The sequence below is a fragment of the Paenibacillus sp. BK720 genome (genome assembly GCF_011761545.1).
In the GTDB taxonomy this organism is placed as follows: Bacteria; Bacillota; Bacilli; order Paenibacillales; family Paenibacillaceae; genus Pristimantibacillus.
The window spans coordinates 227,681-560,218 of the sequence record NZ_JAASRQ010000006.1 but is presented as its reverse complement, the minus strand read 5'-3'; the positions used below and the strand labels follow the sequence as shown (position 1 = coordinate 560,218).

The window sequence follows — 332,538 nt, the reverse complement described above, 5'->3', positions numbered from 1 at the left end:
AATGGTGTTTGACTTGCTCATTACTTGTTTTATCGCTTTTCCGTTATTTCTAACGGGGCAGTTTCGCTCGTTGTTCAGTTTTCAAAGAACAATTTGTTTTTCGTTCATCACCGTATTTCTCAGCGGCGACAAGAGATAATATACCATGAACGCCTAATGGATTGCAAGCATTTTTTAAAAGTATTTTATAAAAACAAAATTAATATGTTTTACATCCCATAATCAAGCTAAAATCCCTTATTAATCATCCATATTTATAGAGCGTTTATCCCGGAATAAATAATAAAGATCTCGCCAATTTCCAAGGCAAGATCTTTATTGTTAACCCATAACTTCTTTTATATGAAGATGTCTTTCGATGGTCAAGTTGATAATCGTGCTGCCCACAGAAACCCATGGTCTTGTAGGGTGTACGGAATCGCTAAACACAATCTCTCCAACGCGATCATCGCTAAGCTTCACGATGTTGCCATTGTGGAATTGCGTTACCTTCTCCACAAATACCCTGACGTATGCAGGATCCAGCTTTCCGAAGGAATCGCTCTGGATCTGTTCCAGAACGAAATACGGAGAAGCGGCTTTGCGGTAGAAGCGATTTAAAGTCATTGCATGATAGATATCCGCAATGGCGACGATTTTGGCATAAGGATGAATCTTGGTCGAATCGATGGCAAGCGGATAGCCGCTGCCGTCAATACGCTCGTGATGCTGAAGCGCCGTCAGCTTCACTCCCTCGTTTAAAGAGGCAATGTTCTTCAGCAGCTGGTACCCGAATACCGTATGACGCTTCATCTCTTCATTCTCTGCAGTCGTTAAAGCCGATGGTTTTTCCAATATGTCCGCATCAATCTTAACGTTCCCGATATCGTGAAGCAGACCGGCAAGCGCGACCGGCATCCAATCCTTGCGCGGCAGTCCGCACCATTGGGCAATACGATAGGAGGTTAGGCTTACCAGTACACTGTTGTGCAGCAAGTATTCGCGCTCCGAAAATTGTCTAGGCACAAACGTAAGCACTTGATAGCTGCCTTCATACTGCATCATCTTCTCAAGCTGATTCCGGATATCCATTACCGGTATCGGCTGACCGGACCGAATTTCGTTGATAACCCGCTTCAGGACAGCGATCATCTGGTCGTACTCATCGTGCAGCGGAGTAGAAGAGACAGCAGGAGCTGCTGTCTGCGGCTCCTGCTTTACGTTGTCCTGCGTCTTATCCGCTTGATTAGCCGGCTGTTCAATCTGTATCTTGGGAACCATGAACGCCTGCATAATATCCAATTCTCTAGGCGTAACGATGCGCCCCTTCTGCAATAGCACTCCGCCTAGCGGGGTGAGGACATCTTCGCTGATTTTGTCGCCTAACTTCACCTGTGATAAAGCCACTGTTGCCACAACGGTCCCCTCCGATGTATGCCTATCCTCTATGGTCTGTTTTACTCTTCTGCCGGCTCAGTGCCTGCATTCGGTGCTGTATCTTCCAGTCCTTCGCCTTCTTCAAGCGCCTCGTCAGCTTCTTCGCTGCGTGCTACGCGCGTCACAGTCGACACCGTATCATCCTCACGCGTATTGATCAGCTTGACGCCTTGCGTATTGCGGCCCATTGTCGAAATGCCTTCCATGCTCGTACGGATCAGTGTGCCAAGCGCGGTCATAATCATCAGGTCCTCGTCATTCAGAACAACCTTCAAGCTGACGATTGGTCCGTTCTTGTCAGTAACGTTCAGGGTCTTGATCCCTTTACCGCCCCGGTTCTGGATCCGGTACTCGCTCATTGGCGTACGTTTGCCGTAGCCTTTGGCCGTTACGATAAGCACATCATTCTCCGGATTAACGACATCCATGTCAATGACGGTATCGTCATCGTCCAGCTGAATGCCTTTTACGCCTGTAGCGGAACGTCCCATGGAACGAACATCCTGCTCGGAGAAGCGGATCGACATGCCTTGCGCCGTACCCATTACGATCTCCTGGTTGCCGTCTGTCAGCTTCACGCCGATCAGTTCGTCATCCTCGCGGATCGAAATCGCAATCAGGCCGACCTTCCGTATATTCATATAATCGGCAAGCGGCGTCTTTTTGACGATGCCCTGGCGAGTCGCAAAGAACAGGTAGCTGTCCGCATCGAAGCTTTCTACCGGAATAACCGCATTGATCGTTTCTCCTTGTTCAATCTGAATCAAATTGATAATCGGCGTCCCGCGGGCTGTCCGGCTTAGATCCGGAATCTCGTAAGCCTTCAGTCGGTATACCTTGCCCTTGTTCGTAAAGAACAGCAAGTAATGGTGCGTGTTAGATACGAACAGATGCTCAACGAAATCATGTTCTTTCGTATCCATGCCAACGACGCCTTTACCGCCGCGCTTCTGGCTGCGGTATGTGGTTACCGGAAGACGCTTGATATAGCCGGTATGCGTGATGGAGATGATAACATCCTCGCGAGGAATCAGATCCTCGTCCAGAATCTCCTCGTCGCTCACGGTAATTTCTGTGCGGCGTTCATCGCCGAAACGCTCCTTGATCTCGTCAAGCTCTTCGCTGATGATGTTGAGCACAAGCTGCTCATCGGCCAAGATCGCCTTGTACTCGGCAATCTTCTTCATCAGTTCCGCGTACTCGGCTTCGATCTTGTCGCGTTCCAGACCGGTCAGCCTTTGGAGGCGCATATCAAGAATAGCTTGCGCCTGCTCGTAGCTGAGCGCGAAACGCTCGATCAAGCCTTCGCGGGCGATATCCGCCGTTTGCGAAGCACGGATCAGCGCGATAACTTCGTCCAAATGATCAAGGGCAATACGCAGGCCTTCGAGAATATGGGCCCTTGCTTCCGCTTTTTTCAGATCGTACTCGGTACGACGGCGAATAACTTCGATCTGATGCTGCAAATAGTAATACAGCATTTCGCGAATATTCAACGTCTTAGGTTCGCCGTTAACCAGCGCGAGCATATTAATCCCGAAGTTGGACTGCATCTGCGTCTGTTTGTACAAATTGTTCAGCACTACGCTTGGTGTTACGTCGCGGCGAAGCTCGATAACGACCCGCATGCCGTTACGGTCGGACTCATCGCGAAGGTCGGTAATTCCCTCAATTTTTTTCTCGCGGACGAGTTCTGCGATCTTTTCTACGAGACGTGCTTTATTGACTTGATACGGCAGCTCGTAAACGATAATACGGGCTTTGTTACCATTCTCTTCGATCGTTGCGCGAGCACGCATCGTTACAGTGCCGCGTCCCGTCAGATAAGCCTGACGGATGCCGCTTAGTCCCATAACAATACCGGCCGTCGGGAAATCCGGGCCTTTTACGTAATCAATCAGTTCAACCGGCGTAATCTCCGGATTACGGATCAATGCCTGGATACCGTCAATAACCTCGGTGAGGTTGTGCGGCGGGATATTGGTTGCCATACCTACCGCGATACCTGTTACCCCGTTTACGAGCAGGTTCGGGAAACGCGACGGCAGAACGGCCGGTTCTTTCTCCTCGCCGTCGTAGTTCGGAACAAAATCAACGGTTTCTTTATTTAAATCGCGGAGCATCTCCATGGCGATTTTCGACAGACGCGCCTCGGTATACCGCATCGCCGCCGCCATATCTCCGTCAATCGAGCCGAAGTTGCCATGCCCGTCCACGAGCATGTACCGCATGGAGAAATCCTGCGCCATCCGTACCATTGCCTCGTAAACCGACGAATCGCCGTGCGGATGGTATTTACCGATTACTTCCCCTACGATCCTCGCAGACTTCTTGTATGGCTTGTCCGAAGACATGCCTAGCTCCGACATTGCGTACAAAATACGACGATGCACCGGCTTAAGACCGTCCCTTACATCCGGCAATGCGCGGCTTACGATAATACTCATCGCATAGTCCATGAATGAATCGCGCATTTCCGTACCGATGTCGCGGTCTTTAATTTGCGAATGCTGTTGTTCTTCCGCCATGTTTTACCTCCCTGACGTCATCAATCTGCAAACCTTGTCAAACATGATAACCATTATATTACTTTCACAAAAAAGGCACGGCTAAACGCCCTGCATCCGTTTCATCTATGAAACCGGCAAATTGCCTAAAAAAATAATGAAAAATAGGCAAATAACTCGTATCTTTTCGTGCCCGGTCCGCCATAAAATAAACAGACCCAAATTACATTATACCACTCATTCCAAAGTCTGTCTTCTTCTTGATGCGCAATCTTCACCGCTTAATACCCGTTCCCAAGGGAAAGGAGCAACAACATTGTCTATTCAATTGGTATACAGCAAATGGGAGAAAACCAACGTACTTCTACACTCGCCAGCTCTCCGTGAATATATACCTTCAACCAAGCTTTTCAACAAGGAAAATCTGCAGCAGATGCTTGCCGAATACGGGATGGTCTACGTCAAGCCGGTAAACGGCACCTTCGGCAAAGGCGTGATGCGCGTAGAACGGCTTAAGCAGGCTGCCAAGGGCTACAAGTATCAACTGAACACCACGATCCGGACTTTTCCTACCCTTGAGCTGCTGCACCAAAGCCTTGTAAAAAGAATTAACGGCAGGCGTTATCTTGTTCAAAGGGGCATCGATCTGCTCCGTCACAAAAAACGGCGCTTCGATATCCGTGTGATGGTACAGCGCAACGAGAATAACCATTGGGAGGCTACCGGCATTATCGGCCGTCTTGCCCATCCCGCCAAGGTAGTGACAAACTACCATAACGGCGGCACCCCGATGTCCTTCGAACGCTTGCTTTCTTCTCATCAATCGCCGACCCAGAAGATGATATACGCCATGCGCCTTAAACAAATCAGCCTGGATATCGCAAAAGAGCTGGAGAAGCACTACCCCGGCATCAAGGAGCTTGGAATCGATATCGCCATTGACCAGCAGCATCGGCCCTGGATTCTTGAAGTAAACACAAAGCCCGATGCCTTTATCTTCCGGAAGCTCGAGGACAAGACGATGTTCCGCAAAATCTATCAGTATGCCGTCTCTTACGGCCGTTACAAAAAGAAATAGCCGCCCGCAAGGACGGCTATATTTTTGTTAAATATCCAGGTTCTTAACGTCTTTCGCAAATTGCTGGATGAAATCACGGCGCGGTTCAACGTTGTCTCCCATCAGCGTGTCGAAAATAACGTCTGCTTCAATCGCGTCTTCGATCGATACCTGAAGCATAGTCCGGCTCTCCGGATCCATCGTTGTCTCCCACAGCTGCGTGGCGTTCATCTCTCCTAGACCTTTATAACGCTGTACGTTTACTTTGGCGCCTTCGCCGAATTCAGCGATAATCTCATCGCGTTCCTTCTCGGACTGCGCGTAACGGATAACCTTATTCCGCTCGATCTTGAAAAGCGGCGGCTGCGCGATATAAATATATCCTGCTTCGATAATCTTCCGCATGTAACGGAAGAAGAAGGTCAGCATCAAAGTCCGGATATGCGCGCCGTCGACGTCGGCATCGGTCATAATAATGACCTTATGGTAACGCGCCTTCGCCAGGTCGAAATCGTCGCCAATGCCTGTGCCAAGCGCTGTAATAATCGCGCGGATCTCGGCATTGCCGAGAATGCGGTCAAGTCTGGCACGCTCAACGTTCAGGATCTTGCCGCGCAGCGGCAGGATCGCCTGGAAATGACGGTCGCGGCCTTGCTTCGCCGATCCGCCGGCGGAGTCGCCTTCGACGATATACAGCTCGCTGATCGAGGCGTCCTTGGAGGAGCAGTCCGCCAGTTTACCTGGCAGGGAGCTCACTTCAAGCGCGCTCTTGCGGCGTGTTAACTCGCGTGCTTTGCGTGCCGCTTCGCGTGCTCTTGCCGCTTGCAGACCCTTTTCAACGATTTTGCGGGAAACCGAAGGATTCTCATCCAGGAACTCCTGCAGCTTCTCGGCAAAGAACGATTCGACAATACCGCGTACTTCGCTGTTGCCAAGCTTCGTCTTCGTTTGCCCTTCGAACTGCGGCTCCGGAATTTTCACCGAAATAATCGCCGTTAAGCCCTCGCGGACGTCATCGCCGGAGAAGTTGGAATCGTTGTCTTTGATTAATCCCGTCTTGCGGGCATAGTCGTTAATAATTCGCGTTAACGCGCTCTTGAAGCCGGATTCGTGCGTACCGCCCTCATGCGTATTGATGTTATTGGCGAACGAATGGATATTCTCGCTGTAACCGTCGTTGTACTGCAGCGACACCTCAACCTGGATATGGTCCTTTGAGCCCTCTACATAGATCGGCTCCTCATGCATGACTTCCTTGTTGCGGTTCAAATGCTTAACGAACTCGATAATGCCGCCGTCGTATTTGAACGTATTCGATGCGCCTGTACGCTCGTCAACCAGTTCAATCTCGAGGCCTTTATTCAGGAATGCCAGCTCGCGGATCCGCGATTGGAGCGTTTCGTATTCGTAAACGGTGGTGTCGGTAAAAATCTCGGGATCCGGTTTGAACTTAACTGTCGTACCGGTCTCATCCGATTCTCCAACAATCTTAACGTCGTACTGCGGTACGCCGCGGCGGTATTCTTGTTGGTAGATATGGCCATGAAGCTTAACGGTAACCGTTACATGCTCGGACAACGCATTAACGACGGATACACCTACACCGTGCAATCCGCCTGATACTTTGTAGCCCTCGCCGCCAAATTTACCGCCTGCGTGAAGAACGGTCATAACGACTTCAAGAGTCGATTTCTTCAGCTTCGCGTTCTCGCCGACCGGAATGCCGCGGCCATTATCGATAACCGTGATGCTGTTGTCCTCGTGGACGCGAACCTGGATTTTCGTGCAATACCCGGCCAGCGCTTCGTCGATACTATTATCGACAACCTCCCACACGAGATGGTGGAGGCCCTTGCCGCTCGTAGAGCCGATGTACATCCCTGGACGCTTCCGTACCGCTTCTAAGCCTTCGAGGACCTGTATCTGACTTTCATCATACGTATTCTGCTGACTCAACTGCTCACTACTCCTCTCATACCTGTTAGCCTAGGCTGCTTCTAGCCATTCGCCGCAAAATGATGGGCCCGTTTCTTCAAAGTAGAGGATGAAATCGGCGAATAATAGATTTTCTGCTTCGTCACAACAATGGATTTGGGCTCTTCTTCACCAATTGTTTCGACATCTTTGCGTTTACGGGCTCCTGCCACAAACTGCTTGGATAGCTTGGAGGATTGCTCTATCGATATATCAAAAATGGCTACCAGCTCGGCAGCCCGGATAATTTTCTCGCCGCCCAAATGGATATACATGTCCTCCGCCTCCCGTTTAAATGCCCGTTATCAGCGCATCACTCGGCCTTCCCGCACATCGTAGATCCCGGCGCCCTGGAGTTTGCTCACATTCACGCTCTCGAGTCCGGTCGTTGTAATAAACGTCTGAACCTTGCTCTGAAACGTCTCGATGAGCTGCGTCTGCCGGTTCTGATCCAGCTCAGACAAGACATCATCAAGCAATAGCAGCGGGTATTCCCCAATTTCCTCGCAGATCAGCTCTATCTCGGCAAGCTTGAGAGACAACGCGGTTGTGCGCTGCTGTCCCTGCGACCCGTACACAGCCGCCTCCTTGCCGTTGATAAAGAAAGCCATGTCGTCGCGATGAGGCCCCACGAGCGACATTCCTCTGCGAATCTCCTGATCTTTCACCTGTGATAACTTTAACATAAATTGCTCAAATAAAACAGTTTCATCTTCGGAGGCGCCGCCGTCGAAGGACGGGCGGTACTCAATGGTGAGGCGCTCGCCGCCCGCCGTAATGCCGGAATGAATGTGCTCCGCCCACCGTTGTAATTTATGAATAAAGTGTTTCCTTTTTTTCATAATTTTAACACCGTGCTCGGCAAGCTGCATATTCCAAATATCCAGCATGGCCTGCTGTGAGCCTCCTGGGGAGGCGGTCTTCAGATAATTGTTTCGCTGCGCAAGCACCTTGGTGTATTGCGTCAGGGTATGCAAATAACCGGGCTGTACTTGGCCGATTTCCATATCGAGAAACCGTCTTCGTATGCCCGGCGTTCCTTTTACAATTTCCAGATCCTCTGGCGCAAACATGACGACGTTCAGCGATCCGATGAAATCGCTGAGCTTGCGCTGCTCCAATCCGTTAATCTTTGCCTTCTTGCCTTGCGAGGAATACATCAAATCAAGCTTAACCGTGCCGTAACGCTTCTCCACCTCGCCGTGGATGCGGGCCGAATCGGCTTCCCAGCCGATCAGCTCCTTATCCTTGGAAGTGCGGTGCGACTTGGTGAGGGCAAGCGCAAAGATCGCCTCCAGCAAATTCGTCTTCCCCTGCGCGTTAGGTCCGACAAACAAGTTGACCTTATTGTCCGTTTCGAGCTCAAGCTCTTTGTAGTTGCGATAGTTTTGCAATTGAATGCTTTTTAAAAACACGTTCGTTTGTCCTCCCGGCCTGGCCGCTTCTTAAGCATTTATGCCCCGGTCACCGTAAAGACGCCGCAGCCTTCCACTTCAACGCGGTCACCGACGTACAGCTTTCTGCCGCGGCGGTTATCCACAACTCCGTTTACGTGAACTTCGTTTTCCTGCAAGAAAAATTTCGCGTGTCCACCTGTGGATATACAATCAGCCAGTTTTAAAAACTGTCCAAGCGTAATGTACTCGTCGCGAATGGCGATTTCCTTCATCACTTGCTCACCTGCCTTTCACCCGTTATTGCATCAGCTTGACTGATCTTAATTCGTTGTTCGATAAGGCAAGATCACATACGTATTGTAGGAATGGTCGGTCGGACGAATAACGATTGGGCTCATTGCCCCGGTAAAGCCGATAAAGATCTGCTCGCTGTCAATGACTTTAAGCACGTCCAGCATATATTTGGAGTTGAACGCAATCTTAAGCGGCTCGCCGTCGAATTGCTTCGCGTCCAGCTGCTCGGTAACGCGGCCAAGCTCCGTCGAGCTCGAAGAAATTTCGATCGCGCCGTTATCCAGCGTTGTCAGACGAACGATGTTGGTTTTCTCTTCTCTCGACATCAAATACGCGCGATCGATGGCATCCGTCAAATTTTTCGTATCAAGAACGAGTTCTGTTTTGAACATGCTCGGAATAATTTTAGAAGTATCCGGGTAAGTCCCGTCGAGCACGCGAGTGTAGAACAGGACATTGCCGATCTTGAACAAAACCTGGTTGTCGGCTACGACAATGTCAACGAGCCCGTGCTGATCCGGAACCAGCTTCGACAGCTCGACTAACGTTTTCGCTGCGATTACAACATTGTTGAACCGATAGTCGGCGGCGGTCTCCGCCTGCGCGATACGGCTGGCCAGACGGTGGCGGTCGGTCGCCACAAACTTCAGCTGCTTGTCCTGCAGGCTCCAGAGCACCCCGGTAAGAATAGGTGTCTGCTCATTAACGGAGGCGGCCAGAACCGTCTGGCGGATCATTGCCTTCAGAAGATCGCCAGGCATTTGGAACAGTTCATTTTGCTCGATGGATGGAAGCACGGGGAATTCCTCCGGATCCAGACCAACCATTTGAATATCCGTCGAACCGGAACGGATCAGGGTTTGGAAATGAGCGCCTACTTCAATTTCAACATTGTCAGACGGAAGCTTCTTCACGATTTCGACAAAAAATTTGGCGGGAAGAACGACATTGCCCGGTTTATCCACATTCGCAATAACGAGGTCATCCCGTTCTACAGGGATGAAGCTTTGAATAGATATATCGGTATCACTTGCCGTTAAGGTAACTCCTTGATGGGTAACTTCAATCTTGATGCCGCCGAGAATAGGAATTGTCGGACGGGAAGAAGCCGCTTTTGCAACCTGTTGAATGGCTTCGTTCAGTTCATGTTTGGAAATCGAAAGTTTCATGGTTTCACTCCTAAGTCCGTTTCGGATCGATGGTTGTTGGATTTCGTGGTTTTAAAAAATCGGCGAAGCCGTAATGGGCGTTTTCGCCCTATTTTGATGATGTTTTTTTAAAAAAATATAGTAGTCGTAGTAGTAGGCGGCGTTAATATGTGGATAACCGTCTAAAACACGGATAAAGCAAGCCTATCCACATGTGTATAGCTTGTGCATAGGCTTGCTTGGTTGTTCATATAGAAGTGAATAACTTTTACGTGTGATTTTTGATCTTTTCGGTCAGGTTCTGCAAAATCTTGTACAAGTCCTGGTCTTGCTTGAGCTGCTGCGAAATTTTCTCATGCGCGTGGATGACTGTCGTATGATCACGCCCGCCGAAAGCCTCGCCGATCTTCGGAAGCGAATAATCGGTTAGCTCACGCGAGAGATACATGGCGATTTGCCGCGGATAGGCAACCGCTTTGGTCCGTTTCCGCGCTTTGAACTCCTCGAGACGCAGCCCGTAGAACTCGCCAACCTTTGTCTGGATATCGTTTATGGTAATCATTTTGGGACGGCTGGACGGAATAATATCCTTTAACGCTTCGGCAGCCAGATGGGACGTAATGTCCTGATTAATAAGCGAGGAGTAAGCGACTACGCGGATGAGGGCGCCTTCCAGCTCGCGAATATTCGTATCGATCTGGTTCGCAATGTAGACCATCGCTTCATTCGGAATATCAAGGTTCTCCGCTTTCGCTTTTTTTCGCAAAATCGCGATCCTTGTCTCCAAATCCGGTGCCTGAATATCCGTTATTAATCCCCATTCGAACCGCGAACGCAGTCTTTCCTCCAAAGTCGGAATTTCTTTTGGCGTACGGTCACTGGAGATGACGATTTGCTTCCGCTCTTCATGCAAGGCATTGAAGGTATGGAAGAACTCCTCCTGCGTACCGTCTTTACCGGCCAAAAACTGAATATCGTCAATCAGCAGCACGTCGATATTGCGATATTTGTTGCGGAAGCTCTCGCCTCTATTATCCCGGATCGCATTAATGAACTCGTTCGTGAATTTCTCGGACGAAATGTACATGATCTTCGTGCTTGGATTGTGATCCATGATGTAGTGGCCGATGGCATGCATCAAGTGAGTCTTGCCGAGTCCTACGCCGCCGTATAAAAAGAGCGGATTATAGGCTTTCGCCGGCGCTTCCGCCACGGCAAGCGATGCCGCATGCGCAAAGCGGTTGTTGGCCCCGATGACAAACGTATCAAACGTATATTTCGGGTTAAGCATATGATTGAATGTCTCTTCTTGTATGATTGGCACTTCCGCAGCCTTTGGCAAAGCAGGCGGCGCGAGATCAGCCGGCTTCGCCTCTTCGATCGAAAAGCGTACGTCTACCTGTCTGCCGAGAAACTCAAACAAGGTGTTGCGAATTAATTTGGTATACCGGCCTTCCAGCCATTCAGCCGCAAATGTTGTCGGCGCCGTCACTTCCAGGAGCGAATCGTTCACAAAGGAAGCTTTGGTCGCTTTAAACCAGGTATCGAAACTGGGTTTGCTTAGTTTCGTCTGAATGATTGACAACACTTGCTGCCATAAATCATAGGTATGGCTGTCCACAGACGTCACTCCTTATCAAAAATCGCCGAATAGGCGCAATTAAGCCAAATCATGTCGAATGAATGGTGATTATTACGAAATACCCACAATATGAAGAATAATAGGAACATGAGTTATGAATAGGGGATGAGTTTGTTCACATTGTTATCCACAGGCTGTTGATAAAAGATGCTAAATCGATGAGGTATTCACACCGAAAACATAATAATCATAGCAAAAGATCCCTTGTATTTCAACGAATTGTGAGATTTTATCCACAAATTCAATAGCTTGTGCATAAAAGTTATCTACACCACTACATATTGTTAATATCTTGTTACCATTTCGACAAAGTTCGTCTAAAGTCCCGAAATTTTATGCACATGTTATTAGTTTTCCGACAAGGGTGCCCATTCCATACATTTATCCACAATATTTGGATGGCAGCGGTTTTAATTGACTTTTTGGGCTCGGCGTGGTTTAATAAAAAAAGCGTGTTTCAAAATCAGCTGTTTATAGAGAACAAGCAGATCGGCGCTATGCCGTACTGTTTTGAGTACTTGATATACGGGAGGTGCAGTTCAGATGAGACCTACATTTAAACCGAATGTAAGCAAACGCAGCAAAGTACATGGCTTCCGCAAACGGATGAGCTCGAAAAACGGACGTAAAGTTTTGGCAGCGCGTCGTCAAAAAGGCAGAAAAGTTCTTAGCGCATAAGCAAAAGACCACGTCGGGTGGTCTTTTTTTTTGCCCTGCGGGCGATACTGATAAGTAGGTTCCGCAGGGCAAGCGTACATAAAGGGTTATTAATATGAAGAAAGAACGGTGAGCCTGGTCGTGCAAAGAAAATTGCGTCTGCGTAACCGCGCCGACTTCAATCGGATCTATCGTTACGGCAAATCGTTTGCCAATGGACAGTTTGTTGTGTATTGGTCGAGGCAGCCGGTAGCGGAGCCATTCCGGTTAGGCGTCTCCGCCAGCAAAAAAATCGGTAACGCGGTTGTGCGCAACCGGATGAGGAGAGTTATTAAGGAAATCATCCGCTTGAACGGAGACAAAATCGTGCCGAATACCGATTTTATATTAATAGTAAGAAAACCTGCGGTCGAGATGGAGACGAAGCAGCTGGAGAAGAGCGTTTTCCATGTGCTGAAGAAGGCCGGTTTGCTGAAGAAGGACGCGCGTTATTAGCAATAGTGGCCAGCATTGCCAAGTTGTTTCTTTGTCCTAGTATTTATGGTATAGTTTAGTCAATAAAATAATGCTTAGTATGGAATGTTCAGAGAGGAGATTTGGTGTTGGTTTTAAAAGGAAACCGCAAGTGGCTGCTCGTACTGGGTATGGTGCTGATGGTTGCTCTGCTATCGGGCTGCGCACCGCATAACGCAACGACGAGTACAGCCGATTTGCAGCACGGCAACTTCTGGGAAAAGAACGTTGTTTATTACTTCGCCCTTACCCTCGACAAGTTCGCAGACTGGTTCAACGGTTCGTATGGACTAGCTATCCTGCTCATTACGATTATTGTTCGTACGGCAATTCTGCCATTAACGCTCAAGCAGTATCGCAGCTCCAAAGCGATGCAGGCAATCCAGCCGCAGATGGCTGAGATTAAGAAGAAATACAAAGACAATCCGCAGAAACAGCAGGAAGAGACCATGAAGCTGTTCCAGGCGAACAAGGTCAATCCTATGGCCGGCTGTTTGCCGCTTCTCGTTCAGATGCCTGTGTTTATGGCGCTTTATAACTCGATCTACTGGAATCCGGAGGTTCGTACGCATGAATTCCTGGGCTTGCAGCTTGGCGAACCGGGACCTTGGTATTTCCTCCCGATCATTGCGGCAGCTACGACATTCGTTCAGTCGAAGATGATGCAGAAGCAGCAAACGCAAACGATGCCGGGCATGGGAGCGATGCTTATGATCTTCCCGGTCCTGATTTTCGTGATGGCGCTCAACTTCCCGTCGGCGCTACCGCTGTACTGGATATTCAGTAACATTTACACCATTATTCAAAACTACTTCCTGTACGTTCGTTCATCAAACAAGGGTAAGGAGGCCCTCGCGAAATGAAGAAAATCGTAGCATCAGGAAAAACGATTGATGATGCTGTACGGAGCGGTTTGACACACTTAAATGTAACCAAGGATCGCGTCAAGGTGCTTGTCATGGAACAGCCTTCCAAAGGTCTGTTCGGACTCATTGGCGTAAAGGAAGCGAAGGTAGAACTGGAGCTTATTCCCGATCCAACGATTGAAGCAGAGCAATTTCTTCGTGATGTGTCAGAAGCGATGGGACTTACGATCGCTATCGAACGTAAAACAACGAAAGAAGCGACTTATCTGTCCGTTTCGGGCGGAGGAGATATCGGCATGCTGATTGGCCGGCGCGGTCAAACGCTTGACGCGCTGCAGTATTTGGTTAACATTGTGGCAAATCGTTACTCGGACAGCCATCTTCGGATCGTGCTTGATGCGGAGGATTTTCGCGAGCGTCGCCGCAAGACGCTGGAGGAATTATCGGAACGCCTTGCCGGCAGGGTCGTCCGCACGAAGAAAGAGGTCGTGCTGGAGCCGATGTCGTCGCATGAACGCAAAGTGATTCATTCCCAGCTTCAAAACCACCCTAGGGTAAAAACTTACAGCAAGGGCGACGAGCCAAATCGTCGAGTAGTTATTGCTTTAAAGGAAAAGCAGATGTAAAGTTAGATCCATACGTTATTAAATTCGCAGCAATGGCTCTTGTGGTCATTGCTGTTTTTCCATTTGAGAGGTGCATACAAACTGATGGTACACGATACGATTGCGGCGATTTCGACAGCTGTCGGAGAGGGCGGCATTGCCATTATTCGCGTCAGCGGTCCCGATGCAATTGAGGGAACAGCGCGAATATTTCGTTCAAGAACCGATTTGCGGGATGCGGCTACGCATACCGTGCATTACGGTCATATTATAGATCCGAAGAATGGGGAACAGGTGGAAGAGGTTATTGTTACCGTTATGCGCGGTCCCCGTTCGTTCACGGCAGAGGATGTCGTTGAAATTAACGCCCATGGCGGCGTTGTGGCGGTTAAGAAGGTGCTCGATCAGGTGCTCCTGCAGGAAGGTATGCGACTTGCGGAGCCGGGCGAGTTTACGAAGAGAGCTTTCCTGAACGGCCGGATTGATCTGATGCAGGCGGAAGCGGTTATAGACCTCATCCGTTCGAAGTCCGACCGGGCGTTCTCCGTTGCGCGAAAGCAAGCCGAGGGGACTTTGTCGAAGCGGATTAAAGCTCTTCGGCAGACGGTAATCGAGCTGCTTGCTCATATTGAGGTCAATATCGATTATCCCGAGCATGATGTCGAAGATCTGACAAGTGCTTATATCCGCGAACAGAGCGGATCCGCGCTGGAGGAGATCGGCAGGCTGTTAAAAACGGCGAATGAAGGTAAAATATTGCGAGAGGGTATTATGACCGCAATCGTGGGACGCCCGAATGTGGGCAAGTCCTCCTTGCTTAATATGCTGGCACAAGAGAATAAAGCGATTGTGACGGATATTCCCGGTACAACGCGGGATGTTATCGAGGAGTATGTGACGCTTAATCATATTCCCCTTAGACTGCTTGATACGGCGGGAATCCGCGAAACTAGCGATGTCGTGGAACGCATTGGCGTCGAGCGTTCGCATAACGCGCTGGAAGAAGCGGATTTGATCTTGTTTGTGCTTAACAATAATGAGCCTATTCACGAGGATGACCGTGCGCTCCTGGAGAAGGTGAAGGACCGCCAGCTTATTCTTATTATTAATAAATCGGATTTGGAATCGAAGCTCGAGATGGCCGAGATTGAAGCATTAATCGATGAGGAGCGAATTGTCCGCATGTCGGTGCGCGAAGAGGAAGGACTTGACCGGCTCGAGAAGGCGATCAGCAAGCTGTTCTTCGAAGGTCAGCTCGACTCCGGAGATTTGACATATGTCAGCAACGTTCGGCATATTTCGTTGCTGAAGCGGGCGCAGCAGTCGCTTACGGATGCCATCGATGCGTCGAATGCAGGCATTCCGATTGACTTGATCCAGATCGATGTGCGTTCCGCATGGGAATCGCTTGGCGAAATATTAGGCGATGAGGTTGGCGATTCGTTAATCGACCAGATCTTCTCGCAGTTCTGCTTAGGCAAATAAAGTTTAACGATAACGACCGGCAGGGTTAGTATTCCGTGCACGGTTCGATGAATTGGAGGGATAAAGAAATGACCTATGAAGCTGGGCAATACGAAGTGATTGTAATTGGAGCGGGCCATGCCGGCTGCGAAGCAGCTCTTGCTTCGGCTCGGATGGGGTGCGAAACGCTTTTGCTTACAATCAACCTGGATATGGTGGCCTTCATGCCATGCAACCCGTCAATCGGGGGACCGGCAAAAGGACATGTCGTCCGCGAAATTGATGCGTTAGGCGGAGAAATGGGCCGCAATATCGATAAAACATTTATCCAAATGCGGATGTTGAATACCGGCAAAGGACCGGCTGTTCACGCGCTGCGCGCGCAGGCGGATAAATTCTCTTACCAGCACACGATGAAGAAGACAATCGAGGAGACGGATCATCTGACGCTTCGCCAGGGCATGGCGGAGGATCTGATTGTCGAAGACGGTAAAATTACGGGTATCGTCACCAAGACAGGCGCTATTTACCGGGCAAAAGCCGTTGTGATTACGACGGGCACATACCTGCGCGGCAAAATTATTATGGGCGAGCTGATGTACGAGAGCGGCCCGAATAACCAACAGCCATCGGTGAAGCTGTCAGCAAGCCTGAAGGAGCTTGGCTTCAAGCTTGCGCGCTTCAAAACAGGTACGCCGCCTCGCGTTCATAAAGACACGATTGATTTTTCGAAAACGGAAATTCAGCCAGGCGATGATAATCCTAAGTTTTTCTCTTACGAAACCAAGTCCTCCGATAATGAACAGCTGCCTTGCTGGCTTACCTACACGTCGGAAGCAACGCATAAAATCATTAACGACAATTTGCACCGTGCCCCTATGTTCTCGGGAGCAATTGAAGGTACAGGTCCGCGATATTGCCCTTCTATAGAAGATAAAATCGTCCGCTTCGCGGATAAGCCCAAGCACCAAATCTTCCTGGAACCGGAAGGCAAACATACGTCGGAGTACTACGTACAAGGTCTTTCGACAAGCATGCCTGAAGATGTGCAACTTGGAATTTTGAGATCTATTCCAGGTTTGGAAAATGTTGAAATGATGCGTAACGGCTATGCCATCGAATATGATGCGGTTGTCCCAACGCAGCTCTGGCCGTCTCTGGAGACGAAGCTGGTTGACGGATTATTCACAGCTGGACAAATCAACGGAACCTCCGGTTATGAAGAAGCAGCGGGTCAAGGGATTATCGCGGGTATCAATGCAGCGCGCAAAGTACAGGGGAATGACCCGGTTATTATCGACCGCTCCCAAGGCTATATCGGCGTTATGATTGATGATCTGGTGACGAAAGGGACAAACGACCCTTACCGTCTTCTGACTTCCCGTGCCGAATATCGCCTGCTGCTTCGTCATGATAATGCGGATCTCCGCCTTACCCCGACAGGCTATGAGATTGGACTTATTTCGGAAGAACGTTATCAAGCCTTCCTTAATAAGAAGGAGCTTGTCGCTCAAGAAATTGAACGGCTTGCGACAGTAAAAATTAAACCGGAGGTTGCTCAGCCGGTATTAGATGCGGCGAATTCGGCTCCTATTGCCTTTACAATGGATGCCCTGTCGTTGCTGCGCCGTCCGGAATTATCATACGCGTTGCTCGAGCAGTTGTCTCCTTCGGAGCTTCCGTTGACGGAAGAAATGAAGGAGCAGGTTGAAATTCAAATCAAGTATGCCGGATATATCGAGAAGCAGCTTCATCAAGTTGAACGCTTGAGCAAGATGGAGAAGAAGAAAATTCCGGATGATATCGTGTACAGCGAAGTGCATGGCTTGGCATCGGAAGCCAAACAAAAACTGGCGGATATCCGTCCGTTGTCGATCGGCCAGGCATCCCGGATTGCAGGCGTTACACCGGCGGACATCTCCATTTTACTTGTTTATTTGGAACACTATAACCGGGTAACGGCAGCGAGAGGACAATGATGACAGAGACGCATGTATGGTTTGAAAAGCTGCTGGGGGAGAACGGTATTCCGTTATCCCCGAAGCAGCTCGAACAATTTGATTCCTATCATCGCTTGCTTGTGGAATGGAATGAGAAAATGAATTTGACGGGCATCACCGAAAGGGATGCCGTATTCGAAAAACATTTTTACGATTCGATCTCGTTGTCGTTCTTCGTTGATATGAAAGAGATTGGCAGCATTGCTGATATCGGGTCCGGAGCGGGGTTCCCAAGCATTCCGCTCAAGATCTGTTTTCCGCATCTGAAAGTAGTTATTGTTGATTCGCTTAATAAGCGGATTCAATTCCTGAATCATTTGGTTCAAGAGCTCGGGCTCGACAATGTAAATTGCGTTCATGGCCGTGCCGAGGATATTGCAAGAATGCCGGAGTATAGAGATGCCTTCGATCTTGTAACGGCAAGAGCGGTAGCGAGGTTGAATGTATTAAATGAATTTTGCCTCCCATTCACTCGCAAGAATGGAACCTTTGCCGCAATGAAGGGTTCACAAAGTGTCGAAGAGGTGAAGGAGGCTGCTGTAAGTCTGCGTGAGCTTAAAGGGAAGGTTCATGCGGAGCATGCCTTTAAATTGCCGTTCGAGCAGTCGGAACGCTATATTGTACTTATCAACAAGACAGACGCTACGCCAAAAAAATATCCGCGTAAAGCAGGCACTCCTCTAAAACAGCCGCTTGTATAGGCACATTTCGAACCTCTGTATGTTTCACGTGAAACATACAGAGGTTTATTTGTATCTATCCGAAATATTACGAAGATCAAGCAGGAAAAAACCAGAGGGAAGTCGAAATAATGTAGTAGAGACGGCAGCCCGTTTTGGCATTGTTATTTTAATGGGGTCTGGCACGTTCGCTAGACTCATAAACGAGGTTGTCTACAAGAAACAATATAGATAAAATGGTAGTAACGGGAATTACACCGTTAATGCATAGCAGCACATCTTGGAAACCAACCGATTTAGCGGTAATGGTTTCTTGGTCGGGTGGTAGAGTAGATAATATGAAAGAATCATTTTCCCGTTTGTTCGGTCTAAGTGATCAGCGGAGCGGTCAAGAAGAGGTTCGGCAGATTCCTATTCAAGATATTGATACGAGTCCATTCCAGCCTCGGACAATCTTCGATGATGACCGTATCGATGAGTTGTGCCAAACGATCAAAACGCATGGCGTTATTCAGCCGATTGTTGTTCGCGCACGAAATGGCAGATACGAGATTATAGCAGGCGAACGTCGCTGGCGCGCGGTTACAAAGCTTGGATACGATACAATTCCGGCTATCATCCGCGAGTTTAACGATTCGCAGACGGCGTCTATCGCACTGATTGAAAATCTGCAACGCGAGAATTTGACGGCAATTGAGGAAGCGGTAGCCTACCAGAAGCTGATTGAGCTTCATGAGCTGACGCAGGAGAGCTTGGCTCAGCGTTTGGGCAAAAGCCAATCTACAATTGCAAACAAGTTGAGACTGTTGGGATTAAATGACACTGTCAAAGAAGCGCTTGCTAGTCGTAAAATATCCGAGAGACATGCGAGAGCGTTGCTTTCTCTTGATACGGAAGAGCTTCAGAACCAAGTGCTGGAAGAGATTATTACGAAGGAACTAAACGTTAAACAGACGGAGAATCGTATTGCTTCTCTGAAGGAAGAACCGAAGTCGAAGCAAACGAAGCGTTTTGCGATGCCGAAGAACACGCGTCTTGCTTTCAACACCATTCGTCAGGCTGTACAGATGGTGTCCAGCACAGGGATGGAAATCAAAGCAGACGAAAAAGATCTTGGCGATTTTTATGAAATTACTATTCATATACCGAAAAATTAGCTTTACGTAAGTCATCCATGATGAACGTAATAGTACTAATCCGGGCCGTCCTCTCTGAGGACGGCGAAACCGTTTATAGCGATAAGTTTCACCGTTAGATCATCAGGGCATTAAAAGTTTGGACACAGAGGTGAACAAGTTTGTCTAAAATCATTGCAATAGCCAATCAAAAGGGCGGTGTTGGTAAAACGACAACGTCTGTTAACTTAGGGGCGTGCCTTGCAACACTCGGTAGACGAGTGCTGCTCGTTGACATTGACCCTCAAGGTAACACGACAAGCGGAATTGGCATCAACAAAGCGGATGTAAATAATTGTATTTACGATGTGCTTATTAACGACGTGCATCCAAAAGATGCAATGTTTGAAACGAAAATTGACGGTCTGAAGATTATTCCAGCGACGATTCAGCTCGCCGGTGCCGAGATTGAAATGGTACCAACGATTTCGCGCGAGCTTCGTCTAAAGAAAGCATTGTCCCTTGTTAAGGATCAATTCGATTATATTCTAATCGATTGCCCGCCGTCGCTTGGTTTGCTGACGATTAACTCCTTGACAGCGTCCGACTCGGTTATCATTCCAATTCAATGCGAATATTACGCGCTGGAAGGATTAAGCCAGCTCTTAAATACAGTAAGACTTGTACAGAAGCATTTGAACACTTCTCTTCAAATCGAGGGCGTATTGCTTACTATGTTGGATGCTCGGACAAATCTGGGTATTCAGGTTATCGAAGAAGTGAAAAAGTATTTCCAGCAGAAGGTGTACCAAACCATTATTCCGCGTAATGTTCGTTTGAGCGAAGCGCCATCTCACGGCGAGGCTATTATTACGTACGACCCAAGATCCAAAGGTGCTGAAGTATATCTTGAACTTGCTAAGGAAGTGATTATGTATGAGCAAGCGGCTAGGTAGAGGACTTGATGCGCTTATTCCATCGCTTTCGGTAAGCGAAGACGATAAAGTCATTGAAATTCAGTTAACGCAACTGCGTCCGAATCCATACCAACCTCGCAAAACGTTTGATGACGAGTCCATTAAGGAATTGGCAGAGTCGATCAAGCAGCATGGCGTTATTCAGCCGATCATTGTTCGGACGGTATTAAAAGGCTATGAAATCATTGCGGGGGAGAGACGGTTCCGTGCTTCCCAGCTTTGCGGCAATGCAACCATACCTGCCGTGGTTCGGGCATTTTCCGATCAACAGGTCATGGAAATTGCTTTAATTGAGAACCTGCAGCGCGAAGATCTTAATGCAATTGAGACGGCCATGGCGTATCAAGGGTTAATGGATAAGTTCAAGCTGACTCAGGAAGAATTATCGATGAAGGTGGGGAAGTCCCGTTCTCATATTGCCAACTTCCTTCGACTGCTTGCTCTGCCTGCTGAGATCAAGGACAATGTTTCACGTGGAACAATCTCGATGGGACATGCTAGGGCATTGGTAGGGATTAAGGACGCAGTGGTCCAGAAGGATATGGCTAATCGAACCGTTAGCTTGGGCTGGAGCGTACGCGACCTGGAAGAAGCGATTCAGAAGCTGGAAGTGAAGGAAACGGCAGAAGCGGTAAAAGCAAAAGCGAAGTCGAAGAAACGGGATCCGTATATCGAGAGCTTGGAAGAGTCGTTAAGAGACCGATTCAAAACAACGGTTAAAATTAAACAACAGAAGGAAAAAGGGAAAATCGAGCTGCAATACTACAATAAGCAGGATCTCGAGCGTCTGCTCGAGCTGCTTCAAAATATGGCGTAATTTAGGCAAATTGCTAGCATACCAAAGTTGTAATCTTTGTACTGAAAGATTAAACTAAGGTATGCTATTCTTATGTTCTGTTAGGGTATTTAAGAGAGAGTTTTGATAGTTAAGAAAGAGAGAGGAGGTTGGAACAAGGTGGAAAGAATCATCTATTTGGATCATGCTGCAACATCGTGGCCGAAGCCGCCGGCAGTTCTGGAGGCGATGCAACATGCCATGCTGCATGAAGCAGCAAATCCGGGACGAGGCAGCCATCGGATGGCGGTTAAGGCAAGCCGGGTCTTGTTTGAAACGAGGAAGCAATTAGCGAAGCTGTTTCGGATTAAAAATCCGAATGATATAGCATTTGCCGCCAATACGACAGCTGCATTAAACATGGCGATAAAAGGCTGGGTAAAAAGCGGGGATCATGTAATTGCCACTTCAGTGGAACACAATTCGGTAAGAAGACCGCTTGAGTATTTGAAACATGCTCTAGGTATTCAGATTACGTATGTAGACGCAGACGAGGCTGGACGGATACAGGTGGAGCAAATTGCTTCGGCCGTAACCGCTGAGACTTCTTTGATTATCGTTAACCATAGCTCCAATCTACTTGGCACAATTGCGCCGGTTGCCCAGATTGGCGAATTGGCTAGAAGCAAAGGCATAAAACTTCTTGTTGACGCAGCTCAAAGCGCCGGAATTCTTGAGATTGATGTTGAGGCAATGGGGATTGATATGCTGGCCTTCCCTGGTCACAAAGGGTTGCTTGGTCCACAAGGCACAGGAGGCCTGTACATTCATCCTGACGTTGATCTCGTTCCTCAACTCCACGGAGGGACTGGAAGCCAATCTGAGGCCCCTGAGCAGCCTAATGTGCGTCCTGACAGATATGAGGCGGGAACGCAAAATACACCCGGCCTGGCAGGGCTCAAAGCGGGTGTCGAATATGTTCTGCATGAGACGGTTCATAACATCCATACTAAGGAATGGGCATTAACCCAGCGGATTATGGATGGGCTTTTATCGGTGGACGGGATTAAGATTCTTGGTCCGAAGCTTGGCGAGCAAAGAACGGGGATTGTCGCATTCGTTGCGGACGGAATCGATCCGTCTGAAATGTCCTTTATACTGGACCAGCATTATCAAATTGCGGTTAGAGCGGGCTTTCATTGCACACCGATGGCCCATGCCTGTGCAGGGACGACCGCGACAGGCGCAGTACGAGCAAGCGTAGGATGTTTTACAACAGAGCAAGAAGCGGATGCCCTTGTCGCAGCAGTGAAAGAAATACGGAAGCAATATTCTTAGCATAATTTTCTGGGGGCGGAAGTTCGAAATGGATGAGTGGACAAATAACCCGATGAATGGGGTTACGGTTGTACTGGCATTGTTGGTCATCGTGTTATTGATTAGGATTTCAATTGTTGGCAGAAGACTGAAAAAGCTTAGAAAGCAATATGTGGAGGTCATGGGCAACACGGGCGTGACGAATCTGGAAGACGTCATTATCGATCTGAAGCAGTCTATTACCGCACAAGAGCTTCAAAGCGAAAAAATCTTAAAGCAAATAGAGCAAATGAAGGAAGTGCAGCAGCAGGAAAAAGGCCGCGTTGGAGTACTGCGCTACAATGCATTCGCCGACCAGGGCAGTGATCTCAGCTTTTCGATAGCAGTTGTGAATGCGGCGCAGGATGGGGTAGTGATCTCTGGGCTGCACAGCCGGGAGAATACTTATGTGTACGCCAAGCCGGTAAGCAAAGGCGAATCGAACTATACGCTTACGCCGGAAGAGCGCAAAGCCATAGCTGAAGCGAAGTGATTAATTGGTGCCCGGATGTTCCAAAGCAGCAGCCTGTTCTCTGGAACGGGCAGAAACATGGATGCTGTTCATGATGGAGGAGAATACGCTGGAAGCGATAATGTCTGCCATTTTCATTACCAAATGTAAACGCGTGTTCTGCAGGACAAAATATTCCATAAATCCGCCGACATTAACGATGCCTGTAATATGGATATCGCCAACGGGAGGCAGCTCCTTGTTTACTCCGGCGCCAGGTCTTACCGGGCCAGTTCCTACTTGAATCGAGCCAATGCTGGATACTTGCCCAAGGCAGGCATCAATGCCGATAACAAACGGTTTTTGGTAAGTGCGATTGATCAGATGAAGTGTCTCTTCGAGGTTCATGGCATGTACAGGCTCTTCTAAAGTGCCGTAAAGAGAGAAGTAGGGGCTCTGATATTTGGAAAGGGTCGTGCCGATCAGTGGACCAAGGGAATCGCCTGTTGAACGGTCAGTTCCAACGCATACGATTACGATAGGACGCCCGGCGGACATCTCATCAATCATCAGGGAAAGCCGGTTGACGATCTGGCCAACAGCATTCGCTTCCGTGTATGGAACCTTTAACGGTACATCCTTTAGAAATGATAGTTTCATAGAATCCCCTCCGTAAATGCCAATATGATACTAGTATATGGATGGGACAACCATTTTATACGTCGCGAAGCCAATAGTTTCGTTCTATGAGGTGAGGGAGAGGAGAATTCGCGATGTTGATCGCCTTTGATTCGACGCAGCAGGCGCTGCGCGCCGAGATGCTGCTGGAATACGCGGAGGTTGAAATCGATATATGTCCGACTCCGAAGGAGATTACGGCAGGCTGCGCGTTATCGATTCATTTTCCGGGGGAAGAGCTGGAAACAGTCAAGCATGTGATCGAAACGGAAAACGTAGAAATAAGAGGGGTTTTTAAACCGGTTCAGGACGGGTATGAACAAGTGGACCTCTAGGTATGGCAAGGATGGTGCGGTGGAATGGATATTCAAGCCTACTATAAAGACATTGCAGCATGGATAACAAGCGAGACAACATGGGAAGGTTTTGGACGATCGGTCTTGCGCATAGCGCTTATTATTATCCTAGGACAGGTCATCGTCTGGATTGCGAACAAAACGATTGACCGGGTTGTACTAAACCGCTCGGAAAGCCGAATGGTTCTTCAAACCAGAAGAATGACAACCGTAGGCAAGCTGGTCAAAAACATAATCTCCTACGCGGGATATTTCATTATCGGCATGCTTGTGCTAGACGAATTCGGCGTACAGCTTGCGCCGCTGCTGGCTGGAGCCGGCGTCATTGGACTGGCTATCGGCTTTGGCGCACAAAGTCTAGTCAAAGATATTATCACGGGTTTCTTTATTATATTCGAGGATCAATTTGCGGTTGGCGACGTTATTCAGACGGGCAACTTCAAAGGAACCGTTGAAGTAATCGGACTCCGGGCGACCCGGATTCTTAGCTGGACGGGAGAAGTTCATATTATACCGAACGGCATGATCAACGAGGTTACGAATTTCTCGATGCATAATTCCATTGCGTTTATTGATGTATCGATCGGATACGAGGAGGATGCGGAAAAGGCGATCGCCCTTATCCGCCGGGAACTCGAGCGGTTTGAGAACGACAATCTCGTTAAGCCTCCCGAGGTGCTTGGCATACAGACCATGCTTTCCACCGAGGTCAAGGTGCGCGTAACGGCAGAATGTCTTCCTAATACGCAATCCATCGTAGCAAGGTCATTAAATGCTTATATCAAGAAAGTGCTGGACGGTCACGGAATTGACATTCCGTATCCGCGAATGGTAACGTATCATCGCAATGAAAGGGGCGGCGATCCGAATGGAGCGTAAACAATTCGAGCTGAACGATATCGTTCAAATGAAGAAGCAGCATCCCTGCGGATCCAATGAAATGGAAATTATCCGCATGGGGATGGATATCCGTATCAAATGTGTAGGCTGCAAGCATAGCGTTCTGATTCCTAGAGCAAAGTTCGAGAAGAATATGAAGAAAGTACTGCGTTCCGCCGCGGATTCCGGGCAAAACGAATAGGCTTAATATTTTTTTAAAAAACAGTTGCATTAGGACAGGGCCTGTGATAATATAGTTTTTGCTTGACACAAACGGAGAGGTACCCAAGAGGCCCAAGGGGGCTGACTCGAAATCAGCTAGGCGTGTCAAAGCGTGCGTGGGTTCGAATCCCACCCTCTCCGCCATATTCTGTGCATAACGCTTAGGCGGTTACATAAAGAACAAAGCTCCTACGAGATTGCGTAGGGGCTTTTTTTATCTTCAGATAAAGCAGGTGAGTGGAATGAGTCAGTATGACATTACGATTATCGGAGCAGGAGTCAGCGGCATATTCGCCGCCCACGAACTGGCTTCAAGCGGACTGAAGGTTCTAATGCTGGACAAAGGCAAGAAGCTTGGCGAACGGAGCGACAGTTATATCGGTTTTGGCGGACTTGGTCTGTCGGAGGGCAAATATAATTACACGAATGATTTTGGCGGAGAGTTGGAACGGAAGACCGGTTACGACGCTGCGCTGCGGCTGATGGATGACGTGGATACGATCCTATGCGAGTTCGGGGGAGGCGCAGCGGAGCTGTACAGCACCTATGATCCCGAATTGGCTGAACGGGCACATGCGGCTGGTTTTGGCGTGCTGACGACGAAAACCCGGCATCTGGGAACGAAATTGTCAAAGACCGTTCTAGAGCGCCTGTATGATTACTTGGATTCCCATATCACGATGAGATTTGAGGCGGAGCCCGTCAGGATCCTTCGGAAGGAAGACAAACGGTTTATAATTGAGTTGGAGGATGGAAGCGTTATTGATTCCGGGCAAGTTATTGTAGCTACCGGCAGAAGCGGGAATGAGTGGTTTAACGGTCAATGCGAGAGCCTTGGAATCGGCAGAGGAGAAGCAAGGGTTGATCTTGGGCTTCGGATCGAAATGAAGGGCGACCAGTTGGCTTCGATCCTGCAGCGATCCTTCGAGACCAAGCTTAGCTTCGAGGGCGAAGACTTCACGGCTACGACTTATTGCATGAATCCGCAGGGCAGGGTGGTGCTCAAGCTTCAGGAAGGACTGGCGATGCCGGACGGGCAAAACTTCCGCGAGAAGGGAGAAAACAGCTCCAATCTGAACTTCACGCTATTTGTGCCAAACCGGTTTGCGACGCTTGAAGAAGCGGATACGTATTTCAAACGGATTGTCGGCGCAATTAACCGAGGGAGAGACCGGATTGCTGCTCAAAGGCTTGGTTCGCTCCGGAGAGGGGCGGAGTACCACTGCTCTGACGGCCAAGCTTCCGATAGGAGCGTTAAGGCGACGCTGGAGGCGGAATTTACGGAACTGAGGGAAGAGGTGCCGGAACGGTATATAGAGGCTACACTGGCGTTTCTGGACGCTTTGGAGAAGCTGTTAGGGGTACCGATTGACGAGGATACCATTCTGTACGCCATTGACGGAAAGCTGTATTCGCCGGCAATCGAGACAAACGAGAGGTTCGAGACGATTATTCGAGGGTTCTACGTTATCGGGGACTGTTCCGGGACTACGCATTCCTTATCTCAGGCAGCGGCAAGCGGAATTTATGTCGGACGGCTGCTGGCCGGTCAATGCTCTTTGGAGAGCTTGTAATTATTAGAATGAAAAAAGGGACTCTTGCGAGTCCCTTTTTCGACGGTGTTGTAAGTTTCGATGAATTCCCAACTTCATACAACGGAAAACCAGGTGCAATCTTCACAGATCGGTACACAATTCCATTAGGTATCGCTTTTCCGATCGCGATTGCTCGTGTGTTACAGAAAAGTTTCTTTAGCACAACGCCTCGCTTCTTAAGTGATGAGCAGTAAAATTCTCTAGTAGTCCTTGCCCCTATACAGGTCCAATGGAACCACACCTCTCTTCACCGTCGATAATTATGATGTCCGTGCAGCAAAGAACATATGCATGGTTCATTTAAAATTAATTGTGGCCCATTCGTTTCCATCTGCGCTCATGATTAGAGGTCTCCGGAAACTTTTCTCCGCGTTTGAGTCGTACCTTCTGCGGATTGGTGATACCCATATGGAAAGAATTATCGCCGGTTTCGATATAGACGCCATCATTTGGAGCGCTGTCGCCAGGGGAAAACAATGTCCATTCGCCCATACTTGCTCACCTCCTTGTCGGAGTAGTATTTACCGGAGAAGGGGCGGACATGAAAGGCAGAAATCGGGAGCTGCGGATGACTTGTCAATGAGTAGGCGATTTGCTATACTGTGTAGATGCGAGTAATAATCTCGCTCCTTGCCCTTTCGGGGGCCGCTTAGTCCAAAAGGAGGTGAAACACAATGCGCAAATATGAAGTGATGTACATCATTCGTCCGGACGTTGAGCAAGAAAACGTTCAAGCCATCGTCGACAAATTCAATGGCATCATTAACAATGGCGGGGAAGTCACGAAGCAAGATGTGATCGGTAAACGCCGTCTTGCGTATGAGATCAATAAGATTCGTGATGGTTACTACGTTCTGGTTCATTTCAACGCGAACAACGAAGTTGTTAATGAGCTTGACCGCATCATGAAAATTACGGATGAAGTTATCCGTTTCTTGATCGTCAGAGACGTTGCTTAATCCACGCTAGATGTTCGATTGGGAGGTCCAGAGGCGATGTTGAATCGTGTAATACTGATTGGCAGATTAACAAGAGACCCCGAATTGCGTTATACGCCTGCGGGTGTAGCAGTTACGCAATTTACGATAGCAGTAGACCGGCCGTTTACGAGCGGTCAGGGCGAGCGCGAAGCGGATTTTATTCCGGTCGTAACTTGGCGGCAGTTGGCTGAGACATGCGCTAACTACTTGCGTAAAGGTCGCTTAACCGCGGTAGAAGGACGCATTCAGGTGCGTAACTACGAGAACAACGAAGGTAAACGCGTCTATGTGACGGAAGTGATTGCCGATAACGTTCGCTTCTTGGAATCTAACCGTGAAGGCGGAGCTTCGCAAGAAAGTGGCGGTTATGCCGGAGGCAACAACAGCGGCGGAGGATCTTTTGGCGGCGGCGGCGGTAACGCTCCTTATGGCGGCGGTAACGGCGGCGGCGGAAGCCGGCCTAGTACTCCACGCAACAACAACAGCCGTGATCCGTTCTCGGATGACGGTCGACCGATCGATATATCAGAAGATGACTTGCCATTTTAATTGAAAGGATGGGTTCGAATGAGCTTCAAGCAAAGAGAAGGCGGAGACGGAGAGCGTCCGGAACGCAAATTCGGCGGCCGCAAAGGCGGACGCAACAAACGCCGTAAAGTATGTTTCTTCACTGTGAACAAAATCACTCACATTGACTATAAAGATACTGATCTGCTCAAAAAGTTCATCAGCGAGCGCGGCAAAATCTTGCCACGTCGTGTAACTGGAACTAGCGCGAAATACCAACGTCTGCTGACTGTTGCTATCAAGCGTGCTCGTACTGTAGCATTGCTGCCGTACACTACGGAGTAGTTCTTTAGGAAGGAAGCCTATTGGGAAACCAATGGGCTTTTTTTCTTTTATTTTATAAAATAGGAATTGATCATTTGGCGGAAGAGGAATACAATAAGATGTAGTGCGAGCATATAAGTCGGCGATGATGTTGGGTCTTCATTGTGAATAATTTCACTTTAATTGTTAGTTGTGGAATAACGGCTTATGCAAGTCAATCATTTGATCGATTACAGATGGAAAGAGGGATGCATTCGTATGTCTGAAACCGTAACGAAATTACCTGAAGAATCCGGTTCTGTGCGTGAACTGGACGTGCTTGAGCAACTGTTGAAGCCGGAAATTCAGCAATCGCTGACTCAATTGGTGGAAAACCTGCCTAAACTGGCAGAACTGGTGACTCTGCTCACTAAAGCTTACGATGTAGCTACTACTGTAGCGAACGACAAAGTTCTTGTGAACGATATGGTTCACGGCTTTGGCGAATTCGTTAAACCAATCGTAGACACGACTAAAGGCATCGCTAACGCAGCTGTTGAAGCTGGCGACCGCGCGCAAGCCGACAACTCTACAATTGGTCTCTTTGGCATTCTGAAAATGCTAAAGGATCCGCAAGTACAAGCAACGCTTCGTTTCGCCCAATCGTTCCTGAACGTATTGGCTGAGCGTAAAAACGGTTAATCATACAAGAGCGGAGGGTAAACATGGCTAAGCAAATTTTAATTCTTGGCGGCGGTTACGGCGGTCTTCTTAGCGCACTGACAGCTCGCAAATATATTTCGGCTGAAGAAGCGGAAATTACATTGATCAACAAAACTCCTTACCACCAAATCATTACCGAGCTTCACCGTCTGGCTGTTAGCGGCGTAAACGAAGGAAACGTAGCTCTTCCTTTGGATAAACTGCTGAAAGGCAAATCGATCAACCTGGTTATCGACACTGTAGATAACATTGATCCTGAGAAAAGACAAGTGAAGCTGGCTGGCAACGGCACAGTTCGATACGATCAGCTGGTTGTCGCTCTTGGCGGCGAAACGGCATTCTTCGGCATTCCTGGCCTGGAAGAAAACAGCCTGACGCTGAAATCGGTTGAAGAAGCGAAAGCCGTTAGCGCGCATATCCAAAACCGCATTGCAGCTTACGCGCAATCGAAAAACAAAGCGGACGCAACAATCGTTGTTGGCGGCGGCGGCCTGACTGGTATCGAGCTGATCGGCGAAATCGTTGACATGCTTCCGAAATGGTGTGAACAGTACGGCGTTGACAAGAGCGAAATCTCCCTGTACAACATCGAAGCTGGTCCAACTATTCTGATGGGCTTCCCGGCCGATCTTCTTGAGCGCGCGAAATCCAGCCTGACTAACCGTGGCGTAAACCTGATCATGGGTGTAGCGGTTACGGAAGTTCAAGGCAACAAAGTTATGCTCAAAGACGGCAGCTCCATCGAAACGAATACGTTCGTATGGACAGGCGGTGTTACAGGCAACCCTGTAGTCGCTAACTGCGGTATCGAAGTAAACCGCGGCCGTGCTTCGGTAACGGAATTCCTGCAATCGACATCCCACTCGGATATTTTCCTGGCTGGCGACAACGCGTTCGTTATGGGTCCAGAAGGCCGTCCATACCCGCCAAGCGCGCAAATCGCATGGCAAATGGGCGAGTGCATCGGTTACAACCTGTTCGCGCAGTTGAAAGGCATTCCGATGAAATCGTTCGAATTCGTTAACTCCGGCGTACTTGCTAGCCTTGGCCGCAAAGATGCAATCGGTACGATTGGCGCTAGCCAGCTGAAGCTGAAAGGCACAGCAGCTACGCTGATGAAAGAGGCAAGTAACGTTCGTTACCTGACTCACGTTAACGGTCTGTTCTCGTTCTTGAAATAATTTTATTGAAAAGCGAAACCGTTCCTTGGTTCGCGCGTAGTAATAATAAAATAAGCATGAACTTGGAGGAGCCTGCCACAGCGGGCTCCTTCTGTCTATTTCAAGGAGTCTGCATAGAAGCAGGCTCCTTTTGTTATGCTGAAAAGAAGGAGGAAGGAGCGAAAATGGAATTTATTCTATATTTGGCCATTATTATCGTATCCACCAAACTGGCTGGTGCTTTATCAGTTAAACTGGGACAACCGGCCGTGCTGGGAAAGCTGGTGGCGGGCATCATTATCGGTCCGGCGGTGCTTGGCTGGGTGAAGCCGGATGATTTTATCGGCCATTTCTCGGAGATTGGCGTACTGCTGCTGATGTTCATAGCCGGGCTTGAGACGGATTTGGAGCAGCTGCGAAGAAATTGGCAGCCATCCTTCGCCGTAGCGATTGGAGGCATTATTCTGCCGTTTCTCGGAGGGTACGGGATTGCGGCAGCGTTCGAATTATCGAACAACGAGGCGTTGTTTCTGGGGCTTCTGCTCTGCGCAACCTCGGTGAGCATATCGGTGCAGACGCTAAAGGAACTGGATAAGCTGCAGTCGAGGGAAGGAACAACCATTCTGGGCGCCGCAGTGGTGGACGATGTGCTTGTTGTCATTCTGCTCGCGGTCATGATGGGCTTCTTGGTACCGGCTAGTGATGTATCGCTGGGACTATTGATCGGCAAGAAGTTATTATTCTTTGTTGTTATCGGTCTAGCGGGCTGGCTGCTTGTACCGCGCTTTTTAAAATGGCTTGCACCGCTCAAAGTAACGGAGACGGTCATGAGCGCCGGTCTGATCATATGCTTCGCCTTCTCCTACTTCGCGGATGAGATGGGCATAGCCGGCATTATCGGGGCTTTTGCCGCCGGCATTGCCGTATCGCAGACGCCTTTCAGGCATGAAGTGGAGTCCAAGGTGGAGCCGATTGCGTACACATTATTCGTGCCGGTCTTCTTCGTAAGCATCGGACTGCATATAACCTTTGACGGGGTAGGGGAGCAGCTGCTCTTTATCTTGCTTGTAACGCTTGTTGCGGCGGTTACGAAGCTGCTTGGTGGCGGTCTCGGCGCCCGGCTGACGGGCTTTAACAACCGGTCTTCCATAGCGATTGGAGCGGGGATGGTGTCGCGGGGCGAGGTGGCTTTAATTATAGCCGCATCGGGGCTGGAGTCCGGATTATTGCCGGAAAAATACTTTACGTCGGTTATCCTGGTTGTTATTCTGACGACGCTTATTACTCCGCCGCTCCTCAAGCAGGTGTTCAAAGAGAGACAGACGGCATAACAGAGAAAAGGAAAGGGCAGCCTTCGCAGGCTGCCCTTTCCTTGATATAATTTACGCCGTTTCCACTTCGGCTTCATGAGTGCTTTCGTCAGCTTCTTCTTCGATAATAAGCTCGACTTTCTTAATGCGGTGCTTGCCTACTTCACGGATGATAAAACGGAGATTCTCGTATTGCATTTCCTTGCCCGGCTTCGGATCGGTAAATTCCGAGAACAGCCAGCCGCCGACCGTGTCGACATCTTCCTGATCGATTGCAACGCCAGTGATTTCGGATACATGATCAAGCGATACTTTGCCATCAAGCAGGTAGCAGTTATCCGCAAGCTTCTCGATTTCCTTCCGTTCATCGGTATCGAATTCATCCCGAATCTCGCCGACGATTTCTTCCAGAATATCCTCGATGGTAATCATACCGGAAGTACCGCCGTATTCGTCCATCAGAATCGCGATATGAACGCGTTCCTGCTGCATGCGCTTCAGGAGCGTCTTAACCGGCAACACCTCGGAAACGGTCAGTACCGGATGAACCAGCTTCTGAAAATTGAATTCTTTGTTTTCCTGGAATTCAAGGAACAGCTGCTTCGTGTTAATCATGCCAACGATGTTGTCTTTGCTGCCCGTTGCTACAGGGAAGCGGGTATACTGCTCTTTGCGGATGATGTCCATATTCTCCATCATCGAGTTATTCGTATATAAGCAAATCATATCGGTACGAGGAACCATGATTTCTTTGGCGAGCATTTCGTCAAAGGCGAAGATCCGGCTTACGTAACCGTATTCGGTGTTATTGATTTTACCGCTTTGGAAGCTGTCGTTCAGAATGATCTGAATTTCTTCTTCGCTATGCGCTTCTTCATGCTCTTTCACAGCCTTCAATCCGAACATGCGGATCAGGCTTGTTGCGGAACCATTCAGCACCCAGATGAACGGGTACATGATCTTGTGGAAGTAGATAATCGGTTTGGCTACGGCAAAGCTGATAAATTCGGCTTTTTGGATGGCCCATGTCTTCGGAGCGAGTTCACCCATGACCACGTGCAGGAATGTAACGGCAACGAATGCTATAACAAAGGAAATAATATGATTCAAATCGCTGTGTACGCCCAATTTCTCGAATAACGGATGGATTATTCGTTCAACGGTCGGTTCACCTAACCAACCAAGTCCGAGGGCGGTAATCGTAATACCGAGCTGACAAGCCGACAGATAAGCATCAAGGTTGCTTGTCACGCGTTGTACGGCAAGCGCGTTTTTCTTGCCTTCGAGCACCAGCTGATCCACTCGGCTCGCGCGAAGTCGGATAATCGCGAACTCCGTAGCAACGAAGAAGGCGGTCAATACAATTAATACAGCAATCATAAACAAATTAAATCCTATACTACTGTCCATTTGGGTTCTTCACAATCCTTTATGAAATATTATAAGTTCCTATGATCTACTATAACGAACTTCAGCTAGCAGATGCAAACTTGCTATTTTACTTTACGGGCGCAATACCATCCATTATGACGAAAAATTCGGAGCTAACATTACAATTTTGGCAAATACCTCGTCTTTACAAGGGTCTGTACAGGGGCGTATGATAAGTTCAGATGAGCTTGTAATGATCAAGCCAATCCCTTTAAGTCATAAGGAGGTAAGCGATATGGAAGCTTTTACGCTTACCCGCAAAGAGATGGCGGATTTGCTGCTTGCGATGCAAGGCCAAAATTGCTGTGGTCCTCTACAGGTTCTGCAGCAGGCTTGGAAACAATCGCACCGTGATGCGTATGAATCCGGATCGTCACTGCCGGCTTTCCTGTCGACGGCGCTTCCGCCTGTCCTGGTAAAGCTGATTAAAGGACGCGAGGTAAAAGGATTCTCTTTGCAGGAGATATCCGCGTTGGGCGGATTAATAGATTTTTCGCAAATGTCGATTACGTCGATGCAAAACTGGGTAAAGAGAGATTTCAAGGCTTATTTCGACTGTCCGAAAATCGGCAAGAAATATTCTCTGAACCAGACTGCGCTCTTGTTTATTATCGAAGATCTGAAATCCAGTCTCGATTTCGGTTCTATAAGGAAGCTGTTCGACCGGTTGTTCAATAAGCCGGAAGACGAAACGGACGATCTGATTGGCCCGCTTGAGCTGTATGCGGCATATACCTCGATGTACGATGAACTCGCCGCAAGCGGCTACCGGCTGCTTGATATGGCTCGTCCTTATGCGGATGCGAAGGACAGGGAAGTCATTATGGAGCAGATGCTTCACATCGCTTCGGAGCCGTTCCTGCAAGTTTTGCCGAAGTTAAACGAAGAGCAGACAGAGGCGTTGCGTCACATATTGTTCATCGCGGTCATCTCGATTCGCACCTCTTACTTTCATTCGCTGGCCAAACGGTACTGTCACGCCACCCTGTTCCTGAATTCATAAACGATTCATAAACATAGGAAGGTGATTCAAAAAGGCAGCAACGAAAGCCATGCGCTTCCGTACTGCCTCAGCTAATCAGAAATTATGTGATTGCTGTTCCGCCCAATCGCCGATATACGGCAGCTTGAAGCGCTTGCCCTGCAGGGCAAGCAGCATAAGGGCTATCCATAGAATAAAGCCAAGGGGTGTCAGAACCAAGCCAAGAAGCCAGCCGATAACGGGAATGAAACCAAGCACGATATTGAGTACAATAAAGACAACGGAAATCGCGATCGACTGAAGGGCATGAAATTTTACGAACCGGCTCTGTTTCTCCACGACCAGGAATATAATACCGGTGATAAAACCCAGGAAATAAGCAAGCAGTGCTGCCACTTTGGGGTCTATACCTGTTGAGGAACGATCAGGCTCGAAAGAAGCGCTGGACATGAACGGATCTCATCCTTTCTATAATCGACTCTCTCGAGAAGATTGTATTCATGTCCGAAAAGTTATATGTCATTACGTAAGTTATAATGAAGTCACTAGGAAAGATTGGAGTTGAATGACGGATGAATATTGCGTTTTTTCTGCTGCCCAAGCAGGAGGTTATTACGGTAACGCAAGATGCAACGCTCAGGCAAACCCTCGAGAAGATGGAGCATCACCGCTACTCTGCGGTCCCGATTATTAATGAAGAAGGGGGCTACGCGGGTACGGTAACGGAAGGCGATCTGCTCTGGTACATGAAGAACACGCCGGGCGTAAGCTTTGAGAACGCGAATAAGGTGAAGCTGCAGGATGTGCCGCTCCGCATGATGAACCGCTCGGTTCGGATTGACGCGGACATGAAGGATTTGATTGCCCTTGCGAAGGTTCAGAACTTTGTTCCCGTCGTGGACGACCGGGGTCACTTCATCGGCATCGTCCGCAGAAGCGAAATTATCGATTACTGCCAGTCCTTTATTCCGGGTTCCCCATCGGTTGCGATGGAGGCTTGATTGTTCCATTTAGGCATTATGAAATAAGCATATACAGCAGCTCCAAAAAGGATGGCTTGCCCGGCTATATTTTCAGATAGGTTAGGAGAAAATAGGCCAAGCGCGAGCATGACTTCAGGAGGGGCTTCATGAATAGGAATGAGCACCAAAAAGACGGAGGCCGCAAACGGTACCGTCTTTTTGTTTTATTTTTTGCGATGGCGTTCTCGGTAACGGGGCTGGCGGAAGGCGGCACGGCAGCTAAAGCGGAAGCAGCTTCGGAGACGGTCTATGATACGGTAATTGCAGGCGGCAGGGTGATGAATCCGGAAACCGGGCTGGATAAGAAAGGCTGGAATGTCGGCATAAGCGGCGGCCGGATTGCTGTTGTTACATCCAAGCCATTGAAGGGTAAGCATGTTATAAACGCGACTGGTCTTGTCGTGGCGCCTGGTTTTATCGACAATCTGTCCTACAACCCGAACCCGCTTGGCGTCTGGAACAAGATTGCGGACGGGGTTACAACCAATATTGCCATGCATGGCGGAACCTCAGCGCCGCAGGAATGGTATAACTATTATGCAAAAAGCACGACGCCGGTCAACTTCGGAGCTTCGTTCTTCTACACCGAAGCCCGCAACCGTTATGAGCTCAGCCGTTATGACAGCGCGTCGCCGGATCAGATCAAGGAGCTGGTCAAAGAGGCGGAGCAGGCTCTCAATAACGGGGCGCTTGGCATTTCCTTCAGCCTTGAATATGTGCCGGGTATCACCGCCGCCGAGATTTTGCCGATGATGAAGCTTGCCTATGACTACAACGTGCCGGTCTATTTTCATGCCCGTTATTCCGATATGGAGGAACCGGGCACCAATATGGATGCCCTTAACGAGCTGATCGGGTATGCCCGAAAAACAGGAACAGCCGTCCATATTGATCATATCAACAGCACGGGGGGCACTTTCTCGATGAAGAAGTCCTTATCCTTTCTGGAGGCTGCCCGCAGACAAGGGCTCGATATGACCGCCTGCGTTTACCCCTACGATTATTGGGGGACCTACCTGAACTCGACTAGGTTTGACGAGGGCTGGCAATCGAGATTCCGGATTACGTTCCGAGATCTGCAGATTGCGGGTACCAATCACCGTCTAACGGAAGAGACGTTTAGCCGTTACCGCAAGGAAGGCAAGCTGGCGGTAGCTTACGCCATCCCCGAGCAGGACGTCGTAAAGGCGCTCAAGGCGCCTTACGTGATGATCGGAAGCGATGCGATCCTGGAGCCGGGCAACAACAATCATCCGCGCGCCTCCGGGACGTTCGCGAGAACGATCGGACGGTATGTCCGGGAGAAGCATACCCTTACCTTAATGGACGCCCTCTCGAAGATGAGCCTCATGCCGGCCCAAAGGCTTGAGAAGCAAGCCCCGTCACTACGCAAGAAGGGCAGGCTCGCCAAAGGAATGGATGCGGATATTGTCATCTTCGATTACAAGACGATTAAAGACCGCTCCACCGTTGAGCATCCGGAGCGATTATCCGATGGAATCCGCTATGTGCTTGTTGGAGGCCGGCTGGCTCTCGACAACGGCAAGCTGAATAAAGAGGTTCAGGCCGGCCAGCCGGTTCGCAGCGAATTCGCGAGGGTGAAGAGCGGAGCGGGGCTGCTCAACTGGGGTGCCCGTCAATATGCGGTGGTTGATTATAAAGGCATGCGGTACGTGGATGTCCGCTCGCTTGAGCAGCAGGGCTACAGGCTGGAATGGGATAAAACGAGCCGCAAGGTCATAGCCCGGCGAAGCAATAGCCAGGCTATTCCCGCGGTCAGCGGTGCCGAGCTGGCTCCCTCGGAAGGGATGCTTATGCTGGAGCGGGGATACCGGCTGGAGGCAGGGAACGCAAAAGCGGCCTTAATCTCGATCGGAACCCGGACGTTTATGCCCTTAACCTTGCTGGACGAGCTTGGGTTTAAAGTAACCGCGGAGGGCGATGCGATATGGAAGGCAAGCTGAACCCGCCGTTAGCAGCAGGGGCAGCGCCGGGGGCGGGATCGCGACTTCGGCGCTTTATCCTCGATAAGCGTGCGGCAAGCGCTAAAGGATGTGCGTGATCTATTTTGCTTTTATGATATAATGAAATTTGAATGTTTGTTTACTGATTATGTACGCAAGAGGTGAACGGCTTGAAAGGTAAGCCCGGTATGAAAGCAGTTCTATGGAGCGGCGCGTCTCTGCTTCTTATTTTGTCATTGGCAGTACCTGTGTTTAACATGCTGACCATTATGCTGCTGATGGTGCCTTACGTCATTTTGTATACGACGCTGTCAACGCGGTCCTTTTTACTGCATCTTGTACCGGTATGGATCATCGCGGCCGTTATCCTTGGGCCGTCGGTTCTTATTATCGCGTTATTCTTCCTGATCCCCGCTATGGTGATGGGGCAGATGTACCGGAAAAGGGCGTCGGCACCGTATATATTAAGACGGACGACGCTGGCGATTCTGTTCTGTCTGCTGGCGGAGCTGCTTATTTTCGAAGGGGTCCTGAACCAATCGTTTATTGACCAAATCGGTGATTTCGTCCGCAGCCTGGTGGCTGACCTCAACTCGGAGCATGTGCTTCCGAAGGAGTGGAACAGCGACTACACGGAATCGATCATCAAGGTTATGATCCATTCGATCCCGCAGGCGATCATCTTGATCTCGTTCGTCTATGCGGTCATTACGCAGTATTTCGCCCGCAAGGCGTTGGTGTCTTCCATCGAGGATATTCCGACCATGCCTAAGGCAAAAGATTGGATGCTTCCGCGCATTCTGGTCTTCTATTACCTGGTCGTTTATATCCTGGAGATGTTCGCAGACAGCGGCAGCAGTTCCTTCTATTCCGTAGCGCTTATGAATTTGGTGCCGCTTATGAAGTACGCGTTCACGATTCAGGCGATCGGATTCTTCTTCTACATCGCGCATCAGCGGAGATGGAACAAGGCGATCCCGGTTATTATCGCGATTCCCCTTCTGTTCTTCCCGTCGCTAAGCTTGATTGGCGTACTTGATGCCGCTTTTCCGATCCGTAAGTCGTTTTCGAAATCATCATAAGCAATAGGAGCGAATAGGAAATGCCGAAGTTTCTTGTCACGCGATGGCATGGCATGCATCAGGTCTGGTCTATCGCATTAATGGTTCTTATGACCGTTGTGCTCACCTGGTTTTGGTGGGTGCTTGGGCTTATCGCGCTTCTTCTCACTATAGCCGTTGCCGTCTATACGGTTCTTGCGGAGAGGGCTTTCCGCAAGGATTTGAAGTCGTATCTGGGGACGTTATCCTACCGGGTGAAAAAGGTCGGCAATGACGTTATCGGAGAGCTTCCGTTTGGCGTTATTCTGTATAACGAAGACCGCACGGTAGAATGGCATAATCCGTATATTGCGCAAATTGCGGGTGAGGAGTCGGTGATCGGGATGCCGCTCACCGAGCTGTTCCCGGCTCTGCAGCAGGTTAAGGACAAGGAAGGAACCGTTGAAGCGACGGTTGACGGGCATGTCTACCAGCTGCTCTTCAAGCAGAAGGAGCGGATACTGTACGTACAGGACATTACGCTCCTCTGGCAGCTCAGCAAGCGGTACGATGAAGAAAAGCTGGCAATGGGCGTCGTGATGATCGACAGCCTGGAGGAAGTAACGCAAGGGATGGACGACCATCAGCGGAGCTCCCTCCAGTCGAAGGTGACGACCGAGATAACCGAGTGGGCGCAGCGGTATCAGCTGTACCTGAAGCGGGTAACCTCGGACAGGTTCCTTCTCATTACCGATCAGAAGACGCTAAGGCAGCTGGAGCAGTCGCGGTTCGTCATTCTCGATGAGGTGCGGGAGATGACAGCCGACCAGAAAATCCCGATTACGCTCAGCATTGGCTTCGCGGCCGGAGCGGAAAGCATCGTCGAGCTTGGCCAATGGGCGCAATCCAGTCTGGACATTGCCCTTGGACGCGGCGGCGACCAGGCTTCGGTGAAGGTCGGCGGGCGCCAATCGTTCTATGGCGGCAAGACAAACGCGGTAGAGAAGCGCACCCGCGTCCGCGCCCGCGTCGTTGCGCACGCGCTTCGCGACCTGATCAAGGAGAGCGGCAACATCGTCATCATGGGTCATAAGATGCCGGATATGGATGCGATAGGGGCGGCAATCGGTATTCTGAAAGCGGCTCTGATGTTTGGCAAAGAAGCCTATATCGTACTCGAAGGGATTAACCCGGCGATTCAGAAGATGATGGAAATGCTGCGCGAGGACGAGAAGTTCACGAAGCGGTTCATTACGCCGGAGCAGGCGCTTGGCATCACGGACGGCCGGACGCTGGCCGTTGTGGTGGATACGCATAAAGCATCGATGGTGAAAGAGCCGCGCATCCTGTCGCAGACGAATAAAATCGTAGTGGTTGATCATCACCGACGCGGCGAGGAATTTATCTCGAACGCGATTCTGGTCTATATGGAGCCTTACGCCTCTTCAACCTGCGAGCTCGTAACCGAGCTGCTGCAGTATATTCATGACCGGGTGCTGCTGGATGTACGCGAGGCAACGGCGCTACTGGCAGGCATTACGGTGGATACGAAAAACTTCTCGCTCCGGACGGGGGCCCGCACGTTTGACGCGGCATCGTTCCTGCGCCGTAACGGCGCCGATTCGATGATGATCCAACGGATGCTGAAGGAGGATCTTGAGGAGTATGTACGCAAGGCCGAGATTATCAAGCATGCCGAAGTGCACTACGATCATGTAGCCATTGCGGTGACGGAGCCGGGCCGGAAGGTGGCTCAGCTGCTGATCGCGCAATCGGCGGATACGCTGCTAAACATGACGGATATTTATGCCTCGTTTGTTATTGGGGAAAGGCCGGATGGACTTATCGGCATAAGCGCCCGCTCGCTCGGGCATATGAACGTACAAGTCGTCATGGAACGAATGGGCGGCGGCGGCCATCTGACGAATGCGGCGGCTCAATTAGAGGGCACCGTACAGGAAGTGGCGGCCAAGCTCAAAACTGTACTTGCACAAATTGAAGCGGAAGAGGGGTTATTCGAATGAAAGTAATTTTCTTGAAAGACGTGAAGGGTCAAGGCAAAAAAGGCGATGTGAAGGATCTGTCGGAAGGCTACGTACGCAACTTCCTGCTGCCGCAAGGACTTGCGAAGCTGGCATCCGACGGCAACCTGAAGACGCTGGAAGTGCAGAATGCATCGGAAGAGAAACGCAAAGCGAAGGAAAAAGCGGACGCGGTTGAGCTCGGCAAGAAGCTGGAAGAGCTGAAGGTTGTTATCAAGGCTAAGGCTGGCGAAGGCGGCCGGTTGTTCGGAGCGATTACCAGCAAGCAAATCGCAGAGGCACTTGCCGCTCAGGCAGGCGTTAAAATCGACAAACGCAAAATCGAGCTGGAAGATGCGATCCGCACCCTCGGCGTCACTCAAGTACCGGTGAAGCTTCATGTAGACGTTAAATCGAAGCTTAGCGTACAAGTTACCGAAGAATAAGCAAGAGCTCTTATTAAGCGTAATAGAAGCAAGACGACAATGGCGATGTGAGAGCATCGCCATTGTTGTCCAATCAGACAGGCCGATGCTGGAACTTTCCATAGCTTTCGGCGGCCTGCAACTGCTACACTGTTCGTTGTAGCATGAACGGAATCGGAAGCATTTCAGCATTCATTGGAAGGGAGCCTAAAGCATGAGCATGAGTAGTACGGAGCTGATGTTTGATCGCGTTCCGCCGCAAAACCTGGAGGCGGAGCAAGCCGTAATCGGCGCGATCCTGCTTCAGTCGGAGGCGCTGATCACCGCGATGGAGCGGCTGCGCAGCGAAGACTTTTATAGCGTTCCCCATCAACATATATACGAAGCGATGGTTGAGCTTGGGGAGAGCGGGCAGCCGGTCGATCTAATCACGCTGACCGCTTATCTGCAGGACAGGCAGCTGATCGAGGAGATTGGCGGCGTATCCTATCTGGCGAAGCTGGCCAGCGCCGTGCCAACGGCGGCAAACGTCGATTACTACGCGCAGATCGTGGAAGAGAAATCGATGCTTCGAAGGTTGATCCGGACAGCCACGAATATCGTATCGGACGGTTACGCAAGCACGGATGAAGTCGGTATTCTTCTGAGCGACGCGGAGCGTAAGATTCTGGAGATTTCGAACCGCCGTTCAAGCAGCGGCTTCATCTCCATCCGCGATGTTCTGATGGAAGTATTCGAGAAGGTTGAGACGCTCTATAATCAGAAGGGTGCAGGAACAACGGGTATTCCTTCCGGGTTCGTCGATTTGGATAAAATGACGGCCGGCTTCCAGCGCAGTGACTTAATCATTATTGCGGCCCGTCCTTCCGTAGGCAAAACGGCGTTCGCGCTGAACATTGCCCAGAATGTGGGCGTCCGCGCCCGCGAGACCGTCGCGATCTTCTCGCTCGAGATGTCCGCTGCGCAGCTCGTTCAGCGTATGGTCTGCGCCGAGTCGAACGTAGACGCGACCCGGATGCGTACCGGTCAGCTCGAAGGCGACGATTGGGAGAAGCTGACGATGGCGATTGGCGCCTTGTCGGAAGCCAATGTATTTATAGATGATACGCCAGGCATTACGGTTGCGGATATCCGCGCGAAATGCCGTCGGCTGAAAAAAGAAAAAGGTCTCGGCATGATTCTTATTGATTACTTGCAGCTCATTCAAGGCCGCGGTAAAGCGGGCGAGAACCGTCAGCAGGAAGTATCCGAGATTTCACGTACTCTGAAACAGATCGCCCGTGAGCTGGAAGTGCCGGTTATCGCCCTGTCGCAGCTCAGCCGCGGCGTTGAGCAGCGTCAGGACAAGCGCCCGATGATGTCCGACCTTCGGGAATCGGGTTCGATCGAGCAGGATGCCGACATCGTAGGATTCCTGTACCGTGACGATTACTACGACAAGGAATCCGAGAAGAAGAATATCATCGAGATCATTCTTGCCAAACAGCGTAACGGCCCTGTCGGAACGGTTGAACTGGTCTTCCTTAAGCAATTCAATAAATTCGTAAGCTTAGACAGGACCCACGAGGACCCGTCGCAGGCATCATAAGGTTATGTATAATATCCGAACAATTGTATGGGCGACTGTGCAATTGTTCGTTTTTTTGTTTGACTTCTCTATACGAGACTGCTACACTGTTATTGCTGTCTTTTACGCGGTCGGACCATTTTTGAGTAAGAAGCTCCGATCCGGTTAATGCTAAGACGGTAATTTTCGGTGTGCAAAATCACCGGACGGGGGTATGTTTATGTCTACGGTTGTTGTTGTCGGTACGCAGTGGGGAGACGAAGGGAAAGGCAAAATTACCGATTACTTGGCGGACGGAGCCGACGTCGTCGCTCGCTATCAAGGTGGTAACAATGCCGGACACACTATTCTCATTGACAACAAGAAGTATAAATTGACGATGATTCCATCTGGTATTTTCAATCAAAATAAAATTTGCGTCATCGGTAACGGGATGGTTATCAACCCGCAAGCGCTGATCGACGAAATTAACTATATTCATGACAATGGCTTCTCCACGGATAACCTGAAGATCAGTGACCGCGCCCATGTCATTATGCCTTACCATCTCGTGCTGGACGGCCTCGAAGAGGACCGCAAGGGCGACAACAAAATAGGTACGACGCGCAAAGGCATCGGCCCATGCTACATGGACAAAGCTGCGCGCAACGGTATCCGTATCGCCGATCTTATGGATGCGGAAGAATTCACGGAGAAAACACGCCGCCTCGTGGTGGAGAAAAACCAAGTGATTCAGCAGGTATACGGCGGAGAGCCGCTTGATGCCGAAGCAATCATTGCGGAATACTTAGGCTACGCCGAGACGCTTCGTCCTTACGTGACGGATACTTCGGTTGTTCTGAACGATGCGATTGACGCAAACCGCAAAGTGCTGTTCGAAGGCGCGCAAGGCGTTATGCTAGATATCGACCAAGGTACTTATCCGTTCGTTACTTCTTCCAACCCGTCGGCTGGCGGCGTATGCATCGGTTCCGGCGTGGGTCCTTCGAAGATCCAGCAGGTTATCGGCGTAGCGAAGGCTTATACGACGCGTGTTGGCGACGGTCCGTTCCCGACGGAGCAAATTAACGAAATCGGCGATCTGATCCGCGACAAAGGTCATGAGTACGGTACGGTTACAGGCCGTCCGCGCCGCGTTGGCTGGTTCGACAGCGTAGTTGTCCGCCATGCACGCCGCGTCAGCGGCATTACCGGTCTGTCCCTTAACTCGCTGGACGTACTGAGCGGCCTCGAGACCGTGAAGATCTGTACGGCTTACAAATACCGCGGCGAAGTCATCGAGCACTATCCGGCAAGCCTCAAAATGCTGGCGGAATGCGAAGCGGTATACGAAGAGATGCCAGGCTGGAGCGAAGATATTACGGGCGCGAAAACACTGGAGGATCTTCCGGTTAACACGCTGAACTACCTGAACCGCGTATCCGAGCTGACTGGTATTCCGATTGCCATCTTCTCGGTTGGACGCAACCGCGAACAAACGAATATCGTTCGTCCAATCTACGAATAGAACGTAACTTAGAATTCAAAGAAAAGGATAGTCCAAGGCGGAATGGCCGGGACTATCCTTTTTTGTCGTTTTCATAGTTTGCTCGCCCTAATCTTTGACCATAATGATAGATAGCAGAAGGAAAGGGATGAGCGCAAATGTGGTTAAAAGCAGCCGTATGGATCGCGAAAATCGTAGCGGCGGGTCTCATTGTCAGCTTTCTCTCCATATGGACAACCGGCTATATCGTTAATAGTTATGTACAGACGCTACTGAAGCAGTATAACCTGCCGCTGGAGGTACAGCCGATGGCTTTGTCCGGCGTATGGGGCAAGCTGTGGGGCGCGGAGGAGCCCGTTCAGACGGAGGATACCGAGAAGACGGGCACGGAAGGGGCGGACGGGGATAAGGTCGCGGTAGACGCTTTTACCGACCAACCGTCCACCGCACCGCTTACGGATATCGGCATTGGCGGAGGCTCGAAGGCGGAGGGCGGCACGACCGGTCAATCGGAGGAAGCGGGCACGAGCATGGGTCAGACCGAGGGCAGCAGCCAGACGGACGATGATGAGGCGCCGTCGATCGACGGTGAGGAAACGGCGATTACAACCGAGGACATGAACAGCATGAAGGGGCAGATGAGCGAGGCCGATAAGGATCAATTATTTGGTCTGCTCATGAGCAAGCTGCCGCAGGAGGCCATGCAGACGATCTCCGGATACATGGAAAACGGGCTGACGGACGAGGAGCTTACGCAGATTCAACAGCTGATGGCACAGTATCTCGACCGGGACCAGTATGAACAAATGATGGCAATTCTGAAAAAATATTAATTTCGGCTCTTGACAAGAATGGTTGCCGCGTTTATTAACCATATGTTAAAGTATTAGGCGAGTGATCCGACAGGACATTCGTCTTTTTTCATGTCGGATTCCGTATTTTATTGCAGTAAAAGTGCGAAAAGGAGACCATCATGACCGTTTTCAGCCCCAAGGATCGTTTCCGGAAGACTTGGAATCTTGTAAACCAGTACTTTCGGCCTAGTGATCCGCAAGACTCGAAAGGCAAGAAGCAGCCTCCTTCGACAGGAGAAAGACCACATACTCCAATGTGGAAGAAAAAGCCTGTCATGCTTACAGCAGGAGTGCTGGTAGTCCTAGCAGCAGCCGGTATCGGCGGTACCGGATACGTACAAGCGAATACAGTCGATTATTACAACGTATATAAAGACGGCAATATCGTGGGTTCCGTCAGCGATCCCGCAGAGGTGGAGCAGCTGATTCAGCAGCGGACCGAAGAGGTAAAGAAAGCAAATCCCGAACTCAATATGGTGCTCGACACCGGCGAAATTACGTACAGCGGGGAAAGCGGCTTTAAAGCGGACCCTGAGACGGAAGAAACGTTAGGCAAGCTGAAGGGTCTGCTGACCTCGCATGCGGAAGGCGTCGAGCTGGTCATCGACGGCAAGGTAGCCGGCGTGGTAAAGAATCAGGAAACGGCCGATGCTATTTTGAACCGGGTACAGAGCAAGTACGCACCGCAGCTTGCGGCAGCGAAGAAGCAGAACGAAGTGAAAACTTTGTCTTACTCGAAGGCGGAGGCTGAGAAGAAGAAGACGGAAGCGTCCAGCGGCAAAAAGCTGACCGGCGTCAAATTCGTTGAAGAGGTTAAGACAGACGAGGTAGAGGTTGATCCAAGCAAGATTATGGACGCTAACGAGCTGTACCTGAAGCTGGTGAAGGGCAGCGTCAAACCAACGAAGTATACGGTTCAGAAAGGCGATTGCATCGGATGCATTGCCGATAAGTTCAATATCTCCGAACAGGTCATTTACGATAACAACGGCTGGATCGAGCAGGATATGATCAAAGAGGGCGACGTCCTGGATCTGACCGTGCTTCAGCCGGAGCTGACGGTGAAGACGGAAGAACGCCAGTCCGAAACGATTACTTACGATGCTCCTGTCGAGATCCGCAAGAGCGATTCCATGAAGCTTGGGGAATCGAAGGTGCTGACGGAAGGCAAGAGCGGCAAGAAGACTCTTACATACCGGGTTGTGAAGCAGAACGGTAAGGTAGTTACGGAAGAGCTCGTAGATAGCCAGGTTATCGTGAAGCCGGTAGCCGAGGTTATCATCCGGGGAACAAAGGTTATTCTTGGCGAAGGGACAGGCCATTTCGCATCGCCGGTATCCGGCTGGTCGCTGTCGAGCAAGTTTGGACAGCGCTGGGGACGGATGCATAAAGGCATCGACATGACCGGCGGTAAAACCATCATGGCGGCGGATAACGGTGTTATCGAGTTTGTTGGCCAGAAGACAGGCTACGGCAATTGCATTATCGTCAACCATAAGAATGGCTACAAAACGTTATACGGACATCTGAAGTCCATCGGCGTGAAGAAAGGCCAGATTGTCGAAAAAGGTGACAGTCTCGGCATTATGGGAAGCACCGGCGAATCGACCGGCGTGCATTTGCATTTCGAAATTACGAAAAACGGCGTACTGCAAAATCCGTTAAAGTACTTATAATATACTTTTTATCCAGGAAGGCTGTCCTTAAGTGGGCAGTCTTCTTTTTTACCTTTTTTACCCCCAATCTCTCGGGAATGAAACATGCCTCGTTAACCTTAATTATGAGTTTTATTGGAAAAGGACTGAACGAACTTTAATTGGGAACTTGACGACGCACTATGTTAAAATAGAAGAGTAAAAATAGGACGAGCGACAGGCGGGTGTAACGATGCACGGGAAAATTTTAGTGGTCGACGACGAACAGCCCATTGCAGATATATTGAAATTCAACTTGGAGAAGGAAGGGCATCAGGTCATTTGCGCGTTTGACGGCGGCGAGGCGGTTCGACTCGCGTTCGAAGAGCAGCCGGACCTGATTTTACTTGATTTGATGCTGCCCGTGAAGGATGGAATGGACGTTTGCCGCGAGGTGCGCACGCGTCTGCATATGCCCATCATCATGCTGACGGCGAAGGATACGGAAATAGATAAGGTGCTGGGTCTTGAGCTGGGCGCCGACGATTACGTAACGAAGCCGTTCAGCACGCGGGAGCTGCTGGCCAGGGTGAAAGCCCATTTGCGCCGGCAGCAGAAAACCTCGGAGGCTGCGGCTTCTTCGCCTGACCATGCGAACGCGGGCGACAACGGCCATGGTGCCGGGGACGAGAAGCAGGGGCTCAAGCTGTTCAACCTGTTTATCGATACCGATATGTATGTCGTCTATAAGGACGGGGAGCCGCTTGACCTGACCCACCGCGAATACGAGCTTGTGTATTACATGGCGCGCAACAGCGGCAAAGTGATGACGCGCGAGCATTTGCTACAGGCGGTCTGGGGCTTCGAATATTTCGGCGATGTGCGGACCGTGGATGTCACGATTCGCCGTCTTCGCGAGAAGATCGAGGATGATCCAAGCCGTCCGGAATATATTATGACCCGCCGCGGTCTTGGTTACATGATGCGCAATCCGAAGTCGGGAGGGCTCGGCTACGCATGAGCGGGCGGAGGTTTTTTCGCACCATTCAAGTCAAGCTGGTCATTATTTATCTCTTGCTCATTCTTGTCGCGATGCAGCTCATTGGCGTGTACTTCATCAGCACGGTAAAAGCGTCATTGACCGACAACTTCACGACGAATTTGAAGGAGCAGGCCGATATTCTCTCGAAGCTGGCGGCAAAGGAGCTTTACGAAAAGCCCAATAGCGATAGCGAGACGGATACGAGCAGCACGGAGGATTTAAGCCTTGTCGTCCGCAATTTGTTCAGCATCAGCGGGACGGAGGTACAGGTGCTGGATGGCAACGGGCGGGTTGTTGCAACCTCGCTTCAGGTGCCGGAATCGTACATCGGGAAGAAAAACACGTCCCTTGCGGTAAGCCGCGCGCTAACGGGCATTTCCGAAAATGAAGAAGAGATTATCGACGAGAACGGCACCCGCAAAAAAATCATTGCCCTTCCCGTTACGTACAACGATAACGATAAGGTAGTTGGCGCAGTCTACATGCTGGCGTCCATGGACAGCCTGTACGATACGGTGAACCGGGTTAACCAGATCTTTTTCTCCGGCACGCTTATCGCGCTTGGTCTTACCGGTATTCTTGGCATCCTGCTTGCCCATACGATCACGAGTCCGATACAGGGACTGACGCGGCAGGCGGCGGCCGTCGCGGACGGGAAGTTTGATCTGCAGGTGCCGGTGCTTGGGGACGATGAGATTGGGCGGCTAAGCTTGGCCTTTAACGATATGACGATCCGGCTGAAGGAGGCGCTCTCGGTCAACGAAGAGGAGAACGAGAAGCTCGCCTCCATTCTGTCGAATATGAGCGACGGCGTGATCGCGGCCGATGAGAACGGCAAGGTGATCGTCTGGAACCGCCGCTCGCAGGAGATGCTTGACGTGCGTACCTGCGAAGGCTGCAGTCTGCCCGAGCTGCTGGGCATGCCGGTGCAGAAATACTTGGAGCTGCAGAATGGCCGGGAACAGACCGTCATATTGCCGCGCAGCGAAGAAGAAGCGGAAATGGATGACGAAGAGGGGGTCCTCCGCGTCACGTTTACGCCGATTCACCGGCGCGACAAAGGGATTACGGGTACGATTGCCGTCCTGCAGGATGTGACGGAGCAGGAAAAGCTCGAGCAGTCGCGCCGTCAATTCGTCGCGAACGTCTCGCACGAGCTGCGCACGCCGCTTACCACGATCAAGAGTTACGCGGAGGCGCTTAACGACGGGGCGCTGGATGAGCGGGAGCTGTCCGAGCGATTCGTCGGCGTTATCCGCAACGAAACGGAGCGGATGATCCGCTTGGTTACGGACCTTCTGCATTTGTCGCGCCTGGACTCCAATCAGGCGCCGCTGCGGCGGCGGAAGACCAACATCCACGAGATGCTGGACGAAGTGGCCGACCGCTTTTCCTTCCAGCTTCGCCAGAAGTCGATCCTGGCATCGATTGTCGTAGACCGCGATCTCAAGTCGGCATGGCTTGACCGCGACCAGATTGACCAGGTGCTCGATAATCTCATATCGAACGCCATCAAATATACGCTTGAGGGCGGAGCCATTGAGTTAAGCGCCCATAAACAGGATGCCGCTACGATTGCGATTAGCGTAAAGGATACGGGCATCGGTATTCCGAAGAAGGATTTATCCCGTATTTTCGACCGCTTCTACCGGGTGGACAAGGCCCGATCGCGCAATATGGGCGGCACGGGGCTTGGTTTATCCATTGCCCGGGAAATCGTAAAAGCGCACGGCGGCACGATCTCGCTCAAGTCCGAGCTGAACGAAGGCACCACGGTTACCTTTACGCTGCCGGCCCTGCAAGAGGAAGGTGAGACGGCATGATAGAGAAAGCGAAGACGCTTCTGCTCGTAATGCTTGTCGCGCTCAGCTTGATTCAATCGTACTTCCTCGCGTACAGCATGCCAGGTCTTGGCGCAACGGTGAAGACGGGACAGGATTTATCTAATGCCGATCCGCTTGGGAAGAAATCAAGTGTGGAAAGCGTCGTTTTTCCGGAGGAGATTGTCCTTCATTTCGGCGGCAATGAGCATACGGTGCTGTACCCGGGAACAACGTTCTATAATATGATCCTGAAAGACCGGATTCAAGGCCGCGAATTCAAGGGCTTTCAACGCAATCCGGCTAACTTGCTTAATTGGGATGAAGTCAGAAAGAACGATATCGGCGTTGAGCTGCGCTTCCAGAACGGCATTCCGGTAGAGCTCTTGAAGAAGCTGCTCAAGGTGCAGGGAGATTTGCTGTTCCTGGGCGAGACGATCGACCGAATCTGGATCTTCAAGGCGACCGATTCCGAGGAGGTCAGGACCTTCTTCTTCAGCGCCGACGGGCAAAAGGTATACGAATCGACGCAGGCCGATTTGACGGTACGCGACGTTCAGGATTACGTCGGCTTTGGCGAGTACCAGCCGAAGTACCAGATGACCTCCGACGGTATCTATTTGCCGAAGCAGCCGATTCAATCCGTGGAGATGGTCTTCCCTTATGAGACTTACTCTTCGGAGCTGATGCAGCAGAACTTGTTCTTTGACACGGCTACGACCAAGGCGCTCTACGACCGGAGCGGCTCGCAGATTTTTACGGACGGCAAGCGCGGATTGCAGATTGAGCAGAAGGGCAAGTGGATGATTTATACGAACCCTGCCGCCTCGCAGAGCGAGGAAAATCCGCTAAGCGAGAATGTTTTTGCCTCCATTGAATTTATTAACGATCATGGCGGATGGGACGGCGTACACCGTTTCGTTAACCCGGGAATAAATCTAGAGGGCAAGACGGGTAAATACGCGGAGTTCCAGCAGTATGTCGATAACTATCCGGTTATCGAGAGCAAGGATTTCGAATACGGAAGCATGCGGCTTACGCTGCAGCAGGGAGTCGTAACGGAGTATAGCCGTTCTCTCATTACGCTCGCCACTCGGTCGAAGACGAGGGAAGCCAGATGGCTGCCGGGCGGTGCCCAGCTGCGCAGCGCGCTGGATCATTATAACCGCCGTTCGGAGGTTGTCCGTTTATTCCCGGCTCTTAAGGCCGAACCGCTTGAAAACAATGAATTAAAATTTATTCCCGTATGGGCGGTGCAGCTCGAAGACGGAACGCAGGAAGCACTCACCGAAGCGTATCCGACAGGCTTTGTTCCGCAGGAGATAAAGGACAGCCTAAGCTCCGCCCATGATTCGGGTGAAGGAACGGGCACGGATAAAGGCGGAAGGGAAGCGTCGGGACAGGAGACGGCATCCAAGGATGGCAATGATCTATTCGGAGGCTCGGATCCGCTGCAAAATTCGATTGCGCCGGATAAAGAAAGCAAGCAATAAGCCGTAACGAACGGAGGCGGAAGATCAGGTGGATTGGGGCAGGGCCAAAAGCGTGCTTATTATCTCGTTTCTGCTGCTCAATATTTTGCTCGGCTATCAGGTATGGTCGAACATCGGCGAGCAGCTGAACGCCAACAAGAATACAGCAGAGCTTCCGAGCGAGACCTACGCCTTCATGAAGCAGAAGGGCATTGAGCTGTCCGCCAATCTGCCGGTCGAAACCCCGAAGCTGCGGGATTTAACGTACATGCTGCGCAGCGGCACCCTTGAGGGGCTGCCGGAGAAAAAGCTTGCGACGCCGGTCGACAGCCGGATTATTTTCTCCGAGAAGGATCTCGTCAAGACGCTGGGCAGCCAGATTGCCGATCTGGACAAGTATAAGTTCGATCCGGCGATGACAAGGGACGGCGTATACGTGCTGTACCGGATGGCGGATAACCGTCCCATGTTCGACGTAAAGCTGGAGCTCTATTACAGCAATCAGAAAATAACCGGCTTCCGCCAGGTTCGGGTAGATCTGACGGGCCCGGGGGAAGCCAAGGAACAGACCGTGCTGCCGGCCTCGAAGGCAATGGCGCCGTTTATCGAGCGGAACCTGCCGGACGGAGCGGTCATTACCGACATCCAGCTGGGCTACCATGGTCAGATGTTCGATACGGAGACGCAGGTAGCGGCGCCTTATTACCGGGTGCTGCTGGAGGACGGGAACGAGTATTACATTCACGCGATTAACGGGGAAGTCGCGCAGGTGAAGGAAGAAGTACCGCTGGACCGCGTTCGTTAGTTTGGAGAAGGGCGCGGTTAGGCAGACGCATAGAATGGTTTTTTGTGTTCATGGGAGCAGGGGAAAGGATAGAAGTTAAGCGATGGGACTTACGTTTACGGTATTGGGAAGCGGATCTACGGGCAATGCGACGATAGTAAGCAACGGGGATAAAATGGTGCTGGTGGATGCCGGCCTTAGCATGAAAAAAATAGAGGAGCTAATGCGCGAGCAAGGCGTGTCCGGCCATCAGCTGTCCGCTTTGTTCGTTACGCATGAGCATTCCGACCATATTAAAGGACTGGGCGCATTCGCCCGCAAGTACGAGCTGCCGATCTTTGCGAATGAAGGGACCTGGGGCGGAATGGAGCGTCACGTTGGCACCATTGAGCCGGAGAAGCGGGTCATTATGGAGACGGGCGAGTCGCTGCGGTTCGGCACGATGGAGGTCTCCTCCTATCCGATCTCGCATGATGCGGCGGAGCCGGTCGGCTATACGTTTGTCGACAACGGGGAAAAGCTGAGCCTTGCGACCGATCTTGGTTACATGAGCGACAAAGTGAAGCAAGCCATTATTGATTCGGACGTGCTGGTGCTTGAATCGAATCATGATACGGAGATGCTTCGCATGGGCCGTTACCCGTGGAACATCAAACGCCGCATTCTAAGCGATGTCGGGCATTTGTCGAATGTTGCAGCCGGGGAGGCATTATGCGAGCTGTTAACGGATCGGACGAAGCGGGTGTATCTGGCCCATCTCAGTCTGGACCATAACCTGATGGAGTTGGCTATGCTGACGGTGCGGAATGTCATGGAGGATAACGGAATCTTTTTCAAGCAAAACGAGAATCCTTTGCGCGCGACTTATCATGACCGGCCTACGGCATGGGATGAAGTGAAGCGGAAATAAACGACTCCAGCTGGTTGTCCAGCTCGTCCGCTTTGGCGGTCAGCTCTTCGCGGGTGATCAGACCCTTGTCCACAAGCAGCTCAAGCATAGCGCTGAGGGTAAGGACGGTGCGGTAGTGGTCCTCCTTCAGATCGGCTAATTTGGCTGCAATCTCTACTTGCTCCCAAGGGGAGAATGGTTTTGTTTTCATAGATACGGTTCGCTCCTTTTTCGTTATGATGGAGGAGTGCGCAAGTGAATCTATTATTATTGTAGTCTAATCTTCCGAAAACATTCTTAGATGGTAAAAATAGTTTTTGTTCCATTTTCAAAGGCAAGCATAAGCATCGAAAGGAGCGGTAACGATGGGATTATTTGATGACGATTTCTACTCGACCAAAGTATCAAGACGTGCTCGTTCCACTTCTTCGGGGGATGAATTCGCCTTCTCCAATAAAAAGGGAATGCGCAGCTGGTCGAATGTCCGCATCGCATTTGTAGCTTCTTTCACCAGCGCGGTGGCAGCGGTATTGTTGTTTGTGCTTGTCTTTGGCGGCGGGGGCATCGCTCCGGGTTCGCATGCGGCAAGCGTATCGGCTTCCGGAAGCGCCTCGCTGGAGCAAAGAACCATTCAAGCTTCGGCAAAGGTTCGGCCGGCGGTCGTCAGCGTTATTAACGAACAGACGGTTCCCTATGGACTGGTTCCCGGTGACGGCACCCAGGGTCAAGCAGCCAGCGGAGATGAAGGGCAGGCCGAGGGCTCGAAGCAGGAGGTTGGCGTTGGCTCCGGCGTAATCTTCAAGCTGAAGGACGGCAAGGCCTACATTATTACGAACCATCATGTTATTGCAGGCGCCGAGTCGGTGAAGGTGATGCTCGTGAACGGCGAGAAGCGCGAAGCAAAGCTCGTTGGCAGCGATCAGATTACGGACCTAGCGGTGCTCGAAATGGACGGCAAGGACATTAAGACGGTAGCCGAGATCGGCAAATCGTCGAAGCTGCAGCCGGCCGAATTCGTACTTGCTATTGGCAATCCGCTTGGACTTGGCGACTCGCTGTCGATGGGGATTGTGAGCAAGACGCATCGGGTCGTACCGGTTTCCCTGAACGAGGATGGCGTGTATGACTGGCAGCAGGAGGTCATTCAGGTGAACGTCTCGATTAACGAAGGCAACAGCGGCGGCCCTCTGATTGATATGGACGGTAAGGTTGTAGGCATTAACAGCATGAAGATTGCCGAAGTAGGCGTCGAGGGATTAGGCTTTGCGATTCCGATCGATAACGCGATGCCGATTATCGACAGCCTGATGGAGAAGGGTTATGTATCTCGTCCTTATCTGGGTGTCTATACGGTGGATCTGGAGCAGTATTTCGCGCAGAAGCAGCAGGAAGATCAAGCGGCTGGCAGCGATGGCAAGACCGATCAGGGTACCGGCGCCGCTTCTGGAAGCGAGGAATCCGGGCTGCCAGAGCTGAATCTCCCCGACGAAGTATTCAACGGAGTTATCGTGCTAGAGGCGGTAGGTCCGGCGAAGGACGCGGGCATGAAGCTGAATGACGTGATCGTGAAGCTGGACGAGAAGAATATAAGCAGCACCTTGGAGCTGCGGCAATATCTATACCAGAAGAAGCATATTGGCGATGAGATTAAAGTAACCTTCTATCGCGACGGCAAGCTGCAGACGACATCGTTCAAGCTGGCGGAGAAAACGAAGGATGAATAAATCGTAATGGAAGCTGTGCTGACGGGAAACCGTTGGCGCGGCTTTTTTTGCGCCTTTGCGCCATACCCCGACTAAAGTCTAACCTTCGAGCCATCCTCTGGAAGGTTTCTGGCAAATGTCCGCTGGCGTAAACTATACTCAAGAAGCAAGAGAGCAAAGAGGGAGAGAAATCAACCATGCATAGACGATGGGTCAGAAATACGATAGGAGTGGTTCTTGTGGCGATCGGGATTATCGCGTTGTTGCAATACCAATTCGGCGGAGTGAAGAGCAAGGAATATGCCCATACCTTGCAGCTCGAAGATAAAATGCACGAACTTAGCCTTACATCCGACAGCCTTGGACTTGAAGTGGATTTTGTTCCAAGCACGGACGGAAACAATTCGATCCATATAGAAGGGAAGGCCAAACCCGAGGTTATTGAACAGATCAAGAACGCGAGAGTGGAGAACGGGAAGTTGGATTTGCGCTTGAAGGAGAAATGGCGCTTTGGTTTATTCGATTTCTCCGGCTGGAACGAGAAGCAGGTCGTAACCGTATCGCTGACGGAAGAAGCTATGTCATCTCTTGAATCGTTGAAAGTAAAAAGCGATTCGGGTTCGGTGAGGGTAGATGGCGCAAGGGCGGCTGACAGCCAAGTGGAGACGGATTCGGGAAGCATTCGGCTCGGCAGCTTCGAGGGTGGCACGCTGTCGCTGGATGCGGATTCGGGAAGCATTAAGCTGGAAAGCTTTAAAGGCAGCAGCTTGTCGATCAAGTCGGATTCGGGAAGCATTCACGCGGGGACGGTTGCCGCGGAGCTGAAGGCTTCGTCGGATTCCGGCAGCATTACGATCGATCATCTGAGCGGCAAGGCAGTCGTACGTTCGGATTCAGGAAGCATTCGTATCGTAAAGAATGACACAACCGGCGCGGACGTGAAGAGCGACTCCGGCAGCGTGAGAATCGAGATCCCTTCTACGTACGGCGGCATGTATGATCTGGATTCGGATTCCGGCTCCATTCATAAGCCGGATCAGCAAGGCGCCTCGGGAGAAGTTATCAAGGTTCGTACGGACAGCGGCAGTATTCGAATCAGCCAACCGTAACATAGAAAGCCGCACGGGCAGGAGGGATGCCCGTGCGGCTTTTATTTATTTAATAAGATTAGCTGCCACGCGGGGCGTAGAGCATGATGGCAACGCCTGCGATGCAGACGGCGGCTCCGATCCAGTCGTAGAGATCGGGAGCTTTTTTATCGATGAGCCATCCCCATAGAACGGCCAAAATGATAAAGACTCCCCCATAAGCAGCATAGACACGGCCAAATGAGGGGAAATTTTGCAAGGTGGGAATAACGCCGTACGCGATCAGGATGATGCCGCCTAGGATGCCGTACCAGAGCGGCTTAGCTTCTCGCAGCCATAACCAGACCAGATAACCGCCGCCAATCTCGGCTAGGCCGGCAATCACGAACAGAACAATCGCAATAAACACGGATAGACTCCTTCTTCGTATAGACTTGTAATCATTATAAAGGGATGGCGAGCAGAAGGAAATGAGAGGAAGAATTGACCGGATTACTTCACATCGGCAGGCTGGTTTGTTATGCTAGCTGTATAATAAACAACTTTGAAGAGGAAGCGAAATTCGAATGTATTGTGTGTGCAAGCAGCATGTCGAGCTGGCGATTGATAAATTTGTGGACGAATACGAGGACGCGCCGGATATTGTCGATTTGAAGGAAACGGAATTTGCCGATTGGGATCCGCCTCGCAGCTGCGATCTTTGCGGGGAGGCAGCAGCCGAGTTTTTGGTGGTATAGGAAGAGGAGCTAGTTGAAGGGCGCTTGCCGCATCGCGATGCGGGGCGCTTTTTTCATAAGGCAGGCGTTGGCCTTTCGAAGGGGGGTACCCTATGAAGAGATGGATGCTTGCATGCCTCCTGTTGCTTCAAGGATGCGACAACGATGCTGAAGGCAAACGTCATATTCAAGAAGAGGAGAGTGTAAGCGTAATGGAGACGATTGACGAACAGCTGCTTCAAGCCGCCGAGGATGGACAAGCCGATAAAGTCCGGCAACTGATTCAAAACGGCGCAAACCTGGACGTTCAGGATGCAAAAGGACGCACTCCTCTCATGATTGCGACCTACAAGAAGGATTTTGCGGTGGCAGAGGTACTGACTGAAGCGGGAGCGGATGTGAATATACGGGATGAGATGTTAAATTCGCCATTCTTGTATGCCGGAGCCGAAGGATACTTGGATATATTGAGGCTTACGATTGATGCCGGGGCGGATACGAAGATAACGAACCGTTACGGGGGCATAGCCATCATTCCGGCCTCGGAGCATGGTTATGTGGAGGTTGTTCGGGAGCTTCTTGAGCGGACGGATATTAATGCGAATCATGTCAATAATCTGGGTTGGACGGCATTACTCGAAGCCATTATTCTCAATAACGGCAACAAGCGCCAGGTAGAGACCGTGAAGCTGCTGATCGAGCATGGGGCAGATGTCAATCTGGCCGACAACGACGGCGTTACGCCGCTGCAGCATGCCCGCAAGAGAGGGTTTAAAGAAATCGAGCAGCTGCTGGTTAACGCGGGAGCGAAATAGCAAAAAGAGTTCCACGTGGAACGTAAAAGCGACTTAAGTGGCTACCATTGAGGTCGCAGCGCGGGAAGTTGAGCGGTTTTTTTGGTATGCTTAGAGGAGCAGGTATACCATTATACATAAGGGATGAACATTCATGCATATACAGATTGCTTCGGTAGGAAAGCTTAAGGAAAAATATTTGGTGCAGGGCATCGCGGAGTATGCCAAGCGGCTCGGGCCGTACGTGAAGCTGACGCTCACGGAAGTGCCCGACGAGAAAGCGCCGGAGACGATGAGTCCGGCGGAGGAAGCGCAGGTGCGCGAGCGGGAGGGGGAACGGCTTCTGGCGCAGCTGAAGCCGGACGCCCATGTTGTGGCGCTCGCGATTGGCGGCGAGCTCTGGTCCAGCGAGGATCTCGCGGACCAGCTCGATAAGCTGGCCACGTATGGGCGGAGCCACGTGGCTTTTGTCATTGGCGGGAGCACGGGGCTTGCTCCCGCGGTGTTGCAGCGCGCCCAGCAGAAGCTCAGCTTCGGGCGCATGACGCTGCCGCACCAGCTGATGCGGCTGGTGCTGATCGAACAGATCTACCGCGCGGTGAAGATTAACCGCGGTGAACCGTATCATAAGTGACGGCGAAAAAGTTTTGTTATTATAGGTGATTACCGCTTTTAATAATATGTTAGATATGCCTCGTCTACGCTTGTTTCTCCAGTTCTCGTAGCGGTTATATCGAAGGCTTCTTTAAATTTCTTTTGCATATTCAGTATTTTCAAATGCCATCGTTAGACGTGGCAAAGGTATGCTTGCCTTTTTTGCTTCTCTCACAACTTCAAGAACCGCAAAACCTGCTTTACTGTTGTTGTATTCCACAAAAAGCCGAGGTAAGCTGCCTTTTGCAAAAATAACCTTGTTAAAAAGTGTGCCGAGAAGTCCAGGTGGAATTTTAGTCAGCAGGAGAGAAATGGCATCAAGCTTTGCACCTCTTGCTTTAAGTACAGGAATCAATTCCCTCATATTCAACCCAACATTGGAAAATGAATCATTATGGTTCATGAGCGCTGAAAAACTTCCCCGTTTTAACACCTCGGCTTCCATCGCTGCATTCATGGCAAAGTGGTTCCATAGCCAGTTTTGCATATCCTTTATCCAACTAATTTTAAAATGGGCACTTTCAAATAGTTCTCTGACCTTGTTATTAATATGCTCAGTGCCTGCCCGTGGTTTTTCTAGAAATACCATTTTCAAAAAGCCGCCCCTAAGCTTATTGTCCGCTATGCCACCTCCTGCTCCGGGGAAGCCAAAGACAACATTGTTCATAGACAATGGTGCGATCGATGATTTCAAATCTTGCCAAATGTTATTGAATAGGAGGATAGGGGCATTTCCTGCAGCAGTTGATAGGAATTGTGCTGCTCCTGGAAGTTGTTCCGTGTTGACGCTCACAATAATGAGATCATAATTTGGAAGGATCTCCTCATGCAGTGTAACGTTCCAGCTTTCTTTTATTAGCTTTTTCCCTTTTCGTGCGTCCCACATTTCCAGCTCTATACTGCTTCCGAAGGTTTCTTTCCTCCCCTTTCTAACGTAAAAGTCAACTGTATGCCCTGCCTGTTCAAAAGCCCATGCATATTGGGTCGATATTACACCTCTACCGAAGAATAAAATTTTCATGTTAGACTCCCCCAAAGAGTTGATAATCCTTATTGATGATCAAACAACGTGTTGTATGATAATATTGTATGGATTCACTATACGGTCATCAACCATCAGATTTTTAATATCTGTCGGATCATCAATTGAACCGGAAAGGGAGGAAATTATGAATAAGCAGCCTGAAATTACGGACAAAACCAGGCAGACCTTTATAAATGTGTTCTGTGATTTATATAGCCAAAAGCCAATTGAAAAAATATCTATTCAAGAGATTGCCAACAAGTCAGGATATAACCGCAGTACATTTTATCAATACTTTACAGATATTTATGAGTCGCTGAACTACGTTGAAGAGAAGGTTTTGAAATCCATTAACGAGGAAATGGCAAGCAGGGAGCTTTCTGCGAATACTTTCCAAGATGCGCTTCAATGCTTGGAAAGTACAGAAGATATTTCTGTCTTAAAAGCCCTCCTAGGTGACTATGGTTCTGTTCATTTTGTTGAACGCCTGAAAAGAGAAATTCCCTTTGAGAGATTGATTGTGAATCTTCCAACAAATGATATCTTAGCGCCTTACCTGATTGAGTTTTACATATCAACATTAATATCTCTGTTTCGCCTTTGGATACGCAACGGCAAAGATTTATCGTCGGAAGAATTGGTGAAGCTGATAGATAGCCTATTCGCAAATGGGATAACGCCGTTTCATATCTTTGGCACCGTTCAAGCGGACGCCTCCCAGAATGGGATGTGTTGATGGTGCCAGGTTGCGGCTATAAGTGACATTCGGCTCTCCATTCAATACGTTCAAAGGATGGGCGGCTACAGGGCCGCACTTTGTTTTCACCGATAGACCCGTTAAGCTGAACCTTATCATAAGTAGGGAGAAATCATACGAAGTGCTAAATTAAAAGGGGTTTTCTCTTCAACAGGGAAAGCCCCTTCATCTATGTTGCAATCCTTTTATGTTTCCTGTGATTTCCGATTAACATGCCTAGGGGTGTTTGAAATTTATTCACTTAAATCCCACGTCCCCCCAAAATCTAACGTTTGTTGACTGCGGTCTCATGTTTTTTGTCTAGAATTGAGCAGGCGGTTTTCTATAAAATGACATCAAATAGATGAATCAGCACGATTAAATGAATGCGCTTACGGGGAAATGAGACCGTGTATATGCTGAAGCGCAAACAAACGTAAGGGGTGGCGAACATGGACATGAAGAGCGGGCGAAGACGCTTGCGAACACGCTGGCGCACACAGGATACCGAACTGACGTTTCTGGCCTTACCAACGACCATCTGGTATATCTTGTTTTGTTTCTTGCCAATGTTCGGCCTTATTCTCGCCTTTAAGGATTTCAAGATCCACGGGGGATTTCTGAGCAACGTCATCCATAGCGATTGGACCGGCTTCAAAAACTTCGAATTCCTGTTCAAGTCGAACGACGCCTGGGTCGTAATCCGCAATACGCTTGGCTACAATCTGATTTTCATCGTGCTGAGCATTGCGGTGCCCGTCACGCTGGCCCTGATGATCGGTCAATTGCATAGCGGCAAGGCCGGAAAAATCTATCAAACGCTGATGTTCTTGCCGTACTTCCTCTCTTGGGTCGTGGTTTCCGCCATTGTATGGGCATTTCTAAGCTTCGATAAAGGGATCGCTAATCAATTCCTGGCCACCCTGGGCAGCGATCCGGTGAACTGGTATATGGAGCCGAAATACTGGCCGTACTTTCTGGTATTCATGAACGTATGGAAGGGACTGGGCTACGGCATGGTGGTCTACTTAGCGACCATCGCCGGCATCGACAGCACGTACTACGAGGCTGCCGTTATCGACGGCGCGTCCAAGTGGCAGCAGGCGCGATACCTTACGCTCCCGCTCATGAAGCTGGTCATTGTGATGATGTTCATCTTGGCCGTAGGCCGCATCTTCTACACTGATTTCGGCTTGTTCTTCCAAGTGCCGCGGGATTCCAATTCGTTATTCAACGTAGCGACCACAATTGACGTTCTTGTGTATAAGCAGCTCAAGACCGCTACGCTAGGCATGGCATCGGCTTCCGCATTCCTGCAATCCGTGATGGGTTGCGTGACCATTCTGATTGCCAACTGGGTCGTTCGTCGCGTGGACCGAGAGAGCGCAATGATGTAGAGGAGGAAGCGGGAAATGTCATCAAGAGAGAGAGCGAAATTCGAAAACGGTCTGGACAAGTTCAACCGGATCCGAACGGGCACGAACGTGATTTTTCATCTGATTTTTATCGTATTGGCGCTGCTTTGCCTTATACCTGTCCTTGTCGTGCTGTCCATATCGCTGACCAGCGAGGATGCTATTCGAAGCAGCGGGTATCATCTTTTCCCATCGGCTTTCTCAGGTGATGCTTACCGCTATATTGCGCAGCAGGGGACGATGATTGCGAAGGCGCTTGGCATCTCCGTGCTTGTTACCGGTGTCGGGACAGTGCTGGGCGTGCTGCTTACAACGTCGATGGGGTACGTCCTTTCCCGGCCGAATTACAAGCTGAAAGGGCTTCTGACCTGGATCGTATTCATTCCGATGGTGTTCAACGGAGGCTTGGTATCCAGCTATTATATTAATTCGAATATGCTGGGCCTGAAAGATACGGTATGGGCGCTCATTCTGCCGCTGGCCGTCTCCTCCTTCAACGTTATTATTTGCAAAACCTTCTTCCGGAGCACGATTCCGGACGCGCTGATCGAATCCGCCGAGATCGACGGCTCGAGCCAATTGCGCATCTTCTTCTCGATCGTGCTGCCGATCTCGCTGCCGGTCCTGGCAACCATTGGATTGTTCCTCTGCTTCGCCTATTGGAACGATTGGTTCCAATCCATGCTGTACATCGACAACCAGAGCCTGTACTCGCTGCAGGCGCTCTTGAACAGCCTGATGACCAACGTGGACGCCCTGGCGAAAAATGCTTCCAGCATGGGCATCAGTTACGCGGAGCTTGTCGCAACAATGCCCAAGGAATCCGCGCGCATGGCCGTGGCCATCGTCATTGTGGTTCCCGTGGCCGTCGCCTATCCATTCTTCCAGAAATACTTTATTTCCGGTCTGACGGTAGGCGCCGTGAAAGGTTAACTGAAATAAACTCGGATTCTTCCGGTTTATGATATTCACCGCGCAATTTAAACGGTGGGAATGCAGTGGGCTATATCAAAGGGAGGTAATGTACATGAAAAGGACGAAGAAAAAATGGCTTGCAATCAGCGCCGTGGCGCTTTTGACAACCGCTCTTGCAGGCTGCGGCAACTCGAATTCCAATTCCGAGTCAAGCACCAGCACGCCTTCGAACACCAACAAGGCAGAAAGCACGCAGACGGAAACGAGCAAGCCCGCCGATTCGGGCGATGTGCCTACGCTGGTATGGTGGACGATCGGCGGTCAGACTCCCGCCAACTTCGACAAAGCGATCGCCGCGATGAACGATTACACGGCCGAGAAGATTGGCGTGAAAATCGACATTAAGGTAGCAAGCTGGGGCGACTGGGATACGAAGATCAACACCGTCGTGAATACCGGCGAACCGTTCGACATCATGTTTACGAACAACTCCAAGTATAGCCAGCAAGTAACCATGGGCGCGTTTGCCGACCTGACCGACTTGGTGCAAAGCGAGTCGCCCGAGCTCTACAAGCTTATTCCCCAGAAGGTGTGGGATGGAACAAAAATCGGAGGGAAAATCTACTCCGTGCCGACTTACAAAGACTCGTCTTTAACCCAATACTGGGTGTTTGACGACAAGTACGTGCAGAAATACGGCATCGACACGGCCAGCATCAAGACGTTGAAAGACCTCGACAAGCCGTTCCGCGATATGAAGGCAGGCGAAGGCAAAAGCTTCTACCCGCTGTCGCTCACCCAAGGCGACGGATTTAACGGCTTCTTCAACGGCTACGACGATATGACGCTTGGTCTGCCGCCGATCGGGGTGAAAGTCGACGACGCATCCCGCAAGGTCGTCTCCGTGCTGGAGCAGCCGGACATCATGGATGGGCTCAAGCAGCTGCACCAATGGTACCAAGACGGCATCATTAATCCGGACGCACCGACGAAAACGGAAGCGGACAAAGGCCGTCCATTCTTCGCGGCGCAGGCATTCCCGGGCGCGGAAGCGAGCTGGCAGATTACGGAGGGTGTCGAGAAGTACGACATGTTCCAGATCTTTGGCCCGATTTATACGACAAGTACGATCCAAGGCTCCTTAAACGCTATCTCGGCGAACTCGAAATATAAGAAAGAGGCGTTGAAATATTTGCAGCTGGTCAATACGGATCCGAAGCTGCGCAATATGCTGGCCTTCGGCGAGCTGGGCGTCGATTACGACAACGTGGATGGGGAGAAAGTAATTGAGCGCAAGTCCGATACATGGCCGCTTGCCGCTTATACGCAAGGGACGTTCTTCGACCTGGCTGTAACGAAAGGCGCTCCGGTCGATCAGTGGGATCAAGTTCGCAAGCTGAACGATCAGGCGACCTCCTCCACCAACTTGGGCTTTGCGCTGGATATCGGCAAGCTGAGCACCGAAGTGGCCAATACGAAAGCGGTATGGGACAAATACCGGTATGAGCTGCTGACCGGAGCTTCCGATCCGGAGAAGATGGTGCCGAAGATCGTTTCGGAATTGAAGGCCGCTGGCATGGATACGATTATGAAGGCCGCCCAAGAGCAAGTCGACGCGTATTTCAAATAAGTCTTGCCTGTCATCAACATCCGGAAAACCCGAACGGAGATCGCCGTTCGGGTTTTCTGGCACAAAATTTAGGATTGCTTTTCCCGATAACAACGTTATATGTTGGAGCAGTGGGGTGCGACAATAGCCTATTGCAAAGGAGACGCCGCATGCGTTCATTCATGCAAATCAAGATTTATCGCGGCAAGTTCATTGCATATGCGGTATTTGTGGTGTTCATCGGCCTGACGCTCGGCGTACTCACCTGCGCGGTACTGCTGGACCAATGGGTGGGAAATTCCAGGAACGAGGCCGCCGGAGCGTTCTCTCGGGTGGAAAACAGCCTTCAGTACGATGCCGACCGTATCGAAGCGTTCATGCAGCGAGTGTATTCCAACAGCGGATTGGTTTCCGACATTCGCAGTTTCTTGGGAAACAATGCGGAAGGCTATCTGACGAGCAGATTGCAAGGCAGTCAATATAACCGGCCGCTCGTCTCTTTTCCCGACGATATGAAATCCTTCCTGAGCAACGGAGGGAAGGGAGACATCACGCAGATCAGCCTGCATACCGAACAAGAGGGCAACGTGGTAAGCTTTGACGATAACGGCAATACGAGTTATCTGTTCCGTCTGCCCAATTCGGATGAAACGTTCCGCGAGACGATCCGGAAAGGATTCGTCTATCACAAAAAACTTTCGGATCCGAACCAAATCTCCCGCCAGCTGGGCGAATTCCGATTCCTGGTCAGCAGCGACAGGATTTTTAAAACGGTGCAAATTGACCATCTAAACGAAGCTGCTGCAGTCAGCGATTCCGGAGACGTGTACCTGATCGCCGGCAACGGCGGCGGCTCGGAGGAGCTGATTCGCCGGATCGTGGCGGATGGACGCACGCATGGCTTTCTGCCGACGGGATTACTGAACCGTACGTATTTCGTGACATTCCATTCCAACGAGTTCGATTACCGGTTCGTCAGCACCGTGGATTTAGCCTCGCTGATTCGTCAGAAAGCGAATGTGCTGCTCATCGTGTTTCTCATCGTACTCGCCGCGATGATCTGCGTCCTGCTGCTCATCGTTTACAATCTGCGCGAGGACGCGAACTTCCTGCGGCGCATTATCGTGTCCATCGGACGCGTGAAAACGGCGGATTTTACGCCGGCTAACCCGGCCCGCTACCGAAGGAACGAATACGGCATGATCGCCAGGGAATTGGACGATATGATTCGTCAGCTCGATCGGTATATCCGCACCAATTATCTGCTAAAGCTCAAGCAGCAAGAGACTGAAATGAAAGCGCTTCAGCATCAAATTAACCCTCACTTTCTGTACAATACGCTCGAGGTGATTCGTTCCTCCGCGCTGGTGAACAGCCCCGACCATACATCCGACGCCATTGCCACCTTGGGTGCCCTGTACCGTGATATCGTAAAAAACGAGAATATCATTTCGCTTGGCAGCGAGCTAAACTTGCTTCAACAATATTTAAAAATTATGGAATTCAAATATCCGGGCCGATTTTATTATCAGTTTAATGTGGAAGAGGCGTTAATTTCCTTGCCCACCGTCAAATTTTGGCTGCAGCCGCTGGCGGAAAACTTCTTCATTCACGGCTTTCATCCGGAGAGCGAGTTCAACCTGCTCCTTGTGAGCGGCTGGGAGGAAGAAGCACGCTTCGTGCTGGAGATCGTGGACAACGGCAATCGGATTTCCGAGGAGCGTCTGGCCGAAATCAGGAAGAGGCTCACCAGAGGCGACGACGCCCCGGCGGACAGCATTGGTCTGCGTAACGTTTATACCCGGCTGCGCTTTTTCTATGGGAAGGGTTTCTCCATGACAATCGACAATAACGAGGAAGCCGGCGTTAAAATAACCGTAATCCTATCCAAGGAGGCGACTAACGATGTACAAGCTGCTGATCGTAGATGACGAGCCGCAGATTTTGGAGGGAATGAAGCGAACGCTGGATTGGGAGAAATACGGCTTTGGCCGTATCGAAACGAGTGAGACGTATGAGGGCGCGATTTCGAAGGCGGTGGAGATATTGCCGGATTTGGCGATCTTCGACGTATGCATCGGCAAGCAGCGCGGTTACGATGCCATTCATAGGCTTAACGAGCTGCGTCTTCCTTCGAAATATATTATTATGAGCGGCTATGGCGAGTTCCAGTATGCGCTGGAGGCGATTCGCTGCGGAGCCAAGGACTACCTGCTTAAACCCGTCGATCGTTCGAAGCTGCAGCAGCTGGTCGAGAAGATTATCGTAGAGGATCTGAACGGTAAGCTGGCGGATAGCAATGATCTGGATCTGGACCCGGTACTCGGCGTACGCTATGACAGCCTGTCCAAGCTGACCAATCGCATTCTGCTCATCGTAAAGGCGGAGTATGCCCAGAACCTCAGCTTGAAGTCGGTTGCGGAACGTTTCCGCATGAACGGAACGTACCTCGGGCAGCTATTCCTCAAGGAGACGAAAAAGAAGTTTTCGGAATATTTAATGGCCTACCGGATGCTTCGCGCCAAGGAGCGCATACAGTCCACGGACGAGAAGATCATCAGCATCGCGTTATCCGTCGGATATCCCAATCTGAACTATTTCTATTCTCATTTCCACGCTTACTTCGGCAAGTCACCCTCGGATTTGCGGAGAAAGGAATAACGATGCCATGAGGGATCAACGGAATCTGAATCGTCTCGCTGCATCCTTCGTGCTCGTCATGATGCTGACGCTGCCTTTATCCGGCTGTTTCTCTGCATCCGGCAATGACGAGAAAGCCGCATCGACGGGTAATACGGTGAATTTGATCTATTACACGATCGGGGATCCAGACAAGGACCTGAAGATGGTCAACGACAAAATCAACGAGGTCCTGGCCAAGAAAATCGGCGTTACCATTACGTATATCAAAGTGGGCTGGCAAGAGTACGAAGACCGTCTGAACACCCTTGTGTCGGCGGGAACACCCTTTGACATCGCTTTTGCGCCGGAGTACGCAACCTACGCGCAGCGCGGCGCATGGCTGAGGCTGAACGACTACCTGTCGAAAGCGGGGAAGGAAATGTATGACGCAATCGACCCCATTTTCTGGCGAGGCGTAAGGATGGATGACGGCGGCATCTACGGCGTTCCGACCAATAAAGAATTAGCCGTTCGCGACCAGTGGATGTACCCGGATGCGCTGGTGAAGAAGTACCGTATCGACATCTCGAAGTACACAACGCTTGCTTCCCTCGAACCGCTGCTGCGGATGATCAAGGAGAAGGAACCGGCTTATCTGCCGATGGAGCTCGATAAGGAATCCCAAAACTTCTTCGCCTTGGATGGCTATGAATACGTATCGGATAAAACGCTGCCGCTCATGAGGAATGTCCTGGATCCCGATTCCCCGGTCGTGAATATTTTCGAGACCGACGAAGCCCGGAAAGTGCTTGACCTTCTTCGGCGCTACTATGTGGAGGGCTATATCAATGAGGACGCAGCCATGCGGGAAACCGAAGGGCTGAAGCGGGGCGCGCTGGTGTTCTGGAAAGCTGCGGGTGGGGGCCCGCTGGCGGAAAATAGCTGGAGCAAGGATCGCGGTTACAAGCTGGCAGCTTACCCTGTAACCCCTGCGATCATCACGACGGAATCCATTCGAGGGGGGATTATGGCCGTCAGCGCGGAAACGAAGCATCCCGTCGAGGCCGTAAAGTTTCTCAATCTGCTGAACACGGATTCCGAGGTGCGCAATCTGTTCAATTTCGGAATCGAGGGCGTGCACTACAGCCTGGATCATAACGGCCAGGTGGTGCCTATTCCGTCCAAGGACAAAAACGGCAATCCGATCCCGGACGCGATGCCGAGCTATGGAGGCGTGCAGTACACCCAGGGCAATTGGTTTATCCTGAAGACCATGGGTGGAGAATACCCGGATCCCTTGGACAAATGGAATCAATTCCGCGCCAGCAACAAAGAGGCGGTTGTATCGAGTACGCTGGGCTTTACCCCGGACTTGTCCCGGATGCCCATTCAGATGCAGAACATCCAGATGGTGTGGGAGAAATACTTCCCCAGCCTAATGACGGGCAGCGTGGACGTGGATTCGGTGCTGCCGAAGTTTAATGAGGAGCTTCGGCAGGCGGGCATCGACGAGGTGCGGTCCGAGGTGCAAAAGCAGCTTGACGCCTGGCGAGCCGCTCATTCGAAACTTGTAGGAGCTGCGGGCGGCTAATCGTTTTTAATACTCTCGTTCGACAATTTTCAATGAGAGAAACCTAATCTATCGTAGGACTATGGCATGATGCTCGCCAACACCTGGTATGGCAAAGTAATACCAAGGCATGCAAACCTATTGATAGGAGGATGTAAGGATGAACTATCACTTCTTTATAGGTAACGATAATGGGAATAGCGAGCATGATTTGATGATTGACGGTAGATTAATTCAGCAGCCCAATGTGAATTGTAGAGTGGACGAACTTCCGTGGCGGGAGGAGCAAGCGCCGGAGGGCTTCATTAAGAACCTGCAGGATCAGTTGGTTGTTACTATCGACTCACCGTCTGCGCAGCCGGGCATGTACTACATAGGGAAGTTTGCTCTGGAGAGCGGTGAAATTCTCGATAATATTCAGATCGGCATCGACTCTAAGAGCGAGATGGACTTGCCTGTTGTGAACACACTGGCGCAAATCGCCGCGGTCGCGGTACAAAAAGCCTATGAAGAGGAGAAGCATATCCCGGCCCAGCTCGACATTGAGGCCGACATGGCGACGGCGCTGCCGGTTACGCAGCATACGGATGAGACCTCCGCGAAGTTCGAGAAGCGGTTCACTTCGGGGAGGCATCACGTGACGGTACACCTCGGCATTCTCCGGGTATCGGTTAACATCGTATTTCCTTTCGTGAAAGTCGTTCCGGAAGCAACGCCAGTTATTTTTACTTTGCAAAAGGACGCTTCTGGCAATTGGCGGGAGGGCGAGATTTTTGCCGAATTTGCTGCCGCATACGGAATGGATAAGAAGTTCAATGGGAGTTTCTTCAAAGATAAAAGGATTCTCCATGTCGATATTGGCGACGGATCGACGGAGTATCCCATTACGGAGGGCAACCGGTTCTTGCGGCAATTCGTGCATGGCAGCCATCATGGAGCGGGCTATGCGATTGAAGAAGCGCTGCAGGAGTTCAACCGGTTGATCCATCTTCCGGACAGCCCTAGGCAGTTTTTCAGCGACGTGCTTAAGAACCCCAGGCATAAGTACCATGCCAGGGCGCTTAAAACACTTCGGAGACCACTGGAGAGTCAGGTTAAGCAAATTGTCCAGCATGTGAAGAAGCAGCTGACAAAAGCGCGTAACGAGATTGACTTGATCTGCGTTTACGGAGGCGGCAGTATTCTCATGCAGACCACTTTATACGCCTACTTGAAAGAGCTGTGCGACGTGCGCGAAATCAAGCTGTTCTATATTCCGGCCGAATTCGCTGTGGAGCTCAATGCGACAGGATTGGATGCTTTTGTACACGGCAAAATCTACGAGGCGCTGAAAAATAAAGCGGACCAGCCCGCTTAATCTAACGGAGCAAGCAGGTGAAGGCGATGAAGAAGACCAAGCTGGCGGGCGAGAACATTAGCCTGAAGACGAGGAAGAATGAGGATCCGCTTGTCATGGCATGGCTGAACATGCAGTCGAACCTGATGGATTCTCTTCGTTATCTCGTGGAGAACGAAATCATGCAGCATGGCGTCCGGAATTTGCAGATGTTTATCCCGATGGAGCGGGCTGGCATTTACGGACATGGCTCGTCAATTTCTCAACAAATGGCTGCAGCTGTAGAGGCAGAAGCCGAGGATCCAGCAGAAGCAGCAAAGGTTGCCATCTACGAAGATGAACAATCCATTATTCAAGAGGAAATTGACGATGAGGATATTGAAGCATGGAGCTAGTAGGAAGCGGTGGATGCGGTCTCACTTTGTGCGACAAGGTCATACGAAGTGAGACCAGGTAACACTCGGTAATACTAAGTAATACCAAGTAATACGCAGGATGACAAAGGTGTGCGCGGCACGGAAATGATAGAAAAGAGGGATGCAGGTATGTTGGAAATCATAATCATGACCTTTAATCTGCGCTATCCGGAAATCAATGACGGGTCTAATTATTGGCCGGAACGGATCGACCGAGCAACCGCCGTTATCAAAAATCATCATCCTATGCTTATCGGCACTCAAGAAGGCTACCACTCGATGCTCGAAGATTTGGAGACCCGTTTAAAGGAATACGATTGGGTCGGTCAAGGTCGGTTCGGCGAACATGAGAACGAGCACAATGCCATTTTTTATAACCGCGACGAGCTAATTGTTGAGGACAACGGACAGTTTTGGCTGTCGGAGACACCAGATTTGGAAGCTTCCGTTAGTTGGGGGAGCGCGTTTCCGCGGATCTGTACGTGGGCTCGGTTCCTTCATCGAAAATCCGGCCAATCGTTCTATCTTTACAATACCCATTTAGACCACCATAGCCAGGAAGCGAAAGACCGCGGAATCCAGGTAATAGGAAAATACATAGCCAAGCAGCGCGTTTTGAATGGACTTCCGGCTTTGCTCACAGGGGATTTCAACTCGTTTCCGGGTGAATTCCCGATACGCTTTTTGCGCGGCGAGATCGAGATGGATGGCAAGACAAGCGATTTGACGGACGCTTACTCCCGGATCAAAGGAAAGCCCGGTCTAACGGCCCATGACTTCAAAGGCGGGGATGACGGAGAACCGATCGATTATATTTTTGCTACTGCCGAATTCGAATTCTTGTCGGTGCAGGTTGAGCGCTGCCAAGTAAACGGAGGATATCCGTCAGACCACTATCCGGTTGTGGCAAAAACCAGACTCCTGTCAGGCTTATAACTTTTTAATGAATAGATCGCGATGCATAGAAATGATATTTAAGTTGGGGCCATCCGCAGAGGATGGCCCTTAAACTTGCTATTATTTCGGAAATGTATATTTTTAGTGGTTGCCAAATTTAAGGCGATTATGGATAATAAGCGATATCTTTGTTTATTTAATAAACAAACAAAGGGGAGAGGCATAACATCGGCAGGGCGAGTATAACGAAGCAAAGGACGGGTATTTTATATTAGAAATTGTTTTTTTTTATTCTATTTACCTGAACTTTAAATGAATTCTCGAAAATGTAAGGGCTTTTATTAAGTCTCGTAGACTAATGTTTAATGGAGAAAGTAAAGGAGCATTCATCATGAGTGATAACACACAGGTTGTTCAGCAAGAAGAGTATCGCAAGCTCAATCTTATAGAACGTATGGGCTACGGCTTCGGAGATTTTGCTCAAAATCTTGTTTTTGGTACTGTCGGAGGCTTTTTGGCCCTCTTTCTGACGACTGTCAATGCGATCGGTACGGCAACTGCGGGATTTATCTTCCTCTTTGTCCGTATCATCAATGTAATATGGGATCCGATGGTCGGGACTTATGTCGATAAACGCTCATCAAGAGCAGGTAAATACCGTCCTTGGTTACTTCGTGCAGGTATTCCGCTGGTTATCTTGGGTGCGCTGCTGTTTGCGCCTATTCCCGGCGTCCGTGGATCTATTCCTTTTATCTTTATTACTTATTTGTTGCTCGACTTGGTATATTCCGTCGTTAATATTCCTTACGGCTCGCTGAACGCCTCGTTGACTCGTAACCCTGAATCTGTTGACCAAATCACAACGACCCGCATGACGCTTGCAAATATTGCCAATCTTCTTGTTTATACTCTGTTTCCCATGTTTGTGCAAATGGTGGCGCCTAAAGATCGTTCACTTAAAGACACGGGTCTGTTTGGATTAAAACTGAACATGGGGACGTATACGGACCCTTCAGCAGATCATGCATGGTTTGGTGTTTATGCCGTTTATATGGTTATTGGCGCCATTGCGCTTTTCCTCTGCTACAAGTTTACGAAAGAACGCGTTGTTGCCAACGCCGAACAATCGGCACAAGTCAAAGTCTATGATTTCTTTGTTGAATTTAAGAATAATAAACCATTGATCATTTTGGGCATTTTCTTCATGCTGGCATTTACATTTATGTTTTTCATGAATACGGTTAATGGATTTTTCTATCAATATACGGTTGATCACTCCGACTGGATGGGTGCTGTGGGGCTGATTGCCTCGATACCTGGTATCGCTTTTACCGTATTCTGGCCAAAACTCAAGAAAATCTTCGGCAAAAAGGGCTTTTTCCATCTCTTCCTCGGTATGTTTGTTGTCGGCGAAATTCTGACTTGGATTTGGAGTCTCGATGGTATGCAAGATCAACTTTGGTTGGCCTATGTTTCGACATTCATCAAGCAGTGGGGCTTGTCCTCAGCGACAGGTTTCATGTGGGCGCTTGTTCCCGAAGTGGTTTCGTATGGCGAATTGAAGTCTGGTAAGCGCAATGCTGCTATCATCAACGCGATTATGGGGCTCTTCTTCAAGATTGGTTTTACGCTAGGCGGTGCCGTTCCATTGTGGTTCCTTGCAGCGTATGGATTTAATGGAGATGCTGAGCACCAGACGGCTAACGCCCTTTCTGGGATTAATATGACGGCTATTTGGATACCTGCTGTTCTTGCTATTGTTTCAATGATTGTCATGCAGCTCTATCCGCTGTCTGATAAGGACGTTGACAACATTAATAAAGAACTTGACGCAAAACGCGCTGAAATGAAAGAAATAGAAGCTTAAATCTAAAGAAGCCGATGATTGAACTCGAGAGAGTATTGAAAGGGCCATCCCCCAGGGGATGGCCCTTTTTTGTGATGAATCGGCTGAGATTTTTGATTTATTTTGATCGTTCCGTTGACAAATGAATGAATCGTTCATACACTATAAATAAATGAACGATTCATTCAACATATGAGGAGGAACTTTAAATGGGTGAAATTAATCAAGCCGAGTGTCAAAACGCAAGAGGAAAATATGTGTTAATTACAGGTGCTACGAGCGGGATCGGGTTAGCGGCTGCACAAGAGTTAGCCGCTAGAGGGGCGAATTTGGGCATCGTTGCGCGCAATGCGGCAAAAGCGAACGAGATTGCGGATAAACTGCGGGCGGCTTCCGGCAATCGGATAACGGTGGACGTATTCATCGCCAACATGTCCTCCCAGCAATCCATCCGCCGGGCGGCAGACGAGATATTGGCGAAATGCCCAAGGATCGATATTTTAATCAATAATGCGGGCGCCATGTTCGTTGACCATAAGCTGACGGAAGATGGACTAGAGATGTCCTGGGCGGTCAACCATATTGCACCTTTCTTGTTAACGACACTGCTCCTTGATAAACTGATGTTGAGCGAACATGCCCGCGTCATCACGACGTCGTCCCATGGCCACAAGATGGCCAGGAAGGGCATCCGATTCGATGATTTAAACGGAGAGCGTTGTTTTGGATTTTGGGGGAAAATGAAAGGCGGCCCTAACTTCCGATACGGCGAGACGAAGCTGGCAAACATTTTGTTCACTGCTGAGCTGGCGAAACGATTGCAAGGCACCAATGTTGACGCGTATTGCTTTGACCCGGGACTGGTCGACACGAATTTCAATCAGGATAACGGAAGGCTGGCCCGCATGACGATGGCTGTCATGAAGCGTTTTTCCCGAACTCCCGAGAAGGGCGCGGAGACGCTTGTATGGCTGGCAGATACTGACGCAAAGAATCTGGAAAGCGGACGTTATTACGCCGACAAGCAAATGACGACGCCGTCGGAGCAAGCCGGCAGCATGGAAGCGGCGAAGAAGCTGTGGGAAGTGAGCGAGGAGCAAATCCGTATATCGTAGACTTAAGCCGTGGGTCGACGCGCGAAAAGGAAGAAGGATAAATGATGCCAAGAATAGCAAAAGCGCAAGCCGAGCAAGCGTTCGACGGACGCAAGGATCAGATCAAAAAGGCGGCTCTTAAAATATTTGCGGAGAAAGGGCTCGCCGGCACGAAGATGAGCATGATCGCGGAGGAGGCCGGCATCAGTCAGGGCTTATCTTACCGCTATTTCGAGTCTAAAGACGAGATTTTCGCGCTTCTCGTGGAAGAGGCGATCGAGGAATCCCGGAATGCCGTAGGGGATATCAAAAAGCTGCCAGGTTCCCCTCTTGAGCAATTAAGAGCGTTCACGCTTCGAATGTTGGATGAGAACCACAAGCTCTATTTCCTGCTTGTTCAACAGGCGCAAACGTCGGAGGGCGTTCCAAGCAGGGCGAGAGAAGCCATCGGGCGGTATTCTCCCCAGGACACCATCGAGCAGATAATCCCAATATTCGTCCAAGGGCAACAAGAAGGACAATTCGCAGAAGGCGATGCCTACAAGCGTTTGATATTATTTCTATCGGTTGTGAACGGTCTAATGCTTCAAGATGCAAAGGCCGTCGGAATGGATTGGACGCAAGAAGTTGACCGTCTGATGAACATCTTGACGAGATAAATGAAACAATGAGGAGAACCATAGTAAAAATAACGTAATATCGGGGCATAGCAACAATATTTCCCCCATAGACGTATGAACTTGCGAGCGCTACACTAGGGAAGGCGACAGAGAATAAACATAGTGGGAGCTTGTAAACGTGACTTTATCAGACCATACTCCATCCTGGAAGAAGCTTAGTCTTTATGCCGTAACCTGGCCGATTTTCGTGGATTCCGTACTCCGGATGCTGCTGGGCACGGTTGACGTGTTTATGTTAAGCCGCATCTCCGACAAGGCGACGGGCGCAGTCGGCTTAGCCAATGAAATTATTTATTTCTGTATCATGATGTTCGGCTTTGTTGGCATAGGCACAAGCGTTGCGGTTTCTCAGTATATTGGTGCCGGTCGTGCGAAAGAAGCGGGCCGTATTTCCGCGATGGCGATCTCGATGAACCTGATCTTCGGGATACTCGTCAGCATCGTTCTCGTATGTTTTGGGGAAGCGCTGCTGCGTCTGCTGAACTTAAACCCCGAACAAATCGGAATCGCAAACCGCTATTTAAAGATTATCGGCGCATTTATTTGGGTCGAGGCGCTTTCTTACGCGGTTTCGTCGGTCATCCGTTCGACCGGAAACACAAAGAGCGTTATGTTTGTAACGCTAGGCGTCAACCTCCTCCATATGGGAGGCAATTATTTGCTTATTTTCGGCAGCCTGGGCTTCCCGGAATGGGGAGTTACGGGAGCCGCCATCTCAACGGTCGTCAGCCGTTTGCTTGGCATCGTTGTTCTTTTTATCCTTTTGTACCGCCGATCGGCCGCACCGATTCGAAGGAAGGATTACGTGAGCTGGAACGGTTCTTACGCCAAAAAAATCCTGAGCATCGGCCTGCCTGCCGCGGGGGAGCATCTCTCTTACCAATCGCAGTACTTGATGATCATTGGCTTCGTCAATATGATTGGCATTACCGCGTTAAACACGCATGTGTACGTCATGAATGTATCGAACTATTTTATGGCGCTGGCGCTGGCGATTGGGATGGGGACGGAGATTATCGTCGGACAAATGGTCGGCGCGGGAGAAATGCAGGAAGCCTACCGCAGACTGATGAAAAGCGTAAGAGTCAGCTTCTTGTTGACCTTTGCTGTCGTTGGCGTGGCTGCGATATTCCGGCATGAGTTGATTGGAATGTTTACGAAGGACCCTGACATTATTGCGGCCGGAGCGGGTATATTTTTGCTTTCCATTATACTTGAGCCCGGCCGAACCTTTAATATGGTCATTATCAATTCGCTGCGCGCCGCCGGGGATGCGCGATTCCCCGTTTTAGCGGGCGTCATTTCCATGTGGGGAGTCTCGGTGCCGCTTGCTTATTTGCTGGGCGTTCATTTCGGGATCGGCTTGCTTGGCATATGGATTGCGTTCACGGTGGACGAATGGCTGCGCGGGGTTATGATGCTGCTTCGCTGGAGAAGCAGGGTATGGGAGAAGAAAGCATTAGTAAAACCGGTTTCCGTCGCTCCGGATAACGGCGCGGGAGCACAGGCATAAGCTGAAATATTGCATATTGTCACACCGCACGAAACCCGGTCATTTAGACCGGGTTTCGGTTTTGTAATGCAATCCGCATTACTTTGAATTGTTTTGCATCTTAGGTTTTCCTTGATCGTTCGGGTCGTTAGACCGTGAAGGGCTGCTCTTTGGGGTGTTGTTATCGGGCTTTGCCTTTGTGCTCACTGTACATTCACCTCCTGTATGATCCATAAAGAGTATTCCAACAAACCGATTTTCTTATTAAATTGGACTTAGAGCTGTCGTTTCCAGAAACGGCCCTGCGCGATTCCGTTAATGAACGCTTCAATCGTGGAATGAGTTAAATCGTACACTCCGGCCTCGTCCAATTTCACCCTTGCCGACGCTAACGCTTGATCATCGCTGACAGCGAGCGCCAACGGTTTATAGTGCTTATACGCCGTTTCGATGAATGCCAAGGCGGGTGCCGGAATCGAAGGCCCGCTGCTAACCAATAATACGGCATCGTAGAGAGTAGGGTCGGTCGTCTCAAAGGTAGCCGTTACTTTCAGCGGGTTAGGCAAATCATGGAGCTTACGGCCGACAATCGTATAATTAACGTTTTGTTCCGTCAGAGCCGTCGTCCATTCGGCAAACCGTTCCACATCAGGATCGCCAACCCGGACGATTGCGACTTTTTTCGTATCCGGGAGAAGGACCGTGTCGGCCATGCTGAGAGCGGGAGATTTTTTGTCGGATTTCACTTCCATGTTGTCCTCGGGAAGAGGGGCACCGATTTGGTCTGCCACTTCTTGCGCCAGGCTGCGATCGATATGATTCAACAGGGCAACCGCGTTTGCTTTTACGGGATCGGATTTGCACTTGCCCAGCTCAAAGCAGAAAGCCTTCTTTACATGCTCTCGTTCGTAAGGAGCCAGACTATTGTAGAAAAGTTTCGCTTGCGAATAGAAGTCCAGGAAGCTTTCGCTGCGTCCTCTGATTTTGCGTCCGTCAATCCGCTCTTGATAATGCGCATAACCCCCGTGCTCTTCGGGGACCGGTGCGGGCTGATTGGCGTTCAAGCCGTTCCGATGGTAGCTGGTTTGTCCCTGATGAATGTTCATCTGATGCATGCCGTCGCGTTGATTGTTATGGAAGGGGCAAACAGGCCGGTTGATCGGAATTTGGTGGAAATTGGGGCCGCCTAGCCGAGATAGCTGCGTGTCGGTATAGGAGAATAACCGCCCTTGCAAAAGGGGATCGTTCGAGAAATCGATACCGGGCACGACATGACCGGGGTGGAAGGCGACCTGCTCCGTCTCCGCGAAGAAATTGCTGACATTCCGGTTCAACGTCATTTTGCCGACCCGTTTCACGGGAACTTCCTCTTCGGGCCACAATTTGGTGGGGTCCAGCAGATCAAAATCGAATTTATGCTCATCCTCTTCCGGAATAAGCTGCAAGCCAAGCTCCCACTCCGGATATTGGCCTTTTTCGATCGCTTCGTATAAATCCTCTCTGTGAAAATCCGGATTTTTGCCCGCGATTTGCTGAGCTTCATCCCAAACCAAGGCATGCATCCCCAAGACAGGCTTCCAATGAAATTTGACGAAATGAGATCGCCCTGCGGCGTTCACGAGCCGGAAGGTATGCACGCCAAAGCCTTCCATCATGCGAAGGCTGCGCGGAATGGCCCGATCGCTCATGACCCACATTACCATGTGGGCCGTCTCCGGATTTTGCCCGACAAAATCCCAGAACGTATCGTGGGCGCTGGCCCCTTGCGGGATTTCGTTATGCGGTTCGGGCTTCACGGCGTGGACGAAATCGGGGAACTTGATGGCATCCTGAATAAAGAAAACGGGCATGTTGTTGCCTACCAGGTCATAGTTGCCCTCATCCGTGTAAAACTTGGTCGCGAAGCCGCGCACGTCCCGAACGGTATCGTTTGATCCCCTTGATCCTTGCACCGTTGAGAAACGCACGAATACAGGCGTGATTTTGGAGGGATCCGTAAGGAAATCGGCCTTGGTGAACTCCTCCAGGGACTCATAAAGCTGAAAAAATCCGTGAGCGCCAACGCCGCGCGCATGAACGACTCGCTCGGGGATGCGCTCGTGATCGAAGTGAGTCATCTTCTCGCGAAAGTGGAAGTCCTCCATCAGAGTAGGGCCGCGTTGCCCTGCCTTTAGGGAGAACTCGTCCTCGGCCATTTTGAGCCCCTGGTTGGTGGTCAAATCATGCCTACCCTCACTGTTAACGGTATATTTCTTTAATTGCTCCGTTTTCTTATTGTCCATATGATAATTCCTCCTAGCCGTGTATAAGAACCCTACGTTCAAATACCCTATTTGCTAGGATTTAATCTTGGCAGACGAAGAAAATAGCCCTCAGCCTTTGTTTCTTTCCATAAACGCTAGAATTTCATCAAGGGATTGATTCTGTTTTTCCGTTGTCAACGGCTGAAATAAATCCCCTTTTTCGCTTATTCTTCCCGCTATATTCAACATCGTAAAGTCCGTAGGCTGAACCCCTTCTGCTAGTTCCGGCCATGTTAACGGGGCGGCAACGGTTGCATTCGGCTTGGCTCGCGGGGAGTATACGACAGGCATGGTTCTTCCTCTCCACAGCTGCAAGTAATCGAAATAAAGCTTGTCTCCTCTTTTTGAAACGACTCTTTCAAGCGTAATCCGCTCCGGCATTTGCTCTCTAAAATAATTTGCAATAAAAGCCGTTATTTTTCTAGTTTGTTCAAACGTATAAACCGGCTCAATAGGTACAAAAACCTGAAGCCCTGAAGAGCCCGAGGTTCTCGGTACGGAAGACAATCCAAGGGATTGAAGAAGCTCCTTCAGCATTAATGCTACCTCGATGACGCGATGAAAGCTTTTGTCATCGGGAGGGTCCAGATCAAAAACCATTTCCATGGGGTAATCGGTTTTATCGTAACGGTCAAATGGAACGTGAAATTCAACAGCACCGTAATTTGCGGCCCACACCAAGGTAGACGTATCGTTTAATAGGATTCGCTCCTTATTTTTATAGAAAACTTGGCTTACCCATTCCGGTGCGGACGCGGGGACGGACCTTTTTTCAATTTTCTTTCCGGTTATTCCATGCGGATAGAGCCACACCATTAGCAGTCTATTTTTTGCATGTTGAATCATGTAAGGCGACACACTGACCAAATAGTGAATATAGTCGAGCTTTGAAATCCCCTGCGACTCCCAAATGATGCGGTCGGGATGCGTAATTTCAATTCTTTTGCCATCAACGACGACTTCCTCCACGCGCGAAAAGCCCCCAGTGTTTTTCTATATTTTCAATCCTTTTTGCTCAAACTATGTATTATCCAAAAAACGGAGTGATCAGTGTGGAGCCTATTTTACCGATGGAGCCCATGAAGAGCGCCGCCATTCCAACAGGAGAAGAATGGATCGCACAGGTAAAATGGGATGGTGTCCGGATTTTAACCTATGCCGATCGCGGCGAAGTAAAGCTTTATAACCGCAAGCAGAATGAGAGGACCATGCATTATCCGGAGATTACAAACCTGCGCGAATATTGCAGCAGTCCATCCGTCATTTTAGACGGTGAGGTGATCTCCTTAGGCGATCATGGCAAGCCATCCTTTCAACGGGTAATGAGGCGGGACGGTGTAAGGAACGGGGATCGGATAAGAAGGGCCATCGAGACAGTGCCGATTTTTTATATGATATTCGACATTATCTACTTCAATGGGGTGTGGATTCATGATAAGCCGTTTCATGAAAGAGTTGAGTTATTATCTCGAGTCATTACACCCAACAAGCATATACAGCTGGTTCCGTCGGTTCCCCATACCGAAAGCTTATTTGACGCAGTAAAACGGCAAGAAATGGAGGGGATTGTGCTTAAAAGAATAAATTCCTCCTATGCTATCGGGAAGAAAAAGGATGACTGGCTAAAGGTGAAAAATTTTCAGGATCTCATCGCCGTCATTGGCGGATTTACTCTAGGCCATAATACGATTAATTCGATTTTGCTCGGATTATACGATTCCGTTGGAAGGCTGCATTATGTGGGGCATACCGGCACAGGGAAAATGACGGTTAAGGATTGGAGAGAGCTGACTGAAGAATTGAGCGGAAGCGTTACCGGCGATCACCCTTTCGATCATCTCCCGCCGCGTCATAAGGATGCCATATGGGTACGGCCGGAGAAGACCGTAAAGATCAAATATGCGGAATGGACGGAAGGCGGATCGCTCAGGCAGCCGAGTATCGAGGGATTTGTTGAATTTCCGCCGGATGAATGCTTGCTTAATAGAAGTTAAAAAAGGAGCCGATGAACGAGAAATGGATCATTCCTTTGTCATCTTGCCTGAAGAGCAAGCACCTGAAGGCTTAGAGCATTGCGCGCTATGCGAGTTGTCCAAGCAACGGACTCGCGTCATTTGGGGGGAGGGAAATCCGGATGCTCCCCTTATGATGATATTGGATAATCCGGGAGCCCGGGAGGACAGGGAAGGCAATTCGTTTCTATGCGGCACAAGGGAAGCGTTACAGCTTGGGCTAAGGGAGGCAGGGATAGACAAAAACGATGTATATGTAACCTTCTTGCTCAAATGCCGGCCGAGGCGCGCCTACAATAAGCCTGAAGCGAGAACGGCCTGCCTTTCTCATTTACGGCAGCAGCTGCTCCAGAAGCAGCCGACTGTTCTGTTTGGATTCGGTAATGTCGTTGCGGAAGCCTTATTTCCGGACAAGGAGATTGCCAGCGTCAAGGAAATGCGAGGCAGCTGGCATGAGTTTCAGGGTACGCCGATCAGCTTTACTTACCATCCGCTGGCCGTGCGAAGACGGCCTAACTTATTCAAGTTCTTTATAGAGGATTTGAGATTCTTGAAGAAGAAGTGGACGGAAATTAGTCAGACCAAACAAGGCTGAGCCGAAGCGAATCGGTTCAGCCTTGTTTGGTTGTCTTCCATACGAGAGGCAAATAAATCGTGTCCACGATCTCAAGAACAGCCTCGTCGGTCAGCGGCGTATGCGTGGTGAGCAGCTCGTACCGCACAAGGTCAACCGGAAGGGTGATCACGCGCTCCGCCAGCCCTTCGAGAACGACCTCGCCCCGCTTTTCGGCGTTCTTCAAAATATTCGTCATGGCGATGGACAGCGGATCCTCCGCTCTTGGCGACAACGTCATCTTGGCGTGAAGCTCGTCCCCGTGCAAATCCACCATCAGGCCATGAATGGTCTCGGCCCCAATCAGCTGCATGGGCTTAATAATCCGATCCATTAAGGAAAGGACGTCATCCCGCAAGCTGCCCGTATCGGGAGTGTCGAGGGAGGGCTTGGGCATATGCTTGATCATTGCGGCGATGACCAGCTTCGCCTTATTCGGCCACCTGCGGTAGACGGCGGTCTTATTGGTCTTGGCCCGGGTTGCAACGGCCTCCATCGTCATTTTGGAGTAACCGGCTTCCCGCAGCTCCTCCCATGCAGCGGTCAATATGGCGTTCTCCAGAACGTCCCCGCGTCTCCGCGATCCTCCCGCTTGTTGTTCCTCGTCGTTCGTTTTTCGATCTTGCCGCGAATCCGTCATATCTTGTTCCAACTCCCGCGTTGTGTTAGGACAACGTCCTTCTAGACTCTTTGTAAATAGTATATTGCATTTTCGCTAGAATTATAATATTGTATTCCAATAAGGTACGGTACGTACCGTACCCTAAATGGCAGAGAGGTGAATAACGATGGTCAAAAGCCAAGCGGAGGCAGTCAAAGCACCAAAGGAAAAGATGGATCCCGGCATTTTAAAAATCGCGCTTATTCTTGTTCTCGGAGCTCTTGTTCCCTTGCTGGACTCAACCATGATTAACGTGGCAATCGATACGCTTGCGGTTGATTTGCACAGTACGGTATCGACCACGCAATGGGTAATAACGGGATACGTACTCACGATGGGACTTGCGGTTCCGGTATCGGGATGGGCTATACAGCGATTCGGCGGGAAGAACTTATATCTGTTCTCCCTGGGGCTGTTTCTAGTCTCTTCGCTCCTATGCTCGCTGGCATGGAACACCGAAAGCTTGATTGGCTTCCGGCTATTGCAAGGAGCTGGCGCGGGGCTGCTCGTCCCTACGATCACGAACGTGCTGGTTCAATCGGCTGGCGGAAGCGGGCTCGGAAGGCTAATCGCGCTTATTAGCATCCCAACGCTAATCGGTCCGATTCTTGGACCGGTAATTGGCGGACTCATTATGGACAACATGAGCTGGCGTTGGATCTTCTACGTTAACATCCCGGTTATGCTGGTCGCGTTATGGCTGTCCTGGCGGCACATTCCCAAAGGCGAGGCTGCCGCGAAGAAACCGAAATTCGACATTCTTGGACTTGTGCTATTGTCTCCGGCATTCGCGGCCCTGATCTACGGGATTTCAGAGATCAGCTCCGACGGGCTTTCTTCGGCGGAGGCCATCATTCCGCTTGCGGCGGGTATTGTGTTGATGGCCGCTTATATCGTATATGCGTTGCGAACGAAGCAAGCACCATTGCTTGATTTGCATCTTTTCCGTTCCCGGCACTTCCTGGCATCCAACATCATTTTGTTCTTCTCGGGTATGGTCATGAATGGCGCCATGCTGCTGCTCCCGCTCTATTACGAGCAGGTTCGCGGCGAAAGCGTTCTGACGACGGGGCTTCTCTTGATTCCTCAAGGGGTTGGGATGCTGCTTACGAGGAGCTGGATCGGAAAACTGGCCGACCGCGTGGGTTCAAGAAACATTGTGCTTGTCAGCTTGGCGGTCACGCTGCTGTCCAGCATTCCGTTCGCTTTGGCCGGAACGGATACGAGCCATATCGTGCTTGGCGCGGCGCAGCTTGTACGCGGGGCGGCGATGAACGGGATCTTTATTCCGATTATGGTATCGGCTTATGAAGGACTGCAGAAGGAGCAAATTCCGCATGCAAGCATCTCGACGCGGATTTTCCAGACGATTGGGGGAGCATTCGGTTCGGCTGTCTTGGCAACGGTTATCGGACATCAGCTGAAAAGCGGAACCGGCGGGAGCCTCGCTTCGCTTGCCGATGCTTATCAGGTTGCTTTCTGGTGGTCGGCCGGGTTTGCGGCCGTGTCCTTTCTTCCTGCTTTATTATTATCCAACCGCAAGAAACAAAAAGCGGATTAAACTTATCCGCTAAAAGGCCATCTGGCAGGATGGCCTTTTTATTTTTGTTCATTTGTCCGAACCGGCCAGGAGCACCAGCCTAAAACTAAAATTAAGGCGTCGAAATAATGGACGGCTGCTCGACAAAAATATCAAATATATTACATTTATCGGCGAAATGTTCAGTATATTCAGTATAGTAAAATTACTTGCGCAGTAGGTATACTAGAAGTATGCCTATTCGTGTACATACAATATAAACGGCCAGTATTATAATAAGCTGCAACGCAGAACAATTGCAGCAGATCGGGGATAAGTACGGATGCAGGAAAAGGAAGGCGCCGCAGGAATCAAAAGAAATGACATCCATCTGAGTCAGCTGGCTTCCGTGGGGCAAATAGCCGCGGGAATCGCTCATGAGGTTAAAAATCCCCTGACTGCCGTTAAGGGCTTTTTACAGCTTCTCAAAGAAAAGAACGAACGCAAGTACATAGAGATTGCCGAGTCGGAGCTGGGTAACGCGATTAATATCCTGCAAAATCTTTTGCATGTATCCAAGCCCGATTTGGAGGAAGAGCCGTACGTTGCGATCGATCTGTCGGTAGAACTGGATTCGTTAACCCAGCTGTTTCAGGATCAAATGTACCGGGTTTCGGTTCATACGAATTTACGAGATCCGGGCTCTTACATCAAGGGCAAAAAGAATCAGCTTAAAAAGGTTTTTTTCAATTTGCTTAAAAACGCCTTTGAGGCGATTCCGGGTAACGGATCTATTTCGATTGAACACATGGCGACGGAGAATGAAGTGATCGTCTGTATTCAAGACAGCGGGGTCGGTATTCCCAAAGAAAAGCTTGGATTGCTCGGAACGCCATTCTATACGACGAAGGAAAACGGAACGGGCATGGGATTAACTCTCGTTTTCTCCGTCATTTATCAGCATAATGGAGCAATCGAAGTGCAAAGCTCGGAAAATGAAGGCACCAAGTTTACCATCACATTTCCGAAAGGAACAAACCATATAAAATGGAAAGAGGTAGTTTATGTGGAATTGGAAGCCACAATGAATATGAAAGACTTCTTTATCATTAACCGGGATAATTTCGAACAAAGGCTGTTGCTCGAAGCAGTTAACGTGCGGGATAAAATTGAGGAGATCCTCACCATCGGCAATATCAATCTGCTGGATAACGCGCACAAGCTGGTCCTCTTCATCATCGACGGGAAGGAGCACGAGACGATTGCCTTTGCCAAGCAGGAGGGAGTCACTTGGGCAAAGCATTCTTTAACCCTCGCATTCAAGCTGGAGTGGGTTCAGGCAGTACGGCGTGTCATGTGGGACTTCCTGTACAATTACGACCGTCTGAACAATCATAACGATAGCAAAGAACATTATTACAGCATGGAGAAGAGCATTAACCAACTGATGGATCAATTCCTCAATCAGTTTTTTATAAGCTACTCTTTATTCAAGGATGATCTCATCCAGGCGCAGCGGGCAATGGTAGAAGATTTGTCCGTTCCGATTATTCCGCTAACGAAAGCAACCTCCATTCTGACTCTGATCGGGACGATTGACGAGATCCGGGCCAACATCATTGAGGATAAGGTTATATCGCAAATCGGCAACAACCGGATTGAAACGTTAATTATAGATATGTCAGGCGTCATGGGGATGGAGGAGAGCGTCATCAGACAGCTTATCCATGTCTTCGACGGGATTCAAATGATGGGCTGCCAGCCGATTGTGACCGGACTTAGGCCGGAGATCGTGAAGAGTATGATCCGGTCAGGCATATCCTTTGAACATAAAGCCATAACCAAAGGAACGCTTCAACAAGCACTGGAGGATTACCTGACTATCAGGTAAGCGAATCTGCGGAATTGTCATGAACAAGTTCCTGATTAGAGGCTGTCTGCCAAACATTTTTTGGTATAATATCTGATAGATTAGCAATCCTGTAAATAGGAAAATTTCGTGAGAGAAGAGGAATGGGAATGTCCTACACCGTTGATTTTAAAAATGTGTCTACCGTTGGCCTGGAATCCTCGCCTGTGGCCGAAGCGCTGGCCGGTCTTCGCGCCAACGAAGCCCGCTATTTCATGACCAAGTACAAGCATGAGTTTACGGTTGTACCCGCCAGCGAAAGTCAGGAAGCACTGGATTACGTGAACCGGATCTTGCAGGAACGCAATATCGAATTCTCGGCAAAACCGTTGGAGACTTCGCAGTTCCAAGTAGAGAACATCAAATTTACCTACGTCTTTTATGAAGACGGACTAGCACTTAACGTGATGTACACGGTAGACGATGCGAAGAAGAGGGCCGTTGGGTTCAAGCTTTCCGAAGGCATGGAGATTCCGCAGGAGCTGGAAGGGAAATTCAAATTCGCCAGACAGAAATCCAAGCTGGCCGGCACGATTCGCGGCTCGTTTTTCGTTATTAAAGGCGAATACTAAGAGAATAACTGGAAGAACGGATTCACGAACGGGTTAGAAGGCTTATAACCGCCATCCGCTCAAATCCAACAGGCTGCTCCTTTTATAAGGGGTGGCCTGTTTGCCGTTCATAATCTAATAAAATGTTGTCAACAGTATGATTGACAAAACCTCGTTTTCCTTTTGTTGTTCTGGCGCGAGGCATCATTTACGATGATAGTAACCCGGGCGGCACTGCCGGCCCGGGTAAAAAAGAAAGCGATTTTATAGAGGAGGAACCCAAATATGCAGCACGTGCAAAACAGTTCTCCGACCGGGGGAATTCGTGTGGGAGTCCAGAAATTCGGACGTTTTCTCAGCGGTATGGTTATGCCCAATATTGGTGCTTTTATAGCATGGGGGATCATAACGGCGTTGTTCATTCCTACGGGATGGCTGCCCAACGAGACCCTTGCAAAGCTTGTTGATCCGATTATCAAGTACCTGCTTCCGCTTCTGATCGGTTATACGGGCGGTACGATGATTCATAAACAGCGCGGCGGCGTTATCGGCGCTCTGATGACGATGGGCATCATCGTGGGTACGGAAATCCCGATGTTCCTTGGGGCTATGATTTGCGGTCCGCTGGCCGCATGGGTATTGAAGCAATTCGATAAATCGATCGAGGGGAAAATCAAATCCGGCTTCGAAATGCTGGTAAACAATTTCTCGCTTGGCATTATCGGCGCGATTCTTACTTTGATCTCTTATTCCGGCGTTGGTCCGGTAATCGAGCAATTAACCAAGATTCTTTCTAACGGCGTAGAGTTCCTGGTTAATCATAACCTGATCCCGCTGGCCAACATTATTATTGAACCTGCAAAAATTCTGTTCCTCAACAATGCCATTAACCATGGCGTATTGAGTCCGATTGCATTGGAAGAAGCGTCCCGGACAGGGCAATCGATTCTCTTCATGCTGGAATCGAACCCGGGTCCAGGCCTCGGCATTCTGCTTGCTTACATGATCGCAGGCCGCGGCTCGGCGAAGCAATCGGCTTCCGGCGCGGCGATTATTCACTTCTTCGGCGGTATTCACGAGATCTACTTCCCGTACATCCTGATGAATCCGCGTCTGATTCTGGCGGTTATCGCCGGCGGCGTTACCGGTACCTTCACCTTCTCGCTGTTTGGAGCGGGTCTAGTTGCACCACCTTCGCCGGGCAGTATCTTTGCTTACATTGCCATGGCTCCAAAAGGCGGCCTTCTCGCGGCTCTTAGCGGTATCGTAACCGCTGCTATCGTATCGTTTGTTATTGCGGCTCTGCTGCTCAAGACAACGAAGAAAGAGGCTGCAGACGGAGACGATCTCGAACAGGCTTCGGCAAGAATGAAAGAAATGAAGGCGGCGGGCAATACGGCGGCAGCGGCAACAGCGGTTGCGGCTCCGGCAGCGGCTTCGCAAGCCGCTCAGCATGCTGAGGCAGCAAGCGAAACGGTCAAAGCGAAAGAGGATGTCCATAAAATCGTCTTCTCCTGCGACGCCGGCATGGGCTCCAGCGCAATGGGCGCATCGATTCTTCGCAAGAAGATGAAAGCCGCAGGCTCGGACGTTACGGTCATTAATACGGCAATCAGCGATATTCCCGGCGATGCCGACATCGTCATTACGCACAAAACGCTGACGGACCGCGCTAAAATCCAGGCGCCGAAAGCCGAGCATATCTCAATCGATAATTTCTTGAAAAGTCCGGAGTATGACAAACTCGTAGACCGGCTTTCGTAAGAATCCTTTCTCATCAAGGCTGCCAGCGCTGGAGATTATTTTCCGGCGTTGGGGCCATTCTATCGTTATAGGAAGGGTTGTGTGAATGCGTATATCCAGCCGGTCCCGCCGAATTCTAGAGCTGCTGCTGCGGAATGATCACGAGCTGACGGCGGCCCAAATCGCAGAAGAAATTCAGGTGAGTTCGAGAACCGTACACCGAGAGCTTGCAGCGGTCGAAGAGATCCTGCGTGCCGAAGGCGCAAGGCTGCTTAAGAAATCGGGCTCGGGCATACGGCTTCAGGGCGATCAAGCGGCGCTTGAGCGATTAGCCCGTCTCGTTACCGTATCCGAAGAGATCGAATTCTCGCCCGAGGAAAGACAACTATATCTCCTTTGCCTCCTTCTCGAGAGCGAGGAGCCGGTTAAGCTGTTCACTCTTGCGCATGAGTCCAAGGTGACCATTCCAACCGTAGCCAATGATCTGGACGATCTGGACCAATGGGTGCAAAGGTTCGGGGTTACCCTGACCCGCAGAAGGGGCTACGGGATTGAACTTACCGGCCAAGAAGAGCAATTGCGGGAGATGATCCGTCAGATCATCAGGGACCGGTTCGAGGATACGGAGCTGATCTCCAGCCGCAACGAGCTTCCGGTTCATCCGCTTGACGGCCGGCTGCTTACGCTTGTTGGTCAATCGGAAATGGAAGCCGTCGAGAAGATCTTATGGAGCTGGGAGGAATACGGGGGCAGCCGCTTAAGCGAAAATGCCTATACGGATCTGCTAATCAGGCTGTCTATCGCGCTGCGGAGGATCCGGGCAGGCAAGACTGTTGAAGCTGCATCCGTCCCGGCATTACGTCAGGAATCCGATGCGGTGTATTTGACGGAACGTTTAGCCGCCCTGACGGAACGGACTTTTCCGCCGGCAGAGACGGCATATATCGGCAGGCTGCTGCGTTCAGTCCAGAGCGAAGATCTATCCGTGCTGCCTGCGGATGATTTGATTTTAACCGATACGGTACGTTCCTTGATTGAGCATGTGCAGCAGGCCATGGCTGCCGAATTCAACAAAGACCGTTCTCTGCGCGACGGGCTGTTCCTACACTTGAAGGATGCCTTGCAGAGGCTGAGCGAAGGCACGAATATCCGTAATCCGCTGCTGGATCAGATCAAGAAGGATTATGCGTCTTTATTCAATATCGTTCGCAAAGCGGTAAACCGCGTCTTTACCGATAGGGCTGTGCCGGATGAGGAAGTCGGATTCCTCGTCATGCATTTCGGAGCATCGCTGGAACGGCTGAAGCAGCTGCGGCATAATGTCCGGGCCATTCTCGTCTGTTCAAGCGGCATCGGCTCCTCCAAGCTGCTGCAGATCAGGCTCCAGAAGGAGCTGCCGGAAATTCATATCGTCGACCGGGTATCCTGGTACGAAGCATCAAGGACGGAGAAGGATAAGTACGACCTGATCATCTCCACGGTAGACCTGCCTATCAACGGCGAGCCGTATATCAAGGTCAGCCCTCTCCTGACGCAGGCAGAGACGGACCGGTTGAGGGCTTTCGTCCAGACGGGCTTAGTCCAGAAACGGGACGGTGCTCCGACCAAGGAAGAGAAAGCGGGAAGCGAAGCCTCTACCTTCGAGCAGCTGGTGAGCCTTAAGACGACGCTCGATGAGATGGTCAGTCTGATCAGGCGCTTCGAGGTTGTGTTGATTAAGGAGAAGAGCGGAGACTTGCCGGCTATTCTGGAAGAAGCCTGCGCGCGGGAAGAGGCCAAAGGCGTGCTAACGGATGCCGGTCTAGTTGCGCAGCGGCTGATGCAGCGGGAACAGAGCGGCAGTCAGATGATACCGGGAACCGCAGTAGCGTTGTTTCATACGCGCGGGGAAGAAATCACGAGGCCGTCGTTGTCCCTATACCGATTGGACGATGCGCTTACGGTGGAGATGGCGTCGCCGTCAAGGTTAAGCCATTTTTTATTAATGCTGGCGCCCCGGACCTTAACGAAGGAAGCGCTCGAGGTATTAAGCGAAATAAGCGCCATGCTGCTCGATACGGTCATGATTGATTTGCTCGAGGCTGGCGATGAAGCGGAAATTAAGGATTACTTAACCATACATCTTAGAATGTTTTTCAATATTAAAGCGGAAGCGAGTGACGTACAATGAGTATTTTGTCTACAGATAAGGTGAAATTGAATGCTGCGGTAAACGATAAATTCGAAGCGGTTCGCCTGGCTGGAGAGCTGTTGGTTAATGCCGGTCATGCTGATCCAAGCTATGTGGAGAGCATGGTTGAACGCGAGCAGTCCCTATCCACCTACATGGGCGGCGGCCTTGCGATCCCTCACGGAACAAACGAATCGAAAGGCTCCATCAAGTCGACGGGCCTGTCCATCGTTCAAATTCCGGCTGGCGTTGATTTCGGCGAAGGGAATATCGCGCATCTGGTTATCGGCATTGCGGCGGTTGGCGACGATCATCTGGACATCCTGACGAACGTAGCGATGGTTTGCTCCGACGACGACAATCTGGAACGGATCTTGAAGGCTTCCACGGCCGAAGAGATGATCGAGATCTTCGAAAGCGGGATGGAATAATGAAGGCTTTGCATTTCGGAGCGGGCAACATCGGACGCGGATTTATCGGACTCCTTCTTTCGCAATCGGGTTATGAAGTTATTTTCTCCGACGTCAACCAAGCGCTTGTTACGGAGCTGCGGAAGCGCGGAGCTTACACGGTAACGCTGGCGAACGAAGCCAAGGATCGGCTGCAGGTGACGGGCGTAACCGCCATTGACGGAACAAAAATAGACGATGTTGCGGCGGCAGTGGCGGAGGCCGATCTGGTGACCACGGCCGTAGGCGTCAACATCTTGAAGCATATTGCGGCGGGCATCGCCCGCGGGATCGAGAAGCGGATTGAATCCGGAGGAGGCCCGCTGCATGTTATCGCCTGCGAGAACTCGATCGGCGGCAGCACCCAGCTGAAAGAGCATGTATTCGGACATCTTGATGAAGAGACGAAGGCAAAGGCAGCGAAGCTGGTTGCTTTTCCCGATGCGGCCGTTGACCGGATCGTTCCGATTCAGCATCATGAGGACCCTCTTGAGGTAACGGTTGAGCCGTTTTACGAGTGGGTTGTAGACGAATCCGCGATGTTCGGGGGGTACAAACCGGTTGCCGGCGTCCATTACGTACGCAATCTTATGCCTTATATCGAACGCAAATTGTTTACCGTAAACACGGGGCATTGCGCCGCGGCTTACCTGGGAAGTCTTCGCGGTTACGAGACGATCCAGCAGGCGATGGCCGATGAGGCTATCGTTCATGAAGTGAAGGCGACCTTGAAGGAGACGGGGGCCGTACTTGTTGCGCAGTATGGTTTTGACCAAGCCGAGCATAACCAATATATCGAGAAGATTATCGGACGGTTCCGCAACGACCAGCTGACCGACGAGGTTACCCGCGTTGGACGGTCGCCGATCCGCAAGCTGTCGCCCAATGACCGTCTTGTGAAGCCGGCTTTGCAAGCCCATGAGCGAGGAATCCAGCCCGTTCAGCTGGCAAAAGTAATGGCGGCGGCGCTTCGCTTCGTTAACGCCGATGATCCGGAAGCGGTAGAGCTGCAGCAATCGATTCATGACAAGGGTATCGGGCAGACCGTGTCGCATTATACTTCGATTCCGGAAGGTCATCCGGTATACGGGCTGATCATTGAAAGCTACGAAGCTGTTGCAAATCAGCGTTAAGAATCACGCTTGAGAAAAACAAACTTTAGTGAGGTACGCAGTATGGCAAATATAATAACCGGTGTTGCCGCATCTCCCGGAGTGGCTATCGCAAAGGCATTTCGGTTCAACCATTCCCCCTATATCCCGCAGCGGCAGACGATTACGGATGCTGAGGCGGAAGCCGGCCGTTTCCGGCAGGCTATTGAAAAATCCAAAGGCGAGATCGAAGAGATCCGCTTAAAGACCGAGCAAAGGTTAGGCGCGCAAAAGGCCGAGATTTTCGAAGCGCATCTTTTCCTGCTGGAAGACCCGGATCTTGTGGACTCGGTGCTGGACAAAATCGCAGACGAGAAGCTTAATGCGGAATACGCTTTGCACGAAGTGACGACAGCCGTTGTCGAGATGCTTCTTGAGCTGGACAATGAGATGGTCCGCGAGCGCGCGGCCGATGTCAAGGACGTCTCCGGGCGGGTGATGAGCCACCTGATCGGCAAGCCGTACGCTTCGCTGTCCGGCATTTCCGAGGAGACCATTATCCTGGCAGAGGATCTGACGCCGTCGGATACCGCGCAGCTGGACCTGAATTATATCCGCGGCTTTGTAACGGAGATCGGAAGCCGTACTTCGCATTCCGCTATTATGGCGCGATCCCTTGAGATTCCCGCGATAGTAGGCGCAGGCCCTTCGGCAGCAGCCGTTGAGGATGGCGCGCTGGTCATTATGGATGCGACGGAAGGCAAAGTGATTGCGGATCCTTCGGAGGAAGTGCTGGCCGAATATCAGGAGAAGAAGAAGCAATACGACGAGCGCAGAGTACAGCTGAAGCGCCTGGCTGAGCAGCCGTCGGTAACGGCCGATGGCGAGCATCTCGAGCTTGCGGCCAACATTGGTAGCATTGAAGACCTGGACAAAGTGCTGGAGAATGGCGCCGACGGCGTTGGATTGTTCCGCACGGAGTTTCTCTATATGGGACGCAATACATTCCCGACGGAAGAAGAGCAGTTTCAGATTTACAAGCATGTGCTTGAGAAATTAGACGGCAAACGCGTCGTTATTCGCACGCTGGATATCGGCGGGGATAAGGAGCTTCCTTATCTGGAGCTGCCTAAGGAAAGCAACCCGTTTCTGGGACTGCGCGCGCTTCGTTTATGCCTCACGCGGGAGGACTTGTTCCGTACCCAGCTCCGGGCCTTGCTCCGGGCAAGCGTGCATGGCAAGCTGAACATTATGTTCCCGATGATTGCGGTGCTGAGCGAGCTTCGCGAAGCGAAGCGTATCCTTGAGGAAGAACGCGCGAAGCTGGAGCAGGAAGGTGTTCAGGTGTCCGGTACGATCGAAGTGGGAATGATGATCGAAATTCCGGCAGCCGCGATTGGCGCCGATATTTTCGCGAAGGAAGTCGATTTCTTCAGCATCGGTACAAACGATCTGATCCAATACACCATGGCAGCCGACCGCATGAACGAATCGGTGGCTTATCTGTATCAGCCTTATCATCCGTCTATCCTGAGACTCGTGAACATGGTCATCAAGGCAGCTGAACGGGCCGGCATTTGGGCCGGCATGTGCGGCGAAATGGCGGGCGACCAGACAGCCATTCCTCTCCTTCTCGGAATGGGATTAGACGAGTTCAGCATGAGCGCGGGCTCCATATTGCCCGCCCGAGAGCTGGTCCGGCAGCTGTCCAAGCCGGAATGGGCGGCTCTGGCGGAAGAAGCCCTTGCCATGAGCACGCAGGAGGAAGTCCAACAATTCGTTAAGCAAAGGAGACCACAATAATGCTATCGCAAACCTATACCGTTATCCATCCATCCGGGTTCCATGCCCGTCCTTCGAAGCTTTTTGTTCAAGCGGCATCGGAGTTCCCTTGCAGTGTTAAGCTGATCAAAGGGACAAAAAAAGTGAACGGCAAAAGCTCGCTTGGCCTGTTAACCCTAGGTCTGGCACAAGGCGACGAGGTTACGCTGGAAGTGGACGGCGAGCGCGAGGAAGAGGCGCTTATCGCCCTAGGCGCTATGCTGACTAAGATCTACGAAGAATAGCGTTCATGATAGGAAAGCCCGCTGCAGCAGCTGCAGCGGGCCTTCCTTGTTTTTACACCGGTTACTCCGTTTCAGGAACTTGATTAAGCTTTTTCTGTTTTGATAGCCTCACTCCATGACAAGGCCGCCGGCAACGGGCGTGTAAGTACCCGTCAGGAACCGCGCGCCATCCCCGGCGAGAAAAGCAATCACGCCGGCTACATCCTCCGGCTCGGCTATTCGGCCAAGCGGGGTGAAGCCGCCGATCACGCGGCTCTCTTCCTCGGAGATCATGAAGGCCTCATCGGACCTGACGAATCCGGGTGCCACAACATTGGCGGAAATCCCGTAGGGGCCATATTCTTGCGCAATATACCGGGCAAAGGAATCAAGGCCTCCTTTTGCTGTGCCAAAGGCGATATAGTGCGGGGTAGGGTCCTTGCCCTCCGTGCCGGACAAGTAGATAATCCGGCCGGATTGCTGCTCCGTCATTACTCCTATTACCGCTTTCGTTGGCTCAAAGACTGCCTTTAATTCGTTGGTCAATTCACGTTTGAAGGTTTCCCAGGAGTGCTCGGCGAAGCTGGCCGTCCCGGCTATTTGTCTTGCGCCGCATACGAGTACATCGATTCGTCCAAAGGTACGAATGACGGTCTGGGCCAGCTGTTCCATTTGCTCCTTGCTGCGGGCATCGGCCGGAATGGCTACGGCTTCGCCACCGTTTGCCTTAATTTCGGAGACCGTCGCGGTTAAATCCCTTTCGAAATCACTCACTGCAACCTTCGCTCCCTGTTTGGCGAGCTGTATGCACGCCGCTCTCCCAATCCCCTGAGCGCCGCCTGTAACAATCGCTACTTTTCCTTGCAAGGGCATAACGGGCAAACCTCCTTCAGAGTGACTATTCCTGCTCCAACCCGCCGTATTGGCACGCGATAGAGAGAGCAGTTTGCCTGATCTTTGCCGCAACCGAAGCGGGCTCAAGCACAATAACATCGGTCGTATAATGAAGCACGTTGCGGATCAGCCAATGCTCGCTTGAGTAGGTCATGCGCACAATAAGCTGTCCGTCCGGCAGCCGTTCGATATTTTTTTCGTCGAAATGGTCCATTACGGATAAGGCAGCCGCCGCTTTAAACTGCAGGACGACGGGAATTCCCTCGCCTGTCTCTCTTCTCCCCGGTGAATGCCACCTGTCGTTCAGCTGCTCCAGCGACTCTGTCCGTCTTGTAAAGGTGCCTGCCTGGACCTTTAATTGCCGGATCCGCGTCAGCTTGAAGATGCGAAAATCCTCCCGCAAGCGGCAATAGCCGTGAAGATACCAGGAATAATTCTTCAGGACAAGCCCCATGGGCTCGATCTCGCGCTCCTGCTCGCCGCCGGTTCTGCTCGTATAATGAAACCGGATCAGCTTACGGTCATTTACCGCCAGGCGGAGCTGGTCGTACCGCGCTTGATCCTCTTCGCTGTTCTTCCAAGGGGTGAAGTCGACCTGAATACGGTCTCCCTCACCTGTCCGGCCCTGCTCGGCCTGCGCCACCATGGCTCCGACCTTGCTCAGAAGGAGATCCATATTTGAGCGGTCATAGGCGTTTGTCGACTCCAGACCGCGAAGCGCCGTGAACAGAGCGGACAGCTCGTCAAAGGACAAGAGCTGCCGGTCCAGCCGGAAGCTGTCCATGATCTCATAGCCGCCCTCCATGCCGGTATAGGAGACAATGGGAATGCCGGCCTGACCGAGCGAATCGAGATCGCGATAGATGGTCCGCAGGGACACTTCGAGCTGGTCCGCCAGCTCCTGCGCTTGCACCCGCTTTCGATTAAGCAGCAAAATCGTAATGGCCATTAACCGTTCCAGCTTCATCGTTATCTCTCCTAAACCGGCATGCCCGAGCCTGCCGTTATATGATTAATGTGCGGCCGCGTATTCTTCTCCTTCGGCAGCCGCCTCCATTTTGTCCTTCGACATCAGAAATGCCGCAACTAACGCTAATGCCGCAGGAATCAGGCTCCAGGCAAAGGTAGCGCCAATCGAGCTCGACAGCCCTGCCGTTATCGTATCCAGAAGCTGGGGATCGACGGTCTGCCGGAATGCCGGATTCAGCAAGGAATGCGGATCGTCTAAATTCAAGCCGGCCGGAACCGCGCCATTGCCAAGCGACTCGGTAAGCTTCGAGAGCATGCTGTGGCTTTGGATAATTCCGAAGACGGTAATGCCAAGCGACATGCCAAGCGAACGGTTGAAGTTCAAGGTCGAGCTTGCCGCGCCCCGCTGAGCCGCAGGGAACGAATGAAGCACCGAGCTGCTTAATACCGAGAAGGAAGCGCCGATTCCAAGTCCGATCAGAATCATAATTCCCGTGATGAAAAGTCGAGAAGATTCTACCGTAATTTGCGAGAGCAGAGCAAGGCCTATGAGCAGGATGGACAGCGTTCCTATCATAATCGTCCGGTATTGCAGCTTCGTCATGAGGAATCCGCCGAGCGTTGCGGTGATAACCGACCCGACCATCATGGGCAAAAGGGTCAGACCGGAGTTAGAGGCGGATCCGCCAATGACGCCCTGCACGTAGATCGGAATAAAAATCGCTGCCGTCATGTAAGCCGCGCCGCTAAGCATAGCAACCAGATTGCTTGTGGTGTACAGTCTGCTGCGGAATAAGCCGAACGAAATAATCGGTTCGGGCGCTTTTCTCTCGACCAGAACAAGCAGGAAGGCAAGCACGGCAAATCCCGCGAACAGACCGACAATTTGCGGGGAATCCCAGGCATAGGTCTTGCCGCCGAGTTCTAGAGCGAATATGAAGCAGACAACGGCTCCAACGAGCAGAATAGATCCGGCCCAGTCGATACGCTGCTTCGAGTGGGCAGCCGATTCCTTGTAGAACAAAGCGATCATCAGCAGGGCAATGAAGCCAAGCGGAAGGTTAATATAGAAGATCCACGACCAGTTGAGGTGATCGGTCATATAGCCGCCGAGCAAGGGGCCGACTACGCTGGATAAGCCAAATACCGCTCCGAACGCCCCCATCATTTTGCCGCGGTCCTTCGGGGACACCACATCGAACAAAATCGTAAACGCAATGGATACCATCGCGCCGGCTCCAACCCCTTGAACAGCGCGATAGATGCTTAGCTCGATAATGGAATGGGCCATTCCGCAAAGTGCAGAACCGATCATAAACACGATAATCCCAAAGATGAAAAACCGCTTGCGGCCGTACATATCGGAGAGCTTGCCGAAGATCGGCATACAGGCCATTTCCGCGACCATATATGCGGTAGTGACCCAGACGAACTTATCGAGTCCCCCCATCTCTCCCACGATGGTGCCAATCGCCGTAGACACAACCGTGTTGTCCATCGATGCCATTAGAATGGCCAGCAGCAGTCCTCCAATGATGGCGCCTAATTTATTCTTCATTCCATACCAGTCCTTTCTTCTCCCTAATGGATTGCTGAACAATCATCTGAGATCATCATAAGCTACCCTTGTTGACAACAGTGTGTCAGGGAAGAAAGGCTTCCTGATATATTTTTATATAAAAAAAGACGCTACATCAGCAGCGCCTTGTGAATTTCACATGCAGAATGGACCCGTTATGTCAATTTTGAGGGATACGCCGGTTACGGCGTCCTGTAGTCTTGAACGATAACGTCGATAACACGCTTGCCCCAATTCGAAGCCTCCGAGCCCGGCTCATTCCAGGCGTACGTAATAAGCGCCTTCCATAAGGCCCAGCCGCGTGCGCGGTTAACGGTATCCCGGTCTGCCTTCATGGCATTCAGAAATACTTTGCGGCTGGATTCGTCGAAAAAGTTCCATGCCATCACCAGATCGCTGGAGGGGTCGCCAACCCCCATGGTTCCGAAGTCGATGACGCCGGACAGCCGGCCGTTCCGAGCAAGCAGATTGCCTACGGCTACGTCGCCATGAAGCCATAATGGGGCCGATTCATATTTCGTCGCAAGGGAAAGCTCCCAAATCTCGGTGAGAACCTTCCGGTCGTACTCCCCGTCCAGCTTCTCAATGACCGATCTGGAATCTTGATCGTATACGGATAAGTTTCCCCCGCGATGGAAGTTTTGTATGCCTGCCGGGATGCCGTCCGCAGCATCGATGGCTTGAAGCTCCTTCAGAAAACCGGCGAGGTCCTCGGCGAATTCGTTAAGGTCGCGGATGTTGGCATGCGTAACGGTATCGCCTTCGATCCAGCGGTTAACCGACCATGGCAGAGGGTATTCCGCGGTAGGCATGCCTTGCGCCACGGGATCGGGTATAGGCATAGACAGAAGAGGCTTGAACACGGGAAGCCAGGTTAACTCCTTGGCAACGGCCGAGGCGTAACGTTCATGGCTCGGCAGGCGCACCGTCATTTCGCTGCCCAGCCGGTAGGTACGGTTATCGTGTCCGCTTTTTTCAACGGGCCTTATTTCCAGGCCCCTCCATTCCGGAAATTGACCGCTAATCAATCTACGAACCAGTTCAGTCGTCATTTCAATCATGTCCTCGCCTCTTTCTTGATTGGTTCCTGCGTCGTAATGTACCTTAATCATAACAACCCGGCTCACCCCTTTCAAAGGAGAGAACGGCTATAACATAAAAAACGCCTTATGCATGCCGTCTAGCGGACTGGCATGCATAAGGCGTTTCGTTATTTTGCTTGGAGCAGCAGCTCGACGGCTTTGACGACGGATTCCCGCAAAGCATCTTGATTCTTCGCCGCATCCGGGTTAAGGCCGGGGCCAAACGGATTGGTTGCCGCCCAGGAAGTCGCAATCGTCATGATGGACGTAAGAAGAAAGGCAGGGGGAAGGGCTGAGTTTATACGGCCGTTTGCTTGCGCTTCGCTTATTTTGTCTATCTTCCGTTCATGGGCGACATCGCGTACGGGAAGGCTGCTGACCGTATTCTGCTCCAGCGTGTACCACATAAGCAGCCGCATAATCTTCGGATTCGCCATAGCGAAATCGAATACGGTGACGGCAAACCCCGGAATATCGTCAACCGAGAAGGGAATGCCTTCAAATGCTTGGTCGAGATGCTTTTGAAGAACCGTGGTGAAGAGCGTTTCCTTATTTTCAAAATAAATATAGATCAAGTTTTTGTTGCAGCCGGCGGTTCTTGCAATGCGGTCGACCCGCGCCCCCGCAATGCCGAATGTGGAGAATTCGTCCATGGCGGCTTCCAGAATCCGTTCGCGCGTCGCTTCGGCATTTCTCATCGGTAATCATCCTCCGTTCATTTTGCCCCAGTATATCATACTTGACTAACCGGTTAGAAAGAATTATATTTGACTAACTGGTTAGTTATAAAAGTTGATGCTGATCAGAACCTCAACGAAAGAAGGAATAAACAATGGCACAACGGACTTGGTTTATTACGGGGATTAGCAGCGGCTTTGGCCGGCATATGACCGAGCAGCTTCTGGAGCGGGGCGACCGCGTGGCGGGTACGGTGCGTAAGCTGGACGTGGTGGATGATCTTAAGGAAAAATACGGCGACCTCCTATGGGTGGCTCGCCTTGACGTGACGGACACCCCGGCTATCTATACGGTTGTTAACCAGGCCTTCGATCAATTGGGCACGATCGACGTTGTCGTCAGCAATGCGGGTTACGGCCTTATCGGCGCGGCGGAGGAATTGACGGATGAACAGATTACCCATCAGATTAATACCAACCTTGTTGGTTCCATCCAGCTGGTGCGGGCTTCCTTGCCCCACCTGCGCTCGCAGGGCGGCGGACGAATCATACAGCTCTCTACGGTAGGCGGACAAGCCGCTTTTGCGGGCGGGTCGCTCTATCATGCGACGAAGTGGGGGATCGAGGGCTTTATCGAAGCCGTTATGCAGGAAGTAGCTCCTTTCAATATCGGCATTACAATCGTGGAGCCGGGCGGAGCGCGTACGAACTTTAGGCATCACAGCATAAAGCTTGCCTCAAGAATGGAGGCTTACGATATCTCTCCGGCAGCGCATGCCAGAAGGATCGTAGAGGATAAAACAGCCGTCTCCATCGGCGATCCGGCCAAGATGGCCGCTATTATGATCGACAGCGTTGACCAGCATCCCGCGCCCAAAAGAATCGCCCTTGGCAGCGACTGCTACCAGGTCATTCATCAGGCGCTGACCAGCCGTCTTCAAGAGCTGGAGTCGCAGAAGGAGCTCGCCTTCTCGACTGATTTTCCGAAAGAAAGCTAAGCCAAGGAACTTATCATTGGATAAAACCGCCGTCTACCTGGGCTGCCCCCAGGAGGAGGGCGATTTTTTGCGGCGCCGGATGACGCAGCTTAGAAACGGCCAATGGCAACCAACGCGGCTAGCAGGAAGAAGACAAGGTTGACGCCAAGTTCCCGGTACTCCTTGCGCGCAAGATGGAGTGCCGCTCCAAGCAAGACAACAGCGGCAAGCGCGGCAGCCGCGCTTGGCGTCAAGATTGGCGCGATACCGAGCGCTTCGGGAAGAATAACTCCAATGGCTCCAAGCAGCTCCGCCAGTCCGATAAAGGCGACAAGTCCCTTCGGGAGGTCTTTTACCCAACCCCAGGAGGCCTTGGCTTTTTCGTATTGGAAAGCCTTCAACCACCCCGAGTAAATAAAGCCTAGGGCCGTAAGCCCTTGAATAATCCACAACGCAATATTCATGATTTATAACGTCCTCCTGATCTCTATTAGCTGTCCTGTAAGGTATAATAGACCTGTTAAGCCATAGAAGGAAGTAGGCACTTTATCTAGACAAAGTAAATAAAAAGTTACCTAGCGCAGCATAAGGGGTGGAGAGATCATGAAGCAATATTGCAAGTTCGAATCGGCGCTCGATATATTGATCGGCAAGTGGAAGCCGGTTATTTTGCTCCAGCTTATCGCCAACGGGACAATGCGATTCAGCGAGCTTCTTAAAGCCATACCGGACATTAACAAAAGAATGCTTACCCAACAATTAAGAGAGCTTGAGCACAACGATATCGTTCACCGCGAGGTATATAACCAGGTTCCCCCTAAGGTGGAATATTCCATATCGGAATACGGCCAAGGATTAAGCAAAGTGCTGCAGGTAATGAACGACTGGGGAGAGGCTCATGCCGAGCATATGGAATTACTGCATGGGGCAGATCGTTTAGAGAAGAAGTCCGAGTGATCCGCGTGCAACTGCAACTATCTGTCGATGCCGTAACGCAGTTGAACGACACCGCCGCCCAGCGGCTTGCAGTCCAACAGTTCCACAGGCTTGAATTGGTACCGATCTTTGTCTATGACAAGATTTAACCCTTTACCCTCTAATACAGGCGCCACGTTAAAGATCAATTCGTCTACCAGACCCGAAGCCAGAAACGAATTGTGGATATCCGCCCCACCGCTGACGAGAGCGGTATGATGCCCTCGCTCCTGCAGGTATTCCAAGGCATCTTGCGGCGATTTCGCCACCTTTACCCCGGGGATCTCCGCCGTGTTCCTGGAGATGACCACGATGTCGATTTCGCCGAATGGGCCGGGGTTGCCGCTGCCCCGCATTCCTTCGAAGGTCCGGCGTCCTACAATAAAGTTCCCTGCCGCTCCAGCCTGCGCCGCGAAGTCTTGCAAGGCTTCCTTGGTTGGCGGGTTTTCGGGACTCGATTGCGCGTAATTTCCGTTGGCGCTTAACGTTGCCCATAGAATCGTTTTCATCGTAATACTCCTCCTCTTGTTCTGTTCATAACTCCCCGAATGGATGCCGCTACCCGGTCCGGCCGGTCCTCCTGTACATAATGCGAGGCATCCTCCAGAATTTCGGTTTCATTTAAAGGCAAATAGCGCTGCCATTTGACCATTTGCCCGAGCGGGAAGCCCGCGCTGTCCTTTGTTCCCCATAGAATATGGGCGGGCAAATCGGCCAAGTTCGACAGTTTCGATTCGATACCGGCGAGCCACGCCCGCGCCTTGCGGATCTGTCCCGGAAAGACCCAGGTAGGTATTCTGGATTTCGGGGTAGGGAACGGGTCGGTGTAAGCTTTTCGCAAGCTGTCCGTCACTTTGCCGGTCTGGTAAATCCCGTGTGGCACAATCGCTTTGGCGAAAAAATTGCGGCGTGTCTGAAGCCAATACCCGATTGGCCATCCCCCCATAACAAGCGAGAACAGTTTCATCGGTAAAATGGTCGCCGGCCAGGCCCATGTATTCATCACGACGATCCCGCGAAGGTTCGCGCGGTGCTGTACGGCGTAGTTCAACCCGATTGGACCTCCCCAATCCTGAACGACAAGAACAAAGTCCCGTAGGTCCAAATGGCGAATGAGATATTGAATGGCTTCCGACTGCTCTTGCGGCGTAAACCGATAGCCTTCGGGAGCCGTCGACATGCCAAACCCCGGGTAATCCGGAGCAACGAGACGGTATTCCCCGCGAAGCTCTTTGATCACATTCCTGTACAGGTATGACCAAGTCGGATTGCCGTGCAGCAGAAGAACCGTTGGTCCTTGCCCTTCATCCAGGTAGTGAATGCAGCCGTCACGGTAGGGCAGCCAATGATCGGTAAACGGATACTCTGCAGGATCTAACTTAAAAGGTCTTTTCAACGTTCAGCCTCCTCTTCGAACCCATTTATTAACTTTTTTTCTCTTGCTTGATTCACATCATAAGGGAGGTATGGTACATTTGAAAAGTAGTTACATTAATGTGCAATAGTTTCAAAAAATGAACTATGGGAGGGAAGCAGGATGATGGACCAGTCCTGTCCGGGCACGGTAGAACCGATTCTGGGGATTTTAGATGGCAAATGGATGCTTCTTCTTCTCTTCGAACTGTTTAACGGGACCCGGCGATTTGGAGAATTGCGCCGCAAGCTGGAGCCCATCAGCCCCAAAACCTTAACGGACCGCCTGCGGTTGTTAGAGGAGAAGGGAATTGTCACCCGCACGATTTATCCGGGCGTACCGCTGCATGTCGAATATGAACTGACGGAGAGCGGCCAGGGCCTGAAGCCGATTTTTGAAGCGATGTGGACGTGGACCCAGCAGTATGGCGCCTATTTGGCACAGGAGAAGAAGGAGAGCAGGCAGGCATAAAAAAAGGCTTGCTTTTCCATTTCATATATCTTAAAATTGAGATAATTAAATTAAAGATATATAAATCTCGTACACTTTACATAGAGGAGGCGGGCGAAATGACAGATTTCGTATCCGTAGTAACCGAGAGAAGATCGGCAAACAAATTTATTAAAGGGATTTCGATTGAGGATAAAGAGCTCAATGAGATTTTTGATCTTGTCAAATACGTTCCATCGTCCTTCAACCTGCAGCATGCGCGTTATATTGTCGTGAGGGACGAGGGAATCAAGCAGAAGGTGTATGAAGCGGCGAACAAGCAGTATAAAGTGCAAACCGCTTCGGCCGTTATTCTTGTTCTAGGCCATCTGGATGCGCATCATAATGCGGCGGAGATCAATGAAGGGCTGCTGCATCTCGGCGTTATTAATAAACAAGAGTTTGATCATACCGTCGAGTCCGTTCAGCAGTTCTACGAAGAGCGCGGCGAGGCTTTCAAACGGGATGAGGCCATCCGCAACGCGAATCTATCCGCCATGCTGTTTATGCTCGCAGCCAAAGAGAAAGGCTGGGACACGAGCCCGATGATCGGCTTTGATCCGGATGCCATGATGAAGGCGCTGGACGTGCCGGATCGTTATGTTCCCGCATTGCTCATAGGCATCGGGAAAGAGGATACGTCGAACCGCCGGGTACGAGGCTACCGCAAGCCGGTTGGCGAGTTCGTGAGCTTCGAACGCTTCTAATACACGGTAAGGGCGTCCGCATTTGGACGCCCTTTATTTTTGCTTCAGAACGGTACTCCCGTTGGAGGTAAAATGATAAAGTTGAGCATAGGAGGCGATTCCAGTCTATGCAGAATGAGGAGAAAATTTTCAATACCGCGGTCGAAGCTACTCTTGAAGCGATCGGAGGCAAATGGAAGCCGGTTATTTTGTTCCATCTTACGTTCGGCAAGAAGCGCAATGGAGAATTTCTGCGCCTGATCCCGGACATATCTCAAAAAGTGCTGACGCAGCAGCTGAACGAATTAACGAGGGATGGCATCGTCAACCGCATTTCTTATAATCAAGTGCCTCCGAAGGTCGAATACGAGCTAACGGACTATGGGTGGAGCCTGAAGGATATCCTGCATGCCATGTGCCGGTGGGGCGACGGGTATATCGATAAAAAATACGGCGGCAAAGGCAAGGTTCTGTTCCGGCCGCCGGCGATAAACGAGGGAATCAAGGAATGACCCTGCGCTTGCGGAAGTCTTCGAAGATGTCTATAAACATCTGTTCGGTATCGATGAAATCATGGAAGCCGAAACGGCGCGCTTTCGAGCCGTCCGCAAAGAAGTCGTAATCCCAGGAGAACACGAAATCCCCGAAGCGCCAAGAGGATACGTCTTTGTAGCTGATTTTCCGCAAATCGTATTTATCAATCATGGCATTCCAGAGCGGTTCTTTGTCAGCCATAACGAGCTCGAGCGACATTGGTAACGGAGGGGCGGTCTCAAGGTCGAAATAGGCCGCGATCTTCGGCCAAAGCTCGTTCCACCTAAAGAGGTCGCCGTTTGTAATATTAAAGGCCTGATTGGCGCAGCGCTCGTCGGTAGCCGCCCATACGGTCGCGCGGGCAAGCAGGTTCGCATCGGTCATTTCCAGCAAGCTGTGATAAGCACCTGGCTTTCCCGGGAAACGAAGCGGCAGTCCAAGCTCCTTGGACATAGAAGCGTAGACGGCGATAACCATCGCCAGATTCATGGGATTTCCAAGCCCAAAGCCGCATACGACCGAGGGGCGCAGGGCCGACCAGGTCCAGCTGCTTCCGGGCTGCCGCCGTTCCAGAAATTGCTGCTGATCGACGTTAAATTCGGGCGGCATATGATAGGCGTCCGTCTCGCGCGCCGGCGTCTTGAAGGGACCCAGATGCGCCCCGTACACTTTATAGCCTTGCATGAGGCTGATATGCCGCAGATTCGGCGCGATGGGTTCAATAGCATTGACTGCATTTACGAGCATGGCAAGGTTAGGAGCCACAAGTTCGGCCCATGTAGGCCGGTCCTGATAGGCGGCATAAAAGATATGCGTAACGTCGGTCAATCCGCTCAACCTCTCCCGGGTATCCTTTTCGTCCAGAAGATCAACCGCGATATATCGCACCCGTTCTGAATCCTCTCCGCCGCGGCGCGACACTCCGATAATATCCCAATCGGAAAGCGTACCAAGATGATCAATAAGGTTTCGTCCGATCACGCCGTTCGCCCCAACGACCAGAGCGGTTTTTGATGTGACTGTTGTTTTCATCTCACATTCCTCCTCTGCTTCTGAACACTATTGTGAAACAGAAAGGAGAAGCCGTGAAGTACGCACTTTCAACTCCTATACGCACTTTCAAGTAACGATGAGCAGGGCGCGGGATCGTTATGCCGAAGCCTTCTGCTATCGTTTTATGGTATATTCAAGGAAGACGGCTATGGACTTGGACAACAAACCACTCCAAAGGAAGTGCGAACAATGAATCTAGAAGAGGTCATGCAGGAGCTTGAAGGGCTTGGCAAGGAAAGAACCAAGAAGATTTATATGGGGAACGGCGCGCACGAACCGTTGTTTGGCGTGGCGACAGGCGAGATGAAGCCTATTTTCCGCAAAATCAAACATAATCAGGCGCTGGCTGATCAGCTGTACGCAACGGGCAATTACGATGCGATGTACTTCGCCGGGATCATTGCCGATCCGAAGGCGATGACGGAGGCCGATTTCGAACGGTGGATCGACGGCGCCTATTTCTATATGATCTCCGACTATGTGGTCGCGGTCACCTTATCCGAGACGGATATCGCCCAAAAGGTGTCGGATAAATGGATTGCAAGCGGCGAAGAGCTGAAGATGTCGGCGGGCTGGAGCTGCTACTGCTGGCTGCTTGGCAATCGCAAGGACAGCGAGTTCTCCGAAGACAAAATCGCCGGTATGCTGGAGCTGGTCAAAAATACGATCCACGGTGCTCCCGAGCGGACGAAATATTCGATGAACAATTTCCTGTACACGGTGGCGATATCCTACAAGCCGCTTCATGATAAGGCGGTTGAGATTGCGAATGAAGTAGGTCCCGTAGAGGTCGGCCAAGGCATGAAAAAAAGCAAGTTCATTAACGCTACCGTTAATATTGAGAAGTTTTTGGGAAGAGGGCAGGTAGGCTTCAAACGCAAGTATGTAAGATGTTAGGCTGAGCTTTAGGGGGTATGGAAATGAGTGAAGACAATATCCATGAAACCCAGCCGCAAAGAGAGCAGATTCATCCTCAGTATGTTGACGAGCAGCTTTATCCGCTTCAAAACGTGGAGGGAGGCGGTCCCCTCAGAAAACCCGACCTTAGTACAATGCCTCGTCCCATCAGAGTTATCGGCTTTCTTATCATAACGTCTTCGGTCATTATTGCCGCTTCGGTGATACTGGTCGATCTCTTTCGTTAAATAGTGATAAAGGCATCCGGATTCCGGGTGCCTTTTTTACTGAGGTAAATTGGATTATATTCTCCCCCTTGCGGATACTAGTTCACGGAACTTATGGACATAAGGAGGAAGAACATGATCAAGTTTTGGCTTTCCAGCATCTTGTTAATACTCATTCTGCTTCAAGCGTGCCCCGCTGAGGCTATGCCCGCGGATCCCGCCTTGCTGAAGTCTCTTCAACAAGGCGGCTATATCCTATATGTCAGGCACGGAGACGCAACCGTTGGCACGGACTCGCCAAGCGTCAACCTCGACGACTGCTCAACCCAAAGAAATCTATCGGAAGCCGGCAGAAGCCAGGCTATAAGCTATGGAAATGCCCTTCGCCAATGGCATATCCCCGTTCAGATGCCGATTGCTGCAAGCCCGTTCTGCCGAACGAAGGAGACCGCTGAACTCGCTTTTGGAGCTGGTAATGTCCGTACGGATTCGTTCTGGGTTCAGATCTATCGATTAAGCGGTTCCGCCCCTCCTGCCCAGCAGGAAGCTGTTCTGCAAGCATTATCATCCCAATTAGAGATCCCCCCTGCTCCGGGGACTAACAAGGTTATCGTTGCCCACAGCTTCCCGCCCGGCATTGGATTAGGGGAGATTAAATCATTAGGAACGGTTGTGATTAAGCCAAAAGGCCAAGGCAATGGTTACGACATTGCGGGGCGCTTTGATTTGGATGAGCGGAACTCGCCTTAGCCGTGTTCCGCCGGTCTGATTTCCTGCACTGTCCAAAGGGCAGTTCGGTAATTCCTGTTTTGCTCGGCTGCTTCCTCCAGGTTCACGACAAGCGGGCCTGCTCCGTAGTCCTTCAGAGCAAGGTCCCAGCCGCCTACTGAAAGGGGATGAAGCTTCATTGAGCTTCACGGATACAGTCCCGAATAGCTTGAATGACGAGGTCCGGTTCCGTGAATTGCGGAAAGTGTCCGCTGCGCGCTGCAAGGAGCTGTTTGCCATGCGGGCTTAATTGAACGAGCTGCCGCTGATTGTTCATTCGAATCTCGTAGGCGCGCTCCGGCATCATCGGGGGTCTGCTGGCTCCGGAAATGACAAGAAGCGGCTTGTGCGGGAACGGCCCGGCCTGCTCGATTTGTCTGGCTGTCTCCTTAACAAAATGAACCTCGCCCCACTTCTTTGCTGGGGAAATAGCGTCAAGGCTGCCTAACGCGCGGTTCATATAACGGATAATGGCCGGCTGGGTATCGTTAATTGCCAGATCCAGCGGATGGCTTGATTCGAGCAGGACAACCCCGGCAATGAGGTCGGGGAAGAGGCGTGCAAATAAGTTGGCGTACAAACCGCCAAGGGAATGGCCAACGATTAAATAGGGAGGCGGTACCTTGAGTCCGTCGATCAGCTGCTTCAAAGCCGCAGCGATGGCTGCTCCATGCTGGGGGCCGGTCGGCTTGTCGCTTTTTCCCACTCCCAAACGGTTATAGGCGAGAATCGTGAATTCTTCAGCAAGCTTATGATAAATTTTATGCCAGCCTTCAATTGGGCCGCTTCCCCCATTAAGGAGGATAATAGCGGGCAATGCCGTTTCTTTTACGGATAACGCGTATTCCAGGGCGCCGAGTTTCTTTTTTGCGATTGGTTTCATCTTTTACCTCCGTCATGTGTCATCTACCTTTGCTGATACGAGTTTTTAACCCATTCGTTTCCAGTTCTTTCTTCTTGAGAAAAAAGTGAACTCCTTTGAGCATTTCTTACGTATATGCATTAACGGACAAGAGAAAATTACTTTTACCGATTATGTTCGAAGAGAGGGGAATCCACGTTGGAATCGATTTGGCTGGAATATGCGTGGGCATTGCTAATCCTGATAGGATTGGAGGGCTTGTTATCCGCCGATAACGCACTGGTGCTTGCGGTAATAGCCAAGAATTTACCGGACGATCAGAAGAAAAGAGCGATTAACTACGGAATTATTATGGCATTTGTTTTCCGTTTTGGCGCTCTATTCGCAATCTCTTTTATTGCGAATGTCTGGCAGGTACAGGCGATTGGCGCAGCCTATCTGCTATACCTGGGTTTAAAGCACATCATTCAAGCGCGTTTCGGCAAGAAGAATGAGGATGTTCATAAGGACGAGAAACAAAAGGCGGGCTCGGGCTTCTGGCCTACGGTAAGCAAAATCGCTATCGCGGATCTCGCTTTTGCAATTGACTCCATTCTGGCTGCGGTAGCTCTTGCGCTTGGTTTGCCTGATTCTCCGTTTGGCGAGTTTGGCGGTATGGACGGAGGCAAATTCGCAGTTGTATTGCTTGGCGGTATTGCGGGTCTTATCTTAATTAAATTCGCGGCAACCTGGTTTGTGAAGCTGCTTGCCGACCGCCCGGCACTGGAGACTACGGCGTATGCCATCGTAGCTTGGGTAGGGGTGAAGCTGGCCGTAATTACGCTTGCTCATGAGGACATCGGCGTGCTTGATCATGATTTCCCTCATAGTACGGGTTGGACGCTTGTATTCTACGGCGTGTTGGTTGCCATTGCGCTTCTCGGCTGGTTTGCCCCAGGCAAGAAACCGCAGAAGGTAGAGGCCTCTTAAGAGAAATTTAGCCCTAAATTTCGTAAAATGTCTTCTATTGAGGTAATATAGGAGGTATTGTTCAAAGCATAGAAAGCAGGGTTAAGAATAGATGACGATTTCAAATACGCAGCGCTACCGCTTTAGCGAAGCGCCAATATGGGAAATAAACAGGCAATATTACGAAGAAGAAGGCTTGAGGGCCTGGAACAACGACCAGGTTCCTCAATACATTACGAGCAATCCGATGATCGCGGCGGCTTATGCCGAGATGCTGTTCGGATTTCTTCAGGACAGGGCTAATCGGGGTCATAACCTGGAGCCTGTTCAGATCTTGGAGCTTGGAGCAGGGGCGGGCCGGTTTGCCTTCCATGTGCTGCGTGAGTTAGGTCGGTTAATAGACTACGCGGGAATCGCGGTTCCGCCGTTCCGGTATATCATGACGGACCTTGCGGCGAACAATGTGGAGGCATGGCGGAAGCACCCTGCTCTTCAGTCTTTTATCGAGCGGGGAATGCTCGACTTTGCCCGTTTCGATGCTGTTCAGGACAAGGAAGTCATGCTGACGGTATCCGGAGAAACCATCCGGGAGGGGGATTTGCGGCAGCCTCTCGTCATTGTGGCGAACTATTTCTTTGACAGTATTCCGCAGGAGCTGCTCTATGTGGGAGAAGGCCGGATTTACGAGGCTGACGTACTGGTAGAGTACCCCAAAGACAAGGATTCGCTGAAGCCTTCGGAGCTGCTGGCGCAAATCGCTTTGAGCTATGAGCTGCGGCGCGCGCCGCAGTACGAGGATGCGTCATATCCGTACCGTGACGTCATCGCCGTTTATCAGGAGCAGCTGGAGGACTCGCATATTTTGTTCCCTGAGGCTGCACTGGCTTGCCTGGACCGGCTGAATCGGCTGTCGCAGGCGGGAACCGTCCTGATTACGGCGGATAAAGGGGATCACCTGCTCGAGAACTGGAAGTTTGCCGAGCCGCCGGAGCTTGTCTTTCATGGCAGCTTTTCACTGACGGCCAACTATCATGCCATCGGGGAAGGGTTGGAACGTAGCGGCGCCCTGGTTATGTTCCCTTCCCATCACTATGAGAATATCAATATCGGCTGTATGCTCCGGGTGAATTCACCGCAGGATTACCACCAGACAAGGCTGGCGTACCGGAGGTGCGTGGAGCGTTTCGGACCGGATGACTTTTACAGTCTGAAGTGGTGGATGGACCGTCATATCGACGACATGGAGCTCAGGCAAATCTTGAGTTTCTGGCGACTTGGCGGATACGACGCGGAATTCTTTATCCAGAGCACGAAGCAGATTTCGAGTCTGCTGCCGGATGCCCTGGATGAGGAAAAGGAGGATATTCTGCTCGGAATCGAACGGATGTGGTCTTCGTATTACGTGATGGAGCAGAAGTACGATTTGGCGCTTGAAGCGGGTCTGCTGCTGTTCGAGATGGACATGTATGCCGAGTCCAAGCGCTTCCTGGAGATTTCCGTTGAGGAAGACGAAGAGGAGATTGTATCCACCGTCTTTTATTGTCTGGCTATATGCTGTTTCGAGCTGGAGCTGGAGGATCAGGCTTTGCATTACTTGGGGGAACTGCTTAGGCTTGAGCCCGACCATGAGGAAGCAAGGGCTTTGATGAAAAATTTTGAGCCCGCATAAAAAACGCTTGAACCTTACGTAACGTCATCTATTATGCTTAGGCTACCGGTAAACAGTTAGCGCTAATATTTGAGGGATGAATATACGGAAGGTGGAGTGGATTGTTATGGCTGCTATTCTTGGCGAGAATGAGATTGTTTCGACGCGCGAGTTCGATTTTGCCCGTGAGAGGGTGTTTGAAGCATGGGTGAATCCGGAGCTGCTCAAGCGCTGGTGGGGGCCTAACGGCTTTACGAATACGTTCCATGAATGCGAGATCAAGCCGGGCGGCAATTGGCGGTTTACGATGCATGGCCCAAATGGCGTGGACTACGAGAATCATAACGTCTTCGAGGAAATTGTACCCTTGGAGCGGATTGTTCTTAGGCATACGTCCAATCCCGAGTTCCAGCTGACGGCTATATTCGAGGATCTGGACGGCCGTTCGAGACTGACGTTCCGTCAGCTGTTCAAGGACAAAAAGACGTTTGAGGCGGTTAAGGCTTACGCGGTCGATGGCAATGAGCAAAACTTAGATCGGTTAAGCCTTGTTTTGCTGGAAGGATGAACGGAAACCCGGCGCTTCGGGAGAAGCACGGGTTTCTTTTTTTGATAAATTCCGCCTAAGGACGGCGAAGCCGTTCCGCTTTGCCATCCAGGCATTACAACGTATAATGAGAGACAAGTAGATTTCAGATGAAACGTGAGAGGATGGTTGTCATGTCAGTCGGAATTTTAGCTCATTTGCTTGGAACCTTGCCTTATAAGGAATTGGCGGCCAAGATTGCCGCGAACGGATTTCCGTATGTTCAATTAGCGCTGGCGAAAGCGTTCTCCGATGTGGACTCGCGGCTTGGCAAGCTAAGCCCGGGGCTGGCTCAGGAGGTGGGCGGCGCCTTCGCGGAGAAAGGCGTCCGTATCGCCGTGCTTGGCTGTTACGCGAGTCTGGTCGATCTCGATGACGAGGTATACCGCCATAATGTAGACCGCTTCAAGGAGCATCTGCGGAATGCGCGGCATTTCGGAGCGCCGATTGTGGCGACCGAGGTGGGCGGAGTAACGGATCCGGAGCGCCGCGGCGAGCATATGGACCGGTTAAACCGCGCGCTTGAGGAGCTCGTTGAAGAAGCGGAGCGCTGGGGCGTAACGATTGGGCTGGAGGCGGCCCAAGGACATATGATCGATACGGCTGAAACATTGGCCGAGACGATTGAACGTTTTCCATCCTCTTGCGTTGGCGTTGTCATGGACCCTTGCAATTTGATGAATCCGGCCCGATTCGAGAATCAGGACCATACGGTCCGCGAAGCCTTCCGCCTGCTTGGCCCGCGTATTGTCAGCGCGCATGTGAAGGATTTGAACCGCGCGGCGGACGGTGCATTAATAGAGACCGCAGCCGGTCTTGGCGAGCTGAACTATCCGTTATTCTTCGAGCTGCTGGAGCAGCACAAGCCGTATGGATTTGCCACAATGGAAGCGGTAAACGAGTCGAATATAGCGGAAGCCGCAAGTTTTGTACGGGAAGGCCGGCTGGCTGCTAGACAGCGTTAAAAATCAGATTAGAGGAACACTCCCTTTGCCGGGAGTGTTTTTTTTTATTCCATAACAGGCGAGAGGCTTGCCGCTGCCACGACCAATACATCCTGCACCATCGCATCCTTTTGTCGTTTTTGAGGGCTGCGGCTCCACTGTACGGCGGATCCGAAGATTCCCCAGCTGACAAGAAGCGCGGTAGTCTCCACGATTGTCTGCGGGGCAGAGGAGTCTTCTTTTTTCAGCCAATCGAGGAGAAGCCGGTTTAGCTCTCTTTGCATGGCAACCTCGAACAGAGGCTCAAATTGACTGTCCGCGGGGGTCATATATTGCCGGGTACGGGAAAGGAAGTCAAACACGGATGCGATAAGGGCTTTTAAGCTTAGCATGTCGGATAGAGCGCCGTTTGGCAGCTCGTTCTCCAGCTTTTTCTGGAATTTTTCCCTCATCCAGCTTTCGAGGAACGCGTACTTATCTTCGAAATGGGCGTAAAAGGTGGCACGGTTTACCGTTGCCCGCGTTGCAATATCCTGTACGGATATGGAGTAAATATTTTTCTTTTCCTCGAGAATTTGCATAAAAGACTGCATTAAAAGCTGACGCGTCCGTTTGACGCGGGGATCGTTCACGTTGACAGGCATCTTGCGTTTCCCTCCTTCATTAGGGGTAAACCAACAAAAACAGCTCCGTGTTGCGTAAGCAACCAAAAGGCTTCATTGCTGATTGTTAGGGCTGCCCGGACCGCCTAATATAATGATTACATGTAGTATACACAACGATGTTATTTAAACAACATTGTTGCATTGAATTTTATGGGACGGAGGATGTTTATTATGATTATCGTTACGGGAGCAAGCGGCCAGCTTGGCCGAATGGTGGTAAATCAGCTGCTTGAGCGTGTTCCGGCCGGGCAGATTGGCGTTAGTGTCCGGGATATAAACAAAGTGAAGGAGCTTCAAGAACGGGGGGTCCGCGTCCGCAAGGGGGATTATAACGACGCGGAGAGTCTCGCCCATGCTTTTGAAGGAGCATCCCAGGTGCTTATCGTTTCCTCCAACAGTCTCGGGGAGAAGGCATTCCTGCATCATCGAACGGCAATAGAGGCTGCCCGAAAATCCGGCGTTCAACGTATTCACTATACGAGCCAGATGGGATCCTCAAATGCCTCTTATTTCCCTCCCATGGTAGACCATGCGGCTACGGAGGAGCTGCTGAAAGCTTCGGGTACGGCCTTTACCTCGCTGCGCAACGGCTTTTATGCGGGCTCGGCGCTTATGATGCTCGGAGATGCCGTTCAGACGGGGATACTGGCGGCACCGGAAGACGGGCCGGTAGCTTGGACGGCCCATTCCGACCTGGCCGAAGCTGCGGCTATCGCGATTACCGAGGGAGCCCTGGAGGGGGTTACCCCGGTCCTTACAGCTTCGGAAACCGTCGACCTCGCCGGTATTGCAGCGCTGGCCTCGGAATTAACCGGCCGTCCGATTAACCGGGTTGTCATATCCGATGAGGAGTATAGAACAGGACTTATTGCGCGTGGACTTCCCGAAGAGCGAGCGGATATGTTCGTTGGGCTCTTCCGGGCAAGCCGAAACGGCGAATTCGCGCGTACGGACGATACGCTGGGCCGGCTGCTTGGCAGGGAGCCTGTTGGCATGAAGGAAGTTCTAAGCACTTCGCTTGCAGGCCGCTCTTTATAGTTCATTTTATAAAAAGGCACATTCTTTAACCTGTTCCGCAGGCAGGAGGAATGTGCCTTTTTGGCGTTTGGGCTATTTTACTAACCGAATAATTGCATTCACTTCACGTTCTCATTGCGTCTATAAAAAAAATATCGCATGAATGAAAAATAATTGGGCACTCAGTTGTATTACAAGTGAAAGGAGGTGCTGAGGTGTACAATTCATATGAGCTCAATGAATCTGTGCGACGGGCCTTGGATCTATATTCGCAAAGCATGATCAAGATTGCTTTCGCTTATTTGAAAAATATAGCTGATGCGGAAGAAGTAACGCAGGAGGTATTCCTGACGTATCTGCAGAAGCGTCCTGTCTTCGAGAACAGCGAACACGAAAAAGCATGGTTGATTCGAACAACCATCAATAAAAGCAAAAACATGCTGAAGACCGGCTGGTTCAAAAGCAGAAACCCTGTTCCCGAAGACCTGAGCTACCTCCCCAAGGAAGAAAACGACGTTCTGCAGGCGGTGCTCTCCTTGGACAAGAAGTATCGGATTCCGATCCATCTTCATTATTACGAAGGATATTCGATCCAGGAGATTGCCGTTATCATGCAGGCGAAGGCCGCAACGGTAGGAACCTGGCTGGCCAGAGGACGCGCACTCTTAAAAGATAAGATTGGAGGCCTGGAGAATGAAGAAATCTGTCTATAAGTCCGCGATGTCTCAATTGCGAACCAGCGACGACTTCAAAGAGGCAACCTATCAGAAGTTAATGCTGGAATTAGAGAAGACTTCACATAATCACGCAAATCAAAAGGAGCCGATTAAAATGGAAAAAAGCAAAAAGAAATTGACAGGTTGGACAGTAGGCATCGCAGCAGCAGCAATCTTGGCGGTTGGCGTAATTAGCGTAAACCAAAATCAAAACAGCCCGGCTTCCACGCCAACGAATCAAGGGCAAACGGCTGAAGCAACAACTAAGCCTCCAATCATGGGCAAAGTTGCGGTGAACATCGATGGCGTGATCTCCGAAGTAAGCCAGGATGGCAAAAGCTTCAAAGTAGGCGATCTGTGGGTAGAAGTAACCGACAAAACGCAGCTGGGAAGCAGCGAGCCAACAGCTGCAGCGCCTTCCCAAGAGCTGCTCAATAAAGATTTTAAAGTGGGCGACATCGTATCCGGTTATACTTCCCAGGATGTAAGCACGGGCAAAGTTACGGCTGACGTGATCTACAACCTGATCGCGCCTGCGAAAGAAGATGCAGGCAAGCCTGCTACGACAGGGAAAATGGCCGTTAACATTGACGGCATTATCTCCGAAGTAAGCGCGGACGGCAAAAGCTTCAAGGTTAACGACGTATGGGTAACGGTAACTCCGGACACCATCATGGGGATTACGGAGCCAACAGCCGGCGAACAATCCGACGAACTGCTGCAAAAAGAATTCAAAGTGGGCAACGCGGTATCCGGCTTTACAACGGAAGATCTGAGCTCCGGCAAAGTAAATGCGACTCGCATTTACAACAACTTTGCTCCGCAAAAATAATAGCGAGTCCGGGAAGAGGCGCCTGTTTGCAGGTGCCTCTTTTTTTTGAATGCTAAGGGTTTACGTTTTTTCACGTGAAACAATGGCAAGGCGGATTGCTAACTGAGGACCGATCGGCCGGCTGCGGATAAATCGGCATATCCTCCTGGATGACCACTTCTTTAAGCCTAGTTACACGGGCGCAATTAGGTACTTTAGCCCCGCATATAAACTTGGAAAATTAATCTATAATGAAGGAAACATTTTTCGATATTAATCGACATATTTTCTCAGAAAAGGTGAGTTGATCTATGTTTTCTCCTTTCCAAAAGAAGAAAGAGCAGCAGCAATCGCGAGAGGATCTTGGGATAAGGAGGGACGTAGAGGAGACTCAGGAGGAAGTGTCCTCAGGCCTAGCCAAAGCGGAACCGAGCGAAGAGTCTTCCGGCGCCGTTCTCATTAATAAGGGCCACTTGGACAAGCGGTCGCTTGATCTCGTATTCGCCGTTGAGCAGATGATTAAGGCCAAACAGCATGTCGAAATGAGCCATAACGACCTGCAGGACCGGCTTGGGCATGCAAACGGCCAGATAGACAGGCTGAACAGAGATTTGAAGAACCTCGGCAAGGTGATCGAGGAGCGGGAAAAAAGCATTCTGGATCTGGAAAAGCGGTTAAGCGACAAGAATCTGAAGGTTGATCAGATGATGGACGACTACCGTGAGCTTCATGCCGCCTTATCCGGCGAAATTGAGGAGCTGAAGAGCGTTATCGAGCTTGAGCGCCAGAACTATGCCGGCTTGCTGCAGAAGCACAATGAAACAACCGCGGACAAGAACAAGAAGATTAACGAGCTGGAGGAGAAGAATACGCGGCTGGAAGCCGAGCTCTCCCAGATGAAGCAGAAATTTGATGCCCTCCGTCAGGAGAAGACGCATCTTCTTAACATTGTAAACGACTTTACGAACCGGCTGACGTCTCCGTTTGCGCCAAACACAGGCTCTATCGATGGTGGTTCATCCGATTAAAGTCATGCCGGGAACGGGAGAAGAAGGACGATATGGGGATGGAGACATACAGCACGCAGGTGATGGAGCTGCTGTCTCTTGGGAGGACCTCCAGCGGTATTAGCCAGATGAAGATCGGCGTCACCCAAGACGACAAGTATGCAACCTGCGTAATCGAAATTGACGAGTTTACGTTTCTTGAACTTGAAGCACTGGGGCCATTGCATGGGGACAGGATTCGAATCTCTCCCTACTCCAAGTGGGATCCTTACCGCAATTCGCATTACAGCTCTTTTATCCGGACGACGGGCAGTACCCGCGTTCCGTTATATTTTGCTTGCAGCGAGGCCTATATCGCGTTGATTAAACAAATCCGCCAAGGGGAGCTTCCGCCCGTATCGCCGGCAAAGGAAGAGCAAGTGGTCCAAGCGATATTGATGCCCGTGCCCAACCGGCCGGATCCGAGAAACGGCTTCGTTTCCCGCCTGTCGAAGATTGCGGTTGCCATTCTTATCATGATTGGTCTGCTGGCCATACTCTCTGTCGCTACCGGAGGCAAGGTGGATTCCGCGCGCTTGCTTGGCGGTCAAGTAGCGAAGGCCGAGGTGACAAAAAGCGATTCCGGCTTGCCGGTTGCCCATGCTTCATCCTCGGTGAGCGATGCGGCCGTCACTCAGGACGCTGCGGCTGTAGTAAAGGCTGATCAGCCTGTTGCGGTGCACAACGCGGTACGGACGGAGTCTCATGAGGAGAAGCCGGCCTTCAAAATCATCGATATCGACGATGACAAGAAGTTTTTTGGCTTGCCCAAGGAGTACGTCGCTTTAACCTTTGACGACGGGCCGTCCAAGCTGACGAAGGATATCGTTGATATCCTGACGGAGCAGAACGTGCCGGCAACCTTCCTGTTTGTCGGGCAGAATGTGGCTCATTATAAAGAAGCGGTCACTTACGCAGCCGGGCATGGCATGTCCATCGGCAACCACTCCTGGGATCATAGCGTGCTTACCAAATCCGATGCGCAGGAGCAGAGCGAGAATTTGTCCAAAGTAAATATTGCGATTGAAGCGCTGACCCATAAGCCGGTTACGTTATTCCGTCCGCCGTATGGAGCGGTCAATGACGAATTGGTCGCCTCAGCCGGTAAGCAGCATATGAAGACCTTGCTGTGGAACCGGGATCCGGAGGATTGGAATGCGAAGACGCCGGAGGATATTACCCGGTACTTCCATCATGTTGAAGCCGCTGGCGGCATCTATGTTCTGCATGAAGACAAACACACGGTAGAAGCGCTCCCCGATATCATAAAATATTTAAAAGGCAAGAATTTAACGTTTGTTGCCTTCAAGTAGTCGCAGTAATCGTAACCTTGCTTATATGGTTCGCAGCGAAGCACCCGTTTGGGTGCTTTTTTGTGTTTTTATTCAAAAAATATTTTCTGCTGAATGAGAACGGCAGGTTTCAGTCTTTAAGCGAAGAAAGATTTAACCTTAAACAGAGTCGAATTCGCAAGCTGCCATTCGTTGATTCTATAGAGCCCGGTACCATTGGCTAACCATAATCTACGGGTAAAGGAGAATATCGTCATGAAATTCCTTTGTTTGGGTTATTTAAATGCGGAGAAAATGGATGCGCTCCCTAAGGAAGCGATCGCTGAGGTCATGGGCCAATGCGCGCCTCATCTTGAGGAGCTTTATGGCACGGACCAGGTTCTTGTCGATGCGGGTCTAGGCAAGGACGTCAGAAGCCTGCGGCGGGCGAAAGGGAAGGTAAAGGTGCTGGACGGTCCTTTTACCGAGACGAAAGAGATGATTGGCAGCGTGTTTATTATTGAAGCAGAGAATATGGAAGAAGCGGCGCGGGTCGCGGCCCTGCATCCGGCCGTGCAAGTGGATGACGGCGAGCCGTTCGAATGGGGTATTGAGATCAGGCCGATTCATTATTATAAAGGGGGGGATTGATCCGATGATTATACAGGCGTGCGCAATGGACGAGATTAAACCGCTTGTAGCGGAATATTTGAAAAGCTTGTCTTCGCCGTTTGATTCTTTTCTGGAGGAGCATATCCTGTCATCTGCCTTTTACCGGATTCAAGACGGTCAGGAGGACATTGGGTATTACGCCTTGCACAACGGGGAGCTGATGACGCAGTTTTACATCAGAAGGTCCTCTTTGCGGAAAGCACAGGCCTTGTTTATCGAAGCGCTCGAGCGTCATGCCGTCAAAAACTTGTTTGTACCCACCTGCGATGAGCTGTTTGTAAGTCTCGCTATCGATCGGGACTATAAGATCCACAAGCAGGCTTACTTTTTTCAGGACAGTGGAGTTGAAATTTCGGTAAGCACGGAAAGCGATGCGGTATTCCGTCCTGCGGGGCCGCAAGACCTTCCTGTCATTCAGCAGGTATGCGGGGATTTTCTGAATAATTATGAGCAGTGGCTGCATGACGGAGGGCTGTTCGTTTACTACAAAGACCAGGATTTGCTGGGTATCGGAGTTATGGAACAATCCAAGCTGCTTGAAGGATTCGGCAGCATTGGAATGTTCACGAATGAAGCCCACAGAAAGCGGGGCTATGGGACCGCGCTAATCGTCCAAATGCGCAATTGGTGCAAGGCCCGGGGCATAACCGCGATCTGCGGCTGCTGGTATTACAACGAGGCGTCCAAGCGCACCTTGGAGAGGGCAGGCATGGTAACGAAGACAAGGCTGCTTAATATAGAAGTGTCTTTAAAAGCTGAAAAGGAAGCCTACAACACAGAGAAGTAACTCATGGATTCCTCGAATAAGATGGAGGAATCAGGTGTTTCTTCTTCTTTGGCCGCCGCCGAATGGGCCAGGTTCGATAAAGCCATGAGCACAAGCTCGGTCTTGGCGTCGCCCCATGCCTCGCGGTTCAGGAGAGCCGTATTACGGGCGTCGGCTAGAGATTGCCGGTTTAGCTTGCAAAGAAAATCGCCCCAGGCAATGATGTCGAAATGCGGAGCATCGGTCGTTATGACGCATTCGCCCCAGCCGGTTTCCGAACCGCAGGACATGCTGAGAAGCCCGTAATGACTGTTGTTTCTGCATAGATGATAAAGCTGAATTCCCGAAATGATGCTTGTGCTCATAGGTAACAATCCTCTCTTTTCTCACGCGCATGAAATTAATAGCATCTTACTCTTAATGGGGCGCGGTGTAAAATAAGAGAGGAATGAATTCCCGCCAAATCCGGTCAATTAACCGGATCTGGCGGGATTACACCCGGTAAACCGAAATAGCTATTCCGTTTACGGCGAGAATTCTTGCTAAAACAGCGCTTCGCGTTTCCCTTTATTCTTTATTCCGCTTCGCCAACAATCGTAAAGCGCTTGTTCACATGCTGCGGATTCTCGATTTCGTCCAATACGGCGATGGCATAGTCGGCATAGCTGACGTAGCTTTGGCTTTGGCTGTTCACGATGACGTGATCGAGACCTTTCGTATACGCGCCGGTTCGTTTTCCTTTTGGATCAAAGAATGCCGCCGGGCTAATGTATGTCCAGGTAATGGAGGTGGTATTCTTAAGCTCATCCAGCTGCTTGCCGGCGTTTGATGCTGTCGGATAGACGAAGGCGGGAAACTCGGGAGTGTCCATCAGCTTTGTTGTCTTTTGATCGTCGACGAAGAGGCTTCCCGCGCCGCCAACTACGATCAGCTTCGTTCCGGGCGCATCCTGTAACGCAGCCGTCAGCGCTCTGCCGGCGTCCACGTAAAGATGCTCTTCCCCTTCGGGGGCTTTAAACGTATTAACGACCACATCAAAAGGCTTCAAATCCGCACCGGTCAGGTGAAAAATGTCCTTCTCCAAAACGGTGACGCTCGAATCGCTGATTTTGGATGCGTTCCTTACGATAGCCGTTACCTCGTGGCCTCTCTCCAGGGCTTCCTTCACAATCAGGCTGCCGATCTGTCCGTTAGCTCCGATAATACCGATTTTCATCTTTCATTCCCTCCGAATTTCATGGTTTAGTTGTGTGATTTCGCATAAACTAATATTATTTCTTTAGTTCGATTTTTTAAAGTAGTCACTATTTTATTACATAGTCATAAAAACCATACCGTGGAAGAAACGAGGGATTGGAATGGCTCGCAGCTCGTTTGAAGGCGAAATTCCGGAGGAGCAGATTGAGGTATGCCCGGTGACAGAGACGCAGAATGTAATCGCGGGTAAATGGAAGATCATTATTTTGTGGCATCTGCGGGAGACGCGGCGGTTCGGGGAGCTTCAGCGCCTCGTGCCCGGCATCTCGAAGGCCATATTAACCAGCCAGCTCAGAGAGCTGGAGAAGGATCGGATGGTCAACAGAGTGGTGTATCAGGAGGTTCCGCCCAAGGTTGAGTACTCCCTTACGGAAGCGGGGGAGCAGTTTCTTCCGATTCTCGAAAGGATGGGCGAGTGGGGCAAAAAGTATGCGGCGCGGCGCAAATCCTGAAAGCCTCCCATATTCCAAATGAAGAGATAAGCTGAAGTTATAAGAAACCACGCCAAAGTTTGGGGTGGTTTTGCTGTTTTTCGGGCGTGCCCGATCCGAGAAAGTGGAGAATAGTTCAGGGAATGGTTAAAAAATCATGTGGAAATGGCGTCGATTATAGCTTCAAACTGTCGTATAATAGAACTAGACATTTTATCTATTTATCAACCTGTAGCATAGAAGCAGTTCATTTTTTGATCAGAAATGATGTGTGAGAAATTTCACGAGCGTGAAACATCCTTTCTGCAAATCGAAAGGTTAAGGACGGTTAACATGAGCAAACAAACGAAAACAGACGTAATTTTGATTGGTGCCGGCATTATGAGCGCGACTTTGGGTTCTTTGCTGAAGGAACTGAAGCCGGAGTGGGAAATTACCGTGTTCGAACGGCGCGCAACAGCCGGCGAAGAAAGCTCCAACGAATGGAACAACGCAGGAACAGGACACTCCTCCCTATGCGAGCTGAACTACACAACGGAGAAGCCGGACGGCTCCATCGACATTAGCAAAGCAGTTAAAGTCAATGAAGAGTTCCAGGTGTCGAAGCAGTTCTGGTCTTATCTCGTGAACAGCAATCTGATCCGTAATCCGCGGGACTTTGTAGTACCCGTTCCTCATATGAGCTTTGTGCAAGGGGAAAAAGACGTTACGTTCCTGAAGAAGCGTTTTGCGGCATTATCCGGCAATCCATTGTTTGAAGGCATGGAATTCTCCGAAGACCCTGCGAAGCTGGCGGAATGGATTCCGCTTATGATGAAAGACCGCAAGGTAAATACGCCAATTGCAGCAACCAGAATTGAGTCCGGGACGGACGTCAACTTTGGTTCTTTGACACGTATTCTGTTCAATCAACTGAAGAAGCAAAACGTCGACATAAACTACAACCATAATGTAGATGATATTAAACGTGCGAACGACGGCAGCTGGGAGCTGAAGGTGCGCAATCTGCAAAGCGGCAGCTCGGAGCGCATCAATGCGAAATTCGTCTTTATCGGCGGCGGCGGCGGAAGTCTGCATCTGTTGCAGAAATCCGGCATTGAGGAAGGCAAAGGCATCGGCGGCTTCCCGGTAAGCGGTCTGTTCATGGTCTGCAAGAAGCCGGAAGTGGTCGCTCAGCACCGTGCGAAGGTATACGGCCAGGCGCCGGTTGGCGCCCCTCCAATGTCCGTACCGCATCTGGATACGCGCGTTATCGACAACAAAGAGTCGCTGTTCTTTGGTCCGTTCGCGGGCTTCACGCCAAAATTCCTGAAATACGGCTCCAACATGGACCTTATTACATCGGTCAAACCGCATAACTTAACGAACATGCTGGCGGCAGGCGCGAAAAATATGTCCTTGACCACGTACCTGATCAAACAGCTTATGCTTTCCAAAGAGCAGCGCATGGAAGCCTTGCGCGAGTTCATCCCGAATGCAAAAAGCGAGGATTGGGAGCTGCTCGTAGCTGGCCAACGCGTACAGATTATTAAAGAAACGAATGCAGGCAAAGGCACTCTGCAGTTCGGTACGGAGGTTATCAGCGCGGCTGACGGCTCGATCGCTGCCCTTCTAGGCGCTTCGCCTGGTGCATCGACGGCCGTGTCCGTTATGCTCGAGGTTATCGGCAAATGCTTCCCGCAGCATATCAAAGAGTGGGAGCCTAAGATCAAAGAAATGATTCCTTCCTACGGAACCAAGCTTCTGCAAAATCCTGAGCTGATCCAACAGATCAACGCAACGACAAATGCGGCTCTAGGGCTTGCAGGCAAAAAACAAACGAGCTCGGCGTTGGCTTAACGCCTGCTTATATAGAGAAAGCCTTCAGTTGCCGATTCGGCAATTGAAGGCTTTTTTAATTGCTCTCTATTTCGCCGACGTTTTGCTCTTAGGCTGAAACAGGAGCTTGGTCAGCCAATTGAACTTTTTGATGCGGCAATTGTGGAAGGCAGCGATCTTCCATTCGCCGTTTTGTCTCACCAGCACATTGGTGTTAATGGAGTCGCGGCTCGCGGGCGCTTTTTTCTGCCACCGCATCAGAACGGCCCCGGTTGCATGGGCAATGGCAACGTCCGGAGAAATAAAACGAAGCTTCATTTCCCGCAAATCCGCAATCATCTTGGATCCGCGCAGCGGACCGTCCCATAAAGCCTGATGAGCGCTGTCAATCTCGCTCCGGCCTTTCAGGTGCTCGCCGAAGAAGGTGACATAGTCGGCATCCGGGGTGAAAAACTCGCTATAGGCCTTGCCGTCACCCTGATCCCATGCCCTATACAGAGCCCGAAATACATTGTGAATAGCCTGAATATCCTCTTGTTGACCCGACATTGGCATCCATCCTTTCTTTCCCGACATTTCTCTATGCCACTGATTATAAAATAATCCCGAAGCCGGATAATCGCCCATAGGAAGGAAGCTGCCTCAGACTTTGGTCGGATCAGAGGGTTACTTTCTCAAGCTCCGGGTATTCCTGAAGCAAGGCGTTAAGGGAATCCGCGGGTGCATTTTTCAAATGCTGATCAAAAAAAGCCCGTGTTAAAGCTTCCGTAATAACCAGGCATCGCGCCGGGTCTGTCTGACCGCCTATGCCAATGAGATTACGGAGTTTGGTAGAGCCGATAAACAGGCCAATGTCGGAAAATTTCATATGGTCGCTGCCCCTAATCGTAAACAAGCTATCGGAGGCTTGTAGCACTTCGGTAAGCCCGGCGATATTGCGCTGCGCCTCACCATAAGCCTGCATGTAGGCGTCTCTCGTGCCATATACGGACTCGGATACCGCCTTCTCTTGTCCTTCGGCGGACAAATCGTCCAGATTCGGAATCAAAGGCTTTCGCTGCTTGATTTGCTGAATATGGTTCCTGTCGTTTGCCAGCATAAGGAATGGCGCCATATTCGCGTTCTCTTCAGGCGTCATATAGACGGCGCCATCGAGGTTCACCGCAGCTTTTACCCGGCTGTTATGAATAGCCAGATTATAAGCGGTGGCACCGCCGACTGAATGTCCGATAACACCAATACGATCGAGATCTAGTTTGTTTTTAAAGCTAACGTCCTGCGTGCCCTTGCCTTCGTTCCATTCGCTGAGCTCATTCATCACGAAAGAAACATCGTCGGCCATAATTTGCGTAATAATCTTTGCAGGCTCCGCCGTATGAAAGTCTGTCGTCGCATCCATAGCCGAAACGGTATGATCGGGGAAAACGGTGCCTGCCGAGACATAGGTGTGATCAATGGCGGCAACGATATACCCGTGACTGGCCAGGTCCTCGTATTGAGAGGTGTGCACGGCCATGGAAGTACCGGCGCCATGGGAGAACAGAACAATAGGGTACCGCTGCTCTTGACCGGATACGGGTAGATTGGCTTTGGCATCCGTATGAATCAGATTCAAATGTCCAAGCGCGAATTCGGGTACATGGAAGAAGGAAGCAAATAACCTAATGAGTTCAGGCTGCAAATAACGTTCGTAAGGCTTTGTGTTATTTTTCTCCGACGGATAATAAAGCTTGACCATAAGCTCGCGTTTTTTAGGTGACTGATCAAGGAAAGGATCATTACGGTTCTCATCAACGAGATGCAGCTCTTCTACGCCTATCTGATAATCGCCTGTAGGCTTCGGAAGAGCGAATACAGGAAGCGCATAGGACAGGAAGGAGGTTAAGGCAAGACTTCCTGCGGATACAAGTATGACAAATCCCTTCAGCGCTTTGGGCATTGTCTTTGTGTACAAACGGGTTGAAGTCTTAAATAACGTATAGATGAGCAGCATGGCTACAAAAGCATAGGCCGGAAGCATCTGGAACCGGAAGCCTTCGATAAGGCCATGCAGGGTCAGGATAACCAGATTGACCGCTGCGGCTCCAAGCCAGATTTTCCTCGAAGGCTTGCAAAAGCAAAGCGACAGTGACAGTGCATTGGCGACAACCAGAACGATCTCCAATAATCTCATGTATGCGACCGCCTCAAGATCCGCTGTGCACATCAGATCTCATGTAATAGACGAGACTGAAGGCAAGCGACAGGATAAAGGTTAGCGCCAAAATGATAAGCGCGGGGACCGCGTAAGGGTTCGCCCCTGTATTATCCGCAATGTCCTGGGCAAGATGACGGACGGGCCAATAAGGCGCGAGCCAAGGGAATAGGATGCCGCCTTGACCATGGCCAATCTCGCCAATAACGGTGACGATCGTTGCGAACACCCCAAGAACAGCGGCGGGAATGACATTTTTGGCGACCAGGCTGACGGCCGCTGCAACCGGAACGGTTCCGAAGGACAGCAGGCAGATGAGCAGGTTTGTTTTCAAGCCTAACCCGATCATGGTGAAATCGATATGCCCTTGCAGAAGCTTTACAAACCCGACGACAAAAGCTGCGATACAGGACAGAACGGTTGTTGCGGCGATCAGGATAAATACCACGGATAGCTTCGCTGCAAGGATGGAAGCGCGTGAGACCGGATAGGAAAATAACTGGTTAATGGTCCGTTCCTGGTATTCCCTTGCAATAATATAAGCCGTAATGAGGGTGAATATGGACGGGGCGATCATGACAAGCAGCATGCCCTGTCTGTAGAACATATCCTGAATATCTATTCCGGCACGGGTTCCATCCGGCATTATTCTCGGCAGAAAGGCGAACAAAGTAACCAGATTCGCGGGGATCGCCCCAAGCAGCGCAAGCCAGGGAATTTTCGTGGCCTTCAGCTTGAGCAGCTCCGTATAGATCACGTTAAACAAGCGGAACACCTCCCGTTACCTTCAAAAAATAATCCTCGAGGCTGTCTCCGGACAGCCGGATCTCTCGCACGCCAACCCCTTGACTGGTTAACGTCAGATTGACGTTGGCTGACTGATCCAGAATATCGTAAAGATGGATAATGCCCGGACCTGCCAGGCGGTAATCCGATACGCCAAGCTTTTGCTCCAGAAGATAGGCCGCCTTCTTGTCATCGTCAACCTTGATTTCCAGATAGTGCCGGGTCTTTCGCTGCAGGTCCTCGTAATCGATCTCCTCGATAAGAGTTCCTTGATGGATAATTCCAACCCGGGTAGCCAGCTGCTCGACTTCGCTCAGCAGATGGCTGGAGATGATAAAGGTAATGCCACGTTGTCTGGCCAAATCGAGGAATAGCTGCCGGATTTCCTTGATACCTGCCGGATCAAGCCCATTCGTTGGTTCGTCTAAGACAAGAAGCTCTGGACGATGGAGCAAGGCGCGGGCAATGCCAAGCCGCTGCTTCATGCCAAGCGAGTAATGCTTCACCTTCTGATTCCGGACATCAAGCAGGCCAACGGTCGACAGGACTTCTTGGATATATTCCTTATTGCCTATACCCATAAGACGACGATGAATCTCCAAATTGTCCACAGCGCTTAGGTTTAAATAGAATCCCGGATATTCGATGATTGCTCCAATCCGTTCCATTGCTCCGGCTCTTCCGCCGTTCAGCCCTTCGCCGAACCATTCGACTTCTCCGGCAGTAGGCCGAATCAGGCCCATAATCATCCGGAGGGTTGTTGTCTTGCCTGCGCCGTTCTGGCCGAGAAATCCGTAGATATCGCCTCGCCTGATATTCATATGGACGTTATGGACGACGGTTTTTTCGCCGTAACGTTTGGTTAACTGATTGGTTCGCAGCACGTAGTTCACGCGGCTCAACTCCTTTCGAAGCTTAGTGTATCGCGGATTTTTCACAGACTATTAAGGAATACCTTACAAAAATCTTAAATCGCGTCATAAAAAGAAAAAGCCAAACCGGTCTGCCGGTTTAACTTTTCATAAGGCTGAAGGTAAATACGGTTTTTTCATTGGGCGTACTGGATACTGTTATCTGGCTGCCAAGCTTCCCGACGAGATTTCTGACGATCGCCAGTCCAAGTCCGGTGCCCCGAAGAGAGGTATTTCTGGAGGCTTCGCCGGTATACAGGCGTTCAAAGATATGCGGCAGATCCCGCTCCGGAATCCCCTTGCCCCGGTCCCACACATCGACCCACACCTTGCCGGATTCCTCCCTTACCGTAATGCCAAGCTCGCCGCCGTCTGCCCCGTACCGCAAGCTGTTAGACAGCAAATTATTCACGATTCGTCTTAGAACGGCGGTATCTCCAATGACGAAGAGCGGCTCTTCCGGGAGCTCCATCACAGGCGTCAGGCCCGCTTTCACGAACGCCGGGTAGAAGTCGACGAGAATCTCAGGGATAAGCTCGGACAGATTAAGCTTATGTAGCTCCGGTATTGAATCCTCCGTTTCGAGGCGAGCCAGCTCGAAGAAATTTTGCAGCAGGACCAACAGATCATCCCCTTTGCCCACGGCTATGCCGAGAAACGTCTCTTTCTCCTCGGGGGACAAGCTTGCATCCTGCTGAAGAGCCTCCATGTAGCCGAGCAGCGAGGTCAGCGGAGTACGCAAATCATGCGAAATATTGGCGATCATCCGTTTCCGTTCTTCCTCCAGAAAGGCGGTCCGTTCGAAGGACTTCTGAACGTAATCGATCAGCCGGTTCAGCTCCTCGCTTAGCTCGGTTAGCGGCTTGTCTGCCGAAGGGAGACGATAGCGCCTGTTGAAATTACCGCTTCGGATATCGGACGTGGTGCGGGAGATCCTGCGAATACCCCGCTGCAGCCTGGTATAGCGGGATAGTAAAATAAGAATAAACAGCAGGAGGACGGCGATGATTATGGAGTACGCCATCTTGTCACCACTCGCCCAGTTTGTAGCCGAATCCCCAGACCGTCTGAATATATTGAGGGCTCGAAGGATTCTTCTCGATCTTTGTCCTTATCCGGTTAATATGCACCATCACGGTATTGTCGTCCGACATGCTATCTTCCTGCCATACGGCCTGGAAAATATGGGACTTGGCGAATACCCGGGTAGGGTTTGAGAGGAAAAGCTTTAGAATAGCGTATTCTTTGGCGGTAATCGGCTTTTTTTGCCCTCTGACCGTAAGCTCGCAGGAGCTGGTATCCAGCTCCAAATCGCCATGCTTAAGGATTTTGGGTGCAGCCGAAGCATGATCGGGTTGGAAACCGATATACCGGCGAAGCTGCGCTTTAACCCTTGCTACAAGCTCGCCAATGGTAAAAGGCTTCGTGATATAATCATCGGCGCCAAGCTCAAGCATGCTTATTTTGTCCATTTCCCTGTCTTTGGCGGACAAAACAATGATCGGCGTGGTCTTGGTTTCACGGACCTTCCGCAGTATTTCCGGGCCGTCTACAATAGGGAGCATGAGATCGAGAATGACAAGCTGATACTCGTCCCTGGTCAGGTAGGCGAGGGCTTCTTTGCCATTGTAGGCAGACTGAACCTCGTAGTCTTCTTTCTTAAGGTACCGTGCAATAAGCTGGTTGATTTCCAGATCGTCTTCAATAATTAGAATGCGGGTTGCGTTCATTATTAGTCCCCTAACATCGCGGTTATCTTCCGTTTAATTCCGAATATACCTTAGGGCATGTCTAGGTTTCAAGTCAGCTGCGCCCCGCACGCAGACGGTATTCCGTCGGGGAGCAGCTGGCTTCCTTGCGGAAGGCCTTGGCGAAATGGTTCGTATCGGGGAAGCCGACAAGCTCGGCAATTTCCTTAATGGAGAGGTTTGTTGCGCCCAGCAGGGACTTCGCCTTCTGCATTCGTTTGCGGTTCAAATATTTGAGCGGCGAGACCGCGAAATGCTTGTTGAAATAACGGACAAGATAGTTGGGATGAAGATGGACATGCTTCGCAAGCTGCTCCAGCGTCAAAGCCTCGGACAGATTGGCTTCGATAAAAGCTTCAATCTGCTTCAGTCTCTCGATTTCGCCAAGCCGGCCCGGCACGAATTTCGGATGCGTATCGGACTGCGAGAGAAACAAGGCAATGACTTCCAGAAGAATGGCTTTTTCCCGTATTCTCGCCAGGTAAGAGCGATTCTGACACAGCTCTACCAGCTCCCGGAACAGCTTCATTAAGTTATCCCTATGGCCGGGAGAGACGTCGAGAATGGGGGGGATCTCCAGCCACTGGAACAGATCCAATTCGCCCATCGTGGCGGTGAAGTGACACCAGTATTTGGAATAAGGGCGGCCGCTGACAGCGGAGTAGGATTGCAGAACGTGAGCGGGCATATGGACGAGTTGTCCGGGAACGGGGCGGTATTCCTGGCCGTCGATTTTGAGCCAGCCTTCGCCCTCGCAGATCAGATAGAATTTATTGTAGGACGGGATATAATCGAGCTCGCGCCACTGCGGCGTGCATTCGGTATAATAAGCTTCCTCGAGATGCACCTGCAGATGCTGAAGCATTTCGTTAAGAAACCCGTGATTAGGATTGAGCGACATGAAGCGACACCTCGAATTAGGTTAATCTAATCCCCATACAAGCTAATTTGCTGCCTATATCATATCACAAATGACCGCTAGACTAGGGGTATATCCTAAGCTTTTGGAGGCGATCCAGTCTATGAGTCAATCCAATATCGAGCAGCGCACGGAACGGACCAAGTGGTTCCTGCAGGACAGATTCGGCATGTTTATTCATTGGGGATTATATGCGATTCCCGCGCGCGGGGAATGGGTAAGAAACGGGGAACGGATCAGCGTCGAGGATTATCAAGTGTACTTCGACGAATTTAATCCGGAACGATACGATCCGAAAGAATGGGCGAAAGCGGCCAAAGCGGCGGGTATGAAATATGCGGTACTCACGGCCAAGCATCATGACGGCTTCTGTCTCTTCGACAGCCAGTTGACCGATTATAAGTCTACCAATACGGCATGCGGAAGAGATCTGGTGAGAGAGTTTCTGGACGCTTTCCGCGCGGAAGGGCTTAAGGTAGGGCTATACTACTCGCTGCTGGACTGGCATCATCCGGATTATCCGGCATACGGGGACCGTCATCACCCGATGCGCGATAATGAGGAATATAAGCGCGATCCGGAGCGGTTCGCGGGCTATCTCGACTACATGCACGGTCAGGTGCGCGAGCTCCTTACCGGCTATGGCAAGCTGGATATTATGTGGTTCGATTTCTCCTATGACGAGATGAAGGGCGAAGCTTGGCGCGCAACCGAGCTGATGGAGATGATCCGTTCCATTCAGCCGCATATCATTGTCGATAACCGTCTGGATGCAGGCGGGGAAGGGGGCGGGTCGATCTATACGAATAATCCGAACCTCTACGCGGGCGACTTTGCCTCTCCGGAGCAGATTATTCCTCCAAGCGGCGTTACGGACGAAGAGGGCAACTCCATCCCGTGGGAAGCCTGCATTACTTTGAATAATAATTGGGGCTACAGCGCGGCCGATTTTACGTACAAGTCAGCCAAGACGGTTATCCGCAAGCTGGTCGAATGCGTCAGCAAGAACGGCAACCTGCTCCTTAATGTAGGGCCTAACGCCAAGGGCGAGATCCCGCGGGAGTCGTTGAACATCTTGGAGGAAGTAGGGGAATGGCTCGGCAAAAACGGCGACAGCATTTACGGCTGCGTGGAAGCCGGTCTGCCCAAGCCGGAGTGGGGCCGGTACACGCGCAAGGGAAATAAACTGTACGCGCACTTACTCGAGGAAAGCATCGGACCAATCGGCCTCGTCGGTCTGGCCGGCCGCGTGAAGCAGGCGAGACTGCTGTCCGACGGCTCCGAGGTATTTGTCACCCGTCCGTGGAATGTCCATCTGTTTGAGAAGGATGCCTTTTTCAACTTTGCAAGACCGGAGACGGCTACTTATCCGCTCCCGGATGAGCGTAATACCGTTGTGGAGCTTACGCTCATTGACGGGGAATAGGGCAACGGTTCATCGTTTGAAAACAGACCGTCCTGCTATAGCAGGACGGTCTGTTTTTGGCTGCCATGGTTGTAGCTGCCCGGCTACATTGCACAGAATGCAGCATAATGGAGGCAAATAGCCCGGTGTACGGAAATATCCTGCACAGAGTGCAGGATATTGGAGGGGATTTTGCCCGGCTGGGCTCAAGTCGGCGAAATATCATGCATTCTGTACAGTATAATTTGCCGGATCTGCCCGATTTGGGCAAATATCCTGCAATTCGTGAAGCATACGCTAACTAGCGGCCGGCCTTCTAGACTTCCTCAGAGCTGCAGCCGCTCCATCCCGTTCATATACTTGCGCAAGGCCTCCGGAATACGGATCGAACCATCCTCCTCCTGATGATTCTCCAGCAGGGGGATAAGGATGCGCGGCGAAGCGACGGCGGTGTTATTTAGGGTATGGCAGAATCTTAGCTTGCCTTGGGCATCCCGGTAACGGATGTTCGAGCGGCGTGCCTGGAAGTCAAGCAGATTGGACGACGAATGGGTCTCGCCGTATGCTTGGCGGCTTGGCATCCAGGTCTCGATGTCGAATTGCTTATAGGTTTTTTGCGACATATCTCCCGTGCATACCGCCATAACGCGATAAGGAAGCTCCAGCTGCTGCAGGAGATCCTCCGCATTTCGCGTAATCTCTTGAAGCATCTGCTCCGACGCCTCCACGCTGTCCTCGCATATGACGACCTGCTCGACCTTCGAGAACTGATGAACCCGGTATAAGCCATGCACATCCTTGCCCGACGAGCCTACCTCGCTGCGGAAGCAGGTCGAGGCGGCTGCCAGTCGAATCGGCTTGCCGACATCCACGATTTCATTATCGTAGAACGCGATAAGGGGAACCTCCGATGTGCCGGCCAGATAGTGGTCGCCGCCATCGATGCGGTAGGTCTGATCCTCCCCAAGCGGGAAGAAGCCGGTATTGTAAAGGGCTTCCCTGCGCACCATAAGCGGCACCTCGAGCAGGGTGTAGCCTCTCTCGATAAGCAAGTCGAGCGCAAGCTGCTGCACGGCACGATGCAGGGTGGCGCCGGCTCCGGTTAAATAATAATTGCGGCTTCCGGCCGTTTTGACCCCGCGTGGGATGTTAATCATTTGGTGAAGCTCGCCAAGCTTTACGTGATCCTTGATTTCAAAGGCAAAGCCGGGCGGCTCGCCGACTCTTTTTACCTCGACATTATCCTGATCCGATAGACCGGCCGGCGTATCCGGCGACACGATGTTAGGAACAACCTGCATAAGATCCGCGAACTCCGCTTGAACGGCTTTGTGGTCCTTTTCCAGATGTGCGATGCGTTGGTTGATTTCCTTCATTTGAAGCTTTTTCTGCTCTACATCCTTCTCGTTGCCGCTATAGATGGAGAGGTTAATCTCCTGAATGGTCTGGTTCCGTTCCTGGCGAAGCTCCTCAATGTCCTGCTGCAGTTTCCGCCGCTCATCATCCACTTCCACAAGCCGCGAAATGGAGATGGCGATCCCTTTCCGGTCTGCGACCGTTTGAACCTCATCCCGGTTGTTTCTAATCCACTTGATGTCTAACATGGCAACTCGCTCCTCTTCGATAAGAATACAAAAAAGCGCTCTAATCGTCCGATTGGGACGAAGAGCGCTTGTATTCTCGCGGTGCCACCCAAATTGATTAAACAGGTCTACCACTGTTTAATCCACTTAGTTCCGCGGTAACGGGCGGGTCCGGTTAACTTAGGGAGAACGGTAATTCCCCTTGACGAGAACGCCTCCGAGTTGGATTCTCTTCATCGGCATAATTTCGTTTGAATTTTTACTAGTATAGCTTATGCTGCTATTTTTATTCAAGTGCGAATTTAAAACACGCAGTTTAATGCTGCTGCATGGGGGCGGGGGAGTAGAAGCGCTCGGTTTTATCGAGTGTTTCTCTAACCTTCTCATCCCATACGTAGCTTAGCTCGAACGTCCCCTCCTGGAAGAAAAGCGGGAACCGGCGCGCAAACCAGCTTTGCATCGGAAGCTTAAGGGCCTCATCCTTGTTCACCCAGAGCAGCTCGCCTTCTGGCGGGTCTTCGAGCAGCGTTCCTTCAAACGAAGTCGCCAGGTAGTTGAAGACCATATATCTCAGGTTCGTGGTCGGATCGCAAAATTCCTCAAGACCCTTATAGATGATATCCTTTACGATCAATCCGGTTTCCTCCCGTACCTCGCGGATGGCGCCATTCACGAGGCTTTCCGGGAAATCCACTTTGCCGCCGGGACCGATATAGCCGGGAAACCCCTTTTTATCTGGCCTATTGATTAAAAGTACCTTATCCTTATCTTGAACCATGCACATCGTATACATTTTATAGGTAATGGACATATCGCGCCGCCGCCTATTCTATTGGACTAGGATGGATAGATTTTATTGTAACACTTTTCATTACTATTTTTCCCGCCGCTTTCGTTATAACTGACTTTGCCCTTGCTGGACAGGAGCCTGTTCTGCTATAGTTGTTAGTAATAAATTGTTATTATCAAAATATAAATAAGAATAGATGAGGTGTGGGCAAGTTGGAACGGCGCGATTCGAACGGATTAACAGAGCGCGAATTTATGGAGCGGTATATACCGGGTGATTATGAGCGCCCTTCGGTAGCCGCGGATATGGTTATTTTTACGGTGACCCCTACAGAGGAAGACAATTACCGCAAACTGCCCGGGAAGGAGCTTCGGGTGCTGCTTATTCAGCGAGGCGGCCATCCGTTTCTGGGACAATGGGCGTTGCCGGGCGGCTTTGTACGACCTCACGAAACAACGGATGAGGCTGCGGTCAGGGAGTTACAGGAGGAGACGGGAGTCGATAACGTTTATCTGGAGCAGTTATATACGTTTAGCGATATCGGCCGGGATCCCCGGACTTGGGTCATAAGCTGTTCTTACATGGCATTGGTAAATAGCGATAAGTTAGAGCTGAAAGCGGGAGACGATGCGGCGAACGCTGCATGGTTTAAAGTATCGTACCGATTGCTCAGGGAACAGAAGGAGTTTGTTGAGGACGGATATGTAAGTACACTGCAGTATGAACTCCTTCTAAGTTCCGATTACGCACAGCTGAAGGCAATGGTGGAGCGTAAGGATACCGTTACGGAGGCAGCATCGAAAACCTCTTATAGTATTGCGAGCAACGAGGGTTTGGCTTTCGACCATGCCAAAATCATTGCTTATGCGATTGAACGTTTGAGAGGAAAAGTCAACTATACGGATATAGCCCTTCATCTGATGCCTAAGCTGTTTACTCTAACGGAGCTGCAGCAGGTGTACGAGGTTATTTTGGATAAAGAGCTTCTAAAGGCGGCGTTTCGGCGCAAGATTGCGGATCTCGTGACGGAAACGGATCATTACACGGAAAGTTTCGGTCACCGTCCGTCCCGCCTTTTTCGAAGAAAGGTGGAGAGACTTCAATGAAATACAGCATAGAACAATTGCAGAGGGAACATGCCGTTGGCGAGAGAGGGACGTTTTTGTTCTTCTGGGGCCATACGCCTTCCGAGCCCGGCAAGATCGACAAAAGCTGCTTGAGCCAGTGGTGGTTGAGTCCATTTATTATTGATCGGATTCCTTACACATGCACCGAGCAATATATGATGGCCGAAAAAGCCAGGCTGTTTCAGGATGAAGAGATGTTGGCCGAAATCCTCAAAGCCAGTGATCCGAAAGAGATTAAAGCTTTCGGCCGGGCAGTAAAGAACTTCGATAAAACGGCATGGGAGAGCCAATGCTATGCGATTGTGAAGAGAGGGAACTTTGCCAAGTTTTCGCAAAACGCTGAGCTTGGACTATTTCTGAAGTCAACGGGTACCTCCATCCTGGTTGAAGCGAGCCCATATGATCGGATTTGGGGGATCGGGATGGAGCAGGCGGATTCCAATGTTGGAAATCCGTTAGAATGGCGCGGCCGGAACCTGCTTGGATTTGCCCTGATGGAAGTCAGGGACGAATTGATTTAAAGAGAGAAGGAATGATCATGAATCGCAAGGAAATTGCGCAGGAGACATTGGTTATCCAGCAGCAAGGCTACTACGTCTGTAATGGAACCAGAGTTGATATAGCAGAAGCCCAGAGGCTGTCGGAGGAAAACAGCCGGCTTTTTACACCGGAAGAGGGAGTGAGCATAATCGGTAATTGGCAGATACCGATCAAGGGTACGTCCAAAGCTTCTTTTTCCGTCACTGACGAAGCGACTGTTCAAGCGATTATGCGCTATGCTGAAGCGGGAGCCGAACGGGTTGGGGTGCTCAACTTCGCAAGCGCCAAGAATCCCGGCGGCGGATTTCTGAACGGAGCAATGGCGCAGGAGGAGAGCTTGGCTGCGTCAGGCGGATTATACGGGACGCAGCTGCGGCATCCGCGCTTCTATTCCGCAAACCGGGCCTGCCGTTCCATGATGTATACCGATCATGCGATCTATTCTCCTGATGTCGTATTTTTCAGGGATGCCCGATTTAACCTAGTCCGTCGACCTTTTTCGGCTTCCGTGCTGACGCTTCCGGCCGTGAACTACGGGCAGGTCATGCAGAAAGGCGAGAATAAGCTGCAGGCGGAACGCGTTATGAAAGACCGCATGCGGCTGACGCTGGCTATCTTTGCTCATCAAGGGGATACCAGCCTCATATTGGGCGCTTATGGATGCGGTGTATTCAGGAATGATCCGGTAAAAATAGCAAACTGGTGGCATGATTTGTTGGAGGTTGAAGGCTATGGCACATTGTTCTCGAATATTACCTTTGCCGTACTTGATACGTCGAAGGACCGTAAATGCTATAACGCATTTGAGCAAGTGTTTCGAGTAAAGGAGCAAAGATAATGAGCGAACACGACATTATAAAGCAAACGCAGCTGCCGGTAACGGTAAGCGGCATAGCGCAAGATCTGCGTAAGCTTGGCATACGGGAGGGGGACCATCTTCTTGTTCATTCCTCCATGTCCAGCTTAGGCTGGGTATGCGGCGGGCCGCAGGCGGTTGTGCAGGCGCTCTTGCAAGCTGTTGGACCTGAAGGTACGCTGGTCATGCCGGCGCAGTGCGGAGACTGGAGCGATCCCGCCGAATGGGGCAATCCCCCCGTACCGCAGGAATGGTTAGAGATTATTTACAACGAAATGCCGGCCTTTGATCCGGCTGTAACCCCAACGCGGGGGATGGGGCGTATTGCGGAGCTGTTCCGCACCTATCCGGGTACGGTAAGGTCGGAGCATCCGCAGGTATCCTTTTGCGCTAACGGCAAGTATGCGGAATATATCGTATCCGGTCATCCGTTAACGCCGCAGTTTGGGGAAGCCTCCCCGCTTGGCAAGCTGTATGCGTCGGGAGCAAAGGTGCTGCTTCTCGGCGTAGGCTTCGACTCCTGTACAAGCCTGCATCTTGCCGAGACAAGGATTGACCGCATGCCTGTGAAAAGAATGGGAACCGCCATGCTGGTCGATGGGGCGCGTTCCTGGCAATGGTTCATGGACTATGCGTACGACTCGGGCGATTTCGAAGAGTTTGGCGCGCAATTCCATGGCGGGGTTCGGCAAGGCAAAGTTGGCCGAGCCGACAGCAAGCTGTTTGAGATGAAGGCAGCGGTTGATGCCGCGGTTCAATGGCTGCCAAAGCATCGGCATTTCACTTAACGAGGGATGGAGCTGGCGATATGATCGAAAGATTGATGTTCAGGGCGGCATGGAAGGACGGGCTACAAGAGGAGGGCATAACGGCCTTGCGGCAGGACGAGCAGGTTATCCGCCTCGTGACGCAGGGACGCTTGATGACGGCCGCGGCTTTTTATTGGAATCATAATCTTTTTCTCTATTACGAGTGCCTGGAGGGTAAGCTGGCTCCGGAAGAAGTTGCCGGCGCGGCGGAGCCGTACTTGTTGGATTGGCCGGGGCAGGCTGAGCCCCGCAAATGGATTCGGATGATGGATGTCTTTCACTTCAACGAGCCCGCGGACCGGGAGCATTGGCAGCGCAGGCAGCCGGTTGACAGAAGAGTGGGGCGCGTTGCCCATCTGAAGCCGGAGATGATCAGCAGCTACGTGTATTATCACTATCAGCTTCAGGAGGAGCGGGCCTTCTTTGGTCCCAAGTATGAGATCATTGGAATCCACGAGAATCTCCTGTTCGGCTATCAGGAATTCCCGAACGTGACGGAGGAGCCTGTTGTGCCGGGACGTCTCCAAACAACGGGAACGCCGGAAAATTGGAGCGACTCGAGAATGGATTTGCATTTCCAACCGTGGGAAGACGGGCATCTTTATTTCAAACCGATTGAACCGATTTATGCCTATTACATAGGAGATATTACCGAATAGAAAATAATGTAAAATATGAAGAAAAATACAAGGAAGAATAAATAGACAGCTTTCATAATCCATATCCTGTAAAATAAGAGGGAGAACTCTATTTTGGAGGTTGATGGTATGGACCAGGTCTTTGAAGCTATCCTAGTTAGCAAGCCCTCTTTCCAAGCGGTCGGAATGAGGTGGGAAACTTGGCTTATCCTATCATCATGAAGGCGACAGCTTTGTTCACTATGCGGCCCTCGAGGTTGAACGGGTGGAGCAAATCCCTGAAGGCATGACAAGCGTGACCGTTCCGGCTCTGACTTACGCCAAGACGGAGCACAAGAAGGGGGACAATATCGACTCCTCCTATACGAATATATTCGCCTGGATCGGGAAGCAGGGTTATCCGTTACATAGAGGGGATGTCACCCATTTTGAGCTGTACCCCATGGCGCAGGATCCTTACGCCAAAGACCCCGAGTTTACGATTATGATACCGGTTGATTCAAAAGCATAACGCTATGGTTGGAAGCCTCCGCAGATCCTGTCTGCGGAGGCTTTTATTGTTTCATCCCATGGCTGCGGCCGACACGATCGTCAAAGGCATTCCGGATTTGCGGTAAGACGCTGCTTCATACTCATCCAGACGACTATCGGTAATGATCTCGTCAAATTCGTCGAGGGAGGCGAAAATCGCCAGCGAATTGTAGCTGAACTTGGCAGAATCGGCCAGCAGGATCGTTTTTCCCGCGGCCTCCATGGTGGTCTGCCGGACGCCGACAAGGTTTGGAGACCAGGCCATGGCGCCTTTTGTCAAAGAGACCGCCTCGCAAGTCAGGAAAGCCGCATCGACGGTCAGCGACTGAAGCATTTTCTCCGCATAAAAGCCGTCCAGACTATACGCCCATTTGCTTATTCTTCCCCCCGAGCAGTACACGTCGAAGCTGCCGAATCTCTCTTCATTGGACAGCATCAGGGCCGTATGCAAGTCACGGGTAATAATCTTAAGCCCCTTAAACCTCTCCAGCTCATCCACCATGGAAGCTACGGTTGTCCCCGCATCCAGAATAATGCTCATGCCATCCTGAATATGCTTGACGGCTTCCTTGGCGATGGCCAGCTTCTCCGCCTTATGCTCGTTTGCGCGCTGCTCGTATTTGGCGCCCATGAACCGTTTTACCTTGACGGCGCCCCCATGGAAGCGCTGAATTTTTCCTTCCGACTGCAGAAGATCGAGGTCGCGGCGAATCGTCATCTTGGAGACGTTAAACTGCTCGGCAAGCTCGAGGATCGTTAACTGCGGCTTTGAATCGAGTAGCATCATAATTTCGTGACGGCGTGTTCCGATGAGCATGATTGATCTCCTCCTATTAGCTGCCTTAATGTTAACTTATAATGTTATGTATTTGTGCAATTGCGTGAAAATTCTGTATACAAACTTTCGTTTGTGTGATATAAGGTGAATATGAGGTTAATTTGTGTTACTTAAATGTGACTTTAGTTTACTTAAGATTCAGAAAATTTGCTAGACCCTCATGAAATCCATTACTATTCGTCGTTTCTATGTCATTTAATCTTACACTTAAATTGATGAAGAGGTGAGCGTTTCATGTTCTTTCGTTATCAGGGAGAAGCTTATGACCGCCGGTTCCTGCCAAGATTGACGACCAAAGAGATTGCGGCCATGGAAAAAGAGGATGTACTGCTTGTTCTGCCGGTAGGCGCGGTGGAGCAGCATGGTCCGCACATGCCGGTGTTTACGGATACGCTGCTCGGCGAGGCGATGCTGGCTAAAGCTTTTGAGCATTTGCCGGAAAATTCTTCGATCTGGCTGCTGCCGTCCGTAAGTTATGGGAAAAGCACCGAACATGCGGGCCATCCGGGTACCATCACCCTTTCGGCTAAGACCTTAATGGCGGTACTGGAGGATATCTCTTCTTCCCTAGCCCGAAGCGGCTTCCGCAAGCTGCTGCTCTTTAATACGCATGGCGGCAACGCGGATCTGCTCGGCATGATGGCGAGGGAAATCCGGATAACAACGGGGCTTGAGGTGTACCGGCTGGATCCCGGCGCCGTCGGCTACAGCGATTCCTTCACGGATGAAGCGGAAAAAGCCTGCGGCATTCATGCCGGGGATGTGGAGACATCCCTTGTTATGGCGACGTGTCCGGGCTGGGTAAACGCGGAGCTCGCGCCACGCGAAATGCCGAACTTCCCGGATTCCCGCTATTTTTCTTTCCGGTCCCGGTCTTTTGCTTGGGTCATGGACGATATTTCGGGCAGCGGGGTAGCGGGAGACGCGACCAAGGCAACGGCGGATAGGGGGGAGGCCATGCTGGAGACGGCCGGGCCGCTTCTGGCAAAGGCTCTGCTGCATATTGCTTCGTTCGATATGGCATCACTGAAGAACGGATAGGAGGAGGATCACCATGACAACGATGACGGGAGCCAAGGAATGGGTAAGGATGGAGCGGCTGTCCAAGGTTTATCCGAACGGAACGGTAGCGGTCAAGGAAGTTGACCTAACCATTCATGAAGGTGAATTTCTTTGCTTTGTCGGTCCTTCCGGCTGCGGAAAATCAACGATCTTCAAGATGATTACCGGCTTGTCCAACCCAAGCAGCGGTACGCTGCAGGTCATGGGGGCGACTGCGAGCGAAGCCCGCAAGCGGTCGGATACGGCTTTTGTGTTTCAGGATCATACGCTTCTGCCTTGGAATTCGGTAATCGACAATGTAACGCTGCCGCTTGCGCTTCGCGGAGTATCGAGGAAGGAGCGCCAGCAGGAGGCGGAGCGCGTGCTGGAGATGGTTGGCTTGAAGGACCATATGCGCTCCATGCCGCGCGAGCTGTCCGGCGGAATGAAGATGCGGGCATCCATCGCCCGCGCCCTTGTCGCGAGACCCAAGCTGCTGCTGATGGATGAACCCTTTGGCGCGCTTGATGAAATTACGCGCCAGACGCTGCAGATCGAGCTGCTCGAGCTATGGCGGCAGGATCCGGAAATGACCGTACTGTTTGTTACCCATAACGTATTCGAGGCTGTATTCCTGTCGACCCGCATCGCGGTCATGACCCCTCGCCCGGGCAAGGTTTCCGATCTCATTGACGTACCGGTACCGTTCCCTCGCGACGAGTCATTCCGTACGACACCGGAGTTTGGCCAAATTGTCCGCTCCGTGTCGCAATCCCTTAAGCATTAGAGAGGAGGAGAAACCATGTTGAAGGATTGGATGGTTGAAATGCAGGAAGCGGTCGGGGAGGAGAGGCTGCTGTCGGACCCGGGGCAGGTAGAGAAATTATCCAAGGATTATTATTGGTATTCCCCGGTACTGGTCCCGCTGCTTCAGAATAAAAGGGCGGAGGCGATTGCCGTCCCGCATTCCGTGGAGGAAACGGCGAGCGTGCTCGCTTACGCTTGGAAACACCGGGTTCCGGTGACAACCCGCGGCGCGGGTACCGGCAACTACGGTCAGGCGGTTCCGCTCGAGGGCGGCATTGTTCTTGATCTGAGCAAGCTCGACAAGGTCATTGAAGTAACCGATACGTATGCGCGAGTGCAGGCCGGAGTTCGGCTGGGCGGGCTCGAGAAGCTTCTCCGTTCCGAGGGGAAAGAGCTCCGGATTTACCCAAGCACCTACGTGAAAGCAACGGTTGGCGGCTTCGTAAGCGGCGGCTCGGGCGGAATCGGCTCCATTACCTGGGGCAATCTGTGGGACGGCAACGTGCTGGAGGCGGTCATCCTGACGGTGGAAGAAACGCCGCGCAAGCTGACCGTCAAGGGCGACGATCTGATCGCTTACATTCATAACTACGGAACGACTGGCGTGCTTGTTGAGGTCGTTATTCCGATTGCGGCAAAAGTGGAATGGACGCAGACGGTTGTCCAGTTCGATGATTTCGCGTCGGCTGCGCGGTTCTCCCATGCGTTGGCGATGGATGATTCTATCCGCAAGCGGCTGGTTGCTCCGGTCGAATGGCCGATTCCAACCTTCTTCAAGCCAATCGCCTCGAAGCTGGAGGCCGGCTGCAGCGCTTGTCTGCTGGAGACCGCGCATGGCAGCGAAGAGCGGCTCTCGGCGCATGCCGGAGAGTTCGGCGGCCGAATCGGCTATACCATTCCGCCGGAGCAGTACCGCAAGGTGATCGGGCTGTCCGATTTTACATGGAACCATACGACGTTATGGGCGCTTAAGACCGACCCGTCGCTGACTTATTTGCAGGCGGGCTTTGATAAGGAGCGGTTTCTCGACCAGATCGCGCTTATTAAAGAACGGTTCGGAGACGAAGTGCTGATGCATCTCGAGTTTATCCGCACGGCGGGCGTTGTTGTTCCCGCAGCGCTGCCGATTGTCCGTTATACGACGCATGAACGTCTGTATGAGATTATTGCCTTCTTCCGGTCCATTGGCGTCCGTATTAACGATCCCCATACCTGGGTTCTCGAGATGGGAGGACGCGGAGAGTGGGACGCGATGGTAAGCGCCAAGCGATCCAACGACCCCCGCGGACTGCTGAACCCGGGCAAGCTGCAAACGCCGGTTGAGCGTATTTCGAATCAGGAGGGATAAGCGATGCGAGAGGAGACAATCACCAGCCCGGATTTATCGTTTGGAACGACAGCGGGCACAACAACCAAGCTGCGCGCCTCAGCACTGAAAAAAGCATGGAAAAGAATAGGTCCGCCGTCCGTCGCTTTTATTCTGTTCATCGGCGGATGGGAGCTCTTCTGCAGGTTATCCGGCCTGAAGCCGTATTTGCTGCCAAAGCCTTCGGATATTGTGCTGGCCGCCTCCGAGAACGCCTCGAATCTGTGGGTATCCGTGTATACCACCATTACCGAGGCGGTGCTGGGGTTCCTGCTCAGCATTCTACTGGGCGTCGGCTTTGCCATACTGCTTGCCAGCTCCAAGCTGATTGAACGGAGCATTTACCCTTACGCCATCATTATGCAGACGATTCCGATCGTCGCTATTGCCCCTATTATTGTCATCTGGTTTGGCGCCGGCATGAACGCCATCATCATTATCGCTTTTCTGATCGGATTTTTCCCGATGCTGTCCAACACCCTTATCGGTCTCAACTCGACCGACCACAATATGAAGAACCTCTTCTATCTCTATAACGCTTCCTCCTTGCAGACCATGATCCGGCTTCGCATTCCCGCGGCGCTTCCTTATATCGTGGCAGGCCTCAAAATCTCTTGCACGCTTGCCGTTATCGGCGCCATTGTTGGCGAGTACATTGCCGGCATCGGCGGGGGCAACGGCGGACTCGGTTATGCCATTACCGTTGCGTCCTCCCGCCTGCAGACGGCTTATCTGTTCGCCTGCGGCTTATCCGCATCCTTGCTGGGCATTGCGTTCTTCCTGCTCGTGAACGCCTTCTCCAAGTGGATGCTGAGCTCTTGGCATGAATCCGAGATGAAATCTTCCGAAGGTTAGGGGTGAGTTCTCTTGCGCACAGAAACGCTGGAAGCCATTAACGTAAAGCTGCCGCTGCAGCAAAGCGATGAACTGTACACGGTTAAAGCGCAGGGAGGCCGGTGGAGGGCGGTCGAACGCCAGGAGGGAGTTATCGTCTCCTCGGAGCATGTGCCGATCCAAGGGCTCTCCTTCGACGAATTGAAGACAACGGACTCGCTCGATCTGGAGGGAAAGGTCATGCTGCCGGGCTTTGTTGACGCCCATATGCATCTCGACAAAGCGTATTCCCTGCCTTGGGTGCGCAACCGGTCAGGCACGCTGCTCGAGGCTATCGAGAATTACCGGGCGGCTTCGCCAGCCTTTACGAAAGAGATGATCCGTGACCGCATGATGAAAGCAGCGCTGAGCTCGGCTTCCTTCGGTTCGGCCGTGCTTCGCAGCCATCTCGACGTGCCGGTTCATCTCGGCCGCGAGATGGCGATGCGGACGATTGAAGCGGCGCTGGAGGCCCGGGAGAAGGTCAGCGGAATCGTTGATATTCAGTACTTCCCGATGTTCTTCTATGACCCTGCTTATGAACGGGAGCTGACGGAGTTTGCTTCGGAGACGCTCCGCATGGGCATAGACGGAATAGGAGGCGCGCCGCATCTGTCGCCTAATCCGGAGACCAATGTGGGCTGGGCGTTCCGGCTGGCTCAGACGTTTGATAAGCCGATCGACCTTCATACCGATGAATCGGATAATCCCGACACCAAGACGATCGATATTTACTGCGATTACGTGAAAGCAGGCGGTTACGGCGGCCGGGCAACGGCCGGCCATCTATGCTCCTTGTCCGCGATGGAGCATAACGAAGCGGAACGGCTGATTGCGAAAATGGCGGATGCGGGCATAGCGGCGGTTACCTTGCCCGCGGTTAATCTCTACCTGCAGGGACGCGGCGACCGGGGCAACGTGCGGCGCGGCGTCACCCGCGTCAGGGAGCTTGAGGAAGCGGGAGTGACCATTGCCGCCGCCTCGGACAATATTCAGGACCCGTTCCATCCGTTTGGCAGAGGGGATCTGCTGCAGATTGGCCTGATGACGGCCTATGCGTCCCATTTGGCCAAGGAGGAAGATATTGTCACCGTGCTCCGCCTGCTGACGACCAATCCCGCCAAGCTTGCCGGCCTTACCCAATACGGAATTGCCCCGGGCAATCCGGCCAGCTTTGTCGTGCTGGACGCCTGTTCGGAAGAAGAGCTGTTTCAAGAGCTTCCGTCATCGCGGTGGGTGTACAACAAGTCGAAGTGGACCTTTGTTTCCATGCTGAGCCGCTTCGGCCTGGAGCCGAGTCTGTCGGGCTCGCCTGCATAGATCCAAAGTAGATACTACCGGTGTTTGTCCGCTGCCAGAGGGATGCGCATATAGAGAAGAAGAGGATAGGCTTATGCTTTCGAAGTAAAAATCAATTTATTTTAGGGGGAAGAGAAACATGCTGACAAAGACGGGATCAAAGAAAACACTGGGCGGAATGACGGTGCTTCTTGCCGCGGCGCTTACGTTGTCCGCTTGCGGGGACGGCAAATCATCGGGGGATTCGAAGGAGCTGACCAAGGTCAGCCAGGTGACCAACTGGTTCGCGGAGCCGGAGCATGGCGGGCAGTATGCCGCGCTGGACAAAGGTTTTTACAAGGATGCGGGTCTCGACATGACCATTCAATCCGGCGGCCCCGGCATCTCTTCCACCCAGATCGTAGCCGGCGGCAAAGCGGAGTTCGGCATGGGGCAGGCGGATGAAATCCTGCTGGCGCGCCAGAACGGCATTCCGCTTGTGGCGATTGCGGCAACCTTCCAGAAGAACCCGCAGGGCATCATGTTTCATAAGGGTCAGTTCAAGGACATTAAGGAGTTGAACGGCAACAAAATTTATGTCGGCAGCGGCGTGGTGTTCTGGGAGTACTTAAAGAAAGCCTATAGTCTCGATAAGGTGACGGAGATGAAATATACCGGCTCGCTTGCCAACTTCGTAGCGGATCCGAAGGCGGCCACGCAAATCTATATTACCTCCGAGCCTTTCTCCATGCAGCAGGAGGGCGTCGACGTCGATTACTTCCTGAATTATGACCTTGGCTACAAGCAGTACGGCAACGTTCTTTATACAACCGAGGATTTCCTGAAGAAGCATCCGGATACGGTCAAAGCCTACGTGGAAGCGTCCATTAAAGGCTGGGATTATTACAAGGATCATTCCGATGAGATCAACAAGGTGATGCAGGAGAAGAACCCGGATCTGAAGCTTGAGGCCATGGCATATGGCGCGAAAGCGCAGGAGCCGCTTGTGTACGGCGGCGATGCGGAGACCAACGGCGTTGGCTACATGAGCAAGGACATCTGGTCCGGCCTTCAGGCGCAGCTTGTCGACATGGGGCTTCTCAAGAAAGCGGAGCCGATTGAAGACGTGTTTACGAACGAATATTTGCCGGGCAAGGGCAAGTAACCAATGAAGCAACGGAGCCGCTGCATGCGGGCATGCGCGGCTCCGGCTTTTATCAGGGAGAGATCGCCATGGCGAACGTACTTGTAATTTACTTCAGCGCATACGGGCATATTCACCGGATGGCGGAAGCCGCCGCGCAAGGAGCGGAGCAAGAAGGGCATACCGCCAGACTTGTCCGCATTCCGGAATTCCGCCATCCGGACAATGTCACCGCGCTGCTGGATCATCCTGACCGCAGACGGCCGGCGGAAGACAGCCGGCTGTCCGGTACCTTCCGGGTTGGCGCCCGCTGGGAAAAGTACGAAGCGGCGCAAGCTTTGCAGCAGCCGGTGCCGGAAGCGGCGGCTGACGATCTCCGCTGGGCGGACGGAATCGTATGGGGATTCCCGACCTACTACGGCTCCATGCCGGCGCAGGTCAAATCCTTCCTCGATCTGTCGGGCAGTCTATGCGCAAGCGGGGAGCTGGAAGGGAAGCCGACCGGCGTCATGACAAGCGCCGGATCTATTCACACGGGCCATGAAGCGACGATTCTGACATCTATCATTCCGCTGCTTCATTTCGGAATGGTGTATGTCGGATTGCCGTATTCGCAAAACCCGGAATATTTGACCGCGGACCCCATTGGCGGCTCCCCCTACGGACCTTCAACGCTGGCAGGTCCGGACAGCACAAGAACGCCCGACGAGCGCGAGCTGCGGATGGCCGGGAGGCTTGGCGCGAGAGTAGCTAGATTTGCAGCAGCAACCAAAGGCATAAAATGAATGGCGGGGATACGATGACGATACCATTTGATTTGCTTGTTTCCGGGGTTAGGCTGCCAGGCAGCGAAAGCTTAACGGATCTGGGCATTAAGGGCGGCAAAATAACGGCAGTCGGCAAGCTGGCCGGGGCCGCCGCCAATAAGGTCTTTCACGCGCAGGGCAGATTGCTGCTGCCTCCTTTTGTTGAATCGCACGTGCATCTGGATACGACCTTAACGGCGGGCGATCCGGTCTGGAATGAAAGCGGAACGCTGGCGGAGGGCATCTCGGTATGGACCTCCCGCAAAAAGCAGCTGAACCGCGAAGATGTCCTTGCCAGAGCGGAGCGTACGCTGGAGCTGTTTACCGGTTATGGCGTGCTTCATCTGCGCGCAATGGTTGACATTGGAGATCCGAAGCTGACGGCGCTGCGCGCGGTGCTGGAGCTGAAGGAGAAATACCGGGACCGCATGTCTATGCAAGTGATCGCTTTTCCGCAGGACGGACTAATCGCTTGCCCGGAAAACGAAGCAAGGCTGGAGGAAGCGCTGCGGCTTGGGGCGGACGGAGTATCCGCCGTTCCGCATCTGGAACGGACCCGCGAGGACGGGGTATCAAGCCTGCGCAAAGCCTTTGCTCTTGCGGAGCGCTACAGCGCTTACTTGCATGTTTTCTGCGACGAGACCGACGACGAAGCCTCGCGGTACCTGGAAGTATGCGCTGCTCTTGCCATAGAGACCGGTCTCGGCGCCAAGGTGACGGCCGCTCATGCCAATGCCGCGGCTTATTACAATGAGCCTTATTTTCAGAAGGTGCTTGGACTGGTGAAGCAATCGGGCCTCTCCATTGTGGCCTGCCCGCTGATCAACAGCGTTATGCAGGGCCGTTATGATGCGTCTCCGAAGGGACGCGGTATTACGAGGATTCAGGATTTTCACCGGGCCGGAGTTAACGTAGCTTTAGCGCATGATGATATCCGTACCCCCTTTTATCCGCTTGGAACGGGAAATCCGCTTGATGCGGCGCATATGGCCGCCCATCTGGCCCATATGTGCGGCCGCCGGGAGCTGAACGATATAGCCGGCATGATCACGTACGGCGGGGCAAAAGCAATGGGGATCGTTGGCTACGGCTTTGAACAGGGAGTGCCGCGAGTCGGTGATCCGGCCTCCTTCCTGCTGTTTGATGCCGCTGACGCGGCTGAGCTGATCCGTACCCGGTCTGCTCCCCGTTATGTGTTCCGTCTGGGCTTGCTGGCCGCGGAAACCGCGCCAGCCATGACGAAGCTGCTGCATGCGGAGGGCGGCGATATGGCATTGCCAAGCCGTGAAACAGAAGTAAGATTATAAAATTCTAACCAAATTTTAGGCCGACGCGACTATTCAAAACCATGCTCCTCTCCTTGATAATCGGATGTAATCGTTATTGAGGAGGGATCTGGAATGATTCACGCTCAGAAGCTGAGCTTTATAAACAGGCCGTTCAAAATGGTTGTCTCCATCTTTCTTGCCGTGCTTTTGTTTGGCGCAGCCGTTATGCCCGCCTTTGCGGCTAGTCCGGGCAAAACCGTCAACGCATCGGCTACTCTCGCCTATAGCCTGAAAGGTCTGAAGCATAACCTGGCCGTCCAGAAGGCCTACATCGCATCCAAGTATCTTTACGTCACCCAGCGTTCGGGAGGAACGGTGTATCTGTCGAGACTGCTCATGAAGGGCAGCACCGCCACTTATGTCGACGAGATGACGATAACGAATTCCGGTCACGGCCAGACGCTGGATATGTACACTTACAAGGATATCGATTACTTCTATTTCAGTTCAAAGGCGGACTCTTCCACGTCTTACGATTGGTCGCTTCAGGTAGCCCGACTTAAATACTCGGCGGGCAAGAAGTACGATTACACGGATCTTCGCCGCTTCACCTACTTGAACTACGCGAATAAGACGGGCAAACGATTAGGCGATACCTATCGCGTGGACGGCGGGGGGAACAGCGATTACACCATTTTCCGCGTGCAGACCTCTCAAGGCAGCGTGACATGGTCCATCTATAGCACGGCGGCCTTAAACAAGCTGTTGGACGGCAGCGAGCAAGTGCGGATGGACAGCGCCTCGGCTAAAAAAGCCTGCGTGGCCAGCTTTACCCAATCGGGAAGCCATATCGTCCGGCCAAACGGATCATTTCAAGGCATGGATATGCTAAGCAATACGAAGATCTTTACGTCAGGCGGGGCGGAAGGGCAAACGCCGAGCATTGCCTTCATGTCCCAAACAGGCGCATACAAATCCCTTGTCAAGATCACGAACGTGGGGAAACATGAAATCGAAGGGGTGCAGACGAAAAACGGCAGGGTTTACTTCACGATCGTAACGGATCCAAAAAACAAGAAAGACACGCAGAAGGTGTACTATGTGCCGGAAAGCAAATTTTAAAGGCATCACAATCTTTTAACATTTATTGGTTCGTCCAGACTATTTCAAACGCGATCTCCCTCCTCGATAATCTTCTGGGAAACCATAATGATCTTGGAGGGATATTTTATGCTGCCGCTTTACGCATCGGGTCTCAAAAGCAGGTCTTTCAAAATGTTTGCTTCCGTCGTTCTCGCCATCCTTCTGTGTGGCACCGTCGTACTGCCCGCCTTTGCGGCAAGTCCCGGAAAAACCGTCAATGCATCGGCTACTCTCGCTTACAGTCTCAAAGGGCTTAACCACAACCTGGCTGTTCAGAAGACCTACATCGCTTCCAAGTATCTTTACGTCACCCAACGCTCCGGGGGAACGGTGTATCTGTCGAGACTGCTTATGAGCGGAACCACGGCTACTTATGTCGACGAGATGACCATTACGGACGCCGGGCACGGCCAGACGCTGGATATGTACACCTACAACGATATCGACTACTTCTATTTCAGCTCCAAGGCGGATCCGTCCACCACGTATAACTGGTCGCTCCAGGTAGCCCGGCTGCAATACTCTTCGGGCGCGACTTACGACTATACCGATCTTCACCGATTTACTTATATGAACTATGCCGATAAGACCGGCGCGAGATTAGGCGATACCTATCGCGTCGATGCCGGCGGCAACAGCGACTATACGATTTTCCGCGTACAAACCGTCGAAGGTACGGTTACATGGTCCATTTACGATACGGCAGCCTTGAACAAGCTGCTAGGCAGCAGCGAACAGGTAAGGATGGACAGCGCGGAAGCGATTAGCGCCTGCGTGACGAGCTTTACCCAATCGGGCAGCGATATCGTCCGGCCAAACGGATCGTTCCAAGGCATGGACATGCTCTCGAATACGGAGATCTACACGTCGGGCGGGGCGGAAGGCGAGACGCCGCGCATTGCTTCGATGTCCAGCACCGGTACTTATAAGACACTCGTAAATATTACAAACGTAGGAACCCACGAAATCGAAGGCGTACAAACGAAAAACGGCAATGTCTATTTCACCATCGTGACAGATCCGGACAATAAGAAGGATACGCAGAAGGTGTACTACGTAGCCGACAGCCTATTCTAAGCCATTCACGAAAACAGGGCTGCCCCGTAAGCAATTTGCTGCGGCGGCAGCCCTGTTTGCATATCCGGAGGACACGCCGCATAAGACGTAAGGTAGCTTTACTTCGGCAATAGGGAGGGAACAAGCGGTGAGCAAGAGGTTCCTGAATTCTCCAACGGCCTATGCGCTTGGAATGTTCGCCATGATGGTCCCAAGCCAAGCCTTTGCGTCTTTTTTCAATTATTACTACGTGGAAAAGCTGGGGCTCAGCCTTGGGCTCGCAACGATTGCGCGTACCATCTACCTCATCTGGGATGCGGTCAACAACCCGATGGCCGGTTATTTGTCCGACCGGACCCGCACGAAATACGGCAGGCGCAGACCTTGGATCTTTTTCTCAACGCCGGCGTTTATGCTTGTCTTTATCATGGTCTTCTCCGTTCCGAAGGGACTTGGCAATACGGAGCTGTTCGTGTGGCTGCTTACTTCGCTTGTTCTGTTTGAAGGCATTGCAACTCTCCTATGGGTGAACTACGGAGCGCTGTTTCCGGAGCTGTTCGAAGGGGACCGGCTTCGGGCGAAGGCATCGGCCGTCCAGCAGGGCTTTCAGATAGTCGCTATTCTGATCGGAACGGCGCTGACGCCCATTCTCTACGGATGGATCGGCTTCGGCTGGATGTCGGTTGCTTATTCGCTTGTATTCGGTATTTTTATGACCTGGTTCGCTTTGTCCGTCCGCGAGAAGGAGAGCACCCATCAGGAAGCGCCGCTTCCGCTCATTGCCGCCTTCCGGGAGACGCTGACGAATAAGCCGTTCTGGATCTTTAATATAGCGGGCTCCTTCGCCCAGACGGTGAACGGCTTGCTTGCCGCCCTGCTTCCTTTCTATGCGAAATACAACCTGCATATCTCGGAGGGGGAGGTATCCATTCTGATGGGGGCCGTCTTTGTCTCCATTATTCCGCTGGTCGCGGTCTGGTATTTGATCTCCCGCAGGCTTGGCGGGCTGCACAGCTGGCGGCTGGCGCTTGCCGTTTACGGGCTTTCCGTCATTCCGCTATGGTTCGCGGGCAATCTTGGCAGCGGTATTCTCGCCGGCATTCTGGTCGGCTTTGGGATGGCGGGGTTCCTTGTTACGCCGGCGATGCTAAGCGGCCGGATTATCGACCTCGACGCGGAGCGGACCGGCCGGCGCAGAGAAGGGATTTATACGGCGGTAGCCGGTTTTATTACGCGGTCCAGCGGCTTGATCGCGGCGGTGGCTTTCTGGATTGTCGGTCTTATATACGGCTACCAGAGCGGTGATGAGCCGGGGTCGCAGCCGGAGACCGTATTCCGGGTGCTGATCTGCGCGGTTCCCCTTATTTTGCTAACGGTATCCTTTGTCATTTCCTTGTTCATGAAGAATTTAGAGGAGCCGGGTCAATCGAAACGTCCGGTGTGATATGATAATGGCAAAATCAAACCAAGGGGATTCGCATGAAGCAAGTAACGATTGGCATGTTCGCGCATGTGGATGCGGGCAAGACCACGCTGGCGGAACAGCTTCTTTATCATACGAACAGCATACGGGAGCGGGGGCGGGTCGACCATAAGGATGCCTACCTCGACAGCCACGATATTGAACGGGCGAGAGGGATTACGGTGTTTGCGGATCAGGCTGTTATGACCTATAACGGCGCTACCTATTACTTGATTGATACGCCGGGACACGTCGATTTCTCGCCGGAGATGGAGCGCGCCGTCCAGGTGATGGACTATGCCGTTCTGGTCGTGAGCGCCGTTGAGGGCGTGCAGGGACATACGGAAACGGTCTGGCAGCTGCTTACCAAGCACCAAGTTCCGACCTTCTTTTTTATCAACAAAATCGACCGGACCGGAGCGGGCGTTGACCGCGTAATGGAGGAGATTCGGCAGCATCTGACGCCGGATGCTTGCCTGATAACGGACAGCTTTGCCGGCGGCATTGTCGGAGAGCCGTTAGCGGAAAGTCTGGCGGAGAGGGATGAGCGGCTGCTCGATGCGTTCCTCTCCGGCGAAGGCGATCAGGCCTTCTGGCTGCAAGCTTTGCGGGACATGGTGAAGAACGGCAGGCTGTATCCTTGCGTTAGCGGCTCGGCTTTGCAGGATACCGGCGTGAAGGAGTTTCTGGAGCAGCTTCATCTGCTTACGACGGTCGACTATAACGGACAGGGTCCTTTCGGTGGGCGAGTCTATAAGATCCGTCATGACAAGAGCGGTACCCGGTTAACCTATGTCAAAGCATTAAGCGGGACGCTTAAAGTTCGCGAAGAGCTCTGCTACGGAGGCGGGGACGGCCGAATCTGCGAGAAGGCAACCAGGCTGCTGCTCGTAAGCGGCAGTAAAATGCAAGCGGTAGATCAAGTGTCGGCCGGGGATCTTTTTGCCGTTATCGGGTTATCCGAAGCGGACGCGGGACAAGGCGTAGGCCTTTATTCGGACAAGCTGTCCTATGATCTGGTGCCTGCGCTGACGTCAAAGGTTATTTTCTCCGAAGCCCTCCCCGTGAAGGATGTGCTGACGGCATTCCGTCTTCTGAATGCGGAGGACCCGTCTTTGAACGTTGTCTGGGAGGAGACTCTGCAGGAGATTCATATTCACGTCATGGGCGTGATTCAGCTCGAAGTGCTTGAGCAGCTGGTGAAGGACCGCTTCGGATTCGACGTGGTGTTTGGAAGTCCGGAGATTTTGTACAAGGAGACCATTTCGAGTCCGGTAAAAGGCTACGGCCATTTCGAGCCGCTCCGGCATTACGCCGAGGTGCATCTGCTCTTGGAGCCGGCTAAGCGGGGCAGCGGCATCACGTTCAAGAACGCTGCCCACGTGCATGACCTTAGCATAGGCAATCAGAATTTGATCGAGACGCATCTGTTCGAACGCGAGCATCATGGGCTGTTGACGGGCAGTCCGCTGACGGATGTGCAAGTGACTCTGCTTACGGGCGCCGCCCATAACGAGCATACGCATGGCGGCGATTTCCGCGAGGCAACCTTCCGGGCGCTCAGGCAGGGGCTCGAGAAGGCGGGCAATCTGCTGCTTGAACCCTTTTACGAGTATAAAATCAAGGTTGAGCTGGACCATTTAGGCAAGGTGTTGTCGGATTTGCAGCGCGCGTCCGGGCAGTTCGATCCGCCTCAGACCACGCAGGCCCATGCGGTCGTTACAGGCAGAGTGCCTGTCGCGACATTTATGGATTACAGCACGGAGCTGGCCGCCTTCACGCATGGCCGGGGCAGCATTCAGCTTGTCTTCGCCGGTTACGACCGCTGCCATAACGAGCAGGAGGTCATCGAGCGGAAAGGCTACCGGAAGGATGCCGACCCTTTGTATACGTCATCGTCTATCTTTTGTGCGAAAGGGGCCGGTTATGCGGTGCCCTGGGATGAGGCGGAGGCAAAAATGCATTTGCTCTAGCTGCTAGGACGATAAGGCCGTTTCCCCTTAGTTATCAGTGAGGGTAAACGGCCTTTATGGCTTTGAGCATCGCTTCTGCCTTCTCGGGATCTTTCATTAAGGCCTTCCTGTATTCGATCATCCAATCCAGCGTTTCAAGGATCTGATCGTATTCGGCTTTTTTTCGCTCAATCTCGTCTTTCTTTAGTTCCATCCATTCGATCATCTGCTGATGCGTCTTTGCATTTGCATCCTGATCCTGAAAGAGCTCCTTTAATTCCGCCAACGAACATCCCAGCCCCTGGAACTTTCTGATCAACCGCAGCCGCTCGATTGCCTCGCCGGTATAGGCGCGATAGTTATTTTTCTCCCGCCGCACATGACGGCTGTCGAGCAGGCCTTCCTTTTCGTAAAAACGGACGGCGTGGACGGATAAGCCCATCTTCTCGGCTAATTCTTGAATTTTCATCGTTTTCTCTCCCAAAAAGAAATTGTGATATTGAGGTCTTGCCTTAGAGTTCACTCTATAGTTTATGCTTTAGTTGTTCGACAAATCAATTACACAAAGCGAATGCTTTCGAAGCAAGAATCACTACAAGTGATTTTTCCTTCATCCTTTGTGTGGTAATTCTTTTTTGGGAGGGATCCACTATGCGTATATTCGTAACAGGAGCAACAGGCTACATTGGTACGGAGGTTGTTCGGGAGCTTATCGAAGGCGGTCATCAGGTTGTTGGGCTTACCCGTTCGGACAAAGGGGCGGCTTTATTAGCTGGTGCAGAAGCACACCTTGGCACTCTTGAAGATCTCGATAGCCTTCAGCGCGGCGCTGCTGCCGCGGATGGCGTCATTCATTTGGCATTCCGTCATGACTTTTCGGATTTTGCCGGCTCGCTGGCCATGGATCTTCGCGCCGTTGAGGCGATGGGGGCCGTGCTTGAAGGCTCCGGCAAGCCTTTTGTGATTACCGCTCACGCGAACGGCATCGAATCGGAGAATGTGGTATTGGGATTAGCGGAGCGAGGGGTACGGACCTCCATCGTGTCGCTTGCGCCTTCGGTGCATGGAGAGCGGGATAAGGGCTTTGTTCCCCATCTGATTCATACTGCCCGTACGAAAGGGTTCGCTGCGTATATTGGGGACGGGGCAAACCGTTGGCCGGCCGTGCACCGCATCGATGCGGCATCCTTGTTCCGACTGGCCGTGGAAGCAGCGCCGGCTGGCTCGAGGCTCGACGGCGTTGGCGATGAAGGCATCCCGTTCCGCGATATTGCTGCGGTTATCGGGCGGCATCTGAACGTACCGGTACGCAGCATTACCCGTGAGGAGGCCGCCGCCCACTTCGGTTTCCTTGGCATGCTCGCCGGGCTTGATTTTCCTAGATCCAGTGCAGAGACGCAGGAGCTGCTCGGCTGGAAGCCCGTTCATCCCGGACTGCTTGAGGATCTGGAGCAGGGACACTATTTCAGTAAATAATCGGCGCAAGCGAGGACCTTTCCTGTGTTACAGCAGGAGGGGTCTTTTTTAACGGAGCTTTTCTCCATAACCGATAGCATATTGCTTGGCGTATATGAAGCTTGATACACTAATAAGTGATTCATCAATAAATACAGCTGACAGGAGTTAAAGACTTATGGCGAAAAACGATACAACGTCCGTAAACCGAAGGACGGAAATTATATCGGCGGCAATCGAAGTATTCGCGGAGACCGGCTATTACCGGACGACTACCGCGCAGGTAGCGCAGCGGGCGGGGATCTCGCAGCCTTACGTATTCAAGTTTTTTGCAACGAAGGAAGCTTTAATGCTCGCAGCGCTTGAAGTGTCCTGGGAAAGAATTACGGAAGCGTTCAGCCGGGTGGTAGATACAGCGGCGCCGGATCAGCTGGAAGGGGAGCTCATTGAAGCATACGAAGAAATTTTAGCCGCCCACCGGCAGGAGACGCTGCTTCAGATGCAGGCCCAGACCATGCAGGAGGAGCCTATTCGTGCCGCGATGCAGACGGGATTAAAGGAAGTGCGCCGCATTGTGCTGGAGGCGTTTACTGCCGGCAAGCTTGCGAATCCGGAGGAAAGAACGATGCTGTTCCTCGCGCGCGGCATGCTGTGCAATATTTCGATGGCACTCGGCATGCCGGAGTTAATGGTTAAATAAAGGGGCTGCCAAGCCTTTGCAAAATAGTGATTGATCAATCACTAACAAAGTGGTATAGTGGATTCATCAAAGATTAGTGATTGATCAATCACTAAATAAAAAAGGAGTGGCAGGAATGAAAAAAGCGGTTGTTATTGGAGCGACGGGCGGCACAGGGGCTGCGATTACGGAGGAATTGGCGAGCCGGGGAATTCCGGTTGTGGCGTTTGGACGATCGCGGTCGAAGCTGGAAAATTTCGCGGCAAGATTAGGGCATCCGGCAAATCTGGCGCTGGCCGTAGGGGATGCCTTCAAAGCGGACGATGTCGAGAAGGCATCCCGCGGCGCCGAAGTGATGTTCCATTGCGCGAATGTTCCTTACCACGAGATGGAGGAGCGGCTTATTCCCCTTGGAGAAGCGGTTATGGAGGCGGCAGACCGCCTTGGTCTCAAGGTAGTGGTGATTGATGGTATTTACCCGTACGGAAAACGGCAGATGGAGCTGGTGACCGAGGAGCATCCGAAGCAGCCGCATACCCGCAAAGGGCGGACGCGTCTAAAGTTTGCCGAAATGGTGTTTGACGCCAAGTGGCGCAGGGCTCGTCCTCTTATTGTCCGGCTGCCGGACTATTATGGACCAACCGCCAATGAAGCTTCTTATCTCGGTTCCACGCTGGAGGCTATTGCGGCCGGCAAGACAGCTTTTTTTATCGGGAACATGAATGTGCCGCGCGAATATGTCTATCTGCCGGACGCGGCGAAAATGATTGCCGAGATTTCGCTTCGGGATCAAGCTTACGGCCAGGAATGGAACATTCCGGGGGGCGATGTTATATCCGGTCATGAGATTGTCCGTCTCGCCCGCGAAGCGAGCGGCAGCAAGAAGGCTGTTCTCCCGCTCGGCAAAGCCGGCTTGTCCTTGCTCGGGTTATTCGTTCCCGTTATGAAGGAGGTTGTGGAGATGCTGTATCTGACGACCGAACCGCTTCGCCTCAGCGGCGAGAAGTATGAACGGTTCATCGGGCCAATCGAGGCAACCGGCTTCGAACGAGGGATTTCTGGGACCATCGGCCGGTTGAAGAAGTAGAACAAAGCAGCGGTGACGGGGAGTCACCGCTGCGCGCGTTACCGGTATAAAAGAAGGCTGTACCCGTTATCCCTCCGATGGGCCGGGAGGACATACGAACGGGGCAAGATTGGCGCTGCGCTCCCGGGCACAGTCGCTTTTTATGATTGTCACAGCGTACAAACGATCTTGTAGCTGCCCGGCTCCGCACGGAAACCCATCAGATCTCGGTTTACTCGCAGCATGGGAATATTGGCCGAATCGTTGTGCGTCCGGAGATAAGGAGCACCGGCTGCCTTGGCGGATTGCATACCTAACAGCTTCAGGGCCAGGGCAATGCGGCGGCCGCGATATTGCGGCAGAACGCCCGTGTATTCGTGGTACATCGCCCCGGTCTGTTCGTTATGCTGCAGACTTACCACGCCAACGTAACGTTCGCCGTCCTTGGCGATATGAATCCATTCCGGGCGAACGCCGGGCAGGCCGAGGGTCCATTTTTTCCATTCCTCGAACCACGGATATTCCCCCGTATAGCCGGGAATGTCGCGGTGGGTAATTTGGTATAGCTCATGCAGCTTGCGCTCATTGTCCTCGCCCGGCTCCTCCGCCAACGTAACGAAGCGAATGCCGGAACGCTCCGCATCGCCAATGGAAGCAAGCTGCCGCTCGTCTGCGGCATACTCCCCCAAATCCAGCACGGACTCAAAGGTCAGCCGTTCCCTGATATAGCCGCGCTTTTCTGCAAAAGCAAGAGAGCTCTCGTCCGTCTCCTTCATGTTGTAGTTCATCAGACGTGACGCTTTCACCTCCTGCGCCCAGGCATGAAGGGCACCGTAAATGGCAGTGCCAACGCCTTTGCCGCGGAATTCGGGATGAACGATTAACGTATGGATTAATGCGCCGGGTTCGGTCCACGGCGCCCGCCAGGCTATGGCGTAAGCGATGATTTGACCATTCTCGTGTTCGGCCACCCACTTCGGACGATCCCAGCCCATAAGCTCGCCTTGCTCGTTATAATGAAGCTGGCCAGGAGGGATTTTGTCCTCATCCTCCTGCAGCCGTTCTGCCGTTGTTGGTTCCGACCACACCAGATTGACGAGAGGCGCAACGGCCTGAAAGTCTTCGGGCTGCCTTAGCTTGCGGATTGTAAAGTTCATATTGACCACCACCGTTATTGGAATAATCCAAGTATGGCATACCTTTTATTCCAATGGTTGGAAGATTTCTGTTATAACGAAATTTGCTCACGCCGCGGCCGGCGGATGAACCACTCTACGATTACGAAATTTACGATAAGGGCGGCCCATATGTTATTGTCCAGCACCTCTTCGATCATTCCCATCCGGCCGTCCGGCAGAGCGAACCGGTGCAGGAGCAGGTACAGGAGGATCAAGAGGGGCACCAAGGCTCTCGCGCTGACTGCGGTTAAAGTCATGGCGAAGCTTCGGATCATCCATTGCTTATGCGACTGCCAGTCTCTTTTCCTTGCGGAACGATACCCCATTGCTGTCGTGATCAGCCACAGCAGATCGAGGAAGAGGAAGGATAACGTCCGGCCGAAGTCGGGCTCGTAGCAGGACACGATTAGGGCAAGTCCGCCGCTTACGAAAACCGAGCCTGCGTACACTTTGCCTAGAAGGGTATGCAGGGACGGTCTGTTCTGCCGCAGCGTGCGGTGAAATTGCAGGAATCCCGCAAGCATGGCTATAAAGGCTAGAATAATATGGCCGACCAGGGCAGGATATTGCAGCATCCTTGAGGAAACCTCAATACGGCTGCTGGATGGATTTAAAGTCAGGTACGGGATAACAAACGGCAGCATTATGGCGATAGACAGCGACAGCAGAATCCACCAGCTTTTTTTCATCGGAACGCTCCTTCGGGATTGATGACCCTATTATAGCCGGCGGATATTTATGGGCTCTAAAAACTTTCTAAAAAAACGATAAAACGTCCGTATGATTCCGTTTCGCAGATACGTCTTAAATAAGACAATGCTTAAGCAAATGTTTAGGATAATTTTTCTTAGGAGGAGATTTGATGTCTGACTTCGCGACAACCGTGGCCGAGGAGACCCGCGCTGCGCATAAAAAGTTTGAGGAGTTGGTGCTGCCGCATAGACAGTCCTTATGGCGGTATTGCCGTTATTTGACGGGATCCCCTTGGGAAGGGGAAGACCTGTTCCAAGAGACGATGCTGAAGGCTTTCGCCACCATGACGCAAATCCGGAATCCGATCGCCTATCAATCTTACTTGTTCCGGATCGCGACAAACGCGCGAATTGACTCTCTCCGGAAAAGGCGGGTGCAGATAGATCAGTACGCGGGACCGGATGCGATCGAATCGGCATCGGCGGTCGATCCTCTGGAGACGATTGAAGCGGTTGAAACGCTGCTGCAGCATCTGCCTCCGCGCCAGATTGCGGTATTTCTGCTCATGGAGGCATTTGGCTTTAGCGCGGCCGACGTGGCCGGAATGGTTCGCATGACGGAGGGTTCGGTCTATTCCGCGCTGCATCGTGCACGGGTTGCCATTCGGCAGCTGCGCAACGGGACGCCCAAGCCGAAGTGGACGGAGAAGGATGAGCAGGCAAATCCTCTGCTAATGGAGCTGCTGCAGGCTTTAAGGGAGGGCGAGGCCGTTCCTCTCCTGCAAATGCTGGGTGATTCTGTTCATAATGACGCGCAGCCGGGCTTTCAGGAGTATTCCAAGAGAGAGATGCTCGAGGGATCGCTTCGGCATAGAGGACCCGCTCTGCATGTCTCGCTGGAATGGCTGTGGGGCAGGCGGGTCTTTATTATCCAGGCGGAGACCCCGCAAGGGCTGGAGCTGCATGATATTCATGAATACGAGTTCGACAAGGATCAGATTGTGTACCATAGAGGATATTATTTCTGCAAAGAGCTTCTCTCCGCGGCATCGAAGGAGCTGGGAATACCGCTTCAGCTGCAGAAGGATCCTCATATCGATTGGCGGTAAAAGAAAAGGGAGCTGCCGGTCGGCACCTCCCTTATTTATTGTTAAAAACGGGCAGGTCTGTTCCGATTGCCGTTGTTAGGACGCGAACCGGAGAGAGCGGCCTTGCGCAACGCAACTGCGCCGGCCGTAATAGAAAGGATAAAGCAGATGATTGCCGCTGCCGGAAGAAGAGACCACTCCATAAGGGCATGACCGTTCATCGTCTGCCATCCGATCGAGATCAAGCCAAGCAAAAAAGTGATGCCGGTCAGATGAATCAGACTGTGCGCTTTGGTGCGGGAGCGCTCGACAAGCCAAGCGACAACCGGCACGGCCTGTAGCGCATGGAAGCCAAGCCCGTGCAGCCAGATGATGTTGCCGTCCACTCCGACGAATCTGCCTTGGTTAGCCGAGATCCAGATGCCCGCGGCAAAAGACACCGTGACGGCAATCATGGCGTAACGCACGCCTAGCGCCAGCTCGGGCCGAAGCTTATAGGCCTTGGCACGGAAAAACTGAACGCCGAGATACAGATAGAACAAGACGAGAAAGAGGGCGACAAACGTAAAGATATTGCCCACCGTTTGGTCGAAGAGCGAATCGCTTTCAACGAATCTCGGATTGACGCCGCGAAAATTTTGAATCGTCTCCGCTCCATAAGAGTAAAGAGCAAGCCCGATATATACCCTCCGGAATAACGCCCGGCTTCGGGCTTTCATTCCCGATAATGGCGCGATTGCGGCGGTAGATAGAATAAAAGCGCCAAGGGCCGCGTCAAAGGAAAAGGCCTTGGAAACATCGCCTCCAGGAGCCACCTCCCCTCCGTTTGCAAGGGTCCATACCCCGCAAAATGCCGCAAGAAGAAATCCGAGAAGGCCGGTCAGGACAAGCCATTTCTCCCCCTCGAACAGCTTCGGCTTCTGCTTTGTTGCTTGATTCGCATAGCTTTGCATGCTACCCGCATCCCTTCCTGTAAATTGGATACTTTAAATTTACTGGAAATGGCTTACAGGGGATAATGGACCCGCGGCTAGAATTCGAGCGGCCTTAAGAAGGTTCTTTTCTCGGGCGGAGGTCTTAGGGTATTCGTCTTCTCGTATGTATAAAGGATAACTGGGGTGAGGTGGAGCATGAAGAACGTATTATTATGCACCGCGATTCTTCTCTTGGCCGGCTTGATGCTAGGAGCTTGCTCTTCGTCTAAGGCACAGGAAAGGGAAACGTTTGCCGTAAATGTAAAGGTAATCGATAAAGGAGAAGGGGATAATGGGCAGTACTGGATTATGACGGCCTACCCCGACAAGAAAAAGTTAAAAAGCGTGGACAAAATTATTCTGGAGGAGAGCGTGTGGGATACCGTTCAAATCGATCACAAATATACGGTTCGTTATAGCAGGCAGGAAGACGGAACCTACATTTTCTCCGCGATTACGCCTTTAAAAGATTAGGAGAGTCGGCGTCTGGGCTGACTCTCCTTTTTAATTTAACGGATGCCGTTGGCGGGCTGCAGTGACTTTTTCTTGCTGTCAGGCAGGCTTCGACTGCCGCTTTGCCGCCATGCTCTTGTCCGTTACAAGACCGCCGAGCCGGAACGCGACGAGCGAGAGAACGATGCATACCGCCGAAAAAATACCGATGGAAGCATAACCGGCAAAGTGAACGTACAATAGTCCTGCCAGCCAGGCGCCAAGCGTATTCGCGCCGTTCATGGTCGAGTTGGCAAGGCTGGAGATGGTTCCGCGGATCGATGCGTTAAGCGCGGTAAGAAGACCCATAACAAGAGGGAAGATGATCCCGAGAACGGTAAAGATAACGAAATAGATGATGACCGCGGACGATAGGCCGGCATGAGGGCCAACGATATACAGCAAAGCGAGCAAGAGCATGCCGGCGGTTACGGCCCGCGTGCTGCCAAGCCTGCGGATAACCGCGGAGCTAACGACACTTCCGAGCAAGGTGCCAAAGCCAAGGCCCATCATTACGTTGCCGATTCCGCCTATGGACAGCTCGAAACGGTCGGCCATCCATTTGCCGATAAAAGCCATCGCCGTGCCGCTTCCCAAATGGAGCAGCAGGTAGGCGAGGAAGCCGCCTCTTGCTCTTCCGCTTGTAATTAAAGGCATATACCGGCTGAAGATCGAAGCGCGTGACCGGCCGCTAGGCTTCATGTCCGGAAGCAGCAGGAAAGCTGCCGCGGCAAGAAGCAAGGAAAACGCGCCGATGCTCCAGAAGGGGACAGGCCAATCGGCCGCGGCCAGCCAGCTCCCGATCGGAACGCCAAGCGCTTGGGCCGCGGCCAGCCCGCCGAAGGCGATCCCCATCGTCTTCGCAATCCGCTGCGGCGGCATAACGGCAGGAATGGAAGCCCACACCTGCGGCGCCGTGAAGGCAGCGCTGACACCGGCGAGGAAACGGAATAGCAGCATCATCCAATAGCTGTTCGCGAAGCCGCATAAGGCGGTCGAGACGGAGAAGGCGATAAGCCCGCCTATCATAACCGTTCTGCGGTTCCAGCCGTCGGACAACGGGCCGGAGACTAGCGCGAACATGGCCGATCCCAAGGTATAAGCGCCAATCATCCAGCCGGCTATGCCGGTCGATACGCCGTACTCCGCCTGAAGCGTAGGCAGCAGCGGCGAGATAAGAAACGTATCGGTGCCAATCATGAACATGACAAGGAAAAACAGAATGGGGTATTTAAGCATTTTTCTTCGCTCCTTTGGTTTGGGATTGCTTCTTGCCTCCATCGTAACGGATAATAGTGACATATTCTGTCATGGATATGAAAACGAGGAGGAGCAACGGATGCCCAAATCCAAACGGCTTATGGAGCTGATGATGACGGTGAACCGAAAGCGGCGATTCAAGGTGCAGGAGCTGGCCGATGAATTCGGCGTCTCGAAGCGGACGATTCTAAGGGATCTGCAGGAGCTCAGCGAGCTGGGCGTGCCGCTGTATTCGGAGGTTGGGCCCAATGGGGGTTATCAGGTGTTAAGGGAACGGGTACTGCCGCCCATTGCCTTCACGGAGGAGGAAGCCGTGGCGATGTTCTTCGCCGTGCATGCGCTGCGCCATTACTCCTCGCTGCCGTTTGAGGCGGAATCCGTCTCTGCGCTGAACAAATTTTATCTGCATATGCCCGGCGACGTGCGGGACCGGATCGACAGCATGAAGCATCGGGTTGATTTCATTACGCCAACCAGGCGCGGCGATGCGCCCTGCTTGTCCTTGCTGCTGGATGCGGCAGTGCGTCAGAAGGTGCTCGATATCGAATACGAGACGAAGGAAAACGAAGCGGGCTGCCGAAAAATCCAGCCGGTATGCATTTACGCGCATAACGGCCTGTGGTATTGCACGGCGTATTGCTTCCTGCGCGAAGGCTTCCGCGTCTTCCGCTGCGACCGGATCCGCACCGCTTCGGAGGATACCTCCGGTACGGAAAAGCGCGACCTTGGCGAAATCCGCTTAAGCCGCAAGGAGGCCGTTATGCCCGAGGATCCGGTCCGTCTGCAAGTAGAGCTGAGCCGGGCGGGAGTCCAGCGCTGCGAAGCGGAGCTATGGCTCGCCCCGATGCTGCAGGTCCGGGAGGACGGGTGCGGCAGCATTGACGCGGATGTATCCCGCGGCGATATGCCCTTTTATACCGAATTTCTGATTGGGCTCGGATATGAAGCAATACTGAAAGGCCCCGACGAACTGCGGGATGCGGTCCGGGACCGGTTAACCGGGCTGCTTGACCGCTACCGGTAACTCGGAAAGCACTGAAACAGGGGCCCTCTGCCTGCTGGCGGGAGGGCGCATCCACATCCTGCTCGGATAACGGAGCTGTCCGTCGGTGGCCGCCTTTTTCTTTAGAAGACTGCCGCTAGAGGTTTTTCCCATTATTTGTCGAATTAAAGGTCGAAATGACCATTTTCGCAGGTAGAGGGAGCTGAACGAATGAGCAATACGATTAGTATGGAAAAGCTGATTGACTGGGGGCATTTCGTTAAGGTTGCGTACGAGATGTACGCGCAGAATCATCTGTCGCCGGTGAAGCCGGCGGACTTTCCGGAGGGCTGGGAGCTGGTGGCGAATTTGACGATGACACCGCGTCTCGAGAAGATAAAAGAAAGGGAATTCGGAGGATTTATCGCAAGATCCGTGGACAATCCGCTGCAGCAGGTGGTGGCGATTCGCGGAACGGAAAGCCCGCTCGATTGGCTGTCGGATTTCGAATTCGTATTGGAGACCTTTCACGAGGTTCCAAACGGAGGCAAGACGGAGCAAGGATTTACGAACCTTTACCGCAGCATGATGGTGGAGTATGCGGACGCGGGTATTCCCTCCGAGCCGCTCATGGCCTCTATCGACGCGCTGCCGCAAGGCACGAAGCTTCTTGTAACCGGACATAGCCTTGGCAGCTCGCTTGCCACGCTGCATGCCTTTCTTGCCGGAAGCAAAAACGTGGATGCCGAGCTCATAACCTTCGCCTCGCCGCGCGTTGGCGACAAGGGCTTTGTCGAAGCGTTCCAGCGGATGAACATTCCGACTACCCGTATTTTCAACAAGCCCGATATCGTGCCGCAGGTGCCGGTAGAGATCGCCGGTTACCGTCACCTCGAGCCGGGACTGGAAATCAACTCGACCTTATACCCGATCAAGCATTCCATTCCTTGCTATCATGCGCTCAGCACCTACCTGTACGTCATGGGGGATACGGAAGCTAATATTTCGAAATGCAAAGCCACTCCGTAGGGAGCAAAAAACGGGACACCTTACTTTAAGGGGAGTTCCGTTTTTGTTTATAATGAAGTGAACAACAAGGGCGGAGGAGAACGGGCATCATGCAGGAGAAGGAATTTCAACAATGGATTCAGGACTTTTACAAAGAGCGAGGCTGGTCCGGCTACGGTCCGTTTGAACGGATGGTCTTTCTGACGGAGGAAGTCGGCGAGACGGCCAGGGTGGTAAGGACAATCGAGATTGGACGGGATCGCCCGGACGAAGCTGCCCAGCCGGTGCACGTACTGAAGCAGGAACTGATCGAGGAGCTTGGGGACGTATTGGCCAATGTCTATATTCTCGCGGGATTATACGATCTTTCCATAGAGGAAATTCTGAGAGCACATAAGGATAAGCTGAGCGAGCGTTACAGCAAGGAATAACAGGGGGATTACGATGAATAAAATTTGCGTATTTGCCGGCTCCAATGCCGGAGTGAGTCCGGAGTACGGACAAGCGGCAGCCCAGCTTGGGCAGTTGATGGCTGCTCAAGGGATCGAATTAGTATACGGCGGCTCCCGAATCGGCCTGATGGGGCTTGTTGCCGATGCGGTGCTGGCTAACGGCGGCCGGGTAACCGGCGTTATGCCGCGGGGCCTGTTCATTGGCGAGATGGCGCATAAAGGTCTGACGGAGTTCATTGAAGTGGGGAACATGCATGAGCGGAAGGCGCTGATGTCGGAGCTGTCGGACGGCTACATCGCGCTGCCCGGCGGACTTGGAACGTTCGAGGAATTGTTCGAGGTGGCAAGCTGGGCGCAGCTTGGCATCCACAAGAAGCCGGTTGGCATTCTGAACGTAAAGGGCTTCTACCAGCCGATCGCCGAAATGCTGACGCAGACCGTCTCCGCAGGCTTTATGCGGGATACGAATCTGGGGCTGATGCTCTTTGAAGAAAATCCGTCCGTTCTGCTCGACCGCATGGCCGCATACACGGCCCCGGAGCAGGCGAATAAATGGGCGGAGCTTCCGAAATAGACGAGATATGCTGTTAGCAGGCAAGCCTTGTCTATTACGTTGGATGAGACTCTTCATGCTCCTTTTACTGGAGTGGGTCCAACGTAGCCCATGGGGCTGCCCTCGCATCTGTGAGACAGCCCCATATTGATACTTAAACTCTGGTGTACTGCTCCATCAGGCCCGCAAGCAAATGTATAAATTCAATAAACGAACTTCCTTTGCACCAGATAGCTGAAGGCGAACAGGAGGACCTCCGTCATCAGCTTGGCAATAAACAGCGGGATTCCTATGCTCTCGTGGAGCAAATACAGGAGCGCGTAATTGGCTACCAAAATGACGACTACAAGTGAGAAATACCGGGGAAGCGACTTTTGCACCGCTATCCCTTGTCCATCGTTAAATACATAGCGGCGGTTCATCGTAAAGTTGAAGATCGAGCTGATCACCCTAGCTCCGATTACCGATGCGAGCAGGCTTCCCGTCATCCACTGCAGGAGGAACAGAAGCACGAAATCGACAACCGCCGAGAAGCCCGATGAAGTAACGAACTTCAGGAACGGGAAATAGACTTTGGCCGAATCCGCCAGCGGACGGAAGTGGGAGGACTTGTTGTTCTCCAGATAGACCGTCTCGATAGGAACCTCTACAAAATCATATCCCGCTTTTGGCGCTTCAAGCAGCATGTTCATCTCGTATTCGAACCGCTCACCCGGCACTTTGCACAGCCAGTCGAGCATCTCGGAGGAGTAGCCGCGAAGACCGGTCTGCGTATCCTGGATCGGCTTCCCTGTCGCCAGCGCGTAGACCATGCGCGTCGCGGAATTGCCAAATCGGCTGCGGAGAGGCACTTTGCCGGTAAATTGCCGGCTTCCGAGTACGATGTGATTGCGGTTTTTGCGCACGGCATCCGTAATTCTAAGGATATCCTCCGGCAGATGCTGGCCGTCGCTGTCGGCGCAGACAATCCCGTCCGTGCCGCCATGCTGCCGGACGTAATCGAAGCCGGTCTTGAGCGCGCTGCCCTTGCCTTGGTTAACGGGATGCCGGAGCACCGTACAGCCTGCCTCGGCGGCCGAATCGAAGATCGGCTTGTATTGCTCGCCGCTGCCGTCATCCACGATCAGAATGGAGGCGCCGTCGGCCTCTTCCTTCAGATTATGAATAAGCGTCAGCAGCCTTTCGTCCGGCTCGTAAGAGGGGATCAATATCGTCATTGGTTATGCCTCCATTCTTAAGATTGCGGGATGTAGATAATGTCGCTTACGCCGCGTTCATTACCCTTGCCCAGCGGGTTGTTCACGACGCGGCCCATGAAATACATCGTGGACGAGCCGCCGCCGTCAAGGTTGTAGGCTTCCGTCGCTCCAAGCTCCTTGAACAGATCCGCGAACTCCGTCAACGTCATGCCGCGGCTGTAGCCGGTGCTTCGGCCGTCAACGATAACAAACACGTAATGGTTTGCAGAGATCATTCCGATGCCGGTTCGCGGGTTCGAGTTTTGAATCGAGCGGTTGCCGAAGTTCTTATCGATCTCCACATGGCTGAAGTCGCCGGCGACTTCGCCGTCCGTTACGAGAGCCGGACCGAAGGAAAAGGCATTCGTTACCCCTTGCGAGAGCAAGTCGTCGGTCGAGGTTTCTTCTTCGTCGTAGGACTTCATTGTGCCGTCGTTAAATAGGGCCAGTCCAATCCGTGCCGGTTCATCCCGGTAAACGGTGCCGTTGCGGATAACAACCCCGTCGCTGCGGAAGCCGTAGTAATCGCCGTTAATGGCGAACACCGCATTGTTGTTGGCAGCAATGGTCGAGGTGTTCTGGGTGATGTTGGTGCCGAAGGAATCCTTGGCAAAAGCGGTTAGCAGGTTCATTTTGCTGTTAAACGTGACGTCGGCGACATAATAAGTGATCCTATCCGAGCCGGAGCCCGTCTCCACCTTCTTGATGCTGATCGTCTCGTTGCCATCCTTGTAATTCCAGTCATCGTATTCGGCATCCGAGGATGCCGTGGAGGTGGAGGAGCCGCTGCTTGCGCCAGTACCGGGGCTGGTCCCAGTGGTGGTGCCCTGCGTGGTGGATGTGTTAGGCGTTACCTTCGCCTCGACATGCTCGATTAAATACCGATCGGCAAGCTTGTACAGAATGGCTGCTACGATGAGCAGAATGACCGCTATAGTGGTGAGAATTTTGGATTTGCGTGTGCGGAAAATCGTAATCAACTCCTTAGTAGGCATCTGCCTGTTCGTTATGGAGTTATCTTAGAGCGGGAACCTTTAGTCAAACTTAAATGGGGGGAGGGGGTATGAGGGAGAATGATGCGAGATGACTGAGCGTCGGTGGAGGGGAGCCGGGGTATCGCCTTCTGCGATATGTAGTTTCTTTGAAATTTTGGCTAGCCCATTTGGGGCAAATAAGAATAAGATGCAAGGTGCAGGTCATCGAGGGGGAAGTAGCGCCGTACGGTCATTCTGATGCAAAAGTACAGGTAAATGCCTCGTATAAACTGAATGGGCGGGATGGTGTATTTGATCGTTGGCCGGACGGCGGGGAGTTGCAATGTATTTTTGCATTTTCGGAGCGACTGGAGAGGGGCCGTGAGTATATTGGCGGCGGTGCGGAGTGTAGATAGGGTGTGCCGGTGAGATATTGGTTAGGGGGAGCAAGTTGGTTAATGGAGAGAGGCTGGCAAGGCTGCAAAGGGAAAATCGAAGGCGATGGCGAATTCTGCTCGCCGGGCCTTCATACGCAAAAAAACGGCCGTGCAGAGAAACCCTGCACGGCTGCTCCAATCTAGTGACGTTCAGCCGGGAGCTGAACGGTGAACGAGGTCGTCTCGCCCGGCACGCTTTTGGCGTGAATTTTTCCTTTGTGCTGCTCGACGATCGCTTTGGCGATGGCGAGGCCAAGGCCGTAGCCGCCGTTCTTGCGGGAGCGGGAGGCATCGGCGCGATAGAAGCGGTCGAAGATTTTGCCCAGATGCTCGGGCGGGATGCCTTCTCCGGAGTTGGCGACGTTAAGCACCACTTCGCTGCCGTGTTTTTTCAGCGTGAGGTCGATCTTGCCCTTCGTATTGGTATACTTGATGGCGTTATCCAGCAGAATCAGCGCTACCTGCTTCATCTGCTCCGCGTTGCCGTTGATGGACAGCTCCGGCGATATGTCGTAGCTGAGGGCAATGTCCCTCTCGAAGATAACCGCTTCGAGCGTCAGAATAACGCTCTCCACCGCGTCGCTTAAGTTGAACGGAGCAAAAATCACGTTTTCCCGCGCATCATCCATTTGGGTCAAGTACAGCAGATCGCTGGTCAGCGTCCGCATGCGCTCCGTCTCCGACTTGATATGATGCAGCCACTTCTCCTGATTGCGGATGAGATCATCGTTGTTGGACAGAAGCACGTCGGCGTTCGTATTAATAACGGCGAGCGGCGTCCTCAGCTCATGGGAAGCATCCGCAATGAACCGCTTCTGCTTGTCAAAGGCATCCTTGACGGGCGCAATCGAACGGTTGGCGAAGTAACGGCTCGTGAAATAGATGACGATGAGCATAATGAAGCCTACGGCAAGGAACGTATACAGAAGCGTCATCAGGAATTGATGCTGATTCGTGACATCCAGGAAGACGACCGAATAGCCGTTCATAACCTGCTGCACGTCATAAGCCCAGCGGTTGCCGTCGAGGTTAAACTCGCCGCGGCCCGAATCGCCCGATGAGGCGGCTTTGATGGCAAGCGCATAGAAATCGCTGTCCATATCGAAGCGGGAATCCGTCTTCGTAATGTTCCAGCCGGCATCCGTCGTAAGCGCAAAGGATACCGAACGCTCCGGCGGCGGACCGGCCTTCATTTTGCCATCCGGAACCATCATATCCCCGCGTCCATGGCCACCTCCGCCACCGCTGTACTTGCCGCCTTCGGGGCCTTCCTGCTTGCGGTAAAACTCCGATATTTGAATGAGATCCTCGTTCATGGTCTTGCGGTTGTTCTGATAGGTAATCGTATAGATCGAAGAAAAGGCCAAAATCATAATAAAGCTGATGATTACCATATTGACGATCAGGAACCGGTTGCGCAGCCGATTAAACATCAGGAGGTCGCCTCCAGTACGTAACCAACGCCCCGAATAGTGTTGATTTTCACGCCGGATTGCAGGAACACAAGCTTTTTCCTCAAGAAAGAAACATAGACCTCCACATTGTTATGCTCCACGTCCGAATCAAAGCCCCATAGCTTCTCGATAATCTGTTCCTTGGATGTGACCGCGGTTTTCCTTACGATAAGCAGCTCCATCAATTCGCTTTCCTTCAGAATCAGCTTAAGCTCCTTCCCTTTGCACATCAGCTTCAGGTTGGAGGTGTTAAGCTCGATATCGCCGTACTTCAGGCCATCCTCCGGAACAACCTCGCCTCTTCTTCTTAATGCAGCCCTGATGCGGGCCAGCAGCTCGCCGGTCGAGAATGGCTTGGCTACGTAATCGTCCGCCCCGTAATCGAGCCCGGTAATCTTATCGTTAATTTCTCCCTTGGCGGTAAGCATGATAACCGGGGTTGCAATGCCTTCCTCCCGCAGCTTCTTCAGCACCGAAATCCCGTCCATCTCCGGAAGCATGATGTCCAGGAGCAGCAGATCATAGATGCCGCATAAGGCGTTATCCAATCCCGATTGACCGTCGTGCGCGACGTCCACGGAGTAATTATTCTTTTTCAAAATTTGGGATAAGGCGTCGGCCAGGTTGACCTCGTCTTCCACAATCAGTATTCGCATGAAGCATTCCTCTTTTCGTTAGTGCTGACTTTGTAAACTTATTATAGGTAGGCAACCTTTAATCAATCTTAAGTAAAAAATCAGGACGAAATAAGCTTTACAAATATTTAAGATTCATTAAAGGTTGCCCTTCTAAGATACAGACATGACAGGCGGCAAGCCAAAACGGAAAGGAGCCTGAACGCATGGCTATTGAGGTGTTTAACCGTTACGAAAGCAAGTATTTAATGGACAGCCAGTCCTTTCTCGAGATCTATAACCGGCTGCTTGATTATATGGAGCTCGACGAATACAACAAGAACGATCAATTCTACTCCATAAGCAATCTGTATTTCGATACCGACCAGCACTCGATTATCCGAAACAGTCTGGCGAAGCCGAAGTACAGGGAAAAGCTCAGACTGAGGGCTTACGGGGTCCCAAAGCCGGACGCCAAGGTATACCTGGAGCTGAAGAAGAAAGTGTTCGGCCTGGTGAACAAGCGGAGAACGGGACTGACGCTGGGTGAGGCGTACGAATTCGTCCGCACGGGAGTGGAGCCTGACTTGAAGCCTTACATGAACAAGCAGGTTATTCAGGAGATCAAATATTTTCTCGGGCGATACGAGCTGCAGCCCAAGGTGTATCTGGCCTACGACCGGATTGCCATGTTCTGCAAAAACAACCGCGACCTGCGGATCACCTTCGATACGAATATCCGCTCGAGACGTTATGATCTAAAACTGGAAGCCGGGGACCACGGGGACCTGCTGATGGCCAAGGACCAATGGCTAATGGAAGTCAAAGCCGAGAAGACCGTGCCGGTCTGGCTCGCCCAGCTGTTGTCCGAGCTTGGCATGTTCCGGACGGGGTTCTCGAAATACGGCAACGAATACCGCATGAATATCCGGCACGAAGAACGAATAAAGGAGCGCCTTTTATTATGATCGATTCCCTCTTCTCCACAGCCGCATCCGTGACCGAGCTAACCTTCGGCCAAGCCATGCTGACGCTGTTATTATCCTTTGCGCTTGGCGCAATGATCAGCTTCACCTATATGAAAACGCAGTCCGTGTACACCCAGAACTTTGCCTTAACGATGATCGTCCTGCCGACCATAGTTGCGATTATCATCCTGCTGATCGGCAGCAATATCGCCCGGGCGTTCAGCTTGGCCGGTGCCTTCTCCATTATCCGGTTCCGGAGCGCGCCCGGCGATCCGAAGGATATCGCTTTTGTCCTTTTCACCATGGCTTCCGGACTTGCCTGCGGCGTTGGGGCTTACGGATACGCGGTGCTGTTCACGATCGTGCTCTGTCTCCTGATGTTCCTGCTGAAGGCCGTGAAGTTCGGCTCGAAGTCGTCTACGCAGAAGCTGCTTAAAGTAACGATTCCGGAGAACCTGGGCTACGAGGAAGCTTTTGCCGAAATTTTCAACATCTATAACGTGCAATACGAGCTGAAAAAAGTAAAGACAACCGAGCTGGGCAGCTTGTACGAGCTTGTCTATGCCGTCACGCTGGATCCTTCCCTGAATCAGAAGGAGCTGCTGGACGCGATCCGCTGCCGGAACGGCAATCTCGATATTTCCTTAACGATGACTCCGACGGTCGTTGAAGCTTAAACCTGCTGACTTTAACTATAGAGAGGAAGAGAAACGATGAACAATAAACAGAGATTAGGCAAATTAGCTTTTATTTTATTATGCGCGGCAGCCTTGTCCGCATGCAATAGCCAGACGAACGCGGGAACCAATGCGACGGGCAGCGCGGGCTCGTCTAATTCAGGCGGAACAGCCGCGGCCGTCCAGACGGCAAGCTATCAGCTGGATGACACCGTTGAATACGACGAGGATGATACGTATGCCGACTGGAGCGCATCGGATGCGACGAGCATTGCCTTAAGCGGAACGACGGCAACGGTTGACGGCTCCGGCGCGGAAGTGAAGGATGGCGTTATTACGATTACGGCTGCCGGAACCTACGTAGCCAGCGGCAAGCTGGACGAAGGCCGGATTGTCGTAGATGCAGCGGATAAAGGCGTAGTCCGTCTGGTTCTGAACGGAGCAGAGATCCATTACAGCAAGAGCGCTCCGATTTATGTAGAGGAAGCGGGCAAGCTGATCCTGTCCCTGCCGGAAGGCACGAACAATGTAGTATCCGACGGAGCCGACTATGTCTTCCCGGATTCGGAAACGGATGAGCCGAATGCGGCTATCTTCAGCAAGGACGATATGACGATCAACGGTACGGGCAAGCTGACCGTGCAAGGCAACTACAACAACGGGATTGCGAGCAAGGATAAGCTGAAAATCACCGGCGGAACGTTTGATATTCAAGCGGCGGACGATGCCGTCATGGGTCGTGATCTTGTGGCGGTGAAAGACGGAAGCTTCACGCTGGAAGCAGCCGGCCATGGCATCAAAACGACCAACGATACGGAAGGCGAAGAAGGCATCATTGTGCTTGAAGGCGGCACGTATAGCATCCAGTCGGGCAAGGACGGCTTGCACAGCACGGGCGGCTTGTCCATCTCCGGCGGGGAGTACCGGATCGCGGCCGACGATGACGGTATTCATGCCGAGACCGCTTTGCAGATTGCGGATGGCACGATCGATATCACGAAGAGCAATGAGGGAATCGAGGCAACCGATATTACCATCGCAGGCGGAGATATCAAGCTTGCGGCAAGCGATGACGGAGTGAATGCCGCAACGGGGGCGGACGGCTCCGGCGTAGACGGAGCAGCTCCGGGCGGCGGCGGTCAACCGGCAAGCGGCGCTTCGGAGGGTCTTCTAACCATCAGTGGAGGCAACCTTTATGTTAATGTGGAAGGCGACGGTCTTGACGCAAACGGCTCCATTGTGATGACGGGCGGCACCGTTAGGGTTGACGGGCCAACCATGAGCGGCAATGGCGCATTGGACTATGACGGCACCTTCGACATGACGGGCGGCACGCTTGTTGCGGCAGGCAGCTCCGGCATGGTGCAGGCGGCATCGGACAGCTCGACGCAAGCCGGCATTCTGATGATGTTCCCTCAGACTGAGCAGGCGGGCACGCTGGTTCACCTGGAAGACGAGTCCGGCAAAGCGATTATGACTTATGCACCGTCCAAGAACTATCAGGCAGTTTACATCAGCACGCCGGATCTTGCAAAAGACGCTTCCTACGCCATCTACTCGGGCGGCAAATCGACGGGCACGGCAACAAACGGGCTTTACAACGGCGGCGAATACAGCGGTGGGACAAAAGTGGTATCCTTCACGGCTTCCTCCCTCATCACTTGGGTCAACGAATCGGGCGTTACGGAGGCTCAAAGCGGATTTGGCGGCGGTATGGGCGGCGGACGCGGCGGTCATGGAGGCATGGGAGGCGGAGGCCGTGGCATGGGAGGCGGTAAAATGCCGCAGGACGGCGCGGCTCCTCCGGATGCTCCAGCAGATACGACAACGGCACAATAAGCCTGACAAAGAACAGAGAGGCGTCCGCGGACGCCTCTCTGTTTCGCAATTAGACAAGAAAGCCTCTAGGTTCTCATTTATCCGCAGGCAAGATCACGGGTGCTTCTTCTCCTGCTTCCAGCATGCGGCGAATCAGCGTTTCTCGAAGCTCTTCCCTCACTGATGCATGGTATTTCGAGGTGATCAGGTTGTTTAACTCGTAAGGATCGGATTGCAGATCGTATAAAAAGTCCTCGATATATTGATCGGAAGATCCTTTGTTAGAGGCTGGCGATGTGACGCTGTATTTCCAACGCTTCGTACGGATGGCTCGGCCGACCTGCGATTCACTAATCTGCACGAACACCTCCTGCGGCCATTCCTTTGTCTCTTTGCTCAGCAATGGCAAAATGGAGCGGCCTTGCATATCGTCCGGCACCGGAATGCCGGCAGCGTCAAGCAGGGTCGGGGGTAAATCAACAAGCGATACCAATTCCTGAAGGCGTCCGCCGGACCGGAAGAAGCCGCCAGAGAAAGCGGTTGGGACCCGAATGGAGCTCTCGTGACAGGAACGTTTATACTCGTAGTTTCTTGTTTTGAAATGGCACGCGTGATCCGAAGTAAACAAAATAATCGTATCGTCGTAGAGATTCAGGCTCGTTAAAGCATCTTGTATCCGCCCTAACGCTTCATCCAGCCTTTTCACCATTCCATAGTAACCGGCAAGATGGGCGTGGGTTGTGCCGCCGAGGGCGGCCAGGTCGGTCGGTACGTATTGCCCGCCTCCATAACGCCCTTCGTAACCTTTAGGCGCCGGATAATTGTCCCACGAATTCTGATGATGCGGTTCGAGATAGGAGAGGAACAGGAAGAACGGATCATCCTTCTTCTGATCGATATAGCGGATAGCCGCATCGGTTAAAGCGTCAACCCGATACCCCGGCAGTTTTACAGCTTCGTTCTCGTTATTGTATACGACGGTATCGTAAGCATCCGAAGTAAGCTCAAGGCAATTGGAAGCCAGCCAGTAGCGATAGCCGCCCCTCATGTGCTCAGGCACCGCGCCTGTTCCGCTGGCCAGATGCCATTTCCCGATATAACCGGTTTCATAGCCCGCTTCGTTAAAATAATGCGCCAGCGTCCGCGCATCCTCCGACAAAGGTATTCCGTTCACATGACAGCCCGTTGTCGTCGCGTACTTGCCGGTTTGCAGCGACGATCTCGCAGGACCGCATACCGGCTGGCAGGTGAAGGAGTTGTAAACATGCGTTCCTTCCAACGCCATGCGATCGAAGTTTGGCGTAAGCCCAAGCGGATTTCCGTGAACGCCAGTGGTGTCCCATCGCTGCTGATCCGTGAAAAAAACAATTACATTTGGCTTTTTCGTCATGATCACGTCTGCCCTTCTATTTAATTTTAGGTATAATTATGATTTTTAACAAGGATATTATAGTAAAATTAAACTGTAAAGTAAACAAATTTATAAAGTGTTGTGTATCTCCTTCCTCAACGGGCCGAACGAACGAATAGCGTTTTTCGGCTATTTTTACCCCTTTTTATGGAAATTAAGATTATTTAATCCTACTTCTTTACTAACTGATGCCGACTTATCTGAAGCGTATCCCTGGGGTTATAGGAGAATAGGCGAAGGCATATTTTAACCGATTAACTGAAGGATTTGATGGGTGTATTTATGCAAGGAGAAACCGGTTTTAATATTAAAGAAGCAAAATTCGAGCCTGTATATTGTGTGTAATACGACAAAAATCGACGTATTTTACCTTTTTGTTTCCGGCTAATTGAATCAAATATCGCGCGCAGCAGCTGCGATTGAGCCGGGCTTTCAATCTGCTGAACAACAGCGTATTCCACCGCTTGTTCCGCGAGCGGTACTGCGTGTCGCCGTGCGCTTACCGGAAGAGAAGCTGAACCTTTCAATAATGTAAGGAAACGTAAGGTTAATCGATAGCAGCCTCATTCCCTCCTTTGTTACGATGGGATCAAATCAACAGGGAGGGCTTATTATGAGCTTGCGACGGTTTGCTTTCAATAACGTAATCCGCAATCGGAGGATTTACGCAGGGTATTTTCTAAGCAGCGTGTTTTCGGTTATGGTGTTTTTCGTCTACTCGATATTTGCTTTTCATCCGGGACTTGCGGATGGCGCGCTCCATATGAGCGTGTCTACCGCCATGCACTTCGCGGAATCGGTCATTTACGTCTTTTCGTTTTTCTTCGTTCTCTATTCGATGGGATCTTTCCTGAAGACGCGCAAGAAGGAGTTCGGCATTCTCATTATGCACGGAATGACCAGCATGCAGCTGCGCCGCCTTGTGTTTATGGAAAATATCGTGATCGGCTTTGGCGCAACGGCTGCGGGCATTGCAGCCGGGCTTGGCTTTGCCCAGGTCATTCTTCTGCTGTCCCAGAGGCTGCTTAGTCTCGATGAAAGGCTGCCCTTTTATTTTCCGACCAAGGCGATTGTGCTGACCGGTGCGGCTTTTATGGCGCTGTTCCTGCTTATCTCGTTATTTACGGTGACGGTGCTGCGCAACAACTCGCTTATTGATCTGCTCAAGGGTTCGAACAAGCCTAAGCCGGAGCCGAAGGCATCCGCGCTGCTGTCCTGGCTGGCGCTGCTCTTGATCGTTGGCGGTTATGCCGCGGCGCTGGCGGCCAAAGGCATGATCGTCTTTTATGCCATGATTCCGGTGACGGTTGTCGTGATTATCGGTACGTATTTCCTATTCACGCAGCTAAGCGTGTATGCCGTTCATAAAGGACGCAAGAGCCGTTCGATTTTCTGGCGGAAAACCAACATTGTTCTGTTATCGGATTTGGCTTACCGAATGAAGGATAACGCAAGAACGTTCTTTATGGTGGCGATTCTGTCGACGGTGGCTTTCTCCGCGATTGGCTCGCTGTTCGGGTTCAAATCGATGTATACGGATATTATTCGGAACGACAATCCGTTCGCTATGAAATATACCTCGTATGACAAGCCTTCCGAGCAGGACGTTGCGATGATTGAGCAGACGCTGAAGGAAGCGGGGCTGTCTTATCAGTCGTATGCGCTGACCGTTAAAAATGTGGAGACGAAAGACGGCAAGCGGCTTTCCGTCGTGCCGCAATCCGCCTTTAATGCGCTCGAAACAGCTGTCAAAGGGACTAAGGCCGATGTGCAAGGCGATGATGCGGCTATTGTCCATTACAGAAGCACGATGATGGGAGCGGCGCAGCCGGAGCTGACGCCGGTTACGCTGAAGGAAGCGGGGATTACTCTTAAGCCCGTGCAGACGCTCGATACGCCGGTTATTCAGGCAGGATCCGACTATTACGTGGTGCCCGATGAACGGTTTGAACAGTTGAAGCAGACGGAGAGCGTCATTTACCAGTATGCCTTTGACGTTTCGGGCTCGCATGATGCGCTTAAAGAGGCAGGAGAAGAGATTGACGGCAAGCTTGGCAAGACCGACAACTGGTTTATGGGCGTGGATTATGCGCTGTACCAGCAGGATCAGATTTTTGGCGTCGTCCTGTTTGTCGGATTTTTTATCGGTATCGTATTTTTCGTAGGTGCGGGCAGCTTCTTGTATTTTCGCCTCTATACCGACCTTGGCGAGGATAAACGGAAGTTCCAGGCCATCCACAAGATTGGGCTTACGGACCGCGAGCTGTCCTCCATTCTGACGAAGCAGCTGATGATTCTGTTCTTCGCCCCGATCTTAGTGGCCGTAATTCACGGAGCGGTTGCCCTTACGGCGATGCAGCATATGTTCGAGTATAGTATGGTGAAGCCGTCGCTGACGGTGCTTGGCTCCTTCGTTGTCATTCAGCTTGTATACTTCTTCCTTATCCGCACCAAATATATTTCTAATGTAAAATCAGCTTGGGGGTTGCACCTTACGTAACGTCATGTTTTAAAATAGAGTTACCGGTATGAAGCTAGCATCCACGAAAGGATTGAGCATGAACAATCTTTGGAAAGTTGGAGACCTCGCCAAACTGACGGGGCTGACGGTCAGAACTCTGCGCTTCTACGATCAGATCGGCTTATTCTCGCCGTCGGGGCAGACCGATTCGGGTCACCGGCTGTACGACGAGTCCGATCTTTCCCGCCTGCATCAGATTCTGACGCTGAAGGAGCTGGGCTTGTCGCTGGAAGAGATTAAGGAGACCTTATCCGCCAAGCAGATCAGCCCGCTGGAGATGGTAACGCTGCAGAAGCAGCGGATCAAAGAGCAGATCACGCGGCAGCAGAAGCTGCTTGAACAGCTGGAGCACGCCTCCAAGCTGCTCATCGGCAAGAAGGGCCTGACGGTGGATGATTTTACGGGTCTTCTACAGGCGATGAAGATGGAGTTCGAGAAGCCGGTGCTTGAACGGCGCATCAGTTGGGAGCAGCGCTTGGACAGGCTGGGCAGCCTGCTTGAGCAGGGGGAAGACGAGCCGTAATCGAAGGGAATTCGCTTACGTGGCTTGAATGGCATCGCAATTCATTACGTTTATGCTTACGAAGCATGAATTGCTTCACAATTCATTTGAGGAGGATCACTCACTATGAGCGAAAGATTTGTTAAGCATGCGACCTTTGTTGTCGAACGTACTTACAAGACGAATGCGGAGCGGGTATTCGAAGCTTTTGCCGACCCGGAGGTAAAGGGCAAGTGGTTCTCGAAGCCCGATCAATTCGAGTTCCGGGTAGGCGGGCGCGAATACAGCAGCGGCGGGCCGCCGGAGGGACCGGTGTTTACGTTTGACGCGGTCTATCAGGAGATTGTGGCGGCCGAGCGTATTGTCTATACCTACACGCTGGATATGAACGACACGCGAATGTCCGTCTCGACGACCACCATCGAATTGTTCCCCGTAGACGGCGGAACCAAGCTGGTATTCACCGAGCAAGGCGCCTTCTTCGACGGGCATGATACGCCGGAAATTCGCGAGCATGGCACAGGCGAAATGCTGGATGCGCTGGGTAAGCTGTTTGAATAGAACTTGGAAGAGTCTCTTGGCAGAGGCTCTTTTTTTGCGTCTAAACGCCGATTGCATTGTGATGGCCGTTCACGGTATTTTAGTTATACAAGAGGAAGAGATGGCATGCGGGAGGCAAAACATGACGAATATAACGATAGAAGTTGTAAAGGACGGCAACATTGAACCCTGCCGGGAGCTGTGCAACGAGCTGATGGCCTTTCAGAAGTCCCGGGCTGTCATGGCTCCGGAGGTATTCGACTGGATGAACTTTGATACGCGGATGCGCAGAAGCTATGACGGTGCGCTTCATGCCCATGTCCTGATCGCCAGGGACGAAGACGTGCCGGTTGGCTATGCATTCTCGACCATAGAAGATCTTGAGCCCGGGGATGATAAGCTTCCTGCTTGGGCTCCCAATCGGCACCTTGCCGACAGCAAGGGCTTTTACCCGGACTGGGTAGAGCTGCCGAAGAAGATAGGCTTCCTCAGCAATTTGTATTTGCGTGACGGCTACCGGAGCATGGGGCTTGGCGCAAAGCTGTTCAAGGCCTCGATGGAATGGCTGGAAAGCTTTCCTGACGTTGACCTGCTGCTCATTTATGTATCGAATGGCAATGAAGACGCGTTTCAATATTACCTGAAGCATGGGTTCACCTACAGTCATGACGTATTTGGAGGGTTTATCAAGGCGGTTTACAAGAAGCTAAGCAAACCGGCGAAGGCAGAGCAGGTTTAGCAGGTCGACCGCCGGCCAATATAGAAATAAGGAAGTAGTAAACGACAGGGGGAGGTTTGAAGGTGACAGCAGCAATAGCAGCTAAAGCTGAAATGATGATCAGGCGTCCGGTGAGCGATGTGTATGAAGCTTTCATCGATCCGGCTATAACGTCGAAGTTCTGGTTCACAAGTGGCAGCGGGAAGCTGGAAGAAGGCAGTCAGGTGGAGTGGTTCTGGGAGATGTACGGAGCATCGGCACCTGTCCGCGTGCTGGAGCTCGAGACTAACAAACGCATTGTTATCGATTGGGGAACAAGAGCCGAATGGACGTTTACGGCTTTGTCCGAAACGGAAACCTTTGTGACCGTTACCGACTCCGGCTTTCAGGGAGAAGCAGAGGAAATCGTGCAGCGGGCGATTGGCTCGACGGAAGGCTTCACGATTGTATTATGCGGGGCAAAGGCCTATCTGGAGCATGGCATTCAGCTTAACCTGGTTTATGACAAAGCACCCTACGCGCATGTAAAACAATCGGAGGTTCCTGATGAGCAAGACGATCGTGGAGAAGTTGAATTTACATAAGTATAAAAAAGCAGCCGTTCTGCATCTGCCGGAGGGCAGCGAAGCGCTCGCCGGCTTGGAGCCGTATGAAAGCGAGCTGCAGGCGGGCAGCCGCTACGATCTGATATTCGCTTTCGTTCTCGATATGCCGGCTCTGCAGCAGCTAATGACCGAGGTCATCTACAACCATTACCTGGAGGAAGGCGGTTATTTGTATGCCGCCTATCCGAAGAAGGGCAATAAAGCATATCCGACCTACATCCACCGCGACAGTCTGTTTGAGGGGCTGGGCGCGAGCGAGGAGGATGGCTATATCGGAACCAGCGAGGTCAAATTTGCCCGCATGGTGGGATTGGATGACGTCTTTACGGTTGTAGGCTTCAAGTCCGAGGCCCGCAAGAAGGGTTCGTCGGCCTCCAAGAAACCGAGCCAAAGCGTAGCCGACTACGAGGCTCTTGTGTCTCAGATTGAGGAGGAGCTTCAGGATCATCCGGAGGTTCTGTCGTTTTTCCGTTCGCTTACCCCGGGGTACCGCAAGGATTGGGCCCGTTATGTGTTTAGTGCCGTGCAAGAGGAGACCAGAGCCAAACGGAAAGCCGAGATGAAGGTTATTCTTGGAGAAGGCTATAAGAGTATCGATCTGTATCGGGGAAGAGAGGGATAGGGATGAAGACGGAGCTTGGGAAAGCGATGCTGGAGCGGGTGCAGGGCATTTGCTCGGCATTGCCGGAGGTAGACCAGATCGTTGACGGGTTTGGGCATGACGTGATGAAAGTAAGGGGCAAAACCTTCATTATGATGGGGGAAGGGCATAATAGCGTCCTGCCAAGCTTGTCGATCAAAGCGACGAAGGAGCAGCAGTACCTGCTGCTTGAGCAGGGCGGCTATGTCAAGACGCCGTATATCGGCCATCATGGCTGGGTTTCAGTTGACATGGAAGCGGGTCCGAGTTGGGACGAGCTGGCCGTGCTTATACAGGAGGCTTATTTGCTGGCGGCGCCGAAACGTCTGGTGAAGCAGGTGTTGGAGAGCGTCGCAAGATAACCGCAGGAGGCATTTAAATGTAAGCGTATGGGCTACCAGCCCATACGCTTTTTTAATGAATTGATCTGCGCAAGATGATGCCGGCCATGCCATTCGAAGCGCTGTATCGCCGTATCCAGCGTCATAAGTCCGTTTGTCGGGCTCGTAAAGGTTCTCGCGAAGTCCCATGACTGCATCCCTTGCAGCAGCACGGCAAACCGGCTGCGCAGCGCTTCGATCAGAACAATCGATGCCTCAATGGGCGCTTCATAGTCGTTAAGCTCTGCCCACATGTTCTGCCGGTACGTGGAAGCCGCCGGATTATCTTCGGTCATGGCTCTCTTGAACCGGATATAGGCGTTCATATCGTTATCCGCCAGATGGTGAACGACCTGCCGAATCGTCCAGCCGCCGGGGCGGTAAGGGATAGCCAGCTGCTCTTCGGACAGCTGTTCCACCGCTTTCCGAAGCCGCGACGGCATCCGTTCAATCTCCTTCATCCAATTGCTGCGCTGTTCGGCGGTGGGATCGCATACTTCTTCGAAAGGTCCTATGGGATACCGCAAATTGTCCGTAGTCATTGCACAATCATCCTCCAGCCTAATCCTAATAAAATTTTATTTTGCGCTCATTGACAGAGTTTCAATAACCATTTATAGTTATTCATTGTGATATTGATAATCATTATCGTATATAATGCCATTTCAAATAAAAGGGGTTAAACCATGAGAAAATGTATTCCCGCAATCATGCTGCTTGTACTTGTTGTTGTACTGAGTGCCTGCGGCAGCAACAAATCCAACAACGCGAACAATGCCGATAACGGCTCCGCAGCAGCTGCCGAAACGCCTGCGGCAACAAATTCCGCAGCGGCGGAACAGCCGGCCTCCGGTACGGTTACTTACCAGTCCGAAAGCGGTCCGGTTGAGATTCCCGCCAATCCCAAGCGCATCGTAGCACTGGCTTACGCGCCAAACATGATTTCCATGGGAGCCGACCTTGTGGGCGTAGACCAATGGACCAACATGAGCCCGCTCTTCAACGACAAGCTGAAAGGCGTTGAGGTAGTATCCGATGAAGATCTGGAGAAAATCATCGAGCTTGATCCGGACCTGATCGTCGTTGGCACGGAGAGCAAGAACGTTACCAAGCTGAGCGAAATCGCTCCTACGGTTGCCTTCACTTGGGGCAAATTGGATTACCTGAATCAGCAGGTCGAAATCGGCAAGATTCTTGGCAAAGAAAAAGAAGCGCAAACTTGGGTTGACGACTTCAAATCCCGCGCTGCCGCAATCGGCGACGAGGTGAAAGCGAAGATCGGCGAGAACGCAACCGTATCCGTTATCGAAACGGACGCGAAAAGCTTCTACGTATTCGGCGACCACTGGGCACGCGGCACGGAAGTGTTGTACCAAGCCATGGGTCTGAAAATGCCGGAGAAAGTAACGAAGGATGCTCAAGGACCAGGTTACTTCACCCTGTCGCAAGAAACGCTGTCCGATTATGCCGGCGATTATATCGTACTCAGCAGAAGCACGGCAAACGACAATGCCTTTATGAATACCGATACATGGAAGAACATCCCTGCGGTTAAAAATAACCATGTCATCGAAATCGATACGGAAGCCTCCACCTACAGCGACCCTACTACACTGGAAAGCCTGCTTGCTATCTTCAAAGAAAGCTTCCTGAAATAACTTCAAACAGCAAGCGCCCTTCAGAATCTTCTGGAGGGCGCTTTTGTTTGTTGATTAATGGCTCATGCTGACTTGCTTCTCGCCTTCCGCTCCCTGATCGCCCTCGGGCGGCTTGGTGCGTTTCACAAACAAACCGATAACAATGGCAGCAATGGCGACAACAAGGCCTATCCAGAAGGCATCATGGATACCCGCGACCATGCCGTGAGCCTGCTCGGCCGGCGAGCCCGGATCGGAGGAGGTCTTCAGATAATCCTTGGTGCCGTTACTCATAATACTGATGAACAGCGCTGTGCCGATCGCGCCCGACACTTGCTGCAGGGTATTCAGGATTGCCGTACCGTGCGGATACAGGTGGCGCGGCAGCTGGTTCAGGCCGGAGGTTTGAGCCGGCATCATGACAAGGGAAATACCGATCATCATGATGATGTGAATCAGGATGATATGTCCGTTGCTTGCCGCGGCATCAATGCCGGTAAACATCCACAGCGAGATCGCTACAAGGATAAGACCTGGAGTTACCAGAATGCGAGGACCGAATTTATCGAACAATACGCCGGAGATCGGAGCCATAATGCCGTTAACGATACTGCCGGGAAGCATAATGAGACCCGAAGTGAAAGCCGTCATGAGCAGTGCTCCCTGCAGGAACATCGGCAACAGCGTCATGGTGGAGAACAGCGTCATCATAAGAACAAAGAGCAGAATCGTTACGATGGAGAACATTGGCGATTTGAAGGCGCGCAGGTCCAGAATCGGAGCCTCCAGCCTCAATTGGCGGAAGATAAAGATAATCAGTGCGACAGCGCCGATTGTTATCATCCAGATTACCTCCTGATCCGACCAGCCCTTTTCTCCCGTCGAGCTGAAGCCGTACACGAGTCCGCCGAAACCGATTGTGGAAAGCAGGATCGAGAGGATATCCACCTTTGGCTTCGTAATATCCGACACATTTTTCAGGAACATAAAGGAGAAGATAATCGATAAAGCCGCCAAAGGAATAACGAGAATAAACAGCCAGCGCCAGTTGAGCGAGTCCATGATAACGCCGGACAGCGTCGGACCGATCGCCGGAGCCGCCATAATGACAAGACCGATGAGACCCATCGCTCCTCCGCGTTTCTCGGGCGGGAAGATAGCCATAATGGTGTTCATCAATACGGGAAGCATTAAGCCGGTCCCGATAGCCTGAACAATCCGTCCGACAAGCAGAACGCCAAATTCGGGCGCAACGGCCGAAATAACGGTACCGGCAAAAAACAACGTCATAGCGCCGATAAACATCTGCCTGGTTGTAAACCATTGCTGAAGCAACGCCGTGACCGGAACGAGTACGCCAACAACAAGCATGTAGGCGGTTGTGAGCCATTGAATAGTTGAAGGGCCAACTTCAAAAGCTTTCATTAATTCCGGAAGCGCGTTACCAAGCAGCGTTTCATTCAGAATGGCGATAAAAGCGCCAATTATAATCGTAGCAATAATAGGCCCGCGCTTAATATTCGTTAAGTCGGGGGCAGTGCTGGATCCACCAGCATGAGAAGCATTCATGAATAATGGCCTTCCTTTCCTTCGCTTTTCAACGAAAAGGTATGTATATTATTTTGTTTAGGCTCGCCGGACGGTATTCGTCCTTGTTTTCCCCTCCGCGGATCTTTATTTGGCCCAATTTCCACTTTATCACAGGGTGCTAGGCCGAGAAAAGGGCGTCAGGCGGGAACAAATGTGTATAATTTATTTTGTTGCTGGATGAAGAAAGGGCGCCCCGGGGCGCCCTTTCTTCTTCTTATAGAAATGCTTTTGAAGGATCGGATTCGGTGTAAACCGAGATCATGACGATCGCGGTATCCTCTCCGATATTCTTTACCGTATGCGGCGTGCAGGCATTCCAGCTGAAGGAATCGCCCGCGCTCAATTCGGCTGCATCCTCGCCTTGCTCGATATAGATTGTTCCCTGAATGACGACATGTACCTCTTCGCCTTCGTGGGCATGGTTTTCTCCGGTCGACGCGCCGGGCGGCAGCTCAACGATCATCATATGAACGTTTTTGGTGGAGCTCAGGTGAGACACCTTCAGCTTGTCCGGCCCGCTAGTCGTTATCCGGCGCTCATCCTTGCGGACGAGCTGCATTTTTTCCTTTTTATCCAGCAGCAAGTAAGCTAGCGGAACCTCAAGCGCATTTGCAATGCTTTGCAGCGTTGTAATCGACGGGGAGGTTTTATTCGTTTCGACCTGGCTCATAAAGCCTTGAGACAAACCGGTCTCCTCGCAAATTTGGGCGATCGTGATATTCTTCCGCTTGCGGATGGCCCGAATGGTGGAGCCGATATCCATAACGCAGCTCACTCCTCGAAATATTAGTGGTACAAAACTAATATTTATATTAACAATTTTTCAATTGACAGGCTAGTCGTTGCGGCATTATATTTCTTATAGAAAATAATTATTTTCATTACTAATATAATTGAAGCAAAACGGATTTCCTGCGATGGATCAAGGAAGACGCAAGAGGATAAAAACCATAATCATAGATAAGGAGTGAACGGCAATGCTTCCATCTTATTTCTTCGCGCATGGCGCGCCTTCGATTGTTTTGGAGGATAACAGCTATACGGACTTGCTGAAGTCCTTCGCGGTTAATCATCCAAAGCCGAAGGCCATTGTTCTGTTCTCGGCCCATTGGGAGGAGAACGTGCAGGCTGTCAGCGCCGTTAAGACGTACAGCACGATTTACGATTTTGGCGGATTCCAGGATGAGCTGTACCGGATGACTTATCCGGCGAAAGGGGATCGCACCCTGGCGGACCGCATCGTATCCCTGTTTGAATCGCAGGGAATACGGGCGGTAACGGATGAAGAACGCGGCCTGGATCACGGTGCGTGGGCGGTACTGAAGCTCTTGTATCCGGACGCGGACATTCCGGTTATCGCTTTATCGGTGAACCGGTACCTGACGAACGAGCAGCAGTATCAGATCGGCAAAGCGATTGCTGAGCTTAGAGAGCAGGATGTCCTGATGATCGGAAGCGGGGGGACCGTTCATAATCTGCGGGCTTTGAACTGGCGACCGGATGGCGTGGATGAATGGGCAGCAAGCTTTGATCAATGGCTGCAGGATCATCTGGAGGCATGGGATCTGGACGCGTTGTTCCATTACCGTACACTCGCTCCTTACGCGACACAAGCGGTGCCGACAAGCGAGCATTTTATTCCGCTCCTGCTGGCCATGGGGGCGGGGGACGGTACGCGTCAGGCGAAGCTGCTTCATCGCAGCTACCAGTACGGCAACTTGAGCCTTAGCTGCTGGGAATTTGCCTGATCAAGATGAGAAAAGCCCAAGATCCTTGTTCACAGAGGTCTTGGGCTTTTGCTATTATTCTTCCTCCTCCTCGACGATAACGCGAACCGTGTTAGTAAGCAGGCCTGCCCGGAAGCAAGAGGCCCCATACCGGAATTCGAAAAGAACGGCCGCTTGGTTAAGGACAATGCCCCCCATCGGCTCAGCCAGTACGTTCACCTGGAAGGTAAGCCTGCGCGTTACTCCCGGCGCTATTGTGCCAAGCGGAATGCCCGCTTGAGGGTCAGGCTGCGGAATGCCATCCACGGTAAGGCTTCCCGAGATGTATTGCAGCTGATTGTCGAGCGGATCGTAGAAGATGACGTTGGTTGCGATGATGTCCGTCGATAGGTTGGTGAGCATGATATTGTAATGGTAACTTTCCCCGGCCTTGACGATTTGAGCATCGGCTGTTTTGAGGAAGGACGCGTAATCCGATGCCCGAATCATGGATACCGGATTGGATATCGTGTTGGATGCGAAGGTTTGCGAGAGAAGCTGCTGATTCGGCAGCAGGAAATCGGCCTTTACTTGCGCGGTATTCGTTAGCGAGCCGCTCCCCCTTACGAGGATGTCAAACCGGACCAGGATGCTTTCGTTTTGAGCAATCGGCCCAAGACTGATGCCTTCGTTAGGATTGTCATCCAGTCGAAGCACGTTGTTGACTCGGATGGTTCCCGGAATGAAGACGGCATTGGAAGGAAGGATATCCGTTAATACCGTTCGGCCGGATACCGCGTTGCCATTGTTGACGACGAAGATGGTATAAGTAATTCGCTGCCCGACAAATAAGGTAAGAGCAAGGAACGTTTTGGAGATGTGCAGGTTAGGGGCGTTCATCACCGTTGTCCATGGGACCGTCACAAAGCTGGTCGAGACGATCGGCTGAATCGAACCTGTCAAAACCGGAATCGTTACGCCAACAAGCGGCGGAAGCGTAATGCCCGGAACGGATATTTGTTGGTTCAGCAACACGCTTCCGTCCGGACCGGTTATTGGCCCCAAATTTGGAACCTGACCCGGTGTCGGCGTTACACCCGGTTTGAAGACGGGAAGGACAGGAAGAAAAAGTCCCGGAACAGGCGTTACGCCTGGCAGGGCGTTAACGGAGATATCCCCCGGTGTACACGTTGCGGGTACAGTGCCTGGCGGAACCGTAACCACAAAGCCTGTATTCGTAATCAGTCCGTTCGGAGGATAGCCCGTAACAAAGGCCTGGAATTGAATCGTGACAACCTGACCGACATTGATAATACCGATAACGACCTGTTCCGTAATGTCGACGCCGCTAAAAAAGCCGCCGTCTATCAACAGGCTGGATGGAATGAAGTGAACGCCCGGCGGCAGCGCCTCCACGATTACGGCTTCTCCCGGAGCGGTTCCTATGTTTGTTACGGTAATCGTATAAGTAATCGTATCTCCAATCTGTGCCGTCGTGACATTAGGGGTTTTGGTCGCTGTAATAATCGGCCCCGTGACAATCGCAGGCGTTGTTGTTGAAGTAGAGGTTGTGGTTGTCGGCACCGGCGTTGTGCTTGTCGTCGTGGTCGTTGTTGTGGAGGTGGTGGGAATGGCTGTTGTTGTACTGGACGTGCTCGACGTTGATGAGCTGCTTGATGTCGATGTCGTGCTTGCGGTGGATGTCGTTGAAGTTGTCGAAGCTGTCGTCGAAGCTGTCGTCGAAGCTGTCGTTGTTGATGTCGTCGACGACGTTGTCGAGGTCGTTGTTGTTGAGGTTGTAGGCGGATTTACATCCGGCAGACAGCCCATAAAAGGAACATTATGCGCTTCAAGCGTACCGCCTACATTCGTGAGAGATTGGGCGACAAGCGTACCGTCAATATTGCCGAAGCCGATCGCTTCCCAGTTCGCATAGGGAGCAAGTACCGAACCGAGAATCGAAAGATTCTGGTTATAAGCCGTGGTAGCCTGATAGAGGTTCCATAGAATGAATTGTCCCTCGGATGGGTTAGGCGTAACGCCGTTGCGGAAGATCTGATAGCTGCCGAACCCGACATTGTCATCCCCTACATTAATGAGAATAGTTGAGCCTGCCGGTGAAATGATATTAATGCCGTTGGCCGTATCGAGCCGCAGCCCGTTGCCGTCCACGTTATTGCCGTTAAACATAAATATGTTAAGAGCCGGATCTGTTCCGAATAGAAATATGGTACCGAAGTTATTGACCACGGTTCCGTTGACCGGCAGCCCGGCAAGGTTAAGCGATAGTTGGGCCAGCGATTGTTCCGCACCGTCGAAGTCGACCGGTGTCCCTACAAGAGGCTGGCCAGGCACTCCGTTATTATTGGTCATCGAATAATTGATAACCGTGCCGTTCGGGAATATGGTGGTGTTCCCCGCGAAGTTGGTTCCCCCCGTAATATTGATATTTCCCCTTACGATAAGGTCCGATCTCGTTGTAGAAACGGGCAGCTTATCGCCTATCCCATAGCTGTTATAAGTGGCATTGCCGCCAACGGCTACTCTCCCCTCCGAATCAACGAAGGATTGCGTGTGGTTGCCGAACAAGAACAAGTTGAAGCCGTTGGCTGTTCCGAGATTGACACAAGCCATCCCATTATCCCCTCCCAAGGTCGTTTGTCAGCCGAATTGCACACACCCTAAATACCTATGCATAACCCCTTTGTTTCAGGCATAGAAGAAAGTATTATTTCTGATTAAATAAGGGGTGAAGGCCATTAAAACGGCTATTTTGACCATGTTCAACGGGTTATCCAAGACTTATTCCTTAGTCAGCGTGGTGGAAGAGCACCTGCATATGCTGCTGGGCGGCGGAGTAGACGTCAAGGTGCTTGTCAGTCAGGATTGCCCGGACTCCGAACGATACGGCGTCTATAGCGATGAACGGATTGAATGGGTGAAAATAACGAACAGACTGCATGGCAACCAGATTCATTGGATGGATTACACGCAGCCTACGGGGAGAGTCCACCCTAGCTTCTTCCAGGAGGCGGAGGTTATTGCCGACAGCTTGCATGAGGCTTTGCTGGATGTGGACGTTGTGTTCCTCCACGATATCCTGTACCAGGGCTGGCATCTCGTTCATAATATCGCCGTCCGTCACGTTCAGGCCCGGCTTCCCAGGCTTCGTTTCCTTGCCATGACGCATTCTTACCCGGCCGTCAGGCCGCAGCGGATGGACTGGCCCCTCTCCGCAAGGTTTTCGCCGCTGCCGAATACGACTTATCTGTATCCGGCCGAGTCGGGGCTTGCCGCGCTTGCGGAGCAATACATGGTTCCGATTGAGCAGTGCAGGGCTATCCCTAAACAGCCTGAATCTCTTTGGCGGAATGGGAGAAGAAGTGCGGCGGCTTGGAACACGAACCGATCTGCTGTCGCCGGACATTCTGGCGGTCTATCCCGGCCGGCTCACGACAGGCAAGCAGCTGGAGAAAGCCGCTGCGCTTCTGGGGGCAATAGGATTGGCGTCGGGCAAAAGGGTGAAAATGATCTTTTGCGATTTTCCTTCACTGGATATCGAGCCGGCTGCTTACAAACGGAGAATCAGGAGCGAAGGAGAGCTGTACGGTCTTGGAGGGGAAAACCTTGTATTCACCTCGGAGCAGGGCTGGCCGGATGGCTTCCCGCATTCCGGGGTCATGGATCTGTTTACTTTGAGCAACCTGTTTATATGTACCTCTTATTCGGAATCCTTTGGGCTTATTGTGCTGGAGGCAGCCAGCCGGGGCAATATGCTTGTCCTTAATCAGGCGGTCCCGGCCTTGGAGGAGCTGGGCAGCCGGCTTCATGCGTATTTTATGAGATGGAATGCGAGAGGGTTCGGCGTGGATACGAGGGAGAGCTATCATCCCTCGGAGGAGGCGTATTTGCTCGAGCATGCGGAGCGGATCGCGGGCCTCATGGCGATTAATCCGGTTCTTCAGGCCAAAACCCTGATTCGCCGGCAATACAACCCGATGTGGATCTGGGAGAACCGGCTCAAGCCGTTAATTGAACATCGGCCCATAGCCGAGCAATAAATGAGGGCTCTCCAACTCCGGAGAGCCCTCATTTATTGCCGCCATGAATAATTTGGCAGGCAGGATGGGAATGAATAACCTATCTTTTTCCCTGTGCGAAAGGGAACAACAGGAACGGAATGATGCTTATGAGTGGAAAGGCCAGCAAAATCAATATCGCCCAAATGCTTATGATTTTTGCTTTGACCAACGGTCTTATCGATCATGTCATTGTGAATCCGATGCTCCTCGACGCTTCCGGGCGGGATGCCTGGATTACGGTCATCGTGACGGGTGCCGCATTTATCGTATGGTGCTTGCTGCTTACATGGATGATGAGAAAATCCGGGCAGCTGAAGTGGCAGAAGTGGATAGCGGATAGGACTCATCCCATTGTCTCATGGATTCTGATTCTCCCGGTGTGCGCCATTCTTTATTTGATTGGAGCAACAACCGTTCTCCATACCGTGAAATGGAACACAACCAACTATCTGCCGGACTCCCCCGCGCTGGTGCTTGTCCTTACTTTAGTTATTATCTGCTTTTTCATTACGGTATGGGGTCTGCGCTCTATTGCGATAACGGCGGGCGTATTGTTTCCCATTGTCTGCGCATTGGGGGTATTCGTCAGCGTCTTTAATCACTCGGAAAAGGACTACAGGCTGCTGACTCCGATTCTGGAGCACGGATGGGCGCCTGTTGCTGACGGCATTTTGTATGCGGCAAGCGGTTATATCGAGGTTGTTTTCCTGCTTCTCTTGCAGCATAGGCTAAGCGAAAAAATCAAAATGTGGCAGGTCCTCCTCTACAGCCTGTTTATTGTAGGAATTATGCTGGGCCCAATCGTTGGGGCTATTACCGAATTCGGTCCCAGGGAAGCGGCCAATCAGATGACCTCGCCTTACGAGCAGTGGCGTTTGGTGAAGGTGGGGCAATATATCGAGCATGTCGATTTCTTCTCGATCTTTCAATGGATGTCGGGGGCATGCATTCGCATATGCATTGCGGTGTATCTCTTGACCGATGTTCTGAAGATGACGGGGAATGTCCGCAAATGGACAACGGCCATAATTATGGCTAGCTATATTTTTATTGGTATCATCCGTACGAATGACTACTCCTATTACCAGTGGATGTACAAGGTGTTTTTGCCTTCTTCTCTTGCTATTCTGCTGGTTGTCACTCTGACATGGATGATCATCACGCTGTTGGCCAAACCATTTCGGAAGGATGAGCCTCAATGACAGCATCCGCAGGGACAGCACCCGCAGGCAGCGTAATCTGGAACGAAGAACGATTGAGGCAGCTCTATCAGGGATCGGCGGACGTATTCGTCAAGCCATGCCGGTTCGGAGCCAGCGACAAGCCTTCCGTTGTTCTGGTGTACGCGAATGCACTATGCGATACCGGGCAAATTCACGAGTTTGTCCTCCCGGTTCTTACCGAGTATTACGAAGCAGCCGGCAAAGCCTCAGCAGAAGACATCCATCAGATGATTTCCCGGCTGTCGCTGTTTTCTTATAAAGGAATCCCCACCGCGGACGACATTGACGAAGTCGTCTTCGAGGGAGGGCTATTTCTTTATTTTGTTCAGGAGAAGCGTTACTTCAATATGGGAATCAGCGACCGTCCGCAACGGATGCCAAGCGAATCCAGCACGGAAATTTCCATTAAAGGCCCCAAAGACGGCTTTATCGAGGATATGTCCGTCAATGTAGCGCTGATCCGTAAACGGCTCCGCAGTCATTCGCTGCACGTAAAGGAATATACGATCGGCAAGCGGACGAAGACAAGGCTGTCCCTGCTGTATTTCGAGGACATTATTAGTCCAAAAATATTAAATGCGGTGCATAAAAGTCTGCAGTCCATTGATACTGACGGTCTCTACAGCATTAACCAGCTAGAGGAGGCGTTAACCGGCTCGAAATACAAGCTTCTCCCGCTGCTGGACTATACGGGAAGACCGGATTACTGCGTAAACTCCCTGCTTTCCGGCAGGTTTCTAATTGTTATGGACGGCAATCCGCTTGTTATCGTAGGGCCTGCGGGATTAAGCCTGCTGCTGAAGTCGCCGGAGGACATTCATTTCAACTACACCTACATTTCGTTTGCACGGTTTATTCGGATATTCAGTCTGTTTCTTACCGTATTTCTGCCAGGGATCTGGGTAGCGCTGATGGCCTTCCACCAGGACCAGCTGCCGTTCCGGATTATGGCGACCATCTCGGTCTCCCGGCTGGGGCTGCCATTTTCCGCCCAGATCGAGATGTTTATTCTGCTGATGCTCCTGGAGATCTTCCGCGAGGCCGGTGTCCGGCTGCCGACCTCCATCGGTCAGACTTTAACGTCGATCGGCGGTCTCATCATTGGCGATGCCGCGATCCGCGCGGGACTGGTATCGCCGTCGGTTGTTGTGATTGGGGCGATTACCGCAGTCTCGGGGGTAACGCTGGTTAACCAGTCGTTAAGTACGGTCGTCAGCATTATCCGGCTGTTCTTTTTCCTGCTGTCCTCTTTCCTTGGCATGTACGGGGTTATTCTCGGGATCGTCATCTTTATTGCGCTTATGGGAAGCCAGCGGTCCTTCGGCGTGAGTTATCTTGCTCCCCTATCGCCGCTTAAAATCAAGGATGTTGCGGCTTCGTTCCTAAGACTTCCTTGGTTCTTAATGAAGCGTCGTCCGTCTGTCCTGCAAAATCCGGATGACGAGCGATAAAGGAGTGGGGTAGAGTGCGTTTTTGGATTGGGAAAATCCTAATTTGTCTATTGGCTGCCGGATCTTTGTCAAGCTGCGCAAACTCGCGGGATATTCAAAACATGGCCTATGTTACCGCCCTTGGCATCGATTACGTAAATGGCGAATACAAGACTTATATTCAAGTGCTGAATTTCTCGAATATCGCGAGATCCGAGAATACGTCGCTGGGCCAAAAGGTGCCGATCTGGATTGGCACGGGACATGGGAAAACCCTTGCTCTCTCGCTCTCGGATACAAATGCGACCTCTCAGTTTCCTTTGTTCTGGGGACATTTGAAAGCCATCGTGCTAAGCGAGAATCTGATGAAGCGGGGCGGCAAAGAAACGTATGCGACGTTAAACCGCTATTACCAGATCCGTTATAACGTGCTTGTATTTGGAACCAAGGATAGGATGGAGGACATTTTAACTCAAAAATCGATCTTTAATCTGTCTCCGCTGGATACCATCATGTACACGAGCGCGCAGAATCACAGTCAAAGTCCCTATATCATTGCCTCTTACGGCAATCGGCTTATCGCCAACATGAATGAACCGGGCAATTCCCTCTATATGCCTTCGATCACCATTAATAAGGACACGTGGCTGGAGGATAAAGCTACCCGGGGGATGTTTCAAATGAACGGGGCGTATTTTTTCGATAAAGGCAGTTTAGTAAACTGGATGTCGATCGCGGAGCTGAAGGGACTGCGGTGGGCAACGGAAAAAATCAGCAAGACCACGCTTCAAGTGCCTCTAGAGGAAGGGAATGAAGGGGCTATTCAATTCGGGCATCCCCGAATGAAAGTCATTCCGAAGGTGCAGAGCAACGGGGACGTCAAGTTCGATCTTAAGGTTACCGCAAAAGGAACCATCAGGGATTCCGACAATGCAACGATCCCCGAGCTGGAAAAAAGGGCTGAGCAGGCCATACAAGAGGAAATTAAAGAGACGTACCGGGTTGGACTCGCGAAGCATTGCGACCCGTTTCAAATGGAAGAGACGTTGTACCGGCAGCGCCCGCGCCTGTTCCATCAGCTGACCAAGGGAGGCTTCTTTTTCCTGAATGAGCGCTCCCTTGGCGCGGTGCAGGTTACCGTAAAAATTACAAGCACAGGGAAGTACAAAGAGATCGTGAAATAGCGCTACATCGTTTGGCCGCTGTCGACGGTAATCATCTGGCCGGTCATGCCCTCCTGCTCCAACGAGGCGCAGATCAGCTGCGCAATATCCTCGGGAGTCGAGATGCGCTGCAGAAGCAAGTTAGGGGCGAGCCGGAGCATTTGGTCCTCCCGGCCGGACCACCACCTGGTTGCGACGGCGCCCGGCACCACGCAGTTGACTCTTATGCGAGGCGCCAAAGCGCGCGCGAGTGATTTGGTAAGGCCATGGACGGCGGCTTTGGATACCGCGTAAGGCAGAGACGAGCCTAAGCCGGTTGAGCCGGCTATGCTGCCGACGTTTACGATGGCGCCTTGTCCCTGTCTGTTCATGAGGGGAGCAGCTGCCCTTGCGCAATAAAACATGCCCTTTACATTGACATCAAACAATTCGTCCCACACTTCGCCGGTTGCGGCGTCGAGGTCGGAGAATGGAATGTGGCGGGTGATGCTGGCATTGTTCACCAGCAGATCCAGGGTGCCGAAGGATTGGATGATGGTCTCCGCCATGTCTTTGACCTCCTCCTCCTTCGAGACATCCGCCCGAATGGCTATTGCCTTCCCGCCCAAGCTCTGAATGAGCTTCACGGTTTCTTCCGCTTCTTGCCGGGAACGCGAATAATTAACGGCAACGGCCGCCCCTTTGCCGGCTAATGCCAGACTTGTCGCACGGCCGATTCCCGTGCCTCCGCCGGTTACCAACGCTGTTTTATGCTTGAGCTCCATAAGATGACCTCCCTGCTAGTTCGTTTATTGTCATTGTATAAGTCGCTCATCGATTTGTATAATTGAATAAAATGAAGGATTGGTTCAAAAATATTGAATTCATCCGGGGAGATCGAGAGACGAATGGATTTGAAGACTTTAAAGACCCTGCATGCCATCGTCCGGCATGGCAGCTTTCATCAAGCGGCGGAAGAGCTGAGCTATGCCCAATCCACGGTGACGATGCAGATTCAGAGACTGGAGGCGGATCTTGGCGTCAGGCTGTTTGAGCGGGGGAAGAAGGTCGGGCTGACGGAAGCGGGAAGGCTGTTCCATGAGCAAAGCCTGGATATTGTCCGCCGGATGGAACGGCTGCAGAGCGATCTGGCCGAGCTGCAAAGCGGTGAAGCCGGGAAGGTGAGGCTTGGCGTAACGGAGCCGACGGCCAGCTTCGGTCTGCCGCGGCTGCTTACGGCTTTCATGGGCTTGCAGCCCAAGGTTGAGGTATCTCTTGAGATTGCCAGCACGCCTCTTCTGGTGAACAGCTTAAGGCAGGGCGAGCTGGACTTTGCGCTATGCTCCGCGCCGGAATCCGGAGAAGAATTGTATTTCCATCCGCTGTTTCAAGAACGGTTTGTCTTGCTGCTTCCGGAGAACCATCCGCTGACCGGCTTTGAACGCATCGAGCTTGCCGACCTGGAAGGGCACCGGCTCCTGATTACGGCGGCAACCTGCCCCTACCGGAAGAAGCTTGAGAGAATCCTGCAGGATCGCGGACCTCTGTCGATCGAGACGATGGAGATCGGCAGCATGATGGCGCTTAGGCATTATGCGGCAAGCGGATTTGGCATCGCTCTTGTTCCGCTTGCCGCCCTGCAGCCATTGCCCGAAGGCACGCAAATAAGGGAGCTTCGGGACGTATCGGTAGACATGCTGATGGGGCTGGTCAGCCGTACGGGACCGTTGTCGCCGGCGGCCCATAAGCTTTACGAGAATTTAAGGCAGGCTCTGGAAAGGATTTAGACCCTTGCATAGAGAAGGAATGATATGGAAACGATAGTGCAAGGTTCAAATCGTTTTTACTATTTCTAAGAAAGAAGGTATATCATGTCTAAGCTGAATATCGGGATTATTTTGGGAAGCACGCGCCAGGGCCGCGTATGTCCGCAAGTAGGCGAGTGGGTGAAGGGTGTTGCCGATAAACGCGGCGATGCCAACTACGAGATCGTGGACGTGGCAGACTACAAGCTGCCGCTGTTTGGTGAAGTGGATGCTTCGGAGCAAGCAGGCGCTTGGAATGCCAAGCTGGCGGGTCTCGACGGTTTTGTGTTTATCGTAGCGGAATACAATCACAGCATCACGGGCTCCTTGAAAAATGCGCTCGATTTCGCGCGCGAAGCCTGGAACAACAAAGCAGCCGGCATCGTGAGCTACGGCTCGGTGGGCGGCGCCCGCGCCGCAGAGCATCTTCGCGGCATTCTTGGCGAGCTGTCGGTAGCCGACGTACGCGTTCACCCGGCGCTGTCGCTGTTTACGGACTTCGAGAACGGCTCGGTATTCAAGCCGGCCGATCTTCATCTGACGAACGTAAACGGCATGCTGGACCAGGTTCTTGCCTGGAGCGGCGCGCTTAAGACGCTTAGACAATAAAACGATTGCCTTTACGAAGAGCATCCTCCTTAAGAGGGTGCTCTTTTTTGCTGTTTTTTTGCGGCAAATTGTAACTTTCTTGTCCTAATCCGCGTCAGTAGCACTGATATGTATGCGATATCATTACCTTGCATCGAGGAGAGTGCTGGACGTGAAACGATTAGTAGATCAATTGAAACCTGCCGCGCAAGGCGGATTTTGGACAGTGACGTAACCGGCTATGGTATTTAGCAGCCTGTTGTTCCTGTTTATTTTTTTGCCGTCGGTGCTCCTGCTCTATTGGCTGTCGCCGCGAAGAGGGAAGAATCTGATTCTGTTCCTCGCCAGTCTGGTCTTCTACGCCTGGGGCGAACCGGTCTATATCGTCATTATGCTGATTTCGACGGTGACGGATTACAGCTTCGGCCTTTTGTTAAGCAAGCCGGAGTGGGGGCCGAAGCGGCGCAAAGCGATCGTCGTTGCCTCCGTTATCGTGAACCTGGCGCTGCTGTCGTATTTCAAATACGCCGACTTTGCGATCCTCAACGTCAATGCCCTGCTAGGCACGGATATTCCGCTGACGGAGCTGGCGCTTCCGATCGGCATCTCGTTTTATACGTTCCAATCGATGTCCTACATGATCGACGTATACCGGGGAACGGCGAAAGCCCAGCGCAACTGGATCGACTTCGGTACGTTCGTAGCCCTGTTCCCGCAGCTCGTTGCGGGGCCAATCGTGCAGTACAACACGCTGGCGGGGCAGCTGAAGGAACGCCGCGTAACGATGGAGATGTTTGCGGAAGGGGTAAGGCGTTTTATTGTCGGTCTCGCCAAAAAGGTGCTTCTGGCCAATAATATCGGCCTGCTCTGGCATGCCATCTCTGATGTCGATGCGGGGACGCTGCCGGTGCTCACCGCATGGCTTGGCATGATCGCTTTCGCGTTCCAGATCTACTTCGACTTCAGCGGCTACTCGGATATGGCTATCGGTCTTGGATTGATGTTCGGCTTCCGGTTCAATGAGAACTTCAATAAGCCCTATGCGGCGCAAAGCATTACGGATTTTTGGCGCAGATGGCATATATCGCTGAGCACCTGGTTTCGCGATTACGTCTATATTCCGCTTGGCGGCAACCGGAAGGGTCTGCCGAAGCAGCTCCGCAACATCCTGATTGTCTGGCTCCTGACCGGAATCTGGCATGGGGCGGCATGGAACTTCATGTTGTGGGGCTTGTATTTCGGCGTTATCCTTATTTTCGAAAAATGGGCCGGTCTACGGCTGCTCGCCCGCGCGCCGCGCTGGATCCGGCATGTCTACGCCAGCCTGCTTATCCTGATCGGGTGGGTGCTGTTCGCCTTTGACGAGCTGCCGAAGGTTGGCCGTTACCTGAAAGCGATGTTTGGCCTAAACGGCCAGCCGGTCTGGGATGACGGGACGGTGTACTTCTTGTATACGAACCTGGGATTGCTCGCGGTGCTTGTTCTGGCCTCAATCGCCTGGAGGGAACGGAAGGCGGCCGACCGGGAAAACGGCAGCTTATCGGCTATCCGTTCGCTGGCGGGCTTTGCCGCGATGCTTGTGTTGTTCTTCCTCTCCGTCTCTTATCTCGTCGACGCGACGTTTAATCCGTTCCTGTATTTCCGTTTCTGACAGCAAGGGGGGACATCATGATGAAAAAACAAACCGACCGGCTGCTCGCCATCTGGTTTATTGTCACGATCTTTGTGCTGGCCTTGGCATTCCTCTTCTCGCCGGCAGGCAAGTTTTCCGAGCTGGAGAACCGTTATTTGCAATCGGCGCCCAAGCTGACGTGGGATAATCTGATCTCGAAGCGGTTTGCGGAGGAGGCGGAGACGTACGTGACGGATCATTTTCCGCTGCGCGGGCAGTGGGTATGGGTAAAGTCGCTTTCTGAGCAGCTGCGGCTGCAGCAGGAGAACAACGGAATCTATAAAGGGAAGGACGGCTATCTGTTCGAGAAGTTTGCGAAGCCGGATCCGGCGTTGCTTGCCCAATATACGGCCGCGGTGAAGGCTTTTGCCACCGCTAATCCGGGCGTTGACCTGACGTTTCTGTTGGCGCCAACCTCGATTGGCCTTTATCCGGACAAGCTTCCCTGGAAAGCGCCTCATGACGGGCAGGATCGGGTGAACGAAGCCGTAGGGGAGCAGCTTCAGGGGCTGGCTAATCTAACGTATATGAATGGGTTCAACGTTCTGAAGCCGCATGCCTCTGAAAATATTTTTTACCGGACCGACCATCACTGGACAACGCTAGGCGCTTATTACGCTTATAAGGCGTATGCGAAGCAGATGGGGTGGACGCCGCATCCGCTGCCCTCCTATACGGTCAAGACGGTAAGCGATTCGTTCCTCGGCAGTTATCATACGCGCGGGCAGTTCAGCCTGGTGAAGCCGGACCTGCTGCAAGTATTCCTGCCGAATAAGCCGGTGGCGACGTCGATGTATGTAGCGGATACTGATACAACCACGAACAGCTTGTACGACGAGAGCTACCTCGCGAAAAAAGACAAATATTCGTATTTCCTCGGCGGCGTTCACGCGCTCTTGACGCTGACAAGCGACATTCCGCCGGGTGATGTGGATCTGGACAGGCTGCTTGTAATCAAGGATTCGTATGCCCACAGCGTCCTGCCCTTCCTCGCGCAGCATGCGAAGGAGATCCATGTGATTGACATGCGTTATTACAACGGAAGCATCAGCCAATATATGAAAGACAATGGCATCAGTCATGCGCTGTTGCTGTTTAACACAGCGACATTCGCCGAGAACAACGAGATTCTGAAGCTCGGCAAATAATCGATATAACAAGGGAGAGTTCTTACATGAAAAAACGCGCCATTATTCTTCTTCTCGCGACTATGATTATGGGCGGCGTGCTCAGCGCCTGCGGCGGCAATAACAACAACAGCAGCAGCAATAATACGGCAGCTTCGCCAACTCCTTCGGCTACGGCTCCCGCGGAGGAAAGTCCGTCCGTAAGCCCGGATCCGCAGCCAAGCGAAGAGGCATCGGAGACGCCTGCCGAAAGTCCGTCGGCAAGCCCGGAGCCAGCGGCAAGCGCTTCACCCGCGCCAAGCAAGACGCCGGCGCCAACGAAGGAGCCTTCCGCCACGAAGGAGCCGTCGGCAAGCGCGAAGCCTTCCGAGCCCGCAAAGAAGCCGGCGCCGACCGCAAAGCCGTCCGCTACGCCAAAACCAACGCCAAAGCCAACCGTAAAGCCTAGCCCAAGCCCGTCTGCGGAGGCTGCCGCAAGTGGTATCGTCGATGCGATGCTGAAAGCGGTCGAGCAGCCTGCCCTGATCGCGATGACCGCCGATGACGTGAAGAACATGTATGGCATTGATGCCTCAACGCTTGCCGATTACTCCGGCCGCATGCCGCTTATGAACGTAAAGACAAACGAGATTGCCGTATTCAAGGTGAAGAAGGAGAAGGATATCGACGCCGTGAAGAAAGGCATGGTCAGCCGCGCCGAAGCGGTTCAGAAGCAGTTCGAATCGTATTTGCAGGACCAATACGAGAACGCGAAGAACTACAAGATTGTCGTCGAGGGTAATTACGTGCTCTTCGTTATTTCGGAGAGCGCCGATGACCTGGTGAAAGCGTTCAAGGCCGCGGCGAAAAAGTGAGAAAATCTCTATCGAGACCTCTAGAAGATGGGCGGCCGCGAATTCTATTGCGGTAAAAAGCCCGGCAGCCGTATAATTTGGCGCGTTGGATTCATCCTATTTGGGTAACGGTTGGCGTAAGGAGGTTACCCAAATGAATGAATCCCTGTTCCATCTGTCATATATCGTTCTGCTTGGCGTGCTGCTCGCGCTTGGTCTCGGTTGGATGGGATGGTTGATATACCATCGGAAGAAAAGGAAAGCCAGATAAACAAAAGCCATGGATTCCATTGCGGGAATTCATGGCTTTTTTCAAAGAATATAATCCATGCCGAAACGACTATTTATTTCATCAAGCCATGGAGAATGAACTGCTCGTGCGTATCCGAGTATTGCGAAGCGACAGCGGCTTTAGCCGCGGCGATATCGCCTCTCTTAAGGGCTTCGAGAATGCTGCGGTTCGTCTGAATGGAACGGCTTGGCTGGTATTGCGGGTATTTGATGCGGTAGGATACGGTGGTGAACACGTAACGGCCGCGATACAGCTCTATAATTTGCAGCATGCTTTCGTTATGGATCGTCCCCAGGATGGTTCCGGTAAACTGCAAATTGCTGTTGTAGTAGCCGTAATAATCCTTTTGCTCCAAGGCGGATTGCTGCTGCTCGAGCAGCTGCTCCATGGTGGCGATATCGAACTTTAACTGCCGTTTGGCTGCTGCGTCCAGCACGAACAGCTGCATGGAGACAAGAACCTCGTACATTTCGCTGAATTCATGGACGGATACTTCCTTCACCATAACCCCCCGGCCCCGGAAGGAGCCTACGAGACCTTCACGCTCAAGCAGGGAAATAGCGGCGCGGACCGGCGTCCTGCTCATGCCGAGCAGGGCGGCAAGCTCGTTCTCCGACAGCATCGAACCCGGCATATATTCAGCCCGCATAATCCGTTCCCGGATTTCGCGGTAAGCGATTGTTTCTAATGATGTTGAGGACATGGCGGATGTTCCTTTATCTGTTTTTTAGACTAATAGTACCAAATAACCGGAAAGCAATGCTATAGGCAGGCCGAATGTCAGCCGATCGTGTCACCATCCACTACGACATCGATAAGGCGATACCCCTCGCTGCCGCTCTTGATAATCAAATCCCCTTTAATATGCAAATTTCGCAAAGTAATATCGGGAGCCGCTATCGTAACGTCTCCGTACACCGTCTCGACGGCGGATTCAAGGCCATAAGTACCCGGGGCCGAGTAAGTCCGGTTCACGATGCCGGACTTCAGCAATCGGTCGATCATGCTGACAGCGCTTGCACGAGTGACCGGTTCGGCAGGCCGGAAGGTGTCGTCCGGGTAGCCCTGCACGATTCCTTTTTCCGCCAGGTTCGCTACGGCTCCGCGGCTTGCTTCCTGAATCCGATCATTGTCCTTGAACGGACTGTCCTGTTCTCTCGGAAGCTCCAGCTGAACAAGTGTTGCGAGCATAAGCGCCGCTTCCTCCCGGGTAATGATCTGCCCCGGTCTTATCTTGCCGTTGCCCCCCTCGGGTATGTAGCCTGCTTGAACAGCCTTGCCTATTTCGGTGTAAAACCAGTCGGACGTCCTGACGTCTTGATAAAAGAAGGGCGCCGCGTCGCTCAATTCGAAAGCTCTGTTGATCATCGATACCATCTCCGCCCGGTTCACGGGCATCTCCGGTTTAATCGTCCCGTCCGGATAGCCCTGCAGCCATCCGAGATCGAGCCATTCCTTCAAAGCCGGGGCGGCCCATGACTGCTCCGCTTCTTCGTACGCCGCCTGAGAGGCGGCATAGCCCGTTATTGCAAAGGTAAAGAGACAACCGATTAGCAGCGGCACAACGGCTTTCCATCGACTCATCAGCATCGCATCCCTTCAAAATGTAATGTAGTCCTCTATTAAAGTGTACAAGATGGCGAATGCAATAGCTGTCGAATGGAAGTGGAAGCCGCAGGAAACAATAGGGGCACAATGAATGACAGATAAAGGATGGATCCGAATTGGCTAATCCGTTTCGAGTGTTTAAGAAGGACCTGGGTTATTTTCTGAAAAACAGGATGCTTATCATTACGTTTCTTGGCGTATCAATCGTGCCGATGCTGTACGGAGGATTCCTGATCAAGGGGAACTGGGATCCTTACGGGAAGCTTCAGGATCTGCCGGTGGCCGTTGTCAATCTCGATAAAGGCGCGGAATATCAAGGGAAAGCGATGAATGTCGGCGAGGATTTCGTAAAGGAGCTGAAGGAGAACGAAACCTTCGACTGGCGGTTCGTCAGCGAGCAGGCCGCCCGCGAGGGGATGGTCAGCAACCGGTATTACGCGACGATTACGATTCCGGAGAATTTCTCCGGGAATGCATCCTCCTTAACAAGCGAATCGCCGCAGAAGGCGGATATAATCTTCGAATCCAACAGCTTTTATAACTTTATATCCGGGCAGATCAGCGAAAATGCGACAAAGGAGCTGCGAAACAAGCTGTCGCAAAATCTGACTGAGGCGTATTCGAGAAGCATGCTTTCTCAATTCTCGGAGCTCTCGAGCGGTTTATCCCGGCTGGCAGCCGGGGCTTCCGATCTGCATGATGGCGCGGTGCAGCTAAAGAATGGCGCGGGGACGCTAAGCAGCAAGCTGCAGGAGCTGTCAGGCGGTGCGGCCAAGCTTCGCGCCAGTGTCGGCCAGCTGGAAAGCGGGGCATCGGAGCTGAATGCGGGGCTGTCGAAGCTGAGTAGCAGCGCAGGAACGTTATCATCCGGGGCGTCGCAGCTGGGTGCGGCGGCAACGCAGCTGAAGCAGGGCGCGGATAAGCTGGCGGATGGATCGGGGCAGCTGAAGGACGGCATTCAGTCCGCCAAGAGTGGGGCCGATGATCTGTACGCCGGTCTGCAGCAGTCCGCGGCCGGAAGCAAGCAGCTGGAGACGGGGCTGACCGCATCGGCCGCCGCCAGCGATGCGCTGGCAGACGGCAGTGCACAGATAGCCGCTGGCCTCAAGCAGCTGGCGGACGGCAATGCCGAGCTGGCTGCCGATCCTGCGGTGCAGAAGCTGCTTGCGGCAAGCCAAGCGGCAGCTGACGGTGCGAAGGAACTGAGCAAGGGCCAGCAGAAGCTGCTAACGGGCAGCCGCACCTTGAATGCCGGGCAGCAGAAGCTGCTTGCCGGCGGCAAGCAGCTAAGCGCCGGCCAGAGCAAGCTGCTGCAAAGCGCCTCGCAGCTGGCGACGGCGCAGGATCAGCTGCGAGACGGCTTATCGCAAATGGCTGCCCGGTTCCCGGCCTTTGTATCGGGCAGCAAGCAGCTTGGACAAGGCGCGGCGCAGCTGGCGCAAGGATCGGAGAAGCTGAAGTCCGGCATCTCGCAGTTTGAAGCCGGCGGCGCGTCGCTTGCAAGCGGCGCTTCGCAGCTGGCAGCCGGGGCGGGCGAGCTGAAGACCGGTGCCGATAAGCTTGCAAGCGGCTCGCAGCAGCTGGCGGATAATCTGGCGAGCGCTGCCGAGCAGACGGCCAGTCTCAAGGCGGACGAGAAGACGATCCAGATGATTGCCGAGCCGGTTACGATTGTGGCCAATGACGACCGCAAGGTGAGGCTGTACGCGAACGGGATTGCCCCTTATTTTCTGTCGATGGCCTTATTCGCGGGCTCGCTTGTTTTTACGACGATGTTCTCGGCCAGGCAATCCGCCGCGGAAGAAGCGGACGGACTACCGCTGTTCCTGAGCAAGCTGCTCACCTTCGGCATCATGAGCCTGGCCCAGTCGCTTATTCTTAGCACCGTGATTTTGTATGTGCTGGGGTTAAAGGTAGAGAGCGTGCCGCTGTTCTATCTGTACACCGTCCTAACCGGCTTTACCTTTATGTTCACCGTCCAGGCGTTTGTTACCTGGCTTGATAATCCCGGGCGGTTCGTCGTGCTGCTGCTTATGATCTTCCAGCTTGTCTCCAGCGCGGGCACGTTCCCTTACGAGCTGCTGCCGGGCTGGGCGCAGGCGATGAACCCGTGGCTTCCGATGACCTACAGCATCCGAGGCTACAGGGATGTGATCTCGAGCGGAGATTTCGCTCATATGTGGCAGCAAGCCGGGCGGCTCGCCTACTACATTGTTATTTTCGTCATGCTGACCTGCCTATACTTTGCCCTGACGAAGAAAAAAGAACGTGACGAGCAGCTGATGCCGGTGAAGATCTAAGTGAAGATGCAGAAGCAAGCTGCCGGTCCCCGAAGGGCCGGCAGCTTGTTTCTGTGGGCTAACAACAAAACTTTGTTTTAAAATGGTAAAATAGCAGAAGGTTAAAAGTAATTATTTTTTAAGATGGGGAATGGTAAACGATGAGCCTGAAAGCAACGGTATGGCAGGGCGCATTACTCGGGGTGATCCTTGCAGCGATTCTTGTTTTGACGAACAATAGACTTGTAAGAGGCCTGTTTCGAACGGATAGTCATTACGACAATTTCCAGTACCGCGACTCGGTTTTTGTCGTCTATCGCGGACCCTTTCAGGACTTTCCGAGGCTGGCGGCCGCCTTCTGGTTCGCGCTAATATTAATCGCTTCTATTATAGCGCTTACAATTTTTAAAAAGCTCTGGTTTGCCTTGCGACAAAGGAGCTTGGCCTCCAATAGGTAGTCTTATGCCGAATTTTGTGATAACATATTGACTTAAAGAGAACGTGAACGAGTACATACGCCCATTCCGTTCGGGCCGATAGATCTGCCGGTTGGAACCGCATAACAGCAGTTGAATTGGGTATGATTGAAAGGTCTAGTCATTTATCTGAGGAGGATTTAACAATGGCATTGGAATCAATGAAAGACATGCTGAACAAAGCTTTGCAAGGCGGTTACGCTGTTGGTCAATTCAACATCAATAACCTCGAATGGACGCAAGCGATCCTTGACGCTGCTCAAACAGAGCAATCCCCGGTAATCCTGGGCGTATCTGAAGGCGCAGCTCGTTATATGGGCGGCTTCAAAGTAGTAACAAACATCGTTAAAGCCCTGATCGAAGAAATGAAAATCACGGTTCCTGTTGCCATCCACCTGGACCATGGTTCCAGCGTTGACAAATGTAAAGCAGCGATCGATGCTGGCTTCACATCCGTTATGATCGACGCTTCGCACGATCCGTTCGAAGAGAACGTTCGCATCACTAGCGAAGTGGTTGCTTACGCTCACGAGCGCGGCATTTCCGTTGAAGCTGAGCTGGGTACAGTTGGCGGCCAAGAAGACGACGTAGTCGCTGAAGGCGTTATCTACGCTGACCCTAAAGAGTGCAAAGAGCTTGTTGAACGCACGGGCATCGACTGCCTGGCGCCAGCTCTTGGTTCCGTTCACGGCCCTTACAAAGGCGAGCCTAAACTGGGCTTTGCCGAAATGGAAGAAATCTGCCAAACAATCAAGCTTCCGCTTGTATTGCATGGCGGTACGGGTATCCCTACGGAGCATATCCAAAAAGCGATTGCTCGTGGTACGGCAAAAATCAACGTGAACACAGAGAACCAAATCGCGTTCACTAAGGTTGCCCGCGAGATCCTGACTAAAGATTCCGACGTATACGATCCGCGTAAATTCCTGGCTCCAGGCCGCGAAGCGATCAAACAAACGGTTATCGGCAAAATCCGCGAGTTCGGTTCCTCGAACAAAGCGTAAGAATGATATAAAAGGGCTGAACGGCTGCCACTTGCGGCTGTCCAGCCTTTTTTTTGTGTGGTTGAAGTGACGCGTGCTCCGCTATAATAGAGTCAAATCATAGGGACTGGGTGATTCAAGTGACCAAGACAGCAGCAGAAGGCAACAAGTTAATGAAAACGCATACGGTGAATACGGCCGTTATTCCGGCGACAAAGCTGGAGGAGGACAGCTACGACTGGTGGGAGCGGCATGAGCAGGTGCTGCGGATCAAGCATGAGATTAATCCGGAAATCGTCCTGATCGGGGATTCGATTACGCATTTCTGGGGAGGGCTCCCGGTCTCTTCAAGCCGGCATGGAACGGGACAAGCATGGGAGTCCGTGTTTGCAGGCCGCCGGGTTCTGAACCTTGGCTTCGGGTGGGACCGGACGCAAAACGTATTGTGGCGTCTGGACAACGGGCAGTTCGAAGGGCTCTCTCCGGAGTGGGTGGTTATTAATATCGGCACGAATAATACAAGCGATACCGAAAACGCCCGTTCCAGCACGGCCGAGGAGGTCCGCGACGGTGTGCGCGCGGTTGTTGAACGCGTTCGCCAGCATGCCCCTTCCGCGAAGATTATTCTCATGGCGGTATTCCCGCGCGAGGAGTCTCCGGAGGATCCGCGCCGCAAGCTGATTGGCAGGATGAACGAGCTGTACGGGGAGCTTGCCGCTGAATTGGGACTGATCTTCCTCGATATCGGGCCGTCGATGCTGGACGAAGACGGAACGCTGCCGCGCGAGATTGCTTTCGATACTTGCCACCTGACGGAGCAGGGCTACCAGCTGTGGGCGGATGCGCTGAGCAAGATTATCGGGAAGAAATCGAATTAGAGCAGAGGTTGCCGTCCGGTCATGAGGGCGGCAAATTCTTTATCTAGCGTTGCGAGCTTGGAGGGACGCCGGACCGCCATCGTGACAAAAACGTCACCTGGAACGATCTTACTTCGATGGATGCCTCTCTCCGATCTGTCTATATTAAAGATAGAAAGAGGAGAGGAGCTTTGAGATGGAGACGGTTATCCAGACGAAAAATTTATCAAAGAGCTACGGGGCAACCCCCGTATTGAAAAACATTGATTTGACGGTTCAGCCCGGCGAGCTTACGGCGATTATGGGGCCTTCGGGATCGGGCAAATCCACGCTGATGAACGTGCTTTCCACGATTGATCAGCTCAGCGGCGGCGAGGTATGGATTGAGGGGAAGTCGCTGCTTGATATGAAGAAAAAGTCGCTTCGGCAATTTCGCCAGGAGCGGATGGGGTTTATTTTCCAAGACTACAATCTGCTCGACACGCTGACGGTGAAGGAGAATATCCTGCTGCCCCTGTCGCTGCGCCAGTACAAGGCGGCGGATATGGAGGCGCGGCTTAAGCCGATCGTTGAAGCGCTCCACATTGAAGGGCTGCTCGAGAAATATCCGAACGAGATCTCCGGCGGGCAAAAGCAGCGCGCAGCCTCGGCGCGGGCGATTATAACGGAGCCGGCGATCGTATTTGCCGATGAGCCGACGGGTGCGCTTGATTCGCGTTCGGCGACCCAACTGCTTGAGCAGCTTGTATCGCTAAACGCGGCCTTTAACACAACCATCCTGATGGTTACGCATGACAGCTATGCGGCGAGCTACTGCAAGCGGGTTATTTTCCTAAGGGACGGAGCGGTCGTAAGCGAGATTTACGCGGGCGAGCAGAGCCAGAAGACCTTCTATGAACGCATTCTGGAGACGCAAAGCCTTCTAGGAGGCAAGCTGCGATGAGCCTGTTCGATCTGACGATCCGCAATGTCAAACGCAACTTCCGTCTGTACTCCATCTATCTGATGTCCATGATTATCGGCGTTATTATCCAATATACGTTTTCGTCGCTCATGTACAACAAAGACATTATCGACGCGCTGCAGAACCGGGAGCTGTTCCAGACCGGGGTAGCGATTGCGTCCGTCGTCATCTTCCTGTTCATTATTTTCTTTATCCTGTATGCAAACTCGTTCTTCATGCGGCAGAGGAAGAAAGAGTTCGGCATGTATCTCCTGTACGGCCTGAACGAACGGCAGCTTGTACGGATGATCTTCTACGAGACGCTTGTAATGGGCGCGATCTCGCTGGTTGTCGGAATTTTGCTCGGCGGGCTGCTCTCGAAGCTGTTCGGCATGCTGCTTATGAATCTGATGCAATACGATCAGGTCATCTCGCTGTCTTTCCCGATTGGAGCAATGGCTACGGCGGCAGGTGTTATTCTATTGATCGCGTTGATCGTCAGCGTTCAAAGCTACATTCTGGTTAACCGCGTGCAGCTGACGGAGCTGTTCCATGCCAAGCAAAAGGCGGAGAAGCCGGTCCGCGTGTCCCCTGTCATGGCGGTTCTGGCCGTTCTGCTGATCGGCCTCGCTTTGTTTCTTATCTGCAGCGGACAATATTCCGCCGTTTGGCAGGATTACGGGGTCTTTAGCTTAATTGCCACGGCCATAGGCATCGTTGGCGGCACGTATCTTTTCTTCCGCCAATTTGCCGGATGGCTGCTTCAGCTAATCAGCCGCGGGCGCAAGTACCATGAAGGCAACACCGTGTTGTGGACGTCCTCGCTCCGTTTTCAAATCCGGGGCAACACGCTCAACCTGACGTTTATCTCCTTGTTCAGCGCGGTCATTGTGATGCTGCTCTGTTTCGTGACGATCAACTACAAGGTGCAATTCGAGGCGGTTGGCATGAACGTACCCAATGCAATCGCGTATGAATCCCTCGATCCGGCGGCCAATGAGAAGATTGACGAGTTGATCAAAGGCTCCGGCCATGCTATTAACTATCATCTGAAGCCCGAAGTGCTGGTTGCGGAACCGCTGACGGACCGTGGCATCGCTTTCGACAACCCGGAGTATTACGTTCCCGGCCTATGGCTGATCTCCCAGAAGGACTACAATGAACTAATCGGTCTGCGGGGCGATAAGCAGAAGGTAGAGCTGAAGGGATTGGAGGCTGTCGCCCTCGCGCAAGGCTCCGACTTTCCGAAGCGTTACGCCGCTGGAGAGATGCCCGATTTCAAGGTGAAAGCGGATGGCGAGAAGACGTTTACGATCGTGGAGAAAAAGGACTATGCCTACCTCGGCTGGGCAACCGACCCGGTCCTGTCCATGGACAAGAAGCCGCCGGTGTTTGTCATCTCGGACGAGGCTTACGGGCAGCTAAGCGGCGGCGCGATGGATAAAAAAGGCTTCGAGATTTACGGGCTGGCGGACGCTAAAAACGCGGAGGAATTATCCGAGCAGGTTCATGCCCTTGTTGTCTCCCAAGACAAAGAGGCCTATTACTCCTCGTTTGCGGATATCTATTCGAAGCAGATCGAGAGCTCGTCCCTGCTGCTGTTTGCCGCCGGCTTCCTGGCTCTGATCGCTACCTTCGCGCTGGCGAGCGTCATCTACTTCAAGCAGCTGCGCGAAGCCACCGACGAAAGACTCCAATACGCCATCCTGCGCAAAATGGGCATCCACAACCGCCAGTTCCGCAGCGTCATCCGCAAGCAGCTGCTGTTTGTCTTCCTGCCCCCAATCGTGCTGGGGATGTTATACAGCTGGACGATTATCAAGTATTACATTCTCGACTCGGTAACGGACTTCCCGGAGCTGCCGGGCATCGTGTGGAGCATTATCGGGGTATTCTTCTTCATCTATCTGGTGTTCTACATCTCGTCGGCCAATCTGTATTACCGGATTATTAATCAGAACCCTTAACTTGCGAAAGGGCTGCCCCGTCGTCAACTCATGACGTTTTGGGGCAGCCCTTTGTCTTCCTTTACTCTTTCCGCTGAAGCGTATCCAAATAAGGATCATGATGCTTTGGAAAATGAATCGTGAACACCGAGCCGCTGCCCGGTGCGGACTCGCAGGTAATGTAATGCCCCAGCTTCCTCGACAGCTCCTGGGCCAGGTATAGCCCCATGCCGGTCGACTTGGCATGCGTGCGGCCGTTTAATCCTGTAAATCCCCTATTGAAGATGCGCGGCATATCCTTGGCATCGATGCCGATGCCGTTATCCCGAAGGATCAGCAGCCTCTCCTCGTTCGTTTCCGAGGCCTTCACGCTGATCTCCCCATGATCCCTTGTATATTGCAGGCTGTTCGTTATGATCTGGTTAATAATGAACAGCAGCCATTTGGAATCGCTTTGGACGACGGTGAACGGAAGGTCGAGCCGAACGCGGATTCTTTTCGAGATAAAAGACTTGGAATGGGCTTTGATGACATTCTTGACGAGCGGCTCCAGATCGCAGTTCACCATCTCGTAGTCCTGATTGAAGCTGTCGAGCTTCGCGTAATACAAAGCCTGATCCACATAATGCTCGATCCTCGACAGCTCCTCGTTCAGGCTTTGCGGATCAACCTCGGTCTGCTGCATCAGGCGGAGTACGGAAATGGGCGTCTTGATCTCATGGAACCAGGAGATGATGAAGTCGTAATATTCCTTCTGCCGCGCTTGAACCTCGTTCAAGGAACGGATATGGGCGATGCCCGATTCCTCCAGCGTATCCCGGTAAGCCTCGGCCTCCAGCGACAAAGGCTCGGCGTCCTCGCTTTGCATCCGGCGGATCGCCTGCAGGTTCCGCGTATAGCGGTAGGCGGTAAAAGCGGCAAGCCCGAGCGCAACCAGCGTTAGCGCGTAGAAGAACGTCGGCCAGTGCCAGGAAGATTGCGGATCCGTTGCGAATACCGCAACCGTAAGCAGAAATGCGATGCCATACAACAAATAATAAGGCCGTTCGTATTTCAGGAATCGCCAGAAGCTCATTCGATGATATACCCCATTCCTTTGCGGGTCGCGATAAAATCCTCGAGCCCAAGCAGCGCGATTTTGCGGCGCAGCCGGTTGACGTTAACGGTCAAGGTATTGTCATCGATGAACTGCTCGTCGTTCCACAGCACCTGCATCAGGTCATCGCGCGAGACGATCTTGCCGATGCTGCGCATCATCGTCTGGAGGATAATAAATTCGTTGCGCGACAGCTCAGCCGTTCGCTCCCCGTGCTGCACGGAGGAATTCGACAAATGGAAAACAAGCTGCCGGTGCGACATCTGCAGGTTGTCGTCCTGATACGTATAATTGCGGCGGAGCAGCGCGCTCACCTTTGCCACCAGCACGCCAAGGTCGAACGGCTTCTGCACGAAGTCGTCTCCGCCCATATTAATCGCCATGATGACGTCCATATTCTGATTGCGGGACGAAATGAAAATAATCGGCACCTTCGAAGCCATGCGGATTTGCTGGCACCAGTAAAACCCGTCAAACACGGGCAAATTGACATCAAGCAGCACCAAATGGGGCTGCGCGGCCTCGAACTCGCCAAGCACGTTTTCGAAGGACGTCAGCTCGATGACTTCATACTGCCATTTGCGTAATGCGTCGGCGACAATCCGCCGAATCTTCTCGTCGTCTTCAATGATCATAATCCGAAACAACGGCTTTACCTCCTGCTCCACGCGGGCTTGTATAAGGTGAATTATATCATTTTCAAATGCCGAAAGCCCCTCTATACGGATATAGAGGGGTTTTCCGATATTATTTGGATACGGTCGAAGCTGCTTTATTACCGCTGCTCCTGGAGCGGGAGCTCAGAACAAGAATAAACGGAATCGCAACAACCGTAACGATACAAGCCGCGATAAACGTATCGTTCATGGCGAGGACGGAGGCGGTCTCCTGCAGGGAGGTGTTCACCGCGCCGCTTGAGCTAAGCTCCGTGAAATGCGTCTGCGTCCGGACCGAGTAAACGGAGCTGAATATGCCGATTGCGAAGGATGCGATAACCTGTCGCAGCCAGTTCGTAATCGCGGAAGCATGCCCGGTAGACTCCTTCGGAATAGCGCTCATCGAGAGCGTCATGATATTCGGAGACGAGAAGCCCAGCCCGACATAACGGCAAATCATCCACCCGATGATAAACGCATAGGACGTTGTCAGGGATAGACGGCTGAACGCCCATGTCGCGATGATCAGCAGAAAAGCGCCGCCAAGCAGCGGATATTCCGGACGGATTTTCCCGTGAAGACGCCCCGACAATAGAGACGCGCCTATCATAAGCAGAGCGCCCGGCAGCATCATAAGCCCCACCGTCAAGGAGGATGAGCCAAGGGCATTTTCCATATAGATCGGCAGCAGGAAGGCGCCCGCGTACAAGCCGATCGTCAGAATACAGTTGACGACAATGCCAAAGGTGAAGGTCGTGTACTGGAAAATCCGGAGATTAAGGAGAGGCGCTTTCGCCGTCAGCTCCCGCCAGACGAACAAGGCCATGCTGACTACGCCAAGCGTAATCCATAGAATTGCCCAGCCGGAAAACCAGCCGATTTTATTTCCTTGCGTGAAATACATCATTAGGGCCGTACTGCCCGTTACGGCGGTGAGCAGCCCCGCTATATCCAGGGAGCTGCCTTTGTTGGCCTGCTGCATCGGCAGGTAACGGGAAGCCAGCGCGATCGCCAATAGCGCAAGCGGGATGTTCATGAAGAAGATGGCCTTCCAGCCGTAATACTCCGTCAGCAGGCCGCCAAGGGTTGGGCCAATGGCAGGGGCAAACATGCTGGCCACGCTCCATAGACTGACGCCAAGCGCTTGCTTTTCCGCCGGAACCGCCTGATAAACGATCGTTAACGTTGCCGGCAGAATCGCCCCGCAGAACAAGCCCTGCAAAATCCGGAAGAGGACAAGGGAACCGATATTCCAAGAGCAGCCGCATAAGATCGAACATAGGAGAAAGCCGACTAACGAGAACATATAAAGACGCTTATAGCTGATTTTATCCCCCAGGTAACCAACGATAGGGGCTATTGAACCCATGGCGAGCATAAAGCCGGTCGTTACCCACTGCGTATCGTTCAGATCCGAATGAAGATCCTTCATCATGAAGGGCAGGGCAACCGTTACCGTTCCCGAATTCAAGATCGAAGAGAAGTTGCCGAAAAAGATCGCCAATATAACGAACCAGAACCGGCTGCCGTCTTGCTTCGCATTCATAAATGCCTCACACTCCACTTTTCTCACGTGAGGTCGATTATAATATAATGGATTCAGATGGCATACCATCTATTGTTGATGGTAATATAAGCAACGCTAATATAAAGAACTGAGGAAAGTCCATGAATATCGAACAATTGGAATATGTGAAGGAAGTATTCGAGACGAATTCCATGTCGCTGGCCGCGCAAAATCTTCATGTGTCCCAATCCGCGATCAGCCAGTCCATCTCGCTCCTGGAGAAGGAAATCGGCATTCCGCTCTTCAAGCGTTCCCGTAATGGAACCGTGCCGACCGAAGACGGGAGAACGATCATCAAGAAGGTGCTCGAAATTCTGATGAAGGTCGACGAGATTAAAGAAGAGGTGCAGTCGATTACGTCCGTTTATAAGGGCGAGCTGGTCATCGCGACGATTCCGAGCTTGAGCATGACCTTTTTGCCCAAGGCGCTGGCAAGCTTCAAGAAGGACTTTCCCCAAATCAAGGTGATGGTCATCGAGCTGGAGAGTCGGGTAGTCATTGACCGAATCGTCCATGACAAAGCTCACCTGGGATTAATCTCGCTTAATCCATATACCAGCGACGGACTGCCGGACGAGCCGATTGCCTTCCACTCCTTTCAATACAAAGGGGAGCTGCAAGTCATCGTACCCCGGGATTCGGTGTTGGCGCTTAATAAGGAGCTTATGCTGAAGGATTTGGCCAATCATGCGTTTATTATGTCGGCAAGCAGCTTCTGGGATGGGGTGACGGAGGATATCGATCAGGTATGCGGCGGGATTAACGTTATTTTTACGACAACCAACCCCGAGGTCATAAAGCGAAGCGTCGCGGAGGGCCTTGGGATCAGTCTGATGTCCAGCCTTATGCTGAGAGACGATCCGTATGTGGAGAGCGGAAGGATTGCTGCGGTACCGCTGGCCGGGTATCGGCTGGATGCAAGCGGCACGTTTGGCGGCATCTATTCGAAGAAAGGCAGCCAGCAGCGGCTGGCCCGGAAGTTTCTCGATTATATTGAAGTGTAAAATAAAAGCGCCAGCCTCATCGGCTGACGCTTGTTTGATAACAAGATTTTTTAGTAAGCCGTCCAGCCTGCATCGGCCGTAACTACGGTGCCGTTCACGAAGCTTGCGTCATCGGAAGCCAGGAACAGAGCAACCTTTGCAATCTCCTCAGGCTCGCCTGCGCGAGGATTCACCTGAATGCCAACCATTGCGCGTTCCATGCCAAACGGACTTGGCGCATTGATCGAGGTACCGATATTCGTATTTACGCCGCCGGGAGCGATGGCATTGCAACGGATGCCTTGCGTGGCGTATTGGAAGCCGACGTTTTTCGTCAGACCAACAACGGCGTGCTTCGAGGCGGTGTAAGCCGCGCCTGCGCGGGAACCAAACAGACCTCCGGCGGAAGCGATGTTCACGATAACGCCTGCTTTTTTCTCCAGGAAGAGGGGAAGCACTTTGCGGATGGTCCGCATTGGGCCTGTCGTGTTGATCGCGAAGATCCGCTCCCACAGCTCGTCCGTCAGATCGGCGGCAGGAACAAAGTTGTCCATAATGCCGGCGTTGTTGACGAGAATATCGACCGTGCCGAACTTATCTACCGCCGCATCGATCAGCTGCTGTACATCTTCCTCCTTCGCAACGTTGGCTGCCACGGCAACCGCCGTACCGCCTTTTTCCTCAATTCCGTCAACAACGGTTTGAGCGGTATCCACGCGAAGGTCGGATACGACCACCTTTGCTCCTTCCGCGGCATACAGCTCGGCAATCGCCTTGCCCATACCCGAAGCCGCGCCTGTAATAACTGCAACTTTACCCGATAGTCTCATCGTTAATTCCTCCCGGTTTCAATTGGTTTGTATGCATGTCCTTCCTGCGAAGGAATAAAAAATGTTTTTCAACAGCTGTTGGTTATGAATACAGCTGTTTGTTTTTAGTATAATAAAGCCGTGGAGCAAGCCTCAATCAGTAAAACCTTATGAAATGTGCGTTAACGAACAAACGGCCGCCGTTTGTTGAAAAAAACTTTTTGGAAAAAGGAAGGGATGGCATGCCCAATCATCCTAGCAAAGCGGTCGACCGCCGGGTGATCCGCAGCAGGGAGGCGTTAAAGCAGGCGCTGCTCACGCTTATGAAGCATAAGGATTTCGATGACATCTCCATTACGGAGATCGTGGAGCTTGCCGATTATAACCGCGGGACCTTCTACTCGCATTACGACAGCAAAGAAGCTTTGCTGGACGATATTATTCGCGGTCTGATCGTGGAGCTGCTGCAATCGTTCCGTGCTCCTTACGAGAACGAGGAGTATTTCCGCATTCACGAGCTGCCGGCCCATTCGGTGAAAATATTCGAGCATATTCAGCAGCATGCCGAGCTTTACACCCTGCTGCTGAAGAGCAACGCGCATTCCCATCTGAGAGAGAAAATGTTCAGTGCCATTCAGCAGATTTCAAGGGATGAGCTGGAGCATCCGACTCTGGAGGGCATAAATGTCGAGCTGCTGTCCGTTTATTCGAATCATGCGCTGCTTGGACTGATTTTCTACTGGATTGAGAATGGTCTGCCTTACTCCCCGGCTTACATGCAGGAGCAGCTGGTGAAGCTTATTCAATGGCGGCCGTCCGTCGCCAGGACAAAAAAACCGGGGAAGCCGTAAGGCTATGGGTTATAGGCTATAGGCTGCCAGAGAAACATGCCGATATGGTAAGAGAGAGGTTATACTCATTTTGTAAAAGTGCCTTCGAATAGGCCTGAGAAAGCTGGAGGATAAAAGGGAGAGTGGAAACGCTATGAAGCAAAATAAATACGATGACCCGGACTTTTTCGATAAATACAGTCGGATGGCCCGTTCCATCGGCGGTCTGGAGGCGGCAGGGGAATGGCATGTCCTGCGCACCATGCTTCCGGACATGGAGGACAAGAGGGTGCTGGATCTAGGCTGCGGCTATGGCTGGCACTGCCGCTATGCGCGGGAGCGGGGCGCCCGTTCCGTTCTTGGGATCGACATATCGGAGAAAATGATCGCGCGCGCGAAATCGTTTAACGAGGATGCCGCGATCACCTACCGCCGGGCGGCGATCGAAGATATTTCCTTTGAGCCCGGAGAGTTCGACGTCGTCATCAGCTCGCTTGCGCTCCATTATATAGAGGATTTCGCGGGGGCCTGCCGCAAGATTTACGAAAGCCTGGCTCCGGGCGGAAGCTTTGTCCTGTCCATGGAGCATCCGGTCTTTACGGCCGTAGCCGCACAGGACTGGCATTACGGCCCAGCGGGAGAGCGGCTGCACTGGCCGGTCGACGGCTATCAGGACGAGGGGCCGCGTATCGCCCGTTTTCTGGACTCCGACGTCGTCAAGTATCACCGCACCTTATCGACGATTATGAATGCTCTCGCTAAGGCCGGATTCCGCATTGCGGACGTAGCCGAGCCTGGTCCTTCGCAAGAGGCCTTGGAGCAATATCCCGACATGAGGGATGAGACGCGCCGTCCGATGTTCCTGCTGCTCGCTGCGCGCAAATAGAAATTTCAGGAACCGCCCACAATTGCTGCTATTTGTGTTACGATCAGTTGCAAGAGATAATCTTTCATAACGGAGTGCACCAAGTATGGGAACACCTTATTCCGCTGTTTTAACGATGATGGTTACAGCCGGTGTTATTAATATCTTAATGGGTATTTACGTATTCATGAACCGTTCCAAGCAAGCGATGGCGAGGACCTTTATCGCGATGTGCTTTCTCTCGGCTATCTATATATTCGGGTCAGCTTTGGAGCTGTCGGCCAATACGCTTAGCGAAGTGAAGTTCTGGATTACGGTAGAGTACTTTGGGATGCCGTTTATTCCGCCGGTCAGTCTGATGCTGATCATGTTTTTCCTTGGAATGGAAAGGTTATTGAAATGGCAGATGCGCTATTTGATGTTCCTGATGCCATTTATTACGCTTGTGCTTGTCATCACAAACGACATGCATCATTTCTATTACCGTTCGGTCGAATTGCAAATAACCGAAGGTATCCATAGAGTCGAATTAAATGCGGGGCCCTGGTATATCATGCAAGGCGGCTATACGTTTGGCTGCATGATTGGCGGAGTGGCCTTGCTGCTCATCTATTGGAACCGGATGCGGTCCTCTTACCGTCTTCAGCATATTACGATGCTGGTGGGGCTTCTCCTGCCGATCGCCGGCGATTTCCTCTACTTGGGCAACCTGACGCCGGGCGGCATTGACCCGATTCCCGTCATCATGGCCGTTACAGCGGCTTTGTATATGTGGGGGCTTGTCTCGAAGGGAATGCTGAACGTTGCGCCGATCGCCAGGGATACGCTATTCGAAAGCATGAACGACGCGGTACTGGTGCTGGACCGGAGCAATCGGCTAGTCGACTTTAACCCGGCAGCCGCCGCTATTCTTCCGGAGCTTACAACCTCTGCGCTTGGGCAAGCGATTGAGCCGCTGCTTGCTTTGCATACGGATATTTCGATGCTCGACCTGGATACGGAAGCGGGCGAAGATATTCCGCGTATCTACGATGAGGTTAAGTGGACCGTTGGCATGCAGTCCTACTATTATCAGATCCGCTCTTCCTTTATCCGGAAGAGAAGAGGTCCGGAGACGAGCAAGCTGATCGTTATGATTGACGTAACGGAGAGGGTGCGCCTTCAGGAGCAGCTTCGGGTGCTCGCTTATCATGACGGTCTGACGGGGATCTTTAACCGTCGGCACTTCATTCATTTAAGCGAAGCGCTTCTGCATCAATCGGCTGAGCAGAACGAGTCTCTTGCCTTGCTGTTGTTCGATATCGATCATTTCAAGCGGATTAACGATGCTTACGGCCATGATGCCGGAGACCGCGCCCTGCTGCATGTTGTCGATATCTGCCGGAAGCTGCTTCGTCCGGAGGACGTGTTTGGCCGGTATGGCGGCGAGGAATTCGTGGTCGCAATGCCCGGCTTGTCCCGCGAGGAAGCAGAGTCTGCCGCTCAGCGGATCCGGGGCGAGATTGCCGCGCAGGCTATGGCCGCCGCCGCTTCCGAGCCTCCATTGTCCGTGACGGCAAGCTTTGGCATTGCCATGGCGGGAGCGGGCTGCAAGGAAGCCGGGGGCGGCATCAACCAGCTGCTGAAGGCAGCCGATAATGCCCTGTACGAAGCCAAGAACAGCGGACGGAATACGGTCCGTTTAGCCCATATATAGCTCATACAAAAGCGCTTCTCCGATAATGGAGAGGTGCTTTTTTTCGTTGGTCGGTTTCGAAATGCCGCGTATATGACAGAAGTCTCGTCTGAGCCGGAGGGAAAGGAGGATTTTGGCAGTAGAAATCGTATTATAGGGATAATGGAACTAGAAAATGTTGTAAGCAGGCGAGGGGAGGTTCATGATTGTTTCGCGGGAGGGGCTTTGCGGTTTATTTCGGAATGATTCTATTGCTGTTATGCGCGGGCTGGCTTCTGTTTCTGCGGAGGGATTCCTTTGCCGGGGCTGCGGTTAGCCATATTCTTCAAACGTTAGCTGCTCTTTACGCGGCTATCCTCCTGTTCAGGGCCTCTGGCAAAGAGGCGAAATACTGGATTTATTACGGGCTGGGACTCTTGTTTTATTTTGTTGCCCAGCTCATCTGGACCATTGTAACGCTTATGAGGGGCGCCGAGCCCGATTATTTGGGCATCCCCGAGCTGTTATGGAGACTTCAATACCTGTTCTTTCTTATTGCCCTCTATATGCAGTATCAGCAGCGACGTTCCAATCTTGCGTTCCGGTTCATACTCGATATTTTATTGTACGGCACGATGGCATCCACGCTTTATTGGAACCTTCTGATCGAACCGATTCTGTCCCATCATCACGTTAACCGGGATGTTATCGGGTACCACATGTTTAACTCGTCCTTTAACGCTGTCATCGTATTTCTTCTGCTGTTCTTCAGCTGGTACGGCAAAAAGATCATTTCCGGCCGGGCCAATTGGTTTCTGTTGAGCGGCTTTTTAATTAAATTATTAGGCAACACGGCATTTGTCTACTTATTATCCTACGCTGCCGCAGGCGAGCAATGGTCCTGGATTGCGGACTTCTGCTGGTTTATCGGCATGATGTTTATCGGCTTTGCCGCGATGCCGGACAAGGAACCGCTGGGCGCTTCTCTCCGGCCGGGCAACGAGTCGAGGCAGACGTTTATGAGACGTTACGCGCTAATTATCTTTGTTTGCGCGGCGCTTATCGCCGTCATCTGCCGGTTGGGCGAATTTTCCATTATTAGCGTAGGCGCGATTGTAGCGGTAGTGCTGCTTGGCGTCCGGCTGTCGGTGGGCATATACGAGCTGGAATCGGCAGGGGCCGCTCTCATGCAGTCGCGGGTCAATTACGATAATTTCGTGGAAAGCTCGCTGCTTGGCGTGTTTATCGAGCAAAATGGCCAGCTGGTCCATATGAATTCGTACGGGGAGAGCATGTTTGGCTGCGAGCCGGGACAAATGCTTGGCCAGCCGCTCGCAAGCTTCCTGCTGGAAGCGGACGGCGACCGGTTAAAGCAGGAATTTAGCATGATCTGCCGGTTGAATCAATCCTCCCGGCTTGCTCTTGCCGCGCGGAAATCCAATCAAACGGATCTGTTTCTCGAGATGCAGGCGGCTCCCGCTTTCTTCAAAGGCAAGCCGGCCATATCCGGCCTTCTGCTCGATATAACGGAGAGCAAGCTGTCGGAGCAGCATTTGATCCGGTCGGAGAAGCTGTCCGTTATCGGCCAGCTGGCGGCAGGGGTTGCCCATGAGATCCGTAATCCGTTGACCGCGCTGAAGGGGTTCACCCAGCTGCTCCACCGGAGAACTACGGACCAGAACCGCCATTATTTCGATATGATGCTAACCGAGCTGGAGCGGATTAACTATATTGTGGGCGAGTTTATGCTGCTGTCCAAGCCGCATCAGTGGCAGCAGATGAGCCGCTGCGATATCGGCTCGCTGCTCGACGATATCGTACCCATCATGCAGTCGCAGGCCATTATTACGAACGTCAACATTTTGGCGGAGAAGAGCCCGAATCTGCCGGTCGTTTTATGCGATGCCAATCAGATTAAGCAGGTGCTCGTTAACCTAATGAAAAATGCGATAGAAGCGATGCCGGGCGGCGGCGAGCTTCACGTCCATATGAAGAAGGATCATAAAGGCCACATTGTCATCGATATTATAGACCAGGGTGTGGGCATTCCCCAGCATGTCATCGACCGGTTAGGCGAGCCGTTCTATACCACCAAGGATACGGGAACCGGGCTTGGACTTACCGTATGCTTCAGAATCATCCAATCCCATGGCGGCACGTTAACGATTACGAGCGAGCCGAATATCGGAACGACGGCAACCATCAGGCTGCCGGCTTAGCTTGTAAAGGAAACAACCCCCCGGACTGCTCTGTCCAGGGGGTTGTTAGATCTTAGATCCGGATATCGGCGTGCTGGTATCCGAAGCACTGCTCTGGGATGTATACGACGAGCTTGATTGCGAGATGGATGATGATGAAATATTCATATCCGCTCACTCCTTTCATGTAGGTCTTCCGCTACATGAAGGTTATCGGTTTCAAACATGAACGGAGGATGAACACAGCCTGAAAGTTGGCTGAATTCGCTTAGGGATTCGTCGAATCCGTCCGGTAACTGAGAAGACCAAGCACCAAAGCCAGACCAACCAGGATGGCGCCTACCCATGGCAGCGCGCCAAGGGAAAGATGGGTAATGACCCAGCCGCCGATGAAGGCGCCGGACGCATTGCCGAGGTTGCCGGCCGAATGGCTGGACGTCGAAGCCAGTGCCGGCGCGGACTGCGCGAGACTCATAATCCGGACCTGGAGCCCCGGGAAAACGGCAAAGGATGCCGCCCCCCACAAGAAGATCGTTATTACGGCAGCGATCTCGTTATGAACGGTAAAGGTGAAGACTGTCAGCACAACCGCAATAGTCAGGTAGAGGCCCAGAATGGAAGGCATCAGCTTCCAGTCGGCCAGCTTGCCGCCAACGATATTGCCGACCGTTACGCCGATTCCGAACAGAATCAGAATCCAGGTCACGTTATGCTCCGCGAAACCGGTAATGTCCGTGAGGAGCGGCGTAATATACGTAAATACCGCAAACAGTCCGGCGTTGCCGAGTGCCGCGATCAGCAGATAGACGAGCAGCTTTGGTCTGGCAATCGCCGATAGCTGCTTAAGGACGCTGACCTGCTTGCTTAGCTTAAGCTTAGGAATAAAGATCATAATGCCGATCAGAGCAAGGACGCCCATGGCGGCAATCGCGCCAAAGGAAGCGCGCCAGCCCCAGTTCTGGCCGATATACGTGCCGATCGGGACGCCGATAATGTTGGCGATGGTCAGGCCCGCCATCATAATCGAGACGGCTCCCGCCTGCTTATCCGCTCTTACGAGCTTGGAGGCGATAACCGCGCCAACGCCAAAGAAGGTGCCGTGGGTCAAGGCCGTAATCATCCGGGCGATCATGAGTACGGCGTAATTGGGTGCCACAACCGACAGGCCGTTGCCGAGAATAAAGAGCAGCATAAGAATGCAGAGCAGCTTTTTCTGCGGAATCCGGCTCGTCAGAATCGTCATAATCGGAGCGCCAACGGCTACGCCGAGGGCATACATCGTAATCAGCTGGCCGGCTGCCGAAATGCTGACGTTCAAATCGTTGGCCACATTCGGAAGAATGCCCATAATGACAAATTCGGTCATGCCGATTGCAAAGGCGCCAACGGTCAGGGACAGGACGGAGATCGGGAACGGCTCTTTCCCGGCTTGCCCTTGCAGAACTTGCTTGCCGTTTAATTGTTGCGAGACTTCCATAAGGTAAAGCCAACCTTTCTGATGAGCATGCATCTTGTTGAATAATAAAACCTATTATTTCGCTTCACGGGCATATAAGCAAGAACATTTTTTGTAAAATTACTGGTAAGATAAGAAGTAAAGGCTTACATCTCAAAAGGGCAGAGGATGGGGTTAATAGTGGGCAAAAAAGGGCTGTACCGCGACTATTTTTTGCATGCGGATATTATGATGATGACAGCGGTGCTGATCGGATTGGCCGCTTGGGCCATGATTGAAGCCGTGACCTGGTACAGTTCGGTATTCTTCATGGCCGGCCTTATCGGATTTATGTTCAGCGAATATTTGACCCACCGGTTCTTCTTTCATTTGAAGGCGCCCAAAAACCCGCTATTCCTCAAATTTCTGAAGCGTCTGCATTACGATCATCACACGGATCCGCATGATTTGAAGCTGCTGTTTCTGCCGGTCTGGTACAGCCTGCCCAATCTTGGCGTATTTGCGCTCCTTTTCTACTTGATCTCGGGCTCGCTTGCATTCACGCTGGCCTTCGCCGCGGGGCTTGTCGCGATGCTGCTCGTCTATGAATGGAAGCATTATGTGGCGCACCGGCCGATTCAGCCCAAGACGAGATTCTGGAAATGGAATAAGCGGATGCATCTGCTCCATCACTTCAAGAACGAGAACTATTGGTACGGTGTATCGACGCCGCTTGTGGACGCGATCTTCGGAACGTTAAAAGAGGAGAAGGACGTACCGACAAGCGCCACCGCGAAAAACCTGGAAAACCGCGGCCGGACGATGTCGTCCTGACCGCATGAAGGAGGACAAGGATGACTGTAGGGCAATTAATCGGGAAAGGCATGACCGCCGAGGTCTACGAATGGGGCGAGGGGCGGGTCGTGAAGCTTTATTACGCGAACATTCCGAAGGACTGGCTTGATTACGAGGCGGAGATCGGTACGGCCGTTCATCAGGCTGGCGTCCCCGCGCCGGAGGTTTTTGGACAGGTCGAGACGGAGGGGAGAAGCGGACTTGTGTACGAGAGGATAGCGGGACCTTCCCTCCTTGCCATGATGCTGCGCGATATGGACAAGGCGGAACATTACAGTACCCTTCTGGCCCGTCTGCATGCCGATATTCACCGCTGCAGGGCATCCCGGCTGCCAAGGCAGAAGGACCGGATGGCCATGTTCGTGCGGCAGTCCGCCTCTTTTCTGGGCGACCGGGTGGAGCCGGTGTTAGCGGAGCTGGAGCGTCTGCCGGATGGCGAATCGGTCTGTCATGGCGACTTGCATCCGGATAACGTGCTTCAAGCGGGAGGGCGGCTGACGGTTATCGATTGGATGGATGCCAACTCGGGCGACCCGTTATGCGATGTGGCGAGGACTTCCATGATGTTCCTGTCGCCGTTTGTTTCCATGCCTCCTCTGTTTATTCCTCCAGATACCGGGCAGCGGCTGAACGAAGCGTATTTGTCCGAATATTGCAGGCTGACGGGGGCGGAGAGCACCGCAATCGACCGCTGGAGGCTGCCTGTCGCCGCTGCAAGACTGCGCGAGCAAATTCCCGGCGAGCGGGAATGGCTGCTGGCCTATATTGACCGGCGGCTGCAGGCTAGCATATGAAAAAGCCGCCTTCTCCGCGTTATGCGGGAAAAGGCGGCTTTTGTGCTTCTGCATTACACAGCGTTTAACGCGATTTCTTCATCGTCGTCGTTATTGAATGCATCACGGTCGAATTCGCCTTCGGAATGGGCTACGAGAAGAGCGGTAACCGAAGTTCCTGTTGCGTTTACGGCCGTACGAGCCATGTCGATAAGAGCTTCAACGCCGGCAACAATCGCAAGCGCTTCAAGCGGAAGACCAAGCGCGGTAAGAACAACCGTCGTCGAAATAACCGCCGGTCCGGGAACGCCCGCGACGCCAATGGAAGAGATGATGCTTACGAATACAAGCACGATGTAGTCGGTCAGGCCAAGCTCAATGCCAAAGGCCTGCGAGGTAAAAACGACAACAATCGCCGGCCATACGCCGCCGCAGCCGTTGAAGTTGACGGATGCGCCAAGCGGAGCAACAAAGCTCGCGATTTTCGGCGAGACATGGAGACGCTTCGTAATGACTTCCAGGTTGATAGGCAGCGTAGCATAGCTGCTTCGGGTCGTGAAGGCAACGGCCACCGTCGGATACACCTTTTTGAAAAACTTGAGAGGATTAACCTTCGCTACGAAGAGCACCAGCCCGCCAAACACAAGCACGAAATGAATGATAAGGGCGACATACGAGGTTACGATAACGCTGCCGAGCTCCTGCAGGGTATCCCAGCCATATTTGGCCGCAACGCCGGCAATCAGGGCGAATACGCCATAAGGCGTAAGGCGGATCACGAATTTAACGACTTGATGCAGCACTTGCGTAGCCGATTTGATGAGATCCCGGACAGGCTTGACGGCCTCTTCGTTTTTCGAACCAACCTTAATGATGGCTACAGCCAGGAAAATCGCGAAGATCAGGATCGGAACAACCTTGCCGTCCGCCGCTTCGCTAACCGGGTTGGAAGGAACAAGGCTAAGAATAACATCCGAGAACGTCGGAATTTCGCGCGCTGCCGCGTCGCTTGCGGCAGGCTGCTGGATACCTTTGCCCGGGTTAAATACCAGAGCGGTCAGTAAGCCGATAACGGATGCGATACCGGTTGTGCCAAGGAACCAGGCAAACGTCTTGAAGCCGATTTTGCGCAGGTAGTCAAGGCTTGTGAGCGAAGCGATACTATTTAATACAAGAACAAAAACAAGCGGAATAACGAGCATGCGGATCAAGCTGATATAAATGCTGCCGAAGGTGGTGATCCCTTTGATTTCCAGGGAATCAAGGCTCTGGAACAGGATCCCGACGACCAGCCCCAGCCCTAATCCGACAAGCACCCGAGTACCGAAGCCAACACGCTTGCGTGCCAAGAAATACAGAAAAGCAAAGACGAAGATTGCGGTAACAAAGCTGTACCAGTTCGTCTCGATAGCCAGCAACAGGTTGTTATCTATTTTATCCATCTTACCATTACCCCCTAATCCAAGTTGTTTGATAGGAATTATAATTCAATAATTTACAAACGTCTGAAGCAATTGTCAATTGTTTTTTGTTGAAGCAAGGTGAAACAGTTATCGCCGACCTTGGAGGAGCGCGGTTTAAGCCGGAGAATTCTTAGCCGTGTTTATTAAGAAAAACGTATAATCGCTTAGAAAAAAATAAATCCGACTATTTCTATTGGAAATTATTAAAAAATGATTGACATCCAATCTTTTACATCCTAAGATAGGGTTAGAAATCGGAACATCATAACGTAATTCGGATAAGAAATTAGTCGACTGGACCTCCAGAGATTCAATGTTCAAGCATCACTAGATGCGGGCATTGGATCTTTTTTTATGCCTGATTACTGAATGAGCCGCCTAAAACCAAAGGGGAAAGGATGAGTTTCATCATGAAAAAATGGTTTAGCTCCAAATTGACAGTTACTTTCATAGCCGCAGCCGTAGTCTTCTCATCGCTGACATATGCTGCCGTTTACGCGAACAAGGACACATCCGGTACGGAACCGGCTGCAGCGGAGGCACAAGAGCCTGCTGTAACGACTGTTGAACAGCAGCCGCAAGCTGACACAACCAATACGGCCGTAGAAGCTGAACCACAGGCGACAGCAGAAGTAACTACTGCAACAGCCGAACCGGCAAATGCTGAGGCGCAAGCTCAGGAGCCAGTCGTTCAAGCTGCCGAGGTTCAATCGGCACAGACGGCTGCTACACCTGCGGAAGAGACGAAAGCAGAAGCGAAAACAGCCAAAGCAAGCTCCACGGAAGCCGTCCAAAACGCTTCCACTCCGGCTCCAACTTCTACATCTGCATCGAAGCCGGCTTCAACTAAAGCTTCCGAGCCAGCGGCATCCACCAAGCCGTCCACGACTTCAGCTGCTCCCGCAGCAACGCCGGCTCCAGCCGCAAAACCGGCCGAATCCACGCCGGCTGCAAGCAAACCGGAAGCTTCGGCGCCTGCCGCAAGCCAATCGGATGATTCGGGCAAAAAAGTAACGTTTGTCAAGCAAGAAGAGTCGCAGCCTAAGACGCCTGCCGTAAAAGCTCCGGCAAGCAGCTCGTCCTCTTCCGGCTCGACAAGTTCCTCCAGCGGATCCTCCACTTCTCCATCTACGTCGCCTTCGTCTTCGGATGAGGATTGCGCGGTAGACGGTGAAGAAAGCTGCTAATCGGCTTTTTACAAGAAGAATGGGTCAAATAGGGAGAGGAGTATATACACATGAAAACTTTTAATCGTACACTATCCGTTCTACTCGCCTCCGCGTTAGTGCTGCCGGTCTTCCAGGCCGGCACGGCACGCGCCGCGGAAGTAAGCAGCTTTAATAGCGCAGTCAGCCATTATGATTATTTCAGTGATGTTTACCCGCATTTGAACGACGCGAACCATATTCTCAAGACAGTTACTTACGAGGATCTTGTTACGCTGCTCGATAGCAAAGGTACATATGCCGTCTTGTTCGGCGGAGCCTGGAGCGACGAGACGCAGGCAGATATCGGCTTCATCAACCAGGTTGCAAAGCAGTATGGCGTAGACACCATTTACAACTTCGATACGAAGCTGGACGGCGAATCGGTTGATATTGCCGAGCAGCAGGCGAACCCTTATACCAAAGTGGTAACTTCCACTTCGCAAGGCGTAACGACAAACACAACGAACTTCTATGATTTCAACGAGCTGTATGTGGAACTAGTAGACAAGTATTTGACGAACCTCCAAGCGAATACTGATGCTACGATCACTTACAGCAAGAAATCGCCGCAAAAGGAAAGCGGCGGTACGGTAACGACGCCTTCTACGGTCATTGCGAGCGGCGAGGCGAAAAAAATTGAGTCTCCGTTCCTGTTCATCTATGACAAGGATCACAAGGACGGCGAAGGCAACGCCGCGCCGATCATCGCTTCGCTCGAGAAGCACGGTTCTTCCGCGGATTATACTTGGAACGATTTCCTGACGGCCGATCCTAACGACGGCAATGCGCTGGATACGGCTAAGGTCGACAGCTATAAGGAACAGGTGTTGAATGTATTTAATAAAGTGCCTGCTGCCGATTATGACAGCCTCACCAATTGGGACTTTATCGCTCCGGCGTTTAACAAGCATGAGGATCAAACGGTCGGCCGCGACATTTTCCCAACTCATGAGGAGAACGGCCAAGTCGTTGGCGACGACGGCGAGCTTGTCTACGAGCATGTCACTTACAATGAGTTGACTCATTTGCTGCAAAGCAAAGGCAACTATGTGATTCTGTTCGGCGGCTCGTGGTGCCCGAATACGCAGGCGGCAATCCGCTTCATTAACGAGTACGCGAAGAAATACAACGTCGATAAAGTCTACTTCTGGGATACGAAGCTGGATGCGGGCATCTCGGTGCTTGATCCAAGCGCGGATCCGCATAACAGCACTTTCCTGCAGGTGCGCGATACGAACCACCCGTTGGCGAAGCTGTATGTGGATCTGACGAACAAGTACCTGACTAACATTAAAACGCAATACCTGCCGGCATCCAATAACGTCAACTACACGGAAAACGGCAATAACGTTGTTGCCAACAAGCTGCAGGTTCCTTACCTGTTTGCCTACAACAAGGACAATGTGAACGCCGACGGCAGCAAAGCGCCAATCCTTGGTCACGTTGAGCTGATGTACACCTGGAAAAACATCCAGCCGGATTACGCCGTAGCTGACGGCACGATCCGCAATCATACGAACTACACAAACGCGCTGAATAAATTGCTTACGCGTCTGGAAGCAACGCCAACCGGCTTGACTGGCGTAGCGCCAACGTCGAGTTCGAATAACAACGGCCAAATTACGGGCACAACAAACAAAGCATTGGAATACAAGCTGAAAAGCGCGGCAGACTCGGCGTATACAGCCGTATCCGGCAATGCCATCACAGGTCTTGCGGCTGGTACGTACTCGGTTAGATATGCAGCGAAAAACGGCTATAACGGCCCAACAATCGCTCAGACGGGACCAACGGCAGTTCCTTATGCAGCTGGTCAAGCGGTAGATGTCGTTGTTCCGGCTTATGACGGACCAACAACCCCTACGACGCCTACTACACCAACAACGCCTGCCAATCCAACTACGCCAACAACACCGGTTGAAGAGGTAAATGCCGTGAATTCGGTGACGGTTACCGGTACAACCGATTCGGCAACGGGCGAGACGGTAGCGGCGGTGTCGGCAAGCGATGTAGCAAGCCTTATTACGAAAGCATCCAAAGCGGAAGCAGCGGGCAAAGCGGCAGTTATCGGCTTCCAGGTGCCTGGAACCGCGGATACAACGTCTACGCAGCTGACGATTCCTAGAGACTCCTTCAACCTGATTGCTTCGGGAACGAACGCAGCGGTGAAGGCAGACTTGTCGGTTGGAACCGTAACCTTCGATGCCAAAGCGGTAGAAAGCATTAGCGGCAACGCCTTGTCTGGGGATATCAGCGTGATCGTATCGAAGTTCGAGCTGACGGAAGAAGGCAAGGCAGTATTGGGCGACCGTCCGGTTTATGATCTGTCTCTCTTTGCCGGCGATAAGCAAATCTCGAATTTCGGCGGCGGCAAGGTGCAGGTAAGCCTCCCGTACACGCTGAAAGCGGGCGAGAATGCCGAATCTATCGTGGTGTACTACTTATCTGATTCCGGCGAGCTGCAAACGATTCGCGGTCATTACAATGCAGCAACGGGAACCGTGGATTTTACAACCACTCATTTCTCGCAATACATTATCGGCTTCAATAAAGTAGGCTTTGCGGACGTGCCGGCAACAGCTTGGTTCCATCATGCGGTCAGCTTCCTGGCTGCCCGCGAGATTACCGGCGGTACCGATGCCGATCACTTCAGTCCCAATGCGGAGCTGACAAGAGGCCAATTCATCGTCTTCCTGCTGAAGGCATACGGAATCGAGCCGGAAGCGGCAGGAGCGGCGAACTTTGCCGACGCAGGCAATACGTATTACACGAATTACCTAGCGGCTGCGAAACGTCTTGGCATCGCAACAGGCTCGGGCGATAACAAATTTAATCCGAATAATAAAATTACGCGTCAAGAGCTGTTCACGCTGCTGTACCGTTCGCTTGAGCAATTAGGCGAGCTGCCAACGGCCAAGACTGGCGCAACCGTATCCTCCTATGCGGATGCGGCCGATATTGCCGGTTATGCGCAAACGGCCTTTACAACGCTTGTTGAGACTGGCGTTATTAAAGGAAGCGGCAATAAGCTGAACCCAGAAGGCGTATCGACAAGAGCGGAAGCGGCGCAAGTGCTGTATAACTTGTTGTCCAAATAATAGAAACTCGAAGAAGAGGTGGGCGGCCGACTTGGCCGCCCCTTTTTCCAATGCGGCGGTGAAAGGTATTGGATATTTTATTAGCTTTTTCGGCGGGATTGCTGTCCTTCCTATCGCCTTGCGTTCTCCCTCTCATACCGGTCTATCTCAGCTATATCGCGGGCACCTCGGCCACCGATCTGAAGAACAGCCCCAATAAACTTACGGTTATCTCGCAGACGGCGCTGTTTATTCTTGGTTTCTCCATTTTGTTTGTCCTGCTCGGGATATCCGTCAGCTCCGTCAGCCGGCTGCCATCCGAGCATATGCGGCTTGTGCAGCAGATCGGCGGGGCGCTGATTGTTGTTTTTGGCCTGCATATGACTGGGCTGCTGCGAATCAAGCTTCTCTATTCCGAGAAGCGGTTTCTGCCAAGCGGATCGCCGGGGAAAAAAGCGGGAGCACTCGTATTGGGCATGGCATTTGCCGTCGGCTGGACGCCTTGCATCGGGCCGATTCTATCCTCCATTCTGATCTACGCCGGAAGCATGGCGACCCTTGGGAAGGGAGTGCTTCTGCTCTCGATGTACGCGCTGGGGCTTGCGGTTCCGTTTCTGCTCTCTGCCGTGCTGATCGATAATCTATCCGCGTATCTCCGGAAATTGACGAAGCATCTCCCGAAAATCTCGGTTGTTAGCGGAGTAGTTATGATGCTGATGGGCGTTCTGGTGTTTACGAATCAGCTGGAGGTATTCAGCAAATATGCCGGGCTTATTCAACTATAAGGAGGCAGGTTAACCGTGAAAAAAACCTGGATTCTGATCGGAGCCGTTGTTGCGTTCGTGCTGCTCTCGCTCTACGTCACCCAAAACTACAGTATCGAGACGGATGCTGCCGCTTCGGCAGCGGAAACGAAGACAGAGGCAGCCAAAGAACCGGCGATTGATTTTACCCTGAAGGACTTAGACGGCAAGGAGGTAACGTTGTCCGGACTGAAGGGGAAGCTCGTCTACATCAACTTTTGGGCGACCTGGTGCAAATGGTGCGACAAGGAGATGCCGGCGCTGGAGAAGGTGTATCAGGATTATAAGGATAAAGGGTTGGTCGTGCTATCCGTTGACGTTGGGGAGGAACAGGGAGAAGTGGCGAAATATATCGCGGAGAAGCAATATCATTTTCCGGTGATCCTGGATTCGGACAAGAGCGTCACGTATGCCTATGGCATCAAATCGATCCCAGTCTCTATCCTCGTAAACGTTTCGGGCGACGTGGTTTACAGAAGGGTTGGCCATATGACAGAGGAGGAAATGCGGACGGCAATTGATCCTCTCTTTCCATAGAAAAAGTGCGAGCCTACATAGGCCCGCACTTTTTCTGTCTAAATCCATTATTTTGCCGAAGCCGCAATTTCCTTGCGGACAATCGGCGCTACTTTGGTGCCAAGGAGCTCAATGGCGCGCATCATATCCTTATGTGGAATCGAGCTGGTGTCGACATGCAGGAAGAAGCGGGTTAAGCCTAGGTTCTTATGCAGCAAAATAATTTTCTCCGCCACGTATTCCGCTTCGCCGACATAAAGCGCTCCGCGCATGCTGCGAGCCGCATCGTAAGCTTCGAAGGTGTACGGCGGCCAGCCGCGTTCGCGGCCGATGACGTTCATCATCGCCTGCTGGGCAGGGAAGAAGAGCTCGGTTGCTCTTGTATCCGTGTCGCTAATGAAACCGTGGGAATGCGAGCCGATCTGCATTTTTTTCGGATCATGGCCGGCACGGGTATAAGCTTCCTTGTACAGCTCGACAAGCGGGGCGAACCGCTCCGGCATGCCGCCAATGATGGCGAAGCAGACGGGAAGGCCAAGCACGCCCGCGCGGATGGCCGACTCCGGGTTGCCGCCGGTTGCAATCCAGACCGGAAGCGGGTCCTGCACCGCACGCGGGTAGATTGCGAGGTTATCGATTGCGGCGCGGTGGTTGCCCTGCCAGCTGACTTTCTCTTCCTTCGTAATTTGGAGCAGCAGCTCCAGCTTCTCGTCGAACAGCTCGTCATAGTCCTCCAGGCTGTAGCCAAAGAGCGGGAACGATTCGATGAACGAGCCTCTGCCCGCCATAATTTCGGCGCGGCCGTTCGAGATCGCGTCGACGGTGGAGAAGCCCTGGTACACGCGCACCGGGTCGTCCGACGACAATACGGTAACGGCGCTGGTCAGCCGGAGATGCTTCGTCTGCGCGGCCGCGGCCGCGAGAATGACATGAGGCGCGCTTGCCGCGTAATCCTGCCGGTGATGCTCCCCGATCCCGTATATGTCAAGGCCAACCTGGTCGGCCAGAATCATTTCTTCCACGCTATTGCGGATCCGTTCCGCGTGGCTGTAAGCCCCGCCCATGCCCGGATGAGGCTTTGCTTCCAGAAAGGTACTAATGCCAAGCTCAAATGGGATTGCTGATTCGGTCATATAAGTCCGCCTCCTTTATTCCTTCTAGTGTACTAATTTTTTAACAGTTTCTCAATTATAGTAAGCAAACATTCTTGAAAAAGAATAGGGGCCGGGAATGGCGGCACGGAAACCTGTATGCAATATTGTTTGCTAAGTTCGTCCCAACCATGTTGCGGACAAGCGGAAAGCCGAGAAACCTAGGGTGCAACATTTTCCATTTGCTTGCGTATCTTTTGTGTGGAAAAGGGGGGGTTCTTTGTTGGTTACGATGAGCAGGAAGCAGTTGAGCGAGCTTGGGGACGATGAGTTAAGGCAGGCCTGCATAGGGCCGGTGGCTGATCAAATCCGGGGCAAAAGCATGGCGGTAAAGTCCGAAGCGCTTGCCAGACTTAACCGACCGCAGAAAGCTTTGTTTATGTTCAGTGCCTGGTACGACCATGCAAAGCATTCGCCGATGGAGCTTTACTGCTGGTCAGCGCATGTGCTCAGTCAGCCCGGATACGCGGATGGCGTCATGAAGGCGATTCGTTATTTCGGAGCGGAGACGATGCATGGCATTCTGGATGAGCTTCGGCTGTTGCTTGATGCTCATGTGGTGCGGCAAGGCCGTGCCTTAAGCGAAGTAACTTTTAAGGATCTCGAGCTGGATGATAAGCTGTGCCTTCATATAGAAGACTGTTACAGACGGTTGCAGGCCGAGACGCCGGACTGTCTTCGCAGGCTTGCGCAATATATCCGCGCTCATGCGGATGATTTTATAAGCTTTTTACCGGAAGGAGGGATAGACATGAATGATTTGCTATTGGCCATACCCGAGCTGCAAGAAGGCATGAAGCTGGAGCTGATTCAAAAAGGGTACTCCGGCGACAGTAAATATACCGCTTATGACCGTCACGGTAAAGCTGTGTATTTGCTCAGAACCTATGCGTTAAAAGAGGAAGCAAGAAAACAGCAGGAATTCCGGGTGCTTGAGCAGCTGCGGGAGCAGGAGGTCATCTGTTCGTTGCCGATTGCGATGGGGAGGCTGGAGGCGCTGGGACTTGGCTACATGCTGTTATCTTACATCGAAGGCGGCGATGCGATAGACGAGCTCCCGGGCTTAAGCCTAAGCAGACAGTATGAGATCGGCCTTCAGGCGGGAGCCGAGCTGCGCAAAATCAATCGGATTGAGGCTCCGCCTTCTATCGAGCCTTGGGAGAACCGAGTAATCGCGAAATACAGTCGGTATCGGGAGGGCTATGAGCAAAGCGGCGTTACGATTGCTTTCGAAGAGAAGCTGTTTGCCTTTATCGATGCGAATCTTGGGTTGTTGAAAGGACGCCCGAACAGATTGCAGCATGACGACTTTCATACCGGCAACCTCATCGTGAAGGACGGACGGTTGTCCGGCGTCATTGACGTGAACCGGTTTGATTGGGGAGACCCCGTGCATGAGTTTCTGAAGGCGGGCTTCTTCAGCGTGGAGGCCAGCATTCCGTTTGCGGTCGGTCAGATCGACGGCTATTACGAAGGCCGGGAGCTTGAGGAGTCCTTCTGGGGGTTATATTCGCTCTATATGGCATTGACGATTCTGTCATCGATCGTCTGGATTCTCCGCGTACGCCCGGAGGAGCTCGGCGATATGCTGGCCAGGGTCAGTAAAGTATGGGAGGACCACGACGGCTTTGAGCGTTTGGTGCCGAAGTGGTATTCCGATTACAAAAGGTAAAGAAGAGCCTTCACGGGAGTGGAGGCTCTTCTTTTCTTACGATTTGGCGGGTGTTGGAGGCATCTCTTTTAATCCGAACGAGACCAGCGGGCCAAAGTTGACGATGTTCATCATAATGAAGGCCATCTGCTCCGGCGTCTGGTCCAGGTCGCATTCAATCCAATGCATAAGCAAGCCGAAATGCGCGGAGGTCATATAGGCAACGACGTAGTCCCGGCGAATGTTCAGATTAGCGGCCTCGGGAATATCAATCTTCTGGTAAATATGCTTGGCCATCAGCTTGCGGAATTGAATGGCGTAGGAAAGATCCCCTTTTGAACCAAACATCACCTTCAAGAAATCGGCATGCTTCGCAAACTCCTGAAAGATCCGTACTCCAAGCGGGTAAGGCACCCGGCGGTCGGCATAGTCCATTGCCGCACGGAAGTCGAGCTTTTTCACATATTGTTCGATGCTCTTGAATACGTAATCCTTGAGCTGCTGAAGTACATCGGGCACATCCCGGTAATGCAGATAGAATGTCCCGCGGTTCAGGTTGGCATGGTTCGTAATATCGGTAACCGTTACATGCTCAACGCCTTTCTCGGCGATGAGAGCCATCAGCGAATCATGGATCTGCTGCTTCGTTTTTGCTTTTCTCCGGTCGATTTTCTCGGACATAACAGCCTCTTCTCTGCGATTTCGCCGCGATAATGAACACAGTCCCGCCGATGTGGTGAGTAATAAACAGTACGGTGAGGAATGATTATTGTATTTCCTTTGTCTCTCATTATAATTAACAACGTGGTCAGTAATCAACACGATGTTCATTTATATAGAGATGGGAGACGGGGATTGAAATGGAAATTTTTAAACAGAAAATTTTATGGCTTGGCGTGCTGATCATTACCCTTGTGCTTACGGTATTTGGGCTTGCGATGATGGGCTCCGTGCTTGGCTCGAAGCCGCATGATGTGCCGGTAGCCTTGGTGGTGCTGGATGAGCCGGTTGATCTGCCGACCGGAGATAAGCTGGCCGTGGGCGAGATCATCAAGCAACAGCTGACCTCAAATACGCAGCTGCCGATCAGCTGGGAGATTGTCGACTCGGAAGAAGAAGCACGCAAGGGGCTGGACTCGCGGGATTATTACGGCGCGCTTGTGCTGCCGAAGGATTTGAGCGCTGGCGTGATGTCGTTAAGCGGTCCGGCACCGGCGCCCGCAACCGTGCAAATCATCGGCAATGAGGGCATGAACTCGCAGGCGGCAACGGTTGTGAAGCAAGGGCTCGGTCAAGTGATGAAGATGGTGTCCCTCGAGTTGTCGAAGTCGACGCTGGAGCAGCTATCCCAGCGCTCCGAGCAAATTCCTGCCGCTACGGCATCGGCATTGCTTGCGCCCATTCAAGTGACCGAAGAAACGGTTCACCCGGTCGGCGCCAATAACGCAAGCGGCAACGCGCCGGGTCTCCTTACGCAAATTATGTGGATTGGCAGCCTGGTGACGGCGATGATCCTGTTCCTTGCCAGCAATAACGCGAATAAGGCGGCCGGCCGCAAATGGGCGGCTCACCTGCTGCAGCCGGTCATTGGCTTGGTGCTGATCGGAGCCGCTTCCGGCTTAATCGTATGGATGGCTAACGCCTGGTATGGAATGGAGCTGTCGCAGGCAACGGATACGTGGCTGTTCTTATGGCTAAGCGGTTCGGCGTTCTACCTGCTGCAATCGATGCTGCTCAACTGGATTGGCTTCCCGGCCATGGCGATTCTCGTCCTGCTCATGTTCTTCTCGATGCCGATTCTGAACATGCCGGTCGAATTTCTGTCGAATACGACGCAAAGCCTGCTGTACTCGTGGACGCCGCTTCGGTTTGTAGCGGGCGGATTGCGGGAAATCATGTATTTCGGCGGACTGGAAGCCGCCAGCTCGAACGCGGCGGTTCTGTGGAGCATTGCGGGCGGGTGCCTGGTTCTGCTGCTTGCCGCAGGCGTGAAAAAAGGAAAAGCGGCAGCGTCGCAAACCGCTGCTTCTATATAACCGAAAGTGAAAGGCCGTCCCGTTTGGGGACGGCTTTTTATTTGCCTGTGCTATCGCACCCCCGCTGAAAGACGGAAAACCGTCTTACAGCGTGCTGAGCACGGGGGCTTGAGGCGGAAGTCGCCTTTATAACTCGCGGCCCGGTGCAAAAGGTGCAACTACTTCGTGTAATGGCTCGTCCAAGAGGTTACAATAAGAGTTGGAATAAACAAGAAAACGGATAAGGAATGATTGCAATGGGGATGCAGCGCACAACGATCTTGATTGCGGAGGATGACCCGGATATTGCGGAGCTGATTGCGCTCCATCTGGGCAAGGAGGGCTACCAGCTGCTGAAGGCCGCTGACGGGAGAGAAGCCGTCCGTCTCGCTCAGACGAATACAATCGATCTGATTATTCTCGACATCATGATGCCGCATATGGACGGCTACGAAGTCATCCGCGTTATTCGCGAGCAGCAGCACCGGATGCCGATTATTTTCTTAAGCGCCAAGACGTCCGATTTCGATAAAATATCCGGCCTCGTTATGGGAGCCGACGATTATATGACCAAGCCGTTTAACCCGATGGAGCTGCTCGCGAGAGTAAATGCGCAGCTGAGACGCTTCAGGCAGCTGAATCAGCCGGTCGCCGCTCCAACTCATGCGGCATCCGCCATAGTGGCGGGAGGGCTGACGATTGATCAGGAGCAGCGTACCGTTACCTTGTACAATGACCGGATCGATCTGACGCCGAAGGAATTCGATATCCTTCATCTGCTGGCCAGCCATCCGAAGAAGGTATTCAGCGCGGAGCATATTTTCCAGCAGGTATGGGGCGAGGCTTATTACGAGAGCGGCGGCAACACGGTAATGGTTCATATACGGACATTGCGCAAGAAGCTTGGCGAGGATAAGCAGCATCAGCAATGGATCAAGACGGTCTGGGGGGTAGGCTATGCCTTCCAAGGCTAAAAAATTACGCAGCTTCCGCACCCGGATGATCGAGCTGTTCGTCATGAGCCTGCTCATTTCGGGAGCGGTGACGTATCTCATTTACAGGCTGCTGAAGTCTTACTATAATCAGCGAATCCGTTACGCGGACGATCCGATTGTTCAAGCCCGCAGCTGGCTTAACGATATTGGGGATTTGAATTTCTTCCTGATCTTTTTCCTGCCGTTATCGTTCTTCTTCTTTTATTTGTTCACCAAGCCTTACGTCTCTTACTTCAAGGAGATCTCGACCGGCATTCACCGGCTCGCCAACGGGGATTTCACCGGGCGGGTGCTGGTTCCCTCCGACGATGAATTCGGAGTTATCGCGGGGGACCTGAACCTTGCCGGCGAGATGCTGCAGAAGGCGGTGGAGAGGGGGGATTTCGCCGAGAGCAGCAAGGATCAGCTCGTGCTTAATCTCGCGCATGATCTGCGGACGCCCTTAACCTCCGTGCTTGGTTATCTGGATTTTATTTTGCGCGACGAGCAGCTGTCCCTCGAGCAGGTCCGGCATTTTGCCGCTATCGCGTTTAACAAATCGCAAAGGCTGGAGCGGCTGGTGGACGAGCTGTTCGAGGTTACCCGGATGAACTACGGCATGCTGACGCTGGACAAGAAGCAGATTGACTTATCGGAGCTTCTGATGCAGCTGAGCGAAGAGCTGTACCCGGTGTTTGTGAAGAGCCGCCTGACGGCGAGGCTGGACCTGCCTCCCCATCTCGTGATGGAGGCGGACGGCGAGCTGCTCGCCCGGGTATTCGAGAATCTGCTGACGAATGCCGCCCGTTACGGGCAGGATGGCGAGTATGTCGATATCAAGGGAAGAACCGAGAACGGCCATGCCATTCTCGAGGTTATCAATTACGGAGATTTGATCAAGCCGGAGGATCTCCCGCATCTGTTCGATATGTTCTACACCGGCGACCGCGCCCGTTCTCCCGAAGGAAGCACGGGGCTGGGGCTTTTTATCGTCAAAAATATCGTCGAGCAGCATCAAGGCACGATAACGGCGGAGAGCAGCACGATCCGGACGGTCTTTACGGTTAAACTGCCGATTTAAGAAAAACTTTAACTTTTCCCCCACTTCTTTTTAAAAAGTGTCCGATATCCTTAGTTGCATGAACAAGCAAAGGGGAATGGGCCATGAGGAAGTGGGTTTTTGCGTTTATCCTTGTCATCCTGTTAAGTTACGGGATCTCGCAGCTTAATGTAAAAAGCGCCGGGGAAGACAAGGTTGATATAGAAAACGGGTCGCTGCCGCAGCAAGACAGCCAGATGATTACCGTGAGCAAGGAGCAGATGTATAAGGGGGATCTGCTCCTTGTGAATAACGATTATGCTCTGCATCCGGAAGGAATACGTTCGGATATCGTCTCGCTATCGGATCGTCAGGATCTGGTGCAAGGCTACGGCTTGCTTGATCCGTCGATTCAGCTGTCCGAGTCGGTGGCAAAGGACTTTGGCGAGATGGTGGAAGGAGCGAAAAAAGACGGTGTGGAGCATTTTCTCATCAGCAGCGGCTACCGCGACGCGGATAAGCAAGACCAGCTTTACCGCGATATGGGGCATGACTATGCGCTGCCTGCTTACCATAGCGAGCATAATCTCGGCTTATCGCTGGATATCGGTTCAACCACTGCAAAGATGGACGAGGCCGAGGAAGGCAAATGGCTGAAGAAGCACGCGTGGGAATACGGGTTTATTTTGCGTTATCCGAAAGGGAAAGAGGATATTACGGGCATTCAATACGAGCCGTGGCATTTCCGTTATGTCGGGAAGGCTCATAGCGCCATCATGTATAAGCAGGATCTGACGCTGGAGCAGTATCTGGACAAGCTGAAGCAAACGAAGGCGATGTCGATCACGGCAGGCGGACAAAAATATACCGTCGCCTACTACCCGATGGTCGGAAACGGCGCAACGATTCAAGTGCAGCAGGGCAAGCCGTATGAAGTATCCGGCAACAATTACGACGGCGTCATCGTCACGACGTACGCCTAGATAAAGTTATTGTAAAGCGCGCCTAAGGCGCAACTGTGGGACGGGAAAACCCGTATTACAGTTGCGCTGTTGGCGCGCTACTTTTTTTATACTTATAAGCGCCCTTGTTCCTGACGATATTCATACTGTACTGTTGGATTACGGCAGGGAAAAACGAGAAACGAACCGTGAGGTGAGAGTTTGGGCAATATGAATTTTCAGGTGAATCTGCAGGGCATTATTGATCTCTTATCCAATCATTTGTATTCCGATCCCGGCGTATTCGTCCGCGAGCTGCTTCAGAATGCGGTGGATGCGGTGACCGCGAGAAAAAGACTTGGACATATAACGGAGGGGAAGGTAGCGGTAGAGCTGTTCCCTTCCTCGCATACGATCTCTTTTATGGATAACGGCATCGGTCTTACGGAATCGGAAATCGAACGGTTTCTGGCGCGCATCGGAAGCACAACGAAGAAGGCGGATCAGGATTCGGCGGACGATTATATCGGCCAGTTCGGCGTTGGTCTGCTGTCCTGCTTCGTCATCAGCGACGAAATCGTGCTGATTACCCGCTCTGCCCTCGAGGGCGATTCGCTGGAATGGCGCGGCAAGCCGGACGGCACTTATGTGACGAATAAGCTGAAGAGGACGGTTCCGATCGGAACGACGGTGTATCTGAAGCTGAAGCCGGAATACGAGGAATACGCCGAGTGGTATAAGATGTACCAGCAGCTCGAGCGGTTCGGGAAATATTTGGAAACGCCAATCGTGCTCACGGAGGGCAAGGACAGCCGGCAAATCAACGACACGACTCCTCCTTGGCGCATGGGCAAATCCGAAGCGATTTCTTATATCGAGGACAGCGAGTACGAGAAGCCGATGGACATTATTCCTCTGAAGTCTCTGATCGGGGACACCGAGGGGATTGCCTATATATTGCCTTATTCCGTCAGCCTGCAGGACGAGAAACGCCATAAGGTGTACCTGAAGCGTGTCCTGCTGTCGGAGAAAATGAACAATATGCTGCCGTCATGGGCTTTTTTCGTCAATGGCATCATTAACACAAACAGCCTGCGGCCAACCGCGTCGAGGGAGTCCTTCCAGGAAAATGACCTTTTCTACGCGGTGCGGGATGAGCTTGGCGCCTGCATCAAGCGTTATCTAATAGAGCTCGCGGACAAAGACCCGGAGCTATTCGCGCGGATCGTGCTTATTCATTATGCCTCCCTCAAAACGATGGCTGCCGAGGACGACGAGCTGTATGAGCTGTTTATCCGGCATTTGAGTTTCGAAACGTCTTACGGCGATTTGAAAATGGCGGATATTTTGCGTAATCACCGTACCATTACGGTCACTTCCACTTTTGACGAGTTCAGACAGGTAGCCCGCGTGGCGAAAGCTCAGAGCATGATGGTCATTAACGGCGGTTATGTGCATGATTTAGAGCTGATCCGCAAGCTTCCTTCCATTGACGAGCAGGTACAGGTCAGCGTGCTTGATATTCTCGGCTTCTCCAGCCGGTTCGAATCGCTTGGCCGGAGCGAGCGTGATGAAGCGCAGCCTTTCCTGGATTTGGCGGATCGGCTGCTTGCGCCGTATCAATGCCGCTCGCTGATCAAGTGGTTCGAGCCGGCTGACATTCCCGTCCTCTTCAACATTAATCAGGAGGTTAACTTCTTCAAAATGATGGAGGAAAGCGAAGAGCAGGCGAATCCGCTGTTTGCCGAGGTTGTCCATGTGATCAAGGAAGAGTTGTACGAGAAGCCTTATGCAAGGCTATGCTTCAACTACAATAACGCGATTGTCCGCAAGGCGATTGCATCCGGAGACCTCAAGCTCCAGCAGAACAGCATCGAGCTGTTGTACACGCAGGCGCTTCTTATGGGGAACCATCCGCTGAGCGGCGACGAGCTGAGGCTGATGAACGAGTCGCTGCTCCATTTCATGAATATGGGCCTTGACCGGAACGCCGAGGTCGGCCGATGAAGAACCGTTTTCAGGAGCTGAGGCGCTCGACTTGGTCCATGCCGGACGGCAAGCAGAAGCTGGCCGTTCTGGAGGAGATGATCCGCGTCGCCGATCGGTACATGACGGAAGAGGAAGCTTATCATGCGAGAATGGACTACTCCAATGCGGCGCCGGAATGCGGCTGTCCGGAGCGGATGCTGGTCTCCTTCTCCTGGTGCTTGTCGAAATTCGAGCAGAATCCGGGCGAGTATTCGAACTTTTATCTCATGTGGCATTACAAATGGGTGCTCGGGTACGTGTGGCGGATGCCGGAATTAAGCCTGGAGCAGATTGAGCGGATTTACGAGGACTTCAAGGAGAAATGCATCGCCTTCGGGTACAGTCTCCGGGTATATTATCAGAAGCGGGTCAGTCTCATGCTATGGCAGGGTAAACTGGCCGAGGCGGCGGAATGCTACAAGAGCTGGAGAGCCGCGAAGCGGGATTCCTTGTCGGACTGCAGCGCCTGCGAGCAGAATATGTTCGGCAGCTATCATTTTGCGATTAACCATCATAAAAAAGGACTTCAGTCGTTGAAGCCGATTCTGGAGGGCAAAATATCCTGCAGGTCGGTGCCGCAGAACACGTACAGCGAAATAATGATGCCGCTGCTTAAGCTTGGAGAATACGACCGGGCAATGGAGACGGCGAAAAAAGCCTTCCGCGCTCTTAAAGGACCGTCCTATCTCGAGGAGTACGGCACCTTCCTGCAGTTCTTCACCGTAACGGATATGCCTAAGGCCGTCAAGCTGTATGAGCAGACGATCCGGCTAGGTCTGGACAGCAGGCTTGGGTGGGACCGGCTGCAATACATGCTGTCCGTTCGTATTTTCCTGAGAGAATGGAGCAAGGGCAAGCGCAGGAAGAAGCTCGCCGAGTCGGAGGTGGTGACGCTGGGCTGGCTGGACGAGGAGATCGACCGTCTGGCGCAGGCGTTTAACCGCCGAAACGGCAACACCTTCGTAGAGGAACTGGTTCGGGAGAAAGAAAAAATGGCTGCGCGCCTGCAGGATGCTTACGGGTAAAGAATAGGCTGCCCCCAAGTCAAAATGGCTAAGGGAGCAGTCTTTTTGTATCTCGACACTCTGGCACTCTAATGAAACGCGCTGGCCTTATTCGGCTCTTTGAAGCTGAAGCGGCAGGGATTTAGGTGTAATAGCGCGTCTACGGTTCGTTATAGTCGGTTTAAGGTTTAAACCTTTCTGGCATACTACTCCTTACCAGTTGACAGGTGCGGTCGCAAGGTACATAATAGCACTAGAATGAACGTTCTATCTAGTGGATCTTAACTTGTTGGAGGAAGCATGCATGTTTGAACAATACAACAAAGTACAGAAAGCCGTGCTTGAGACAACGCTGCAGATTATTATCCGCAAGGAGCTTCAGGCTACTTCAATGGCTCTTATCGCCAAGGAGTCCAAGGTATCGACGGGCAGCATTTATCATTACTTTAGCAGCAAGGAAGAAATCATTAACGAGCTGTACACGGCTATCGTTACGTATAACGGCCAGTTTGTCCAGGAAGGTTTAAACCGGGAAGGCACCATCCGGGAGCGTTTCGCATGGGGCTGGGAACGCGTGATCGAGACCAGCCGGCAGTATCCGGAGGGCTTCCAGTTTATCGAGCAGTACTCCTTCTCGCCGTATATTTACGAAGAGGTGAAGCAGAAAGCTTATAACGGCGGCTGGTGCGCACCGATGAACAAGCTTTATGCGGAAGCGATGGAGCAGGGGCTGTTCAGGCAGATGGATCCGAAGCTGCTTGTCCAGATGCATTACGGCTCTATGGTCTATATGGTGAAAAGTTATTTGCAAGGCAATTCGGATTTAACCGATGCCGGGATTCGGCAGGCGTTAGAAGTATGCTGGCAGGGAGCAATTAGAGGATAACGGTATCAATGAATGCACGCTTCTGCTGTCGCGGCCTTCCATGGCCGGCTTCTGGATTCACTAGAATGAACGTTCGGTCTAAAAGCTGAAAATTAGAGGAGAGAATCATAATGAATAAAACCATTTTGATTACAGGAACAAGCAGCGGATTAGGCAAGCTGACAGCGATCCATTTTGCCAAGCTGGGCTGGAATGTGGCGGCAACGATGCGCACGCCGGAGAACGAGACGGAGCTGACGCAGTACAGCAATGTGAAGCTGTTTAAGCTGGATGTTACGGATGTGGAGCAGGTCCGGACTGCGGTAGCCGATGCGATTAAAGCTTTTGGGCGTATTGACGTTGTAATCAATAACGCCGGCGTTGGCGCTTATGGCGCCTTGGAGCTGGCGAAGGAAGAGACAATCGACTGGCAGTTCGGCGTTAACGTGCGTGGGCCAATTAACGTCATTCGTGCAATGCTTCCGCATTTTCGCGCGAATAGGTCGGGGATGTTCATTACGATCAGCTCGTTTATGGGCGTAACGACAGCCGTGCCGACGGGTTCTTTATATAATATGTCCAAGTTTGCCCTTGAGGGATTAATCGAGGGCTTGTATTACGAGCTCAAGCCGCTTGGGATTGAGCTGAGACTGGTGGAGCAGGGCGGTTCGTCGGGCAATAGCTTTGTGAGCAAGATCGCCTGGGGACAAAGCGAGGAGATTACCGACTATGACGAGATCACGGCAAAGGTCAAAGCGATGATGGCAAAATCGTCCGAAGGCGAGCTGGATGACCCGCAAATGATTGTGGATGCTATCGCCCGGTTGGCCCTGGGAGAGAGCAAGCAGTTCCGCACGCTGGTGGGGGAAGCTGCCCATCAATTGACGGATATGAGAAAATCGCTGCCGATTGAGGAGTACTTGGAACGGATCGCGGCGCAATATCAATAATACGATGCAGGGAGCAAAGCCGGTCGCGTCTTAGGACGTGGCCGGCTTTTTGCTGCTCCAATGCTCGGGGCGGCTAAGCGCAGGCGGAAGCTTGGTGTCCGCATTGCCCTTTGCCGCTTGGAGCTGGACTTGAGTGAGGAACAGGCTTTCGCTTAAGTCTGCCCCGCTCAGGTCGGTATCCCGCATATCGGCGCCGATGAGGTCGGCATGGCGAAGATCGGCGCCGCGGAGATCGGCCGCGATGAGATACGACCCGCGCAAATTAGCGCCGCGAAGATCGGCTTTCTGCAGCTTGGCTCCCATAAGGTCGGCGCCGCGTCCGAGCGGCTTTTTGGTTCGGGAACCGGACTTGGGTTCAGGCACCTTTGCCCGTATCAGTTCGCTGGTCTTAAGCAGCAGGGTGTTCACCTCTGCGCGATGGGCGGCAAAGTCCAGCTTGAGCAGGCTTTCCGCATCGAAACCGGTTAGTCGCTCCGTCTCGTCACTTGCTGCTTGAAGCTCGGTACGGATCGGCAGTGCGGCCGGATGCTCAATCGCTTCGGTCAAATACCAGAGCAGCTCCTGCAAATGCCACATCACGGGAAAAACCTCAAACATTAGCTTCGCTGCTTGAGGCTCCTGCCGCCAGCTGCGCCCGCCGAAGGTATGCTGCGACAGCTTTTGTCCGGCGCCAAAGCAGTCGTACACCGTACAGCCCCGGAAGCCCTGCTGCCGAAGCTTGGAATGAATGCCGCAGCGGTAATCGTCCCGCAGATTGCTGCAGGGTTGACCGCTTTGTTTATCTATGGCAAAGTCGGCCGAAGCGGCAAAAGGAAGCGCAACGCAGCATAACCCGAAGCAATTGTCGCAATCCCCGCGAAGGTGTTTGCGGTCAGGGCTCATTTTGTTTCCTCCTAGTAGGGTCTACTCTCTCTATCTTAACGGATAGAAGGCGTGATAGAAAAGGATAAAACAATTAAATTCCTTTATGTGGAAGAGCTGCTCGTTTATGATAGAGATACCGAAAAAGAGAAGGGAACCGATGTGAAATGACCAATCAGCCGATGGCTGTTAGCTCGGTGCTGGCGCCTGACTATTTGATGAGCTGCCTTGGCGGGCAATACGAGCTTGGCTTGTGGACCCAATGCGCGTATTGGCTCCGCGGCTTGAATGATACCTACCGCGTGCAAACCGATAAGGGAAGCTATATATTAAGAATCTACCGGCAGGAGATTGGGAAGAAAGAAGCCGTGTATGAGATGGAGCTTCTTGGTCAATTGGAAGAGCTGCTGGCGGGATCGGAAGCTTCGATAGCACGGCCGGTTAGAAAGGCGGATGGCACCCGCTATTCGGTTATTGCGGCGCCGGAAGGGGAGCGGATCGCCGTTCTTTTCGAGTATGTGGAAGGCGTTGAGAACCGTCTGCAGGACGAAGAGAGCTGTTATACATTTGGTAAATCGGCGGCCCGGCTCCATTTGGCGATGGATCAGGCTCGGCTGGAGCTTCCGCGCTGGGAACTGGATACGGAGTTTTTGGTGGAGGAATCGCTGCAGCGCGTTATTCGCCATATTGGCGAGGAGCATCCGGCGGAAACTTTTCTCCGCGAGTATGCCGATGCGCTGAAAGAAAAAGTTGCTTCCGCAGCGGCGGCCGGACTTGATTGGGGCATTTGTCACGGCGATATGCATGGGAACAATAATGCCGTTGAGATAAGCGGGCGCTACACTCATTTTGACTTTGAGTGGTCGGCACCGGGATGGCGGGCTTACGATCTTGCCCAGGTGCGCAACAGAAAAAGGCAATCCGCCGAGTACAAGGAGCAGCTATGGCAGGCATTGCTGGCCGGATACCGCAGCGTAAGATCCTTTTCGGAAAAGGATGAGCAGGCGGTGGAGCTGTTTGTGCTTGTCCGGCGTTTTTGGATCATGAGCCTTGATGTGCTCTTTGTCCCGACCCAGTCCGGCGCGCTTGATTACGGCGAGGACTGGCTGAATGATTTCCTGGAGGAATTCCGCTCGGCGGGGTTGGTTCAGCATGCTCCGCAAACATAAAGTGAGGAGGCAATCATGTATCCAAAAGTACGAACGGGCAGGCAAATTTGGCTCATGAGAATGGTAATTGCCGTCGCGGTATGTTTTGTTTTATTTATTGGATTTGTGTATGCCTATGACCGGCCTGGCGGTATTGCGGATTGGAGATATTCGCGCGCATCGGGTATATCGGGAACAATAAAAATCCCACTCGGAGATACCCCGGAGGAAGCAGTTCGAAAATTCAGAAACGAAGCAAGGACGCATATCATTTATCGGGAGCCTGTTGCCGGAGGTGCCCTGCTGTTTAATAAGCTGAATGAGCAGAAAGAAGGAAACAACCTGGGGATTGAATTTGTTCGGAAAACCTTGCTGGGTTGGAAGTGGGTCTATGGAGGAAACTATAGTTATTCCGCTGCTACTGATCAGAATGAAGCGTTAAACTTCATGAGTATACCGAAGTATAAAGGGATAGATGGCCCGTTTCCGATTATATTCGGCCAGCTTATGAATAGCGCTGTAGCGAGTGTCAAAGTGACGGTAGGCGGTGAGGCAGCCGGAGAATATAACGCCAAAATTATTAGCGAAGGCGTACAGCAGAGAATTTGGTATGCCATCCTTCCGGTTACAGCGGATAAACCGTACAAGATAGAAACCCTCAACGGCGAAGGAATAGTTGTAGCTAGTAAAACCTTTGATGATCCGACCGATTTCGGGAGCATTGTGATGCTGACAAAGTAGAACTACGTTGGATTTGATGAAGCGTAATGCGGGTGTTTGCCGTAACCTTGTCTACATTGGACGGGGTTCAATGTAATTCGCTCATTTCGACAACGGAAGCCCAATTCGGATCATTTTACTGCAGAGAATCCAACGTAGCCTCCGACTGCCTTGATAGCGGGGGAGTACGAGGAAACCCGCGAGATTATGTGCTGATTCAAGGGAAGAAACGGATGATTGAATTAATTTTGATGAAACTATAGAGGATAGCATTTCAAGCATAAATGGAGGCAGCAGGATGAACAGCATGAAGGCATTGGTCTTTGAAACGTTTGGCGGACCGGAGGTGCTCGAATACAAGGAGATTCCCGCGCCGGAGCTTAAGCCGGGAACCGTATTGGTACGGCTGAAGGCCGCCGGTCTGAACTACGCCGATATTTACCGCAGGAAGGGCAATTATCATTTGGCGGGCAATCCGCCTTATATATTGGGTTACGAGGGAGCGGGGATCGTTGAGGCGGCCGGTCCGGATGCGGGAGGATTAAAGCAGGGCGACCGGATCGCTTTCTGCGATGTTCCGCATGCCAATGCGGAGCTTGTGTTGGTGCCGGCGGAGAAGGCGATACCGCTTCCGGACGATATCAGCTTCGAGACTGCGGCGGCGGTATTGCTGCAGGGCATGACCGCGCATTATTTGACTCGCGATAGCTACCGCGTGCAGGCGGGCGACGAAGTGCTTGTCCATGCCGCGGCCGGAGGCGTCGGGCAGCTGCTCGCGCAGCTTGCCAAGCGGCAGGGTGCGCGCGTGCTGGGGCTTGTCTCTTCGGAGGCAAAGCGTGAAGCCGCGCTTGCCGCGGGGGCCGACGAGGCATTGCTCTACGGCAGTCAATGGGCGGAGGCGGCGAAGAGCTGGTCAACCGGCGAAGAAGGAGTCACGGTTGCGTATGATTCCGTTGGCTCCACACTAATGGACAGCTTTACGGCCGTGAAGACAAAAGGGACGGTTGTCTTCTTCGGCATGGCGGGGGGCGATCCGGCCTTCGTCGATCCGCGGATGCTTATGGATACGTCAAAGACGTTAACGGGCGGCGATCTATGGAATCATGTTACATCCAGCGAAGACCGCATCCGCAGGGCGGACGAATTGTTCGGCTGGCTTCGGGACGGAAGCCTGAAGCTGGGGACGCCAAAAGCCTTTCCGCTTGCGGAAGGCGCGGACGCCCATCGGCTGCTTGAAAGCCGTCAGAGCACAGGCAAGATTATACTGGTTCCATAACTTTCATAACTAATCGGCTAAGCCGGGGCGCCAAGCATTAGAGGCGTACCCGGCTTTTTATGCGTCGTACAGCCCAGTTGTTGCGCTTACGGAATGTGTTCATACGGTAAAGGGCATCTTAATCCTATCACGGAGGAAGATGGCACCTGCTTTGCCATTTTTCAAAAGTTAACGTTGACGTTAACATTAACTTAGGTGTAGAGTAATGAACAGAGAGAGTAAAGGAAAGAGGCGATGAAAATCTTTTACAAAATCGAGGATGTTGCGAAAATGGTCGGTTTAACGAAACGCACGCTTCGTTATTATGAGGAGCTGGGCTTGTTGACTCCGCCGGAGCGCAGCGAGGGCGGCTTCCGCTTGTATACCGACGATCATGTCGAGCGGCTGAAGAAGCTGATTAATGCGCGCGACGTGCTTGGCTTCTCCTTGCAGGAGCTGCAGCAATACGTGACGATGAGCGAGGAATTTATTAATCAGCGCGACGAAATCAGGCAGACAGAGGACGCCGGGCTGCGTCTTCAGAAGATTGACGAGCTTGAGCAGACGGTAGTTAAGCAGCTGGAGCTGCTTGACCAGAAGCTGGAGAAGATGAAGAATATGCGGTCGGAGATTTCCCAGCTCAAGGACAGAATCAACGAAGCCAAAAAGAAATATAAACAGGAGTGAGTATGAGCGTGGCAAATTCATCTCAACAGGCAGCTTCGGCTGCCAATCAACCTTTATCCGTTGAAAAAGGCGGTTTCTTTCATCAGCCCCGCGCGGTCTGGGCCGTCTTTTTCGCAGGCATTATCGCTTTTATGGGGATTGGTCTCGTTGACCCGATCCTGAAGGCTATTGCGGAAGAAATGCATGCATCGGCCAGCGAAGTAAGCTTGCTCTTCACCAGCTATAACGCCGTTATGGCGGTTGCGATGCTGATCACCGGCGTGGTGACCTCGAGACTTGGCATCAAATGGACGCTTCTTCTTGGCGTCGTTATTATCGCGGTATTCTCGCTCCTCGGCGGGCTGTCGAACGATATTTGGGCGCTTGTCGGCTATCGGGCCGGCTGGGGTCTCGGCAATGCGTTCTTCGTAGCGACGGCTTTAACCGCAATCGTGTCCTTGTCCAAAAGCGGCGTGACAAAAGCCATCATTCTCTATGAAGCCGCGATTGGCATCGGGATTTCGGTAGGTCCGCTGCTTGGCGGCGAGCTGGGCTCCATCTCGTGGAGAGGACCTTTTATCGGCGTTGCCGGTCTGATGGTCATTGCCTTCCTGGCGATTATCTTTATGATGCCAAAAGCGGCCGGAGCGCCAAAGGCGGCAGCTGCACCGGCGAGGAAAACCTCCCTGCTGGATCCATTTCTGGCTTTGCGGCATCGTCCGCTTGTCGTTTTTGGTCTGACGGCTTGCTTCTATAACTTCGGCTTCTTTACGTTGATGGCTTACGCGCCGTTTGTAATGGGGCTTGGCATCCATGAGCTCGGCTACGTATTCCTCGGCTGGGGCATTCTGCTGGCCGTTACTTCCGTCTTTATGGCGCCATGGCTGCAGCGCAAATTCGGCACGGTCAAATCGATGGCGGTTATGCTGACGCTGTTTGGCCTTACCTTGCTTGCGATGGCCATCTGGACGAATACCCAATGGGTCATTATCGCCAGCGTTATCTTTGCTGGGGCACTGCTCGGCAACAACAATACCCTTATTACAACGGGCGTTATGAATGCCGCTCCGGTCGAGCGTTCGACAGCGTCGGCGGCCTACAGCTTCCTCCGGTTTATCGGCGGCGCGATTGCTCCTTATTTCGCCGGCAAGCTGGCGGAATGGTTTAATCCGCATATTCCGTTCTACGTGGGGGCGGGTTTTGTTATCGTATCGGTCCTGTTCATCTTGGCGAACCATAAGCATGTGAAGCATGTCGATCATGCAGGCGGCCATTAATATTAGCTGTATTCATGCAGAGAGCTATCCCACCGGGCAACGGTCCGGCGGGATAGCTCTTTCTTTTCCTTATATGAAGGAAGGGATTTCACCCGTTCCCGGCAAATAGATGTATCAGGATGCTCAAGACTTCTACTTATCCCTGGGAAGGAAGTGCTTGTCTTGTCTAATCGATTAACGCATTACCCCAGTCCAACGGATCTGCCTCTTGCGAAGGAGCTGCCGGATCCGTTCGTCTTTCAGGACGGTCGGCGCGTGAAGACGCCGGCGGATTGGGAGGAACGTTCACGGGAGTTGCAGGATCTGTTTCATTATTATATGTACGGTTATATGCCGGATACGGCCGGAGAGCAGGTAAGATATGAGAAAACGGAGCAGGGTCTGCGGGTTGATGTTACCCGGGGTGACGCGAGGGGTTCCTTTATGGCCCGAATCAGCTTTCCACCGGCAGATTGCGATATAACGGGACCTTATCCGGTCATCTTTACGATTGGATCGCTTGAGGGCTGGCAGCCCGACGGGCAGGCCGCGACAAATCACGCGGAGCAGGCCAATCAACGGGGCTATGCCGTTGTTACGCTGCTCCCGCAGGAAATCGCATCGGATGACGCGGAGCGCACGGGCGCTTTCTTCACGTTGTATCCTTACGCACCGGCACCGGACCAGAATGACGTGGGTATATTTATTGCGCTTGGCTGGGCAGCGGGCAAAGTGCTGGATGCCTTCGAACAGCAGCTTTACCCCGGGATCGACGTTTCCCGTGCCGCCGTGACCGGATTCTCGAGATGGGGAAAAGCAAGCCTTGTCGCCGGAATGACCGACAAGCGTTTTGCCTTGGTTAACCCGCATGCTTCCGGCGCTGGCGGCATGGCCTCGTTCCGGTATTCCTTCGAAGGAAAAGCGTATCCCTGGGGCATTGCCGGAAGAAGCGAACCGCTTGAAGCGCTGCAAAGCGAAGGCGAGGCGCATTGGTTTAACTCGGTGTTCCGCCAGTTCAGCGACCCTGCGGCACTTCCGTTTGACCAGCATGAGCTTGCCGCGCTGATTGCGCCGAGGGCGCTGCTTCTGACCTGCGGTTATTCGGACGATTGGATCAACCCCGAAGGGATGTATGTCTCTTATGCGGAAGCCGAGAAGGTGTACCGCTTCCTTGGTGCCGAGGATCAGATCGGAATCGCCTACCGGCAGGGCGGTCATAACCGGACGCAGGAGGATATCGACCATCTGCTCGACTACTGCGATTGGCGGCTCAGAGGAGTCCCGCCGGTGTACTCCGATTATAAAAGCTGTCTGTATGAACCTTGGGAACGCAGGGGAGAGTAAAAATAAGCCGCTTGCAGAGACCTAATTCTGCAGGCGGCTTCCTTTTTGACTTAACAACGTAACAATGTTATGTTATATTGAGAGCAAAGGGGGCTGAATCGTGGAGGAAGAACTAATATCCAAGAAGGACTTATTGGAGCTTACGGGTATTTCGTATGGGCAGCTGTACCGCTGGAAGCGGAAAAACCTGCTGCCGGAGGATTGGTTTATCCGCAAATCGGCGTTTACCGGGCAAGAGACTTTTTTTCCAAAGCAGAAGATCCTCGACCGAATCGATAAAATCGTAAACATGAAGGATGATCTTTCCTTGGATGAGTTGGCAGATATGTTCTCGCCGGCTTCAAAAGCTATCTCAATCTCCATGAGGGAATTAATAGAACGAAACATTGTTTCACTAAATTCGGCAAAAGCAGCGGAGACTTATATCGGGCAATCGGAACTGTACACGTTCGAACAGACCCTATGCGTTTACATTTTGGATTATTGCCTGCAGACGGGGGAGATTAGCCTGGAAGAAGGCAGAACGATGCTGCCTACCTTCCTTGAGCACTACAAGAAGTTTAAAGAGCAGCAATGCGATCTGATTTTGCTTCGCAAAATGGGCGTTTCCGTATTTCTTCTTGTTCCATCCGGCGGCGAAATTCATTTCGAAAGCGGAGTAAAGATCATCCTCCGAGTGGATGTGCCGGCTATGATCGAGCAATTAAAATTGAAGCTAATGGCGATATAACGGAGGTGTAAAACGTACAATGGGAGAAAAACAACGAAAAATACTCATTACCGGGATCGGCAGATCCGGCGGCGGAGATGTTCATCTGGCGAAGATTGAGGGAGTCGGCAAGATTGAAGGGGATGTCCGGTGCTATGAGTTATCGATTAACGGCAAGGGCGATGTACAAGGGCATGTGAGGGCCGTCACGGCTTCCATCAATGGCATGTCTTCCATCCGCGGGGGATTGCATGCCGACAAGCTTAACATTGAAGGTAAAGTAAGCTTTGGCGGACCCGTCACGGGCGAGCAGATGTTCATGAACGGAATGGTGACGGTGAAAGGCAGCTGCGAGACCGAAATCTTTGAAGCAAACGGACGGATGGACATCGAGACGTTAAATGCCAGCCAAATTAAGCTGATGCTCCACGGCAGCAGTCATATCAACGAGATTGGCGGCGAGAGCATTCATATCGGCAAGCAGCCCGGCAAAGGGTTCGCCAAATGGCTGCAGTCCGTTCCGGGGCCATTCGCCAACAAGCTGAGCGCTGAAGTCATTGAAGGCGACAATATCTATCTGGAGTATACGACGGCGGATATCGTGCGCGGGGGAACCGTCCGAATCGGACCGGGCTGCACCATTGGCAGCGTGGAATATAAGCAAAGCCTTGACGTGCATAGCAGTTCCAGAATCATCAAGCATGTCCAAATATAAACGGAAACGGAGGAGATCCGATGAATCAGCATGTGGCTGGCAAGACTGTCAGAAATTTAAGAATTACCGGCAGCTCCAGCGTTATGGGCGGCACCTATAATAATGTCAAAATTGTCGGAGAAGGCGCGATCGAGGGAGATACGGCTTGCACCAAGCTCAGCTGCGTAGGGACGCTGGAGGTTGATGGCACGGTGACGGCCGATAAAATCAACATTGTGGGCACTTGCGAGGTGACAGGCGGTCTTCGCGGAGGCGAGCTCAAAACGTCAGGCACTGTCAGCGTCGGCGGGACTACTCAGCTCAAGGAGCTGAATATAGCAGGCACGATAGAATCGAAGAATCATGTCTACAGCGAGCTCATCAAGCTGAGAGGCATGCTGCACACCCTGGGCGATTGCGAAGCCGAGCAGTTTACGGCACGGGGCATCTTTGAAATCGGCGGTTTGCTGAATGCGGGGAAGCTTCAAGTCCATCTGTACCGGGACTGCAAGGCACACGAAATCGGAGGCGGTCATATAATGGTTCGCAAAGCCAAGTGGCTGCATCCGCTCAGCTTCTTTTTCAAACCTTCTTCCAGCGCTAGGTTAACGGTCTCAGTTATGGAAGGAGATCATATCTATTTGGAAAATACGATTGCTGATATAGTAAGAGGGAACAAGGTAGTGATCGGGCCAGGCTGCGAGATCGGGCTTGTCGAATTTAAGGAGCATTTCGAGAAAAGAAAAGACGCCGTCGTAAGAGATAACCGAAAAGTTTAGGCGATTTTGTGATGTTTTGGCAGACCGATTGACATCGCCTTAGCCTTGCGCTAAAATTTCGCTGTGCGATCGTTCAGTGAAATTCATGCTTACGAAGTAAGGAGGTGGCGACGATGACTCGCAACATCCGAAAAGAGCAGGCCGCTGAAACACGAGAAAAAATATTGGAAGCAGCAAAATCATTATTTGCGGAAAAAGGATACCATGGCACCCCGGTACGAGAAATTACGAGGAAAATCGGGATGGGAGACGGTATCCTTTATCATTATTTTCCGGGCGGCAAGCGGGAGATTATGGCGGTGCTGCTACGTGAGAGCTTCGAGCACCGTAGAGAAGGAATAAAGCAGATTCAACGGGTTGTCGAGGGCCTCGACCTGCGGGACGCGATGATCACCATTAAGCGCCGCTTGTACGAACTGTTTACGGAGGATATGGACTTAACTCGGATTTTGTTTCGGGAGAATGACCTGCTGGGCTTCGAGGAAGCCGAGCAATTAACGGTACTGATTCGCGAGCAGTGCGCCATTTTTGAAAGGTTTCTAAGAGAACGGCACGAGAAAGGCGAGATTCGCGCTCTCGATTTCCGGATAGCGTCGCGACAATTCTTGTCTACGACCTTGCATGCGATTATGAGCAAATCGGTTGGGATACAGCTCCTGAACGAACCGGATGTTTATAAACATATGGAAGAGAATGTGGATTTTACAATAGATCTATGGAGAATTCCTTCAGCTACAGAGAAAAAGCCGAAGGTTCTTTTGTGTGATTCACAATGAAATACAATGAAAGGTGATGACTAGGGTGTCTTTAATAACCAGATTTTTAAATAGAAGATTTTATTATTTCGTTATTATCCTGCTGATAAAAAGTATCGTAGCCCGCGATGTCGTCTTCGGCAACGGTTTTTCGTGGCTGACGATTATGACGGAGATTCCCTTCTTTGTCGCGGTATTCTGTCTGATTGAGTTTTTTGCAGGCAAGCGCAAGATGCTTTATTACATGATCGTCAATTTGCTGTTTACGGCCTTATACTTCGCCATACTGATGTATTACAAGTACTACGGCATTATCGTCAATACGGATGCGTTAAGCCAAGCCAACAAAATGGCCGAGGTAGGGGAAAGTACCTACTCGCTGATGGATCCTTATTATTTGCTTATTTTCGTTGACATTATCGTGATTTCGGTTGTCCTCATTCTGCCAAGGTTCAGGAAAGCCCGCCAGGAAGCTCAGCTGCGTCCGGTGAGAAGCAAAGCGTGGATGGCGGTATTCGCCTTGTCCGTTGTCGTTTGCCTGGTGAACGTATGGCCGAACCGCGCGAGCATGAACGAGAACAAGCAAGCCGAAGAGATGGGCCTTCTCGATTACGAAGTATACAACATCATCGATAAAATGATGGAGAAAGAGCCGATTACGCCGATCGACCAAATTACGCAAGCGAAAATCGATGAGCTTAAAGGCATTACCGTGCAGGCATCGCCGAAATACTTTGGTGCCGCGAAAGGCAAAAACGTCATTATTCTTCAAATGGAATCGTACCAGGACTTCCTGATCGGCCTCAAAGTTGGCGGCGTGGAAATTACGCCGAACATGAACAAGCTGGTTCAGGAAGCTACGCACTACAAAAACTTCTATACGATGGTCGGCCAAGGCACAACCTCGGACGCAGAGTATGTGGTGAATACATCGCTGTACGTACCTAAGCATAAAGCAGCGACAGACGTAAACGTCGACAAAGCGCTGCCAAGCTTGCCGAAGCTGATGAAAGAGAACGGTTATTATACCGCAACGTTCCATACGAACGCGGTTGAGTTCTGGAACCGTACGGAGCTGTACTCGGCTCTTGGCTGGGATAAATATTACGATCAAGCCTTCTATGGCGACGAAGACCATGTAGCCTTCGGCGCATCGGACGAAGTTTTATATTCGAAGACTCTTCCTGAGCTTGTGAAGCTGGATCAGGCGGATAAGCCGTTCTATGCGCAAGTGATCTCGATGAGCGCGCATCATCCTTACAACATTCCGACTTCGAAGTACCGGATCGAGCTTCCTGCGGAATTCAAGGATGACAGCCTTGTAACCCGTTATCTGAAAGCTCAAAACTACGCCGACTATGCGCTTGGCCAATTTATCGACGGCCTGAAATCGAGCGGCCTGTGGGATGACAGCATTGTCCTCATGTACGGCGACCACCAAGGTCTGCCGCTGTACTCGCTTGACGATAACGAAAAAGCGCTGATGAAGGAAATGCTTGGCACGGATTACGGCCATACCGAAATGTTCAACATCCCTCTTATTATGCACGTTCCGGGCGTAACTCAACCGTCCGAAGTGGATAAAGTGGGAGGTCAGATTGATATTCTGCCAACCGTTGCGAACCTGGTAGGCGCGTCGCTGTCGAATCAGATTCACTTTGGCGAAGACCTTCTGAACCAAAGCTCGGAGCTGATTCCAATGCGTCACTTCCTGCCTAGCGGCTCGGTTATCGACAACGAGAACCTGTTTGTGCCGGGTATCGAATACAAAGACGGCACGAACCACAAAGTGGTCGACGGCACGGAAACGACGGAAGGCGGCGTAACCGAAGACGAGTACAACAGAGCGCTTGAGCTTCTGCATTTGTCGGACAGCTACGTACAGCAGCTTCCTCATAAGTAGAATTTAACGACCAAAGGCAAAGGCCCCCTTAGGATAAGGGGGCCTTTGTTTGTTCTTTTTTGCTGTAACGCCAAGTTGAGAACAGCTGAATGGCGGCCGCGAAGAAGAAAGGAAGGATATGCTCGCCCTCATCGATCAGGCGTCCAAAGGCACCGGGCCATAGAATGGCGCCTAACCGGATAAGGAAAGACGCAAGCCGCGAGGACCGGGAGCGCTGCTTCCTGGCAGGCTGGGCGTTTATTACCGCATACCGTGTGCCTCGCGTGCCAAGGTTGAACATACTGCATAAGACATAGAGGATGGCGGCGGGAACGAAAGAAGCTGCTAAAGGCAGTAAAAGCACGCATACTGCGCCGGCCAGCTGCAGGTTGACTACCGGCTTGATGGGACCAAATCGTTCTGACGCATGGATCAGCGCATAGGCCAAGACGCCGGCTAGAAGATAGGACAAAGCAATGACCAGTCCCACTTCGCTTGTGGACACCTGAAACCGTTCGGAAAACCAATAAGCGCTCATGGTGCTGGTCAGCGTAACGGCGACCGTCTGCACTATGTTCATCACGCCGTTCATCTCCTCCGGCGAGCCGCCGGCTACCCGGATCATTGCTAGGGCAATGAGCAGCAGGAAGAGCAGTACTGGCATAAACGCGGAGAGAATCGGAAATTCGGCGTAGCCTCCGACAAAGAGAATGAGGAGGCCCAGCAAAATAATTCCGCCTGCCAGCAGCAGGGACATACGTCTGCTTAGGGCCGGTTTGACCGAAGGAGACGAAGCGGAGGAGGGCGAAGCTGCAAGGTTCGCTTCCTCAGCCGTGGCCGCACGGCGCCTTGCCCCGCCATGAATGGAGAGCAGCAGCGCAACCCCGGCTGCGGCACATACGGCGGGAAGAATAAATAACAGCCGGTAGGCTTCCCGATCCGGCAGCCAGTCCCGCAGCAGAGGAGTAAGGCAGGCGATAAGCGCTCCAAATCCCATCCCCGCGTAACCAAGCAGCGCATGCTTGCCAAAAAGAATGGTCAGCTTGCGGGAGAAGGCTCCAAGCCATCGCCTTTCTATAGGGGCTGCCGGACCGCCGGATCCGCTGTGACCCATGCCAAAGCCGGCAACGATAATGGCCAGGCATAGTGTAGCCGTACCGCTTGATACGATCACAAGCAAGGCAGCCGCCGCCGTTAGGACTTCATACAGCAGCAAATAATTTTTTGGACCTAGAAGGGCGTTTAGCTCGGCGGTAAAGGTTGTGATCAGGGTGCGGAATAAACCTGCCGCAGCGAACAATCCTCCAATCGCGGCTCCGCTCCAGCCGAGCTCCCTTAAATATAAGCTTGTTTCTACTGCCGCAAAGCCTTGTCCTATACTGCGGAGAAAGGCAATCAGCTGCAATCTTCTTAATGTGGGGTGATGGCCAAGCCAGTTATTCCACTTCCGCATCCTTACTCGTATAAGTGCCGGTATCATGATTGACTCAGAAACTCCGTTCTATGATAAGGTGATGCTGCTAGTGTACAACATCATCCTTGACATCTATTGTCAGTAATTAATAATAAGATCAAGATCTATTGCATGAAGGAGAATAAGACATGAGAGCTGACCGGCTTATATCGATATTGATGCTGCTTCAGCAGGAGGGAAAGAAAACGGCTGCGGAGCTGGCTGATCGCCTTGAAGTATCGGAGCGTACGATTTACCGCGACATGGATGCCCTCAGCTTGTCGGGCATTCCGGTTTACGCGGATCCCGGTGCCGGTGGCGGATTTTCGCTCCCGCCTAATTACAAAAGCCCGATTGGCGGCTTAACGACGCCAGAAATTCAGGCCTTGTTCCTGTATGCGGCGGAGGGATCGTTGGATCAGCTGGGAATAGGCTCCGCGCTTCGTTCCGCGTTGCTCAAGCTGATGCAGGCGCTGCCGGAGCAAAGCCGCAAGGATGCCTATTGGATTCAGCAGCGGATTCATATCGACCCTGATTCCTGGCAGCAGGAAGAGAAGGCTTTGCCGCATTTTGCAGCGGTTCAAGATTCGATTATGAAGCTTTGCGAGGTCCAGATCAGCTACAGGAACCGTGCCGGCTTGGAGAAAAGCCTGATTGTAAAGCCTTACGGTCTTGTAGCCAAAGCCGGCATATGGTTTCTCGTTGGAGAAGGCGATCAAGGGGCGCAAGCCTACCGGTTATCCCGCATTCAGGACGTAAAGGTTACAGAAGGAAAGTTCGAGCGGCCCGAGAGCTTTGACCTGCAGGCTTTTTGGAAAGAGTGGGTGATTCGTTACGAGGCAAGAACCATCACGAATAGCTGAATGCAGCTGCTTCTGCATCAAATCGTGATAGGGGCGGGTCTTGCGGGTCTTGCGGGACTGGCAGGTGCAGCGGAAATTGCGAATGCCGGGAAAAAGGCTGCCCCGTTAGCCATTGGCTTTTGAGGCAGCCTTTACTACTTAATCATTTCTTTAGAAGCAGGAACAAGAAATACGGCGCTCCGATCAGCGATACAACGATGCCGGCCGGCAATCCGCCCGCAATGTCGATTTGGCGGCCAATCGTATCGGCCAGAACCAGCAGCCATCCGCCAAACAGGATGGAGATCGGAATAAACAATTGATTACGCGGACCTACCAGAGCCTTTGCGATATGCGGAGCAAGCAGACCGATGAAGGCGATCCCGCCTGTGACGGATACGGCGGATGCCGCAAGCGCAACAGCGGAGAAGAGCAGCACCAGGCGCTCTTTGGTCAGCGAGATGCCAACCCCAACCGCAACGGGTTCGTTTAACGCCAGAATGTTAAGGCGGTTTGCCTTGTATAGCGTAAACGGAATAAAGATGGCGAGCCATGGCCACATAGCGTTAATAAATACCCAATCCGTTCCCCAAATGCCGCCGGCGATCCACTTGGCGATAAAATCCACCTTCTGGCGGTCAGCGGAGGATATGAGCACGATCATGACACCGCTAAGCGCCATCTGGAAGCCGATACCCGTCAACACCATGCTGACCGGTTGGATGCCGACATGCTTTTTCCAGGAGAAAAGAGCAATAAGGACCGCGGTTGCCAGACCGCCGATAAACGCAACAACCGGCAGGGCGTACACGAACGGACCGGCTTCCGTCGGGAAGAACAGGAAGAAGACCGTGATGGCAACGCCAGCCCCCGAGTTGATGCCAACAATGCCGGGATCGGCCAGATCATTGCGGGAAACTCCTTGCAGAATGGAACCGGACAAAGCAAGCGCCATGCCCGCGAGCAAAGTAATGATGACACGCGGCATTCGTATGTCGAACAGGATAAAGTTTTCTTTTTTTGTGCCATCCCCGAAGATTACGGGAATCAGCCTTTTAAAGGTTAAAGTGGAGTAACCCAGACTAAGGCTGACAATAACGGTCGCCACAATAAGCAGAAGCAGGATCCCGAGAATGATGCGTTGTTTTCGAACCATATGCGATAAAATCATTTCAGCGCTTTGCCTCCTCTTCTAACGATGATAAGGAAGAAGGGCAGACCCACAACCGCAATAACGGCCGCTACAGGGGTTTCGTACGGCGCATTGATGGTCCGGCCGATCAGATCCGCAAGGAGCATAAAGGAAGCACCCGCGAAAACGGACATCGGAATGGAATAGCGATAATCCTGGCCGACAATAGCCCGCACGATATGCGGGATCATCAGGCCAAGGAAAGCCAGATTGCCGACTAGCGCGACGGAAGCGCCCGCGAGCAGAATCGTAACGGTGAACAGGATGCCTTTGATCAGACCGGTTTTTTGCCCGAGACTGGTCGCCACGTCTTCGCTAAGACTAAGAATGGTGAGCTGCTTCGACATGGCAATGGCAATAAGAATGCCGGCTGCGATGACCGGAACAATCGTCTGAAGCTGCCCCCAGGACGTTCCGATCAGACCGCCGGCCGTCCACATGTTGACGTCCTTGGATACCTTGAAGGTGAGGCCGATGCCTTCGGCAACGGCGTACAGAAACGTAGAAACGGCGGCACCCGCGAGTACGATCCGGATAGGGGAGAAGCCGCCCCGTTTTGCCGCGCCGATCCCGATAACGAGAATGGAGCCTAGGGCGGCACCGACAAAGCAGGCAATCATAATGCCGAAATAATTGATTTGAGGGAAAAGCGCAACCGTTGCGGCAAGGGCGGCGTTCGCGCCGGCCGATAAGCCAAGAAGCCCCGGGTCTGCCAGAGCATTCCGGGTCACGCCCTGCATAATGGCGCCGGATACGGCTAGCGCCGCACCAACAAAGATTGCCGCGATCTCGCGCGGCAGCCTGATTTCACGCAAAAGCGTCACTTTCTCGCTGGTATCGTGAGGTGACGTCAGCGCAAGCCACGTATCATGGACCGTGGTGTCGGCAGCGCCGAACACCATGGCCAAGAAGAAGATTGCGATAAAGAAAACGATCCCGGCAAAAAGTTTGAGTGCAAATGGAATTGGGCGTCTCGTTTCCTGCTTCATCGGCTTATTTCCCCAGGAACTGCTCTTTGAAGAAGTTCAGCTGATAGTCAAGCGTATACGCATCATTGAAGTAGAAGCCTCTAGCGTCTGCCGTGATGACATGATTGTTTTTTACAGCAGGGATGTTCTTGTAAGTTTCGGTTTCCGTAATGGAGCCTGCAGTATCTTTAGTTTGGCTGAAGACGATGTAGTCGCCCGCGTATTGGGGAAGAACCTCCAGGGATAAAGCGTACCAGCCGTCTTTCGAGGTCATTTCTTTTACTTTCTCGGGCATCTTCAGGCCCATCGCCTGGTACAGAATTTCGGTGCCGCGGCCCCAGGCATCTCCGAACATATACAATTCCTTGTCGTAGTTCTCAATGACCGTAACCGTGGAGTCTTCTCCGATTTTCGCTTTAATATCTTTGCCGATTTGAGTGGCGCGTGCTTTGAAGTCTTCGACCCAAGCCGTTGCTTCTTTTTCCTTGTTAACGGCTTTGCCGACTTCGATATGCTGCTGCAGGTAATCGACTTTGTTGTAGGTGAAAATAACGGTTGGAGCGATTTCCTTCAGCTTATCGACATTTTTTGTCGTTTCGGTACCAATGATCAGATCCGGCTCCAGCTCGAGAATTTTCTCGACATCCTCTTCGGATACTTCGGTAACATCCTTCAGCTGCTCAGTGAAATTGGGATTGTCTTTCGCCCAGGAGGTAACGCCAACGGGAGTAAGGCCAAGGGATATCAGGCTGCCTGTGTAAGAAGAAAGATCAACAATGCGCTTCGGATTAGCAGGCACTTCCATAGGGCCGCTCTCCGACTGAAAGGTAATCGTGCCTGTCGCTTCCGAAGTCGTGTCCGCCGATGGGGAGGCATTCGCTGCCCCGGCATTATTTGAGGCGGTGGCGTTTGCCGCTCCGGCATTATTGCCCGAGTTGTTGCTGCCGCATGCGCTCAGAATGATAACGAAGAGCATCATGAGGGAAATAAGTGCTTTTTTCATGGTTGGGTAAACTCCTTATATATGGATTGGAATACATAAACAACGAGGGCAATATACTAATTTCAACGCTCATTAAGTGATAATGATTATCACTATCTGTGCCATTTACTAAATTATAGGGATTTGATCCGATTGTCAACCGCTTATTGAAAAATATTCTCAAAGGCCGTATACTATTGATAATGATAATCAATTACGACGGTGCTTTTCCGGGGAGGAACGTTCATGACGCAAGAAGAGTTGTATGACGTAACGGTAATCGGGGGCGGTCCTGCGGGGCTCTACTCGACTTTTTATAGCGGGCTTAGAGAATTGAAGACCAAGCTGATCGAATTCCAGCCGTTTCTGGGCGGCAAGGTTCATGTGTATCCGGAGAAAATGATCTGGGACATTGGAGGGCTGATGCCAACGCCGGGCGCTCAGCTGATCGAGCAGCTGGTGAAGCAGGGACTGACGTTCGACCCCGAGGTTGTCCTGAACGAAAAGGTCGAATCCATTACCAAGAACGAAGACCATATCTTTGAGCTGCATGGCTCGTCGGGACGCATTCATTATTCGAAGACCGTTATCGTTGCGGTTGGCGGCGGCATACTGAATCCGACCAAGCTGGCGATTGAAGGCGCGGAGAAGTTTGAGGTAACCAACCTGCACTATACCGTTAAATCGCTTAAGAGATTTAAAGACAAGAACGTCGTGATCTCCGGCGGCGGCAACTCGGCCGTGGACTGGGCGATGGAGCTTCTGCCTTTCGCGAGGAGGATCTATATAACCTATCGCAAAGAGGCCTTGTCCGGGCATGAAGCGAATGTAACGACGCTGCTGAACAGCCCGAAAGTCGAGTGCTTGTTCCACACCGAAATTACGAAGCTGCTGGCGAATTCGGGCGATGAGCTTGTTGAACGCGTCGAGCTTACGAACAGCAGGTCCGGCGAAGTATCCCATCTGTCGATTGACGAGGTTGTCATTAATCACGGTTACGACCGGGATTCCTCGCTGCTCGAGAACAGCAAGCTGAATATCGAGATGGTCGACAATTGGTATGTGAAAGGCAATCCAAGCGGCGAAACTTCCGTGCCGGGCATGTTTGCCGCAGGGGATATCCTGATGCACGACGGCAAGCTGCATCTTATTGCAGGCTGCTTCCAGGATGCGGCGAATGCGGTGAACAGAGCGAAATCCTTCATTCAACCGGAAGCTAATAAGTACGGAATGGTCTCATCCCATAACGAAATATTCAAAGAACGGAACCGCGAGCTTGTGAAGCAACTGATGGTCTAATATAGAGCAAGGACGGAGCAGCAAGGTAGCTGCTCCGTCCTTTTTTTGTACCTGCTTAAGGCCTATGCCATAATGGTTGTACGACCTGTAAATAAAGGAGAGATGCGAGAAATGGAAGAGAGGCCGGCGAAACGAAAGATTAAAGCGATTGTGACCGGAGCGACGGGCATGGTAGGTGAAGGCGTTCTGATGGAATGCCTGATTCACCCCGATGTCGAGCAGGTGCTTATCCTTACCCGGCGGCCTAGCGGCGTTGCGCATCCCAAGCTGAAGGAAATCGTCCATCGGGATTTTCATGATCTGACCCCAATCCAGTATGAGCTGGAAGGCTACAACGCCTGCTATTTTTGCCTTGGCGTATCCTCCATCGGCATGTCGGAAGCCGACTATACCCGCGTGACCTACGATCTCACGATGCATGTTGCCCGTCTGCTCTCGAGCCTGAATCCGGATATGGTGTTCTGTTACGTAACGGGCGGCGGGACGGACAGCACGGAGCAAGGCAGGAGCATGTGGGCGAGAGTGAAGGGAAGAACCGAGAATCACCTGCTGCAGCTGCCGTTCCGCAGGGCCTTTATGTTCCGTCCGGGCTACATGCACCCGAGCAAAGGACAGGTAAGGGTTCCGAAATGGGCAAAAGCGTTAACCTGGCTGTATCCGATTCTAAGGCCGCTGTTCCCGAACCATCTCATCACGCTGCGTCAGGTGGGCCTCGCCATGATCCAGACCTCATATACCGGCTACGACCGCCATAATCTCGATCCGAAAGATATTATTGCTCTTGCGAAGGAAGGCAGCTGACGACCATGACATCCATGTTCCGGCCGCCCTGCAGCAATTTCTTCGTCATGGATGGCCGGAACAAACTCGCAAACCAGCCTCTCTTCTCTTGGCCAACGATTAACTGCGTGCTTTTTCGCGCATTGGCATGGGTGAGCAGAAAAGCCGGAATATCGCGCGTCTGCCGCATCTCTTTCCGGACGAACGCACCTCCAAGCTGCTCCGTTAATTGCTCCAGCTCCCGTAAGCGGCGGTCTAGCGCCGCACGATCCGCTTGGCCGTTATGGACGGCCATCACATGCCATTCCGCTTTTAGCCGGTAGGCGATACGGAAGCCTCTGCGGATCAGCCGCTCTCCCTGCGCCAGGTCGGTGATGGCCACGAATATAACCTCCTGCCTCCGCCATGGGCCGCGTAGTGCGCCCGTCCGCTCCCACGATTCCAGCCGTTCATCCACGTCGTCGGCAATTTCCCGCAAGGCCAGCTCCCGAAGGGCAATCAGATTGCCCAGCTGAAAAAACGCGTCAAGCGATTCCTCGACCTTGTTCATCGGATAGATTTTCCCCTGCCGCATCCGCTCTTGCAGCGCCTTGGGCGATACATCGATCAGCTCGACTTCATCCGCCAGGCGAAGCATGCGGTCCGGAATCGTCTCTCTTACGCGAACGCCCGCAATCTGCTCAACGGCATCGTTTAAGCTCTCAAGATGCTGGACATTAACGGTCGAAATAACCGAGATGCCGGCATCCAGAATCGCAAGGACATCCTCATAACGCTTCTTATATTGACTTCCCGGCACATTTGTATGGGCCAGCTCGTCGATCAGCACAACCTCCGGAAAACGTTCCAGAATCGCGGAAACATCCATTTCTTTTAGCTGCGTTCCTTTGTAAGGAATCGTAGCTTTTGGAATCAGCTCCAGCTCGCCGATCTGCTCCATGGTTTCCTTCCGGCCATGCGTCTCGAGCAGGCCGATAACGACATCAATGCCTTTGCGGAGTAGAACATTTCCTTCACGAAGCATGGTGTAGGTCTTGCCCACGCCGGGCGCAGACCCGATGTAGACCTTGAAGGTGCCCCGTTTAAGCCGTTTCGTCGTTTGAAGCTGCTCGTCGGGACTAAGTCTTCTGTAAACGGGATCCGGAGTAGTCCGATGCTTGGCCGGCAGGATGCGCTCGCCTTCTGCTTCCGTACGGTCCGCCACGAAAAAGACGTCGATATGGCGCGCATAGCGCAAAATCCCGTTAACAACGGAGCCGTGAAGCAGCTCCTGCAGCGGCGTATGCTTCGAGTGGCCAAGCACGATGCGGGTTACGCCGTGATCCATCGCGTATCTGGCCATCTGCTCGGATAGATGGCGCCGGTGCAAATGGGGAACGGCAAGCTCCTCAAAACCCGCCCCAATCTTCTGGGTAAGCTTGATAATAGACCGCTTGAACGCAGCCGCTTCCTTCGTCATTGCTTTCCCCGCTTTGACGAAGGAGACGACGAGCAGCTCTCCGTTCAGCCTTCTGGCAACCTGCTGGCCCCGACGTATATGGATCGAGCCGTTCCAGTGATATTGGGCGGCAACGAGAATCCGTTCGGCCGCGCCGGACGGACCTACCAAGCCCTGCTGTCTCCGGTGATTTTCAAGCGAATCGTTAACATCCTCCGCCATCAGACGCAGCGCAAGCTCGCGCAGCTTGCCAAGGTTGCCCTTAAGCAGCAGATGCGGGGAGCTCGCGTTGCGCAGATGCCCTTCGTTCACGCGGGTCAGTATCGTTTCCGGCGATACGTCGATTAAACGGACCTCATCGGCCAGCTCCAGAATATCGTCGGGAATCGTATGCTCGGCCTCGATGCCGGTCAACTGATAGGCCAGGTCCGATACGCCGTTCAGCTCATATACGTTAAGCGTTGTAATCACGCTGATGCCGCATTCCAGCAAATGACGAATATCGTCCAGGCGGGTGGGAAGGGGACTGTCCGGCCGGTTTCGGTGCGCAAGTCCGTCCACCAGCACAACCTCGGGATTGCGCGCTTTTATAGCGGCCAGATCAAGATCCTTGCGCTCAATCCCGTCTTTTTGCCAATGAATGCTCGGAATCCGTTCCAGCTCGGCAAGCTGCTCCATCGTCTCCGGCCGCTGCATCGTGGATACGGCGCAAGTGACCACATCAATGCCCTGTTTCCGAAGCTGCTGGCCCTCCCGCAGCATATGATACGTTTTGCCGGCCCCGCTTACCGCCCCGATATAAATTTTGAGCCGTCCGTGATGCAGCTTCGTTATGGCCTTCAGCAGCTCTTCGGGTGTTTTGCGGCGATAGCTGTCGTTCATGTCCCGTCGTTCCTCCTCTCCGTAAGACCCGTGAAAGCCCCGCCTGCGCCACTTGGGGCAGGCGGGGCTGCTGTTTACCACATCAGAAAGTATAAGTTTTCGAACTCGAAAACCAGCTTTCTGATTGGCGATAAAAACTACCGCTGAAACGCGGCCCTTCATCTTCGAAGTACTTCGATAGAAGTTTTCTCATTTGCGGAGCTGGCTTAATTCGATGTTCAGCTCCAGCACGTTAACGCGGGGGTCCCCGAAGACGCCAAGATCGCGTCCGTCGGTATGCTTTTTCACCAGCTCTTTCAGAGTGTCCGCCGGCAACCCGGTCAGCTTGCTGATGCGCGGAATTTGGACCTCGGCCGACGCCGGCGTAATATGCGGGTCCAGACCCGAGCCAGAATTGGTAATCAGCGCAAGAGGAAGCTGGTTAACCGGAACATCGGGATTGGCGGCCTGCCAGGCGGCAATCGAATCTTTTGTCCGCTGCAGCATATCTGGATTCGAAGGCGCGTAGTTGTTCGAGCCGGACGCTTCCGCTTTGTAGTCGATGCTCGATACCCTTCCTTGGAAATACGCAGGGTCGGTAAAGCTCTGCCCGATCAAGGAGGAGCCGATAATCCGGCCGTTCGAATCCTTGATCATGCTGCCGTTCGCCTGATGCGGGAAGAGCAGCTGGGCAAGGCCGGTTGACACTAGCGGGTAAATAATGCCGCATATCAGAATAAACGCGATACCGGCTCTTAAGGCAATCATAAAGAGAGAGCCGTTAGATCCCGATGAAGATGTGGAGTTCGTCATGATTATCTCTTCCTTTCAGATCGGTCTAGATCCATACATGAACAAGCAGGTCGATCAGCTTAATGCCGATAAACGGGGCAAGGACGCCGCCAAGTCCGTAGATCAGAAGGTTTTTGCTTAACAGCTTCGACGCGCTCATCGGTTTGTACTGCACCCCGCGCATGGCGAGCGGAATGAGCAGAGGAATGATGATCGCGTTAAAGATAAGCGCGGACAGAATGGCCGAAGAGGGCGAACCCAGCTTCATGATGTTCAAGGCGTCCATCTGAGGGATCGCGATCATAAACATGGCCGGAATGATGGCGAAATATTTGGCGATATCGTTCGCGATGCTAAAGGTTGTCAGCGCGCCGCGCGTCATGAGGAGCTGCTTGCCGATCGCAACCACTTCGATAATTTTGGACGGGTCGGAATCCAGGTCGATCATGTTGGCCGCTTCTTTCGCTGCGACCGTACCGCTGTTCATGGCAAGGCCAACGTCGGCCTGGGCAAGCGCGGGAGCGTCGTTTGTCCCGTCGCCCGTCATCGCAACCAGGCTGCCTTCCGCCTGCTCGCGGCGGATCAGCGCGATTTTATCCTCGGGCCTGCTCTCCGCCACAAAATCGTCAACTCCCGCTTCACGGGCAATCGTTGCGGCTGTCAGCGGGTTGTCGCCGGTACACATAATCGTCTTGATCCCCATGCGGCGCAGCTGCTCGAACCTCTCCTGCATGCCCGGCTTCACGGTATCCTTCAAATAAATAATGCCGTAGATGCGGTTATCAACCGCCACAGCGAGCGGGGTACCGCCAAGCACGGCAACTCCTTCGCCGGTAGCGTCAAGATCGGAAGGGACGGTGCCGCCTTGGGAAGCTACCCATTTCTTCACGGCGTCAACGGCGCCTTTGCGTATTTTCCGTCCGTCCGGAAGATCCAGACCGCTCATCCGGGTCTCGGCCGTAAACGCTATGACTTCAGCGTTCTCGGCAAGAGAGGAAGGATAACTCAGCTGCTTGGTCTTCATCAGCTCCAGGACGGAACGGCCCTCCGGCGTTTCGTCTTTGGCGGAGCTGACGGCTGCCCATTCGCCAAGCTCCTGGACGCTTACGCCTTTGACAGGCAGGAAGTCGCTTGCCATTCGGTTGCCGTACGTAATCGTGCCGGTCTTATCCAGAATCATCGTATTAATGTCGCCGGCTGCTTCCACCGCTTTGCCGGACATGGCCAGCACGTTAAACTGCGTGACGCGGTCCATGCCGGCGATCCCGATGGCTGACAGCAGACCGCCGATAGTCGTAGGAATCAGACAGACAAGAAGGGCAATGAGCACCGGAATATCAAGCACAACGCCAACATATTTGGCGATTGGAGCCAGGGTTACCACAACGATCAGGAAGATCAGCGTCAGGCTGGTCAGCAGCGTGTTCAGCGCCAGCTCGTTAGGCGTCTTTTGCCGCTTCGCGCCTTCCACAAGGGAGATCATGCGGTCGATAAACGACTCGCCGGGATCGCTCATGATCCGGACTTTGATCCGGTCGCTGACAACGCGGGTACCGCCCGTTACCGAGCTGAAGTCGCCGCCGGCTTCCTTGATCACCGGTGCCGATTCACCCGTAATCGCCGACTCGTCGACAGAGGCAAGACCTTCGATGATCTCGCCGTCGCCGGGAATCATCTCTCCTTCGGAGACGACGACGATATCGCCTTTACGGAGCTCGGTTGACGACACCTGCTTAGTCGTCTGGCCCGTCACTTTGTTTGCCGTAATATCTTTTTTGCTCTTCTTGAGCGAATCCGCCTGGGCTTTGCCCCGTCCTTCGGCCAGCGCTTCCGCAAAGTTAGCGAACAAAACGGTGAACAGCAGGATCAGAAAGACCGTCAGATTGAATCCGATACGACCCTCCGTTCCGAAGTAGCCGGGGAAGATCGTCATCAGCAGGACGACAAGCGTACCGACCTCGACGACAAACATGACGGGATTTCTCATCATGGTGAGCGGATTTAATTTCAGAAAGCTGTCCTTTACCGCGCGACTTATAATCGCCGAGGTCAGCATGGATTTGCGTTGTGTGGTCACGGTTATTCACCTCATCCTTATCCGTTAGCGAATCGTTAAATGCTCTGCAATAGGTCCAAGTACAACGGCAGGCAGGAACGTAAGCGCGCCGACAATCACTACGGTTCCTACTAGAATCCCGCCAAACAGCACGTTGTCTGTCCGGAATGTGCCAATCGTCTCCGGTACGGGCTTTTTGCGGACCAGGGATCCGGCTACGGCAAGCATGGCAATCATCGAAATATAACGTCCAAGCAGCATGACAAGACCGGTCGTCATGTTCCAGAACGGCGTATTGTCGGCAAGGCCTTCAAAGCCGGAGCCATTATTCGAAGCCGAAGAGGTGTATTCATAGAGCACCTGCGAGATGCCGTGAAAGCCCGGATTCGTAATGGCACCCTGGCCAAGATCCGTCAGGAAAGCAATGGCGGTTGGCGCCAAAATGATAAACGGATGAACGAGAATCGCGATCGCGATCAGCTTCATTTCTTTGGGTTCGATTTTCCGACCGAGAAACTCCGGTGTCCGTCCAACCATCAGACCGGCGATAAACACGGCAAGAATGGCATACATCAGCATATTGACGAGCCCGACGCCCTTGCCGCCGAACACGACGTTCAGCATCATCTCCGCCAGCGGGACAAGACCGCCGATCGGGGTCAGCGTATCATGCATGTTGTTAACTGAACCTGTAGTGGCTGCCGTCGTCACCGCCGTAAACAGGGAGGACTGGGCAATGCCGAACCGGACTTCCTTGCCCTCCATGCTGCCTTGCGAGGCGTCTACGCCAAGGTTGTTCAGTGCCGGATTGCCATGCAGCTCAGCCGTGTAGACCGTTGCAAGGAATACCAGGAACAGCGACATCATCGCGCCAAACACAACCCAGCCTTGCTTGCGGTTTCCCGCGAACCTGCCGTATACATAAGGAAGGCATGCAGGCAGCGCCCACATGGACAAAATCTCGATCACGTTCGTCAGCGGGCTTGGATTCTCGAATGGATGCGCCGAGTTGGCGCCCATAAAGCCGCCGCCGTTGGTACCCAAATGCTTAATCGATTCAAGCGAAGCAACCGGCCCGATGGCGATGCTTTGCGCTGCTCCTTCCAGCGTTGTTGCCGTAACGTTAGGCTGCAGCGTCTGCGGCACGTGAAGCGCCACAAGCACCAGCGTAATAAGCGTTGCGAGCGGCAGGAAAATCCGCGTATGGGATTTCACGAAATCGGTAAAGAAGTTGCCGATTGTGCTGCCCCTGCTCGTTAAGCCGCGGATAAAAGCAATCGCAACCGAGAAGCCGGTAGCCGCCGATGTGAACATCATCATCATAATGACGGCCATCTGCGAGAAATAGGACAGACCGGTCTCGCCGCTGTAGTGCTGCAGGTTCGTATTTGTAATAAAGCTGACAACGGTATTGAACGAAAGCGATTCTTCCATAGCGCCAATGCCGTTCGGGTTGCCCGGAAGGCTGCCCTGCAGGCGCAGAATCAAATAACTGATCGCGACAAGCACGATATTCGTGAGCAGGAAGCTCAGCGCGTATTTTTTCCAAGTCATGCCCTCACGCGACTTCAGGCCGATTACCTTATAGATGAACCTTTCGATGCCGCCAAAAACGCGGTCGATCCGGTTCGGTTGATCCGAATACACGTGATACACGTAGGTTCCGAGCGGTTTGACGAGCAGAATAAGCACGCCAACCACGATGATGAGCTGTAAAATATCCATTGCCATTGCGGCCTCCCAGCGATCGATTAGGGTTTAGAATTTCTCCGGGTTGATCAAGGCATAAACTAAGTAGAGAAAGAGAAACAGGGCAAGCACTAACGTGACAATCATCGCTTATCCTCCTCTTGAATAGCCCGGTCGCACCATTGCATAAAGCCGGCGAAGAGTACGAATATCGCTGCCAGCAGCAGCACCATATAAATATCCTGCATCGTATATTCCTCCTAAAAGAATTGCCGCATGGCCGTCAGGTGCCATTTGGGGCAATTCTTGTCTGGTTAGCATGTCCTTTACCGATTATCTTGGCTTGCCATGAGTTCGTTTATGATTAGAAAAGACGTATCCGCATGGCTTGAATGAATAACATCATTCGCGCCCATTCCTTTGTAGATCAGACGCGGGTTTGCACTGTCCGTAACGACGCAGATCGATTTCGACGTCCAGCTGCGGCAGATCTGGATATAACGGCAGCATAAGTTCAGGCTTCTCTCGAATAAAAAGATCCGGCCGACCGGCAGCTCCGGTACGCGCCAGGTGGCTTCATCCGTTGTGTTGACGACGATGACCGTGGTCACGCCAAGCTCCAGCATCCGCTCATACTCGGTCTTATTGTTCACGATGGCCGCAAACGGAATGTGCCGGCGTAGCAGCTGTTTAATAAAGTCCTCGCCTTGCACGTTGGGTGCGGAGACGAGTATATAGTCGACCATGTGTTTACGCTCCTCTTTTCGTTAGAGGAATCAACGACAAACAAAAAAGCCGCGGAAGAGGGACTCTTCACGCGGCTTATAAGCGCAGCACAAAATAAACCGCGCCTATATTCACGATCATCGTTGCCTCTCTTGGTACGCTGACGAAGTTAGCTGACGGATTCGGGCGTAAGAGTCGCCCTACGCCAACAAGCCCGATTAGAGCCGCGTTGGCGATTCACCCCGTGGACAAGCTGGCTTGCGTGCAGCCGGCTGTCCGATTGGTTCCCCCGTTCCCCCGTGTAGGGGATTAAGCGATAAAGACAGTTGATTAAAAATGGGCATCAGAAATAGCCGCAGAGGAAAGATCCCCGCGGCCCCTTAAGGTCACAAGATCACATCATCCTCTCTACCTGGAAAATGCCTCTGCCATAAGCAGCAGCATTTTCATCGCTTACGAGGTTAGCTGACGGATTCGGACGGTGAGAGTCGCCCTACCGGGTACGGCCGCGCGCAGCCTTTTCCCGGATTCACCCCGGATAAGCAAGCTGCTCCGGCTCTCACACCGTTGCGATGCCGCTTATCGATTGGTTCCCCCGTTTCCCTTAACGGAAACTCAGCGATTGCTACTTCAATCAATTGCTGAATCGTATATTACGCCTGCCGGTCGAGGTTGTAAATGAACCGTGGGGGCGGCATATTGTCTAATTCTGACAAGGAGCTTGGTTAGAACGTTTACATTGAAAGGGAACTCTACTATGCTCCTTCTTGGACTCTAAATCTCGCGAATGCTATAATTCGTTGCGAAATTTAGGTTTAGGCAAGCCTAATTGGATTGCCTGGAAAGACTAAATAACACGGAAAAACCGTCTTACAGCGGGCGGTGCACGCAGGAAACTGGAGCGGTACAATAAGTGCGCGAGTTAGACGAGAGAATGAGATAAGAGGGCGGAATGAGCGTATAATGGAAGGATTGGACTTTTTCGCCCCTTGTTTTCGTCAGCTAATTTTGGGACAATAGGAGCAGTATGCGGTTTCCGCCGCGTTTGTGAAAAGAGGAATAACGATGAGTACACCATCCATATATGGATTTACTTTAGATCAATTAACGGCATGGCTGGGCGAGCGGGGGCATAAAAAGTTCCGTGCGACTCAGGTGTGGGAATACTTGTACCGGAAGCGGGTTACTAGCTTTACGGACATGGCCGAGGTTCATCCGGACTGCGTGAAGCTTCTGGAGGAGAACTTTGCGATACAGACGCTGGTCGAGCATACGAAGCAGGTGTCGAAGGACGGCACCGTCAAGCTGCTGCTCAAGCTGGATGACGGCAACCTGATCGAGACGGTGATGATGCGCCATAAGTTCGGCCTGTCGGTCTGCGTAACCACGCAGGTTGGCTGCAACATCGGCTGCAGCTTCTGCGCGAGCGGCCTTTTGAAGAAGAGCAGGGACCTGACAAGCGGCGAGATTGTCGAGCAGATCATGAAGATCCAGCTCCATCTTGATGAAGCGGGTCAAGGCGAGAAGGTCAGCCATATCGTTGTCATGGGTATTGGCGAGCCATTCGATAACTTTATTCACTTGAACGACTTCCTTACAACGGTGAAGGATCATAAAGGCCTGGCTATCGGACCGCGCCATATTACGGTATCGACAAGCGGCCTCGCGGATAAAATCAGAGAATTTGCCGACAAGGATCAAGGGGTGAATCTCGCCGTATCGCTGCATGCGCCTAATAATGAACTGCGGACGCGGATTATGAAGATCAACCGTGCGATTCCGATCGAGAAGCTGATGGATGCGATCGATTATTATCTGGAGCGGACGAACCGCCGCATCACGCTGGAGTATATTCTGCTCAAGGGCGTGAATGACCGGCCGGAGCATGCGCTTGAGCTTGCCGAGCTGGTGGGCGACCGCCGCCGCTCCCTCGTGAACGTGAACCTGATTCCTTACAATCCGGTTGACGAGCATAGCCAATACCAGCGCAGCGAGAACGATTCCATTAAGAGCTTCTACGATACGCTCAAAAAACAAGACGTCAGCGTCAGCGTCCGCCTCGAGCATGGCGCCGACATCGACGCGGCTTGCGGCCAGCTGCGCAGCAAGCAGATGAACAAGGAAAAAGCCGGCTAACAACCGGCACGGCATAATAAAAGCCATGATCGCGGGATCATGGCTTTTTGCAATTCCAAGGGTCTATAATCCGGAATGAAACGCGCTCCTCCGCCTAAGGACGGCGAAGCCATTTCATCTTGCGGGAGCGGTGCGGCTTCGGTAACCGATGCAGGCCGCAATGCAAATCTGCGCGGCATAGTAAGTTGTCATAATGAGGATATCCGAGCCTGCCACATCCGAGACGAACTTATTCCAGGCGAGAATGGAGTCGGAAGCCATAAACAGCAAGGCGCCCGCAACCGCCCATGCGTTGCCGGACATGATGGCCGACCAGCCCATCAGCGAAATGGCGGTTACATAGACAAGCACGGGGAGTTTGAGACCGTCGTCTCCCGACTTTGCGAGAGCATCCATAAGCTCATACCCCATATAAACGGCGTATGCTCCGATCGGAACAATCGTGACGAGCCGCCGGAAGGAAAACCTCCATTGTCCGAAAAACCCGCTTAAATAAAACAAATGGCCGATTAAAAAGGCGGACAGTCCTACGATAAAGTTACCCAGGGTAACATCGCCAATCACGCAGAAGACAAGACCGGTTAGCACGATCCGTTGAAACCGCTTACCGTTTCGCGCGGGCTGCAAGTAAGCGTAACCGATAATCAGCAGCATCGGAATCGCTTTGAAAATTAGCTTGACGGCATGCGGTTCAGCGGGAATGATAAAAATGTAAAGCAAGCCCGTAAGCAGAATAAGGGCAGGCAGCAATTTATTCAATCGGCATCGCTCCTTTTTCCTAACTATAGCATAGAATTTCGTTTTTCAAGTCTGGATTCCTATCGAAAAGGCGGGGTATCGCATGAATATGAACATGAATACAGCTCAACAATCGCTGGAGAAGCAGCGGCATTATTACGGGACGGGGGCAACCCGGAGTCTCGAATTCCGGCTGGCGCAGCTGGCCAAGCTGCGCCAAGCCATTACGGAACGCGAGGATGCGATTATGCAGGCGCTTCGGCTTGACCTGAACCGGAGCGAGCAGGAGTCCTATATGCTGGAGATTGGACTGGTTCTCAAAGAAATCTCTTTCGTGCAGAAGAGGCTGAAGCGGTGGATGAAGCCCGCCAAGGTCAAAACGGCGCTTACCCACATGGGCAGCAAGGGGTACATCGTGCCGGAGCCGCTTGGCACCGCGCTTATTATCGCACCGTGGAACTATCCGTTCCAGCTCGCGATGGCGCCTCTTGTGGGAGCTATAGCGGCGGGCAATACGGCGATTCTGAAGCCGTCGGAGCTGTCGCCCGCGGTGTCGGAGGTGATGTCCTCGCTTGTTCAGGATACATTTGATCCTTCTTACATAACCGTTATGGAAGGCGGGGTCGAAGTAAGCAAAGAGCTGCTTGACCTGCCGTTCGATAAAATTTTCTTTACGGGCAGCGTTAACGTCGGCAAGCAGGTCATGGCCGCCGCGGCCAAGCATTTGACGCCGGTTACGCTCGAGCTTGGGGGCAAAAGCCCGGCTATTGTGCATCATGACGCCAATCTCAAGCTGGCCGCGAGACGCCTTGCCTTCGGCAAATTTATTAATGCCGGCCAGACCTGCATCGCGCCTGATTACGCGCTTGTGCACCATAGCGTTCTGGAGGAATTCCTTCAGCATCTTCGCAAAACGGTAACGAGGTTCTATGGCCAGAGTCCGCTTGATCATAAGGATTACGGCAAAATTATATCGGAGCGCCATTTTCAAAGGCTCGCTGGCTTCCTTCGCGAAGGGGAGGCTGTCATGGGCGGAGGGGCAGACGAAATGTCGCTCCGGATCGAGCCTACCGTATTAACCCGCGTGGACTGGAATATGCCGGTCATGCAGGAGGAGATTTTTGGCCCGATTCTGCCTGTCCTTGTCTATGACGAACTGCAAGAAGCAATTGACCAAATCAATGCGCGTCCGAAGCCGCTTGCCCTCTATCTGTTCAGCGAGAACGCGGCTATTCAGAAGCGGGTGACCGAAGCCGTGCCGTTTGGCGGCGGATGCATCAACGATACGCTCATGCATCTGGCAACGCCGTATTTGCCGTTTGGCGGCGTGGGCGAGAGCGGGCTCGGTGCTTATCATGGCGAGTACAGCTTCAAGACCTTCTCCCATATGAAAAGCGTGCTGAAGCAAACGACCAGGTTCGATTTCGCCTTCCGTTATCCGTCGGCGAAGGGTGGTCTTTCGATCATTCGGAGGCTGATGAAATAGAGGCGCATCCGTCATAAAAGTTTTTAACTTTATTTGTAAAAAATTTATTTGACTAAAGGCTGGTTTGCTCAGTAACATGGGGTAGCAAACAACCATTACTGGCAGCCGTTGTCCCCTCATCCTGTGGCGTAATGGTGTATTCCATGTAGGAGGTTATACGGATGGAACAACGGTTAAACGATCATTCGCAGGAGCAGGAATTCAGCATGAAAAGCATCCTGCTCCCGCTTGTCGCGATTATTCTCGGCTGCTTTATGGTTATTCTCGATACAACGGCGATGAATGTCGCTTTATCGAAGCTCGTAGAGGATTTCCATACGCAGCTTCCCACTCTGCAATGGACCGTAACGGGCTATATGCTGGCGCAAGCGGCTGTCATTCCGCTTGCCGGCTGGCTGTCCGACCGGTTCGGCGCCAAAACGGTTTTTCTGACCTCGGTCATCCTCTTTACGTTAGGCTCGCTCCTGTGCGCGCTGCCGAACGACCCGCAAACGCTCATTGCGTTCCGCGTTATTCAAGGGCTTGGCGGCGGATTCGTGCTGCCGGTCGCGATGGCGTATGTTTACCGGCTGAGTCCGCCGAGCAAGGTGGGGCAGGTCATGGGGATGCTGGGCGTGCCGATTCTTCTTGCGCCTGCCATTGGCCCCATTCTCTCCGGCTGGCTCGTCGAGTACCACTCCTGGCGCTGGATCTTCCTGATCAATCTGCCCGTGGGCATTATCAGCGTATTGTTTGGCTTATGGAAACTGCCGAAGCTGGCGACCAAGAAGCTTGCGGGACTAGATATTCCCGGCATGATTCTGGGGCCGCTCGCTTTCGCGGCGTTATCCTATGGCGTTAACCAAGGCGCCGAAAGCTGGACTTCGGACAAAACGCTCTCCGGCCTTATCGTTGGCGGCATCGCGCTAATCGTCTTTATTATCGTAGAGCTGCGCGCGAAGCATCCGCTGCTGGATCTTCGGGTGTTCCGCTCGGTTGATTTCTCGTTTGGCATTGTGGTGCAGTGGATTGTTCAGTTCTCTCTTTTCGGAGCGATTTTCCTGCTGCCGCAGTTTCTTCAGCAGGGCCGCGGCTACGGTGCCTTCGACACCGGCCTTACCTTGTTCCCGCAAGCGCTGGCATCGGCCTGCATGATGCCGATCGGCGGTTATTTGTTTGACCGGATCGGGGTCCGCTGGCTGGTGGTTATCGGGCTTAGCCTTGTTTCGGGCGCCATCTTCCAATACTCGAATCTCGATATTCATACGGGAAGAGAGGATCTGCTGCTGCCGCTTATCATGGCCGGCTCGGGAATGGGGCTTATGATGATGCCGCTGAATTCCCATCTGATCAACAAGACGCCGCGGGAGCTGGTCAGCCGGGTTACTTCGCTTACGAGCGCCATGCAGCAGGTAATCAGCTCGCTTGCGGTAGCGCTGCTCGTCACGATTCTGACGAAGAGGATTGCAAAGCTGATGGTTGAAGCGAACGTGCCGCCCGAAGCGCTGGCGAATCAGACCGCGGGAAGCGGCGCCGCGCAGGCGAGTCCGGAGCAGCTGCAGCAGCTTCTCGCATTGGCGGTCGATGCATTCGACTACACCTTTGGCATTATGGTGTTTGTTGCTATTGCGGGTGCCCTGTTAGGACTTCTGCTCCGCAGAGGCAAGAAAAGTTCCGGCGAGAACACGCAGGCCGAGAAGCCGGAAGCGGCTCTCGAAGGGCTTCATATGGGATAGAAGGATGCAAGCACCCGCCACCAGGCTGTTCACAGCCGAGTGGCGGGTGCTTTTTTTTGCCCAAATCAGACTGATTTGTCGGGTGTTCATCTCTCACTTCCCCGGTTTTGCCGCCGCCGGTCCCGTTAGATAATAGGAGCAGGCAGGGGCTTAAGGCGCCTGACCGCAAGCAAAGGCAAGCTAGCAGAACGGAGAGGTTGCAAGCTATGAAATTTGGCGTTTGTTATTATCCGGAGCATTGGCCGGAGGAACGCTGGCCGCTGGATGCGAAGCTGATGCGGGAGGCCGGCATCAATATCGTCCGGATCGGGGAGTTTGCCTGGTCGAAGCTTGAGAGGAGACCCGGCGAATATACCTTCGAATGGCTGGACAAAAGCTTGTCCATTCTGGCTTCCGAAGGCATTCGGGTCGTGCTGGGCACCCCGACGGCTACGCCGCCCAAATGGCTCATGGACCGCCATCCCGACCTCTACATGCGGGATAACAAGGGAGTTGCCAGGGGCTTCGGGCACCGGAGGCATTATTGCTATAACCATCCCCATTACCCTGTTTATATTCAGTCAATCGTTACGCAGCTGGCGACAAGATACGGCGCTTGCGATAACGTAGTAGCCTGGCAGATCGATAACGAGTTTGGCTGCACGGATACGACTCGCTGCTACTGCGATAATTGCCGGACGGCCTTCCAGCAATGGCTGGAGGCCAAGTATGGGAACATCGACAACCTGAACGAGCAATGGGGAACGGTCTTCTGGAGCCAGATTTATAACGCGTTCGGCGAAATCGAGCTGCCGGCTTATACGGTCTTTCCGCTTCATAATCCCGGCATGGAGCTTGATTTCCGGCGTTTCTCATCCGATTCCGCAGTCCGGTTCCAGCAGCTTCAGCTGAATATCATCCGCTCCCTTGCTCCGCATCAGCCGATTACGCACAACATGATGGGTATGTTTAACGAGATCAACGACTTCGACCTGTCGAAGGAGCTGGATTTCGCATCGCTGGACAATTACCCGAATTTGATGTTTGCCGATAAGCCCGATCCGCGGAGCTCCGCATTGGCTCTGGATGCAACCAGGGGCTTTAAGCAGGCGAGCTTCTGGATGATGGAGCATCAGAGCGGTCCGCCGGGCGGCAACATGCTGTTCCCGACGCCCAAGCCGGGCGAGCTGCGCAAATGGACGTATCAGTCCGTTGCCCATGGGGCGGACGCGATCTTGTATTTCCGCTGGAGAACCTGCCTGTTTGGAGCGGAGCAATTCTGGCACGGCCTGTTGCCGCATGACGGCATACCCGGACGGCGTTACGAAGAAGCGGCGCGAACGGGGAAAGAGCTGCAGCGGCTGCTGCCTCTGATGGAGGGACTCGGCAGCGGGGCCGAAGTGGCAATGATCCGGTCCTATGAGAATGAATGGGCGATGGAGATTCAGCCGCAAACCCATGAGCACCGGTACGACCGTCAGTTCCAGTCCTATTACCGGTACTTCTACGACAGCCGGATTCCCGTTGACGTCATCTCCGATGAGCATTCCTTCGATAGCTACAAGCTGGTCGTTCTGCCGCATTATATGATGGCAAAGCCGGGCGTTGCCGAGAGGCTGGCGCATTATGCGGCCGCGGGCGGCACCGTTGTGCTCGATATACGCGCGGGGACAAAGCTGTGGAACAACCGGATGAATGATGCCACGCTGCCCGGGGCGTTCAGGGAGCTGCTCGGCATCCGCATCACGGATTACGGCACGCTTCGCGAAGGGGAAAAACGACGGATTGCGGCGGCAGACGGGGAGCCTGTCGGGCACGGAACGGTCTGGTACGATGTCATCGTCTGCGAGAAGGCGGAAGCGATCGCCTGGTACGCCGAGGATTACATGTCCGGGACACCGGCCGCGACGCGCAACGCCGTCGGTAAGGGCGCAGCCTATTATCTCGGCATAGGCGCTGATCCGGCCTGCATGCGCAGCCTGATGAACCGGGTTTGCGAATCCGCGAGCGTTCGCCCCATTACCGAAGTATCGGCGCCGGAGGAGGTAGAGCTGACAAGAAGGGCGGACCGCTTGCAGTCGTTTATCTTCGCGATTAACCACGCGGGAGAAGAGCGGAGTCTTCAGCTTGCCGGACCGATGCGGGAGCTGATCTCGGACCGCGCGATGGAAGGCGCGGCTGTTATTCCGGCTTTCGGCGCCTATGTTTTCGCCCGTGTCTAAGTCGTCATGAAAGGAGACTACCATGGCCAAACCCGCCACACCATTAATAAATCATGAAATTGCGCAAACGGCTCGGAAGAAGGCGGGCAAAAGCCTCGTCATTCGAAGACAGTATCAGCTGCTGCTCATGTCAACGCCTTTTGTGCTTCTCGTTATGCTGTTCTCGTTCGGCCCGCTCTGGGGCTGGATTATGGCCTTCCAGCATTACAAGGTTGCGCTTGGCCTATGGCAATCGCCATGGGCGGGCTTCGATAACTTTAGGCTGCTCTTCCAGGATCCCCAGTTCTTCAATGCGCTGCGCAACACCGTCGTCATGGGAGTGCTGAATCTGGTGACAAGCTTTATCGGAGCCATTGGCCTCGCCCTGCTCCTGAACGAAGTGCGGTTTGTGTTCTTCAAGCGGGTGATTCAGACGTTAACCTATATCCCGCATTTCGTTTCCTGGGTTGTCATCGCGAACATCTTCGCTACGCTGCTGTCCCCGGACGCCGGCGTTGTGAACGCGATATTGCTGAAGCTGGGGTTCATTCATGAACCGATTTATTTTCTCGGGGAAGAGAAGCTGTTCTGGTGGATTCATACGGCGGCGAACTTCTGGAAGGAGCTTGGCTGGAATACGATCATCTACCTTGCGGTGCTCGTGGGGCTTAACCCGGAGCATTACGAGGCGGCCGAAGTCGACGGAGCAACAAGGTGGCAGAAAATGCGCTATATTTCCATCCCGGGCCTTATGCCAACGGCGATTCTGCTGCTTATCCTAAGCGTCGGCTGGATCGTCCAAAGCGGTTACGAATCCCAGTTCCTCCTCGGCAATCCGGTCGTCATCAACCGTTCCGAGGTGCTGGATCTGTACGCCTTGAATTACTCGACCAGCATTGGCGATTACTCTTACGGCGTCGCGGTCAGCATGTTCAAATCGATTGTTAGTCTTGTGCTTGTCCTGCTGGTTAACTACACGGCGAGAAAAACATCCGGCAGCCGTTTATTCTAACGGACCGGCTTGCAAGGAGGTGAGAGAACATGTTTGTCAGGAGGTCCACAGGAGATGTCATCTTCAGTGCTTGCAACTATATCCTGCTGTTGCTGCTCGGCATCGGAACGTTATTCCCGTTTCTCAATCTGGCGGCCATCTCCTTAAACGATGCGGGCGATACGCTGAAGGGCACCATTTATGTCTGGCCCCGCGTCTTTACGTTGGAGAACTACGGCACGATATTCGCCAATGACGGTCTGGCAGCCGCGGCTGTCCGTTCGGTGATCCGGACCTTGGTTGGCACCGTGCTGGGCGTTTTATGCACGGCGATGCTGGCTTACGCGCTAAGCAGGAAGGAGTTTTTCCTCCGCAAGCCGTTTAACGTTATCCTGATCATCACGATGTACGTCAACGGCGGCTTGATTCCTTTTTACCTGCTGGTCAAGAATATCGGCCTAATGAATCATGCGGCCGTCTATATTCTGCCGATGCTGATCGGAGTGTTTAACGTCATCATTATGCGAAGCTATTTCGAGCAGCTGCCGGAGGGGATCGTGGAGTCGGCCAGAATCGACGGCGCATCGGATTTCCAAATCCTGTTCCGGATCGTGCTTCAGATCAGCTTGCCCGTTTTATCGACTATTACGCTGTACATCGCCGTGCAGCATTGGAACTCCTGGTTCGATAACTATCTGTACGCGAGCAGGAACGAGAACCTGAATCTGCTGCAATACGAGCTGCAGAAAATTCTGATCAGCTCCGTTAACCAGGTCATGAGCGCCAATACCCACATCGATGCAACGGATGCCAGACGGACTAATCCGGAGACGATCCGGGCGGCAATGACGATCATCGTCACCCTGCCGATTCTGCTGGTGTACCCGTTCCTGCAAAAGTATTTCGTGAAAGGAATGACCTTCGCGGCCATGAAGGAATAGGCGGCCAAGAGGGGGATTGTCGGAATTCCGATACCGGTGATATGATCATGACAAGATGAGAGGGTGTCCATATGTCCAAGACATGGAAAAAAGGGTTAACGCTGCTGACGGCTTCCGTTATGCTCACAGGTGTTGTGGCAGCCTGCTCCTCCAATAACAACGGGGGCGGCAATACGGAAGCATCAGGCAACGGCGGAAATGCGAAGGCCAGCAACGCAACAAATGAAGGCGCTTCCAATGAGCCGACAAAGGCTCCGCTCGAACCGATTACGTACACGATGAACACGACCGACGAGAAGCTGACTTGGGATACGCCGATCCAGAAAATGTTTACGGAGAAAACGGGCGTTTCCTTTAAATACGATCTGATCGTAGGGGAAGAGACGCAAAAGCAGGATCTCTGGCTCGCTTCCGGCGACTACCCGGACATCATGGCGATGGGGCCGCAGGAAATCCAGAAATACAAAGACGGCGGAGCGCTTATCCCGCTGAACGATCTGATCGATCAATACGGACCGAACATCAAAGATAAGTTCGGCGAATACTTCAATCTCCTCAAGGACGAAGACGGCAAGATCTGGTCTCTTTACGGCGTGAACAAGAGCCGCGAAGCGAAGGCGGATGCCTCGGCCAACTTCATCGTCCAATATGACGTGCTGAAAGAAGCGGGTTATCCGCAAATTAAGACGCTCGACCAGCTGTACGATATCCTCAAAGCGTACAAAGACAAACATCCTCAGATTGACGGCAAGGAAACGATCGGCTTCTCCGGCGCCATGACGGGCTGGCAAGTCAACATCGAATACAATAACCCGATTATCAGCGCGTCCGGCTTGCCTGACCACGGCAACTTCCGGATCGATGCGTCCGGCAAGGTCGAATACAACCCGGTCTCCGAGGACGCGAAGAAATACTACTCCTTCCTGAACAAGCTTTATCAGAACGGGCTTTACGACAAAGAGGCTTTCTCTCAGGACGATCTGTCGAAAAAGCTTGCGCAAGGCCGCGTATTAGCTGCTTACGCGCCGAAATGGATGGTGGGCAACGTCGAGACGCAGTTCCGTCTAGACGGGCATCCGGAGCGTCAATACGCTTACCTGCCGCTATTCTTCTCGGAGGATACGGTTGACCAATCGAACACGGTTGTTCCAACGTTCGCGGGAAGCCTGCAGTGGGCGGTTACGAAGTCCGCGAAAAACCCGGAGCGGTTCATCCAGTTTATCGACTACCTGTTCTCCGACGAAGGCCAGATTTTATCGCAATGGGGCATTGAAGGCACGCATTACGAAGTGAAGGACGGCAAGCGGACCCTGCTGCCGGCCGAGCTGGAGGCCCGCAAGAACGATCCCGACCATGGCACCAAAGAAGGCTTTACGAGCAACGGCACGGGCAGCGGCTCCTGGTTCAACGTTGGCGACGGCGCGAAGCTGAGCGACGGCGATTACGCCACTCCGCTGACCAAGGATTATCAGCTCAGCCTGTACGATGACATGACCAAAGAAGTATTGTCCAAATACGGCAAGCAGACCTGGGCGGACTTCCTTCCTCCTGCGCAGGTGGTGCCGGGCTATCTGTGGCAGGTGACGCCTCCGGACAACATCAACCTGCAGGCCAAGAAGATTGAAGAGGCCTGGAAGAAATATTTGCCGAAGCTCATCATGGCGAAGAACCCGACCGATTTCGATACCAGCTGGGACGGCATGAAGTCCACGATGGAAAAAGCGGGTCTGCAGGAAGTGAACGACGCTTATACGAAGCTGTGGGCCGACTTTAACGCCAAATTCAAAGCGAGCATCGGGGAGTAACTCTCCTTCGGCAGGCAGTAAGCCGTCATACCGCGTACGCCTTGACCCAAGGCGTACGTTCTTTTGCTTCATGAACCTAATTCATCCAATTCGACAGAGAAGAGGGATAAGACGCATGAAAATCCGGACCAAGCTCATTCTAGCCAACCTGTTCATCGTCTTATTCCTGCTAGGCTCCGTGACGTACGCGTTGACCAAACGGAGCAGCGATCTCGTGCATGAGCATATCGTGCAGAACGCAACGTTATCGCTTTCGCAGATCGGCCAGAACCTCGATAACCGGCTGGCCTCGTACGAGGATGTGGCGAATACGCTGTTTCTCAATCCCTCGCTTAACCTGATCCTGGATCAGCGGTATGCGGATCAGCTGGAGGCCTACGAGGTGTACTCGGAGCAATTCCAGCCGTTCCTTTCGGCGATCCAGTCGACCCGGGATGTCATGAAGGTGGACGTGTATACGGATAATCCGTCCTTCTTCTTCTCCAACGTCCAGCTCATTGACAACGGGATCCGCAATTCGGACTGGTACACGGAGGTAATGTCGAATAACACGGGCGGCTACTGGACCCATCCTTACTTGACTTTTCCGAAGAAAGAACCGGTCGTCAGCTTCCGCAAACGGCTGAACAACGTGAATCGGGACTCGCCAAGCGTAGTGTCTCTGGAGATCCGGCTTAAGAATCTCGCCCAGCTGGTTGATCTGGAGAGCAAGAACAAACGGGTTATATTTGCGTTGTCCGACGGGACGGTGCTGATCGACAGCGATAAGGAAAACGCGGTGGGGAACGTAAGCGAGCTGCCGTTTGGCGGCCAGGTGATGAGCGGAATGGACGGAAGCTTCAATCAGACGCTCAATAAGGAATCGTACCAGATTCTGTTCCAGACGCTGAACTCCCGCAATATCGTCAAAGGCATGAAGGTCATCGCTTTCGTCCCGACCGAAGAGCTGTCGGCGAAGCTGCTTCAGCTCCGTTCGCTCGCGCTGCTGCTATTCGCTCTCGCGCTGGCCGTCTCCGTGCTTCTCATCTCCGTTATGTCTGTCAGCTTGACGCGGCGTTTGAGCGATCTGGCCGTGAAGATGAAGCGGCTGAACCGGGATAAGTTCGACAGCTTTGTGGATGTCAAGGGAAGCGATGAGGTCGCTCAGCTTGGCGAGATGTTCAACCTTATGGTCCGCAGGCTGCGCGAGCTGATCGGCGAGGTGTACCAGTCCGAGCTTGACCGGAGGGAAAATGCGCTGCGGACGAAGGAAGTGGAGCTGTACGCTTTGCAGACGCAGATTAATCCGCATTTTTTGTTCAATACGCTGAATATGATCCGGGGCAAGCTGCTTATTGCCGGGGACCGGGACAATGCGAAGGTGATCGGCCTGCTGGCGAAGTCCTTCCGCATGATGCTGAAGAAAGGCGGCCCCACGATTCGGCTCTCGGAGGAGCTTGATTTCATCAGCAGCTATTTGCAAATTCAGCAATACCGGTTCGGCGACAAGTTTACTTACGAGATAGACGTGCCCGAGGAAGAGATGGATGCCCTGGTGCCTAAGCTGTGCATTCAGCCCATCGTGGAAAATGCGATCTCCCACGGCATCGAGCTAAGCCCGAAGCCTTCGAATATCCGGATAAGCGGACAGCGGAGGGGCAAGGAGCTGCTCTTGATCATCCGGGATAACGGACTGGGAATTGCGGCCGAGCGGCTGGCGGACATTCAGAGCCGGCTTCGCAGCGATGACAGTCTGACGGGCGACGCTCATATCGGCCTGCAAAACGTGCAGCACCGGCTGAAGCATTTATTCGGGGAGTCCTACGGGCTGGAAATTACCAGCGAGGACGGGGCCTGGACGGAAGTAACGATGAGCATTCCGAGAGACGGACAGGAGGAGGCGCCGGATGTACGACGTGTTAATCGTGGATGATGAACCGGTGGCGCGGCAGTCGCTGCGTTATCTGATTGATTGGGAGGAGCTGGGCTTTACCGTTAAGGGGGAAGCGCAGGATGGGCAGCAGGCGCTCGATATGCTGAGAGACAACCGGTATGCCCTCGTATTGACCGATATCCGGATGCCTGTGGTTAACGGTCTGGAGATGGCCGCCGCCATGCAGGAGTTTACGGATACGCCCGTTGTGATTTTGAGCGGCTATGACGATTTTGCTTACGCCCGCGAGGGGCTGAGGCTTGGGGTGAAGGAATATTTGCTGAAGCCCGTGGATGAAGAGGATCTGATTGCCTTGCTGAAAAAGCTTGCCGCCGGCATGCGCGAGCAGCAGCTCCTGGAGAAGCGGCAGCGTCTTGGCTTGTCGGCCGGCCGGGACCAGCTGCTTCGCCGCTTGGTGCACGGGCAGATCGCCCCCCGGGAGCTGGAGGAGCAGCTGAGGCTGCTCGGACTTCACGCGAAGGAAGAGAGATATGCTTGCCTCCTGCTGGAGCTTGATTTTATCGCGGACGGAGAGATGCCGGACCGGGATACCGAACTGATGCGTTTCGCCATCCGCAACATTGCGGAGGAAGTAACGAACGGCAGCGGCTACGTATTTGAGGAGTCCGAGGAGCGAATCGGCGTCCTGCTGGGCGGTCCCGCGCGCGGGATGGGGCTGGACGATTGCCGTCAGTGGGGGGAGCGTCTGCTGTCTTCGGCAGTTAAGTATGCCAAGGCGTCGGTAACGGTCGGGATTGGCGGGAGCGTTGGTTCTGTGGCGGATATCAAGCAGTCTTGGAGCGAGGCGGAGGAAGCGCTCGACGGAAAATTCCTGTCCGGGACCGGAACGGTTCTGCTGCCCCGCTGGAAAGCGGAAGCAGGCGACGGGGAACCGGATGCGCTCCGGGCACTGGAAGCCGAGGCGCTGGAGATGGCGCGCAGCTGCCGGCGGACGGATACGATCCGCGCTTTGGGCCGGCTGTGGGAGTGCTTCCGAACCGAGCAAGTGCCGGAGAGCCGCGCGAAAATGTCGGTGCTCGAGCTTTTCATCCAGCTGTTCCGGATGATGAAGGAGCAGGGGGCGAGCCACGACCGGCTGTTTGACCCGTCCTTGGGAGATTACGAGCGGATCATGCGGATCAAGACGATGGATGAGCTGCTTCGCTTCACCGAAGGCAAATGCTGCGAAGTCGTGGATGCGATGCAGCGGACCAAGGAGGTGCGGCCGAACAAGATCGTCGCGGAGGTCAAGCGGATCGTCCAGGAGCAGTACGGCGGACCGATCTCCCTGCGGGAAGTGGCGGCTACGATCTATATGAATCCCAATTATCTAGGCAAGCTGTTTAAGGCGAACACCGATCAATCCTTTAACGATTATGTCTTGCAAGTGAGGATGGAGAAGGCGAAAGAGCTGCTGCTTCATACGGATAAAAAAGTCTATGAAATAGCCCAAGAGGTTGGCTTCAGCGAACTGGATTGGTTCTATAAACGATTTAAAGCGTACACGGGCGTTAGCACCGGAGATTACCGGAATGCCCGCTGACGGGAATCGGAGGAGAAGATGGACGAGAATAGAGCTTGGACGGCGAAATGGATCTGGGCGGAACCAAGTCATAATAGCGGCCCGGCAAACGGAAGCATGGAAACGGTGCTGTTTCGCAGAAGCTTCGGCATTCCCGCGAACGAAGGCGTAAAGCTTAAGCTTCTTGTGTCCGCGGACAGCCGCTTCCGGCTGTACGTGAACGGGCAGCCGGTTGCTTACGGACCATGCAAAGGCGATTTGAATGTTCACTATTACGATGAGGTGGACGTAACGCCGCATTTGCGTCCGGGGACAAACGTGCTGGCGGCACAGGTCGTTCATTATTCCGGGGATAAAGGTCCGGCTTCCGTCTGGCGCAAGGAGCGGGGAGTCTTTCTGCTCGAAGGCAGCCTGCAGGGATTGGACGGCCGGGTGATCGAAAGGCTGGATACCGGCTGCGAAGGCTGGCGTTGTTATCCGGTCCGGGGCGAGTCGGCAAAGCTGGCGCCGGAGACGGCTACTCTCTTTATCGGCGGCGGGGAAATCGTGGACGGCGCAGGATGGCCTCGGGGCTGGCGGGATTCCGCCTTTGCGGAGGGTTGGCCGGCTGCGTCGGTGGTAGCGGACACGCATGACAAGATGTACGGCGGCTTGAGCAGCTGGCTGCTAACGCCGCGGCCCATTCCTTTCATGAAAGAGGAAATTCGGGAGTTTGCAACAATCGTTCGGGGGCATTGCGGTGACCGGATATGGTTGGACGAACCGATGGGGCCCGGCGGGAGATTGGGAATTGAGGTAGCTGCGGGCAGCCGTCTTGTCCTGGAGCTTCATGCGGGCGAGCTTGTGGCCGGCTTTCCGCAGCTTGCGGTGAGCGGCGGAGCGGGAGCTGCGGCTTCGATCCTATACTCGGAATGTTACGAATACGAGCCTCTTCCGAATGGACAGCGCAACAAAGGGGTTCGGGACGATCCCGATGGCAAGTCCTTGCACGGCTTCGAAGACACGTACCGGATAGCGGGATACGGAAGCGGCGCAGGCGAGCCCGAGAAGTACGAGCCGTTCCACCGCAGGGCATTTCGCTTCGTCCGTCTTACCGTTGAAGCGGCCGAAGAGCCGGTTATGGTGGAGGGGATCACTTATCTTCGTACCGGCTATCCGCTGGACGCGAAAGCAAGCTTCGCCAGCTCGGATCCATCACTGTCGCCTTTGTGGACGATCAGCTTAAATACGCTTCGAAATTGCATGCACGAGACGTACGAGGATACGCCTTATTACGAGCAGATGCAGTATGAGATGGACAGCCGGCTGCAGGCCCTATTCACTTATTATATTAGCGGAGATGACCGTCTCGGGCGCAAAGCCATCTACGATTTCCACAGCTCGCTGCTGCCTACGGGCATGCTGCAAAGCCGCTATCCGTCGGTTAACCGTCAGATTATCCCCGGATTTGCGCTGTTTTGGATTATGATGGTGCACGACCATTATTGGTATTCGGGAGACCTGGCCCATGCTGCCCGGTATAGGCCAACGATCGATGCGGTGCTTGCCTGGTTCGAAGCGCGCGTGGAGCCGGAGTCCGGACTTGTAGGCGTAATGCCGGAGGCTTATTGGTCCTTCGTGGATTGGACGGAGCAATGGCGCCGCAATGCCGGTGCTCCGCCTTCCGGCAGAACCCGTCCCAATACCGTCTATAATCTGATGGCGGCCGATGCCCTGCTTAAAGCAGCCGAGCTGAACGAAGCTACCGGTCGGCGGGATACGGGGCAGGAATACCGCCGCCGCGCCGCCGCTTTGCAGCAGGCTATCCGGCAGCACTGCTGGTCGGAGGAAAAGGGCCTGTTTACGGATAGCCCGGACTCTCCGGATGCGCTTAGCCAGCATGCTCAGATCTGGGCGGTGCTGACGGATACGGTTGCCGGCGAGAAGGCGAGGCAGCTAATGCTGCGGGCGCTGGAAACGCAAGGGCTTGCCAAGGTGTCCAGCGCGATGGCTTACTATTTGTTCCGTGCGCTCGCGAAGACCGGCATGTACGACAGAACCTTTGCTTTGTGGGGGGACTGGAAGGCTCAAGTCGACCTGCATTTGACCTCTTGGGTTGAGGATCCGGTCTCGGTCCGCAGCGATTGCCATGCCTGGGGCGCGTTGCCTCTCCATGAATTCCCGGCCGAGCTGCTGGGCGTCCAGCCGTTAACGCCGGGTTTTGCGACGATCTCGGTTGCTCCAAGAATCGGGGCGCTTCAGGCCGCAGCCGGTGCGGTCATTACGCCGCACGGAGCCGTAGAAATCGACTGGAGCATTCGGGAGGGAAGATTCCGTTTGCGAGTGAAGCGGCCCGGCACGGTGCCGGTACAGATCACGCTGCCAAATGGAGAGCTGCGGTATTGTACCGGGGAGGGGCTGCTTGAGTGCGAATGCGAGCTTACTACTATTGAACCTGCGGAGGAGCTAAAGCCATGAAGCTGGGAATCGCTTATTATCCGGAGCACGAGCAGCCGGAGCAATGGGATATCGACTATAGCAAGCTGGCGGCTGCCGGCATCCGATCGGTGCGGATCGCCGAATTTGCCTGGACGTTGCTGGAGCCGAGAGACGGGCAATTCGAATGGGGCTGGCTGGACGTCGCCATTGAGCGCGCGGCCGCTCACGGGATCAATGTCGTGTTATGCACGCCAACGGCCTGTCCGCCGGTCTGGCTCGTCGAGAAGCATCCGGATGTCCTGCCGGTTAACAAACAGGGGAAAGCGGTTGGTTTTGGCGCCCGCCAGCACCGCTCTTATTCCTCGGATCATTATGTTCTGCATGCCTTGCGTATCGTGAACCGAATGGCCGAGCGTTACGGCGATCATCCCAACGTTGTCGCATGGCAGCTCGATAATGAGTTCGGCGGAGAGACCAAATACGATTTCAGCGACGGGGCAAGGCATGCCTTCCATCGCTGGGCGGAAGAGCGTTACGGTACGGTTGAGGCGCTGAACGAAAGATGGGGAACCGCCTTCTGGTCCCAGCGGTATGAACGGTTTGACCAGATTCCGCTGCCCGCGCCCATCGGGGCGGATGTGCATATGTGGCATCATCCCAGCCTGGAGCTGGACTTTGCCCGGTTCTCCTCGGATAGCATGGCCCGGTTCGCCCGCCTTCAGGCGGCTGCTCTTCGCCCTTATATCGGAGAGAAGCCTATAACAACCAATGCTTTCATGTTCTGCTGGGGAGACAACCTGAATTGGACCGATTTGTTTGCCGGCTTGGATGTGGTTGGCATGGACATCTACAGCAATAAGCCGCATGAGATCGCTTTCTATGCGGATGCCTGCCGAGGGGTGCTTGGCAAGCCGTTCTGGATGATGGAATACGGAACGGGAACAACGGAGCTGGAGCGCGATATGCGGATTGTCCGCGAACGGGGCTGCAGCCGGTTTTATTTGTTCAAGATGAAGCCGTTCCCGTGGGGACAGGAGCAGGGCGGCGGCAAGCCGGAGCTTGTTACGTTAACCGGCGAGCCATCGCGTAATTACGAGGTTGTTCGGGCCTACGCGGCCAAACATGCCGATGAGGCGGAACTAAAGGAGACGAAGCGCGCAAGCGTTGGTCTTTATTATCATTTCGACAGCTCCTGGAGCTATCAGCTGGCGGTGGCCGACCGCATATCCTACCCGGATTATATCGTTCACAACGTCTATCGCCATCTCTACGAAGCGGGTGTCAGCACCGACGTGGTATACACCGCAGACCAGCTGGAGGGGCTGGAGACGCTAATCATTCCCCTCCATCAAATCTATGATGCCGGGTTGGAGGAGCGGCTGATTGCCTTCGTGCAGGCAGGAGGCAAGCTGATCGTCACCTCCGATCTTTTCCGCAAGAACGGCGATAACGTATACCTTCGCACCGTGCCGCGATTATTCTTCGAGCTGCTGGACTGGCGGGAAAATAACTTCCCGGGCGATGCGGTCGCGGAAGGCTCCGTACTCATCAGACGGCACAAGACCAGCAAGGGCGAGACATGGCTGGTTCACCGCAGCGCAACGGAGGAGCAATGGAAAGACGTTATAACGGGAATCATTGAATAAAGCGCAAAACTCCGGCCACTGTCCCCTCTGTTGGCCGGAGTTTTGCGCTTAGCGGTGGCGAGCCGCGCTCGCGGGAACGTGAGAGGAAAACCATACCGTTTTCATTGTATGATAGAGGGAACTCGAAAACGGCCCGCGAGCGGGCTTGGAAAGGACAAACGCTTATGTTACAGCCGTATACGCAGAGAGTGGTCGATATTATAAAGCAGATTCCGGAAGGGAAAGTAATGACCTACGGGCAGATTGCGGGATTGGCGGGAAGCAGCCGCGGGGCAAGGCAGGTCGTACGGATTCTGCATTCCTTGAGCAGCGCCCACCGGCTGCCTTGGCATCGGGTTGTGAACGCAAAAGGAGAAATCGCTATCCAGGAAGACGAATCGAGAATGCTGCAGAAGCATATGCTCGAGGCCGAAGGCGTGTACATTGGCATTAATGGGTCGATCGATCTTGATGAATACCGGCACGAACCGGATTTACCGCCGGATAGATAAATCTCCTCATATGTTAACCTTTGTGGTAAAATTGGGTTAACATATAGGGGGGAGGAGTAACCGCTTTATGCCACCAAACATCTCGTTAAGAGGGCATCATCTTTTTTGCTTGCTTGGATACCGGGGTAAGGGGTATTCGGACGGCTTCTGCACGAATATGACCGCCGTCTATGAAACGCTGAGACGCGACCCGCAGACCGTCATCGAAATTAAGGAAGGTCCGGACATGATCTGCGCAGCGTTTCCTTCCGATCAGCCGAATCATTGCCATAACCCAAGCGTTTACCGGAAAGACAACGAAATATTGGGCGAGCTGGGGCTTGCGGTCGGGAACAAGCTGAGCTGGGAGGAGCTTGTTGGCCGCGTTGCCGCGGCCATCCAGCCGGATGATATCGGCCGGCTCTGTCACGACTGCCCCTGGGAGCCGTACGGGCTATGCCGGGAGGGAGTTGCCCATATCCGGCAGGCAAAAGCGCTGCGGGCATTGCCTTAAGCTTTCCGTGCAAAAAGAAAGCGGCAGCTTAAGGCTGCCGCTGTGATAGCTTTTCTTGCGCCATCCGGATCATTTCCCGGATCATCGCACCGCCGATTTTTCCGCCGACATGGCCTGCATCCTCGGTTTTCATATTCCCGTTATCGCCATTGCGATTCATCCGGATCCCCATTTCGCTGGCTACCTCGTATTTCACGTCATCCGGTCTGTTCTCGTCCACCGCGTAGCCTTCCTGGCGCATTACGTTTGCCTTTAACGTTTGCATGGCCGCCCCTGCTTCGGGAACAAGTAATCTTCTGCTGCGTCTTCCCATTGTTCTCACCGCCTCATTATCATTTGACGGTATTACTTTTCCCTTGCGCTTTAGCATTTATGAAGGACAAGTTTTAAATAAACTTGCTTAGAATGGCATCCACCTTCGTTTTGTTGGAAATAAAGGAATGTCGGTTTAACAACCGTTGATTCAGCGTGTTTTTGCTATGCACGACAACCATGTAGTTTCGTTTGCCGGACTGGGTCAGAACCTCGTGTTTATGCTTGACGACTCCGCTATGCCCATCGACCGTCTTATAACGGAAGCCTTTAAAGTATTGCTCGGATTTGTAAATCCACGTATAAAACGGCGGAGAGGCTTTGCTAACCGTTGCCATCCTATGCCTGACGCTGTCGTAAATATAACCGGACTGGTTGATGAGAGCCCGAGTGCCCTGCTTCGGCTTATAGTTATGAAGCTGATCGATCATGGTGCGGTGATACGTATCATCGCAGTCGAGACGGACCAGGTAGAGAGTGGAGCTTGCGCCAACGGTTTTGCGCAGCTTTTCCACGTATTTTTTTTCCGCGACAAAACGGATATGGGCGGGCAGCTTGGGGTACCTCGCCAGCTCGGCCTTGATGATTCCTTCCGTCCGCTCGGTATAGCGAATAAAGGCATGAAAGTTCTGATTGGTCTGCTTCAGCAGGCTTTGAAGCGTATATTTCATAAAGATGGACATCCGGTACTTAATCCACTGAGGGGTCAGCCCTATCCGGTAGACGCCACCCCTGTTGGAACGGTTGTTAAATTCAATTTCTACAACGATGGTTTTGGTCATCTTGTCCCCTCCAATATCCAACTTGTACACATTTCGTTTGAAACCAATATATTCGGCAGGAAAGGATTGGATACAGGCGGATTTCATCCCCAGCTAAAAATCTGGCAGAATATCCGCGCCTCCCTCATAGCACACTTATGGATGTACCAAATAACCGAGGGAGGTCTTCGCCAATGAAAAAGAAATTGTTCTCAACGCTGTGTGCCGCAACAATTCTGATGTCTGCCGCTTCTGTACCAACCTTCGCCGCTTCCGCCAAAGATGAGGTTGCAACGGATAACTTCCGCAGCACGCATTACGGTGCCACGACTTACGGCACTTACGGAACGGATGGCAACAGCACAACACCGAGCCGTACTAACAATTACAACGGAACAATGAACGGAATGAACGGCTACGGCACTTATAGCACCAACAATGGCTACAATACTAACCGCAACAGCTTTATCGGCACATCGAACCGCATGAACAGCTACAGCACAACAAGCACGACAGGCACTGGTACAGGTACAAATGCTTTAACAAACGGCAATTACCGCACTTTAGCCAACACGAATGACCGGGATTACGACTGGGGCTGGCTTGGTCTGATTGGTTTGGCCGGATTGTTCGGTCTTAGAAGCCGTGACCGGGAACGCACCTAAATAAAACCGGATTATTAAGGCAAAGACACAGACCCCCTGTCTGACAGGGGGTTATTTGTTGGACAATACAAACGATTCGCGAAAAAAGGAGCGATATAATGGGTATTTTAAGTGGTAATCCAAAAGACGAGCCGATGCATTACGGAGAGGTGTACGCCGTATGGCAGGCGTCTATGGTAGCCAAAAACGCCGTTTCCTGCTGTCAGGCTTATTTGAACCATGCCGGTGATAAAGATCTGAAAAAGCTTTTGGAAGACCTTATCGATCAGGCAAGACTGGAAACGGAGGAATTGGACGCTTTGCTTACCCATAATGGAATAACTCCTGCCCCGACCATGCCGGAAAGACCGCCGGTTAAGCTGGAAGATATTCCTGCCGGAGCAAGATTTGCGGATAACGAAATCGCATTCGGTGTAGCTAGCAGTTTATCAGCGGGTCTCGCGGCATGCAGTCAGGCAATGGGTATCTCTATCAGAGAAGATATCGGCGCCTTGTTTGGCAAATACCATATGACGAAGGCAGCTTTGGGCTTACGCGTACTGGAGATGTCCAAAAAGAAAGGTTGGTTAATTCCGCCGCCGCTCCAACTGAAACGTCCCGAGCCTGTTCACGCCTAAAAATGAAGCGGAAGCCCTGCTCAATCGAGCAGGGCTTTTTGCAGGTTTGACGAATAATATCAGTTACATATAGACTGAGAGGAATTTCTTTCGATTCAGGAAAGGAGAAATCGCGATGTGGGAAAGATTGCTGCCTGGCGAGCAGGCTATGGAAGCTTTGAGATCGCCATTATTTGTGCCCGATGAGGTAAAGATGAATTTACTGCACCGGATATGCGAAATGAGCCAGTCGGTAATCTACAGAGCCTCGGGCGGCTCCGCGATTTTTGCCGGTTCGCCCGGTCATAATGCGTGGCTGTGGGTACACGAGGCGCTTCCTGAAGAAGAGAGAGTCCTTCTACTCAAAGCTCTTGTGAAGCTTACCGGGCATTCGCTTCGCGGAATTACGGCAGAGCCTAGGCATGCCAAGCTCTTTGCGGAGCTTTACGCGGCCCGTTACCGCGTACGCCCCGAGTATAAGATGGGAATGGAAGCATATTATTGTCCGGACATTTGCTACCCGGCGGCGGTGAAGGGGGAGCTGCGTTCAGCCGTCTCCTCGGATGCTCCGCTGATCGCGGATTTTATGGCGGGCTTTGCGGAAAGCGCGTATGGCTACAAGGTTCATCCGGCAAGCCAACTGCCCGCGGCGGAGAATACGATTGCAACAGGCAATTTATACATATGGATCGTTGATCGTCATCCCGTTTCCATGGCGCATATCGCTCACCGCTCTCCGCGCCATGCCCGCATTAATTACGTTTACACGCCGCTGGAGCTGCGGAAGCAAGGGTATGCAAGCGCGGCGGTTGCCGCCTGCTGCGGCCTGATCGTACGGGAAAACCGGCTGCCGATGCTGTACGCGGATCTGACCAATCCCGATTCCAACAAGGTGTACCGGAATATCGGCTTTGTGGAGAGCGGCAAGGTGGCCGACGTCAAGTTTGTGTCTTGAAGGCCTCAATTGCGATATGCATGACAAAAACCCTCTCCGGCTAGCGGAGAGGGTTTGCTGTTACGAAAGGTTCCCCCGGTAGCTTTCCGGCGGGCCGAGATAGCTCGGCTTTAAGCCGCCGGTGTCGATCATGATTTTTTGCAGGACGACGATGGGATCGACCATCCATATTTTTAGCGTATGATAGCCGGTCTCCGGGATTGTATGCTTCGTTGCGACCGAGCGGATATTCAGAATGACGCTTTGCTCCCAATCGGACTCCGAGTAGCCGCCATCCTTGGTCAGTCCTATCGCACTTGCCACCTGAATGGGTTGATCGTCAAACGAAACGCCAAGACGCAGGCCTTGTCCCGGTATAAAGTCGATGGTTGGAGCAATAAGCGCGTATACGGTAAGCTCCCCCGGCGTTGTCAGGTATACCTTGTATTCGAGGCAAGGCGATTCGCCCGGCGCAGGTGCGGCGACCGAAGGGACGGTTACCGGAAACACAGCCATGGAAGACAGGGTTCTGCCGTAATTCGGAATGACCTGCCAGCTTGCTCCGCCGGCTTCGTTGCTCGCGCTGTAATGCTCCGCCTCTATCGAGATATACCCGTTGGTTTCCATAAATCCGGTTAAGGCTTCGCGGGAAGGCGATGCCGGATTCATGAGGTGAATCATGACGGTGAAGGCTTTGCTGGTCAGCAGATCAATTAAGGTGATGCTTCCGGTAAGTTTATCGCTCTGGGGAACCTCGTTCCAATCGATCTCTATCCAAAGACGTTCTTCAACTTCAACGCAGCCCGTCGTGCGGCTTAGCTTGATCCAAGGCTGATCGGCCCTTGCGCAGAAGGTAAAAGCGTCCGTTCCCCGGTTGAACAGATCGATATAGCGGCTCTCCCTCGTATACGTGTCGAAGGACAGGGCAGGAAGCTGCGGATCGCGCGGCCATGCCAGTTCGGAGCCTTCGACAGCGACGCCTAACCCGGAATTTTCGCTGGTCAGCTTGACCGTTCCAACCTCCGGCATAAGGTGCTCCTCGGGCTGATTCCAGTACGTATAGCCGATATGAAGCTGATCCATCATATGGTTCCATTTACCGTCCGCGATCTCGTGATTATAAGCATAGGATAGCGCGGCGTCAGCCTCGAAAAGCTGCTTGGCAAGCTTGGCCTCCACGTTGGCGGAAGCCCGTCCCTGGGCAGCGTACAGCTTGCTTCTCGCCACGCGGATATGCATCTCCAATACCTGGGCAGACGCTTTGGCGGGATAAAGGACCGTCTGGAAAAAAGCGTCCTTTGCGGCGGCGTGAATGTCTTGATGCACCTGTTCGGCCAGCTTGACGGTGTCGTGCAGCTCGGTCAGAAGGTTGTCCGCTTCCTTGTAATGAAAGGAGCTGTAAAGCGGGACAGCGTTCAGCAGCTCCGGCTTCAGCCTGCCGTTCCATTTGGAATACCGGTTAATGATAAGGGCGGCCTCTTCCGCGTAGATGGAGCCGAATTGCTGCTCCGCCCAACGGATGCTGTAGTCCCTGATATTGTCCTTGCTCCATTCGTCCATGTTCCAAGCCATCCGCAGGAAGAACTCCAGCTGGCATTCCACCGGCTTCAGATCTCCGACATTCAGTATCCAAATCCGGTTTGCGCCGTATTCGTAGGCTTTGTGCATCTGCTCCCAAATTTTCTCAAGCGGTACCGTATTAACCCACTTATAAGAGCGCGGACCGCCCACGTAATCAAGATGGTAATAGATGCCCGCCCCTCCGGAACGGCTCCGCTCTTCTTCGGTTGGCACTCTCCGCAGGTTGCCGTGATTGTCGTCGGACCACAAGAGCGTGATGTCGTCCGGCACGCGCATGCCGTTCTCGTAATAGTCCTGAACCTCTTTGTACAATGCCCATAGCTGAGGCACTTCCGCCGGATCAGTCTTCATCTGTCGGCCTATAATGCGGCGCTGGTCCTGGACGATCCGCTGAAGCAGTTCTATTTTCTCCCGGAACGAGAGTTGACCACCCATTGCTTCGTCGCCGTCTCCCTTCATTCCAAGCGAAATGACATTCTCGTAGCTCGCGCTTCGGCGAATGCCCTCCTCCCAGAATTTGCAGAGCACTTCTTCATTAACCGAGTAATCCCACGGTCCTTGCTTATGCTTCTTCCAGTCGCCATGCGGACGCTGCATCGGCTCGTGGTGGGACGTGCTGATAACTATGCCGAACATATCCGCAACCGCGGGATTTAGCTCGTCATCTTCGTAGAAGGTATTGTCCCACATGGCCGGCCACAGATAGTTCGCCTTGAGACGAAGGAGCAGCTCGAATACGTTTTCATAAAACTTATGGTTGAAGTCCCCGAAGTTCTCCCGGACCCAGGCCATAAGAGAAGGTCCTTCGTCATTCAAGAAAATGCCTCTGTATTTGACGGATGGCTCGCCTTGTTTATAGAGGCCGTTACGGAACATTAAGGCCGTTCGTTTGCGGACCGGAACATCAGCCCAGTAGTACCAGGGCGATATGCCAATCCGCTCGCAAATGTCGTAAATGCCGTAGATCGTGCCGCGTTTGTCGCTGCCCGCGACGACAAGCGCTTCGTCCACGCCCGGCAGCGGATTGGCGACCGTCTGCAGTGCGAAGGACTCCCATTTGCCCGTCAAGTCGGCCGCTTCAAGCTTTCCTTCCGCAATAAGCGTGTCGATCAGGGCGGAATGCCCGATTGTACCTATGATAACCGTGATGCTCTTCAGGTCTTCTGCCTGATGAATGATTTGCGGCTTGGTTTGCGTGACTTTGTAAATATCCTTCTGCAAGTCGGACACTGCCCGAATAACGCCAGCGTAATCTTGCCCGGATACGTAAATATCGGCCCCCTTCCCGTCAAGGGAAAGCGGAAAATGGCCTTCGTGATAACTGAATGAAATATAGTTGTCGTTCAGCATGCCAAGACCCCCGTTCAATTGTGTAATGAAAGCGACATCATTATATAACACGGGTCCCGGAGAAAAGTCAGGGTTGGCGCAACATGTTTAATTTTCACGATAAACTCTTTAATTTTTTAAATCGGAAGGGCGGCCGTATGAAATTTTAATTTGGGGAATAGTAAGGCATGGAAATAAAAATAAACAAAAGATTGGAAGGTGTAGTAAGACATGAAATGGGATTGGATGTTGACTTCCCGCGAGGACGAAAGCAAAGGGAAGGCTAAAAAGGCCGGAAAAATTCTGAGTGCGGTGGTGTTGTCTGCTGCGCTTATGTTTGGCGGTGCGGGTACAACTCTTGCCGTCGGCAAAGGGGCCAAAGGACCGGACATCTACGTTATTCAGGGGATGCTCAAGGGAATTGGCAGCTACTCCGGCAAAATCAACGGCTACTATGACAATACAACCGTTAGAGGCGTCAAGCATTATCAAAAAACGCACGGCCTTCCGGTGACTGGCTCGGTAGATGCGAAAACATTCCAGTCGATTACTTACTCCTACAACACGGCTAAATACGGTAAGAAGGTAAGCGCTAAAGGCGTAGGCAAAGCTAAAGGTCTAGGTGTTGGCCAAGGCGGCGGCGCAGGAGCCGGTGGTGGCGGCGGAGCAGGCGGCGGCGCGGGAACTGGCGGAGCAGGAGCTGGTGGCGGCGGCGGAGCAGGCGGCGGCGCAGGTATCGGTGGCGGCGGTGGAGCAGGCGGCGGCGCAGGTATCGGCGGCGGCGGTGGAGCAGGCGGCGGCGCAGGTATCGGTGGCGGCGGCGGAGCAGGCGGCGGCGCAGGTATCGGTGGCGGCGGAGCAGGCGGCGGCGCAGGTATCGGTGGCGGCGGAGCAGGCGGCGGCAAAGGCGGCCAGATGCAAGAAGGCGGCAAAGGCGGTAAAGGCTTTGGCGGCGGAGGCGGCCAAATGCAAGAGGGCGGCAAAGGCGGTAAAGGCTTTGGCGGCGGAGGCGGCCAAATGCAAGAGGGCGGCAAAGGCGGCAAAGGCTTCGGCGGCGGAGGCGGCCAAATGCAAGAGGGCGGCAAAGGTATTGGCGGCGGTGGTACAGGCGGTACTGGCGGCGGCAAAGGAATCGGCGGTGGCGGTACCGGCGGCAGCAATGGCGGAGGCAACAACATCGCGCCTAACAATCAAGCGCCAAACGCTGCCCCAAATCCGGCGCCTAACAAAGCGCCAAGCGAGAATTCCGCACCTAATATGCGCTAAACCGCGCGTAAGGCAAGCAGCAATCAAGGGGTTGTCCGGCTGTGGACAGCTCCTTCAAAACTTTTTTTCAAAAACCCCTTTACATTTACCTCGAAATAAAGTATCTTAAAATCAAGATAAACGAAAGCGAGGCGAGCAAATGGGAAAGGAAAAAGACGATTCGCTTGATCTTTACATCGCGCTTGCCAGAGCAAGCCAATGGGTGAACGCTCATGCCGACCGGGATATCCGCAAGCATGGCCTTAACCGGACCGAGTTCGGAGTGCTTGAGCTACTGTATCACAAAGGCCCCCAGCCCTTGCAGCAAATCGGCGAGAAGGTACTGATGAGCAGCGGCAATATCACTTACGTCATCGATAAGCTGGAGAAGAAAGACTTTGTCACCCGCAGAGCTTCTACGGAAGACCGGCGGCTTATCTACGCTGAAATTACCCAAGCAGGGACGCGGTTCATCGAAGAAGTGTTCCCGCAGCATACCCTCGTTATTGAGGGAGCGGTCGGAGGACTGACGGCGGAAGAGAAACAGGCCGCAAGCTCACTTCTCAAGAAATTAGGCAAGTTTGCGCAGACGACCTTCAAATAGTGTTGGTCGTTACGTCTTATACATCAAGTCAGGCCCTATATCTTAAATTAAAGATTCTTAAAAATTTGCAAAATAACCCATTAGGAGAGTGGCAATAATGACAAATCAACGCACAGCAGGTATCCATCATATTACGGCTTTCGTAAGACATCCTCAGGTAACTACAGACTTTTACGCAGGGGTGCTTGGTCTCCGCCTCGTGAAAAAAACAATCAACTTTGACGCGCCGGAAGTTTACCATCTGTACTTCGGCGATCAAGCCGGCAGCCCTGGCACCATCATCACGTTCTTCCCTTGGGAAAACTCGCGTAAAGGCGTTGTAGGCGGCGGCCAGGTTGGTTACACCACTTATGTCGTGCCTGAAGGCACACTGGGCTTCTGGAAAGAGCGTCTCGCCAAATTCGAGATTGAATTCAAAGAGACCTCCCGCTTTGGCGAGCAGTACCTGCAATTCGCGGATCCGGACGGCTTGCTTGTCGAGCTGGTAGCGCGCGAAGAAGGTCCTAGAAGCACATGGTCGTTTGGCGGCGTATCGGCAGACCATGCGATCAAAGGATTTGGCGGCGCTATTCTGTACAGCACCAATCCGGCGGCAACGGCGCAATTGCTGGAGCATGTAATGGGGCTGTCCAAAGTGGACGAAGAAAACGGCCTGGCACGTTACCAATCGTTTGGCGAACTCGGCAACATCATCGACGTGAATACGGAGCCAATGGCGGCCGGTCATGGCGGTCACGGTACCGTTCACCATATCGCTTGGAGAGCAAAAGACGATGCCGAGCATCTCACTTGGCAGCAGCATGTGGCGGCAAACGGCTTCCAGCCAACGCCAATCGTCGACCGCCAGTACTTCAATGCGATCTACTTCCGCGAGCAAGGCGGCATACTGTTCGAGATTGCTACGGATCCTCCAGGGTTCGCACGCGACGAAGAGCCTGAGCATCTTGGCGAGAAACTGATGCTGCCGGCTTGGTACGAGCAGCACCGCGCAACGCTGGAGCAGCTGCTCACGCCGTTTGACGTACGGGTAATGGAACTGGATCGTTAATAAGAGACCATTCATATTAGGAGGTATGTACCATGAAGCATATATTCAGACAGGGGACGAATCCGGCGGCGCCGGTCCTCGTCCTGTTCCATGGCACGGGCGGCACGGAGCATGATCTCCTGCCGCTAGCGGCTGCCTTTTCGCCGGAGTCGTCCGTATTAAGCATCCGGGGCAACGTATCCGAGAACGGAATGGCGCGTTATTTCCGCCGGATTGCGGAAGGCGTATTCGATTTGGAGGATCTGGTGTTCCGGACAAAGGAGCTGAACGATTTCCTTGACCATTCGGCAGAGGAGTACGGGTTCGACCGGAATAACCTGGTAGCCGCAGGCTACTCCAACGGCGCTAATATCGCGGGCAGCCTGTTGTTCCATTACAAAGACTCGCTGCGCGGAGCAATCCTGCATCATCCGATGGTGCCGATCCGGGGTCTTGAACTGCCGGACCTGTCCGGAGTGCCGGTATTTATCGGTGCCGGGGAGAATGATCCGATCTGCTCGGCCGAAGAGACGAACGAACTCGAGAGCTTGCTTGCCGGTGCGGGCGCAGCGGTTGACGTGCATTGGGAACGGTTCGGCCATCAGCTTACCCGATCTGAGGTTTCGGCGGCTGCAGCTTGGTATAAAGACCATTTCTAAGAAAAAGGAGGCGGCGGAATCATGATCCGGATTGATGCGGAAAACTTAAGCGAGCGGGAGAACTACAAGCTGCTTACGGGTACGGTTGTCCCAAGGCCGATTGCCCTTGTAACAACCTTATCCGAGGATGGCGTGTTAAACGCAGCACCATTCAGTTATTTCAATATCGTGACGGCTGATCCGCCGCTGATCTCCGTATCCGTGCAGCGCAAAAAAGGCATCCCGAAGGATACCTCCCGTCATGCTATCGCAAGAGGCGAGTTTGTCGTTCACATTGCGGATGAATCGTATGTGGAAAAGCTTAATGCTACGGCAGCCAGCCTGCCTCCGGAGGAGAGCGAGGTTGCTCTCGCCGGACTAACCGCCGTGCCTAGCGAACGAATCTCCGTTCCCGGTATTGCGGAGGCCAAGGTCCGGCTGGAATGCGTGCTGGAGCAAGCGATTCCGCTCGGCGGAACGGCGGAAGCTCCCGCTGCCGACCTGCTGATCGGCCGCGTTATCCGCTATCATCTGCACGGCTCCATCGCGGATGAGCGGAATCATATCGATGCGGCGGCACTGCAGCCGGTCAGCCGTCTGGCAGGCGCTTCTTACGCGAAGCTTGGCGAGCTGTTCGAGGTGGAGCGGCCTTCGTAATTACTCTTCGCCGCGCGCTTCGAACCGTTTGATAATCTCGACTATAACCTGCACCGACTTCACCATATTGTCGATGGAGACATATTCGAATTTGCCGTGGTAATTCTCTCCGCCGGTGAAAATATTCGGAGTCGGCAGGCCCATATACGACAGCTGCGAGCCGTCGGTACCTCCGCGGATCGGCTTGATAAGCGGCTTGATATCCAGGCTTTCCATCGCTTCGCGGGCGATTTCGACGATATGGAACACCGGCTCGATTTTGTCGCGCATGTTATAGTACTGGTCCTTCAGCTCGAGTACGATGCTGTTTGGACCATGGATAGCTTTTAGTTCTTCGACGATCCGGGTGATCGTCGCTTTTCTTGCTTCGAACTTCTCGCGGTTATGGTCGCGGATGATATAGGACATCTTAGTCTGTTCTACATCGCCCTGCAGCGTGTTCAGATGGTAGAAGCCTTCGTAGCCTTCGGTATGCTCAGGCGCTTCGTTGACGGGAAGACGGCTGTTGAGGTCCATGGCAATTTTCATCGAGTTGATCATTTTGCCTTTGGCGGTTCCGGGGTGGACGTTAGTGCCATTGACGGTGATTTTTGCAGCCGCTGCGTTAAAGCTCTCGTATTCCAGCTCGCCAAGCGGACCGCCGTCGACGGTGTAGGCATACTTGGCGCCAAAAGCAGCGACGTCAAAGCGGTGAGGACCGCGGCCAATCTCTTCGTCCGGCGTAAAGGCAACGCGGATCCTGCCGTGCTTGATGTCCGGATTCTCGATCAGGTAGGCCATGGCTGTCATGATCTCGGCGATGCCGGCTTTATTATCGGCGCCAAGCAGCGTGGTGCCGTCCGTCGTCATAAGCGTATGGCCTTTGTAGTTGCCGAGCTCCGGGAAATCCTTTGTCGACAGCACGACGCCCAGCGCTTCGTTCAGCGTAATGTCGCCGCCTTCGTATTCGACGAGCTGCGGCTTTACGTTCTTGCCGGTAAAGTCGGTTGCCGTATCGACGTGCGCCAGGAAGCCGATGGTCGGCACCTGCTTATCCGTGTTAGCCGGCAAAGTTGCCATTACGTAACCGTTGGCGTCGATCGTTACCTCTTGCATCCCGATCGATTTGAGCTCTTCGACTAGCTGGTTCGCTAGCGTAAGCTGGCCTGGCGTTGAGGGGCAGGTCTCGCTCTCATCATTGGATTGGGTATCGACGATGACGTACGAGGTCAGTCGTTTAATAATTTCTTCTTTCATTGGTTCCGGCTCCTTTCGGGTATTTACTTATGTTCCCATTATAAAGGAGCGGAAGGCAGAAATCGAATAACCGAAAGACGGCAGCAAGGGCTGCTCCTCATGGTCATGGCGACCGGGGAGCAGCCCTATTTTGTATGCAAGCCATTAACGGTCAGATAGCAGGCAAAAACCGTGCTGCAGGCAGCACGGTTTCCGGGCACTCGTCCGGGCGAGGCGGACCGCTTCACTCGCCGAGCAGCTGCTCGGTCAGCTGGTTGGCGGCTTTGGCGGTGGATACGCCGTGCTTGTCGGACCAGTCGAACACGTTCGTCAGCGTGCGGTAGATCTGTTCGACGCGGCTTCTGGCGTAGGATGGGGAGTTGTCGTTCAGCTCGGCGGCGGTCACAATGATTCCGCCGGCGTTGATCACGTAGTCCGGCGCATACAGAATGCCCCGCTGATGCAGCACATCGCCGTGCCGCTCCTCCGCCAGCTGATTGTTGGCCGCTCCGGCAACAATCCGGCATTGCAGCTGCGGAATACTCGCATCGTTAATGATGCCGCCAAGCGCGCAAGGGGAATAGATATCGCATAGCTCATGCGCGATAAGGTCCGCGCCCACGGCCCGGGCGCCGTATTGCTGCACGGCCTTCCGGACAAGCTCGTCGTTTAGGTCGGCTACGACCAGCTTGGCTCCGGCAAGCGCCAGGTACCGGCAGAGGAACATGCCGACTTTTCCGAGTCCCTGAACCGCAACGACCTTGCCGGACAAGCTCTCCGAACCGTCCAGCCTGTTCAGGGACGCTTTCATCGCCAGGAAGACGCCGTAAGCGGTCATATCCGCCGTAAAGGTTCCGGCCGCCCCTAGCGATCCGGAAATATCGGTGACGTACCGCGTCTCCTGAAACACCCAGTCCATATCGGCTGAGGTTGTTCCGACATCCATGCCGGTAATATATTCTCCCTGCAGCCGGTCAATGAACCGCCCGAATGCACGGAACAGCCGTTCATTTTTGTCCTTGCCCGGGTCTCCGATTATTACCGCTTTGCCGCCTCCGAAGGGCAGCTCCGCCATCGCCGATTTATAGGTCATGCCTCGGGCGAGCCTGACGGCATCTATGATTGCATCCTCCACGGATGGGTAGTTCCACATTCTGCAGCCCCCAAGCCCGGGGCCAAGCTTTGTGCTATGGATTGCGATAACTGCGGTAAGTCCGCTGCGCGCATCATGGATTACCTCCAGCCGTTCATAGTCATCAAGGTTCAACAAGCTCCGCAAATCCATATAAAAATCCCCCTCGTCTGGCAGTCCAGCAGCATTGGTATTACCGTTGTATTCAACAGCGGTAGCCAATGACACTGATGCCGGATAAGGGGGAAGCGAATATCAGACGGTCGATCTGCGGATCAGCACGAACGAGACGATAGCGAAGATCAGGATGATCGGCAGGAACCACAGCGACAGCTCGAAGGCCGTCAGATCCATGAACCAGTTCGCGATCTCATCCCACCAGTCTTTGGAGATAATGAGGACCGTCATAATCGTTGTCGCCAGCAGGCAGGCCAGCGTCAGGACGAATAAGCCGATCGCCCGGAATTTCCGGAATACGCTGCCGATCGCGAAGCCCCAGAAGAAGAGCAGAACAAGGGCGAGGAAGTAAAAGATAAACTGCTGAACGATATTGCCGTCCGTCAAAAAAGGAAGATGGAAGAAGTGGAGTCCCGTACCCCAGAAGTTGGTCGCTTTTTCGATTGCGCTAAGCAGCAGCAGAATAATAGCCGTGATACAACCGGAAATCAACGCGTGTAAGACGGTGCCCGCGTAATAGTCGGTCCGGCGGACGCTGAAGCTGATGGCAAAAGGGAAGGTTTGAGGGAGTACAATGATGCCAAGCACAAGCATGTAAATAAAGATGGACATCAGACCGCCGGTGTATATCTCGACGCCGCTCAGGAACCCGACGATCAGATTGATCACAAAGCTGGAGCCAAGAATCATGAACGGGATGATCAGCCAAGCGAACTTGTCGCGTTGATGCATTTTCAGGACATTGCCAATTCGGTTCATATACGGGAGCCTCCCTTAACATCCGTTTTTTTGCTCGTTAACTGGACGATCAGCTGCTGCAAGGAAATCGGAGAGAGCGCTAAGCCAAGAGCATCGGCTTTCTTCCGCTCCTGCTCGGATAATCTGCCGGTAATCCCCGCTGTCAGAAGTGCGCCGAACGGTTCGCGCGATATAACGGTTTTGCCGGCGATAAAGCCTTCAACCGCGGTTGCCGTGCCTGCCACCGAATAGGCGTAGCCGCGAAGCTCTTCGGCATCTTCATTAATAAGCACCTTGCCTCCGTCGATGACGATGATATGCTCGAGCAGACGGCTTACCTCATCGATCAAATGCGTCGACAGGACGATCGTCCGCGGATTCTCGGAATAGTCCTCGATCAGCCGATCGTAGAACAAGGCTCTGGCAACGGCGTCGAGACCCAGATACGGCTCGTCAAAAATCGTAAGCGGAGCGCGGCTGGCCAGCCCGACGATGATGCCGACGGAAGAGTGCATGCCGCGTGACAGCTTTTTCATCTTCCGCTTCAGCGGCAGCTGAAAGTCCTTGACCAGCTCCTCGGCAAACGCTCTATCCCAGTTCGGGAACAGGGAGGAAGACAGCTCCAGCACGTCGTTTACCGTGTAATTGTCCGGATACTTCTGGCTTTCCTTGATGAAGCAGATTCGGCTGAGCACGCGGGAATTCTCGTACGGCTCCTCGCCGAATACCTTCAGCACGCCGCTTGTCGCGAACAGCTGAGCGGTAATCATATGCATAATCGTGGTTTTGCCTGCACCGTTTCTTCCCAGCAGGCCGTAAATTTTGTCCGCCTCAAGCTTGAAAGACACCTCGTGAACGGCCGTAACATTCCCGTACGATTTGGTTAAAAGGTTTACTTCAACAACGTTGCTCATTATTTGGCCTCCCCTCTCCGAATCATTTCCGTTAATTGATCCGCCGAAATGCCCAGCTTCTCGGCTTCCCGCATCATGGTTACGACGTATTGCTCGAAAAATTGCTCCTTGCGCTTCTCGACCAGCACGGCACGCGCGCCCGTGGCTACAAACATTCCAATCCCTCTTTTCTTATACAAGATTCCTTCGTCCACCAGCAGGTTGACGCCTTTCGCCGCTGTAGCGGGGTTAATCTGATAAAAGGAGGCGAATTCGTTCTTCGAAGGGACCTGCGATTCCTCCGGAAGCCTTCCTTGAATGATGTCGTCTTCGATTCGTTCTGCGATTTGCACAAAGATAGGGCGACTATCGTCGATGATTAAGGTCATATGTTTTTCCTCACCTCTTAGCTACCTGAGTGGTTGGTTACTCATGTAATCAACTATACAAGAAGCGTCATGCGGAGTCAATAGGCATATCAAAAAAGAAGACGACCTCCTGTTCTTCACAGAAAGTCGTCTCCCTATTAGGTAGCTTCGTTCATCTTGCTCATCAGCGTCTGCACCTGACTTCGCAAGGCGAAGATCTCTTCCGGCTCAACCGCGGTGCCTTCAAATAACCGCAAAGGCACGCAGGAGGCTTTATCCTTAAGCGCCTGACCCTGCCCGGTTAAGCGGACGATCAAATGCCGTTCATCGGATTTGTCCCGCGCCCTTGTCAGAAGCCCCATGGATTCCAGCTTCTTAAGCAACGGCGTGAGCGTTCCGGAATCCAGGAGGAGCTTCGATCCCAGCTCCTTGACGGATACATTGTCCTGCTCCCATAAGGCAAGCATGGTAATGTACTGGGTATAGGTAAGTCCAAGCTCGGCGAGCAAAGGACGGTACAGCTTCGTAATTTCTCTTGAGCAAGAATAAAAAGCAAAGCAAAGCTGATTCTCGAGCTTCAGCAGTTCGCTTGTGTCCATAGTGGCAGCACCCCTTTGTTGATTATAACGTCTCTATATAAATTGTATGCAAATTAATTGGGTGATTGTATTGTAGCACCGCCTCTGAAACGTGTCAAAAAAGAAAAAATCGGTATTTGACTTTCCCAAATAAATTGCATACAATTTAATCAATAACAATTCATTTAAAGGGAGTTGCATGAAAGATGTCCTTATACAATATTGAAGTAAACACGATTAAAGGCGAGAAACAAACGCTTGCTCCGTACAAAGGCCAGGTGCTGCTCATTGTAAACACGGCGACCAAATGCGGTTTTGCCCCGCAGTTCAAAGGACTGCAGAAGCTTCATGACACGTACAAAGAGAAGGGTTTTGCCGTATTAGGCTTCCCCAGCAGCCAGTTTATGAATCAGGAGCTTGAGAATAACGCGGAGATTGCGCAGTCCTGCGAGCTGAACTTTGGCGTCAACTTCCCGCTCTACGCAAGAATCGACGTTAACGGCGACACGGCGCATCCCCTGTTCCAGAAGCTGAAGAAGGACGCCCGCGGCATTCTTGGCTCGAAGCGCATCAAATGGAACTTTACGAAGTTCCTTGTGAACAAGGAAGGAAAAGTCGTAAAGCGGTTTGGTCCAAACGTGACGCCGGAGCGGATCGACTCCGAGATTCAGGCTTTGCTTGCCAAGTAAACCTAACTCTCCGCTATAAAAAAAGCCGGGGCTTTGCGTTGCTAACGCAAAAGCCCGGCTTTTTCTTCTAATAGGCAATTCCCGCCTTTGCCCTCGTATATTGGCTGCTGAACAGCTGGGCATAAGCAAATTCGGCGGTATCTCCCGTCGTAATACGCGTTCCGTTCTCCGGCAGATAGCCGCGCTCTTGCCGGTAACCTCCTTCGGCAGGACCGTCAGGCAAGTAAGTCGGGCAGACCAGCGTCCAATCGAGTCCGGACTCCTCCAGCAGCCGCAGCACCGCATGATGCTCCTCGGCTGCCCGCGTGAGCGATCTTCTCGATTCGCTGGATTGATACCGCAGCAGGCCCGGTTCAGTCCGGCTGTCCAATACTCCCGCCGTGCCGACGGCTACAATCCGCTTGATCTTTAACCGATCCATGGCTTCGAGTATAAGCGGGAAGCTGTCCGTCAAGACGGTTCCGCCGTCGGTGCCTAAGGCGCTGATAACCGCATCGGCTCCGGATAAGGTTTCGCTGACGTCCCCGGCGGAAACCGCATTGCCCGCCACCAGAGTCAGCCCGGGCCAGCTGTCTGCCAGCTCTTGTAATTTATCCGGCCTCCGGACGAGGGCTTTTACCGCGTGCCCGTCGCGGAGCGCAAGCGCCGCAAGGATGCGTCCGACTCGGCCGGTTGCCCCGAAAATAGCAATGTTCATTTTATCTCCCTCCATATATAATAGATTGTACATTAAATATTTATCATAATGGAGCAACATTCCAGCGATATGCTGCGTTTAGTAGATGTACTAGATCGCAGATATTTTTTTTGTCTAATGTTGACCAGTATTTGTAAAACTATGAAATGGATTGATTATTTAGGGGGAAGTAAGTGAATGTTTCGTGCGCGTGCAGCTCTTTGGACAAATGTTGTTCTTCTTATGATCGGTTTGGGACTATTGGCTGTTGCATGTTCAGCGCCGGATAACGCCAAGCAAGTCAGCTTTTACGTAAACGGCGAGAAGCTCAAGCAGCCTCCTGCTGTGGATTTGGTCGACGGCGAACCGATGGTGCCGGCCTCATTCCTGGAGTCAACCTTTAAATCGAAGCTGGAATGGACGCTGGAAAATCCGGGCAGCGGAGGCGTTTATTATTCGGACAAGGTAGCCGTACTGATGTATCATGATTTGTCGGACAAAGCGGCCAAGAAAACCAATAACGCGGAGGCAGAATCCGCTATTTCGCTTGACTTGTTCAAGGAGCAGATGGAGCTGCTCAAAACCGACGGTTTCCATGTCATTTCAATCGACCAGTATGCGGATTTTATCGCAAATAACGGCAATGTTCCCGACAATGCGGTGCTGCTGACCTTTGACGATGGATACGAGACCTTCTATAAGGATGCTTTCCCTGTATTAAAGCAACATAATTATCCGGCCGTTAATTTTGTCATCGTCTCCGGTGCGGACAATGCGGATAAGCCGAAGCAGGTCGGCCGTCCGAAGATGACCTGGGACCAGATGCGAGAGATGCAAAAGTCCGGCATGTCCTTCTATAACCATACTTACGACAGCCACAAATATGGCGTTATGCGCGCGGACGGCTTGACGAAGCCGGTTCTGACGCGCCATCAATATTTGAAGAAAGAACAGCGCGTCGAGACGGATGAGGAATACCATAACCGCGTGAAGACCGATCTCGAGAAAGCGGAGAAGCGGCTGAAGGAAGAGCTCGGCAATACAAAAGGCATTATCGCTTTTCCTTACGGGGCTTACAATGCGGAAGTGCTGGACATTTTGAAGGAAGTGGGCATTTCGCTGTCCTTTACGGTTAAAGAAGGGATTAACGGCCGCGGGCAGACAAACGGCTTCCGCGTGAACGGGGCGAGAGAAGGCGAGTCTGCGAAGCAGCTGATGGAGAAGCTGAAGGCGCTGGATCTGGAGCATGCGCCGGTTATGGTTCATCTGGACGGGCAGACTGCGGCATTCAAGGAGCAGCCGTACAAAGGTCCTAACGGCGTTATGATCCCTCTGAAGGAATACTGCAAGATGAAAGGCATGAAGCTCCACTTCAGCAAGCATAAGAAGCAATACAAAATTACAGCCGCATAACGGCGCTCTTAGCCTAAAAAGCTGCATCCCACGGTCCACAGGACCCGGGATGCGGCTTTTTTTCTGCTGTCGTGGCAACCCCTGGAAATCCGCTCCGGAAGGATTTCGAAGCAGGAAGGAACAAATAATAACCGCACGGTTCAATAAAGTTCGACAGTATTCGAGTGGGCTTTTTCAAGGTGGGGAATCTCAAGACCTAAAGAAAACCTACCTGATATCCTAAGTTCACACATTGTAAGGGTTTGCAGATTTCAAGATAATAAAAGCATCACAAACAAGGGGGATAAACAAATGGCTAAAATGAATATGAAGAGCGTTCTTGGTCTTGTACTTGCAGGTTCCTTGGCAATCAGCTTGACAGCATGCGGCTCGAATAACAATAACGGCGACAAAAATGCCAACTCCGGCGCTTCCAACAATGCGGGAGCGACAAACGCGGCTACAGAAAAGCCGGCAAGCAACGAGAAAGTTACGATTACTTTCCAGAACATTTATCCAGATCCAACGGATCCGAAAAACGGCATGATGAAAAAGATCGTTAAACAATACGAAACTGATCATCCAAACGTGAAGATCGAGCTGGACTCCTTGAATACCGACCAACAAAAGCAAAAACTGAAAACGCAAGCAGCCTCGCATGAAGTGCCGGACATCACAATCGTTAACCCGGCAGCTCAAATGCAGCCTTACGTTGACGCAAAACTGTTTGCACCGCTGAACGACATGGTTGAGCAAAACGGCCTGAAAGATACATTCCAAGACGGCGTTCTTGACTTCTATACATTCGACAATAACTTGTACGCATTGCCTGACGGCAACAACATCGGCGTTGTTTACTACAACAAAGATCTGTTCCAGCAAGCTGGCATCGCTAACCCGCCAACAACATTCGAAGAAATGATCGCAGACGTTAAAACCCTGAAAGCTAAAGGCATCCAGCCAATGGCAATCGGTGAAAAAGATACTTGGACGGGTTCGTTCCTGTTCATGAACATCCTGCTTCGCACAAACGGCGGCCCTGGCTTCCTGTCTGATGTTGTAGCCGGCAAGAAAACATTCGAAGATCCGGCTTTCGTTGAAGCTGTAGACGCTATGCAAAACCTGATTCAAGCAGGGGCGTTCCAAGAAGGCGTTACATCGTTCGACTATAACGCCGGCGAGAACATTTTCAAAACGGGTAAGGCTGCTATGTACTACATGGGTTCGTGGGCAACTGGCGGTATCGAAACATCCGAAGCTCTGAAGGATAAAGTAGGCGTATTCAAATTCCCTACGGTAAACGGCAAAGGCGATCCTAACCAATTCATGCTTGCTCCAGGTTCCGCATTCGCGATCTCTGCAGACAGCAAACACCTGCAAGAAACCAAAGATTTCCTGAACTACTTCATGCTGAACTTCCCTAAAGAAGCCTTCGCAGTTAAAGGTGCTGTAGGTCTTGCTCAAAAAGTGGACGGCGACTTCAAAGCTGCTGGCTACTCCGACATGGCAATTAGCGTACTGGACCTGTTCAAAGACGTTAAAGGCGGCGACCTGTCGTTCGATAACACAATGAACCCTGGCACTTCCCAAGGCCACTTGACTTCCATCCAAAACATCTTCGTTCAGAAGAAGGATTCGGCTGAAGTTGCAAAAGAGCACCAAACCGCTTACGAAAGCAATAAATAAGCATTGAACAATAGATAAAAATATAAAAAAGCTGCACACCGTGCAAAAGGGGTTCTCTCCCAGGAACCCCTTTTGTACGGATGTTAAAAAAATAGCTAAAAGATAGGAGGGCACACGAGATGAACGTACTGAAGGTTTCGAAGTTGACGATAGCGCTGTTCGTGCTGCCGTGCTTGATACTCTATGTCTGTCTGGTTTTTGTTCCAATCATCGTTTCCCTGTATACGAGTACGCTCGACTGGAACGGGATCGGCGAATCGAAATTCATCGGTCTGGACAACTTCAATAAATTGTTATTCCATGATGCCGTATTTTGGCCGGCTGTACGCCATACCCTGATGTTTGCTGTATTTTCCATGCTTGAAATTCCAATCGCTTTGTTTGTCGCAATCTTGCTTAGCCGCTTCGTAAAGAAGCCGAATTTCCTTGTATCCAGCTATTTTATGCCGGTAATTTTGTCGGTTGTTATTATCGGACAACTTTGGAAAACAATCTACAACCCTGCGTCCATGGGCGGCATGCTTAACCAGGTGCTTGACTGGGTAGGCCTGCACAGCTGGTCCCAGCAGTGGTTGACGGATCCAGATATCGCGATGTACAGCTTGTACTTCGTCGCTTTGTGGCAATACCTTGGTTATCACACTCTCATCCAGTTTACGGGTATTCAGAACATTCCGTCGGATATTTATGAGGCAGCCAAAATTGATGGCGCTGAAGGCTTGAAGGCTGACTGGTATATTACCTTGCCAATGAACGTTCCGATCTTCAAGATTTCGATTGTCCTTGCCTTTATCGGCTCGCTGCAATCGTTCGACATGATTATGGTTATGACAGGCGGCGGTCCTGGTAACGCAACGGACGTTATCGCGACGCATATGTACAGAATGTCAATCTTGTCGATGAAATACGGATACGGAAGTGCCATTGCAGCCATTCTGGTTGTAGTCTGTCTTGTCGCAACAGTGGTCATCAACTATGGATTCAACCGTCTGGAACGGAAATACACGTAACGAAGGAGGGATACGACTATGAGCCAAAGTACAACTACAGCAGTGCTGCCAAGAATAAAGCCGCAAAGAAAATTTTCGATCGGGAAAATATTGATGTGGATTCTTCTGTCAGCTCTGATTGTCACCCAATTGTATCCGCTCTTGTGGCTGGCTATCTACTCGTTAAAGACTAACGAAGAAATTTTGTCCGGCCAATTCTTTGCTCTGCCGCATGCTCTGCAATGGGGTAACTATAGCGCTGCGATGGAGTCGGGCAATTACGTTAAATATCTGCTTAATAGCTTGAAAGTTACATTGATAACAATGGTTGGCGTTTTGTTCCTCAGCTCGCTTGTATCGTTTGCCATCAGCCGCTTCAAGTGGAAATACGGTCAGGCGGTTATGGTTGTCTTCCTGATCGGGATGATGATTCCGATGCAGGCGACACTGCTGCCGCTGATGATTATCTTCAAGAATATGCATATTCTGAATACGCATTGGTCGCTCATTCTGCCTTACATTGCATTCCAGACGCCAATTGCCGTATTTATTCTTAGCGGATTCATGAAGTCGATTCCTAATGAAATTGAAGAATCGGCAATCGTGGACGGAGCAGGCGTCTTCCGGATTTTCTGGAACATTATCCTGCCGGTATCGGTTCCGCCGATGATGACGGTATGTATTCTGACCTTCATTAACATCTGGAACGAGTACATCCTGGCAGCAACCTTTATCTCGACCGAACGATTGAAAACATTGCCGTTCGGGGTATACAGCTTCGTCAGCCAGTATTCGGTTAACTACGGAGCGATCGGCGCATTCCTCGTGCTTGGGGCATTGCCGGTTATCATTATTTACTTCTTGCTCGCAGATAAGATCACAAAAGGTATGGTAGCAGGCGCGGTGAAGGGTTAATCCCCTTCTCCGCTTTTTTGAATTTTAAGCGATTTGTAGATTTTTACCGAAACGGTTACGCTGCCACAGGTCAGCGCAACCGTTTCGCCATGTGTTACAATGAGGGAATGAGCATTAGTGCTTCACGAAGTAGAATGATCACAAAAAGCGTGATCATTCTTAGTTGATGCTTACGAAGTAGAATGATCACAAAAAGCGTGATCATTCTTAAGTTGATGCTTACGAAGTAGAATGATCACAAAAAGCGTGATCATTCTTTTAGGAGGATTCAAAAATTGGCGCGTTATCATGGCATGCACTCTATACAGAATCGGTTGTTTTTATTGCTGTTTTCATCGATGATGACGCTGCTCATCTTGGTCAGCTTCCTCTATTATCAGAAGACAACCCAGATTATTCATTCAAAGATCAGTGATCTTGCGGAGAAGAACGTTTCCCAAACGGTAGGGTTATTTGATCTGCTTCTCGAAGGATATGACAGCGTGACCAAATCACTTAACAGTAACTATGAATTGACCAGACTGCTTAAGGAAGCAGACAATGAGAAGAATATAAGCGTCAGTGTCATGAATGAACGGGCGATTACGAATATTATTGGAGCCGCATACTTTTCGCGAGATGATATTATAGGCATCCATGTCATGACCAATGGAGGAAAGCTGTACAACTATGAACGGCGGTTCGCCGGCCTAGTCAATCAGGATTACACGTCTGCTGATTGGTACAGCAAGCTTAAAAATTCAAAAGGCGAAATGGTATGGCTTGGCTTGATGAAAGGCTCGGTTATTAACAGCATGCTGCCAGAGCCTGTGTTTGTATTTGGACGTCAGCTGTTTGATCTTAATAACTATAAGCCGGTTGGCATTGTCTTGATCGAGTCGGATCCCAATCCGATTCTATCGGCCTTGTCTAACGCGTCGATCAGCCCAAACAGCCGGGTATTTATTGTTGATAAGAACAACGGCGTAATCGCATCGACGGATAAAAATCAGGATGATTTGTCGATGGAGCCAACTGGCGAGTCGCAGGCAGTGCCTTCTTTTAATGGGTTGCCTAGACCTAAGGGTAATGAGATCGTTGTTGATAATAAGACCAGTCAATTAATCGTTGCTGCCAAAACAGCCGTTGCGGAATGGACGGTATTCGGGCTGACGCCCAAGTCGGACATCAGCGAAGAGCTGGTTCAGACGAGACTGTATCTGCTTGCCGTCATTATTGCCGTCATCTTGCTCTCGACGATGCTGGCGACATTAATCTCGCGCAACATCTCGTCGCCGCTTAAGCTGCTGATCCGGGAGATGAAGCAGGTTGAGCTGGGTAATTTCAGGGGAGCGGTAAACGTCAAATCCTTCGAGGAAATTAACAGCCTGGTCTCCTCCTTCAACCGGATGGTTCATCGGATCGACGAGCTGATTGAGCGGATTACCCTCGCGTCCATAAGCGAGAAAAACGCGGAGCTGCATGCGCTTCAGTCGCAGGTAAACCCGCATTTCCTGTACAATACGCTGGATATGATTTATTGGATGCTGGACGAGCGGGAGAATGACCGGCTGGGCCGCGTTATATTGTCGCTGTCGCATATGTTCCGCTACAGCAGCGACTGGGAGGAAGCCTCGAAGACGACGCTCCGCCAGGAACTGGAGCAAATGAGGCATTACATGACGATTATCGAGAACCGTCTGGTTGGGCGCGTCAGCACCGAAATTCAGGTGGACAGCATATGGCTCGATGCTATCGTTCCGAAGATGACGATTCAGCCCGTCATCGAAAATGCGGTGAAGAGCGGTCTTGAGCCTCTCGATCGTCCGGGACTGCTGAGAGTATCCACCATAGCCGATGAAGAGGCCAATGAGCTGCGTATTGTTATCGAAGATAACGGCGTTGGCATCGATGAAGAGGAACTGAATAAGCTGCATGCCATGCTCGAGGATTCCAGCCCCGGCCGCAATTACAATGCTGCCCAGGAGGGACGCGGCAGAAGAGGAATCGGACTGCCGAATGTGCACCGCCGTATTGTGCTTATGTACGGTGAGCCGTACGGCTTGCGTATTTCCAGCGAATTAGGAAAAGGAACGACGGTAATTATCGCAATACCGCTGCCAGCCAGAGGAGGTAAAACGGGCGATGAACATATTAATCGTGGATGACGAGAACGTCATACGGGAAGGTATAAAGCGAACATTAAACAATCGGTTTCCGGCGTACAGCACCTATCTGGCCGTCAACGCGGAAGAAGCGGTCGCCGAGCTGAGGAAGAACCGGATCGATATCGTGCTTACGGATATCCTGATGCCGGGCATGACCGGTCTGGAGCTGATGAATTTGACCCGAAGCATCTATCCGCGGGTGAAGTGGGTCGTGATCTCCGCCTATTCGGAGTTCAGCTATGCCCAGGAGGCCGTGCGCCTTGGAGCCAAGGACTACCTGCTTAAGCCGATAGGCAAGGAAGTGCTGGCCGAGATGATCGAGAAGATCAGCGGGGAGATCGAGCACGAACGGGAGCTGACGGAGGAAGCCGAGCTCCTGAAGACGAACCGCAAGTATTTGCGGGAAGCGGTCTTTCAGCGCTGGGCTCAAGGGCTTGATATCGGCCGCATCGATATGAGTCCGTTTATGGACAGCCATCCGCATTTCAATCTGATTATGGTCAAGATGGAGAGCGACAAAGTTGTTCAGCTCGAGCATTTCATGATCGAGAACGTGCTGGGCGAGCTGATCGAGAAGCATGGCCAGGGCTTTGTCACCATTTACGACAGCAAGAGCCTTCTTGGCCTTGTTACGCTTCCGGAGGGCGGAACGATAACTAGTCTTCTGGAAGAGCTGCGCACGCACCTCATCAAATATCTGCGCGTGCCGTTCCAGATTATGCATACCGACCGGATCGAGGATATCAACGCCGTGCCGGGGGAAGTGCAGCGGATGAGGCAAGCTTCGTCCACGCAGGTGTATGAGCATTACGCAAGCGGAAGCGATCAGTCCATTGAGGTTGCCCTGCAATATATCAGGACGCATTATCATGCCGATCTGTCGCTTGAGAAGGTTGCGGCTATCGTATACCTGAATCCGGTATACTTCAGCCAGCTGTTCAAGCAGAAGACCGGCGCGGGCTTTAAGGAGTATGTCATTGGACTGCGGCTGGAGCAAGCCAAGCAGATGCTGCTGAATCCCAAGCTGAAGCTTGCCGATGTCGCTGAGCGGATCGGCTATCAGGATATGCGCCATTTCTCGCAGCTGTTCCGCAAGAAGTACGGGGAGACGCCATCGGAGTTCCGTCAGCGTCACCGGATGGACGGTATCGAAAAACCGTTGTAATCTTATCGAAAACAAACTCGGGTAGAGGAAGGAGTCCTATGTCCATTACGAAGACACTGGCCAATCTGGTCTATGCCTACATCGCTCAGCGAGGTGTCGTATCGCGCGCTGAGCTGATCAAGGAATTCTCGATGCCAAGCAGCACCATGACGCGGCTGCTGGAAGAGATGCTTGAAGCAAGCAAGCTGCGCGAGCATGGGCGCGGCAGCTCTACCGGGGGAAGAAGACCGATTCTTTACGAGACGAATCCAACCTATGGCTATTTGTTCGGACTGGAGATCTCGCGGATCTACTCGTCCATAGGCCTTTACGACATGCATATGAACCGGCTGTCGGCCATACGCTGGAAGATGGATGAGAGCATGACGCCGGAAGTATTTCTGAACCGGGTGCAGGAGGCTGTCCGCCAGTTTACGAAGGAGCATGGCCTGCAGCCGTCCAGCATTCTCGGAATGGGTGTTGGAGCGGTAGGTCCGCTTGACCGTGAACGGGGTCTTATTCTGGATCCCGTTTATTTCCCTGCCCGGGGATGGCGTAACCTGCCGATCTGCGGGCTGCTTGAGGAACGGCTGCAGTTCCCGGTTCTGCTCGATAACGGCGCGAATACCGCGCTGGTAGGCGAGCATTGGGCACTGAGAAGCGAGCGCTATCAGCATATGCTGTATGTGCATGTCGGCGCCGGTCTCCGCTCGGCCGTTATGTCGAACGGCCAGCTTGTGTACGGAGCAACCGATATGGAGGGGGCAATCGGCCGGATGATTATTCAGGCCGGCGAACTTTCTCGGCCTGGAAGCGCCGTTGACGGGGCGCTCGAGTCCTTCGTGTCGGTTCATGCCATTGAGAACGAGATGCGAAGACTGGCCTTGGCGGGCGCGCTGCCGCAAGGTCGTGAGCTGCGTGACAGCGGCAGCGGCAACGGCGAAATTTGGAGATTCGAAAAACTGCTCCACGCCCTGTCGGCCGGTGATATAATGGTGCAGGAGAAATTTAAGCAGGCTGCTGCTTATCTCGGAATCGGGCTGGCGAATTTAATTAACGTGCTGCATCCGGAGAAGGTTATTCTGGGGGGAGCACTTCTTAATGCGCATGAAAGCGTGTTTGAGACGGCGGTGGAGGTAGCAAGAAGCCACACTTATTATTATCCGCAGTATAAGCCGTTGTTCTCGAAAGGTTTGCTTAAGGAAGAAGCCGTTGCGGCCGGTGCGGCCGTGATGGTGCTGAAGCAGCTGCCGTAGAAGAATTTGACTTAAGAAGAGGTGTCATCATGACGGCCGCACATGCGGGGAAGCCATCGAAGGAGTTTAATCTCTTATTTCTGACATGGCCGATATTTCTGGAATTATTGTTATTTATGCTGATGGGCCTGGCCGATACCTTTATGCTGAGCGCAATCTCGGATAACGCGGTATCGGGCGTGGGCGCCTCCAACCAATACCTGTTTATTGCTTTGCTTGTGCTGGAGGTTATCGGCAACGGCGCTTCGATTGTTGTTGCGCAATACATCGGGTCGAGGCAGATGAAGGAGGCCGCCAAAATTTCGGCGCTCAGCATAACGCTGAACCTTATAGTCGGCCTCCTCTTGAGTATCGCGTTTGTCGCCTTTAACGGGCTGATCCTGCAAAGCCTGAATCTGCACGGCGAAGTGCTGGAGCATGCCAAAGCTTATCTATCGTTTGTAGGCGGGTTTATTTTCCTGCAGGCGTTGATCAATTCCGTATCGGCGATTATCCGGGTGCATGGCTTCACGAAGGAAGCGATGCTCGTATCGCTCGGCATGAATATCGTCCATTTGATCGGCAACTACGCATTGATTTTCGGGCATTTCGGCTTCCCGCAGATGGGCGTTCACGGAGCGGCGGTTTCAACGGTCATCAGCCGGGCGCTGGCGCTGATCGTTTTCTTCTGGATGCTGTATCGCATTATGGAAGTTCGCGTAAAGCTGCGTTATTATTTCACATTATCCAAGTCGTATATTGGCAAAATATTAAAAATCGGCATTCCGTCCGCGCTTGAGCAGGTGATGTACCAAGGCTGCCAGATGGTGTTCCTGTATTACGCGACCTTCCTTGGCGAAGAATCGCTTGCCGCGCGTCAGTATGCGGCCAATGTCTCGCAGTTTATTTATTTAATGGCCTTCTCGATTGGATTGGGTACTTCCATCATTGTAGGCCGGATGATTGGCGCCGGCCGCCAGACCGATGCTTATTACCGGGTATGGTACAGCACGGGATGGGCATCCGCGTCAACCGCGGTGATGATTGCCGTGGTCATGATTTTCCGCGAGCAATTGATGACGATGTTCACGAACGATCCGGAAATTATCCGCCTTGGCGCTAACGTCCTGCTCTACAGCGTCATTCTGGAGACGGGCCGAACAATCAACATTATTCTCGTGAATTCGCTTCGCGCATCCGGCGACGCGAAGTTCCCGTTATGGGCGGGGACGGTGTCGATGGTGGGCATGAGCCTGCCGCTTGGTTACTTCTTTGTGTTCCAGCTTGATATGGGTCTTCCCGGCATCTGGCTTGCGATTGCGGCCGACGAATGGCTGCGGGCCTTTGCGATGTTCTTCCGCTGGCGGAGCCGGGCGTGGGAGAAGCATGCGCTGGTGAAGCGGACTCCCGCGGATCAACCGGTGACGACAGCCACGTAACATTGGCATAAGGAGCATTAAGCCATGACTTCAACTGTAATGGAGCAGCCGATTCATTCTTATCATCTGATCGCGCAAACCTGCTTGCTAGCAGGCAAAATCATATTGCAAAACGGCGGCGAGACGTACCGTGTGGAGGATACCATGGTGCGGATCGCCGCTGCTTACGGTATTGCGGATGCGCAGAGCTATGTCACGCCAACCGGCATTTTGTTCGCGATGGACGCTTCCGTGCCAACCACGAGGCTGATTCGCATCTCGGAGCGCTTGACGAACCTTCGCAAGGTAACGCTTGTGAACGATATTTCGCGGCGCATCAGCCAAGGAAAGCTGGAGGTGGGCGAGGCTCACCGCCTGCTCACGGAAATCGACGAGTCGCCCCTCGCCTACCCGACCTGGCTGCAGGTGCTTGTTGCCGCGGTCTCGAGCGGCTGCTTCCTCGTTATGTTCGGCGGCCCGTGGCATGACTTTCTGGCGGCAGTCCTGGCCGGGGGATTAGGCTTCGGGAGCATGGTGCTGCTGCATCGGCTGGTGCCGGTCAAGCTGTTTGCGGAGTATGTAGCCTCCCTGATCCTTGGCGGAGTAACGATTCTGCTTGTAAAAAGCGGACTGGCCCTCCATATGGATACCGTCATTATCGGCTCGGTTATGCCGCTGGTACCCGGTCTGCATATTACGAATGCCGTCCGGGACTTGATGGCGGGCCATCTTGTGTCGGGATTGTCCAAAGGGGTAGAGGCATTTCTCACGGCGTTTGCGATCGGCGCGGGCATCGCGGCGGTGTTGTCATTTTATTAATCTTGGGGAGGGGACGGGCATGTCGGGAGTGTTGTGGATCGAACAAGCGATTACAAGCTTTATAGCATCGGCGGCCTTTGGTCTTATCTTTAACGCGCCCCGGCAGATGCTTCCCCAATGCGGCGTTGCAGGAATGGTGGGCTGGCTGCTGTACAGGTCCTGCGCGGAGATGGGGCTGGAAGCGATCCCGGCTACGCTGATTGCGGTCATTATCGTAGCGGTGATCAGCCAGCTGTTCGCGAAGCTGTACAAGACGCCGGTTATCGTGTTTAGCGTTGCGGGCATTATTCCGCTTGTTCCGGGCGGCATTGCTTACGATGCGATGCGCAAGGTTGTGGAGAACGACTATGACATCGCGGTTCAGCTTGGCGTCAAAGCGTTTATGATCTCGGGGACGATTGCCATCGGTCTCGTCTTATCCGAGGTGGTTAACCAGACGATCCGCCGGTTTGAGCGGTTATAAGGCTGTACATAGAAGGCGTGTCCGAATATGAGACGGGGGCGTTTTTTATACGATAAGGTTTTCTCATTTGGGAGGAGGCTGCTAAAATGCAGTTTTATATGGTGGATGTGTTTGCTGAAAGGAAGTATCAGGGGAACCAATTGGCGGTGCTTCTGCCGGACAGAGAGCTTGAGACTTCGGAAATGCAGCAGATTGCGAAGGAGTTCAATTTCTCTGAGATTACCTTTATAACGTCGGGCAAGCAGGTAGACGGGGGCTATAACGTTCGGATCTTTACGCCTGACGCGGAAATCCCGTTTGCGGGGCATCCTTCGCTTGGGACGGCTTACGTCATCCGGCATCTGTATGAGAAGGAAGGGAAGGACCCTATCCTGTTGAATCTGGGCGTGGGGCAGATTCCCGTTTCGTTTGAGGGAGGGGAGAATCCCGTTCTGTGGATGACACAGAAGCAGCCCGCTTTTGGCGAGAGCATTGATCCGTCTGTTATCGCGGACATCCTCCAGATCAACGTGGAAGATATAGCCGCAGACTTCCCGATCCGGGTCGCATCGACGGGCTTGCCAGCCGTTATCGTGCCCGTGAAGACGTTGGAAGCGGTGAAGCGCTGCGCCATTCATCAACAGAAGTTCGCGCGGTTCCTCCGGGAGACGGCGGACGCCAACCTTCTCGTGTTCACGGAGGAAACGGTGCACGAAGAAAGCGATCTCCATGTCCGGGTGTTCGTGAATGATACCGGGTATTACGAGGATCCGGCTACGGGCAGCGCGAACGGCAATCTGGCCGGTTATCTGCTGGAGCATGAGGTGCTTGGCGCAAGCGATATCCGGCTTCGGGTAGAGCAAGGCTACTCCGTCGGACGGGACTCCCTGCTGCTGATTGATGCCTCGAAGAAGAATGGGGAATTCGAGATTAAGATAGGCGGCAAAGTGTTCCCGGTGGCGAGGGGCGAGTGGCTGTAGGGCGCTGTACCGGATAAACGAACGGTTGGTGGAGGTATGCTGTGAACAGAAAGAAATCCCTGTTGTTTTCGATTATCGTAGGGGGCTTGGCCTATCTGTTTTTAACCGTATGCTTAGAAAAAGAACAACCCAAATATGCCTACGACGCGAGGGTTCAGGCAGATATTATTAATGATTATCAGGCTGATGAAGAGCGGATAAGAAATTCCGCCAGCTTAATTAAAGATGTCACTTTCACCAAAGTGAATGCGGATACGATGGGGACATCCAAGCTTGCCGGCTATGCGTACGAGACGGAAGCGATTGCTAGATACAGGGGTTGTCTTTTGACCCTGTTCGGTGAACCCAACGAGGAGTCCGCTAACTTGGAAGAAGCTTTTACCTATGTCATCAAAGCGCAGAGGAACGACGGAAGCAGCTGGATATTAACGGCTTATGAGGGCCCGTCCGGATTTGCAATCGGGGGTATGCGGGATGTGCCGTTGTCTGCCGAGATGGCCTACCTCTTAAAGCAAAGGATCGATGAGACGGAGCCTTCTGATTTCGACAGAAAGGGAATGACCTACCCCGATACCGGGGAGATCTATTCCTACGGCTGCAAAAACGGAAAATGCTACGCGAAAAAAGAAGGCTAAACGCGGCGGGCAGGCGGTAAAATTGCGATTGCGGCCTTGCGGGCGTTATACTGAATAGGAATACTACCGGTCATCACATAGAGAGGCGGCCGCAGCCAGGAGGCAAGAAGCATGAATCTTCTTAGCAGTGTATCGCAGTTCCAACAACTGAAACAACTGATTACGCGTTTTATGATGACGTATAAGTTTGCGCTGGACGAAATGGAGACCAAGATCGAAATTCTGAAAGAGGAATTTCAAATGCTCCATGACTATAACCCGATCGAGCATACCAAATCCCGGCTGAAATCCCCGGAGAGCATTATGAATAAGCTGGTTCGCAAAAACCTGGAGATTTCGCTGCCAAGCATCAAGAATAATATCCGGGATATCGCGGGTCTTCGCATTACTTGCTCTTTTATTAAAGATATCTATCTTATTTCCGAAATGCTGAAGAGACAGTCGGACCTGAAGGTGCTCGAGATTAAGGACTACATCAAGAATCCGAAGCCCAACGGGTACAAAAGCCTGCATATGCTCATTGAGGTGCCGGTTTTCTTGTCCGACCGCGTGGAGCATGTCTGCATCGAGGTGCAGATTCGGACGATCGCGATGGATTTCTGGGCAAGCCTGGAGCATAAAATTTTCTACAAATACAATGCCGCGGTACCGGAAGGTTTGCTGCAGGAGCTGAAGGCGGCCGCAGATTCGGTAACGGCGCTGGATCGCCAAATGGAGCGTCTGCATATGGAGATGGGCGAGCTTAAGGGAGACAACGTGATTGATGCCGAGGAGCAGCTCCGCATGCTGCAAATCGACAATCAGCAGTTCAACATTCCAATCGCGCTGCTCGAGATGATCGGCGATAAGCCGGAAAATGAATAAGCACGAGAGTGTCGATACACGCTTATCGGCACTTTTGTCGTTATAAGGAGGACAAGCGTTTGAAGCTGATGACCGATTCGCATCCTTTTCGGCTGGAAGGGGATGAATTAGGTTACGGGCCTGCCGCTTACGAGACCATGGCAAAGGTTATTCTGGCTTTTCGCGAGCCGGATACGGATGTCTTGTTTCAATATACGAATTGGGACCGGGACAAGGACCCGCATAAAGAGAGCTTGACGATGGACGCGGCGGAGACTTTTCATGCCGGTGCCATGCTTGATCCGGACCATGCGATTAGCACGGCCGTGAAGGAGATACTGCTTCGCCACTATGCGCCGGAACGCGACCCGCAGGCGAGCCAGGCGGTGATGGACCAGCTGCTGGCTTACTTCAAGGAAGTTCCGCTCGATGAGCTGAACGAAGAGCTGCTGCGCAAGATCGGGGCTGCCGTCTATGAGGGATACGGAACTTACACGCTGGAAGATGAAGCGGAGGCTGCGCAAGCTTTCGTGAACGGCAGGCTGGTAGATGCCAATACGGTCTGGCTGCTGCCTAATGATCGTCCGGTTTATTTGAAAAATGTACTGTGGTACCGGGTTAACGCAGAAGAGGATATCGTACGTGCATTCGAGCTCACGGACTGGTGGTTTACCTGCGCGGTTGTGGATCGGAACAAGCCGGTGGAGGAGTATCGTTATTTCCTGAACTATACGGAGGAGAGTGCCGGAGCGGTGCTCTACGTAACGGCTGCAGACCCGCAGCATTTCAAGGCCGTAGTCGTACCAAGGTTGAAGGAGCTGCTAGGGGAAGAGCTAGGGTGAGCGGACTTATAACAAGCTAGGCAAAGTGGTTGGCGTTAGGAGGCTTTCAGGAGGCTTTCAGGGTGCCTAAGAGCCCTGAGGGACCTTAAACGAGCAGCGAATAAAAGAGGAAATGAAAATAAGACCCTCGCAGGGTCTTATTTTCATTCAAGCGCTATATCGCATAACGGTTATGCAGGGTCTCCGCCATTTCGCGGACCTGCTCGGCCGTCGGCAGGATTAGGCTGCCTGCAGGGGGCAGACCTTTCTGGGCGGCCGCAATGACCTGCTTTACCGCTGCCGCGAACGCAAGCGAGGCTTCTGCCCCAAGCCCGGCAAGCTCCTCCAGGCTGGCGGTGCTGTCCGCCGTGACAACGGGGAAGTCGGCCGCATCCGCGCCTGCCGCCGCGATATCGTAGAACGAGCGGACCAGCCGGGCGCGCTCCGCGCCGGAGCCCTCCGCCACGATAAAGGCTTGAATGATGGCCGCATGAGCCTGGCGCCGCTGGGCAATGCCGCAGAACTTGTAGCCGCCGATGCTGAGGTCGAAATCGCCGGGGCAATAGGCTCCGCTGATCTCCCCCTTGTCGACCTGCCGGCCCGACGCCTGCAGCGCCATCCGGATAAGCTCGTACATCTGCTCGAAGTTGTCGTGAAAGTGGAAATCAAGCACGTCGCTTTTCGGCAGAATTAACGACAGGTTCACGACGCCGGCATCCAGCGGGACAGCCGCTCCGCCGGAATTGCGCACCGCGGTATCCCAGCCGGCGGTCTCCAGCAGATCCCGGGCAGCTCCGGCTCCCGGCAGGCGGCTGTCGCGCAGTCCCATGATAAAGGCGCGGGGATGGCGCCACAAATGGCATACCGCCGGTCCGCCTTTTCCGGTGCTTCTGCACAGCAGCTCGTCCAAGGCAAAGGCATACAGCGGATCCTCCTCCGAGAAATCATTCATTCGGTCCAGCAGGACAAGCCCCCGTTCCCCAAGCTGCTCGATTGCGCTCCATTTCATCTTTCGTACCGTCCTCTCTACCAGTTCCAATACTCCCATCATACTGATCCCTTCCCGTCAAAACAAGGCATGGGGGCAACCGCCACATATCCGCCGCTGCCTTCCGGGTAGCCTGTACGGAGCAAGCGCTCTATGAATATACTGCACTTAAGCAGGTAAGTTGATAGGTCGGGGGATGATCGAGCATTGAGTAATATGAAGACGATTCTGGAGGCGCTGCCTCCGCGGCAGGTTAACAATAAGCTGTTTATAGGTCCGTATACGATGGGAACGCCAATCGTGCTGTCATGGACGGAAAATACGATTGCGACAATCGGCAAGTTTTGCTCGGTGTCGAACACCGCAACGATCTTTTTGGGAGGCAATCATCATTACGAGTGGATCAGCTCGTTCGCTTTTACCGCGTATATGACGCAGTATTTTACGGAAGGGGCTTATTCCAATGGCAATGTTACGATTGGCAATGACGTGTGGATCGGACATTACTCCACGATATTGTCCGGCGTGACGATTGGTCACGGGGCGATTGTTGGCACGCATGCGCTGGTGACGAAGGACGTACCTCCTTATGCGATCGTTGGCGGGAACCCTGCCCGCATCATCAAGTACCGTTTTCCGCCCGATGTCATCGAGAGACTGCTTCAAGTGAAATGGTGGGACTGGGAAGCACAGCAGATTGAAGCGGCCGTTCCGCTGCTGCAACAGGCGAATCTGAGGCCGTTCTTCCGTTATTGCGCGAGGCTGGGTAAATAGGGGAGAGAGGAGCATGCCGGAAGGTGTGCTCATTTTTATGTCTTCTATGATAATTACTACTAACCATATAAAAATAGCATTTACACCTTCTGTAAGTTCCTGTAAAATCCAAGGCAACGACGAAATTTGACAGCGGTTACATTAAAAACGGCATAAGGATGCCTGAAGAAAAAAGGGGTTGAGGAGAATGACGGACTCTGCTCACGATGTCAGGGATTATAAAGAAGAGCAGACCTTGCTTCGGGTGGATGGGCTCAAGCGTACATTTGGACGCGGTTCCAGCGCTGCGGTTGTCCTGCAGGGCGTTAATCTATCGATTGCGCGCGGCCGTCTGGTTGCCTTGAAGGGGAGATCGGGTTCGGGCAAAACAACGCTGCTTAATCTCCTTGGTGCATTGGATTCGCCCACGGAAGGGACTGTGGATTTCGACGGTATCGCGCTTAGCGGGCTATCCGACAAGGCGCGGGGGGACATTCGCAGGACGCAGATGGGGCTGATTTTTCAATCCTTTGCTTTATTTCCTCTTATGTCAGCTTACGAGAACGTGGAATTCGCCATGCGGATAGCCGGCGTTCCGGCATCGGAGAGGAAGGAAGCGGCCCTGCAGGCGCTTGATTACGTCGGGCTGAAGCCGCGGATGCATCACCGTCCCTTCGAGATGTCCGGCGGCGAGCAGCAGCGGACGGCAATCGCCCGGGCAATTGCCCATAAGCCTAAGCTGCTTCTTGCCGACGAGCCTACGGCAGAGCTCGACAGCCGGACCGGGCTGCATATCTTAAGCGTGCTGCGCAATCTTGTCCGGGAAGAGGGCATGACGGTCGTCATGACGACGCATGACCCGGCGATCATGGAAATCGTGGATGAAGTCTATGAATTGGAGGATGGAACCATTGTTGAAGCTGCGAAATTATAGTTTACCTTTTGCCTTGCTCGTTAGCTTGTCCTTGCTTGCGGGTTGCTCGCTTATCCCGAATGAGGAAGAACCTTTAAAGCCGCCGCTCGTAAAGCCGGCGGAGCAGAATTATTCAACCGATGAGGTGAAAACGGGCGATATCCGTCGTGAAGTAAAAGGCTCCGGCGTGTTCGAATCCACGGCAAGCGAATATGCCCAGTTCAAATCGCAGGGCGGACGGCTGAAGAAGCTGTACGTTTCCTCCGGCGATAAGGTCAAGAAAGGAGATTTGCTGGCCGAGCTTGTCGTTGACGGTCTGGATGTGCAGACGCTCGAGCAGAAGCTGGCGGCGGAGCGCGCCGAATACGCCTTGAAGCAAGCGAAGCAGGGCGGAAATGCGCAGGAGATTCATCTTGCCCAGCTGCAGCTGGAGATTGAACAGCTGAAGCAGGACAAGCTGGAGCAGACGGCCGAACAGAGCAAGCTGCGTGCAACGATGGACGGCCAGGTTATCTTTGTCGAGGAGCTGGCAGAGGGGGATTTCGTGCAGCCGTACCAGACGCTTGTCCGGGTCGCGGATCCAACCAAGCTGCGGTTTTCCTATCGCTCTTCCGATGCCGGCAGCATCGGCGAAGTCCAAGTTGGCATGAATGCGGTGATTACCGCCGGCAAAAATTTTGAAACGACGGGCAAGGTCGTGCAGACGCCGTCCTCCGCTCCGCTCACAACCGATCCCGACCTCAAATCCAAATACAGCAGCACGCTTTACGTGAATGTCAGCAAGCTTCCGGAGGGGGCGGAGATCGGCTCAAGCGCGAACGTATCCATCGTCCTCATGGAGCATAAGAATGTGGTCCTCATTCCGAAGAGCGGGCTCCGTTCCTATCTGGGACGTACGTTTGTCCGCGTGCTGGACGGAAAGGCTTTGCGGGAAGTAGACGTGGAGGTAGGCATTCAATCGGCAACGGAGGTTGAAATCGTCCGCGGGCTGAAGGAAGGCCAGACGATCGTTCTGAACTAATTCATTTTTTTTCGCGAAGTGGAGGCTTACCTGTGGCTTTATTGTCCATGATTGTGCGTAAAATGACGCAAAACAAATGGCTGGAGCTCAGCCTTCTGATCGGACTTGTCCTGACAGTCGGCCTGGTCTCCAGTATCCCGACGTATACGGAGGCCATTCTGTCCCGCATGCTGGTAAAGGAGCTGGAAGCCTCGCAGCTGAGCTCTTATCCGGGCACGATGAATATGAAATATACATATATCGGCGTGAACAACGCGGAGCAGCGCATTAAGCAGATGCAGGCGAACGAACAGTTTATGCGGAGCAAAGTGCTTCCGGTCATCCCGGTTGATTTGCTTGAGAAGACCTCGGACCTGTACACGTCCGCGTTTGATCTCAGTCTTGACCAGGCTCCGCCTTCGGGCGAGAAGAAGAAGATATACCGCACGAGCTTGACCAGCGTCAAAGACCTCGAGCAGCATATAAAGCTCATTGACGGACGGATGCCGGCGGATAAGCCGGTTGACGGCGTTTACGAGGTGCTCGTGACGGAAAAGGGCCTGAACACGCTGCGTACCGTACTCGGTACGGTGTTTGTCTTCGAGGATCTCAATAAAAACGAGGTACGCGTAAAGCCGGTTGGCGTCATGACGAAGAAAGAGGACGATGATCTCTTCTTCCTGTCCCCGGATTTGGGCGGATTCACGAGCTCCCTGATCATGAACAGCGACGTGTTGGATAAGGAATTTATCCGGACCCACCGCCTGCTGGTCAATTCGAATGCCTGGCATATCGTACCGAAATATCAGGATTTGGAGCTTCGCAATATTGACGGGTACCTGAAAGCAGCCGAAATTATGAAGGCGCAGGTAAAAGCCAATTACCATTATACGCTGGAAGCGCAGTATGTCGACGTTATCGATCGTTACTTCAAAAGCTCCGATAATTTGCGCATTCTGATGTGGTCGCTCAACGTTCCCGTGCTTGCGATGCTTGGCCTGTACGTCTTTATGGTATCCAACCTGATTACGAATCGGCAGAAAACCGAGATTGCCGTTCTACGCAGCCGCGGGGCTGCCCGCTGGCAGATTATGCTGTCCTATTTGGCCGAATATGCGCTGCTTGGCGCGGTAGCGGTTGCCGCGGGTCCGCCGCTTGGCATGTTCCTGACCAAGGTGCTGGGCTCCTCGAACGGCTTTATGTCCTTCGTTCAGCGCTCCGGCATCCGCGTTCATCTGAACAGCGAGGTTTATTTGTATGCGGCAGCGGCAGCGGTTACCGCTCTGATTGTCATGCTAGTGCCGGTTATCTTCGCGACCAAAACCACGATCGTCGGTCATAAGCAGCAGCTGGCCCGCATGCGGCAGACGCCATTCTGGCATAAGCTGTTCCTTGACGTGATTGCTCTTGCCGTGTCTTTGTACGGACTTAAAGTCTTCCACGAGCGAATGAAGACGCTGCAAACGCTTGGCCTCGATAATGAAGCGCTGCATATCGATCCGCTGCAGTTTGCGGTGCCTGCCTTGTTTATTCTGGGCGGGGGAATGCTGCTGCTGCGAATTTACCCTTATTTCTTGCGATTAATCTATTGGATCGGGCGCAAATGGTGGCCGCCTTCGATGTATGCGACGCTGATCCAGGTCGGACGTTCGAGCGCGGGTTACCAGTTCCTGATGGTATTCCTGATGATGACGATCGCCACCGGCATGTTTAGCGCAAGCGCCGCCCGCACAATCAATCATAACGGCGAAGACCGGATCCGTTACGCGAGCGGGGCGGACGTTGTGCTTCAGGCCAATTGGCCAAACGACAAGCCGCCGGAAAATCCGGGAGGAGGGCCTCAGCAGCAACAGGCCGCCATCACGCTGACGAAGCCGGTCATCCACTATTCGGAGCCGCCTTTTGAGCCTTATACCAAGCTTGCCGGCGTCGAAAGCACGGCAAAGGTACTGATTCACGACAATGCATCCTACAGCACCGAGGAAGGCTCAGGCTCCGCCAAGCTGGTCGGAATCGATACGGATGAATTCGGTCAGACGGCCTGGTTCCGCGACGGACTGCTTGATTATCCGTTCTATGATTATTTGAATCTGATGGCCGCAGCGCCCAATGCGGTACTGATCTCGAAAACCTTGGCCGACGAGAACAAACTGAAGGCCGGAGATACCATCTGGGTAGGCTGGGATGGCATTGATATGCAGCCTTTTGTCGTCTATGCGGTGGTGGATTATTTCCCGACCTTTAACCCGAACCCGCGGGACGCCGAAACGCCGGCGCCTAAGCTGATTGTTGGCAGCCGCCTGCAGATTCAGACTTATTTGTCGCTTGAGCCTTACCAGGTGTGGCTGAAGCTGAAGCCGGGCGCCAGCGTAAACGATTTGTACCGGGATATCGAAGAGAAAAAGCTGGGCATCGTGGATATATCCGATATGAAGAGCAAGCTGACCACGGCCAAATCCGATCCGTTCCTGATGGCGGTTAACGGCACTTTAACGCTTGGTTTTATTATCTCGCTTGTCATCAGCTTTGCGGGCTTCCTATTGTACTGGACGCTTGTATTGCGCGGGCGGATGCTGCAAAACGGAATTATGCGTGCCATGGGCTTGTCCCTGCGCCAATTAATCGGCATGCTGACGGTCGAGCAGCTGCTGACGTCCGGGGCCGCGATTGTGATTGGCCTGGTTACGGGCCTTACGGCAAGCCGTCTGTTCGTTCCTCTGTTCCAGAATGCCTTTGACGCGAAGCAGCTGGTACCGCCGTTTAAAGTGATGGTCGATCCGATTGATTCGATCCGGATCTATGTCTTTGTTGGATCTACCATCCTGATCGGCCTTATTATTCTGGGCTATATGCTCTCGCGTCTCAAAATCCATCAGGCGATTAAGCTGGGGGAGGATTAACCGTTGATCCATTGCGAAGGTTTGGTCAAAATCTACAAGGCAAACGAACTGGAAGTATTTGCGCTGCAAGGCCTTGACCTCCATGTGGAGGCCGGGGAGCTGATGGCGATTATCGGCAACAGCGGCAGCGGCAAATCCACGCTTCTGAATATGCTTGGCGGGCTTGACCGTCCGACGGCGGGCAGCCTGATGGTGGACGGCAAGGATTTAATGAAGTTCAAGGAACGGGATTTCGTGAAATACAAGCGGGAAAGCGTAGGCTTCGTCTGGCAAAATAACGCGCGAAACCTGATCCCTTATCTGACCGCGCAGCAAAACGTCGAGCTGCCGATTCTGCTGAACGGCCGCCGCAAGCAGCAGCGGGCGCGCGAGCTGCTGGAAGCGGTGGGATTATCCCACCGGGCCCATCATAAGCTGCAGCAGCTGTCCGGCGGGGAGCAGCAGCGGGTGGCCATTGCCATCGCGCTGGCCAATCATCCGCGGCTGCTGCTTGCCGACGAGCCCACCGGTTCGGTCGATACGAGGATGGCGGCGCAAATTCTTGAGCTGTTCCGTACGCTTAACCGGGAGCTTGGGCTCACGGTCGTTATCGTTACTCACGATCCGGAGCTGGCGCGCAAGGTGGACCGCGTGGTGGCGATCCGGGACGGCAAAATCTCCTCGGAGATGATTCGACGCAAATCTTATATGGAGGAGCTCGCCGAGCTGGAAGAGGACGAGGCGGAGAGCGAATCTCATGTCGAGTACGCCGTGCTGGACAAAGCAGGCCGCCTCCAAGTGCCGCATGGCTATTTGGAGGCGGCCGGATTCAAAGATCACCGCAAGGCGCGGGTCCAGCTGGAGAACGGGAGAATTATGCTGTCTCCGCCGGAGGAGGGTTAAAGAAAGGGGATGCGGATTTCCACGCAGGTCCCTTCCCCGGGCTTGCTGCTATACTGGATCGTTCCTTTATGATGCTGGATAATTTGCTGACTGATCATAAGGCCGAGGCCGTTGCCCTCGGCCTTTCGCGTGAAGAAAGGCTCGCCCAGCCGCGCAAGATCCTCCTCGGGGATGCCAACTCCCTGATCCTCGATCCGAATTAGAATGCTTTGCTCCGATTCCTTCGCAAGCTCCAGCGTCAGCTCGCCTCCGCCTGGCATAGCTTCCATGCCGTTCTTCATCACATTCACAAGCACCTGCTTAAGCTGGTTGGATTCGCATCGAAGAGGCGGAATGCCGGGCTCCAGACGAGTGATCATCCGGACGTTATGGATATTGGCCTCGGAGTCCAGCAGGACGACAATATCGTTCATAATCGCATACAGATCAGCTTCCTGATAACGGTCGGCTTGCGGCTTCGCGAATACGAGAAACTCGCTCACGATGAGATTAATCCGGTCTAGCTCGGATAGCATAATATTCAAGTAAGACTTGTCCAGCCTGCTGTCCTTCTGCATCAGCTGAACGAAGCCGCGCAGAGTGGTAAGGGGATTGCGGACTTCATGGGCGACGCCCGCCGCAAGCTGCCCGACAACCGACAGCTTCTCCGATCGGCGCATAATCTCCTCCGTCCGTTTGCGCTCGGCAATATCCCTCGCAATGGATGCGTAAGCAACGAAATATCCCCGTTCGTCCCTAATACCGGACAACGTAATGCTCACTTCAACCGGCAGCCCGTCCTTGCGATACAGAACGGTCTCGTAGTCGGTTACTTGCCCGCCGTTCAGAATCGTTTTCCCCTTCTCGCTAAGCTCGTCCAAAGTCTCGGGCTTAAACATGGGCAGCTTCTGTCCGACAGCCTCTGCCAGCGTCCAGCCGAACATGGTCTCGAAGGCGTTATTGGCGTCAAGGGTTCTGCCCTCAAGATCGACGACATGAATGGCGTCGGAGGTGTTATTGACGAAGGATTCCAGGTACTGCTTTGTATGGAGCAGCTCCTTGGCCGCGGCGGTGAGCTGCGCTTGGTAGCTGTGCAGATTATAGCTCATGGAGTTAACCTGCGACGCTAGCGCTCCGAACTCGTTATTGCTGTCGATCACAATCTGTTCGCCGAAGTTGCCCCGCGAGATATCGTGGACCCGCTGCATAATCATCTCCAGCGTCCGGATCATAAATCCGGCAATAAGGGAGCTGCAGGCAATGGCGGCGCCAATCAGGCCAAGCGAGATCAGAATCTGGATAAGAAGCTGATGATACAAAGGCTGCTTGATGGCGGCATAATTGATATTTACGACAATGACGGATTTGCTTGTCCCCGACATCGGAATAAAGCTCTTCAGAACCTTATGGCCATGAATCTTTGTTTTGGTTGTAACAATGCTTCCGGTCTGGTCGGCTTTCATCAGATTGGTATAGTCATGGACATCGATGTAGTTGTACCGGCCGAATATCATGCTCTGGGTATCCAGCTTGTAGTACGGCGGTGCCTTCTCCTTCAAGTTAACCATTTGGGGATCTTTATAATAAGCCGGGCTGAATCCGGAAATTTCGAGAATAGAAGGGTTATCCGCGATAATTTGCTGGGCAATGGCATCGCTGCTCTTCAGGTTCTCCAGATTGAAAAAGGCCCCGGCATGAACAATGGGATTAATCAGGTAGTTGGTTTTGTCATTATAATAAAAGCCTAATTTGTTGACGTCATTCAGATCGGAAGGAATGATTGTAATCGGCGGAGACCAGAAATGGTTCAGCTTTTGTCCCTGGGGAATGATGACCTGGCGCATTTCGAACAGCTGGCTGAATGCGGTATACCAGTAGCCCAAAGCTTTGGAGCTTGCCCCGATCGCCTTGGCATTGGAGGACTTCTGAGCGGTTATGTCGTCTCCGTCCTTCGCCCAGAGCGTAATATAATCCACGCCCAGCTCTTGGCTTAGCCTGACGAGCTGCCCGTTGCTGATATTGTTGATATCGGGATCCAGCTTGCTTTGCGCGGAAATAGAGGCGAGCCGAAGCTTCTCGCCGACCGAATCCTCGATCAGCTGCTTTGATCTTTGCGCGGAATCAAGGGTTTCGCCAATCTGCTTGGCTATGCTCACCATTTGCTGCTCGGCGTCTTTCTGCAGTTGGGAAGAGGTAGAGAAATAGTAAATCGATAAGTTCAGGCTTAGGATGACAATGACGGTAAGCGATATGAACCAGGCCAGCTTGGTCTTGATAGACAAACGGTATTCCTCCTGAAGGTGCACAGCAATAGGATTATTTTACATATGGAATCTAGTATATCGCAGATGGGAGAACAGGGACATAGCGGATTGTGTCGAAATGTTCGATTAATTGCTAAACAAAAAAAGAGCATCCTTCAACCTGAGGCTGCTCTTTCTGTTTTGAAGCAAAATACGGATTAATGCTCTTTGCGGCGCATAACCAGGGCGGCCGCCCCTACAATGATCAGCGCGATAGCGAGGAACGGACGCACAACCTCTACTTGATTGAGGAATGTTCCAAGCGAGAACACGGCGAAGAACAACAGTCCAAGCACGAGCAGGATGTTGATCGGAATCAGCAGCCATTTGTTGCGGTTGCCGAACCAGTAGAACTCGAAGAGGCCGGCTGCAACCGCGATGATAAAGCCGGGCCACATGTACTCCCAGTTATTGAAGAGCATGGCGATCTGCGACGTCACGCCGGACACCAGCAGGATACCGCCCGGGATCAGGACGCCGATCCCTTTTCTCCCCGTCATGGAGAAATACAGCCAGTGGAAGAACAACCCGAGCGGGATTACGAACAAGCTTGGCCAGAAGTAGCCAAACAGGTTTCCCGGTCCGAAATGCATTCCCTTATTCAACAGTAAGTACGCTCCGAGAAGAATAAATACAGGGCCAAGAATGGTCCTTTTATTCATTGCGCTCATCTCCTTTAGGTACAGCATATCATGCGGATATTTGGAATTCCTCATTCTTTAGGTCACAAATGAAACCCGACTAAAGTCCAGTCCTGTAAAAAATTCGTCGCTTTAGTCATAATCTCACAGATTGCGACATTTTACACCTCTTGTGGGATTCTATGAAAGCGCTACAATTAAGATATAAAGAAACAGGAGGTGATTACGATGAGCCATGAAGAAGAAGTCGTTCAAGCAGCAGCTGAAGAAGCTGTTGAAGAATCCGCTGAAGAGGTTGTAGCGGCTGCCGAAGAAGAGGCGGTTGAAGCAGCTGAAGAAGAAGCGGCAGTAGCCGAAGAAGAGGCTGCTGTTTCGGAAGAAGAAGAGACTGATGCTGAAGAAGCATCCGATGACGAAGCAGAAGAACAATGATTACGGTCATTTTATAAAATATAGCGGTTTTCAATAACCCCCTCCGGACCCGGAGGGGGTTATTTTCGCTTGCCTAAGGGATATAGTATTTGCATGTAAGCTTGTCGCTTTGGTATGCTCATTATTGAACACCATATAAGGGAGAAGCACACATGATTATTATTAAGACGGAAGCGGAAATCAACCGCATGCATGAAGCCGGCAAAATTTTGGCCGAAATCCATAGACAAATCGCGAAGTTAATCGCACCGGGCATTACGACCCACGAGATTGATCAATTCGCCGAGAAGCTGATGAAGCAGTACGGAGCGACTCCGGAGCAGAAGGGCTACAAAGGCTATCAGTACGCAACCTGCGCATCGGTCAACGATGTCATCTGCCACGGCTTTCCGAAGAAGGAGAAGCTGAAGGACGGCGACATCGTAACGATCGATATGGTCGTTAACCTGAACGGCTGGCTGGCAGACTCGGCATGGTCCTATCCGGTAGGCAATGTCTCCGAAGAAGCGGACCGTTTGCTGCGCGTGACCAAAGAGTCCCTTTATAAAGGGATCGAGAAAGCCGTTGCCGGCAACCGGATCGGGGACGTGTCCCACGCGATCCAGGCTTATGCCGAAGCGGAAGGCTTCTCGGTTGTCCGCGATTTCATCGGTCATGGCATTGGCCAAGAGATGCACGAGGATCCGCAGGTGCCGCATTACGGCCCGCCAAACAAAGGTCCGCGCATTAAGGAAGGGATGGTCTTCACCATTGAGCCGATGCTGAACGTGGGCACCTACCAAATGAAGATCGACGCGGACGGCTGGACGGCGCGCACAAGAGACGGCAAGCTGTCCGCCCAGTACGAGCATACGATTGCCATTACGGCGAACGGTCCGGTTATTCTGACCGAGCAATAAAAATAAGCCGAGAATTTGGGGATATAGGTTGAATGGCTAACGCCTTCAGCCGGTATCCTCTTTTTTGCGTTTATTTTACATCTGTTCATGACCCCTCTTGAACGAAAGAAAACCTTACATAATTAGTAATAAAATTACAAAATAATTGCGTGACAATTCAGATTACTTCCCCTAAAATGAGGAAAATGATGCCACGGTCATCCTGTTATTGCATCTCTGTGCAAGATGAGCATCGACAAATAGGGATAGATAGGGAGGATTTTGTTTTGGTGAAGTTAAGTATACCAACATGGAAACGGGCACTCTCGGTTGTTGTGGCAGCGGGCTTAACGGTGATTCCGTTTTCCGCAATTGCGTCTGCTGCGAATAGCGGGACTACGGTTCAACTGCGGATTATGGAGACGACGGACCTGCACGTCAATATCGTGAACTATGATTATTTCGCGGACAAGCCTACCGACGAGTACGGCTTTGCCAAGACGGCAACCTTGATCAAGAAGGCCCGGGGGGAAGCTGTGAACAGTCTCCTGTTCGATAACGGGGACTTGATTCAAGGCAACCCGCTTGGCGATTATGTAGCCACGGTCGATCCTCTGCAGCAGGGAGAAACTCATCCGGTCTACAAGGCCCTTAACCTGCTGGACTATGATGCGGGAAACATCGGGAACCATGAGTTCAACTATGGGCTTGATTTCCTGAAGACGTCGCTTGGAGGAGCGGACTTTCCTTACGTAAATGCGAATGTTTATATTGATGACGGCGATAAAGACGAGTCCAACGACAAGAACTATTTTACCCCTTATCTTATACTCGACAAAGAAGTGAAGGACGATACCGGCGCCGTTCATAAGCTGAAGGTTGGCGTTATTGGTTTTGTGCCGCCGCAGATTGTGCAGTGGGATAAAGCCAAGCTTGAAGGCAAGGTCATCACGAAGGATATCGTGAAGACCGCCGAGAAGTTCGTGCCGGAGATGAAAGCCAAGGGGGCCGATATTATTATCGCGATTCCGCATTCCGGCTTTGAAGATATTCCGCAGACGGAGCAGATGGAAAATTCGGTGCTCTACCTTAGCAAAGTGAAGGATATAAACGCGATCCTGTTCGGCCATGCGCACAAGGTATTCCCGGACAAGTCGTTTGAAGGCAAGACGGGCGTTGACCTGGCAAAAGGGACGATTAACGGGGTGCCTGCTGTAGAACCGGGCTTTTGGGGCAATAATCTTGGCATTATCGATCTGACGCTGCAGCTGGCGGACGGCAAATGGACCGTTGCGGATTCCAAAACGTCGGTAAAGCCGATCTTCGACGCGGTGAACAAAAAACCGCTGGTTGACGCGGACCAGGAGGTGCTGGACGCGGTAGCCGAGGATCATCAGCATACGCTCGATTATGTGCGCGGGCCGGTAGGAGCAACGACGGCTCCAATCAACAGCTTTTTCGCCCTTGTGCAGGATGATCCTTCCATTCAGATTGTGACCAATGCGCAGAAATGGTACGTGGAGAAGCAGCTTCAGGGTACCGATTACGAAGGATATCCGGTCTTGTCGGCGGGTGCGCCCTTTAAGGCGGGCGGACGCCAGGGTCCCGCTTATTACACCAACATCCCCGCGGGCAGCATTGCGATTAAGAACGTAGCGGACCTGTATCTGTACTCCAACACGGTCAATGCCGTGCTTGTAACC

The 332,538-nt window shown here is 52.5% G+C and carries 315 protein-coding genes, 1 tRNA gene, 1 pseudogene and 2 riboswitches (1 of these 319 running past the window's edge); of the genes and pseudogenes, 224 read left to right on the top strand and 93 right to left on the bottom strand.

Features of this window, described 5'->3' with window-relative positions:
• Nucleotides 1–321 precede the first annotated feature (321 nt).
• Nucleotides 322–1,395 carry an HD domain-containing phosphohydrolase gene (locus FHT67_RS24350; RefSeq protein WP_167201581.1) on the bottom strand — a complete coding sequence of 358 codons (1,074 nt, stop codon included), beginning with the start codon at nt 1,393–1,395 and terminating at the stop codon, nt 322–324.
• Between the two features lie 41 nt (nt 1,396–1,436).
• Nucleotides 1,437–3,944 carry a DNA gyrase subunit A gene (gene gyrA, locus FHT67_RS24345; RefSeq protein WP_167201580.1) on the bottom strand — a complete coding sequence of 836 codons (2,508 nt, stop codon included), beginning with the start codon at nt 3,942–3,944 and terminating at the stop codon, nt 1,437–1,439.
• A gap of 295 nt (nt 3,945–4,239) precedes the next feature.
• On the opposite strand from gyrA, the gene FHT67_RS24340 reads away from it, so the two are divergent.
• Complete coding sequence (locus tag FHT67_RS24340) at nt 4,240–5,001, top strand: YheC/YheD family protein (RefSeq protein ID WP_132308055.1); 762 nt, start codon at nt 4,240–4,242, stop codon at nt 4,999–5,001.
• Between the two features lie 27 nt (nt 5,002–5,028).
• On the opposite strand, the gene gyrB is transcribed toward FHT67_RS24340, so the two are convergent.
• The 6 genes from gyrB to dnaA form a co-directional block, all read right to left on the bottom strand.
• Nucleotides 5,029–6,936, bottom strand: coding sequence for a DNA topoisomerase (ATP-hydrolyzing) subunit B (gyrB, locus tag FHT67_RS24335; protein ID WP_132308057.1), 1,908 nt, complete (start codon nt 6,934–6,936; stop codon nt 5,029–5,031).
• Between the two features lie 41 nt (nt 6,937–6,977).
• Nucleotides 6,978–7,229 carry an extracellular matrix regulator RemB gene (gene remB, locus FHT67_RS24330; RefSeq protein ID WP_012772007.1) on the bottom strand — a complete coding sequence of 84 codons (252 nt, stop codon included), beginning with the start codon at nt 7,227–7,229 and terminating at the stop codon, nt 6,978–6,980.
• Between the two features lie 30 nt (nt 7,230–7,259).
• Nucleotides 7,260–8,369: a DNA replication/repair protein RecF gene (recF, locus tag FHT67_RS24325; protein WP_132308059.1), complete on the bottom strand. Its 1,110-nt coding sequence runs from the start codon at nt 8,367–8,369 to the stop codon at nt 7,260–7,262.
• A 38-nt stretch (nt 8,370–8,407) separates the two neighbouring features.
• On the bottom strand, nt 8,408–8,623 hold the full coding sequence (yaaA, locus tag FHT67_RS24320; protein ID WP_167201603.1) for a S4 domain-containing protein YaaA: 216 nt from the start codon (nt 8,621–8,623) through the stop codon (nt 8,408–8,410).
• A 48-nt stretch (nt 8,624–8,671) separates the two neighbouring features.
• Nucleotides 8,672–9,814, bottom strand: a complete 1,143-nt coding sequence (dnaN, locus tag FHT67_RS24315; protein WP_132308061.1) for a DNA polymerase III subunit beta — start codon at nt 9,812–9,814, stop codon at nt 8,672–8,674.
• Nucleotides 9,815–10,061: 247 nt separating this feature from the next.
• A complete protein-coding gene (dnaA, locus tag FHT67_RS24310; RefSeq protein WP_132308063.1) occupies nt 10,062–11,414 on the bottom strand; it encodes a chromosomal replication initiator protein DnaA in 1,353 nt (450 codons plus the stop codon).
• A 564-nt stretch (nt 11,415–11,978) separates the two neighbouring features.
• Here dnaA and rpmH point away from each other — a divergent pair.
• The 12 genes from rpmH (at nt 11,979) to FHT67_RS24250 (ending at nt 22,936) form a co-directional block, all read left to right on the top strand.
• Complete coding sequence (gene rpmH / locus FHT67_RS24305) at nt 11,979–12,113, top strand: 50S ribosomal protein L34 (protein WP_015847830.1); 135 nt, start codon at nt 11,979–11,981, stop codon at nt 12,111–12,113.
• A 120-nt stretch (nt 12,114–12,233) separates the two neighbouring features.
• Nucleotides 12,234–12,587 carry a ribonuclease P protein component gene (gene rnpA, locus FHT67_RS24300; RefSeq protein WP_132308065.1) on the top strand — a complete coding sequence of 118 codons (354 nt, stop codon included), beginning with the start codon at nt 12,234–12,236 and terminating at the stop codon, nt 12,585–12,587.
• A gap of 104 nt (nt 12,588–12,691) precedes the next feature.
• Complete coding sequence (locus FHT67_RS24295) at nt 12,692–13,468, top strand: YidC/Oxa1 family membrane protein insertase (protein ID WP_132308067.1); 777 nt, start codon at nt 12,692–12,694, stop codon at nt 13,466–13,468.
• Nucleotides 13,465–14,097: an RNA-binding cell elongation regulator Jag/EloR gene (gene jag / locus FHT67_RS24290; protein ID WP_132308069.1), complete on the top strand. Its 633-nt coding sequence runs from the start codon at nt 13,465–13,467 to the stop codon at nt 14,095–14,097. Before FHT67_RS24295 ends, jag begins: the two co-directional genes overlap by 4 nt.
• Before the next feature lie 84 nt (nt 14,098–14,181).
• Nucleotides 14,182–15,561: a tRNA uridine-5-carboxymethylaminomethyl(34) synthesis GTPase MnmE gene (mnmE, locus tag FHT67_RS24285; RefSeq protein ID WP_132308071.1), complete on the top strand. Its 1,380-nt coding sequence runs from the start codon at nt 14,182–14,184 to the stop codon at nt 15,559–15,561.
• Between the two features lie 68 nt (nt 15,562–15,629).
• Complete coding sequence (mnmG, locus tag FHT67_RS24280) at nt 15,630–17,519, top strand: tRNA uridine-5-carboxymethylaminomethyl(34) synthesis enzyme MnmG (protein ID WP_167201579.1); 1,890 nt, start codon at nt 15,630–15,632, stop codon at nt 17,517–17,519.
• Nucleotides 17,519–18,241, top strand: coding sequence for a 16S rRNA (guanine(527)-N(7))-methyltransferase RsmG (gene rsmG / locus FHT67_RS24275; RefSeq protein WP_132308075.1), 723 nt, complete (start codon nt 17,519–17,521; stop codon nt 18,239–18,241). The genes mnmG and rsmG overlap by 1 nt, the downstream gene beginning before the upstream one ends.
• 317 nt (nt 18,242–18,558) lie before the next feature.
• Entirely contained in the window at nt 18,559–19,377 is an 819-nt protein-coding gene (gene noc / locus FHT67_RS24270) for a nucleoid occlusion protein (protein ID WP_132308077.1), read from the top strand.
• 140 nt (nt 19,378–19,517) lie between these two features.
• On the top strand, nt 19,518–20,291 hold the full coding sequence (locus FHT67_RS24265) for a ParA family protein (RefSeq protein ID WP_132308079.1): 774 nt from the start codon (nt 19,518–19,520) through the stop codon (nt 20,289–20,291).
• A complete protein-coding gene (locus FHT67_RS24260; RefSeq protein ID WP_132308081.1) occupies nt 20,272–21,129 on the top strand; it encodes a ParB/RepB/Spo0J family partition protein in 858 nt (285 codons plus the stop codon). Before FHT67_RS24265 ends, FHT67_RS24260 begins: the two co-directional genes overlap by 20 nt.
• A 138-nt stretch (nt 21,130–21,267) precedes the next feature.
• Complete coding sequence (locus tag FHT67_RS24255; RefSeq protein WP_167201578.1) at nt 21,268–22,425, top strand: aminotransferase class V-fold PLP-dependent enzyme; 1,158 nt, start codon at nt 21,268–21,270, stop codon at nt 22,423–22,425.
• Between the two features lie 28 nt (nt 22,426–22,453).
• Nucleotides 22,454–22,936, top strand: coding sequence for a DUF4446 family protein (locus tag FHT67_RS24250; RefSeq protein WP_167201577.1), 483 nt, complete (start codon nt 22,454–22,456; stop codon nt 22,934–22,936).
• Here FHT67_RS24250 and yyaC read toward each other — a convergent pair whose 3' ends face one another.
• Nucleotides 22,937–23,554, bottom strand: coding sequence for a spore protease YyaC (yyaC, locus tag FHT67_RS24245; RefSeq protein WP_132308087.1), 618 nt, complete (start codon nt 23,552–23,554; stop codon nt 22,937–22,939). It lies immediately after the preceding gene.
• A gap of 113 nt (nt 23,555–23,667) precedes the next feature.
• Here yyaC and FHT67_RS24240 point away from each other — a divergent pair, with 113 nt between their 5' ends.
• The 5 genes from FHT67_RS24240 (at nt 23,668) to FHT67_RS24220 (ending at nt 26,603) form a co-directional block, all read left to right on the top strand.
• Nucleotides 23,668–23,907 carry a putative Se/S carrier protein gene (locus tag FHT67_RS24240; protein ID WP_132308089.1) on the top strand — a complete coding sequence of 80 codons (240 nt, stop codon included), beginning with the start codon at nt 23,668–23,670 and terminating at the stop codon, nt 23,905–23,907.
• Between the two features lie 24 nt (nt 23,908–23,931).
• Nucleotides 23,932–24,807 carry a mechanosensitive ion channel family protein gene (locus FHT67_RS24235; RefSeq protein ID WP_243867429.1) on the top strand — a complete coding sequence of 292 codons (876 nt, stop codon included), beginning with the start codon at nt 23,932–23,934 and terminating at the stop codon, nt 24,805–24,807.
• On the top strand, nt 24,797–25,009 hold the full coding sequence (locus FHT67_RS24230) for a DUF951 domain-containing protein (protein ID WP_132308091.1): 213 nt from the start codon (nt 24,797–24,799) through the stop codon (nt 25,007–25,009). The genes FHT67_RS24235 and FHT67_RS24230 overlap by 11 nt, the downstream gene beginning before the upstream one ends.
• Before the next feature lie 73 nt (nt 25,010–25,082).
• Nucleotides 25,083–25,173: transfer RNA gene (locus FHT67_RS24225), tRNA-Ser, on the top strand.
• A gap of 98 nt (nt 25,174–25,271) precedes the next feature.
• Complete coding sequence (locus tag FHT67_RS24220) at nt 25,272–26,603, top strand: NAD(P)/FAD-dependent oxidoreductase (protein ID WP_167201576.1); 1,332 nt, start codon at nt 25,272–25,274, stop codon at nt 26,601–26,603.
• A gap of 327 nt (nt 26,604–26,930) precedes the next feature.
• Here the strand turns inward: FHT67_RS24220 and FHT67_RS24215 are convergent, their stop codons facing one another.
• Nucleotides 26,931–27,116: a YjzC family protein gene (locus FHT67_RS24215; protein WP_132308095.1), complete on the bottom strand. Its 186-nt coding sequence runs from the start codon at nt 27,114–27,116 to the stop codon at nt 26,931–26,933.
• 182 nt (nt 27,117–27,298) lie between these two features.
• Here FHT67_RS24215 and rpsF point away from each other — a divergent pair, with 182 nt between their 5' ends.
• From rpsF to FHT67_RS24185, 6 genes are all read left to right on the top strand, one after another.
• Entirely contained in the window at nt 27,299–27,583 is a 285-nt protein-coding gene (gene rpsF, locus FHT67_RS24210) for a 30S ribosomal protein S6 (RefSeq protein WP_132308097.1), read from the top strand.
• A gap of 36 nt (nt 27,584–27,619) precedes the next feature.
• Nucleotides 27,620–28,153, top strand: coding sequence for a single-stranded DNA-binding protein (gene ssb / locus FHT67_RS24205; RefSeq protein ID WP_132308099.1), 534 nt, complete (start codon nt 27,620–27,622; stop codon nt 28,151–28,153).
• A gap of 18 nt (nt 28,154–28,171) precedes the next feature.
• Nucleotides 28,172–28,456: a 30S ribosomal protein S18 gene (gene rpsR / locus FHT67_RS24200; RefSeq protein ID WP_015847810.1), complete on the top strand. Its 285-nt coding sequence runs from the start codon at nt 28,172–28,174 to the stop codon at nt 28,454–28,456.
• Between the two features lie 237 nt (nt 28,457–28,693).
• Nucleotides 28,694–29,116: a DUF1641 domain-containing protein gene (locus FHT67_RS24195; protein WP_116394506.1), complete on the top strand. Its 423-nt coding sequence runs from the start codon at nt 28,694–28,696 to the stop codon at nt 29,114–29,116.
• Nucleotides 29,117–29,139: 23 nt separating this feature from the next.
• Nucleotides 29,140–30,318 (top strand): NAD(P)/FAD-dependent oxidoreductase, encoded by a 1,179-nt coding sequence (locus FHT67_RS24190; RefSeq protein ID WP_132308101.1) that lies wholly within the window; start codon nt 29,140–29,142, stop codon nt 30,316–30,318.
• A 164-nt stretch (nt 30,319–30,482) separates the two neighbouring features.
• Complete coding sequence (locus FHT67_RS24185; protein ID WP_167201575.1) at nt 30,483–31,628, top strand: cation:proton antiporter; 1,146 nt, start codon at nt 30,483–30,485, stop codon at nt 31,626–31,628.
• 51 nt (nt 31,629–31,679) lie between these two features.
• Here FHT67_RS24185 and FHT67_RS24180 read toward each other — a convergent pair whose 3' ends face one another.
• Nucleotides 31,680–32,987 (bottom strand): hemolysin family protein, encoded by a 1,308-nt coding sequence (locus FHT67_RS24180; protein WP_243711674.1) that lies wholly within the window; start codon nt 32,985–32,987, stop codon nt 31,680–31,682.
• 286 nt (nt 32,988–33,273) lie between these two features.
• Here FHT67_RS24180 and FHT67_RS24175 point away from each other — a divergent pair, with 286 nt between their 5' ends.
• Nucleotides 33,274–34,041, top strand: a complete 768-nt coding sequence (locus FHT67_RS24175; protein ID WP_167201574.1) for a DUF1836 domain-containing protein — start codon at nt 33,274–33,276, stop codon at nt 34,039–34,041.
• Nucleotides 34,042–34,116: 75 nt separating this feature from the next.
• Here the strand turns inward: FHT67_RS24175 and FHT67_RS24170 are convergent, their stop codons facing one another.
• Nucleotides 34,117–34,470 (bottom strand): DUF4870 domain-containing protein, encoded by a 354-nt coding sequence (locus tag FHT67_RS24170; RefSeq protein ID WP_132308106.1) that lies wholly within the window; start codon nt 34,468–34,470, stop codon nt 34,117–34,119.
• 122 nt (nt 34,471–34,592) lie between these two features.
• On the opposite strand from FHT67_RS24170, the gene FHT67_RS24165 reads away from it, so the two are divergent.
• The 14 genes from FHT67_RS24165 (at nt 34,593) to FHT67_RS24100 (ending at nt 52,061) form a co-directional block, all read left to right on the top strand.
• Complete coding sequence (locus FHT67_RS24165; protein ID WP_015847803.1) at nt 34,593–35,021, top strand: CBS domain-containing protein; 429 nt, start codon at nt 34,593–34,595, stop codon at nt 35,019–35,021.
• 128 nt (nt 35,022–35,149) lie between these two features.
• Nucleotides 35,150–37,006, top strand: a complete 1,857-nt coding sequence (locus FHT67_RS24160; protein ID WP_167201573.1) for an amidohydrolase family protein — start codon at nt 35,150–35,152, stop codon at nt 37,004–37,006.
• 188 nt (nt 37,007–37,194) lie between these two features.
• On the top strand, nt 37,195–38,088 hold the full coding sequence (locus FHT67_RS24155) for a DUF2232 domain-containing protein (RefSeq protein WP_243711675.1): 894 nt from the start codon (nt 37,195–37,197) through the stop codon (nt 38,086–38,088).
• Between the two features lie 20 nt (nt 38,089–38,108).
• Nucleotides 38,109–40,070, top strand: coding sequence for a DHH family phosphoesterase (locus tag FHT67_RS24150; RefSeq protein ID WP_132308111.1), 1,962 nt, complete (start codon nt 38,109–38,111; stop codon nt 40,068–40,070).
• Nucleotides 40,067–40,513 (top strand): 50S ribosomal protein L9, encoded by a 447-nt coding sequence (rplI, locus tag FHT67_RS24145; RefSeq protein ID WP_132308112.1) that lies wholly within the window; start codon nt 40,067–40,069, stop codon nt 40,511–40,513. Before FHT67_RS24150 ends, rplI begins: the two co-directional genes overlap by 4 nt.
• Nucleotides 40,514–40,706: 193 nt before the next feature.
• Nucleotides 40,707–42,080, top strand: coding sequence for a replicative DNA helicase (gene dnaB / locus FHT67_RS24140; RefSeq protein WP_116394517.1), 1,374 nt, complete (start codon nt 40,707–40,709; stop codon nt 42,078–42,080).
• Between the two features lie 199 nt (nt 42,081–42,279).
• On the top strand, nt 42,280–43,566 hold the full coding sequence (locus FHT67_RS24135) for an adenylosuccinate synthase (protein WP_167201572.1): 1,287 nt from the start codon (nt 42,280–42,282) through the stop codon (nt 43,564–43,566).
• Between the two features lie 137 nt (nt 43,567–43,703).
• Nucleotides 43,704–44,378, top strand: coding sequence for a hypothetical protein (locus tag FHT67_RS24130; protein ID WP_167201571.1), 675 nt, complete (start codon nt 43,704–43,706; stop codon nt 44,376–44,378).
• Nucleotides 44,379–44,653: 275 nt separating this feature from the next.
• Nucleotides 44,654–46,075 (top strand): LysM peptidoglycan-binding domain-containing M23 family metallopeptidase, encoded by a 1,422-nt coding sequence (locus tag FHT67_RS24125; RefSeq protein ID WP_243867427.1) that lies wholly within the window; start codon nt 44,654–44,656, stop codon nt 46,073–46,075.
• Between the two features lie 211 nt (nt 46,076–46,286).
• Complete coding sequence (yycF, locus tag FHT67_RS24120) at nt 46,287–47,054, top strand: response regulator YycF (protein ID WP_132308120.1); 768 nt, start codon at nt 46,287–46,289, stop codon at nt 47,052–47,054.
• Nucleotides 47,051–48,898, top strand: coding sequence for a cell wall metabolism sensor histidine kinase WalK (gene walK / locus FHT67_RS24115; protein WP_132308121.1), 1,848 nt, complete (start codon nt 47,051–47,053; stop codon nt 48,896–48,898). Before yycF ends, walK begins: the two co-directional genes overlap by 4 nt.
• Nucleotides 48,895–50,388: a YycH family regulatory protein gene (locus FHT67_RS24110; protein ID WP_167201569.1), complete on the top strand. Its 1,494-nt coding sequence runs from the start codon at nt 48,895–48,897 to the stop codon at nt 50,386–50,388. Before walK ends, FHT67_RS24110 begins: the two co-directional genes overlap by 4 nt.
• A gap of 28 nt (nt 50,389–50,416) precedes the next feature.
• Nucleotides 50,417–51,172: a two-component system regulatory protein YycI gene (gene yycI, locus FHT67_RS24105; RefSeq protein ID WP_132308125.1), complete on the top strand. Its 756-nt coding sequence runs from the start codon at nt 50,417–50,419 to the stop codon at nt 51,170–51,172.
• An 82-nt stretch (nt 51,173–51,254) separates the two neighbouring features.
• On the top strand, nt 51,255–52,061 hold the full coding sequence (locus FHT67_RS24100; protein WP_132308127.1) for an MBL fold metallo-hydrolase: 807 nt from the start codon (nt 51,255–51,257) through the stop codon (nt 52,059–52,061).
• On the opposite strand, the gene FHT67_RS24095 is transcribed toward FHT67_RS24100, so the two are convergent.
• Complete coding sequence (locus FHT67_RS24095; protein WP_132308129.1) at nt 52,030–52,251, bottom strand: hypothetical protein; 222 nt, start codon at nt 52,249–52,251, stop codon at nt 52,030–52,032. The genes FHT67_RS24100 and FHT67_RS24095 overlap by 32 nt on opposite strands.
• Before the next feature lie 154 nt (nt 52,252–52,405).
• Here FHT67_RS24095 and FHT67_RS24090 point away from each other — a divergent pair, with 154 nt between their 5' ends.
• Together FHT67_RS24090 and FHT67_RS24085 are read left to right on the top strand one after the other, a co-directional pair.
• Nucleotides 52,406–53,764, top strand: coding sequence for a S1C family serine protease (locus FHT67_RS24090; RefSeq protein WP_167201568.1), 1,359 nt, complete (start codon nt 52,406–52,408; stop codon nt 53,762–53,764).
• Between the two features lie 176 nt (nt 53,765–53,940).
• Nucleotides 53,941–54,852, top strand: coding sequence for a DUF4097 family beta strand repeat-containing protein (locus FHT67_RS24085; protein WP_208403472.1), 912 nt, complete (start codon nt 53,941–53,943; stop codon nt 54,850–54,852).
• Nucleotides 54,853–54,910: 58 nt separating this feature from the next.
• On the opposite strand, the gene FHT67_RS24080 is transcribed toward FHT67_RS24085, so the two are convergent.
• Complete coding sequence (locus FHT67_RS24080; RefSeq protein WP_132308133.1) at nt 54,911–55,240, bottom strand: YnfA family protein; 330 nt, start codon at nt 55,238–55,240, stop codon at nt 54,911–54,913.
• Nucleotides 55,241–55,397: 157 nt separating this feature from the next.
• On the opposite strand from FHT67_RS24080, the gene FHT67_RS24075 reads away from it, so the two are divergent.
• From FHT67_RS24075 to rlmH, 3 genes are all read left to right on the top strand, one after another.
• Nucleotides 55,398–55,568 carry a CxxH/CxxC protein gene (locus tag FHT67_RS24075; protein WP_015847785.1) on the top strand — a complete coding sequence of 57 codons (171 nt, stop codon included), beginning with the start codon at nt 55,398–55,400 and terminating at the stop codon, nt 55,566–55,568.
• 92 nt (nt 55,569–55,660) lie between these two features.
• Nucleotides 55,661–56,362 carry an ankyrin repeat domain-containing protein gene (locus tag FHT67_RS24070; protein WP_132308135.1) on the top strand — a complete coding sequence of 234 codons (702 nt, stop codon included), beginning with the start codon at nt 55,661–55,663 and terminating at the stop codon, nt 56,360–56,362.
• Between the two features lie 133 nt (nt 56,363–56,495).
• Complete coding sequence (rlmH, locus tag FHT67_RS24065) at nt 56,496–56,975, top strand: 23S rRNA (pseudouridine(1915)-N(3))-methyltransferase RlmH (RefSeq protein ID WP_127496882.1); 480 nt, start codon at nt 56,496–56,498, stop codon at nt 56,973–56,975.
• Between the two features lie 111 nt (nt 56,976–57,086).
• On the opposite strand, the gene FHT67_RS24060 is transcribed toward rlmH, so the two are convergent.
• Entirely contained in the window at nt 57,087–58,016 is a 930-nt protein-coding gene (locus FHT67_RS24060) for a ketopantoate reductase family protein (RefSeq protein ID WP_167201567.1), read from the bottom strand.
• A 148-nt stretch (nt 58,017–58,164) separates the two neighbouring features.
• On the opposite strand from FHT67_RS24060, the gene FHT67_RS24055 reads away from it, so the two are divergent.
• The 14 genes from FHT67_RS24055 (at nt 58,165) to FHT67_RS23990 (ending at nt 74,668) form a co-directional block, all read left to right on the top strand.
• Nucleotides 58,165–58,755 (top strand): TetR/AcrR family transcriptional regulator, encoded by a 591-nt coding sequence (locus tag FHT67_RS24055; RefSeq protein ID WP_167201566.1) that lies wholly within the window; start codon nt 58,165–58,167, stop codon nt 58,753–58,755.
• A 452-nt stretch (nt 58,756–59,207) separates the two neighbouring features.
• Nucleotides 59,208–60,152: an ABC transporter permease gene (locus tag FHT67_RS24050; protein WP_167201565.1), complete on the top strand. Its 945-nt coding sequence runs from the start codon at nt 59,208–59,210 to the stop codon at nt 60,150–60,152.
• A 15-nt stretch (nt 60,153–60,167) separates the two neighbouring features.
• Nucleotides 60,168–61,103 (top strand): carbohydrate ABC transporter permease, encoded by a 936-nt coding sequence (locus FHT67_RS24045; protein ID WP_167201564.1) that lies wholly within the window; start codon nt 60,168–60,170, stop codon nt 61,101–61,103.
• Nucleotides 61,104–61,197: 94 nt separating this feature from the next.
• A complete protein-coding gene (locus FHT67_RS24040) occupies nt 61,198–62,715 on the top strand; it encodes an ABC transporter substrate-binding protein (RefSeq protein WP_132308145.1) in 1,518 nt (505 codons plus the stop codon).
• A gap of 149 nt (nt 62,716–62,864) precedes the next feature.
• Nucleotides 62,865–64,625: a sensor histidine kinase gene (locus FHT67_RS24035; protein WP_167201563.1), complete on the top strand. Its 1,761-nt coding sequence runs from the start codon at nt 62,865–62,867 to the stop codon at nt 64,623–64,625.
• Nucleotides 64,600–65,355 (top strand): response regulator transcription factor, encoded by a 756-nt coding sequence (locus FHT67_RS24030; protein WP_132308149.1) that lies wholly within the window; start codon nt 64,600–64,602, stop codon nt 65,353–65,355. The genes FHT67_RS24035 and FHT67_RS24030 overlap by 26 nt, the downstream gene beginning before the upstream one ends.
• A gap of 7 nt (nt 65,356–65,362) precedes the next feature.
• Entirely contained in the window at nt 65,363–66,907 is a 1,545-nt protein-coding gene (locus tag FHT67_RS24025) for an ABC transporter substrate-binding protein (protein WP_167201562.1), read from the top strand.
• A 139-nt stretch (nt 66,908–67,046) separates the two neighbouring features.
• Nucleotides 67,047–68,243: a ParM/StbA family protein gene (locus tag FHT67_RS24020; RefSeq protein WP_167201561.1), complete on the top strand. Its 1,197-nt coding sequence runs from the start codon at nt 67,047–67,049 to the stop codon at nt 68,241–68,243.
• Between the two features lie 26 nt (nt 68,244–68,269).
• Nucleotides 68,270–68,617, top strand: a complete 348-nt coding sequence (locus FHT67_RS24015) for a hypothetical protein (protein WP_167201560.1) — start codon at nt 68,270–68,272, stop codon at nt 68,615–68,617.
• Nucleotides 68,618–68,767: 150 nt separating this feature from the next.
• On the top strand, nt 68,768–69,574 hold the full coding sequence (locus FHT67_RS24010) for an endonuclease/exonuclease/phosphatase family protein (protein WP_167201559.1): 807 nt from the start codon (nt 68,768–68,770) through the stop codon (nt 69,572–69,574).
• A gap of 352 nt (nt 69,575–69,926) precedes the next feature.
• On the top strand, nt 69,927–71,402 hold the full coding sequence (locus tag FHT67_RS24005) for an MFS transporter (protein WP_132308159.1): 1,476 nt from the start codon (nt 69,927–69,929) through the stop codon (nt 71,400–71,402).
• Nucleotides 71,403–71,590: 188 nt separating this feature from the next.
• Complete coding sequence (locus FHT67_RS24000; RefSeq protein WP_167201558.1) at nt 71,591–72,496, top strand: SDR family NAD(P)-dependent oxidoreductase; 906 nt, start codon at nt 71,591–71,593, stop codon at nt 72,494–72,496.
• Between the two features lie 41 nt (nt 72,497–72,537).
• The gene (locus FHT67_RS23995) at nt 72,538–73,134 is read left to right on the top strand and encodes a TetR/AcrR family transcriptional regulator (protein ID WP_243711677.1); all 597 of its coding nucleotides are present in this window, start codon (nt 72,538–72,540) and stop codon (nt 73,132–73,134) included.
• A gap of 139 nt (nt 73,135–73,273) precedes the next feature.
• On the top strand, nt 73,274–74,668 hold the full coding sequence (locus FHT67_RS23990) for an MATE family efflux transporter (RefSeq protein ID WP_167201557.1): 1,395 nt from the start codon (nt 73,274–73,276) through the stop codon (nt 74,666–74,668).
• Between the two features lie 254 nt (nt 74,669–74,922).
• On the opposite strand, the gene FHT67_RS23985 is transcribed toward FHT67_RS23990, so the two are convergent.
• Together FHT67_RS23985 and ligD are read right to left on the bottom strand one after the other, a co-directional pair.
• Nucleotides 74,923–76,929, bottom strand: coding sequence for a catalase (locus tag FHT67_RS23985; RefSeq protein ID WP_167201556.1), 2,007 nt, complete (start codon nt 76,927–76,929; stop codon nt 74,923–74,925).
• A gap of 90 nt (nt 76,930–77,019) precedes the next feature.
• Entirely contained in the window at nt 77,020–77,919 is a 900-nt protein-coding gene (gene ligD, locus FHT67_RS23980) for a non-homologous end-joining DNA ligase (RefSeq protein ID WP_167201555.1), read from the bottom strand.
• Between the two features lie 101 nt (nt 77,920–78,020).
• On the opposite strand from ligD, the gene FHT67_RS23975 reads away from it, so the two are divergent.
• Entirely contained in the window at nt 78,021–78,944 is a 924-nt protein-coding gene (locus tag FHT67_RS23975) for an ATP-dependent DNA ligase (RefSeq protein WP_243867426.1), read from the top strand.
• A 22-nt stretch (nt 78,945–78,966) separates the two neighbouring features.
• Nucleotides 78,967–79,557 carry a uracil-DNA glycosylase gene (locus FHT67_RS23970; RefSeq protein WP_167201554.1) on the top strand — a complete coding sequence of 197 codons (591 nt, stop codon included), beginning with the start codon at nt 78,967–78,969 and terminating at the stop codon, nt 79,555–79,557.
• Between the two features lie 16 nt (nt 79,558–79,573).
• Here the strand turns inward: FHT67_RS23970 and FHT67_RS23965 are convergent, their stop codons facing one another.
• On the bottom strand, nt 79,574–80,215 hold the full coding sequence (locus FHT67_RS23965) for a TetR/AcrR family transcriptional regulator (RefSeq protein ID WP_167201553.1): 642 nt from the start codon (nt 80,213–80,215) through the stop codon (nt 79,574–79,576).
• Nucleotides 80,216–80,363: 148 nt separating this feature from the next.
• Between FHT67_RS23965 and FHT67_RS23960 the strand changes: the two genes are divergently transcribed.
• From FHT67_RS23960 to FHT67_RS23920, 9 genes are all read left to right on the top strand, one after another.
• Nucleotides 80,364–81,797 carry an MDR family MFS transporter gene (locus FHT67_RS23960; protein WP_132308175.1) on the top strand — a complete coding sequence of 478 codons (1,434 nt, stop codon included), beginning with the start codon at nt 80,364–80,366 and terminating at the stop codon, nt 81,795–81,797.
• Nucleotides 81,798–82,098: 301 nt separating this feature from the next.
• Entirely contained in the window at nt 82,099–83,646 is a 1,548-nt protein-coding gene (locus FHT67_RS23955) for an ATP-binding protein (RefSeq protein ID WP_167201552.1), read from the top strand.
• A 128-nt stretch (nt 83,647–83,774) separates the two neighbouring features.
• On the top strand, nt 83,775–84,236 hold the full coding sequence (locus FHT67_RS23950; protein WP_132308179.1) for a phage tail protein: 462 nt from the start codon (nt 83,775–83,777) through the stop codon (nt 84,234–84,236).
• A 264-nt stretch (nt 84,237–84,500) separates the two neighbouring features.
• Nucleotides 84,501–85,979: a PTS mannitol transporter subunit IIBC gene (locus tag FHT67_RS23945; RefSeq protein WP_132308181.1), complete on the top strand. Its 1,479-nt coding sequence runs from the start codon at nt 84,501–84,503 to the stop codon at nt 85,977–85,979.
• 85 nt (nt 85,980–86,064) lie between these two features.
• Nucleotides 86,065–88,128, top strand: coding sequence for a BglG family transcription antiterminator (locus FHT67_RS23940; protein ID WP_167201551.1), 2,064 nt, complete (start codon nt 86,065–86,067; stop codon nt 88,126–88,128).
• Nucleotides 88,125–88,559 carry a PTS mannitol transporter subunit IIA gene (locus FHT67_RS23935; RefSeq protein ID WP_132308185.1) on the top strand — a complete coding sequence of 145 codons (435 nt, stop codon included), beginning with the start codon at nt 88,125–88,127 and terminating at the stop codon, nt 88,557–88,559. The genes FHT67_RS23940 and FHT67_RS23935 overlap by 4 nt, the downstream gene beginning before the upstream one ends.
• Nucleotides 88,559–89,710, top strand: a complete 1,152-nt coding sequence (locus tag FHT67_RS23930) for a mannitol-1-phosphate 5-dehydrogenase (RefSeq protein WP_167201550.1) — start codon at nt 88,559–88,561, stop codon at nt 89,708–89,710. Before FHT67_RS23935 ends, FHT67_RS23930 begins: the two co-directional genes overlap by 1 nt.
• A 42-nt stretch (nt 89,711–89,752) precedes the next feature.
• On the top strand, nt 89,753–91,471 hold the full coding sequence (gene ptsP / locus FHT67_RS23925; protein WP_167201549.1) for a phosphoenolpyruvate--protein phosphotransferase: 1,719 nt from the start codon (nt 89,753–89,755) through the stop codon (nt 91,469–91,471).
• Nucleotides 91,471–91,734 (top strand): HPr family phosphocarrier protein, encoded by a 264-nt coding sequence (locus FHT67_RS23920; protein WP_167201548.1) that lies wholly within the window; start codon nt 91,471–91,473, stop codon nt 91,732–91,734. The genes ptsP and FHT67_RS23920 overlap by 1 nt, the downstream gene beginning before the upstream one ends.
• Before the next feature lie 108 nt (nt 91,735–91,842).
• Here FHT67_RS23920 and FHT67_RS23915 read toward each other — a convergent pair whose 3' ends face one another.
• The 5 genes from FHT67_RS23915 to FHT67_RS23895 form a co-directional block, all read right to left on the bottom strand.
• Nucleotides 91,843–92,586, bottom strand: a complete 744-nt coding sequence (locus FHT67_RS23915) for an SDR family NAD(P)-dependent oxidoreductase (protein ID WP_132308191.1) — start codon at nt 92,584–92,586, stop codon at nt 91,843–91,845.
• A gap of 25 nt (nt 92,587–92,611) precedes the next feature.
• On the bottom strand, nt 92,612–93,574 hold the full coding sequence (locus tag FHT67_RS23910) for a helix-turn-helix transcriptional regulator (RefSeq protein ID WP_167201547.1): 963 nt from the start codon (nt 93,572–93,574) through the stop codon (nt 92,612–92,614).
• Between the two features lie 45 nt (nt 93,575–93,619).
• Nucleotides 93,620–95,134 (bottom strand): MDR family MFS transporter, encoded by a 1,515-nt coding sequence (locus tag FHT67_RS23905; RefSeq protein WP_167201546.1) that lies wholly within the window; start codon nt 95,132–95,134, stop codon nt 93,620–93,622.
• Nucleotides 95,135–95,337: 203 nt separating this feature from the next.
• Nucleotides 95,338–96,216: an aminoglycoside phosphotransferase family protein gene (locus FHT67_RS23900; RefSeq protein WP_167201599.1), complete on the bottom strand. Its 879-nt coding sequence runs from the start codon at nt 96,214–96,216 to the stop codon at nt 95,338–95,340.
• Between the two features lie 149 nt (nt 96,217–96,365).
• Nucleotides 96,366–96,935, bottom strand: a complete 570-nt coding sequence (locus tag FHT67_RS23895) for a TetR family transcriptional regulator (protein WP_132308197.1) — start codon at nt 96,933–96,935, stop codon at nt 96,366–96,368.
• 134 nt (nt 96,936–97,069) lie between these two features.
• On the opposite strand from FHT67_RS23895, the gene FHT67_RS23890 reads away from it, so the two are divergent.
• Nucleotides 97,070–97,912: an SDR family oxidoreductase gene (locus tag FHT67_RS23890; RefSeq protein WP_132308199.1), complete on the top strand. Its 843-nt coding sequence runs from the start codon at nt 97,070–97,072 to the stop codon at nt 97,910–97,912.
• Between the two features lie 89 nt (nt 97,913–98,001).
• On the opposite strand, the gene FHT67_RS23885 is transcribed toward FHT67_RS23890, so the two are convergent.
• The gene (locus FHT67_RS23885; RefSeq protein WP_167201545.1) at nt 98,002–98,355 is read right to left on the bottom strand and encodes a DoxX family protein; all 354 of its coding nucleotides are present in this window, start codon (nt 98,353–98,355) and stop codon (nt 98,002–98,004) included.
• A gap of 139 nt (nt 98,356–98,494) precedes the next feature.
• On the opposite strand from FHT67_RS23885, the gene FHT67_RS23880 reads away from it, so the two are divergent.
• Nucleotides 98,495–98,848 (top strand): winged helix-turn-helix transcriptional regulator, encoded by a 354-nt coding sequence (locus tag FHT67_RS23880; protein WP_132308203.1) that lies wholly within the window; start codon nt 98,495–98,497, stop codon nt 98,846–98,848.
• Nucleotides 98,849–98,865: 17 nt separating this feature from the next.
• Here the strand turns inward: FHT67_RS23880 and FHT67_RS23875 are convergent, their stop codons facing one another.
• Together FHT67_RS23875 and FHT67_RS23870 are read right to left on the bottom strand one after the other, a co-directional pair.
• On the bottom strand, nt 98,866–99,375 hold the full coding sequence (locus FHT67_RS23875; RefSeq protein ID WP_167201544.1) for a dihydrofolate reductase family protein: 510 nt from the start codon (nt 99,373–99,375) through the stop codon (nt 98,866–98,868).
• On the bottom strand, nt 99,372–100,262 hold the full coding sequence (locus FHT67_RS23870) for an alpha/beta fold hydrolase (RefSeq protein WP_132308207.1): 891 nt from the start codon (nt 100,260–100,262) through the stop codon (nt 99,372–99,374). The genes FHT67_RS23875 and FHT67_RS23870 overlap by 4 nt, the downstream gene beginning before the upstream one ends.
• Before the next feature lie 141 nt (nt 100,263–100,403).
• On the opposite strand from FHT67_RS23870, the gene FHT67_RS23865 reads away from it, so the two are divergent.
• From FHT67_RS23865 to FHT67_RS23855, 3 genes are all read left to right on the top strand, one after another.
• Entirely contained in the window at nt 100,404–100,751 is a 348-nt protein-coding gene (locus tag FHT67_RS23865; protein WP_132308209.1) for a winged helix-turn-helix transcriptional regulator, read from the top strand.
• Between the two features lie 98 nt (nt 100,752–100,849).
• On the top strand, nt 100,850–101,476 hold the full coding sequence (locus FHT67_RS23860) for a nitroreductase family protein (RefSeq protein WP_132308211.1): 627 nt from the start codon (nt 100,850–100,852) through the stop codon (nt 101,474–101,476).
• Between the two features lie 107 nt (nt 101,477–101,583).
• Nucleotides 101,584–101,967: a winged helix-turn-helix transcriptional regulator gene (locus FHT67_RS23855; protein ID WP_167201543.1), complete on the top strand. Its 384-nt coding sequence runs from the start codon at nt 101,584–101,586 to the stop codon at nt 101,965–101,967.
• Here FHT67_RS23855 and FHT67_RS23850 read toward each other — a convergent pair.
• Nucleotides 101,957–103,021 (bottom strand): SDR family oxidoreductase, encoded by a 1,065-nt coding sequence (locus tag FHT67_RS23850; protein WP_167201542.1) that lies wholly within the window; start codon nt 103,019–103,021, stop codon nt 101,957–101,959. The two genes, FHT67_RS23855 and FHT67_RS23850, sit on opposite strands and share 11 nt — an antisense overlap.
• Before the next feature lie 210 nt (nt 103,022–103,231).
• Between FHT67_RS23850 and FHT67_RS23845 the strand changes: the two genes are divergently transcribed.
• The 3 genes from FHT67_RS23845 (at nt 103,232) to FHT67_RS23835 (ending at nt 104,916) form a co-directional block, all read left to right on the top strand.
• Nucleotides 103,232–103,939 (top strand): DNA alkylation repair protein, encoded by a 708-nt coding sequence (locus tag FHT67_RS23845; protein ID WP_167201541.1) that lies wholly within the window; start codon nt 103,232–103,234, stop codon nt 103,937–103,939.
• A gap of 23 nt (nt 103,940–103,962) precedes the next feature.
• A complete protein-coding gene (locus FHT67_RS23840) occupies nt 103,963–104,187 on the top strand; it encodes a hypothetical protein (RefSeq protein WP_167201540.1) in 225 nt (74 codons plus the stop codon).
• A 114-nt stretch (nt 104,188–104,301) separates the two neighbouring features.
• Nucleotides 104,302–104,916 carry a histidine phosphatase family protein gene (locus tag FHT67_RS23835; protein ID WP_167201539.1) on the top strand — a complete coding sequence of 205 codons (615 nt, stop codon included), beginning with the start codon at nt 104,302–104,304 and terminating at the stop codon, nt 104,914–104,916.
• Here FHT67_RS23835 and FHT67_RS30700 read toward each other — a convergent pair.
• Nucleotides 104,913–105,074: a hypothetical protein gene (locus FHT67_RS30700; RefSeq protein WP_481856728.1), complete on the bottom strand. Its 162-nt coding sequence runs from the start codon at nt 105,072–105,074 to the stop codon at nt 104,913–104,915. The genes FHT67_RS23835 and FHT67_RS30700 overlap by 4 nt on opposite strands.
• Nucleotides 105,071–105,817, bottom strand: a complete 747-nt coding sequence (locus tag FHT67_RS23830) for an alpha/beta fold hydrolase (RefSeq protein WP_167201538.1) — start codon at nt 105,815–105,817, stop codon at nt 105,071–105,073. The genes FHT67_RS30700 and FHT67_RS23830 overlap by 4 nt, the downstream gene beginning before the upstream one ends.
• 177 nt (nt 105,818–105,994) lie before the next feature.
• Between FHT67_RS23830 and FHT67_RS23825 the strand changes: the two genes are divergently transcribed.
• The 4 genes from FHT67_RS23825 (at nt 105,995) to FHT67_RS23810 (ending at nt 109,943) form a co-directional block, all read left to right on the top strand.
• Nucleotides 105,995–106,765, top strand: coding sequence for a TerC family protein (locus tag FHT67_RS23825; protein WP_167201537.1), 771 nt, complete (start codon nt 105,995–105,997; stop codon nt 106,763–106,765).
• Nucleotides 106,766–106,856: 91 nt separating this feature from the next.
• Nucleotides 106,857–108,413: an SAM-dependent methyltransferase gene (locus FHT67_RS23820; protein ID WP_167201536.1), complete on the top strand. Its 1,557-nt coding sequence runs from the start codon at nt 106,857–106,859 to the stop codon at nt 108,411–108,413.
• 106 nt (nt 108,414–108,519) lie between these two features.
• Nucleotides 108,520–108,960, top strand: a complete 441-nt coding sequence (locus FHT67_RS23815) for an SRPBCC family protein (RefSeq protein ID WP_167201535.1) — start codon at nt 108,520–108,522, stop codon at nt 108,958–108,960.
• 152 nt (nt 108,961–109,112) lie between these two features.
• A complete protein-coding gene (locus tag FHT67_RS23810; protein WP_167201534.1) occupies nt 109,113–109,943 on the top strand; it encodes a sugar phosphate isomerase/epimerase family protein in 831 nt (276 codons plus the stop codon).
• A 44-nt stretch (nt 109,944–109,987) separates the two neighbouring features.
• Here FHT67_RS23810 and FHT67_RS23805 read toward each other — a convergent pair whose 3' ends face one another.
• Nucleotides 109,988–110,566 carry a TetR/AcrR family transcriptional regulator gene (locus FHT67_RS23805; protein ID WP_167201533.1) on the bottom strand — a complete coding sequence of 193 codons (579 nt, stop codon included), beginning with the start codon at nt 110,564–110,566 and terminating at the stop codon, nt 109,988–109,990.
• A gap of 192 nt (nt 110,567–110,758) precedes the next feature.
• On the opposite strand from FHT67_RS23805, the gene FHT67_RS23800 reads away from it, so the two are divergent.
• From FHT67_RS23800 to FHT67_RS23770, 7 genes are all read left to right on the top strand, one after another.
• Complete coding sequence (locus tag FHT67_RS23800) at nt 110,759–111,625, top strand: SDR family oxidoreductase (RefSeq protein ID WP_167201532.1); 867 nt, start codon at nt 110,759–110,761, stop codon at nt 111,623–111,625.
• Nucleotides 111,626–111,819: 194 nt separating this feature from the next.
• On the top strand, nt 111,820–112,317 hold the full coding sequence (locus FHT67_RS23795) for an RNA polymerase sigma factor (protein ID WP_127494802.1): 498 nt from the start codon (nt 111,820–111,822) through the stop codon (nt 112,315–112,317).
• Nucleotides 112,318–112,435: 118 nt separating this feature from the next.
• Nucleotides 112,436–113,152 (top strand): Ros/MucR family transcriptional regulator, encoded by a 717-nt coding sequence (locus FHT67_RS23790; protein ID WP_132308235.1) that lies wholly within the window; start codon nt 112,436–112,438, stop codon nt 113,150–113,152.
• A 380-nt stretch (nt 113,153–113,532) separates the two neighbouring features.
• Nucleotides 113,533–114,159 (top strand): hypothetical protein, encoded by a 627-nt coding sequence (locus FHT67_RS23785; RefSeq protein ID WP_243711678.1) that lies wholly within the window; start codon nt 113,533–113,535, stop codon nt 114,157–114,159.
• Nucleotides 114,160–114,191: 32 nt separating this feature from the next.
• On the top strand, nt 114,192–115,490 hold the full coding sequence (locus FHT67_RS23780; protein WP_167201531.1) for a polysaccharide deacetylase family protein: 1,299 nt from the start codon (nt 114,192–114,194) through the stop codon (nt 115,488–115,490).
• Nucleotides 115,491–115,724: 234 nt separating this feature from the next.
• A complete protein-coding gene (locus FHT67_RS23775) occupies nt 115,725–116,099 on the top strand; it encodes a YciI family protein (protein WP_167201530.1) in 375 nt (124 codons plus the stop codon).
• Nucleotides 116,100–116,124: 25 nt separating this feature from the next.
• Nucleotides 116,125–116,907 carry a GNAT family N-acetyltransferase gene (locus tag FHT67_RS23770; protein ID WP_243867422.1) on the top strand — a complete coding sequence of 261 codons (783 nt, stop codon included), beginning with the start codon at nt 116,125–116,127 and terminating at the stop codon, nt 116,905–116,907.
• Here FHT67_RS23770 and FHT67_RS23765 read toward each other — a convergent pair.
• Both FHT67_RS23765 and FHT67_RS23760 read right to left on the bottom strand, forming a co-directional pair.
• Nucleotides 116,889–117,251: a hypothetical protein gene (locus tag FHT67_RS23765; RefSeq protein WP_167201528.1), complete on the bottom strand. Its 363-nt coding sequence runs from the start codon at nt 117,249–117,251 to the stop codon at nt 116,889–116,891. The two genes, FHT67_RS23770 and FHT67_RS23765, sit on opposite strands and share 19 nt — an antisense overlap.
• A 209-nt stretch (nt 117,252–117,460) precedes the next feature.
• Nucleotides 117,461–118,102, bottom strand: a complete 642-nt coding sequence (locus FHT67_RS23760; protein WP_167201527.1) for an NAD(P)-dependent oxidoreductase — start codon at nt 118,100–118,102, stop codon at nt 117,461–117,463.
• 142 nt (nt 118,103–118,244) lie between these two features.
• On the opposite strand from FHT67_RS23760, the gene FHT67_RS23755 reads away from it, so the two are divergent.
• On the top strand, nt 118,245–118,595 hold the full coding sequence (locus FHT67_RS23755; RefSeq protein ID WP_208403466.1) for a winged helix-turn-helix transcriptional regulator: 351 nt from the start codon (nt 118,245–118,247) through the stop codon (nt 118,593–118,595).
• 243 nt (nt 118,596–118,838) lie between these two features.
• On the top strand, nt 118,839–120,413 hold the full coding sequence (locus tag FHT67_RS23750) for a malate:quinone oxidoreductase (protein WP_347880119.1): 1,575 nt from the start codon (nt 118,839–118,841) through the stop codon (nt 120,411–120,413).
• Nucleotides 120,414–120,479: 66 nt separating this feature from the next.
• Here the strand turns inward: FHT67_RS23750 and FHT67_RS23745 are convergent, their stop codons facing one another.
• The 7 genes from FHT67_RS23745 to FHT67_RS23715 form a co-directional block, all read right to left on the bottom strand.
• Complete coding sequence (locus tag FHT67_RS23745) at nt 120,480–120,941, bottom strand: SgcJ/EcaC family oxidoreductase (RefSeq protein WP_167201526.1); 462 nt, start codon at nt 120,939–120,941, stop codon at nt 120,480–120,482.
• A 109-nt stretch (nt 120,942–121,050) separates the two neighbouring features.
• Nucleotides 121,051–122,565, bottom strand: a complete 1,515-nt coding sequence (locus FHT67_RS23740) for an alpha/beta hydrolase family protein (RefSeq protein WP_167201525.1) — start codon at nt 122,563–122,565, stop codon at nt 121,051–121,053.
• Between the two features lie 13 nt (nt 122,566–122,578).
• On the bottom strand, nt 122,579–123,343 hold the full coding sequence (locus FHT67_RS23735) for an ABC transporter permease (protein WP_347880122.1): 765 nt from the start codon (nt 123,341–123,343) through the stop codon (nt 122,579–122,581).
• A 1-nt stretch (nt 123,344) separates the two neighbouring features.
• Nucleotides 123,345–124,265, bottom strand: coding sequence for an ATP-binding cassette domain-containing protein (locus FHT67_RS23730; RefSeq protein WP_167201523.1), 921 nt, complete (start codon nt 124,263–124,265; stop codon nt 123,345–123,347).
• A 118-nt stretch (nt 124,266–124,383) separates the two neighbouring features.
• Complete coding sequence (locus FHT67_RS23725) at nt 124,384–125,307, bottom strand: sensor histidine kinase (RefSeq protein WP_132308261.1); 924 nt, start codon at nt 125,305–125,307, stop codon at nt 124,384–124,386.
• Nucleotides 125,308–125,311: 4 nt separating this feature from the next.
• The gene (locus tag FHT67_RS23720; protein WP_208403464.1) at nt 125,312–126,013 is read right to left on the bottom strand and encodes a response regulator transcription factor; all 702 of its coding nucleotides are present in this window, start codon (nt 126,011–126,013) and stop codon (nt 125,312–125,314) included.
• 73 nt (nt 126,014–126,086) lie between these two features.
• Nucleotides 126,087–126,932 (bottom strand): AraC family transcriptional regulator, encoded by an 846-nt coding sequence (locus tag FHT67_RS23715; RefSeq protein ID WP_132308265.1) that lies wholly within the window; start codon nt 126,930–126,932, stop codon nt 126,087–126,089.
• 121 nt (nt 126,933–127,053) lie between these two features.
• Between FHT67_RS23715 and FHT67_RS23710 the strand changes: the two genes are divergently transcribed.
• Nucleotides 127,054–128,376 (top strand): alpha-L-fucosidase, encoded by a 1,323-nt coding sequence (locus tag FHT67_RS23710; protein WP_167201522.1) that lies wholly within the window; start codon nt 127,054–127,056, stop codon nt 128,374–128,376.
• Between the two features lie 305 nt (nt 128,377–128,681).
• Here the strand turns inward: FHT67_RS23710 and serS are convergent, their stop codons facing one another.
• Together serS and FHT67_RS23700 are read right to left on the bottom strand one after the other, a co-directional pair.
• A complete protein-coding gene (serS, locus tag FHT67_RS23705) occupies nt 128,682–129,959 on the bottom strand; it encodes a serine--tRNA ligase (protein ID WP_167201521.1) in 1,278 nt (425 codons plus the stop codon).
• Nucleotides 129,960–130,254: 295 nt separating this feature from the next.
• Complete coding sequence (locus tag FHT67_RS23700; protein WP_167201520.1) at nt 130,255–130,749, bottom strand: 8-oxo-dGTP diphosphatase; 495 nt, start codon at nt 130,747–130,749, stop codon at nt 130,255–130,257.
• Between the two features lie 191 nt (nt 130,750–130,940).
• On the opposite strand from FHT67_RS23700, the gene FHT67_RS23695 reads away from it, so the two are divergent.
• The 6 genes and pseudogenes from FHT67_RS23695 to FHT67_RS23670 form a co-directional block, all read left to right on the top strand.
• A complete protein-coding gene (locus FHT67_RS23695; protein WP_207918152.1) occupies nt 130,941–131,834 on the top strand; it encodes an NUDIX hydrolase in 894 nt (297 codons plus the stop codon).
• On the top strand, nt 131,831–132,376 hold the full coding sequence (locus tag FHT67_RS23690; protein WP_167201519.1) for an NADAR family protein: 546 nt from the start codon (nt 131,831–131,833) through the stop codon (nt 132,374–132,376). Before FHT67_RS23695 ends, FHT67_RS23690 begins: the two co-directional genes overlap by 4 nt.
• 17 nt (nt 132,377–132,393) lie before the next feature.
• The gene (locus tag FHT67_RS23685; RefSeq protein WP_167201518.1) at nt 132,394–133,233 is read left to right on the top strand and encodes a TIGR02452 family protein; all 840 of its coding nucleotides are present in this window, start codon (nt 132,394–132,396) and stop codon (nt 133,231–133,233) included.
• Nucleotides 133,233–134,039, top strand: a complete 807-nt coding sequence (locus FHT67_RS23680; protein ID WP_167201517.1) for an AAC(3) family N-acetyltransferase — start codon at nt 133,233–133,235, stop codon at nt 134,037–134,039. The genes FHT67_RS23685 and FHT67_RS23680 overlap by 1 nt, the downstream gene beginning before the upstream one ends.
• Before the next feature lie 20 nt (nt 134,040–134,059).
• Nucleotides 134,060–134,719: a hypothetical protein gene (locus FHT67_RS23675; protein ID WP_167201516.1), complete on the top strand. Its 660-nt coding sequence runs from the start codon at nt 134,060–134,062 to the stop codon at nt 134,717–134,719.
• A 238-nt stretch (nt 134,720–134,957) separates the two neighbouring features.
• Nucleotides 134,958–135,209 (top strand): annotated as a pseudogene (locus tag FHT67_RS23670) (GyrI-like domain-containing protein); the annotation flags it as partial.
• A gap of 51 nt (nt 135,210–135,260) precedes the next feature.
• Here the strand turns inward: FHT67_RS23670 and FHT67_RS23665 are convergent.
• Complete coding sequence (locus tag FHT67_RS23665) at nt 135,261–136,046, bottom strand: DeoR/GlpR family DNA-binding transcription regulator (protein ID WP_132308283.1); 786 nt, start codon at nt 136,044–136,046, stop codon at nt 135,261–135,263.
• Nucleotides 136,047–136,301: 255 nt separating this feature from the next.
• Here FHT67_RS23665 and FHT67_RS23660 point away from each other — a divergent pair, with 255 nt between their 5' ends.
• The 12 genes from FHT67_RS23660 to FHT67_RS23605 all read left to right on the top strand — a co-directional run bounded on the left by FHT67_RS23660 (nt 136,302) and on the right by FHT67_RS23605 (nt 150,284).
• A complete protein-coding gene (locus FHT67_RS23660; RefSeq protein ID WP_167201515.1) occupies nt 136,302–137,108 on the top strand; it encodes a creatininase family protein in 807 nt (268 codons plus the stop codon).
• 13 nt (nt 137,109–137,121) lie between these two features.
• Nucleotides 137,122–137,895: an ABC transporter ATP-binding protein gene (locus FHT67_RS23655; RefSeq protein WP_132308287.1), complete on the top strand. Its 774-nt coding sequence runs from the start codon at nt 137,122–137,124 to the stop codon at nt 137,893–137,895.
• 15 nt (nt 137,896–137,910) lie between these two features.
• Nucleotides 137,911–139,263 carry an FAD-binding oxidoreductase gene (locus FHT67_RS23650; RefSeq protein WP_167201514.1) on the top strand — a complete coding sequence of 451 codons (1,353 nt, stop codon included), beginning with the start codon at nt 137,911–137,913 and terminating at the stop codon, nt 139,261–139,263.
• Nucleotides 139,264–139,266: 3 nt separating this feature from the next.
• On the top strand, nt 139,267–140,136 hold the full coding sequence (locus FHT67_RS23645) for an ABC transporter permease (RefSeq protein ID WP_132308291.1): 870 nt from the start codon (nt 139,267–139,269) through the stop codon (nt 140,134–140,136).
• Nucleotides 140,137–140,148: 12 nt separating this feature from the next.
• The gene (locus tag FHT67_RS23640) at nt 140,149–141,474 is read left to right on the top strand and encodes an amidohydrolase family protein (protein ID WP_167201513.1); all 1,326 of its coding nucleotides are present in this window, start codon (nt 140,149–140,151) and stop codon (nt 141,472–141,474) included.
• 118 nt (nt 141,475–141,592) lie between these two features.
• Nucleotides 141,593–142,597: an ABC transporter substrate-binding protein gene (locus FHT67_RS23635; protein WP_167201512.1), complete on the top strand. Its 1,005-nt coding sequence runs from the start codon at nt 141,593–141,595 to the stop codon at nt 142,595–142,597.
• Nucleotides 142,598–142,665: 68 nt separating this feature from the next.
• Nucleotides 142,666–143,361, top strand: coding sequence for an NAD(P)H-dependent oxidoreductase (locus FHT67_RS23630; RefSeq protein ID WP_167201511.1), 696 nt, complete (start codon nt 142,666–142,668; stop codon nt 143,359–143,361).
• A gap of 14 nt (nt 143,362–143,375) precedes the next feature.
• The gene (locus tag FHT67_RS23625) at nt 143,376–144,689 is read left to right on the top strand and encodes an amidohydrolase family protein (protein WP_243867418.1); all 1,314 of its coding nucleotides are present in this window, start codon (nt 143,376–143,378) and stop codon (nt 144,687–144,689) included.
• A gap of 93 nt (nt 144,690–144,782) precedes the next feature.
• A complete protein-coding gene (locus FHT67_RS23620) occupies nt 144,783–145,772 on the top strand; it encodes a phage baseplate protein (RefSeq protein ID WP_132308301.1) in 990 nt (329 codons plus the stop codon).
• Nucleotides 145,773–145,925: 153 nt separating this feature from the next.
• Nucleotides 145,926–146,870, top strand: coding sequence for a phage baseplate protein (locus FHT67_RS23615; RefSeq protein WP_243867444.1), 945 nt, complete (start codon nt 145,926–145,928; stop codon nt 146,868–146,870).
• Between the two features lie 127 nt (nt 146,871–146,997).
• Nucleotides 146,998–148,293, top strand: coding sequence for an MFS transporter (locus tag FHT67_RS23610; RefSeq protein WP_167201508.1), 1,296 nt, complete (start codon nt 146,998–147,000; stop codon nt 148,291–148,293).
• 35 nt (nt 148,294–148,328) lie between these two features.
• Nucleotides 148,329–150,284 carry a GTP-binding protein gene (locus FHT67_RS23605; protein WP_167201507.1) on the top strand — a complete coding sequence of 652 codons (1,956 nt, stop codon included), beginning with the start codon at nt 148,329–148,331 and terminating at the stop codon, nt 150,282–150,284.
• A gap of 34 nt (nt 150,285–150,318) precedes the next feature.
• On the opposite strand, the gene FHT67_RS23600 is transcribed toward FHT67_RS23605, so the two are convergent.
• Entirely contained in the window at nt 150,319–150,732 is a 414-nt protein-coding gene (locus FHT67_RS23600; protein WP_167201506.1) for a MerR family transcriptional regulator, read from the bottom strand.
• Nucleotides 150,733–150,914: 182 nt separating this feature from the next.
• On the opposite strand from FHT67_RS23600, the gene FHT67_RS23595 reads away from it, so the two are divergent.
• The 3 genes from FHT67_RS23595 (at nt 150,915) to FHT67_RS23585 (ending at nt 153,484) form a co-directional block, all read left to right on the top strand.
• A complete protein-coding gene (locus FHT67_RS23595) occupies nt 150,915–151,739 on the top strand; it encodes an SDR family oxidoreductase (protein WP_167201505.1) in 825 nt (274 codons plus the stop codon).
• A 157-nt stretch (nt 151,740–151,896) separates the two neighbouring features.
• Entirely contained in the window at nt 151,897–152,418 is a 522-nt protein-coding gene (locus tag FHT67_RS23590; protein ID WP_167201504.1) for a TetR/AcrR family transcriptional regulator, read from the top strand.
• 115 nt (nt 152,419–152,533) lie between these two features.
• Nucleotides 152,534–153,484 carry an SDR family NAD(P)-dependent oxidoreductase gene (locus FHT67_RS23585; protein WP_167201503.1) on the top strand — a complete coding sequence of 317 codons (951 nt, stop codon included), beginning with the start codon at nt 152,534–152,536 and terminating at the stop codon, nt 153,482–153,484.
• A 149-nt stretch (nt 153,485–153,633) separates the two neighbouring features.
• Here FHT67_RS23585 and FHT67_RS23580 read toward each other — a convergent pair whose 3' ends face one another.
• Nucleotides 153,634–154,620 (bottom strand): GNAT family N-acetyltransferase, encoded by a 987-nt coding sequence (locus FHT67_RS23580; protein ID WP_132308317.1) that lies wholly within the window; start codon nt 154,618–154,620, stop codon nt 153,634–153,636.
• Nucleotides 154,621–154,691: 71 nt separating this feature from the next.
• On the bottom strand, nt 154,692–155,330 hold the full coding sequence (locus tag FHT67_RS23575) for a DUF2306 domain-containing protein (protein WP_132308319.1): 639 nt from the start codon (nt 155,328–155,330) through the stop codon (nt 154,692–154,694).
• A 173-nt stretch (nt 155,331–155,503) separates the two neighbouring features.
• On the opposite strand from FHT67_RS23575, the gene FHT67_RS23570 reads away from it, so the two are divergent.
• On the top strand, nt 155,504–156,442 hold the full coding sequence (locus FHT67_RS23570) for an RNA polymerase sigma factor (protein ID WP_167201502.1): 939 nt from the start codon (nt 155,504–155,506) through the stop codon (nt 156,440–156,442).
• Between the two features lie 41 nt (nt 156,443–156,483).
• On the opposite strand, the gene FHT67_RS23565 is transcribed toward FHT67_RS23570, so the two are convergent.
• Nucleotides 156,484–157,374 (bottom strand): hypothetical protein, encoded by an 891-nt coding sequence (locus FHT67_RS23565; protein WP_167201501.1) that lies wholly within the window; start codon nt 157,372–157,374, stop codon nt 156,484–156,486.
• Nucleotides 157,375–157,551: 177 nt separating this feature from the next.
• On the opposite strand from FHT67_RS23565, the gene FHT67_RS23560 reads away from it, so the two are divergent.
• A complete protein-coding gene (locus tag FHT67_RS23560; RefSeq protein WP_132308324.1) occupies nt 157,552–157,869 on the top strand; it encodes a hypothetical protein in 318 nt (105 codons plus the stop codon).
• 78 nt (nt 157,870–157,947) lie between these two features.
• Here FHT67_RS23560 and FHT67_RS23555 read toward each other — a convergent pair whose 3' ends face one another.
• Nucleotides 157,948–159,126 carry an MFS transporter gene (locus FHT67_RS23555; protein WP_167201500.1) on the bottom strand — a complete coding sequence of 393 codons (1,179 nt, stop codon included), beginning with the start codon at nt 159,124–159,126 and terminating at the stop codon, nt 157,948–157,950.
• A gap of 100 nt (nt 159,127–159,226) precedes the next feature.
• On the opposite strand from FHT67_RS23555, the gene FHT67_RS23550 reads away from it, so the two are divergent.
• The 4 genes from FHT67_RS23550 to FHT67_RS23535 all read left to right on the top strand — a co-directional run bounded on the left by FHT67_RS23550 (nt 159,227) and on the right by FHT67_RS23535 (nt 162,163).
• The gene (locus tag FHT67_RS23550; protein ID WP_167201499.1) at nt 159,227–160,171 is read left to right on the top strand and encodes a helix-turn-helix transcriptional regulator; all 945 of its coding nucleotides are present in this window, start codon (nt 159,227–159,229) and stop codon (nt 160,169–160,171) included.
• A 189-nt stretch (nt 160,172–160,360) separates the two neighbouring features.
• Nucleotides 160,361–161,158 (top strand): lipase family protein, encoded by a 798-nt coding sequence (locus FHT67_RS23545; protein ID WP_132308330.1) that lies wholly within the window; start codon nt 160,361–160,363, stop codon nt 161,156–161,158.
• An 89-nt stretch (nt 161,159–161,247) separates the two neighbouring features.
• On the top strand, nt 161,248–161,568 hold the full coding sequence (locus FHT67_RS23540) for a MazG nucleotide pyrophosphohydrolase domain-containing protein (RefSeq protein WP_167201498.1): 321 nt from the start codon (nt 161,248–161,250) through the stop codon (nt 161,566–161,568).
• Nucleotides 161,569–161,581: 13 nt separating this feature from the next.
• Nucleotides 161,582–162,163, top strand: a complete 582-nt coding sequence (locus tag FHT67_RS23535; RefSeq protein WP_132308333.1) for an LOG family protein — start codon at nt 161,582–161,584, stop codon at nt 162,161–162,163.
• 182 nt (nt 162,164–162,345) lie between these two features.
• Here the strand turns inward: FHT67_RS23535 and FHT67_RS23530 are convergent, their stop codons facing one another.
• Nucleotides 162,346–163,359, bottom strand: coding sequence for a bifunctional glycosyltransferase family 2/GtrA family protein (locus FHT67_RS23530; protein ID WP_167201497.1), 1,014 nt, complete (start codon nt 163,357–163,359; stop codon nt 162,346–162,348).
• Nucleotides 163,360–163,376: 17 nt separating this feature from the next.
• Complete coding sequence (locus tag FHT67_RS23525; RefSeq protein WP_167201496.1) at nt 163,377–164,375, bottom strand: phosphodiester glycosidase family protein; 999 nt, start codon at nt 164,373–164,375, stop codon at nt 163,377–163,379.
• 437 nt (nt 164,376–164,812) lie between these two features.
• Here FHT67_RS23525 and FHT67_RS30410 point away from each other — a divergent pair, with 437 nt between their 5' ends.
• Nucleotides 164,813–164,935, top strand: coding sequence for a hypothetical protein (locus FHT67_RS30410; protein ID WP_279591589.1), 123 nt, complete (start codon nt 164,813–164,815; stop codon nt 164,933–164,935).
• Here the strand turns inward: FHT67_RS30410 and FHT67_RS23520 are convergent.
• Nucleotides 164,932–166,224, bottom strand: a complete 1,293-nt coding sequence (locus FHT67_RS23520; protein ID WP_132308339.1) for a sensor histidine kinase — start codon at nt 166,222–166,224, stop codon at nt 164,932–164,934. The two genes, FHT67_RS30410 and FHT67_RS23520, sit on opposite strands and share 4 nt — an antisense overlap.
• The gene (locus tag FHT67_RS23515) at nt 166,224–166,901 is read right to left on the bottom strand and encodes a response regulator transcription factor (protein ID WP_167201495.1); all 678 of its coding nucleotides are present in this window, start codon (nt 166,899–166,901) and stop codon (nt 166,224–166,226) included. The genes FHT67_RS23520 and FHT67_RS23515 overlap by 1 nt, the downstream gene beginning before the upstream one ends.
• A gap of 185 nt (nt 166,902–167,086) precedes the next feature.
• On the opposite strand from FHT67_RS23515, the gene FHT67_RS23510 reads away from it, so the two are divergent.
• Genes FHT67_RS23510 through FHT67_RS23500 form a run of 3 tightly spaced genes read left to right on the top strand, consistent with a single transcriptional unit; the run spans nt 167,087 to nt 170,343 of the window.
• Nucleotides 167,087–167,827, top strand: coding sequence for a polyphosphate polymerase domain-containing protein (locus tag FHT67_RS23510; protein WP_132308343.1), 741 nt, complete (start codon nt 167,087–167,089; stop codon nt 167,825–167,827).
• Entirely contained in the window at nt 167,824–168,504 is a 681-nt protein-coding gene (locus FHT67_RS23505; protein ID WP_132308345.1) for a DUF4956 domain-containing protein, read from the top strand. Before FHT67_RS23510 ends, FHT67_RS23505 begins: the two co-directional genes overlap by 4 nt.
• Before the next feature lie 36 nt (nt 168,505–168,540).
• Nucleotides 168,541–170,343 (top strand): carbohydrate-binding domain-containing protein, encoded by a 1,803-nt coding sequence (locus FHT67_RS23500; protein WP_167201494.1) that lies wholly within the window; start codon nt 168,541–168,543, stop codon nt 170,341–170,343.
• 73 nt (nt 170,344–170,416) lie between these two features.
• On the opposite strand, the gene FHT67_RS23495 is transcribed toward FHT67_RS23500, so the two are convergent.
• Entirely contained in the window at nt 170,417–171,712 is a 1,296-nt protein-coding gene (locus tag FHT67_RS23495) for a sulfatase family protein (protein WP_167201493.1), read from the bottom strand.
• Nucleotides 171,713–172,346: 634 nt separating this feature from the next.
• On the opposite strand from FHT67_RS23495, the gene FHT67_RS23490 reads away from it, so the two are divergent.
• The 7 genes from FHT67_RS23490 (at nt 172,347) to FHT67_RS23460 (ending at nt 177,621) form a co-directional block, all read left to right on the top strand.
• Nucleotides 172,347–174,233, top strand: coding sequence for an FtsX-like permease family protein (locus FHT67_RS23490; protein WP_167201492.1), 1,887 nt, complete (start codon nt 172,347–172,349; stop codon nt 174,231–174,233).
• Nucleotides 174,234–174,291: 58 nt separating this feature from the next.
• The gene (locus FHT67_RS23485) at nt 174,292–174,777 is read left to right on the top strand and encodes a MerR family transcriptional regulator (protein WP_132308350.1); all 486 of its coding nucleotides are present in this window, start codon (nt 174,292–174,294) and stop codon (nt 174,775–174,777) included.
• A 105-nt stretch (nt 174,778–174,882) separates the two neighbouring features.
• Nucleotides 174,883–175,317 carry an SRPBCC family protein gene (locus FHT67_RS23480; RefSeq protein WP_132308352.1) on the top strand — a complete coding sequence of 145 codons (435 nt, stop codon included), beginning with the start codon at nt 174,883–174,885 and terminating at the stop codon, nt 175,315–175,317.
• Between the two features lie 121 nt (nt 175,318–175,438).
• Nucleotides 175,439–176,035 carry a GNAT family N-acetyltransferase gene (locus FHT67_RS23475; RefSeq protein WP_167201491.1) on the top strand — a complete coding sequence of 199 codons (597 nt, stop codon included), beginning with the start codon at nt 175,439–175,441 and terminating at the stop codon, nt 176,033–176,035.
• 62 nt (nt 176,036–176,097) lie between these two features.
• On the top strand, nt 176,098–176,598 hold the full coding sequence (locus tag FHT67_RS23470) for an SRPBCC family protein (RefSeq protein ID WP_347880118.1): 501 nt from the start codon (nt 176,098–176,100) through the stop codon (nt 176,596–176,598).
• Nucleotides 176,561–177,241, top strand: a complete 681-nt coding sequence (locus FHT67_RS23465; protein WP_167201490.1) for a YdeI/OmpD-associated family protein — start codon at nt 176,561–176,563, stop codon at nt 177,239–177,241. Before FHT67_RS23470 ends, FHT67_RS23465 begins: the two co-directional genes overlap by 38 nt.
• Nucleotides 177,242–177,243: 2 nt before the next feature.
• Complete coding sequence (locus FHT67_RS23460; protein ID WP_132308359.1) at nt 177,244–177,621, top strand: MmcQ/YjbR family DNA-binding protein; 378 nt, start codon at nt 177,244–177,246, stop codon at nt 177,619–177,621.
• A gap of 32 nt (nt 177,622–177,653) precedes the next feature.
• Here the strand turns inward: FHT67_RS23460 and FHT67_RS23455 are convergent, their stop codons facing one another.
• The gene (locus FHT67_RS23455; protein WP_167201489.1) at nt 177,654–178,181 is read right to left on the bottom strand and encodes a YfiT family bacillithiol transferase; all 528 of its coding nucleotides are present in this window, start codon (nt 178,179–178,181) and stop codon (nt 177,654–177,656) included.
• 144 nt (nt 178,182–178,325) lie between these two features.
• Between FHT67_RS23455 and FHT67_RS23450 the strand changes: the two genes are divergently transcribed.
• Nucleotides 178,326–179,297 (top strand): iron-hydroxamate ABC transporter substrate-binding protein, encoded by a 972-nt coding sequence (locus FHT67_RS23450; RefSeq protein WP_167201488.1) that lies wholly within the window; start codon nt 178,326–178,328, stop codon nt 179,295–179,297.
• A gap of 54 nt (nt 179,298–179,351) precedes the next feature.
• On the opposite strand, the gene FHT67_RS23445 is transcribed toward FHT67_RS23450, so the two are convergent.
• Nucleotides 179,352–180,845, bottom strand: coding sequence for a DHA2 family efflux MFS transporter permease subunit (locus FHT67_RS23445; protein WP_132308365.1), 1,494 nt, complete (start codon nt 180,843–180,845; stop codon nt 179,352–179,354).
• A gap of 235 nt (nt 180,846–181,080) precedes the next feature.
• The gene (locus FHT67_RS23440) at nt 181,081–181,629 is read right to left on the bottom strand and encodes a helix-turn-helix domain-containing protein (RefSeq protein WP_167201487.1); all 549 of its coding nucleotides are present in this window, start codon (nt 181,627–181,629) and stop codon (nt 181,081–181,083) included.
• A 214-nt stretch (nt 181,630–181,843) separates the two neighbouring features.
• On the opposite strand from FHT67_RS23440, the gene FHT67_RS23435 reads away from it, so the two are divergent.
• Nucleotides 181,844–182,614, top strand: coding sequence for a DODA-type extradiol aromatic ring-opening family dioxygenase (locus FHT67_RS23435; protein ID WP_167201486.1), 771 nt, complete (start codon nt 181,844–181,846; stop codon nt 182,612–182,614).
• Between the two features lie 54 nt (nt 182,615–182,668).
• Here FHT67_RS23435 and FHT67_RS23430 read toward each other — a convergent pair whose 3' ends face one another.
• Both FHT67_RS23430 and FHT67_RS30165 read right to left on the bottom strand, forming a co-directional pair.
• The gene (locus FHT67_RS23430; RefSeq protein ID WP_167201485.1) at nt 182,669–185,206 is read right to left on the bottom strand and encodes a choice-of-anchor A family protein; all 2,538 of its coding nucleotides are present in this window, start codon (nt 185,204–185,206) and stop codon (nt 182,669–182,671) included.
• A 175-nt stretch (nt 185,207–185,381) separates the two neighbouring features.
• Nucleotides 185,382–185,762: a hypothetical protein gene (locus FHT67_RS30165; RefSeq protein WP_243867416.1), complete on the bottom strand. Its 381-nt coding sequence runs from the start codon at nt 185,760–185,762 to the stop codon at nt 185,382–185,384.
• A 181-nt stretch (nt 185,763–185,943) separates the two neighbouring features.
• Here FHT67_RS30165 and FHT67_RS30160 point away from each other — a divergent pair, with 181 nt between their 5' ends.
• From FHT67_RS30160 to FHT67_RS23410, 4 genes are all read left to right on the top strand, one after another.
• Complete coding sequence (locus FHT67_RS30160) at nt 185,944–186,633, top strand: glycosyltransferase family protein (RefSeq protein ID WP_243867414.1); 690 nt, start codon at nt 185,944–185,946, stop codon at nt 186,631–186,633.
• A 128-nt stretch (nt 186,634–186,761) separates the two neighbouring features.
• Nucleotides 186,762–187,856, top strand: coding sequence for an endospore germination permease (locus tag FHT67_RS23420; protein ID WP_208403462.1), 1,095 nt, complete (start codon nt 186,762–186,764; stop codon nt 187,854–187,856).
• Complete coding sequence (locus FHT67_RS23415; RefSeq protein ID WP_132308375.1) at nt 187,853–189,328, top strand: spore germination protein; 1,476 nt, start codon at nt 187,853–187,855, stop codon at nt 189,326–189,328. Before FHT67_RS23420 ends, FHT67_RS23415 begins: the two co-directional genes overlap by 4 nt.
• A gap of 14 nt (nt 189,329–189,342) precedes the next feature.
• Nucleotides 189,343–190,491, top strand: a complete 1,149-nt coding sequence (locus FHT67_RS23410; protein ID WP_167201484.1) for a Ger(x)C family spore germination protein — start codon at nt 189,343–189,345, stop codon at nt 190,489–190,491.
• Between the two features lie 2 nt (nt 190,492–190,493).
• On the opposite strand, the gene FHT67_RS23405 is transcribed toward FHT67_RS23410, so the two are convergent.
• A complete protein-coding gene (locus tag FHT67_RS23405) occupies nt 190,494–191,234 on the bottom strand; it encodes an SDR family NAD(P)-dependent oxidoreductase (RefSeq protein WP_167201483.1) in 741 nt (246 codons plus the stop codon).
• 123 nt (nt 191,235–191,357) lie between these two features.
• Here FHT67_RS23405 and FHT67_RS23400 point away from each other — a divergent pair, with 123 nt between their 5' ends.
• The 5 genes from FHT67_RS23400 to FHT67_RS23380 all read left to right on the top strand — a co-directional run bounded on the left by FHT67_RS23400 (nt 191,358) and on the right by FHT67_RS23380 (nt 196,495).
• Entirely contained in the window at nt 191,358–192,236 is an 879-nt protein-coding gene (locus tag FHT67_RS23400) for a LysR family transcriptional regulator (protein ID WP_167201482.1), read from the top strand.
• Nucleotides 192,237–192,320: 84 nt separating this feature from the next.
• Nucleotides 192,321–192,863, top strand: coding sequence for an NADPH-dependent FMN reductase (locus FHT67_RS23395; RefSeq protein WP_132308383.1), 543 nt, complete (start codon nt 192,321–192,323; stop codon nt 192,861–192,863).
• A 220-nt stretch (nt 192,864–193,083) separates the two neighbouring features.
• Nucleotides 193,084–194,493, top strand: coding sequence for an MBOAT family O-acyltransferase (locus tag FHT67_RS23390; RefSeq protein ID WP_167201481.1), 1,410 nt, complete (start codon nt 193,084–193,086; stop codon nt 194,491–194,493).
• 17 nt (nt 194,494–194,510) lie between these two features.
• Nucleotides 194,511–195,662: a DHHW family protein gene (locus FHT67_RS23385; protein WP_167201480.1), complete on the top strand. Its 1,152-nt coding sequence runs from the start codon at nt 194,511–194,513 to the stop codon at nt 195,660–195,662.
• Nucleotides 195,663–195,688: 26 nt separating this feature from the next.
• On the top strand, nt 195,689–196,495 hold the full coding sequence (locus FHT67_RS23380) for a DUF4358 domain-containing protein (RefSeq protein ID WP_167201479.1): 807 nt from the start codon (nt 195,689–195,691) through the stop codon (nt 196,493–196,495).
• Nucleotides 196,496–196,818: 323 nt separating this feature from the next.
• On the opposite strand, the gene FHT67_RS23375 is transcribed toward FHT67_RS23380, so the two are convergent.
• Both FHT67_RS23375 and FHT67_RS23370 read right to left on the bottom strand, forming a co-directional pair.
• Nucleotides 196,819–197,469: a GntR family transcriptional regulator gene (locus tag FHT67_RS23375; protein WP_167201478.1), complete on the bottom strand. Its 651-nt coding sequence runs from the start codon at nt 197,467–197,469 to the stop codon at nt 196,819–196,821.
• A gap of 77 nt (nt 197,470–197,546) precedes the next feature.
• Entirely contained in the window at nt 197,547–198,350 is an 804-nt protein-coding gene (locus FHT67_RS23370) for an S-layer homology domain-containing protein (protein WP_165930694.1), read from the bottom strand.
• A gap of 158 nt (nt 198,351–198,508) precedes the next feature.
• On the opposite strand from FHT67_RS23370, the gene FHT67_RS23365 reads away from it, so the two are divergent.
• The 5 genes from FHT67_RS23365 (at nt 198,509) to FHT67_RS23345 (ending at nt 205,879) form a co-directional block, all read left to right on the top strand.
• Nucleotides 198,509–200,674, top strand: a complete 2,166-nt coding sequence (locus FHT67_RS23365; RefSeq protein ID WP_347880117.1) for a YhgE/Pip family protein — start codon at nt 198,509–198,511, stop codon at nt 200,672–200,674.
• 601 nt (nt 200,675–201,275) lie between these two features.
• Nucleotides 201,276–202,133: a class II fructose-bisphosphate aldolase gene (locus FHT67_RS23360; RefSeq protein WP_132308397.1), complete on the top strand. Its 858-nt coding sequence runs from the start codon at nt 201,276–201,278 to the stop codon at nt 202,131–202,133.
• 152 nt (nt 202,134–202,285) lie between these two features.
• Nucleotides 202,286–202,990: a GDSL-type esterase/lipase family protein gene (locus FHT67_RS23355; RefSeq protein WP_167201477.1), complete on the top strand. Its 705-nt coding sequence runs from the start codon at nt 202,286–202,288 to the stop codon at nt 202,988–202,990.
• A gap of 175 nt (nt 202,991–203,165) precedes the next feature.
• Entirely contained in the window at nt 203,166–203,912 is a 747-nt protein-coding gene (locus tag FHT67_RS23350) for an ABC transporter ATP-binding protein (RefSeq protein ID WP_132308401.1), read from the top strand.
• Nucleotides 203,909–205,879 (top strand): FtsX-like permease family protein, encoded by a 1,971-nt coding sequence (locus FHT67_RS23345; RefSeq protein WP_167201476.1) that lies wholly within the window; start codon nt 203,909–203,911, stop codon nt 205,877–205,879. The genes FHT67_RS23350 and FHT67_RS23345 overlap by 4 nt, the downstream gene beginning before the upstream one ends.
• A gap of 61 nt (nt 205,880–205,940) precedes the next feature.
• Here the strand turns inward: FHT67_RS23345 and FHT67_RS23340 are convergent, their stop codons facing one another.
• The 3 genes from FHT67_RS23340 to FHT67_RS23330 all read right to left on the bottom strand — a co-directional run bounded on the left by FHT67_RS23340 (nt 205,941) and on the right by FHT67_RS23330 (nt 209,156).
• Entirely contained in the window at nt 205,941–206,933 is a 993-nt protein-coding gene (locus FHT67_RS23340; protein ID WP_167201475.1) for a sensor histidine kinase, read from the bottom strand.
• Nucleotides 206,930–207,601, bottom strand: coding sequence for a response regulator transcription factor (locus FHT67_RS23335; protein ID WP_167201474.1), 672 nt, complete (start codon nt 207,599–207,601; stop codon nt 206,930–206,932). Before FHT67_RS23335 ends, FHT67_RS23340 begins: the two co-directional genes overlap by 4 nt.
• Nucleotides 207,602–207,701: 100 nt before the next feature.
• Complete coding sequence (locus tag FHT67_RS23330; protein WP_167201473.1) at nt 207,702–209,156, bottom strand: MDR family MFS transporter; 1,455 nt, start codon at nt 209,154–209,156, stop codon at nt 207,702–207,704.
• A 122-nt stretch (nt 209,157–209,278) separates the two neighbouring features.
• Between FHT67_RS23330 and FHT67_RS23325 the strand changes: the two genes are divergently transcribed.
• The gene (locus FHT67_RS23325) at nt 209,279–210,181 is read left to right on the top strand and encodes a LysR family transcriptional regulator (RefSeq protein WP_167201472.1); all 903 of its coding nucleotides are present in this window, start codon (nt 209,279–209,281) and stop codon (nt 210,179–210,181) included.
• Between the two features lie 50 nt (nt 210,182–210,231).
• Here the strand turns inward: FHT67_RS23325 and FHT67_RS23320 are convergent, their stop codons facing one another.
• Nucleotides 210,232–210,990 carry an SDR family oxidoreductase gene (locus FHT67_RS23320; RefSeq protein ID WP_132308413.1) on the bottom strand — a complete coding sequence of 253 codons (759 nt, stop codon included), beginning with the start codon at nt 210,988–210,990 and terminating at the stop codon, nt 210,232–210,234.
• 221 nt (nt 210,991–211,211) lie between these two features.
• On the opposite strand from FHT67_RS23320, the gene FHT67_RS23315 reads away from it, so the two are divergent.
• The 4 genes from FHT67_RS23315 to FHT67_RS23300 all read left to right on the top strand — a co-directional run bounded on the left by FHT67_RS23315 (nt 211,212) and on the right by FHT67_RS23300 (nt 216,537).
• Entirely contained in the window at nt 211,212–211,820 is a 609-nt protein-coding gene (locus tag FHT67_RS23315; protein ID WP_132308415.1) for a TetR/AcrR family transcriptional regulator, read from the top strand.
• Between the two features lie 133 nt (nt 211,821–211,953).
• On the top strand, nt 211,954–212,685 hold the full coding sequence (locus FHT67_RS23310; RefSeq protein ID WP_167201471.1) for a class I SAM-dependent methyltransferase: 732 nt from the start codon (nt 211,954–211,956) through the stop codon (nt 212,683–212,685).
• 85 nt (nt 212,686–212,770) lie between these two features.
• Nucleotides 212,771–214,360 carry a histidine kinase N-terminal 7TM domain-containing diguanylate cyclase gene (locus FHT67_RS23305; protein ID WP_132308419.1) on the top strand — a complete coding sequence of 530 codons (1,590 nt, stop codon included), beginning with the start codon at nt 212,771–212,773 and terminating at the stop codon, nt 214,358–214,360.
• A 185-nt stretch (nt 214,361–214,545) separates the two neighbouring features.
• Nucleotides 214,546–216,537, top strand: coding sequence for an ATP-binding protein (locus tag FHT67_RS23300; protein ID WP_167201470.1), 1,992 nt, complete (start codon nt 214,546–214,548; stop codon nt 216,535–216,537).
• Between the two features lie 247 nt (nt 216,538–216,784).
• On the opposite strand, the gene FHT67_RS23295 is transcribed toward FHT67_RS23300, so the two are convergent.
• Entirely contained in the window at nt 216,785–217,993 is a 1,209-nt protein-coding gene (locus FHT67_RS23295) for an MFS transporter (protein WP_167201469.1), read from the bottom strand.
• A 147-nt stretch (nt 217,994–218,140) separates the two neighbouring features.
• Here FHT67_RS23295 and FHT67_RS23290 point away from each other — a divergent pair, with 147 nt between their 5' ends.
• Both FHT67_RS23290 and FHT67_RS23285 read left to right on the top strand, forming a co-directional pair.
• Nucleotides 218,141–218,785 carry a sterol desaturase family protein gene (locus FHT67_RS23290; protein ID WP_167201468.1) on the top strand — a complete coding sequence of 215 codons (645 nt, stop codon included), beginning with the start codon at nt 218,141–218,143 and terminating at the stop codon, nt 218,783–218,785.
• A gap of 20 nt (nt 218,786–218,805) precedes the next feature.
• Nucleotides 218,806–219,600, top strand: coding sequence for a phosphotransferase family protein (locus FHT67_RS23285; protein ID WP_167201467.1), 795 nt, complete (start codon nt 218,806–218,808; stop codon nt 219,598–219,600).
• Nucleotides 219,601–219,653: 53 nt separating this feature from the next.
• Here the strand turns inward: FHT67_RS23285 and FHT67_RS23280 are convergent, their stop codons facing one another.
• A complete protein-coding gene (locus FHT67_RS23280; protein ID WP_207918153.1) occupies nt 219,654–221,021 on the bottom strand; it encodes a dicarboxylate/amino acid:cation symporter in 1,368 nt (455 codons plus the stop codon).
• 431 nt (nt 221,022–221,452) lie between these two features.
• Here FHT67_RS23280 and FHT67_RS23275 point away from each other — a divergent pair, with 431 nt between their 5' ends.
• From FHT67_RS23275 to FHT67_RS23260, 4 genes are all read left to right on the top strand, one after another.
• Complete coding sequence (locus FHT67_RS23275) at nt 221,453–222,229, top strand: hypothetical protein (RefSeq protein ID WP_167201466.1); 777 nt, start codon at nt 221,453–221,455, stop codon at nt 222,227–222,229.
• A 50-nt stretch (nt 222,230–222,279) separates the two neighbouring features.
• On the top strand, nt 222,280–225,348 hold the full coding sequence (locus FHT67_RS23270; RefSeq protein WP_167201465.1) for an S-layer homology domain-containing protein: 3,069 nt from the start codon (nt 222,280–222,282) through the stop codon (nt 225,346–225,348).
• A 68-nt stretch (nt 225,349–225,416) separates the two neighbouring features.
• Nucleotides 225,417–226,112, top strand: a complete 696-nt coding sequence (locus FHT67_RS23265) for a cytochrome c biogenesis CcdA family protein (RefSeq protein WP_167201464.1) — start codon at nt 225,417–225,419, stop codon at nt 226,110–226,112.
• A 15-nt stretch (nt 226,113–226,127) separates the two neighbouring features.
• Nucleotides 226,128–226,667 (top strand): redoxin domain-containing protein, encoded by a 540-nt coding sequence (locus FHT67_RS23260; protein WP_167201463.1) that lies wholly within the window; start codon nt 226,128–226,130, stop codon nt 226,665–226,667.
• Nucleotides 226,668–226,714: 47 nt separating this feature from the next.
• Here FHT67_RS23260 and FHT67_RS23255 read toward each other — a convergent pair whose 3' ends face one another.
• On the bottom strand, nt 226,715–227,779 hold the full coding sequence (locus tag FHT67_RS23255; RefSeq protein WP_167201462.1) for an LLM class flavin-dependent oxidoreductase: 1,065 nt from the start codon (nt 227,777–227,779) through the stop codon (nt 226,715–226,717).
• A gap of 250 nt (nt 227,780–228,029) precedes the next feature.
• On the opposite strand from FHT67_RS23255, the gene FHT67_RS30155 reads away from it, so the two are divergent.
• Nucleotides 228,030–229,469, top strand: coding sequence for a phosphotransferase (locus FHT67_RS30155; protein WP_243867412.1), 1,440 nt, complete (start codon nt 228,030–228,032; stop codon nt 229,467–229,469).
• Nucleotides 229,470–229,505: 36 nt separating this feature from the next.
• On the opposite strand, the gene FHT67_RS23245 is transcribed toward FHT67_RS30155, so the two are convergent.
• On the bottom strand, nt 229,506–230,129 hold the full coding sequence (locus FHT67_RS23245) for a TetR/AcrR family transcriptional regulator (RefSeq protein ID WP_132308439.1): 624 nt from the start codon (nt 230,127–230,129) through the stop codon (nt 229,506–229,508).
• 179 nt (nt 230,130–230,308) lie between these two features.
• Between FHT67_RS23245 and FHT67_RS23240 the strand changes: the two genes are divergently transcribed.
• The 8 genes from FHT67_RS23240 to FHT67_RS23205 all read left to right on the top strand — a co-directional run bounded on the left by FHT67_RS23240 (nt 230,309) and on the right by FHT67_RS23205 (nt 239,264).
• Nucleotides 230,309–231,484, top strand: a complete 1,176-nt coding sequence (locus FHT67_RS23240; RefSeq protein ID WP_167201461.1) for a YhgE/Pip domain-containing protein — start codon at nt 230,309–230,311, stop codon at nt 231,482–231,484.
• 242 nt (nt 231,485–231,726) lie between these two features.
• A complete protein-coding gene (locus tag FHT67_RS23235) occupies nt 231,727–232,437 on the top strand; it encodes a response regulator transcription factor (protein ID WP_167201593.1) in 711 nt (236 codons plus the stop codon).
• The gene (locus FHT67_RS23230) at nt 232,421–233,518 is read left to right on the top strand and encodes a sensor histidine kinase (RefSeq protein WP_167201460.1); all 1,098 of its coding nucleotides are present in this window, start codon (nt 232,421–232,423) and stop codon (nt 233,516–233,518) included. The genes FHT67_RS23235 and FHT67_RS23230 overlap by 17 nt, the downstream gene beginning before the upstream one ends.
• A gap of 83 nt (nt 233,519–233,601) precedes the next feature.
• The gene (locus tag FHT67_RS23225) at nt 233,602–234,459 is read left to right on the top strand and encodes a M15 family metallopeptidase (RefSeq protein ID WP_132308445.1); all 858 of its coding nucleotides are present in this window, start codon (nt 233,602–233,604) and stop codon (nt 234,457–234,459) included.
• 189 nt (nt 234,460–234,648) lie between these two features.
• Nucleotides 234,649–236,424, top strand: a complete 1,776-nt coding sequence (locus tag FHT67_RS23220) for an HSP90 family protein (RefSeq protein ID WP_167201459.1) — start codon at nt 234,649–234,651, stop codon at nt 236,422–236,424.
• Nucleotides 236,421–237,470 carry a hypothetical protein gene (locus FHT67_RS23215; RefSeq protein ID WP_132308449.1) on the top strand — a complete coding sequence of 350 codons (1,050 nt, stop codon included), beginning with the start codon at nt 236,421–236,423 and terminating at the stop codon, nt 237,468–237,470. The genes FHT67_RS23220 and FHT67_RS23215 overlap by 4 nt, the downstream gene beginning before the upstream one ends.
• 283 nt (nt 237,471–237,753) lie before the next feature.
• Nucleotides 237,754–238,335 (top strand): TetR/AcrR family transcriptional regulator, encoded by a 582-nt coding sequence (locus tag FHT67_RS23210; RefSeq protein ID WP_167201458.1) that lies wholly within the window; start codon nt 237,754–237,756, stop codon nt 238,333–238,335.
• 110 nt (nt 238,336–238,445) lie between these two features.
• Entirely contained in the window at nt 238,446–239,264 is an 819-nt protein-coding gene (locus tag FHT67_RS23205; protein ID WP_167201457.1) for an SDR family oxidoreductase, read from the top strand.
• Nucleotides 239,265–239,294: 30 nt separating this feature from the next.
• Here the strand turns inward: FHT67_RS23205 and FHT67_RS23200 are convergent, their stop codons facing one another.
• A complete protein-coding gene (locus FHT67_RS23200; RefSeq protein WP_132308455.1) occupies nt 239,295–240,146 on the bottom strand; it encodes a pentapeptide repeat-containing protein in 852 nt (283 codons plus the stop codon).
• A 146-nt stretch (nt 240,147–240,292) separates the two neighbouring features.
• Here FHT67_RS23200 and FHT67_RS23195 point away from each other — a divergent pair, with 146 nt between their 5' ends.
• From FHT67_RS23195 to FHT67_RS23145, 11 genes are all read left to right on the top strand, one after another.
• On the top strand, nt 240,293–241,294 hold the full coding sequence (locus FHT67_RS23195) for a phosphotransferase (protein WP_132308457.1): 1,002 nt from the start codon (nt 240,293–240,295) through the stop codon (nt 241,292–241,294).
• Between the two features lie 60 nt (nt 241,295–241,354).
• Nucleotides 241,355–242,014, top strand: coding sequence for a hypothetical protein (locus tag FHT67_RS23190; protein ID WP_208403460.1), 660 nt, complete (start codon nt 241,355–241,357; stop codon nt 242,012–242,014).
• A gap of 286 nt (nt 242,015–242,300) precedes the next feature.
• Nucleotides 242,301–243,269 (top strand): quinone oxidoreductase family protein, encoded by a 969-nt coding sequence (locus tag FHT67_RS23185; RefSeq protein WP_167201592.1) that lies wholly within the window; start codon nt 242,301–242,303, stop codon nt 243,267–243,269.
• Nucleotides 243,270–243,503: 234 nt separating this feature from the next.
• Nucleotides 243,504–243,935 (top strand): MerR family transcriptional regulator, encoded by a 432-nt coding sequence (locus FHT67_RS23180; protein ID WP_167201456.1) that lies wholly within the window; start codon nt 243,504–243,506, stop codon nt 243,933–243,935.
• A gap of 2 nt (nt 243,936–243,937) precedes the next feature.
• On the top strand, nt 243,938–245,191 hold the full coding sequence (locus FHT67_RS23175) for an MFS transporter (protein WP_167201455.1): 1,254 nt from the start codon (nt 243,938–243,940) through the stop codon (nt 245,189–245,191).
• Nucleotides 245,192–245,353: 162 nt separating this feature from the next.
• Nucleotides 245,354–246,514 (top strand): glucuronyl esterase domain-containing protein, encoded by a 1,161-nt coding sequence (locus FHT67_RS23170; RefSeq protein WP_167201454.1) that lies wholly within the window; start codon nt 245,354–245,356, stop codon nt 246,512–246,514.
• A 100-nt stretch (nt 246,515–246,614) separates the two neighbouring features.
• Complete coding sequence (locus tag FHT67_RS23165; protein WP_167201453.1) at nt 246,615–247,244, top strand: DUF4004 family protein; 630 nt, start codon at nt 246,615–246,617, stop codon at nt 247,242–247,244.
• A gap of 19 nt (nt 247,245–247,263) precedes the next feature.
• Complete coding sequence (locus tag FHT67_RS23160) at nt 247,264–247,938, top strand: polymer-forming cytoskeletal protein (protein ID WP_167201452.1); 675 nt, start codon at nt 247,264–247,266, stop codon at nt 247,936–247,938.
• Between the two features lie 20 nt (nt 247,939–247,958).
• Entirely contained in the window at nt 247,959–248,696 is a 738-nt protein-coding gene (locus tag FHT67_RS23155; protein ID WP_167201451.1) for a hypothetical protein, read from the top strand.
• A gap of 113 nt (nt 248,697–248,809) precedes the next feature.
• Nucleotides 248,810–249,472, top strand: a complete 663-nt coding sequence (locus tag FHT67_RS23150) for a TetR/AcrR family transcriptional regulator (protein ID WP_167201450.1) — start codon at nt 248,810–248,812, stop codon at nt 249,470–249,472.
• Between the two features lie 25 nt (nt 249,473–249,497).
• Nucleotides 249,498–251,354 carry an LTA synthase family protein gene (locus FHT67_RS23145; protein WP_132308475.1) on the top strand — a complete coding sequence of 619 codons (1,857 nt, stop codon included), beginning with the start codon at nt 249,498–249,500 and terminating at the stop codon, nt 251,352–251,354.
• 28 nt (nt 251,355–251,382) lie between these two features.
• On the opposite strand, the gene FHT67_RS23140 is transcribed toward FHT67_RS23145, so the two are convergent.
• Nucleotides 251,383–252,786, bottom strand: a complete 1,404-nt coding sequence (locus FHT67_RS23140) for an MFS transporter (protein ID WP_167201449.1) — start codon at nt 252,784–252,786, stop codon at nt 251,383–251,385.
• A gap of 149 nt (nt 252,787–252,935) precedes the next feature.
• Between FHT67_RS23140 and FHT67_RS23135 the strand changes: the two genes are divergently transcribed.
• Nucleotides 252,936–253,649: a helix-turn-helix transcriptional regulator gene (locus tag FHT67_RS23135; protein ID WP_167201448.1), complete on the top strand. Its 714-nt coding sequence runs from the start codon at nt 252,936–252,938 to the stop codon at nt 253,647–253,649.
• Nucleotides 253,650–253,772, top strand: coding sequence for a hypothetical protein (locus FHT67_RS30405; protein ID WP_279591588.1), 123 nt, complete (start codon nt 253,650–253,652; stop codon nt 253,770–253,772). It begins immediately after the preceding gene.
• A gap of 19 nt (nt 253,773–253,791) precedes the next feature.
• Here the strand turns inward: FHT67_RS30405 and FHT67_RS23130 are convergent, their stop codons facing one another.
• From FHT67_RS23130 to FHT67_RS23120, 3 genes are read right to left on the bottom strand one after another with little or no spacing between them, the layout of a single operon-like run.
• Nucleotides 253,792–254,799 (bottom strand): FecCD family ABC transporter permease, encoded by a 1,008-nt coding sequence (locus FHT67_RS23130; RefSeq protein WP_132308481.1) that lies wholly within the window; start codon nt 254,797–254,799, stop codon nt 253,792–253,794.
• Entirely contained in the window at nt 254,796–255,809 is a 1,014-nt protein-coding gene (locus FHT67_RS23125; RefSeq protein WP_167201447.1) for a FecCD family ABC transporter permease, read from the bottom strand. Before FHT67_RS23125 ends, FHT67_RS23130 begins: the two co-directional genes overlap by 4 nt.
• A 4-nt stretch (nt 255,810–255,813) precedes the next feature.
• Nucleotides 255,814–256,791, bottom strand: a complete 978-nt coding sequence (locus FHT67_RS23120; RefSeq protein WP_167201446.1) for an iron-hydroxamate ABC transporter substrate-binding protein — start codon at nt 256,789–256,791, stop codon at nt 255,814–255,816.
• Between the two features lie 225 nt (nt 256,792–257,016).
• Between FHT67_RS23120 and FHT67_RS23115 the strand changes: the two genes are divergently transcribed.
• Entirely contained in the window at nt 257,017–258,069 is a 1,053-nt protein-coding gene (locus FHT67_RS23115; protein WP_167201445.1) for an NAD(P)/FAD-dependent oxidoreductase, read from the top strand.
• Between the two features lie 111 nt (nt 258,070–258,180).
• Entirely contained in the window at nt 258,181–258,870 is a 690-nt protein-coding gene (locus tag FHT67_RS23110) for an NAD-dependent epimerase/dehydratase family protein (RefSeq protein WP_167201444.1), read from the top strand.
• Here FHT67_RS23110 and FHT67_RS23105 read toward each other — a convergent pair.
• The 6 genes from FHT67_RS23105 to FHT67_RS23080 form a co-directional block, all read right to left on the bottom strand.
• A complete protein-coding gene (locus FHT67_RS23105; RefSeq protein ID WP_167201443.1) occupies nt 258,842–261,169 on the bottom strand; it encodes a histidine kinase in 2,328 nt (775 codons plus the stop codon). The genes FHT67_RS23110 and FHT67_RS23105 overlap by 29 nt on opposite strands.
• A gap of 189 nt (nt 261,170–261,358) precedes the next feature.
• Nucleotides 261,359–261,961, bottom strand: coding sequence for a potassium-transporting ATPase subunit KdpC (kdpC, locus tag FHT67_RS23100; RefSeq protein WP_167201442.1), 603 nt, complete (start codon nt 261,959–261,961; stop codon nt 261,359–261,361).
• A gap of 25 nt (nt 261,962–261,986) precedes the next feature.
• Nucleotides 261,987–263,996 carry a potassium-transporting ATPase subunit KdpB gene (gene kdpB / locus FHT67_RS23095; RefSeq protein WP_208403502.1) on the bottom strand — a complete coding sequence of 670 codons (2,010 nt, stop codon included), beginning with the start codon at nt 263,994–263,996 and terminating at the stop codon, nt 261,987–261,989.
• A 45-nt stretch (nt 263,997–264,041) separates the two neighbouring features.
• Nucleotides 264,042–265,721 (bottom strand): potassium-transporting ATPase subunit KdpA, encoded by a 1,680-nt coding sequence (kdpA, locus tag FHT67_RS23090; RefSeq protein WP_167201440.1) that lies wholly within the window; start codon nt 265,719–265,721, stop codon nt 264,042–264,044.
• 33 nt (nt 265,722–265,754) lie between these two features.
• On the bottom strand, nt 265,755–265,832 hold the full coding sequence (gene kdpF / locus FHT67_RS30695) for a K(+)-transporting ATPase subunit F (RefSeq protein ID WP_083778284.1): 78 nt from the start codon (nt 265,830–265,832) through the stop codon (nt 265,755–265,757).
• Nucleotides 265,833–266,011: 179 nt separating this feature from the next.
• Nucleotides 266,012–266,431, bottom strand: a complete 420-nt coding sequence (locus FHT67_RS23080) for a hypothetical protein (RefSeq protein WP_167201439.1) — start codon at nt 266,429–266,431, stop codon at nt 266,012–266,014.
• A 122-nt stretch (nt 266,432–266,553) separates the two neighbouring features.
• A riboswitch (cyclic di-AMP (ydaO/yuaA leader) is annotated at nt 266,554–266,737 on the bottom strand.
• A gap of 110 nt (nt 266,738–266,847) precedes the next feature.
• A riboswitch (cyclic di-AMP (ydaO/yuaA leader) is annotated at nt 266,848–267,042 on the bottom strand.
• 434 nt (nt 267,043–267,476) lie between these two features.
• On the opposite strand from FHT67_RS23080, the gene rlmN reads away from it, so the two are divergent.
• Nucleotides 267,477–268,547, top strand: coding sequence for a dual-specificity RNA methyltransferase RlmN (rlmN, locus tag FHT67_RS23075; RefSeq protein WP_167201438.1), 1,071 nt, complete (start codon nt 267,477–267,479; stop codon nt 268,545–268,547).
• Between the two features lie 114 nt (nt 268,548–268,661).
• On the opposite strand, the gene FHT67_RS23070 is transcribed toward rlmN, so the two are convergent.
• The gene (locus FHT67_RS23070) at nt 268,662–269,306 is read right to left on the bottom strand and encodes a lysoplasmalogenase (protein ID WP_167201437.1); all 645 of its coding nucleotides are present in this window, start codon (nt 269,304–269,306) and stop codon (nt 268,662–268,664) included.
• Nucleotides 269,307–269,394: 88 nt separating this feature from the next.
• Between FHT67_RS23070 and FHT67_RS23065 the strand changes: the two genes are divergently transcribed.
• From FHT67_RS23065 to FHT67_RS23010, 12 genes are all read left to right on the top strand, one after another.
• A complete protein-coding gene (locus FHT67_RS23065) occupies nt 269,395–270,771 on the top strand; it encodes an aldehyde dehydrogenase (RefSeq protein ID WP_132308953.1) in 1,377 nt (458 codons plus the stop codon).
• Nucleotides 270,772–270,932: 161 nt separating this feature from the next.
• On the top strand, nt 270,933–272,486 hold the full coding sequence (locus tag FHT67_RS23060; protein WP_132308505.1) for a DHA2 family efflux MFS transporter permease subunit: 1,554 nt from the start codon (nt 270,933–270,935) through the stop codon (nt 272,484–272,486).
• Between the two features lie 206 nt (nt 272,487–272,692).
• Nucleotides 272,693–274,687: a beta-galactosidase gene (locus FHT67_RS23055; protein ID WP_167201436.1), complete on the top strand. Its 1,995-nt coding sequence runs from the start codon at nt 272,693–272,695 to the stop codon at nt 274,685–274,687.
• A 22-nt stretch (nt 274,688–274,709) separates the two neighbouring features.
• Nucleotides 274,710–275,678, top strand: coding sequence for an ABC transporter permease (locus FHT67_RS23050; protein WP_167201435.1), 969 nt, complete (start codon nt 274,710–274,712; stop codon nt 275,676–275,678).
• A 29-nt stretch (nt 275,679–275,707) separates the two neighbouring features.
• The gene (locus FHT67_RS23045; protein ID WP_132308511.1) at nt 275,708–276,598 is read left to right on the top strand and encodes a carbohydrate ABC transporter permease; all 891 of its coding nucleotides are present in this window, start codon (nt 275,708–275,710) and stop codon (nt 276,596–276,598) included.
• Nucleotides 276,599–276,669: 71 nt separating this feature from the next.
• Complete coding sequence (locus tag FHT67_RS23040; protein ID WP_167201434.1) at nt 276,670–278,403, top strand: extracellular solute-binding protein; 1,734 nt, start codon at nt 276,670–276,672, stop codon at nt 278,401–278,403.
• A 115-nt stretch (nt 278,404–278,518) separates the two neighbouring features.
• Complete coding sequence (locus FHT67_RS23035; RefSeq protein ID WP_165930697.1) at nt 278,519–280,315, top strand: sensor histidine kinase; 1,797 nt, start codon at nt 278,519–278,521, stop codon at nt 280,313–280,315.
• Nucleotides 280,290–281,858: a response regulator transcription factor gene (locus tag FHT67_RS23030; protein WP_167201433.1), complete on the top strand. Its 1,569-nt coding sequence runs from the start codon at nt 280,290–280,292 to the stop codon at nt 281,856–281,858. Before FHT67_RS23035 ends, FHT67_RS23030 begins: the two co-directional genes overlap by 26 nt.
• 18 nt (nt 281,859–281,876) lie before the next feature.
• Nucleotides 281,877–284,294, top strand: coding sequence for an alpha-L-rhamnosidase-related protein (locus FHT67_RS23025; RefSeq protein WP_167201432.1), 2,418 nt, complete (start codon nt 281,877–281,879; stop codon nt 284,292–284,294).
• Nucleotides 284,291–285,901: a beta-galactosidase gene (locus tag FHT67_RS23020; RefSeq protein ID WP_167201431.1), complete on the top strand. Its 1,611-nt coding sequence runs from the start codon at nt 284,291–284,293 to the stop codon at nt 285,899–285,901. Before FHT67_RS23025 ends, FHT67_RS23020 begins: the two co-directional genes overlap by 4 nt.
• A gap of 164 nt (nt 285,902–286,065) precedes the next feature.
• On the top strand, nt 286,066–286,392 hold the full coding sequence (locus FHT67_RS23015) for an MGMT family protein (RefSeq protein ID WP_132308955.1): 327 nt from the start codon (nt 286,066–286,068) through the stop codon (nt 286,390–286,392).
• Between the two features lie 67 nt (nt 286,393–286,459).
• The gene (locus FHT67_RS23010) at nt 286,460–286,885 is read left to right on the top strand and encodes a DUF1284 domain-containing protein (RefSeq protein ID WP_167201430.1); all 426 of its coding nucleotides are present in this window, start codon (nt 286,460–286,462) and stop codon (nt 286,883–286,885) included.
• Nucleotides 286,886–286,913: 28 nt separating this feature from the next.
• Here FHT67_RS23010 and FHT67_RS23005 read toward each other — a convergent pair whose 3' ends face one another.
• Both FHT67_RS23005 and FHT67_RS23000 read right to left on the bottom strand, forming a co-directional pair.
• Nucleotides 286,914–287,198, bottom strand: coding sequence for an alpha/beta-type small acid-soluble spore protein (locus tag FHT67_RS23005; RefSeq protein WP_132308525.1), 285 nt, complete (start codon nt 287,196–287,198; stop codon nt 286,914–286,916).
• 73 nt (nt 287,199–287,271) lie between these two features.
• Complete coding sequence (locus FHT67_RS23000) at nt 287,272–287,979, bottom strand: glycosyltransferase (RefSeq protein ID WP_167201429.1); 708 nt, start codon at nt 287,977–287,979, stop codon at nt 287,272–287,274.
• A gap of 173 nt (nt 287,980–288,152) precedes the next feature.
• Between FHT67_RS23000 and FHT67_RS30150 the strand changes: the two genes are divergently transcribed.
• From FHT67_RS30150 to FHT67_RS22985, 3 genes are all read left to right on the top strand, one after another.
• Nucleotides 288,153–288,623, top strand: coding sequence for a WGxxGxxG family protein (locus tag FHT67_RS30150; protein ID WP_132308529.1), 471 nt, complete (start codon nt 288,153–288,155; stop codon nt 288,621–288,623).
• Between the two features lie 98 nt (nt 288,624–288,721).
• The gene (locus tag FHT67_RS22990) at nt 288,722–289,240 is read left to right on the top strand and encodes a DUF3231 family protein (protein ID WP_167201428.1); all 519 of its coding nucleotides are present in this window, start codon (nt 288,722–288,724) and stop codon (nt 289,238–289,240) included.
• 115 nt (nt 289,241–289,355) lie between these two features.
• Nucleotides 289,356–290,174 carry a GNAT family N-acetyltransferase gene (locus FHT67_RS22985; RefSeq protein WP_167201427.1) on the top strand — a complete coding sequence of 273 codons (819 nt, stop codon included), beginning with the start codon at nt 289,356–289,358 and terminating at the stop codon, nt 290,172–290,174.
• Nucleotides 290,175–290,234: 60 nt separating this feature from the next.
• Here the strand turns inward: FHT67_RS22985 and FHT67_RS22980 are convergent, their stop codons facing one another.
• On the bottom strand, nt 290,235–293,084 hold the full coding sequence (locus FHT67_RS22980; protein WP_167201426.1) for a glycosyl hydrolase 115 family protein: 2,850 nt from the start codon (nt 293,082–293,084) through the stop codon (nt 290,235–290,237).
• A 210-nt stretch (nt 293,085–293,294) separates the two neighbouring features.
• Between FHT67_RS22980 and FHT67_RS22975 the strand changes: the two genes are divergently transcribed.
• From FHT67_RS22975 to FHT67_RS22955, 5 genes are all read left to right on the top strand, one after another.
• A complete protein-coding gene (locus tag FHT67_RS22975; RefSeq protein ID WP_167201425.1) occupies nt 293,295–294,329 on the top strand; it encodes a peptidoglycan-binding domain-containing protein in 1,035 nt (344 codons plus the stop codon).
• Between the two features lie 139 nt (nt 294,330–294,468).
• Entirely contained in the window at nt 294,469–294,912 is a 444-nt protein-coding gene (locus FHT67_RS22970) for a MarR family winged helix-turn-helix transcriptional regulator (protein ID WP_132308538.1), read from the top strand.
• Nucleotides 294,913–295,009: 97 nt separating this feature from the next.
• Nucleotides 295,010–295,960 (top strand): VOC family protein, encoded by a 951-nt coding sequence (locus FHT67_RS22965; protein WP_132308540.1) that lies wholly within the window; start codon nt 295,010–295,012, stop codon nt 295,958–295,960.
• A gap of 32 nt (nt 295,961–295,992) precedes the next feature.
• Nucleotides 295,993–296,598 carry an alpha/beta hydrolase gene (locus FHT67_RS22960; RefSeq protein WP_132308542.1) on the top strand — a complete coding sequence of 202 codons (606 nt, stop codon included), beginning with the start codon at nt 295,993–295,995 and terminating at the stop codon, nt 296,596–296,598.
• A 21-nt stretch (nt 296,599–296,619) separates the two neighbouring features.
• Complete coding sequence (locus FHT67_RS22955; protein ID WP_167201424.1) at nt 296,620–297,234, top strand: flavin reductase family protein; 615 nt, start codon at nt 296,620–296,622, stop codon at nt 297,232–297,234.
• Here the strand turns inward: FHT67_RS22955 and pepT are convergent, their stop codons facing one another.
• The 6 genes from pepT to FHT67_RS22925 all read right to left on the bottom strand — a co-directional run bounded on the left by pepT (nt 297,235) and on the right by FHT67_RS22925 (nt 302,356).
• On the bottom strand, nt 297,235–298,470 hold the full coding sequence (pepT, locus tag FHT67_RS22950; protein ID WP_167201423.1) for a peptidase T: 1,236 nt from the start codon (nt 298,468–298,470) through the stop codon (nt 297,235–297,237).
• A 223-nt stretch (nt 298,471–298,693) separates the two neighbouring features.
• On the bottom strand, nt 298,694–299,734 hold the full coding sequence (locus FHT67_RS22945; protein ID WP_132308548.1) for a Glu/Leu/Phe/Val family dehydrogenase: 1,041 nt from the start codon (nt 299,732–299,734) through the stop codon (nt 298,694–298,696).
• A 102-nt stretch (nt 299,735–299,836) separates the two neighbouring features.
• A complete protein-coding gene (locus FHT67_RS22940; protein WP_167201422.1) occupies nt 299,837–300,517 on the bottom strand; it encodes a hypothetical protein in 681 nt (226 codons plus the stop codon).
• Complete coding sequence (locus FHT67_RS22935; RefSeq protein ID WP_208403458.1) at nt 300,514–301,410, bottom strand: ABC transporter ATP-binding protein; 897 nt, start codon at nt 301,408–301,410, stop codon at nt 300,514–300,516. The genes FHT67_RS22940 and FHT67_RS22935 overlap by 4 nt, the downstream gene beginning before the upstream one ends.
• Nucleotides 301,410–301,778, bottom strand: coding sequence for a GntR family transcriptional regulator (locus tag FHT67_RS22930; protein WP_127496192.1), 369 nt, complete (start codon nt 301,776–301,778; stop codon nt 301,410–301,412). The genes FHT67_RS22935 and FHT67_RS22930 overlap by 1 nt, the downstream gene beginning before the upstream one ends.
• A gap of 137 nt (nt 301,779–301,915) precedes the next feature.
• Nucleotides 301,916–302,356: a MarR family winged helix-turn-helix transcriptional regulator gene (locus tag FHT67_RS22925; protein ID WP_132308554.1), complete on the bottom strand. Its 441-nt coding sequence runs from the start codon at nt 302,354–302,356 to the stop codon at nt 301,916–301,918.
• A 185-nt stretch (nt 302,357–302,541) separates the two neighbouring features.
• Here FHT67_RS22925 and FHT67_RS22920 point away from each other — a divergent pair, with 185 nt between their 5' ends.
• Nucleotides 302,542–303,024 carry a glutathione peroxidase gene (locus FHT67_RS22920; protein WP_132308556.1) on the top strand — a complete coding sequence of 161 codons (483 nt, stop codon included), beginning with the start codon at nt 302,542–302,544 and terminating at the stop codon, nt 303,022–303,024.
• A 67-nt stretch (nt 303,025–303,091) separates the two neighbouring features.
• Here FHT67_RS22920 and FHT67_RS22915 read toward each other — a convergent pair whose 3' ends face one another.
• Nucleotides 303,092–303,721, bottom strand: coding sequence for an NAD(P)-dependent oxidoreductase (locus FHT67_RS22915; RefSeq protein WP_167201421.1), 630 nt, complete (start codon nt 303,719–303,721; stop codon nt 303,092–303,094).
• Between the two features lie 177 nt (nt 303,722–303,898).
• Between FHT67_RS22915 and FHT67_RS22910 the strand changes: the two genes are divergently transcribed.
• From FHT67_RS22910 to FHT67_RS22845, 14 genes are all read left to right on the top strand, one after another.
• A complete protein-coding gene (locus FHT67_RS22910; protein WP_132308560.1) occupies nt 303,899–305,113 on the top strand; it encodes a polysaccharide deacetylase family protein in 1,215 nt (404 codons plus the stop codon).
• 291 nt (nt 305,114–305,404) lie between these two features.
• Nucleotides 305,405–306,778 (top strand): extracellular solute-binding protein, encoded by a 1,374-nt coding sequence (locus tag FHT67_RS22905; protein ID WP_132308562.1) that lies wholly within the window; start codon nt 305,405–305,407, stop codon nt 306,776–306,778.
• Nucleotides 306,779–306,897: 119 nt separating this feature from the next.
• Nucleotides 306,898–307,788: a carbohydrate ABC transporter permease gene (locus FHT67_RS22900; RefSeq protein ID WP_132308564.1), complete on the top strand. Its 891-nt coding sequence runs from the start codon at nt 306,898–306,900 to the stop codon at nt 307,786–307,788.
• Between the two features lie 93 nt (nt 307,789–307,881).
• Nucleotides 307,882–308,682: a carbohydrate ABC transporter permease gene (locus FHT67_RS22895; RefSeq protein ID WP_481856077.1), complete on the top strand. Its 801-nt coding sequence runs from the start codon at nt 307,882–307,884 to the stop codon at nt 308,680–308,682.
• A 293-nt stretch (nt 308,683–308,975) separates the two neighbouring features.
• Nucleotides 308,976–310,829, top strand: coding sequence for a cache domain-containing sensor histidine kinase (locus FHT67_RS22890; protein ID WP_165930714.1), 1,854 nt, complete (start codon nt 308,976–308,978; stop codon nt 310,827–310,829).
• On the top strand, nt 310,807–311,994 hold the full coding sequence (locus tag FHT67_RS22885; protein ID WP_132308570.1) for a response regulator transcription factor: 1,188 nt from the start codon (nt 310,807–310,809) through the stop codon (nt 311,992–311,994). The genes FHT67_RS22890 and FHT67_RS22885 overlap by 23 nt, the downstream gene beginning before the upstream one ends.
• Before the next feature lie 38 nt (nt 311,995–312,032).
• Nucleotides 312,033–313,229: an ROK family protein gene (locus FHT67_RS22880; RefSeq protein ID WP_132308572.1), complete on the top strand. Its 1,197-nt coding sequence runs from the start codon at nt 312,033–312,035 to the stop codon at nt 313,227–313,229.
• A 29-nt stretch (nt 313,230–313,258) separates the two neighbouring features.
• Nucleotides 313,259–314,647 carry an MATE family efflux transporter gene (locus tag FHT67_RS22875; protein ID WP_132308574.1) on the top strand — a complete coding sequence of 463 codons (1,389 nt, stop codon included), beginning with the start codon at nt 313,259–313,261 and terminating at the stop codon, nt 314,645–314,647.
• A gap of 24 nt (nt 314,648–314,671) precedes the next feature.
• Nucleotides 314,672–315,445, top strand: coding sequence for a threonine/serine exporter family protein (locus tag FHT67_RS22870; protein ID WP_208403457.1), 774 nt, complete (start codon nt 314,672–314,674; stop codon nt 315,443–315,445).
• 19 nt (nt 315,446–315,464) lie between these two features.
• Nucleotides 315,465–315,908: a threonine/serine exporter family protein gene (locus tag FHT67_RS22865; RefSeq protein ID WP_132308576.1), complete on the top strand. Its 444-nt coding sequence runs from the start codon at nt 315,465–315,467 to the stop codon at nt 315,906–315,908.
• Between the two features lie 86 nt (nt 315,909–315,994).
• Nucleotides 315,995–316,867, top strand: coding sequence for a PhzF family phenazine biosynthesis protein (locus tag FHT67_RS22860; RefSeq protein WP_167201420.1), 873 nt, complete (start codon nt 315,995–315,997; stop codon nt 316,865–316,867).
• A 41-nt stretch (nt 316,868–316,908) separates the two neighbouring features.
• A complete protein-coding gene (locus FHT67_RS22855) occupies nt 316,909–317,502 on the top strand; it encodes a hypothetical protein (RefSeq protein WP_167201419.1) in 594 nt (197 codons plus the stop codon).
• 111 nt (nt 317,503–317,613) lie between these two features.
• Nucleotides 317,614–318,366: a GTP pyrophosphokinase gene (locus FHT67_RS22850; protein ID WP_132308582.1), complete on the top strand. Its 753-nt coding sequence runs from the start codon at nt 317,614–317,616 to the stop codon at nt 318,364–318,366.
• Between the two features lie 59 nt (nt 318,367–318,425).
• Nucleotides 318,426–319,187, top strand: coding sequence for a hypothetical protein (locus tag FHT67_RS22845; RefSeq protein WP_167201418.1), 762 nt, complete (start codon nt 318,426–318,428; stop codon nt 319,185–319,187).
• A gap of 154 nt (nt 319,188–319,341) precedes the next feature.
• Here FHT67_RS22845 and FHT67_RS22840 read toward each other — a convergent pair whose 3' ends face one another.
• Nucleotides 319,342–320,175, bottom strand: coding sequence for a lipoate--protein ligase family protein (locus FHT67_RS22840; RefSeq protein ID WP_167201589.1), 834 nt, complete (start codon nt 320,173–320,175; stop codon nt 319,342–319,344).
• Between the two features lie 195 nt (nt 320,176–320,370).
• Between FHT67_RS22840 and FHT67_RS22835 the strand changes: the two genes are divergently transcribed.
• The 5 genes from FHT67_RS22835 to FHT67_RS22815 all read left to right on the top strand — a co-directional run bounded on the left by FHT67_RS22835 (nt 320,371) and on the right by FHT67_RS22815 (nt 326,602).
• Complete coding sequence (locus FHT67_RS22835) at nt 320,371–320,928, top strand: CatB-related O-acetyltransferase (protein ID WP_165930715.1); 558 nt, start codon at nt 320,371–320,373, stop codon at nt 320,926–320,928.
• 187 nt (nt 320,929–321,115) lie between these two features.
• Nucleotides 321,116–321,841, top strand: a complete 726-nt coding sequence (locus tag FHT67_RS22830; protein WP_167201417.1) for an ABC transporter ATP-binding protein — start codon at nt 321,116–321,118, stop codon at nt 321,839–321,841.
• The gene (locus FHT67_RS22825; protein ID WP_167201416.1) at nt 321,819–322,841 is read left to right on the top strand and encodes an efflux RND transporter periplasmic adaptor subunit; all 1,023 of its coding nucleotides are present in this window, start codon (nt 321,819–321,821) and stop codon (nt 322,839–322,841) included. The genes FHT67_RS22830 and FHT67_RS22825 overlap by 23 nt, the downstream gene beginning before the upstream one ends.
• A gap of 32 nt (nt 322,842–322,873) precedes the next feature.
• Entirely contained in the window at nt 322,874–325,720 is a 2,847-nt protein-coding gene (locus FHT67_RS22820; RefSeq protein ID WP_132308592.1) for an ABC transporter permease, read from the top strand.
• A gap of 3 nt (nt 325,721–325,723) precedes the next feature.
• The gene (locus tag FHT67_RS22815) at nt 325,724–326,602 is read left to right on the top strand and encodes an ABC transporter ATP-binding protein (RefSeq protein ID WP_132308594.1); all 879 of its coding nucleotides are present in this window, start codon (nt 325,724–325,726) and stop codon (nt 326,600–326,602) included.
• On the opposite strand, the gene FHT67_RS22810 is transcribed toward FHT67_RS22815, so the two are convergent.
• Complete coding sequence (locus tag FHT67_RS22810; RefSeq protein ID WP_132308596.1) at nt 326,599–328,863, bottom strand: ATP-binding protein; 2,265 nt, start codon at nt 328,861–328,863, stop codon at nt 326,599–326,601. The genes FHT67_RS22815 and FHT67_RS22810 overlap by 4 nt on opposite strands.
• Before the next feature lie 179 nt (nt 328,864–329,042).
• Complete coding sequence (locus FHT67_RS22805; protein ID WP_132308598.1) at nt 329,043–329,546, bottom strand: hypothetical protein; 504 nt, start codon at nt 329,544–329,546, stop codon at nt 329,043–329,045.
• A gap of 207 nt (nt 329,547–329,753) precedes the next feature.
• On the opposite strand from FHT67_RS22805, the gene FHT67_RS22800 reads away from it, so the two are divergent.
• The 3 genes from FHT67_RS22800 to FHT67_RS22790 all read left to right on the top strand — a co-directional run.
• Nucleotides 329,754–329,957 (top strand): hypothetical protein, encoded by a 204-nt coding sequence (locus FHT67_RS22800; protein ID WP_132308600.1) that lies wholly within the window; start codon nt 329,754–329,756, stop codon nt 329,955–329,957.
• A 152-nt stretch (nt 329,958–330,109) separates the two neighbouring features.
• The gene (gene map / locus FHT67_RS22795; protein ID WP_127496170.1) at nt 330,110–330,856 is read left to right on the top strand and encodes a type I methionyl aminopeptidase; all 747 of its coding nucleotides are present in this window, start codon (nt 330,110–330,112) and stop codon (nt 330,854–330,856) included.
• 269 nt (nt 330,857–331,125) lie between these two features.
• Nucleotides 331,126–332,538, top strand: partial view of a bifunctional 2',3'-cyclic-nucleotide 2'-phosphodiesterase/3'-nucleotidase gene (locus FHT67_RS22790; RefSeq protein ID WP_481856729.1) — the 5' portion only. The gene runs 825 nt beyond the window's last position; 1,413 of the gene's 2,238 nt are visible here — the first part of the coding sequence; it begins with the start codon at nt 331,126–331,128; its stop codon lies beyond the right edge, outside the window.

What these genes read in the sequence shown, in the direction of transcription:
- gyrA (WP_167201580.1), bottom strand. Translation starts at nt 3,944, where the DNA reads ATGGCGGAAGAACAACAGCATTCGCAAATTAAAGACCGCGACATCGGT.
- remB (WP_012772007.1), bottom strand. Translation starts at nt 7,229, where the DNA reads ATGTATATCCATTTGGGCGGCGAGAAAATTATCCGGGCTGCCGAGCTG.
- yaaA (WP_167201603.1), bottom strand. Translation starts at nt 8,623, where the DNA reads ATGAAGGAAATCGCCATTCGCGACGAGTACATTACGCTTGGACAGTTT.
- dnaN (WP_132308061.1), bottom strand. Translation starts at nt 9,814, where the DNA reads ATGAAACTTTCGATTTCCAAACATGAACTGAACGAAGCCATTCAACAG.
- rpmH (WP_015847830.1), top strand. Translation starts at nt 11,979, where the DNA reads ATGAGACCTACATTTAAACCGAATGTAAGCAAACGCAGCAAAGTACAT.
- jag (WP_132308069.1), top strand. Translation starts at nt 13,465, where the DNA reads ATGAAGAAAATCGTAGCATCAGGAAAAACGATTGATGATGCTGTACGG.
- mnmE (WP_132308071.1), top strand. Translation starts at nt 14,182, where the DNA reads ATGGTACACGATACGATTGCGGCGATTTCGACAGCTGTCGGAGAGGGC.
- mnmG (WP_167201579.1), top strand. Translation starts at nt 15,630, where the DNA reads ATGACCTATGAAGCTGGGCAATACGAAGTGATTGTAATTGGAGCGGGC.
- rsmG (WP_132308075.1), top strand. Translation starts at nt 17,519, where the DNA reads ATGACAGAGACGCATGTATGGTTTGAAAAGCTGCTGGGGGAGAACGGT.
- noc (WP_132308077.1), top strand. Translation starts at nt 18,559, where the DNA reads ATGAAAGAATCATTTTCCCGTTTGTTCGGTCTAAGTGATCAGCGGAGC.
- FHT67_RS24260 (WP_132308081.1), top strand. Translation starts at nt 20,272, where the DNA reads ATGAGCAAGCGGCTAGGTAGAGGACTTGATGCGCTTATTCCATCGCTT.
- FHT67_RS24250 (WP_167201577.1), top strand. Translation starts at nt 22,454, where the DNA reads ATGGATGAGTGGACAAATAACCCGATGAATGGGGTTACGGTTGTACTG.
- yyaC (WP_132308087.1), bottom strand. Translation starts at nt 23,554, where the DNA reads ATGAAACTATCATTTCTAAAGGATGTACCGTTAAAGGTTCCATACACG.
- FHT67_RS24240 (WP_132308089.1), top strand. Translation starts at nt 23,668, where the DNA reads ATGTTGATCGCCTTTGATTCGACGCAGCAGGCGCTGCGCGCCGAGATG.
- FHT67_RS24235 (WP_243867429.1), top strand. Translation starts at nt 23,932, where the DNA reads ATGGATATTCAAGCCTACTATAAAGACATTGCAGCATGGATAACAAGC.
- FHT67_RS24230 (WP_132308091.1), top strand. Translation starts at nt 24,797, where the DNA reads ATGGAGCGTAAACAATTCGAGCTGAACGATATCGTTCAAATGAAGAAG.
- FHT67_RS24220 (WP_167201576.1), top strand. Translation starts at nt 25,272, where the DNA reads ATGAGTCAGTATGACATTACGATTATCGGAGCAGGAGTCAGCGGCATA.
- FHT67_RS24215 (WP_132308095.1), bottom strand. Translation starts at nt 27,116, where the DNA reads ATGGGCGAATGGACATTGTTTTCCCCTGGCGACAGCGCTCCAAATGAT.
- rpsF (WP_132308097.1), top strand. Translation starts at nt 27,299, where the DNA reads ATGCGCAAATATGAAGTGATGTACATCATTCGTCCGGACGTTGAGCAA.
- ssb (WP_132308099.1), top strand. Translation starts at nt 27,620, where the DNA reads ATGTTGAATCGTGTAATACTGATTGGCAGATTAACAAGAGACCCCGAA.
- rpsR (WP_015847810.1), top strand. Translation starts at nt 28,172, where the DNA reads ATGAGCTTCAAGCAAAGAGAAGGCGGAGACGGAGAGCGTCCGGAACGC.
- FHT67_RS24195 (WP_116394506.1), top strand. Translation starts at nt 28,694, where the DNA reads ATGTCTGAAACCGTAACGAAATTACCTGAAGAATCCGGTTCTGTGCGT.
- FHT67_RS24190 (WP_132308101.1), top strand. Translation starts at nt 29,140, where the DNA reads ATGGCTAAGCAAATTTTAATTCTTGGCGGCGGTTACGGCGGTCTTCTT.
- FHT67_RS24185 (WP_167201575.1), top strand. Translation starts at nt 30,483, where the DNA reads ATGGAATTTATTCTATATTTGGCCATTATTATCGTATCCACCAAACTG.
- FHT67_RS24180 (WP_243711674.1), bottom strand. Translation starts at nt 32,987, where the DNA reads ATGATTGCTGTATTAATTGTATTGACCGCCTTCTTCGTTGCTACGGAG.
- FHT67_RS24175 (WP_167201574.1), top strand. Translation starts at nt 33,274, where the DNA reads ATGGAAGCTTTTACGCTTACCCGCAAAGAGATGGCGGATTTGCTGCTT.
- FHT67_RS24170 (WP_132308106.1), bottom strand. Translation starts at nt 34,470, where the DNA reads ATGTCCAGCGCTTCTTTCGAGCCTGATCGTTCCTCAACAGGTATAGAC.
- FHT67_RS24165 (WP_015847803.1), top strand. Translation starts at nt 34,593, where the DNA reads ATGAATATTGCGTTTTTTCTGCTGCCCAAGCAGGAGGTTATTACGGTA.
- FHT67_RS24160 (WP_167201573.1), top strand. Translation starts at nt 35,150, where the DNA reads ATGAATAGGAATGAGCACCAAAAAGACGGAGGCCGCAAACGGTACCGT.
- FHT67_RS24155 (WP_243711675.1), top strand. Translation starts at nt 37,195, where the DNA reads ATGAAAGCAGTTCTATGGAGCGGCGCGTCTCTGCTTCTTATTTTGTCA.
- FHT67_RS24150 (WP_132308111.1), top strand. Translation starts at nt 38,109, where the DNA reads ATGCCGAAGTTTCTTGTCACGCGATGGCATGGCATGCATCAGGTCTGG.
- rplI (WP_132308112.1), top strand. Translation starts at nt 40,067, where the DNA reads ATGAAAGTAATTTTCTTGAAAGACGTGAAGGGTCAAGGCAAAAAAGGC.
- dnaB (WP_116394517.1), top strand. Translation starts at nt 40,707, where the DNA reads ATGAGCATGAGTAGTACGGAGCTGATGTTTGATCGCGTTCCGCCGCAA.
- FHT67_RS24135 (WP_167201572.1), top strand. Translation starts at nt 42,280, where the DNA reads ATGTCTACGGTTGTTGTTGTCGGTACGCAGTGGGGAGACGAAGGGAAA.
- FHT67_RS24130 (WP_167201571.1), top strand. Translation starts at nt 43,704, where the DNA reads ATGTGGTTAAAAGCAGCCGTATGGATCGCGAAAATCGTAGCGGCGGGT.
- FHT67_RS24125 (WP_243867427.1), top strand. Translation starts at nt 44,654, where the DNA reads ATGTGGAAGAAAAAGCCTGTCATGCTTACAGCAGGAGTGCTGGTAGTC.
- yycF (WP_132308120.1), top strand. Translation starts at nt 46,287, where the DNA reads ATGCACGGGAAAATTTTAGTGGTCGACGACGAACAGCCCATTGCAGAT.
- walK (WP_132308121.1), top strand. Translation starts at nt 47,051, where the DNA reads ATGAGCGGGCGGAGGTTTTTTCGCACCATTCAAGTCAAGCTGGTCATT.
- FHT67_RS24110 (WP_167201569.1), top strand. Translation starts at nt 48,895, where the DNA reads ATGATAGAGAAAGCGAAGACGCTTCTGCTCGTAATGCTTGTCGCGCTC.
- FHT67_RS24100 (WP_132308127.1), top strand. Translation starts at nt 51,255, where the DNA reads ATGGGACTTACGTTTACGGTATTGGGAAGCGGATCTACGGGCAATGCG.
- FHT67_RS24095 (WP_132308129.1), bottom strand. Translation starts at nt 52,251, where the DNA reads ATGAAAACAAAACCATTCTCCCCTTGGGAGCAAGTAGAGATTGCAGCC.
- FHT67_RS24090 (WP_167201568.1), top strand. Translation starts at nt 52,406, where the DNA reads ATGGGATTATTTGATGACGATTTCTACTCGACCAAAGTATCAAGACGT.
- FHT67_RS24085 (WP_208403472.1), top strand. Translation starts at nt 53,941, where the DNA reads ATGCATAGACGATGGGTCAGAAATACGATAGGAGTGGTTCTTGTGGCG.
- FHT67_RS24075 (WP_015847785.1), top strand. Translation starts at nt 55,398, where the DNA reads ATGTATTGTGTGTGCAAGCAGCATGTCGAGCTGGCGATTGATAAATTT.
- FHT67_RS24070 (WP_132308135.1), top strand. Translation starts at nt 55,661, where the DNA reads ATGAAGAGATGGATGCTTGCATGCCTCCTGTTGCTTCAAGGATGCGAC.
- rlmH (WP_127496882.1), top strand. Translation starts at nt 56,496, where the DNA reads ATGCATATACAGATTGCTTCGGTAGGAAAGCTTAAGGAAAAATATTTG.
- FHT67_RS24060 (WP_167201567.1), bottom strand. Translation starts at nt 58,016, where the DNA reads ATGAAAATTTTATTCTTCGGTAGAGGTGTAATATCGACCCAATATGCA.
- FHT67_RS24055 (WP_167201566.1), top strand. Translation starts at nt 58,165, where the DNA reads ATGAATAAGCAGCCTGAAATTACGGACAAAACCAGGCAGACCTTTATA.
- FHT67_RS24050 (WP_167201565.1), top strand. Translation starts at nt 59,208, where the DNA reads ATGGACATGAAGAGCGGGCGAAGACGCTTGCGAACACGCTGGCGCACA.
- FHT67_RS24045 (WP_167201564.1), top strand. Translation starts at nt 60,168, where the DNA reads ATGTCATCAAGAGAGAGAGCGAAATTCGAAAACGGTCTGGACAAGTTC.
- FHT67_RS24040 (WP_132308145.1), top strand. Translation starts at nt 61,198, where the DNA reads ATGAAAAGGACGAAGAAAAAATGGCTTGCAATCAGCGCCGTGGCGCTT.
- FHT67_RS24035 (WP_167201563.1), top strand. Translation starts at nt 62,865, where the DNA reads ATGCGTTCATTCATGCAAATCAAGATTTATCGCGGCAAGTTCATTGCA.
- FHT67_RS24030 (WP_132308149.1), top strand. Translation starts at nt 64,600, where the DNA reads ATGTACAAGCTGCTGATCGTAGATGACGAGCCGCAGATTTTGGAGGGA.
- FHT67_RS24025 (WP_167201562.1), top strand. Translation starts at nt 65,363, where the DNA reads ATGAGGGATCAACGGAATCTGAATCGTCTCGCTGCATCCTTCGTGCTC.
- FHT67_RS24020 (WP_167201561.1), top strand. Translation starts at nt 67,047, where the DNA reads ATGAACTATCACTTCTTTATAGGTAACGATAATGGGAATAGCGAGCAT.
- FHT67_RS24015 (WP_167201560.1), top strand. Translation starts at nt 68,270, where the DNA reads ATGAAGAAGACCAAGCTGGCGGGCGAGAACATTAGCCTGAAGACGAGG.
- FHT67_RS24010 (WP_167201559.1), top strand. Translation starts at nt 68,768, where the DNA reads ATGTTGGAAATCATAATCATGACCTTTAATCTGCGCTATCCGGAAATC.
- FHT67_RS24005 (WP_132308159.1), top strand. Translation starts at nt 69,927, where the DNA reads ATGAGTGATAACACACAGGTTGTTCAGCAAGAAGAGTATCGCAAGCTC.
- FHT67_RS24000 (WP_167201558.1), top strand. Translation starts at nt 71,591, where the DNA reads ATGGGTGAAATTAATCAAGCCGAGTGTCAAAACGCAAGAGGAAAATAT.
- FHT67_RS23995 (WP_243711677.1), top strand. Translation starts at nt 72,538, where the DNA reads ATGATGCCAAGAATAGCAAAAGCGCAAGCCGAGCAAGCGTTCGACGGA.
- FHT67_RS23985 (WP_167201556.1), bottom strand. Translation starts at nt 76,929, where the DNA reads ATGGACAATAAGAAAACGGAGCAATTAAAGAAATATACCGTTAACAGT.
- FHT67_RS23975 (WP_243867426.1), top strand. Translation starts at nt 78,021, where the DNA reads ATGGAGCCCATGAAGAGCGCCGCCATTCCAACAGGAGAAGAATGGATC.
- FHT67_RS23970 (WP_167201554.1), top strand. Translation starts at nt 78,967, where the DNA reads ATGGATCATTCCTTTGTCATCTTGCCTGAAGAGCAAGCACCTGAAGGC.
- FHT67_RS23965 (WP_167201553.1), bottom strand. Translation starts at nt 80,215, where the DNA reads ATGACGGATTCGCGGCAAGATCGAAAAACGAACGACGAGGAACAACAA.
- FHT67_RS23960 (WP_132308175.1), top strand. Translation starts at nt 80,364, where the DNA reads ATGGTCAAAAGCCAAGCGGAGGCAGTCAAAGCACCAAAGGAAAAGATG.
- FHT67_RS23955 (WP_167201552.1), top strand. Translation starts at nt 82,099, where the DNA reads ATGCAGGAAAAGGAAGGCGCCGCAGGAATCAAAAGAAATGACATCCAT.
- FHT67_RS23950 (WP_132308179.1), top strand. Translation starts at nt 83,775, where the DNA reads ATGTCCTACACCGTTGATTTTAAAAATGTGTCTACCGTTGGCCTGGAA.
- FHT67_RS23945 (WP_132308181.1), top strand. Translation starts at nt 84,501, where the DNA reads ATGCAGCACGTGCAAAACAGTTCTCCGACCGGGGGAATTCGTGTGGGA.
- FHT67_RS23940 (WP_167201551.1), top strand. Translation starts at nt 86,065, where the DNA reads ATGCGTATATCCAGCCGGTCCCGCCGAATTCTAGAGCTGCTGCTGCGG.
- FHT67_RS23935 (WP_132308185.1), top strand. Translation starts at nt 88,125, where the DNA reads ATGAGTATTTTGTCTACAGATAAGGTGAAATTGAATGCTGCGGTAAAC.
- FHT67_RS23930 (WP_167201550.1), top strand. Translation starts at nt 88,559, where the DNA reads ATGAAGGCTTTGCATTTCGGAGCGGGCAACATCGGACGCGGATTTATC.
- ptsP (WP_167201549.1), top strand. Translation starts at nt 89,753, where the DNA reads ATGGCAAATATAATAACCGGTGTTGCCGCATCTCCCGGAGTGGCTATC.
- FHT67_RS23920 (WP_167201548.1), top strand. Translation starts at nt 91,471, where the DNA reads ATGCTATCGCAAACCTATACCGTTATCCATCCATCCGGGTTCCATGCC.
- FHT67_RS23915 (WP_132308191.1), bottom strand. Translation starts at nt 92,586, where the DNA reads ATGCCCTTGCAAGGAAAAGTAGCGATTGTTACAGGCGGCGCTCAGGGG.
- FHT67_RS23910 (WP_167201547.1), bottom strand. Translation starts at nt 93,574, where the DNA reads ATGAAGCTGGAACGGTTAATGGCCATTACGATTTTGCTGCTTAATCGA.
- FHT67_RS23905 (WP_167201546.1), bottom strand. Translation starts at nt 95,134, where the DNA reads ATGAAGAATAAATTAGGCGCCATCATTGGAGGACTGCTGCTGGCCATT.
- FHT67_RS23900 (WP_167201599.1), bottom strand. Translation starts at nt 96,216, where the DNA reads ATGATTGAAATGACGACTGAACTGGTTCGTAGATTGATTAGCGGTCAA.
- FHT67_RS23895 (WP_132308197.1), bottom strand. Translation starts at nt 96,935, where the DNA reads ATGAGAAATGCCGAAGCGACGCGCGAACGGATTCTGGAAGCCGCCATG.
- FHT67_RS23890 (WP_132308199.1), top strand. Translation starts at nt 97,070, where the DNA reads ATGGCACAACGGACTTGGTTTATTACGGGGATTAGCAGCGGCTTTGGC.
- FHT67_RS23885 (WP_167201545.1), bottom strand. Translation starts at nt 98,355, where the DNA reads ATGAATATTGCGTTGTGGATTATTCAAGGGCTTACGGCCCTAGGCTTT.
- FHT67_RS23880 (WP_132308203.1), top strand. Translation starts at nt 98,495, where the DNA reads ATGAAGCAATATTGCAAGTTCGAATCGGCGCTCGATATATTGATCGGC.
- FHT67_RS23875 (WP_167201544.1), bottom strand. Translation starts at nt 99,375, where the DNA reads ATGAAAACGATTCTATGGGCAACGTTAAGCGCCAACGGAAATTACGCG.
- FHT67_RS23865 (WP_132308209.1), top strand. Translation starts at nt 100,404, where the DNA reads ATGATGGACCAGTCCTGTCCGGGCACGGTAGAACCGATTCTGGGGATT.
- FHT67_RS23860 (WP_132308211.1), top strand. Translation starts at nt 100,850, where the DNA reads ATGACAGATTTCGTATCCGTAGTAACCGAGAGAAGATCGGCAAACAAA.
- FHT67_RS23855 (WP_167201543.1), top strand. Translation starts at nt 101,584, where the DNA reads ATGCAGAATGAGGAGAAAATTTTCAATACCGCGGTCGAAGCTACTCTT.
- FHT67_RS23850 (WP_167201542.1), bottom strand. Translation starts at nt 103,021, where the DNA reads ATGAAAACAACAGTCACATCAAAAACCGCTCTGGTCGTTGGGGCGAAC.
- FHT67_RS23845 (WP_167201541.1), top strand. Translation starts at nt 103,232, where the DNA reads ATGAATCTAGAAGAGGTCATGCAGGAGCTTGAAGGGCTTGGCAAGGAA.
- FHT67_RS23840 (WP_167201540.1), top strand. Translation starts at nt 103,963, where the DNA reads ATGAGTGAAGACAATATCCATGAAACCCAGCCGCAAAGAGAGCAGATT.
- FHT67_RS23835 (WP_167201539.1), top strand. Translation starts at nt 104,302, where the DNA reads ATGATCAAGTTTTGGCTTTCCAGCATCTTGTTAATACTCATTCTGCTT.
- FHT67_RS30700 (WP_481856728.1), bottom strand. Translation starts at nt 105,074, where the DNA reads ATGAAGCTTCATCCCCTTTCAGTAGGCGGCTGGGACCTTGCTCTGAAG.
- FHT67_RS23830 (WP_167201538.1), bottom strand. Translation starts at nt 105,817, where the DNA reads ATGAAACCAATCGCAAAAAAGAAACTCGGCGCCCTGGAATACGCGTTA.
- FHT67_RS23820 (WP_167201536.1), top strand. Translation starts at nt 106,857, where the DNA reads ATGACGATTTCAAATACGCAGCGCTACCGCTTTAGCGAAGCGCCAATA.
- FHT67_RS23815 (WP_167201535.1), top strand. Translation starts at nt 108,520, where the DNA reads ATGGCTGCTATTCTTGGCGAGAATGAGATTGTTTCGACGCGCGAGTTC.
- FHT67_RS23810 (WP_167201534.1), top strand. Translation starts at nt 109,113, where the DNA reads ATGTCAGTCGGAATTTTAGCTCATTTGCTTGGAACCTTGCCTTATAAG.
- FHT67_RS23805 (WP_167201533.1), bottom strand. Translation starts at nt 110,566, where the DNA reads ATGCCTGTCAACGTGAACGATCCCCGCGTCAAACGGACGCGTCAGCTT.
- FHT67_RS23800 (WP_167201532.1), top strand. Translation starts at nt 110,759, where the DNA reads ATGATTATCGTTACGGGAGCAAGCGGCCAGCTTGGCCGAATGGTGGTA.
- FHT67_RS23790 (WP_132308235.1), top strand. Translation starts at nt 112,436, where the DNA reads ATGGAAAAAAGCAAAAAGAAATTGACAGGTTGGACAGTAGGCATCGCA.
- FHT67_RS23780 (WP_167201531.1), top strand. Translation starts at nt 114,192, where the DNA reads ATGGGGATGGAGACATACAGCACGCAGGTGATGGAGCTGCTGTCTCTT.
- FHT67_RS23775 (WP_167201530.1), top strand. Translation starts at nt 115,725, where the DNA reads ATGAAATTCCTTTGTTTGGGTTATTTAAATGCGGAGAAAATGGATGCG.
- FHT67_RS23770 (WP_243867422.1), top strand. Translation starts at nt 116,125, where the DNA reads ATGGACGAGATTAAACCGCTTGTAGCGGAATATTTGAAAAGCTTGTCT.
- FHT67_RS23765 (WP_167201528.1), bottom strand. Translation starts at nt 117,251, where the DNA reads ATGAGCACAAGCATCATTTCGGGAATTCAGCTTTATCATCTATGCAGA.
- FHT67_RS23760 (WP_167201527.1), bottom strand. Translation starts at nt 118,102, where the DNA reads ATGAAAATCGGTATTATCGGAGCTAACGGACAGATCGGCAGCCTGATT.
- FHT67_RS23755 (WP_208403466.1), top strand. Translation starts at nt 118,245, where the DNA reads ATGGCTCGCAGCTCGTTTGAAGGCGAAATTCCGGAGGAGCAGATTGAG.
- FHT67_RS23750 (WP_347880119.1), top strand. Translation starts at nt 118,839, where the DNA reads ATGATGTGTGAGAAATTTCACGAGCGTGAAACATCCTTTCTGCAAATC.
- FHT67_RS23745 (WP_167201526.1), bottom strand. Translation starts at nt 120,941, where the DNA reads ATGTCGGGTCAACAAGAGGATATTCAGGCTATTCACAATGTATTTCGG.
- FHT67_RS23740 (WP_167201525.1), bottom strand. Translation starts at nt 122,565, where the DNA reads ATGAGATTATTGGAGATCGTTCTGGTTGTCGCCAATGCACTGTCACTG.
- FHT67_RS23725 (WP_132308261.1), bottom strand. Translation starts at nt 125,307, where the DNA reads ATGGCGTACTCCATAATCATCGCCGTCCTCCTGCTGTTTATTCTTATT.
- FHT67_RS23720 (WP_208403464.1), bottom strand. Translation starts at nt 126,013, where the DNA reads ATGAACGCAACCCGCATTCTAATTATTGAAGACGATCTGGAAATCAAC.
- FHT67_RS23715 (WP_132308265.1), bottom strand. Translation starts at nt 126,932, where the DNA reads ATGTCGCTCAATCCTAATCACGGGTTTCTTAACGAAATGCTTCAGCAT.
- FHT67_RS23710 (WP_167201522.1), top strand. Translation starts at nt 127,054, where the DNA reads ATGAGTCAATCCAATATCGAGCAGCGCACGGAACGGACCAAGTGGTTC.
- serS (WP_167201521.1), bottom strand. Translation starts at nt 129,959, where the DNA reads ATGTTAGACATCAAGTGGATTAGAAACAACCGGGATGAGGTTCAAACG.
- FHT67_RS23700 (WP_167201520.1), bottom strand. Translation starts at nt 130,749, where the DNA reads ATGTCCATTACCTATAAAATGTATACGATGTGCATGGTTCAAGATAAG.
- FHT67_RS23690 (WP_167201519.1), top strand. Translation starts at nt 131,831, where the DNA reads ATGAAATACAGCATAGAACAATTGCAGAGGGAACATGCCGTTGGCGAG.
- FHT67_RS23685 (WP_167201518.1), top strand. Translation starts at nt 132,394, where the DNA reads ATGAATCGCAAGGAAATTGCGCAGGAGACATTGGTTATCCAGCAGCAA.
- FHT67_RS23680 (WP_167201517.1), top strand. Translation starts at nt 133,233, where the DNA reads ATGAGCGAACACGACATTATAAAGCAAACGCAGCTGCCGGTAACGGTA.
- FHT67_RS23675 (WP_167201516.1), top strand. Translation starts at nt 134,060, where the DNA reads ATGATCGAAAGATTGATGTTCAGGGCGGCATGGAAGGACGGGCTACAA.
- FHT67_RS23665 (WP_132308283.1), bottom strand. Translation starts at nt 136,046, where the DNA reads ATGCTCATCGGAACACGCCGTCACGAAATTATGATGCTACTCGATTCA.
- FHT67_RS23660 (WP_167201515.1), top strand. Translation starts at nt 136,302, where the DNA reads ATGTTCTTTCGTTATCAGGGAGAAGCTTATGACCGCCGGTTCCTGCCA.
- FHT67_RS23655 (WP_132308287.1), top strand. Translation starts at nt 137,122, where the DNA reads ATGACAACGATGACGGGAGCCAAGGAATGGGTAAGGATGGAGCGGCTG.
- FHT67_RS23650 (WP_167201514.1), top strand. Translation starts at nt 137,911, where the DNA reads ATGTTGAAGGATTGGATGGTTGAAATGCAGGAAGCGGTCGGGGAGGAG.
- FHT67_RS23645 (WP_132308291.1), top strand. Translation starts at nt 139,267, where the DNA reads ATGCGAGAGGAGACAATCACCAGCCCGGATTTATCGTTTGGAACGACA.
- FHT67_RS23635 (WP_167201512.1), top strand. Translation starts at nt 141,593, where the DNA reads ATGCTGACAAAGACGGGATCAAAGAAAACACTGGGCGGAATGACGGTG.
- FHT67_RS23630 (WP_167201511.1), top strand. Translation starts at nt 142,666, where the DNA reads ATGGCGAACGTACTTGTAATTTACTTCAGCGCATACGGGCATATTCAC.
- FHT67_RS23625 (WP_243867418.1), top strand. Translation starts at nt 143,376, where the DNA reads ATGACGATACCATTTGATTTGCTTGTTTCCGGGGTTAGGCTGCCAGGC.
- FHT67_RS23620 (WP_132308301.1), top strand. Translation starts at nt 144,783, where the DNA reads ATGATTCACGCTCAGAAGCTGAGCTTTATAAACAGGCCGTTCAAAATG.
- FHT67_RS23615 (WP_243867444.1), top strand. Translation starts at nt 145,926, where the DNA reads ATGTTTGCTTCCGTCGTTCTCGCCATCCTTCTGTGTGGCACCGTCGTA.
- FHT67_RS23605 (WP_167201507.1), top strand. Translation starts at nt 148,329, where the DNA reads ATGAAGCAAGTAACGATTGGCATGTTCGCGCATGTGGATGCGGGCAAG.
- FHT67_RS23600 (WP_167201506.1), bottom strand. Translation starts at nt 150,732, where the DNA reads ATGAAAATTCAAGAATTAGCCGAGAAGATGGGCTTATCCGTCCACGCC.
- FHT67_RS23595 (WP_167201505.1), top strand. Translation starts at nt 150,915, where the DNA reads ATGCGTATATTCGTAACAGGAGCAACAGGCTACATTGGTACGGAGGTT.
- FHT67_RS23590 (WP_167201504.1), top strand. Translation starts at nt 151,897, where the DNA reads ATGGCGAAAAACGATACAACGTCCGTAAACCGAAGGACGGAAATTATA.
- FHT67_RS23585 (WP_167201503.1), top strand. Translation starts at nt 152,534, where the DNA reads ATGAAAAAAGCGGTTGTTATTGGAGCGACGGGCGGCACAGGGGCTGCG.
- FHT67_RS23580 (WP_132308317.1), bottom strand. Translation starts at nt 154,620, where the DNA reads ATGAACTTTACAATCCGCAAGCTAAGGCAGCCCGAAGACTTTCAGGCC.
- FHT67_RS23575 (WP_132308319.1), bottom strand. Translation starts at nt 155,330, where the DNA reads ATGAAAAAAAGCTGGTGGATTCTGCTGTCGCTGTCTATCGCCATAATG.
- FHT67_RS23570 (WP_167201502.1), top strand. Translation starts at nt 155,504, where the DNA reads ATGTCTGACTTCGCGACAACCGTGGCCGAGGAGACCCGCGCTGCGCAT.
- FHT67_RS23565 (WP_167201501.1), bottom strand. Translation starts at nt 157,374, where the DNA reads ATGCAAAGCTATGCGAATCAAGCAACAAAGCAGAAGCCGAAGCTGTTC.
- FHT67_RS23560 (WP_132308324.1), top strand. Translation starts at nt 157,552, where the DNA reads ATGAAGAACGTATTATTATGCACCGCGATTCTTCTCTTGGCCGGCTTG.
- FHT67_RS23555 (WP_167201500.1), bottom strand. Translation starts at nt 159,126, where the DNA reads ATGCTTAAATACCCCATTCTGTTTTTCCTTGTCATGTTCATGATTGGC.
- FHT67_RS23550 (WP_167201499.1), top strand. Translation starts at nt 159,227, where the DNA reads ATGCCCAAATCCAAACGGCTTATGGAGCTGATGATGACGGTGAACCGA.
- FHT67_RS23545 (WP_132308330.1), top strand. Translation starts at nt 160,361, where the DNA reads ATGAGCAATACGATTAGTATGGAAAAGCTGATTGACTGGGGGCATTTC.
- FHT67_RS23540 (WP_167201498.1), top strand. Translation starts at nt 161,248, where the DNA reads ATGCAGGAGAAGGAATTTCAACAATGGATTCAGGACTTTTACAAAGAG.
- FHT67_RS23535 (WP_132308333.1), top strand. Translation starts at nt 161,582, where the DNA reads ATGAATAAAATTTGCGTATTTGCCGGCTCCAATGCCGGAGTGAGTCCG.
- FHT67_RS23530 (WP_167201497.1), bottom strand. Translation starts at nt 163,359, where the DNA reads ATGACGATATTGATCCCCTCTTACGAGCCGGACGAAAGGCTGCTGACG.
- FHT67_RS23525 (WP_167201496.1), bottom strand. Translation starts at nt 164,375, where the DNA reads ATGCCTACTAAGGAGTTGATTACGATTTTCCGCACACGCAAATCCAAA.
- FHT67_RS30410 (WP_279591589.1), top strand. Translation starts at nt 164,813, where the DNA reads ATGGAGAGAGGCTGGCAAGGCTGCAAAGGGAAAATCGAAGGCGATGGC.
- FHT67_RS23520 (WP_132308339.1), bottom strand. Translation starts at nt 166,224, where the DNA reads ATGTTTAATCGGCTGCGCAACCGGTTCCTGATCGTCAATATGGTAATC.
- FHT67_RS23515 (WP_167201495.1), bottom strand. Translation starts at nt 166,901, where the DNA reads ATGCGAATACTGATTGTGGAAGACGAGGTCAACCTGGCCGACGCCTTA.
- FHT67_RS23510 (WP_132308343.1), top strand. Translation starts at nt 167,087, where the DNA reads ATGGCTATTGAGGTGTTTAACCGTTACGAAAGCAAGTATTTAATGGAC.
- FHT67_RS23505 (WP_132308345.1), top strand. Translation starts at nt 167,824, where the DNA reads ATGATCGATTCCCTCTTCTCCACAGCCGCATCCGTGACCGAGCTAACC.
- FHT67_RS23500 (WP_167201494.1), top strand. Translation starts at nt 168,541, where the DNA reads ATGAACAATAAACAGAGATTAGGCAAATTAGCTTTTATTTTATTATGC.
- FHT67_RS23495 (WP_167201493.1), bottom strand. Translation starts at nt 171,712, where the DNA reads ATGACGAAAAAGCCAAATGTAATTGTTTTTTTCACGGATCAGCAGCGA.
- FHT67_RS23490 (WP_167201492.1), top strand. Translation starts at nt 172,347, where the DNA reads ATGAGCTTGCGACGGTTTGCTTTCAATAACGTAATCCGCAATCGGAGG.
- FHT67_RS23485 (WP_132308350.1), top strand. Translation starts at nt 174,292, where the DNA reads ATGAACAATCTTTGGAAAGTTGGAGACCTCGCCAAACTGACGGGGCTG.
- FHT67_RS23480 (WP_132308352.1), top strand. Translation starts at nt 174,883, where the DNA reads ATGAGCGAAAGATTTGTTAAGCATGCGACCTTTGTTGTCGAACGTACT.
- FHT67_RS23475 (WP_167201491.1), top strand. Translation starts at nt 175,439, where the DNA reads ATGACGAATATAACGATAGAAGTTGTAAAGGACGGCAACATTGAACCC.
- FHT67_RS23465 (WP_167201490.1), top strand. Translation starts at nt 176,561, where the DNA reads ATGAGCAAGACGATCGTGGAGAAGTTGAATTTACATAAGTATAAAAAA.
- FHT67_RS23460 (WP_132308359.1), top strand. Translation starts at nt 177,244, where the DNA reads ATGAAGACGGAGCTTGGGAAAGCGATGCTGGAGCGGGTGCAGGGCATT.
- FHT67_RS23455 (WP_167201489.1), bottom strand. Translation starts at nt 178,181, where the DNA reads ATGACTACGGACAATTTGCGGTATCCCATAGGACCTTTCGAAGAAGTA.
- FHT67_RS23450 (WP_167201488.1), top strand. Translation starts at nt 178,326, where the DNA reads ATGAGAAAATGTATTCCCGCAATCATGCTGCTTGTACTTGTTGTTGTA.
- FHT67_RS23445 (WP_132308365.1), bottom strand. Translation starts at nt 180,845, where the DNA reads ATGAATGCTTCTCATGCTGGTGGATCCAGCACTGCCCCCGACTTAACG.
- FHT67_RS23440 (WP_167201487.1), bottom strand. Translation starts at nt 181,629, where the DNA reads ATGGATATCGGCTCCACCATTCGGGCCATCCGCAAGCGGAAGAATATC.
- FHT67_RS23435 (WP_167201486.1), top strand. Translation starts at nt 181,844, where the DNA reads ATGCTTCCATCTTATTTCTTCGCGCATGGCGCGCCTTCGATTGTTTTG.
- FHT67_RS23430 (WP_167201485.1), bottom strand. Translation starts at nt 185,206, where the DNA reads ATGGCTTGTGTCAATCTCGGAACAGCCAACGGCTTCAACTTGTTCTTG.
- FHT67_RS30165 (WP_243867416.1), bottom strand. Translation starts at nt 185,762, where the DNA reads ATGCGTCATGGCAAGGAAACGAAGCCTGGGAAGCCGGGCCTGAACGTG.
- FHT67_RS30160 (WP_243867414.1), top strand. Translation starts at nt 185,944, where the DNA reads ATGGGAGAAGAAGTGCGGCGGCTTGGAACACGAACCGATCTGCTGTCG.
- FHT67_RS23420 (WP_208403462.1), top strand. Translation starts at nt 186,762, where the DNA reads ATGAGTGGAAAGGCCAGCAAAATCAATATCGCCCAAATGCTTATGATT.
- FHT67_RS23415 (WP_132308375.1), top strand. Translation starts at nt 187,853, where the DNA reads ATGACAGCATCCGCAGGGACAGCACCCGCAGGCAGCGTAATCTGGAAC.
- FHT67_RS23405 (WP_167201483.1), bottom strand. Translation starts at nt 191,234, where the DNA reads ATGGAGCTCAAGCATAAAACAGCGTTGGTAACCGGCGGAGGCACGGGA.
- FHT67_RS23400 (WP_167201482.1), top strand. Translation starts at nt 191,358, where the DNA reads ATGGATTTGAAGACTTTAAAGACCCTGCATGCCATCGTCCGGCATGGC.
- FHT67_RS23395 (WP_132308383.1), top strand. Translation starts at nt 192,321, where the DNA reads ATGTCTAAGCTGAATATCGGGATTATTTTGGGAAGCACGCGCCAGGGC.
- FHT67_RS23390 (WP_167201481.1), top strand. Translation starts at nt 193,084, where the DNA reads ATGGTATTTAGCAGCCTGTTGTTCCTGTTTATTTTTTTGCCGTCGGTG.
- FHT67_RS23385 (WP_167201480.1), top strand. Translation starts at nt 194,511, where the DNA reads ATGATGAAAAAACAAACCGACCGGCTGCTCGCCATCTGGTTTATTGTC.
- FHT67_RS23380 (WP_167201479.1), top strand. Translation starts at nt 195,689, where the DNA reads ATGAAAAAACGCGCCATTATTCTTCTTCTCGCGACTATGATTATGGGC.
- FHT67_RS23375 (WP_167201478.1), bottom strand. Translation starts at nt 197,469, where the DNA reads ATGTCCTCAACATCATTAGAAACAATCGCTTACCGCGAAATCCGGGAA.
- FHT67_RS23370 (WP_165930694.1), bottom strand. Translation starts at nt 198,350, where the DNA reads ATGAGTCGATGGAAAGCCGTTGTGCCGCTGCTAATCGGTTGTCTCTTT.
- FHT67_RS23360 (WP_132308397.1), top strand. Translation starts at nt 201,276, where the DNA reads ATGGCATTGGAATCAATGAAAGACATGCTGAACAAAGCTTTGCAAGGC.
- FHT67_RS23355 (WP_167201477.1), top strand. Translation starts at nt 202,286, where the DNA reads ATGAAAACGCATACGGTGAATACGGCCGTTATTCCGGCGACAAAGCTG.
- FHT67_RS23350 (WP_132308401.1), top strand. Translation starts at nt 203,166, where the DNA reads ATGGAGACGGTTATCCAGACGAAAAATTTATCAAAGAGCTACGGGGCA.
- FHT67_RS23345 (WP_167201476.1), top strand. Translation starts at nt 203,909, where the DNA reads ATGAGCCTGTTCGATCTGACGATCCGCAATGTCAAACGCAACTTCCGT.
- FHT67_RS23340 (WP_167201475.1), bottom strand. Translation starts at nt 206,933, where the DNA reads ATGAGCTTCTGGCGATTCCTGAAATACGAACGGCCTTATTATTTGTTG.
- FHT67_RS23330 (WP_167201473.1), bottom strand. Translation starts at nt 209,156, where the DNA reads ATGAATGCGAAGCAAGACGGCAGCCGGTTCTGGTTCGTTATATTGGCG.
- FHT67_RS23325 (WP_167201472.1), top strand. Translation starts at nt 209,279, where the DNA reads ATGAATATCGAACAATTGGAATATGTGAAGGAAGTATTCGAGACGAAT.
- FHT67_RS23320 (WP_132308413.1), bottom strand. Translation starts at nt 210,990, where the DNA reads ATGAGACTATCGGGTAAAGTTGCAGTTATTACAGGCGCGGCTTCGGGT.
- FHT67_RS23315 (WP_132308415.1), top strand. Translation starts at nt 211,212, where the DNA reads ATGCCCAATCATCCTAGCAAAGCGGTCGACCGCCGGGTGATCCGCAGC.
- FHT67_RS23310 (WP_167201471.1), top strand. Translation starts at nt 211,954, where the DNA reads ATGAAGCAAAATAAATACGATGACCCGGACTTTTTCGATAAATACAGT.
- FHT67_RS23305 (WP_132308419.1), top strand. Translation starts at nt 212,771, where the DNA reads ATGGGAACACCTTATTCCGCTGTTTTAACGATGATGGTTACAGCCGGT.
- FHT67_RS23295 (WP_167201469.1), bottom strand. Translation starts at nt 217,993, where the DNA reads ATGGAAGTCTCGCAACAATTAAACGGCAAGCAAGTTCTGCAAGGGCAA.
- FHT67_RS23290 (WP_167201468.1), top strand. Translation starts at nt 218,141, where the DNA reads ATGGGGTTAATAGTGGGCAAAAAAGGGCTGTACCGCGACTATTTTTTG.
- FHT67_RS23285 (WP_167201467.1), top strand. Translation starts at nt 218,806, where the DNA reads ATGACTGTAGGGCAATTAATCGGGAAAGGCATGACCGCCGAGGTCTAC.
- FHT67_RS23280 (WP_207918153.1), bottom strand. Translation starts at nt 221,021, where the DNA reads ATGGATAAAATAGATAACAACCTGTTGCTGGCTATCGAGACGAACTGG.
- FHT67_RS23275 (WP_167201466.1), top strand. Translation starts at nt 221,453, where the DNA reads ATGAAAAAATGGTTTAGCTCCAAATTGACAGTTACTTTCATAGCCGCA.
- FHT67_RS23270 (WP_167201465.1), top strand. Translation starts at nt 222,280, where the DNA reads ATGAAAACTTTTAATCGTACACTATCCGTTCTACTCGCCTCCGCGTTA.
- FHT67_RS23255 (WP_167201462.1), bottom strand. Translation starts at nt 227,779, where the DNA reads ATGACCGAATCAGCAATCCCATTTGAGCTTGGCATTAGTACCTTTCTG.
- FHT67_RS30155 (WP_243867412.1), top strand. Translation starts at nt 228,030, where the DNA reads ATGAGCAGGAAGCAGTTGAGCGAGCTTGGGGACGATGAGTTAAGGCAG.
- FHT67_RS23245 (WP_132308439.1), bottom strand. Translation starts at nt 230,129, where the DNA reads ATGTCCGAGAAAATCGACCGGAGAAAAGCAAAAACGAAGCAGCAGATC.
- FHT67_RS23240 (WP_167201461.1), top strand. Translation starts at nt 230,309, where the DNA reads ATGGAAATTTTTAAACAGAAAATTTTATGGCTTGGCGTGCTGATCATT.
- FHT67_RS23235 (WP_167201593.1), top strand. Translation starts at nt 231,727, where the DNA reads ATGCAGCGCACAACGATCTTGATTGCGGAGGATGACCCGGATATTGCG.
- FHT67_RS23230 (WP_167201460.1), top strand. Translation starts at nt 232,421, where the DNA reads ATGCCTTCCAAGGCTAAAAAATTACGCAGCTTCCGCACCCGGATGATC.
- FHT67_RS23225 (WP_132308445.1), top strand. Translation starts at nt 233,602, where the DNA reads ATGAGGAAGTGGGTTTTTGCGTTTATCCTTGTCATCCTGTTAAGTTAC.
- FHT67_RS23220 (WP_167201459.1), top strand. Translation starts at nt 234,649, where the DNA reads ATGAATTTTCAGGTGAATCTGCAGGGCATTATTGATCTCTTATCCAAT.
- FHT67_RS23215 (WP_132308449.1), top strand. Translation starts at nt 236,421, where the DNA reads ATGAAGAACCGTTTTCAGGAGCTGAGGCGCTCGACTTGGTCCATGCCG.
- FHT67_RS23210 (WP_167201458.1), top strand. Translation starts at nt 237,754, where the DNA reads ATGTTTGAACAATACAACAAAGTACAGAAAGCCGTGCTTGAGACAACG.
- FHT67_RS23205 (WP_167201457.1), top strand. Translation starts at nt 238,446, where the DNA reads ATGAATAAAACCATTTTGATTACAGGAACAAGCAGCGGATTAGGCAAG.
- FHT67_RS23200 (WP_132308455.1), bottom strand. Translation starts at nt 240,146, where the DNA reads ATGAGCCCTGACCGCAAACACCTTCGCGGGGATTGCGACAATTGCTTC.
- FHT67_RS23195 (WP_132308457.1), top strand. Translation starts at nt 240,293, where the DNA reads ATGACCAATCAGCCGATGGCTGTTAGCTCGGTGCTGGCGCCTGACTAT.
- FHT67_RS23190 (WP_208403460.1), top strand. Translation starts at nt 241,355, where the DNA reads ATGGTAATTGCCGTCGCGGTATGTTTTGTTTTATTTATTGGATTTGTG.
- FHT67_RS23185 (WP_167201592.1), top strand. Translation starts at nt 242,301, where the DNA reads ATGAAGGCATTGGTCTTTGAAACGTTTGGCGGACCGGAGGTGCTCGAA.
- FHT67_RS23180 (WP_167201456.1), top strand. Translation starts at nt 243,504, where the DNA reads ATGAAAATCTTTTACAAAATCGAGGATGTTGCGAAAATGGTCGGTTTA.
- FHT67_RS23175 (WP_167201455.1), top strand. Translation starts at nt 243,938, where the DNA reads ATGAGCGTGGCAAATTCATCTCAACAGGCAGCTTCGGCTGCCAATCAA.
- FHT67_RS23160 (WP_167201452.1), top strand. Translation starts at nt 247,264, where the DNA reads ATGGGAGAAAAACAACGAAAAATACTCATTACCGGGATCGGCAGATCC.
- FHT67_RS23155 (WP_167201451.1), top strand. Translation starts at nt 247,959, where the DNA reads ATGAATCAGCATGTGGCTGGCAAGACTGTCAGAAATTTAAGAATTACC.
- FHT67_RS23150 (WP_167201450.1), top strand. Translation starts at nt 248,810, where the DNA reads ATGACTCGCAACATCCGAAAAGAGCAGGCCGCTGAAACACGAGAAAAA.
- FHT67_RS23140 (WP_167201449.1), bottom strand. Translation starts at nt 252,786, where the DNA reads ATGCGGAAGTGGAATAACTGGCTTGGCCATCACCCCACATTAAGAAGA.
- FHT67_RS23135 (WP_167201448.1), top strand. Translation starts at nt 252,936, where the DNA reads ATGAGAGCTGACCGGCTTATATCGATATTGATGCTGCTTCAGCAGGAG.
- FHT67_RS30405 (WP_279591588.1), top strand. Translation starts at nt 253,650, where the DNA reads ATGCAGCTGCTTCTGCATCAAATCGTGATAGGGGCGGGTCTTGCGGGT.
- FHT67_RS23130 (WP_132308481.1), bottom strand. Translation starts at nt 254,799, where the DNA reads ATGATTTTATCGCATATGGTTCGAAAACAACGCATCATTCTCGGGATC.
- FHT67_RS23125 (WP_167201447.1), bottom strand. Translation starts at nt 255,809, where the DNA reads ATGAAGCAGGAAACGAGACGCCCAATTCCATTTGCACTCAAACTTTTT.
- FHT67_RS23120 (WP_167201446.1), bottom strand. Translation starts at nt 256,791, where the DNA reads ATGAAAAAAGCACTTATTTCCCTCATGATGCTCTTCGTTATCATTCTG.
- FHT67_RS23115 (WP_167201445.1), top strand. Translation starts at nt 257,017, where the DNA reads ATGACGCAAGAAGAGTTGTATGACGTAACGGTAATCGGGGGCGGTCCT.
- FHT67_RS23110 (WP_167201444.1), top strand. Translation starts at nt 258,181, where the DNA reads ATGGAAGAGAGGCCGGCGAAACGAAAGATTAAAGCGATTGTGACCGGA.
- FHT67_RS23105 (WP_167201443.1), bottom strand. Translation starts at nt 261,169, where the DNA reads ATGAACGACAGCTATCGCCGCAAAACACCCGAAGAGCTGCTGAAGGCC.
- kdpC (WP_167201442.1), bottom strand. Translation starts at nt 261,961, where the DNA reads ATGACGAACTCCACATCTTCATCGGGATCTAACGGCTCTCTCTTTATG.
- kdpB (WP_208403502.1), bottom strand. Translation starts at nt 263,996, where the DNA reads ATGCTGACCTCGGCGATTATAAGTCGCGCGGTAAAGGACAGCTTTCTG.
- kdpA (WP_167201440.1), bottom strand. Translation starts at nt 265,721, where the DNA reads ATGGATATTTTACAGCTCATCATCGTGGTTGGCGTGCTTATTCTGCTC.
- kdpF (WP_083778284.1), bottom strand. Translation starts at nt 265,832, where the DNA reads ATGATTGTCACGTTAGTGCTTGCCCTGTTTCTCTTTCTCTACTTAGTT.
- FHT67_RS23080 (WP_167201439.1), bottom strand. Translation starts at nt 266,431, where the DNA reads ATGGTCGACTATATACTCGTCTCCGCACCCAACGTGCAAGGCGAGGAC.
- rlmN (WP_167201438.1), top strand. Translation starts at nt 267,477, where the DNA reads ATGAGTACACCATCCATATATGGATTTACTTTAGATCAATTAACGGCA.
- FHT67_RS23065 (WP_132308953.1), top strand. Translation starts at nt 269,395, where the DNA reads ATGAACATGAATACAGCTCAACAATCGCTGGAGAAGCAGCGGCATTAT.
- FHT67_RS23060 (WP_132308505.1), top strand. Translation starts at nt 270,933, where the DNA reads ATGGAACAACGGTTAAACGATCATTCGCAGGAGCAGGAATTCAGCATG.
- FHT67_RS23055 (WP_167201436.1), top strand. Translation starts at nt 272,693, where the DNA reads ATGAAATTTGGCGTTTGTTATTATCCGGAGCATTGGCCGGAGGAACGC.
- FHT67_RS23050 (WP_167201435.1), top strand. Translation starts at nt 274,710, where the DNA reads ATGGCCAAACCCGCCACACCATTAATAAATCATGAAATTGCGCAAACG.
- FHT67_RS23045 (WP_132308511.1), top strand. Translation starts at nt 275,708, where the DNA reads ATGTTTGTCAGGAGGTCCACAGGAGATGTCATCTTCAGTGCTTGCAAC.
- FHT67_RS23040 (WP_167201434.1), top strand. Translation starts at nt 276,670, where the DNA reads ATGTCCAAGACATGGAAAAAAGGGTTAACGCTGCTGACGGCTTCCGTT.
- FHT67_RS23035 (WP_165930697.1), top strand. Translation starts at nt 278,519, where the DNA reads ATGAAAATCCGGACCAAGCTCATTCTAGCCAACCTGTTCATCGTCTTA.
- FHT67_RS23030 (WP_167201433.1), top strand. Translation starts at nt 280,290, where the DNA reads ATGTACGACGTGTTAATCGTGGATGATGAACCGGTGGCGCGGCAGTCG.
- FHT67_RS23025 (WP_167201432.1), top strand. Translation starts at nt 281,877, where the DNA reads ATGGACGAGAATAGAGCTTGGACGGCGAAATGGATCTGGGCGGAACCA.
- FHT67_RS23020 (WP_167201431.1), top strand. Translation starts at nt 284,291, where the DNA reads ATGAAGCTGGGAATCGCTTATTATCCGGAGCACGAGCAGCCGGAGCAA.
- FHT67_RS23015 (WP_132308955.1), top strand. Translation starts at nt 286,066, where the DNA reads ATGTTACAGCCGTATACGCAGAGAGTGGTCGATATTATAAAGCAGATT.
- FHT67_RS23010 (WP_167201430.1), top strand. Translation starts at nt 286,460, where the DNA reads ATGCCACCAAACATCTCGTTAAGAGGGCATCATCTTTTTTGCTTGCTT.
- FHT67_RS23005 (WP_132308525.1), bottom strand. Translation starts at nt 287,198, where the DNA reads ATGGGAAGACGCAGCAGAAGATTACTTGTTCCCGAAGCAGGGGCGGCC.
- FHT67_RS23000 (WP_167201429.1), bottom strand. Translation starts at nt 287,979, where the DNA reads ATGACCAAAACCATCGTTGTAGAAATTGAATTTAACAACCGTTCCAAC.
- FHT67_RS30150 (WP_132308529.1), top strand. Translation starts at nt 288,153, where the DNA reads ATGAAAAAGAAATTGTTCTCAACGCTGTGTGCCGCAACAATTCTGATG.
- FHT67_RS22990 (WP_167201428.1), top strand. Translation starts at nt 288,722, where the DNA reads ATGGGTATTTTAAGTGGTAATCCAAAAGACGAGCCGATGCATTACGGA.
- FHT67_RS22985 (WP_167201427.1), top strand. Translation starts at nt 289,356, where the DNA reads ATGTGGGAAAGATTGCTGCCTGGCGAGCAGGCTATGGAAGCTTTGAGA.
- FHT67_RS22980 (WP_167201426.1), bottom strand. Translation starts at nt 293,084, where the DNA reads ATGCTGAACGACAACTATATTTCATTCAGTTATCACGAAGGCCATTTT.
- FHT67_RS22975 (WP_167201425.1), top strand. Translation starts at nt 293,295, where the DNA reads ATGAAATGGGATTGGATGTTGACTTCCCGCGAGGACGAAAGCAAAGGG.
- FHT67_RS22970 (WP_132308538.1), top strand. Translation starts at nt 294,469, where the DNA reads ATGGGAAAGGAAAAAGACGATTCGCTTGATCTTTACATCGCGCTTGCC.
- FHT67_RS22965 (WP_132308540.1), top strand. Translation starts at nt 295,010, where the DNA reads ATGACAAATCAACGCACAGCAGGTATCCATCATATTACGGCTTTCGTA.
- FHT67_RS22960 (WP_132308542.1), top strand. Translation starts at nt 295,993, where the DNA reads ATGAAGCATATATTCAGACAGGGGACGAATCCGGCGGCGCCGGTCCTC.
- FHT67_RS22955 (WP_167201424.1), top strand. Translation starts at nt 296,620, where the DNA reads ATGATCCGGATTGATGCGGAAAACTTAAGCGAGCGGGAGAACTACAAG.
- pepT (WP_167201423.1), bottom strand. Translation starts at nt 298,470, where the DNA reads ATGAAAGAAGAAATTATTAAACGACTGACCTCGTACGTCATCGTCGAT.
- FHT67_RS22945 (WP_132308548.1), bottom strand. Translation starts at nt 299,734, where the DNA reads ATGGATTTGCGGAGCTTGTTGAACCTTGATGACTATGAACGGCTGGAG.
- FHT67_RS22940 (WP_167201422.1), bottom strand. Translation starts at nt 300,517, where the DNA reads ATGAACCGAATTGGCAATGTCCTGAAAATGCATCAACGCGACAAGTTC.
- FHT67_RS22935 (WP_208403458.1), bottom strand. Translation starts at nt 301,410, where the DNA reads ATGAGCAACGTTGTTGAAGTAAACCTTTTAACCAAATCGTACGGGAAT.
- FHT67_RS22930 (WP_127496192.1), bottom strand. Translation starts at nt 301,778, where the DNA reads ATGACCTTAATCATCGACGATAGTCGCCCTATCTTTGTGCAAATCGCA.
- FHT67_RS22925 (WP_132308554.1), bottom strand. Translation starts at nt 302,356, where the DNA reads ATGGACACAAGCGAACTGCTGAAGCTCGAGAATCAGCTTTGCTTTGCT.
- FHT67_RS22920 (WP_132308556.1), top strand. Translation starts at nt 302,542, where the DNA reads ATGTCCTTATACAATATTGAAGTAAACACGATTAAAGGCGAGAAACAA.
- FHT67_RS22915 (WP_167201421.1), bottom strand. Translation starts at nt 303,721, where the DNA reads ATGAACATTGCTATTTTCGGGGCAACCGGCCGAGTCGGACGCATCCTT.
- FHT67_RS22910 (WP_132308560.1), top strand. Translation starts at nt 303,899, where the DNA reads ATGTTTCGTGCGCGTGCAGCTCTTTGGACAAATGTTGTTCTTCTTATG.
- FHT67_RS22905 (WP_132308562.1), top strand. Translation starts at nt 305,405, where the DNA reads ATGGCTAAAATGAATATGAAGAGCGTTCTTGGTCTTGTACTTGCAGGT.
- FHT67_RS22900 (WP_132308564.1), top strand. Translation starts at nt 306,898, where the DNA reads ATGAACGTACTGAAGGTTTCGAAGTTGACGATAGCGCTGTTCGTGCTG.
- FHT67_RS22895 (WP_481856077.1), top strand. Translation starts at nt 307,882, where the DNA reads ATGTGGATTCTTCTGTCAGCTCTGATTGTCACCCAATTGTATCCGCTC.
- FHT67_RS22890 (WP_165930714.1), top strand. Translation starts at nt 308,976, where the DNA reads ATGCACTCTATACAGAATCGGTTGTTTTTATTGCTGTTTTCATCGATG.
- FHT67_RS22885 (WP_132308570.1), top strand. Translation starts at nt 310,807, where the DNA reads ATGAACATATTAATCGTGGATGACGAGAACGTCATACGGGAAGGTATA.
- FHT67_RS22880 (WP_132308572.1), top strand. Translation starts at nt 312,033, where the DNA reads ATGTCCATTACGAAGACACTGGCCAATCTGGTCTATGCCTACATCGCT.
- FHT67_RS22875 (WP_132308574.1), top strand. Translation starts at nt 313,259, where the DNA reads ATGACGGCCGCACATGCGGGGAAGCCATCGAAGGAGTTTAATCTCTTA.
- FHT67_RS22870 (WP_208403457.1), top strand. Translation starts at nt 314,672, where the DNA reads ATGACTTCAACTGTAATGGAGCAGCCGATTCATTCTTATCATCTGATC.
- FHT67_RS22865 (WP_132308576.1), top strand. Translation starts at nt 315,465, where the DNA reads ATGTCGGGAGTGTTGTGGATCGAACAAGCGATTACAAGCTTTATAGCA.
- FHT67_RS22860 (WP_167201420.1), top strand. Translation starts at nt 315,995, where the DNA reads ATGCAGTTTTATATGGTGGATGTGTTTGCTGAAAGGAAGTATCAGGGG.
- FHT67_RS22850 (WP_132308582.1), top strand. Translation starts at nt 317,614, where the DNA reads ATGAATCTTCTTAGCAGTGTATCGCAGTTCCAACAACTGAAACAACTG.
- FHT67_RS22840 (WP_167201589.1), bottom strand. Translation starts at nt 320,175, where the DNA reads ATGAAATGGAGCGCAATCGAGCAGCTTGGGGAACGGGGGCTTGTCCTG.
- FHT67_RS22835 (WP_165930715.1), top strand. Translation starts at nt 320,371, where the DNA reads ATGAAGACGATTCTGGAGGCGCTGCCTCCGCGGCAGGTTAACAATAAG.
- FHT67_RS22830 (WP_167201417.1), top strand. Translation starts at nt 321,116, where the DNA reads ATGACGGACTCTGCTCACGATGTCAGGGATTATAAAGAAGAGCAGACC.
- FHT67_RS22805 (WP_132308598.1), bottom strand. Translation starts at nt 329,546, where the DNA reads ATGAATAAAAGGACCATTCTTGGCCCTGTATTTATTCTTCTCGGAGCG.
- FHT67_RS22800 (WP_132308600.1), top strand. Translation starts at nt 329,754, where the DNA reads ATGAGCCATGAAGAAGAAGTCGTTCAAGCAGCAGCTGAAGAAGCTGTT.
- map (WP_127496170.1), top strand. Translation starts at nt 330,110, where the DNA reads ATGATTATTATTAAGACGGAAGCGGAAATCAACCGCATGCATGAAGCC.